The organism is Arcanobacterium ihumii (assembly GCF_900604515.1).
Classification (GTDB): Bacteria; Actinomycetota; Actinomycetes; order Actinomycetales; family Actinomycetaceae; genus Arcanobacterium_A; species Arcanobacterium_A ihumii.
The window spans coordinates 1-461,373 of record NZ_UWOS01000001.1 but is presented as its reverse complement, the minus strand read 5'-3'; the positions used below and the strand labels follow the sequence as shown (position 1 = coordinate 461,373).

General features: G+C 49.4%; 408 protein-coding genes, 9 tRNA genes, 1 other RNA gene, 2 pseudogenes and 3 riboswitches (1 of these 423 only partly in view). Of the genes and pseudogenes, 285 read left to right on the top strand and 135 right to left on the bottom strand.

Features of this window, described 5'->3' with window-relative positions; translation table 11 throughout:
* A protein-coding gene (locus tag EIH22_RS02085) for an LCP family protein (protein WP_235001733.1) crosses the window boundary here: on the bottom strand, positions 1–278 show its 5' portion. Its footprint begins 1,138 nt before the window's first position; 278 of the gene's 1,416 nt are visible here — the first part of the coding sequence; it begins with the start codon at positions 276–278; its stop codon lies off the left edge, out of view.
* A gap of 29 nt (positions 279–307) precedes the next feature.
* Positions 308–1,543, bottom strand: coding sequence for an LCP family protein (locus EIH22_RS02080; RefSeq protein ID WP_124054160.1), 1,236 nt, complete (start codon positions 1,541–1,543; stop codon positions 308–310).
* Positions 1,544–1,757: 214 nt separating this feature from the next.
* Here EIH22_RS02080 and EIH22_RS02075 point away from each other — a divergent pair, with 214 nt between their 5' ends.
* A complete protein-coding gene (locus EIH22_RS02075) occupies positions 1,758–2,615 on the top strand; it encodes a glycosyltransferase family 2 protein (protein ID WP_124054159.1) in 858 nt (285 codons plus the stop codon).
* Positions 2,616–2,758: 143 nt separating this feature from the next.
* On the opposite strand, the gene rfbB is transcribed toward EIH22_RS02075, so the two are convergent.
* Positions 2,759–3,751 (bottom strand): dTDP-glucose 4,6-dehydratase, encoded by a 993-nt coding sequence (gene rfbB / locus EIH22_RS02070; RefSeq protein ID WP_124054158.1) that lies wholly within the window; start codon positions 3,749–3,751, stop codon positions 2,759–2,761.
* A gap of 224 nt (positions 3,752–3,975) precedes the next feature.
* On the opposite strand from rfbB, the gene EIH22_RS02065 reads away from it, so the two are divergent.
* From EIH22_RS02065 to EIH22_RS09125, 6 genes and pseudogenes are all read left to right on the top strand, one after another.
* Positions 3,976–5,721 carry a glycoside hydrolase family 25 protein gene (locus EIH22_RS02065; RefSeq protein WP_200829141.1) on the top strand — a complete coding sequence of 582 codons (1,746 nt, stop codon included), beginning with the start codon at positions 3,976–3,978 and terminating at the stop codon, positions 5,719–5,721.
* Positions 5,722–5,771: 50 nt separating this feature from the next.
* A complete protein-coding gene (locus tag EIH22_RS02060; protein WP_124054157.1) occupies positions 5,772–6,842 on the top strand; it encodes an NAD-dependent epimerase/dehydratase family protein in 1,071 nt (356 codons plus the stop codon).
* Positions 6,843–6,926: 84 nt separating this feature from the next.
* Entirely contained in the window at positions 6,927–7,766 is an 840-nt protein-coding gene (locus EIH22_RS02055; protein ID WP_124054156.1) for an NAD-dependent epimerase/dehydratase family protein, read from the top strand.
* A 63-nt stretch (positions 7,767–7,829) separates the two neighbouring features.
* Positions 7,830–9,713: a rhamnan synthesis F family protein gene (locus tag EIH22_RS02050; protein WP_235001732.1), complete on the top strand. Its 1,884-nt coding sequence runs from the start codon at positions 7,830–7,832 to the stop codon at positions 9,711–9,713.
* Positions 9,674–11,791, top strand: coding sequence for an acyltransferase family protein (locus tag EIH22_RS08985; protein WP_327537477.1), 2,118 nt, complete (start codon positions 9,674–9,676; stop codon positions 11,789–11,791). Before EIH22_RS02050 ends, EIH22_RS08985 begins: the two co-directional genes overlap by 40 nt.
* Positions 11,791–12,526 (top strand): annotated as a pseudogene (locus EIH22_RS09125) (ABC transporter ATP-binding protein); the annotation flags it as partial. The gene EIH22_RS08985 and the pseudogene EIH22_RS09125, both read left to right, overlap by 1 nt.
* Before the next feature lie 441 nt (positions 12,527–12,967).
* Here the strand turns inward: EIH22_RS09125 and EIH22_RS02035 are convergent.
* The 5 genes from EIH22_RS02035 to EIH22_RS02015 all read right to left on the bottom strand — a co-directional run bounded on the left by EIH22_RS02035 (position 12,968) and on the right by EIH22_RS02015 (position 17,893).
* Positions 12,968–13,891 carry a glycosyltransferase family 2 protein gene (locus EIH22_RS02035; RefSeq protein WP_124054153.1) on the bottom strand — a complete coding sequence of 308 codons (924 nt, stop codon included), beginning with the start codon at positions 13,889–13,891 and terminating at the stop codon, positions 12,968–12,970.
* A gap of 3 nt (positions 13,892–13,894) precedes the next feature.
* Positions 13,895–14,305, bottom strand: a complete 411-nt coding sequence (locus EIH22_RS02030; RefSeq protein WP_160149003.1) for a GtrA family protein — start codon at positions 14,303–14,305, stop codon at positions 13,895–13,897.
* Positions 14,306–14,317: 12 nt separating this feature from the next.
* Positions 14,318–15,586, bottom strand: coding sequence for a hypothetical protein (locus EIH22_RS02025; RefSeq protein WP_124054151.1), 1,269 nt, complete (start codon positions 15,584–15,586; stop codon positions 14,318–14,320).
* A 253-nt stretch (positions 15,587–15,839) separates the two neighbouring features.
* Positions 15,840–16,847, bottom strand: a complete 1,008-nt coding sequence (locus tag EIH22_RS02020; RefSeq protein WP_124054150.1) for an NAD-dependent epimerase/dehydratase family protein — start codon at positions 16,845–16,847, stop codon at positions 15,840–15,842.
* The gene (locus EIH22_RS02015; RefSeq protein ID WP_200829140.1) at positions 16,847–17,893 is read right to left on the bottom strand and encodes a glycosyltransferase; all 1,047 of its coding nucleotides are present in this window, start codon (positions 17,891–17,893) and stop codon (positions 16,847–16,849) included. The genes EIH22_RS02020 and EIH22_RS02015 overlap by 1 nt, the downstream gene beginning before the upstream one ends.
* A 227-nt stretch (positions 17,894–18,120) precedes the next feature.
* Here EIH22_RS02015 and EIH22_RS02010 point away from each other — a divergent pair, with 227 nt between their 5' ends.
* Entirely contained in the window at positions 18,121–19,353 is a 1,233-nt protein-coding gene (locus EIH22_RS02010; RefSeq protein WP_124054149.1) for a DUF2029 domain-containing protein, read from the top strand.
* An 86-nt stretch (positions 19,354–19,439) separates the two neighbouring features.
* Positions 19,440–20,372: a bile acid:sodium symporter family protein gene (locus EIH22_RS02005; protein ID WP_124054148.1), complete on the top strand. Its 933-nt coding sequence runs from the start codon at positions 19,440–19,442 to the stop codon at positions 20,370–20,372.
* A 78-nt stretch (positions 20,373–20,450) separates the two neighbouring features.
* Here EIH22_RS02005 and rfbA read toward each other — a convergent pair whose 3' ends face one another.
* Positions 20,451–21,320: a glucose-1-phosphate thymidylyltransferase RfbA gene (rfbA, locus tag EIH22_RS02000; RefSeq protein ID WP_124054147.1), complete on the bottom strand. Its 870-nt coding sequence runs from the start codon at positions 21,318–21,320 to the stop codon at positions 20,451–20,453.
* Between the two features lie 46 nt (positions 21,321–21,366).
* Positions 21,367–22,143 carry a TIGR03089 family protein gene (locus EIH22_RS01995; protein WP_124054146.1) on the bottom strand — a complete coding sequence of 259 codons (777 nt, stop codon included), beginning with the start codon at positions 22,141–22,143 and terminating at the stop codon, positions 21,367–21,369.
* A 370-nt stretch (positions 22,144–22,513) separates the two neighbouring features.
* Here EIH22_RS01995 and EIH22_RS01990 point away from each other — a divergent pair, with 370 nt between their 5' ends.
* Genes EIH22_RS01990 through EIH22_RS01980 form a run of 3 tightly spaced genes read left to right on the top strand, consistent with a single transcriptional unit; the run spans position 22,514 to position 27,491 of the window.
* Positions 22,514–22,798, top strand: a complete 285-nt coding sequence (locus EIH22_RS01990; protein ID WP_124054683.1) for a WhiB family transcriptional regulator — start codon at positions 22,514–22,516, stop codon at positions 22,796–22,798.
* Between the two features lie 5 nt (positions 22,799–22,803).
* Positions 22,804–25,983, top strand: coding sequence for a glycosyltransferase (locus EIH22_RS01985; RefSeq protein ID WP_160149001.1), 3,180 nt, complete (start codon positions 22,804–22,806; stop codon positions 25,981–25,983).
* Positions 25,980–27,491 (top strand): DUF5719 family protein, encoded by a 1,512-nt coding sequence (locus EIH22_RS01980; protein ID WP_124054144.1) that lies wholly within the window; start codon positions 25,980–25,982, stop codon positions 27,489–27,491. Before EIH22_RS01985 ends, EIH22_RS01980 begins: the two co-directional genes overlap by 4 nt.
* 82 nt (positions 27,492–27,573) lie before the next feature.
* Here the strand turns inward: EIH22_RS01980 and EIH22_RS01975 are convergent, their stop codons facing one another.
* On the bottom strand, positions 27,574–28,113 hold the full coding sequence (locus EIH22_RS01975) for a metallopeptidase family protein (protein WP_235001730.1): 540 nt from the start codon (positions 28,111–28,113) through the stop codon (positions 27,574–27,576).
* A gap of 26 nt (positions 28,114–28,139) precedes the next feature.
* Here EIH22_RS01975 and EIH22_RS01970 point away from each other — a divergent pair, with 26 nt between their 5' ends.
* Entirely contained in the window at positions 28,140–28,613 is a 474-nt protein-coding gene (locus EIH22_RS01970) for a DUF3499 domain-containing protein (RefSeq protein WP_124054143.1), read from the top strand.
* 17 nt (positions 28,614–28,630) lie between these two features.
* Here the strand turns inward: EIH22_RS01970 and EIH22_RS01965 are convergent, their stop codons facing one another.
* Positions 28,631–29,491, bottom strand: a complete 861-nt coding sequence (locus tag EIH22_RS01965; RefSeq protein ID WP_124054142.1) for an RDD family protein — start codon at positions 29,489–29,491, stop codon at positions 28,631–28,633.
* 112 nt (positions 29,492–29,603) lie between these two features.
* Here EIH22_RS01965 and EIH22_RS01960 point away from each other — a divergent pair, with 112 nt between their 5' ends.
* A complete protein-coding gene (locus tag EIH22_RS01960; RefSeq protein ID WP_124054141.1) occupies positions 29,604–30,599 on the top strand; it encodes a stage II sporulation protein M in 996 nt (331 codons plus the stop codon).
* 51 nt (positions 30,600–30,650) lie between these two features.
* Here EIH22_RS01960 and EIH22_RS01955 read toward each other — a convergent pair whose 3' ends face one another.
* The 5 genes from EIH22_RS01955 to EIH22_RS01935 are packed head-to-tail and all read right to left on the bottom strand — an operon-like array spanning position 30,651 to position 36,057.
* Positions 30,651–31,928 (bottom strand): DUF58 domain-containing protein, encoded by a 1,278-nt coding sequence (locus EIH22_RS01955; RefSeq protein ID WP_124054140.1) that lies wholly within the window; start codon positions 31,926–31,928, stop codon positions 30,651–30,653.
* Positions 31,928–32,926, bottom strand: a complete 999-nt coding sequence (locus EIH22_RS01950; RefSeq protein WP_124054139.1) for an AAA family ATPase — start codon at positions 32,924–32,926, stop codon at positions 31,928–31,930. The genes EIH22_RS01955 and EIH22_RS01950 overlap by 1 nt, the downstream gene beginning before the upstream one ends.
* A complete protein-coding gene (locus tag EIH22_RS01945; RefSeq protein WP_124054138.1) occupies positions 32,907–34,067 on the bottom strand; it encodes a DUF4350 domain-containing protein in 1,161 nt (386 codons plus the stop codon). The genes EIH22_RS01950 and EIH22_RS01945 overlap by 20 nt, the downstream gene beginning before the upstream one ends.
* Entirely contained in the window at positions 34,064–34,729 is a 666-nt protein-coding gene (locus tag EIH22_RS01940; protein ID WP_124054137.1) for a DUF4129 domain-containing protein, read from the bottom strand. Before EIH22_RS01940 ends, EIH22_RS01945 begins: the two co-directional genes overlap by 4 nt.
* Positions 34,726–36,057, bottom strand: a complete 1,332-nt coding sequence (locus EIH22_RS01935; RefSeq protein ID WP_124054136.1) for a glycerophosphoryl diester phosphodiesterase membrane domain-containing protein — start codon at positions 36,055–36,057, stop codon at positions 34,726–34,728. Before EIH22_RS01935 ends, EIH22_RS01940 begins: the two co-directional genes overlap by 4 nt.
* A gap of 164 nt (positions 36,058–36,221) precedes the next feature.
* Here EIH22_RS01935 and mtrA point away from each other — a divergent pair, with 164 nt between their 5' ends.
* From mtrA to EIH22_RS01920, 3 genes are read left to right on the top strand one after another with little or no spacing between them, the layout of a single operon-like run.
* Positions 36,222–36,902 carry an MtrAB system response regulator MtrA gene (mtrA, locus tag EIH22_RS01930; RefSeq protein ID WP_124054135.1) on the top strand — a complete coding sequence of 227 codons (681 nt, stop codon included), beginning with the start codon at positions 36,222–36,224 and terminating at the stop codon, positions 36,900–36,902.
* Positions 36,899–38,650 carry an MtrAB system histidine kinase MtrB gene (gene mtrB, locus EIH22_RS01925; RefSeq protein WP_124054134.1) on the top strand — a complete coding sequence of 584 codons (1,752 nt, stop codon included), beginning with the start codon at positions 36,899–36,901 and terminating at the stop codon, positions 38,648–38,650. Before mtrA ends, mtrB begins: the two co-directional genes overlap by 4 nt.
* Positions 38,640–40,328, top strand: coding sequence for an LpqB family beta-propeller domain-containing protein (locus tag EIH22_RS01920; protein ID WP_124054133.1), 1,689 nt, complete (start codon positions 38,640–38,642; stop codon positions 40,326–40,328). Before mtrB ends, EIH22_RS01920 begins: the two co-directional genes overlap by 11 nt.
* A gap of 376 nt (positions 40,329–40,704) precedes the next feature.
* Here the strand turns inward: EIH22_RS01920 and EIH22_RS08900 are convergent, their stop codons facing one another.
* Positions 40,705–40,935: a hypothetical protein gene (locus tag EIH22_RS08900; protein ID WP_160149000.1), complete on the bottom strand. Its 231-nt coding sequence runs from the start codon at positions 40,933–40,935 to the stop codon at positions 40,705–40,707.
* Between the two features lies 1 nt (position 40,936).
* On the opposite strand from EIH22_RS08900, the gene EIH22_RS08895 reads away from it, so the two are divergent.
* The 3 genes from EIH22_RS08895 (at position 40,937) to EIH22_RS01905 (ending at position 43,800) form a co-directional block, all read left to right on the top strand.
* Positions 40,937–41,332 carry a phosphoribosyltransferase family protein gene (locus tag EIH22_RS08895; protein ID WP_160148999.1) on the top strand — a complete coding sequence of 132 codons (396 nt, stop codon included), beginning with the start codon at positions 40,937–40,939 and terminating at the stop codon, positions 41,330–41,332.
* A 234-nt stretch (positions 41,333–41,566) separates the two neighbouring features.
* The gene (gene hpf, locus EIH22_RS01910) at positions 41,567–42,232 is read left to right on the top strand and encodes a ribosome hibernation-promoting factor, HPF/YfiA family (protein ID WP_124054131.1); all 666 of its coding nucleotides are present in this window, start codon (positions 41,567–41,569) and stop codon (positions 42,230–42,232) included.
* Positions 42,233–42,417: 185 nt separating this feature from the next.
* Positions 42,418–43,800: an FAD-dependent oxidoreductase gene (locus EIH22_RS01905; protein WP_124054130.1), complete on the top strand. Its 1,383-nt coding sequence runs from the start codon at positions 42,418–42,420 to the stop codon at positions 43,798–43,800.
* Positions 43,801–43,933: 133 nt separating this feature from the next.
* Here EIH22_RS01905 and EIH22_RS01900 read toward each other — a convergent pair whose 3' ends face one another.
* Complete coding sequence (locus EIH22_RS01900; RefSeq protein WP_124054129.1) at positions 43,934–44,428, bottom strand: YajQ family cyclic di-GMP-binding protein; 495 nt, start codon at positions 44,426–44,428, stop codon at positions 43,934–43,936.
* Positions 44,429–44,612: 184 nt separating this feature from the next.
* Between EIH22_RS01900 and EIH22_RS01895 the strand changes: the two genes are divergently transcribed.
* From EIH22_RS01895 to EIH22_RS01875, 5 genes are all read left to right on the top strand, one after another.
* Positions 44,613–44,693: transfer RNA gene (locus tag EIH22_RS01895), tRNA-Tyr, on the top strand.
* Between the two features lie 111 nt (positions 44,694–44,804).
* A tRNA-Thr gene (locus EIH22_RS01890) sits at positions 44,805–44,877 on the top strand.
* A gap of 35 nt (positions 44,878–44,912) precedes the next feature.
* Positions 44,913–44,986, top strand: a tRNA-Met gene (locus EIH22_RS01885).
* A gap of 56 nt (positions 44,987–45,042) precedes the next feature.
* Positions 45,043–45,213: a 50S ribosomal protein L33 gene (gene rpmG / locus EIH22_RS09120; protein ID WP_160148998.1), complete on the top strand. Its 171-nt coding sequence runs from the start codon at positions 45,043–45,045 to the stop codon at positions 45,211–45,213.
* Positions 45,214–45,316: 103 nt separating this feature from the next.
* Positions 45,317–46,492, top strand: a complete 1,176-nt coding sequence (locus EIH22_RS01875; RefSeq protein ID WP_124054127.1) for a UDP-N-acetylmuramate dehydrogenase — start codon at positions 45,317–45,319, stop codon at positions 46,490–46,492.
* On the opposite strand, the gene EIH22_RS01870 is transcribed toward EIH22_RS01875, so the two are convergent.
* Entirely contained in the window at positions 46,485–47,522 is a 1,038-nt protein-coding gene (locus EIH22_RS01870; protein ID WP_124054126.1) for an adenosine deaminase, read from the bottom strand. The genes EIH22_RS01875 and EIH22_RS01870 overlap by 8 nt on opposite strands.
* Positions 47,523–47,638: 116 nt before the next feature.
* Here EIH22_RS01870 and EIH22_RS01865 point away from each other — a divergent pair, with 116 nt between their 5' ends.
* Positions 47,639–48,886: a phosphotransferase gene (locus tag EIH22_RS01865; protein WP_124054125.1), complete on the top strand. Its 1,248-nt coding sequence runs from the start codon at positions 47,639–47,641 to the stop codon at positions 48,884–48,886.
* A gap of 19 nt (positions 48,887–48,905) precedes the next feature.
* Here the strand turns inward: EIH22_RS01865 and EIH22_RS01860 are convergent, their stop codons facing one another.
* Positions 48,906–50,114: a pyridoxal phosphate-dependent aminotransferase gene (locus EIH22_RS01860; RefSeq protein WP_124054124.1), complete on the bottom strand. Its 1,209-nt coding sequence runs from the start codon at positions 50,112–50,114 to the stop codon at positions 48,906–48,908.
* 306 nt (positions 50,115–50,420) lie between these two features.
* On the opposite strand from EIH22_RS01860, the gene EIH22_RS01855 reads away from it, so the two are divergent.
* From EIH22_RS01855 to rplQ, 51 genes are all read left to right on the top strand, one after another.
* Positions 50,421–50,493, top strand: a tRNA-Trp gene (locus EIH22_RS01855).
* A 52-nt stretch (positions 50,494–50,545) separates the two neighbouring features.
* Positions 50,546–50,788 carry a preprotein translocase subunit SecE gene (gene secE / locus EIH22_RS01850; protein ID WP_124054123.1) on the top strand — a complete coding sequence of 81 codons (243 nt, stop codon included), beginning with the start codon at positions 50,546–50,548 and terminating at the stop codon, positions 50,786–50,788.
* A 47-nt stretch (positions 50,789–50,835) separates the two neighbouring features.
* Positions 50,836–51,654, top strand: coding sequence for a transcription termination/antitermination protein NusG (nusG, locus tag EIH22_RS01845; RefSeq protein WP_124054122.1), 819 nt, complete (start codon positions 50,836–50,838; stop codon positions 51,652–51,654).
* Between the two features lie 91 nt (positions 51,655–51,745).
* Entirely contained in the window at positions 51,746–52,180 is a 435-nt protein-coding gene (gene rplK, locus EIH22_RS01840; RefSeq protein ID WP_124054121.1) for a 50S ribosomal protein L11, read from the top strand.
* A gap of 97 nt (positions 52,181–52,277) precedes the next feature.
* Positions 52,278–52,982 (top strand): 50S ribosomal protein L1, encoded by a 705-nt coding sequence (gene rplA, locus EIH22_RS01835; protein ID WP_124054120.1) that lies wholly within the window; start codon positions 52,278–52,280, stop codon positions 52,980–52,982.
* Positions 52,983–53,254: 272 nt separating this feature from the next.
* Positions 53,255–53,875, top strand: coding sequence for a uridine kinase (gene udk, locus EIH22_RS01830; protein WP_124054119.1), 621 nt, complete (start codon positions 53,255–53,257; stop codon positions 53,873–53,875).
* Positions 53,876–54,119: 244 nt separating this feature from the next.
* Positions 54,120–54,845 carry a hypothetical protein gene (locus EIH22_RS01825; RefSeq protein WP_124054118.1) on the top strand — a complete coding sequence of 242 codons (726 nt, stop codon included), beginning with the start codon at positions 54,120–54,122 and terminating at the stop codon, positions 54,843–54,845.
* Between the two features lie 276 nt (positions 54,846–55,121).
* The gene (rplJ, locus tag EIH22_RS01820) at positions 55,122–55,643 is read left to right on the top strand and encodes a 50S ribosomal protein L10 (protein ID WP_124054117.1); all 522 of its coding nucleotides are present in this window, start codon (positions 55,122–55,124) and stop codon (positions 55,641–55,643) included.
* A 58-nt stretch (positions 55,644–55,701) separates the two neighbouring features.
* On the top strand, positions 55,702–56,088 hold the full coding sequence (rplL, locus tag EIH22_RS01815) for a 50S ribosomal protein L7/L12 (protein ID WP_124054116.1): 387 nt from the start codon (positions 55,702–55,704) through the stop codon (positions 56,086–56,088).
* A gap of 341 nt (positions 56,089–56,429) precedes the next feature.
* Positions 56,430–58,502, top strand: coding sequence for a glucose PTS transporter subunit IIA (locus EIH22_RS01810; RefSeq protein ID WP_124054115.1), 2,073 nt, complete (start codon positions 56,430–56,432; stop codon positions 58,500–58,502).
* A gap of 2 nt (positions 58,503–58,504) precedes the next feature.
* Complete coding sequence (locus EIH22_RS01805; protein WP_124054114.1) at positions 58,505–59,359, top strand: PRD domain-containing protein; 855 nt, start codon at positions 58,505–58,507, stop codon at positions 59,357–59,359.
* A 2-nt stretch (positions 59,360–59,361) separates the two neighbouring features.
* Positions 59,362–59,628 carry an HPr family phosphocarrier protein gene (locus EIH22_RS01800; protein ID WP_124054113.1) on the top strand — a complete coding sequence of 89 codons (267 nt, stop codon included), beginning with the start codon at positions 59,362–59,364 and terminating at the stop codon, positions 59,626–59,628.
* Between the two features lie 11 nt (positions 59,629–59,639).
* Entirely contained in the window at positions 59,640–61,325 is a 1,686-nt protein-coding gene (ptsP, locus tag EIH22_RS01795) for a phosphoenolpyruvate--protein phosphotransferase (protein WP_124054112.1), read from the top strand.
* Positions 61,326–61,724: 399 nt separating this feature from the next.
* Positions 61,725–65,186 (top strand): DNA-directed RNA polymerase subunit beta, encoded by a 3,462-nt coding sequence (gene rpoB, locus EIH22_RS01790; RefSeq protein WP_124054111.1) that lies wholly within the window; start codon positions 61,725–61,727, stop codon positions 65,184–65,186.
* Positions 65,187–65,288: 102 nt separating this feature from the next.
* Entirely contained in the window at positions 65,289–69,185 is a 3,897-nt protein-coding gene (locus tag EIH22_RS01785; protein WP_124054110.1) for a DNA-directed RNA polymerase subunit beta', read from the top strand.
* Positions 69,186–69,410: 225 nt separating this feature from the next.
* Positions 69,411–69,878 (top strand): DUF1307 domain-containing protein, encoded by a 468-nt coding sequence (locus EIH22_RS01780; protein WP_124054109.1) that lies wholly within the window; start codon positions 69,411–69,413, stop codon positions 69,876–69,878.
* Positions 69,879–70,230: 352 nt separating this feature from the next.
* On the top strand, positions 70,231–70,605 hold the full coding sequence (gene rpsL, locus EIH22_RS01775; protein ID WP_124054108.1) for a 30S ribosomal protein S12: 375 nt from the start codon (positions 70,231–70,233) through the stop codon (positions 70,603–70,605).
* Complete coding sequence (gene rpsG / locus EIH22_RS01770; RefSeq protein WP_124054107.1) at positions 70,605–71,075, top strand: 30S ribosomal protein S7; 471 nt, start codon at positions 70,605–70,607, stop codon at positions 71,073–71,075. The genes rpsL and rpsG overlap by 1 nt, the downstream gene beginning before the upstream one ends.
* A gap of 48 nt (positions 71,076–71,123) precedes the next feature.
* Positions 71,124–73,244, top strand: coding sequence for an elongation factor G (fusA, locus tag EIH22_RS01765; protein WP_124054106.1), 2,121 nt, complete (start codon positions 71,124–71,126; stop codon positions 73,242–73,244).
* Positions 73,245–73,366: 122 nt separating this feature from the next.
* Positions 73,367–74,557, top strand: coding sequence for an elongation factor Tu (gene tuf / locus EIH22_RS01760; RefSeq protein WP_124054105.1), 1,191 nt, complete (start codon positions 73,367–73,369; stop codon positions 74,555–74,557).
* A gap of 420 nt (positions 74,558–74,977) precedes the next feature.
* Positions 74,978–75,286 carry a 30S ribosomal protein S10 gene (gene rpsJ / locus EIH22_RS01755; protein ID WP_034232511.1) on the top strand — a complete coding sequence of 103 codons (309 nt, stop codon included), beginning with the start codon at positions 74,978–74,980 and terminating at the stop codon, positions 75,284–75,286.
* Positions 75,287–75,297: 11 nt separating this feature from the next.
* Complete coding sequence (gene rplC / locus EIH22_RS01750) at positions 75,298–75,966, top strand: 50S ribosomal protein L3 (RefSeq protein ID WP_124054104.1); 669 nt, start codon at positions 75,298–75,300, stop codon at positions 75,964–75,966.
* 5 nt (positions 75,967–75,971) lie between these two features.
* Positions 75,972–76,619, top strand: coding sequence for a 50S ribosomal protein L4 (rplD, locus tag EIH22_RS01745; RefSeq protein WP_200829139.1), 648 nt, complete (start codon positions 75,972–75,974; stop codon positions 76,617–76,619).
* A complete protein-coding gene (gene rplW / locus EIH22_RS01740) occupies positions 76,616–76,933 on the top strand; it encodes a 50S ribosomal protein L23 (RefSeq protein WP_124054102.1) in 318 nt (105 codons plus the stop codon). Before rplD ends, rplW begins: the two co-directional genes overlap by 4 nt.
* A 30-nt stretch (positions 76,934–76,963) precedes the next feature.
* On the top strand, positions 76,964–77,800 hold the full coding sequence (rplB, locus tag EIH22_RS01735; protein ID WP_124054101.1) for a 50S ribosomal protein L2: 837 nt from the start codon (positions 76,964–76,966) through the stop codon (positions 77,798–77,800).
* A 17-nt stretch (positions 77,801–77,817) separates the two neighbouring features.
* Positions 77,818–78,099 carry a 30S ribosomal protein S19 gene (gene rpsS / locus EIH22_RS01730; protein WP_124054100.1) on the top strand — a complete coding sequence of 94 codons (282 nt, stop codon included), beginning with the start codon at positions 77,818–77,820 and terminating at the stop codon, positions 78,097–78,099.
* A gap of 33 nt (positions 78,100–78,132) precedes the next feature.
* Positions 78,133–78,498, top strand: coding sequence for a 50S ribosomal protein L22 (gene rplV / locus EIH22_RS01725; protein WP_124054099.1), 366 nt, complete (start codon positions 78,133–78,135; stop codon positions 78,496–78,498).
* A gap of 2 nt (positions 78,499–78,500) precedes the next feature.
* Entirely contained in the window at positions 78,501–79,331 is an 831-nt protein-coding gene (gene rpsC, locus EIH22_RS01720) for a 30S ribosomal protein S3 (protein WP_124054098.1), read from the top strand.
* Between the two features lie 5 nt (positions 79,332–79,336).
* Positions 79,337–79,753 carry a 50S ribosomal protein L16 gene (gene rplP, locus EIH22_RS01715; RefSeq protein WP_124054097.1) on the top strand — a complete coding sequence of 139 codons (417 nt, stop codon included), beginning with the start codon at positions 79,337–79,339 and terminating at the stop codon, positions 79,751–79,753.
* A complete protein-coding gene (gene rpmC / locus EIH22_RS01710; protein ID WP_124054096.1) occupies positions 79,750–79,983 on the top strand; it encodes a 50S ribosomal protein L29 in 234 nt (77 codons plus the stop codon). Before rplP ends, rpmC begins: the two co-directional genes overlap by 4 nt.
* A 20-nt stretch (positions 79,984–80,003) precedes the next feature.
* On the top strand, positions 80,004–80,270 hold the full coding sequence (gene rpsQ, locus EIH22_RS01705) for a 30S ribosomal protein S17 (protein ID WP_124054681.1): 267 nt from the start codon (positions 80,004–80,006) through the stop codon (positions 80,268–80,270).
* Positions 80,271–80,362: 92 nt separating this feature from the next.
* Entirely contained in the window at positions 80,363–80,731 is a 369-nt protein-coding gene (gene rplN, locus EIH22_RS01700) for a 50S ribosomal protein L14 (protein ID WP_124054095.1), read from the top strand.
* Positions 80,731–81,075 (top strand): 50S ribosomal protein L24, encoded by a 345-nt coding sequence (gene rplX / locus EIH22_RS01695; RefSeq protein ID WP_124054094.1) that lies wholly within the window; start codon positions 80,731–80,733, stop codon positions 81,073–81,075. The genes rplN and rplX overlap by 1 nt, the downstream gene beginning before the upstream one ends.
* Positions 81,072–81,638 carry a 50S ribosomal protein L5 gene (rplE, locus tag EIH22_RS01690; RefSeq protein ID WP_124054093.1) on the top strand — a complete coding sequence of 189 codons (567 nt, stop codon included), beginning with the start codon at positions 81,072–81,074 and terminating at the stop codon, positions 81,636–81,638. Before rplX ends, rplE begins: the two co-directional genes overlap by 4 nt.
* A 2-nt stretch (positions 81,639–81,640) precedes the next feature.
* Positions 81,641–81,826: a type Z 30S ribosomal protein S14 gene (locus EIH22_RS01685; RefSeq protein ID WP_124054092.1), complete on the top strand. Its 186-nt coding sequence runs from the start codon at positions 81,641–81,643 to the stop codon at positions 81,824–81,826.
* A 54-nt stretch (positions 81,827–81,880) separates the two neighbouring features.
* A complete protein-coding gene (gene rpsH / locus EIH22_RS01680) occupies positions 81,881–82,279 on the top strand; it encodes a 30S ribosomal protein S8 (RefSeq protein ID WP_124054091.1) in 399 nt (132 codons plus the stop codon).
* A gap of 17 nt (positions 82,280–82,296) precedes the next feature.
* A complete protein-coding gene (gene rplF, locus EIH22_RS01675; RefSeq protein ID WP_124054090.1) occupies positions 82,297–82,833 on the top strand; it encodes a 50S ribosomal protein L6 in 537 nt (178 codons plus the stop codon).
* Entirely contained in the window at positions 82,833–83,204 is a 372-nt protein-coding gene (rplR, locus tag EIH22_RS01670) for a 50S ribosomal protein L18 (protein WP_124054089.1), read from the top strand. The genes rplF and rplR overlap by 1 nt, the downstream gene beginning before the upstream one ends.
* 24 nt (positions 83,205–83,228) lie before the next feature.
* Positions 83,229–83,936: a 30S ribosomal protein S5 gene (rpsE, locus tag EIH22_RS01665; protein ID WP_124054088.1), complete on the top strand. Its 708-nt coding sequence runs from the start codon at positions 83,229–83,231 to the stop codon at positions 83,934–83,936.
* On the top strand, positions 83,936–84,112 hold the full coding sequence (gene rpmD, locus EIH22_RS01660) for a 50S ribosomal protein L30 (RefSeq protein ID WP_124054087.1): 177 nt from the start codon (positions 83,936–83,938) through the stop codon (positions 84,110–84,112). The genes rpsE and rpmD overlap by 1 nt, the downstream gene beginning before the upstream one ends.
* A complete protein-coding gene (gene rplO, locus EIH22_RS01655; RefSeq protein WP_124054086.1) occupies positions 84,112–84,588 on the top strand; it encodes a 50S ribosomal protein L15 in 477 nt (158 codons plus the stop codon). The genes rpmD and rplO overlap by 1 nt, the downstream gene beginning before the upstream one ends.
* Positions 84,589–85,214: 626 nt before the next feature.
* On the top strand, positions 85,215–87,551 hold the full coding sequence (locus EIH22_RS01650) for a hypothetical protein (RefSeq protein ID WP_235001728.1): 2,337 nt from the start codon (positions 85,215–85,217) through the stop codon (positions 87,549–87,551).
* A 475-nt stretch (positions 87,552–88,026) separates the two neighbouring features.
* The gene (gene secY / locus EIH22_RS01645) at positions 88,027–89,313 is read left to right on the top strand and encodes a preprotein translocase subunit SecY (RefSeq protein WP_124054084.1); all 1,287 of its coding nucleotides are present in this window, start codon (positions 88,027–88,029) and stop codon (positions 89,311–89,313) included.
* The gene (locus tag EIH22_RS01640; RefSeq protein WP_124054083.1) at positions 89,310–89,906 is read left to right on the top strand and encodes an adenylate kinase; all 597 of its coding nucleotides are present in this window, start codon (positions 89,310–89,312) and stop codon (positions 89,904–89,906) included. The genes secY and EIH22_RS01640 overlap by 4 nt, the downstream gene beginning before the upstream one ends.
* Before the next feature lie 75 nt (positions 89,907–89,981).
* The gene (gene map, locus EIH22_RS01635; RefSeq protein ID WP_124054082.1) at positions 89,982–90,821 is read left to right on the top strand and encodes a type I methionyl aminopeptidase; all 840 of its coding nucleotides are present in this window, start codon (positions 89,982–89,984) and stop codon (positions 90,819–90,821) included.
* A gap of 178 nt (positions 90,822–90,999) precedes the next feature.
* Positions 91,000–91,221, top strand: a complete 222-nt coding sequence (gene infA / locus EIH22_RS01630) for a translation initiation factor IF-1 (protein ID WP_124054081.1) — start codon at positions 91,000–91,002, stop codon at positions 91,219–91,221.
* Positions 91,222–91,272: 51 nt separating this feature from the next.
* Positions 91,273–91,389, top strand: a complete 117-nt coding sequence (gene rpmJ / locus EIH22_RS01625) for a 50S ribosomal protein L36 (RefSeq protein WP_124054080.1) — start codon at positions 91,273–91,275, stop codon at positions 91,387–91,389.
* A gap of 144 nt (positions 91,390–91,533) precedes the next feature.
* Entirely contained in the window at positions 91,534–91,902 is a 369-nt protein-coding gene (gene rpsM / locus EIH22_RS01620) for a 30S ribosomal protein S13 (RefSeq protein WP_124054079.1), read from the top strand.
* A gap of 50 nt (positions 91,903–91,952) precedes the next feature.
* Positions 91,953–92,348 carry a 30S ribosomal protein S11 gene (gene rpsK, locus EIH22_RS01615; protein WP_124054078.1) on the top strand — a complete coding sequence of 132 codons (396 nt, stop codon included), beginning with the start codon at positions 91,953–91,955 and terminating at the stop codon, positions 92,346–92,348.
* 116 nt (positions 92,349–92,464) lie between these two features.
* Entirely contained in the window at positions 92,465–93,469 is a 1,005-nt protein-coding gene (locus EIH22_RS01610) for a DNA-directed RNA polymerase subunit alpha (protein ID WP_124054077.1), read from the top strand.
* Between the two features lie 31 nt (positions 93,470–93,500).
* The gene (rplQ, locus tag EIH22_RS01605; RefSeq protein WP_124054076.1) at positions 93,501–94,025 is read left to right on the top strand and encodes a 50S ribosomal protein L17; all 525 of its coding nucleotides are present in this window, start codon (positions 93,501–93,503) and stop codon (positions 94,023–94,025) included.
* 278 nt (positions 94,026–94,303) lie between these two features.
* Here rplQ and EIH22_RS01600 read toward each other — a convergent pair whose 3' ends face one another.
* A complete protein-coding gene (locus EIH22_RS01600) occupies positions 94,304–95,134 on the bottom strand; it encodes a purine-nucleoside phosphorylase (protein ID WP_124054075.1) in 831 nt (276 codons plus the stop codon).
* Entirely contained in the window at positions 95,134–96,558 is a 1,425-nt protein-coding gene (locus EIH22_RS01595) for a purine-cytosine permease family protein (protein ID WP_124054074.1), read from the bottom strand. The genes EIH22_RS01600 and EIH22_RS01595 overlap by 1 nt, the downstream gene beginning before the upstream one ends.
* A gap of 418 nt (positions 96,559–96,976) precedes the next feature.
* Here EIH22_RS01595 and EIH22_RS01590 point away from each other — a divergent pair, with 418 nt between their 5' ends.
* A complete protein-coding gene (locus EIH22_RS01590; RefSeq protein ID WP_235001727.1) occupies positions 96,977–97,153 on the top strand; it encodes a hypothetical protein in 177 nt (58 codons plus the stop codon).
* A gap of 4 nt (positions 97,154–97,157) precedes the next feature.
* Here the strand turns inward: EIH22_RS01590 and EIH22_RS01585 are convergent, their stop codons facing one another.
* The 9 genes from EIH22_RS01585 to EIH22_RS01545 form a co-directional block, all read right to left on the bottom strand.
* Positions 97,158–98,153, bottom strand: coding sequence for a DUF5692 family protein (locus EIH22_RS01585; protein WP_124054072.1), 996 nt, complete (start codon positions 98,151–98,153; stop codon positions 97,158–97,160).
* A gap of 64 nt (positions 98,154–98,217) precedes the next feature.
* On the bottom strand, positions 98,218–98,796 hold the full coding sequence (locus EIH22_RS01580) for a TetR/AcrR family transcriptional regulator (protein ID WP_124054071.1): 579 nt from the start codon (positions 98,794–98,796) through the stop codon (positions 98,218–98,220).
* Between the two features lie 175 nt (positions 98,797–98,971).
* On the bottom strand, positions 98,972–100,228 hold the full coding sequence (gene purD / locus EIH22_RS01575; RefSeq protein WP_124054070.1) for a phosphoribosylamine--glycine ligase: 1,257 nt from the start codon (positions 100,226–100,228) through the stop codon (positions 98,972–98,974).
* The gene (gene purN / locus EIH22_RS01570; RefSeq protein WP_124054069.1) at positions 100,228–100,887 is read right to left on the bottom strand and encodes a phosphoribosylglycinamide formyltransferase; all 660 of its coding nucleotides are present in this window, start codon (positions 100,885–100,887) and stop codon (positions 100,228–100,230) included. The genes purD and purN overlap by 1 nt, the downstream gene beginning before the upstream one ends.
* The gene (purM, locus tag EIH22_RS01565; RefSeq protein ID WP_124054068.1) at positions 100,884–101,942 is read right to left on the bottom strand and encodes a phosphoribosylformylglycinamidine cyclo-ligase; all 1,059 of its coding nucleotides are present in this window, start codon (positions 101,940–101,942) and stop codon (positions 100,884–100,886) included. The genes purN and purM overlap by 4 nt, the downstream gene beginning before the upstream one ends.
* 85 nt (positions 101,943–102,027) lie before the next feature.
* Positions 102,028–105,840 carry a phosphoribosylformylglycinamidine synthase gene (locus EIH22_RS01560; RefSeq protein WP_124054067.1) on the bottom strand — a complete coding sequence of 1,271 codons (3,813 nt, stop codon included), beginning with the start codon at positions 105,838–105,840 and terminating at the stop codon, positions 102,028–102,030.
* Between the two features lie 83 nt (positions 105,841–105,923).
* Positions 105,924–106,412, bottom strand: a complete 489-nt coding sequence (purE, locus tag EIH22_RS01555; protein ID WP_124054066.1) for a 5-(carboxyamino)imidazole ribonucleotide mutase — start codon at positions 106,410–106,412, stop codon at positions 105,924–105,926.
* Positions 106,413–106,528: 116 nt separating this feature from the next.
* Complete coding sequence (locus EIH22_RS01550) at positions 106,529–107,410, bottom strand: phosphoribosylaminoimidazolesuccinocarboxamide synthase (RefSeq protein ID WP_124054680.1); 882 nt, start codon at positions 107,408–107,410, stop codon at positions 106,529–106,531.
* A gap of 92 nt (positions 107,411–107,502) precedes the next feature.
* Positions 107,503–108,429 (bottom strand): ROK family protein, encoded by a 927-nt coding sequence (locus EIH22_RS01545; RefSeq protein ID WP_235001726.1) that lies wholly within the window; start codon positions 108,427–108,429, stop codon positions 107,503–107,505.
* Here EIH22_RS01545 and EIH22_RS01540 point away from each other — a divergent pair.
* From EIH22_RS01540 to glmM, 5 genes are all read left to right on the top strand, one after another.
* Positions 108,428–109,351 (top strand): tRNA pseudouridine synthase A, encoded by a 924-nt coding sequence (locus tag EIH22_RS01540; protein WP_124054065.1) that lies wholly within the window; start codon positions 108,428–108,430, stop codon positions 109,349–109,351. The two genes, EIH22_RS01545 and EIH22_RS01540, sit on opposite strands and share 2 nt — an antisense overlap.
* Positions 109,352–109,629: 278 nt before the next feature.
* The gene (gene rplM / locus EIH22_RS01535; protein WP_124054064.1) at positions 109,630–110,073 is read left to right on the top strand and encodes a 50S ribosomal protein L13; all 444 of its coding nucleotides are present in this window, start codon (positions 109,630–109,632) and stop codon (positions 110,071–110,073) included.
* Positions 110,074–110,107: 34 nt separating this feature from the next.
* Positions 110,108–110,596: a 30S ribosomal protein S9 gene (rpsI, locus tag EIH22_RS01530; RefSeq protein WP_124054063.1), complete on the top strand. Its 489-nt coding sequence runs from the start codon at positions 110,108–110,110 to the stop codon at positions 110,594–110,596.
* A 296-nt stretch (positions 110,597–110,892) separates the two neighbouring features.
* Entirely contained in the window at positions 110,893–111,915 is a 1,023-nt protein-coding gene (locus tag EIH22_RS01525; protein ID WP_235001725.1) for an L-lactate dehydrogenase, read from the top strand.
* Positions 111,916–111,924: 9 nt separating this feature from the next.
* Positions 111,925–113,259 carry a phosphoglucosamine mutase gene (glmM, locus tag EIH22_RS01520; protein ID WP_124054062.1) on the top strand — a complete coding sequence of 445 codons (1,335 nt, stop codon included), beginning with the start codon at positions 111,925–111,927 and terminating at the stop codon, positions 113,257–113,259.
* A 54-nt stretch (positions 113,260–113,313) separates the two neighbouring features.
* Here the strand turns inward: glmM and coaA are convergent, their stop codons facing one another.
* The gene (gene coaA / locus EIH22_RS01515) at positions 113,314–114,267 is read right to left on the bottom strand and encodes a type I pantothenate kinase (protein WP_124054061.1); all 954 of its coding nucleotides are present in this window, start codon (positions 114,265–114,267) and stop codon (positions 113,314–113,316) included.
* Positions 114,268–114,396: 129 nt separating this feature from the next.
* On the opposite strand from coaA, the gene glmS reads away from it, so the two are divergent.
* The 16 genes from glmS to rbsD all read left to right on the top strand — a co-directional run bounded on the left by glmS (position 114,397) and on the right by rbsD (position 131,736).
* Positions 114,397–116,256, top strand: coding sequence for a glutamine--fructose-6-phosphate transaminase (isomerizing) (glmS, locus tag EIH22_RS01510; RefSeq protein ID WP_124054060.1), 1,860 nt, complete (start codon positions 114,397–114,399; stop codon positions 116,254–116,256).
* A 77-nt stretch (positions 116,257–116,333) separates the two neighbouring features.
* Entirely contained in the window at positions 116,334–117,875 is a 1,542-nt protein-coding gene (locus EIH22_RS01505) for an NAD(P)H-hydrate epimerase (RefSeq protein ID WP_124054059.1), read from the top strand.
* A gap of 1 nt (position 117,876) precedes the next feature.
* On the top strand, positions 117,877–119,028 hold the full coding sequence (gene alr / locus EIH22_RS01500) for an alanine racemase (protein WP_124054058.1): 1,152 nt from the start codon (positions 117,877–117,879) through the stop codon (positions 119,026–119,028).
* A gap of 27 nt (positions 119,029–119,055) precedes the next feature.
* Entirely contained in the window at positions 119,056–119,619 is a 564-nt protein-coding gene (gene tsaE / locus EIH22_RS01495) for a tRNA (adenosine(37)-N6)-threonylcarbamoyltransferase complex ATPase subunit type 1 TsaE (RefSeq protein WP_124054057.1), read from the top strand.
* Between the two features lie 4 nt (positions 119,620–119,623).
* The gene (locus EIH22_RS01490; RefSeq protein ID WP_124054056.1) at positions 119,624–120,625 is read left to right on the top strand and encodes a hypothetical protein; all 1,002 of its coding nucleotides are present in this window, start codon (positions 119,624–119,626) and stop codon (positions 120,623–120,625) included.
* On the top strand, positions 120,622–121,338 hold the full coding sequence (tsaB, locus tag EIH22_RS01485) for a tRNA (adenosine(37)-N6)-threonylcarbamoyltransferase complex dimerization subunit type 1 TsaB (RefSeq protein ID WP_124054055.1): 717 nt from the start codon (positions 120,622–120,624) through the stop codon (positions 121,336–121,338). The genes EIH22_RS01490 and tsaB overlap by 4 nt, the downstream gene beginning before the upstream one ends.
* Complete coding sequence (locus tag EIH22_RS01480) at positions 121,316–121,783, top strand: GNAT family N-acetyltransferase (protein ID WP_160148997.1); 468 nt, start codon at positions 121,316–121,318, stop codon at positions 121,781–121,783. Before tsaB ends, EIH22_RS01480 begins: the two co-directional genes overlap by 23 nt.
* A 251-nt stretch (positions 121,784–122,034) precedes the next feature.
* Entirely contained in the window at positions 122,035–122,700 is a 666-nt protein-coding gene (locus tag EIH22_RS01475; RefSeq protein WP_235001724.1) for a succinate dehydrogenase cytochrome b subunit, read from the top strand.
* A gap of 16 nt (positions 122,701–122,716) precedes the next feature.
* The gene (locus EIH22_RS01470; protein WP_124054052.1) at positions 122,717–124,687 is read left to right on the top strand and encodes a fumarate reductase/succinate dehydrogenase flavoprotein subunit; all 1,971 of its coding nucleotides are present in this window, start codon (positions 122,717–122,719) and stop codon (positions 124,685–124,687) included.
* The gene (locus EIH22_RS01465; RefSeq protein WP_124054051.1) at positions 124,684–125,427 is read left to right on the top strand and encodes a succinate dehydrogenase/fumarate reductase iron-sulfur subunit; all 744 of its coding nucleotides are present in this window, start codon (positions 124,684–124,686) and stop codon (positions 125,425–125,427) included. Before EIH22_RS01470 ends, EIH22_RS01465 begins: the two co-directional genes overlap by 4 nt.
* A gap of 343 nt (positions 125,428–125,770) precedes the next feature.
* Positions 125,771–126,823: a LacI family DNA-binding transcriptional regulator gene (locus EIH22_RS01460; RefSeq protein ID WP_124054050.1), complete on the top strand. Its 1,053-nt coding sequence runs from the start codon at positions 125,771–125,773 to the stop codon at positions 126,821–126,823.
* Positions 126,820–128,430 carry a sugar ABC transporter ATP-binding protein gene (locus EIH22_RS01455; RefSeq protein WP_124054049.1) on the top strand — a complete coding sequence of 537 codons (1,611 nt, stop codon included), beginning with the start codon at positions 126,820–126,822 and terminating at the stop codon, positions 128,428–128,430. The genes EIH22_RS01460 and EIH22_RS01455 overlap by 4 nt, the downstream gene beginning before the upstream one ends.
* Entirely contained in the window at positions 128,430–129,419 is a 990-nt protein-coding gene (locus EIH22_RS01450; protein WP_124054048.1) for an ABC transporter permease, read from the top strand. Before EIH22_RS01455 ends, EIH22_RS01450 begins: the two co-directional genes overlap by 1 nt.
* Before the next feature lie 54 nt (positions 129,420–129,473).
* Positions 129,474–130,421 carry a D-ribose ABC transporter substrate-binding protein gene (locus tag EIH22_RS01445; RefSeq protein ID WP_124054047.1) on the top strand — a complete coding sequence of 316 codons (948 nt, stop codon included), beginning with the start codon at positions 129,474–129,476 and terminating at the stop codon, positions 130,419–130,421.
* Positions 130,418–131,338, top strand: a complete 921-nt coding sequence (locus EIH22_RS01440; protein WP_124054046.1) for a ribokinase — start codon at positions 130,418–130,420, stop codon at positions 131,336–131,338. Before EIH22_RS01445 ends, EIH22_RS01440 begins: the two co-directional genes overlap by 4 nt.
* Positions 131,335–131,736: a D-ribose pyranase gene (gene rbsD / locus EIH22_RS01435; RefSeq protein WP_124054045.1), complete on the top strand. Its 402-nt coding sequence runs from the start codon at positions 131,335–131,337 to the stop codon at positions 131,734–131,736. Before EIH22_RS01440 ends, rbsD begins: the two co-directional genes overlap by 4 nt.
* 87 nt (positions 131,737–131,823) lie before the next feature.
* Here rbsD and EIH22_RS01430 read toward each other — a convergent pair whose 3' ends face one another.
* Positions 131,824–133,014, bottom strand: coding sequence for a class I SAM-dependent methyltransferase (locus EIH22_RS01430; RefSeq protein WP_124054044.1), 1,191 nt, complete (start codon positions 133,012–133,014; stop codon positions 131,824–131,826).
* A gap of 288 nt (positions 133,015–133,302) precedes the next feature.
* Between EIH22_RS01430 and groES the strand changes: the two genes are divergently transcribed.
* Positions 133,303–133,599: a co-chaperone GroES gene (groES, locus tag EIH22_RS01425; protein ID WP_124054043.1), complete on the top strand. Its 297-nt coding sequence runs from the start codon at positions 133,303–133,305 to the stop codon at positions 133,597–133,599.
* Between the two features lie 157 nt (positions 133,600–133,756).
* On the opposite strand, the gene EIH22_RS01420 is transcribed toward groES, so the two are convergent.
* Both EIH22_RS01420 and EIH22_RS01415 read right to left on the bottom strand, forming a co-directional pair.
* Positions 133,757–134,761, bottom strand: coding sequence for an SGNH/GDSL hydrolase family protein (locus EIH22_RS01420; protein ID WP_124054042.1), 1,005 nt, complete (start codon positions 134,759–134,761; stop codon positions 133,757–133,759).
* Positions 134,762–135,059: 298 nt separating this feature from the next.
* Positions 135,060–135,356, bottom strand: a complete 297-nt coding sequence (locus EIH22_RS01415) for a WhiB family transcriptional regulator (RefSeq protein WP_124054041.1) — start codon at positions 135,354–135,356, stop codon at positions 135,060–135,062.
* Between the two features lie 418 nt (positions 135,357–135,774).
* On the opposite strand from EIH22_RS01415, the gene guaB reads away from it, so the two are divergent.
* The 6 genes from guaB to rbsK all read left to right on the top strand — a co-directional run bounded on the left by guaB (position 135,775) and on the right by rbsK (position 142,529).
* Positions 135,775–137,283 carry an IMP dehydrogenase gene (gene guaB, locus EIH22_RS01410; RefSeq protein WP_124054040.1) on the top strand — a complete coding sequence of 503 codons (1,509 nt, stop codon included), beginning with the start codon at positions 135,775–135,777 and terminating at the stop codon, positions 137,281–137,283.
* A gap of 90 nt (positions 137,284–137,373) precedes the next feature.
* On the top strand, positions 137,374–138,357 hold the full coding sequence (locus EIH22_RS01405; RefSeq protein ID WP_124054039.1) for a sugar-binding transcriptional regulator: 984 nt from the start codon (positions 137,374–137,376) through the stop codon (positions 138,355–138,357).
* A 211-nt stretch (positions 138,358–138,568) separates the two neighbouring features.
* Positions 138,569–139,210, top strand: coding sequence for a deoxyribose-phosphate aldolase (gene deoC / locus EIH22_RS01400; protein WP_124054038.1), 642 nt, complete (start codon positions 138,569–138,571; stop codon positions 139,208–139,210).
* 1 nt (position 139,211) lies between these two features.
* A complete protein-coding gene (fucP, locus tag EIH22_RS01395) occupies positions 139,212–140,573 on the top strand; it encodes an L-fucose:H+ symporter permease (protein ID WP_124054037.1) in 1,362 nt (453 codons plus the stop codon).
* 14 nt (positions 140,574–140,587) lie between these two features.
* Complete coding sequence (locus EIH22_RS01390) at positions 140,588–141,607, top strand: aldose 1-epimerase family protein (protein ID WP_124054036.1); 1,020 nt, start codon at positions 140,588–140,590, stop codon at positions 141,605–141,607.
* Between the two features lies 1 nt (position 141,608).
* Positions 141,609–142,529, top strand: coding sequence for a ribokinase (gene rbsK, locus EIH22_RS01385; protein ID WP_124054035.1), 921 nt, complete (start codon positions 141,609–141,611; stop codon positions 142,527–142,529).
* A 283-nt stretch (positions 142,530–142,812) separates the two neighbouring features.
* On the opposite strand, the gene EIH22_RS01380 is transcribed toward rbsK, so the two are convergent.
* From EIH22_RS01380 to EIH22_RS01345, 8 genes are all read right to left on the bottom strand, one after another.
* Positions 142,813–143,646: a formate/nitrite transporter family protein gene (locus EIH22_RS01380; protein WP_124054034.1), complete on the bottom strand. Its 834-nt coding sequence runs from the start codon at positions 143,644–143,646 to the stop codon at positions 142,813–142,815.
* Positions 143,647–143,820: 174 nt separating this feature from the next.
* A complete protein-coding gene (locus EIH22_RS01375) occupies positions 143,821–145,203 on the bottom strand; it encodes an MFS transporter (protein WP_124054033.1) in 1,383 nt (460 codons plus the stop codon).
* 214 nt (positions 145,204–145,417) lie between these two features.
* Positions 145,418–146,119 (bottom strand): response regulator transcription factor, encoded by a 702-nt coding sequence (locus EIH22_RS01370; protein ID WP_124054032.1) that lies wholly within the window; start codon positions 146,117–146,119, stop codon positions 145,418–145,420.
* A gap of 41 nt (positions 146,120–146,160) precedes the next feature.
* The gene (locus EIH22_RS01365; protein ID WP_124054031.1) at positions 146,161–146,973 is read right to left on the bottom strand and encodes a sensor histidine kinase; all 813 of its coding nucleotides are present in this window, start codon (positions 146,971–146,973) and stop codon (positions 146,161–146,163) included.
* On the bottom strand, positions 146,963–148,069 hold the full coding sequence (locus EIH22_RS01360; RefSeq protein ID WP_124054030.1) for an ABC transporter ATP-binding protein: 1,107 nt from the start codon (positions 148,067–148,069) through the stop codon (positions 146,963–146,965). Before EIH22_RS01360 ends, EIH22_RS01365 begins: the two co-directional genes overlap by 11 nt.
* On the bottom strand, positions 148,056–149,687 hold the full coding sequence (locus tag EIH22_RS01355) for an ABC transporter permease family protein (RefSeq protein ID WP_124054029.1): 1,632 nt from the start codon (positions 149,685–149,687) through the stop codon (positions 148,056–148,058). Before EIH22_RS01355 ends, EIH22_RS01360 begins: the two co-directional genes overlap by 14 nt.
* Complete coding sequence (locus EIH22_RS01350; RefSeq protein ID WP_268808215.1) at positions 149,674–150,639, bottom strand: extracellular solute-binding protein; 966 nt, start codon at positions 150,637–150,639, stop codon at positions 149,674–149,676. Before EIH22_RS01350 ends, EIH22_RS01355 begins: the two co-directional genes overlap by 14 nt.
* A 78-nt stretch (positions 150,640–150,717) precedes the next feature.
* Positions 150,718–151,413: an exonuclease domain-containing protein gene (locus EIH22_RS01345; RefSeq protein ID WP_124054027.1), complete on the bottom strand. Its 696-nt coding sequence runs from the start codon at positions 151,411–151,413 to the stop codon at positions 150,718–150,720.
* 173 nt (positions 151,414–151,586) lie between these two features.
* Here EIH22_RS01345 and EIH22_RS01340 point away from each other — a divergent pair, with 173 nt between their 5' ends.
* The gene (locus tag EIH22_RS01340) at positions 151,587–152,702 is read left to right on the top strand and encodes a GuaB3 family IMP dehydrogenase-related protein (RefSeq protein ID WP_124054026.1); all 1,116 of its coding nucleotides are present in this window, start codon (positions 151,587–151,589) and stop codon (positions 152,700–152,702) included.
* Positions 152,703–152,907: 205 nt separating this feature from the next.
* Here the strand turns inward: EIH22_RS01340 and EIH22_RS01335 are convergent, their stop codons facing one another.
* The 4 genes from EIH22_RS01335 to pta all read right to left on the bottom strand — a co-directional run bounded on the left by EIH22_RS01335 (position 152,908) and on the right by pta (position 158,183).
* Positions 152,908–154,584, bottom strand: a complete 1,677-nt coding sequence (locus tag EIH22_RS01335) for a fumarate hydratase (RefSeq protein WP_124054025.1) — start codon at positions 154,582–154,584, stop codon at positions 152,908–152,910.
* A gap of 155 nt (positions 154,585–154,739) precedes the next feature.
* Positions 154,740–155,186, bottom strand: coding sequence for a GNAT family N-acetyltransferase (locus EIH22_RS01330; RefSeq protein WP_124054024.1), 447 nt, complete (start codon positions 155,184–155,186; stop codon positions 154,740–154,742).
* Positions 155,187–155,354: 168 nt separating this feature from the next.
* The gene (locus EIH22_RS01325; RefSeq protein ID WP_268808209.1) at positions 155,355–156,527 is read right to left on the bottom strand and encodes an acetate/propionate family kinase; all 1,173 of its coding nucleotides are present in this window, start codon (positions 156,525–156,527) and stop codon (positions 155,355–155,357) included.
* 24 nt (positions 156,528–156,551) lie between these two features.
* Positions 156,552–158,183 carry a phosphate acetyltransferase gene (gene pta, locus EIH22_RS01320; protein ID WP_235001722.1) on the bottom strand — a complete coding sequence of 544 codons (1,632 nt, stop codon included), beginning with the start codon at positions 158,181–158,183 and terminating at the stop codon, positions 156,552–156,554.
* 237 nt (positions 158,184–158,420) lie between these two features.
* Here pta and EIH22_RS01315 point away from each other — a divergent pair, with 237 nt between their 5' ends.
* The 4 genes from EIH22_RS01315 to guaA all read left to right on the top strand — a co-directional run bounded on the left by EIH22_RS01315 (position 158,421) and on the right by guaA (position 164,466).
* On the top strand, positions 158,421–159,407 hold the full coding sequence (locus EIH22_RS01315; RefSeq protein ID WP_124054022.1) for a pseudouridine synthase: 987 nt from the start codon (positions 158,421–158,423) through the stop codon (positions 159,405–159,407).
* A gap of 106 nt (positions 159,408–159,513) precedes the next feature.
* A complete protein-coding gene (locus tag EIH22_RS01310; protein WP_124054021.1) occupies positions 159,514–159,912 on the top strand; it encodes a (deoxy)nucleoside triphosphate pyrophosphohydrolase in 399 nt (132 codons plus the stop codon).
* 15 nt (positions 159,913–159,927) lie between these two features.
* Positions 159,928–162,843 carry a DUF3427 domain-containing protein gene (locus EIH22_RS01305; RefSeq protein WP_200829137.1) on the top strand — a complete coding sequence of 972 codons (2,916 nt, stop codon included), beginning with the start codon at positions 159,928–159,930 and terminating at the stop codon, positions 162,841–162,843.
* A gap of 66 nt (positions 162,844–162,909) precedes the next feature.
* A complete protein-coding gene (guaA, locus tag EIH22_RS01300; RefSeq protein ID WP_124054676.1) occupies positions 162,910–164,466 on the top strand; it encodes a glutamine-hydrolyzing GMP synthase in 1,557 nt (518 codons plus the stop codon).
* Positions 164,467–164,564: 98 nt separating this feature from the next.
* On the opposite strand, the gene EIH22_RS01295 is transcribed toward guaA, so the two are convergent.
* From EIH22_RS01295 to pdxS, 4 genes are all read right to left on the bottom strand, one after another.
* Positions 164,565–165,251, bottom strand: a complete 687-nt coding sequence (locus tag EIH22_RS01295; protein WP_160148995.1) for a copper homeostasis protein CutC — start codon at positions 165,249–165,251, stop codon at positions 164,565–164,567.
* A 114-nt stretch (positions 165,252–165,365) separates the two neighbouring features.
* Positions 165,366–168,728 carry a hypothetical protein gene (locus tag EIH22_RS01290; RefSeq protein ID WP_124054018.1) on the bottom strand — a complete coding sequence of 1,121 codons (3,363 nt, stop codon included), beginning with the start codon at positions 168,726–168,728 and terminating at the stop codon, positions 165,366–165,368.
* Between the two features lie 205 nt (positions 168,729–168,933).
* The gene (gene pdxT / locus EIH22_RS01285; protein ID WP_124054017.1) at positions 168,934–169,581 is read right to left on the bottom strand and encodes a pyridoxal 5'-phosphate synthase glutaminase subunit PdxT; all 648 of its coding nucleotides are present in this window, start codon (positions 169,579–169,581) and stop codon (positions 168,934–168,936) included.
* 4 nt (positions 169,582–169,585) lie between these two features.
* Positions 169,586–170,464, bottom strand: coding sequence for a pyridoxal 5'-phosphate synthase lyase subunit PdxS (gene pdxS, locus EIH22_RS01280; protein ID WP_124054016.1), 879 nt, complete (start codon positions 170,462–170,464; stop codon positions 169,586–169,588).
* A 204-nt stretch (positions 170,465–170,668) separates the two neighbouring features.
* Between pdxS and pdxR the strand changes: the two genes are divergently transcribed.
* From pdxR to EIH22_RS01235, 9 genes are all read left to right on the top strand, one after another.
* On the top strand, positions 170,669–172,171 hold the full coding sequence (gene pdxR / locus EIH22_RS01275; RefSeq protein ID WP_124054015.1) for a MocR-like pyridoxine biosynthesis transcription factor PdxR: 1,503 nt from the start codon (positions 170,669–170,671) through the stop codon (positions 172,169–172,171).
* 86 nt (positions 172,172–172,257) lie between these two features.
* A complete protein-coding gene (gene purF / locus EIH22_RS01270) occupies positions 172,258–173,706 on the top strand; it encodes an amidophosphoribosyltransferase (RefSeq protein ID WP_124054014.1) in 1,449 nt (482 codons plus the stop codon).
* A 70-nt stretch (positions 173,707–173,776) separates the two neighbouring features.
* Positions 173,777–176,407 carry a UvrD-helicase domain-containing protein gene (locus EIH22_RS01265; RefSeq protein ID WP_200829136.1) on the top strand — a complete coding sequence of 877 codons (2,631 nt, stop codon included), beginning with the start codon at positions 173,777–173,779 and terminating at the stop codon, positions 176,405–176,407.
* 150 nt (positions 176,408–176,557) lie between these two features.
* Positions 176,558–177,730, top strand: a complete 1,173-nt coding sequence (gene sucC / locus EIH22_RS01260) for an ADP-forming succinate--CoA ligase subunit beta (protein ID WP_124054013.1) — start codon at positions 176,558–176,560, stop codon at positions 177,728–177,730.
* Positions 177,731–177,745: 15 nt separating this feature from the next.
* Positions 177,746–178,669: a succinate--CoA ligase subunit alpha gene (sucD, locus tag EIH22_RS01255; protein WP_124054012.1), complete on the top strand. Its 924-nt coding sequence runs from the start codon at positions 177,746–177,748 to the stop codon at positions 178,667–178,669.
* A gap of 237 nt (positions 178,670–178,906) precedes the next feature.
* Positions 178,907–180,481 (top strand): cell division protein PerM, encoded by a 1,575-nt coding sequence (locus EIH22_RS01250; protein WP_160148993.1) that lies wholly within the window; start codon positions 178,907–178,909, stop codon positions 180,479–180,481.
* 81 nt (positions 180,482–180,562) lie between these two features.
* Positions 180,563–182,182 (top strand): bifunctional phosphoribosylaminoimidazolecarboxamide formyltransferase/IMP cyclohydrolase, encoded by a 1,620-nt coding sequence (purH, locus tag EIH22_RS01245; RefSeq protein ID WP_200829135.1) that lies wholly within the window; start codon positions 180,563–180,565, stop codon positions 182,180–182,182.
* Between the two features lie 24 nt (positions 182,183–182,206).
* Entirely contained in the window at positions 182,207–182,491 is a 285-nt protein-coding gene (locus tag EIH22_RS01240) for a hypothetical protein (RefSeq protein ID WP_124054009.1), read from the top strand.
* Positions 182,488–183,783 carry a hemolysin family protein gene (locus tag EIH22_RS01235; RefSeq protein WP_124054008.1) on the top strand — a complete coding sequence of 432 codons (1,296 nt, stop codon included), beginning with the start codon at positions 182,488–182,490 and terminating at the stop codon, positions 183,781–183,783. The genes EIH22_RS01240 and EIH22_RS01235 overlap by 4 nt, the downstream gene beginning before the upstream one ends.
* A 24-nt stretch (positions 183,784–183,807) precedes the next feature.
* On the opposite strand, the gene EIH22_RS01230 is transcribed toward EIH22_RS01235, so the two are convergent.
* The gene (locus tag EIH22_RS01230; protein WP_200829134.1) at positions 183,808–186,123 is read right to left on the bottom strand and encodes a 6-phosphofructokinase; all 2,316 of its coding nucleotides are present in this window, start codon (positions 186,121–186,123) and stop codon (positions 183,808–183,810) included.
* Between the two features lie 293 nt (positions 186,124–186,416).
* On the opposite strand from EIH22_RS01230, the gene pgi reads away from it, so the two are divergent.
* Together pgi and EIH22_RS01220 are read left to right on the top strand one after the other, a co-directional pair.
* A complete protein-coding gene (pgi, locus tag EIH22_RS01225; RefSeq protein ID WP_124054007.1) occupies positions 186,417–188,072 on the top strand; it encodes a glucose-6-phosphate isomerase in 1,656 nt (551 codons plus the stop codon).
* A gap of 129 nt (positions 188,073–188,201) precedes the next feature.
* Positions 188,202–189,200 (top strand): malate dehydrogenase, encoded by a 999-nt coding sequence (locus EIH22_RS01220; RefSeq protein ID WP_235001721.1) that lies wholly within the window; start codon positions 188,202–188,204, stop codon positions 189,198–189,200.
* Positions 189,201–189,280: 80 nt separating this feature from the next.
* Here the strand turns inward: EIH22_RS01220 and EIH22_RS01215 are convergent, their stop codons facing one another.
* A complete protein-coding gene (locus EIH22_RS01215) occupies positions 189,281–189,544 on the bottom strand; it encodes a hypothetical protein (RefSeq protein WP_124054006.1) in 264 nt (87 codons plus the stop codon).
* The gene (locus tag EIH22_RS01210; protein WP_124054005.1) at positions 189,544–191,193 is read right to left on the bottom strand and encodes a PspC domain-containing protein; all 1,650 of its coding nucleotides are present in this window, start codon (positions 191,191–191,193) and stop codon (positions 189,544–189,546) included. Before EIH22_RS01210 ends, EIH22_RS01215 begins: the two co-directional genes overlap by 1 nt.
* A gap of 137 nt (positions 191,194–191,330) precedes the next feature.
* Here EIH22_RS01210 and EIH22_RS01205 point away from each other — a divergent pair, with 137 nt between their 5' ends.
* Together EIH22_RS01205 and EIH22_RS01200 are read left to right on the top strand one after the other, a co-directional pair.
* A complete protein-coding gene (locus EIH22_RS01205; protein ID WP_160148992.1) occupies positions 191,331–192,602 on the top strand; it encodes an ATP-binding protein in 1,272 nt (423 codons plus the stop codon).
* A 1-nt stretch (position 192,603) separates the two neighbouring features.
* Positions 192,604–193,263, top strand: a complete 660-nt coding sequence (locus EIH22_RS01200) for a response regulator (RefSeq protein WP_124054003.1) — start codon at positions 192,604–192,606, stop codon at positions 193,261–193,263.
* Between the two features lie 39 nt (positions 193,264–193,302).
* On the opposite strand, the gene purU is transcribed toward EIH22_RS01200, so the two are convergent.
* Positions 193,303–194,151, bottom strand: a complete 849-nt coding sequence (gene purU / locus EIH22_RS01195; protein ID WP_124054002.1) for a formyltetrahydrofolate deformylase — start codon at positions 194,149–194,151, stop codon at positions 193,303–193,305.
* Between the two features lie 166 nt (positions 194,152–194,317).
* Positions 194,318–194,404: riboswitch (ZMP/ZTP riboswitch) on the top strand.
* Between the two features lie 63 nt (positions 194,405–194,467).
* Between purU and glyA the strand changes: the two genes are divergently transcribed.
* The 12 genes from glyA to deoC (EIH22_RS01135) all read left to right on the top strand — a co-directional run bounded on the left by glyA (position 194,468) and on the right by deoC (EIH22_RS01135) (position 208,065).
* A complete protein-coding gene (gene glyA, locus EIH22_RS01190) occupies positions 194,468–195,766 on the top strand; it encodes a serine hydroxymethyltransferase (protein WP_124054001.1) in 1,299 nt (432 codons plus the stop codon).
* On the top strand, positions 195,763–196,647 hold the full coding sequence (locus EIH22_RS01185; protein ID WP_124054000.1) for a bifunctional methylenetetrahydrofolate dehydrogenase/methenyltetrahydrofolate cyclohydrolase: 885 nt from the start codon (positions 195,763–195,765) through the stop codon (positions 196,645–196,647). Before glyA ends, EIH22_RS01185 begins: the two co-directional genes overlap by 4 nt.
* A gap of 156 nt (positions 196,648–196,803) precedes the next feature.
* A complete protein-coding gene (locus EIH22_RS01180; protein WP_124053999.1) occupies positions 196,804–197,628 on the top strand; it encodes an exodeoxyribonuclease III in 825 nt (274 codons plus the stop codon).
* 25 nt (positions 197,629–197,653) lie between these two features.
* Positions 197,654–198,916 (top strand): YihY/virulence factor BrkB family protein, encoded by a 1,263-nt coding sequence (locus EIH22_RS01175; protein ID WP_124053998.1) that lies wholly within the window; start codon positions 197,654–197,656, stop codon positions 198,914–198,916.
* Positions 198,894–199,991, top strand: a complete 1,098-nt coding sequence (locus tag EIH22_RS01170) for a mannose-1-phosphate guanylyltransferase (protein WP_235001720.1) — start codon at positions 198,894–198,896, stop codon at positions 199,989–199,991. The genes EIH22_RS01175 and EIH22_RS01170 overlap by 23 nt, the downstream gene beginning before the upstream one ends.
* 214 nt (positions 199,992–200,205) lie before the next feature.
* Positions 200,206–201,291 (top strand): BMP family lipoprotein, encoded by a 1,086-nt coding sequence (locus EIH22_RS01165; protein ID WP_124053997.1) that lies wholly within the window; start codon positions 200,206–200,208, stop codon positions 201,289–201,291.
* 94 nt (positions 201,292–201,385) lie between these two features.
* Positions 201,386–202,942, top strand: a complete 1,557-nt coding sequence (locus EIH22_RS01160) for an ABC transporter ATP-binding protein (RefSeq protein ID WP_124054671.1) — start codon at positions 201,386–201,388, stop codon at positions 202,940–202,942.
* Positions 202,942–204,138, top strand: coding sequence for an ABC transporter permease (locus EIH22_RS01155; RefSeq protein ID WP_124053996.1), 1,197 nt, complete (start codon positions 202,942–202,944; stop codon positions 204,136–204,138). Before EIH22_RS01160 ends, EIH22_RS01155 begins: the two co-directional genes overlap by 1 nt.
* Positions 204,135–205,436 carry an ABC transporter permease gene (locus tag EIH22_RS01150; RefSeq protein WP_235001719.1) on the top strand — a complete coding sequence of 434 codons (1,302 nt, stop codon included), beginning with the start codon at positions 204,135–204,137 and terminating at the stop codon, positions 205,434–205,436. Before EIH22_RS01155 ends, EIH22_RS01150 begins: the two co-directional genes overlap by 4 nt.
* A 62-nt stretch (positions 205,437–205,498) precedes the next feature.
* Positions 205,499–205,948 carry a cytidine deaminase gene (locus EIH22_RS01145; protein ID WP_124053995.1) on the top strand — a complete coding sequence of 150 codons (450 nt, stop codon included), beginning with the start codon at positions 205,499–205,501 and terminating at the stop codon, positions 205,946–205,948.
* 1 nt (position 205,949) lies between these two features.
* Positions 205,950–207,245: a thymidine phosphorylase gene (locus tag EIH22_RS01140; RefSeq protein WP_235001718.1), complete on the top strand. Its 1,296-nt coding sequence runs from the start codon at positions 205,950–205,952 to the stop codon at positions 207,243–207,245.
* A gap of 163 nt (positions 207,246–207,408) precedes the next feature.
* A complete protein-coding gene (gene deoC, locus EIH22_RS01135) occupies positions 207,409–208,065 on the top strand; it encodes a deoxyribose-phosphate aldolase (RefSeq protein ID WP_124053993.1) in 657 nt (218 codons plus the stop codon).
* Between the two features lie 153 nt (positions 208,066–208,218).
* Here deoC (EIH22_RS01135) and EIH22_RS01130 read toward each other — a convergent pair whose 3' ends face one another.
* Entirely contained in the window at positions 208,219–209,907 is a 1,689-nt protein-coding gene (locus tag EIH22_RS01130) for a phospho-sugar mutase (protein ID WP_124053992.1), read from the bottom strand.
* A 70-nt stretch (positions 209,908–209,977) separates the two neighbouring features.
* A complete protein-coding gene (locus tag EIH22_RS01125; RefSeq protein WP_124053991.1) occupies positions 209,978–210,799 on the bottom strand; it encodes a purine-nucleoside phosphorylase in 822 nt (273 codons plus the stop codon).
* Between the two features lie 98 nt (positions 210,800–210,897).
* Between EIH22_RS01125 and EIH22_RS01120 the strand changes: the two genes are divergently transcribed.
* Both EIH22_RS01120 and EIH22_RS01115 read left to right on the top strand, forming a co-directional pair.
* A complete protein-coding gene (locus tag EIH22_RS01120) occupies positions 210,898–211,668 on the top strand; it encodes an LOG family protein (protein ID WP_124053990.1) in 771 nt (256 codons plus the stop codon).
* Between the two features lie 83 nt (positions 211,669–211,751).
* Positions 211,752–211,919, top strand: coding sequence for a DUF3117 domain-containing protein (locus tag EIH22_RS01115; RefSeq protein WP_124053989.1), 168 nt, complete (start codon positions 211,752–211,754; stop codon positions 211,917–211,919).
* Between the two features lie 65 nt (positions 211,920–211,984).
* Here EIH22_RS01115 and EIH22_RS01110 read toward each other — a convergent pair whose 3' ends face one another.
* Both EIH22_RS01110 and EIH22_RS01105 read right to left on the bottom strand, forming a co-directional pair.
* Entirely contained in the window at positions 211,985–212,614 is a 630-nt protein-coding gene (locus EIH22_RS01110) for an O-methyltransferase (protein WP_124053988.1), read from the bottom strand.
* 98 nt (positions 212,615–212,712) lie between these two features.
* Positions 212,713–213,840, bottom strand: coding sequence for an Mrp/NBP35 family ATP-binding protein (locus EIH22_RS01105; RefSeq protein WP_124053987.1), 1,128 nt, complete (start codon positions 213,838–213,840; stop codon positions 212,713–212,715).
* Between the two features lie 190 nt (positions 213,841–214,030).
* On the opposite strand from EIH22_RS01105, the gene EIH22_RS01100 reads away from it, so the two are divergent.
* The 3 genes from EIH22_RS01100 to EIH22_RS01090 are packed head-to-tail and all read left to right on the top strand — an operon-like array spanning position 214,031 to position 216,962.
* Complete coding sequence (locus EIH22_RS01100) at positions 214,031–214,891, top strand: PRD domain-containing protein (RefSeq protein ID WP_200829133.1); 861 nt, start codon at positions 214,031–214,033, stop codon at positions 214,889–214,891.
* On the top strand, positions 214,888–216,483 hold the full coding sequence (gene nagE / locus EIH22_RS01095; RefSeq protein ID WP_124053985.1) for an N-acetylglucosamine-specific PTS transporter subunit IIBC: 1,596 nt from the start codon (positions 214,888–214,890) through the stop codon (positions 216,481–216,483). The genes EIH22_RS01100 and nagE overlap by 4 nt, the downstream gene beginning before the upstream one ends.
* 8 nt (positions 216,484–216,491) lie before the next feature.
* Entirely contained in the window at positions 216,492–216,962 is a 471-nt protein-coding gene (locus EIH22_RS01090; RefSeq protein ID WP_235001717.1) for a PTS sugar transporter subunit IIA, read from the top strand.
* Positions 216,963–217,104: 142 nt separating this feature from the next.
* Here EIH22_RS01090 and EIH22_RS01085 read toward each other — a convergent pair whose 3' ends face one another.
* From EIH22_RS01085 to EIH22_RS01075, 3 genes are all read right to left on the bottom strand, one after another.
* Positions 217,105–217,665, bottom strand: coding sequence for a DUF1003 domain-containing protein (locus tag EIH22_RS01085; RefSeq protein ID WP_124054669.1), 561 nt, complete (start codon positions 217,663–217,665; stop codon positions 217,105–217,107).
* Positions 217,666–217,667: 2 nt separating this feature from the next.
* On the bottom strand, positions 217,668–219,089 hold the full coding sequence (locus tag EIH22_RS01080) for a magnesium transporter MgtE N-terminal domain-containing protein (protein ID WP_124053983.1): 1,422 nt from the start codon (positions 219,087–219,089) through the stop codon (positions 217,668–217,670).
* A 94-nt stretch (positions 219,090–219,183) separates the two neighbouring features.
* Positions 219,184–220,731, bottom strand: coding sequence for an aminopeptidase P family protein (locus EIH22_RS01075; protein ID WP_407640823.1), 1,548 nt, complete (start codon positions 220,729–220,731; stop codon positions 219,184–219,186).
* A gap of 159 nt (positions 220,732–220,890) precedes the next feature.
* Here EIH22_RS01075 and EIH22_RS01070 point away from each other — a divergent pair, with 159 nt between their 5' ends.
* Complete coding sequence (locus EIH22_RS01070; protein WP_124053982.1) at positions 220,891–221,733, top strand: PHP domain-containing protein; 843 nt, start codon at positions 220,891–220,893, stop codon at positions 221,731–221,733.
* Positions 221,730–222,344, top strand: coding sequence for a MarC family protein (locus EIH22_RS01065; RefSeq protein ID WP_124053981.1), 615 nt, complete (start codon positions 221,730–221,732; stop codon positions 222,342–222,344). The genes EIH22_RS01070 and EIH22_RS01065 overlap by 4 nt, the downstream gene beginning before the upstream one ends.
* Positions 222,345–222,500: 156 nt before the next feature.
* Here the strand turns inward: EIH22_RS01065 and EIH22_RS01060 are convergent, their stop codons facing one another.
* From EIH22_RS01060 to EIH22_RS01035, 6 genes are all read right to left on the bottom strand, one after another.
* A complete protein-coding gene (locus EIH22_RS01060; RefSeq protein WP_124053980.1) occupies positions 222,501–224,111 on the bottom strand; it encodes a DEAD/DEAH box helicase in 1,611 nt (536 codons plus the stop codon).
* Positions 224,112–224,789: 678 nt separating this feature from the next.
* Positions 224,790–225,563, bottom strand: coding sequence for a respiratory nitrate reductase subunit gamma (gene narI, locus EIH22_RS01055; RefSeq protein ID WP_124053979.1), 774 nt, complete (start codon positions 225,561–225,563; stop codon positions 224,790–224,792).
* Positions 225,560–226,237 (bottom strand): nitrate reductase molybdenum cofactor assembly chaperone, encoded by a 678-nt coding sequence (narJ, locus tag EIH22_RS01050; RefSeq protein WP_124053978.1) that lies wholly within the window; start codon positions 226,235–226,237, stop codon positions 225,560–225,562. The genes narI and narJ overlap by 4 nt, the downstream gene beginning before the upstream one ends.
* Positions 226,234–227,757 carry a nitrate reductase subunit beta gene (narH, locus tag EIH22_RS01045; protein WP_124053977.1) on the bottom strand — a complete coding sequence of 508 codons (1,524 nt, stop codon included), beginning with the start codon at positions 227,755–227,757 and terminating at the stop codon, positions 226,234–226,236. Before narH ends, narJ begins: the two co-directional genes overlap by 4 nt.
* The gene (locus EIH22_RS01040) at positions 227,757–231,470 is read right to left on the bottom strand and encodes a nitrate reductase subunit alpha (protein ID WP_235001716.1); all 3,714 of its coding nucleotides are present in this window, start codon (positions 231,468–231,470) and stop codon (positions 227,757–227,759) included. Before EIH22_RS01040 ends, narH begins: the two co-directional genes overlap by 1 nt.
* A gap of 27 nt (positions 231,471–231,497) precedes the next feature.
* On the bottom strand, positions 231,498–232,835 hold the full coding sequence (locus tag EIH22_RS01035) for a nitrate/nitrite transporter (protein WP_124053975.1): 1,338 nt from the start codon (positions 232,833–232,835) through the stop codon (positions 231,498–231,500).
* A 170-nt stretch (positions 232,836–233,005) separates the two neighbouring features.
* Here EIH22_RS01035 and EIH22_RS01030 point away from each other — a divergent pair, with 170 nt between their 5' ends.
* Entirely contained in the window at positions 233,006–233,503 is a 498-nt protein-coding gene (locus EIH22_RS01030) for a MogA/MoaB family molybdenum cofactor biosynthesis protein (RefSeq protein WP_124053974.1), read from the top strand.
* 72 nt (positions 233,504–233,575) lie between these two features.
* Here the strand turns inward: EIH22_RS01030 and mobA are convergent, their stop codons facing one another.
* A complete protein-coding gene (mobA, locus tag EIH22_RS01025) occupies positions 233,576–234,226 on the bottom strand; it encodes a molybdenum cofactor guanylyltransferase (protein ID WP_124053973.1) in 651 nt (216 codons plus the stop codon).
* 15 nt (positions 234,227–234,241) lie between these two features.
* A complete protein-coding gene (locus EIH22_RS01020; protein WP_124053972.1) occupies positions 234,242–234,466 on the bottom strand; it encodes a DUF3107 domain-containing protein in 225 nt (74 codons plus the stop codon).
* A gap of 153 nt (positions 234,467–234,619) precedes the next feature.
* On the opposite strand from EIH22_RS01020, the gene EIH22_RS01015 reads away from it, so the two are divergent.
* Both EIH22_RS01015 and EIH22_RS01010 read left to right on the top strand, forming a co-directional pair.
* Positions 234,620–237,769, top strand: a complete 3,150-nt coding sequence (locus EIH22_RS01015; RefSeq protein WP_124053971.1) for a UrvD/REP family ATP-dependent DNA helicase — start codon at positions 234,620–234,622, stop codon at positions 237,767–237,769.
* Positions 237,766–241,398 (top strand): UvrD-helicase domain-containing protein, encoded by a 3,633-nt coding sequence (locus EIH22_RS01010; RefSeq protein ID WP_160148991.1) that lies wholly within the window; start codon positions 237,766–237,768, stop codon positions 241,396–241,398. The genes EIH22_RS01015 and EIH22_RS01010 overlap by 4 nt, the downstream gene beginning before the upstream one ends.
* Here EIH22_RS01010 and EIH22_RS01005 read toward each other — a convergent pair.
* Positions 241,378–242,478 carry a phosphotransferase gene (locus EIH22_RS01005; protein WP_124053969.1) on the bottom strand — a complete coding sequence of 367 codons (1,101 nt, stop codon included), beginning with the start codon at positions 242,476–242,478 and terminating at the stop codon, positions 241,378–241,380. The genes EIH22_RS01010 and EIH22_RS01005 overlap by 21 nt on opposite strands.
* A 185-nt stretch (positions 242,479–242,663) precedes the next feature.
* Here EIH22_RS01005 and prfB point away from each other — a divergent pair, with 185 nt between their 5' ends.
* From prfB to ssrA, 6 genes are all read left to right on the top strand, one after another.
* Positions 242,664–243,791, top strand: a complete 1,128-nt coding sequence (prfB, locus tag EIH22_RS01000; protein ID WP_124053968.1) for a peptide chain release factor 2 — start codon at positions 242,664–242,666, stop codon at positions 243,789–243,791.
* Between the two features lie 203 nt (positions 243,792–243,994).
* Complete coding sequence (ftsE, locus tag EIH22_RS00995; protein ID WP_124053967.1) at positions 243,995–244,684, top strand: cell division ATP-binding protein FtsE; 690 nt, start codon at positions 243,995–243,997, stop codon at positions 244,682–244,684.
* On the top strand, positions 244,684–245,592 hold the full coding sequence (ftsX, locus tag EIH22_RS00990) for a permease-like cell division protein FtsX (RefSeq protein WP_124053966.1): 909 nt from the start codon (positions 244,684–244,686) through the stop codon (positions 245,590–245,592). The genes ftsE and ftsX overlap by 1 nt, the downstream gene beginning before the upstream one ends.
* A gap of 25 nt (positions 245,593–245,617) precedes the next feature.
* On the top strand, positions 245,618–246,940 hold the full coding sequence (locus EIH22_RS00985) for a M23 family metallopeptidase (RefSeq protein WP_124053965.1): 1,323 nt from the start codon (positions 245,618–245,620) through the stop codon (positions 246,938–246,940).
* 154 nt (positions 246,941–247,094) lie between these two features.
* On the top strand, positions 247,095–247,625 hold the full coding sequence (gene smpB, locus EIH22_RS00980; RefSeq protein ID WP_124053964.1) for an SsrA-binding protein SmpB: 531 nt from the start codon (positions 247,095–247,097) through the stop codon (positions 247,623–247,625).
* A gap of 193 nt (positions 247,626–247,818) precedes the next feature.
* Positions 247,819–248,190, top strand: a transfer-messenger RNA (tmRNA) gene (ssrA, locus tag EIH22_RS00975).
* Positions 248,191–248,518: 328 nt separating this feature from the next.
* Here the strand turns inward: ssrA and EIH22_RS00970 are convergent.
* From EIH22_RS00970 to EIH22_RS00940, 7 genes are read right to left on the bottom strand one after another with little or no spacing between them, the layout of a single operon-like run.
* Positions 248,519–249,730, bottom strand: coding sequence for a restriction endonuclease subunit S (locus tag EIH22_RS00970; protein ID WP_235001715.1), 1,212 nt, complete (start codon positions 249,728–249,730; stop codon positions 248,519–248,521).
* 22 nt (positions 249,731–249,752) lie between these two features.
* Positions 249,753–251,381 carry an HsdM family class I SAM-dependent methyltransferase gene (locus tag EIH22_RS00965; RefSeq protein ID WP_124053962.1) on the bottom strand — a complete coding sequence of 543 codons (1,629 nt, stop codon included), beginning with the start codon at positions 251,379–251,381 and terminating at the stop codon, positions 249,753–249,755.
* 14 nt (positions 251,382–251,395) lie between these two features.
* A complete protein-coding gene (locus tag EIH22_RS00960; RefSeq protein ID WP_124053961.1) occupies positions 251,396–254,569 on the bottom strand; it encodes a type I restriction endonuclease subunit R in 3,174 nt (1,057 codons plus the stop codon).
* Positions 254,562–254,783: a helix-turn-helix domain-containing protein gene (locus tag EIH22_RS00955; RefSeq protein ID WP_124053960.1), complete on the bottom strand. Its 222-nt coding sequence runs from the start codon at positions 254,781–254,783 to the stop codon at positions 254,562–254,564. The genes EIH22_RS00960 and EIH22_RS00955 overlap by 8 nt, the downstream gene beginning before the upstream one ends.
* Positions 254,780–256,489 carry a DUF2326 domain-containing protein gene (locus tag EIH22_RS00950; RefSeq protein ID WP_124053959.1) on the bottom strand — a complete coding sequence of 570 codons (1,710 nt, stop codon included), beginning with the start codon at positions 256,487–256,489 and terminating at the stop codon, positions 254,780–254,782. The genes EIH22_RS00955 and EIH22_RS00950 overlap by 4 nt, the downstream gene beginning before the upstream one ends.
* A complete protein-coding gene (locus tag EIH22_RS00945; RefSeq protein ID WP_124053958.1) occupies positions 256,479–256,709 on the bottom strand; it encodes an ABC-three component system middle component 7 in 231 nt (76 codons plus the stop codon). Before EIH22_RS00945 ends, EIH22_RS00950 begins: the two co-directional genes overlap by 11 nt.
* Positions 256,706–257,887 (bottom strand): ABC-three component system protein, encoded by a 1,182-nt coding sequence (locus EIH22_RS00940; RefSeq protein WP_124053957.1) that lies wholly within the window; start codon positions 257,885–257,887, stop codon positions 256,706–256,708. Before EIH22_RS00940 ends, EIH22_RS00945 begins: the two co-directional genes overlap by 4 nt.
* Positions 257,888–258,523: 636 nt before the next feature.
* On the opposite strand from EIH22_RS00940, the gene EIH22_RS00935 reads away from it, so the two are divergent.
* The 10 genes from EIH22_RS00935 (at position 258,524) to EIH22_RS00895 (ending at position 264,972) form a co-directional block, all read left to right on the top strand.
* Positions 258,524–259,120, top strand: a complete 597-nt coding sequence (locus EIH22_RS00935; RefSeq protein ID WP_124053956.1) for a sigma-70 family RNA polymerase sigma factor — start codon at positions 258,524–258,526, stop codon at positions 259,118–259,120.
* Positions 259,117–259,437 carry a hypothetical protein gene (locus EIH22_RS00930; protein WP_124053955.1) on the top strand — a complete coding sequence of 107 codons (321 nt, stop codon included), beginning with the start codon at positions 259,117–259,119 and terminating at the stop codon, positions 259,435–259,437. The genes EIH22_RS00935 and EIH22_RS00930 overlap by 4 nt, the downstream gene beginning before the upstream one ends.
* Complete coding sequence (locus tag EIH22_RS00925; protein WP_124053954.1) at positions 259,434–259,832, top strand: hypothetical protein; 399 nt, start codon at positions 259,434–259,436, stop codon at positions 259,830–259,832. Before EIH22_RS00930 ends, EIH22_RS00925 begins: the two co-directional genes overlap by 4 nt.
* Positions 259,786–260,970: a DUF2800 domain-containing protein gene (locus EIH22_RS00920; RefSeq protein ID WP_456061853.1), complete on the top strand. Its 1,185-nt coding sequence runs from the start codon at positions 259,786–259,788 to the stop codon at positions 260,968–260,970. Before EIH22_RS00925 ends, EIH22_RS00920 begins: the two co-directional genes overlap by 47 nt.
* An 8-nt stretch (positions 260,971–260,978) precedes the next feature.
* The gene (locus tag EIH22_RS00915; protein WP_124053952.1) at positions 260,979–261,530 is read left to right on the top strand and encodes a DUF2815 family protein; all 552 of its coding nucleotides are present in this window, start codon (positions 260,979–260,981) and stop codon (positions 261,528–261,530) included.
* 11 nt (positions 261,531–261,541) lie between these two features.
* Entirely contained in the window at positions 261,542–261,733 is a 192-nt protein-coding gene (locus tag EIH22_RS00910) for a hypothetical protein (RefSeq protein ID WP_124053951.1), read from the top strand.
* Positions 261,734–261,768: 35 nt separating this feature from the next.
* Positions 261,769–263,838: a DNA polymerase gene (locus EIH22_RS00905; RefSeq protein WP_456061852.1), complete on the top strand. Its 2,070-nt coding sequence runs from the start codon at positions 261,769–261,771 to the stop codon at positions 263,836–263,838.
* A gap of 101 nt (positions 263,839–263,939) precedes the next feature.
* Positions 263,940–264,380 carry a DUF7768 domain-containing protein gene (locus tag EIH22_RS00900; RefSeq protein WP_124053950.1) on the top strand — a complete coding sequence of 147 codons (441 nt, stop codon included), beginning with the start codon at positions 263,940–263,942 and terminating at the stop codon, positions 264,378–264,380.
* Positions 264,377–264,511 (top strand): hypothetical protein, encoded by a 135-nt coding sequence (locus tag EIH22_RS09035; protein ID WP_268808206.1) that lies wholly within the window; start codon positions 264,377–264,379, stop codon positions 264,509–264,511. Before EIH22_RS00900 ends, EIH22_RS09035 begins: the two co-directional genes overlap by 4 nt.
* Before the next feature lie 26 nt (positions 264,512–264,537).
* A complete protein-coding gene (locus EIH22_RS00895) occupies positions 264,538–264,972 on the top strand; it encodes a hypothetical protein (RefSeq protein WP_124053949.1) in 435 nt (144 codons plus the stop codon).
* A gap of 439 nt (positions 264,973–265,411) precedes the next feature.
* Here the strand turns inward: EIH22_RS00895 and EIH22_RS00890 are convergent, their stop codons facing one another.
* The 3 genes and pseudogenes from EIH22_RS00890 to EIH22_RS00880 all read right to left on the bottom strand — a co-directional run.
* Positions 265,412–265,915, bottom strand: coding sequence for an ABC transporter ATP-binding protein (locus EIH22_RS00890; protein ID WP_200829188.1), 504 nt, complete (start codon positions 265,913–265,915; stop codon positions 265,412–265,414).
* A complete protein-coding gene (locus tag EIH22_RS00885; protein WP_235001714.1) occupies positions 265,858–266,520 on the bottom strand; it encodes a FecCD family ABC transporter permease in 663 nt (220 codons plus the stop codon). The genes EIH22_RS00890 and EIH22_RS00885 overlap by 58 nt, the downstream gene beginning before the upstream one ends.
* A 121-nt stretch (positions 266,521–266,641) precedes the next feature.
* Positions 266,642–267,502 (bottom strand): annotated as a pseudogene (locus tag EIH22_RS00880) (FecCD family ABC transporter permease); the annotation flags it as partial.
* A 219-nt stretch (positions 267,503–267,721) separates the two neighbouring features.
* Here EIH22_RS00880 and EIH22_RS00875 point away from each other — a divergent pair.
* From EIH22_RS00875 to EIH22_RS00865, 3 genes are all read left to right on the top strand, one after another.
* Complete coding sequence (locus EIH22_RS00875) at positions 267,722–269,638, top strand: choice-of-anchor M domain-containing protein (protein ID WP_124053947.1); 1,917 nt, start codon at positions 267,722–267,724, stop codon at positions 269,636–269,638.
* A 181-nt stretch (positions 269,639–269,819) separates the two neighbouring features.
* The gene (locus EIH22_RS00870) at positions 269,820–270,602 is read left to right on the top strand and encodes a class I SAM-dependent methyltransferase (protein ID WP_160148990.1); all 783 of its coding nucleotides are present in this window, start codon (positions 269,820–269,822) and stop codon (positions 270,600–270,602) included.
* 276 nt (positions 270,603–270,878) lie between these two features.
* Positions 270,879–273,305, top strand: a complete 2,427-nt coding sequence (locus EIH22_RS00865; RefSeq protein WP_124053945.1) for an RCC1 domain-containing protein — start codon at positions 270,879–270,881, stop codon at positions 273,303–273,305.
* Positions 273,306–273,357: 52 nt separating this feature from the next.
* On the opposite strand, the gene EIH22_RS00860 is transcribed toward EIH22_RS00865, so the two are convergent.
* Positions 273,358–273,876, bottom strand: a complete 519-nt coding sequence (locus EIH22_RS00860) for a DUF2087 domain-containing protein (protein ID WP_124053944.1) — start codon at positions 273,874–273,876, stop codon at positions 273,358–273,360.
* Positions 273,877–274,005: 129 nt separating this feature from the next.
* Here EIH22_RS00860 and EIH22_RS00855 point away from each other — a divergent pair, with 129 nt between their 5' ends.
* From EIH22_RS00855 to EIH22_RS00845, 3 genes are all read left to right on the top strand, one after another.
* A complete protein-coding gene (locus EIH22_RS00855) occupies positions 274,006–274,983 on the top strand; it encodes a potassium channel beta subunit family protein (RefSeq protein ID WP_200829130.1) in 978 nt (325 codons plus the stop codon).
* 75 nt (positions 274,984–275,058) lie between these two features.
* Positions 275,059–275,685, top strand: a complete 627-nt coding sequence (locus EIH22_RS00850) for a LysE/ArgO family amino acid transporter (protein ID WP_200829129.1) — start codon at positions 275,059–275,061, stop codon at positions 275,683–275,685.
* Between the two features lie 187 nt (positions 275,686–275,872).
* Positions 275,873–277,201 (top strand): MFS transporter, encoded by a 1,329-nt coding sequence (locus tag EIH22_RS00845; RefSeq protein WP_124053943.1) that lies wholly within the window; start codon positions 275,873–275,875, stop codon positions 277,199–277,201.
* Between the two features lie 62 nt (positions 277,202–277,263).
* Here EIH22_RS00845 and EIH22_RS00840 read toward each other — a convergent pair whose 3' ends face one another.
* Positions 277,264–278,307: an MFS transporter gene (locus EIH22_RS00840; protein ID WP_124053942.1), complete on the bottom strand. Its 1,044-nt coding sequence runs from the start codon at positions 278,305–278,307 to the stop codon at positions 277,264–277,266.
* Positions 278,308–278,671: 364 nt separating this feature from the next.
* On the opposite strand from EIH22_RS00840, the gene EIH22_RS00835 reads away from it, so the two are divergent.
* Positions 278,672–279,253 (top strand): GntR family transcriptional regulator, encoded by a 582-nt coding sequence (locus EIH22_RS00835; RefSeq protein WP_124053941.1) that lies wholly within the window; start codon positions 278,672–278,674, stop codon positions 279,251–279,253.
* Between the two features lie 31 nt (positions 279,254–279,284).
* On the opposite strand, the gene EIH22_RS00830 is transcribed toward EIH22_RS00835, so the two are convergent.
* A complete protein-coding gene (locus EIH22_RS00830) occupies positions 279,285–279,788 on the bottom strand; it encodes a GNAT family N-acetyltransferase (protein ID WP_124053940.1) in 504 nt (167 codons plus the stop codon).
* 245 nt (positions 279,789–280,033) lie between these two features.
* Between EIH22_RS00830 and coaE the strand changes: the two genes are divergently transcribed.
* Positions 280,034–282,388, top strand: a complete 2,355-nt coding sequence (gene coaE, locus EIH22_RS00825; protein ID WP_124053939.1) for a dephospho-CoA kinase — start codon at positions 280,034–280,036, stop codon at positions 282,386–282,388.
* Between the two features lie 487 nt (positions 282,389–282,875).
* Here coaE and EIH22_RS00820 read toward each other — a convergent pair whose 3' ends face one another.
* The 4 genes from EIH22_RS00820 to EIH22_RS08890 all read right to left on the bottom strand — a co-directional run bounded on the left by EIH22_RS00820 (position 282,876) and on the right by EIH22_RS08890 (position 285,166).
* Complete coding sequence (locus tag EIH22_RS00820) at positions 282,876–283,670, bottom strand: DedA family protein (protein WP_124053938.1); 795 nt, start codon at positions 283,668–283,670, stop codon at positions 282,876–282,878.
* 203 nt (positions 283,671–283,873) lie between these two features.
* Positions 283,874–284,563: a DedA family protein gene (locus tag EIH22_RS00815; RefSeq protein WP_124053937.1), complete on the bottom strand. Its 690-nt coding sequence runs from the start codon at positions 284,561–284,563 to the stop codon at positions 283,874–283,876.
* 253 nt (positions 284,564–284,816) lie between these two features.
* Positions 284,817–285,032: a thiol-activated cytolysin C-terminal domain-containing protein gene (locus tag EIH22_RS09065; protein ID WP_124053936.1), complete on the bottom strand. Its 216-nt coding sequence runs from the start codon at positions 285,030–285,032 to the stop codon at positions 284,817–284,819.
* Entirely contained in the window at positions 285,029–285,166 is a 138-nt protein-coding gene (locus tag EIH22_RS08890) for a hypothetical protein (RefSeq protein WP_160148988.1), read from the bottom strand. Before EIH22_RS08890 ends, EIH22_RS09065 begins: the two co-directional genes overlap by 4 nt.
* Positions 285,167–285,462: 296 nt before the next feature.
* Between EIH22_RS08890 and EIH22_RS00805 the strand changes: the two genes are divergently transcribed.
* From EIH22_RS00805 to EIH22_RS00795, 3 genes are all read left to right on the top strand, one after another.
* Positions 285,463–286,224 carry an HAD-IIA family hydrolase gene (locus EIH22_RS00805; protein WP_124053935.1) on the top strand — a complete coding sequence of 254 codons (762 nt, stop codon included), beginning with the start codon at positions 285,463–285,465 and terminating at the stop codon, positions 286,222–286,224.
* Positions 286,225–286,410: 186 nt separating this feature from the next.
* Positions 286,411–287,898: a peptide MFS transporter gene (locus EIH22_RS00800; RefSeq protein ID WP_124053934.1), complete on the top strand. Its 1,488-nt coding sequence runs from the start codon at positions 286,411–286,413 to the stop codon at positions 287,896–287,898.
* Between the two features lie 191 nt (positions 287,899–288,089).
* Positions 288,090–289,184 carry a sialidase family protein gene (locus tag EIH22_RS00795; protein ID WP_124053933.1) on the top strand — a complete coding sequence of 365 codons (1,095 nt, stop codon included), beginning with the start codon at positions 288,090–288,092 and terminating at the stop codon, positions 289,182–289,184.
* Between the two features lie 14 nt (positions 289,185–289,198).
* Here the strand turns inward: EIH22_RS00795 and EIH22_RS00790 are convergent, their stop codons facing one another.
* A complete protein-coding gene (locus EIH22_RS00790; protein WP_124053932.1) occupies positions 289,199–289,873 on the bottom strand; it encodes a SatD family protein in 675 nt (224 codons plus the stop codon).
* A 149-nt stretch (positions 289,874–290,022) separates the two neighbouring features.
* On the opposite strand from EIH22_RS00790, the gene EIH22_RS00785 reads away from it, so the two are divergent.
* From EIH22_RS00785 to EIH22_RS00740, 10 genes are all read left to right on the top strand, one after another.
* Entirely contained in the window at positions 290,023–290,469 is a 447-nt protein-coding gene (locus tag EIH22_RS00785; protein WP_200829128.1) for a hypothetical protein, read from the top strand.
* Positions 290,470–290,758: 289 nt separating this feature from the next.
* Positions 290,759–291,037: a DUF2249 domain-containing protein gene (locus EIH22_RS00780; protein WP_124053931.1), complete on the top strand. Its 279-nt coding sequence runs from the start codon at positions 290,759–290,761 to the stop codon at positions 291,035–291,037.
* Positions 291,038–291,129: 92 nt separating this feature from the next.
* Positions 291,130–292,251 carry a hypothetical protein gene (locus tag EIH22_RS00775; protein WP_200829127.1) on the top strand — a complete coding sequence of 374 codons (1,122 nt, stop codon included), beginning with the start codon at positions 291,130–291,132 and terminating at the stop codon, positions 292,249–292,251.
* Positions 292,248–293,564 carry a hypothetical protein gene (locus tag EIH22_RS00770; RefSeq protein ID WP_124053930.1) on the top strand — a complete coding sequence of 439 codons (1,317 nt, stop codon included), beginning with the start codon at positions 292,248–292,250 and terminating at the stop codon, positions 293,562–293,564. The genes EIH22_RS00775 and EIH22_RS00770 overlap by 4 nt, the downstream gene beginning before the upstream one ends.
* A gap of 4 nt (positions 293,565–293,568) precedes the next feature.
* On the top strand, positions 293,569–295,053 hold the full coding sequence (locus tag EIH22_RS00765; protein WP_124053929.1) for a multicopper oxidase domain-containing protein: 1,485 nt from the start codon (positions 293,569–293,571) through the stop codon (positions 295,051–295,053).
* 186 nt (positions 295,054–295,239) lie between these two features.
* Positions 295,240–296,580: a branched-chain amino acid transport system II carrier protein gene (gene brnQ, locus EIH22_RS00760; RefSeq protein WP_124053928.1), complete on the top strand. Its 1,341-nt coding sequence runs from the start codon at positions 295,240–295,242 to the stop codon at positions 296,578–296,580.
* A gap of 157 nt (positions 296,581–296,737) precedes the next feature.
* Positions 296,738–297,664 carry a carbohydrate ABC transporter permease gene (locus EIH22_RS00755; protein ID WP_124053927.1) on the top strand — a complete coding sequence of 309 codons (927 nt, stop codon included), beginning with the start codon at positions 296,738–296,740 and terminating at the stop codon, positions 297,662–297,664.
* Positions 297,661–298,569, top strand: a complete 909-nt coding sequence (locus EIH22_RS00750) for a carbohydrate ABC transporter permease (RefSeq protein ID WP_124053926.1) — start codon at positions 297,661–297,663, stop codon at positions 298,567–298,569. Before EIH22_RS00755 ends, EIH22_RS00750 begins: the two co-directional genes overlap by 4 nt.
* An 84-nt stretch (positions 298,570–298,653) precedes the next feature.
* On the top strand, positions 298,654–299,955 hold the full coding sequence (locus tag EIH22_RS00745; protein WP_235001713.1) for an ABC transporter substrate-binding protein: 1,302 nt from the start codon (positions 298,654–298,656) through the stop codon (positions 299,953–299,955).
* Between the two features lie 127 nt (positions 299,956–300,082).
* On the top strand, positions 300,083–301,171 hold the full coding sequence (locus EIH22_RS00740; RefSeq protein ID WP_124053924.1) for an ABC transporter ATP-binding protein: 1,089 nt from the start codon (positions 300,083–300,085) through the stop codon (positions 301,169–301,171).
* Between the two features lie 124 nt (positions 301,172–301,295).
* On the opposite strand, the gene EIH22_RS00735 is transcribed toward EIH22_RS00740, so the two are convergent.
* The 4 genes from EIH22_RS00735 to argF form a co-directional block, all read right to left on the bottom strand.
* Positions 301,296–302,261: a helix-turn-helix transcriptional regulator gene (locus EIH22_RS00735; protein ID WP_124053923.1), complete on the bottom strand. Its 966-nt coding sequence runs from the start codon at positions 302,259–302,261 to the stop codon at positions 301,296–301,298.
* Positions 302,262–302,424: 163 nt separating this feature from the next.
* Positions 302,425–304,017 carry a YfcC family protein gene (locus tag EIH22_RS00730; protein ID WP_124053922.1) on the bottom strand — a complete coding sequence of 531 codons (1,593 nt, stop codon included), beginning with the start codon at positions 304,015–304,017 and terminating at the stop codon, positions 302,425–302,427.
* 8 nt (positions 304,018–304,025) lie between these two features.
* Positions 304,026–304,976: a carbamate kinase gene (arcC, locus tag EIH22_RS00725; RefSeq protein WP_124053921.1), complete on the bottom strand. Its 951-nt coding sequence runs from the start codon at positions 304,974–304,976 to the stop codon at positions 304,026–304,028.
* Between the two features lie 80 nt (positions 304,977–305,056).
* On the bottom strand, positions 305,057–306,052 hold the full coding sequence (gene argF, locus EIH22_RS00720) for an ornithine carbamoyltransferase (RefSeq protein WP_124053920.1): 996 nt from the start codon (positions 306,050–306,052) through the stop codon (positions 305,057–305,059).
* Between the two features lie 326 nt (positions 306,053–306,378).
* On the opposite strand from argF, the gene EIH22_RS00715 reads away from it, so the two are divergent.
* Positions 306,379–309,285 carry an exo-alpha-sialidase gene (locus tag EIH22_RS00715; RefSeq protein ID WP_124053919.1) on the top strand — a complete coding sequence of 969 codons (2,907 nt, stop codon included), beginning with the start codon at positions 306,379–306,381 and terminating at the stop codon, positions 309,283–309,285.
* 113 nt (positions 309,286–309,398) lie between these two features.
* On the opposite strand, the gene hemL is transcribed toward EIH22_RS00715, so the two are convergent.
* From hemL to hemE, 6 genes are all read right to left on the bottom strand, one after another.
* Complete coding sequence (hemL, locus tag EIH22_RS00710; protein WP_124053918.1) at positions 309,399–310,808, bottom strand: glutamate-1-semialdehyde 2,1-aminomutase; 1,410 nt, start codon at positions 310,806–310,808, stop codon at positions 309,399–309,401.
* A 60-nt stretch (positions 310,809–310,868) separates the two neighbouring features.
* The gene (hemB, locus tag EIH22_RS00705) at positions 310,869–311,846 is read right to left on the bottom strand and encodes a porphobilinogen synthase (protein WP_124053917.1); all 978 of its coding nucleotides are present in this window, start codon (positions 311,844–311,846) and stop codon (positions 310,869–310,871) included.
* 103 nt (positions 311,847–311,949) lie between these two features.
* Positions 311,950–312,714 carry a uroporphyrinogen-III synthase gene (locus tag EIH22_RS00700; RefSeq protein ID WP_160148987.1) on the bottom strand — a complete coding sequence of 255 codons (765 nt, stop codon included), beginning with the start codon at positions 312,712–312,714 and terminating at the stop codon, positions 311,950–311,952.
* Entirely contained in the window at positions 312,711–313,811 is a 1,101-nt protein-coding gene (hemC, locus tag EIH22_RS00695) for a hydroxymethylbilane synthase (protein WP_124053915.1), read from the bottom strand. The genes EIH22_RS00700 and hemC overlap by 4 nt, the downstream gene beginning before the upstream one ends.
* Positions 313,795–315,186: a protoporphyrinogen/coproporphyrinogen oxidase gene (locus tag EIH22_RS00690; protein WP_124053914.1), complete on the bottom strand. Its 1,392-nt coding sequence runs from the start codon at positions 315,184–315,186 to the stop codon at positions 313,795–313,797. Before EIH22_RS00690 ends, hemC begins: the two co-directional genes overlap by 17 nt.
* The gene (gene hemE, locus EIH22_RS00685; RefSeq protein ID WP_124053913.1) at positions 315,179–316,207 is read right to left on the bottom strand and encodes a uroporphyrinogen decarboxylase; all 1,029 of its coding nucleotides are present in this window, start codon (positions 316,205–316,207) and stop codon (positions 315,179–315,181) included. Before hemE ends, EIH22_RS00690 begins: the two co-directional genes overlap by 8 nt.
* A 95-nt stretch (positions 316,208–316,302) precedes the next feature.
* Here hemE and EIH22_RS00680 point away from each other — a divergent pair, with 95 nt between their 5' ends.
* The 7 genes from EIH22_RS00680 (at position 316,303) to EIH22_RS00650 (ending at position 323,992) form a co-directional block, all read left to right on the top strand.
* On the top strand, positions 316,303–317,616 hold the full coding sequence (locus EIH22_RS00680) for a glutamyl-tRNA reductase (protein ID WP_160148986.1): 1,314 nt from the start codon (positions 316,303–316,305) through the stop codon (positions 317,614–317,616).
* On the top strand, positions 317,606–318,682 hold the full coding sequence (locus tag EIH22_RS00675; protein ID WP_124053911.1) for a ferrochelatase: 1,077 nt from the start codon (positions 317,606–317,608) through the stop codon (positions 318,680–318,682). The genes EIH22_RS00680 and EIH22_RS00675 overlap by 11 nt, the downstream gene beginning before the upstream one ends.
* Complete coding sequence (hemQ, locus tag EIH22_RS00670; protein WP_235001712.1) at positions 318,679–319,443, top strand: hydrogen peroxide-dependent heme synthase; 765 nt, start codon at positions 318,679–318,681, stop codon at positions 319,441–319,443. Before EIH22_RS00675 ends, hemQ begins: the two co-directional genes overlap by 4 nt.
* 154 nt (positions 319,444–319,597) lie before the next feature.
* Positions 319,598–321,169 carry an aspartate:alanine exchanger family transporter gene (locus EIH22_RS00665; RefSeq protein WP_124053909.1) on the top strand — a complete coding sequence of 524 codons (1,572 nt, stop codon included), beginning with the start codon at positions 319,598–319,600 and terminating at the stop codon, positions 321,167–321,169.
* Between the two features lie 240 nt (positions 321,170–321,409).
* Positions 321,410–321,691, top strand: a complete 282-nt coding sequence (locus EIH22_RS00660) for an HU family DNA-binding protein (protein ID WP_124053908.1) — start codon at positions 321,410–321,412, stop codon at positions 321,689–321,691.
* Positions 321,692–321,869: 178 nt separating this feature from the next.
* Positions 321,870–322,214, top strand: a complete 345-nt coding sequence (locus EIH22_RS00655) for a DUF3039 domain-containing protein (protein ID WP_124053906.1) — start codon at positions 321,870–321,872, stop codon at positions 322,212–322,214.
* The gene (locus EIH22_RS00650) at positions 322,211–323,992 is read left to right on the top strand and encodes a DEAD/DEAH box helicase (RefSeq protein ID WP_124053904.1); all 1,782 of its coding nucleotides are present in this window, start codon (positions 322,211–322,213) and stop codon (positions 323,990–323,992) included. The genes EIH22_RS00655 and EIH22_RS00650 overlap by 4 nt, the downstream gene beginning before the upstream one ends.
* A 35-nt stretch (positions 323,993–324,027) precedes the next feature.
* Here the strand turns inward: EIH22_RS00650 and EIH22_RS00645 are convergent, their stop codons facing one another.
* Positions 324,028–325,386 carry a nicotinate phosphoribosyltransferase gene (locus tag EIH22_RS00645; RefSeq protein ID WP_124053902.1) on the bottom strand — a complete coding sequence of 453 codons (1,359 nt, stop codon included), beginning with the start codon at positions 325,384–325,386 and terminating at the stop codon, positions 324,028–324,030.
* Between the two features lie 180 nt (positions 325,387–325,566).
* On the opposite strand from EIH22_RS00645, the gene clpS reads away from it, so the two are divergent.
* From clpS to rdgB, 6 genes are read left to right on the top strand one after another with little or no spacing between them, the layout of a single operon-like run.
* Positions 325,567–325,851 carry an ATP-dependent Clp protease adapter ClpS gene (clpS, locus tag EIH22_RS00640; RefSeq protein ID WP_235001776.1) on the top strand — a complete coding sequence of 95 codons (285 nt, stop codon included), beginning with the start codon at positions 325,567–325,569 and terminating at the stop codon, positions 325,849–325,851.
* Positions 325,848–326,534 carry a DUF2017 family protein gene (locus EIH22_RS00635; protein WP_124053901.1) on the top strand — a complete coding sequence of 229 codons (687 nt, stop codon included), beginning with the start codon at positions 325,848–325,850 and terminating at the stop codon, positions 326,532–326,534. The genes clpS and EIH22_RS00635 overlap by 4 nt, the downstream gene beginning before the upstream one ends.
* A gap of 9 nt (positions 326,535–326,543) precedes the next feature.
* On the top strand, positions 326,544–327,389 hold the full coding sequence (gene murI / locus EIH22_RS00630; protein ID WP_124053900.1) for a glutamate racemase: 846 nt from the start codon (positions 326,544–326,546) through the stop codon (positions 327,387–327,389).
* The gene (locus EIH22_RS00625) at positions 327,386–328,192 is read left to right on the top strand and encodes an MBL fold metallo-hydrolase (RefSeq protein WP_124053898.1); all 807 of its coding nucleotides are present in this window, start codon (positions 327,386–327,388) and stop codon (positions 328,190–328,192) included. Before murI ends, EIH22_RS00625 begins: the two co-directional genes overlap by 4 nt.
* An 18-nt stretch (positions 328,193–328,210) precedes the next feature.
* The gene (gene rph / locus EIH22_RS00620) at positions 328,211–328,951 is read left to right on the top strand and encodes a ribonuclease PH (RefSeq protein WP_124053896.1); all 741 of its coding nucleotides are present in this window, start codon (positions 328,211–328,213) and stop codon (positions 328,949–328,951) included.
* 10 nt (positions 328,952–328,961) lie between these two features.
* Complete coding sequence (gene rdgB / locus EIH22_RS00615) at positions 328,962–329,597, top strand: RdgB/HAM1 family non-canonical purine NTP pyrophosphatase (protein ID WP_124053894.1); 636 nt, start codon at positions 328,962–328,964, stop codon at positions 329,595–329,597.
* Positions 329,598–329,607: 10 nt separating this feature from the next.
* Here rdgB and EIH22_RS00610 read toward each other — a convergent pair whose 3' ends face one another.
* The gene (locus tag EIH22_RS00610) at positions 329,608–330,138 is read right to left on the bottom strand and encodes a DUF4916 domain-containing protein (protein ID WP_124053892.1); all 531 of its coding nucleotides are present in this window, start codon (positions 330,136–330,138) and stop codon (positions 329,608–329,610) included.
* Between the two features lie 128 nt (positions 330,139–330,266).
* Between EIH22_RS00610 and EIH22_RS00605 the strand changes: the two genes are divergently transcribed.
* The 3 genes from EIH22_RS00605 to EIH22_RS00595 all read left to right on the top strand — a co-directional run bounded on the left by EIH22_RS00605 (position 330,267) and on the right by EIH22_RS00595 (position 331,312).
* The gene (locus EIH22_RS00605; protein WP_124053890.1) at positions 330,267–330,587 is read left to right on the top strand and encodes a hypothetical protein; all 321 of its coding nucleotides are present in this window, start codon (positions 330,267–330,269) and stop codon (positions 330,585–330,587) included.
* Positions 330,588–330,675: 88 nt separating this feature from the next.
* Complete coding sequence (bcp, locus tag EIH22_RS00600; protein WP_124053888.1) at positions 330,676–331,155, top strand: thioredoxin-dependent thiol peroxidase; 480 nt, start codon at positions 330,676–330,678, stop codon at positions 331,153–331,155.
* A 75-nt stretch (positions 331,156–331,230) separates the two neighbouring features.
* Positions 331,231–331,312, top strand: a tRNA-Leu gene (locus EIH22_RS00595).
* 148 nt (positions 331,313–331,460) lie between these two features.
* On the opposite strand, the gene EIH22_RS00590 is transcribed toward EIH22_RS00595, so the two are convergent.
* A complete protein-coding gene (locus EIH22_RS00590) occupies positions 331,461–332,363 on the bottom strand; it encodes a 3-methyladenine DNA glycosylase (RefSeq protein WP_124053886.1) in 903 nt (300 codons plus the stop codon).
* Positions 332,364–332,407: 44 nt separating this feature from the next.
* On the opposite strand from EIH22_RS00590, the gene EIH22_RS00585 reads away from it, so the two are divergent.
* From EIH22_RS00585 to EIH22_RS00565, 5 genes are all read left to right on the top strand, one after another.
* Entirely contained in the window at positions 332,408–333,154 is a 747-nt protein-coding gene (locus EIH22_RS00585) for a fumarylacetoacetate hydrolase family protein (protein ID WP_124053884.1), read from the top strand.
* A 65-nt stretch (positions 333,155–333,219) separates the two neighbouring features.
* On the top strand, positions 333,220–334,728 hold the full coding sequence (gene gltX / locus EIH22_RS00580) for a glutamate--tRNA ligase (protein WP_124053882.1): 1,509 nt from the start codon (positions 333,220–333,222) through the stop codon (positions 334,726–334,728).
* A gap of 88 nt (positions 334,729–334,816) precedes the next feature.
* Positions 334,817–334,888, top strand: a tRNA-Gln gene (locus EIH22_RS00575).
* 36 nt (positions 334,889–334,924) lie between these two features.
* Positions 334,925–334,997: transfer RNA gene (locus EIH22_RS00570), tRNA-Glu, on the top strand.
* A gap of 74 nt (positions 334,998–335,071) precedes the next feature.
* Positions 335,072–335,144: transfer RNA gene (locus EIH22_RS00565), tRNA-Glu, on the top strand.
* Between the two features lie 103 nt (positions 335,145–335,247).
* On the opposite strand, the gene EIH22_RS00560 is transcribed toward EIH22_RS00565, so the two are convergent.
* The 5 genes from EIH22_RS00560 to EIH22_RS00540 all read right to left on the bottom strand — a co-directional run bounded on the left by EIH22_RS00560 (position 335,248) and on the right by EIH22_RS00540 (position 340,533).
* Positions 335,248–335,829, bottom strand: a complete 582-nt coding sequence (locus EIH22_RS00560; protein WP_124053880.1) for a type II toxin-antitoxin system VapC family toxin — start codon at positions 335,827–335,829, stop codon at positions 335,248–335,250.
* A gap of 37 nt (positions 335,830–335,866) precedes the next feature.
* Complete coding sequence (locus EIH22_RS00555; protein ID WP_124053878.1) at positions 335,867–336,307, bottom strand: helix-turn-helix domain-containing protein; 441 nt, start codon at positions 336,305–336,307, stop codon at positions 335,867–335,869.
* A 204-nt stretch (positions 336,308–336,511) separates the two neighbouring features.
* Positions 336,512–338,545: a M3 family metallopeptidase gene (locus EIH22_RS00550; protein WP_124053876.1), complete on the bottom strand. Its 2,034-nt coding sequence runs from the start codon at positions 338,543–338,545 to the stop codon at positions 336,512–336,514.
* Positions 338,546–338,649: 104 nt separating this feature from the next.
* Positions 338,650–339,798 (bottom strand): glycosyltransferase family 4 protein, encoded by a 1,149-nt coding sequence (locus tag EIH22_RS00545; RefSeq protein WP_124053874.1) that lies wholly within the window; start codon positions 339,796–339,798, stop codon positions 338,650–338,652.
* A 3-nt stretch (positions 339,799–339,801) separates the two neighbouring features.
* Positions 339,802–340,533 (bottom strand): IclR family transcriptional regulator, encoded by a 732-nt coding sequence (locus EIH22_RS00540; RefSeq protein ID WP_327537473.1) that lies wholly within the window; start codon positions 340,531–340,533, stop codon positions 339,802–339,804.
* 103 nt (positions 340,534–340,636) lie between these two features.
* On the opposite strand from EIH22_RS00540, the gene leuC reads away from it, so the two are divergent.
* The 5 genes from leuC to thiL all read left to right on the top strand — a co-directional run bounded on the left by leuC (position 340,637) and on the right by thiL (position 346,560).
* The gene (leuC, locus tag EIH22_RS00535) at positions 340,637–342,049 is read left to right on the top strand and encodes a 3-isopropylmalate dehydratase large subunit (protein WP_124053872.1); all 1,413 of its coding nucleotides are present in this window, start codon (positions 340,637–340,639) and stop codon (positions 342,047–342,049) included.
* 13 nt (positions 342,050–342,062) lie between these two features.
* Complete coding sequence (gene leuD / locus EIH22_RS00530) at positions 342,063–342,719, top strand: 3-isopropylmalate dehydratase small subunit (protein ID WP_124053870.1); 657 nt, start codon at positions 342,063–342,065, stop codon at positions 342,717–342,719.
* A 238-nt stretch (positions 342,720–342,957) separates the two neighbouring features.
* Positions 342,958–344,277 (top strand): UDP-N-acetylglucosamine 1-carboxyvinyltransferase, encoded by a 1,320-nt coding sequence (gene murA / locus EIH22_RS00525; RefSeq protein WP_124053868.1) that lies wholly within the window; start codon positions 342,958–342,960, stop codon positions 344,275–344,277.
* Between the two features lie 67 nt (positions 344,278–344,344).
* Positions 344,345–345,478 (top strand): D-alanine--D-alanine ligase family protein, encoded by a 1,134-nt coding sequence (locus EIH22_RS00520; protein ID WP_124053866.1) that lies wholly within the window; start codon positions 344,345–344,347, stop codon positions 345,476–345,478.
* Between the two features lie 116 nt (positions 345,479–345,594).
* A complete protein-coding gene (gene thiL / locus EIH22_RS00515; protein ID WP_124053864.1) occupies positions 345,595–346,560 on the top strand; it encodes a thiamine-phosphate kinase in 966 nt (321 codons plus the stop codon).
* A gap of 166 nt (positions 346,561–346,726) precedes the next feature.
* Here thiL and EIH22_RS00510 read toward each other — a convergent pair whose 3' ends face one another.
* Complete coding sequence (locus tag EIH22_RS00510) at positions 346,727–348,154, bottom strand: amino acid permease (protein WP_235001711.1); 1,428 nt, start codon at positions 348,152–348,154, stop codon at positions 346,727–346,729.
* A 174-nt stretch (positions 348,155–348,328) separates the two neighbouring features.
* A complete protein-coding gene (gene rpmB, locus EIH22_RS00505) occupies positions 348,329–348,520 on the bottom strand; it encodes a 50S ribosomal protein L28 (RefSeq protein ID WP_084707328.1) in 192 nt (63 codons plus the stop codon).
* Positions 348,521–348,701: 181 nt separating this feature from the next.
* On the opposite strand from rpmB, the gene EIH22_RS00500 reads away from it, so the two are divergent.
* From EIH22_RS00500 to EIH22_RS00465, 8 genes are read left to right on the top strand one after another with little or no spacing between them, the layout of a single operon-like run.
* Positions 348,702–350,972, top strand: a complete 2,271-nt coding sequence (locus tag EIH22_RS00500; protein ID WP_235001710.1) for an ATP-dependent DNA helicase RecG — start codon at positions 348,702–348,704, stop codon at positions 350,970–350,972.
* A gap of 2 nt (positions 350,973–350,974) precedes the next feature.
* The gene (rsmD, locus tag EIH22_RS00495; protein WP_124054660.1) at positions 350,975–351,544 is read left to right on the top strand and encodes a 16S rRNA (guanine(966)-N(2))-methyltransferase RsmD; all 570 of its coding nucleotides are present in this window, start codon (positions 350,975–350,977) and stop codon (positions 351,542–351,544) included.
* Positions 351,541–352,020: a pantetheine-phosphate adenylyltransferase gene (gene coaD / locus EIH22_RS00490; RefSeq protein ID WP_124053862.1), complete on the top strand. Its 480-nt coding sequence runs from the start codon at positions 351,541–351,543 to the stop codon at positions 352,018–352,020. The genes rsmD and coaD overlap by 4 nt, the downstream gene beginning before the upstream one ends.
* Positions 352,017–352,595, top strand: coding sequence for a hypothetical protein (locus EIH22_RS00485; RefSeq protein WP_124053860.1), 579 nt, complete (start codon positions 352,017–352,019; stop codon positions 352,593–352,595). The genes coaD and EIH22_RS00485 overlap by 4 nt, the downstream gene beginning before the upstream one ends.
* Before the next feature lie 55 nt (positions 352,596–352,650).
* Entirely contained in the window at positions 352,651–353,220 is a 570-nt protein-coding gene (locus EIH22_RS00480) for a YceD family protein (RefSeq protein ID WP_124053859.1), read from the top strand.
* A complete protein-coding gene (gene rnc, locus EIH22_RS00475; RefSeq protein WP_124053858.1) occupies positions 353,213–353,917 on the top strand; it encodes a ribonuclease III in 705 nt (234 codons plus the stop codon). Before EIH22_RS00480 ends, rnc begins: the two co-directional genes overlap by 8 nt.
* On the top strand, positions 353,871–354,767 hold the full coding sequence (mutM, locus tag EIH22_RS00470) for a bifunctional DNA-formamidopyrimidine glycosylase/DNA-(apurinic or apyrimidinic site) lyase (RefSeq protein ID WP_235001709.1): 897 nt from the start codon (positions 353,871–353,873) through the stop codon (positions 354,765–354,767). Before rnc ends, mutM begins: the two co-directional genes overlap by 47 nt.
* Before the next feature lie 39 nt (positions 354,768–354,806).
* Positions 354,807–355,430 carry a response regulator gene (locus EIH22_RS00465; RefSeq protein ID WP_124054658.1) on the top strand — a complete coding sequence of 208 codons (624 nt, stop codon included), beginning with the start codon at positions 354,807–354,809 and terminating at the stop codon, positions 355,428–355,430.
* An 88-nt stretch (positions 355,431–355,518) separates the two neighbouring features.
* Here the strand turns inward: EIH22_RS00465 and EIH22_RS00460 are convergent, their stop codons facing one another.
* The 5 genes from EIH22_RS00460 to EIH22_RS00440 all read right to left on the bottom strand — a co-directional run bounded on the left by EIH22_RS00460 (position 355,519) and on the right by EIH22_RS00440 (position 363,451).
* Positions 355,519–357,159 carry a sensor histidine kinase gene (locus EIH22_RS00460; protein WP_124053856.1) on the bottom strand — a complete coding sequence of 547 codons (1,641 nt, stop codon included), beginning with the start codon at positions 357,157–357,159 and terminating at the stop codon, positions 355,519–355,521.
* A 4-nt stretch (positions 357,160–357,163) separates the two neighbouring features.
* On the bottom strand, positions 357,164–358,915 hold the full coding sequence (gene cydC / locus EIH22_RS00455) for a thiol reductant ABC exporter subunit CydC (protein WP_124053854.1): 1,752 nt from the start codon (positions 358,913–358,915) through the stop codon (positions 357,164–357,166).
* The gene (gene cydD / locus EIH22_RS00450) at positions 358,915–360,684 is read right to left on the bottom strand and encodes a thiol reductant ABC exporter subunit CydD (RefSeq protein WP_124053852.1); all 1,770 of its coding nucleotides are present in this window, start codon (positions 360,682–360,684) and stop codon (positions 358,915–358,917) included. The genes cydC and cydD overlap by 1 nt, the downstream gene beginning before the upstream one ends.
* 106 nt (positions 360,685–360,790) lie before the next feature.
* Positions 360,791–361,927 carry a cytochrome d ubiquinol oxidase subunit II gene (gene cydB / locus EIH22_RS00445; RefSeq protein ID WP_124053850.1) on the bottom strand — a complete coding sequence of 379 codons (1,137 nt, stop codon included), beginning with the start codon at positions 361,925–361,927 and terminating at the stop codon, positions 360,791–360,793.
* A gap of 15 nt (positions 361,928–361,942) precedes the next feature.
* Positions 361,943–363,451 carry a cytochrome ubiquinol oxidase subunit I gene (locus tag EIH22_RS00440; RefSeq protein ID WP_124053849.1) on the bottom strand — a complete coding sequence of 503 codons (1,509 nt, stop codon included), beginning with the start codon at positions 363,449–363,451 and terminating at the stop codon, positions 361,943–361,945.
* 636 nt (positions 363,452–364,087) lie between these two features.
* On the opposite strand from EIH22_RS00440, the gene EIH22_RS00435 reads away from it, so the two are divergent.
* From EIH22_RS00435 to EIH22_RS00410, 6 genes are all read left to right on the top strand, one after another.
* A complete protein-coding gene (locus EIH22_RS00435; RefSeq protein ID WP_124053848.1) occupies positions 364,088–366,841 on the top strand; it encodes an Rne/Rng family ribonuclease in 2,754 nt (917 codons plus the stop codon).
* A 206-nt stretch (positions 366,842–367,047) separates the two neighbouring features.
* The gene (rplU, locus tag EIH22_RS00430; protein ID WP_124054657.1) at positions 367,048–367,353 is read left to right on the top strand and encodes a 50S ribosomal protein L21; all 306 of its coding nucleotides are present in this window, start codon (positions 367,048–367,050) and stop codon (positions 367,351–367,353) included.
* 61 nt (positions 367,354–367,414) lie between these two features.
* Entirely contained in the window at positions 367,415–367,672 is a 258-nt protein-coding gene (gene rpmA, locus EIH22_RS00425; RefSeq protein ID WP_124053847.1) for a 50S ribosomal protein L27, read from the top strand.
* 91 nt (positions 367,673–367,763) lie between these two features.
* Positions 367,764–369,296 (top strand): GTPase ObgE, encoded by a 1,533-nt coding sequence (obgE, locus tag EIH22_RS00420; RefSeq protein WP_124053846.1) that lies wholly within the window; start codon positions 367,764–367,766, stop codon positions 369,294–369,296.
* 41 nt (positions 369,297–369,337) lie between these two features.
* A complete protein-coding gene (gene proB / locus EIH22_RS00415) occupies positions 369,338–370,447 on the top strand; it encodes a glutamate 5-kinase (RefSeq protein WP_124053845.1) in 1,110 nt (369 codons plus the stop codon).
* 53 nt (positions 370,448–370,500) lie between these two features.
* A complete protein-coding gene (locus EIH22_RS00410; RefSeq protein WP_124053844.1) occupies positions 370,501–371,493 on the top strand; it encodes an LLM class oxidoreductase in 993 nt (330 codons plus the stop codon).
* 125 nt (positions 371,494–371,618) lie between these two features.
* Here the strand turns inward: EIH22_RS00410 and EIH22_RS00405 are convergent, their stop codons facing one another.
* Positions 371,619–372,974, bottom strand: coding sequence for an MFS transporter (locus EIH22_RS00405; RefSeq protein WP_200829126.1), 1,356 nt, complete (start codon positions 372,972–372,974; stop codon positions 371,619–371,621).
* Between the two features lie 426 nt (positions 372,975–373,400).
* Positions 373,401–373,772, bottom strand: a complete 372-nt coding sequence (trxA, locus tag EIH22_RS00400) for a thioredoxin (protein WP_124053843.1) — start codon at positions 373,770–373,772, stop codon at positions 373,401–373,403.
* Between the two features lie 93 nt (positions 373,773–373,865).
* Between trxA and EIH22_RS00395 the strand changes: the two genes are divergently transcribed.
* The 6 genes from EIH22_RS00395 (at position 373,866) to EIH22_RS00370 (ending at position 378,461) form a co-directional block, all read left to right on the top strand.
* A complete protein-coding gene (locus EIH22_RS00395; protein WP_124053842.1) occupies positions 373,866–375,146 on the top strand; it encodes a glutamate-5-semialdehyde dehydrogenase in 1,281 nt (426 codons plus the stop codon).
* A complete protein-coding gene (gene nadD / locus EIH22_RS00390) occupies positions 375,133–375,861 on the top strand; it encodes a nicotinate-nucleotide adenylyltransferase (protein WP_124053841.1) in 729 nt (242 codons plus the stop codon). Before EIH22_RS00395 ends, nadD begins: the two co-directional genes overlap by 14 nt.
* Positions 375,858–377,027, top strand: coding sequence for a hypothetical protein (locus EIH22_RS00385; RefSeq protein ID WP_124053840.1), 1,170 nt, complete (start codon positions 375,858–375,860; stop codon positions 377,025–377,027). Before nadD ends, EIH22_RS00385 begins: the two co-directional genes overlap by 4 nt.
* A gap of 53 nt (positions 377,028–377,080) precedes the next feature.
* Positions 377,081–377,515, top strand: a complete 435-nt coding sequence (rsfS, locus tag EIH22_RS00380; RefSeq protein ID WP_124053839.1) for a ribosome silencing factor — start codon at positions 377,081–377,083, stop codon at positions 377,513–377,515.
* Between the two features lie 73 nt (positions 377,516–377,588).
* Positions 377,589–378,236, top strand: a complete 648-nt coding sequence (locus EIH22_RS00375; RefSeq protein ID WP_124053838.1) for a histidine phosphatase family protein — start codon at positions 377,589–377,591, stop codon at positions 378,234–378,236.
* A 152-nt stretch (positions 378,237–378,388) separates the two neighbouring features.
* Positions 378,389–378,461: transfer RNA gene (locus EIH22_RS00370), tRNA-Ala, on the top strand.
* 69 nt (positions 378,462–378,530) lie between these two features.
* Here the strand turns inward: EIH22_RS00370 and EIH22_RS00365 are convergent.
* The 3 genes from EIH22_RS00365 to thiM all read right to left on the bottom strand — a co-directional run bounded on the left by EIH22_RS00365 (position 378,531) and on the right by thiM (position 381,663).
* Positions 378,531–380,123: a bifunctional hydroxymethylpyrimidine kinase/phosphomethylpyrimidine kinase gene (locus EIH22_RS00365; protein ID WP_124053836.1), complete on the bottom strand. Its 1,593-nt coding sequence runs from the start codon at positions 380,121–380,123 to the stop codon at positions 378,531–378,533.
* Positions 380,120–380,839: a thiamine phosphate synthase gene (gene thiE, locus EIH22_RS00360; RefSeq protein WP_124053834.1), complete on the bottom strand. Its 720-nt coding sequence runs from the start codon at positions 380,837–380,839 to the stop codon at positions 380,120–380,122. The genes EIH22_RS00365 and thiE overlap by 4 nt, the downstream gene beginning before the upstream one ends.
* 2 nt (positions 380,840–380,841) lie before the next feature.
* The gene (gene thiM / locus EIH22_RS00355; RefSeq protein WP_235001708.1) at positions 380,842–381,663 is read right to left on the bottom strand and encodes a hydroxyethylthiazole kinase; all 822 of its coding nucleotides are present in this window, start codon (positions 381,661–381,663) and stop codon (positions 380,842–380,844) included.
* A riboswitch (TPP riboswitch) is annotated at positions 381,651–381,745 on the bottom strand. It overlaps the preceding gene by 13 nt.
* Positions 381,746–381,844: 99 nt before the next feature.
* On the opposite strand from thiM, the gene EIH22_RS00350 reads away from it, so the two are divergent.
* Positions 381,845–382,792 (top strand): hypothetical protein, encoded by a 948-nt coding sequence (locus EIH22_RS00350; protein ID WP_124053832.1) that lies wholly within the window; start codon positions 381,845–381,847, stop codon positions 382,790–382,792.
* On the opposite strand, the gene EIH22_RS00345 is transcribed toward EIH22_RS00350, so the two are convergent.
* A complete protein-coding gene (locus EIH22_RS00345) occupies positions 382,743–383,465 on the bottom strand; it encodes a CDP-alcohol phosphatidyltransferase family protein (RefSeq protein ID WP_124053830.1) in 723 nt (240 codons plus the stop codon). The two genes, EIH22_RS00350 and EIH22_RS00345, sit on opposite strands and share 50 nt — an antisense overlap.
* 337 nt (positions 383,466–383,802) lie before the next feature.
* On the opposite strand from EIH22_RS00345, the gene dhaK reads away from it, so the two are divergent.
* The 6 genes from dhaK (at position 383,803) to EIH22_RS00315 (ending at position 389,984) form a co-directional block, all read left to right on the top strand.
* Positions 383,803–384,798 carry a dihydroxyacetone kinase subunit DhaK gene (gene dhaK, locus EIH22_RS00340; protein ID WP_124053828.1) on the top strand — a complete coding sequence of 332 codons (996 nt, stop codon included), beginning with the start codon at positions 383,803–383,805 and terminating at the stop codon, positions 384,796–384,798.
* A gap of 2 nt (positions 384,799–384,800) precedes the next feature.
* Entirely contained in the window at positions 384,801–385,409 is a 609-nt protein-coding gene (gene dhaL / locus EIH22_RS00335; RefSeq protein ID WP_235001707.1) for a dihydroxyacetone kinase subunit DhaL, read from the top strand.
* Positions 385,406–386,125: a dihydroxyacetone kinase phosphoryl donor subunit DhaM gene (dhaM, locus tag EIH22_RS00330; protein WP_124053826.1), complete on the top strand. Its 720-nt coding sequence runs from the start codon at positions 385,406–385,408 to the stop codon at positions 386,123–386,125. Before dhaL ends, dhaM begins: the two co-directional genes overlap by 4 nt.
* Before the next feature lie 170 nt (positions 386,126–386,295).
* Positions 386,296–386,994 (top strand): ATP-binding cassette domain-containing protein, encoded by a 699-nt coding sequence (locus tag EIH22_RS00325; protein ID WP_160148985.1) that lies wholly within the window; start codon positions 386,296–386,298, stop codon positions 386,992–386,994.
* Complete coding sequence (locus EIH22_RS00320; RefSeq protein WP_124053819.1) at positions 386,994–389,351, top strand: YhgE/Pip domain-containing protein; 2,358 nt, start codon at positions 386,994–386,996, stop codon at positions 389,349–389,351. Before EIH22_RS00325 ends, EIH22_RS00320 begins: the two co-directional genes overlap by 1 nt.
* Before the next feature lie 24 nt (positions 389,352–389,375).
* The gene (locus EIH22_RS00315; RefSeq protein ID WP_124053818.1) at positions 389,376–389,984 is read left to right on the top strand and encodes a TetR/AcrR family transcriptional regulator; all 609 of its coding nucleotides are present in this window, start codon (positions 389,376–389,378) and stop codon (positions 389,982–389,984) included.
* Between the two features lie 145 nt (positions 389,985–390,129).
* Here the strand turns inward: EIH22_RS00315 and EIH22_RS00310 are convergent, their stop codons facing one another.
* The 3 genes from EIH22_RS00310 to EIH22_RS00300 all read right to left on the bottom strand — a co-directional run bounded on the left by EIH22_RS00310 (position 390,130) and on the right by EIH22_RS00300 (position 392,810).
* Positions 390,130–390,960: a MetQ/NlpA family ABC transporter substrate-binding protein gene (locus tag EIH22_RS00310; RefSeq protein ID WP_124053817.1), complete on the bottom strand. Its 831-nt coding sequence runs from the start codon at positions 390,958–390,960 to the stop codon at positions 390,130–390,132.
* 129 nt (positions 390,961–391,089) lie between these two features.
* On the bottom strand, positions 391,090–391,824 hold the full coding sequence (locus EIH22_RS00305; RefSeq protein ID WP_235001706.1) for a methionine ABC transporter permease: 735 nt from the start codon (positions 391,822–391,824) through the stop codon (positions 391,090–391,092).
* Positions 391,821–392,810 (bottom strand): methionine ABC transporter ATP-binding protein, encoded by a 990-nt coding sequence (locus EIH22_RS00300; protein ID WP_124053816.1) that lies wholly within the window; start codon positions 392,808–392,810, stop codon positions 391,821–391,823. The genes EIH22_RS00305 and EIH22_RS00300 overlap by 4 nt, the downstream gene beginning before the upstream one ends.
* 5 nt (positions 392,811–392,815) lie before the next feature.
* A riboswitch (SAM riboswitch) is annotated at positions 392,816–392,901 on the bottom strand.
* A 140-nt stretch (positions 392,902–393,041) separates the two neighbouring features.
* Between EIH22_RS00300 and EIH22_RS00295 the strand changes: the two genes are divergently transcribed.
* Positions 393,042–393,233: a hypothetical protein gene (locus EIH22_RS00295; RefSeq protein WP_124053814.1), complete on the top strand. Its 192-nt coding sequence runs from the start codon at positions 393,042–393,044 to the stop codon at positions 393,231–393,233.
* Positions 393,234–393,247: 14 nt separating this feature from the next.
* Here EIH22_RS00295 and EIH22_RS00290 read toward each other — a convergent pair whose 3' ends face one another.
* The 3 genes from EIH22_RS00290 to EIH22_RS00280 form a co-directional block, all read right to left on the bottom strand.
* A complete protein-coding gene (locus tag EIH22_RS00290) occupies positions 393,248–393,916 on the bottom strand; it encodes a metal-dependent transcriptional regulator (protein WP_124053812.1) in 669 nt (222 codons plus the stop codon).
* 90 nt (positions 393,917–394,006) lie between these two features.
* Positions 394,007–394,714, bottom strand: a complete 708-nt coding sequence (gene deoD / locus EIH22_RS00285) for a purine-nucleoside phosphorylase (protein WP_124053810.1) — start codon at positions 394,712–394,714, stop codon at positions 394,007–394,009.
* A 41-nt stretch (positions 394,715–394,755) separates the two neighbouring features.
* The gene (locus tag EIH22_RS00280; protein WP_124053808.1) at positions 394,756–396,123 is read right to left on the bottom strand and encodes an AI-2E family transporter; all 1,368 of its coding nucleotides are present in this window, start codon (positions 396,121–396,123) and stop codon (positions 394,756–394,758) included.
* 101 nt (positions 396,124–396,224) lie between these two features.
* On the opposite strand from EIH22_RS00280, the gene EIH22_RS00275 reads away from it, so the two are divergent.
* Positions 396,225–396,992, top strand: a complete 768-nt coding sequence (locus tag EIH22_RS00275; RefSeq protein ID WP_124053806.1) for an HAD-IIB family hydrolase — start codon at positions 396,225–396,227, stop codon at positions 396,990–396,992.
* Between the two features lie 113 nt (positions 396,993–397,105).
* Positions 397,106–397,771, top strand: coding sequence for a vitamin K epoxide reductase family protein (locus EIH22_RS00270; protein WP_124053804.1), 666 nt, complete (start codon positions 397,106–397,108; stop codon positions 397,769–397,771).
* Positions 397,772–397,800: 29 nt separating this feature from the next.
* Here the strand turns inward: EIH22_RS00270 and EIH22_RS00265 are convergent, their stop codons facing one another.
* Positions 397,801–398,238, bottom strand: a complete 438-nt coding sequence (locus tag EIH22_RS00265) for an HIT family protein (protein WP_124053802.1) — start codon at positions 398,236–398,238, stop codon at positions 397,801–397,803.
* A gap of 186 nt (positions 398,239–398,424) precedes the next feature.
* Here EIH22_RS00265 and leuS point away from each other — a divergent pair, with 186 nt between their 5' ends.
* Together leuS and EIH22_RS00255 are read left to right on the top strand one after the other, a co-directional pair.
* Complete coding sequence (gene leuS / locus EIH22_RS00260; RefSeq protein ID WP_124053800.1) at positions 398,425–401,316, top strand: leucine--tRNA ligase; 2,892 nt, start codon at positions 398,425–398,427, stop codon at positions 401,314–401,316.
* Positions 401,317–401,457: 141 nt separating this feature from the next.
* Positions 401,458–402,435 (top strand): aldose 1-epimerase, encoded by a 978-nt coding sequence (locus EIH22_RS00255; protein WP_124053798.1) that lies wholly within the window; start codon positions 401,458–401,460, stop codon positions 402,433–402,435.
* Positions 402,436–402,558: 123 nt separating this feature from the next.
* Here the strand turns inward: EIH22_RS00255 and EIH22_RS00250 are convergent, their stop codons facing one another.
* Positions 402,559–404,337, bottom strand: a complete 1,779-nt coding sequence (locus tag EIH22_RS00250; RefSeq protein WP_124053796.1) for a helicase HerA-like domain-containing protein — start codon at positions 404,335–404,337, stop codon at positions 402,559–402,561.
* Between the two features lie 147 nt (positions 404,338–404,484).
* Here EIH22_RS00250 and EIH22_RS00245 point away from each other — a divergent pair, with 147 nt between their 5' ends.
* From EIH22_RS00245 to galE, 6 genes are all read left to right on the top strand, one after another.
* Positions 404,485–405,456: a helix-hairpin-helix domain-containing protein gene (locus EIH22_RS00245; protein WP_124053794.1), complete on the top strand. Its 972-nt coding sequence runs from the start codon at positions 404,485–404,487 to the stop codon at positions 405,454–405,456.
* 10 nt (positions 405,457–405,466) lie between these two features.
* Positions 405,467–407,797 (top strand): ComEC/Rec2 family competence protein, encoded by a 2,331-nt coding sequence (locus EIH22_RS00240; protein WP_124053792.1) that lies wholly within the window; start codon positions 405,467–405,469, stop codon positions 407,795–407,797.
* A gap of 7 nt (positions 407,798–407,804) precedes the next feature.
* Positions 407,805–408,770: a DNA polymerase III subunit delta gene (holA, locus tag EIH22_RS00235; protein ID WP_124054652.1), complete on the top strand. Its 966-nt coding sequence runs from the start codon at positions 407,805–407,807 to the stop codon at positions 408,768–408,770.
* Between the two features lie 174 nt (positions 408,771–408,944).
* On the top strand, positions 408,945–410,477 hold the full coding sequence (locus tag EIH22_RS00230; RefSeq protein ID WP_124053790.1) for a Re/Si-specific NAD(P)(+) transhydrogenase subunit alpha: 1,533 nt from the start codon (positions 408,945–408,947) through the stop codon (positions 410,475–410,477).
* A 2-nt stretch (positions 410,478–410,479) separates the two neighbouring features.
* On the top strand, positions 410,480–411,910 hold the full coding sequence (pntB, locus tag EIH22_RS00225) for a Re/Si-specific NAD(P)(+) transhydrogenase subunit beta (RefSeq protein ID WP_124053789.1): 1,431 nt from the start codon (positions 410,480–410,482) through the stop codon (positions 411,908–411,910).
* 136 nt (positions 411,911–412,046) lie between these two features.
* Positions 412,047–413,012, top strand: coding sequence for a UDP-glucose 4-epimerase GalE (gene galE, locus EIH22_RS00220; RefSeq protein WP_124053787.1), 966 nt, complete (start codon positions 412,047–412,049; stop codon positions 413,010–413,012).
* Between the two features lie 113 nt (positions 413,013–413,125).
* Here the strand turns inward: galE and rpsT are convergent, their stop codons facing one another.
* The 3 genes from rpsT to EIH22_RS00205 all read right to left on the bottom strand — a co-directional run bounded on the left by rpsT (position 413,126) and on the right by EIH22_RS00205 (position 415,611).
* Complete coding sequence (rpsT, locus tag EIH22_RS00215) at positions 413,126–413,398, bottom strand: 30S ribosomal protein S20 (RefSeq protein ID WP_124053785.1); 273 nt, start codon at positions 413,396–413,398, stop codon at positions 413,126–413,128.
* 330 nt (positions 413,399–413,728) lie between these two features.
* Positions 413,729–414,286: a type II toxin-antitoxin system PemK/MazF family toxin gene (locus EIH22_RS00210; protein ID WP_124053783.1), complete on the bottom strand. Its 558-nt coding sequence runs from the start codon at positions 414,284–414,286 to the stop codon at positions 413,729–413,731.
* Entirely contained in the window at positions 414,283–415,611 is a 1,329-nt protein-coding gene (locus EIH22_RS00205) for a UTP--glucose-1-phosphate uridylyltransferase (RefSeq protein ID WP_160148984.1), read from the bottom strand. The genes EIH22_RS00210 and EIH22_RS00205 overlap by 4 nt, the downstream gene beginning before the upstream one ends.
* A gap of 161 nt (positions 415,612–415,772) precedes the next feature.
* Here EIH22_RS00205 and lepA point away from each other — a divergent pair, with 161 nt between their 5' ends.
* The 4 genes from lepA (at position 415,773) to EIH22_RS00185 (ending at position 420,586) form a co-directional block, all read left to right on the top strand.
* Positions 415,773–417,632 carry a translation elongation factor 4 gene (gene lepA / locus EIH22_RS00200; protein WP_124053780.1) on the top strand — a complete coding sequence of 620 codons (1,860 nt, stop codon included), beginning with the start codon at positions 415,773–415,775 and terminating at the stop codon, positions 417,630–417,632.
* Positions 417,633–418,547, top strand: a complete 915-nt coding sequence (gene trmB, locus EIH22_RS00195; RefSeq protein ID WP_235001705.1) for a tRNA (guanosine(46)-N7)-methyltransferase TrmB — start codon at positions 417,633–417,635, stop codon at positions 418,545–418,547.
* Positions 418,540–419,745, top strand: coding sequence for a radical SAM family heme chaperone HemW (hemW, locus tag EIH22_RS00190; RefSeq protein ID WP_124053779.1), 1,206 nt, complete (start codon positions 418,540–418,542; stop codon positions 419,743–419,745). Before trmB ends, hemW begins: the two co-directional genes overlap by 8 nt.
* Positions 419,746–419,893: 148 nt before the next feature.
* Positions 419,894–420,586 (top strand): hypothetical protein, encoded by a 693-nt coding sequence (locus tag EIH22_RS00185; protein WP_124053777.1) that lies wholly within the window; start codon positions 419,894–419,896, stop codon positions 420,584–420,586.
* Between the two features lie 28 nt (positions 420,587–420,614).
* Here EIH22_RS00185 and EIH22_RS00180 read toward each other — a convergent pair whose 3' ends face one another.
* Positions 420,615–421,589 (bottom strand): DUF3097 family protein, encoded by a 975-nt coding sequence (locus tag EIH22_RS00180; protein WP_235001704.1) that lies wholly within the window; start codon positions 421,587–421,589, stop codon positions 420,615–420,617.
* Positions 421,590–421,773: 184 nt separating this feature from the next.
* On the opposite strand from EIH22_RS00180, the gene hrcA reads away from it, so the two are divergent.
* From hrcA to hisD, 11 genes are all read left to right on the top strand, one after another.
* Positions 421,774–422,796 (top strand): heat-inducible transcriptional repressor HrcA, encoded by a 1,023-nt coding sequence (gene hrcA / locus EIH22_RS00175; RefSeq protein WP_124053776.1) that lies wholly within the window; start codon positions 421,774–421,776, stop codon positions 422,794–422,796.
* A gap of 82 nt (positions 422,797–422,878) precedes the next feature.
* On the top strand, positions 422,879–423,994 hold the full coding sequence (gene dnaJ, locus EIH22_RS00170; protein ID WP_124053774.1) for a molecular chaperone DnaJ: 1,116 nt from the start codon (positions 422,879–422,881) through the stop codon (positions 423,992–423,994).
* An 11-nt stretch (positions 423,995–424,005) separates the two neighbouring features.
* Positions 424,006–424,842 carry a 16S rRNA (uracil(1498)-N(3))-methyltransferase gene (locus EIH22_RS00165; protein ID WP_124053772.1) on the top strand — a complete coding sequence of 279 codons (837 nt, stop codon included), beginning with the start codon at positions 424,006–424,008 and terminating at the stop codon, positions 424,840–424,842.
* 52 nt (positions 424,843–424,894) lie between these two features.
* The gene (locus tag EIH22_RS00160) at positions 424,895–425,872 is read left to right on the top strand and encodes a PhoH family protein (RefSeq protein WP_200829125.1); all 978 of its coding nucleotides are present in this window, start codon (positions 424,895–424,897) and stop codon (positions 425,870–425,872) included.
* Positions 425,869–426,390, top strand: coding sequence for an rRNA maturation RNase YbeY (gene ybeY / locus EIH22_RS00155; RefSeq protein ID WP_124053770.1), 522 nt, complete (start codon positions 425,869–425,871; stop codon positions 426,388–426,390). Before EIH22_RS00160 ends, ybeY begins: the two co-directional genes overlap by 4 nt.
* A gap of 43 nt (positions 426,391–426,433) precedes the next feature.
* Positions 426,434–427,669, top strand: a complete 1,236-nt coding sequence (locus EIH22_RS00150; RefSeq protein ID WP_124053769.1) for a hemolysin family protein — start codon at positions 426,434–426,436, stop codon at positions 427,667–427,669.
* Complete coding sequence (gene era / locus EIH22_RS00145; protein ID WP_124053768.1) at positions 427,662–428,582, top strand: GTPase Era; 921 nt, start codon at positions 427,662–427,664, stop codon at positions 428,580–428,582. Before EIH22_RS00150 ends, era begins: the two co-directional genes overlap by 8 nt.
* A 272-nt stretch (positions 428,583–428,854) precedes the next feature.
* Positions 428,855–430,627, top strand: a complete 1,773-nt coding sequence (gene leuA / locus EIH22_RS00140; protein WP_124053767.1) for a 2-isopropylmalate synthase — start codon at positions 428,855–428,857, stop codon at positions 430,625–430,627.
* Between the two features lie 56 nt (positions 430,628–430,683).
* Positions 430,684–431,427, top strand: coding sequence for a DNA repair protein RecO (recO, locus tag EIH22_RS00135; protein ID WP_124053766.1), 744 nt, complete (start codon positions 430,684–430,686; stop codon positions 431,425–431,427).
* Complete coding sequence (locus EIH22_RS00130) at positions 431,424–432,209, top strand: isoprenyl transferase (RefSeq protein WP_124053764.1); 786 nt, start codon at positions 431,424–431,426, stop codon at positions 432,207–432,209. The genes recO and EIH22_RS00130 overlap by 4 nt, the downstream gene beginning before the upstream one ends.
* A 6-nt stretch (positions 432,210–432,215) precedes the next feature.
* Entirely contained in the window at positions 432,216–433,553 is a 1,338-nt protein-coding gene (gene hisD, locus EIH22_RS00125) for a histidinol dehydrogenase (protein WP_124053762.1), read from the top strand.
* Between the two features lie 84 nt (positions 433,554–433,637).
* Here the strand turns inward: hisD and EIH22_RS00120 are convergent, their stop codons facing one another.
* Positions 433,638–434,375, bottom strand: coding sequence for a VIT1/CCC1 transporter family protein (locus tag EIH22_RS00120; RefSeq protein ID WP_235001703.1), 738 nt, complete (start codon positions 434,373–434,375; stop codon positions 433,638–433,640).
* An 82-nt stretch (positions 434,376–434,457) separates the two neighbouring features.
* On the opposite strand from EIH22_RS00120, the gene EIH22_RS00115 reads away from it, so the two are divergent.
* From EIH22_RS00115 to EIH22_RS00065, 11 genes are all read left to right on the top strand, one after another.
* Complete coding sequence (locus EIH22_RS00115; RefSeq protein ID WP_124053758.1) at positions 434,458–435,654, top strand: histidinol-phosphate transaminase; 1,197 nt, start codon at positions 434,458–434,460, stop codon at positions 435,652–435,654.
* On the top strand, positions 435,651–436,253 hold the full coding sequence (gene hisB, locus EIH22_RS00110) for an imidazoleglycerol-phosphate dehydratase HisB (protein WP_124053756.1): 603 nt from the start codon (positions 435,651–435,653) through the stop codon (positions 436,251–436,253). The genes EIH22_RS00115 and hisB overlap by 4 nt, the downstream gene beginning before the upstream one ends.
* Positions 436,250–436,807 carry a hypothetical protein gene (locus EIH22_RS00105; protein WP_124053755.1) on the top strand — a complete coding sequence of 186 codons (558 nt, stop codon included), beginning with the start codon at positions 436,250–436,252 and terminating at the stop codon, positions 436,805–436,807. Before hisB ends, EIH22_RS00105 begins: the two co-directional genes overlap by 4 nt.
* Before the next feature lie 5 nt (positions 436,808–436,812).
* Positions 436,813–437,448 carry an imidazole glycerol phosphate synthase subunit HisH gene (hisH, locus tag EIH22_RS00100; protein ID WP_124053753.1) on the top strand — a complete coding sequence of 212 codons (636 nt, stop codon included), beginning with the start codon at positions 436,813–436,815 and terminating at the stop codon, positions 437,446–437,448.
* Positions 437,449–437,482: 34 nt separating this feature from the next.
* Positions 437,483–438,211, top strand: coding sequence for a bifunctional 1-(5-phosphoribosyl)-5-((5-phosphoribosylamino)methylideneamino)imidazole-4-carboxamide isomerase/phosphoribosylanthranilate isomerase PriA (gene priA / locus EIH22_RS00095; RefSeq protein ID WP_124053752.1), 729 nt, complete (start codon positions 437,483–437,485; stop codon positions 438,209–438,211).
* Positions 438,212–438,215: 4 nt separating this feature from the next.
* A complete protein-coding gene (locus tag EIH22_RS00090) occupies positions 438,216–438,935 on the top strand; it encodes an SseB family protein (protein ID WP_124053751.1) in 720 nt (239 codons plus the stop codon).
* A gap of 154 nt (positions 438,936–439,089) precedes the next feature.
* Positions 439,090–439,887, top strand: coding sequence for a translation initiation factor IF-3 (gene infC, locus EIH22_RS00085; RefSeq protein ID WP_235001702.1), 798 nt, complete (start codon positions 439,090–439,092; stop codon positions 439,885–439,887).
* Between the two features lie 79 nt (positions 439,888–439,966).
* Complete coding sequence (gene rpmI, locus EIH22_RS00080; protein WP_124053750.1) at positions 439,967–440,161, top strand: 50S ribosomal protein L35; 195 nt, start codon at positions 439,967–439,969, stop codon at positions 440,159–440,161.
* Between the two features lie 29 nt (positions 440,162–440,190).
* Positions 440,191–440,571, top strand: coding sequence for a 50S ribosomal protein L20 (gene rplT, locus EIH22_RS00075; RefSeq protein WP_124053748.1), 381 nt, complete (start codon positions 440,191–440,193; stop codon positions 440,569–440,571).
* A 138-nt stretch (positions 440,572–440,709) separates the two neighbouring features.
* Positions 440,710–441,282, top strand: coding sequence for a dTDP-4-dehydrorhamnose 3,5-epimerase family protein (locus EIH22_RS00070; protein WP_124053746.1), 573 nt, complete (start codon positions 440,710–440,712; stop codon positions 441,280–441,282).
* Entirely contained in the window at positions 441,272–442,120 is an 849-nt protein-coding gene (locus EIH22_RS00065) for a TrmH family RNA methyltransferase (protein ID WP_160148983.1), read from the top strand. The genes EIH22_RS00070 and EIH22_RS00065 overlap by 11 nt, the downstream gene beginning before the upstream one ends.
* A 16-nt stretch (positions 442,121–442,136) precedes the next feature.
* On the opposite strand, the gene EIH22_RS00060 is transcribed toward EIH22_RS00065, so the two are convergent.
* On the bottom strand, positions 442,137–442,988 hold the full coding sequence (locus EIH22_RS00060) for a PfkB family carbohydrate kinase (RefSeq protein WP_124053743.1): 852 nt from the start codon (positions 442,986–442,988) through the stop codon (positions 442,137–442,139).
* 221 nt (positions 442,989–443,209) lie between these two features.
* On the opposite strand from EIH22_RS00060, the gene pheS reads away from it, so the two are divergent.
* The 11 genes from pheS (at position 443,210) to tyrS (ending at position 460,881) form a co-directional block, all read left to right on the top strand.
* Positions 443,210–444,298, top strand: coding sequence for a phenylalanine--tRNA ligase subunit alpha (gene pheS, locus EIH22_RS00055; protein WP_124053742.1), 1,089 nt, complete (start codon positions 443,210–443,212; stop codon positions 444,296–444,298).
* A complete protein-coding gene (gene pheT, locus EIH22_RS00050; protein WP_124053741.1) occupies positions 444,298–446,901 on the top strand; it encodes a phenylalanine--tRNA ligase subunit beta in 2,604 nt (867 codons plus the stop codon). The genes pheS and pheT overlap by 1 nt, the downstream gene beginning before the upstream one ends.
* A 220-nt stretch (positions 446,902–447,121) precedes the next feature.
* Complete coding sequence (gltB, locus tag EIH22_RS00045; protein WP_124053740.1) at positions 447,122–451,642, top strand: glutamate synthase large subunit; 4,521 nt, start codon at positions 447,122–447,124, stop codon at positions 451,640–451,642.
* Complete coding sequence (locus EIH22_RS00040; protein ID WP_124053739.1) at positions 451,635–453,101, top strand: glutamate synthase subunit beta; 1,467 nt, start codon at positions 451,635–451,637, stop codon at positions 453,099–453,101. Before gltB ends, EIH22_RS00040 begins: the two co-directional genes overlap by 8 nt.
* A 58-nt stretch (positions 453,102–453,159) precedes the next feature.
* Positions 453,160–453,957 (top strand): SDR family NAD(P)-dependent oxidoreductase, encoded by a 798-nt coding sequence (locus tag EIH22_RS00035; protein ID WP_124053738.1) that lies wholly within the window; start codon positions 453,160–453,162, stop codon positions 453,955–453,957.
* A 222-nt stretch (positions 453,958–454,179) separates the two neighbouring features.
* Complete coding sequence (locus EIH22_RS00030; RefSeq protein ID WP_124053737.1) at positions 454,180–455,352, top strand: aminotransferase class III-fold pyridoxal phosphate-dependent enzyme; 1,173 nt, start codon at positions 454,180–454,182, stop codon at positions 455,350–455,352.
* On the top strand, positions 455,345–455,848 hold the full coding sequence (locus EIH22_RS00025; protein ID WP_124053736.1) for an arginine repressor: 504 nt from the start codon (positions 455,345–455,347) through the stop codon (positions 455,846–455,848). Before EIH22_RS00030 ends, EIH22_RS00025 begins: the two co-directional genes overlap by 8 nt.
* Positions 455,849–455,915: 67 nt before the next feature.
* Positions 455,916–457,154, top strand: a complete 1,239-nt coding sequence (locus tag EIH22_RS00020; RefSeq protein WP_124053735.1) for an argininosuccinate synthase — start codon at positions 455,916–455,918, stop codon at positions 457,152–457,154.
* Between the two features lie 63 nt (positions 457,155–457,217).
* Positions 457,218–457,970 (top strand): nitroreductase family protein, encoded by a 753-nt coding sequence (locus tag EIH22_RS00015; protein ID WP_124053734.1) that lies wholly within the window; start codon positions 457,218–457,220, stop codon positions 457,968–457,970.
* Positions 457,971–458,065: 95 nt separating this feature from the next.
* Positions 458,066–459,493 (top strand): argininosuccinate lyase, encoded by a 1,428-nt coding sequence (gene argH / locus EIH22_RS00010; protein ID WP_124053733.1) that lies wholly within the window; start codon positions 458,066–458,068, stop codon positions 459,491–459,493.
* 125 nt (positions 459,494–459,618) lie between these two features.
* Entirely contained in the window at positions 459,619–460,881 is a 1,263-nt protein-coding gene (gene tyrS / locus EIH22_RS00005) for a tyrosine--tRNA ligase (protein ID WP_124054647.1), read from the top strand.
* Positions 460,882–461,373 lie beyond the last annotated feature (492 nt).

The window sequence follows — 461,373 nt, the reverse complement described above, 5'->3', positions numbered from 1 at the left end:
GGTAATTCCTGTGAGTTCCAATTGTCCCTGTGATTAGAAATGTTGCTGTTACTAGCGTGGGAGGTTTGACCCAAGCCCGAACTCTGAAACGCTGATCTGCGAATTGGAGCAGGTGGCCCCTGACGTACAGGTGGTTTAGACGGTACTTCCGACTCAGAGCGAGTACACCCTGACGGCTGCATCCCCGTGCCAACCCGTCGCGCCCCATGGGCAGACGGTCGGCGTCCTTTGGCTTTTGGTTGAAAGGACGGCGGTTGTTTCGATGAATCGTCGGTCATACGGAGTAATCCTAATTACCTGTACTAGGTTATTTCTTCTCTGTTTGGGTTGATTGAGTGGGCTGCTGAGCGTGGCTTGGATCCGTTGCCGGTTGCTGGGTGGTTCCAGCTGCCGGTGCGGTGCTATCCGGTGTAATAACCAGTTCCTTCTGCTGATGAGTTGGAGCACTGGCATTTGGTGGTACCGGAACGTCTTTACGTAAAGAGTCCCAAAGTACTTGTGCCTGAGTCGTTGGTTTAACTCTATTACCAGCAAGTGTATACGGCATCGTAATGAATTTGACGTTTGTTCGGTCTATGTCCTTTAAAGAGTAGAGGAATCCACTGAGCCACTTGAGGTTCCCTAAACCATTAGAAGTCTGGATATTCTTCGTTACGTCAGTGAGAAGTTGATAGAACTTAGGAAGATCGGTGAAGAGGTTCATCCCAAGAATCTTGGTAACAATCTTTCCAACCAGTTCCTGTTGACGATCGATTCGGGAGACGTCGGAGCCATCGCCTAGTCCGTGACGTGCGCGAGCTAGGGCCAGAGCGTCAAGTCCCATGAGGTTGTGACATCCTGCAGGGAGATTAAGTCCAGAGTAGGAATCTTCAACCTTCGTTTGGAAACACATTTCTACTCCACCCAAGGTATTAACAACGTCTTGGAATGAAGCAAAATCAAGCACAACATAGCCGTCGATTAGAACGTCGGACATAGCTTCGACGGTTTTAATGGTGCAGGCAGCGGCGGAGTTTACATCGCCATTTGCTCCACCGATTTGGAATGCGGAATTGAACATTCCTTCCGATTGAGGTCGGGTAGTTTTACCAGTATCCAAGGTACAGGAAGGAATAGGGACGAGGGTATCGCGAGGGATTGAGACTACTTCCACTCGTTTACGGTCTGCTGAAACGTGAACAAGCATCGTGGTATCTGAACGCATTCCTTCTACCTTGCCAGATTTTCCACTTCCGTCGATATCTGACTTGCCACTTCGAACGTCTGAACCCAGGAGTAAAATATTAAGAGGTTTACCAGCTTTTTGATCTAGTGGCGTAGCTTCTTCTGGGCGCTCGGAGGCATCAAGTAACGAATTGACATCATGCTGTTGGACGTTTCCTTGAAGACGGTAAACCAGCATGCCAAATGCAGAGGTCCCCGAAAGCACAAGTGATAGAAAAACCAAGCCACATACCCGTAAAACATTACGAGCATTACCGCGGCGTTTCTGGTGAGCTGGCGCGCGGTGCATAGAGGTTTGCTCCTGAGATGTATTGTTCACGAATTAGATATTACTTCGTTATCTAGATCAAGTGCGTCAGCCTACGGTATGAAACGCGTTTCATTGGAGGCACATGGGGTGAGCGGTTTGGTTTTCCTTATATACTTGTTCCTAATGGCGGAACAAGGTTAATATCCTTGTTCGTGTGGGAACGCAGCTCAAGTTAGATATACCAGAGCCGAGTAAATCCACGAAGCGAATCAAAGGACATATTGTGAAATTACGAGTGGTGACGATCGTTTTTAATCCAGGAGATGAATTAAAGAGCTTCTGTGAGAGTTTGTTTCGCTCGTTTACAGATCCCAGACTGGGTGACCTTGATGGTGAGCTTGTGATCGTAAATAACGGTGATGCTTCTGCTGTTCTTGCTGAGGTAGCTAGTAACTTTCCTTGCAAAGTTATCGAACCGCACGAAAATTTGGGCTATGGTCGTGCAGCAAATTTAGGGGCAAAGGATTTCGGTGGCGAATGGATTATGGTTGCCAATCCAGACGTCGTTTTCACTGAGTCAAGTATTGCTAACCTGCTTGAAATTACAGAGGAGCACCCAAGAGCAGGTGTTTTCGGGCCCAAAATCCTTACACCGGAAGGCGACCTTTATCCCTCAGCACGTCATTTCCCTCGGTTAATTTCCGGAACTGGACATGCACTTCTTGGACCATTTTGGAAAAACAATCCGTTCTCACGGAAATATCAAGCGAATGAAGACACCACAACTCCACATAATGTGGACTGGTTATCGGGCGCATGCCTGTTGATTCGATCAAGCGCCTTCTATGATGTTTCTGGGTTTGATGATCGATTCTTCATGTTCTTTGAAGACACAATGCTTGGAGAAGCGATGCTCCAGAATGGATGGACATCGGTTTTTGTTCCGGATTCAATCGTGATTCACGATCAAGGAAAATCTTGGCGGGACCGTCCAGCACCTATGATCCGCGCCCATCACGATTCCGCGAGAGAATATCTGTCATGGGTCTATTCAAAACCTTACCAGCAGCCGTTAAGGATTTTGCTCTGCCTGGGGTTGAAGGTTCGTGAAGCAATTATGACCAGGGGAAAGAAACACTAAACAGGGTGAATAACCGAGGCCCGAAAACCGTAATCCTTTGTTAATAGCCTTGAAACGTGTGAACTATTGCCTGAGGGGTGGTTTGAGACTAAAAATCTCAAACCACCCCTCACAGAGTTTGCTAAGCGCTAGTAGAACTCAGATCATTGACCGTTTTCGCGGTATTTCGCTTCAACGGCTTCCTTCTGGCTACGCCACCAATCTTCATTCTCGCGGTACCAGGAAATGGTGTCATGGAGACCATCGCTGAAGTTGGTGTAGTGAGGCTGCCAGCCAAGTTCTTCAACAAGCTTGGTGTTATCGATAGCGTAACGTTGATCGTGGCCAGGACGATCGTTTACGTGCTCGAAATCGTTTGGATCGTATCCGAACTCTTCAAGGATGAGCTGGATAACTTCAAGGTTCGTCTTTTCGCCATTGGCACCAATGAGGTAGGTTTCGCCGATCCGGCCCTTGTTGATGATGTCCCACACTGCGGTGTTGTGGTCAAGAACGTGAATCCAGTCGCGGATTTGTTCACCGGTACCGTAAACGCGTGGCTTTACACCGTCGATAAGATTCGTGACCGTACGTGGAATGAACTTCTCGATGTGCTGGTATGGACCGTAGTTATTGGAACAGTTTGAAATGGTAGCTGGGATGCCGAAGGAGCGCGTCCACGCACGAACCAAGTGGTCGGACGACGCCTTGGACGATGAGTATGGGGATGATGGTACGTATGCGTCACCTGGTTGGAACTTACGATCCTCGCCGATTTCAAGATCGCCGTAGACTTCGTCGGTTGAAATATGGTGAAGGCGGGTGCCGTGGCGGCGCACAGCTTCGAGGATCTGGTAGGTTCCGATGATGTTCGTTGAGATGAAAGGCCATGGGTCACGAAGCGAGTTATCGTTGTGAGATTCGGCGGCAAAATGGACGACGACGTCCGCATCCTTTACGAGCGGATCGATCGTATCCGCGTCAGCAATGTCTCCTTGGACAAGTTCAACACGATCAAGTCCAGAAATTGATTCAGCGTTGCCAGCATAGGTGAGCTTGTCTAATACAACTACTTCGGCATCAGGCATTGTCTCTACCGTGGTATGAACAAAGTTTGCGCCGATGAAGCCCGCGCCTCCGGTGACAAGTACTTTCATTCTTTTCTCCTGTGATCGGTTTAGGGATTTAGTGTCCAACGAAACGCCGTACACCTCTTATCTTTCACAATAATGCCAATTATACTGGGCGACGATACATATACGGTAATGAAATTAAAGAACGCCGAGAAATATGGGCATATTTCCTGTATTTCAATTTGTAACGGAGGAAAGCTACTGGCCATACCTAGTACCGAAGGTGTTTGGTCGTAGTGCATCACAATATGTTTACTATCAAACGAAAAAACCTTGTGGCGTCTTTAATCGTCACTAGCATCGCGACCGGAGCCTGGGTAGCGCCCGCCGTGGGGGACGACGCTATCGTTGCGGCAGATCCCTCACCTCAGGCGCAGGGGAGTATTCCAGAAAATCCAAAAGAAAAACTTCCTAAGAATGTAGCCAACGATATCCCTAATGATGCAACCATGGTTGCTCCTGACCTTGCCGTCGTCGACGGTGGTCAAGTTAAGAACGTGGAAACCGGGCAGACCGTTACGGATCCCGCCATTGTTGGAACAAAAACAACGCCACCTGATCCGCTTGATAGAACAAATGGTAAAAGGTTTATTCCAGTCGACGTTGCTGATGTTCGTGCTGCCATGGGGCAAGGTGGGGCTACCCCTAAAAATACATCTGGTACGTCTGGAACATCCAGCGTAAGTAATGCGCTAGGAATCAACACTCCTACTTTCGAAAGCGTTCCTGCGGTTGTATCGAAAACCGGTGGAGTAATCCAACCCACTGCGCTGCAAGGAAATGGAACGGGTGTCTACTGGGGCTGGTACAACAATACTCCAGCTTTCTTTGATGGATATGGAACGCTCTTTGCTCAACAAGCTAAAGGTGTGATTGACGTTTCAAAACACCAAGGAATCATTGACTGGAACCAGGTTAAGGCTTCTGGTGTAGATGGTGCGATCATTCGTATTGGTTTTGGAGCCGGAAACCCACCAGATTCCCAAGCGTTACGAAATATTTCAGAAGCTAAGAGGCTTGGCATCCCGTTCGGCGTCTATCTCTATTCTTATGCCGACACTCCATCCATGGCATCGGAGGAGGGGTGGAGCACCGTTAGCCTACTGCGCCAACTTGGAGTTCAGCCAGGAGACTTGGCATATCCAGTTTATTACGACCTTGAAAACTGGCAATGGACTGGGCATACGCCACCAACCGACCCTGCTGTATATGAACAGATCGTTAATAACTGGTGGTGGCAGCTTCAAAACGCTGGGTACAACAATCTGTCCGTCTACTCCTACCGTTATTACTTGAATACTGCATTAAATGCCGTAAGTATCCATCAACGTACTCACTGGGTTGCGGTTTATGGAAAGTCTCCAGGTTTTGCTTACCCAGCTAACTTCCGTGGTTGGCAGTATTACAGCCAAGGTCAAATTCCCGGAATTGTTGGAAACGTTGATATCAATGCCTTCGGAAATAAGGAGTTTAACGAACCACTTCAGGCAACCTGGATTATGCGTCCAGAGCACATTGATGTGGGTGTTATTCTTCCTAATTATGCAAGCTCAGATGTCCAGTACCTGATACAAACCTACAATGTGAATACCAAGACATGGAAAACCTTGTCGCCATGGGGAACATCGAACTGGGCTTCATGGCTAGATAACAAAGGAGTCTATTGGCTACATGCTAAGGCACGTGATAAAAACACAGGAAAAATTCTGGGTGAGCGAACGATTCCTTTCAACTACACTCCAGGAACAACGGCAATTAATGGCACCTATGCGGGCTTCGTCAAAGACGGTGTGCTCTTGGGGATTAGCTCAAATAACCCTAATGCGCGTTTTTCGGTCAAAATTTTTGATTATGGACGTCAGCAGTGGGTGGCACAGTTTTCTGGGCAGTGGTCAATCTGGAAACCGACTCCTGGCGTGTACTGGACTCACTACGAGGTTTACACATCCGATGGTAGGTTGGCTGAGACGCGGACATACGCCTTTGGGGTGTAAACAAAAGTAGCAAGTTACTTTAAAAAGACCATACAAGTTATAGTAGAAGAATGAAATACGAAGTCGCACTTGTTACTGGAGGTGCTGGGTTTATTGGCGCAGCGTTATCTTCATATTTAGTTGCTAATTGTAAGCAAGTAGTTGCAATCGATAACCTGCATCCACAAGTGCATCCGACAGGAGAACCTGCATTCGGATTTGATCCTGCTGTCGACCTTATCGTCGGCGATATTACTGATCCTGCTGTATGGGATGAAGTGTTAAATGAGGTTCACCCAGATTTGGTTGTCCATTTAGCTGCAGAAACTGGTACCGGACAATCCTTAACCGAATCGACACGCCATACGATGGTAAATGTTGTCGGTACCTCGGTGATGCTGGACTCACTTCAAAGGCATCGTGCTGTACCCAAGAAATTCGTTCTTTGCTCCTCGCGTGCAGTATACGGTGAAGGAGCGTGGTGTTACACCAAGGGAGAGTATAAGGGGCAAAAGTTTTATCCGGGAATTCGTTCTCGGCAGATGTTTGAAGCGAGCAATTGGGACTTCGTAAATGCCGAGCCACTTCCTATGAATTCACAAATTGTGGAAAGACATCCTGAATCGGTTTACGGAGTTACAAAATGTGCTCAAGAAGACCTGTTACATCTTTGGTGTGATGCATTTGGCTCTACGGTAGCAATACTAAGGCTTCAAAATGTCTATGGACCAGGTCAAACACCGAGCAATCCATACACCGGAATTATGTCGCTCTTTACAAACAAAGCGCGATCAGGTGAAGCAATTCCGTTATATGAAGACGGTAAAGTTCTCCGTGATTTTGTTTATATTGACGACGTTGTAAACGCTTGTATTGCGGCGATTGAATCTTCTGACGCTCTGCCGTGTCCGGTAGATATAGGTTCGGGCACTTCAACCTCAATTTTAGAAGCTGCAAAAATTATTTCCAAGATATACGGATCGCCAGCACCGTATATTACTGGGGAATGGCGCCATGGCGACGTTCGTCATGCGTGGGCAGATCCGTTGTTGGCAAAGGAACTATTGGGTTTTGAATCTCAGGTTTCTGTCAAGGATGGTTTCGCCTGTCTAGCTCGATGGATCGATTCTGATGCGGATTAAAGTCCTCAACACAAAAACGGTCTTTGTTTGTGATGTTGAGGGTCGTGTAACTGAAATAGTTTATCGACCATGTAAAGTTAAGGCATGAGTAAAAGAATTCTTGTTACCGGTGCAGGCGGATATATCGGTCGCCATGTTGTTACAGATCTTCTGAACCGTGGGGTAGAGGTTTCGGTTGTTGATTTCAAAACCGACGGTATCGATGAGCGTGCCAATGTTATCGACGAAAACATTTTCTCAGGTGCAGAGGATATCTACGACCGTCTCGGACGTCCGGATGCTGTGATCCACATGGCTTGGCGTGACGGTTTCGTACATAACTCCCACGCACACATCGATGACCTTCCATCACATATGCACTTCATTGAAAACCTCTACAAGGGTGGCCTGAAGCAGCTCGTTGTAATGGGAACAATGCATGAGGTGGGCTACTGGGAAGGCGCAATCAAGGCGGACAGCCCAACTAATCCAGAATCGCTTTACGGAATTGGGAAAAACGCACTTCGCGATCTCACCGCTCTTTTTGCTAAGCAAAACGACGCTATTATGCAGTGGGTTCGCGCCTACTATATTGTGGGCGACGATGCTCGCGGTAACTCGATTTTCTCCAAGCTGTATAGGGCAGCTGAGGAAGGAAAGAAGACTTTCCCTTTCACCACTGGAAAGAATCTTTACGATTTCATTTCTGTTGACGAATTGGCACACCAGATCGCCGCTGTTTCTCTTCAAACCGAGGTAGATGGAATCATCAATGCAGCCACTGGCAAACCGATATCGCTCGCCGACCGTGTCGAACAATATATCGTTGACAATAAGCTTGATATTTCTTTGGAATACGGAGCGTTCCCAGATCGTCCATATGATTCTCCCGGTGTTTGGGGAGACGTTGAGAAAATCACCAAGATTTTGGAAATTGCCGGATAGTTTAGCTGTTAAGTAACGAAGACTGATTTTCTAAAATAGATTTATATGAATGAGGAGTGCCGAGTGGCTGCTATTACGACTGATGCGAAGAGACTTGGAATTTTCTTTTTCTACGATTCACAGGGAATTGTTGACGACTACGTTGATGTTTTGCTCACCGATATGAAGAAGAATCTCACTGAGCTCGCCATTGTTGTCAACGGCTACTTGGCACCAAAGAGTTACGCCAAGCTTCGGAAGTTTAGTGACCGGGTCATAGTACGTGACAATATCGGCTTCGACGTGTGGGCTTATAAAACCATGCTTCAAAAATATGGTTGGGCAAAGCTCTCTGAATTCGATGAAGTCATCCTCTTCAACGCTACAATCATGGGGCCCGTCTATTCCTTCGAAGAAATGTTTACATCAATGGATAGCCGGGATCTCGATTTTTGGGGAATCACGACGTATCACTACTACCCAGGTGATCCGTTCGGGACCATGCCAGAAGGCTACATTCCAACCCATTTGCAGTCTCATTTCCACGCCTATCGTAAGTCGCTGGTAACGAGTGAAGCTTTCCAGGACTACTGGGATAATATGCCAATGATCGACTCCTACACGGATTCAGTGGGCAAGCATGAAGCACCATTTACCCAGCGCTTTGAGCGCTTGGGATTCAAGTGGGAATCCTACGTTGATACCACGGACCTTGAAGGCTTTACTAATCAGCCGATTGTTTTCGCAGCGAAGAAATTGATTGAGGAAAAGCGATGCCCAATTTTCAAGCGCCGCTCTTTCTTTCATGATTACGACGACGTTCTGAACCAATCGGTTGGAAACGCCACGATGGATTTGTATGAGTATCTGCGTGACCACACCGATTTTGATACGAATCTGATTTGGAACAACTTGTTGCGGACGATCAACATGGCTGATCTTGTACGTAACGCCAAGCTAAATTACGTATTCTCAGATACGTCGACGACGTACGACGTTGCGTCGTCGTCAAACAAGGTAGCGCTCATTTTGCACGTGTACTACCTTGAACTTCTTGAACAAACATTGGCTTATGCTCGATCAATGCCAGAAGGATCGGACATTATCGTTACCGTCGCGGGTGAAGAAAAGGCTGAAGCCGTAAAGAAGGCATGCGAAGGAATATCGTACAAAGTTGACGTTCGACTTATCGAAAATGTTGGACGTGACGTTAGCGCTCTGCTTGTTGGTGTTAAAGATATTATCGATAACTACGACATTGTTTGCTTCGCCCATGACAAGAAGGTGACTCAGCTAACTCCATATTCGAAGGGTGATGGTTTCGCACTAAAGTGCTTCGAAAATATCTTAGCTTCGCGAGAATATGTAGCAAATGTAATTGAGAAGTTCGAGCAGGAACCACGATTGGGTTTGCTGGCACCAACTGCGCCCAACCACGCAGAATACTTCCTTCCGTATTCCAACGGCTGGGGTCCAAACTTCGCCATTACTCAAAAGCTTCTCAAAGAGTTACATGTTGATGTCCCGCTCGATAGTAGCAAAGAGCCAATCGCGCCGTTAGGAACAATGTTCTGGTTCCGCCCCGAGGCTCTCAAGCCTCTCTTTGACCTAAATTGGCAGTGGGAAGATTTCCCACCGGAGCCGAACGATATTGACGGAACTCTGCTCCACGCCATTGAACGAGCATATGGTTACGTTGCCCAGGGTGCTGGATATTTCTGTGCTTGGGGTTTCTCAACAACCTTTGCACGCATTGAATTGGTAAATCTTTCGCACCAACTTCAACAATTTACTTATGGAACGGCTGTTCGGTTTGGTGGTGGAACAGCATTCGAAATGTTGCGGGCATTGCGCACAGGTAGTCCAATGAAGGCTAAGATTCGCAAGGTGCTTAGTGTAGCTGTACCACAGCCTCTGCATGCACCAGCATGGCGCGTTTATCGGAAAGCTCGAGGAATTATTCGATGACTGCTCCCACAAGTACAACGCAGAATTCTCTTGTTAAGCGCCCTCGAAAGCGGCTTTTCTATCTAGATTTTATTCGAGCGCTTTCAGTGCTTCTAATTGTGCTTACACACTTTAATAATCCATATCTCGCAAATGATGGATATTTGTTAACGAATTTACCGTTCGGAATTTATGTGGGCGGGTTGGGCGTTTCTGTGTTCTTGATTATTTCAAGCGCAGGATTGACCATATCCTATAAACGCCCAATTGATCTGAAGCGATACTTTAAAAAACGTTTTCTAAATATCTATCCGATGTTTTGGATTGCATGGATTGTCGCGTTTGTTTCCTTGCGATACATCTATGGAAGCCAGACATTCGGTCAGGGGCCAATCGAGTCTTTTCCATTAACTATCCTTGGGTTTGATGGGTTAGCGGCACTTTTTGGATTTCATACCATGTTCATTGTTGGGGAGTGGTTCCTTGGCTTTATAGTTATCTACTATATGATCTTCCCTATTTTACTGTGGGCAATTGACCGCCGACCGGTGGCATCTGGGGTATGCATCGTGGCCATTAATGCTGTTTCGCTTTATGCTCTAACGCATTTCCAGCATACGTACGAACCATCGGCAATGATCCCTGTGAGGCTCGTTGAACTTTCGTTTGGTATCTATTTTGTAAAATATGTCAAACATGTTGCTTGGTACTGGTCGATCCCAACAGTATTTATCTTGTTGGTGGGCGCTGCGTTCCCTAACCTTCAAGAAAACGTTATGACCTCGATTATCGGTCCAGCTTTCTTCGTGCTTCTTGTGATCATCGGACAGAAAGTTGAATCGAAGCTCATTAAAATTCCAGTTAATTGGATTTCTAAGTATTCATACGCTATTTTCCTTACTCATCACATCATCATTTTGTGCGTCTTTATGACGGTAAACGTGATGGCATTATCTTTGCTTCAACGCTGGGGAATTTTTATTGCACTAAATCTTGTCATTTTTGTAGTGTCGTTTGCGCTGTTCCAGGTTAATGATTTGGTAGTGAGTGGTTGCTCAGCACTTATTAAAAAGATCTCAGGTCAAGGCAACTCGGTATCGAAGAATTCCGTAGAGGTTTCTGCCAGCGCAGCAGTGCCGGAAACGGAACTGAATAAGTCTAGTTCCACAGCTAATATTGGTGCTGATGAGCGTCCCGACTTCAGTGATAAAGAGGACAGGTTTACTTGGTTGCAAACCCAACCTCTCAAACCCGTGGTTCCCACGGTTGGCTTCTTTAAAGGGGCAATCGCTTCTTATCGAGAGATCTGGAATCATCGCGGATTGCTCTCCCTCTTTGCAAAACGTGAATTAAAATCGCGTTACAAGGATTCCACGCTTGGTTATCTTTGGACTCTTGTTCGTCCATTGATTAACCTTCTAATTTACTATTTTGCGATTGGAAAGGTCTTGGGTGCTCAACGAGCGATTCCGGACTTTGCAATTTATGTTTTCGCGGGCTTGACCGCTTGGGGCTTATTCGCCTCGATTGTTTCGGGGTCCACATCCTCAATTCTTGCCAACGCTGGGATAGTTAAAAAGGTTTATTTGCCACGTGAGCTTTTCCCGCTTACGTCTACTGCCTCCGCATTAGTTGATTTTGTATCTCAGCTTGGAATTTTGATTCTGGCTTCTGTTCTAATCCGCGATATCAATTTGCAGAACTTTGTAATCTACGTGCCAATCTCTCTCGTGGTAGTTGTGGTTTGGGGACTTGCAATGGGACTAATTTTGGCGGCGTTGAACGTTTACATGAGGGACATCCAATACTTGGTGGAAGTCGCAATTATGATCGGTTTCTGGCTAACTCCGAGTGTGTACTCGTTTGCCATGATCATGGATTGGGCACCTCCATTTGTGACGAATCTTTATCTGTTGAATCCGACGACGATCGCCGTCATGGGATTCCAACGGGGAACCTGGGTAGCGGGCGAGGGAGCTTTGTGGCCTTCTGAGCTATTCGATCGATTGGCGATTATGTTAATTGTTGGTCTTGTTGTTCTCTACGTTGCACAGAGAATATTTGCCCTTTTGCAGAAGAACTTTGCGCAGGAGATGTGATGTCTGAACGTCCAGATGTGATCGAAATTGATCAGGTTGCTAAGAAATTCGTAATTCATAAGGATAAATCGCTCAAGGAAAGAGTTGTCAATGCGAAGCGCTCTAAAACTTATAAGGAAGAGTACTGGGCACTTGATGACGTAAGTTTTACTATTAAGGCGGGTCAATCAATCGGCCTTGTGGGGCCGAACGGATCAGGAAAGTCTACGTTGCTGAAGATTATTGGAGGTATTCTTTCTCCAGATCGAGGAGATGTAAAAGTACGTGGGCGGATTGCGGCTTTGCTCGAGCTGGGCGCTGGCTTCCATCCTGATTTAACTGGACGCGATAATGTTTACCTTAATGGTGCAATTTTGGGACTTTCACGCGCGGAAATTGAACGTAACTTTCAAGCTATCGTCGATTTCTCTGGGATTGGTGACTTTATCGATACCCAAGTGAAGTTTTATTCATCCGGGATGTATGTACGCTTGGCTTTCGCAGTTGCGGTGCATTCCGATCCAGATATTCTTCTAGTTGACGAAGTCTTAGCTGTGGGTGATGAACCGTTCCAAAAGAAATGTATGGAAAAGATTCGTGAATTCCAAAAACAGGGACGTACGATCATCCTGGTTTCACATTCTGCAGCTCAGATCGTTGATGTCTGTGATTCAGCCGTCGTACTGCAGTCGGGTAAGCTCGTTTACGCCGGAAGTGCCAAGGATTCGATGAAATATCTTCATCAGATGTATCAGAAGGCAGCTGCGATTTCTCGGAATCAGAACATCGATGAGGAAAGCTTGAAAATCTCTGACCTTTCCTTCGCTAGGGCTCCTCAGACCTTCGATGACGCGCAAGAGATTCGTCCAGGGGATGACGTACTTGTGAACGTATCGCTTCATTCTAAAGTTGAAGTTTCGCCAAAGTACGACGTCGTTCTCTCAATTGAGTCGACGTCTGGTCAACACGTAGTTTCTGTTGATTCACGAAAAATGGAAACTGAACTTCCTGAATTCAGCAACGAAAAAACCATTGAGTTTATGCTTCCGAATCTTAATCTCGGTTTAGGCGATTACCGATTTGAAGCTATTTTGATTGACTCGAACGGTTATCAAATCGATTCGTTGAGAACGGAGGATCTGCTTAAGGTACGGGGTGATTCTATTACTAGTGGGATATTGACCATCGATCCGGTTGTTACCTTCTGATGGAGTACTTTCCGGTTTTCCCTGTGATCCCATCGATGATCGCCCGACCAATATATGAGGCTCGCTGGAATCTCTGTGGCGCAAGGAGAATATTAAATCCTACATATTTTGCTAGCCAAACGAGATAACCGACAATCCAACGTCGGGTTAATAATCCTGACTTGCATAGCAATATAGTGTTTCGAGTTAGGTAATAATTGCGGATAGGTGCGTGTACGTGGACTGGCTGAGCTCGGAAAGGAATACGTTCGGTTTGATCTCCAAGTGAATGATCGAGGACGGTATCCGTTGTGACAACGATTTTCTTTCCATGCGCACGCACTCGTAAACACCATTCTAGATCAACATGGTCGATGAAGTAATCATCGTTCATCAAGCCCACTTCGCGTAAGCAATCTGAGCTAATCAAGCATCCAGAAGCGAGTAGAAAAGCTGGATTGACATAGTGTTGGCGGAGCTCATTAGTACTGGCACGGCGTGGACCCCAAGTGCGTGAAATATAGACCAATTCGTCGTCGCCACCGTTGTTATCACGAATAAACGGTCCGACTGCTTCTGCGCCAGTTTCTTCCATCGCTTCCAAAAGTGCTGAAACCATGTCTTGGGGAGGAAGTGAATCTTGATCAGAAAGAAGAACGTGGGTAGCGTTAGCCTCCAAAGCAATTTCGATGCCAACGTTTTGAGCGTAAGCGATCCCCATATTCGAACCTAATGCGCAGAGTTTAGCTTCGCATGAATCGGTGGCCTTCACCAGAGCAGCTAATTCACGTTCAGTCGAACCATTGTCCACCACGATGCATTTTTGAACTTGTCTGGTGAGCACTTCAATTAAACGATGTGTTCGTTCATCTGGATGAAAAGTGACGATAACAGCCCAAATAGAGGCATCTCGTACTACGTTTGTATTAACCATGAGTCATTTCTCCGATGGTTCAATGAATATTTTTCGCGAAACAAAGTTGTAAACCATCACAAGGACCGTTGCTAATAACTTACCCACTGCCGGTGCGATACTGAGCCAATCAACGAAGATAAACAGGAATAATTGATTCAGCCCCATACCGATGAGGGTTAAAATTATATAAAGAGAAAACTCGGAGAACTTTGATCGATTCTCATCTGAGACGAATACATACTTCATACCCAACCAGTAATTAACGACGATTCCTGCGGAATAAGAAAGCGTACTGGCTAGAAGATAGTTGAGATCAAAGACGTACGTAAGTGCTAAGAACCCACCGTAATCTACTAGTGTCGAAATAACACCGACGATTCCAAACCGTAAAATTTGGCGGATGATATGGCGTTTGCTTTGGTTATCTTCCACAGTTTCCCTCAATTATTTCAAGAGTAGCTCGCGAGTGAAAAGAAGCAGGGAGGGGAGAATATAAGTGTATATCGCGAGGTTGTACAGGTAGACTGCACTGTCGGGAATCAGCTTAACCACAGTTTGATAAGCGGTGGCACTCTGCTCTGGGCTGTCAGTGGCTGAAAGCTCCTGAGGATGGTCTGAAACAGCGGGTATTTCTTTCGGAGCTAGAAATAGCTCGTGTCCCGTTTTCTTCCACAGTATGACGAAGACCGCGAAAAGGAGTGCTAGCGCGAAAGCGTAAAACACATTTGGATCAGCTATATTCCGACTTTCAGCTAGAGAATAAAATGACGGCTTACCTGAGTAACGCACCCCGAATACTTTCGCAAATAATCCACCGTTGACCATATCTTGGTCCATGTAATACTTAAACACAAGAACTGATGTGATTATCAGGAATACGAAGAAGCCAGATACGAGTACCATCAGTTCTTTTACCTTTGGGTGTCCAGCGATTAAAATAGCACCAAATGGTACGACTAAAATCCACCAGTAGGTGTTAGCAAAGAATAGAGCAAAGGGTGCTGCTAAGCTAATGAATGTAATATATAAGGATTGGTGTTTGAAGTCTGCTTCTGATTTTGCCGTGATCATGTATGCATAGATCGCGATGCCAGCGAGCGCGATAAGCGATAGAGAAACATATCCAAATGAATAAGCGATACCGTTGTCGGTGAGTTTATCGGTTAAGTGTGATCTTAGTGCTTTGGCGACTCCGTAGCCTTTCATTTTGTGGGCTACTAGTTCTGATACTGCGGTAAGAGATACACCTATTGCTAAATGCTTAATGATGTGAACGACGCGCTTTTCAGCAAATAGAATGAGTGGGATGAACGCGAATAAAGCAAACATCTTGCATGTGATTGCGATAGCCATAATCAAGGAGAACTTGGTCAGATCGTGATTGATATAGAAGCCAAGGGCGATGATGAAGAAAACTAAGGTAACGACGTCGTATTGCCAAAAAACAGCGTCAGCAAAAATAGTTAACGGCGAAGCCATGTAGAGGTATGCCGCCCACTTTGCAGTTCCGTCTCGATAACCGAGGTGTTTACTGAGTTTGTATACCAAATAGGCAGTAAAGCAAATAAGCAAAATCAGCACCAGCTGGGTGTAGCGAAGCGCAATAGTGATATCGAGTGAATTTGTGTAATCAAACCCACCAAATATCTGTAAAATTCCGGCTAATGGAAGCAACAAGAGCGATAGCAGCCCGTAGAAAAAGAAACTGTACATCGCGGGCATAATAGTTGTATCAATGCTTATTTGATAAAAGGAGCTAAAGTCGCCCGTGAAGATGCAATGAAGCAACAACATCGAGTGTTGGACAGTCGCAATCAGATCAGAAGGATCCCGCAAGAAGAAAAAGAACCCAACGAACATTGAAACTAATGGTAGTGACCACTGGAAAAGCGTTGGTTCTTTTACATGGGTTGGGGTCATCATCTCTCCTAGGAATATTGAGCTGCGTCTGGCTAACTATTGGACGTTATCGTTTAAGATTTGTTTGATTAAGTCTAAACCGAGTACCAATATCTTGGTTTGTCCTGAAAAAGCCCGAGGGAAAGGTAGTCAATTCGATTGCATCGACCTCTAAAAATACGGTTGATTGGAGTCGTAAGTCGCGGGCTTGAACGGATGTCTGGTTTGAAACCACTTGCAGATAAGGTAATTTTCGTTTGAAAATAGCCTTTGCAACACCGATCAGTTCGGCAATTGAGAGGGAATAGCCTGAGCCAATAATTTTAATACTCTTTTTTCCAGGGGCATTATGGTGTGCGGCCTCAATGAAACGAAAGATAAGCGTAGCTGCATCATCGGTATAAATGTAGTCACGCAAGGTATCAAGGGATACGAAAATTTTGTTGAATGTGCCTTTATGGTAAGAAAGGCACAGCTGTGACACGAGACCTTGTGGTTTCGAAATGTCTTGTCCTGGACCGTATAAATTTGCAATACGACCAATTGCTACGGTTGCGCCATCATTTGTTAGTGAAGACACTGCATTTTCACATGCGAGCTTTGCAAAGCCGTAGGGAGCGAGCGGAGCAGGAGGTGTTTGTTCAGTGAAGGGGGGATTGCTTGATCCTGCATACAGACCACCGGCTGAAGATGCATAAAAAAAAGTCAGATCTTTAAGCTGCGCTGAGAAATTGTGGTGGAGGAGCTCAATGAAGTCGTGAAAAAGTTCTGTTTCTTTATTAAGATCTGCTGCGGTCGTTCCGGTGGTTCCAGCACCCGCGCACCAGATTAAGGTCCAAGCCTTATTGAGGCTTTCAGGAATACCTGTATTCGGAGTATGACTGGCTGAATTGCGTTGGTCTGCGAAAGCGTTGGACAGAATAGTATTGAGTTTTTCGAGAACCTGACTTGAGTTATTCCAAGGGAGATTTCGAGCGATCACTAACTTTTTATTTTGATTGCGCGCAGACTTAACGAGAGCTCTTCCAAGAAGCCCTCCTGCGCCAACCACCAAGATGAAAGACTCGTTGTCCATTAGCGCCTATCTATATTGGATGGAGAATCAGCAGGTTCAGAGGAATTGGAGCTATGGGGATTCTGGTTTCGGATACCGAGGGGGCCATTGTCTGGATCAGAAGTGACTAAATACAATGGGCGTCCCATTGCCATGTTTACCGCTACGCCGACGTATTCCGCAATAACGCCAAGCGATAACATGATAAGACCAGATGTAGAGAGAATTACGATAATTGTTGAAGACCATCCAATTTGGACACTGGGGTTAACGAATTTGTTGATGAAGACCACGATTGCCAAGAGTATGCCAACAAACGCTGTAAATGCGCCAAGGATGCTTACAATTCGGAGGAAGCCAGTGCCACTGGACATGACCATGCGCCAAAAATGAGCAATTAGCTTGCGGTAAGAGTATCCAGATTGGCGCTCGCTACCTTCGTCACGCAAATGAACACCGGCGGTCGTTACTTTGGAAACCCATCCAAGCGCAACATCAAGGTAAACGCCACTGCCTGCATAGGCGGAAGCTGAGCGAGCAACTTCGCCCAAGATGAGACGGAAGCTATTATAACTTGTCGAGTTTTTCGATCCCATCATTACGTTAACGATTTTCTTCGCACTGCGAGAAGTGAGGTTGCGCATTAATCCATGCGGAGGGTCATTCAGAGGGCGGGCATATACGAGAGTGGCTTGCTCAGCAAGAGCACTGTCGAGCAGTGTGCCAATATCGCGAGGATCTTGCTGACCATCTTCGTCAATGGTAACTACCCAGTCGCTTCCCGAAGCTGAAATTCCTGCAAGTGTAGCCGGATGCTGTCCATAATTACGACTTAGCCACACTAATTTGAGCCAAGAGCGAGACTCAGCCAGCTTTCGCAGAACTTGGGGGGATTGATCGTGTCCATGGTCATATACGCAGATAACTTCACAAATTTGCCACGTATTCCCGTTGGCTGATGTATTAACCCCAGTTAGAGCTTCTAATTCAGATACTAGATGCGGAAGTGTCTGAGCACCCTGATATACAGGAATGACAACCGAAATACTATGTGCATGATGAGTCATTCAGAACTCCAATTCTTTTTGTGACGTGGAAGATTTTATCAGCTAGCTGACGTATTTGAGTTAATTAGCTATGAAATGTGAACAAATCTAATGCTGTCATCACGCGTGCTTTTTGAACTAATGAAATTATATTCTATATTAGAATTTGGTTATAGTTTCACCCATATAAAGGTAGCAACGTTGCTACCTTCGAAATATTTATTATTGACACTATAGGAAAAATTTAAATGACAAGAATTGAGCAAAAGGCACTACAGCTCCTTACAAATCACTTAGGGATTTTTGTGGTTTTAGCATTGTTTGCCGGAGCAATCCTAATGCGAATGTTGGGATTGAAAAACCCGTCAGGGGACACCACTGGATTTATCGTTCCATGGTTTGAAGAGATTCGGAACGGTGGTGGTTTTTCTTATCTAGGCCATCAGGTAGGAGACTATAATCTCCCATATCAAACAATTATCTCCGCTTTGACATATTTTAGTTCTTGGGCGCAACCATTGACACTAATTAAAGTCCCTGCATTAATTTTTGACTTTGTTCTAGCTTATGCAACCTATAGTCTTGTTAAAACTTGCGAGCCTGGCTTACCTAGAATTAGCTACTGGGGTTTAGTATTAGTGATTCTATGGATCCCAACTGTTTGGCTAAATTCTGCGTTTTGGGGTCAATCTGACTCTATTTACACTAGTTTTATTGTTTTTTCGCTAACTTTCTTGTTGCGAGACCGCCCGCGTTTGGGATTCTTTTTCCTAGGATTAGCTTTTGCGTTCAAATTACAGACAGTTTTTATTCTGCCCTTATTCGTCATAATTTATGTCACAACAAAACGTATTAGTATTCTTCATAGTTTTTGGGCGTTGGTTGGTTTCTATCTGCCCTGTATCCCAGCGATTATTGCTGGGCGTTCAATATTTACACCATTTAGGTTGTACTTTGAGCAAACTGATACATGGAAATCAATGTATCTCAATTTTCCGAGTTTTTGGGCACTCGTGACGAAATATGGCGATATCCCATATACCGCGCTTAAATCTGTTGCTATTTTAATAACTGTTGCCATTCTCTTGCTTGGACTTTATATGGTTTTCGTCAGGGAAATCGATATGACCCTTGGTGAGAACGTGCTGAATGTTGGAGCATGGGGAGCTTGGACGAGTGTTTTGTTTCTACCAGCTATGCACGATCGTTATGCCTATGTATTGCTAACATGGTTTTTAGTGGGATCTTTCGTTAATAAGAAAATAGTTCCTTATGCTGTAGTTGTTGCCAGCTTAGATGTATTCGTATACGGTTTGGCTTTGTTTGGTGGAGGGAAAATTCCGCTAATTGTATTGGGTGTTGTTAACCTTGGCGCCTATTTCCACTACTCGCAATTTTTATTCGCAAAAAAGCTTCGACGTCGAAGACCATCCAAGCATATTGCGGAAGATCGAATGATTAGAGTTCAAGAACGTATTTGAAGTTCAACGATTCCTTCCGAGGATGATTATTGTCCATATTTGAGTGTGCCTATGCACAACTATCGATATTGATTTAAAGGACCACTGTGAGCACTGCTGAAGAATCCGCAGCACGCCGAGCCGTTACTCTTTTCCCATTCTTGGTTCTTTTAGCGGGCACATTAGCGTACTTCGAACCGTATGTGTTCTCACCTTTCGTTCCCTATACCGCTCCTCTCTTGGGCTTCATAATGTTTGGGATGGGTCTTACGCTTACGGTGCCGGATATAAAATATTTGGCTTCGCATCCGAAAGCGATTGTGATCGGTATTGTGGCGCAGTTCCTCATTATGCCGCTGGTTGCGCTCGCTGTGGTTAAGGTGCTTCAACTTCCACCAGGTTTGGCAATTGGTGTTATCTTGGTGGGTTGTGCACCAGGTGGTACGGCCTCAAACGTGGTCGCCTATCTTGCGAAGGCCGACGTCGCTCTCTCGGTAGCAATGACGACGGCATCCACCCTCGTTGCGCCTATCCTTACACCGCTTTTGGTTCACCTGATTGCCGGTACAGTTTTGGACCTTGACGGCGTTGCACTCGCGGAGTCGATCGCAAAGATGGTGGTCATTCCAGTGGTATTTGGTTTAGGCGTCCGCATTGTATTCCCGCGGCTCGTTAACTTTGTACTACCCGTGTTGCCTTGGATCTCAACGGCGGGTATTTGTATTGTGATCGGTGCGGTGGTTTCACAATCCACAAGCGCTCTTTCCCAAAGTGGTTTAATCATTTTCCTTGCAGTGGCTCTACATAATGCTGGGGGATTGTTGGTTGGATACGTCATTGCTCCGATTCTTGGTCTCCACACGCGTCAAGCTCGTACCATCTGCATCGAAGTAGGTATGCAAAATTCTGGCTTGTCTGCCACTCTTGCCCAAACACATTTCCCAATGTTTCCAGAGGCTGCACTCCCGAGTGCAATCTTCTCGGTCTGGCACAACATTAGTGGGTCTTTCATAGCGGCATTCTTCCGCCGTCGCTCATAGGTCGAGCTGCAGGCACAAGCTGTGGGGGAGCTGGAAAATTATTTCCAGCTCCCCCACAGCTAATTACTGCTCAAGTTCTTATTTGCCTTGGCTTAGCACCCGCATAAGGTATTCGCCGTAGCCTGATTTACGAAGTGGCTCTGCGCGCTGAAGTAGTTCTTCATCGTTTAAGAAGCCCATGCGCCAAGCGACTTCCTCTGGGCAACCGATCTTTAGACCTTGACGAGCTTCGACCGTACGAACGAAAGAAGTAGCATCAGCCAAAGAATCGAATGTGCCGGTATCAAGCCAAGCGGTTCCACGAGGTAGAACCTCAACGGCGAGCTTGCCGGCCTCCAAGTAGACGCGGTTAACATCGGTAATTTCATATTCGCCACGTGGTGAAGGGTCGAGGTTCTTAGCAATTTCCACAACATCGTTATCGTAGAAGTAAAGTCCTGGAACCGCGTAGTTCGACTTCGGCTTGAGAGGCTTTTCTTCGATTGACAGTGCACGGAAATTTTCGTCAAATTCAACGACGCCGTATCGTTCAGGATCGGACACATGGTAGGCAAATACTGCACCGCCGTCGGGATCGACGTGACGACGCAACTTGGTACCCATACCGTGACCATAGAAGATGTTGTCTCCAAGAACGAGTGCAGCTGATTCGTTTCCAACGTGTTCTGCACCAAGAACGAATGCCTGCGCCAGTCCATTTGGAACTTCCTGAACTGCAAAGCTGAGGTTTACGCCGAGCTGGGAGCCGTCACCGAGCAAGCGTTGGAACTGCTCAGCATCGTGAGGCGTGGTGATGATAAGAATATCTTGAATTCCCGCCAGCATAAGGGTGGTCATTGGGTAATAAATCATTGGCTTGTCGTAAACCGGAACAAGTTGTTTTGACGTACCCAAAGTGATCGGATGTAGACGTGTGCCGGATCCACCGGCCAAAATAATTCCTCGCATACCCTTATTTCTACCTGACTACGCAAATATTTGCGAGTATATTCGCTCAAAAATTGAGAATTTCTGCCTTTTCATCACTCGCGATGTCTGCAGTAGTTTTTCTTGAACCGTCATTTACAACTGCTGTGATACCGGCATTGAACAATGTATAGGAAAAGGCGAAAGCGGTTTTTGCACAAGCGTGATCGAGGAGATATGCATATGAACCGTCTTCGCCGTTGCGCTGGTCAAGCGCGTTGTGAAGTGCGCGCGGAGCTGCATGAGCAAGCAATTCAAAATTAGACTTGCTCGAATCTTCGGCTACCAAAAGTGCGTCCGGGTATCCGAGGACTTCTGCTGCGCCGTCGTAAACGCCGGAAGGGAGTGCTTCTCCATCCCACTGCAATCCAAGGCTGGACATCGTCAGTGCAACGCAGAAATTGCCGCTGTAGTGGGGCATCACTTCACAAGGAGAAGATGTGATGACGACGGCGTCTGGATCTGCGTCTTGAAGCTCAGAGATGCGGAGGGTAGCGGCAGTGGGGTTGTGACCAGATGGATCGATAGAGGTGGGTGAAGGCTCTGAAATGAATCTGACTTCTGCTCCGCATATGAGCGCTGCGAGCGTCCATACGACTGTCTTCCAATGTGGTGGAAGATCGATTAAAACTTGACTACTAGGAACAACCTCACATTCTTCGGATAAGAAGTTAGCGATTTTAGCGACGTGGTTGGCAACCACTTTGGCTGAGAGCTCGATCCTTCCAAACGGCTCATACCATACGAGCGCTGGAGTGGTGCCAGAGGATACCAGTTTTGCATATATATCTTGAGGTGTTCGCATAGGAGTAATGCTCGCACAAATTATGTTTCGAAGCACTTGCGAATGGTTCAGATGTAGAGACATCGTACTTTTCAGTGTTGAATCTTTGCTGTGGAGGAGTACCGCTCAAACCAAGGAAAATAGTACTAGGTGAGCAGGGAAAATCGCTTCGATTTTTGTGCAATTATCATAAACGCTGGACGATAATCCAACTCAATAATGAAATAGTGCAGTTTGCCTTATCGTCTTGACTTTTGGTGTATAACACGCGTGTAATTTACATAGTAAAAGAAATCTCAGAAGGGGCGAATCTATGTTGCACGAAGCTTCCGACAGCCGTTTTACCGCGGCGCAATCGGCGGGCCTTGACGCACAAATTGCTCAGAGCCTCATGCAGGGGATTTTTAATCTCGGATACGGAACTACTGGTCAGGCAGATCTTTCTTGGATGGAAGATGCACTGTGTGCCCAAACCGATCCTGATATTTTTTATCCTGAAAAGGGAGGCTCCACTGCGCCGGCGACGTCGGTGTGTAATGGATGTTCAGTCCGCTCCGAGTGCTTAGAATATGCGGTAACGAACGATATTCGCCACGGTATCTGGGGTGGAACCTCAGATAATGACCGTAAGCGGATGTCTCGTGAACGCAAAGTCGCTCAAGGCGGAAGTCGATAGCTTTCGTGGCCGCAGAAAGTGCCAATAGCTCGCTCCTGCGCGAAAACGTTGTTGCAATCATTGTCTCTCGAGGAGATGATGACGATTATCTCTATCAAACTCTCAGTGCAGTAATCGAACAAACGTGGGAACCTCAGCATATTGTGTTGGTTCGGCCATCATCCATCATTCATTCTCGCTCGGACTTAGCGGAGCTTGTAAAGGAATCGGGCGTTACAACTGTTCTAGCAAAAGACGCGCACAATTTCGGTGATAATATCACTCAGGCATTGGCTGAAATCGATATGCACCACACCAAAGATTCATCTGCCCGCACGTGGCTTTGGCTCTTGCATGCCGACTCTGCCCCTAATGTGGATGCGCTGGATATTTTGCTCCGAAAAGGTGAAACATCTAATCGGATCGGCGCGCTTGGACCCAAACAAATATCTTGGGACTCAGAATTCGACGGCACCAGAACTTTGCTTGAAGTTGGTATTCGTGCAACTCGCAGTGCACGCCGAGTTCCTGAAATCGATCCGAATGAGCGTGACCAAGGTCAGCACGACTCTCGCGAAGACGTACTTGGTATCGGTACCGCTGGAATGCTACTTCGAGCTGATCTTTACTTTCAGCTCGGTGGTTTTAACCCCGATCTAGGACCATTTGGTGATGGTCTGGAGTTTTCGCGTCGCGTGCGTTCTGCCGGATATCGCGTGGTAGTTGTGCCAAGCGCGCAAATTCGACACGCTCGACTTTCGCTCGGGCACTTCCCACAAGAAGGTGACAATCTGGCGCCTAGTTTTGGGGATCGTCGTCGTGCGCAACTATACAATAGCTTGTTGACAATGGCACCAGGACTATTCGTCTTTGCTTGGCTGGGCTACATTCTAGGTGCAATCCCTCGTTCATTGATTCGCTTGGTGTGGCGCGACACGGGCCGAGCTAAAGGCGAGCTTAAAGCCGGGTGGTTAACCGCGCTGTCAATTGGAGCTGTGCTACGAGGACGGCAAGCAATCGATAAAGCAGGCGGTACGCCTAAAGGAATTAGTCAGCTTGAGGATTCTGCGTCAACGATCCGCGCCGTAAAGCGTGAAACCAAGAAATCGCGCGAAGAGGCACTTAAACTTTTTGCTCGGCCAGATCCGCTTACCTTGAAGGCCCAAGAAGACCTTCGCCTCCACACTCGAAAAGGCCTGGTAGCAGCTTTCGTTACGGCGTTATTATTTTCTTTACTTTTCAATATCCCGTATCTATCTCAGGGGATCCTGGCAGGCGGAGGAATCCTTCCCGATCAATCAACCGCCAGTGATATCTGGGATGCCGCGCGCCACTCATGGCTTGCTACCGGTGATGGCTATGCAGCACCCATTGATTCGCTTTGGTTGATGTATCTGCCGTTCTTATTCCTAGGCTCACCTTTCGGTATTACGCTAGGTCAGCTTCTTACGGTTACGCTTTACGCTACATATCCAATCGCCGCTATCGGAGCTTATTTAGCTGCTGGTCGTTTCACCAAGACTTGGCTCGTTCGCTACATAGCGGCTTTGCTATGGATCGTTGCTCCCTCCCTGCTAGAAGGCCATGTCACGGGGCAAATTAGCGTCGTCATTGTTCACACTCTGCTTCCATTTGTACTCTGGGCACTGGTCGGAGCGCGTTCACGTAAACCCGGATATATGGGACTAGCTGCTTTGTTAAGCGCTGCTCTGTGTGCGGCATCGCCGGTAATGATCCTTCCCGTGCTGATAGTCATGGTTGTGGGTTTGCTAACTGAAAAACGCTTACTGTGGCTATGGCTCCCAGTCCCCGCGCTCGTTGCCCTTCTTCCGCTTTTCCGCGTCGTCTCCAGTAATGCTTCTTACTGGCTTGCAGCACTCTTCAGCACACCAAACTTACCTTATGCTGAGTCAATCCAGACTCGGGATGTGCTAGGTGGATTCATCACCCGTGACTTTTCGGGAAGCTCATGGGATAAGCTACTTTTCGGTGCGCTCCTAGTTATTTTAGTAGTTGCGGTCCTAGCACTTCTTCGCAATCGCCACTGGGGAACGATCCGCGTGGCTTGGGCAACCATCGTGGTTGGAATCGGTTTAGCATTTATCGCAATCCGTATTCCGATCTCTCAAGCAAACACGCCGAATGGAATCGTTTCTGTCAATGCTTGGCCAGGAACTGCGATGTCTCTTGCTTGGTTGGGAATATTTGTTGCCATTGTTGCCGGTTCCCACAGCCTCAAGACCACTTTGAGACAGCGCTCATTTGGTCTGTCTCAAATATTTGGTTTTATCTCTATGCTGGGAATTCCACTTGCCATTATCGCCATTGCAGGGCAGTGGACTCATCTTCAAATGACAGCATCTGATCCTGTCCTTCGCTCCGCCTCAGAGCAAGTTGTTCCAGCCCTCGCTCAGAATAATCGCGTATCAGACGAGCGCTCGCGGGTTCTCGCCTTGAGCCCTGAACCCACTGGTCTCCACGCAGAAATCTGGCGCTCTGAAGGTCTCCAAATGCACGAGATACCTATCGCTCGTGGTATCTCGGGAATCGGTGGGAAGCCCGATCCAATTTTTCGTCACACCGCATCGTCCGAAGGACCAGATCTTGATGATGCCGCCACGATAGACCTCTCCCAGATTGTTGCGAATATGACGTCGGGTTCGAAGACTGTCTCTACTCAACTCGCAGAACATGCTGTGTCGGTTGTGTTGGTACCACCAGCATCCTCCTCCCACACCATTCAAAGCGAACGAACGAAGCTTATTTCCTACCTCAACGCAGTCCCCGGTCTTGAGCGCGTTACGGAAAACGAAACTGGTGAATTCTGGCGCGTAGCTAATACCGACGACGCAAAGGTTAGCTCTGCTGCGGTGAAACTGATTTCGAATGACGACGGTTCAGTTAAGAAAGTTCCGGCCCGCCCCTATGGTGCCCAAACCAATATTGCAGTGGAGAAACCGAGCACGCTTGTTATCGCTGAACGTGCGTCTTCAGGGTGGAAAGCTGAGGTTGACGGCGTCGCGCTCAAGACCAAGGATCACGATTGGGCACAGGCGTGGAGCGTTCCAGCCGGAACAACCGGCGAACTACGGATTTACCACGATGATCCGTGGTCAACAGTTATCCTTATTGCTCAAATCGTGATTGCATTGATTGGATTCGTAACTGCCTTACCATTGCGCCCGGACCGAGGGAGTGCCGAGTGAAACTTAAATCATTGCTCACCGGTGTGGTTGTGCTGGCAAGCGGCGCTGGCCTAGCTTTCTACGCCACTCAAGCATCGGACGTCGAATATTCGGTGGTTAAGCCACAACTGGTGGCACCCGAAGGTGGCACCCAAGCATTGGCATGCTCAGATGGCTTGCATCGCCTCGTCGAAGGTGGAACCCCAATCGAGAACGTTGACCAGCAGATTTCTGGATGGGCGGGAATACTCTACGTTCCAAGTACGCCGAACGAAACGGCGCCAAAGCTTGCGTGGACCCCCTTTAATCAGCGCGATATCGGCTTCGAAAACGGTGTTATCAAGCCTGCTCACGTACCTGGAAATGCGCTGGGTACCCCGACGTTGGACGGATCTGTGCTATTGGAACGCAACGGGGAGGGCATCGGTAACCTGATGGGCACCTCGATGCATCGTGCATATGCAGGTGACTTGCGTGGTCTGGCATCAAATCCTTGCCAATGGAGCGATAACTCAACTTGGCTAGTTGGTTCCAACGGTACAGTAGGAACCTCGAATAGGTTAACGGTTACTAACCCTGGTGTTCATCCGATCCAAGTAAACATTGACGCATTCACATCGGTTGGAAAGGCCGAATTGGGTGCGAATAAGTACATAAATATTGCTCCTAAGAGCTCAAAGAGCTTAGCACTTGACGGAATTGTTCCAAGCGACCCTCGAATTGCTCTGCATCTGAGTGCTGATTCGGGTACTTTCACTGCCTCACTTCAGACTTCGCAACTCGAAGGATATAAACCAAAGGGTGTTGATTTCATCAAACCCGGTGTATCTGGACGCAAGGTTCTTGTAAATGGCCTTCATTTGCCGGCCGGTAAAAACGGGCCAGATCCCGTTATTGAAGCGCAGGTGTCTAACCAATCTGAGCTCGTTGATCCGCATTATAAAGCCTCGTTACGAATTGCAAATGCGGAGAATTCGATCCGTACTGTGTCCATCAAAGTGATGAACCATGATGGCGAATTATCACCGCTACCCGGTGGAGAAAACATCACCATAGCACCATCGGCAGTCCTCGATCTTAATCTCGATGGACTCAAACCAGGTGACTACTCGGTCGTCGTCGACGCCGATGGTGAGGTTTCCGCAGGCGCTCTAGTTACGTCCAATACAGATAGCGGAGAGTCTGACGGCGAGTGGCTGGCTGCTAGACCTGCCTTCAATAACGGCGGTGCGGCAATCGGAAATATGCAGGGGCGATTAATTATTACTGCGTCTGCGGATACCACCGCCACCTGGACAGCTTTCAAAGAAGACGGCTCAAAGATCGAATCTCACGATGTTTCAGTACACGGTATTCAAGGCATTGATTTGCCAGGTGGAACGGCGTACGTAACGCTCGCTGCCGGTGATTCGGTCTATGCTTCTGTTGCTGCTCAGATTGATATTAGCGGGGTTGCTGGTATTGACTGGATTCCCCTGACGTCGAACACCTTCGATTCAAGCTCCGTACGTATTTCAACCCGGAATTAGTTTCCCGAACAAGGTGTTTTAGCAAGTTGACCGTTGCCACTTTGGTAGAGATCGCAACGATCTTGATGGTGAAGTGCGCACGTTAGTTTAAGAGATAATCGATATCGTCGGGATTCTCGCCTAGAGCGGTGGCGATATGGTTTGTTACTACCTGATGAATGAAGAGTCTTGGGTGAGGTTCACGCTTGGCAGCCTCGAGAATCGGCATTCGATAAAAGAGGATCCGAGCGTGGATTTTGGCAGGTCGCTCGAACGGTAAAATTCTCCCGAGTGGTACGCCATCTTCCCAAGGTGCTGGATCTGTTTGAGGAACATCAAGGACTGCAAAATCGTATTTTTCAAGGCGTTTACCCAAATGACGATGGTACGTTCCTAGATCCCAAGCGATGACGTCGTCGAAAATATCTGCGCGAGTACGCCACGCTGGTACCGATGCCGGTATCACTGGTCCGCGAAAACCGCGACCGTGACGGTCACGTTGTTTACCCCGACGGCGAGGGAGAGATTTTCTTTGCCCATCCACAAAACCCATCCTAGCCAAAGAAAGGGACACGGTTGGTATTGCTTCGGTAAATAAACGCGAAGATGTATGAGGGCACACAGTGTAATTGCTACGTTCCATGCTAGGAAGATGCTAAGTTACGAGTTATGAGCCATATCCGTCATTGTTCCCGCACTAACTGCAAACAACCTGCAGTTGCGACGATGACGTATAGCTATCGCGACGCAACCACCGTGGTAGGGCCACTTGCACCGGTACCGTTGCCTGGATCATTCGACCTATGTGCGGATCATGCGCTTTCGGTGACTGTCCCAGTCGGCTGGCAGCTGGTCCGCCTAGTTACTGAGTTTGAACCGGTGGCTCCATCGACCGATGATCTCACTGCTTTAGCAGAGGCGATTAGAGAAGCGTCAAAAAAAGATGTTCCACCTCCAAAGCCGGCTCGTCGAGAAGTCTACCGGCCCGCTATGGACGTGAACCGCGCACCTCGACCACGACCAAAATTCTCCGTGGTTGAAGGTGGAAAAATGGATGATCAGGAGTGGCCCAAACATGACGATCGGCAGTCTGCGACGCCTGATTTGAGTGCAGTTCCTGAACCAGACGGCGATTTATCCTAGTGAAACGCTTGGGTGAATTAGCTGTTTTTGACTGAAAACGGAATTTTCGTAATTGATTCGGCTAAACGTGCCTGGCGCTCACGAACCTTTGCACCACGCTCAAATTCCACCTGATGACGGATAAGAACGAAGGCAGAAATGAAATCCTCGGGATCAGTGCCCCACGGAGGTGGAGGAGCAACGTAGTTCTCGGTGGCTGCGGCAAGAACCATAGCTTGATCCTTCCTGGCTTGTGGTTCCATCTTCTTTGCCGCATGAAAATGGTTTGAAATGTTGAGTAAAAGCCCACTGGGTGCTTCGCGCGTTTGAACCACATCGGCCCAGGTAGCTAGGTTGGGAGCGAGTGTAAACTTGTAGTCGGTTTTACGTCCCTTGGGCCAGCGAACCACATATGTACCAGCATTGAGATCACCCAATCGCTGTGCTCGATTGTTAAATAGCATCACAAAGAACGCGATGGCGTAACACGTAAGCCATCCTTCAATGATGGCTACAGCTGATCTAATGAATGCTTGCCTAATTGTTAACGTTCCTCCATCGAGTCGTACAATTCGCGTGCTCGTCAATATACGACCGAGCGAAAGCCCACGTGATAGACCAGTAACCAGAGCGGGGATAATCCACAGCCATAACACCAAGGTAAGAACATTGAGAGTATTGACCGTTGCGCCAGAGAAATTACCGGAGTAAATGCTCAACTGATATTCGGTATAGATTAAGGGAATCAAATATACAGTTGCGTCGATCACCGCAGACGATAGCCGGGTGACTACGGTTGCTGAGGGCATCTCAAGTGCGACGGCCTCTCCAGTAATGATTTCTTCACCGAAGTAACCCTGGTTACGCAAAAGGTCAGAGCTGCTGTTATTCCTAGGCATATGTACAGTTTATCGGTATTTCTAAAGAAAATGACAAGGGTATGAGCAGATTTTTTGGTATATCGGGCAAAATAAATAAACGTTTCCTAGGTTTGTATGGCAAAGTTAAAGAGTGGACTCATTAGCATTTGCCAAAACGCACGAAGAATCATGGGACCGCTTAGATAAGCTGTCTAGACGCAGAGTTCTCAGTGGTGCGGAAAGTGATGAATTTGCCCAGCTTTATCAAAAAACGGCGGGTGATTTAGCAGTCCTTCGTTCGCAAGCACCTGACCCGGACTTGGTATTGAATCTTTCTGCGATTCTTGGACGCGCGAGGTCGCGGCTGACCGGTTCGACTTTTTCACCTCTCAATACGATCGTTAAGCTCTTCACCGTGACTTTGCCGCTTGCCTTTTATCGAATTAGGTGGTGGTCTGCTGCGGTTTCACTAGCCTGTATTGCATTATTTGCTGCAGTACTTGTTTCTTTCGTGCTTCATCCTGAAATGCTGACTAATGCGGGTTCGGAGGAACAACTCAAGGATTACGCGAATCGAGCTTTTCAGTCCTACTACGTTGAATATGACAATTCCGATTTCGCAGCTATGGTTTGGACTAATAATGCGTGGATTGCCCTGCAATGCGTAGCAGGCGGAATAACGGGTATTTATCCGCTCATTGTACTTTTTCAAAACTCCGTAGGCATTGGTCAAGCAGGAGGAATTCTTTACCACTATGGATCAATTAGTGAGTTTTTCCAACTCATTTTGCCGCATGGGCAATTAGAGCTGTGCGCAATCTTTATTGCTGGGGCCGCAGGACTGAAAATTTTCTGGGCATGGGTAAGCCCTGGTCGTCAACCTCGCAGGGATTCGCTGGCCACAGAAGGACGGCAAACTATGATGGTTGGTTTCGGATTAATTATCGTGCTCTTTATTTCAGGATTGGTTGAAGGCTTTGTAACACCTTCGGCATTACTTCCGTGGCCCTTAAAGATAGCCATTGGCACTGTAGTTTTGCTTATGTTCTGGGCATGGGTAATTGCCTATGGACGCCGTGCAGTCAAGCGGGGATTTAGTGCAGATCAATCGGCGCAAGAAATCGGTTGGACTGTAACCTACAACTGACTCGGAGCAGGGATAGTAGGCATTGCACGTGAAAGGCCACGCTCAAAACAATTAGAGCTGACCACGAGCTTTTAAGTCGATATAGCGATCTGCAATGCGCGGTGCAAGGGTGGATTCCGATCCCGTCACCACTACGGCTCCAAGTCTCTTGATTTCTTGAAGAATTGCCGCTGTTTCAAGCCGCGAACGAGCAATACTAGCTTCGGTGAAAATCGTATTTTGATCGCTGCGCTGGGCATCGTCGCTCGTCAGTGTTCCAACTAGTACTCGGTGCCTGCGTGAAAGCTGTGGCAATACGTCGACCAAGCCATCGGAGACGGTACCAAGACCAGCACAGGTAAGAATAACCACCAACGCTGACTGCTGAGTGAGGGAATCAATGGTTTGTTGCCCAACGAGCCAATCAGTTGCACTCAGCGTTGGTTCAACATCAGCGAGAGATTCAGCAAGGTGATTAATAATATTTGCTGATCCCTTAGATTTCACTCTGCCGTGTACTTCACTATCCAAGGCAAAGAGACTTACTTGATCGCCAGCCTTTGTGGCGAGAGCTGCGAGTAGCAATGAACTTTCGATGAATGAATCAAATGCTGGGAATTCCCCAATACGCATGGCACCAGCTCGACCACTATCAAGCACAATAACAATTTTGCGGTCGCGTTCTGGTCGCCATGTTCTCACCACGGTGTGGCCTAGACGTGCGGTAGATCGCCAGTCAATAGCGCGAACGTCGTCGCCCGCAACATATTCACGTAAGGAATCGAATTCGGTTCCCTGACCACGGACTAGAAGCAACGCGCGTCCTTCCAGTTCTCGCAGGCGAACGAGGCGAGATGGAAGATGCTTGCGGGAATGAAAAGGTGGAAGAACACGAAGATCCCAAGGGCTTGTGAATTCCTTTTGTCGCCCAGCTAGAGTCATTGGTCCGAAGGTACGAATCGTCACGTGCTCGGATTTGAGTGTGCCTCGCCGATATGGGGTGAACGTGGCGCTCGCGGTGGTTTGAGCCAGTGGACTCAGGTCAAAACTATGAACTTGGGGGTCTAGACCCGCTGAAGCTGGCCAAGCGTTCCTGAGCTCACCGCGTAAATGACTATGGGAGGCATTTGTAAGGATAAGCGTCTCGGTACTGGTTTCACTGTTTCGGACAGATTGGTCGGCTTGCCGTTCAACCATGAGAGATCGTGGAGTAGGTGCAAATGCTATGTCAAGAAGGCATAGCGCTACCAAGCTTCCATGAAATAGGAACAACACAAAAAGGCTGTTCGACAACAGTGCTACGACGATACCAGCAAGCGAAAGAATGACGGCGTTTTGACGAATAAACATCAGCGCGGAACCGGAACCGAGTTAAGGATTGATGAAATTACCTGGTGGGCGGTCAGACCGTCCAATTCGGCATCGGCATGGAGAGAAATGCGGTGAGCTAGTGCAGAAATTGCAAGAGCCTTGACGTCGTCAGGAGTGACGAACATTCGCCCGTTAAGCCAAGCCCAAGCTCGTGAAACATGAAGAAGTGCGGTTGCTCCTCGCGGTGAAACTCCAAGGTTAATTGCAGGCGATTCGCGAGTAGCTCGTACTAAATCAACGATGTAATCGATAATCGCTGGATGAGTTTCAACGTGGCGGATTTCGCTACGTGCAGCGATCACGTCTTCCTCACCAGCAACAGCTTTAATTCCAGCAGATTCGATGCGGGCAGGGTCAAAATTGTGGGCGTGGCGGTTGAGCATTTCCACCTCTACTTCACGAGGTGGAAGTGGAAGCTCAACCTTAAGCAGGAATCGATCCAACTGTGCTTCTGGTAGAGAGTAGGTGCCCTCGTATTCCACCGGGTTTTGCGTGGCGACGACGGTGAACGGCGTCGGAAGCGTACGCGGCTCACCATCAACGGTGACTTGGTGCTCGGCCATAGCCTCAAGCAATGCAGCCTGGGTTTTAGGCGGCGTACGGTTGATTTCGTCAGCGAGTAAGATATTCGTGAATACCGGTCCAGGCCTGAATACAAATTCTCCACTTGCGCTGGAGTAAATCAATGAGCCGGTTAGATCACCTGGCATAAGGTCAGGAGTGAACTGGATACGTTTGTGATCAAGCGCTAGACCTGCAGAAAGAGCTTTAACCAAGAGTGTTTTCGCAGTTCCAGGAACACCCTCAAGCAAAACATGACCTTCGGATAATAAGGCGATGAGGATCGCTGAAACAGCGTCGTCTTGCCCTACAACTGCTTTGCCAATCTCGGCTCGAAGATTAATGAATTTTTGAACAAGAGCTTGATTTGGAGTGGATACTGGCCTTGATGACTGCTCAGGAGTTGCGTTTGTCATGTGAAATTTCCTTAATTAGTTCATTGAGGTCTTCACCAAGTCGGTGCAAGTCTCGTTCGGAACGGATTTGTCTGTCATATAGGATGTTGGAAATACTGGTGGCTTCTTGGTTAGTGGCTGCGACGAACGCCAAAACGACGTCTTGACGCGTGGAATAACGATGTAAGCCGAGGCGCGATGCAAAACGCTGAATTGCGTCTGCTCGCAGAACTGATGCGGCATGCGGGTAGTCCTTGCCACGGGTATAGAGCCGAGCTCGACCGAGTTGAGTCTCGCCAGCGGGCACGATGACTGGCATCGACTCTGGAACAAGGCTGCCAAAACGTCGCATTCTGAACACTGCTAGCCACAATCCGCTCACAAGAACAGCGATACTTCCGGTGTAAAGCCACGGTGGCATAGTCACAGCAAGTTCTTTGTTTTCGATGATTTCTGTGCTGGTGAAATCTTGAAGCCAGAAGAGTTTTGGCTTTGCTCCCAGTATATGGAGTGCAAATGCAGCGTTTCCACGCTTATCGAGGTACTTGTTACTCAGAGTCTGGGGAGCACCGAAAAAAGAAATATTCGGGTTGCTCGATGCTGTTGCCCACACTGATTGAGTACCCAAGACGAAACAGGAGTTTTGCTCCGAGCTTGAAATAGTAGTGCTGGTGGGCCCGATTTCTTCAGCTACCTTGGCGGCTGGAAGATCACAATCTGCGATCACGCTACGCGATGGTCGTGCACTTACCGAGCCAGAAAATCCCCAGCGATCAGCGTCCATAAATTCTTCTGTGCCAAGAATAAGAATCCGGGCATCGGCATCTACCAAGGAGGCGATGTCGTCGTCACTCACCATGGATGGATTAGTGACCAAAATGGTGGACTCGTCATCTACATCCTTGAGTTCTTTCGAAGAAGTGACATGCTGGACTTTCACCCCTTGATCCTTGAGCAATGTTGCAAGCGCCGCAGAGCCTTTGTCGGAGGTGGAATTTGGCGATAGCGGATTATTATCTTGCAAGGGCGTAAAGAACAGATTCGCCACCAGGGCCGCCAACAGAGCTAGTACCAAAACTAGTACTAGTATGGCGCGCGATTTCTTCTCCTTGTGGGGAAGGAAAGTGACACTACGGGTGTTAAGGATACGCTGATCACTCATTTGTTGATCAGCTCCGATACTTCGTTGCGCGTTTTGTGCATAGGCATTGCCTTAACTATTTCCATAACGCGATAGGAAAGTGCCACAGCTTCATTTGTTGCAACGTAGTCAGCATAGTAAACCTTGTTGAACCACTGAGCATTTTCAAAAAGTAACTCGTGGTGGGAGATCGCGGAGCTAGCATCCCGCGCAGCTTCCGTGGCGGTCATGCCAGGTCTAATAGCTAGATACTTCTTTTCGTCCAAGTGCCTGATAACGCCCCGGAAGCGTTCGACGACGGCGAGGTTGACGTCGCGTCGTTGCAGTGCGGCGTCGGCATCGGCGAAAAGCTGAGCCGAGGTACGTGAATCGTTGAACAACGAATGTTTAGCGGCTTCGGCTATCGAAACGTTCTTGGCTTTAACGCGAGCCCGACGTATATAACGAACGATTAGGTATCCGAGGACTACTAACAGTGCGAAGATCAAAACCAAGAGGATGATATCCGCGACTTTGAGCTGCGAAGTTCCATCCGAAAATGTGCGTTTGAAAAGGTCACCCAACCATGAGATGAAACGCTGGACGAGAGATTCAGCATTGCGGTATTTCGCTTTTGCCAATTCCTCTTCGGCTAACTGCCGTGCCGTATCGGCGTCAGGTATGGATGGCACATCCAAAATCATCGGCCGGTTGCCTCCATAAGTAGCTGCTGGTGGAAGTTCTCGCGACGGAATCTCATGTTTATGTAAACCATATTAGTTAATGCGGTGGTAAATGGGACGATGAGGGCAGATCCGATCAGCATGGAAAGGCTGAAGGAAATCAAGGTGGCGATTTGGGCTCCGGAAGATCCCGTGGAAGCGGTAATACCTCCAACGATTGCGAAGATAATCATGAAGATGATTCCTACGGCTATCCCGAAGAAAATCGTCAGGACGATCAGACCAAGAATATGGAAGAACGATCCACGGGTCAGATTCCATGAACGCTTAATTGCCTCGATTGGACCTGCGCCTTCGATAACGACAGCTGTTGGAGCAAGCATGACGCGAATCGAGAATGCCAAGAATAGCAGCATGAGTAGGAAGAACAAAAGGAAAATTAACGCAATAGTGCCGCCGGAAACGTCGTCGGGTCCACTTGGTGCTGTAGCTGCAATAATGCTTACCACAATCAAACCGACAACAAAGAATGCCGCAAAGTAGACCAGTCCAAGAAGGATGGTGGTTGCGATGAGTTTAAAGAAATTGTTCCAGAATTTATAAGCAACCAGTTTGAAGGTTTCGGAAAGCGGAAGTTTCTTACCTCGGACCGAGGCGAGAGTTACGCGAGCTCCAGCGATGGTAATGATCGATGTCTGTAACAGTGAAAAGAACGCCAAGATGAGTGTAGTCATGAAAGCGTAGGAGCCAACAAGTTCGATGGATGCTTCTGCGGAAAAAGACGTTGGGTCTTGTAAGGAGGAAAGGAAAGTTGATTCGCCGAAGATTGCAATGAATCCGCTAGAAACCACGGAGAAGATCAGACCAACGATTACGGGGAAAGCAATGAAAGCCACTGGGTTAAATTTGATCAAACGTAGAACCGCATCGAGTGTTTCGCCAACGCCGAGGGGATGGAGTGGAATTACCGTACGCCAGCCGGAGGAGAATTGGGTAGCGCGAGGATCTGCAACTCCGTATTGCCCCTTTTGTTCGTAGCCGTATGCTGCCGGTTGACTGTAGTCTTCCGGTTGCCTGTAAGTATCCGCTTGCGGAGAACCATACTGATTGTTTGGAACATATTGGTTATTAGAAGAGCCCTGAGCGTTGGTGGCATATTGCCCCTGACCATACTGGTTGTACTGGTTCCTTTGGGGAATTTGATCGCTTTGACCAAAACCAGCGTTGGTCGGACCGCTGTTGCTAAAAGGGGATTGCGGTTGGGAGGATTGAGAATCGGACGAGGACTGCGGCGCCCATGGCTGCTTTGGTGGTTCTGAAGAGTGCTCGTCGTGAGTGTGGTCTTCCACTGTAATCTCCTTCAAGTTTTGGCTTGTCACGTTTATTTTAACCTACTGTGAGCTCAGGTGTTCCACTGTTTAGAGGAGAAAAATGGCGAAATTGTGGTCCAAGCGATAGAAAGATAAGCGATGAGTGCATGATTTTAATTCGCAAAACATGAGAATATAGAGGTATGAACGCGCGTATCCTTGTTGTTGACGATGACCCAGGCATCTCCGAAATGGTTGCTATCCTTCTTGAATCTGAAGGATATGACGTAACCGTGTGTGCCAACGGACTAAATGTCTTGCCACTTTTTAGGGCGGAACGGCCAGAGCTGGTCTTGCTCGATGTTATGCTCCCAGGATTAGACGGAGTGTCAGTATGTCGTCAGCTTCGCGAGGAATCCGATGTGCCGATCATTATGATGAGTGCCAAAACGGACTCTGTTGATGTGATTGCAGGGCTTGAGGCCGGTGCGGATGATTATGTTACGAAACCATTCGACAACTCGATTCTCCTTGCTCGGGTGAAAGCTCGCTTGCGCCGTCAAGAACCTGAATCTGAAGTGATTCACGTAGCGGATCTCTCTATTGACCTCACCGCGCACGAAGTGAAGCGCGGAGAAGAAGTATTACACCTGACACCGCTGGAATTCGAGCTTCTAACGGTTCTTGCGCGTAAGCCTTTCCAAGTTTTCTCGCGTGATGAGCTGTTGGAAATTGTTTGGGGATACCGCCACTCAGCAGATACTCGCTTGGTGAACGTTCATATTCAACGTCTTCGCGCAAAGGTTGAGAAAGATCCTGAAAACCCTGAAGTCGTTTTAACGGTTCGTGGGGTGGGATACCGGGCTGGAGCTGGCCGCGAGTGACCCAAGAAATTATCGAGGGTAGCGAAAAAACTCAAAACATCGATCGAAAACAGCGTGTTTTTGAGCGGCTTTCGCATACGATCGATCAGATTCAAGCGATGTGGGCTTCCTCGCTCAGAGCGCGACTGATCGTATTTATCCTCGTGGGTGGAATCGTTGGTGTTGGTGTTACTTCAGTAGTTATTACAACTCAGATTCGCTCAGCAGTTTTTAATCAAGCTGCAGAGTCAAGTATAAAGCAGTTCAAAAGCGAAGCAGCTATCGCCCAAGAGCGCTTCTCGGCGGCGGCTTCACCAACGACGGGTCAGGCTCAACAAGTCGCAAACCAGCTGGTTTCCTCAATGTATGATCCGTCGCGTGGACTGATCGGTGCGGTGCTTCTGCGTACGGTTGATCAAACTCCGACTCCAGCACAGATCATTGAGCCTGCAACGGCTTCCGCAACGAAGGTTCGTCTCCTCGTTTCGAGGGAGATTCGAAGCGAGGTTAGTACAAGTCACCGTATAGCTTGGCAATCGGTTAAGATCCCGCGCGATAATGCTTTGGACTTACCTGGAATCGTGATCGGAACCTCGATCCAAATCCCTAACTCCGGTAGCTACGAATTCTATGCGGTTTATTCCTTGGAGAGCCAGCAGGAACTGCTTTCTACCACGAACAAAGTGCTGGCGATCGCTGCGATCGCGATGCTTACTTTGATCTTGTTCTTTACGGTGCTTGTTTTGCGTATGCTTCTACGCCCGATTCAAGAAGTCTCCAAGAATGCTCAACAGTTGGCGGAAGGTGAATTTGATACTCGAATGAAAGTAAAGGGTACTGACGAATTTGCCGGTCTCGCCCTTTCCTTCAATCAGATGGCTTCATCGCTCGAAACCCAGTTCAAACGCCTCGAGCGAATGTCTGAGCTTCAAACAAACTTTGTTTCCGCCGTCTCTCACGAACTACGTTCACCGGTGACGACGATCCGTATGGCTGGTCAGCTCATTTACGATAAGCGCGAAGAACTATCGACTTCTTTGAAACGAAGCGCTGAGTTGCAGCACGCTCAGCTCATCAATCTCGATTCCATGCTCACCGATCTTTTGGAAATCTCACGGTACGATGCTGGTGCCATGACGTTGGCTACTGAACCAACGGATCTTCGCGACGTCGTCAATCACGTCATTGATATTGCTCAACCGCTCGCTCACGATAACGGTGTGGAAGTTATCTTCACGGCTGATGGAGATACGACGGCGGAAATCGAGGGACGTCGAGTGGAACGTATCGTCCGAAACCTCGTCGTTAATGCTCTCGAGCACGCAGAAGGTGCTCCTGTTTTCGTGCATGTCCAAGGAGGGGAGTCCGCGGTTGCTGTGTCGGTCGTTGACCATGGGGTTGGACTGACCGACGAACAAGCAGAACACGTATTTGATCGTTTCTGGCGTGCCGACTCTTCTCGTGTTCGTAAAACAGGTGGTACTGGTCTTGGCTTGACGATTGCGCGCGAGGACGCACTTTTGCACGGTGGCCTGCTCGAAGCTGTGGGGGCGCTCGGCGTCGGCTCGATGTTCTTGATGACGCTTCCTAAAGCGCCTGGTGAAACCTTTGTGAAACCAATTGAATTACATGCTCCGCAACCACTGCAGCTTCCTCCTGAAATAAACCTTGACCTCGGAGTTGATGATTCGCTTCCCGCGCCTGAAGTATTAGCTGTAGAAAATGAGCTGACTGAGTTTGAGGAGGACAACAGCGAAGATGAATCGTAAATTCCGCACGGTTTTGTGTTCGGCTTTATTCTTGCTTGCTGCGTGCTCAGGAAGTTTGCCTACAACAGGAGCTGTACATGTAGTAGAAGACGACGTACGTCCCGACGGAGGCATCGTGCTCAACCCGAAGGGTCCGTCTGCCGATTCTTCACCGGAAGAGCTGGTAGAAGGCTTTATGCGAGCGTCGTCAGTGGGTAATTCAGATGACTTTGTGGTGGCGCGTCAATATCTGACTCCTGAGGCAGCTGCGCGTTGGAACCCGACTGCTTCTGTGCGTGTTTTCCCAGATAGTGAATCCCGAAAGTTCTCGCGAACACCAACGGAAGCTGTCCGTGTTTCTGTTAAAGCACTAGGGTCGCTCGACGCCGAAGGCCGCTATGCTGCGTCACCAGTGGATTCGATTATTTCCAACGAGTTCACTTTAATGCTCAATAGCGAAGGTCAATGGCGAATTGCTGTTCTCGACGACGGTATCTCGATGCCTCAATCCCTTTTTGTTTCGTTGTACGTCAAGGCCCCTCTTTACTTTCTCAATTTAAGTAACACTTCATTGGTTGCCGATATTCGTTGGTATCCACGTCAAGAGGTGATTGCTCAGTTGGCCAAGGGACTTGTTAAGGGTCCATCTCCGTGGCTTAACCCAGCTGTCCATAGTGCGATCCCACTCGATCTTGCGGTAGAAAACGTGGCCGTTTCGGTGGAGGATTCGGTAGCAAAAATCGACCTTTCGTCGTCGGTGGCATCTCTTTCGGAAGGGCAGCGCGCACTTATCGAGACGCAATTCTTCCGAACCTTGACCTCAACCGGTCTGGTGCAGCAAGTTGAACTTACGTCGGGCGGAGCAAAGCTTGCGGCGGGTTCGCGTCTAGAACTTCCGGCTTACCCGTATGCAACGGCACCACTCGCGGCTTTGGTAGATGGAGTGCCTGCGCAGATTGTGGATGGTAAACCCAAACTGCTAAGTCAATCCGACGCCTTGAAATCAATGGGTCTTAGCGATTTAGCAGTTAGCTACTCCGATCAAGTTCAACAGGCTGTCGCGTTATCTAATAGTGGTACGCAGCTGCAGAGTCTCGATTTTGTGAACAATAGATTTACGCAGATTACATCTGGTAAGAAGCTAATCCCACCGAGCTATGATTCATATTCATGGGTGTGGACTGGAGAAAGTGATTCTGCGGGCGACTTCGGCGTCTACAACACCACGACTGGTGCCAATACCAAGATGCATTTACCTGAAGTGGCAAATTCGCATATTCGATCAGTTAGGGTTTCGCGTGAGGGATCGCGCATGATCGTCGTCTATGACCGTGAGGGTGCCACGTTAGCTTGTGCTGTATCTATTGTGCGTGATGGCTCAGGTACCCCAATTAGCTTGGGAGATTCCATCCCAATAGTTCAGAGGCTTAAAGATATCGTTGACGTTGCGTGGATTAGTGAATCTAAGTTTGCACTGATTGCAAAGGGAGTGGATCAGTCTACCCACGGACTCTACATTGCTGAAGTTGGTGGCCCATCAACTCACGTCACTGCGATCGATGGAGCGACGGAACTTACCGGTGGACGTGGCCGTGATTCGATCGTTCTTTTGGATCAAAAAGGCACCCTCTACGAGTACCTCAGCGGTGTATGGCGAGTATTCGCACAAGGTTATAAGTCACCAGCTCTTCCCGGGTGATTCTGCATTTTTCGTGCCTCAATTTTCCTTGGTGGGTTTCTATAACAGTTTTGGCAGACTGTGCTTGTCCACGATAAAAGAAAGCGGTTACCTTTACCACGGATTTTTTGGGACGGGAGAAGTTTTCTTTCGAACTCTGCATACTTTCAACAGTGGAAATGCTCGAATCATTGTTAGGAATGCATAGAAAAGTTCTCGGGGAGGTACTTGACTTACTCTACCCGCGCGCCTGCGTCTCATGTGGGCAATGGGATTCTGATCTGTGCGAACACTGTATAGAATCTTTTGTTCCTTTTTGGTGCCGAGCAGACCACCACACGCAGGTGCTACAACATATCGAAGGTTCAGGGCGTGGTGATTATTCTCTGTTTCCGATTTATTCTCCTTGTGAATACAGTGGTGTAGTTGCTGAGACGATTGTTACCTGGAAAAACACACAGTCAGCAGGGCTGTCGCGGGTAATGAGGTCCGTATGGCGAATCCAACTTAAGATGCTGTTCGAGGAAGTAAGGATATGTGAGGCGTTTCCAGCGCTTAATTCTGCTGTTCCCATAATTATCGTGCCAATCGCATCACGATGGAAGCGTTTACATGAAGGGAGATTCATTGTGGGGGAGTTAAGCGAAGTACTTGGAGAAGAAACCCAGATCGAGGTGAGAAATCTTCTTAGAAAGAAAAATATCCTTCAGCCAGAAGGCGTAACTTCCGTCGCCGAGTTATTTCGAAGTTTTGGAAAGTCATGGAACGGGAAACAAGGGCGGAGACTGCCGTTTGTGCGAGTAGTCCCGGGGAGCGAAGGATTAGAGAAACGAAAGGCGAAGAGAAATTCGATCTATTGCGTCGCTGATTTGCGTGGAGTCGACGTAATTTTGGTCGACGACGTCGTGACCACGGGTGCCACTTTCGATGCTGCTTTTCGCGCAGTGCGGAAGTCAGGTGGAAGGGTGATAGGGGGATTTGCGCTAGCAATGGCAAAAGATCCACGAATTTCGCTGGTGGCATAAGTCACATGTCAGCAAAAAATCAGGTATAGTTGAGGTACTCAAAGTTAATACACCGAAGTCGTGAACAGGCAGGATATATTCCAGCTTGAGGCTGGTGCAGATCCGATGTGGTTTGCACTCTGAGGTCTAGAGGGTTTAGGGGGTGATGCTCGATTCATCGCTCACCTATGTGGTGAGTTTTCCCTTATTCCGCGGGAGTTTCCCGCACCTAGATAGGCCAATCAGGAGGTCGTCGTGGAATTTGTAGTTAAAGGTCGAAACACTGAGGTTTCAGACAAGTTCCGTGCTCATGTTCAAGAAAAGCTGGCAAAGATTGAGCTATTCGCACCGCGTGCGCAGCGCGTTGATGTAGAAGTTACCCACGAATCTAACCCGGCTCAGGCCGAAATTTCTGAGAAGATCGAAATTACGGTTCGAGATAAAGGTCCAGTAGTTAGAGCTGAAGCTGCTGCTTCAGATCGCTATGGAGCACTTGATCTTGCTACACAGAAACTCGTTGAGCAGTTACGACGCGCACATGAGCGCCAAAAGAGCCACCACAAGGGAGGCAAGTGGGAGCATGAACCCGAGCATCTAGATATTGAAGCTTTGTTACATAGTCTCAAGCAAGAAGGACAAGTTGAGACTGAGGAAAAGACGATTCCAACCGAACCGGGTAAGGCGGTAGAAACACAACTAGGGGATTCGCCGGTAACTCTTCGTCAGAAGCTATACGAAGCTGAACCAATGACGGTGGACCAAGCGCTCTATGAGATGGAGTTGGTCGGGCATCCGTTCTATCTCTTTATTGATTCTGAAACACTCCAACCATGTGCGGCATATCGTCGTCACGGATGGACCTATGGAATTATTCGTCTCGATGCAAAGACCTCCGACTTTGGAGAGTCCGTAGCTTCTTAAAATGCAATAAGAATCTAGCGTCAACAAACCGTTGTAGCACTTATTTGACGTAAATCGTCAACCGCATATGACGAAGAGTGGGTGACCAATTTTGACGAATTGGTCACCCACTCTTAACTAATCTATGGCGAAATTCGCGGAGCTAGTACGATTTACACAGACCATAATTCTAGGAAGAGGTTTTTGTGAGTAATCGTCCGCTACAAGTAGCCGTTATCGGAGCTGGTCCAGCAGGAATCTATGCTTCCGATATTTTGTCGAAGTCCGACGTCGATGTTCAGATTGATCTATATGAAAGACTCCCGGCACCATATGGGTTAGTTCGCTATGGAGTTGCTCCTGATCACCCGCGTATTAAGCAGATTATTAAGGCGTTGTACAACGTTTTGCAGCGTGGTGATATTCGACTCGTCGGTAATGTAGAAATCGGTAAAGACGTAACATTCGATGAACTCCATGAGCACTACGACGCAATTATTATCGCTACCGGCGCTGATCGCGATCGACCTTTTAATATCCCTGGTTCAGATTTGCCTGAAGTTTATGGTGCTGCAGATTTTGTTTCTTGGTATGACGGACATCCTGATTACCCGCGTACGTGGCCATTGAACGCTAAAGAGGTTGCGGTTATTGGAGTTGGAAACGTTGCCTTAGATGTTGCGCGTATTTTGGCGAAGCATCCAGATGACTTGATGAGCACTGAAATTCCACAAAATGTTGAAGAAGGCTTGCGTCAGTCACCAGTTACAGATGTTCACGTATTTGGCCGCCGAGGCCCTGCGCAGGTGAAGTTCTCTCCTATGGAATTGCGTGAGCTGGGTGAAGTGCCGGATGTAGACATTATTGTTTATGAAGAAGACTACGATTATGACGAGGCTTCGGAGAGTGCTGTTGCAGAATCGAAGATGACGCGCCAGGTAGTAAATATCTTGACTGACTACCTCTTTGATCAAGAAGAGGAGAAGACTGCTTCGCGTCGTATCCACCTGCATATGTTGCAAGAACCTGCGGAAGTGCTTGGTGCAGAACACGTCGAAGGTATTCGCATGGCTCGTAACGCCCTTAAAGGGGATGGCACTACCGCTCGGACGGGTGAGTTTATTGATTACCCGGTTCAAGCTGTCTATCGTGCGGTAGGCTATTTTTCCTCCCCGATCCCAGGAGCACCGTTCGACGACATTCGTGGAGTTGTTCCAAATGTAGGAGGCCGCGTCATTGATGAAACTGGCGTAGTGAACGGCATGTACGCCACCGGTTGGATTAAACGTGGCCCGGTTGGCCTTATCGGCTCAACTAAGTCTGATGCTCAAGAAACCATAGGGAATTTGGTAGCGGATTATGAAGCTGGTCTTCTCCATGCTACGACTGAAGATCTTGGCTGGGAGGCAACTCAAGCAGTTCTTGAAAGTCGAAATGTCCGCTACACAACTTGGCAGGGGTGGGAACTCCTAGAAGCCTATGAAAAGTCGCTTGGTGAACCAGCTGGGCGTGAGCGTATCAAGGTTGTTGAGCGTGAGACGATGACTGCTGTTTCGCGTGGTGAAGAACACGATGGGAAGCTTTATTGATTAGGTAAATTCATTTCCGTCAAGCCTGTTGATTATCGGTAACGGAAGCTGATATGGGTGGGGTGTGATGATAACTAATATCATCACACCCCACCCGTATCAGTAGCTGTCAACTAGCTAGTGAATTGATGAATTAACGGTAGTTGACGAACTGAAGAGCAACATCGAGTTTTGAGCTCTTGAGCAAAGAAATGACGTCTTGCAGGGCATCTCGAGACTTTGAAGAAACTCGTACTTCGTCGCCCTGGATTTGTGATTTAACGCCCTTTGGTCCCTCATCGCGGATGATCTTGGTGATCTTCTTGGCGTTCTCTTGGTCGATCCCTTCTTTAAGCGACCCAACAAGACGGTACTCCTTACCAGAGGCCTTAGGTTCGGCGTCGCCAACATCGACCTGCTTCAGTGAAAGTCCACGGCGAATCAGTTTCGATTGTAGGACGTCCCACACGGCAAGAACTCGCTCAGGGGAGTTAGCGATCATAGTGATACTCTCGCCAGAGAGTTCAACTGAGGCCCCGACGTTCTTGAAATCATAACGTTGGCTAATCTCTTTTGCTGCCTGGTTGACTGCGTTATCAACTTCTTGGCGGTCGAGTTTGGAAACAATATCGAATGATGAATCTGCCATTGAATGGCTCCCTTCCTTTTCGGTATGTATACAGCTTATAGGGTATTGAATCGAATCGTATATACACTCATAGTCAGAAATGTGACCAGCACTTCATGCCCAATAATGCTAATTGGTTTGACAGGATACCCACCCTAACTGCTAATCTTCTTTGACGTGCGAGGTTTAAAAAACTAAACACGATGGCGGGTTTGCAGAGTGGCCAAATGCAGGTGACTGTAAATCATCTCCTTCGGGTTCGGGGGTTCGAATCCCTCACCCGCCACCGAGATCGTTTATCGATCAGATCGGATAGATTTGGTGATCTTGTTCACCGTGTTTATCTGGTTATTAAGTTGGTAGATTACCTGAGAGATTTGGTAAGCTATCCAGCGTTGCCCCGATAGCTCAGTCGGCAGAGCGTCTCCATGGTAAGGAGAAGGTCAAGGGTTCGATTCCCTTTCGGGGCTCGATTCATTGTTTAAGTTATTAAATAATGAAGTGAGGCGGGGTAGCTCAGTTGGTCAGAGCGCACGACTCATAATCGTGAGGTCGCGGGTTCAAACCCCGCCCCCGCTACTATAGGCAATAGAAGCACCCGCTTCTCCAATCAAACCGAACGTGAGGAAACAACCGTGGCTAGCAAGTCTCAAGACGTTCGCCCTAAGATCACCCTCGCCTGCGAGGTTTGCAAGGAGCGAAACTACATCACCAAGAAGAACCGTCGTAACACGCCGGATCGTCTCGAACTGAACAAGTACTGCCCTCGTTGCAATAAGAACCAGGCGCATCGCGAGACCCGTTGATCGGTTCTCAGCTCTTAAGGTGAGCATCGCTCAAAACAGAGCATTAAAACCTCCGCATCGTCGGAGGTTTTCTTTTTTGCTAGCCGATCATTAAGGTTGAAGTATGACTTGTTCGATTCCAGAGCCATCAGAGCCAACCAGCACCCAAGCACCAGTCCTGTCTACTCGGCTGTCTCCCAATGCCACTCGGCTTTCTCAAATGACCACTATCGGAGTCGGGGGCAAAGTTCAGCAATTTGAAAATGTTTCTTCGGAAGAGGATTTCATCTCTGCTATTGAAACCTTTGACGAAGAATCACAAAAACTTTTGGTGCTCGGTGGCGGATCGAACATCCTTGCTTCGGACGCTGATTTCCTAGGAACGGTTATTCATGATGCACGATCCAACATCGAAACCATTGCCGAAGATTCTTGCGGCGGTGCTCAGATGCGCGTTTCGGCAGGAACCTCATGGGATGAAGTCGTCGTATACGCCATTGAACATGGCTGGATGGGCCTAGAAGCGCTCTCGGGTATTCCAGGTACCGTAGGGGCCGCCCCAGTGCAGAATATCGGTGCCTACGGTCAAGAAGTAGCAGCGTCAATTGCTTCCGTTCGTACGTTCGACCGTAAAACGAAAACAGTGCGCACTTTCTTTGCCTCTGATCTTAATTTCGGATACCGTTCTTCGATTCTTAAGGCTTCGATGGTTGAAGGACCGTGGGGTCCATCTCCACGCTGGATTGTGCTTGACGTGCTTTTCCACCTACGTAGAGCAACTCTCTCTGAACCGGTTCGCTATGCTCAACTTGCTAATACGCTTGATATAAATCCAGGCGAACGAGTCCCCTCGAGGGATGTTCGGGGTGCGGTTCTTAAGCTTCGAGGTGGAAAAGGTATGGTCCTCGACCTGCAAGATAGAGACACCTACTCACTCGGTTCATTCTTTACAAATCCAATTCTCAGCGAAGAGCAGGCTGAAAGTTTGCCGGAAGATGCTCCGCGATACGGAGTCTCTCAGTCTACGTCAGTGGATCAAATAGGAGCTGCCGCACCTCAAATAGCAGGGCAAATCAAGACCTCTGCTGCTTGGCTCATTGACCGTGCAGGTTTCAAACCAGGCTTTGGCCTGCCGGGAAATGCGGCTGTATCCACCAAACATTCACTTGCGTTAACAAATAGGGGAGGAGCAACATCGGAGGAAATCGTTCGCCTAGCGCAAACGATTCGTGATGGCGTTCTTGACCAATTTGGTGTCACGCTTGTACCTGAACCAGTGCTTGTAGGCGTAACTATCTAATTTCCTCGTCGGGATCTGGTTGGGCGATCCATGCGTTAACCTCCGCGTGCCAGCGAAACTTGTCGGTTGGCGAAGCGAGCGAAGCATCGATGGACGAGTGCGCTAACTGTGCAATTTCTTGATCGGTAAGACCGAGTTTTCGAGCGTTCTCGTACTGGTCAGTGAGTCTCGAGAGGAACAAGAGAGGATCGTCGGCGCCAAGAGCGATCTTCGCACCTGCTTGAATGAGGGTGCGAAGGGGAATATCTCCCAGCGAGTTGTAAACGCCTAGTTGAACGTTCGAAGCAGGGCAAACTTCCAGTGCAATACCGTGGTCTACAATATACTCGAGTAATCGAGGGTCTTCCGCAGATCGCACACCATGCCCGAGGCGGTGCGGTTTGAGCGCCGTGACGATGTCCCGAATATGCGACGGACCAAGTAATTCACCGCCATGAGGAACTGCAGCTAGACCGGCCTTTCGTGCAATCTCAAAAGCGCCTGCCCACTCAGGAGTGTTACCGCGTCTTTCATCGTTAGAAAGGCCAAATCCAACAACCTTCCCTGCTCCTTCGCCGGCATGCTGCGCTGCAAGACGAGCCAAGATCCGTGCGTCTAAAGGATGCTTTAATCGCGAGGCGGCGACGACGATTGCCACCTGTACGCCTGTATCTCGCGAGGCGTGGGTGGCTTCGTCCAAAACTATTTCGAGAGCGGGGGTTATTCCGCCAACGAAAGGTGCATACGACGTCGGATCAATCTGAATTTCGAGGCGACGCGAACCTTCGCGAGCTTCGTCTTCAGCGGCTTCATGTACGATGCGGCGCATAGCTTCTTCAGAGCGAACAACTTTTCGGGCAGCGTCGTAAGCACGTTGGAAACGAAACCAGCCACGTTGATCAGCGGGTACTTGCAACGCGGTATTGTCAGTGAGATTTTCAGGAAGGCGGATTCCCTGTTCCTGGGCCATATCTTTCAAAGTAGACACCCGCATCGAGCCGGTGAAGTGAAGATGAAGGTGAGCTTTAGGAAGAGCTTGGAGATCTCGCATGTACCTAGTTTGCCAGCGGATCTTGAAACTTTCCAAGAGATGCGATTTCCTGCACCCAATGTCACAGAGGGTGTGGTGAGTTTGTATTTAGGGTGAAGGTTTCATATAAAAAGAGTATGCAAAATTCTGAAAGAGCACTGAGGGAGAGACGCGACCTTGCGCTCCTCACCGGTACTCGCGCGGGAGAAATGCTGCGCTTAGCAGTTGCAGACCGTGGAATTTTGCGTTCGTGGGCAGTCCATCAAGTACATCATCGTCCGGGTGCAGGTGTATCTGTTGGATACACGATTATCGTCGATGCCAATGAGGATCGACGACGCACCGATATGTACGTTGTAGCCTCGACGGCTCGCATTAAGGACGATCAGATTTTCGACGCGCAAGGGAAAATTCTGAGGTTCGGTGAAACGCGAGTTGCTATTTGGGAACACCCAAATGATCCCGAACTCTCGGCTCTTAAGTTAGCGTGTAGCCCGGCACTCCTATCTGATTTTTTAGAAGAGCAAGTTGATATAGAGCTTTTGGGTTATCGTCCAACTCGCCGTGCGGTGGTAAAAATTGAGCGTGAAAGGGGCAGTGCGCTCTATGGGAAAGTTGTTCGTGAAAGCGAACAATCTGATTTAGAACGGCGTTTAGAATTGGTAACGAAAGCCGGTATCCCAGCGCCGATGGTTTATAAATCAACACGTGGTTTTGTTGTAATGACGCCGGTTGCAGGGACTCCGCTATCAAAATTCTTTTCCGGCGTTGAAATTGCGCAAGCAAAACAACAACGCTCGGTGCTCCAGTCGCTTGAACAATGTTTAGATTCACTTCCTTATTTGGCGCTTGGAATGCCTAAACGTGCAGCATGGGTGGACCGCTGTGAACACTATGCTCACGCAGCAGCTTTAGCGCTTCCCGAATATGAAGACCGCTGCCACATGGTCGCAACCCATATTCGTGAGCTTCTTCATGACGCCGATCTTGGACCGGTCGTTCCTGTCCACGGTGATTTCTACGAAGCAAATATTTATGTGGACCCAGGCTCTGGGGAACTGACGGGTCTACTTGACCTTGACTCATTAAGTCCAGGTCACCGGGTACACGATTGGGCTTGCTTGCTTGCACATATGTCCGTTCTGCCGAGCCTCGCGCCACAACCGTACCGTGCGGTGGAACGTATTACGGATGATTGGTTTGAAGCCTTGAATTCGAGGGTTGATCCGGTGGCCTTGTGTGCGTCTGCGGCTGGGGTAGTTATTTCCTTGGTGGCTGGAGCTCGTAAACAGCGCAAACAATGGAATACGGAGGCGGAAAACCGCCTCCGTATCGCAGAGAGTTGGGTGGAACGAGGTCAGCGCCTACACAAAGAAGGCTACTGATCGCTCCAGCTAATTAAGCTCAGGCGTTGAACAGTTTCTGAAGGCGCTCGATACCCGTAACCAGATCGTCGTCGGAAAGAGCATAACCGAGCCGAATGTAACCAGGAGCGCCGAAAGCTTCACCTGGAACAACGGCGACTTCAGCCTCTTCGAGGATCAAAGTTGCAAGTTCAGAGGTTGAATTGGCGACGCGACCATTGATCTCCTTGCCGAGCACAGCCTGAACATTTGGGAAGACGTAGAATGCACCCGTTGGCTCAGGAACTTCGAAACCTTCGATTTCGCGAAGCATCTCAACAATTTTCTTACGACGGCGGTCGAAAGCTGCCTTCATATCTGCAACTACGCTCTGATCACCGGTAATAGCTGCCAACGCGGCGCGTTGGGATACGTTTGAGACGTTCGAGGTGATGTGCGACTGGAAATTCGACGCGGCCTTGATAACGTCTGCTGGACCGAACATCCAGCCCACACGCCAGCCAGTCATGGCATAGGTCTTTGCAACGCCGTTAACCACGATGGTCTGATCTGCGAGCTCTGGAACCACATCGAGCAAATAGGATGGCTTGCCTTCGTAAATGAGGTGCTCGTAGATCTCGTCAGTGATAACCCAAACGCCGTTCTCAAGGGCCCAGGTTCCGATGGCTTTGAGCTCTTCTGAGGTGTACACAGCACCCGTGGGATTCGACGGAGAGCAAAGCAACATCGCCTTTGTGGCCGGCGTTAGCGCGGCGTTGAGCTGAGCTACGGTGACCTTGTAGCCTTGGTCCGAACCGGCAAGGATCTCAATCGGGTTTCCTCCACACAAACGAATGACCTCAGGGTAGGTGGTCCAGTATGGAGCGGGGAGGATTACGTCATCACCTTCGTCAACGATAGAGCAGAAAGCCTGGTAGACGGCTTGCTTTCCGCCGTTGGTAACGATGATGTTGTTTGGATCCACAACGACGCCGGAATCACGCTTAGTCTTAGCGGCGATCGCATCCCGGAGCTCAGGCAGACCCTTTGCGGGGGTGTACTTGTGGTTCTTTGGATCCTTTGCAGCTTCAACCGCTGCTTCTACGATGAAATCAGGGGTAGGAAAATTGGGCTCACCGGCGCCGAAACCGATAACCGGTTTCCCTTCAGCTTTCAAGGCTTTGGCCTTTGCGTCGACGGCGAGGGTTGCTGACTCTTGAAGTGCCCCAAGGCGGGTGGAGACCCGGCGGGCTGTAATTTTTTCGCTCACACGTCTATCGTGTCACAAAACACGTTGGTGGCGCGTCTTTGTATTGCAATCTGGGCTAAAGAATTTCGCGTACCGAGTAATTTAGTGCGCCTATTTGCTAAAAACTGACTATTTTTGACGGTTTTGAGTGAAAAACGTAAGGAGTTCATTGCGATTGCTCACAGTTGACGTGGTGAGAATTACAGATCTTGGTGCTCAATCGGTTTGGACTAATTGAGAAAAGCCGACTAAAGTTGGTTGAGCTGTGCCAAGCAATAGAAATTATGCTTCAACATCAGGCATAATTATTACTGCTCGCTAAGCGATAGGGTAGTGGCGCAATTGGTAGCGCACCGGTCTCCAAAACCGGCGGTTGTGGGTTCGAGTCCCTCCTGCCCTGCAGAAAGCGGCCCAATCGGGCCGTTTTCCACATTAACCGAGAGGATCCACTCGTGAACAACGTTGCTAAAGCGCATGATCACCGTGCGACCAAAGGCGCTAAAGAGGGTTTCTTTGCCCGAATCGTCACTTTCTTTAAGCAGGTTCTTGCTGAATTTAAGAAGGTTCAGCGCCCAACTGGAAACGAATTGTGGACGATGTTCCTCACGGTTGTGGGATTCTTGATCGTTGTAATGATTTTTGTTGGCGTGCTCGATCTAGGGTTCAGCCAATTTGTATTCTGGGTGTTCGGCTGACGCTAACGCTCGGTAGTTATTGTCCATAGTAGGGAAGAGCAGGGATCATGCCTGAAGAAACATTCGAATCGCAAAACAGCCCGCTGTTTTCCGATGGTTCGACTCCAGATTCTGAAGTGGAGACTTCAGCTACGGAACTTACCTCTGAAGACGTTTCCTCCGAGGTTGCAGAAGCAAGTGAGGTAGAAACGCCGGCAGAAGAAAGTGCCCAGGCTCCAGCTGTTACTTCCGAGGACGAAAGTGAAGAAGGCGTCGTCACTGAAGAAATGGTGCGTGCGCGTTTACGTGGGCTCCCGGGTCGCTGGTACGTTTTGCACACCTACGCTGGATATGAAAAGCGCGTAAAGCAGGATCTTGAGATCCGTATTCACTCGATGGACATGGAAGATTACATTTTCCAGGTTGAAGTTCCTATGGAAGAAGTCATCGAAGTGAAGAAGGGTCAGAATAAGCGGGTTTCGCGCGTTCGTATTCCCGGCTATGCACTGGTTCGTATGGATCTTACGGATGACTCTTGGCGAGTCGTTCAGGAGACGAATGGTGTTACAGGATTTGTCGGAAACGGACGAAATCCAGTCGCTTTGACTAAAGATGAGATCGTGAAGATGCTCACCCCGGTTGTTGAACAAGAAGTTGCTCAAGAGGCCGTTGCTGCTGGAAAGCCAGTAGTTTCGGGTGCTCCTGTTCTTATTGCTGAATATGAAGTTGGCGAAACTGTAACGCTCACCACTGAGCCGTGGGTTGGAATGCCAGCTACAATTTCACAGGTTGATGCGGTAAATCAGCGACTTACCGTGCTCATGACACTTGTCGGCCAGGAAACCCCGGTCGACCTGTCGTTCGGTCAAGTACAGAAGATGGATTGATCCTCCCAGGATTGTTCGTTTTCGTCGCGATTGTTCGACGCCCGTCACTTTTGCCATGTGACGGTACACATTAGAAACAAAGGATCATTAAATGCCACCGAAGAAGAAGGTTGCAGGCCTGATCAAGCTACAGATTCAGGCAGGTGCTGCAAACCCAGCTCCACCAATCGGCCCAGCTTTGGGTCAGCACGGTGTGAACATCATGGAGTTCTGCAATGCCTACAACGCCGCTACCGAGTCCATGCGCGGCAACGTCATCCCAGTTGAGATCACTGTTTACGAAGATCGTTCATTCACCTTCGTAACAAAGACCCCACCTGCTGCTGACTTGCTTAAGAAGGCTGCTGGAATCAAGAAGGGTTCAGGCGTTCCACATACCAACAAGGTCGGTCACGTTACCGCTGACCAGCTTCGCGAAATTGCAAAGACGAAGCAGCCAGATCTTAACGCGAACGACATTGACAATGCTGCTCGTATCATCGCGGGCACCGCTCGTTCCATGGGTCTAACCACAGACGAGATCTGATTTTTTAGGCACCGTAAGGTGCAGGTGTCCTCGGGACATCGTGGTAGAACCCGGAGCTGGTTCGTATTACCACGACTGCTAAAAAGGAGAAAGCAGAATGGCAAAGCGCTCAAAGAATTACCGTAAGGCTGCCGAACTTATTCAAGCCGGCGAGCTTTACACCGCACAGGAAGCGTTGGAACTTGCTTCCAAGACTTCCGTAACGAAGTTTGCATCGACGGTTGAAGCTGTATTCCGCCTCGGTGTTGACCCACGTAAAGCTGATCAGATGGTTCGCGGAACCGTTTCCCTTCCACATGGTACGGGCAAGACGGCTCGCGTTATCGTGTTCGCAACCGGTGAGCGTGCTCAGGCAGCTCTCGAAGCTGGTGCGGATGAAGTTGGCGACGACGACCTCATTGAGAAGGTTGCCGGTGGCTGGACTGACTTCGATGCAGCTGTTGCAACCCCAGACATGATGGGTAAGGTTGGAAAGCTCGGTCGTGTACTCGGTCCACGTGGTCTTATGCCTAACCCTAAGACCGGTACTGTCACTATGGATACCGCTAAGGCTGTTACCGATATCAAGGGTGGACGTATTGAGTTCCGCGTTGACAAGCACGGAAACCTCCCATTCATCGTTGGGAATACCAGCTTCACCCAGGAGCAGTTGGTTGAGAACTTCGACGCCGCATACCAAGAGATCATGCGTCTCAAGCCTGCTTCGTCTAAGGGTCGTTACCTCCTCAAGGCAACGATTTCGACCACAATGGGACCTGGTATCCCACTCGATATTGCAAAGCTTGGCAAGACTGAGAAGTGATTTGCTGACTGTGTGAATTAACGCTTTAAAGGGACTCTGAAAACTTTGGTTTTCAGAGTCCCTTTCGTATTGCTGCTATCAGCTTGTGCCAAAAACACGTCTTTTGCCGGAAACATTTCGATTCAGGGGGGGCGATTTTCGCAACTTCCGGATATATCGCCGCTAGTTGCGAAAATCGCCCCTTGAAATCAACGTGAAAGATTTTCTTAGATTTCCTTAACATAACGATTTGCCGATAGAATCAAACGAGTGGCTTTATAGGAAGGTTTATCGTGGTAAAACCATTTGTTATCGGTATTGCTGGTGGGACTGGCAGTGGTAAAACCACTCTCACTCAAGCAATCGCCGAACGTTTCGATTCCAAGACGACGGTTGTTTATCACGATAACTACTATAAATCCCATACAGGGTTGACCTATGAGCAACGTTCAAAGCTCAACTTTGATTCGCTGGATGCCTTTGACAATGATTTTATGGCTGCTCAACTTCGTGATTTGATTGCTGGTAATGCGATTGATAGCCCAATTTACGATTTTGCAGACCACAATCGTTCTGCAAACACGATGCGTATTGAGCCAGCTCCGGTCATTTTGGTTGAAGGTATCCTTATTTTTGCCGAACCTCAGCTTTGTGACCTTTTTGATTTGAAACTATTCGTTGATACCGACGCCGATGTTCGCATTTTGCGCCGTATCAAGCGTGACGTTTTAGAGCGCGGACGTGACATTAACTCTGTTGAACTCCAGTACCTTGCGACGGTTAAACCGATGCACGAACTGTACGTCGAGCCATCTAAACGACATGCAGATCTCATTATCCCTGAGGGTGGGCACAACCTTGTTGCACTCGATATTTTGTTCCACCGGATCGAGCATTTAGTTTCTACACGCTAATTCGGCGTTTTTCTTTCGAGCTTGTCGGCAAATCTGCTGACCGGTGTTCCTCAGCTATTTTCTTTTCTAGTGCATTCAACTTTTGGATTGATTTTCCTGTGCCTTTGGAAACCTCAGCATTATCGAAACTTAATGCGTGATTCCTATATTCTCCATCATAATTGAGAAAACTAATCATGGACGGAGATCCAGATGAAGCGTTTACTTGCAGCGGTACTTGCCTAGTTATCAATAACAAGGTTCGGTGTGGTTTTACAAAACCGGCACTACTGCTATTGGTGCAGTGTATACCTCTCGTGCTTGGACAGTAGCTGACGACTTTGCACGACATGGGGGTATTACCCGTAGAGCTTATGATTGGGGAACATTCGCGGGGAGAATTAAAGCGGGTAGTTTCGTGGGGCAGGCTTATCCCAATGGCAAAGTCTTCCATATTGGATATGTTACGAAATTCGCGGGTATGGCCTCAGATGATGGGTTCACTTACCGTTCTTTCGCAATAGCTCAACATACAAAAAATTACCATACGTGGGTTCATAATAACGAGGGTGCTAAGCGCTGGAGGGAAAGACCTGATACTTATGGGGATTGGTACTACTTCTTGCTTCCCTACGTAGATCCGGGTCTATCATCACGTGAGGTTGTAACTTATCTCGTCAATAATGGTTATGTGACAGGTGAGGTAGTATCCGATGAACGAGAACAGAGCAGCTATAATGCAGTGTCTGTGACGGCGATTCCCGAAGTTTGCCTACAAATTATTGAGTATAACCGGCACGATTCGCGTGTGGAACAGTTCCGGCGAGATATGTTCATTGGTGCAGACCCCTTCTACGCGGTCAATGACAATCTATTTATAGCTGAGTATTCATACAACAACCCTCATCGGTGCGAGGAATATTGGGATGGCTTTGAGCCAACTGACAAACTGAAAAAGATCGTCGCCGAGTTTGAAAAATACGAAGGTTGAACGGCTATCCTGTCAAAATATGTGTTTCGATCAAATTCTCTGTTGTTTCGCTCACGAAGCTTGCCTATTCCTTGCATGACGACGCCGGCGCAGGTAGCGTATATTCTGCCCAAGACCGCAGGTCGCCCGTTGCCAACGGGGTGAAGTTCGCAATGCGAAGCCAGCGCAGGTACGATTTTTCAGGCAGTAGTTTGCCTCTAACCCTCGTGCGCTGCGCGAGGGTTTTTGTTTTGCTAAGCTTCCGACTTTTGCGGCTACTATTCGGAAGGAGGTCCCATGGCACGGACCGACAAGTCTGCAGCGATCGCAGAGCTTACGGAAGATTTCCGCAAGTCTTCGGCCGTTCTCGTGACTGAATACCGCGGTTTGACCGTAGCGCAAATGAAGACTCTTCGTCGCGCTCTCGGTACAGACGCTGAGTACAAGGTTGCTAAGAACACCCTCGCACGCATTGCAGCCCATGAAGCCGGCATCGAAGGACTCGATGACGACCTCAAGGGTCCGACCGCGCTGGCATTTGTTACCGGTGACATCGCTTCCGCAGCTAAGGCTATTAAGAATTTTGCAAAGGAAAACAAGGCACTCGTCGTTAAGGCTGGAGTTCTTGAAGGCAATCTTCTCAATGCTGAAGATGTTCAGAAGCTCGCCGATCTCGAATCCCGTGAGGTTCTGCTGGCCAAGACTGCTGGAGTTCTCAAGGCTTCGCTTTACAAGGCTGCATACGTATTCAAGGCGCCACTGTCCAAGACGGTGCGCACCGTAGACGCCCTGCGCGAGAAGCAGGAATCCGCTGCCTGAGGCAGTGGTGAATAACCAATTAATTTGCCTCGCGTAGGCACAGGAAAGAAGGTCAATCATGGCTAAGCTTACCGCTGAAGAGCTCATCGAAGCTTTCAAGGAGCTCACCCTCGTAGAGCTCAACGACTTCGTTAAGAAGTTCGAAGAAGAATTCGAAGTAGAAGCAACTGCTCCAGTTGCTGTTGCAGCTGCTGCTGCACCAGCTGCAGGCGACGCTGCTGCTGAAGAAGAGAAGGATTCCTTCGACGTTATCATCGAGTCCGCTGGCGACAAGAAGATCCAGGTCATCAAGGAGGTGCGCGCTCTTACCCCACTTGGTCTCAAGGAAGCTAAGGAGCTCGTTGACTCCGCACCTAAGGCTCTTCTCGAAGGCGTTAACAAGGAAACCGCTGAGAAGGCTAAGGAGCAGCTCGAGGGCGCTGGCGCAACCGTCACCCTTAAGTGATTCCTGCGGTTTAGACCGCATCTATGAACTTGCTGGTTAGACACCGGTGGTTGAGTGTGGGGATCCGATCGAAATCGGATCCCCACACTTGTATTTAGATCCTTAATAATGCGGATCTTTTACCAAGGGAAGCTCTCCTCAAAAAAGCTCAAATGATATGATTTGTAACACACAGTTAGACATTGGTCGATATTCGGTATATCGTTCAAACGAACACTGGTTTACAAACTAGAGGATTGTTACCCAGAAGGGGCAAGACCTAAGCTTGACGTTTCGTCACAGCTTGGGTCTTTTTTATTTTCTGGGTGGTGTTGAATTCCAATGAAAGCAAGGAAGCTATCATGTCTAATGAAACGCGAGTTGATTCTGCTCCACAGCGAATCATCGATGCCATTGGCAGTCCAGCCAATATTAAAAGCCTTACTCACTGTGCAACTCGATTGAGGTTTGAGCTGCGCGACTCGGGTCTGGTTAACCGCGAAGAACTCGAAAAGATTCCAGGAGTACTAGGAGTAGTTCCTCAGTCTGGCGATCGCTACCAGGTTGTTGCGGGTGGAGGAGTGTCTACTTTATACCGCGAAATCAAGGAATTGCCATCGATGGCAAAGTCTTTGCAAACAACCCAAAAAACCGACGCCGAAATCAAGGCAGAGGCTCGTGGCAAGGCTCGTGGACGCGTTGCTTGGGTAGATAGCTTCTTCGAATTCCTTTCCGATTCCTTCCGCCCAATCTTGGGAGTACTCCTCGGTGCATCACTGATCATTGCTTTCGCATCGATCCTTGACGCCTTCCACGTCGTTAACTTCCGTGCCGATGATAAATCCTCAACCTGGGTTTTTGTTGACGCGATGTGGCATTCGGTATTCTTCTTCCTCCCACTCATGGTTGCATATAACGGTTCAAAGAAGCTTCGGGTAGATCCTTGGGTAGGAACTGCGATCATGGGTGCTCTCATGACTCCGGAATTTGTTTCGCTCAGCAATCCAGAGCGTTTCCCGAACACCGTTTGCCGAAGTAATGATGCACTTGGAACCAAGTCCTGTGTTGCTGAAGTGTTTGGTATACACATGCAGCTAAAAGACTACTCAGGTCAAGTATTCGTTCCGCTTATGATGGTTGCGCTCCTCGCCGTCGTCTATCGCGGTTTGAAGAAGGTTTTCCCTGAGAATCTTCAGATGGTATTCGTACCATTCTTCTCTATGATCATCATGATTCCGATTACCGCCTTCCTCATCGGTCCACTCGGTGTCTGGATGGGTAATGGTCTTGGCAGTGGCCTCGCTTGGCTTAATGGTCACGCTCCAATCATTTTTGCGATCGTTATCCCAGTTATCTACCCATTCTTGGTTCCACTTGGTCTTCACTGGCCGCTCAACGCCCTTATGCTCATCAACATCCAGACTCTTGGTTACGACTTCATCCAGGGTCCAATGGGTGCTTGGAACTTCGCCTGCTTCGGTGCAACCGCTGGTGTGCTCGTTCTTTCGATTCGCCACAATGAAACGGTGATGCGCCAGGTTTCCTTCGGTGCGTTGGCTGCCGGTCTACTCGGTGGTATTTCCGAGCCTTCACTCTACGGTATTCACCTGCGCTTCAAGCGAATCTACCCTCGCATGCTCGTCGGCTGCTTGGCTGGCGGTATCGTCATCGGTTTAACCGGCGGTGTAACCACTGGCGCATTCGCGTTCACATCGCTTCTGACGATCCCGGTGTTTGCTCCAGTGTGGCGTTATACCATTGGTGTTGCAGTGGCTTTCTTCGTTTCGATGTTCCTAATCATCATCTCCGACTTCCGCACCCCAGAGGAGCGCGCCGCATTTAAGGCTGAGCAAGAAGAAGCAAAAGCGCAGGCACCACTTGCAGAATCGGAAGCTGTTTCGGGCGATGCCGTCTCAGCGCCTACGCTTGAAACCGAAGCGGATAGCACTGAAGGTGACGTCGCGCCCGTCGTCGTAAATGGAACGGTAACTGTGAATGCACCAGTTGCGGGAACGGTTATTCCACTCGATAGGACGGAAGATCCAGTATTCGCTTCGGGAGTTTTGGGTGCGGGAATCGGAATTACCCCAGTCGATGGACGTATCGTGGCGCCGGTCAACGGCGTTATCGCCTCTATTCAAAAATCCGGTCACGCTTTTGGTATCAAGAGCGACGACGGTGTTGAAGTGCTTGTTCACGTTGGAATCGACACCGTCAAGATGCAAGGCGAAGGCTTCGACGTCCATGTTAATAAGGGAGATCGCGTCAGTGCTGGCGATCAGTTAGCTCAAGTTGATCTGGAAAGAATCACTACGGCTGGCTTCTCCACCACTACAATTGTTACCGTGACGAATACAAAGTCAATGGCAAGCGTTGAAGCAACTCAGGAGAGCACGGTCAACGCTGGCGACCCAATCATCTCTGTAACTAGGTAGCGATGGACGTCCTTCGAGTTTTCAACAACAATGTGGTTTTGGCCCGTGACGACGACGGTTCAGAAGTCATCGTCACGGGTTGGGGACTTGGTTTCCACGCTAAGCCTGGACACCAGGTTGACCCTGTCAAAGTTGTTCGGAAATTCGTGCCCGTGGATGGGCGGGACCCAGACCATATGGGAAAGCTATTGGCTGATATCCCACCTCAGATCCTCGAATTGCTCGAGAAAGCGTTCAACTCATGCCATGATGGCTTGGGATCCAACCCCGCATTCGTTCTTGCGTTAGCAGACCATATTACCTTCGCCTTCGAACGGGTAAAGAACAATATTGACGTTCAATACCCGCTCGAAGCAGAGGTGAGAAGTCTTTATCCGCAAGAATATACGCAAGCGGTTGATTTGCTCACCCAGATCAACCGCTTGGCGGAGAACAAGCTTCCCCAAGACGAAGCAGTTGCAATCGCTTTACACCTCGTGAACTTAGGGTTCAGCCATGGTGACCTCTCCTATACGTATATGATGACCGGCGTCATCCAACAGATGGTTGAAGTAATCGAGGCTGCTTTTGACGTTCGCCTCGACTCGACGTCTGTGAACGTGGGACGATTTATCACCCACCTGCGCTATCTTTTTGTTCGTATTCATCAACACAAACAATTAAATAACGAGGGTATTTCAACCATCGGTCAAGCTATCCGCGATACTTATCCCGAATGTGTGGCCGTTGCGCATAGACTGGCGTCAATCATCGAATTGCGATTTGATACACGCGTCAGCGAAGATGAAATTTCCTACCTGACAATGCACATTGCTCGAGTGAGTGGTGATGCTCAACCGATCCGAAAGGAATCCTGAAAATGGCTACTCGTACGGCAAAGATTGCCTCAGCTGTTGGTCTACATGCTCGTCCGGCTGCGATCTTCACGCAGGCCGTTGAAGAATCTGGCCTTGACGTTGAAATTGCCCTTGGCGGAGAAGAAGCGGTAGACGCCGGTTCCGTTTTGGAAGTTATGACGCTCGGCGCTCAGTGTGGTGACGAAGTTACATTGTCCGCGGAAGGCGACGGCGCGGAAGAAACGCTAGAAAAACTGGTACAGCTTTTGGAAACTGACCTCGACGCCTGAGAGGAAAACGTATGACTGGCATTCACAAGGTATTGCACGGTCTAGGTGTATCTAGCGGAACGGCTGCTGCCATGGCGGTTGTAGTCCATGCAGCGCCTAGCTTCGATGCTAAGGAACCTGAGACCCAAGATTGGGAGTCTGCAAGTTCTCGCGTTCGCGAGGCGATGGCATCGGTGTCGCAACAGCTCACTGAACGTGCCGAACAAGCCTCGGAAGGTGTGCGTCCAATTCTAGAAGCCTCGGCGAAACTCGCCAAGGACCGTGGGCTGGCAAAAGCCGTGGATGCCAAACTTAAGAAAGGTGTTGGGGTGACCCGAGCCGTTCATGAGGCGACCCAAGGCTACGCGGATATGTTGTCCAGCCTTGGTGGCTACATGGCCGAGCGTGTTACGGATCTGTATGACATCCGCGACCGCACGATTTCCCAGTTACTGGGCTTGCCAGCACCAGGCGTTCCAGAGTTGACCGAACCTTCAGTGTTGGTTGCTCGTGACCTTGCTCCGGCAGAGACGGCAACACTTTCCCCTGAGCTCTGTGCGGCGATTATTACCGAAGAAGGTGGGACAACCAGCCATACTGCTATTTTGGCGGCTCAGCTTGGAATCCCTGCGATTGTTCAGGTTTCAGGAATCGTGGAAGCTGCTGAGGGTAACGTCGTGGCTGTGGATGGTGGCGTTGGCGAAGTGGTTGTTAACCCAAGCGAAGCTGAAATCGATGAGCTTAAGGAACGCGCTGTTCGCCGCGCTAAGGCGCTTGCCGGATCTTCTGGAGAAGGCGCCACCTACGATGGACACAAGGTCGCGTTGCTTGCCAATATCGGCACGGCTGACGATGCCGCCCGCGCAGCTGCAATGGATCTTGAGGGCTGTGGCTTGTTCCGCACTGAATTCCTCTTCCTTGATCGGACTGATGCTCCTAGCCTCGAAGAACAAATCGATACTTATACGAAGGTTTTCAAATCGTTTGGGGATCGCCGTATCGTGGTTCGCACGCTCGATGCTGGTGCGGATAAACCGTTGGCATTTGCCAACCTTGGTGAAGAAGAAAACCCTGCTCTTGGACGACGCGGTATTCGACTTTGCCAGCGTCGAGAAGACCTTTTGGACACTCAGCTCCAAGCACTTGCGGCTGCTTATCAAGCAACTCACGCCGATGTTCGGGTTATGGCGCCGATGATTGCTACTGCTTCAGAGGCTCGTTGGTTTGCTTCTAAGGTTAAAGAAGTTGGATTGCCGAAGGCTGGAGCGATGGTTGAAATTGCTTCAACCGCAATTTTGGCTGGCCGTGTGATGCGTGAAGTAGATTTTGTTTCTATTGGAACAAATGATCTTTCGCAGTACACCATGGCTGCCGACCGTATGCAAGGAGAATTCTCCGAGCTCCTTAGTCCGTGGCAACCTGCTCTTCTCACACTGATCAAGATGACGTGTGAAGGCGGTCGGGCAACCGGTAAACCGGTTGGTGTTTGCGGCGAGGCGGGGGGAGACCCTCTGCTCGCACTGGTTTTGGTAGGACTTGGAGTGTCTTCGCTTTCGATGGCACCGAACAAAGTCAACGCGGTTCGTACCGCGCTCCGACTTCATGATCTTGCCACATGTCAGCAAATGGCAGCATACGCCGTTGATGCAGATGATCCTGAAAATGCTCGGGCAGCCGTATTAGCTTTGACGAGCCCCGGTCTCAAGGATTTGCTGTAATTGCAGTAAGTAAGCGTTAGTTTGCGTGTGTCCATGTCTTTCCTGACGTGGGCACACGCCACTCCGGGAGTTTGCAGTTTTCGCTCAGGTGTGGGAAAGTCTTTCTAGACCGAGAAAGCACGTATTGCGCTCTGGTCAATAAAATCTAAGCAAATCGATGAAACTGATTGGCAGCGACCGCCCTCAGACCTTCGAGGATTTCTTGGAGCATAGGAGTCGTGACCCCTTCCACATTGGTAGGGGCTGGACTATTTCACCCAGATTCGGTAAATTTGAAACTTGCGCAGTGTATCAACACCCGTACCCTTTTTATCTGAAACCAAAATTTCGTTAATTTTGCGTGCGCGTGTCCGGTCCTTGCGCTGATAGCCTTACCGGAACCCAGGGAAGGAACATCCTTTGGCTGCTTCGCGCACCTCTATGCCCACCGTCGTGAACGGCAAACTTGCCGCTGATCGTATCTCGTTCGCTAAACTAACGGAGCCTATGTCGGTTCCGGACCTTCTAAGTCTGCAGACTTCCTCCTATGGATGGCTCACTGGCTCAGACGAATGGCGAGCTGAGCATCCAGGCGAAAAGTCGGGCCTTGAAGAAATTTTTGACGAGATTTCACCGATTGAAAACACTGCTCGTACCATGGGCCTTATTCTTTCGAACCCTCACCTTGAAGATGAAAAAGCTTCGATGGTTGAGTGTAAAGATAAGGACATGACCTACTCGGCAGCACTTTATGTAACTGCTGAATTCCAGAACTACGAAACGGGTGAAATCAAGTCACAGACCACCTTTATTGGTGACTTCCCGCTGATGACCCCGCAAGGTACCTTCATTATTAACGGTACTGAGCGTGTTGTTGTTTCTCAGCTGGTTCGTTCTCCAGGCGTTTATTTTGAGCGTTTGGCGGATAAAACTTCTGATAAGTACATCTACTCCACCAAGGTAATTCCTTCGCGTGGTGCATGGCTTGAGTTTGAAATCGATAAGCGTGATTCGGTTGGCGTTCGTATTGACCGTAAGCGTAAGCAGTCTGTAACTGTGTTCCTCAAGGCTTTGGGTATGAGCGAGTCGGAAATCCGTGAAGAGTTCAAGGACTTCCCAATTCTCATTGACACCCTAGAAAAGGACACCGTCAAGACCCAAGAAGAAGCCCTTCAGGATCTTTACCGCAAGCTCCGCCCAGGTGAACCACCGACGGCAGAAGCGGGACGTAACCTCCTTCGCAACTTCTACTTCAACGATAAGCGCTACGATCTTGCAAAGGTTGGCCGTTACAAGGTCAACAAGAAGCTCGGTCTTGACATCGAGTCTTCGAAGCGTCAGCTCTCGATCACCGACGTAACCGCAACTCTTCGTTACTTGCTTGCACTTCACGCAGGCGAAACAGAAGTTGTTTCGGCTGAAGGCGGTCGTAGCGTCGTTGTTGAAACCGATGACATCGACCACTTTGGCAACCGTCGCATTCGCGCTGTTGGTGAGCTTATCCAGAATCAGGTACGTACCGGACTTTCCCGCCTCGACCGTATGGTTCGTGAGCGTATGACGACGCAGGAAGCTGAAGCGATTACGCCGTCGTCCTTGATCAATATTCGTCCAATCGTCGCAGCGATCAAGGAGTTCTTCGGAACCTCTCAGCTCTCGCAGTTCATGGATCAGAATAACCCACTTGCTGGTTTGACTCACAAGCGCCGTCTCTCAGCACTTGGTCCTGGCGGTCTTTCGCGTGACCGTGCGTCGATGGAAGTTCGAGACGTTCACCCTTCGCACTACGGTCGTATGTGTCCAATCGAAACTCCTGAAGGACCAAACATTGGTCTTATTGGCTCACTCGCTTCCTTTGGTCGCGTAAACGCATTCGGTTTCATCGAGACGCCGTACCGTAAGGTGGTTGATGGCCGCGTTACTGACGAAATCGAGTACCTCGATGCCGCTGACGAAGATCGTTACGCAGTGGCACAGGCTTCTGCTGAACTTAACGAAGATGGTTCGTTCAAGGAACAAGAAGTCCTCGTTCGCCTTCCTGGTGGAGAGCCTGCGCTTGTTCACCCAGACGAAGTTGGATACATGGACGTTTCTGCGCGTCAGATGTGTTCCGTTGGTACTGCAATGATTCCGTTCCTTGAGCACGACGACGCTAACCGAGCACTTATGGGTGCTAACATGCAGCGTCAGGCTGTGCCACTTATTCGTCCGGTTGCTCCGCTTGTTGGAACCGGTATGGAAATCCGTGCAGCTGTTGATGCGGGAGATGTTACCGTTGCATTTGCTCCTGGCGTTGTTACCGAAGTTTCGGCAGATGCTGTTTACGTGGAGGAAGACGACGGCAACCACCGTATGTACAAGCTCGCTAAGTTCGAGCGTTCCAACCCAGGTAACTGCACCAACCAGCGCGTCGCCGTTTCTGAAGGTGATCGTTTGGAGAAGGGTTCGCTTATCGCAGACGGTCCAGCGACTGACGGTGGAGAACTAGCTCTTGGGCAGAACCTCTTGGTTGCTTTCATGGCATGGAACGGCTACAACTACGAGGACGCTATCATCCTTTCGCAGCGTTGCCAGGCTGAGGATCTCTTGACTTCGATTCACATTGAAGAACATGAGGTTGATGCTCGCGACACTAAGCTCGGACCAGAAGAAATTACCCGCGATATTCCAAATGTTTCTGAGGAAATGCTTTCGCACCTCGACGAGCGTGGAATCATCCGTATTGGTGCTGAAGTTTCGGCAGGTGACATCCTAGTTGGAAAGATCACCCCTAAGGGTGAAACCGAGCTTACTTCCGAAGAGCGCCTGCTTCGTGCAATCTTTGGTGAAAAGGCAAAGGAAGTTCGCGACACCTCACTTCGCGTTCCTCATGGTGAGTCCGGAATCGTCATTGGAGTGAAGGAATTCTCGTCTGAGAACCACGATGAACTTGCAGCCGATGTTCGCCAAACTGTTCGTGTTCATATTGCGCAGCGTCGCAAGATCACAATTGGTGACAAAATGGCGGGCCGCCACGGAAACAAGGGTGTTATCTCCCGTATTCTTCCACTCGAAGACATGCCGTTTATGGAAGACGGAACTCCGGTAGATATTGTTTTGAATCCACTTGGTGTTCCTTCTCGTATGAACCTTGGACAGGTATTCGAACTTCACCTTGGCTGGATTGCAGCACAAGGTTGGGATGCTTCCGAAGCACGCAAGAACGGTGAAGAGTGGGCATTGCGCCTTCCTGAATCCGCTGTGAAGACTGAAGGTCGCCAAACCGTGGCAACCCCTGTGTTCGACGGTGTGCTTTCCGACGAGCTCAAGGGTCTGTTGGGCAATACTTTGCCAAATCGTGACGGCGACCGCATGGTTAATGAGACTGGTAAGGCACGTCTGTTCGACGGTCGAACCGGTGAACCATTCCCAGAGCCTGTTTCGGTTGGTTACATGTACATGCTCAAGCTTCACCACTTGGTTGATGATAAGATCCACGCTCGTTCGACTGGACCATACTCAATGGTCACCCAGCAGCCACTCGGTGGAAAAGCTCAGTTCGGTGGACAGCGCTTTGGAGAAATGGAAGTTTGGGCACTGGAAGCATACGGTGCCGCACACACACTTCAAGAAATGTTGACGATTAAGTCTGACGATACCGTTGGTCGTGTCAAGGTTTATGAAGCAATCGTTAAGGGAGACAACGTTCCTGAGCCGGGTCTTCCGGAATCATTCAAGGTTCTTGTTCAAGAAATGCGCTCGCTTTGCTTGAACGTAGAAGCCCTTGATTCTGTGGGTAATGCTATTAACCTTCAGGATTCCGACGACGACGCCTTCCGTGCACCGCAATCTGCTGGTGTTCAGACTGGCCTCGAAGACCTTCAGACAGGCGCTGACTTCTAGTTAGCTCTCGACGGTGGGGTAGGTGGCGAAACGCCTGCCGCCTAGCCCACCGATTGAAATAAAAGAATTTACCCGGCGTAAAATACTTCGGAAGTAGGAATCTTGCTCGACGTTAATCTCTTCGATCAGCTCCACATATCGCTGGCCACGTCCGACGATATCCGTTCATGGTCACACGGCACAGTTACCAAGCCTGAAACCATCAACTACCGTACTCTTAAGCCAGAAAAGGATGGCCTTTTCGGTGAACAGATTTTCGGTCCTACCCGTGACTGGGAATGTGCTTGTGGAAAGTACAAGCGCCCACGTTACAAGGGCATTGTTTGTGAGCGTTGTGGCGTAGAAGTCACGCGTTCAAAGGTACGTCGCGAGCGTATGGGTCATATTGAGCTCGCTGCACCTGTTACCCACATTTGGTACTTCAAAGGTGTTCCATCGCGCCTCGGTTACCTTCTTGATATTGCTCCAAAGGATCTTGAAAAGGTCATTTACTTTGCAGCTTACATGGTTACCAGTGTTGATGAAGACCGCCGCCACCAGGATCTTGCGACCCTGACTGGTGAATATGAACTTGAGCGCGCAAACCTGGAAAAGGAACGCGATGCTGAGGTTGAAAAGGCTCTTCGCGCGGAAGAAGATGCGTTGAAAGATGCGGAGAAGTCCGACGTCGATTCAGCAACTCGCGCCAAGATTAAGCGTTCCTCGGAGGCAGATACTCGCCGCATCCGTCGTCAGTACGAGCAGGATCTCGAACGCCTTGATGAAGTTTGGGACAAGTTCCTCAAGCTCAAGGTCGGAGATCTTGAAGGTGACGAAGACGCATATCGTGAGATGGAAACTCGTTGGGGTGATTACTTCGAGGCTTTCCGTGGTGCAGAAGCGATTCAGCGCCGTCTTCGTGACTTCGATCTTCAAGCAGAGCACGATGCATTGGTTGAACAGATCGAAACCGGAACTGCCCAGCGCAAGACCCGTTCTCTCAAGCGTATTAAGGTTGTTAACGCATTCTTGCACTCGGGCACCAAGCCAGAAGCAATGGTTCTCGACGCGCTTCCAGTGATTCCACCGGATCTACGCCCAATGGTTCAGCTCGACGGTGGACGCTTTGCGACTTCCGATTTGAACGATCTTTACCGACGCGTTATTAACCGTAATAACCGCCTCAAGCGCATGATTGATCTCAATGCGCCTGAGATCATGATTAACAACGAAAAGCGCATGCTCCAAGAAGCTGTGGATTCGCTCTTCGATAACGGTCGCCGTGGTCGCCCAGTCCAAGGTGCAGGAAACCGTCCATTGAAGTCGATTTCCGACATGCTCAAGGGTAAGCAGGGACGCTTCCGTCAGAACTTGCTGGGTAAGCGTGTTGACTACTCAGGTCGTTCGGTTATCGTCGTCGGCCCTACCTTGAAGCTTCATCAGTGTGGTCTTCCGAAGACGATGGCACTTGAGCTCTTCAAGCCGTTTGTCCAGAAGCGTCTTGTTGACCTTGAGCTCGCTAAGAACATCAAGGCTGCAAAACGCCTTATTGAGCGCCAACGTGACGAAGTCTTCGACGTTCTCGAAGAGGTCATCAAGGAGCACCCGGTCCTCCTTAACCGTGCACCTACTCTTCACCGCTTAGGTATTCAGGCGTTCGAGCCGCAGCTCATCGAAGGTAAGGCCATTCGCCTCCACCCACTCGTATGTTCGGCATTCAATGCTGACTTCGACGGCGATCAGATGGCTGTACATCTTCCACTTTCGGTGGAAGCACAGGCAGAAGCACGCATCTTGATGCTTTCGGCTAACAACATTTTGAAGCCATCGGACGGACGCCCAGTCACGGTTCCTTCACAGGACATGATTATTGGTCTTTACCACCTTACGATGATTCGTGAAGGCGGAAGGGGCGAGGGACGTTACTTCTCCTCGATGTCTGAAGCGCAGATGGCGTTTGACCTTGGCGAATTGGACCTTAACGCAATGGTTCACATCCGCTTCGGTGCAGAAGATCTTGTTCTTCCACGCGATTGGGAAGCTCCAAAGAACTACGAAGAGGGCGACGCTATTTTGCTCGAAACGACTTTGGGTCGTTCGATCTTTAATAACGCACTCCCAACTCAGTTCCCGTTTGTGAACAAGGTAGTGGATAAGAAGGTTCTTGGCGCAATCGTTAACGAACTCGCCGAGCGTTACCCGAAGGTCGACGTCGGTGCTTCTCTCGATGCGCTAAAGGAAACCGGATTCTACTGGGGTGGACGCTCCGGTGTTACCATCGCAGTTTCCGATGTTAAGACCCCAGCGAACAAGGCGGAAATCCTTGAGGCTGCGGAAAAGCAAGCTGCGAAGATTGAGCAGGACTTCCAGGAAGGAAACATTCGCGATGAGGATCGTCGTAAGGACCTCGTTGCATTGTGGACTGAAGTAACCGACAAGGTTGCCGACGAAATGCGTGATCAGTTCGATTACTGGAATAACATCAACCAGATGGTTTCCTCCGGTGCTCGTGGTAACTGGATGCAGATTCGCCAGGTTGCTGGTATGCGTGGTCTTGTTGCGGATCCAAATGGTGAAATTATTCCACGTCCAATTAAGTCCAACTACCGCGAAGGTCTCTCGGCTCTCGAATACTTCACTGCAACCCACGGTGCACGTAAGGGACTTGCTGACACGGCTCTTCGTACCGCCGACTCGGGTTACCTGACCCGTCGTCTCGTTGACGTTGCACAAGACGTCATCGTTCGCGAAGCAGATTGTGGTACCTCGCGTGGTTTGACGAAGCAAATCATCGTCACTGATGCAGATGGTAATGAGGTTCGCTCCGAAGATATTGATACCTCGGTATACGCACGCACCCTCGCAAAGGATGCGGTGGATGCTGACGGAAACGTCGTCGTCGAAGCTGGTACGGACATCGGCGACGTCGCTCTCGAGAAGCTGATTGACGCAGGCATCAAGGAAATTTCGGTTCGCTCCGTTCTTACTTGTAACTCCCGTGTTGGCACCTGTGCAGCTTGTTACGGTCGTTCGCTTGCAACCGGAAAGCTCGTTGATATCGGTGAAGCAGTTGGTATTGTTTCGGCTCAGTCGATTGGCGAACCGGGAACCCAGCTTACGATGCGTACCTTCCACACGGGTGGTGCGGCGTCGGCAGAAGACATCACTCAGGGTCTTCCACGTGTTCAGGAACTTTTCGAAGCACGTACTCCTAAGGGTGAAGCTCCTCTTGCTGAGGCAGCAGGACGCCTTGAGATCGAGGACATGGAGCGTTCACGCCGCCTCATCATCAAGCGCGACGATGGTGACGAAGACCTCGTATACCTTGTTGGAAAGCGTGCGAAGCTTCTCGTTCCAGAGAATGCACACGTAACTGTTGGTCAGCAGTTGGTCGAAGGTTCAGTTGATCCTAAGAAGGTCCTCCGTATTACCGGACGCCGTCAGGCTCAGCTTCACCTTGTATCCGAAGTTCAGAACGTTTACCGTTCACAGGGTGTAGAAATCCACGATAAGCACATCGAAGTTATCGTTCGTCAGATGCTTCGTCGCGTGACTGTCCTTGAAGCAGGCGATACCACATTGCTCCCAGGTGAGCTCGTGGATGTTGCAGTCTTCGAAGATGCGAACCGCGCAACGCTTGCTGAGGGTGGAAAACCCGCATCGGGTCGACCAGAACTCATGGGTATTACAAAGGCGTCGCTTGCTACGGATTCGTGGCTCTCGGCTGCTTCGTTCCAGGAGACCACTAAGGTCCTTACTGAAGCTGCGCTAAACTCGAAGTCTGATCCACTTGCTGGACTCAAGGAAAACGTCATCCTCGGTAAGCTGATCCCAGCTGGTACCGGGCTTGAGCAGTTGCGTGGTATGAAGGCCGAGCCAACTCCAGCGGCTCGCAGTGAATACGAGCAGCTCAACAACATAATTAGCCGTGATCTCGATTCATTCGATGATATCTACGGCTATGGCGGATTTGAAGACTACGATACTTCCATCGGCTATGGCTACGGCTTACAATTCTGATGCTTATGATTTAATATCAATCCAGCATTAGTTGCTTAAAGGGAGGTGGGTTTATCACTTAGCGTGATAAACCCACCTCCCTTTTTGATCTTGGTAGCGCGATGCTTCTTTGATGAATCATAGGGTATTTAACATCGCGGAGGTAAATTACTGCTATTGGTAGCAAATCTTGATAAACTCCATCTGTAAACAGCGAAAGCTGCTCAACCTCGGAATAGGAATAATATGAAGAAATTCGCACGTGCTCTCACCGCATTCTTCGCATCGATGCTGCTCGTTTTCGGTCTTGCTGCTTGCGGTTCGCCGGTGAAAGAATCCGCAAAGCTCAGCCAAGAAAAGAACGGTCTCAAGATTGTGATGACCCTCGACGCAGAAGACGATAAGGTTCAGACCTTCAAGCAGGAAACCGTTATCGACACCGCCAAATTTGATGATTCACAGAAGCAAATGATCAAGTCTGCAGTTGAGAAAGCTCAGGCTGAATACAAGAAGGTTAAGGGCGCTGAATACAAGACTTCTGAGGATAAGGGAGTCTTGACTGAGACGATTACTCTTCCTGTTGGAGATAAGGAAACCCTGAAGCAGGCAATTGATGCAAAGCTCGTTCCAGTTCAAGATAAGAAGGTAGATTACCTATCTTTGAAGAAGAGCGTTGAGGAGCTTAAGAAGAACGGCTGGAAAGAAGTTAAGTGATTTAACAATGCTCAGTAGGGGAGTGCAATCAGTACTCGTCTGCTCAGCTTCGCTAAGCTAATTCCAAGTAACGTGGCACTACACACCCGAATGTGTGTAGTGCCACGTTTGCAATTTGTGCTCTGTCTTTGACTGATTTGGCGCTATAACGTTAGTCTTAACGTTGGTGCCCGTTCTAGGGTCCTTCACGTTGCTAAACTAACGTCTCCGCCTTTATGGTTGCAATTAGGGTTGAGAATTCGTTGGATGAAGGGCTTATAGACGTTGGAAGAGGAACGGTGTCCTCTTCAACCGCAGGTTCATTCGGACAGGCGGGCAGTTCGACGAAAGAAATAGTTAAACAGGAGAAATAGTGCCAACTATTCAGCAGCTGGTCCGCAAGGGCCGTAGCAGCAAGGTTAGTGCCTCCAATACGCCTGCACTCAAGAAGAGTCCGCAGCGTCGTGGAGTTTGCACCCGCGTCTACACCACTACACCGAAGAAGCCTAACTCGGCGCTTCGTAAGGTTGCCCGTGTTCGTTTGTCCTCCGGTATCGAGGTCACGGCATACATTCCAGGTGAAGGTCACAACCTTCAGGAGCACTCGATCGTTCTCGTTCGCGGTGGTCGTGTGAAGGATCTTCCTGGTGTCCGCTACCACATCGTACGCGGCGCTCTCGACACGCAGGGTGTTAAGAGCCGTTCGCAGGGACGTTCCAAGTACGGTGCGAAGAAGGAGAAGAAGTAATGCCACGTAAGGGCCCAGCGCGCAAGCGTCCACTTATCGCAGATCCAGTTCATGGTTCGACCCTCGTAACACAGCTTATTAACCGCGTGCTTCTTGATGGTAAGAAGTCCACGGCAGAACGCATCGTTTACGGTGCACTTGAAGCAGTTGCAGAGAAGACCGGACAGGATCCAATCGCCGTTCTTAAGCGCGCGATGGACAATATCCGTCCACAACTCGAAGTACGTTCCCGCCGCGTCGGTGGCGCAACGTATCAGGTTCCGGTTGAGGTTAAGCCTGGCCGTGCCAACACTCTCGCTCTCCGCTGGCTCGTTGACTTCTCACGGCAGCGTCGAGAGAACACCATGCTCGAGCGTCTCCAAAATGAAATCATGGATGCCGCTAACGGACTAGGCGCAGCTGTAAAGCGTCGTGAAGACATGCACCGCATGGCTGAATCGAACCGCGCCTTTGCACACTATCGCTGGTAAAAACAAGGCTGCTGTTCAGCAACCTTCGATTAAAGAAGAGAGACCTATATGGCACTTGAAGTGCTTTCTGACCTTAAGAAGGTCCGTAATATTGGAATTATGGCGCACATCGACGCTGGTAAGACCACCGTCACTGAGCGCATTCTGTTCTACACCGGCATCAACTACAAGATCGGCGAAACCCACGATGGTGCTTCAACCACCGACTGGATGGAACAGGAAAAGGAACGCGGCATTACGATTACCTCTGCTGCTGTTACCTCTTTCTGGAAGGGTACGCAGATCAACATCATTGACACCCCTGGACACGTTGACTTTACCGTCGAAGTGGAGCGTTCGCTCCGCGTTCTCGACGGCGCTGTTGCAGTGTTCGACGGTAAGGAAGGTGTAGAACCACAGTCCGAAACCGTTTGGCGTCAGGCAGATAAGTACAACGTTCCACGTATCTGCTTCATCAACAAGATGGACAAGATGGGTGCGGACTTCTACTTCTCAGTACGTACTATCGAAGAGCGTCTACATGCAACTCCGCTTGTTATGCAGCTCCCAATTGGTGCAGAATCCACGCTTTCGGGTGTTATCGACCTTCTGACCATGAAGGCGATCCGCTTCCCTGGCGAAGACGACAAGGGTAACAAGACCCACGGCGCCGTCGTTGTTGAAGAAGAGATCCCAGCAGACATGCTCGAGCAGGCGGAAGAGTACCGTAGCAAGCTTGTTGAGACTGTTGCAGAAACCGACGATGAACTTCTTGAGAAGTTCTTTGGTGGAGAAGAAATTTCCATCGCTGAGCTCAAGAAGGCTATTCGTAAGATGACCATTGCTGGTGATATCTTCCCAGTTTACTGTGGTTCTGCATACAAGAACGTTGGTGTGCAGCCAATGCTCGACGCAGTTGTTGACTTCCTTCCTTCGCCACTCGATATTGAGGCAGTTAAGGGTGTTGATCCTTCGGACGAAGAAAAGCATCTTACCCGTGAAGCAGACGAAAACGAACCTTTCTCTGCTCTCGCATTCAAGATTGCAGTTCACCCATTCTTTGGTCGTCTTACCTATATCCGCGTTTACTCTGGCAAGATCGAATCCGGTTCAGCCACGCTGAACGCAACCAAGGGCAAGAAGGAGCGCATTGGAAAGATCTTCCAGATGCACTCGAACAAAGAAAACCCAGTCGAAGTTGCACACGCAGGTCACATTTACGCTGTTGTTGGTTTGAAAGACACCACCACAGGTGATACCTTGTGTGATCCAGCACATGCAATCTCGCTCGAATCGATGACCTTCCCGGATCCAGTTATTCACGTGGCAATTGAGCCAAAGTCTAAGGGAGACCAGGAGAAGCTCGGTATCGCTATCCAGAAGCTTGCTGAAGAAGATCCAACCTTCTCGGTTAAGCTAGATAACGAGACCGGTCAGACTGTTATCGGTGGTATGGGTGAACTTCACCTTGATATCCTCGTTGATCGTATGCGTCGCGAATTCAAGGTAGAAGCAAACGTTGGTGCTCCAATGGTTGCTTACCGTGAAACCATTCGCGCTAAGGCCGAGAAGATCGAGTACACCCACAAGAAGCAGACAGGCGGTTCTGGTCAGTTTGCAAAGGTACTCGTTACTTTCGAGCCACTCGAAGAAAACGAAGAGGGTACTACTTACGAGTTTGTTGACGCCGTAACTGGTGGCCGTGTTCCACGTGAGTACATTCCTTCCGTTGATGCCGGTATTCAGGCGGCTATGGAGAACGGTGTTCTTGCTGGATTCCCGATGGTTGGCGTTAAGGCAACCCTCGAAGACGGCGCTTACCACGACGTTGACTCCTCCGAAATGGCGTTCAAGATTGCTGGTCAGATGGTATTCCGTGAAGGTGCAAAGCGCGCCAAGCCGGCTATCCTCGAGCCAGTTATGGACGTGGAGGTCCGTACTCCTGAAGAGTACATGGGCGACGTCATCGGCGATCTGAACTCCCGCCGTGGACAGATTGCCTCGATGGAGGACGCTACCGGTGTAAAGATCGTGCGTGCTCATGTTCCGCTTTCCGAAATGTTCGGTTACGTTGGCGATTTGCGTTCAAAGACGCAGGGTCGCGCAGTGTACACCATGCAGTTCGCGAAGTACCAAGAGGTTCCGAAGGCTGTTGCCGACGAAATCATTCAGAAGACCCGTGGCGAGTGAGCCAACAGGTTAAATTTACAAGATTACATTTAAACCAGTAGGATTCATTTAGCCATGGATTTGTGCGCGAGCACTAAATTCAAGAAGCTGAAAGACACTACCCTAGTCCCAGGAGGGCACAAGTGGCCAAGGCCAAGTACGATAAGTCCAAGCCGCATATGAACATCGGCACCATCGGTCACGTCGACCATGGTAAGACAACCCTTACCGCAGCTATCACCAAGGTACTTGCTGACAAGTACCCAGAGTTGAACGAGTTCACCCCGTTCGACCAGGTTGATAATGCTCCAGAAGAGCGTCAGCGTGGTATTACGATTAACGTTTCCCACGTTGAGTACCAGACCGAAAAGCGTCACTACGCACACGTTGACGCTCCAGGCCACGCCGATTACATCAAGAACATGATTACCGGCGCAGCTCAGATGGACGGTGCAATCCTCGTGGTTGCAGCTACCGACGGTCCAATGGCTCAGACTCGCGAGCACGTTCTTCTTGCTCGTCAGGTTGGTGTTCCAAACCTCATTGTTGCACTTAACAAGTCCGACATGGTTGATGACGAAGAAATCCTCGAGCTCGTTGAGATGGAAGTTCGCGACCTTCTCTCCTCGCAGGAATTTGACGGCGACAACGCTCCAGTAGTTCAGGTTTCCGCACTCAAGGCTCTTGAGGGCGATGCCAAGTGGGTTGCTTCCGTTGAAGAGCTCATGGACCAGGTTGATGAGTACTTCCCAGATCCAGTTCGCGATCTTGAGAAGCCATTCCTCATGCCGATCGAAGACGTTTTCACCATCACTGGTCGTGGAACCGTTGTTACCGGTCGTGTTGAGCGCGGTATGCTCAACCTCAACGAGGAAATTGAAATCCTCGGTATCCGTGCACCACAGAAGACCACCGTTACCGGTATCGAAATGTTCCATAAGTCAATGGATCACGCAGACGCTGGCGAAAACTGTGGACTTCTTCTTCGCGGTACCAAGCGTGATGAAGTTGAGCGTGGACAGGTTATTGCTAAGCCAGGTTCGATCACCCCTCACACGGAGTTCGAAGCTCAGGTTTACGTTCTGAAGAAGGAAGAAGGAGGACGCCACAACCCATTCTTCTCGAACTACCGCCCACAGTTCTACTTCCGTACCACTGACGTCACCGGCGTCATCACCCTTCCAGAAGGCACCGAAATGGTTATGCCTGGCGATAACACTGAGATGGTTGTTGAACTCATCCAGCCAATCGCTATGGAAGAGGGCCTCGGCTTCGCAATCCGCGAAGGCGGACACACTGTTGGTTCAGGCCGTGTTATCAAGATCATCAAGTGATGAACTGATTTAGATAACTCTCTTCGGTGGGCTTCGTACTTAGGTACGGGGCCCACCGTTGTTTTGTTTAATGTGAATTCGGTATAGAGTCCGTCACAAAAGTGGAAGCGGGCAATGAATGTAGATACACTCGCATGAGTGTCCAAAATACAACCTTGTTTTCTATTGAACTCAGGGGTGGAGTTTCAAGTGTGGTGTGCCACCAAACTGCGAAGAAACTTGCTGGACTAAGTTTATATTTGGCATACTAATTAAGTTGCTCGGAATTAGCCGAGTTATGAACTTGGCCGAAGATGCAATCGCTCTTCGGTACATTAAGAGGTTCACCAAAACTGCATAGGGCTTGACGTTGTACTTTTCGCGCGACACGCCCGACTGCGGGTTTCGGTGTCACCGCGGTAGAGAGAGGGAGACGACGCCATGGCGGGACAAAAGATCCGCATCCGTCTGAAGTCTTATGACCATGAGGTCATCGACAGTGCAGCGAAAAAGCTCGTCGACGAAGTTACCCGTACTGGAGCGTCGGTTGTGGGACCGGTGCCGTTGCCGACTGAGAAAAACGTTTTCACAGTCATTCGCTCGCCCCACAAATACAAGGACAGTCGTGAACAGTTCGAAATGCGTACGCATAAGCGACTGATCGACATCGTTGATCCGACCCTGAAGACAATTGACACCCTGCGTCGTCTGGATCTGCCAGCTGACGTCAGCGTCGAGATCAAGCTCTGAGGTAACGCATTATGGTAAAGAACATCCAGGCAGCTGTAGCAAAGCCAGTTAAGGCTCTGCTCGGCACCAAACTCGGCATGACGCAGGTTTGGGATGAGGAAGCTAACCTTGTTCCTGTCACCGTTGTGCGAGTTGGAAAGAACGTAGTCACTCAGGTACGTACATCTGAAGTTGACGGTTATGAAGCAGTTCAGATCGCTTCTGGCGAGCTGAAAGCAAAGAACGTGACGAAACCACTTCAAGGTCACTTCGACAAGGCAGGCGTTGAGCCTCGTCGTCACGTCGCAGAAATTCGTACGTCTGACGCAGGGGAATACAACCTCGGTCAAGAACTCGGTGTGGACACTTTTGAAGCAGGCCAAACCATTGACGTTATTGGTAAGTCAAAGGGTAAGGGCTTTGCTGGAGTTATGAAGCGCCACGGTTTTGCCGGCGTTTCTGCTTCCCACGGTGCCCACCGTAATCACCGTAAACCAGGTTCGATCGGTGCTTGTGCAACACCTTCACGCGTATTCCGTGGAATGCGTATGGCAGGTCGCATGGGTAACGCCCGCGTCACCGTACAGAATCTGACCATTCACGCAATTGACGCTGAGAACAATCTCATTCTTGTTAAGGGAGCAATCCCAGGTAACAAGGGTGGCGTCGTCGTGATCCGCACTGCCGTGAAGGGAGCCTGATTTTAATGGCAGACTTCAAGGTTGACGTCCTCGATTACGCGGGGGAGAAAGCTGGAACGGCTACTCTTCCTGCAGCACTATTCGACGTAGACGCAAACATTCCACTTATCCACCAGGTTGTTGTTGCTCAGCTTGCTGCTGCTCGTCAGGGCACTCACAAGACCAAGACCCGCGGTGAAGTACGCGGTGGTGGTATTAAGCCTTTCAAGCAGAAGGGTACTGGTCGTGCTCGTCAGGGTTCGATCCGCGCTCCACACTTCACCGGCGGTGGCATCGTACACGGTCCACAGCCACGTGATTACTCACAGCGCACCCCTAAGAAGATGATCGCAGCTGCACTTCGTCAGTCACTTTCTGACCGTGCACGCAATGGTCGTGTTCATGTTGTAAAGGGCTTTGTTGACGCTGAGACACCTTCGACCAAGGCAGCTATTAAGCTTCTCGCTAAGGTTAATGAAGGACGTCGTGCGCTCGTAGTACTCGGACGTGACGAGGACGTAAATGTTCTTTCGCTTCGTAACGTTCCTGAAGTTCACAGCATTTATGGTGACCAGTTGAACTCGTATGATGTTCTCGTCGCTGATGATGTGATTTTCACTGAGGCCGCACTCGAAGCTTGGGTCGGCGCAAACTCTAAGGAGGAGACGAAGTGACTGAATCATACGCAGCTTTCAAGAACAAGGATCCGCGAGACATCATTCTTGCGCCAGTAGCTTCTGAAAAAGCCACTCGTCTTGAAGATGAAGGTAAGTACACATTCTTCGTGCATCCAAGCGCCAACAAGACGGAAATCAAGCTCGCTATCGAGAAAATTTTCAACGTCAAGGTTGACTCGGTAAACACGATCAATCGTGCAGGTAAGACCCGCCGGACTCGTGATGGTCTTGGACGCCGTAAGGCAACCAAGCGCGCTATCGTTACCCTCCGCGAGGGCACAATCGACATCTACGGCGAGATCGTCGGCTGAAGCCGGCGAGGATATTGAGGATTAGAACTCATGGGAATTCGTAAGTACAAGCCGACGACTCCGGGTCGTCGCGGTGCGAGCGTTGCCGACTTCGTCGAGATCACTCGGTCTACGCCTGAGAAGTCGCTTCTTCGCCCACTACACAAAACTGGTGGCCGTAACAACAATGGTCGCATTACCACCCGTCACAAGGGTGGCGGACACAAGCGCCAGTACCGCGTGATCGACTTCCGTCGTCACGACAAGGACGGTATCCAGGCACGTGTCGCACATATTGAATACGATCCAAACCGTACCGCTCGTATCGCACTGCTCCACTACGTGGACGGCGAGAAGCGCTACATCTTGGCTCCGGAAAATCTGAAGCAAGGCATGATGGTTGAGAACGGTCCTTCGGCCGACATCAAACCAGGCAACAACCTTCCACTGCGTAACATTCCAGTTGGTACCGTTGTTCACGCTGTTGAGCTTCGTCCGGGTGGCGGCGCGAAGATCGCTCGTTCTGCAGGTACGTCAGTACAGCTCGTTGCTAAAGAAGGTAAGTACGCTCAGTTGCGTATGCCATCTGGAGAAATCCGTAACGTTGATGTACGTTGCCGCGCAACCGTTGGTGAAGTTGGAAATGCTGAGCAGTCCAACATCAACTGGGGTAAGGCAGGACGTATGCGTTGGAAGGGCGTTCGCCCAACCGTCCGCGGTGTCGTTATGAACCCTGTAGACCACCCACACGGTGGTGGTGAAGGTAAGACTTCCGGTGGTCGTCACCCAGTCTCACCTTGGGGTCAGAAGGAAGGTCGCACCCGTCATCCTAACAAGCCCAGCGACAAGCTCATTGTGCGCCGTCGCAAGACTGGCAAGAAGCGCTGATCAGGAGGAGATGAGCAATGCCGCGTAGTTTGAAGAAAGGCCCATTCGTAGACGAACACCTCATGAAGAAGGTGGACGCTCAGAACGAAAAGGGTACTAAGAACGTCATCAAGACCTGGTCGCGCCGGTCAATTATCACGCCGGACTTCCTTGGTCATACCTTCGCAGTTCATGACGGACGCAAGCACGTTCCAGTGTTTGTTTCCGAATCCATGGTAGGTCACAAGTTGGGTGAATTCGCTCCAACTCGTACCTTCAAGGGTCATGAGAAGGACGATCGCAAGGGCCGTCGCCGCTGAGGCACGTAGCACGAGAAAGAGATAGGCAAAATTATGGAAGCTAAGGCGCAAGCACGATTTGTGCGCGTCACGCCCCAGAAGTCGCGCCGTGTGGTTAATGAAATCCGCGGAAAGCGTGCACTGGATGCCGTCGACGTGCTGCAGTACGCACCACAGGCTGTCGCTCGCGACGTAAAGAAGATTTTGGAATCCGCAATTGCAAACGCACGTTATAGTGCTGAGCAGGCTGGCGTTCGTTTCGACGAAGCTGACCTCAAGGTTTCCGCTGCTTACGTTGACGAGGGTCCAACCATGAAGCGTATTCAGCCACGAGCACAGGGCCGCGCGAATCGGATCTTAAAGCGCACGAGCCACATTACAGTTGTTGTCAGTGATGGTAAGAACGAGAAGGGAGCCTGATTGTGGGACAGAAAGTAAATCCAACTGGTTTCCGACTCGGTATCACAACTGACCACCGTTCTAAGTGGTTCGCGGATTCAACTAAGAAGGGTCAGCGTTATGCTGACTACTTAGGTGAAGACATCAAGATTCGCCGCCTCATGGAAAAGAACCTTGAGCGTGCGGGTATTTCCCGCGTAAATATCGAGCGCCGCACCGAGCGCGTTGTGGTTGATATCCACACTGCTCGTCCAGGCATCGTCATTGGACGTCGTGGAGCCGAAGCTGATCGTTTGCGTCAGGACCTCGAGAAGCTTACGGGTAAGTCCGTACAGCTCAACATTCTCGAAGTGAAGAACCCTGAAGCAGATGCACAGCTCGTTGCACAGGGAATTGCTGAGCAGCTCTCGTCCCGAGTTTCGTTCCGTCGCGCAATGCGCAAGGGCATGCAGTCCGCGCTTCGCTCCGGAGCGAAGGGTATCCGAATTCAGTGTTCGGGTCGTCTTGGTGGCGCTGAAATGTCGCGTTCCGAGTTCTACCGCGAAGGTCGCGTGCCATTGCACACTCTTCGCGCAAATATTGATTACGGTTTTTACGAGGCTCGTACTACCTTTGGTCGCATTGGCGTGAAGGTGTGGATTTACCGTGGCGACATGACCGAGAAGGAATACTTCCGTTCACTCGCTGAGGCCCCACGTGGTGGTCGCGGTGGACGCAACGAGCGTCGCGGTCGTCGCGGTGAGCGCGCAAACCGTGCACCTCGCAATAACCAGCAGGCCGAGAAAGCTGCAGTAGAAGCAACTGCTGAAGCTCCAGCAACCGAGCCAGCTACTACCCAGGAAACGGAGGCCTGAGTTTCATGCTCATTCCCCGCCGCACAAAGCATCGTAAGCAGCATCGCCCCGATCGCCACGGCATGTCCAAGGGTGGCAACAAGTTGGCTTTTGGTGAGTACGGTATTCAGGCTCTCGAGCCTGCATACGTTACGAACCGTCAAATCGAAGCCGCTCGTATTGCCATGACCCGTCACGTTAAGCGTGGAGGAAAGGTGTGGATTAACATCTTCCCAGACCGCCCATTAACAAAGAAGGCACTTGGTCTTCGTATGGGTTCCGGTAAGGGCCCAGTCGAGACTTGGATTGCAAACGTAAAGCCAGGACGCGTTATGTTCGAATTGGCTGGCGTTCCTGAGGAGCTCGCTCGTGAAGCTATGCTCCGTGCAATGCACAAGCTCCCGATGAAGACTCGTTTCGTAACCCGTGAGGATGGTGAATGATGGCTAAGGGCATCACCACTGAAGAGCTCAATAAGCTTACCGATGGTGAGCTTGCTGAAAAGCTCAAGGAGGCGAAGGAAGAACTGTTCAATCTTCGTTTCTCGGCTGTGACTCACCGTCTTGAGGATTCCGGCCGTCTTAAAGAAGTACGTCGCAACATTGCACGTATCTACACTATTGCCCGTGAGCGTGAGCTCGGAATTCGCACCGCCCCAACGGCTAAGAAGTGAGGTCTAACGTGAGCGAAGAAATGACCGAAACCACACAGCGAAATAACCGTAAGGTTCGCCGTGGATACGTGGTTAGTGACAAAATGGATAAGACCGTTGTGGTCGAGGTAGAAGACCGCCGTAAGCATCCGCTCTACGGTAAGGTTATGACTCGTACCAAGCGTGTCAAAGCCCATGACGAAAATAACGAGGTTCACGTAGGTGATCTTGTTAAAATCATGGAAACCCGACCGCTATCTGCAACCAAGCATTTCCGCGTGGTTGAGATTATCGAGAAGGCTAAGTGATTTTGTCGGCCGGCATCAGTGCCGGCCGATTAAAACCATCCGTTCGGCAAGGCTCGTTTAACGAGAACCGGCACGACGACAGGAGAAAATAAATGATCCAGCAGGAGTCGCGGCTCAAGATTGCTGATAACACCGGCGCAAAGGAAATTCTTTGCATCCGTGTTCTCGGTGGATCCGGCCGGCGCTACGCCGGAATTGGTGACACAATTGTTGCCACCGTCAAGGATGCAATTCCTGGCGGAAATGTAAAGAAGGGCGACGTCGTAAAGGCGGTTGTCGTCCGCACGAAGAAGGAAACTCGTCGCGCTGATGGTTCGTACATCAGCTTCGGTGAAAACGCTGCCGTTATTCTTAAGAACGACACGGAACCACGCGGCACGCGTATCTTCGGACCCGTAGCTCGCGAGCTACGTGACAAGAAGTTCATGCGTATCGTTTCATTGGCACCGGAGGTAATCTGATGGCGAAGATCAAGAAGGGTGACCTCGTTAAGGTTATCGCAGGTCGGAGCAAGGGACAGACCGGTCGTGTTCTCAAGGTTGATCTTGAGAACAATCGCGTCCTTGTTGAGCATGCTCAGATGGTAACGAAGCACACCAAGGTTGGTCGCACTGATCGTGGCGCGGCGACCGGTGGCAAGGAAACCGTTGAAGCTCCGATTCACATTTCCAATGTTGCGCTAATTGGCCCTGATAAGAAGCCAGTACGCGTCGGCTACCGTGAGGTTGAAGTCGAGCGCAACGGCCGCAAGAAGATCATGCGTGAGCGCATTGGTCGTCGTGCAGGAGAGGAGATCGAGCTGTGAGCACCGCAACCGATAAGGTCCAGCCACGCCTCAAGGCAAAGTACCGCGAAGAGATCATCGCGAAGCTTCAGGGCGAGTTCAGCTATGCAAACGTTAACCAGACCGCTGGTCTAGTTAAGATCGTCGTAAATATGGGTGTTGGCGAAGCCGCTCGTGACTCAAAGGTCATCGACGGCGCAATTGCCGACCTCACCGTTATCACCGGTCAGAAGCCACAGGTTACCAAGGCACGTAAGTCCATCGCGCAGTTCAAGTTGCGTGAAGGTATGCCAATTGGTGCGCACGTGACGCTTCGCGGCGATCGCATGTGGGAATTCCTCGATCGTTTGCTTTCCACCGCTTTGCCACGTATCCGCGATTTCCGTGGACTCTCGGCTCAGCAGTTCGATGGTAATGGAAACTACACCTTCGGCTTGACTGAACAGTCAGTATTCCATGAGATCGATCAGGACAAGATCGACCGTGTTCGTGGTATGGATATCACCGTAGTTACGAGCGCTAAGAACGACGACGAGGGACGTGCTTTGCTACGTCACCTTGGCTTCCCATTCAAGGAGGACTGACGATGGCAAAAACCGCTCTCAAAATCAAGGCTGATCGCAAGCCGAAGTTCGCTGTTCGCGCTTATACGCGTTGCCAGCGTTGTGGACGCCCACACTCGGTGTACCGCAAGTTCGGTCTCTGCCGTGTTTGCTTGCGTGAGATGGCCCTCCGTGGCGAACTCCCAGGCGTTAAGAAGTCCAGCTGGTAAGAATCTACGTCGTAGGTCTGAATAGGAAACCACGACGAGAAAGGGCTTTGCCCGATGTCAATGACAGACCCAATTGCAGACATGCTAACGCGTCTGCGGAATGCTAACTCAGCATTCCACGAGTCGGTATCTATGCCGTACTCAAAGATGAAGGCGAATATCGCCGATATCCTCCAGCGTGAGGGTTACATCGAAAACTACGAAGTTGAGGATGCAAAGGTTGGAAAAACCCTCGTTCTTAACTTGAAGTTCGGTCCAAACCGTGAGCGTTCGCTTGCTGGTCTTCGCCGTATTTCAAAGCCAGGTCTTCGTGTTTACGCGAAGTCGACGAATCTTCCTCAGGTACTTGGTGGCTTGGGTGTAGCAATTCTTTCTACATCTTCAGGTCTCCTCACCGATCGTGAGGCTAAGGATAAGGGTGTAGGTGGGGAAGTCCTCGCCTACGTCTGGTAAGCGAAAGGAGTCAAACAATGTCACGTATTGGTAAGCTCCCTATTGCTATCCCTAGCGGCGTAGAGGTTAAGGTCGAAAACGGTGTAGTCACCGTTAAGGGCCCAAAGGGTGAACTCACCCAGTCGGTTCCTTCTCCGATCGAAGTAGCTCTCGAGGACAACCAGGTTGTAGTTACCCGTCCTAACGACGAGCGTGTTTCACGTTCGCTTCACGGTCTAACTCGTACCCTCATTAACAACAACATCATCGGTGTAACCGACGGTTACAAAAAGGCGATGGAAATTGTTGGTACAGGTTACCGCGTAGTAGCTAAGGGCAAGGATCTTGAATTCTCGCTCGGTTATTCCCACACGATTTTTGTTGAGGCTCCGGAAGGTATCACTTTCGAAGTGGAGGGTCCAACAAAGTTCTCCGTGAACGGTATCTCCAAGCAGCAGGTCGGTGAGATGGCTGCGCGTATTCGTAAGCTTCGCAAGCCTGAGCCTTACAAGGGCAAGGGCGTCAAGTACGCTGACGAAATTATCCGCCGCAAGGCTGGAAAGGCTGGTAAGTGATGGCAGTATCAATCAAGGGCAAAGGCAAGTTCGTTGCTCGCACACGTCGTCATGCACGCCTTCGCAAGCGCATTTCTGGTACCGCAGAGCGTCCACGCCTCGTCGTAACCCGCTCGAACCGTCATATGGTTGCACAGGTTATCGACGATACCGTAGGCAAGACACTTGCTTCCGCATCTACCTTGGAAGTTTCTCTTCGTTCGAAGGAAGCGAACAAGGTTGATAAGTCACGTGAAGTCGGTGAACTCGTTGCAAAGCGTGCGATCGAGGCTGGCGTTTCCGCTGTGGTCTTCGACCGTGGTGGCAACAAGTATCATGGTCGCGTAGCTGCAGTAGCAGACGGCGCCCGCGATGCCGGACTGACCTTGTAATAGGCAAAACGAGAGGATATTCTGATGGCTGCAGAGCAGCGAGGACGAGCCAAGGGCTCGGAAAATGGCGGCGAGCGCGAAGAGCGCAATGACCGTCGTGATGGTCGCCGTGGCGACCGTCGCACCGATCGTCGCGCCGAGGAGAAGAACGCTTACATCGAGCGCGTCGTTACAATCAACCGTGTTGCTAAGACCGTTAAAGGTGGACGCCGCATGTCGTTTACCGCTCTTGTAGTGGTTGGCGATGGCAATGGCACCGTTGGTGTTGGCTACGGCAAGGCAAAGGAAGTTCCTGCAGCAATTGCTAAGGGTACTGAGGATGCAAAGAAGAATTTCTTCAAGGTTCCACGTATTGGCACCACGATTCCACACCTCGTTCAGGGTGAGGACGCTGCTGGCGTAGTTTTGCTCCGCCCAGCTTCCGCCGGTACCGGTGTTATTGCTGGTGGTCCTGTGCGTGCTCTGATGGAGTGCGCTGGTATCCACGACGTTTTGAGCAAGTCGCTCGGATCGTCAAACGCGATCAACATTGTTCGCGGCGCGGTAGCTGCACTTAAGCAGCTTGAGCAGCCAGAGGCTGTTGCCGCTCGCCGTGGTCTCCCACTTGACCGTGTAGCTCCAGCATCGATGCTCCGCGCTCGCGCTGAGCACGAAGCCAAGGAACGCGAGGATGCTGAAATCGCTGCCCAGCAGGCAGAGAATGAGGCAGCTGCAGCAGGAGTTGGTGCATAATGCTGAAGATTACGCAAAAGAAGGGCCTTGTTGGCGCCAAGCAGAACCAGAAGGACACCATGCGTTCCCTGGGTCTGCGTAAGATTCATCAGTCCGTGGTTCGTGAGGATACTCCGATTGTACGCGGAATGATTCGTACGGTAGCGCACCTCGTTACCGTGGAGGAGGTTGACTGATGTCAGAAAAGAAGACGACCGAATCCGTTGACATTCTCAAGATTCATGATCTTCGCCCAGCTGAGGGAGCCAAGAAAGCTCGTACTCGTGTTGGTCGTGGTGAAGGCTCCAAGGGTAAGACTGCAGGTCGTGGTACCAAGGGGACAAAGGCTCGTTACCAGGTGCCTGCAGGCTTCGAAGGCGGCCAGATGCCAATGCACATGCGCCTTCCGAAGTTGCGTGGATTCAAGAACCCGGCTCGCGTTGAGTACCAGGTAGTTAACTTGGACAAGCTTGTTGAGCTATTCCCAGAGGGTGGAAACGTTACCGTTGAAGAGCTAGTTGCTAAGGGTGCTGTACGCCCTAAGCTTCCAGTGAAGATTCTCGGTACCGGTGAGATCTCTGTGAAGGTTTCGGTAACTGCTGATGCGTGGTCTGCTTCTGCAAAGGAGAAGATCGAAGCTGCTGGTGGTTTAATCGAGAAGCGCGAAGCATAAGGTTTCGAAAAACGTAAGGGTGGCTCCCACGTAAGTGGGAGCCACCCTTACGTTTACATTAGTAAGTTTGAATTTTTAACTGAGGTTAGATACATCTAGGACTTTGGTAGTGAGTACAGTTCATTAAATATCGTACAAAACGCCTATTTGCTATCAAATGGTACAGAATTCTCTACTTATGTATATTGAATAGTGAATATTTCTAAAATTAATTAGAAAAATAAATTTATGTTGTATAGATTTATAGTGGATTCCTATAACGCTGTTATTTTGGTATCCAAGTACTTATTTCCTCAATGCAAGGATTGCTATGAATACACAGAAAATCGCGGGGGGCTTGCTTTAAGAGACTATTCGGTGCGTTTGTTGCATCGATAGTTACTGTTGGCAGCCTTGTTTCCCTTGCGCCAACTGCCAGTGCGGCAACAGATCATAAGATTACTGATATTGGCTCAGCTGAGATCACCAGCATCACTAGTCTTGATGGTACTAAGATTTATAATGAAACTTCACCTGCTGGTCTTCAACAAGATACAATAACTACCTTTAATTTGCAGATTGCTGAGCAATCGACTCTTCAGATAGGCGATACAGTAACAACCTGTTTTGAGCGTTCGCCTGGAAGCGTGCTTACTCTTAGCTTACGAGGAACTTCCCCGAACGTTCCAGAGGGTAATCCTCTGTATACTGCCTCAATTGCAAGTAACTGTCTTGTGCTAACTAAAAATGCTATCCCAGCGGCTGGAAAATTTAGTGCAACAATTCCTGTTTCTTCAAATCTAATTTGGGCAAATTTTAATGGTTCTACTGGAGTTGAATCTTTTTCTATTGGTTCTTCTGTGTATAAAGTTGCTGCGAATTACCCTGCTCAAGGAATTATTCCTAATGCGAACGATTTTTACTTGAGCGACAACGCAATATATAACTCTAACAATTTAGTTTTTGCGCCACTGTTATTTGCAGATTTGAATGAGGTAATTTCTGGACATACAGTTCCCACTGCATCTGCTAATCGCGTTATTATGATGAATATTGCGCCAACAAATGGGGCAACGATTACTGCGCTTGATATAAACGCAATTGGTTCTGCTATGTATCGACGGGATGGTGCTAATACAGGTTTTATAAACGAAGCTGATCGTTTCTCTTTTAGTAGCAAAAATCTCTCGATTCCACAGGATTTGGCATCTGTGACTGATGCTGAGAAAGTATTGAAGCCAGGCGAGTATGGTTTTGTGAAGAACTCTGATAGTAGTTGGACTGTTGCAGTCAATTATGGTCCGCTTGAAGGGAATACGGTGTTCAGCATACCTAGTAATGCGACTGTTCCTACGGATGCAAATCAGCCTACGATTGACTATTACACTGTTACTAAGCAGCGGAATTTAATCTCGACATCTCCTGAAATGTACGCTGCGATAAAGTTTGCTGATCCGTTGGTGAAAGAAACAGCAACTATTACAGTGAAGACTTCGTATGGTGTTGAACGCTCTACCCAACTTTCTGATGTTGTGCTGTCAAATAAAGCCGATTCACAAACTACTGTCAGTGTTCATCATGTTGATCAAACTGGTACACCTATTGAGCCTACTCAGGTAGTATATGGTTTTCCTGGTTCTGCTACGCAACCAGCTGATGCTGCAGTGAAGGCCGCGCCGAAAACTCTTGATGGGTATGTCCTTGTTGCAGATGCTGCTGCGGCGGGAGTGATGATTGGTAAAGACGCTTCTAGTGTTCGCACTTCCGCAGTCGATGTTCCTTTTCCTGCAACTGGTGTTACTGATATCTATTACGTCTACAACCGTTTGTATTCGGTTAAGTATGATACTGCTGGGGGAAGCCCGGCAACTATTGCCGATAAGGCTAATGTGACGTGGTCTGATACTTCTCTTCTTCCTGACCAAGCTCCTACACGCCAGTATTATGCGTTCAAAGGTTGGGAAGCCGTATCAGGTTCAAAGACTACTTCTAACGTGACTAACACGATGAAGTATTCTGATCTAGTAGCGTCCTCGTCTGCATTATCGGTAACACTTCGTGCAGTATGGGAAGCGCTCGACAGTGATGGCGACGGTGTCACTGATGAAGACGAAGCAAAGCATGGTACTGATCCGCTCAAGCCTGATACTGATGGTGATGGGGTCAATGATGGTGATGAGATCAAGAACGGCACTGATCCAAAGAACCCAGATACCGATGGTGATGGTTTAACTGATGGCGATGAGGTGAACAAGTATCACACTGACCCAACCAAGGCCGATACTGATGGTGATGGCGTTTCGGATGGTGATGAGATCAAGAACGGTACCGATCCGTTGAAGGTCGATACTGATGGCGATGGTGTTTCCGATGGTGATGAGATCAAGAACGGCACTGATCCAAAGAACCCAGACACTGATGGTGACGGTGTTTCCGATGGTGATGAGATCAAGAACGGTACCGATCCAAACAAGGCTGATACCGATGGCGATGGGGTAAGTGATGGTGATGAGATCAAGGATGGTACTGATCCGCTTGATTCACGGTCCTTCCCGTACAAGTTGACCTTGGATAAGGTTCGTGTTCATCGTGGTGAGCAGGTTACCGCTTCGTTGTCTGGTTTCAAGGCTGGGGAAGTAGTAGCTCTCGAGTTGCACTCGACCACGATTGGTCTGGTACAGAATGTGACTGTTGATGCAAAGGGAATGGCAACAGTGACCTTTACTGTTCCTGCGTCGGCTGAGCTTGGTTTGCATCATGTGATGGCTGTGCGTGCTGGTGGTGCGCTTGTCCAGCAGGAAGGTCAGTTGGAAGTGACTGCTGACTCGATCGCACTCGGCGATGCCAGTGCCAGCACTGACGCTGGCGGTGCTGGTGGTGGTCTTGCAAAGACTGGTTCGACCAGTCTTGGTCTTGGCCTGATCGCCATGATGGCTACTCTTACTGGTGTGGGCGCGCTAGTGACTCGCCGCAAGAATGCCTGACGCATTATCTCCTTGAACCTCTTTGGTAGCCACACTTTATGTGTGAACACTGAAATTGCGCTAACCGGCGTGGCAACCATGGGTAGGGGACAAGACTTGGGTGTTTTCTGACAAGCACATATTAAACACCCAAACCGCTGTGGGATTGGAGCCGAAACAACGGTTTCCAATCCCACAGTGCTATCCAGTTACCGTCGAGCACTCCAAACTGCCAAAATATCGCACCAAATCCATACCAAAAACGTGGCTCAATAAGTTCTATGTCATATCTTCATCGGTCAATGCCAGTCCTTTGGACCTTAAATGACCGATTTGTAGGCAAAATGTTTCCAAACGCGTTGTAAGTCTCTCAAATTTGCGTATCAAGAATTGCTCATTTACCGGTATAATGTTTCATTGGCGTATATGCTCGCGCACTAACATTCGGCTCACAAAACCGAATAGCCAGAAATTGGCCTGACCGAGAGGACCTCTCTTGCTGAAAGCACTAGGATCGGCGTTCCGTACTCCAGACTTGCGTCGCAAGCTGCTCTTAACGATGTTTATCATGGCGATTTACCGCCTTGGTACATACGTTCCGGCTCCGTTCATTTCATATGAGAATGTCCGAATTTGTTTGGATCAGGCAGGTTCGGCTGACTTGCTAACCATGATGAACATGTTCGCCGGTGGTGGCATGCTTCAACTTTCGGTCTTTGCTTTGGGAATCATGCCGTACATTACTGCGTCGATTATCATCCAGTTGATGCGCGTCGTCATCCCACGTTTTGAAGAGCTCCACAAGGAAGGTCAGTCGGGTACCGCGAAGCTCACAGAGTACACGCGTTACCTCACGATATTCTTGGCAGTCCTTCAGTCATCGGTGATCGTTTCTGTTGCCAATACAGGACTCTTTGCTGGATGTAACGTTCAGCCGATTCCAGATGCCACGATTGGAACAAAGCTTTTAACAATCCTCTCAATGACTGCTGGTACGGCTTTGGTCATGTGGCTCGCGGAAATAATCACGGAGCGCGGCGTCGGCAATGGAATGTCCCTCTTGATCTTCACCGGAATCGCTGCAAACTTCCCAGCGATGCTCGGAACCGTTTCCAAGTCCGCAGGTGGCTGGATGGACGTAGCGATCGTCGTCGTCATGTTCTTGGCAATCACTGTGGTCGTTGTTTTCGTTGAGCAGTCTCAGCGACGTATTCCAGTTCAGTATGCTAAGCGTGTTGTTGGACGACGCACCTACGGCGGCACGTCCACTTATATTCCTCTGAAGATCAATATGGCGAACGTGATCCCAGTGATCTTCGCGTCCTCTATCCTTTCGCTTCCTCAGATGATTGCCCAGTTTGGTAACCAGAATTCTGGTTGGGTTCAGTGGCTACATGCAAACTTCACGTGGACGTCGCCATGGTACATGGTCGTTTACGCGTTACTAATCATTTTCTTCGCTTTCTTCTACACGTCGATTACATTCAACCCAGAAGAAGTTGCAGATAACATGAAGCGCTACGGGGGATTCATCCCAGGTATTCGTGCTGGACAGCCAACCGCGGATTACTTACGCTACGTCATTAACCGCATCAATTGGGTTGGTGCACTCTACCTTGCGATTATTGCGCTTATTCCACATATCGTGTTCAACCAACTCGGAATCGCATCCGGTGGATTTGGTGGAACTTCGATTATCATCCTCGTTGGAGTTGGACTCCAAACAGTCAAAGATATTGACGCGCAGCTCCAACAACGTCACTATGAAGGTTTCTTACGATGAAGGCACGTTTTGTTATGGTTGGTCCTCCTGGAGCAGGAAAGGGCACCCAAGCAAAGGTACTCACAGAAAAATTAAATATTGCAAACATTTCCACTGGAGCTATTTTCCGGTCACACATTGCGGAACAAACTGAGCTTGGAAAACTCGCCGCATCTTATATCGACAACGGAAACTTGGTTCCAGACGAAGTTACCGACGCGCTCGTTCGCGATCGCCTCAATCAAGACGATGTAGAACAGGGGTTCTTGCTTGATGGTTATCCGCGTAATTTACATCAAGTTGAAGCTTTGGATGCAATTCTTGCAGAACGTGGAGAAAAGCTAAACGCTGTCATTGAGCTTTCGATCCCAGATGAAGATATCGTCGGACGGCTTCTCTACCGTGCAGAAGTCGAAGATCGTGCCGATGATACTGAGGAAGTTATTCGCCATCGCATTGATGTTTACCACTCGGCAACTGCTCCGCTGACTGACGTTTATCGTCAGCGTGGAATTCTTCTAACTGTCGATGGCACTGGTCAGATTGATGAAGTTCTTGATCGTTTGGTTCGCGAACTCAAATCCTTCTTGAACATCTCCGATGAAGAACAATGAGCGCATCTAGCTCTTTAAATATGTAGAACGATAGCCGTCCGTGAGGGCGGTTATCGTCTTTTAGAAAGCGAAACCATGTTTAATAGCAACAAAATCGAGCTTAAGACGAACGATCAGATCCGTCAGATGCGCAAATCGGCCCTCGTTGTCGCCGATATACACAAGGCCTTGGACGACGCCGCTGTACCAGGAATCACGACGGGCGAGTTGGATGATATCGCACGTGACGTCATTGCTTCTCACGATGCAAAATCCAACTTTTACGGCTACTACGACTATCCGCGCCAGACTTGTATCTCGGTAAATAGTACGGTTGTCCATGGGATTCCGGGTGCTGAAGTGCTTCAACCTGGAGATATTGTTTCGATGGACTGCGGTGCGGTATTAAACGGCTGGCATGGTGATGCCTGCTTTACAAAGGTCCTTCCAGGAGGGGAGAACGCCGTGCGTGAGCGTCGGGAACAACTTTCCAGCATCACCAAAGAAGCAATGTGGCGTGGAATTGCTGCAATGGCTAAGGGTAAATACGTTTCAGATATCGGAAACGCGATTGACGACTACATTGTTAGCCTTGATCCTGCAATTCGACCGGATATCGTCGAGGATTTCATTGGACACGGTATTGGCACCAAGATGCATATGGAACCAGATGTGCTCAATTTCCGAACTTCGCGTAAGGGCCCGAAGCTACGCCCAGGAATGGTGCTATGTATTGAACCGATTTTGGCACAAAAGAGTCAGGCATACCGCACGCTTGATGATGAGTGGACGGTTGTTACGCAAGACGGTGGCGATGCGTGCCACTGGGAGCATCAAGTCGCGTTGCATGCCGGTGGTGTATGGGTACTTTCGGCTCCCGACGGTGGTGCGGTTGGACTCGCAAAGTATGGCATTGATGTTGCACCTTTGGACTGAGGTGTGGATCCAGGACAGAAGATGGAATTCTGGCGTGACGTGCTCCACCGAAATCCGTCTTTCTAAAAGAATGTTGATGTCGTAGAATTGTTCGTTGGTGCTTTGTATTCAATATAGAGCATCGATCAGGCAGTATTTGCTGGCTGAATTGGAAAGAAAAATAAAGTAAGCGGGTAACATGGCGAAAAAAGAAGGCGTCATCGAAGTAGAAGGAACCGTCCTTGAGGCGTTGCCTAATGCGATGTTCAAGGTCGAGTTGGAGAATGGGCACCAAGTGCTTGCTCACATCTCGGGTAAGATGCGTCAACACTACATCAAGATCCTTCCAGAAGATCGCGTCGTTGTAGAGCTCACGCCCTACGATCTAAGTCGTGGTCGGATTGTTTATCGCTACAAGTAAGCCCGTCGAGTCAATCTGCCGACTCTTCGGAATCGGCAAAGGAAAGACACTATGAAGGTCAAACCAAGCGTGAAGCGGATCTGCGAAAACTGCAAGATTATCCGTCGTCACGGTCGCGTTATGGTCATTTGTGACTCAAATCCGCGGCACAAGCAGCGCCAGGGTTAATTCTGGCATCCCTCACTGAGGTGGGGGAGATGTACTAGCACTGTTAGCGCGTAAAACGCGCAACCCTCGGTCCGAAGGCCGAGGCCCTAAAATGGGGTTGCAGTGTTCCACACCTTCGGAATGGACAAATAGGAGCCAATAAGAATGGCACGTCTATCTGGCGTTGATTTGCCTCGCGAAAAGCGAGTTGAAATCGCGCTTACATATATTTTTGGCATCGGTCGTACGCGCGCGCATGAAACTCTTGCCGCTACTGGAGTAAATCCAGATACTCGCGTGAAAGATCTCTCTGAAGACGATTTGGTTAAGCTTAAGAACCACATCGATGAGAACTACAAGGTCGAAGGTGATCTCCGCCGTGAAGTTCAGGCTGATATTCGCCGCAAGATCGAGATTGGTTGCTACCAAGGTCTTCGCCACCGTCGTGGTCTGCCTGTTCATGGTCAGCGCACTAAGACGAACGCACGTACCCGTAAGGGTCCAAAGCGTACCGTTGCAGGTAAGAAGAAGTAGTAGTTCCGCCTTCGGGCGTGAATCGACGATTAATTCAGGAGAATTTTAGAATGCCACCTAAGACACAGGCGCGTCGTCCGCGTCGCAATGTGCGCAAGAACGTAACAACGGGTCAGGCTCATATCAAGTCGACCTTCAACAACACAATCGTTTCCATTACCGACCCAAAGGGTGAAGTTATTGCAACTTGCTCGTCAGGTATGGTCGGCTTCAAGGGCTCCCGTAAGTCCACGCCGTATGCTGCTCAGCTTGCCGCTGAGAATGCAGCACGCCGCGCTATGGACCAGGGAATGAAGAAGGTAGACGTTTTCGTTAAGGGCCCAGGCTCAGGACGCGAAACCGCTATCCGCTCTTTGACCGCTTCAGGTTTGGAAGTTACCTCGATTTCTGACGTAACCCCTCAGGCTCACAACGGTTGCCGTCCACCCAAGCGCCGCCGCGTTTGATGCTTTGGGGTTTCGACCCCTTCCTCGGGTATGTAGTTACCCATTCCGCTGGTTGTTCACCAGCTCGGAAACATAAATAGACGTCATATGGTGGGCGTCTGCGAAAGGAAAACACAGTGATCATCGAACAGCGTCCTATGCTGACCGAAGAAAAGGTCTCCGAGACTCGTTCTCGCTTCACACTCAACCCGCTTGAGCCTGGATTTGGCTACACGCTTGGTAACTCTCTTCGTCGTACTTTGCTTTCTTCGATTCCGGGATCGGCAGTTACGTCGATCCACATCGATGGAGTTCTTCACGAGTTCTCAACCATCGAAGGTTGTAAGGAAGACGTAGCTGAGATCATCCTTAACCTCAAGGATCTTGTTGTTACCTCAGAGCATGACGAACCAGTTCTTATGTACCTGCGTAAGCAGGGACCAGGGCAGGTTCTTGCTTCGGATATCACCCCTCCAGCAGGTGTTGAGATCCACAACCCTGATCTTGTGATTGCCACTTTGAACGACAAAGGCAAGATCGAGATCGATCTGACTGTTGAGCGTGGACGCGGTTATGTTTCCGCTGCACAGAACAACTCGCCAGAGTACGAAATTGGTCGTATTCCTGTTGACTCGATTTACTCACCGGTTGTGAAGGTTTCATACAAGGTTGAGGCAACTCGTGTTGGACAGCGTACCGATTTTGATAAGCTCATCGTTGATGTTGAAACCAAGGCTTCGATGCTTCCGCGCGATGCTTTTGCATCCGCTGGTAAGACCCTTGTTGAGCTCTTCGGCTTGTGCACCGAGCTTAATGAAGAGGTTGAAGGTCTTGAGTTGAAGGAAGCCCCAGTTCAGGAGACCCAGTCTTCCGATCTTCAGCGTCCTATCACGATTCTTAACCTGCCAGCTCGTTCACAGAACTGCTTGCAGCGCGAAGGAATCCATACCATCGGTGAACTTGTTCTTCGTTCAGAAGCTGATTTGTTGGATATTCGTAACTTCGGTGCTAAGTCGATCGAAGATGTCAAGGACGAACTTGCAAAGCTCGACTTGCGTTTGAAGGATTCCCCAGCCGGCTTCGTTTCCGGATATGGCGACGATAACTACTCGATGACTTTCAGTGACGATCTGCAGGGCTAAGGGTTCTGCACAATAATTTCTAGGAGAAACAATGCCTAAGCCCACAAAGGGTGCACGCCTGGGTGGTTCCCCGGCGCATGAGCGTCTAATCATTGCCAATATGTGCCGTCAGCTCATCCACAACGAATCCGTTGTTACAACCGAAGCAAAAGCAAAGCGTGTACGTCCGTACATGGAAAAGCTCATTACCAAGGCTAAGAAGGGCGACACCCACAACCGTCGTCTTGCTCTTAAGGTGCTTCGCGATCGCGAGACCGCTTACATCTTATTCGAAGAACTAGCTCCAAAGTTTGCTGAGCGAAACGGTGGATACACCCGTATCGTAAAGCTTCCTAACCGCAAGGGCGACAACGCTCCGATGGCCGAGCTCTCACTCGTCCTTGAGCCAGTTTCGCCAAAGCAAGCAGTTGTAAAGGAAGCCGAGAAGGTTGCTGAGCACGCTGCTGCTAAGGAAGAAGAAGCTAAGGTTGAGGAAACTGTAGTAGAAGAGACCGAAGCCGTTGAGGCGGAAGCTCCAGAAGCTGAAGCTACCGAAACTGCTGAAGAAGCTAAGTAAACTTGTTTAACTAGCTAATAGCTTAAAGATTGGTGGGCTGGGATTGAAAAATCCCAGCCCACCAGCATATTGTGCATACTTGCGCTAAAGCGCTCCTAACTTACTTATCGGATGCAATCAGTTGCAAAGTATCAGTGCCCGAATAATGTGGTTGGTTTCTCGGTTGCCATCGTCGTCTGCTACTTTAGTGATCATAGCCGTCAGGATGCCACACTCTTGGTGCATTATCCTTGGTTCAAGTTACTGCGTTTTCAGGTCCCTTTAGTTACGTTCGTATATCAGCAACTGAGCATGGTGTTGAGTGCCTTTAATACGGTCGAATGCGCCCCTTGAACTGCCTCTAAGACGTCCTCATGAGTAGTCGGAGTTGCGTCGAATGATAGGTCAGACACGACGGAAACCCCGGCTAGCCTCACTCCAAGTTGGTGCAATGCAATCGCCTCAAGTACGGTGCTCATACCAACCATATCGATCCCGTTTGACCGCATGATCTCTGATTCTCGTTGAGTTTGAAACTCGGGACCGCGAAGTATCGCGTAGGTTCCATTCTGCTGAGTTACAGCCTTCATCGCCGTCGTCAACTCTGGGTCCCACAGTTCCCAAATATCAGTAAAAGCAGGACCCGTGAAAGGGGAGTACCCACTCATGTTGACGTGGTCGGAGATCGCCATAACCTCACCTAGCTTCCAGTCGCGTAGGCAACCTCCGGCGTTAGTTAAGAATGCACGGTCGATGCCGGTGAGTGCAGCTACCTGTGCCAAGTAGCTGATTTCCGCTGGGGTGTAGCCTTCATAGAGATGGATACGTCCTGTACTTACGAGGATGTGGTGCACATGTGAGTTAATGTCAAGGTCGATAGAGAGCAATTCGCGCCCGTGACCTTCGGCAGCTGGCTCCCGTACCAGTGGGAGCCACGCCAACGGAATACGTTTACGTACCTCACCAAGATTCAAGATGCTGTCTGTGAGTCCGGAGCCTAGAACGACGAATGCATCGTGCTGTTCAACACCCGTCAGCTCTTCAATCAGCTCCGAGCCCGCCTGGAGGCTGCGTAGTATAAAGGGATCTTGGTAGCAATCTTGAAGTCGCGCGTATCGTTCTAGATTCATCAGCTTTCCTGGCTACGAACACGCTTTGCGGAGAATGCGTAGTATCCGGTGAAGCCCAGAATCAATGCAAGGATGACGCCGATGTTGCCGCCGCCCCAGGCACCTTCTTTTCCGCCAATGAGTGGAAGAAGATAACCTTGCCAGTCGTTGAAGGAAGCATCTGAGTAACCGTTGACAACGAATCCCCAGCCGATCACACAGCACACGGCAAGTACAATAAGGGCACTGATATTGAATGCGCCGTAGCGTCCTTGTGGATCGAAAAGTGCTCGTTCGTCGTAATTCTTCTTGCGCATAGCGATGTCTGCCATCATAATTCCTGCCCAAGCAGCAAGTGGAACTCCAAGAGTAACGAGGAAGGATTGGAACGGTCCGATAAACGTAGGGGAGAAGAAGGTTACGTAGATTGTTCCAGTTGTGAGGATGACGCCGTCAATCAAAGATGCGAGTGGACGAGGAACCTTGATTCCAAGGGTGAGGAGCGTCAAACCAGAGGAGTAAATACCATTAATTGCACCTGAGAGAAGGGAGAGAATTGCAGTCAGAAGGAATGGGATGAGGAACCAGGTTGGGAGCAATGTTGCTAGTGCACCGACTGGGTCAGAACCGATTGCTTCCGAAAGATCCGAATTAGAGCCGGCTAGCATGAGACCGAAGGTGATTAGTGCAACCGGTCCGAGTGAACCACCAAGGGTATTCCAGAAAACGATGTGGGAGCCTTTGGCTTCGCGCTTCTGATAACGTGCCCAATCAGCAGCGATATTTACCCATCCTAGTCCCATGCCTGTCATAGCCATGACGCCGGCGCCAATCATAGCTGGAACTGATCCACTTGGAGCGGACATTAAGGTTGACCAATTAATATGAGGAATCACAAGGAAAACATAAATGATTGTTGTAATGCCGGTGATCCAGGTCAACCAAGCCTGCATTCGCATGATGATGTGATAGCCAGCAACTGCGCCAAGAACAATGAGAGCAGCAACAATTGCTGCGGCAAGCACCTTGACGGTGGTGGAGTTGTCTCCTGCCCATCCGAGCCTAGCAAGCACGGTGTTTGTTGCTAAGACGGCGGTGATTGCTAGGGAGGTTTCCCAGCCGATTGACGTTAGCCATGAGATGATTCCTGGGATTTTTGCTCCGTGGACGCCGAACGCGGAGCGAGACATCACCATCGTTGGTACCGAACCGCGTTTACCACCAAGCGCGATTACACCACAGATCGCAAAGGAGAGAATTACGCTAACAATGGAGATGATTGCAGCCTGCCAAAAGGAAATGCCAAATCCTAAGATCCAGGCGCCGTAGCTCATTCCGAACACAGAAATGTTCGAAGCGAACCAAGGGAGGAACAAATTGTGTGGTTGGGCAGTTCGTTCGGCATCTTTGACGATTTCGATACCCGTCATTTCGACGTTTGCCATGTGACATCCTTTTCTTGTGTCATTTAAAAATGATAGGGAAGCTAACTAATCTGGAATATGGTATTCGGGAGCTGGTCTATCGAAAGAATAGTGTATGTCAGCCGCTTCATACACGGCAAAACGTATGGTCGATCGGGAAGTATTGTTACATTGAAATAGTGCAATAGTTACTGTTACGCATGATTGAGTCTGAACTTATCAATACTTAGAAAGAATTGAGAATGGGACTAGCTGAGCAGCATCATTTATCTGTGGATCGGCTACTATCAAGATATTTTCCCCAACCGCGACGGCGTTGAGTGCGCGATTGAACGATTCGTCGATTCCAGTTCAATGACCTGGTGCGTCATCTTGCATGAATACGAAAAGTATTCAACGCGCAAGCTATCCGAGTAGCAAATATGGAAGCGCAGTTACCTTGTCTATTTTAGAAGGTGAAGACGGCGCTTTCGCAGGTTACGAGGTATGCTCACGTATTGGTGCGATGCCGTTCGAGCCAGACGTGGAATGGACGTGCGCAAAACGAATAGGGGAGTTTCCGTCAAAGAAAAGGTGCGGACCGTCGTCTGTAACGTCGATCCGCACCTTCCCATAATTTACTAGGCTGCGATGTGTTTAGCGCTCTCGCGGCGTGCCATTGCCTGCTCGAAGTCGCGGGTACCAACGAATACTTCGTGGGTGTATGGGTTGACCTTGAGCTTGCGAGCACGGTAGATAACGTAGCCAACTGCGGCAACGTTAGCGATGAATGCAATGATCGAAACCGTGAGGTTGATATTTGGGTTGTTCACGGATTCAACCGAGAATACCGAGTAATCTTGGAATATTGGTACAACTTGAGCAAACATACACCACATAGCTAGCGTATTAGCGCGGTTCTGGATCCATCCACCCTTGTTCCAGATTGCGTTAGCAACCGTTGGTGCCAGCAACAAAGCAAATCCGCAGTAGAACGCATGGGTTGGAAGGCAGTTGTAGGTGTAGCAGAAGTTCCAAAGATCGTAGGAAATGATAAACACCCAGGTCATATCGGCCCAGATCATATCTTGCTTCTTCTTGCCTACATAGATACCGAACCAGCCAGTCATAACAAAGATGTTCAAGATTCCGGCAAGACCGTTAAAGACGTTGTGCCAGCCACCGTAGAGGGTAACTCCTTCGGACGAAACCCAAGTGGTGTTCCATGCGCGGATTGCTGATTCAAAATCAGAAACTACAGCGATAAGGATGTTGATAGCAACAATCACGAATGGGAAAACCTTGAACCATTCGGATTTACCGATTGAGCCCCACTTGTACTTGAGCATCATGAAACCGATGCAGCCTGCCGTTGCTGCATATAGCTTTGCGTAGTGGAACCAGCTGTTCATATGAACGTAAGTAGGGTTGTTGAGTGCCCATTCAGCGCCAGATGCGGCACCTACATAGATCGCAATGAAATATACTGAGAGTACTGCAGGAACTACCAAGAAGCAGAAGATACCGCCAACCTTGGAGCGTCGTGCAATTTCGTTCGCACCAATGAGCGCACAGAATACTAGGATCCAGCCAAGCCACTGGTAGCCTGCGGAGTCACCATAGACGTTGAATAACATTGGTATGCCTTTCTAAATGTGTGGATGAGTGGATGAGTGAATGCCGAAAGCCAATGAGAACGGCTTAGAGAAATTTTTCAAGATGAAGAGTTTGTGCTGCTATTTGTTTGATTGTTTCGTTTGAAATCGATGGATTTGATCGGATCAGAGCAACCAGTCCAGTGATCATCATGTAGAAGGTCTCTGGGACGAACTGGATCTCGATCTCATGCTTCAGGGCAAAGTCTTTTACCGTCGTCTGTGCGATGTAGTCAGCAACTTTTCGCGAGGTTCTGTCTGTGAATGCCATATACAAAGAAGCGTTTGGCCCAGAAACGAGTTTTTGATGGAATGGTCCATCGTTATCGATGGTTGATCGCATCAAATCGGTAGCGTCATCGAGTGCTCGTGAAATATTTCCTGGTTCGCGTGATTCGTTCCAGTTCTTTAATTTCGTTAAGAACTCGTCGATTACGTCGTCTAAGACGGCGGTGGCTACTTCTTCTTTGCTCCCAAAGTAGTGATAGAAAAGCGAGCGTGAAGTGTCTGTGCGGGTACCGATGGAAGAAATAGACATTCTCTCGAAGCCTTTTTCCATGATCTCCGCGCGGGCGGCGCTAATAATCGCTGACTTCGCAGCACTCCGCCGTACTTGTTTGGACATGATCCTTGAGTCTTTCTTCTATTGCCTCTTCAATCAATCACAATCTAAGAATTTTGTTGACATAGTGTCAATGAAATGCCACACGAGCGCTCAAGGAATTAACTGAGAAATTGACAAAACATTGGCAAATATAAGGAAAGTCCCCGCGGTGGGGGACTAAGTTCCTATCGTGAAGTTATCCAGCGAAGGTTCCAATGTCCTTTCGCCAGTACAAATCAGAACCCGAGAGTGCCTCTTCCAAAAGTGGGAGTAGCTCACGTCGGCACTCATCGATATCGTTACCTTTCATAGTAACGATTGCGACGCGCCCTCCGGCTGCAACCCAGGTTCCGGCGTCGAAATCAAAATGAGTTCCCATGTGAATAATGGAAGCATTTGGACTCTGCACAACGCGATCAATCAACACCTTAGGAAGTGCTGGTGATGAGGTTATTACTCCAGGGTATCCGGGAGAGCTCAATACAACTCCCAGGCATACGGAGTCATCAATACTTACCTCAGCAGCCTCACCCTTCAATAAGTGAAGTGCGACTGAGGCGATGTCGCTTTTAATCCTAGGTAAAATCACTTCGCATTCGGGATCTCCTAAGCGAGCATTGAACTCGATAACACGAACGCCCTTGGCAGTCTGAATCAGCCCTGCATAAAGAAAACCGGTGAATGGAGTGCCGCTGGTAACCATTTGAGCTAATGTAGGCTTGATTACCTGATCAATTGCCTCGTTGTAGATTTCGGGGGTAACTCGTGGAACAGGAGAAACCGCCCCCATCCCGCCTGTGTTAGGGCCAGTATTTCCCTCGCCAATGGGCTTGTGATCTTGCGCTACCGGCAACGCCACAAAATTCTCTCCGTTCACCATGACGATCAACGAGTACTCGAACCCATCCAAGAAGTCTTCAATGAGTAACGGGTTTTCGTGGTCAATCACAATGGAATCGACCACGATGCGTGCTGCCTGGAGATCAGGGCAGATAGTTACACCCTTGCCGGAGCGTAGTCCATTTTCTTTGAGAACTTGCGGATACGAAACTGTTTCAAGGTAGGCTTGCGCGTCCTCACGTTTTGTAAAAACTTGATAGGCAGCGGTGGGCACTCCGGCTTCAGTCATGATCTGCTTTGCGAACGCTTTTGAGCTTTCAATACTCGCCGCAGCCTTAGTAGGTCCAAAAATCACAAGACCGCGCTCGCGGAACACGTCCACAATCCCTGAAGCCAGAGGCGTTTCTGGACCAACGATAGTGAGCACAACTCCATGTGCGATAGCTTCATCTGCGAGCTTTTCCCAAGGAGACTCCCTGGAAATGGAGAGTACTTCATCGGCAATCTGGTCAATTGCTTCTGAGCCACCGGCAACGATAACGTTGTGATACTTTGCAATAGCGGTAACAAGTGCCATTTCGCGGCCACCGCCGCCAACTACCATTACTTTCATTATTGATCCTTGGTTGTTGTGGTAAGAGCTTGAATATGGTTGGTCATGATTTCTTCTGAAACTTCAGCGATGACTCGTGGATAAAGCACGTGCTCTGCCATGTGGATTCGTTTTTCGAAGGCTTCACATGGTTCGTTTTCTTTCCAGGGAACTCGGACTTGAGCGATGACGGCTCCGGTGTCAATTCCTGAATCGACCCAATGAACGGTGACCCCTGAGTCAACCTGGTCCGCATATGCACGCCTGATTGCGTTAACTCCCGGATAGTCTGGCAGTACAGAGGGATGAATATTGAGAATGCGTTGAGGGAACGCGTCAAGGAAGTTGGTACCCAGAATTTTCATAAAACCCGCGAGTGCCACAAGTTTCACATCGCAGTTGCGCAATGTTTTGATAAGTTGATGTTCCCACTGGTCATGGTTAGCAAAACTACCTGGAGAAATGACAAGGCTGGGAACGCCATATTCATCTGCCACCCTTAATGCTTCACAGTCTCGATCGCAGATAAGTACCGTCGGCTTTGCAAGTCCCAAATCTCCCACTTGTGCTGCTTGACAGATGGCTCGGAAGTTTGAACCTTTTCCCGACGCGAAAATCGCTAGGGCGAATTTCCTAGCAATATCATCACCAATACAGTTCACATTCGAACCCGGGTTCATACTAGTGAGACCCCACCTGACTCGGTCACTTTACCCATCACATAAGACTCGGTATTTGATGCTCTAAGTACCGATTGAGCTGCTTTAACGTCAGCTGGATCGAGCGCGATGACGAATCCGATCCCCATGTTAAAGACGTTGTAGAGCTCGGTTTCGGACAGTTCGCCGTAACGGGTGACGACGTCAAAAATTGGCAAAGACGGCCACGAACCAAGCTGGATTTCGTACCCGAGTTCACCATTCATTCGTGGAATGTTCTCGAAGAAACCGCCACCGGTAATATTCGCCATTCCGTGTGGTCGTACCTTTTTGAGTAGTTGCATGATGGGGCGAACATAGAGCTTAGTTGGCGTAAGGAGTTCTTCGCCAAGTGATCGGTCAAGACCTTTGATCTGGGAATCTACCGTGAAGTCATTATTTACAAAGAAGATCTTGCGTAATAGTGAATAACCGTTTGAATGTGGACCTGAAGAAGCCAACCCAAGCAAAACATCACCAGGCTTAACCTTTTCACCCGTAATGATTTCCGACTTTTCCACTGCTGCTACGCAAAAACCTGCGATATCGTAGGTGTCTGACTCGTAAAGATCGTTCATTTCAGCTGTTTCCCCACCGACTAACGCACAGTCAGTTTCTTGGCAGGCAACGGAAACACCGTGCACTATCTGAGAAACAATCTGCGGATCTGCTTTCGGAATGGCAAGGTAGTCGAGGAAAAACAGTGGCTGAGCACCCTGGACGACGACGTCGTTAACACACATAGCTACGGCATCAATTCCGATGGTGTGATGGATACCAGTTTGAAAAGCGAGGAACAATTTGGTGCCTACACCGTCTGTTCCAGAGACCAACACGGGTTCGCGGTAACCACGAGAGCTGAGGTCGAACATGCCACCGAAACCTCCGATACCTCCCATTACACCAGGTTGTTTGGTGGCGGCAACGTCAGAACGAATACGGCGTACTACTTCGTAACCGCGCTCAAGATCGACGCCGGCGGCCGCGTATGCTGAAGCCGCTGCAACTTGTGGGGTGTGTTCGCTGTTGTCTACCACTGTTTCTCCTGGTGTTGTTAGTGAAAACGACGGGATATTGGCTTGTTTAGGTGACTGTAACCATGTAGAAAGGTTCGGATTTAAATTACTGTTTGGAACGGCGTTTACGCCGGGCGCAGTAACGCACCGCGTTCCCGAAAATGTCTTGAACAGCGATATCTGGGATGTTCTTCATCAATCCTGGACGGTAGCGTTCTGGATGACCCATCTTGCCTAGGATTCGCCCGTCAGGAGAAATGATGCCCTCGATGGCAAAAGCTGAACCATTCGGGTTCGCAGGTGCGCTCGCCGTCGGTGTGCCTGATGCGTCTACATACTGGAATGCAACCTGCTTGCGTTCAAAGAGCTCGCGTGCGGTTTCTTCGTCTACCGTAAAGCGGCCTTCCCCGTGTGAAACCGGTACGCGATGCAAGTCTCCGCACTTAAAATCAGCTAACCAAGGAGATTTCACAGTACCAACGCGAGTGGTTGCGATGCGAGACACATGGCGAAGCTGAGCATTATGGGTGAGCGTGGGTGAGCCGTCGTGAAGCTGTGCCGGATCTCCGTAGGGGAGGAATCCGGACTTCACCAACGCCTGGAAACCATTACAGATTCCCAATACTAGGCAATCGCGAGCTACGAATTCTTTAACAGCTTCACAAACCTCGGGGCTCGTTAGGAAGTTGGCGATGAACTTTGCCGAACCGTCCGGTTCATCTCCAAGGGAGAATCCTCCCGAAAGCGCCAAGATATCTGCCGTTTTGAGCTTCTCGATGAAGGCACGGGTGTCTTCCAACAGTAGTTCAGGAGTGATGTTCCTGATGACGTGGAACTCGGTGGTTGCTCCGGCTGCCTCGAAGGCCTCAGCGGTATCGTATTCTGAGTTCGTGCCAGGGAATACCGGGAGTAGTACGTGTACTTGGTGGTCACCACGTTGGGTTGTGGTTTTTCTATCAAAACCCGCATCTTCGTTGCTTTCATTGCAACCATATTCACTCAGCTCGCGAGCGAAGGAAGGCAATTCAGCTCGATCGTTTTTGTTGATCGGGAACACCTGACGATAGGCGCTTTCGAGCGAGTCAAGCGCAGAATCGTAATCCACGACGTCCGAACCGATAGCCAATGCTTCGCGCGTAGTATTCGTCGATCCAAACAACACTGGTTGTACGCCGTCGAATTCAGGAACACCGCCCCGAGGCACGGCGAAGAAGATACCACCGATTGCGCGTTTGGGACCGAGCTCCGATGCGGCGTTGGCGTCGACGTCGATCCCTACCCGGTTTCCGAGAGCAGATTTCACCAGAGCAGTCACAAATCCATCGTTTGTGATTGACCGCGCGCAAGAAACAATTCCTTGAGTATTCCAAGCCCTCATCGCGGCGAAGTTTGCGCGCAACTGAGCGTAATTTGGGGCGCCATTTTCTTGAGGCTGATGCGCTAAGAAATAGAGATCAAGTTCTTCGCGTGGAAGCGTGGCGGTTACGACGTCGTCGCAATCATTGACACTGACCGCAAATGTTACAAGAGTTGGGGGAACATGGAGTTCATCTGAATATGAACCAGACATTGAGTCTTTTCCGCCGATTGCGCCGACGCCGAATTCGTCTTGTGCTTCCAAAAGACCGAGCAAGGCTTGAAGCGGAATACCCCATATTTCTGCGCTGGTAGGACGTTGGAAGTACTCTTGGACGGTCAACCAGGCATTTGTAACATCTGCACCAGCCGCTGCGAGCCTTGCCAGCGCTTCTACTACTGAATAAGCACCCATAAGGTATGGTGAATCATCGGCAAGTTCTGGCGAATAACCGGCGGCCATCAGCGATGCGGTTGAAGTTCCTCCAGGCACAGGAAGTGTTTGAACTGAAACGTCTTCTTCGGACTTCTGTGTTGTACCACCGTATGGCATAAGAACGGTTGAACGTCCAATGCTCGAATCGAATTGTTCCACCATGCCTTCCTGTGATCCTCTACCGAGCTTTGCCAAGGTAGTTAGAACAGCTTCGCGGTTGATTTCTTCTTTCCCTTGTACTGCCACCTTAGGTGCTGTTCCAGTATTTGCACTGGACGTAACATCGGCAAGTAAAACTTTTTGAGTTCGGTGGGCACCATTTGTATTGAGGAATTCGCGCGAGAGGTCAAGTACAACTGAATCTTGATAAAACATCCGTAAGCGTCCGGTGTCGGTGACCTTCGCGAGCGTTACTGCCTCGAGGTTTTCTTGCTCAGTAGCGCGAATGAAGGTATCGGCGTCGGCCGGATCAACCACGACCGCCATCCGTTCTTGAGATTCGGAAATTGCGATTTCAAGCGGGTTAAGTCCGGCGTATTTGAGCGGAACACGGTCGAGGTGAATATCTAGACTGTCGGCCAGTTCGCCTACCGCAACTGCGACGCCTCCGGCTCCGAAATCGTTGCATCGGCGAATCATCTGAGCTATATCCGCGCGGCGGAATAAACGTTGGATTTTGCGTTCGTTTACAGGGTTTCCCTTCTGAACCTCCGCACCAAAACTTTCAAGGGATTCTTCGTCATGAGCTTTCGATGAACCCGTAGCGCCACCGATTCCGTCTCGTCCGGTACGCCCGCCCAAAATTACGACGACGTCGCCTGGGCGTGGTTCGGCGCGACGTACGTTTTCAATGGGCGCAGCTGCCACAACGGCACCTAACTCCATACGCTTGGCCACATAACCAGGGTGAACATATTCGCGAACGTAGGTGGTTGCTAGGCCGATTTGGTTACCATAGGAGGAATAGCCCGCAGTGGCACGCGTGGAAATATCACACTGAGGAAGTTTTCCTTTGATGGTTTCGGCTCGTGGAGTTGTTACATCTCCTGCGCCGGAAAGTCGAAGGGCTTGATAAGCCCAAGAACGACCAGATAGCGGATCACGGATAGCGCCGCCTAAGCAGGTGCTAGCTCCGCCGAATGGTTCAATTTCTGTTGGATGATTGTGGGTTTCGTTTTTGAACATTAAGAGCCAAGGTTTCTTGCCTTCTCGTGTATCGGCTTCAACGAAAACTGAGCACGCATTGATTTCTTCGGAAACCTCTTGAGATTCAAGTTCTCCGCGGCGTCGTAGATCGCGGGCAGCGATCGTACCTAAGTCCATAAGGGTGCGCGGTTTTGTTTCGCGACCACACTGAGCACGCATCTCGTCCCAGCGATTAAGGAGGTGTTCGAAAGTATCGTGGAATCGTAGTGAGAAGTTTTCGATATCTACTAACTCGGTTTCGAAAGTGGTGTGACGGCAATGGTCAGACCAGTAGGTATCGAGTGCTGCTAGTTCAACCTCAGTGGGGGCTCTGCCTTCAGACCGAAAGTAGTCTTGAATAAGCTGGAGATCGTCAATGGACATCGCCATCGAACGCTGAGCACGAAGACTATCGAGTTGTTCTGAGGTGAGTTCAAGAAAATCAGGGAACTGTTCTAGCGGCTTAGCGCTGGTCACCGCCGGTAATGATAGCTGTGAGAAATCCTTTTTTCCTGCTTCAACAGGGTTGATAAGGAACTGTGCAATGGCTTTTAGTTCAACGTTGGTGAGGTCATCATTGAAAACGTAAAGACGTGCGGAAAAAATCTGTGCTTTTGAATTCGGCGAAAGCAGACCGAGTGCTTGAGTGGCAGCATCGGCACGTTGATCGTACTGACCAGGTAGGAATTGGACGCCAAGGTGGGGTTGAGTCAACAGATCCTGAAGTGAATTGCTCGGTACGATGTCGTCTACGCGCGCATCACGCACTACCGATGCTTGGAGAAGAGCGAGCTCATCTTCGGTGGCATTGAAGACGTCATATACGTTATAAACGGCAAGGCTACGCACGTTGACTCCGGCTAACGTATTTAGCGTTTGAGTAAATGCGCACTCCTCGTCGCGAAAATTCGGCTTTCTGCGGACCAATAAGCGCTTATCCATGGGCAAGATTTTCTTTCAGTGACGGTGCGCTATCGCGCAAACAACCAGCCAAGTTTTACGTTAAGTATTTTTCTAAATGGCTTTCAGTCCGAAACAACAGACTGATCAATAACCTTCTTGGTTTGGTTCTGACGGAACTCAATGTATGCCTTGTTGGTTTCCGGGTCGTTCAGAGCGATCACAGAAACTGCAAGAAGTGCTGCGTTATATGCGCCGGTTCCGCCGGTGGCCGTGGTTGCCACCGGAATGCCACGTGGCATTTGAACAGTGGAGAGTAGGGAATCGAGTCCACCGGCTAACGTGGTGCGCATTGGAACACCAAATACGGGCAGGTGGGTATGTGAAGCACATACCCCCGCTAGATGAGCTGCTCCTCCTGCACCAGCGATAACGGCTGCGAAGCCACGATCTGCTAAACCGGAAATAAATTCCTCAACAGCTGCTGGAGTGCGGTGTGCTGAAAGTGCGCGGGTTTCGTATTCGATACCAAACTGCCTTAGCACAGTGCGTGCTTCGTCCATAGCTTCCAGATCAGAACGTGATCCCATAATAATTGCCACTTTGGCAGTCATATTTTCTCCTAGCTTCGCAAGTGAATAGGTAGTAAGCGTTGTTTTGGTAGATTGCGGAACTGTTTTTGTTACTAAGTGTTTGACCGCCTACAAGGTGAGTGCAGGCGGTCAAAAAATTAAGAGTTCCACGCAGTGCCGGTTAGGCGTTCGAACGCATCGCGGTAACGTGTAGCAGTGTTGCTAACGACGTCCTGAGGAAGTGCTGGAGCCGGTGGGGTTTTATCCCAATCTAGAGTCTCGAGCCATTCACGAAGGAACTGCTTATCGAAGCTCGCCTGTGCGTGACCTGGCTCCCAGCTCTCAGCGGCCCAGAATCGAGATGAATCTGGAGTAAAGGCTTCATCTCCAAGTGTCAGAACGCCGTCTAGATAACCGAACTCAAACTTGGTGTCAGCCAAGAGGATTCCGCGCTCGCGGGCATAGTCCGAGGCTTCGGTGAAGAGCTGTAGCGATGCAGACTCAAGCGCCTCGGCGGTTTCAGTGCCCACGACGTTGCGAAGTTCAGCAACGGAGATATTAATATCGTGGCCATTTTCTTCTTTAGTGGACGGCGTGAAGATTGGTTCGGGCAGAGCGTCGCCCTGCTTAAGGCCAGCGGGCATTTGTATGCCATTGATGGTGCCGTCTTTTTGGTACGACTTCAATGCAGAACCTTCAAGGTAGCCACGCACGATACATTCGGCGTTGACCATATCTAGCTTACGAACGAGCATGGAGCGACGAGCCAATTCTTCCGCATAATCGGAAAATGGCTCTGGATACTCTGTTGGATCAACCGAGATCATGTGATTGGGGATGATATGTTCCAACTTCTTAAACCAAAACGCGGAAATGCTATTAAGGATGCAGCCTTTATCTGGAATAGCTTCGTCAAAAACGACGTCGAATGCGGAAACACGATCCGTAACGACGATCAGTAAGTTATCTCCGAGATCATAGAGGTCTCGAACCTTACCTTGAGAAAGAAGGGGAACTTCGGACACTGGGCTGTGTTTCATTAAGGTCACATAAGTAACCCTAGTGAGTCAATACCCGCATTTCTTGATTGTATTAAATCGCGGACTTATTTTGAACGTATGGTGAGACGAAATTACGAATCTGCTTGGGTTAAGAGCTCCCACGCGGCATTTCCGCCCGAGAGACCAGCGAAATTATCGATAAACTTTACCGTATTAGGCTTGATTCCTTCGATCGCGTCGCGCGATTGATTGAGGGCATCTCGAACTTCGGGCGTAATTCGAGCAGCGTTTCCACCTCCGATGAATAGATGATCCCACCGGAAAACGGGCCACAAAGCACGTACCGCATCGAAAACCAAACGTGACCATTCGGCGTCATCCAGAAACAGTCGACGATGCTCACCTAGAACTTGATCGAATGTTTGTCCATCTTTAAAAGGGGCGTGAGACATTTCAATATGTGGAATGAGGCGACCGTCCACAAAAAATGCGCATCCTAGGCCAGTACCAAGCGTCAATACGAGTTCCGAACCTACGCCTTGAATTACTGAGCAAGCAGCGACTTCGGCATCATTAAATGCCAAGGTGGGAACGCCGAACGAACCTACAAAAAGTTCTTCGGCATCAAGACCATTCCACTGGGAAGCCAAGGCGGGAAGGGCTTGGGTGTGCGGGCCGTTATCGCGAATGTAATGCGGCGTAAAAACGACGTTTCCATTACGGATCACGCCTGGCAGACCGACGGTAATTCGTTGAAAATCCGGATTGTTAAGTGCAGAAATGTGGTTGCGTACGGTTTCAATCAGATCCGATGGAGTGAACGGATAGACGACGCCGGAGCGGACTGTTGTGGTAGCCGCGTCACCGTTGCTATTAACCACAGCGGATTTGATTCCGCCGCCACCGCAATCAACGCACAGCGTATGAACATCAGCACCTGTGTTACTGATATTTGTGCCGGTAGCAGAGTCTGAAGATAGAGAGGCCTCAGAGCGAATGGTGCTCGTGGAAGTCGGCATCTTTGATCCATCTGCGTTACTGTGCGAAGCTTTTTCCATGAGGGAGACAATATCGCAAAATGTGCGCCTTAGGCTTGATCTTAGCTATGACGGTGCTCAATTCCACGGTTGGGCAAAGCAACAAGGACTGCGAACTGTGCAGGGCGAACTCGAAGCTGCGCTTGCGAAAATCCTCCGTATTCCGGTGGAGCTGACGGTGGCTGGAAGGACTGACGCAGGTGTTCATGCCGCTGGTCAAGTAGCGCACTGTGACGTACTGGCGTCAGTATGGATGCAACTTCCCGGTAGGTCCACGCTCAAGCCAGGCGAGGCGATGCGCCGTCGCCTTAATGCCGTGTTGTCCCACGGCACTGGTGGTGTACGTGGATATTCGGACGTCGTCGTCTCTTCGGTTTGTGAAGTGAGTCCAGAGTTCGACGCGCGTTTTTCGGCGCTCTGGCGTTCCTATACTTACCGCATTGCCGACGGTGTTGAGCGTTGGAACCCACGGCGCACCGACGTCTTGTGGCTCGACTATCCATTGGATGTTGAAGCGATGAATCGTGCGGCACAACCCCTGCTCGGTGAACATGATTTTCTTTCGTACTGCAAACCTAGGAAGGGTGCATCTACCATTCGCACGCTTCTAGAATTAGGATTCCAACGTAGTGACGACGGTATCTTATGCGGTTTTGCTCGTGCTGATGCGTTTTGTCATTCCCAAGTGCGAACACTGATGGGAACGCTCATTGAAGTTGGAAGGGGTGCTCAAGGTGAAGACTTTCCAGCTCGTCGCCTTGAAGAAGCAAGCAGGAATAGTGGTGTAATTGTTGCTGCACCCCACCCCTTGACCCTAGAAAAAGTTGGCTATCCTGAGCCTGAGGATTACGGCAAGCAGGCGCAAGCAGCTCGAAGATATCGAGGAATCGATGGTGGTAACGATGGTGGCGAGTCCGATACTTGTTTGGAATGCGACTGTTAATTTCGGTTGCGCTGAAATTCTGCGTTGATTTCGTAAACATTTTCTGAATGAATCGGCTCACAGCTCGAGGTTGCCCTTTGACTGCTTCGACTACTGCCATTAAAGTTTACTAATGTTGTGCAGTTTGTACGTTGACGCTATCCCACTCGTTGCGTTCATAGCACAGCGATGAATAATATCTTGACCATTGGACTAGTTTGGAATGTGCTCGATTAAAAGCCATAACATCGCACATTCTTAAGACAAGGTCCACTACAAAAGAAACGAAGGCTACGCAAGTGCGCACGTATTCACCGAAGCCCGGCGACGTAGAGAAGAAGTGGTACATCATCGATGCTACCGACGTCGTTCTTGGCCGTTTGGCAGCTCAAGTTGCCACCCTGCTCCGTGGGAAGCATAAGCCGAATTTCGCTCCGCATGCGGATACTGGCGATTTCGTCATCATCATCAACGCTGAAAAGGTCGCATTGACCGGTTCGAAGCGCGAGCAGAAGTTTGCTTACCGCCACTCTGGTTTCCCAGGTGGTTTGAAGGCAACGTCTTACACCGAACTTCTTGCAGTTAACCCAGAGCGGGCTGTGCAGAAGGCGGTTGCTGGCATGCTTCCAAAGAACACTTTGGGACGTCAGCAGCTTTCCAAGCTCAAGATCTATCGTGGTGCGGAGCATCCACACGCTGCACAGCAGCCGGAAGTCTACGAGCTCAAGCAGGTCGCACAGTAATCCGGAATGAACCGGACAGATTTTAAGGAGAACCGTGGCTGAGACCACCGTCGAAACTGAAGAGCTCGAGGAGACTCTGAGCTCGTACACCAGCGAGAGCGAAGCTCCGCAGACCGGTCAGGGTGCATCCTTGACCGCACCGGGCCAGGGCCTTGGTCGCCGTAAGGAAGCCATTGCTCGTGTCCGCCTCATTCCCGGAACCGGCGAATGGAAGATCAACGGACGTACCCTCGAAGATTACTTCCCGAATAAGTTGCACCAGCAGCTGGTACGTTCCCCATTTGTGCTCCTTGACATTGAAGGACGCTTTGACGTTGTTGCTCGCATCAACGGTGGCGGACCTTCCGGTCAGGCTGGCGCATTGCGTATGGGTATTTCCCGTGCGCTTAACGAGATCGATCGTGAGGCTAACCGCCCAGCTTTAAAGAAGGCTGGCTTCCTCACTCGCGATGCTCGTGCTGTAGAACGTAAGAAGGCCGGCCTCAAGAAGGCACGTAAGGCTTCACAGTTCTCGAAGCGCTGATTTTTATTCAGCAAGGCTGATAATTCGGCTACAAACTTTGGTGGCTCGTCCTGTGGACGAGCCACTTTTGTATGTCTATAAAACATTTCAGGTTGCCTTAGCATGGCTTGTGTAGATTCGTGGGGAGATTTTCGCAACATCTGGATATATGTACAGATGAAGCGAAAATCTCCCCAAATCATGAAGCCTCTGGGTGATTCCGCCTACAAAAGGATGTAGAAAATGCAAAGAATAGGTGGAATCAACGTGCTGGAAAGGTAGAATTTTCATAGAACAAGCACAACGATCGGAGAATTGTGGCAACAAAGAAGGCGAAAAACGCTCATATCACAACTAAGCATTCAAAGATTATTCTTATTGGCGACGGTGCGGTTGGTTCTAGCTATGCCTATGCCCTTACACTGCTCGGAGTCGGCCGCGAACTGGGCATTATTGATATGAATATGGAGAAGGCAAAAGGTGATGCAATGGATCTTGCAGATGCCCTTTCCTTTACTTCTCCGAAGAAGATTTATGCAGCTACCTACGAGGATTGCGCCGACGCCGGTTTGGTAGTGATCGCGGCGGGTGCTGCCCAGAAACCAGGAGAAACTCGCCTTGATCTGGTAGACAAGAACCTTCGAATCTTCCATGACATGATCGGCCAAGTCATGGCTTCGGGCTTTGACGGAATCTTCTTAGTTGCAACCAATCCTGTTGATGTTCTTACTTACGCCACCTGGCGATTCTCCGGCCTTCCATCAAGTCGCGTACTTGGCTCGGGTACTGCTCTTGACTCAGCCCGCTTGCGCCAAGAGCTCGCCGAACTACTCGACGTTGATGCACGTAATGTTCATGCCTACATTATGGGTGAACACGGCGATTCGGAATTTCCCGTATGGTCCCACGCAAATGTGGGCGGAATGGCTTTAAGTGAATGGATTATGCGAAATCCAGAAACCTCATCGCGGGCGCTTAAGGAAGCTTTCCAAAATGTCCAGCAAGCTGCCTACCGCATCATTGAGGCAAAAGGTGCAACCTACTACGGTATCGGAGCAGCACTTGCTCGTATCACTCGAGCAATTCTTTCGGACGAAAATTCAATTCTTGCTGTTTCTGGCTACATGAATGGCGAATATGGTTTTGACGATCTCTATATCGGCACGCCAGCAATCGTTGGGGCGGACGGAATCACACAGGTTGTGGGGATTCCACTTGAAATGACCGAGCACGAAGCGATGCGTGCATCGGCGAAGCTTTTGAAGGACACCATCGAAACCTCGTTTGCGAAGCTTGAAGAGGATCTGGGTGTTAAAATTCCAGAAGGAAAAGTTGAGTAAAGGAAAAATATGTCTCGGTTATTCGGCACCGATGGTGTACGTGGATTAGCTAACAAAGAAATCACTGCAAGATTCGCTCTCCAGTTGGGCGAAGCGGCAGCACGAGTCCTTGTCAACAAGAAAGGTCTCAAACATCGCCCACGTGCAATTATTGGCCGAGATACCCGCCAGTCCTCTGGAATGCTCTCCCACGCTATCGCAGCGGGTCTTGCTAGTGCTGGTGTTGACGTCGAACACGTTCGTGAAATCCCGACGCCGGGTGTCGCTTACCTTACCGCAGAAGAAGATTACGACCTAGGTGTCATGATCTCCGCATCGCACAATCCGATGCAAGATAATGGTATCAAGTTCATCAACTCCAACGGTTTCAAACTCGATGATGCAATCGAAGACGAAATCGAAGCTGTCCTTGGTCAAGAGTGGGATCGCCCAATCGCAGCGGGTGTAGGTACTATCAGTGAAAGTGCGGAGGTTTCGGACCGTTTTTACATGGATCACCTCATTAAGATTGGTGGAGACCTCCATGGGCTTCGCATCGCGCTAGATTGTGCAAATGGCGCAGCTTCAGACGTTGCTCCGCGTGTTTTCCAGAAACTGGGTGCGGACGTCGTCGTAATCAACGCTGCTCCGGACGGGAAGAACATCAATGATAACTGCGGCTCAACGCATCCTGAACAGCTCCAAGCACTGACTGTTGCCACGAAGGCTGATTTTGGCTTCGCTTTTGATGGAGACGCCGATCGCTGCCTCGCTGTCAATCACAAGGGGGAGCTTGTGGACGGCGATCAAATCATGGGCATGCTCGCGGTCGCAATGAAAGAAGATGGTAGACTCAAGCGCAATACCCTGGTACTTACGGTTATGTCTAACCTTGGTCTACATTTGGCGATGAAGGAAAAGGGCGTTAAGACGGTTTCCACGAAGGTTGGAGATCGCTATGTTCTTGAAGAAATGCTTGCCAAGGGCTACAACCTAGGCGGCGAACAGTCGGGGCACATTATCAATCTCGATAACGCCACTACCGGCGATGGAACTCTTACCGCGGTCCTCGTAGCAAGTGAAATCGCGAAGAGCGGTAAGCCCCTCGAGGAACTTGTTTCGTTTATTAGGCGACTTCCGCAAACTCTTATCAATGTTCCAAATGTGGATAAAACCGGCGTGGACAAGGTTGCGGCCGAAGTTGCAGAAGTCGAAGCTCAACTCGGTGAAACTGGACGAGTCTTGCTTCGTGCTTCGGGTACTGAACCACTGATTCGAGTCATGGTTGAGGCAGCCACCCAAGAGGACGCCGATCGTGCAGCGCAACATCTTGCTGAAGTAGTTAAAGAAAAGCTCAGCCTCTAGGCTAAGTTGCTCAATTTGTTGTCTGGCGCTGGTCATTAAACCAGCGCCAGATTTCTAGAGCTTGCGCAGGGAAATTTCATCAATGACATGGTCTGCCCCCTTGTGTAAGACGACCGTAGCTCGCGTTCTGGTAGGAGCGATATTTTCCCTGAGATTCGGTAGGTTAATTGCGTGCCAAATTTCGCGAGCCATCGATTCTGCTGCCTCGTCGGACAAATGTGAATAATTTTTGAAGAACGAGCGTTCATCAGTAAATGCAGTTGCCCGTAGTTTGCGGAATCGTTCGATGTACCATTGCTCAAGGCTTTCTTCACTGGCATCTAAATAGATCGAGAAGTCGAAGTAATCGGACACCGCTCTAAATTCTCCATCAGTGGTGGATAAACGCGGTGGCTGGAGCACATTAAGTCCTTCGACGATGAGAATATCTGGCTGATCAACCGTGATAAAACGATCTGGAACTACATCGTAAGTAACATGGTCATACATGGGAACGCGAAGATTTCTTTCCCCAGCTTTAATCGCCGAAAGGAAATTAATCAATCCGTGGCGATCATAGGATTCTGGGAAGCCTTTTCTCTCCATAAGCTGTTGCTTTTCAAGTTCATGGTTGGGGAGGAGGTAGCCGTCCGTTGTAATGAGATCAACGTTAGGCGTCTGTGGCCAGCGTTTCATAAGTTCTTGAAGGAGACGTGCTGCAGTTGATTTACCAACCGCAACCGAACCCGCGATGCCAATAATCCATGGGGTTTTAGTATCGGCTCTATTTAAAAAAGCATTTTCGTCTGCCAAGAGTTGCATCGTTTTTCGTCCGTACATTTGCATCAACGCAGAAAGAGGACGATAAATTGCGTCAACTTCCGCCAAATCGACCGGATCGCCAAGACTGGCGAGATGATGGATATCCGCATCAGTTAACGGTAGCTCAGTAGTCTTGGCCAGTTTTCTCCATTCCTCACTCGGGATCCGAACGTAGGGGGAATGGGAATCCGAAAAGAAAGAACTCATGATTATTAGTTTTGCAGTAATCCGAATAGAAGCGCTATTGATCGCGTGTTTTATGAGCTATGTCTTGTTAGATAAGTCGAACGTGAATGCACTTCTCCCTCATCTTAACTTTAGGTTAGGCTTAAATACATGTGTGGAATTGTAGGATATATTGGTTCCTTGGGTGGGCCCTTGCGACCATTACAAGTAGTTATTGAAGGTCTAACTCGACTTGAATACCGCGGATATGACTCGGCTGGAATTGCCATTAACGCAGAATCTGGTATTGAGGTTCGAAAGAAAGCCGGTCGTGTAGAAAACTTAAACGCCCTGCTTGAAGCTGAGCCCATCCCAGAAGGCAAATCGGCAATTGGACATACCCGATGGGCGACTCATGGTTCACCCTCAGACTTGAATTCTCATCCACATCTGTCTCCGGATAGTGAAGTAGCTATTGTTCATAACGGCATTGTTGAGAATCATCAAGAGCTACGTGAAGAACTCCTCGCCCAGGGCGCTAGCTTTTCATCTGAAACCGATTCGGAAATCGTTGTGCACCTCCTTGGCAAGGAGTTCGCTCGAATCGGTGACCTTGAACAAGCCATGCGTAATGTTGTTAAACGCCTCGAAGGATCTTTTGCACTAGTTGCGATTGCACACCGAGACCCAGACCGTATGGTCGCTGCTCGCCGTAATTCACCACTCGTGGTAGGAATTGGTGAGGGTGAAAACTTCTTGGGGTCCGACGTCGCCGCTTTCGTGGGCTACACAAAGTTGGCTATGGCGATTGACCAGGATCAAATGGTCGTAGTCACCGCTAATTCAGTTACAGTTAGTGATTTTGATGGTAACGCGGTTGAACCAAAGACCTACGAAGTTGATTGGGACGTCAACGCCGCAATGACCGACGGCTTTGATACCTACATGGAAAAGGAAATTCACGAACAGCCTCGTGCAGTAGTAGACACCTTGCTCGGACGTCGCTCTAAGAACGGTGAACTCCACCTCGATGAACTGCGAATTGATGAGGCTGAGCTTCGTGCAATTGATAAGATCATCGTTATTGCCTGTGGATCTGCAGCCTATGCTGGACATGTTGCTCGTTACGCTATTGAGCACTGGTGCCGTATTCCGGTTGAAGTTGAGCTCGCCCATGAATTCCGTTACCGCGATCCAGTTGTTAATTCAAAGACATTGGTTGTTGCGATCTCTCAATCAGGTGAGACAATGGATACCCTGATGGCCGTACGTCACGCTCGTGAGCAGGGTGCTCGTGTTTTGGCTATTGTTAATGTCTTTGGTTCTACTATCGCCCGTGAAGCCGATGCCGTCCTTTACACGCACGCTGGCCCTGAAGTTGCGGTTGCCTCGACGAAGGCTTTCTCTGCCCAGATCGCTGCGGCCTACCTTTTAGGTTTGTACCTAGCGCAGCTTCGCGGAAATAAGTATCCCGATGAAGTGGCAACATATCTTGATGAACTTGCGCAGATGCCTGAGCGGATGGCTTCTGTTTTGGAACAGGAAGACGCGGTCAAGGAGCTTGCTCGCAAGATGAGTGACGTCGAATCTGTGCTTTTCTTGGGACGCCATGTTGGTTTCCCGATTGCCTTAGAAGGTGCGTTGAAGCTCAAAGAACTTGCATATATTCACGCTGAAGGATTTGCTGCCGGAGAACTCAAACATGGTCCCATTGCGTTGGTTGAGGAAGGTCTTCCAATCTTCGTTATCGTTCCAACTCCGCGTCGTCCTCTCCTTCATTCAAAGGTGATTTCTAACCTTGAAGAAGTTAAGACACGAGGTGCGCGCGTCGTCGTCGTAGCTGAAGAAGGCGACACCGCAGTGAACGACTTGGCAGAGCTCATTATTAGAGTTCCACATTCGACCCCAACGCTCATGATGCCACTGGTGACGATTATCCCGCTTCAGATTTTTGCCTGCGAGTTAGCGCGGCAGAAGGGGTATGACGTTGATAAGCCTCGAAACCTAGCCAAAGCTGTGACGGTCGAGTAAGCCTAGCAATCTAGCGATCAAATGACTGAAGCTGGTTTGCTGATCTCAGATTTTAGAAGCGAGCGGATGGACGGACTATGGACTATGCCTTTTCCACATCGGTAATTCGGTTGGCTGAAAACGCGCTGTTGGAGCAGGGAACACCACTCATGGAACAAGCGTCCTTTGCGCTCGCTTCTCACATTTTATGCTTACTCAAGGAACGTGGGTTTCGTCTTTCTGGCTCTACGGTATTGGTATTGGCGGGAACTGGGAACAATGGTGGAGATGCCCTCTTTGCCGGGTCCTACCTGGCTCGTAGAGGTCTAAAGGTGAGCGCCGTTGTTGGGGATAAATGCCACGAGGAGGGATTGCACGCTGCGCTACGAGCTGGAGTCTCCGTGACTCATAACCCGAATGAGCAGGAACTTAGGAGCCTAGCCCGAGACTGTGGGACCTGGATAGATGGGATTCTAGGAATCGGTGTAACGGGAAAAATCCGCGAGCCATTTTCGAATTGGCTCAGCATCCTTAACCAAGAGTCCGCGCAGAGTGCCGCTAAACCGCTGATTGTAGCTGTGGATATACCATCGGGAATTAATGCCGATTCATCTGAAGTCTGCAATGACGTTTTGAAAGCTGATCTTACGGTAACAATGGGATGTTTGAAACCGGCGCTTTTGGAATACCCAGCGGCAGATTTCGCAGGATCAGTAGAAACAGTGGACCTTGGTTTCGATCCGATCCTGTTTCAGAATGCTTCCGCTAGTAGCGACGTAGTTCTTCGGGTGAATGATATCGATGTTCGGGATAATTGGTTGGTTCCAACGTCCGAAGATCACAAATACTCGCGCGGAGTACTCGGTATTTTTACCGGTTCGCAGCAATATCCGGGTGCCGGAATCTTAAGTGTTGGGGGAGCGAGTCGGTTAGGCCTTGGGATGGTGCGCTACTTAGGTGGAAATACAAAAGTAGTCGATACCTACCCAGAAGTCGTAATAGGTAACGGTAAGATACAAGCCGCATTGGCAGGTTCAGGATTGGTTGAACTTGAGCCGGTAGAATCTTGGCTCAATGAGCTAGATCCAGCTCTCCCTGTGGTTTTAGATGCAGGTGCGATTAGTTTGGCACTGGATCCCAATTGGCAAAAACCAACTATTTTGACCCCGCATGCAGGTGAGCTTCAAAAACTTTTGGACGATTCTGGCTTTGGCATTGATCGTACTTCCATCGAAGCAAATCCACGTAAGTTCGCCTGTATCGCTGCTGAACACACTTGTTGCATTGTGGTATTAAAAGGGGCTTCAACCGTGATTGCCGCGCCGTCGGGTGAATGCTATGTCCAAGCGGATGCGCCTGCGTGGACAGGCACGGCTGGCTCCGGTGATGTTCTTGCAGGAATTATCGGCGCGGTAGTGGCAATGTTTCAAGCACGTGCAGAACAAAGTGGTGAGAACGTTTTATCGAAAGACCTTGCTCTGGCTGCGGCAATAGGCGTCCATATTCACGGCAGAGCAGCATCTTTTGCATCGAGACGTGAATTACACGACCAACGCGGATTGGGTATTCCTATCGCAGCAAGCGATATTATCGATTCGGTACCGAATATTATGGATGAGATTCTCAATCCTTGGAGATGATATGAGCTTAAAACATGCGTACAACGGAGAGCCGCATTTTCCTTCGCGCGCTCTCATCTCTCGTAGCGCCTTCGAACATAATTTAGCAAAAGCTAAAGACTTGGCGGGAGACGCGCAGGTTATGGCCGTCATCAAAGCAGATGCTTATGGTCATGGTGCAGAAAAGATCGGCGAATGGGCATTGGACGCGGGCGTTGAATGGCTCGCAGTAGCTCAACTTGGCGAAGCAATTGCATTGCGCAAAGCTTTACACGAACGTGGCCGAATGCTCGCATTAATCGCAGAACCAGGTGCTCCGTTTTGGGAAGCACTCGAACTGGGAATTGATTTATCGGTTGGTGCTAGCTGGGAACTAGATGAGATTGCTCTTGCCGCAAACGAATCAAAAATCTGTGCTCGTGTTCATATCGAAGTTGATACAGGGATGGCGCGCGGTGGTTTCTCGCTTGCGGAACTGCCTTCAGTTCTTCCAACAATCGCAGAATACGCCGAAAATGGTCTGATTGAGACGGTTGGTTTGTGGTCCCACCTTGCCATGGCCGATGTCTTAGATTCGGACGAAACTGAACGTCAAACAGCTGAGTTCGTACATGCAAGTACAATGTTCGCCGATGCAGGAATAGATATTCAATTCCATCATCTTGCCGCATCGGGTGGATTACTCTGGCATCCAGACACCAGGTTTTCTATGGTTCGCCCAGGCATTATGCTCTATGGTTTGAGTCCGGCACCAGAAGTTGCAACGGCAGAGGAAATGGGACTCGAACCGGTAATGCGCTTAGAAGCAGATCTTGTTTCAGTGCGTGATGTACCTGCAGGAACCGGCGTAAGCTATGGACATACCGCAACTACCCCGATTCCAATGCGCCTGGGCACAGTTCCATTGGGATATGCGGATGGGATTCCGCGTCATGCTTCGAATAGCGTCGAGGTTGTGATCGGCAATCAACGCCACGAATTAATTGGTCGAGTGTGTATGGATCAGTTTGTTGTAGCGGCTCCTGGCGCAGTGGCCGGTGATACGGTGACTCTCTTTGGCGCTTCGGCAGACGGTTACCTTACTGCAGATGACTGGGCACAGCATTGCGACACGATCGGTTATGAAATTGTGTCACGTTTAGGAACTCGAGTTCCTCGTTATTTCGTAGACTAAGTAGAGTTCATCTAGAGGAGTATTGAGATGGAAATTTCGATGTGTGTCCCGCTTGCGACGGACATCCAAGCAGTTGGAGCTGCCTTGGGGCGCGCCGCCATGCCCGGTGATATGGTCATGCTTAACGGTCCGCTAGGTGCGGGGAAGACGACGATGACGCAAGGAATCGCACGTGGTTTGGGCGTCAAGGGTACGGTTTCCTCTCCTACCTTCGTAATCGCACAAATCCACCACGGTTCTTCGATGGATCTTGTACATGTTGATGCATACCGTTTGGAATCCATCGAAGAGCTTGATGCCCTTGATCTCGATACCTCACTTGACATCTCGCTCACAGTCGTTGAATGGGGAGCGGGAAAAGTTGAAGTTCTTTCTGGAGATCGAATCGAAATTGCGATTGAGCGCCCACAAGGTGCCAACGCAGGCGAAGACCCTGAAGATCTGTTCGTTGATGCTCCTCGAATGCTTACCTTGACGTCCTATGGTTGCCGTGGCGATGCCTTCTTGACTGCCTTACTTGCTGACCCCGACGTGCTTGCACTCGTAGAGGCTACGGAATCAACGCGAGCTTCTCTCGAACAGCCGGAGTAATAGGATGCGCCGGACACGTCGACTAACTGGAATCGGCCTCGCTGTGTTTATCTCAGCAGGGTTTTTTAGCGATGTGCAAACAGCTCCTGCGTACGCTGAGGTATCAAGTCTTTCCACTAGCGTTGGCACATCCGCGCAATCAATGGGAAGTAATGGGTTAGTTCCCCTAGAGGCGGCAAATGAATCTGATGTTGCTGGCTGGTTCAACCAAAACTCAAAAGCACTTTTACTTGCATATGCCCCCGATGCTTTCCCGAAGGCGACGACGGCTGACGTTTCTCAATGGAGCGTCGGGAAACCGGTTCGTTGCTCCCGATTCGAAATCAATCAAAAGTCTCCTCGTTTGGCGGTATCGGATATTTGGGTCGCTCCAATCTTTAATCAGGTCAATGAAGCAGTTGGAGCAATTTCAGCGAATTTCGCGGGGGAAAGGCCTGCCGAGGAAAATGTCGTCGGCGATTCAGATTTGGGCGTGGCTATTGCGAACCTAGAATCCTCGCGCGCCATCGTTTATGATCGTTCGCTAAAGTCGTGGTTCTCGGTAAAAGAATCGACTGTAACGGCTGTTGATGCAAATGCGAAGAAACACCTACTTGGGGCGATTCCTTTCGACCGGTTCATTATTCAGCGCCAACGGCTTGTAGCTGACGGAAACGGGACGAGTGCCCCTTCCACGACCTCGTCCTATGAAACCTCGCAGGAAAATGGACTAAGCCTTGTTCAGATTATTTTGATTTTGCTGTTCGTGGTAGCAATTGTTACGGTTTCGCTGATTTGGCTGAGGTGGGAGCAAGCGGAGAGTAGTGCTCGAAAATCAGAAAATGATTTGAAGATTCATCGACCTGAGTTGGGTAAGTGGAGCATTGTGGACCATAGTTCCAAGTCCAGGAAAACTAAGTTTAGAGACTCCGCTGGTAGGATCTCGCTTTACCGAAAATCGGATATTGATTCCGAAACTAAATCAAATGAAGAACAAAATACCGAAGAAAAAGAGACTGAAGAATGAAATACCTGACTATCGATGCTTCTCACCACGTCATTGTGGGTGTGTGTGAGGTTGATACTGGCACTGTCCGGGAAATCAGTGTTTTGAGGTCCGCTGATTCACGCCATCATGCTGAATTGCTTTCGCCGATGGTTCAACAAGTGTTGACAGAAGCAGATATATCGAAGCCAGATGCGGTAATTGTGGGAACAGGACCAGCGGCGTTTACAGGTTTGCGTGCGGGGCTGGTGACCGCTCGTACTTTGGCTCGTGCGTGGAATGTTCCGTTGTATGGTGTGTCTTCGGCAGAAGTGATGGCTTTGGCAGGATGCGACGCGGGCGCGAACTTGGTTGAAGCGGTGATCAATGCACGCCGCAAAGAAGTGTATAGCTTGCGTGCCCGGGCAATGGGTGCAGACGACATCGAAATTTTGACTCCGGTTCGAATTCTTAAACCTCAAGAGTTAGCAGTAGAGCTTGAGGCGGATCCAGCAGTCCTTGCTTGCGCCGACGAAACCCTTTACAGTGATATTCTTGGTGAACGCGTCACAGTGGATTGTGATCCAGCTATTATGACGCGACTCCTTCTATCCCGAATGGCACGGGTTGATGCTGGCGAAACATTTGATTTCGACACTGAACCTCAGTACCTGCGTCGCCCAGATGTGCACGGGGGAGCAAAAGCCCAGCCTGTGGCAACTGGAAATCCTTATGGTGCTACCGCTCAAAACTAAATTATGCACGGTTCCGGCGTCATGGAGTAGGCGTTGCGCTGATTTTGACGTACAGAACTTCGCACGTGATGCGTGGTCTTTGCCTATTTGGGAGCAAGAGTTATTGGCTAATGATCGCGAATACCTTGCGGTGGTGGCTGATCCCGAGCCTCATCAGAGCCTCGGCAGGGTAGTTGCTCTCGCTGGGATTTCTTTTGGACCCGATGCTGAACTGCTCACGATTGCAGTAGATGCAGATTTCCGTCGGCTTGGTATTGCACGTCATTTGATTGCTACTTTGCTTGAGCACACTAAAGAACGTGGGGCGGAGCGAGTTTTTCTAGAGGTTCGTAAGGCCGACGCCGGTGCGCAGGTGCTGTATGAGGGATTCGGTTTCGAGTCTATTGCGTTGCGAAAAAAATACTATTCCGATGATGATGCAGTAGTTATGCGGCTTGAATTCTGAAATTTTAGATGTTGATCAATATACGCAAGTAAAGTCTTACTAAAATCGCGCCAATTTAATAGCGAACTGTAATTGGCTAGAGTAAGCGGTTTGCTTCACATAATTGAAAAATAACAAAATTGACGAAAGCTGGAATTGGCGGAAAATAAGCCTTTCTAGGTACTTTCGCCCGATAATTCGGAGGGCCTTTCTGGTATTTTCGAATTGTGGCTAACTCAACTGTTATTAAAAAAAGCGGCCGTAAGACGACCGTGGCACTTAAGGTGCTCATGGCCGGCACTGGCCTGATTTTCGTCCTATTCCTGCTGTTCCATATGTACGGCAACTTGAAGATGTTGCTGGGACCAGAAGCTTTCAATCATTATGCACATTGGCTTCATAATGATCTGCTCTACCCAATCCTTCCTCCTGAGGGTGGAGTTTGGTTGATGCGTATTGTGCTTCTCCTAGCAATCGCCGGTCATGCTTACTCAGCTATTGCCCTGTGGGCACGTGCAAACAAGGCACGTGGAAACGCCTACAAGGTAAGTACCGGAAAGAAGGTGCGCGCAGGTCAAACCTACACTGCTCGCACGATGCGTTGGGGTGGCGTTATCATCGCTATCTTCATCGTCTTCCACTTGCTTCAGTTCACCACCTTGAATATTTCCGTTGGTGCGGATAACTATGCGGCAATGCAGCCGTATGACCGGGTTGTTGCTGGCTTCTCTGTGCCTTGGCTGTGGGCTTTCTACTTAATTGCAATGATCGCAGTAGCTCTCCACGTCCGTCACGGAGTCTGGTCTGCCCTAGCAACGCTTGGTCTGTCTACCCGTACCCGTGAGCGTGCATTCAAGCTTACCGGTGACATCGTGGCATTTGCGCTGCTCGTTGGATTCATGACTCCTCCAACCATGATCCTGTTCGGACTCCTTTAAGAATAGGAAATTAGAAATGACTGAAACATTAATTCAAGGTCTTTATCGTGAGGGAGAGGCAATCGCTGATGCCAAAGCTCCACAAGGACCACTCGAAAAGCGCTGGGAACAGCGTAAATTCGAAGCTCGCTTGGTGAATCCAGCCAACCGTCGTAAGCTCTCCGTCATCGTCGTCGGAACCGGACTTGCCGGTGGTGCAGGTGCTGCTTCTCTTGGTGAAATGGGATACAACGTCAAGGCGTTCTTCTACCAAGATTCGGCTCGCCGTGCTCACTCCATCGCGGCACAGGGTGGTATCAATGCAGCTAAGAACTACAAGAATGACAATGATTCGACCTACCGTTTGTTCTATGACACGATCAAGGGTGGTGACTTCCGTGCTCGTGAGTCCAATGTTTACCGCCTCGCTGAGGTTTCGGCAAACATCATTGATCAGTGCGTAGCACAAGGTGTTCCTTTTGCTCGTGAATACGGCGGTCTACTAGATAACCGATCCTTTGGTGGTGTTCAGGTATCACGTACGTTCTATGCGCGTGGTCAGACGGGCCAGCAGTTGCTTATCGGTGCCTACCAGGCACTGATGCGTCAGGCAAAGGCTGGAACAGTTGAACTCTTTAGCCGTCACGAAATGATTGACCTCATCGTTATTGATGGTAGGGCACGTGGAATCATTGCGCGTGACATGGTCACCGGTGAGATCGGAACCCACCTTGCTGACGCCGTCGTCATTGCTTCTGGTGGATACGGAAATGTATTCTTCCTCTCCACGAACGCAATGGGATGTAACGGTTCGGCAATCTGGCGTGCGCATCGTCGTGGCGCGTTCTTCGGTAACCCTTGCTACACACAGATCCACCCAACCTGTATCCCACAGCACGGTACGTCTCAGTCGAAGCTGACGCTGATGTCCGAATCCCTCCGCAACGACGGTCGTATTTGGGTTCCTAAGAAAGCAGAAGACACCAAGAAGGATCCACGCGATATTCCAGAAGAAGATCGTGACTACTATTTGGAGCGCATCTACCCGTCTTTCGGAAACCTCGTTCCACGAGATATCGCTTCACGTCAAGCAAAGAATATGTGTGACGAGGGCCGTGGAGTTGGACCTGAGATTGACGGCGTTGCGCGCGGTGTTTATCTTGACTTTGCTGAGCCAATTCAGCGTATGGGTAAGGCACAGGTTTCCGCTAAGTATGGCAACCTCTTCGATATGTACGAACGCATCACCGGAGAGAACCCATACGAGGTACCAATGCGTATCTACCCAGCTGTTCACTACACCATGGGCGGTCTTTGGGTTGACTACGATCTCCAGTCGACGATTCCTGGTTTGTTCGTGGCAGGAGAAGCAAACTTCTCCGATCACGGTGCTAACCGTCTCGGGGCATCTGCGCTTATGCAGGGATTGGCAGATGGTTACTTCGTTCTTCCGAACACCATTAACGATTACCTCGCTGATGGTCCGTTCCCAGCTGTTAGTACAGACAACGAAGAACTTAAGGCGATCCAGAAGGAAAACAACGATCGCATTGAGCACTTTATGGCTAATAACGGAAATCGGTCAGTTGATTCATTCCATAAGGAACTCGGACAAATCATGTGGGAGTACTGCGGAATGGAGCGTACTGAAGCTGGTTTGAAGAAGGCTATCGGAATGATCCGTGAACTTCGTGAGGAGTTCTGGAAGAACGTTCGCGTTACCGGTCGTGCTAACGAACTCAACCAAGCCCTCGAAAAGGCTGGACGAGTTGCAGACTTCTTCGAGTTGGGTGAGCTGATGTGTATCGACGCTCTCCATCGCGAAGAATCCTGTGGTGGTCACTTCCGTGGTGAATCTCAGACCGAAGAAGGTGAAGCACTTCGCCACGACGATAAGTTCGCTTATGTGGCAGCTTGGGAGTTTGCTGGTGACGGTGAAGCCCCGGTTCTCCACAAAGAAGACCTTAACTACGAATTCGTCCATATGAAGCAGCGGAGCTACAAGTGAAAATTAACCTCGAATATTGGCGTCAGACTGGTCCAGAAGACAAGGGCCACTTCGAGACGCACACCATCCAAAATGTTGAAGCAGAGGCTTCCTTCCTTGAAATGCTTGATCAGCTAAATGAAGAGCTTTTCGACGAAGGTAAAGAGCCAGTTGCGTTCGATTCTGACTGTCGCGAAGGTATTTGTGGTCAGTGTGGAATCGTTATCAACGGCGATCCTCACGGTCCAGAAGTGACTACCACATGCCAGTTGCACATGCGTCATTTCAAAGACGGCGATACCATCACGATTGAGCCATGGCGTTCAACCGCATTCCCCGTTCTCCGTGACCTTGTTGTTGACCGCTCTGCTTTGGATCGCATTGTTCAAGCAGGTGGCTACATCTCGGTTAACACTGGCGCGGCTCCAGATGCTCACGCAGTTCCAATTCGCAAAGAAAATGCAGATAAGGCATTCGAAGCTGCTGCTTGCATCGGCTGTGGGGCTTGTGTAGCGGCATGTCCAAACGGTTCGGCAATGCTGTTTACATCGGCAAAGGTCGTCCACTTGGGACTGCTCCCACAGGGGCAACCTGAGCGTAAGGAGCGTGTTGTTAACATGCTTCACCAGCACGACGCTGAAGGCTTCGGCGGATGCACCAACACTGGTGCTTGTGCATCTGCTTGCCCGAAGCAAGTTCCACTCGAGTTCATCTCGATGCTTAACCGTGACCTTATGAAGTCTGGCTCACGAGTAAAGTAAAAATCGGTTAATTCCGAATAGCGAACTCTCAAGCGGGAGGGGTTGCGCGAGGAATCGTGCAACCCCTCCCGCTTAATTTACAACTGCAGGCTTGGTCATACTTTGTAAAATTCTATACTTAACCCTTGACGTGATCTGAGTCATGTGGTTATATTGCACATAAGGAAATCGATTTCCTAACTCTGATAGTTAGAAATCGAATCTGGCCTTACCAAAGAATCAGGTATTTCATCGAAGCTGATGGATCGCAATGATTCACAAACAAATCCAAGGTTTGAACAACTTTGGTTATCAAAAACTAACCGGGCTTTAAGCTCAATTAGTAAAAGCAAACGATAGGTCAATGATGACGAACGTAGCTATTCGCGATATTGCCAAGTATGCAGGTGTATCACCCGCAACGGTTTCGCGTGTTCTCAACGGATCAAAACCGGTTGCTGATAATCTTCGCCAGCGTGTAGAAGATGCTGTTACAAAGCTTGACTATCGTCCATCGCGAGTGGCAAGAAACCTCCGTCGCTCACGCACTGAATCAATTGGATTCGTCCTCGATTCGATTCAAAATCCATTCTTCCCAACCCTAATCGAACAAGTCACAGAGGTAGCAGAGCGTCACAACCTTGCTGTGAATATAACGATTTCCCACGATCCGCTCAAAGCTGCACGTGAGCTCTTCCAAGCGCCACTGGTTGACGGCGTCTTACTAGTTGGGGGAGCCTCCGAAGCTGATATGCCTGAACACGCCGAGAAATTCGAGAGAATGCCGATCGTTGCAATCGATCGTGCGATTGATGGTCTTAACTTTCCACGATTCTCTGCAACTAATGAGAAAGGAGCATTCGAGGTGGTATCTCACCTCCTTGAATGCGTATCTGTGATAGGACCTAAACTGGCACCGCGCAGCTTTCTTCATATCCGTGGACCTAAAAACCTATCGATCACAGATCATCGCAGAGTCGGAACTGAAAAAGCTTTGTCGGATTCCAATGTTTCTGAAGACGTCTTCGTAACTGAACATGGAGACTTCACTTCGCAATCTGGTTTCGATGTCGTCTCTACCTACCTAAAGAATTCTGACCTTTCGCTACGGCTGCCGCATCCTCGCCTTATCTTTGCAGATAACGACCTGATGGCAATCGGTGCAATTAAAGCAGCGGAAATGGCTGGATTAACAATTGGGCGTGACGTTATGATTGCAGGTTTCGACGGACTTGAGCTTTGCACGTGGGTCCACCCTTCTCTAACGAGTTACCGCCAACCGATTCGTGAGATTACGAATGCTGCGGTCGAATACCTCATTACTATGATCGATAATTCGGCGCCCCAAAGCCCGAACCGTGATTTTGAATTCCCAGGCGAGCTGATCGTCCGAAGTTCCACAGGAGGAATACAATGACAGACGCTGTATTAGTGTTAGACCACGTTACAAAGCGTTTTGGGCCCGTTACCGTTATCGACGACGTGACGGTGCCAGTTCGCCCCGGGAAAGTCCAGGTGTTACTTGGAGAGAACGGCGCAGGAAAATCAACGCTGATTAAGATGATGTCAGGTATTTACCAGCCCGACGGCGGTCGCATCATTATCGATGGTAAAGAAGTTACGTTGCCAAATACGAAAGCTGCTGAAGCTTATGGTATTGCCACGATTCACCAAGAACTGAACCTAGCTCCAAACCTTTCTGTTGCTGAGAACATCATGCTGGGACGAACCCCGAGCAAGATGGGTCTTTTCGACAAGCGGGAGACGTACAAGCAGGCTCAGGTAGCGCTTGACATCATCGGTCTCGATGTGGATCTCTCTACGCCGGTTTACCAGCTTGGTGTTGCAAAACAACAGTTGGTTGAGATTGCTAAGGCGCTAAGCCAAGACGCGCGAATCTTGATTCTTGATGAGCCAACTGCAACGTTAACTACCCCGGAAATCAAGCAACTCTTTGCAGTTATGAATGATCTGCGTGCCAAAGGGGTGGCAATGGTATTCATCTCCCATCATCTCGATGAAATTGCAGAAATCGGCGATATGGTTACGGTCTTACGTGACGGAGAATTTGTTGAAGAAGTACCTGCAAATACGCCAGAGAAGGAACTGGTTCAACTTATGGTTGGCCGCTCGATCGACCAGCAATTCCCAAGGGTTCGCCAGGAGCCTGGGAACGTGCTTCTTAAAGTTGATGGCTTGACCCGAGCAGGAGTATTTGAAGATATCAGCTTCGAGGTGCGTGCCGGCGAAGTGGTTGGTGTTGCTGGTCTAGTTGGTGCAGGAAGAACTGAAGTGATTCGTTCAATCGCCGGTGCCGATCCATATGACTCCGGTACTGTGACGGCATGTGGCAAAAAGATCCCGTCGTTTAACGTTGCTGCTGGTATCGCAGCCGGTATCGGGCATGTCCCTGAAGACCGAAAGATGCAGGGTCTGGTCCTTGATGCTTCGGTGAACGAAAACCTGGGTTACGCAACGTTGACCTCGACGTCGTCGATGGGACTTGCTGATCGCCGTGGGCAGCGACGCCGTGCAACGAGTGTTGCAGAAAAGCTCCGGGTACGAATGGCTTCAGTCGAACAGCGGATTCGTAACCTTTCGGGTGGAAATCAACAGAAGGTGGTATTCGGCAGGTGGATGCTTGCAAACTCGGAGATTCTGCTGCTTGATGAACCAACTCGTGGCGTTGACGTGGGAGCGAAGGTTGAGATCTACCAACTCATTAATGAGGTTACGGCCCGTGGAGGTGCCGTCGTCATGGTGTCCTCTGAGCTTCCGGAGGTATTAGGTATGAGCGACCGGATCTTGGTCATGAGCCGTGGCAGGATCTCGGGAGAGATCGATGCTAAGGATGCCACTCAAGACGCAGTAATGACCATGGCTGTACGTAATGTTACGGCCGCCGTCCACGTCGATCCTGAGCCTTCCTCTGAAACTCCAACCGAATCCAAATCTTTTAATGAACCGCCAGCCGTCGCAGATACGGACACATGTGAACATCAGAGTGAAAAAGGAGAACTCTAATGACTACAGCTACTGAGAAAACAACGGCGGCGAAGAAGTCGCTGAGTGCTCCCCGTCATTCCAAAATTGGTCATTTTCTGGCCGAAAATGGTGCACTGGTTGGACTAGTTTTTCTGTGCATTGCACTTTTCATTGCTACACCGGACTTCCTAACTACCCGAAACCTCCTCAATGTAGGAATTCAGTCAGCAACGACGGCGATCCTCGCTTTCGGCATGACCTTCGTTATCGTTACCGCTGGTATCGATCTTGCCGTTGGTTCAATCGCCGCTCTGGGAGCTATGGTTAGTGCATACATGTTCACGAACCTCGGCTTGCCTGGTTTTGTTACCCTCCTTGTTGGCTTATTGATCGGACTTCTTGCCGGAGGTATCTCTGGAATCGGTGTTGCATACGGTAAACTTCCAGCCTTCATCGCAACTCTGGCAATGATGTCGATTGCGCGTGGTCTTACTCTTGTTCTTTCGGATGGCCGCCCAATTGCGACTGCTGATGAAGTGAACTTCCTTGGATCCTATATTGGTCCGATCCCTGTTCCAGTTCTAATGCTCGTTATTGCTGGTCTGGTCTGTTGGTTCATCCTCAGTAGGACGGTCCTTGGGCGTTCGATGTATGCGGTTGGCGGAAACCTTGAGGCAGCTCGTCTCTCTGGTCTGCCCGTCAAACGCACACTAGTTTCGGTTTACGCACTTTCCGGTCTCTTTGCTGGATTCGCGGGTTTGTTGATCGCTGGTCGACTTTCCTCAGCACAACCTGGTGCTGCAACCGGATACGAAATGGATGCGATTGCCGCCGTCGTTATCGGTGGAGCTTCGCTAGCGGGTGGTTCCGGTAAAGCATCGGGAACGCTCGTTGGTGCACTACTTCTGGCCGTTATACGTAATGGACTGAACATCCTTAATGTCAACTCTTTCTGGCAACAGGTAGTTATCGGATGCGTCATTGCAATCGCAGTGGGTATCGACGTACTGCGCCGAAAGACTAACTAATCCCTTCCAATAAAAACAAACTGAACGACGTCGTTCTTAAGAAAGGAAACTCCAATGAAGAAGTTCCGTAGGGTAGCAGCGGTGCTCGCTGCTGGAGCAGTGGCTGTAACCAGCCTCGGTGCATGTAACCGTGATTCCTCCTCCGAAGGTGGAAAGTCCGGTGGAGACAAGCCAACCGTAGTTCTCTTGGTGTCGACGCTGTCGAACCCATTCTTCGTTCAACTCCGTGATGGCGCTCAGAAGGAAGCCGAAGCTGCTGGTGTTGAGCTCAAGGTTCAAGACGCACGCGACGATGCCTCAACCCAGACCAACCAGATCGATAACGCAATTGCAACGGGCGCTGACCTCGTTATCATCAACCCAGTTGATTCCGACGCCGCAGCCCCTGGTGTAAAGAAGCTTAACGAAGCGAAGATTCCCGTCATCGCAGTTGACCGCGGTGTTACCGACGCAAAGCTAACTTCATTTGTATCTTCGGACAATGTTGCAGGAGGAAAACAAGCTGCTGAGTCCCTTGCTAAGGCAATTGGTGAGACGGGCGACGTTCTAGTACTTCAAGGCGTTCCTGGATCTTCGGCTTCCCGTGATCGTGGTAAGGGCTTCGAAGAAGGAATCGCAGCATTCAAGGGTATCAAGGTAGCAGCAAAACAGACCGCAGAGTTTGACCGTGCCAAAGGGCTAGACGTTACCAATAACCTTCTCCAAGCAAATCCAAACATTAAGGGTATCTTCGCCGAAAATGATGAAATGGCACTCGGCGCAATCGAAGCTCTTGGGCAGAATCCAAAGGGTATCAAGGTTGTTGGATTTGACGGTACTAAGGATGGCCTAGCCGCAATTGAAGGTGATCGTATGGTAGCAACGATTGCTCAGCAGCCTGAGCAACTTGGTAAACTTGCAATTCAACAAGCTAAAAAGGCAATTGACGGTGGCAAGGTTGAAGCAGAAGTTCCTGTATCCGTTGTTACTGTTACTAAAGAAAACGTAGGCGATTACAAGTGACAAACAAGATTGTAGTAGTGGGTTCTATCAATGCGGATCTCATGGTTCGCGTTGATAGGCATCCGCTACCAGGTGAAACATTGCATGGTAGCGGCGGCAATATTGCGCCTGGAGGTAAAGGAGCCAACCAAGCGGTGGCTGCGGCAGCTCTAGGTGCAGATGTGACGATGGTTGGTGCAGTTGGTACAGATTCAAATGCACAGCCGGCCCTGGAGCTCCTTAAGAAAGCGAACGTAAGTCTAGCGGGCGTGAGTGAAGTTGAGGATGTAACTGGGCTCGCCGTCGTTGTTGTTGATGACGCTGGTGAAAACAACATTATCGTTATCGGTGGCGCCAATACCACAATGACATCTGAGCTGGTAGATAGCTATTCGGAACTTATTTCTGAAGCTTCGATCGTTGTGATGCAAGGAGAAATTCCTCGCTCCGGGTTTGAAGCAGCTGCTCGGCTGGCTCGGCATCGCCTGATCATCAATCTTGCACCAGTTGTTGACGTTGATCGTGATTTGCTGTTGAAAGCTGACCCTCTCATCGTCAATGAACATGAAGGCGCACTCGTCCTTGAGCAGTTGGGAGCGTCAGTTCCAGAGTCTTCCTCTCCTATCGACATGGTTGACGCTCTCCTTGCACAAGGGTTCGCTTCCGTGGTGATGACTGTAGGTTCGCAAGGCGCACTTGTTTCTTGCGACGACGGCGTAATTAGTGTCCCCTCACCGCACGTTACTGCAGTCGACACTACGGGAGCGGGGGACGCCTTTGTCGGTGGTCTTTCATACCGCTTAGCAGCTGGTGATTCTTTGATCGAAGCTGCTCGTTTCGCAACCCGAGTTGGCGCGTATGCGTGCACCGGTCACGGTGCACAGACATCCTATCCGACCGCTGCGGATGAATTGCCCTCTGTAGAGGAAAAACAATGAAAAAAGATGGAATCCTCAACCCGGAGTTGTGCCGAGCTATCGCGCGACTTGGTCACACAGATACTTTCGTGGTGGCTGATTGCGGTTTACCGATTCCAGACCATGTTGAAGTGATTGACTTGGCTTTGGTCTTTGGCATTCCTAGGTTTAACGAAGTATTGGATGCCGTACGTAAGGAAATCGTGATTGAGGGAATTACATTGGCCGACGAAGCCCGGAATAGTGTAACTGAGCATTGGATTGACGAACGGTTCAAGTCTGATGATCTAGCTCAGGGGATTAAATACGTCTCGCACGAGGAATTAAAGCAGCTGGTTTCAGATGCGGCGTTTGTGATTAGAACGGGAGAAACAACTCCTTATGCGAATGTTTTGCTTCGGAGCGGTGTCCCTTTCTAAGAAGGAACGGAACTTTTCACGCGATCTCAGGTGGGGTGGGTATTTCACTGAAGTGAAGTACCCACCCCACCTGGTTTCTATGAGATTCTATTGGCGGTGAGCAAGGACTGCGCGGTGTTTGCCGAGCAACGGCGTTGCAATAATGGTGGCACTGCCTGGATGCTTAGGATTGAGCTTTAATTTCTTCCGTAATTCTTCAGGAACAACATCCGTTCCTCTTTTCTTGATTTCGACCCGTCCAATACCTCGGGAATTAAGCTCTTTTCGCAAAGCTTTTGGATTGAGGTCTATCACGGTCTCAACCTTAAAGCAGGAAATTTCAGGGGCATCGATAGGGCAGTCACCGGTCATGTAGGCGATTCGATTAGATACTGGTGCCAAACCGTACTTCTTTGCCAACGCCGAAATTGATCCAGACCTAATCACAGCAGGATCCGGTTCGAATATAAAGGTGCCAAGCTCTCTGGGTTCCAATTCGATTGAGGGGATTCGGGGATCTTCGTAGCCTGAATCAAATTGGTGTTCAATGCCATTCTTGATGATCAATGCGCTACGTCCGGGGCGTGGTGAGGCATTTCCGAGCCAAATAACAGCCTCGACTAAATCGCCATTTACGCTGATCCACTGGACATGACAATGGCGAGGTAATAAAGAATAATCGATTCCGGGTGCGACCTTAATCCCGGCAGCGTTGAACTGCGTGGCCAATTCCAGTGTGTGGCTGAAACTCGGATACCACTGCTCAGGGTCCTTAATTCGTTTCCCATTACGACGCCGAGCTGGATCTATCCATATTGCGTCTGCACCGGTAGCCGCTAGGTCGACGTTATTAGCGTCGTCATGAATAACGGTTGCGGAGCTATAAAGCGAGAGGTTAAAGCTAGCGGCGGCAGCGGCGTCGTCGTCTATTTCGATCGATGTGACAGCCAGTCCATGAGAAGCAAATGAAAACGAATCAGCGCCGATCCCACATCCAAAATCGAGGATGTGGCTGCAGTGTGCGTCAATAAAATGTTTGGCGTGTATCGTAGCTACTTCTTTACGAGTAGCTTGTTCGATGCCATCGGCTGTGAAAATGAGGTGGGAAGCATCGTCACCGAATTTTGCGGTCGCTTTTTGGCGCAGACGTGCTTGTGTAAGCGCTTCGGATATTAGCTGAGGATCATAACCTTCAGCACGTAATTTCATGGAAAGAGAGAAAACATCTTGCTCACGATAGGAAGGTAGGGAGTTAAGCAGTTGAGCGCCGGTATCGGTCAACAAATTTTTAATGCTCACACTCTAAGTATGACATATCGTGGCGTTTGGATAATTGGGTGTGTGGATACGTTGTGGGAATTCGTAGAATGCCAAATGGAGAGGTTATCGTTTCGCGCAGAGCGAGTAACATCTGGGTGATCTAGCACTCGAATTGACCGAGTGCTAGATCAGGAATAACCTTAGAAGCGTTAGTAGTTGAAGCTACATTGAGTGGTGAAAAACTACACCTGGGTTGGGCTCGACCCCCGCGACGGCGGGTCCACTAGGTTCGTCAACAAGTTACGAGTTTAGAAAAGGGGGAACCGCATGTCGGTCTCCATTAAGCCCCTCGAGGATCGAATTGTTATCCAGCAGGTTGAGGCAGAAGAAACAACCGCATCTGGTTTGGTGCTTCCTGGCAGCGCTCAGGAAAAGCCACAGGAAGGCAAGGTTGTTGAAGTAGGTCCAGGTCGTATCGACGACAACGGAAACCGCGTTCCACTCGATGTTTCGGTGGGTGACGTCGTCATCTACTCGCGTTACGGTGGTACGGAAGTTAAGTACGGAGCGGATGAGTATATCATTCTTTCCGCACGTGACATCCTCGCTATCGTTGAGCGCTAGTAGGATTACACGCCCGGCCTAGGCGAGCGCCGTGTTCCGGCGGACGTAAAAGGGCTTGGTGTAATACATTAGATTCAATGTTGCCTCTATTACCGTTTTGGTAATAGAGGCAACATTCAATTTGTTGGGATAGAGCGGGGACTTCTTAGAGAAAACTCTAGAAATCCGCTTTGATCCGTTCGCTTAGAACAGCGGCTTCAGCATTCCATCCCGTTTGAGTTGGGTGCATGTAACTGGACATCGAAAAGTTGCTGAGTGGAGGCACGATCCATGAGTGTGCCTGGGACGCAAAGATGTATGGGTCAAGGCCGTGACCAGCAAAAGCAGGTTTTACATCTACAAAGTTGTAACGGTTGGACTTCGTAAGTGTATTCATCTTCGTAACCGCAGTTGACTGGGCGGTATCGTAGTCCGTCTGTAGCGCGCGAAGCTGGTTGCCGACGTTGTACCAACCCGCTGGACCTTCTGGGAGAACGTAGGAATCAGTATTGAGGAGATCTGGGTAGTTGAGGAGGTAAACTCGCGCATTACCTTCGGAACGACGTTCAATTTCCGTGAAAATACGTTTAAGGAGATCTGGAGCAACAGTGGAAGCAACTTTTTTGCCTTCTTCCATCCGAGTATTGCAACTTCCCGCATTTCGCAGCACGAAGCAGTGTAAAACAATACCCACGAAGTTTGCGTCGTTACCGCCGATGGTTAGGAAAACGGCGTCGGTTTGAGGAGTTACTGCATTGAGCTGAGCATCGTTATAGAGGTGGCATTCGAGTGTAGCGGTGAATAAATCTCCAGCTGGTGCAGGAGCAACCATGCGGTACTCCCAAAATGCATTGTCAATCGGTACAGCGCCACAACGGTTTTCTGCTTTGACTCGGTTCATCCATTCTGCAGCTTGATCGGGATAGGTGCTTGTTGGTAGATAATAGCCACGAGTAACGAAGGACATTTTGCCAAGGTACTGAGGCTGGTCTAGGAGATTAGCTCCGACGGCATTCCCACACGCTACGTTGCGGTAGTTTGCGCCGATTGATGCAGCGGCTTGGTTTCCGTAGTTTTCGAAAGATCGGTGACAGATCGTTTCATAGTAACTATTTGCGCCATTACCAGATGAATAGGAATCGCCAAGTTGAACGACGTTGATTTTATCTTCATCTGTTTTCATTTGAAGATCGTCTGCACTGGCAGATGTAGTAAAACCCAAGCTTAGAACTATAGCGGTAGCCATTGATAAAATTCGGGATTGCTTTTTCACGTCGGTGCCTTTCTCCGATAGGTATGACGGTTTGTCATAATGTGGATTAATGAGCAGTCTCGAAGAAAACTGTACGGGAAAAAGATAAACAAAACTAAAAGCCTAGTCGTGTTTTCTGAAAAGAAAACTCAACTAGACTATTAACAAGATTTTGACGTGTATATGAGACCGAAACTTTTATGCTTTGGTTTGGAGGGAATCACGTAAATTACGCGGTCTTGCTACGACGACGTTGCTGCAAGATTCGACCACGTTCCTCTTCAGACAGTCCGCCCCATACGCCATACGGTTCGTGATGAGAAAGAGCGTATTCGCGGCATTGCTCAATTACTGGGCAATTTTGACAGATTCTCTTTGCGCGTTCGATACGTCGACGTCGAGGGCCGCCACGCTCTCCTTCGGGGTGGAAGAAAAACTCCGGATCAAGGTTGTTGCAGCTCCCTAGGACTTGCCAATCCCAAAAGTCCACAAGTGCTCCTTGCACATCTTTGATGTGAGCAACCAAGGGTCACGTCCTTCCTGCGCTAGTGCGCAATTTCGACAAAGTGCACTTCGGTTAATGGTAGCCAATGAACCGGAACGTGCACGATGGCGTTGCTTGTTCAAATTTGAACTAGATGCTTTTAGATTAGTTCTAAAGTCCTGTTTTTGGCAAGAATCCTCTTTAGAATTAGTGCTATCAGCAAATATTGGTGGTAAAAACAATAAATTAGCTGGCAATTGATCGTAATGCGCCCAAATTTTCCCTTTTGCGATGAATGTGATTTAGGGATGGTAAGTCTCAAATGCTCACATATTGGTGTGTTTTTCTTAACTTAGAGGTCCAAGTTGTGAAATGTTTTTTCGATGTAAATCGTCCAGGTTGTGGAACGCCGGTTCGATGAAATGTGAAAATCTTGTGGGGTTCGGAATAGACTGGAAGCGTGACTGAGAAAGACCCATTTGCCCTTGTAGGCTTAACGTATGATGATGTCCTTCTACTTCCAGGTGCAACTGATGTTGTTCCTTCCGAAGTAGATACAACCACTAAGCTCACAAAGAAAATCGAGCTCAAGATTCCGTTGCTGTCGGCTGCGATGGATACTGTAACCGAATCGCGGATGGCGATCGCTATGGCGCGCCAGGGCGGAATCGGTATTTTGCACCGAAACCTCTCGATCGAAGATCAAGCTAATCAGGTGCGGATCGTCAAGCGTTCCGAGTCGGGGATGGTAACTGATCCGGTAACTATCCACCCCGAAGCAACAATTACACAACTTGATGAACTCTGCGGACGCTACCGAGTTTCGGGCCTCCCAGTTGTGGATGAAGACGACGTATTGCTTGGTATCATTACAAACCGCGACTTGCGTTTCATCCCGACTTCGAAGTGGTCTGAGTTGAGCGTTAAAGAAGTGATGACGCCGATGCCTCTAGTTACCGGCAAAGTTGGCATCACAAGCGAAGAAGCAGCAAAGCTTCTGGCGAAGAACAAGATCGAGAAGCTCCCACTCGTGGATGATGCTGGAAAACTTGCGGGTCTTATCACTGTTAAAGACTTTGTGAAGACCGAACAATACCCGAATGCTACGAAGGACGAAGAAGGTCGTCTCCGGGTTGGTGCTGCCATTGGTTATTGGGGAGACGCTTGGGAACGCGCAGAGGCACTGGCTGCTGCTGGCGTGGATGTGCTCGTTGTCGATACTGCTAATGGTGAAGCAAAGCTCGCGTTGGAGATGATTTCTCGAATCAAGGGCGATCCAAAGTTTGAAAAGATCCAAGTAATCGGTGGAAACGTAGCTACCCAAGAAGGCGCTCAGGCGCTTATCGATGCCGGTGTAGATGCCGTGAAAGTCGGTGTTGGACCTGGTTCAATCTGTACTACGCGCGTCGTGGCAGGTATTGGTGTTCCTCAGGTAACTGCGATTCACTTGGCTTCCTTGGCATGTGGACCAGCTGGAGTGCCAATTATCGCCGATGGTGGCTTACAATACTCGGGCGATATCGGCAAAGCGTTGGTTGCTGGTGCATCAACGGTAATGCTTGGTTCGCTTTTGGCGGGATGTGAAGAATCGCCGGGTGAATTGGTGTTTGTTAACGGAAAGCAATTCAAGAATTACCGCGGAATGGGCTCACTCGGCGCGATGAGTTCGCGTGGACGTGTTTCTTATTCCAAGGATCGCTACTTCCAAGCAGATGTTTCAACGGACGATAAGATCATCCCAGAAGGTATCGAAGGTCAAGTGCCTTACCGTGGACCGCTGAGCGCCGTGGCATACCAGCTGGTCGGAGGCTTGCATCAAACGATGTTCTACACAGGAGCTCGGACGATTCCAGAGCTTGGCGAAAAGGGGCGATTCGTGCGAATTACCTCTGCGGGCTTGCGCGAATCACATCCTCACGATGTGCAAATGACCGTTGAGGCACCGAATTACTCGCACTCAAATCGCTAATTCTTGACGAGCATCCTAAACTAGCCTCAAGAAGTCATTCGTGGGTGGGCAAGTATGGCTTGCCCACCCACGTTAATTTAGGTTAGCGATATGCCAGAAAAATCAATTTCTCTACAACCGCGCGATATTCAATCGATCGACGCGGCGAAGTTGTATTATTCTGGGATGACGCAGGCTGAAGTTGCAGATAAATTGCACGTTGCGAGGCCAACTGTGTCTAAACTTTTGGCACACGCAGAAAAGCGTGGCTTCATTCGGGTGCAAGTGTTAGACCCGCGTGAGCGCGATGAAATGCTCGTTGACACCCTTGTTCAGCGCTATCACTTGCTTGATTTGATTTTGGTTAGCCCAGCGCGTCCAGACGATGATTCTCTTCGCCAGGCCTTGGGACAAGCGGGTGCAACCCTCCTCAAGTCACTGGTACGCGACGGCGATATGATTGGCGTCGTTCCATCACGAACGGTAGCGGCGCTGGCGGATCATCTTGAACGCATGCCTCGCAGAGATGTCACTGTGGTTCAGGTTTCGAATGGGCTTTCTGAACCGCGAGTTGCTGACGGGCAGCCTACGACTCTTCAACGCCTAGCGCAGGCATTTGATGCTCGTTGTGTAGCACTCACAGCGCCAACATTCTTAGGTTCAGTTGCTGTACAAAACCGTTTGATGAAGGTACCGGAATTTCGCCACGTCCTTGATCTTGCAGTTCAAGCAAGGATCGTCCTTTACACGGTGGGGGACATTAAAACTAATCGCCATCTCATTGAACGCAGTCCGCTTACACAGCATGATCGAGAAGATCTCTTTGCGCGTTCGGTAGGGGATATTTGTTCTCGGTTCGTAGACGAGTGTGGCCGGGTTTGCCTTCCTGATTTCAATAACCGAACGCTTGGTATCTCTTTGCCGGATTTACGGCATAAAGAGCAAAAGATCCTGGTTGCTGGGGGAGCATCGAAGATTAAAGTGATCCGTGCAGCGTTAGAAAATGGGTATGTGAATCGACTGGTCACAGATGTAGATACGGCAAGAGCAATCGTTCAGAGTGAGTCTATGCAGTCCTATTTGCGTTCTGTCTGACCTAGTATCAATGTTGCTATTTAAGTGTGGAACATTTGTGCCGCTTGGGAACTTATGGGCGAGTTTGTTGTCTAGAACACGTTAAAAATATCAAGTTTTCCTTGATTTAAAGCCGTTTTCGTTAAATTTCGCTTAGAAATCGGACCTCTTTATAAATGCTTGATCCCTTGTTAAGTTGTGGATAACTGCCCAGAACAAAGGAGTTTCCACGGTGAATAAATCAAAGATGATCGATCATACCCTGCTAAAACCTGATGCTTCTCATGCACAAGTAGCACAATTGTGCTCTGAAGCAATCGAGTGGGGGATGGGAGCGGTATGCATCAATCCTACGTGGATCGAAACCTGCGTCGAATTGCTCGCTGGATCTGACGTAAACATTTGTACCGTCGTCGGCTTTCCACTCGGTGCGATGACATCAGGTGCGAAAGCATACGAAGCAAAGCAAGCGGTCGAAGCCGGTGCGGTTGAAGTTGATATGGTGATCAATATCGGTGCGGTTAAAGACGGAAACTGGGACCTCGTTGAATCGGACATTGCTGCCGTCGTAGACGTTTCTGGAAGCGCCCTTGTCAAAGTGATCCTAGAAACCTGTCTCCTTACCGACGATGAAATCGTGCGTGCTTGCGAAGCATCCGTTGCGTCGGGCGCAAGGTTTGTGAAAACATCGACCGGTTTCTCGACCGGCGGTGCGACAGCTCATGCTGTTTCACTCATGCGGAAAACAGTTGGTCCCGACTTCGGAGTCAAGGCATCAGGCGGAATCCGCACCGCCGCTGATTTTAATGAAATGGTAAATGCTGGAGCCAATCGCATTGGAGCATCGGCCGGCAAATCACTCATCGGAGAGTAAAATGACAACAATTGATAACTCCACCCACGAAAAGGGTGTGAAGAACGAAACTTTTGGTCTCGTTAAAGATCCGTCCCTTCAACTCTCGGACGGTTACCTCAACAAGACGCCGATTCTCCAGTACATTCTGCTCTCAATCTGCTTCCCGATGTGGGGTGCAGCCGCGAGCTTGAATGACATCCTCATCACCCAGTTCAAGGCGATCTTCGAACTTTCAGACTTCGCATCTGCATTCGTTCAATCCGCTTTCTATGGTGGCTACTTCCTTCTTGCTATCCCAGCATCGCGAGTTATCCGTAAGTGGAGCTACAAATCGGGCATCTTGGTTGGTCTGAGCTTCTACATTATTGGTTGTACGCTGTTTTTCCCGGCTTCACATATGGCAACCTACACCGTGTTCCTCGCAGCGCTCTTCGCCATTGCAACCGGTCTTTCCTTCCTTGAGACCTCGGCAAATACTTACTCCTCGATGATTGGTCCTCGCCGTCTTGCAACTCTTCGTTTGAACATATCACAGACCTTCTACCCGCTTGGCTCAATCTTCGGTATCTTACTTGGTAAGTACCTTATCTTCACCGAAGGCGACGCGCTCCACAAGCAACTCGGCGAGCTTTCTGGTGCAGAGCGCACTCAGCTTGCGAACGACATGCTTCAGCGCACCTTGCAGCCTTACCGCTTCATTATCATCGTTTTGGCTATTCTGTTCATCATTATCGCAATTACCCAGTTCCCACACTGCAAGCCAATGCGTGATCATCACGAAACCAAGGCGACAATCGGTGAGACCCTTTCTTACCTGGTCAAGAATGCTAAGTTCCGTGAGGGGATCCTCGCTCAGTTCCTATACGTCGGAATGCAGACGGCGGTTTGGTCATTCACGATTCGTTTGGCTCTCAACCTTGACGACAGCTTGAATGAACGCGCAGCATCCAACTATATGGTTGCAGCATTCGTTGCCTTCTTCCTTGGCAAGGTTTTCGCGAACATCTTGATGACGAGGTTCAATGCTGACCTCGTGCTCATTGGCTACTCGGTTGCTGGTGTTCTTGCACTTGCTTACGTTATCTTCGTACCAAATATGACCGCTGTTTATGCCGCGATCTTGACCTCCGGTCTCTTTGGCCCTTGTTGGGCAACCATCTACGCTCGTACCCTTGACTCAATTGAAGACAAGCGTCACACCGAAACCGGTGGCGCCGTGATCGTTATGTCGATCATTGGTGGTGCAGTAATCCCAGTTATCCAAGGTTTCGTTTCTGACTCAACCGGTTCCATGCAGACCGCGTTCTCAGTATCGCTCGTTTGCTTCTTGGCCGTGCTTGTATACTTCCTGCGTCGCTACCGTGCAGGCAAGGTCGCTTGAGAGGAAATAGATAGATGTTAAGAATTCCATTACATCGCAATACATTTACCGAAGCAGAGAAAACCTTCGCCCAGAATAATGATTTCAAGGTAGTAGGTTTCACCTATCCTAAGGGAATCGAATCAATTCGGATCGAGAACTCCCGTGGATACGTAGAAGTTCTACCCTTCATGGGGCAAATCATCTGGGACGCCAACTTTGATGGCAAATCCCTCCGCATGAAGAACATGTTCGATGCTCCTCAGCCGTGCCGCGAAATTGTTGACACATACGGTTGCTTCGCATTCCATTCGGGTTTGCTTTCCGCAGGGTGCCCAAGCCCAGCTGACTCCCACCCGCTACACGGAGAATTCCCGACGGCGACGATGGATTCCGCTTGGCTTGAAGTTGAAGGAAAAAAGGTTCGTATAGTTTCGTCTTACGAGTACGTTCAAGGCTTTGGTGCACACTACCGTGCGCAACCATCGGTTTTGATGACGGCAGATTCTGCTCTGTTCGATATTGATCTTGGCGTAACTAACCTTTCTGCTTACGCACCAATGCCGTTGCAGTACATGTGCCACATGAACTACGCGTTCGTCGAGAATGGTATTACCCGTCAGTCACTTCCAGACGACGCATTCCAACTCCGTCGCTCGGTACCTGCGCATGTCAACCCGACCCCACGGTGGACTGAGATTAACGAACAGATTTTGTCTGGAAAGATCGATGCGAACTCCTTGGCAGAAGCCAAAGAGTTCGACCCTGAGATCGTCTACTTTGCAGACAACCTGCCACAATATGGAGAAACTGCCGAATTCGAGCTTTCTGCTCCAGATGGAACGACGTTTGTGACTAAATTCAAGACGGAATCGTTCCCAGTGGCAACGCGTTGGATACTTTTCAATGCGGATCAGCAAGTGGCAGCCTTTGTTCTTCCAGGGACATCCCGTCCAGAGGGATTCTTGGCAGCGAAGGAGGCTGGAACATTGATTCAACTTGGGGCTGGCGAAACAAAGTCATTCTCAGTGACCACCGGAATAAAGGAGAACTAGGGTGGATATTGCAGTAATCGGTTCGAACATGGTGGATTTGATTTCATATATTCACCGTATGCCTAAAGAGGGCGAAACGATTGAAGCACCCGATTTTAAGCTCGGCTGTGGTGGAAAAGGCGCCAACCAAGCAGTAGCAGCTGCCCGCCTTGGGTCGGATGTCCTTATGCTTACCCGCGTCGGAAATGATGTTTTCGCAGATAATACGATTCAGAATTTCGAAGCAAACGGAATTGACACTAAGTACGTCATTCGTACCGAGGCTACTTCTGGTGTTGCACCGATCTTCGTTGATCCTGAATCACATAACTCGATCATCATCGTGAAGGGTGCAAATGCGCAGCTTTCTCCACAGGATATCGAAGATGCCAAAGAAGATATTTCCAAGTGCAAACTCATTGTTCTGCAGTTAGAAGTACCGCTTGAAACCGTATATGCTGCAATCCGTTTCGGAAAAGAACACAACATTCCAGTTCTGCTAAACCCAGCACCTGCTCAGCCAGACCTCGTTCTAGCTGAAGTTAAGGACTGTGAGTACTTCGTTCCAAACGAGTCTGAGCTTTCTCTTCTTACCGGAATGCCAGTTGATACGGTTGATGATGTTCGCAACGCCGCGGGAGCATTACTCGAAGCGGGCGTTAAGAACGTAATCGTTACCCTTGGCTGGAGGGGCGTTCTATGGGTTAGTAACGAGAAGGAAATTCTTCTTGCTGGTACTCAAGTCAACGCTAAAGACACGACCGGTGCAGGAGATGCGTTTATCGGTTGCTTCAGCCACCACCTAGTCCAAACCGGTGACGTTGAAGCTTCGCTGCGTATGGCAAACCTTTACGCAGCGGATTCAGTAACCAAGCTCGGAACACAGACCTCATATGCAACTCGCGATGAGTTTCTCAAGGCGTTTCCAGAAGTTGAGGCCTGATAGCTGATTCCTTACGGACGCGGATGGATCGGGTTGATTGCCCAAAAATGGTGCGCCCCTGGTAGATCGAAAAAATAAACGGAACTACCAGGGGTGCACTTTTGTTTTATTGTCTTACGAATGCGCCGTGCTTTAAGAGGGCTCAACGTATAAGTAACGTAACGACGCTTTGGGCGACGGTTCGTATTAAGGACGTTGCCCTCTTAGAAAAATTGCCGGAGCGTAAATAGTGGTTGTAACAGCTACTACACACTATTCAAAACCGCTATGAAAAAATATGTTTCTACTTCACGTGGGATATAACGCCGTCGTCCGAAATATGATGAGCGTTATGCGCAGCTGTCTCAATCGAACCCGAAAGAGCAAGCATCGAACCTCCCACGATAACGCCTCCACCAACGAGATTTCCAAGCCCCACGAAAAGGAAATTGCGTGCGGCTTCGAGGAGAGTCGCTTGATCAATGCCGTGGAAAAGACCGAGGGAGAAGGTAGTCATATTGGCCACAACGTGTTCAAATCCCGATGAAATAAACGCAGCTACGCAAAGGAAGATGATGATCATCTTACCGGCGTCGTTCTTGGTGCGAGATTGACTCCAGATAGCGAAGCAAACAAGCACGTTACACATGATTCCACGGGTAAAAAGAGCAAGTGAAGATTTCTCTGCTTTCGCCACAATCAACATTTCAAGCATTCCTTGAGCGGCGGTATCGCCGTGAAATACGTGCGTGCCACTCATGATAAGTGACAGAAAAATCGCACCGATTAGATTTCCGAGAAAAACTAGAAGCAAGACGATCGCAGCGCGTTTCCAGGATATAAGGCGTCCAGTCGCAGCTTGGGGGAGTGCCATCATCGCTGAAGTAGCGAGGTTCGATCCGGAGGTCACAACCAAGATGAGGCCGACACCGAACGAAAGGCCCGCGATAAGCATGGCAGCGGGCGCATGGGTTACGTAGAACGGACCCGCAGTGGTGAACATAGCGATGTCTGCAACTCCAATAAGAGCACCCGCGAGCATTGTTGAGATAATGAAAGTTCCCGGGCTTTCCACCTCGTGTGCTTTGTGGCGACCCGACTTCATCTGAATGGAAAGAGTGTTGTTAAGTGATATCACCCAGCCATTCTCCCTAACATTTAGCCGAATAACGTGGGACCTTACTCGAAAAATGTGGTCATTTAGTTCACATAATGAATGGGGCGGCATTCCCATCCCAATGCCGCCCCATTCTGTGTGGCTAGCCCACACGGCAAAGAATCACATTTTAGAGCGTAGTGTGATTCTCTCGTTTTACTTGTGTCGAGCTGTGTGCTCATCCATGAGCTTGCGCTCGTACTTGCCGACGATCATCATCAAGATGAAGGCGAGGGCAACAACTACAATTAGGCAGATGTAGGTGACGTTCCATCCAAAGTTGTGAATGAGAATACCGACGCCGGTAGATGCAAGGGAGGCCCCAAGGAGGTAACCGAAGAGTCCAGTGAATCCTGCGGAGGTTCCTGCAACGTGCTTAGGCGAAAGATCGATTGCCTGGAGTCCGATGAGCATTACTGGACCATAGATCAAACCACCGATCATTGCGATCAAGAGGTAGAAGATCCAAGCTGGTGCAGTTGCTGGGAGCTGCCAGTAGATCACGAGCGCGATTCCAACACCGGCAATGAAGAGCATTCCTGCTCCAGAACGCCAGCCCTTGAATACCTTGTCCGAAATCCAGCCGCAGAGCAGGGTGCCTACGATACCGGCGATTTCGTAGATGGAGAATCCGAGGATTCCGCCTTCGGTATTTGTTACGCCAAGTTCAGTGGTGAGGTAGATCGGAATCCAGTTCAAGACACCGTAACGTAGCGTGTACACGAATACGTTGGCGACTGCAAGGAGAACAATGACTGGATTGGTAAGTACGTGGGTCCATACCACCTTGAACCAAGAGCCTTCGAGCTCGGAGGTATCGCTGACAACTTTTGCTGGGTCATCGTTGTATTCTTCGATTGGAGGGAGTCCAAGCGATTCAGGATTATCATGAATGAGTAGGAATGCAATTGCTGCTACGACGAGTGCGATGATTGCCGGGAACCAGAACGCCGGGGTCCAGTCAGCTTCAGTGCGCTGCCAGTGTGCAAGTGCGTACGCTGCTGCGATACCGACGCCGGCGCCACCCACGTTGTGAGCACAGTTCCAGATCGACGTCTTCCAGCCACGCTCCGAAGTTGAGAACCACTGGACAAGGACGCGGCCTGACGGAGGCCATCCCATTCCTTGGAACCAGCCGTTGATGAACATGACGGTTGCAAATACTCCGACGCTTGCGGAAATCGCCGGAATAAATGCGATTGCGAGGTTCGTGATTGCTGAGAGTGCAAGACCCAGTGGCAAAAAGTAGCGGGCATTTGCTCGATCAGACAGCATCGCCATGAAGAACTTGGAAAGTCCGTAGGAGAAAAGAACTGCGTTTGCGACGATACCGATTCCAACCGTGTTGAGGATATCGTGTTCCTTCAACATAGCTGAAACAAGAGAGACGTTATTCCGGATCAGGTAGAAACCCGCGTATCCAATGAAGATACCCATGAAGGCATTAAAACGAGCCTTCTTGTACACAGATGCGATCTGTGACTCGGGGAGTCGCGGTGCTGGTCCGGGAGCGGATAAGAATCCGAGGCTTTTTGCCATGATTGCTCCTTCACATATTTTTGAAACTTCAATGTTTCAATTACATATCTAAGGATGCATGGAAGAGAGTAACCAAGGATTCGTTCACGGTCACAGTTGGTAACAGCCTTGTTACCGAGGCGTGTCGCAGTGCGAAGCTTGTCGTTTAGGTATTAATCGCCTGTTGTGCCGATTGGATGTATCCTTGCTGAGCTATGTCTATTTAACGCCGGCGTTATGACGACGTATCGAGGATCTTAAGGAAGTATCCACGGGAACGAATCGACGAAATTTCAATTTCCTCGATACCTTGCTGTGTAAGATCCCTACGTAAACGGTAGATTGACGTCTTAATCATTTCGCGACCACCAGTCGTCTCCGCTGTATTCCAAACGTGCGAGAGAATATCGCGATGGCTGACGATATCGCCGTATTTCTGTGCAAGTATTCCAAGTAACCTGACTTGGATCTCGGTCAGATCTAATTTTGATCCATTCCAGTAGGCAGTGGAATCAGCGCTGTGAATGCTAAGGGGACCGATTTCGGTAGTGGGGAATACATCGTGATCACCGAACCGTCGCGCGGCTGCAAGCGCGCGCAATGCAAGTTCGCGGGGTGAAAATGGCTTAGTTACATAGTCATCCGCGCCGGCTTCGAGGCCGCGGATGCGATCTTCTTCATCGCCGAGTGCCGTCAACAAAATAATGGGGAACTTTAGATGGTGATGCCGAATCTTCTTCGTAAGTTCGACCCCTGAACCGTTTGGCAGCATAACGTCAAGAACAGCGAGATCGATCCAATTTTTCTGAATTAAACTCCATGCGTCACCGGCATTCTTAGCGTCTAAGCATTCAAACCCTTGGGTTTCCAACGCGAAGCGGATGATAGAAACCATCTGAGCTTCGTCGTCGACGACGAGTGCAACAGGTTTTTTCATACGCTTTCCTTGGTCTGCTATGAAGGTGTTCTTAACTGCTTTTAGGAATCTTTTGGTGGCACATGCGGAAGGATTATGTGAATCACGGTTCCAATCCCTACTGCTGAGTCTACTAGGATTTTTCCATGGTGAACGTCAACGATCTTCTTTGAGACCATCATTCCTATCCCGCTTCCGGGGCGGCGAGTACTTCCTGAATAGAAAGGGGTGAAGAGGTTTTCTAGTTCTTGGTCGGTCATCCCACCACCGTTATCTGTAATCGAGATATGGGCACCGGTTCCTTCGCCGTTCTCGATTCGTACCGTGATTCCGTCTTCACTCTCGGCATGACGTGCAGCGTTATTAATCAGGTTCCACACCAATTGCCGAATGAGTTGTTTATCCGCATAGATAGGAAGTAAACCTCCTGCGGCATCGATATTAATCGGGATTGGGAAAATTTTGCGTATCTCACGGGCAGTATCTGCGATGATAGCTCGAATGTTGATTTCTTGGAGTTGTAATGGACGAATCTCCATATTGAGGTCAATAAGGAAGTTTTCGGCGATATCGATCGCTTGGCGGGAGTTTTCAAAAATGGTGTCCACAAAAGAACGTTGTAGTTCGTTTAATGGTCCGGGAGTTTCCTCAGCTAGGAGCTCAGCTGAACCTTGCACAAGGGAAAGCGGAGTTCGAATTTCATGTGAAATCATCGCAGGGCGGCGTTCTAGGTAGTCATTACGAATTTCAATTTTGGTGAGTTTTCGGTGGAGCTCACGATTCGATTGCCACTGCGCAATAATAACTACTGCTAGCACTGATAGCACTAGAACAACGGAAAGCAAGGAAACAAAGCTGAATATGTTAGCTTCCATAGGGAACCACCCACCCATAGTCGATTTCGAGATGTACTCCTTGACCAATATCTTTTGCTAAACCATGGGAAACTTCGCGAACAACGATCGTGCCGAGCTCGGTTTCGACTTCGTATGCGTAAAAACTGCGTGAATAGAAACGATCAATGATGTGGCCCCTGATAACTGATGTTCCAGTTTCTCCCTCATTGCTGGGAAGTATCCGGATGCGTTCAGAAGGAATACACAGAACTGATTTTTCACCGTCAAAATTTCCAGGGAAGGCACAAAATTTCTTCCCTAGGGAAACACGATACGGTGTAGAAGTCCGATCGACTTTGATGTCAACGATATTGGGGATCCCCATAAAATGTGCAACGAAGCGAGACTTTGGCTGCTCATAAACCTCCTGTGGACGGGCGCACTGAACGATTTCGCCATCGCGAATGATTGCCAAGGCATCACCCATAGCGCAAGCTTCGTCAACGTCATGAGTTACGTAGACGGCAGAAATATTGAGACGACGGATGTGCAAAAGAATATCTTTTCGGATTACTTTACGGACAGAGTCATCTACATGAGCGAGAGGTTCGTCGAGAAGGAGAAGGTGAGGGCGCCTGATGAGGGTGCGTGCTAGCGCGACTCGTTGGCGCTGACCTCCCGAGAGTCGTGAAGGTTTTTCTTCAGCGATACCCGAAATGTTCATTTCCGCCAAAGCAATGTCAATCATGTCGTGGTACTTGTGGTCAGCCATCACCGGATCGTCTAGACCGTAGGCGACGTTTTGCCACACGTTCATATTTTCGAAAAGCGTTGGATCTTGTGATACGTAGCCGGTTGGCCTCCGATCGATCGAATGATGGGTGACGTCTTTGCCCCCGATGCGGATTGACCCCTTGGATACATTGAGAAGTCCCGCTAATGCTTGCATCAGTGTAGTTTTTCCCGATCCTGAAGGTCCAACCAGGGAAAGAACCTTTCCCGGCTCGATCGATAGTGAAACGTTTCGTACTACCGGTTCGGGTTTTGAGCCACGATGAATACTTATGTTCTTGACGACGAGTCCGTGATGGGATTCGGTGGGAGAGGGAAAAGGTTGCGTCTTAAATCGGCTCATGGCTCCTCCGGCGGTTTAGGAATAATAGTAGGCCACCAAGACCGATTACGAAGAATGTGATCGAAAGGAGTGACGAGGCGGCAGTGAGCGCGTAGACCACGGAGTCATTTCCTTCTTCAGCAGCGGAAACGATTGTGGGACCGATCTGAGGGAAGGTTGCCGAATCAACGAAGATTGATGGGGTGTTGCGGGCTAACAACAAGCCTAGTAGCAGCGCGAAAGTTGGGATCCAAACAGAGAAAACGTTCGGCAAAATAATCGTGAAGAATATTCGGATTCTACCTGCGCCAAGATCGCGAGCAGTAAGGACGGCAGGTCGATAGGTTTCAAATACTGAATAACTCACGAGGTGTGCTACTGGGAACGCGATGCTCAGATAAGAGAGTGCGATCGCAAAGTATCCGTTTCCATAGCCCGCGTTTCCAACTAGTGGTGGAACGAGGTATAGCCCACCAATCGCTATCCAATCTTGGTGCAGGAATGCGATTAAGATTCCTCCTGCTGTTAGGGAAATGAGGAGCTGGAAAACCATCAATGAATTGCAAATAGCAGCTAGTTTGGGCCGATGAAGTGTAATGCTGGCTGAATAAAGACTCAATGCCCAAGAAATCAGCACAACTGGAATCACAGAAATGGCCGTAGACCATAGAGCGTGGCTGAAACCAAAAGGTAGCTTTGTTATGTCCGCTGCTGTTGATCCTAAGAGTCGCCCTGGGAGGAAGCCGTCAAAAACGATACGGATAAGAATTAGGATCGTGAGTCCAAAGTATATACCGCTAATCACTTTACCTAGCCGTACTACGAGTCGGGTGAGAGGGAATTTCCAGAAAATATTTCTTTCGTCGTCTGAAATCGCTACTGAGGAAGCAGTTGAACTTTGCAGAGTCGCGCTTAGTATCAATGCTGCGATGATAGACAACAACACCAGTGCAGCGGTATGCGGAAGGGCGAGTGTTTGGACTTCGCCGGAACTTAGTACGTGGAAGATATGGTTTGAAAGGAACGGAGTGGTTCCTCCGAACACAAGGTGAAGGGATGGATCTGCAAGGAGGATTCCGGTGCCGAGTACAAAGGAAAGGATGATTGCTTGAGCTAATGTGGATTTATGTGCTTTCCACATCCAACGTGGTGATCCAAGAGACAGTTGCAGGCTTTGGATAACTAAATGTGAACCTAGCCGGTCAAGAACGAAGAGTTCAAGCAGTACCGAAAAAGGAAAGACCGAAATGAATTGAGTGGCGATAATGATTGTTTCACCATAAGGAGAGAACTGGAAGTGCCCGGTGGAAAGAACAGTCGCAACGGCTAATGGTGAAATTGTTAGCGGAATACAAAGGAATCCTAGATAAAGCAGAAGTTTGCGAGTAGAGAGCGCCATCATCGTAAGCGCAATAGGCAGTGCAACGAGGCTGGCAACGATACTGCTTAAAGATGTAATTGCGATGGAATAAGCAAAGTTAAAAACGAAGGCGTGGGCAAAGTAGTTTGGTATCGCGATGTAAAGGGTAACAATGATTCCTATTATGCTACCAAGCAACCAGAATATTAGCTGTTGCGGTCGGTTGACCTGTGCAATAACCAAATGTGGCAACGGGAGAGGACGTTTAATATTGACCATTTCTCACCACGTTTATCCAGTTTGAAATTAACATGCTTCGTAAGTGTGCGTTGGTGGTGATTCGGTCTGTGAAAATAGGTGCTCCAACCGTGCTCAACGCTTGATTAAGATTGTTATCTAAACTTGGTGAAATCGGATTTTGCATAGCTGATTCCGCACTGATTTCTTGGCCTTCATCAGAAGCTGCATACTGCACAAACTTTTCAGCGACATCGGGGTTAGGCGCATTCTTAAGTTTCGCAATGCCACCAATCTCGAATCCTGTTCCATCTTTTGGATAAATCGTAGTGACGTCAGCGCCACGAGCGCGTTCGCGTTCGCAGTAGGGAGCAAATGTAATGCCTACATCTACCTTCTTTCTAGCAACGAGCTTCGCCGGCGCAATTCCTGAGTCCGTGTAGGTAGAAACTCGGGAATCGAGTTGCTTCAAGAAATGATTCATATCTTCTTTATTGTGTTTCCGAAGGTACTGAACCCACAGCATCGTTCCCGCCGTACCTGATGTTGCGGGATTCGGAGAAGCAAGCGAGATTCCATTGGTTTGAACGAGTTCTTCCCAGCTGTGAGGCTGGTTCCTAATTGAATCAGATACACAAAAAGCGAGAACACCCCCGTAAATCCCAATCCAGGTTTGATCTCTACCTTGAACGAAAGTAGTTTCTAGAATTCCGGCGTCGTCTGCCAAAACATAGGCTTCGGTCGGCCCACCTACCCAAACATCAAAGTCATTGCGATATTTCATGCCTTTAAGGCGGGCAAGTGCTTCTGAAGTTGGAAGGCGCACGACAGAAACTCGTTTATGTGAATTTTTCTCAAAGGAGCGCGCCAGCGCCTCACACGATTCCAAGTTATTTGAACATATGACGTTAAGCTGGGAGGAAGTTGGTCGGATAAAAAATACCAAGAGAGCAAAGAAAATCAAAACTACTAATGTAATTGCAAAGCGTGGCATCATCGACCGCGACCATCGTGATTTGATTTCCAATTTTGACCAGACCTCGTTACCGATTTATCGACCGGATTTAATGACCTACCTGGCAACCGGCCATCCAACCGGCTGAGTGTATGACTGCCCACGCTCGGCGGCTCTCTTAGCGAAGTAATTCGCGGTCTCTGTATAGGTTTCGAGCTGGCGGGCCATGAGTTCTTCCAGACTTGAAGAAGCCGCGTCTGGGAATTTGCGAAGGATTGCTCCCAAAACCCGAAGTGTCACAAGCACGTCCGCTTCCGCATTATGGAAGGAATCATCATCCCAAACGCCGTAGTGCTGAGCAACCAGTTCTAGCGTGCGTTTTCCACGGCGCCACCGATCAAGGGTCTTATCAAGGATAAAAGGATCCACCACCGGGGAAATTGGATGCCCGAGCCGTTCTTCTAACGTAGGGAGGTTATGCCGGCTCAACTCGCTTTCGATAAGCGTCAAATCATACGAAGCATTAAATGCGACGATTGCGTGCTTCTGCTGCATATGGAAGTGTAGGAGCTCGGCTAACTCACTGAGGACCTCCCGGATTGGACGACCCTCCCGGCGTGCTTTCTCGGTTGAAATACCGTGGACGTTTTGGGCAGAAAGAGGGATCTCAACTTCTGGATCAGCCAGCCAGTAATGCTTTGTGATCTGGTCGGCATCAACGACGACGACAGAAGCGGTAACGAGCCGAGCCTCCGTTGGATCGACACCCGTTGTTTCCGTATCAAAACCGATGATTGGGTTATGAGACCACATGATTCCTCTTTCTTTTTGGTGCTTAAAAGTATACGGCTTTATTCCTGTCAATTTTCATAGCCGTGACCATCGAAAGCTGGAAAGGCAAAGTTCAAGCATAAAAAATCTTATGCACACTATAAAAGTCTGTTCAGTTCCTGCACAACGTAGTCGGAAAACGATAGGCTTAGAAAATGAGTAATGAAGTAGAAATTGGTCGCGGAAAACGCGCTAGCGTCGGGTATTCTTTTGATGACATTGCTGTAGTCCCATCACGGCGAACGCGAGATGCGGCTGATGTGTCAATTTCATGGCAGCTCGATGCCTACTTGCTTGATGCTCCGATTATCGGCGCGCCAATGGATTCGGTAACCTCACCTCAGACGGCTATTGCCATGGGCAAGATGGGAATGCTTGGAGTCTTAGATCTTGAAGGTATTTGGACTCGATATGAGGATCCCGAACCGTTCCTAGAAGAAATTTCTGAGCTGCCTGACGATGCTGTTTTTGCTCGTATGCAGGAGATTTATCGCGAACCTGTGAAAGCTGAATTAATCTCTGCCCGATTAGAAGAGATTCGAGTAGCTGGAGTGCCAGTTGCAGGAGCGTTGTCTCCACAAAGAACTCAGGAATATTGGAAGACGGTTGCTGATGCTGGCGTTGACCTTTTCGTCATTCGTGGAACGACGGTTTCTGCAGAACATGTTTCTTCTAATCGTGAGCCACTTAACCTCAAACGTTTCATCTACGAACTTGACGTACCTGTCGTCGTCGGGGGAGCAGCGTCGTACACGGCGGCTTTGCACCTGATGCGTACCGGGGCGGCTGGAGTCCTCGCCGGATTTGGTGGAGGGGCAACGACGGCGAATCGGCGCACGGTAGGTGTAGCCGTTCCAATGGCGACTACGGTTGCAAATGTTGCTGCCGCGCGTCGCGAATACATGGACGAAACAGGTGGACGATACGTCCACGTTATTGCTGACGGTCAGATCTCGACCTCGGGAGACCTTATCAAGGCGATTGCGTGCGGTGCCGACGGCGTAATGCTCGGTACGGTGTTAGCGCGTGCTAACGAGGCTCCCGGACGTGGCTATCACTGGGGAGCTGAAGCCCATCATAAGAATCTTTTACGTGGTGAGAGGGTCAAGGTTGATCAAGTTGGCAGCTTGGAAACCATTATTAATGGGCCATCACAAGATGCCACCGGAACCACCAATCTGACCGGAGCGCTTCGTCACGCTATGGCAATGACTGGTTATTCGGATGTCAAGGAATTCCAACGGGTACCTGTTTCAGTTGGGCAGTACTAGTCCAACGCGAACCAATCAGTTGCGAATGACCATATCACGTGCAAATGGCCAGACCAAATCCGAATATGCCGAACAAATCCGTGCAGTAGCACTAAATTATTCGAATAAGAGTTAGCGCCTGGTGTAGAACTTGATAGTTCTACACCAGGCGCTAACTTTGCCCGTGCTTAAAAGATTCAGGAAAACTCAAAAACCTGAATCTTGGTTAGAGCCCGGGGCGCTTTCCTAGGGTTACGCTAACTTCTTGCGAACCAGCAAAGAAATCATTGCCCTTGTTGTCTACGACGATGAAGGCAGGGAAGTCCTCTACCTCGATACGCCAAACTGCTTCCATTCCCAATTCTGGGTACTCGAGCTGTTCAACCTTCTTGATGCAATCTTCAGCCAATTGAGCAGCTGGTCCGCCAATAGATCCAAGGTAGAATCCACCGTTCTTTTGGCAAGCATCCGTTACTTGCTGAGAGCGGTTACCCTTAGCAAGCATCACCATAGATCCACCCAGAGACTGGAATTGGTCAACATAGGAATCCATCCGTCCAGCGGTTGTTGGGCCGAATGATCCTGATGGTTTGCCTTCTGGAGTCTTTGCAGGTCCAGCGTAGTAAACAGGGTGATCTTTGAGATACTGCGGCATCTCACCACCATTTTCGATGCGTTCGCGAATCTTGGCGTGGGCGATATCGCGGGCAACGATCATCGGCCCTGTAAGGCTGAGGCGGGTCTTAACTGGATACTTGGAAAGCTCTTCCAAGATCTCGGGCATCGGACGGTTGAGGTCGATCGCAACGACGTCGCTCTCTTCTGAGTGTCCAATCTCTGCGTCCGTGGTGGCAGGAAGGAACTGACCAGGGTTGTGTTCAAGTTCTTCGATGAAGATGCCCGCTGGAGTGATCTTTGCCTTTGCTTGACGGTCTGCCGAACACGAAACTGCAATTGCTACTGGTAGCGAAGCACCATGGCGTGGCAAACGTATGACGCGAACATCGTGGCAGAAGTACTTGCCGCCGAACTGAGCGCCGATGCCGATCTTGCGGGTAACGTCGAGTACCTTTTCTTCCATCTCAAGATCTCGGAAACCGTAGCCCTCTTCACCACCATGAGTGGGGAGCTCATCGAGGTATTTTGCCGAAGCGTATTTCGCCGTCTTCAATGCGTATTCGGCAGAAGTTCCACCAATGACGATTGCCAAGTGATATGGAGGGCACGCTGCTGTCCCCAAGGAGCGGATCTTTCCTTCAAGGAATGGCATCATTGCGTCTGGGTTAAGAATTGCCTTGGTCTCCTGATAGAGATAGGACTTATTAGCAGAACCGCCACCCTTTGACATAAAGAGGAAATGGTATTCCGCTTCATGACCAGGGTGAGTATCTGCGTAAAGCTCGATCTGTGCCGGGAGATTTGTGCCTGTATTCTTCTCTTCGAACATCGTCAGCGGAGCGTTTTGCGAGTAACGCAGGTTATACTTTTCATAGGTGTTCTGGACACCTTGAGAAAGTGCCTTCTCATCCACTCCAGGAGTTAGAACATGTTGACCACGCTCGCCCTTGATAATGGCGGTTCCGGTATCTTGACACATTGGCAACTCGCCATGAGAAGCGATATTAGCATTGCGAAGCAGTGTTTTGGCAACAAAGCGATCGTTTGGTGAAGCGTCGGGATCTTCGGTAATTTTTACAAGCTGCTTCAGGTGAGCGGTGCGCAAGAAATGATTGATCTCGTAGAAAGCGGTTTCCGCAAGGAGCTCCAGCGCTGATTCCTCGACCTTGAGGAACGTCATCCCATCCGGACCTTCCACGGTGCTAACACCTTCGGTAGAGATCAGGCGGTACTGCGTCTTATCTGGACCTACCGGAAGCATATCTTTGTACTTAATTTCAGCCATTTGTTTATTTCTCCTCTGAAAACTAGCCGATACGCCAAGCCTAATAGCACTTCAAAAAGGTTGTCGGGGTATATCGACCCTTTAATTCGCAATAGTTTCCTTGCGTAATTTGAAGTTCTACATAAAGAGGAAGTTAAACACCCGAATAGAAGATGTCACTTTTTGAATCGGTATACGTTTGTTTCGCGAAGCTCAAACCCAGCACGCTGATAGAGTCGGTTTGCTGCTTCTCTGGTTGGGCGAGATGTTAAGTCGATAGACTTCACGCCCTTCTTCTTGGCAAGGTCAATTGCTGCCTCTACGAGTTTTTGACCAGCGCCTTGACCTCGAGCTGCTTCATCAACTACTACGTCTTCGATCCAAGCACGCCAGCCGGTTGGAATCTCAAATGTAACAAGAGTAAGCATTCCAAGAATAGGGCGGGTAACATCGTCGTTCGCATCATCAGAGCGGTAGGCAAGGAGGTAGATGTTGTCTTGGCTTAAGAACTGCTCGAGCTGATCGATATTCATCGGCGTAGATGAGCGTGAAAGCTGAGGAATGAGGGTTAAGAATGCTTCTTCAAGTTCTGGTGTTGCAGTATCAATGATTTCGATTGACATGTCGAGGGCCTCCCATTGTGGTTTATTCAGTAGCAATTCTAGAGCAATTTAAGATAGATAAAAGGACGCTGGTATGGTTCGATAACGGACAAACACACCAGCGTCCTCGTTACATGCACGAAGCCTGTTGCTCTAATTTTCCTGAGACATCACGCGATTATTAAGAAATCAGATAAGCTCCATCGCCTGTTGTGCAATTGCAAGCTCTTCGTTCGTCGGGATAACCATCACGCGGATGGCTGAATCCTCGGTTGAAATCGTGCGTGGTTCCTTGGAACGAACCCCGTTGACTTCGGCGTCGATCTTCACACCGAATGCGGTTAGACGTTCGCACACGGCTGCGCGTAGGCGATCGTCGTTCTCACCAGCACCAGCGGTGAACGTGATGACATCGAGTCCACCCATAACAGCGGTGTATGCGCCGATGTAGTGCAAGAGGCGGTGAACGTAGACGTCAAGTGCTTCGTGCGCATTGGCATCGCCTGCATCTGCACGCTCCCAAACCTTACGCATATCGTTGTCCCCACAAAGTCCCTTGAGGCCAGACTTCTTATTGAAAAGGGTGTCTACTTCGTCGGTGGACATTCCCGCTACGCGCTGGAGATGGAAAACGACCGCTGGATCGATATCTCCGGTGCGAGTTCCCATAACGAGCCCTTCAAGTGGGGTTAGACCCATCGAGGTATCAACCGCGTGACCGTTGACGACGGCGGAAACCGAAGCGCCGTTACCAAGGTGAAGAACGATCTGCTTGAGATCGTCTCGATCGAGTAAATTGGAGACCTTCTCAGAGATGTACTTGTGGGAAGTTCCGTGAGCACCGTAACGGCGGATTTCGTACTTGTTGGCGATCTCCCGATCGAGTGCGTAAACAGCTGCTTCTGCTGGGAGCTGCTGGAAGAAAGCGGTGTCGAATACTGCAACGTGCGGAACATCAAGGAGTTCGCGAGCAACTTCAATACCCTTCAAATGTGCTGGGTTGTGAAGTGGTGCTAGTGGGCAGAGCTCTTCGATTTTCGCCTGAACGGCGTCGTCAATAAGCGCGGCCTTGCTGAAGTACTTTCCACCCTGAACGACGCGGTGCCCAACAGCCTTAATCTGAGCGTCTTGGAGCTTCGGACCGACGGTGTCAAACAGGTCAAGTACCTTGCGAAGACCATAGCCATGATCTGGAATTTGCTCATCGAGGTTGGTTTCGGTGCCGTTGTACTTGTGCTCAATATGGCCAATTTCTTCGCCAATGCGCTCCACAAGTCCCGAAGCGAGCGAAGCGCCAGTTTCTGGGTCAACGAGCTGGTACTTGATCGAGGATGAACCCGAGTTAATAACGAGAACTGTCATGAACAACAATCTTTCTTTGTTTTCTCAGCCCTGCGCCTGAATCGCAGTAATGGCAACGGTATTGACGATATCTTCAACGAGAGCTCCACGCGAGAGATCGTTAACAGGCTTGTTTAGACCCTGAAGAACTGGGCCGACGGCGACGGCACCAGCGGAACGCTGAACCGCCTTGTATCCGATATTTCCAGCGTTGAGGTTTGGGAAAATGAAAACATTTGCCTTTCCTGCAACCGGTGAATCAGGGAGCTTGGTGGCTGCAACCTTGGTGTCCACAGCGGCGTCGTATTGAATTGGGCCTTCGACGGCGAGTTCAGGGTTGCGCTCACGTACGATCTTTGTGGCTTCGACGACGGCGTCCACGTCCGGACCCTTACCAGAGGTTCCGGTGGAGTAGGAAAGCATGGCAACCCGGGCGTCTACGCCGAACTGAGCCGCGGTTTCTGCCGAGGAGATCGCAATCGATGCAAGCTGTTCAACAGTTGGGTTGGTAGTCACTGCACAATCGCCGTAAACGTACACGCGGTCTTCCATAAGCATAAGGAAACACGAGGAAACGAGGTCTGCTCCTGGCTTCGTCTTGATGATCTGGAAGGAAGGAACAATGGTGTTAGCAGTGGTGTTAATTGCCCCGGAAACCATTCCATCGGCATCGCCCATGTGGACCATCATCGTACCGAAATAGGAGAGATCCTGAACGGTGGTGTATGCCTGATCGTAGGTAACGCCCTTCTTTTCGCGTAGACGCGCAAATTCGGTTGCATATTTATCTAGTAATTCTGGATCCTGGTTGGAAACGATTTGCGCCTTGGATAGGTCGAGCTTGAGCTCAGCTGCACGGGCGTGGATCTTTTCTGCATCGCCAAGCAAGGTGATGTCTGCAACCTCACGAGCCAAGAGTTCATCGGCGGCGGTGAGAATACGATCGTCGGTAGATTCTGGAAGGACGATGCGCTTACGGTTAGAGCGAGCTCGAGCGATGAGAGAAGCGGTGAAGCTCAGTGGGGTAATAACCGAGGATCCATGCTCCATCGCAGCCTTGAGCGAAGCAACTGCCGTGGCATCAAATTCGCGTGGACCACCGTCTGGAATCGAGATGATGGTGTGATGATCCATATCCGAAGGCAAAGCGATAGGGAAATCCTTAGGAGCGTCGGTGACGATCATTCCGGAAACGGGTGCATGCTCTTCGGAAATTTCGTTGGAGACGAGGTGTGCGATGGTTTCGATCTGCTCGGAGGAACGAAGTGCGCCGGAGATAATTGGAAGAACAGAGGTGCCGAGGTTTGCTGCGGCGCGACCGGTACGGGAAAGAACACCTGGGTAGAGCGGATCTCCATCAAGTAGACCGATGATCAAAACGGCGTCGAAATTGTGGGCGTAGTCGGTGTAGCGTTTAACCACGGTGTTCATGGCATTGTTTTCATCTGCTACGTAGGCTTGACGGGTTGTGCCCCATGCGATGTCCAGATCTTCTGAACGTCCGGCAGCTTCCAGCAATTCACGGAAAGCGATATCGTCCTCGATAGGACCGTTGGTAAATGCGCGGAAAATTCCAAGGTTTTCGTAATTTTCACGTAGCTTCTCCAAGCATGCCTGAACTACTCCGCGGGTTCCGGCATTTCCTTCTGCCGCGGTCAAATAGACGCTCTTTGTCACGAGATTTTCCTCCCCGAAGCGGAAAATAGCCGCTTCAATAAATGTGAAACCGGTGCTCCTATATAGCGTCTAACCACGAATCATTGTGGTGAGGCGCCATGCATCGCCTTCCTATTTCATTTTCAATCTTCGCACCAATGTCCTAGAAAATCTGTGTTCGTTACGAAAATCTGTGGTTTATCACGTATTGCGTGTGATGTGCGTGATACGCTTCGTTCGGATTTTGAAGGGTGAAGTATGCGAAAAAAGCGGAATTTACGGCGGTCGCGCAGGATTCGAGAGGTCCGTCCGCCGCTACGTAGAGGCATTAATGCATCGAGAATCGTTCTTCCTGAAGGGGAATGGAAAACTCTAGGAGAGTGGGCTCAATACAGATTCGGGGACGACGTCTGGGAGGCCTTTAGTCACGGCGATTTTCTTGCCGACGGCGGTGTAGTACTTGGACCTGATGAGCCTTTCGTGGCGCGCTCGCGAGTATGGATTTTCCGTCCTGTGCTCGATGAACCGGAAGAAACGATAGTGCTTGATGTTGTTGGCGAAAATGAACGCTACATCGTGGTTGATAAACCTCATGGCATGGCGACGATCCCGCGTGGATCGCACGTTGCAAATACGGTGACTGTAGCGGCGCGACGGCAGTTTAATAACGACGAATTGGTGTGTGCTCATCGACTCGATTTAGAGACCGCTGGATTGGTGCTTCTAACGAAGAAGATCGAATATCGCAGCATGTATCAAGATATGTTTACCCGGCGCGAAATTTCGAAGAAGTATCAGGCAATTGCGCCTGTGAGTCCCGACTTTAGTGACGGGCTGTGGCATCATTTCCAGTTCCGTTTAGAACGTCCTTCCACGCAGATCCACGTAGATGTGGTGGACGACGACGCCGATATTTCCGTTGCGAATGGGGTAACGGATATTCGTTTGTTGGAAGAGTATGAAAAGCATGACATGGGTTTTAGTGGTGATAACGCAAGCTTGGATATCACCTACGGTCGATACGAATTAAAACCCACCACCGGCTTTACGCACCAACTTAGAACTACGATGAACCATCTTGGCATTCCGATTTATGGAGATCCTTTATACCCTATTCGTCTCAGTCTCGAAGATGAAGCAAGCCGCGGGCATTACTTGAAGCTATTGGCTACCGAGCTGAGTTTTGTTGATCCGGTGGATGGTGTGTTGCAGGTGTTTAATTCGAGGCAGGGGTTGGAGCTCTGAAAATGCAGCATTGAAAGTGGATGTATAAGCATTCCACCTCTGCTGGCCCCGCAGCCTTTTCCGCCTTATCCTGGTTGAAGTAAATGATTATGGATGTGGAGTGGCAGTGTCAAAGAAGTTGATTCATGTAACCGGAGCTGTGTTTATTCGTGACGGAAAAGTTTTCGCTGCTCAACGTGGCGAAGGTCGTGCCCTAGCGGGATTTTGGGAATTCCCCGGAGGGAAGATTGAAGCAAACGAGACTGGGCAAGAGGCATTAGCGCGCGAGCTTAGAGAAGAATTACTTACGGAAGCAGAGGTTGGAGAGTTCTTAGCACGCTCGGAGTATGAATATGATTTTGGAATTGTTCGCTTAGACGCGTACCTGTGCACCTTTACCGGCCCAGAGCCTAAACTTACCGAGCATCAAGCTATTCGATGGGTGACTAAAACTGATCTCCTTGATTTGGAATGGGCACCAGCGGATATTCCAATCGTTCAAGCAATAGTGAACCGAAACTTCTAACGGAGTGCTGTGAGTATGTGGGGAAATAGTGCGCTTGAACAATCAGTTGCGTTTGGCTTTATCAATAAAAATCTTCCGGTAACGGAGCAACTACTTAACCCTTCACTCATTTCGAACAATGAGTCGCAGTCGATGCTGGTTGCGATACAGCAAGAACTTAGGCGATGTGACAGCTTCATTTTCTCGGTTGCTTTTATAACGTCGTCGGCGCTCGCGATGTTGAAACAAGTTCTGGCAGATTTTGATGGTAGGGGCGAAATTATTACTTCGCGCTACCTCGATTTCAACGAACCTGCAGTTTTCGAAGAACTATTACTGCTGCCAAACGTAAACGTTTGGGTGCATGACAAACCCGGCGTAGGTTTCCACGCAAAGGGATATATTTTCCATCGTTCAGATTCAGTTACTGCAATTATCGGTTCGTCGAACCTAACCGATAAAGCACTGAAAAAGAACCGTGAGTGGAACTTGAAATTCTCGGCCGCACCAGACGGCAAAATTGCTGAAGAATTAGCCACTGCTACGTTTGAGCAACTGAGGGAATCAATTCCGCTCACCACGCAGTGGATTCGTGAATATGAAGAAACACGAAACCTCAATCCCGTCTCCGTCCTTAACGATGCGGATAATTCCATTTTGGTTGATGGGAAAATTCAACCAAATTTGATGCAAACGCGTGCTCTTGAACAAATTGCACTTTTACGTGAAGCAGGCGAGCGTAGAGCAGTTGTTATTTCGGCAACTGGAACAGGAAAAACGATATTAGCGGCATTGGCGCTAAAAGAAGCACAGCCGAAACGCGGGCTTTTTATTGCTCATCGCGAGCAAATTTTAATTAAAGCGAAATCCGAATTTGCACGGGTTTTAGAGTGTGCTGAATCTGAGTTCGGTTTGTTTGCTGGAGCTAGGCGAGAGATCGACAAACGCATCGTTTTCGCAACGGTTCAGTCTCTTTCTCGGCCAGATACTCTTGCCTCAATTGATCCTGCTGCCTTTGACTTCGTCATGATTGACGAGGTACATCGTTCGGGCGCGGCTAGTTATCGGAATGTTATTGATTATCTTGAGCCAAATTTCTTGTTAGGTCTCACAGCAACTCCTGAACGAACAGATGATTTCAACGTCTTTGAATTATTCGATTTTAATGTTCCCTATGAGATTAGGCTTCAAGCTGCACTTGAAGAAAAGATGCTGGTTCCATTCCACTACTTCGGTGTTACCGACTACGTGGACAGTTCGAACCAAACGATCGATGACACTTCCCAGCTCAGTAACCTCATTCTTCCAGAGCGAGTAAAATACATTGTTTCGATGCTTGAAAAATATGGATTTACCCGTGATGTCAAAGGGCTGATGTTCTGTTCGACAGTCGCAGAGGCCAAAGAAATGTCGGACATGCTTAATGAAGAGTTTGTCCACGGTAAGAAGCTGAAAACTCAGTACTTGGCTGGAAGTGATTCGATTCAGTCCAGAGAATTAGCAATTAAGAAACTGGCCGATGGAGAACTGGACTACATCCTGTCGGTTGATATTTTCAACGAGGGCATCGATATCCCGTCGGTGAATCAAGTCGTGATGCTTCGCAACACGCAATCTTCGATCATTTTTACTCAGCAGCTTGGGCGTGGCTTACGTAAATTTGAAGGCAAAGATCATCTTCGAGTTATCGACTTTATCGGAAACTACAAGAACAATTACCTTATTCCGATCGCTCTTTTTGGCGAGAACTCGCGAAACAAAGATCGTATTCGTGAGCACCTCATTGAAAATAAAACGGATAACTCCATCGCGGGAATTTCCTCGATTAACTTCGATCAAATTTCGCAGGCGCGCATTCTCAAATCTATTGAAGTGACAAAGATTGATTCACTTCGAGAGCTGAAGTCCGAAATCCAAAAACTAGTGGATCGCCTGAATAGAATTCCTCGCTTGATGGATTTCGTTTCACAAGATACAACTGATCCGGTGCTCATGGCTAAGCGATGTGATAACTACTTAGCTCTCCTACACAAAACAAAGTTCATTGATTCTGTGCCACCGGCTCAAGCTATGCAATTTCTGAACTTCCTTTCGGCAGAGATATTGCCTGGTAAACGACCTCATGAACTGTTATTGCTGGAACTGTTACTTAGGGATAATTCTGTTTCAAGGGAGACGCTTTCTGAATACTATGCAGCTAAAAATGTGGGATGCGACGAAAAAACTCTTGACTCTGTTGAGAGAGTGCTCTCGCTGAGATTCTACAAAGCTCAGCAACAACAAAGATATGGTAAGGTCCCCGTCGTTGTCCTAACAGAAGAAAACGTTTATAGACTGAGTGAGGATTTTGAACGCGAACTTCGCACCGACGTCGCCTTCCGCGAAAGCGTAAAGGATATCGTCCAAACTGGCCTTTTCTTAGCTCGGCACCACGAATCATGGTCAAACAATATGAAAGTGGGGAACAAGTACGCACGCCGCGAAGTTTGCCGCCTTCTCAATTTCAAGTCGAACGAGGAAAGCACAGTTTACGGATATAAAGTGGACGAATTTTCGAAGACTTGTCCAATTTTCGTCACCTATCATAAGGGTGATGAGATCGCGGATTCCGTGAAGTACGAGGATCAGTTCTTGGATCTATCGACGTTGCACTGGTTCACACGGTCGAATCGTACGTTTCAAAGTGGCGAAGTGCAAAAAATTCTGAGCGGCGACTATGAATTACATTTGTTTGTGAAGAAGGATGATGCCGAAGGCAATGATTTTTATTACCTCGGCCAAGTTCGACCGAGTAACGAGATTCAAACGGTAATGCCCAATAAGGATGGTGACCCTCTTTCGGTGGTGACGATGAACCTTTCGTTGGATTCCCCGGTCGAACAAAATTTGTTTGATTATCTCAACACATCCGTTCGTCTCGTATCGCGGACCTCGAACGAAGCTCACATCTAAATAATGAACGGATTATTTCATTCCCTGACCGTTCTTCGATAGTCTGTAATCGTGACTTTAGATGAAATTCGCCCAGTTGTAGTGGTTGACAATGGCGCTCAGTATGCGCAACTAATCGCACGTCGTGTACGCGACGTAGGTTATTACTCCGAATTAGTTCCACATTCGTGGTCTGCAGAGAAAATTCTGGCAAAGAACCCTGCGGCGATCATCCTGTCGGGTGGTCCGTCGTCGGTATACGCAGAAGGCTCACCAACGCTCGATCCATCCTTGCTTGAGGCTGGAATTCCTGTCCTTGGAATTTGCTACGGTTTTCAGCAGATGGCTCAGGCCTTAGGTGGAACCGTTGCTCAGACCGGTCAGCGTGAATATGGGGCTACCGAAGCTAAAGTCGTGTGCTCCAATGTTCTTCTTTCTTCCGACGATGGCGTAGAAAACGTCTGGATGAGTCACGGTGACGCTGTGACGGAACCTCCTGCAGGTTTCGACGTGATCGCGACGACGCCGGGTGCTCCAGTTGCAGCCTTTGAAAATGTAGAAGCAAAACAATTTGGTGTGCAGTGGCATCCTGAAGTTGTTCATTCGACTAATGGAAATAAGCTTATTCTTAACTTCCTCCGTGACGGTGCTGGTTTAGAGCCCAACTGGGATTCCTCAGGCATCATTGAGGATCAAATTGAAAAGATCCGCGCCCAAGTTGGCAATTCATTGGTTATCTGTGCTCTTTCGGGCGGTGTGGATTCTTCGGTTGCAGCGGCCCTTGTCCATCGTGCTATTGGTGACCAGCTCACCTGTGTATTCGTTGACCATGGTTTGCTTCGCGCGGGTGAAGCAGAGCAGGTTATCAACGATTATGCTGAAGCTCGTGGCATGAAGATTATGGCAGTGGATGAATCTGAGCGGTTCTTAAGTGCTCTTGCCGGCGTCACTGAGCCAGAAGAGAAACGCAAGATTATTGGCCGTGAGTTCATCCGATCCTTCGAAGATGCTCAGCGTGCGTTGATTGCTGAAGCTGGTGAAGAAGGCCGTGAGGTTAAGTTCCTAGTGCAAGGAACTCTGTATCCAGACGTAGTTGAGTCTGGTGGGGGAGAAGGAACCGCCAACATTAAGTCTCACCACAACGTAGGTGGACTTCCAGAAGATCTAGACTTCGCGCTGATCGAACCTCTGCGTGATCTGTTCAAGGACGAGGTTCGTGCTATCGGTTCTGAACTTGGACTTTCGGATAAGTTGGTGTGGCGCCAGCCGTTCCCAGGTCCTGGCCTTGGAATCCGCATTATTGGTGAAGTAACCCGTGAGCGCTTAGACATTTTGCGTGCAGCTGACTTGATCGTGCGTGAAGAGCTTACAAACGCTGGTCTTGATCGCGAGATTTGGCAGTGCCCAGTTGTTCTTCTTGCTGATGTTCGCTCTGTTGGTGTGCAGGGTGATGGCCGTACCTACGGGCATCCAATTGTGCTTCGCCCAGTATCTTCCGAAGACGCAATGAGTGCGGATTGGAGCCGTTTGCCTTACGATCTCCTGGCAAAGATTTCCAACCGTATTACCAATGAAGTTGCTGAAGTTAATCGCGTGGTTCTTGACTGCACGTCAAAGCCACCAGGGACGATTGAGTGGGAGTAACCAGCTTCCGACTTGTATTAAGGAGGGCGGGTCAATTTGACCCGCCCTCCTTAATATGTTTGGGCTCATTGCGTCTACTGATTATAGAAGTGGAGTCATTACTGATTCGCCAACTCTGCCCAGCGACTAACGATCACAGGATCAACCGGCGAATTAAAAGTTCCGTCCGCCCTTACCTTGGAACCAACGTGGAAATCACGAAACCCTGATTCGCGAAGCTGAGGAATGAGGTCTAGGCTCAGTCCTCCGCCAATCAAAGTGCGTTCCGCAGCCCATGCATTTTCTTTTGGTAAAGCAAGCAGATTATTGAAACCTGCAAGAACACCGTGCGAAGACCCTGCTGTGAGTACAGCGTCTGGCTCTAGTTCGGATTCCTCGAGCTGTTGCCATGCGTCAAAGTAGTTATCTGCGCTATCGATGGCACGATGGAATGTAAACCTAGGCATTTCTAATTGAGATTTTTCAAAAATCTCTTTCAAAGTTTTCATGTCCAGTTTCCTATTGCGGAGGAAACCTAACACTAAGCCGTCTGTGCCTAACTGGGTATATTCACGAACAAGATCCGCCAATCTTTCAACTTCGGACGGGTCTTGAATTTCAAAGCCATCAGAAACTCGAACCATAATACGAACTGGAATATCAACTGCCGCGATTACACTGCTTGCAGCTTGGATATCGGGGGAGAGTCCACCGCAGTCCATTGTTCCCACTAATTCGATACGATTAGCGCCGCCTTCTTGGGCCGCTGTAGCATCCACAGAGTTTAAGCAAATGACTTCAAGCACGGAAATTATCCTTCCAGGTTTGATCCACCACTTCCGTTTACTTCTGATTTTAGCCTTAATGCAAGAGTGGGGAACAGACCCAAAAGTCTGTTCCCCACTTAGGATTGGCGCGTATTACTCCGAGCGTCGATGGAGTTTACTTTGCCTACCCGCGATCAGCACGCCAGCACTGATCAACGCTACAAACAGACCGGTTAGAAGGAAAAGATGCGATCCGGTTGTAGCAAGGTCCTTAACGTGAACCTGTGAAGACGACCCGCCTTGAGTGTTGGAGTCTCCACCATGAGCAGCGGAATTGCCCGCGGTACCGTTTGTTGGTCCCGACGGCGAAGAGCCCGAATCCGAAGGTTCAGTTTTGGCATCGAGCAAGGCGTTCACGTCATAAGCAACGATATGTGCAGCGTGTGAATACCCTTCTTCATCTGCACCTGCATCGTCAATGACTCCGTCAGCGCCGATAGCTAGTGTTGAGTTACCCAGGTAATCTCCAATAAAAGCGACTGAGCGACCAAACCGTGAGCGTTCGGCGTCGGTATCGATTTTCTTTACTTTGGTGCCAAGATCATTGATTGAAGTGATTCCGGTGGGGATGTCTGCTGCCTTTAGCAGGTAAGCGGCACCGTTCTTGTTCTCACCCCACGCGCCAACAGCAATAAGACCGTCCTTTGGAAGAGCATCGATTGCCCATCCGAAGCCAGAGCCTGCTTCTTCGCCAAGCAAAACGGAAATATCCACGCCGTTTGACGAGGTTGCGTTAGGCTGCGTAGAGCGTGCCCGGGTAGCAAAACCGCCGGTATTGACGAGTGTTGGGACCACATTCGTATTGTCATTAGTGGTGCTTGGGGATTTCGATCCATGTACCAAGGCAATACCGCCACGTGCGGTTTTAGCAATCTGACCGCCGTCGAAACCGATTACGAAGTCACCGATTCCGTCGTGGTTAACATCGCCAACAGGAGCAATAGAATTACCTGCTCCAAGGCGATAGGAAGCGTCGTCCGAAATTGAAAGGGTGTAGCCGGGCACTCCGTCTTGGAGGTTCAGATTTGCCTTCCCCTGAGTACCATAGACGACCCAGGCTTTGCCAGGAATCGTACCCTTCTTCGAAAAGTCATTGAAATCAGCTAGCACATAATCTTGAACCGAGTCGCCATTAACATCGCCAATCGGGGTGAAGGCGCTGAGAGTGTGTCCATCGGGAGTACGTGCTTGCCAAAGAACGTTTGGATCATTGTAATCCTCAGTTAAATCAATCGATTTGCCGTCGCTCTTACCAGCAACAATCAACGCAGTTCCGTAAGATCCCTTATCTCCGCGAGACAGTGGCGTATTTGCGACGACGAATCCAACGTCATCGCGTCCATCACCGTTGATATCGCCTACGCGCGTTACCTGGTAACCGGCGGCACCCATCTCATGTGGCATGGAGACGTAGTAGCCGTGGGCAGGATTCAAGTTATTGAGATCAACTTGGCGCAAAGTATCGCCACCAAAGAGAACCCAAACTCGACCCATCGTGTGTGAATTGACAGCAATATCCGAAATGCCATCTTTATTGACATCGCCGATACACGCGATCGATAGACCAACCGAAGCGTCAACGGCGGGATCTTGGGTATGTTTAGGTCCGAGAATCGTGATCACCGATTCGTCAGGCAGTGCGCTACCGCTGATTCCATTCGGGAAAATCTGGATCTGCCCGGTAACATTTAATAACCAACCGTGAGTTGGCGTTGACTTTTCGTAGTGAACGTCAAACTTCCATTCAGAACGAACCGGGGAACTCGTAATTAAATCTGGCTTACCGTCACCAGTTACATCGCAGCTGCCGCGGGCGATCGAGCTACCAAGGCCGTTACTGAATTCCCCAACCCAACGCTTCGCAGTAGCGGTATTTATCGGTTTGATTGATGCAGGCTGTGGAGGGATAGCTGGCGCAGGGTAGAGCGGATCAACCTCGGGAGTTTTTTCGTGCTGGCGTCGCATATCCACAGTCCAGACGTCAATCTTGCCATTGGAATCTCCGGTCAAGATGCCACTGAGCTGCTGATCGGCGTCGGCAGTTGGGATCGTTGCAACGAAGGTGCCGCCGCCGCCTTTTCCTTCATCGCTAGCGAGCCACACTCGTTGACTATTTGGGATCGAATCCAAACCTAGAGCTGTGTTCCAGTTTTTCGTCAAAGCCGATGTTGAAACCACAACCGCACCTGGATGCTCTTCGTTATCGGGACGCCCAATTACCAGTGCACCGGCATTGTCTACGTCGTACTGCTGGACGTAGCCAAGCGAGATGCCGATCCTGCCATGAGCTGTCTGGCGAATGAGAGTGCCGTTTGATTTCTGATCAGCTAACACCGGTGAATCCGAGGTTGAGTCAAGCTGTACCTGGATCTTCTGCGGGCGATCTTGTGTACCGTAAATGACTGCTACGGCTCCAGATTTATTGTTTGCTAGCGGTGCTCCGACGGCGAAATCGTCGATGTCATCTCCATTTACGTCAGAGATTCCGACTATCGACGTCCCAAATCCAGATGCCCCTTGAGTGGTGTTACTGGTGGAGCCAGTGATCGCCACTGCACGATCTGATAGAGGTCCACTCTCCAAATCTGTGTTCAGGGCATAGACAATATCTTTTCCGGGGAGGCCGATGCCGATGGCGGCAGAATTCTTGAAGGCCTCACCTAGGGGAGCTAAAGTGGTCGCTTCGTCGCTTGGAATAGTCCAGTTCTTGGTTGCTTCACTGGCTTTAATAGTGCCGGTTTTGCTTGCCTCATTAAACAGATAGAGGTGCCCGTTTGCGGCCACGACGAACTCTGGCTCTTCGATGGAAGGTGAGGTAGCGGAAATAGCGCGCACTGCGCCGTCGAACTCGTAGGTACCCACAACCGTCGCGGATCGTGGCTCATCACCGGACGTAGTGCTTGCGCCAGTGGAGTTGCTACCCGAATCTAAGGAAATGACATAAGCGTGTTTTCCTCGGGCAACAATTAGGCCAGCTTTACTGCCACGCTTAATCTTCACACAGCTAGATTGCCAACTACCCTCGTCTCCTTGAGGGAGGGTAAAACGAAGAGCTTTAGGTTGCTTAGTCAACGTGGTGGTAACGTCGTCGGTGTCTGATCCGTAAGGGATGAAGGGAACTACGGTTAATTCGTTTGTTTTTGAGTTGACGTAGATTGTGTCGACGGCGGTATCACCCGTCACGTCGCACATCACAGGTGGCGTACTTCCTCCGTCGGTGTAAGTTGCACGGGCCGTCTTCCGGATGGAATCGCCATACCGTGTGCCGTCAATTCCACTCCAGATTCGGTCATTTGAATCGGTGGTTGAGGCAGGTTTTGAGAGGTCGGTAATTGGTGCTGGATGCGAGGCCGGCTCTGCAAATGCAGTATCGGGTATTGTAGCGATTATTCCGATCGCCAATGCGGTTGTGGAGATAATCGAGCATGCGTGTGATGCTCGTTTAGATAAAGTCATATCACTTCCTTACTGGTCATAGCCATATACTTTACAGTAAGGTTAGGCTAACCTAATAAACTGAAGTGGTATGTGAAGAAAGTCCCAGGTGTGACGATGTGACTAGAGTCGGTAGGTGGGTACGAAAATGGGTTGATTTTGTGTGTCAGTGAATGATGGTGCCACCAAGATATGAAACCCCATAATGTGGGCATAGAGCTTCGTTTTAGAGGGCTGCTATGAACTCCGAATATAACTGTAGATCGTTATCTAATTCTGGGTGAAAAGTAACTCCGAACTGGTTTCTGTATCGAACTCCTACCGGTGTTCCATCTTCGAGTGTTGTGATTATATCCACGCCAGAACCGTATGCCGCGATAAATGGAGCGCGAATGAACGTCATTGGAATTGTTACGTTGACTTGCTCGCCGGATTCCCTGGAGAGGAACAACTTGCCTTCGGTGTGAAAACTGCCGAGCTGGCGTCCGTATGCGTTTCGCAAAACGGTAACTGGCATAGTGGAAAATCCAATCACCGGAGTTTGTGAAGTTGTGAGAGTCGCAGTATGCATTGCTGAGGATTGCGATTCATCGCCGCCGTTCGCTATTTTCTGCGCAAGTAGAATCAGACCGGCACAAGTCCCCAGCACTGGCATGTTGCCCTTAATCTTTTCATGCAGGCTCTCGAACATCCCAAGCTCATGGAGAAGTTTGCTCTGTACCGTACTTTCACCGCCCGGAAGAACGAGTCCATCGAATTCTGTTTGAACGTCGTCGCCCTTTCGAAGTTCTACCGGGGTCACTCCGAGCTCGGAAAGTCGCCTGCAATGTTCAATGAAAGCGCCTTGAACAGCTAAAACGCCCACTTTTTTCATGGCTTTACTTCCCGCGTTCGGCCATGAGTAGGTCGATTTCAGATTCGTTGATTCCAACCATCGCTTCACCGAGGTTTTCGGAGACTTCGGCAATTAGCTTGGGGTCCTTGAAATTAGTCACGGATTTGACGATGGCCTGGGCTCGCTTAGAGGGATCCCCGGACTTGAAAATGCCTGACCCAACAAAGACTCCTTCAGCTCCAAGCTGCATCATTAGGGCAGCATCGGCAGGGGTGGCGACGCCACCCGCAGCAAAGTTAACTACTGGAAGCTTGCCGTTTTCATGTACATACCGAAGTAATTCAACCGGTACTTGGAGTTGCTTCGCTTCTTCGAAGAGTTCATCGGGACGAAGGTTTTGTACTTTCCGGATCTGAGACTGAATCAAACGCATATGTGTAACGGCCTGGATGACGTCTCCAGTTCCTGGCTCACCTTTAGTGCGGATCATTGATGCGCCTTCGGCAATCCGTCGCAAGGCTTCGCCCAGATCCTTTGCTCCACATACAAATGGAGCGGAAAACTCGTGTTTGTTGATGTGGAACACTGCGTCCGCAGGGGAAAGAACCTCGGATTCGTCGATGTAATCGATTTCGAGCGCTTCGAGAATTTGAGCCTCAACGAAGTGGCCGATTCTCACCTTTGCCATTACTGGAATGCTCACCGCTTTTTGGATTTCTTTAATTAGTCTTGGGTCGCTCATACGCGAAACCCCTCCAGCTGCACGAATGTCTGCTGGAATGCGTTCGAGGGCCATTACCGCACATGCACCGGCCTCTTCTGCTATCCGTGCCTGTTCAGCGTTTGTAACGTCCATAATGACGCCACCTTTGAGCATCTGAGCAAGTTGTTTATTGAGTTCAAAACGAGAATTGTCAGTCATGATTCGAGCCTTTGTTGAGTGTTGTTGACGGCAAGTAGGCGTATGGGTGCCAGATTTGCCAAGTTTTGCTTTATCTTAGAAAAAAATTGATCTTGTTAAAAGACTCAGTTCGTGGGAAATTTATAAGGTCAGATATATATTCAAAATGGCTATAGATTTTTCGAATTTGCACAACGTGCCAACCGTACCGCGTTAAATAAGAGAATGGACTACAGTGTGGCAGCAAGTCAGATGCTTACCTATGTATTGGATGAGCGTGGTGAAGAGACCTTAACTTCCTTTCTGTATGGTCAGATTCGGCATGATATTCAGTCGGGTCACCTACAAGCCGGGCAAAAGTTACCTTCGAAACGTAAACTCGCCAAACATCTTGGAATCTCTGTTATTACCGTTGAAGCTGCGTATGTTCAGCTTGTTTCTGAAGGATACTTGGTTGCTCGACCGCGAAGTGGGTTCTTCGTCGTCGACCTTGGTATCGGGGGCAACGGAATAGCTGATCGTCTACCCATAGCAACTCCCGCGTGCGCAACAAATATTCGACCGAACACCTTAGACCTGGGAAAATCCAGTGCTTCCACCGGTAGAGCGCAGATAAAAACGTCAATTGACCTTGCTACTAATACAATGCCGATCGGCGTCTTCCCTTATAAAACCTGGGCGAAAACGTTACGTGACGTGCTTGCTTCAAATAGTGAACGAACCATTATTGACCAAGTTGATCCGTTTGGGTCGGAAATATTGCGTGCTCAGATTGCCCAATATCTACGATCTTGGCGTGGAATGGATGTGGATCCGAATAATATCGTGGTGGCGGCGGGCTCACAAACCCTCTATTATCTGCTTATTCAGTTGCTTGGGCGGCATCGGATCTTTGCGGTGGAAGATCCGGGTTATCCGCGTCTCACTGATATTTATCGAACCAATGACGTTCATCTTGCGCATGTTCCGCTCGATAGTAACGGAATTCGAGTGGATCTTCTTAGCCTTATGGGCGCTGATGTTGCTCATGTTATGCCTTCCCACCAGTTTCCAACGGGTGTCGTTACTTCGATCAGCAGGCGTTATGAATTGCTTGCGTGGGCTTCGCAAGCTCAAGATCACGTTTTGGTTGAGGATGATTATGATGCTGAATTTAGACTAGCGGGCAAGCCTATCCCGACGCTTTTTGGCATGGACACCACGCAGAGTGTTGTCTATATCAACACCTTTTCGCAGAGTCTTGGTGGGATTTTTCGAATTGGCTACATGGTGTTGCCGCCACTTTTAGCACAGGAATTTCGCGAGCGTTTGAGCTTTTACAGCGGAACGGTATCGGCAATCGAGCAGTTGACCTTGGCACGTTTTATTGAAACAGGCGCTTATGGGCGCCATATCAATCGCTTGCGTTGCGCCTATCGAAATATTCGAGACGAATTGTTGGTCGGACTTAAGGAGAGCTCTATTGCCTCGGTCGTGAAGGTGAGTGGGGAAGATGCTGGTTTGCATTTTGAGTTGGAGCTGGATTTAGATGTGCCTACCGGAGACCTTGTTGCGGCGGTGGCGCGGCGAGGAGTGCAGTTGGTGCCGATGGCTAATTTCTATCAAAAACTAGATGATTCCAAAGAAAGATGTCGATTCGTGCTTAATTATGGAAGTTTGAAATCTGAATCGATCCCAACTGTAATCGCCGCTCTGGAAGAAAGTGTCCACGAAGTGGCAGAAATTTGACCGGAAAATGAGACGTTGAGAATCCGACTGGAACTTCAACTAGCCTTTTCGTTGTTCACCTGGCTCAAACTCTTAAGAGGTATTGAATGAACGGCGATGGTCGACTCACCCATGTTTTAGACCCGAGCGACAAGGGACAGGACGAATGCGGAGTATTTGGGATCTTCGCGCCCGGACACGATATCTCCCACTTAACCTATTTCGGTCTCTACGCGCTTCAACACCGTGGGCAAGAGGCGGCTGGAATCGCAACCAGCAATGGTGAAAACATCTTGATTTATAAAGATATTGGCTTGGTTTCTCAGGTATTTCATGAAGATGCGCTTGCTCCTTTGACGGGCCACCTAGGAATCGGACATGTACGCTATGCAACGACGGGTCAGGGCTCGTGGATAAACGCCCAGCCGACTTTGGGCGCAACCGAATTTGGCACCATCGCACTAGCACACAATGGAAACCTCGTTAATACCACTGAGCTCATTAATCGAGTTCATGAAGTCTCTGGTGAGGACTTGCGTGGTGAAATCGGACATGGCTCATCAACGGATACTGCCGTCGTTACCGCATTGCTCGGTGCAACGAAGGGTGTGACCTCGCTTAAAAATGTAGTCCTAGCTACTTTGCCCCTGCTTAAAGGAGCATTTTCGCTAGTCTTTATGGACGAACAGAAGCTGTACGCCGCACGCGATCCGCAAGGATTTCGTCCGCTGGTTCTTGGAAAGCTTGACGGTGGCTGGGTGGTTGCCTCGGAAACTGCAGCTCTGGACATCGTAGGCGCAAAATTTGAGCGTGAAATTGACCCTGGCGAACTCGTAGTTATCGATGCCGACGGCGTTCACTCCACTCGCTTTGCGAAGTCGCGTCTGCGTGGATGCGCTTTCGAATATGTTTACCTTTCCCGTCCAGATACCGTCATTTCAGGACGGAATATTAACTCAGTTCGTAACGAGATGGGGAGGACGTTAGCACGTGAACACCGCGTGGATGCAGATATTGTGATTGCCACCCCTGAATCTGGAACTCCAGCAGCTATTGGATATGCTCAAGAATCCGGTATTCCGTATGCTCAGGGGCTGGTGAAGAACTCCTATGTGGGCCGAACCTTTATTCAGCCAACACAGGAAATGCGTCAGCGTGGAATTAGATTAAAACTCAATCCTTTGCGCGAGGTAATTGAAGGGCAACGAATCGTGGTTGTGGATGATTCGATTGTGCGCGGAAATACCCAGCGTGCCTTGGTAAAAATGCTGAGAGAAGCGGGTGCTACGCAAGTACATGTAAGGATCTCTTCTCCTCCGGTACAGTGGCCATGTTTCTTTGGGATTGATTTTCCGACCCGTGAAGAATTGATTGCTAATACCTTGGAGCTCGATGAAATTTGTGGGCAGATCGGGGCGGATTCGCTTGGGTATCTTTCGCACGAAGGGATGGTTTCTGCGATTGGAGTTCCTGCGGAAAAACTGTGTTTTGCCTGCTTCAATGGGGACTATCCGATCCCAGTTGATCTGCACAGTGCTCGTATTTCCAATTGTTGATTGTGAATTCTCACCGGGACGCGCCTTGCAGGTAAAAATGACAGGAGCGGTAGCGTAATCTATAGGTGTTATGAACGATTCACACAACTCTCAAGATGCATTTTCTGCCGCGATGGAACGTCTGCGCGCAAGAGTAGCTGCTGCCCAGTCTTCGGACGATCCTCACTCCTCGAAAAGCATGGGTGAAAGCATAGATCGGGATATGGCATCGTCGGTATTTCCACAGGTAGGATCGGAAGTAGGCCAGTCCTCTGCCCAACAAGAAAATATTGCGCGAATGCTGGCGGGGCTTAATTCGCGTCAACGTGAGGCTGTGGTTCATACCGGTGGGCATCTGCTGGTTATCGCGGGTGCAGGATCGGGCAAGACTCGTGTTTTGACTACCAGGATTTCCTACTTGATAGCCACGGGGAAGGCATCAGCTGGGGAAATCTTAGCTATTACGTTCACCAATAAGGCCGCTAAGGAGATGCGCGAGCGGCTTGAATCTATGTTGGGGCCAAGTGCTAACCGGATGTGGATTTCAACTTTTCATTCTGCCTGCGTGAGGATCTTACGTGCGGAGCATCAGGCGATTGGGATGCGTTCTACTTTCACTATTTATGACGCCGCCGATTCCTTGCGGCTGATGAAGATGGTGTGCACCGAAGAAAAGATCGATATTAAGCAGTTTGCGCCGAAAACCTTGATTCGTAAGGTGTCGGACCTGAAAAATGAAATGATTGCCCCTGAGCAGTTCGCAACGCAAGCGAGTGATCGAGATGATCTAGTTTTGGCTCAGGCATATATGGCGTACCAGCAGCGTCTTCGTGCTGCTAACGCGATGGATTTCGATGATTTGATTATGCAGACGGTTGTTTTATTGCGTGATAATCCGCTGATTGCTGAGCACTACCGTAGGCGTTTCCGTCAGATCTTGATTGATGAATATCAAGACACCAACACAGCGCAATACCAGCTGGTAAGGGAATTGGTTGGCGATGAAGAACAATCTGTTCATGGCGAATTAACTGTGGTTGGAGACGCTGATCAGTCGATTTATGCTTTCCGTGGGGCCACGATTCGCAATATTGAGAGCTTCGAAGAAGATTTTCCGAATGCAACGACGATTTTGCTTGAGCAGAATTACCGCTCCACTCAGAATATTCTTAGTGCCGCTAACGCGGTGATCTCACATAACAAGGGCAGGCGCGCCAAGAACCTGTGGACGGAAACTGGCGATGGTAACAAGTTAGTTGGCTATGTGGCGGACGCAGAATCGGACGAAGCCGGTTTCGTGGTTGAAGAAATTGATCGTTTGCATGACGAAGGCTTTAAGTACTCGGATATGGCGGTGTTTTACCGTGCCAATGCACAGTCACGCTCAATTGAAGACTTTTTGGTTCGCTCGGGTATTCCTTATCGTGTAGTTGGCGGAACGAAATTCTATGATCGCAAAGAAATTAAGGATGCTGTAGCTTATCTCCAAGCTATCGTGAATCCAGACGATACTGTTTCCTTGCGAAGGATCATCAATGAACCAAAGCGAGGTATTGGTGTAAAAGCTCAGGATATGGTTGCCTTCCATGCTAATCGGTGGAGGATTTCTTTCGGTGGAGCGCTTGCGGAAGTTGCGCATCCAATCGACTCTCACGGTGAGGTGAGCGGACTTACCCCGCGAGCATGTAACTCCATGCGGGCGTTTGTGCAAATGCTTGAAGAGCTTCGAGTCAAGGCGGAGGCGGGAGAAGCTCCAGCAGATATCCTTGATGCTGTAATGGATGGTTCGGGTTACCTAGAGGTTTTGCAAAGTTCGGCTGATCCTCAAGATGAAGTTCGACTGGAAAACCTAGCTGAACTTCACTCAGTTGCTTCGGATTTCCGCGTTCTCAACCCCGAGGGAACCTTGGCCGATTTCCTTGATCAAATTTCGTTGGTTGCAGATTCCGATCAAATTCCTGATGAATCTGGTGAATCCGATGGGGAAGTTGTATTGATGACGATCCATACCGCAAAAGGGTTGGAGTTCCCAGTTGTGTTTGTTACCGGTTTTGAAGATGGTACATTCCCACATGTACGTTCCCTCGGTTCATCTTTCGAGCTCGCGGAAGAACGGCGTCTAGCATATGTTGCGCTAACTAGAGCCCGCCAACGTCTCTATATTTCGCGTGCTGCTACTAGATCACAGTGGGGAGCGCCCCAAGAACTTCCACCATCACGATTCTTAGAAGAGATTCCGCCAGCCGTAATTGAATGGAAGCGAGAAGCTTCTGCAATGGATTCGCTTCGAGGTTCGCGCTATGGGGTGCCATGGGGAAACGGTTCTGGTTCGTCGTCGAACTCAAGCTGGGGAAGCCCCTCCCATCCCAAAGCATCGAATTATTCGATGTTTGACGATGACGATTTCGCACCTCCGCTGGGTGGCGGAAAGTTTGTTCCAGGAAAACTCGGTGAAGACGACGGGAAAAACGCGCAAAGTGCTCGCGGGTCAGGATCTCTCGATGCAGGTGTAGAAAAAGACGCTGCCCCCTCAACCGAGGTATCTGGCGTCGTGGATACCGGCGGACTTGGTGTTGGGGACAAAGTCCGTCATAAGTCATTCGGTCGCGGTGTGATTTTGGAATTTGAAGGTCAAGGGAAATCCACCGTCGCGAAGGTGAAATTTAAGAACGGAGCAACAAAACGCCTGATGTTGAGGTTTGCTCCGCTTGAAAAAGAATAGGGAATAGACTCGAATTTCGAAAGGCGTTGTTGCAAAATTTGGGAAAACTCTCACTCTCTAGGCGAAAAGTCCTAAGCTTTAAGTGTTGAACGGTTAAACTCAGAGGTGAGTCTCATCGTTGAGACACGTTGTCAATCGGAAGGATTATCCGTGGATCTGTACGAGTACCAAGCTCGCGAACTTTTCGCGAAATATGATGTTCCGGTTTTGGATGGAATCGTTGCCTCCACGCCGGATGAGGCTGCGCAAGCGGCAGAAGAGCTTCTTCGTAACGGCGAACTTGTGGTCGTTAAAGCTCAGGTAAAGACCGGTGGACGAGGAAAAGCTGGAGGCGTAAAGCTTGCGTGCTCAGTAGACGAAGCTCGCGAAAAAGCCAATGAAATTCTCGGCATGGATATCAAGGGTCATACTGTTGGCAAGGTTCTTATTGCCGCTGGCGCTGATATTACCGAAGAGTATTACTTCTCGGTGCTCTTAGATCGGTCCGAACGCCGCTACCTTGCGATGTGCTCAAAGGAAGGCGGAATGGAGATTGAGAAACTAGCCGTAGAACGCCCTGAAGCACTTGCCAAGGTGCCAGTTGATCCACAGATCGGGATTGACCAAGCTAAGGCGGAAGAAATTGTTGCCGAAGCGGGTTTCGGCGGTGAACTTGGAGCAAAGATAGTCCCTGTTATTCAGAAGCTATGGGATGTCTACACGGGTGAAGACGCAACATTAGTCGAAGTTAATCCGCTCGTTCAAACTGGATCCGGCGAGATTATTGCGCTTGATGGCAAGGTCACCGTGGACGACAACGCTCGTTTCCGCCAAGAAGGACACTGCGCGCTGGTGGACAAAGCGACCGAGAATCCTTTGGAAGCGAAGGCAAAGGCGCTGGGTCTGAATTACGTTAAGCTCGACGGAGGCCAGGTCGGAATCATCGGAAATGGCGCTGGTTTGGTGATGTCCACGCTCGATGTCGTTGCTTACGCCGGTGAACAATACGGAGTAGGACCAGCAAACTTCCTCGATATCGGAGGCGGCGCAAATGCCACCGTGATGTCTAACGGTCTAGATGTTATTTTAAACGACGACGACGTTCGCTCGGTTTTCGTCAATGTTTTCGGTGGTATCACCGCTTGTGACGAAGTTGCAAACGGCATCGTTAAAGCCTTGGAAATTTTGGGTGATGAAGCAAAGAAACCAATTGTTGTTCGCCTTGATGGAAACAATGTTGAACGTGGTCGAGAAATCTTGGCACAGGCAAACCACCCACTTGTGACTGTGGTTGAGACGATGGACGGCGCCGCTGCTAAGGCTGCCGAACTAGCTGCAAAGTAGGGGTTGTAGAAAACAATGGCAATTTTCTTATTTGAAAACGACAAAGTAATCGTCCAAGGTATGACGGGATCCGAAGGATCCAAGCACACACGCCGTATGCTTGGCGCAGGAACAAAGATTGTGGCAGGAACCAATCCGCATAAGGCAGGCACCGCGGTTGAGTTTGACGTAGAGCCAATCGGATACGGCAAAGAAAATCGTAGTGCTGGGGTAGTGTCTATTCCGGTTTACGGAACAGTTGCTGAGGCTAAAGAGGCAACGGGAGCAGAAGTATCGGTAATCTTCGTTCCGCCGGCATTTGCAAAAGCTGCAGTATATGAAGCTGTTGATGCAGGTATGCGACTCGTAGTAGTAATCACCGAAGGTATCCCTGTTAAGGACGCGGCAGAATTCTTCACCTATGCAAATAACCACGGGGTGCAGCTCATCGGACCAAATTGTCCGGGAATTATTTCACCTGCTCAGTCTAATGTTGGAATCACGCCTCCTGATATCACGGGCCCGGGAAAGATCGGATTGGTTTCCAAGTCTGGTACTTTGACCTACCAGATGATGTACGAACTGTCAGATATTGGCTTCACTACATGCATCGGAATCGGTGGAGATCCAGTTATTGGAACTACTCATATTGATGCACTTAAGGCATTCGAAGCAGATCCAGATACCGAGCTCATCGTAATGATCGGTGAAATTGGTGGTGACGCTGAGGAACGTGCGGCATCCTTCATTAAGGATAATGTTACGAAGCCAGTGGTTGGCTACGTAGCTGGATTTACCGCACCTGAAGGAAAGACGATGGGTCATGCGGGCGCAATCGTCTCAGGTTCGTCAGGCACTGCAGCAGCGAAGAAGGATGCTTTGGAAGCGGTTGGTGTTAGGGTTGGAAAGACTCCAACTGAAACAGCGAACTTAGCGCGTGAGATTCTTAAGAATCGCTAAAGTTTAACGATCAATGCGCATAGAGGCTTCGTCAGGGGAACATTTTCTAAGAAGTAATTGTTTCTTTCACACATGAAAAGCTACTTTGGTCTGAAATTAGCTTAGGGTGGGGTACTTCAACAGCAAAGTTGAAGTACCCCACCCTGCTTCTCTTTAAACGTAGTATTTCTTAACCTGAGAGCAACACACCATTGTTCCTTCTTAGGAAACGCGCAACCGTGCGAAATTATTAGAGTGATGCAAGAAAAGACCATTGATCTCAATTCCATATTTCCGATTTTTCGTGCGGTAAACCAGTCACTAGTTTTCACGTGGCTGGGCGCAGTTCTCTGCACGATATTTTTCTATGCAATAACGGCTTCTTCGCCGCTCCTTGGGGAAATTGCTTGGAGTGACGCAGCGCGGTTTGGCACTCAATGGTGGTTAATTTCGTTCGGTGCGCATATCGCCGTCGGGGATGGAATGCTGTCTTTAATGCCAACGCTCTTTACTGGGATCATCTTGTTCTCAGCCTACATTGCTTTGCGCAAATGCCGCGTATTGGACTGGATTGACGTTGGTTTAACCATTCTTTTTACGGCTATCACAGTTAGTATTATCGGATTAGTATCCGTTGCATCAGGGCCGTGGTGGATTGCGATTATCGGTGCATCCCTGCTCTTTGCATTGGTTTCGATCATTGCCGGTAGAGAAAATCTCCTTGTTCCGCTACCGTGGTGGACTTATGTAGAACAGGCATGGCCACGAATTCGTACCCTGCTCATCGGCACCGGAGTCATTACGACGCTTACCTTCGTTACTGCTTTCATAGTGGGTTTCGGGAAAATCGCTGAAATTAACGCTTCCTATTTCCAAACTGCTATTGGGATCTCCGGTCTAGTACTTATACAGCTCATTTACCTGCCAACTTATCTTTTCTGGACCACTGCTTGGCTGCTTGGAGCAGGTTTTTCTGCAGGTGTGGGTACTTCATTTTCAATCATGGGGAATACGGTTGCTCCGCTGCCGGCTATTCCAGTGTTCGGTGCGCTGCCAAGCTATGGTGCTGGAACTGGCTGGCTCATCATTCTTCCGATTCTTTTCTATGCAGTGCTCGGTGTACTGAACACTAGGCATTTGTCCCTTGCTAAACTCACGAAAAAGGGTGTCACTGCCGATCGTCACTCAGATAGTTCTGAACCTCAACCTCATGAGGATCAACTCGACGTTCTTCGCAATTCGGTTATCGCGAGCTTGGTTTTTGTAGTGATCTGTGCTCTGACCGCACTCTTTGGGTCTGGAAGTATCGGTCCAGGCAGAATGGCTCAATTCGGATCTGAACCCGCATTGGTTCTAGGTTATGCGCTCCTTGTGGCTGTGCTTCCGTTCTTGGCATCAGCGCTTCTTGCCCATCCAGAAACAATCATCACTATTCGTTCATTTTCCAGCTCCTCGCAGCAGTCGGTGAAGCGGCTGGGAGAGCGCGGTATATCAAAGAAGATTTTCGCTAAGAATAGTAAGGAAAAAGAAGCACCTAAGGACGTCGTTAATCCTGCCGACGACGTCGCTTCAGTTTCGCAAGATGAACAGCGAGAAGGGTCCGTTGGTGCATCTGAAACTGTTGCGCCATCCGCTTCTGGCGATGGTGGCCTATCGGATCGTGGTTTTCAGCCGAGACATGAGTTGGTGGGAGACATGGGCAATAAAAATGAAACACCGTTGTTGGATGACACGGCAACAGCATCACAAGAAACATCCGCAGAAACGTCTCATAATTTGAAAGAAAAAAGTACGGATGCTGGTATGGAACCTGAGACGTCCAGCGAGAGCTAACGTAAACTTCATAGACTGGGAGAGTAGGCAATGCCGAGGCAACCGGCCATTTGTGCTCGACCAAATTTGAGGAGAAATTTTATGAAGATCCCGTTTAAACGCGCAATTCTTTCGGTCTACTACAAGGACGGAATTATTGATTTAGCAAAAGCGTTGGTTGATTCGGGATGTGAGATTATTTCTACCGGTTCCACGGCTGCAGTGATTGCAGACGCCGGACTCCCAGTCACCGCAGTGCCAGATATTACTAAATTCCCGGAGTGCTTCGATGGTCGAGTAAAGACGCTTCATCCGATGATTCACGGTGGAATTCTTGCAAACCGTGAGCTTGAATCGCATCGTTCTCAGATGCTTGAGCTGGGAATCAGCCCAATTGACTTGGTTGTTGTTAATCTCTACCCGTTTCAAGAAACAGTGGCTGCGGGATCTACGATTGCCGAGTGTATCGAGCAAATCGACATCGGTGGTCCAACTATGATTCGCGCAGCAGCCAAGAATCATAGATCGGTTGCCGTCGTCGTCGATCCGACCATGTATGCAAACGTCGTTCATGCAGTTCAAAATGGCGGTTTTGACGATGCTGATCGTCGTCGTCTTGCATCTGCAGCCTTTGCTCACACAGCTCAGTACGATGCAGCTGTTGCCCAGTGGACATCCAAGCAGCTCCTTGGAAACGAATCGCCGGAATACGTCGGCGGTGCTTGGATCAAGAAAGCCGATCTGCGTTACGGCGAAAACCCTCATCAGAAGGCTGTTCTATATACTCGTACCGGATCAACAACTGGACTTGCTCACGCGGTTCAACTCGGTGGCAAAGAGATGTCCTATAACAATTACCAAGACGTTGATGCAGCTATTAGGGCAGCATATGACCATAGTGAACCGGCGGTTGCTGTAGTTAAGCATGCCAATCCGTGTGGTGTAGCGATCGCAGATTCGATCGCGCAAGCTCATCAGCGCGCCCACGCCTGTGATCCACAGTCTGCATACGGGGGAGTGATTGCTGCAAATCGCGAAGTAACCTTGGAGATGGCACAGCAAGTTAAGCCAATTTTTACCGAAGTCATTGCTGCTCCTAGCTTTGAAGACGCTGCTCTGCAGATGCTTCAGACGAAGAAAAACCTTCGTATTTTGAAGGTACAACCCGAAGCACCCACCTTTGACCATAAGGAAATTTCTGGTGGTTTATTGGTCCAAGAGCGTGATTGTATCAATGCTCCTGGAGATGCGGCTAAGAACTGGCAGCTTGTTGCAGGTGCTCCGGCAGATGAAGCTACTCTCCGCGATCTTGAATTCGCATGGCGTGCAATCCGTTCCGTACGGTCTAACGCCATTTTGCTCGCCAATGACGGCGCTACGGTAGGAATAGGTATGGGGCAGGTTAACCGGGTTGATTCCTGCCGACTTTCGGTTGAGCGTGCAAATACTTTAGGGATAGCTGTTGAGAGCGACGTCGATACCGCAGGTGGTGCCCAGAGTGCTATAGGGTCGCCGACGGTGCTCCCCGAGCGTGCTCGCGGTGCGGTTGCAGCCTCAGATGCGTTCTTTCCATTCGTGGATGGATTTCAAGTGCTAGCGGACGCGGGGGTGCGGGCCGTCGTGCAACCAGGTGGATCGATTCGTGATGAGGAAGTTATCAAAGCAGCGCAAGAGGCCGGTGTGACGATGTACCTTACCGGCGCTAGGCACTTCGCGCACTGAGGGCGAAACATATAAAGTAGAAGTGTGAAAGGCTTACCCCCGGTTGGTTATTATGTTGTGATGCTCGGTGTGCTTGCACTTGTGTTAGTCGTCGGTATCATCGTTGGTGTTCAAACAGCTGCATTTGTGCTGGCTGGAGCACTCTTTGTGTTTGCAGGAGTGCGGGTGAGTAAATTCAACCATCTAGTTCCTTGCATTCGCTCGACTTTCATCGATGTCTTAACGCTGTGCGTGCTAGCTGCAGCTGTGGCCTACTTTGGGATGTGGGGAGATACTCCCAACATCTTAAATAATACGGGGGTAATGTGAATCCGCTTCTAACGAATATTCTTTTCGTCCTAGTCTTTACACTGGTGGGGGCGTTTTTCGCAGCCTCGGAAATGGCCTTGGTTTCACTTCGCGACACCCAGATTGAATCGATTGCACTGCGCTCGCGGGCGGGTAAAAAGATCCAAGATCTAACTGCCGATTCGAATCGCTTCCTTTCGGCGGTTCAAGTCGGTGTTACATTAGCTGGTTTCTTCTCTGCATCATTTGGAGCCGCCGAGATCGCACCACAGATTGTGCCGTGGCTCGAAAACTATATGAGCACGGGAGCCGCTTCAACGACGGCGTTTGTGGTCACCACGATCTTTATTTCATATCTGTCGATTGTGTTCGGAGAGCTGGTGCCAAAGCGCCTCGCCATGCAAAGCGCAGAGGCATTTTCTTTGGTAGTTGCCTATCCACTGAGTATCATCACCGCGCTTTTGCGTCCAGTAATTTGGTTCTTGGGACTCTCAACGAATGTGGTGCTACGCCTCTTTGGTCGAGATCCGAACGAGAAACGCGAGGAAATGGATGCAGACGAGCTGCGCACCTATGTTGCGGGCTACGAAGCGATCCCGGAAACTGAGCGCTCAATGGTGGTGGACTTGCTTTCGGTTGGAACCCGGTCCGTTGAAGAAGTGATGACGCCACGAACCGAAGTCGATTTCCTCGATGCCGGTGCTTCGATTTCGGAAGTCCAGGAAATAGTTAACGAACTCGAACATTCGCGCTACCCAGTTCGCGATAATTCTAATGACGATGAAGTAATCGGTTTTATTCACATCCGAGACCTTATTGCACCGGATGCAAAGATCCGCACTGTACGAGACATCGTGCGCCCAGTTATTTTCTTCCCAGAGGGAAAACCTGTACTTGCTGCACTTACGGAGATGCGCAATCAAAATGCACACCTTGCAATTATCGTTGATGAATATGGCGGCACGGATGGTCTTGTTACGATCGAAGACGTGGTCGAAGAATTCGTGGGTGAGATCCAAGACGAATACGATACTGCAGCCCCAGCAATGGTAGAGATTACTGCGGGTGGTGAAGTATCGGGCTTGCTCGGACGTGCAGAGGTTAATAAGTACATTAACCTTGAGCTACCGGAAGGGCCCTTTGATACCCTTGGCGGATTTATCGTCAACGAACTAGGCAGAATGCCTGAAGTCGGCGATCAGGTGGATCTAGACGGTGTACGCTTTACTGTTCGTGAAATGGATCAGCGCAGGATCGACCGCGTCTATGCAGAGATCGTCAAAGAAGATACAGCGCCGAAGACCGAGGACTGAGGTATCGCCTTCGTAGCACCGATTTTATTTATCGATCACCAAAGACAAATGCTCGAGTTCTTTGTCAAAAGTCGGATCAGCCATCACATAGAGGATATCCTTGAGATTCTGCCACCAGGGATCGTAGGGTAGGCGCGACTCCATATCAATCAAATCGGTCATATGTGAAACCGGGAATGCTTGGATCAAACCGTCGTGCTGGCCCACATGCATTGCACCATCTTTCCCATGGGTTAGCTGTTCATTAAGCGAATCCATCGCCGTTTTCATCATGCGTACAGCCAAGGTACGATCAAACGGTGTCGGGTTTCCACCCTGTTGCATATGCCCGAGAATCGAAGAGCGTACGTCGAAAAGGCCGCCACCTTCTTCTTCGAAAATGCGTGAAATGAAATCCGTTGTATAGTACTCGGATGCATCTTCATTCCTCACTACCAGATACAGATTGCGACCGCCCTTAAAGGCATTGATCATACGTTTGGTATCTTGTGCAAGTTGAGGTAACGTAATTCCGGTTTCGGATAGGTAAACTTGCTCCGCGCCGGTGGTAATTGCACTCATCAATGCTAGGTAACCACAACGTCGTCCCATCGTTTCGGCAACGAAGCAACGCTGAGATGCCGACGCCGATTGCTTGATTCGATCTAAAACCTGAGCGTTGTTATTCAACGCGGTGTCTGCCCCAATAGCGAGCTCTGAACCAGGAAGGTTATTGTCAATACTGGCAGGGACGCAGATAATCGGGATGCGGAAAGCAGGGTAGCGATCACGTTCGCTAACCATGTCGTAAACGGCCTTATATCCCTTGAATCCGCCGATTACAACGAGTGCATCGATACCTGCGTTTTCGATACCCCGAGACAATTGGTAGAACTGGTCCACGGTTGCGACCGTGCGGCGCGTACCAAGCTCTGCACCGCCGTCTTCAACCCATCCTTCTACATCGCCCCAATTAAGCTCTCGAACCTTGCTCTCAAGTAAGCCTGGGAAGCCACCCTCAACTCCAAGCATTGTAAAGCCGCGATCGAGTCCAAGTTTCACAGCTGCTCTAGCGGCTGCGTTCATTCCAGGTGCGAGACCTCCGGCGTGGATAATAGCTACTCGAGGCGATGTTGGCCAAGGACGATGTGGCGATGGATCAGGGGAAGAGATCGTTTCGAAAATTTCGATCATCTCACGGTAGCCCTTGCCACGAGCCTCGATTGCGGCATCCCAATTTCCCTGTGAGAGGTAGTTCTTAACTGCACGAGTGTTTTTGATTGCTTCCATCATCGGTAGACGAACTAAACGATTACGCCGAGTGCCAATAATAACTGGCTCGTTTTTCGCTCCAGCGGTGATAACTTCATGAGCTGCGGTGTAACCCAAGAGCGTAGGCATCCAGCGGTCGTAGGCCGATGGTGTTCCACCGCGTTGAACGTGACCGAGGGCCGTAACGCGAGCATCTTCACCTAGTTTTTGCTCCAAAACGTCTTTAACCATTGTGGCTGTGATCGGATTACCTGAGCGATCGGTGGCACCTTCGGCGACGATGACCATCGAATCACGACGGCCGTGGGCACGACCGGTGCGGAGCTTTTCGCACATGGCATCTTCCCAGCCATCTTCAGGCGGAAGTTCGGGAATAAATACGTAGTCACAGCCACCGGCGATAGCGCTCATAAGTGCTAGATAGCCGCAGCGCCTGCCCATAACCTCAATAACAAAGGTGCGTTGGTGAGAGGCCGCGGTAGAAGAAAGTGCGTCGAGGGCTTCAATAATGCGGTGCAGAGCTGAGTCAGCTCCGATTGTCATATCGGTTCCCACCAAGTCATTGTCGATTGATCCAACAACACCGGCGATATGAAGTTTTTGGTGGCGATCAGCGACTTCAGAGGAAATGGCTCCTTCGTCGGTGAGTTCCTTCAAGAGTTCGGGCCAAAGTTCGCGAAGCTCATCGGCACCAGATAGAGTGCCATCTCCTCCGATGATTACTAGGCGATCAATGCCGTGTTGAACAAGGTTAAAGACGGCTTGCTTGATTCCAGAGCGCTCGCGGAATTCTGCACATCTCGCTGTGCCGATGTGCGTTCCACCTGCAGCCAAAATTCCTGATACGTCGCTCCACGTCATTTCTTGAATGAGTGAGCCCCCAAAAACAGCACCTTTCCAGCCTTCTCGAATTGCAAAAGGAGTGGCACCTTCGTGCAAGGCAGTGCGTACGACGGCGCGAACCACGGCATTCATTCCTTGAGCGTCACCACCCGATGTGAGGACACCCAGCCGAATTTTCTTGGAAGGTACAGGTGCCTCAACTTTGTGGTCGTCGTCAGGGGTTGTCACATGATCAGACATGCTCATCTGGATGCTCCTTAGCATTGCCATTTTATAAACGATGGAAGAAACGTTGGCGGCGTCCTCGCCCCGTCATCATGATACGTGATTCAGATCAAATTATCTGAAATGATCGCGAGCGATCACCACCGTATAGCTACTGATTCGTTGGAAGTGAACAAAGGAAGAGAGAGGATGGGACGTTGGAATGGTACTTGTTGAGAAGTGATGGGTAACATGCTTGTGAGTGCAACTCGTCGTTCAATAGCCATCGTTTTAGAACGAATGATTGCCGCCTTTGGAGCAATGAGGAGAAGAATATGGTCAAACCCGTCGACGCCACCCAAACATCAGCATGGAACGAACTAAAAAAACTTAACGACAATCTCCAAGTAGATTTCCGTAGCTGGTTTGACGATGATCCTCAACGAGTGGAGAAGCATTCCTATGCCGCAGGTGACCTTTTCGTTGACCTTTCAAAGTCCTTTATGACTGATGAAATCAAGGCTGCATTGTTGAACCTTGCTCGTGAGGTGAACGTTGTTGAGCGTCGAGATGCCATGTTTAGTGGCGAGAAAATCAACGTCACCGAAGGTCGAGCAGTTCTTCACACCGCCTTGCGTCAGCCTGAAGGAAATTCGGTTTTGGTAGATGGGGAAGACGTTGTTTCAGGGGTCCACGAAGTTCTAGCAAAAATTTTCGAATTTGCTGAGCGAGTTCGGTCTGGTGAATGGTGTGGCATAACTGGAAGACCAATTCAGACCATAGTCAACATCGGAATTGGTGGATCTGACCTAGGCCCGGTTATGGCTTATGAAGCTCTCAAACCATACGTTGCAGAGAACCTTGAATGCCGTTTTATTTCCAATATCGATCCAACGGATTTGGGGGAGAAGCTACGCGGAATTGATCCTGAAACGGTTCTTTTCATTGTGGCTTCCAAGACCTTTACAACCCTTGAAACTCTCACCAACGCACGTCAGGCGCGAGCTTGGTTGCTCGAGGAATTCGAGGCACGCGGTATCGACGCTGATGGTGCTGTTGCAAAGCACTTTGTAGCAGTGTCCACCAACCTCAAAAAAGTTGCTGAATTCGGTATCGATCCCGCTAACTCTTTTGGCTTCTGGGACTGGGTAGGTGGACGCTACTCCGTTGGGTCCGCGGTAGGCACCTCGCTCGCCGTCGCAATTGGGCCACAGGGATTCGCCGATTTCCTTGGTGGTTTCAACACGATGGACGAGCATTTCCGCCATGCAGAACCAAGCCAGAATGTTCCTCTTCTAATGGGGCTGCTCAACGTTTTCTATTGCAATTTCCGAGGCGCTGCCACCCACGTAGTGCTACCATACTCGCAGTATCTTCACCGTTTCCCTGCTTACCTTCAGCAACTCACGATGGAGTCAAATGGAAAACGCGTGCGCTGGGATGGCACACCAGTGACTTCTTCGACGGGTGAGGTCTTCTGGGGCGAACCTGGCACGAATGGTCAGCACGCCTTCTACCAGTTGATTCATCAAGGAACGCAACTCATTCCGGCTGACTTTATTGCTTTCTCGAATCCGACCTACGCGCTGAAAGATGGTGAGGCTGATCAACACGAACTGTTCCTCGGAAATTTCTTTGGGCAGACGAAGGCATTAGCCTTTGGAAAAACTGAAGACGAGGTTCGAGCTGAAGGCGCCCGTGAGGAGATTGTTTCCGCACGAGTGTTCCCTGGAAATAAGCCGACGACCTCGATCATGGCTCCGGCGCTTACCCCGAGTGTTTTGGGGCAGCTAATCGCGCTCTATGAGCACATCACTTTCGTCCAAGGAATCGTATGGGGAATTGATTCCTTTGACCAATGGGGTGTTGAGCTCGGCAAACAGATGGCAAACCAACTGACCAAGGCAGTAGCCGGCGATGAAGAGGAACTTGCTAAGCAAGACCTTTCAACTCGAGCACTCATCGAATTCTACCGAGATACTCGTTTTTAACCTTCTCGATGCCTTTTTAATCGCTGAGCTGAAAGCACTTTAGTCACAGGTTAATCAGGTACATAAAGAGTAGGGTAAGAGTGTTTCGTGGGTCACCACACAATCCGAACAACATAGGAGTTGACATTTATGGCAGAACTGAAGAAGCCAGTTACCGTTACGGTTACCGGCGCTGCTGGAAATATTGGATACGCATTGCTCTTCCGCATTGCTTCAGGAGCGTTGCTCGGTGCAGATGTACCTGTACGACTCAACCTTCTTGAGATTCCACAGGCGGTTTCAGCTGCTGAGGGAACCGCAATGGAGCTAAACGACTCCGCGTTCCCATTGCTCGAATCAGTTAATGTTTATGACGACGCTGCAAAGGCATTTTCTGGTACGAACGTTGCGCTTTTGGTTGGTGCTCGTCCACGTACTAAGGGAATGGAGCGAGCTGATTTGCTCGCAGCTAACGGTGGAATCTTTGGTCCACAAGGTAAGGCAATTAACGATAATGCTGCAGACGACGTTCGCGTTCTCGTTGTTGGAAACCCTGCAAACACCAACGCAGTGATCGCAGCTCACTCGGCACCAGATGTACCAAAGTCACGTTTCACGGCGATGATGCGCCTCGATCATAATCGTGCGATTTCACAGCTTGCTGAGAAGACCGGTGCACGCGTTGCAGATATTAAGCGTATGACTGTATGGGGTAACCACTCAGCCGATCAGCACCCAGATCTTTCTTGGGCAACTGTTGATGGTAAGCCAGCTCTTGACCTTGTTGATGATGCATGGCTTAACGATTACTTTGTTCCGACCGTTGCAAAGCGCGGAGCTGCAATCATCGAAGCTCGGGGTGCTTCGTCTGCTGCTTCTGCTGCTTCTGCTGCTATTGACCATGTTTACGACTGGGTTAATGGCACCGAAGATGGCAACTGGACTACTCCGGGTATCTGGTCTGATGGGTCACACTACGGTGTTCCAGAAGGACTCATCTTCGGCTTCCCAGCGGTCTCAGAAGGCGGCGAATGGAAGGTTGTTGAGGGGCTAGAAATTTCCGAAGCAACCCAAATCGGAATTGACCGCAACATCAAGGCTGCTCAAGAAGAGCTTGACGCTGTTCGTGCGCTTGGTTTGATCAAATAGGTAGTAGCGTTCGCAAACGCAGCTGTGGGGTGGGACATCTGGTGATGTCCCACCCCACAGCTCTAGCTTGGAAGGAAGATCTAGCTAGATTTATCAGTGGGATATGGTCCCGCTACGTCCTCAGTGGAAGCCAAGGCATCTACAGGTTCTGGTTGCTCTGAAGTTACGGTGACTTCGGAAGGTTTTCTTTGTAGGAGAACACCTCCGGTGATTACTACTGCTAGGGCAAACAACGTAATAATTGCAGTAATCCGAGCATCAATGTTCAACCCAACTCCGCGGGCAATCGTAACGGCACCAATAATGGTTGTAAGAGTTCCTAAAAATGTAGTTGTGGTTCTCATTATTTACCTTCTCCGGTAGTTGATTGAGACGTGGGTCCTGGCTGTACCGACCCACTAGGTTGCGGACCGTTAGGATCCACGGGATTGGTAGGAGCTGGAATCTGTGGATTAGGCTGGCCAGGAAGCATGAGCGTTGGATCGTCTACTCGAGTGGACTTCGGCTGGTCAGATGAGCCGAGGGAATAGATTTGAATATCGCCCACGCCATAATTAATGGAAACTCTGCGGGCTTTGCTTGGATCCTTGACTGCCTCGGGGCTGGTAATGATGAGAGTTCCTTCAAGTAGGTAACTTTCTTTATCGCCTTTCTGTTGGCTCATTTGGTTTAACACCCCTGGCGAATCATTACCGTTGTTGCGCATTAATTCTCGTGGACCGCGGTTATCATCTTTGTTATTGTGAAAGCTGAAGAACTTCGTGGTGTGCATCCGCGAGTTTACAACGGAACCATCGGTATTTGTGGCCGTCCATCCACTCGAATTATGAATTCCGACATTTCCATAACCATTAATTTCAAGAATTACTGGTTCGTTATCGTAAACATGTACTTGTAGATCAGCAACAGCCGCATTTACTTCGATTTCCCGTTCCTTGGTATTTTTATCAATGCGGAGAGTGCCAGCGTTGACGAATGCTGAGCTTGACCCATTTTCCCCTATATTCCGATAAGCAACGTAATCGTAGTCTGGATCATTGAGTAGCGTGCTTGGAACAACGAAACCAAATGTCAAGGCGGCTATCGCGAAAGGCGCAAGAAGCCAAGTGAGTGCAGTTAACCAAGTAGCTCGAAGCCCTCGAATCCCTGCAATAAGAATTCCTACACCGATAACGGCGAAGGCTGCACCGATCGATGCAACAATGCTTCCCATCGTTGCTCGGCCAATCAAAAGTGTGATAGCTGCTGCAACCAGAGAAATAACAACAGTTGTAGCAACAAAGTTCGTGGAAACAGCAGGTGCTTTCGGTTTAGTTACGTTATGGGGTGGCGGATATGCGGTGGTTGGGGGAACCGGGGGAACCGATGCTCCGTATATTGGGTTTGGTGCCCCATGGGCTGAGGCTGAGGTTGAGGAGTAACTTGGTTCGTAAAAAGATGGTTGTTGTGAGTTCTGTGCATCATAAGCCATACCAGCCCCCATATTGCTACCACTATCTGTCTCTGGTTGTGCGCCGTGAGCGTTAGTAAATGCGCCCGGAGTATAGATCGAATCTACGTTCTGAGGATTTTGGTTCTTGCGTTTAGACAGGGTTACCACGATCATCCAGACAAGGAAAGCAAGGAAAGCCAACGGCAAAATTACAAAGAACATAGATGCCATGATTGCTTTGACGAATCCCGTCAATGATGAGAGGCCGAGCAAACCGATGAGTGTAAATACAGTTGCAACGAATGTGCTTGTTTGCGGTGCTCCGCGCAGTGTTTGTTCAACAGAGATTTCGTTTTCCGGATAGCTCGGGATGAAAAGCCAAAGCAAACCATAGACGAGGAAGGAAAGTCCTCCGAAGAAAATACCAATAACGAAAAGAATTCTAAAAAGGATGGGGCTGATTCCCCAACGGTGGCCGATGCCGGCACAAACGCCGCCAATAACGCCATCGTGCGTTCGACGAAGCGAATAATCGCGAATTGAATTAAAGAATTTGTCCATGTTTCAATCATGACTGCTGAGGTGGAGAAACAGCTATCAGGAACACCCCTGAAAGAACCCTGATCTTTTGACCCCAAAACCCTGATTTTGCTATGCAACCTTTCCAAAGGAAGGAATTTCGTGGGAACATCGAGATTGTGAGCAGTCAATATTACCCAGGTTCTACACCGCCTCCTCCTCAAGACTACTCGGAGCTTTTGCATCCGCGGGCGCGTCGTCGTCCTCAATTGGCTCGGAGAAGGCCAGCCGTAGTCGCTGGCGTATGCCGGGGGCTTTCTGTTCATCTCGGCGGACCGGTCGGAGCATGGCGGGCATTCTTTGTTCTTACAGGGCTGTTTTTCGTAGGAATTATTTTGTACGTTGCTCTTGCAGTACAGATGCCACGTTACGACGATGCTATGGACGTTCCTGGTAAAAGTCGCCGCATATTTCGAAAGCTCGAAAACACAAGCACAGATCGAACCGGGCTCAGTGGCTCAACGGCTACTCAGATCGTGTTTGCAAGTCTGTTCCTATTGGGTGCAAGTGTTATCGGTTTGAGCGGGTTTAATATATTCAATGATTGGTACGCCTTTGCTTTGTGCGTGCTAGTGATGGTTGGGGGAGGTGCGATTGCCTGGGCCTCTCCGATTTCTGATGGAACAATCTCATTTCCTACCGTGATTGTTGGAGTAACGGTTTCGACCGTTGGTGCAATTTTCTTGGTGAATTTAAGTGGAGGATTCTCTGCGGTGATTTCAGGCTTAACCACTGGAATCGTCGTGCTGCTGACGATCAGTTTTGTAGTGACACCAGTAATGGCACAGCTGCGAACCACACTTATTCACACGAATGAGGAAAAGATCCGTGAATCTGAACGAGCAGATATCGCAGCTCACCTTCATGATTCGGTGTTACAAACGCTTTCGCTTATTCGGTCGAGGGCAAATGAGCCAGAAGTTGTAAGTATGTTGGCACGTTCCCAGGAGCAGGATCTAAGGCGTTACCTCTACCAAGACCGTCCCGAAAACGGGACTTCAATCGCGAGTGAACTGCGTGATCTTAGTCAGGACTTAGAGCGGCGCTATCAGCATGAAATCGATACAGTAATTACCGGTGATGCCTCTCCAACGGCTTCTTTGCGAGCATTGATTGCGGCTGCGGGAGAAGCGATGACGAATGCATGCAAACACGGTGGCGCAATGCCGGTATCTGTGTACGCGGAGTTTTCCTCTGAGGAATCCGCGGTTTGGGTACGCGACCGAGGAACCGGATTTGAGCTATTTTCAATTCCCGATAACAGAGCTGGAATTCGTGACTCGATCATGGGAAGAATGGAAAAGATTGGTGGGGAAGCACATATTCGCACGCCATTACCGAATGGTGGAACTGAAGTAATGCTTAAGGTCCAAGGCGAACAGGGGAGATAAAATGGAAATTATTATTGTTGATGATCATGATTTGGTCCGCACTGGTGTATCAATGCAACTTACCAATGCAGATGATGCCATTCGTATTGTTGGAGAAGCAGCGGACGTGGATTCGGCCGTCGATGTAATACGAAAAGTTGAGTGCGACGTCGTCTTACTGGACGTTCATCTTCCCGGTGGCAACGGAGGAGGAGGCGCAGAGGTTGTGCAACGTATCGTTGCCCTAGGTTTAGAACGCACCCCACGTTTCTTGGCACTTTCTGTTTCGGATGCGGCAGACGACGTCGTCTCGGTTATTCGCGCGGGAGCCCGCGGTTATGTTACGAAGTCGATCAACACGGCGGATCTTATCGAGGCATTGCAACGAGTGGCAGCAGGCGATGCTGCATTTTCACCGCGGCTAGCTGGATTTGTGCTTGATGCTTTTGGATCTCCGCAGGCATCTTCGGTGGTTCGAGATCCTGAGCTCGATTTGCTCACCACTCGGGAAAAAGAAGTTATGCGGCTCATTGCGCGTGGCTATACTTATCGTGAAGCCGCCACTGAACTATACATTTCGATCAAAACAGTCGAATCACACGTTTCAGCAGTACTGAGAAAACTCCAGCTCTCTAACAGGCGAGAGCTATCGCGTTGGGCTGCGGCTCGAGGAATCGAATAGCGTTTGCTCGGTTATCGGTCTCTCTTGGAGATGAAGCGTTCAGCTAAAGATAACCGTGCGATTACCATTCATAAGAACTCTGTGCTCGGCATGCCAGCGAACAGCGCGGGAGAGAACCTGGCGCTCCACTTCTGCTCCTTTAGTGACGAGGTCAAGAAGAGTGTCGTTATGAGCAACGCGCACAACATCTTGTTCAATGATCGGTCCTTCGTCAAGATCCATCGTCACGTAGTGAGCAGTGGCACCAATGAGCTTCACGCCGCGGCGATGGGCTTGAGCGTAAGGACGGGCACCCTTAAATGATGGCAGAAAAGAATGATGGATGTTGATGATGTTTCCAGCCAGAGTATGGCAAAGTTCCGGGGAAAGAATCTGCATATAGCGTGCTAGAACGACTAATTCAACATTGCGCTCGCGAACGAGTTCTAACAGTGCTGCTTCGGCGCTCTCTTTAGTATCAGACGTAATCGGGATATGAATAAAATCCTGCTGGTAAAACTCTGCGATTGGGCGAAGGTCTTCATGATTTCCAACAACACCGGCGATGTTGATCGGAAGTCGGCCGTCATGGTGCTTGGCTAGCAAATCGGACAGGCAATGGCTTTCTTTCGTCACCATAATGAGTGTGCGAAGTGGTTTTTCGACTTCGGCGATTGAAAAGTCCATTGAGTAGTTCTGAGCTAACTGCGTCATTGCGGCTTCGATTGTGGACTTACCACCTGGAACGAAAGCTTCGATCCTAATGAAAAACCGTGCCTCGGCGTCGTCATTAAACTGCTGAGATTCGAGGATGTTACCTCCAACCGATGCAAGCAATCCTGTTACCGCGTAGACGATCCCAGGTTGATCAGGGCATGACATCGTGAGAACTAGTTTTTCTGAATTCATTCTTCCAGCATAGAGTACCTTGAAATAGAACGTAAAAATGCCCAAACTGTGAATGATGCTGGCACATGATAGAGGACACAACGAGTCTCAGATACAAGACTGGAAAAGTGGAGTTTCTTCCGAATTCTGGATCGTGACTTGGCTGTTGACACAGTTGAGATATGATAGTTCTATCCGCAACTGGCGCCTAAGGTGGTCACCACCGGGGAGCGGACAAACAGAGGATCGCTAGTCGCTCGCCTGGGCAAGTGATCGAACGATGTGCTCGATTTTAGTGCATATCGCCAAGCTAAAGCACTGCAGGAGGACTGCCAGAATGGCATCGAACGATTTGCTTAATCAATCACTCGCAGAACTTGATCCCGATGTCGCTCGCGTACTTGATTTAGAGCTAGAGCGTCAACGCAATACGTTGGAAATGATCGCGTCGGAAAACTTTGTGCCACGCGCGGTTCTTCAGGCTCAAGGATCCGTCTTAACCAATAAATACGCAGAGGGCTACCCAGGGCGCCGCTATTATGGCGGTTGTGAACACGTGGACGTCGTCGAAAACCTTGCACGTGACCGTGCCAAAAAGGTTTTCGGTGCAGGATACGTCAATGTTCAGCCACATTCAGGTGCACAGGCAAATGCGGCGATCTATCACGCCCTTCTTAACACGGGCGACACCTTCATGGGCCTTGAGCTTGCACACGGTGGACACCTCACCCATGGCATGAAGCTTAACTTTTCAGGTAAGAACTTCAACGTGGTTGCTTATGGTGTTTCTGAAAAAGACCACCTAATCGATATGGAAGACGTGCGTGCCAAGGCACTTGAGCACAAGCCAAAGTTGATTATCGCTGGATGGTCTGCCTATCCGCGACACCTCGATTTCGCCGCATTCCGTAGTATTGCGGATGAAGTCGGTGCCTACCTTTGGGTCGATATGGCGCACTTCGCTGGGCTAGTTGCCGCTGGTCTTCATCCAAACCCAGTTGAGTACGCCGACGTCGTCACCACCACGATCCACAAGACGATTGGTGGCCCACGCTCAGGAATGATCCTAGCCAAGGAATTTGAGCCACTTGGAAAGAAGCTTAACTCGGCAGTGTTCCCTGGTCAGCAGGGAGGACCTCTCATGCACGTGGTTGCTGCTAAGGCAATTGCCATGAAGGTTGCAGCTACTGATGAATTCAAGGATCGCCAAGTGCGCACCCTTGAAGGAGCAAAGATCTTGGCAGATCGCCTCGTGCAACCTGATGTTATGGAAAAGAAGATTGCAGTTGTTTCCGGTGGTACCGATGTTCACTTGGTACTTGTTGATCTTCGCGATGCAGATATGGATGGTCAGCAGGCAGAGGATCTGCTTGATGCAGTTGGAATTACCGTTAATCGAAACTCTGTTCCATTTGATCCACGTCCACCAGCAGTAACTTCTGGTCTTCGCATCGGTACACCAGCTCTGGCTACCCGAGGTTTTGGTTCTGAGGAGTTCACCGAGGTGGCCGACATAATTGCAACGGCTCTTCGCGACGGTGCATCAGCTGATATCCCAGCTCTTCGTGCACGCGTTGCTTCACTTGCGGAGAAGTTCCCACTCTATCCAGGTCTAGACCAGACTCACTTCGCATGAACGCAGTGAAACTTGATGGAAAAGCGGTTGCCGCTCAAATCAAGGGCGAGCTGAAAGAACGAGTAGAGGCTTTGGCAGGTAAAGGATGCCGACCAACTTTGGGTACAATTTTGGTTGGCGCTGATCCTGGCTCAAAGATCTACGTGGCTGGAAAACATCGTGACTGTGCGGATGTTGGAATTGGATCGATGCGCATCGATCTTCCAGAAACTGCTAAGCGTAGCGATATCCTAGCTGCAATCGATGAACTCAATAACGCTAAAGACTGCACAGGGTACATCGTTCAGTTGCCATTACCAGCGGGTCTCGATACTAATGAGATCCTGACGATGATTGACCCTGCAAAAGATGCGGATGGGCTTCACCCATTCAACTTGGGAAACCTAGTATTGAACAGCAGTGGACCTTTTACGACTCCTATTCCCTGCACGCCACGCGGAATCGTGGAACTTGGTCGGCGTGGCGGCATCGGTTGGGATGGCGCTAATGTGTGTGCAGTTGGGCTAGGTAGCACGGTTGGAAAGCCACTATCGCTTCTGCTTTCTCATTCTTCGATCAATTCAACGGTGGATGGTTGCCATATCGGAACAAAGAATCTGGCTGAACATACTCGGCGTGCAGATATAGTTGTGGTGGCTACGGGGGTTGCGCATTTGCTCAAACCTGAGATGGTTAAGCCCGGTGCGGCCGTTTTCGACGTCGGTGTGACTCGAAAGATAGATTGCAAAACTGGGAAATCACATATCTTGGGTGATGTTCACCCAAGAGTTGCAGAGGTGGCTGGCTGGCTATCACCGAATCCCGGCGGAGTTGGTCCAATGACTCGTGCGATGCTGCTTGTGAATGTTGTGGAAGCTGCAGAATTACAATCAGAGCGCTAGGCCGAAGCCTTGCCCCAAGAAAATGTGGGGAGTAATCCCAATACAACTTCTTTGGGGTGGGTGGGTTTTGACCGCTGAGGGCGAAACCCACCCACCCCTTTATGAGGCATTCGGTAGAATCTCCCTAGGTTCCTAGATTTTGATAATGGAGAAAGTATGCTCATTGCTACCTGCAACGTTAATGGCTTGCGAGCCGCAGTCCGCAAAGGAATGCCGCAATGGTTAGCCGAGGTGAAACCCGATGCTTTACTTCTCCAAGAAGTTCGCGCACCGATTGCTTTGGTTCCAGAATTAGTTGGTCCTGATTACGAGGTGTATCAGCAAGCTTCTGAACTTGCTGGCCGAGCCGGAGTTGCAATTGCTGTGAAGAAGGGAATCGAGGTATCTCGAGTCCAGTTAGGTTTAGTGGCAGGAATCGATACCGGTGAACCAGAAATTCCAGTGGATACTGGACGATGGGTGGAAATTGACGTACCTTCCTTGAATACTACGTTTATTAGCGCGTATCTTCACTCTGGTGTTGCGGACAAACCGGAAAAAATGGACGCAAAATACGCGCATCTTGATCGTGTAAGCCTCCGCTTGGCGGAATTAAAAGAGTCGCGCTGCCTTGAACATGTGCTCGTGGCAGGCGACTTCAATATTGTCCATACTGAACGTGACATTAAAAATTGGAAGCCGAACCACAATAAAACTGCAGGTGTACTTGACCAAGAGATCGCGTACCTGGATCGCTGGTTTTCAGATTTTGGTTTCGTTGATGTCCAACGTGCTCTTGTTGGTGATGAACAAGGTCCATACACATGGTGGTCGCAACGCGGAAGGGCGTTTGATAATGACGCAGGGTGGAGAATTGATTATCAGATGACCAATCCAGAATTGGCGCAGCGAGCACAGTGGCAACGAGTTGACCGTGCGCTTGGGCACGACCAACGCTGGTCCGATCACGCTCCGTTGATCGTGGAATACAACGAAAGCTAAAACAAAGGATTTTAAGGGGTTGTGTATGGCTACAGAAATTACTACAGCGGAGTTACAGCAAAAACAGACTCAAACCGATCAGTTCAACGAAGTGAATCGTGAGCTTCAAGGAGCTCTCGATGGTACGGCTACGTGGGAAAATGAGCAGGCTAAACACCCAATCGACGATTCCTTTGGGGCAAAGATCGGCAAATGGATGGCATACCTTAATGGGTTGCGAATCATGCGAGCAGTCCAGCGCTATGGTGCCGTTCGCGGTGCACTGCTAGCCGGTGGAATAGCCTATTCTGCTTTATTTGCCATCGCCGGTGCGCTGACCATTGCGCTTACTGCTTTATCGGTGGTGTTAGGTGGAAATCAGCAACTTTTCGATAAGATGATCTCTGCGGTTAACGCGGCGCTACCAGGGATTTTAAAGACTCCTTCATCTCCGGATGGTCTAATTGAACCAGATGCACTTATCGTCGATAACCCCTTCAATATCGTTACGTTTATTTCGATCATAGTGTTGCTGTGGTCGGCGCTGTCTTTAATGGCGGGTTTGCGAACCTCGATCCAGGCGATGTTCGGGCTGGCACGAATCCCAACTAACTTCTTTATGGCTAAGTTCCTCGATTTATCAGGATTCCTAATCATCGGATTGGGAGTAATTGTCTCAGTCGGACTAAGTACCGTCGCCGCTTTCTTCTCCGAACAAATCTTCGGGTTCCTTTCGCTCCCAGAAAGCTGGGGCCAAAGCTTCATCAACGGAGGTACTTTCCTGATCGGTCTTGCGGTGGATACCCTCGTTTTCATGTTCATTTTCCGCTACATGGCTGGAGCGCGTGCTCCTCGAAAAGACCTGGTTATGGGCTCATTCTTCGCCGGTTTCGCTTCTTCTTTGCTGAGAGTTCTAGGTACGACGGCGGTCTCATCGGTTGCAAATAACCCGCTTCTTGCACCGTTTGCTGCAATCGCTACAATCCTTTTGTGGGTCAATCTCATTGCGCGAATTACCCTCCAAGCAGGGGCATTTATCGCAAATCCACCAGAACAGTTGGCAATTACTAAGGCTTACTACCCACATATTGACGAAACGCCGAATTATGTTTCGAAGTCAGATCTTCATACCCTTGAGTGGGAGCATGATCCAATCACAGGGGTGGTACTACCTGATTTGCGTGCTGGGCTCCTTGACAAGCTGAATACTAAGGCCGCCGCTAAAGCCAAACAATTGGCGAAGGAACTGGAAAAACGCGAAAAATCGAAGATGAAGGACGAAGATTTTGAAGGACGCAACGCAAATTAACTTGACTAAGGATTTCTATGCCGTTATCCCAGCGGGAGGATCAGGCACACGCTTGTGGCCGCTGTCGCGAGCAAGCGCTCCGAAATTCCTAGTTGACTTGACTTCCTGTGGATCGAGCCTTCTTCAAAATACTGTTAGACGCCTTCAATCACTGACTGATACTCGAATTATGATCGTTACCGGTGAGAGCCATATTGATGCTGTTCAAGGTCAACTTCCACGATTTGATCCGACTCAGTTTATTGTTGAACCGAGTGGTCGAGATTCCATGGCCGCCATTGGCTTAGCTGCTGCAGTACTTCAAAAACGGCACGGGAACGTTGTAGTTGGATCTTTCGCTGCCGATCACGTGATTAGAGATGAGGATGCATTTCGTCATGCCGTTGTGGCCGCGATAGGTGCTGCACATGCTGGGAAAATCGTAACAATTGGGATTGAGCCAACCTACCCGGCAACCGGTTTTGGCTATATTCACCGAGGCGAGCAAACTAGATCTGAAGTTTACGACGTCGTCGAATTTACTGAAAAGCCAGAACTTGACCGTGCCACGCGCTTCGTTGATAGTGGTGAATACCTGTGGAATGCGGGGATGTTCGTCTTCAAAACAGACGTACTTCTCCAGTCGCTTCAAGATTTTGAGCCAGAACTTTTTCGAAGAATCATGATACTTGCCGAGGCTTGGGATACTCCGAAGCAGGGGCAAGCGATGGATGAACATTGGGCAAACCTCAAGAAAATCGCTATAGATCATGCGATTGCCGAACCGCTTTCGATGCGTGGGGGAGTTGCTGTTGTCCCCGTTGACATGGGCTGGTCGGATGTAGGGGACTATCGTTCACTTGGTGAGCTTCATGCTAACGCAAAAGCCCAGGTTGCTCCTGGTGGAGTGCCTCATCCTGTAGTGACGGAGCGGTCACCTCGCTCATTGATTTACACCCATTCCAAACCGATTGTTGTTTTGGGGATCGACGACGCCGTGGTTGTTGAAACTGATGACGTCATTTTCGTCACCACTAAAGAGAGCTCGCAGGGAGTAAAAGACGTTGTGGAGACATTACCAGAGGAACTTCGATAAATGATGTGACATATACCTCCCTTGGGTTGTAAGATTTATAGACGAACTTCTGTTTCAGATGTAACGAATTCATTACGATTTAACATCAAAGGGGATTTTAGAGCGTTATTTCGTATTCGGAGTGGAAATTTATCTGAAATAGACTAAGTTGGATCGTGACCTGTTTTCGAAGTCGAAAATATCGGGCACACGAATTTACACTCAGGAGATTCACGTGAAGAAAGTAACTTCATTTGCCGCAGTTGTGGCAGCTTCCGCTCTCGCTTTGGGAGCATGCTCTGGCGGAGATAGTAAGAGTGCTGGTGGCAGTACCTCTGACTACAAGGCCTGCTTGGTTTCTGATCAAGGCGGTTGGGACGACAAATCATTCAACGAATCCGCATATAACGGTCTTAAGGCAGCTGAGAAGGACCTTGGCGTTAAGATCGGTTCAGGCGAATCTAAGGACGTCGCTGATTTCGGACCAAACGTTGACGCACAAGTTTCCGATGGTTGTAACGTGATTATCGGCGTTGGCTTCATGCTTGCACCTGCAACCCTTGCGGCTGCTCAGAACAACCCAGACATTAACTTCGCATTGGTCGATTCGGCATTCACCGATAAAGACTTCAAGGTCGTTAACGTCAAGAACGGTCGCCCATTGGTATTCAATACTGCTGAGGCGGCATACCTCGCTGGATATGTAGCAGCAGGAATGACGAAGACCGGTACCGTTGCTACCTTCGGTGGCAAGCAGATCCCTTCAGTTTCCATCTTCATGGATGGTTTCGCTGACGGTGTTATGGCATACAACCAGGCCAAGGGCAAGAATGTTAAGCTCCTTGGTTGGGACAAGGTCACCCAGCACGGTTCGTTCACCGAATCATTCGAAGATCAGAACCTTGGTAAGACCCAGACTCAGCAGTTCATCGATCAGGGCGCAGACATCATCATGCCTGTTGCTGGACCTGTTGGACTAGGTGCTGCAGCTGCAGCAAAGGCTGACGGAAAGACCCTCATTATCGGTGTCGACTCCGATTGGTACGAGTCCACCCCAGACTACAAGTCAATCGTTCTTACCTCGGTAATGAAGGAAATCGACAAGGCTGTTGTTGATACGATCAAGGCTGGCAAGGACGGCAAGTTCTCTGCTGATCCTTACATCGGTACGCTCGAGAACGGTGGTGTGGCACTAGCACCATTCCATGATTTCGATTCCAAGGTTCCTGCGGAACTCAAGGACGAAGTCAAGGCTCTGACCGAGAAGATCAAGTCTGGCGATCTCAAGGTTGAGAGCGCAAGCGCTCCGAAGACCAAGTGATCACTATATTTTAATTGAGGTCCGGTTTCGTTCGAGGCCGGACCTCAACTATTGAGAATGCTGATGCATTCCAAAAATGCGAAAGGGGTCTGGCGTGAAGCTGGAGCTTAAGGGGATCACAAAACGATTCGGCCCCCTCGTGGCAAATGACCACATTGACCTGGTCGTGGAAGAAGGGCGTATTCACGCTCTGCTGGGAGAAAACGGCGCAGGCAAATCAACTCTCATGAATGTTCTCTACGGGTTATACGATCCAGATGAGGGCGAAATTTTAATCGATGGCAAGCCGGTTCATTTTAATGGACCAGGAGATGCCGTCGCTGCTGGAATCGGCATGGTGCACCAGCACTTTATGTTGGTGCCCGTGTTTACGGTTGCTGAGTCCATCGCACTCGGCTACGAACCAACCAAAAAAGCTGGATTGATCGATATCAAGAAGGCGCGTCAAACAGTTGAAGAAGTTTCGAAGAAGTTCGGATTTGATCTTGATCCCGATGCTTTAATTGAAGATCTTCCAGTAGGAGCGCAACAGCGTGTTGAAATCGTTAAAGCGCTGTCACGAGAAGCAAAGGTGCTTATTCTCGATGAGCCTACCGCTGTTTTGACGCCGCAAGAAACTGATGAACTTATGGCGATCATGAAGCAGCTCGCTGCTGCGGGAACGTCCATCGTCTTTATCACCCACAAATTGCGTGAAGTACGTGCAGTTTCAGATGACATCACAGTTATTAGGCGGGGTGCCGTCGTCGGCGAAGCTGATCCACAGGCAACAGAAGCTGAGCTTGCAACCATGATGGTTGGCCGCCCAGTCATGATGCGTGTTGATAAGAAGCCTGCTGAGCCAGGTGAAATTGGGCTTGAACTGCGAGACCTTTCTGTTCTTGGTGAATCAGGATCGCCGTTGCTTTCCCACGTTGATCTGCAAGTTCACCGAGGTGAAGTTCTTGCAATTGCAGGAGTCCAAGGCAACGGACAAACCGAGCTAGCCGAAGCAATTCTCGGTCTTGAACCGATTGCTGAAGGGTCTGTACTGCTTGATGGTAAGGAAATTACCGGTCACAAAGTCCGTTCAAATATCGATGCGGGTATTGGATTTGTTCCAGAAGATCGTTCTAAAGACGGCATTATTGCGTCCTTCTCGATTGCGGATAACCTCATTCTTGACCAATATCGAAATGCGCCATTTGCTTCCGGTCCAATGATGAAGAGTGGCGCAATCACGAAGAATGCAGACGAAAAAGTAGCTGAATACGACGTACGTTTGACGTCGATTTCTGATGCTATTTCAACGTTGTCAGGTGGAAACCAGCAGAAGGTCGTTGTTGCTCGCGAACTATCCCGCGATCTGCGACTTCTGGTAGTCAACCAGCCAACTCGTGGTGTCGACGTCGGATCTATTGAGTTCATCCACAAGCGCATTATCGAAGAACGTGATGCTGGCACTCCGATTCTTCTTGTTTCGTCCGAACTTGACGAGGTTGTTGCGCTTGCTGACCGTATTGCAGTTATGTACCGCGGTCGAATTGTAGGTATTGTGCCGGCCGATACATCGCGAGATGTACTTGGTTTGATGATGGCTGGTGTTCCGGAAGATGAAGCCTTTGCGCAGTCATCGCAGCCTCAGCACAAGGTAATGGGGGATATTCAGTAATGTCTGACGTGAAAACTAAAAAAGTTGAGTCACCTCACGGTCACTCGTTAATTGAAGCGTGGATCCACACCTCCTTGCGCTCGGGCTGGTTGGTTGCAGTCTTAGCCGTTATTTTGGCATTCGTTGTTGGCGCAATACTGATTGCAATCAGCGGAGCTAATGTTTTCAACGCTTACTACGCTATGTTCCGGGGCGCGATCTTCGATCCTGGAGCTTCAACATTCCAACGCCAGATCATGCCACTAACAAAGTCGCTCTTTAACGCGATTCCATTGATCCTGGCAGGACTTGGTCTTGGTATCGGATTCCGTGCAGGACTGTTCAATATTGGTGGTACCGGTCAGATTGTTTTTGGAGCTATCGCAGCTATTTGGGTCGGAGTTAACCTTCAACTTCCAGCTGGGGTACACATGATTGTTGCAATTCTTGCAGCTATCGTCGCTGGCGGTCTTTATGCTGGTATTGCAGGACTTTTGAAGGCGAGGACGGGTGCGAACGAAGTTATCGTGACGATCATGCTGAATACGATTGCGGCATTGATTCTTAGCTACTTGCTCTCGCTTCCGTCATGGAAGGCACCGGGGTCAAACAACCCACAAACGCCACATGCTGCTGAAACAGCATTGTACTTGCCTTTGCTTCCGCCACCGTTCAAGCTACACATCGGTTTGATTATTGCTCTTCTTGCCACCTTCGTTTACTGGTGGATCTTGAAGCGTTCGACCTTTGGTTTTGAACTCCGCGCAGTTGGTGCTAACCCAAACGCGGCCTTAACAGCTGGAATGTCCACAGCAAAGGTCACCACCCTTACCCTGATTATCTCGGGTGCGTTCTGTGGCCTCGCTGGTGCGAACGAAGCACTAGGCACAATGGGCTACGTTACTGAAGGTGTGGCAGGTTCCATCGGCTTCGATGCGATTACCGTTGCTTTGTTGGGACGTAACACCCCACTTGGAATCTTCTTTGCAGGATTGCTCTTCGGTGGCTTCAAAGCCGGCGGATACGTGATGCAGACTCAAGGTGTTCCAATCGATATGATCCTGATTCTTCAGTCGATGATCGTTTTGTTCATTGCGGCTCCAGCACTAATCCGTTGGATGTTCCGTTTGCCTAAACCGGATGGAAAGTCGATTCGCGAATACATGGCAACACTTTCAGAAAAATCAGAAGCATCACGTAAGGGGGCACAGGCATGAGCACTGTTGCAGTAGAAACATCATCCCCAAGCGCTCCAATGGTGTTGGGAAAGCGTAACTGGAAAATTCCAATTACCTTCGGATTTGCCTCACTTCTTCTGCTGTTTTTTGCAGTGAAAGCACAGGGCGATACCCGAATTCGTTTGAATGATAAGAGCCAGGCATTTGACATCAGCGATTTTTCCTTTAGCGCGCCAGCCGTGCTCTGGGCATTCTTCGTCGTTGTACTCATTGGTACTGTTTGGTCGATCCTATCCGTATACACGCGTGGGAAGTTTGGAAAAACCGGACGTATTCTAGACATCGTTGCTATGGTCCTTATTGCCGCGATGACGATCCTAGGATTCATGATCTTTGCAGGTGCAGGTTCGGAGTCAGCAGTAACAGTTACCTCAACTTTGGTATCGACAATTGCGATTTCAACTCCGCTGATCTTCGGTGCTCTTTCGGGCGTCGTGTGTGAACGCGTAGGCGTTGTTAACATCGCTATTGAAGGTCAGTTGCTTTTCGGCGCATTTGCTGGAGTTGTAGCGGCTTCGTTTTTCAAGAACGCCTACGCAGGTCTAATTATGGCTCCGCTTGCTGGTGCCTTTGTTGGTGCACTTCTAGCGTTGTTCTCTGTTAAATACGGTGTGGATCAGATCATCGTTGGTGTGGTCCTCAACGTATTGGTTCTAGGTTTAACCACGTTCTTCGCCGGCACATTGCTTTCGAAAAATGCGGCAATTTTCAATACCAACCAGTATTCACTTTCACCAATTCGAATTCCGCTCCTTGCGGACATTCCGGTGATCGGTCCAGCTCTCTTCAACCAAACGGTGCTGGTTTATCTGATGTACATCGCGGTTGTTGCGTTGACTATTTTCCTATTCCGCTCCCGCTGGGGACTGCGTCTGCGTGCATGTGGTGAACATCCGCGCGCTGCAGATACGGTAGGAATTAATGTTAATCGCACGCGCTTCCGCAACACGGTGTTTGGCTCCTCGCTTGCAGGACTTGGTGGTGCATTCTTTACCATCGGTGCTGGACTTGCCTTTACAGACAACATGTCCGCCGGAAACGGATATATTGCCTTGGCTGCGATGATCCTCGGAAAGTGGCATCCGCTGGGCGCGGTTGCGGCATCGATTATGTTCGGTTTTGCGAAGGCCTTCGCCCTCTTGGTACCGAACTTGACGAATGCAATTCCTTCTCAGGTAGTTAACATGATTCCGTACGTCGTCACTATCATCGCTGTGGCTGGCTTCGTCGGCAAATCACGAGCTCCTGCCGCAGAAAACATCCCATACGCGAAGTGATTGAGAAGTCGTGGTGGACATGCGCCACCACGACTTCTTTATTTGTGCAGAAAGAAATTAAAATGCAAATAATTGATTGGGATAACCTCAAGGCAGTAGCCTGCGAAGTTATGGAACATGCCTACATGCCATACTCTGGCTATCCTGTAGGCGCAGCTGCAATCGTAGACGATGGACGTATTGTAAGTGGTTGTAATGTTGAAAACGCGGCCACTGGCGTCGGATTATGTGCCGAATGCGGAATGGTTTCAGAACTTATCAAAGGCGGAGGCGGGCGCCTCCTAGCATTCGTAGCGGTTAACGGAAACCGTGAAGTCATCGTCCCATGTGGACGATGCCGTCAGCTCTTGTTTGAACACGGAGGGAAAACACTGAAAGTCATGATGCCAGTAGGCGTAATGACCATGGATCAGGTTTTACCTTTCGGTTTCGGACCAGCTGATCTGAGCGAAGTTGAAGGCGCAGTATCGGTGGAAACGCCATATGCGCTACAAGACCACGAAGGGGAATAGAGTGGCAGAAAAATTTGATGTAGTTGACGTTATTCGCCATAAGCGCGATAAATCGAAGCTAACGTCTGAAGAAATCGCTTGGACCATCGATGCGTATACACGTGGCGTGGTTGGTGATGAGCAAATGGCAGCACTTGCCATGGCGATCTTCCTTAATGGAATGGATCGTCAAGAGATCGTTGAGTGGACCAACGCGATGATCGAATCGGGAGAGCGCATGGACTTCTCTGGTCTAGGGCGTATCACCGCAGATAAGCATTCAACCGGGGGCGTGGGCGATAAGATTACTCTTCCGCTTGCTCCACTCGTTGCAGCATTTGGTGTGGCGGTACCGCAGCTCTCTGGACGCGGACTTGGACACACCGGTGGTACCTTGGACAAGCTGGAAGCAATTCCGGGTTGGCGAGCTAGCCTTTCCAACGAAGAAATCATGAATCAGCTCGGATTGGATGGCTGTGGAGCTGTTATCTGTGCAGCTGGTTCCGGTCTAGCTCCGGCAGACAAGAAACTCTACGCACTTCGTGACGTTACTTCGACGGTCGATTGTGTTCCATTAATTTCATCCTCGATCATGTCGAAGAAGATTGCGGAAGGAACCGGATCATTGGTGCTTGACGTCAAGGTTGGCTCGGGCGCGTTTATGAAGGATCTACAGCAAGCCCGTGAGCTAGCTCAGACCATGGTTGATTTGGGTTCTGATGCCGGTGTGCAGACGGTTGCGTTGCTTACGGATATGAGCACCCCGCTCGGGCTCAAGGTAGGAAATGCACTTGAAGTGGCCGAGTCGGTTGAAGTTCTTGCTGGTGGTGGTCCAGCTGATGTCATCGAGCTGACGCTTGCGTTGGCGCGTGAGATGCTCACCGCTGCTGGACAGCCCGATGCGGACGTTGAAGTAGCACTCAAGGATGGGCGCGCGATGGATATTTGGCGCCAGATGATTACAGCCCAAGGTGGAGATGTTGACGCGCCACTTCCGACGGCGAAGCATACACACGATATTTACGCTGAAGAAAGTGGTGTACTCGAAACTCTCGACGCGCTTTCGGTAGGTGTTGCTTCCTGGCGTCTTGGCGCGGGTCGCGCATTCCAGGGCGAACCAGTCCAGGCTGGCGCGGGTATTGAGCTCTTTGCGAAGCCAGGAGATGAAGTTAAGAAGGGTCAGAAGCTCATGACCCTCTTTACCGATGAAGAAGCGCGTTTTGAACGTGCAATGGAGTCCCTTGAGGGCGGAGTAGTGATCGGTTCGTCTGTTCCAACTCACACCTCGGTCGTGCTCGATCGTATCACTCGTTCCTAATCGAGAACTTTTGTTATGAGCTCAGTGAATTAGCTGAGTAGCACTCAATATATAGATAGAATTGGGGTGCGAGGCAAAGGTTATTGCCTCGCACTGCCAAGAGAAGTAATTGCCGATTAGCAGCATTTGCTTGGAGGCAAAGCTAGAATACAAGGAGAATACTGTGGCAACACGTGAAGAAGTCGCCCAGATGATTGATCACACCCTACTCAAGCCAGAAGCAACGTATGACGACGTTCGTGCCCTGGTTGAAGACGCGAAGCAGATCGGTACCTACTCGGTTTGCATTTCGCCATCCATGCTTCCACTTCCAGAAGATATCGATCTTGGCGATGTCCACCTTGCAGTCGTTGCAGGTTTCCCATCGGGTGCGGTTGCGCCTTCAGTTAAGGCTGCCGAAGCGGCTCTTGCTGTAGCTGCTGGAGCAGACGAAGTGGATATGGTTGTAAATATTGGTCTAGTTAAGGAACATGACTGGGACGGCGTTGCACTCGATATCGCTTCGGTTCGTGATGCGATTCCTTTTGCAGTTCTTAAGGTCATCATTGAGTCGGCAGCACTCACTGACGAAGAAATCGTCAAGGTATGCGAGATCGCTCATGAACTTGACGCTGATTTCGTTAAGACCTCTACCGGTTTCCACCCAGCAGGTGGAGCATCGGTTCATGCAGTTGAGCTTATGAAGAAGACTGTTGGTGACGATCTTGAGGTTAAGGCTTCGGGCGGAATCCGCGATGGAAAGTTTGCTGCTGAGCTCATTGCGGCTGGCGCTACCCGACTTGGACTTTCATCGTCCCAAGCTGTGCTCGATACTCTCTGAGTGCCACTGCCAATCGTAAACTCAGCCTGCTTCACTCTGTTAGCTCATTTTGCGCCGAGCTAACGCTAGGATGCAAGGATTGAGATACTGAATATAACGGTGGGGTGTGGATGATCATTTAAATCATCCACACCCCACCGTCGTTATTGTTTATTAGTCAAGCTTGAGAACTTCTGCCATATCTAGCTTGAATTGAGCAAGTCGAGCCGCGGCACGTTCTTTAGCTGCCGGTAGCTCTGAAGCATCACCGACGGGCTCAATCACTTCAAGGTAGCACTTGACTTTGGGTTCGGTCCCCGAGGGGCGAATAATTACACGGTCGTTCGCCTCGGTATGAATCATTACCGCATCGGTTGGCGGTAGCGCCTCGGTGCCTTGAGAAAGATCAACGATCGATGCAACTTGCGAACCAACCAAGGTGGTTGGTGGGAATTGGCGAACCTTAGCCATCGTTGCCGGAATGATTGATAGATCTTCAACGCGGATCGTTACAGGGCCGGACAGGTATAGACCTTCGCGCACTGCGATCCGATCGAGCTCACCTTGCAGGCCAGAGCCTTCGTTGTGGAGGCGTCCCGTAAGCGATGCTAGGAGAGCTCCTGCGGAGATACCATCCTTGTCCTTAACAGCATCTGGCTTGACACAAAAACCGATAGCTTCTTCGTAACCGAAGATGATTTCCGGTGCGCGTGCAATCCACTTAAAGCCAGTCAAGGTTGCCTTGTATCCGAGTCCGTGCGAATGTGCGATTTTCTCTAGGAGTCGTGAAGAAACAATCGAAGAAGCAAGGTTTCCGGTATGGCCGGCGCTTTTAGCGGCAATTGCTACACACTCACCAAGTAGTGAACCGATTTCGTCTCCGGAAAGCTGACGCCACTCGCCGTCGCCAAGCGGAATCGCTGCCGAGCAACGATCTGCATCGGGATCGGAAGCGATCACAATATCGGCATTTTCTTTCTTAGCAAGAGCGATCGCAAGATCGAGCGCACCTGGTTCTTCAGGGTTAGGGAAAGCAACAGTTGGGAAGGCAGGATCGGGTTCGATCTGCTCTGGCACACCGACGACGTTGTTGAATCCAGCCTTTTTGAAAACCTTCATCATGGTTTCGGTACCAACGCCGTGCATAGCGGTGTAAACGATCTTAATGTCGCGGGAGCCTTCACCTGCAACTGATGCTGCTTCCTCAACGTATGCGTCGATAACAGATTCTTCAACTGTACCCCAGCCAGATTCTGCCATTGGAACTTCGTCGGCAAAAGGTGCGGCTGCGATCTCCGCAGCGATCTCGGCATCAACCGGAGGAACAATCTGTACGCCGTTTCCATCGGTATCGATCGATCGGCCGCCCAAGTAAACCTTATAACCGTTATCCTGCGGAGGGTTGTGCGAAGCGGTAACCATGACTCCGGCGTCGGCACCAAGGAAGCGCACAGCGAATGCGAGGACCGGGGTTGGCAGATTTCGTGGCATCAAAATAGCCTTTGCACCTGCAGCAGTAACGATTGCGGCCGTGTCTCGTGCGAAGTCTGCAGAATGGTAGCGAGCATCGTATCCAATGACGACGACGGCGTCGTCACCTACGCGCTTGCGCAACCAAGCGGTTAATCCGGCCGCTGCGCGACGAACCACTGCACGGTTCATCCTGAACGGGCCACCACCCATAGCTCCGCGCAGACCAGCAGTACCGAACTGAAGAGTTCCTTGGAAGCGATCAGCGAGGTCGGCAGCCGCGCTTTCATCTCCTGCTTCCGCAGCGTCGAGGATTGCGTTGAGCTCAGCTCGAGTTTCTTCCTCAGGATCGTGTGCGATCCAGTCTTGTACAGATGTACGTGAATAGTTCATTTTTCCCCTTTGAACTTGTTAACTATGCAGAGCTACGTATTTCGTGGCCCTGTACAAACGTCGACTTCCCTCAGGAAAGTTCGGTTTCGGAAATTTTTGCAACAATATCTGCAAGTAGACGCGAGATACGCGGACCAGCTTCACGGCCAGCTTCTAGGACTTCTGCGTGATTGAGGTTTCCAGGTGCAAAACCGGCGGCGTGGTTAGTTACGAGTGAAATACCCATAACTTCCATTCCGGCTTCGCGCGCTGCGATTGCTTCTAGCGCAGTTGACATGCCAACCAAATCTCCGCCGAGAGTGCGAGCCATCTTCACCTCTGCGGGGGTTTCATAATGCGGCCCTGGGAACTGTGTATACACACCTTCAGGAAGCTCAGGATCAATGGAATGCGCAATTCCGCGCAGCTTCGAGGAGTAAAGGTCGGTTAGATCAACGAAGTTGGCTCCTTCGATTGGCGACGTTGCCGTGAGATTCAAATGATCTGAAAGCAAAACGGTTGTTCCTGGTCCCCATTCTGGAACAGTCGAACCACATCCGTTAGTCAAGATACAGATACGTGCACCAGTAGCCGCCGCGGTGCGGACTCCATGCGCGACTGCACGAACACCTTTTCCTTCGTAGTAATGCGTACGTGCGCCCAAAATGAGTGCGTAGTGCCCTGACTTTAGTTTGATAGAGGTGATCTTTCCTCCGTGACCGACGACGGACGGTGCGGAGAATCCGGGAATATCTGCCGCATCGATCTCAGCAACAACTTCACCGATTAGGTCCGCTGCGCCACCCCAACCAGACCCGAGTGTCAGTGCTAGGTGGTGGTGGTCAATTCCCGATTTATCTGCGATCACGTGGGCAGCTTCAGCTGCCAGTTCTTGTGGAATTTCAATAGCCATATATTAAGCGTACTCAACTTGGTGCTGCTTGGCATAGTTCCTGTTCACTTACCGTAATATTTCTGAAAATAACGCAGTTTTCAAGCTATGGTTGAAACGTGAAACAAAACAACAAGCAATACCACAAAGGCCCGATAGTTTTACGTGGGGATCAGATCCCAGAGCAGACGACGGATGCTCGCTTACTCGCTCCAAAACAAGATACCGATTTCGTGCATTCCGATCCTTGGCGAATTATGCGAATTCAGTCTGAGTTCGTTGAAGGTTTTGGCGTTTTGGCAGATATCGGTCCGGCGGTTTCCATCTTTGGTTCTGCTCGCACTCAACCAGATTCAAATCAGTACAAGGTAACTGAAGAAATCGCGGCATCCTTGGTGAAGCTTGACTACGCGGTTATCACTGGCGGCGGTCCTGGCATCATGGAAGCAGCTAATAAAGGCGCATTCGAAGCTGGAGGAGTTTCGGTTGGACTTGGAATTGAGCTGCCATTTGAGCAGGGAATGAATGAATTCGTTAATCGTGGCATTAACTTTCGCTACTTCTTTGTACGAAAGCTGATGTTCGTCAAATATGCCTTAGGGTTCATCGTATTGCCCGGCGGGTTTGGTACTATGGATGAGCTCTTCGAGGCGCTCACTCTGGTTCAGACCCGTAAGATTTCCGGCTTCCCAATTATTTTGGTTGGCAAAGAATACTGGGGTGGCCTGATCTCGTGGATTCGCACATCTATGGTCAATGAGGGGATGGTTAATGAACTCGATCCCGATCTGTTGGTGGTAGTCGATACCGCGGAAGAAGCAGTGGAAGCTCTCCAACTCGGTATCCATAAGCTTGCTTCTGAGGTTCGTAATTCTCAATCAAACGATTAATTAATTCTCTCAGTGCCTAAAGGCCTAAATTCCCGTAGAATAGACTCAGGGTGGGTTTTCCACCGAAGGAGAGGAGAAAAATTATGGCTGCGATGAAGCCGCGGACCGGAGATGGTCCTCTCGAGGCCGAGCGGGATAATCACGGCGTAACGCTGAAGATTCCACTCGAAGGCGGTGGACGCTTGGTGCTTTCGCTCAACGAGACCGACGTTTCGGAATTAGTAAACGTCCTCGAAGGAATTAAAAAGTAGTTTTATAAATGCTGGTGGGGTGGGAATCCAAAACTATGGTTTCCCGCCCCACCAGCATAGTCAGCCTATTGTTTAACTGCGAAGATCAGACCGTCTCCCAGTGGCAAAAGCGAAGCTGATAGCTCGTCAAGGTCCATCACTGTTTGCCCTAAGTTACGCAATGCGACAGTTACTTCATCGCGCCTTGCTGGATCTGCTACGCGGTCGTGATAGAGCGCGTGGGTAATAACGAGTATCCCGCCTGACCTGAGCATCCGTACTGCTTCGTGCACGTCGCCCTCTGCTTCAAGTGGGTCACCATCGATAACGACTAAGTCGTAGGACTCTTTAGCTAGGCGTGGCAACAAATCGGCGCTCCGACCATTAATTACACGGTAGCGCGAGGTGCGTACACCTGCCTTATTGAAGAAATCTCGAGCATAGTTCTGAGCTTCTGACTCGATATCAATCGTGGTCAAACTCGCCGTTGATGATGCAAGAAGCATATAAAGGCCACTGAGTCCGGTGCCGGTGCCGATCTCTGCAATCGTGCGAATATGCGGCATACTTGCCACGGTTGCGAGGAACTGCCCGGTTGCTGGGGAGACGGGGGAGATCCCCAATTCAGCAGCCTCCGAACGAGCCTGAGCCATAAGTTCAGGCTCGGTAACGATTTCTTCGGCATAAGCCCAAGAAGCGGCCTTATCGTGCGTCATATTTTGATTTCTCCAAAAGTGCTATCAATCGCTGAGTGCGCTAAGAAGCTGTAGTTCGTGAAATCTTACAGCTAAAACTAATATTACCGTTTCCTTGGTTAGGCGGGGGAAACTCCAAGGGAGCGTCCAGAAAGTCCACGTGATCGCTTAGCCAGCGACTCGGCAGCCTGACGGATCGCAATCTGTGCGGTTGATTCGCCTTCTTGGATTGCTAGTGGAACACCGGCGTCGCCACCTTCGCGAAGTGGTTGCTCAAGAGGAACTGTAGCAATAACTGGAACCTCGTATCCAAGAACATCGGTAAGTTGCTGGGCAACAGCTTTGCCACCACCTGCACCGAAAATCTCCATCCGGCTTCCATCTGGCATGGCTAGGTAGGACATGTTTTCGATGACGCCGATGACGCGCTGTTCCGTCTGACTTGCCATTACACCGGCACGCTCTGCAACTTCAGCCGCGGCAGCTTGCGGTGTAGTGATAACTACGATTTCTGCACCAGGGATCAACTGTGCAACCGAGATTGCGATGTCACCGGTTCCCGGTGGAAGATCAATCAAGAGTGCATCAAGATCACCCCAGAAAACATCTCCAAAAAACTGCTCAAGCGCACGGTGAAGCATTGGACCACGCCATACAACAGGTGAGTTGTCTTGGAGGAACATGCCAATTGAAATGACCTTAACACCGTGGGAAACGGGTGGAATGATCATCTTGTCGATCACCTGTGGAGGGGTTGTGATACCCATCATTTGTGGAATGGAGAATCCATAGATATCAGCATCGACGATTCCGACCTTGAGACCGGCTGCTGCCATCGAGGTAGCGAGGTTAACGGTCATAGAGGATTTTCCTACACCGCCCTTACCGGAGGAAATCGCATAGACGCGGGTTAGGTTTCCTGGCTGTGCAAAAGGAATGACTCGTTCAGGCTCGCCACCGCGAAGGGTTTCGCGTAGCTTTGCCTTTTGGTCGTCGTCCATGACGCCCATGACCACGTTAACCCCCATAACGCCGTTAATCTCGTTAACAACCTTCTTAACATCTTCGGTGATGGTATCGCGCAACGGGCAACCCGCCGTCGTCAGATCGATGCTTATTGTAACTTTGCCGGTGTCATGTACCTCAACCGATCGAACCATCCCTAACTCCGTGATAGGACGGCGGATTTCGGGGTCAATAACCTTTGCCAGCTCTTCATTAATAATTTCTACGCTTGGTAATGTCATACTTCCATCTTAACGGTGACGATCATGAAAGAATATTTCAAAATCGAACGCGTGAGAATGGTTGCGTTTGTAGTACCGACGGCATAAGATAAATTTCGACTTTACCCCGTCGGGTGTTACTGATGATGCAGGCATTACCGGAAGGGCATGTAAGGCCTTCCTTTCGTGCCCGCTCAATGAGGAGCTCTCCGTGGATGACCAAGACCATCGCATAGTTCGAGTATTTAACAATAACGCTGTACTCGTTCGTAGCAATGACTCCGAACACATCATCGTGGGACGAGGCATTGGTTTTGGTCGTCGTTCTGGCGATCTCATTGAAAAAGGTGAAGCCCATCGCCACTATGTGGAGGTCAGTGCGGAACGCATCCAGTTCCTCAATCAAGCCGAAAGCTTATCCAGTCAAACGTTGGAAGCAATCTCCGGTGGGGTAGATCTTGCAGCAGATATCTTAGGAGAACTTCATCCCTCTGTTTACCTGCTGCTATCGGATCACCTCATCTTTGCAATGCAACGTTTGCAAGCCGGTCAGATCATTCGGAATAACTTGATTAACGAGATCAGAGCGGTATTCCCCGAGGAATTTGCTGCTGCAGAAGCCGTGCTCACCTTCATTAACTCGCATGCTGACATCAAGTTTCCTGACGATGAAGCCGCATTTATTGCCCTTCATCTCAATGCCGCTAGAACAGGTGTAACGGTCAAACAACCGTTGGAAAAGGCGAATAGGCTTGCATCAATAATTCACGACGCCGGCCACGCTCTAGGCGTCAATCGTGACAATCTTGATAACGACGTAAGCACTCAAATTCTCGCAACGATGCGGCGAATCGAAAGCGGAATGTTCCGGAAAAACGATGCTCTACGTGCAATATCAAGAGACCTGCCCTTGGAATTCGACGTTGCGCAGCGAGTTGTTGCTCGGCTATTAGATGCTGACGACGTCCCTTCCCTCGCCCTAGGCGAGGTTGCGTTTCTAGCAGTGATATTTCACGGTTGGCGGCAAAGTAACGGCGTCTCAAACTTTTCTGATCGAAAGGAACGTCAATGAAAGACGCAATCGTAGGATCTCTACAGAGATTCGGGCGCGCTATCATGGGTGCTGTTGCCGTTATGCCGGTGGCAGCAATCCTCATGGGTATTGGTTATTGGATTGATCCAGAAGGCTGGGGTGCAAACAGCGCTGTTGCCTACATTTTCATTAAATCAGGTGCTGCGGTACTTGATAACTTAGGGTGGATCTTTGCTGTAGCATTAGCTTTTGGGCTCGCTCGCGACAAGAACGGTGCGGCCGCACTATCTGGTTTCTTGGGATATGCAACTATTAAGGTATTGATAAGCCCAGAAGCAGTAGCCTCGTATAAAGGCATTAAGGACTATAAAGCTCTTAAAGGTGACGCGGCGCTTGATTGGGCATCCCAGGGATGGAATGCTATCAACGATAAGAACGTACTAATCGGCATTTTGGTGGGCATCTTAGCTGCGTGGACGTATAATCGTTTCCACCAAACGAAGCTTCCGGACTTCCTTGCCTTCTTCGCTGGACGCCGCCTGGTTCCAATTATGACGACGGCGTTCTCCATTATTTTGGCTGGAATCCTCTACTTTGTTTGGCCATTCGTTTATAATGTTCTTTTCGAATTCGGCCAATCAATTCAGGGGCTTGGTGCACTTGGCGCTGGGATTTATGGTCTTGTAAACCGACTTCTCATCCCAACTGGTCTACACCATGCGCTAAACTCGATCTTCTGGTTTGACGTTGTTGGAATTAACGATATTGGTAACTTCCTTGGTGGTGGCAAGACCATTGAGGCGGCAGCTGCAGCTACTGATGCAGCTACCTGCCCAGGTGTGGGTGTGTGGGCTAACGGTACCTGTACCGTCGTCGGCGAAATCGGGCGTTACCAAGCTGGCTTCTTCCCAGTAATGATGTTTGGTTTGCCCGGTGCAGCCTTGGCAATCTACCTCCGTGCCGATAAGTCGAAGCGCAAGGTTGTTGGATCGCTAATGCTTGCTGGTGCTTTGGCAGCATTCTTTACAGGAGTTACCGAACCACTCGAATTCTCCTTCTTGTTTGTAGCTCCTATTCTCTATGTTGTTCACGCAGTTCTCACTGGAATTTCCTTGGCAGTAGTCGCATTCTTCCATTGGACTGCTGGTTTCGGCTTCTCCGCGGGCTTTGTAGATATGTTCCTCTCGGCGCAAAACCCACTGGCTAACAAGTGGTGGATGCTCCTTGTTATGGGGGTAGTATACTTCTTCCTGTATCTAGGAATTTTCTACTTCATGATTGGGAAGTTCAATTTGAAGACTCCTGGTCGCGGAGATGATTCCGATGCTGATGCAACGCTCGAAGGAGACCATAGCTACAGTGCCGTCGCGTCTCAAGTAATCCTTGGACTTGGAGGGCGTGACAACATCGACCTTGTTGACTACTGTGCAACTCGTTTGCGTGTATCAGTTAAAGACGGTCTTTTGGTCAAAGAAAAGGAGATCAAGGCTGCCGGTGTGGCTGGAGTAATTCGTCCATCACAGAAATCTGTACAAGTTGTAATCGGACCGCAGGTTCAGTTCGTTTATGACGAAGTTGCCCACCAGCTCGAAGGACAAAAAGTAAATCTACAAGGAGAACAGGAACTCTAATGTTTGGTTTGACCAAAAAGCTTGAACTTTACGCACCATTTGCAGGAAGTGTTGTTGATGTTTCAGAAGTTCCAGATCCGGTCTTTTCCCAAAAGATGCTAGGGGAGGGATGCGCAGTTCAACCAGAGGAATTATCGGAACTTGTGGTCTGTGCACCTATCTCTGGCGAATTGGTAAAAGTCTTCAAAACTGGACATGCATTTGCAATGCGATCCAGCGATGGCGTTGAAGTTCTTGTTCATGTTGGTCTAGAAACCGTAGAGCTCAAAGGCGAGGGTTTTACGATTCTTGCCGAATCTGGTCAAACCGTTAACGTTGGCGATCCCATTGTTAAAGTTGATATCGCAACCGTAAAAGCGGCGGGATACAACATGATTACTCCGGTAGTGCTAACTAAACGTGGGCAGACTAAAGATGTGCAGGTAAAAGCTAGAACTGTGCAATCGCAAGATACCGTTTGTACGTTCAAACTTGCCTAGCAGGTTGCTCACCCAGCCTGCGACGGCGCATCTTTTAAGTTTCGCGTCAATACGCCGAAACTAAATGTGGGGAGGAAACCGCGAATGCGGTTCCCTCCCCACTGGCATAAGTAAGCATCACATCAAACGTTGATGTCTATGATTACTTATCTTCTAGATTTTCAAGTTTTTCGATTCGAGATTCAAGCTCTGCAATACGAGCATCTCGCTCAGCGATTCGAGTATCAATTTCCATTATTTCACGGTCTTCAAGTGCATCACGAAGCTCGGAGCGAATAAAGTCACGTGTGGCGACTTCACCTAGAGCAAGACGCAACGATGCGATTTCCCGAGTTAAATACTCGGTATCGGCTAGGTTCTGAGCTGCAACTTGCCGATCTCGCTGGGCAGTTACGCGGTCACGATCATCTTGGCGATTCTGTGCCAACAAGATGAGCGGAGCGGAATACGATGCCTGCAAAGATAGCATCAGGGTCAATGCGGTGAATCCAATTTCTGCCGAATCAAATTGCAAGGATTTCGGAGCGAAGGTATTCCAACCAATCCATGCAACGACGAAGATAGAAAGGTAGATCAGAAACTTTGGGGTTCCTGTAAAACGGGCAATTCTCTCTGAAATAACGCCGGTGGCTTCGCTGTCCCATCGTGATCGCTTGATGCGACGTGCGCTCTTGTCGAGCGGCTGATCAAAGCTGTTTGGCATGCTCATCCCACCTTTCCATCATTTTCAGTAGCGTCTTCTTCTGACTCGATGAAATCAGAACCGACTGCGCGAGAAATAAATTCCGAATCGCGAGGAGTGTCGGCTCCACGGCTTTCTGCTTCAGCAGCACGTTCTTCGAGCTCTTCGGTGTCTGAATCATAGTTTTCGTTAACGGTTTGATCGAGCAGAGCTTCGTCGTATTCACGCCAGTGCTCAGGCAAAAGGTGATCGAGAACGTCGTCGACGGAAACCGCACCAATAAGTTGCCCTTCGTCGAGAACCGGAATTGCGGTCAAGTTGTATGTTGCGAGCAGACGCGTAACGGTACCGATTCCATCCGTTGGATCGAGGGGTTCGACGTCGTTATCAACGATACTTCCGATCATCGTGGATGGAGGCTCGCGTAGAGCTCGTTGAAGATGGACTACGCCGATAAATCGACCGGTTGGGGTTTCAAGCGGAGGACGGCACACAAAGACCATTGTTGCCAGTGCAGGCGGGATATCAGCCCGACGAGCGTGTGCGAGCGCCGTTGCAACGGTAGCGTCGGGTGGCAAAACAATCGGCTCAGTCGTCATCAAACCACCAGCGGTGCGTTCGCCATAGGACATGAGACGTCGAACGTCTTCTGCCTCGTCCGGTTCCATCCGACTCAAGAGCATTTCCGCTTGGATAGTAGGTAGATCGGCTACCAAGTCGGCGGCGTCGTCAGGTTGCATGACTTCGAGGACATCCGCGGCACGCTCAACGTCTAGACCAGACATAATAACTACGCGGTCTTCATCACCCAATTCTTCGAGCACGTCCGCGAGGCGATCATCGGCAAGCTGATTGGCAACCGCCAGCACGCGGTCGTTTGGTAACTCGCGAAGAACATCCGCAACATCAGGAGCTTTGAGATCATCCAGCTGAGCAATAAGCGCGTTAGCTGCTTGATTGGCAATCTTTGAAGCCAACCCAGTGACTTCGTTGATCGGAACAATCAAGGTATTTCCTGCGTCCTTGGAACCGCGCTTCATGCGAACGTAAAGCTGGGTGAGCCGCCATTCGCGTGAGCGCGTCATCTCCATAGCTACGTCTTCGACTACGGCAATTCCGGAACCGTCTTTGAAAACAACTTCACGATCAAGAATTTCGCCTACCACCATTGTCTCTACCGGACGCTGAGAGAACCGACGAATATTTACTAAACCAGTGGTGATAACCTGGCCGTTTTCGATCGCAGTAACGCGAGTTAGTGGAACGAAAACTCGACGCTTAGCCGCAACTTCTACCACGAGTCCTACAGCGAGTGGTTCGTGTTTTAATCGAAAAACCACAACCACATCTTTTACTTTTCCGACGCGATCACCGATGGGATCGAAAACGTCAGTGCCGGCGAGCCTTCCTACGAAAATTCGAGAGTTCGTAGCGTTTTTGCTCATGGTTCACCTCCATGTGGTTGATAGTGAGTTAGTTTCTTGTGCTTATAAGCAGTCGAAATTCCTTCGTTGTACGGTTTCAGGGGACGAGGGATGTTTAGCTTTGTTGAGCTTCAGCAATCCATTTTTCTACACCGGCAACTGTACGCGGAATATTTTCAGAAATACGCACCGCGCCGTCTTTTGTGACCACTACATCGTCTTCAATGCGCACACCGATTCCACGGAAGCGCTTCGGTACCTTGAGATCATCGGATCGGAAATAGAGGCCGGGCTCAATGGTGAAAACCATTCCAGGTTCAAGTACGGCATCTTGATAGAGCTCGCGCTTTGCCTGTGCACAGTCATGAACATCAAGTCCAAGATGATGCGATGTACCGTGTGGCATCCAGCGGCGATGGTATTGGCCATCAGTAGTTAGAGATTCTTCTGCACTTACTGGAAGCATTCCCCAGTTTTCAAGATGTTTAGCGATCACTTCCATTGCCGCAAAGTGTACATCGCGGAAGCGGACGCCTGGCTTTGAAGCCGTTTCAAGTGCATATTCGCAGGCCTCAAGCACAGCTTCGTAAACTTCACGTTGAGCATCAGTGAACTTGCCGTTCACAGGAAGCGTTCGGGTGATATCAGCGGTGTAAAGAGAATCGACTTCGGCACCGGCGTCAACCAAAATTAAATCACCGTCGTTTACAGGACCGTCATTTGCGATCCAGTGCAGGGTGTTGGCATGGTTTCCCGATGCCGCAATGGTGTCGTATCCAAGACCGTTTCCTTCTTCGCGCGCCTTAGCACCAAATGCGCCTTCGACTACGCGTTCACCACGCCAATGACCAATGGCACGAGGGAGATTCTTGAGGATCTCGGTAAAGCCTTGTGCGGTGACCTCTACTGCCTTTTTCATCTCCCTTACTTCCCACTCATCCTTAATAAGGCGAAGCTCAGAGGCTGCTTCTGCAAGGGCAAAATCGGCGTGGAGCGCATTTTCGGTAATTCCGTTTTGCTGGCGTAGTTCTTTCACCAGCTCTTCGATAGCAGCATCTGCCTGAGGGATCACGCGAATCTGAACGCTTCCAAGGTCCTTTGCTAGGTCATCACGAAGTGAGTCGCTGTGCTTGACGTTAATTCCGGTAAGGGTATTCATTTCCTCCGCGGAGAGACGTGCACCAACCCAGAATTCTCCGTGGCGTGAATCTGCATAAAACTCTTCGGATGAACGTGAGGCACGCGGATGAAAATAAAGCGTTGCTTCGTGTGTGGCACTTTCGGCGTCATGGGAAAGATCCGAAGGATCGTCGATTGGGTTGAGGACTAAGACGGCGCCTGGCTCATCTTCACCACCAAGTCCTGTGAGGTGGGCGAAAGCCGAGTGTGCACGGAAGCGGTAGTCGGTGTCATTTGAACGGACTTTAAGATCGCCAGCAGGGAAAACGAGTCGTTCACCAGGGAACATTCGACCAAGTGCGGCGCGACGTGCGGGGGTGAAATCTGCGACTTCAAGACGCTGTGGTCCCTGTGGACGTGGTCCCCAATCTTCACCAATGAAGGTGCGAAACGCACTGCCGTTCGGACGTTGAGTGCGATTGTGTGCACGCGCTTCGAGTTCTTTGTTTAATTCTTGGTTTTCGTTCACGTTTTCGCTCATCATGATTCTATTATTCCACCGAACCAAGGGAGAATGCACACTTGTTCCCAACGGGTGAAAATGTATAGGAGAGCCAAGCCAGGAATGCTCAACGATTGATTCGTGCACGATTTATATCCGGTGCTGTTCTCAAAAAGCGATGCGGAAAGTTAAGCTAGATTTATGCGAATTGATTTGCATACTCACTCAAGTTATTCGGATGGCACCAGCACACCCACGGAATTAATGTGTGCTGCTGCCGAAGCGCACCTAGACGTGATGGGAATTTCTGATCATGACACCGTTGCAGGCTGGGAAGAAGCAGCAAATGCAGTGTCATGCACCGGGGTGTCGCTGGTACGAGGCATGGAATGCACAACCCGTTATGACGGTATAGACATTCACGTGCTCGGTATACTTTTTGACCCAGCAGATCAGGCAATACGTTCTCATATCGCACAGATGGCTAATTCTAGGGAGATTCGAGCAAGGCAGATAGTTGATCGACTCGAACAAGATTTCCCAGTCACCTGGAATGACGTTGTAGAGCTAGCTGGAGATTCGCGGTCGGTAGGCCGCCCACATATCGCAGATGCGCTAGTTGGTAGGGGAGTCGTGGAGAATAGAAGCGAAGCATTTGAACGAATTTTACACACGTCGTCTCCATATTATGTTCCTCAGATCGCTCCGAGCACACCTGAAGCAATTGAGATGATTAATAATGCTGGTGGTCGGGCCATTCTTGCACACCCGAAAGCGGTTAAGCGCGGAAAAACTGTAAGCGATCGGACCATCGAATTATTTGCGCAGGCGGGCTTGTTTGGAGTTGAAATTGACCACCGAGATAATCCTGTTGACGCCCGTCCGGCACTTGTGAAGCTAGCAAAAAGATTAGGTCTAGCACGTTTTGGGGCTAGCGACTATCACGGAGCCGGAAAACCTAATACTCTTGGTGAGGGAGTCACCGACGAAGCTGTGTATTTCAGCGCAATCAATGGAACATTTTTGGAGGTATTACATCCGTGAGTTTTGACGCCGCACTGTATGGATCGGCATTTGCCACGCTGTTCCTCATCATCGATCCACCGGGAAATCTTCCGGTTTTCATGTCGTTGACTTCGAGACTTTCTGAAAAGGATCGCCGGCGTGCTGCTTTTGTCTCGAACGCGATTGCCCTTGTAATTTTGATGACTTTTGGATTCTTTGGTTTCCAGGTTTTCGGAGCCTTGGGGATTTCGACTGAAGCTCTTCAAATTTCCGGTGGTCTCTTGCTCCTCTTGGTAGCTTTGCAGCTGCTCACAGGTGAGGAAGAAGATCCTGGCCGTGAATCTGGCACCATTAATGCGGCAGTGGTGCCACTTGGTACACCTTTGCTAGCGGGTCCAGGAAGCATCGTGGCGTTCATGCTTTTGGTTGACGACGCCGGTGCTTCGATTGCCTCGATTGCGACCGTTTGTTTGGGCCTCATTAGCGTTTTGTTTATTTCATTTGTGACGATGCGTTTTGCTACTCCAATCATGCGCGTTATGGGTAAATCAGGCGTTATGCTCCTTACACGACTTTCCGGCATGCTCTTGGCCGCTATTGCAACCCAGCTAATCATTACCGGTGTTGTGAGCGTGGTTCATTCAATCTGAGTCCTGAACACAGGAACTGAACCAGAACTAAACTTAAGGTTCGGGCACTATTCGCTGACATTATCGAATAGTGCCCGAGCCTTTGAACTGCTTAGAGTGGAGGGGTTCTTAGGGATTCGAGAACAACCGTGAATCCCTAAGAACCCCAGCCAGAACTTATTCTGCTGAATCCTTCTTTACGCGGCGGCGCTGGCGTGGACGGCGTTCTTTACGAGCCGTTGCTCCCCCTGCGTTGCGTCCCTTGCTATTTCGACCGCTCGAGCTGCGGCCCTCGTTGTTCCGATTACGCGAGTTCGAACCGCCACGCGAGCTCTCATTGCGCGAGCCGGAATTATGCCCGCGTCCACGCCCGTTATTGTGGCGGTCGCCCGAGCGTGAATGACGCTTTCCAGTTTCGCCTAGGTCCTCGATTTCTTCCGCATCAAGTCCGGCGCGATTTTGTTGATCCTTTGGAAGTCTTCCTGTAGTACCTTCTGGGATATCCAAGTCTGAATAGAGATGATCGGAGGTGTGGTAGGTTTCCACTGGCTCTGGGAAATTCAAGTTCAGTGAGTGATTAATAACTGACCATCGTGGGGTGTCTTCCCAGTCTACGAAGGTAACAGCAGTTCCTGAATGTCCAGCTCGTCCCGTGCGGCCGATTCTGTGCAGATAAGTTTTTTCGTCTTCAGGGCACTGGTAGTTGATTACGTGTGTCACGTTATCGACGTCGATACCGCGTGCGGCGACGTCGGTGGCAACGAGCACGTCGATCTTTCCGTTGCGGAAGGCACGCATAGCCTGCTCACGGGCACCTTGACCAAGGTCGCCATGAATAGCGCCGGCAGCGAATCCGCGGTCCGTGAGTTCGTCAGCTAACTGCGCCGCCGTGCGTTTTGTGCGAGTGAAGATAATCGTGAGACCACGTCCGGATGCTTGCAAAATACGGGCTACCACTTCCGACTTATTCATGGCGTGACAGCGGTAAATAACCTGCGTGACATTCTGAACCGTGCTCGATTCGTCGTCTGGATCCTGAGCCCGAATATGGGTTGGTTTCGTCATATAACGCCGTGCCATGGCAACTACAGGTCCAGGCATCGTAGCGGAGAACAGCATGGTGTGGCGATTGGCAGGGGTAGCACCCAGAAGGGTTTCAACATCCTCTAAGAAGCCCAGATCAAGCATCTCATCAGCTTCGTCCAACACAACGTTGCGAGCTGCTGAAAGATCAAGTGTGCGGTTTTTCTTCAAATCGATCAAGCGACCCGGAGTTCCCACCACAACTTCTGCACCCTTCTTGAGCGCTTCTACTTGAGGTTCGTAGGCACGTCCGCCATACACTTCAACGATACGTAAGGAGCGCTTAGAACTAGCATTTCGTAAATCATTTGCAACCTGCTTCGCAAGTTCACGAGTAGGAACAATGATGAGTCCCTGAGGTGCACCAGGATGCTCGAGTTCATCCCAACCGAGTTCACCGGGTCCAACAGTATTCTCAAGAACAGGGATCCCGAAGCCAAGGGTTTTACCGGTGCCCGTCTTTGCTTGGCCGATAATATCCGCACGCTTGAGGGCAACCGGAAGAGTCAAGGCCTGAATAGGGAAGGGGTGAGTGATTCCGCGTTCGGAGAGTGCTTCAACAATAGCGGGTGAAACACCGAAGTCGGCAAATGAACGGCGATTGAGATCGAGCTCTTCAGCAGAGCCTTCGATATCTGCCTTCACCTGTGACGTTTTAGGAATAGATGCATTTGAGGCATCAACGATACCTGAAGTATTAGTCATTTAATTGTGCTTTCGCCTGGTGGCGGATACGAATATCGACGCCGAAATATGGCAGCCGATCGTGTATTTCATTCAGCTTCACCAAGACGACCGGGCAACCGCTAACACATCCACTCTACAGTGAGGTTCGAAATAACGATGTGATCTCGCCGATCCTATAACCGTTTTCACTTTTAATTGCTAACAGGAGCGGAACAAAAGGTACTGAAAGTTGCGTTTGGCGCATTGTTTTATGAGAGAACCATGGCGGAGTTTTATATGCAAACAACAAAAGGGCAACAAAAAAGCGGACCTCGTTGTCCGCATCTTCATTGAGGAATAACCTCAAATTAATCAGTTGTTCATGAATTCCGACATTAGTTCCATTTCACGTGCCTTAGCTTCGTAAATGTAGCCACTAACATTGGTTTCGTTGCGCTTGAAGAAATTCTTTAACAGTGCCATGTCCAACTCACCTCCTCTATTCAATTGTTTGTACTTATAAAGTTACTCCGAGTCCTCCCTTATAGCCAGAAGTTTTAGCTAAAAACCGCCAAAATGGTGCTAGCTCACAGATGGTGTTCGCCGTATAAAAGCAGTATGACGGTGGGGTGGGTATTTCTGATTGGAAATACCCACCCCACCAAGATCAACGTTTACCATTCAGCAAATAATTGCCAGATTCTGCGTCAATTACTTTTAAGCTCCCATCGAACGCGAACCGTGCGAATCTTGACGAGTAGCAACAGGATCCCATCCATCAGGAGTCTTCGTGCTGCGAATTGCATCTTCGCGCGAACGATAGATCACATATGGTCGGGTTGGATAGCCTAAAGGCATGCTTACAACGTGGACCAAACGCGTGAATGGCCAGATTGCGAACAATAAGAATCCAGCAATGATGTGAAGCTTGAATGCAGTTGGAACTCCATCAAGAAGTGATGGATCAGGCTGGAAGAAGAGTACCGAACGGAGCCAAGGGCTAATTGACTCGCGGTAATCATAGCCTCCGGTAGCACCAAAGATCTGGTTCTGCACGGTAGCAATCACTCCAAGGATGATTGGGATCAGCAATAAAATATACATAATCACGTCGTTACGGGTGGTTGCCAAACGCACTGACTTTACTACAATGCGACGGTAGAGAAGCCCTGCCAGTCCAACTAGCGTCATAATTCCAGCAACTGATCCGAGCACTGTTGCATTAAGATGGTAGAAGTGCTCGGAAACGCCGACGGCGCTTGTTGCGCTCTTCGGAATCAGAAGTCCAACGATGTGACCTACACCGACGAACAAAATACCGAAGTGAAAAAGCGGAGAGGACCAACGTAACCAGCGAGATTCGTGAATCTGGGAGGAACGGGAAGTCCAACCGAACTTATCGTTTCGGTATCGCCAGATAAGCCCGCCGATGAGGAGGGCGAGTGCAAGATAAGGGAATCCAACCCACAAGAATAAAGAAATTCCTATCATCGTCGTGTCTCCTGACTATTTGTGGTTGGGAACGGTAGCTCCTGTACTCCAACCATTTCTGCTGGTGGGCCTTGCATAACCAGTCGCTTAAAAGCATCTTCCGCGCGTTTATCGAGCGGTGGAAGGGTAAGGATCAAAGCGTCGACGACGTGCTGCCACGGGCTCGATAGAGACGTGAGCGCAGCACGAAGGACTTCTAACCCCTCCCGATGGATATTGACAAGATGGGTGGCTAACTCATCACCGGTACGCGCGGATAGCTCAAGCACTGCTGGTAAATAATCCGGCAGTTCGCCTGCGGTTACTTTCCAGCCCACCGCTTCAAACGCTTGTTGAAACGTCAGAATTGCGGTACCACGTAGGCGAGTGTCACCCGTCGAGTAATAGGACAGGTAAAGATTGCACTTTCGTTTCTGATCGAAGGTTTCCACGTAAGCTGTTTCAATTTCATCTTGTGGGGTGTTTCGTGCCCACTCGATGAAACGCTCAAAGCTCTGAGCGACCTCTGGATCAACACTATCGAGCTCGGTGGTGATGATATCGAGGTGGTTCATGAAGTCCTCGCTGGGGTAGTCCAAGAGAACCGACGCAATCATATGCGCGGTACGTACTGGACCGGCGTCGTGTGAATTATCTGCCTCGGTTTGTTTAACCGTGAAAGCTTCGCTACTCATCGGCGTACCTCAAGTGGAATAAAGGTTTTGGTGCCGGAAGTGTTTCCGGCCTGTCCACCCATTCCTGGTCCTCCCAAAGAATCCAAGGAACAACCGAGTTCAGCAATTCCGCGTGGAGTCTCTGCGGAAGCTGTTGGGATTACGTAGCGATCATCGTACTTGGCGATTGCCAATAGACGGTACATTTCCTCGATCTCTGGACCGGTCATACCAACTGCTTGTGCAGCGGTTTCATCCGGTTCCTTACCGAGGTGAATATTGCTCATGTACGAACGCATAGCGCCGAGCCTACGCAAGGACTTCTCAACTGGAACTGTGTTTCCAGCGGTGAACAAGCCTGCTAGGTATTCAAGTGGAATGCGCATCGACGCAATTGAGGTAAGTAGAACCTTCGCATCTTCCCCATCTTCACCCGCTTCAGTGATTGCGTCAACAACCGGGGAAAGCGGTGGAATGTACCAAACCATTGGCATGGTGCGGTACTCCGGGTGAAGAGGAAGAGCTAACTCGAACTTCTGTATGAGCTTCCAGATTGGGGACTCCTCAGCTGCGCGGATCCATGAGTGCGGAACGCCATTTGCTTCGGCTGCTGCGCGTACCTCAGGATCTGTTGGATCGAGGAGAAGATCACGCTGTGCCTGGTAAAGATCACGTTCGTTCTCTACGGCTGCGGCTTCACCGACGCGATCGGCGTCGTAAAGAACTACGCCGAGGTAACGCAAGCGTCCCACGCAAGTTTCCGAACAAACAGTTGGCTGACCAGCTTCTAGGCGTGGATAGCACAGGGTGCATTTTTCTGCCTTACCGGTGTGATGGTTAAAATAAACCTTCTTATAGGGGCAAGCCGAAATACACTGGCGCCAGCCACGGCATTGATCTTGATCTACCAAAACGATGCCGTCTTCAGCCCGCTTGTACATTGCGCCCGAAGGGCAGGCTGATACGCAGGTCGGATTCAAGCAGTGCTCACAAATACGCGGAAGGTAGAACATGAAGGAATCTTCGATACTGCGCTTAACCTGTGTGGTCATCGCTTCCAAGATCGGATCCTTGTCCATGGTTTCCATCGAACCGCCGAGGTCATCATCCCAGTTCGGACCCCATTGAGGAGCATCGATCTTCTTGCCGGAGAGCTGGCTTACCGGACGTGCAGTTGGAAGATTCTTCGAATCCGCAGGTGCTGAGAGCAACTTCTCGTACTCGTAGGTCCATGGCTCGTAGTAATCTTCAAATGTTGGCATTTGTGGATTAGCAAAGATTGTGCTGAGTTTACGGAGTCGTCCACCGCCACGAGGCTTGAGTTTTCCAGACTTGGTTCGCTCCCAACCTCCGCGGTACTTATCTTGGTTTTCCCATTCCTTTGGGTAACCTACACCCGGCTTGGTCTCAACGTTGTTAAACCAAACGTATTCGGTTCCTTCGCGGTTCGTCCAGGCTTGTTTACACGTCACCGAACAGGTATGGCAACCAATGCATTTGTCGAGGTTCATCACCATCGCGATTTGAGCCATAACTTTCATCAGAACTGTACCTCCTGAGTACGACGACGAATGAGGGTCACTTCATCGCGCTGGTTACCAGTGGGGCCGATGTAGTTGAATCCGTAGGTCAACTGAGCGTGGCCACCAGCCATGTGGGTTGGTTTAAGCAAAATACGGGTCAGGGAGTTATGAATTCCTCCGCGTTTGCCGGACTTTTCAGAAATCGGTGTTCCCGAAACTCGTTCCTGGGCGTGATGCATATAAACAGTTCCTTCAGGCATACGATGCGAGACTACTGCGCGAGCAGCAACGGTTCCGTTGCGGTTGTAGGCTTCAACCCAGTCATTGTCTCGGATTCCGATCTTCTCGGCATCTTGAGGAGACATCCAGATGGTTTGACCCCCTCGTCCCAGCGTCAACATATGGAGATTGTCGTAGTACTGGGAATGGATTGCCCACTTGTTGTGAGGCGTAAGGTATCGAACCGCGACTTGGGCGACCCCGTCGTCCTTCGAAATCTCGCCAACCACGGAATCACCGTGGATACGGGAAAGATCAATTGGTGGACGGAATACTGGCAAGGACTCACCGATATTGATCATCCAGTCGTGGTCCAGGTAGTAGTGCTGACGTCCCGTGAACGTATGGAACGGTTTGAGGCGCTCAATGTTGATAACGAAAGCGCTGTACCGGCGTCCACCGTGCTCAGAACCAGACCACTCGGGGGAAGTGATGACGGAGCGAGGTTGGATAGTGGTATCTGCAAAGGTGATGAGCTTTTCTTCGTCGCCCGCTGCCAAATCAGCTAGCTGTTGACCCGTCTGCTTTTCGTACTGCTTGAATCCTTGAACAGCCATTCGACCATTCGTGGTCCCTGAGAAATGCAAAACCATATCTGATGCCTTGACTGGAGTATCAAGGAGCGGACGTCCGGCTCCAGCACCTGCAGACGCAACTCCATTGCGGTGAGCGAGCTTCTGAACTTCAACGTCTGGCTTAAGCATGATGCCCTTGATCGGCAAGCCAACCTTCTCCGCGAGTGGTCCAACGGTAATGAACTTCTCGTAGATCTGAGTGTAGTCACGTTCAACCGGGATTAGCTTCGGCATAGTCTTGCCCGGAATGAGTTCTCGAGTCTCGAGTGGTTCTACGATTCCGTGTGGAAGTGCAAGCTCATCAGGAGTATCGTGCGAAATCGGTGCCATAATGACATCGGTTTCAGTGCCAAGGTGACCGTGAGAGAACTGAGATACGAGCGCCGCGAGTTCCTTGAAGATCTGGAAATCGGAGCGTGCTTCCCACGGCGGATCAATCGCTTTGTTGAAGGAATGCATGAATGGGTGCATGTCTGTTGACGAAAGATCTTCCTTTTCATACCAGGTTGCGGCAGGAAGAATGACGTCGGAGTGCAGCGTCGTCGAAGTGTTACGGAAATCGATCGCGAACATGAGATCGAGCTTTCCGGTAGCAGCTTCTTCGCGCCACTTAATTAGCTGAGGACGCTGCGATTCTTCGAGTTCGGTTGCGCGCACAGCGTGATCAGCACCGAGCATGTGCTTCTGGAAGAATTCCGTGCCCTTTGCCGACGAACCGAGTAGGTTTGTACGCCAGTTTGCCAAGATCCGGGTGAAGTTCTGCGGATTATCCGGATCGGTACATGCGAAGTGTAGGCGATCTGCTTTAAGTTCGTTAACAATGTATTCGCTCGGAGTAGTTCCAGCTTCTTTAGCTTCCTTGCCGATCTGCAAAGGAGACTTATCAAATTGCGGGAAGGACGGCATCCAACCACGCTGAGAAGCCTCAATGAGGGTATCGGCGTTAGTGAGTCCCTTCCAATCAGCAAGAGGAGAACCAACTTGTTCTGCTCGGGAGCCGTCATAACGCCACTGGTCGGTTAGTAGGTACCAGAATCCGGTGGTAATCATTTGGCGAGCTGGTCGTTGCCAATCGAGCGCCATCGCGTACTGCTGCCAGCCCGCGATTGGTCGAACCTTTTCCTGGCCAACGTAGTGTGCCCAGCCACCGCCGTTCACGCCTTGGGTTCCACACATGGTGGTGAGCGCCAAGAACGTGCGGTAGATCGTATCTGAATGGTAGAAGTGGTTAGTACCTGCTCCCATCACGATCATCGAACGGCCCTGCGAATCGATTGCGTTTTGTGCAAACTCGCGGCCAACGCGGATCGCTGCGTTCATTGGAACACCGGTGTGTTCTTCTTGCCACGCAGGTGTACCTGGAACTGAAGCATCAGCGTAATCTTTCGCCCATTCACCTGGAAGACCGGTGCGCTTGACGCCATATTCAGCCAAGAGAAGGTCAAATACGGTGGTTACGAGGTGGTCCCCGACCTTGATTGCTGGCACTCCTCGCTTGATTAGGCCACCGCCAAGTGAGGCGGTATTCGAAAGCGAGGTGGGAAGATCGAAGCGGGGGAGGGTGATCTCAATTCCCTGCCAGTTTTGCTGGTTGGCAATCGAGATTTCCGGGTTTACTCCTTCGAGGGCAAGATTCCAACGGCCAGGGTTTTCCGAATCGAAGCGATCCGCAAGAGTGCCGCCTGGATCTTTAACTGTTCCGTCAACGTCCAGTACTAAGCCGCGATGTTCTGGGTTTGGCTTAGAGCTGATATCTTCTGCATAGCCTGCCGGAAGATCTTCAGCAGTGAGGAACTTACTTGGAACATATGAATCGCCAAGCTGCTCGAGTTTCACCAGGAATGGTGAATCTGTGTAGCGATTCATATAGTTCAAGAAGAATGGTTCTTGACGCTTTACATGAAACTCAGAGAGGATCACGTGACCCATTGCCTGGGCAAGAGCGGCGTCGGTACCTGGGTTTACACGTAACCATTCGTCACCGAACTTGGTGTTGTCTGCAAAGTCAGGGGAGACTGCCACAACTTTTTGCCCATGGTAGCGAGCTTCAGTCATGAAGTGAGCATCTGGAGTACGTGTGATCGGAATATTCGATCCCCACATAATCAGGTACTGGGAATTGAACCAGTCGCCCGATTCAGGAACGTCGGTTTGGTCACCAAATACCTGTGGCGACGCCGGTGGGAGATCCGCGTACCAGTCGTAGAAGGAGAGCATTGTTCCGCCGAGGAGCTCATAGAAACGTGAGCCCGCAGCATAGGAAATCATGGACATAGCTGGAATAACGGAGAAACCAGCTAGACGGTCTGGACCGTACGCCTTGATTGTGTAGACGTGTGCTGCAGCTATAAGTTCGTTTGCTTCGTCCCAGCCAACACGAACCATGCCACCCTTGCCTCGCTGAGATTTATACTTCTTAGCGCGTGCTGGGTCTTCGACGATCGCTTCCCAAGCGTCTACAGGATCTTTTCCACTGGCACGCTCTTCACGCCACATTTGGAGCAGCGCTCCGCGCATGTACGGGTATCGAATACGGGTAGGAGAGTATTCGTACCACGAGTAGGCAGCGCCGCGTGGGCATCCACGTGGCTCGTATTCGGGCATATCTGGTCCGGTTGATGGGTAGTCAGTTGCCTGGGACTCCCAGGTGATGATTCCGTCCTTGACGTACACCTTCCACGAACAGGATCCGGTGCAATTCACGCCGTGGGTAGAGCGTACGACTTTGTCATAACTCCAGCGTTGACGGTAGAAGGAATCGGCATCTCTGCCACCTTCAAGGAAAAGCTGGCGTGCGTCGTCGGACATTTGACCGCGACGGAGCTTTGAGCCTAAAGCGAAAACGCCGGAGGCGGATTCTACATAGTTTTTGTTCATATCTGGGCCTTTCATTGAGCCACGGATTTAGCCACGGAATGGTGCGTCAGGGCGGACATTGCGAACCCATGCGATTGCCGAACAAAGTACACAAAAGATCGCGCAGGCGAAGAAGAAGGTGGAGGCGTTGATCATGGAGAGAGCAACACCGACGAGGAACGGTCCGAGGGATGCCACCGCTGCGGTAAATCCGATCGCTCCACCTGCTTGACGCTTTGGCATAATCATTGGCATTTGCTTGAAGGTACCTGCGTTGCCTATTCCCGCGAAGAAGAACATGGCGAGCATTGCCCACAAGAAACCATTGAAGTCAGCCATTGACTGGGGATTGATAAGGAAATACCCGGAAACAGCGAGTGTAATTGCCATGCCGACGCCGGAAACGAAGGTCCAAAAACCACCGGTGAACTTATCGCACAGTGGACCCCAAGCTACGCGGACGATTGAACCGATTAGTGGGCCGAGAAAGGCGTAGGTTGCGCCGGCAACTGCCAACTTGATTGTGCTTTCAGAACCGTAGTTGTTGTTGATGAGAAGTCCGAATTGTGCGGCTAGACCGGAGAATACGCCGAAAGTCATAACGTAGAGAGCGGTCATATACCAGGTGTTTGGGTTGGAGAAGATATCGAGCTGTTCCTTGATGTTCGCCTTTACTGGAACGTCTTTGAGGAAAACAAATGCCAAGATAGCTGCGAGGATCGTCCATGGAACGAAGAAGATTGCGGGGTTGTGTACCCAGAGCTGACCACCGGAAATGGCATGCTGAGGTGCTACCCAAGTGATTCCAAAGAGCCCGAAGCCCATGAGCACTGGACCCACCAGCTGGATTACAGACATTCCGAGGTTTCCTATACCTGCTTGGAGGTTAAGTGCAGTTCCGGCTAGACGCTTCGGGAAAAAATAACCGGTTGACGGCATGTAACCGGAGAAAGAACCTCCACCGATTCCACACATAAGGGAGAGGATCATTAGCCACCAAAAGGGGGTGGAGGTGTCTTGTACTGCGAAGAACCAACCAAACATGGGGAGGAGATAGAGGAGTGAAGATATTCCGATGAGCTTGCGTGTTCCAACGATTGGTGGAAGGAAGGTATAGATGAGACGGAAAATACCTGCGGATAGCCCTGGCATCGATGCCAACCAATACAGTTGCTCTTTAGATAGGTCAAAGCCGATTTCTTTGAGCTTTGGTGCGAGTGCGGAAACTAAGAACCACACCGAGAAAGCGATGATCATAGAGAATGTGGAAATAACTAGGGTCGTCCAAGCAATTTTGGAATTCCAATTTTCAGGATTTTCAGGATTCCAATTCCTGAGTGTTTTGCCCGAGGAATCTAGTTTTTCCTGCGTTTCGGAGTTAGTCATTAATGCTCCCAAATTGAATTTTCTGTACAAGGCGACCATCGCCTTTTGTTATCGTAACCTGTAGTATCGTGAATGATAGTAGTAAAACTATTTATGCGACGAAAAATTTTCGTATTTCCGATTTGTGTGGAAAATTGCAGGGTATGTTAGGGACGCATTAAGGTTAAAAAATGGAGAAAATTTCAGTTTCTGCTTCGATAATTACTGTCGATTCGCGGGTCATCAATGGTGTAAAAACTGATAAAGGTGCCAAGGCTGCGCGCGCTTTTCTTGAAGAAAACGGGATCAATGTGGTGCGCGAAGTCGTGCTCGATGATGTAGCTGCACCGCTCCGGGGAGAGTTCGTTCGAGCTTTAGATCTTGGTGTTCGATTAATTATTACGGTTGGTTCAACGGGTGTTTCTGCTCGCAATATTGTGCCTGAGACAACCCAAGCGTTCTGCGATGTTGAGATGCCTGGAATCGCTGAGCAAATACGCGCTGAAGGTGTGAAAAACACCCCGCTAGCGGTGCTTTCGCGTGCAACTGTGGGAATTACCTCACGTACGTCTCGCGGAGCTGTGATTGTTAACGCACCGTCGACGACGGGTGGAGTGAAGGACGCTTTAAAGGTGGTAATCCCACTCCTACCGTATATCTATGAGCAGTTGGATCAGACCCAAGCATGAGCTAATAGGCTTATTACTCGCGGTCAGTTGGATTTACTCGAGCTTTGGCGTTCTCCTTATGAGGTCAGCGGATCATCGCTCCAGTTCGCCGGCTAGGCGTTTTTCAAGGATCTCTGCTGCCTCTGGGGTGTCGACGTCGAAGCAGACGTCGTCATCGTCGGGAATTAAGGTGGCGTTGAGCGTGCGGAAAACCGATCGAATTGATCGGTCACGTCCAAAATGCAAGTCGCGAAGTGCACTAAAACGATAAAGACCGTGGACATACTGTGGCCAACTCTCGTTGCCAAGTTCGAGCGGAATTGCTCCATCGATTTGCCGACTGACGGATAATTGAGCGGTGAGTTTGGGCAGGATTCGTGGTGAGAGTGGAGCGTCGCAGGTGGCGAGGAGGACGGCGTCGTCGTTCGAAAGAAACGCAAGCGCGTTAAGACCTGCTTGAATACCTGCGAGTGGTCCACCAAAAGGAGGGTCTTCGAGTGTAAGCATTACATGGGAAGGTACTTCAAGGTTTTCTGGACCGACGACGACGGTCGCGCCCGTAAAACCCGTCTGGTTGAGCTCGTGGAGAAGAATATCTAGCAGGCGCTTGCCGTTAACACGGTAGTCAGGTTTGGAAACACCGCCAAGCCGGCATGCAGTGCCACCTGCCAAAATAATGATTGCCCGGACGCTTTGGAGTGAATCCGAAGCGCCAGAGCAATCAGTTAGAACCTTATCGTTCAAGTTAAACTACGGTGTTTAGACGAATCCGAAACCGACGCGGCGCTGCTCTTCCTTGGCGATGCGAACGTAGCCGAATGAGCCCGCAGGAATAAATAGGATTGATCCGTCAGAACCGTGCAATGTAACTGGGGAATTGCTTTCGAGGCAATCGTTGATTTGCTTCATCAATTCTTCGGCGGTCAACTCAACATCAAGGTTGATCGGTGAAACGGTATCTCGAATACCAACGCTGATTTCCATATTTACTCCTCAAAGAATTAGATCTTGTTCCAGTTTAGCGTGAAGATAAGCATGGTATGTAGTTACGTTTAGCGATTTCGTTAGTGGTGGACACGGAAATTGGCAGGAGTGATCAGATACCCTTGTTATAACAAGTTTTCAAAGGATGCCGGAATGATCGTTACTTTAGACTCAACGCAGCTAGACGTTATTGATAGATGCGTTTCTCCTTGTGCGCTCTCAGTAATTGGTGCACCTGGGTCGGGTAAAACTGAGGTTTTGAAGCAGGCAGTTGCCAAGGTTATTGAGGCTAACCCAATGGCTCGAGTTGCAGTGTTGAGCCCGGATAGAAGAGCCGCATCTCAACTTCGTAATGAACTTTCGGTGGCTTTGGGCGGGCTGTCCGAATTTATTTCGGTGCAATCGATTAATGCATTTTCTTTTCGAATTATCTCTGAGTATGCGCAGCGGAGCGGACGCCAAGAGCCAGAGTTAATTTCGGGTCCCGATCAAGATGTTGTTCTCAAAGAAATTTTTGATTTGATTGAAGAAGGCGTTATTCCGCTTAAGGATTATGAATTAGTTGCAGATGGTGTTTCACAGCTACCCGCCTATCGTGCGGAGTTTCGTGACCTTATTACCCGGGCTGCGGAACTAGGTTTATCTGCTGATGATCTCCATGATCTTGGTCAGAAATTTGAGCGACCTGCGTGGGTAATGGGCTCGAAGATTATGACTGCTTATGAAGGAGCGCTCGCGGTTCAAGCAAGTAGTTATTCTCAAAATCCTGATCGAGTGGATCATGCGCGACTGATGAGTAACGCCACTGGGGTTTTGCAGGCGTGGGAAAGTAGCATAGAAGGTTCTGGCTCACTTGGGAGTCTGCTTTCCAAACCACATTGGGACTGGGTTTTTGTTGATGATGTTCAGGATGCAACGTTGAGCCTCCTTAAACTTCTCCGGCAGTTACAAGACGACGGCGCTTCGATTGTTACGTTCGGAGACCCTGACGTTGCCGTACAGGGCTTTCGCGGAGGAATTTCGCACCTACCGTCAATGCTTACGCGCTCTAAGAATGATTTAGGAATTGATGCTGAGCAGCTAATTTTGGGTCAGGTTTATCGTGGGAATGAGCAAATTAGAACTATTTGCCAGCGAATAGCCTCTGGGATCCATGTTGCAGGTGTGAGCAGGCACCGAAGTGCTCGTTTTTGGGATGAAGATGATTCTGAAAATAATGATTCAGTCAAAGTAATGACATCTGTCCACTTCAGCGCGATGATTGAACAAATTGGTGCTGAATTCCGGCGACTCCATTTAGAGGAAAGCATTCCCTATGGTGAAATGGCAATTATTACACGCTCCAATGCTATTCACAGTGCAATGCGGCGCGCACTCATTCGGATGGGAATTCCAGTTGAATCAATTAATTCGGCGTTACCTCTGCGCGAGCAACCTGCAGTTAGAGCATTGCTTGATCTTTTGCATCTGGCGATAGATGATCCGGCTACGATCGAAATCAATGATGTTGAGAGAGTAATTACCGGACGACTTTTTGAAATCGACCCGATTCAACTACGGCGTACCAAGCGTGAACTGAGAGGGTGGGAACTCCTCGCGGGAGGTACTCGACTCGAAAATGAATTGCTGTTGGAGATTGTGAACAATCCTCGTGCTGATGTTCTTAGAAAAATTCCTCAAATCGCGCGAATCGCTGGTCTCATTGGCAAAATTCGTTTGACCCACGGACGTGGAGCTAGTGCCGATGAAGTACTTTGGACGGCGTGGAATTCGCTTGGAGTAGCTGAAAAATGGCGCGCTACGGCTCTCGGAACAGGCATCTTAGCTGATACCGCTAATAATGATTTAGATTCGATTATCCAGCTTTTCAGAGTTGCTCAACGTTTGACTGACCGGAAGATGCAATCTGTGGGAATTGATCGTTTCTTGGAGAATATGGAACTCCAAGACCTACCTGAAGATTCGATTGCTCAAACCGGTGCCACAAACGAGGAGGTATCCCTCTGCACTCCTGCTTCAACTATTGGGCGTAGCTGGGACTACGTAGTAATCGCACAAGTTAACCAAGGTGTTTGGCCAAATGCTAAGCTTCGTAATCCGTTAACACGAGTTCCTGAATTAGTTTCCGTTGTGGTTGGTTCAGTTTTATCTGGCGGAACCGTGACGGCTGAACAATCGGTAAGTGAAGTAGTGGATGATGAGCTGAGGATGCTCCTTCAAAGCGTGTCGCGGGCTCGTACGTCGGTGACGATTACAGCTGAAGAAAACTCTGAAACCATGCCTTCAACGTTTATTCAGTGGCTGGATCGGGTTGAAGAGCTCGAACGATACGAAGTTTCTGATACCGAAGCTCTGAGCGCGAATATTGATAGTGTGGTTGGCGTGCTTCGTAGGATTTCAGTTTTAAACCTTGCGAAAGCATCGGAGAAGGCGAAGAACCTTTTAGATGAGCTCTCGAAAGCAGGAATCAAAGAAGCAGATTCGACGAACTGGGTTGACCAGTTTGAATGGACGACTACCGAAGCAATTGAAGATGGTAAAGTTAGGATTTCTCCTTCCAAAGTCGAATCAATTCTCGAATGCCCACTGCGCGAATTCTTTAGAATGATCGGTGCGGATTCAACTGAAGACACTGTTAAAGCGGATGTCGGAACCCTCATTCATAAAATTGCGGAAGACTATCCGCGTGGTCCGCGTGAAGTCATGTTGGAGGTTCTCAGCCGTGAATGGAGTGGGCTTGGGCTAGATAATTCGCTTTTGTGGAATCAAATCCTTTTCGATAATGCACAAAAGATGGTTGAAAAACTCGCCGATTATTTTGCTCAGGCACCCCAGGGAGTACAAACCGAGCTACGTGCTGAATATTCATCTGAGGATTTCGTAGTAGCTGGTCGAATTGATCGAATCGAGTTTGAACTGAACTCTCCCGAGCGGGTCGTCGTTGTGGATTTGAAAACTGGTAAATCGGCACCGGCAAAAGATAGCCTTGCCACGCATCCACAGCTTTTGACTTATCAATGGCTAGTCAATAACGGCGCGGTAAAAAGCGAAGGGAACTATCCTCAGCCTCACGAATCTGCGGGTGCGAAGCTCGTCCATCTGGGAATGCAGGGAAAGACTTTTAAGGAATCAAAGCAGGACGTGGCCACTGACGTTGATCTAACGTTGGCAGAACAAAACTTCATTAACGTTGCGCAGCTGTCACGAGGTCCCAACATTCTGGCACAACCGAATGCCAAATGTCAGTACTGTTCTTTCCAAACAATTTGCCCTGCACAAAAGGGATCGAGGTTATTTTCGTGAGGAATATTCTTTCTTTTCAAGATTTTGTTCGAGTATTTGATTTCCCACCCACCCAGGAACAGGAACAGGTTATTCGTTCAACAGAACCAGCGATCCTAGTACTTGCAGGTGCAGGTGCAGGTAAAACTGCAACCATGAGCCAGCGCATCGCGTGGCATATTGCCTCGGGAAACGTTCAACCCGATGAGGTTCTTGGGCTCACCTTTACGCGTAAAGCAGCAGGAGAGCTGGCTGAGCGCACAATAAAATACGTTCGAAAAGCTCAGAGCCAATTACAAGATGTTTCTGGACATAAGAAAGACGACGTAGCCGCCGATCTGGTACACGGAGAGTTCCGTCAACCAACTATTGCCACCTACAATGCTTTCGCCTCAGAAATTGCGATGTCCTATGCCATGTTGATTGGAGAAGATCCGCGGGCTCGGCTAATTACCGAAGGAGAACGTTGGCAGATTGTTACGGATATAGTCCAGAATTGGACTGGTACCGACGACGAAACTAAAGAACAGCTTTCTTCCGTGTCCGGCGTAGTTGACTCTGTACTTGCTCTTGCTGCCAGTATCATCGACAACAAATTGACGACCGATTGCGTTCGCCGTTACTTGTTGGACGAAGAAGATGCGATTTCTACCTTAGAAAATGGCGGAGCTTTTCGACGAGCACCGTTTAAAGGCACAGAAGCGCCGAAAGGGTTCTCTGAGTTAAAAAAGGCAATTCCAAGTCTCAAAGCACGCATCTCCATGATGGATGTAGTAGATGCGTATTTTGATTACAAGAAGGAAAATTCTCTTATTGAATATGCCGACCAGGTTGCATGGGCAACGCGAATATTGACACAAGTTCCACAAATAGCGCAGGATCTGCGCTCCCAATTTAAGCTTATCCTTCTCGATGAGTATCAAGATACTTCGATTAATCAAGCCGAATTCATCGCAGCTGCTTTTAAAGGAGCAGAATCGGTATGTGCAGTTGGCGATCCTAATCAGGCAATTTATGGCTGGCGCGGAGCCAGTGCGAACGCTCTGGCTGATTTCTGCGAAAAATTTTCTGTGGAGTCATCCAATGTTTTGAGCCTATCGATTGCATTTCGTAATGCTAAAAACATCCTTCACGTAGCCAATGCAACAACTCGAGGCTTTGAAAGAAAGTGGGATGCACGTACTCAAAAAGCTTTAGACGATGCATCTGGTTTAGATCGGTTTTGGCTAGATTCTCCAGCCCTTCCGCTCCCAAAGCGGAAGCTCTCGCTCAGTGAATTAACACCTGCTCCAAAAGCTGTAGGTGGATCTGTTATTCATGTGCATCGCCATTTGCGAATGGATTCCTATCAAGCAATGGCACACCAGATTTCGAAGGTTTTTAATGAAGCCAAGCAGCGAGACCCTAATAAAATCCCATCGGCGGCGGTGCTAATACGAAAACATCGGTATGTGGACGATATCGTTACTGTTCTTGAAAAAGAAGGCTTGAACTATGAAATCGTTGGTGGCGAGCAAATTGTTGTTATGCCAGAAATTCGTTTACTCAGGGCTATTTTAAATATTGTTTCTTCACCTAACCGTAATGATTCATTGATGGTGCTCTTTAATTATTTTGGAGTTGGAGCGCGTGATCTAAAGGCGTTTTCCAGGTATGTTGGTGATCTTAAGAAGAAAGACCAGGGGAAAGAAAGGCGACTTCAACTTAACTTAATTGAAGTATTGGCAGGGCTTTCCTCTGTCTCGGACCTACAGGCTTATGAGGTCTCCGAATTAGGTTCGAATCGAATCATGGAGATTGCGCGGTTACTTGAGACTGTAAGGTCCGAACGGCATCTGCACCTACCGGATTTCATAATTAAAGTTATCGACGAGCTAAACCTCTATACGGTTATTGAAGCCAGAGCTCAAGGAACTAACCGCGTTCGAAAAGCACTCGCTTTGTTCGTTGATTTGGCAGCTGGATTTATTACGAATAATCCAAAAGCAGGAATCAAGGATTTTTGTGATTGGATAACGGCAGTTGAAGAAAAAGAACGAGGTGGCGATGCTGAAAACGACGCCGATGTTTCTCTTTTCGAATTACAAGAGAGCATTGAGCCTGAATCTAACGTTGTTCAGATCTTGACGGTTCACTCAGCTAAGGGACTGGAGTGGGACGTTGTGGCTGTACCTGAGTTGGTGATGGGTGAATTTTCGGACGTTGTTGAGGGAAAAGCCAAATTATGGCAAACCCGAAAAACGATGTTGCCGTTCCCACTAAGATCAGACAGCGAGTATCTTCCTCAGTTTTCCGCGCAATCTGCGTGCACGGACTCTCGTGTCCAACAAGAAATGGCGCTGGCAGAGGACCCTGCCTATTGTCAAAAAGGTCTTGTAAGTTGTATGTTCTTCGATTACAAAAATCGAGTCGTACCTCAATACGAATCGGGCGAAGCACGACGACTGGCATACGTTGCCTTTACTAGGCCACGATCCTTCTTGATCTTGGGTAGCTATGACTTTAAAGATCAAGAAGACGTGAAAGTAGAATATGCTGCGCTTGATGGCAAAGTTGAAGCAGAAGATGAGGGGGAGTGCACCCTTTCTCAAAAATGGAAGAAGATCAGCAATTACGTTGATGAGGTTTATACGTTCGAAGAATCCCAGGGAACCAGGGTATTTGCTGATGAAATTTTGGATGATGAATCTGGAGGCGTAGAGTTCCACGAAACTGAGCGACCTTTTAGATCAGCACAGGAATTCTTAGTGTGGGCTGAACCTTTAATCGAGGATGATGCCACCAATGGCGTTGCTAAAACCGGTAACGATGAAGCGGTTTACCGGTGGCCGATTGATGTCGATCGTTCGCTTGATGGCAAATCTAAACATTCCTCAAATTCAAAGCAGACTGTCGACGCCGATAGTGTGTTGAACCTGCTTGATCGCAGTGAAGAAATGGTCAATCTGTTAATAGGTGAAAAGCGCCAAGCAGAAAATCAACGCTCATTAGAAAGTGATTATTTCACCGCATCAGGAATAGTGTCCTTAGTCAATGACCCCTCCCAGTATTTCTTGAACCAGCTCAGGCCTATTCCTCGAGAACCAATTCGAGCGGCAAAAACCGGAACAGATGTACACGCCCGTATTGCCAACTATTTCAATGCGCCTCGCACACTCGATATCGATTCAGTTTCGGATCCGTGGGAGATGCCGATTGATCAAGAAGTGGTGGTAGATGAAGCTCAGGTCAATAGCTTTATGAAGCGGTTCGAAGAATCAAGGTTTGTAGATCTACCTCAGCTTGCGATTGAGCAACCAGTTGAAATATCGCTTCTCGGTAAGCCTGTTCGCTGCGTGATCGACGCGGTATTTGATACGTCGAAAGTCTCGGCAGAAAAACCGATTTTGATCGTCGACTGGAAGACGGGTAGACACCCGTCTGATAAAGACATCGAATCGCGTCAATTTCAGTTGGAACTATATCGATTGGCGTGGTCTCACGGCTACGGCGTGCCGATCGAGTCGATTGAGGCATGTTTCTACTATCTAGGAGAGACAGATCCAAGTCGAAGAGAACTTCGATCTAGCGGTCTGCCCGCGGAGGATATCGAAAGCGTAATTGCTCAGAAACTTGAAGAAGGCAAACAACTATTCGCTACGGACCTGTGATGAAGATTTTGAATCTGGCTCACTAGGGGAGTCAGATCCAGAAACCTCAGGGAAGTCAGCATCTTCGTCGATATCTGGCGCAGACGTTGTAAACGAGGCCTCTTCTGCAGAGTCAACGTAATTGCCAGGCACGAATTCATCTACCTGCCAGGTTGGACCGAACGAGAGCTCGGGATCGGCTTCGATATCACTCGCAAGGTCACCCAGCATCTGCGTAGCTTCTTCAACCACGGAGTTATCCTTCATTCGGATTCCGAACAAAAGCCAGCGAAGCACAGCCAGTTCGCTCATAAGGATTGATCGATTAAAGAAGTTTTCGTCTACGACGTGGCTGAGAGCATTTTGATACGACTCAAAGACGGCGTCGAAAAGATCTTCTGGAAGTGAGGAAACTAGAGAAGCGAAATCAAGTGCTGGGTCTCCAACTTGGGTTTCGCCGAAGCCCAAGACACAGGAAATTGTTCCTTCTGACCATAAAAAATTTTCCTCGGCAACATCCCCATGGATGACAGCAGGGGTAAAATTCCAAAGCGCCTCATTATCTAGAGCCTGTTCCCAACGCCTACGCAGTACAGTAGGAATTGACGTGACCTGTTCGGCGTCGTGAAGCTCGGTAAGAAGGCGAGTACGCCACGCATAAGGATCGTAATGAGGCATTCCTGCACGATCGATAACGTCCGTGTTCAACGAATGAATCGATGCGAGAGTACGTCCGAGTTCGTGTGCGGAGGCCCGAGAAATATCGTCAAAAGACTGAATCTTCCCTAGTGGGGCAGGGTAAACAAGAGCTCGTCCGTGGCTAAGTGGTGCGAAACCTGCTGGACGAAGCACATCGAACGGAAGATTTCCATTCCGAAGTTCATGGAGCAATGAGCGCGAAACTGCAGCTTCTGCCTCGAGGGTTGTTCCTGCATGGGAATGCAACGGGTATTTAACTACCCAGCGCTTCCCTGCATCATCGAGCACGCCAGTGTAGTAAAAATCGGAGGTGCGCATAATCGGTTCGCGTGTGCCCACTGGGCGCAGGTCTTTGACGGCGACGACAGCAAGGGCGGCTAGATGAAGAGGTGTAACTTTCACACTCCAACGCTATCGAGAAATAGGGTCAAAGCGTGATTCACACACCGATTCCGATCAAATTGAGAGCGCGGCTGGCTGAAATGCGAAGCGCCGAGTGACGATGACTGAACCTTCGGGAAGAGGTAAGCCCTCTCACGGCGTCACCATTCATAGCAATCGGGCATGATGAAGTAGAATGTGGAATCGTGGCCACTGATTATAACGTTGAAATTGAAAAGCTCCGCCGAACCTTTAACCAGATCGAGGCGGTTACTGACGTACCTAAATTGACCGAAACGATCGCTCAGTTGACGGAAGAATCGTCGGCACCAGGCTTGTGGGATGATCCCGATGCCGCTCAAGTGGTTACCTCTAAGCTTTCCCACGCCAAGTCAGAGCTGGACAAAGTCGAGAAGATGCGCGGGCGAATCGAAGACCTTGAAACTCTTGTCGAGATGGCCGAAGAAGAAGCTGTTACGGATGCCGACGCCGGTGCCGAGCTGTTCGCTGAAGCTGACGAAGAGTTGGAGAAGGTTTCCACTGCGCTTGCGGACTTGGAAGTGAAAACGTTACTCTCGGGCGAATACGACGAGCGCAACGCCGTCGTGACGATCCGCTCAGGAGCGGGTGGTGTAGATGCTGCCGATTGGGCGCAGATGCTGCAACGCATGTATTTGCGCTGGGCGGAGCGTCACGGCTATGCCACAAAGGTTATGGATACCTCGTATGCTGAAGAAGCAGGAATTAAGTCGACGACTTTTGAAGTTTCTGCACCGTATGCTTACGGAACGCTTTCCGTAGAAGCCGGTACGCATCGCTTGGTGCGCATTTCTCCTTTTGACAACCAAGGTCGACGCCAAACCTCGTTTGCGGCGGTGGAAGTTATTCCTTTGATTGAGACCACCGATCATATTGAGATTCCAGAATCGGAGTTGAAGGTGGACGTTTTCCGTTCTTCTGGCCCAGGTGGGCAATCGGTTAACACCACTGATTCGGCGGTGCGAATGACTCACATTCCAACCGGAATCGTAGTTTCTATGCAGGATGAAAAGTCGCAGATTCAAAACCGCGCATCGGCACTTCGAGTTTTACAGTCTCGCCTTTTGCAGCTGCGTCACGAAGAAGAGCAGGCGAAGAAGAAGGAACTTGCTGGTGATGTAAAGGCGTCGTGGGGCGATCAGATGCGTTCGTACGTTCTGCACCCGTACCAAATGGTCAAAGATTTGCGCACGAACTACGAAGTTGGCAACACTGATTCGGTGTTCGACGGCGATCTAGATGGTTTCATCGACGCTGGTATCCGCTGGCGCCACGGTCAACTCGACGAGGAATGAACTCGCGTCGGCGAGGAATTCGATTCCAAGAGAGTCCCATGTTGCTTTGGGGAGTTAAACTTTCTTGGCTAGCATTATTTTATTTCGGTTCTAGCATAACCTTGCCCACTAATGTGGGGCGTATCGGCGCGTCATTTTTCGCTCTAAATCAAATATCAATAGGGTGTCTAGTGACCGATAACCGTCGCTAGGACGTGAATTTAATGATCAATTTTGAAAATGTAACAAAACTTTACGCTAAGGGTGCCGCCCCTGCGCTTGACCAGGTGTCTCTCACTATTGAGCGAGGCGATTTCGTATTCTTAGTTGGTGCGTCGGGTTCTGGAAAGTCAACAATGCTTTCATTGATTTCCGCTGAGACTGCGCCGACGTCGGGCAAAGTTTTCGTCCTAGGCAAGGATCTTGCCGGCGTCTCTGCACGTCGTGTGCCTTTCCTGCGTCGCCAAATCGGGTACGTTTTCCAAGATTTTCGCCTCCTTTCTGAAAAGAACGTTTTCGATAACGTTGCCTTGGCTATGCAGGTGCTCGGTAAACCGCGCCATGCTATAAAAAAAGAAGTGCCGAAGGTACTCGAACTCGTTGGGCTCGACGGAAAAGAAAACCGCCGTATGTATGAGCTCTCCGGAGGTGAGAAACAGCGCGTTGCTATTGCACGCGCTATGGTGAACCGTCCTGAACTTTTGCTTGCTGACGAGCCAACTGGAAACCTTGATCACGAAACCGCCTTGGGAATTATGCGCCTTCTTGATCGAATCAACCGGCAGGGAACAACCGTTGTAATGGCTACCCACGATCGTGCGATTGTGGATCAGCTGCGTAAACGCGTCGTCGAACTTTCTGATGGTCGTGTCGTGCGAGACCAGGAACGCGGAGCTTACGGAGGGGCTCGGTAATGAAGTTACGTTTTATTCTTTCCCAAACTGTTAAGGGACTACGTGGCAACCTAGCGATGGCATTTTCGGTAACACTCGTTACGTTTGTTTCGTTAGTCTTCATCGGCGCCGCTATTCTTTTGCAGATTCAAATCGGTAACCTCAAGAACGACTGGTACGACAAGGTCGAAGTTTCGGCATTTATGTGTCCACAGCATTCGCAGCGTGCTCAGTGTGCTGCTGGTGAGGCATCTCAAGATCAGATTGACGAAATCTCTACCTATTTAAAGTCGAAGGAAATGAAGCCTTACGTGGCAGAAGTTTATTTCGAATCTAAGGAAGATGCTCTTAAAGCGTTTAAGAAGCAAATGTCTGATTCTGCTTGGGCTGAGGCGATGACCGCCGATCAGATGCAGTCCTCTTACCGGGTTAAGCTAGTTAATCCAGAAGAATATAAGGTTGTAGCCGACGCACTCGAAGGACGTGCGGGCGTTGAATCCGTCATTGATCAGCGTAAACAGCTCGAACCGCTATTTAATACGCTCAATAACTTCACACTGGTCTCTGGCGGTCTAGCTGTGGTTATGGTGATTACAGCGATGTTGCTGATTCCATCCACGATTCGCCTTTCGGCGATGTTTAGACGTAATGAAACTGAAATCATGCGCTACGTTGGTGCATCAAACAAGATGATTCAACTGCCGTTTATCCTCGAAGGAATCATCGCCTCACTGATCGGAGCAGTGCTGGCAATTCTGAGCCTCTGGTTGGTTGTTGAATTCCTTATCAAGGATTGGTTTGGCTCCACTTGGATCCAAATCGTTACGGTTAAGGATGTATTTATTCTCAGCCCGATCTTAGTAATTGCAGCCATCGTTATCGCTTCACTTGCCTCATTCTTCGCGCTAAGAAGGTACACACGAGTCTAAGAAGCCCGAGGAAGCAAGTCTAAAGATGCGTATACGAAGAAATTTTTCAGCGGTTATTGCTACTCTCTCTGTAGCTTGTGTGGGGGCATATATTGCGGTGCCTGCACAAGCTGCAGATCGTGATGATCTTGTTAACCAGCAAAAAGAAAAGCAAAACAGGATTGATTCGTTAACGTCTCAGCTCGAAGGCGTTGACGTCGATATCCAGAAAACTTTCTTGGAATTCGAAAAAACTCGTTCGCAGCTTCCTGGAGCAGAACAAGCGGTACTAGAGGCGCAAAATAAGCTTTCGGCATCGCAACGTGAAGCGGAAACCAACGCGGCAATGCTTGAGGCGGCTCAGTCTGAGCTCAAGACGATCTCGAAGGACATTGATAAAGCCAAGGGTGCTGCTGAAGAATCCCGTCAGTCGCTAGGGGAGTTGGCTCGTGCCTCTTACCGGGGCGAAACTGGACCCAGCACCATCGATCTTGTGCTTGGTTCAAGTTCAGCTAGTGACTTCATCGATTCTTTTCGTGTAACCTCTGCGATTTCGCGCACCCAAACCTTCGCGTTGACTGAGCATGAGCAGGCGACGGCGAGCGCAAAGAATCGCCAGGCACGTCAAGAGGCCGTTGAAAATACCATTGGCGACCTTAAAGCTAAAGCCGATGCTCTGGTTGAGCAAAATAAAGTAAACAAAGAGGCAGCTGACCAAAAACGCAATGAGCTTAACGCGCTCTTGGCAAATATTGATAATCAACATCGCGCTCTTGAGGCATATAAAGATGTAACTAATGCGTCGATTTTACAAACTGAGGCGGAGAGACAATCGATCTCCTCTGAAATTGCGAAGATTGATGAAGAAAATCGCAAAAAAGCCGCGGCAGCTGCGGCGGCTGGTCAAGGTACTGGTAATGCAGACACTTCAGATGGATCATTCTGGCTACATCCGCCGATTCCTGCTCCTTTGTTTGTAACCTCTCCGATGGGGTACCGTATCCATCCAATCACCGGGAAAAGGGTGCTCCATGAGGGAGTAGACCTTCGCTCTCAATGTGGTGAGGCACAGAGAGCTGCTGCAGACGGCGTCGTCATTAAAACAGTTCCCGCATATGTTGGAGGAACCGGTGGCAACCAAGTATGGATTAATCATGGTTTCGTCAATGGGGCATCTTGGGTGACGATCCATCTACATTTAACCACGATAGGTGTGCAAGCTGGTCAATCCGTTAGCCAGGGTCAAGTTATTGGAACAACTGGACAAACGGGGCGTGTGGCTGGTTGTCACGTTCATTTCGAAGTATGGCGTAACGATGTAGTACTTGATCCAATGACGCTCCCGGGATTTACACAGCGCAATTACTAACAGCTTCTAGAATTGAAGGTTAATTTAGACAATCGCGTAAATTTAGATTTTCGGCTTTGCGGTGTAAACTAGGTGGACGTTATCTGTTATTCGCTGTGGGTTTAAGGAGATCGGTCTTTAACTCGCATGATGCCGAGCAGGGAGGTTAATTCGCGTGGCAAAGAAATCACAGGCGACGACGAAGCTTACACCTGCGCAGAAGGCAAAAGCTGAGGCAGACGCAAAACATGTTATTGCGCGCAATAAGAAAGCTCGCCACGACTATCATATTGACAAGGTGATCGAGGCGGGACTGGTGCTTTCTGGTACCGAAGTAAAGGCGTTGCGTATGGGTCGTGCCTCGCTCACAGAAGCGTGGATTGAGTTCGATCGACGTGGGGAAGCATGGTTGATCGGTGCAAATGTTCCGATTTATGCGATGGGATCGTGGACAAACCACAAACCTACTCAGAAACGAAAGTTGCTGTTGCATCGTGATGAGATCCGTTCCCTTGCACTGAAGGTGCGAGATAAGGGAACTACCGTTGTGCCACTTGAGCTGTACTTTATTGGTGGGCGTGCCAAGGTTGAGATTGCGCTGGCTCGCGGCAAGCAAGAATGGGATAAGCGCGAAACACTTAAACGCAGGCAGGATCAACGTGAAGCTGAACGTGCAATGTCCGATGCTCGGCGTGCAAGGCGGTAATTGCTGGATTATGATGCTTCGTGAGAACGCCGGCGTTGTGATGGGTTTGGGGTTGCGATAGGTAACAAATACGCTGGTGATCATGGCGCTAGATTTTTTCTTTGAAGGAATGTATCCTAGACAAATAGTTTCGCACCTTTTGATTCGGTTTGAATAGACTGGATTGAGTTGGTGCGGTTTGAAAACTAAATATGGGGATGATCGGTTTCGACGGTAGTGACTGCCGAAGGGAAGCGGGTAGAGGATGTAGAGTCATCTCTTTAACGATTCTCTGCAAAAAATTAGTTGCCAACAAGCAGCATTCTGACTTCGCCCTCGCCGCCTGAGCGAGCGCCTAAGTCCGTCACACTAACGTTGCTTTCGCGTTAGATTCGTGGCGTCGTTTTTGAAAGCCACTGTTTTGCCAGCTCGTTAGTGGTTGGTAAAACACATTTAGCTAACTAGGTTCGTCAGCGACTTGTTTGCGTGAGTGCTGGAGCCAAAAACAACGTTTAGCAAACTGCACCCGGAGAAGACTTGGGTTTTGCACTATCGGACCAGGGTTCAATTCCCTGCATCTCCACCATTGCTACTCAACTTTGGATACAAGGTTGTGAGAGCAGACAGAACCCCTCGGGTTCCGCGTTTTACCAGGTAAAGCGCGGGGTTCGGGGGGGGGTTCTGTGTGGTAGGAGGCGGGTGCGATCACGGCGCTAACTTGCATCTTCCGAGGCAAAGTCGAGGAGGGGTCGTCGTAAACGGGACGGTACGCTCGATGCTGTCAAATTGTACATCTAGGCGTTAAATCGTTGGCACTAATCGTCAAAATATACAGAAGCATTACCGCTGAAAGTTTGCGCTTCTAAACGCCTTCTTGTTCAAACCCACAACGCCTTGGACTGTAAAACGCATACTCAGCTTGTTGTTTCTGGGAGTTCCGAAAGCTTTGCCTGACCACTCATGAAACCCTGAAGTAGCCAATCTCGCAAATTCTTGAGCTGCAAAATCTCCTTGACGCTTGAGATAACTGTGTCCTTAAGGTTTAGCATGCCAAATTTGGCAACGGTTCTTTCGTCATATGGCACCCACCGGCTTAGGAGAGCGTCAGATGAGACCGTAGGCATGCGCGTTCCGGTTGAAACTCGCATCGCGAAGTCAAACATTGAATCACTGGCAAACGTGCACATTGCGAAATTGTAATCCTCCGGTCGGCGTACCGAGAATGAGCGAACGGTTCCAGCGACTGCACCATTGCACGGCGCTATCCCTGCCTTTTTCAAATATGGCCTGATTCCCCCGAAAAGAATGTCGCCTTCATGCATTCCAAATAGATTGCTGGAAAATTCATCGCTGGAGTTGAGGGTGCTAAGCCCAATCGACCTAGAAGGCATGACACTCAGATCGATTGTTGGCTGACTTGACTTATTAATCAATGTTCTAGAATTTTTTCGAAGAATGTCTTGAAGTTGTATGGCGGTCCATCCGTAAGGGATTTCTCGATTCAAGGTCTCGTTCCACACCATTTTCCCCCCGGAAGTGCGGTACGGCCTACCTCGATCGTCTGGGAAGTCAAACTGCACAAACCAATAGTTGTAAATGGTCGACATCATGGCCTGAGTAGTTTCGATGATCTTGCTGTTTAGCTGTATCGCGCTGTTAATGCTCCAAAGCAGCTCGCCGACAGACTCACAATTCTCAACAATCGGAACTTTGATATCGCGGAGTGCAGGTATTGTGAGGTTGCTAGCTATCGATCCTGTAGCGTTTGCTCGACGAAATTGAGTCTTTGCATATTCCGACATAAGCGCAAACACAAGGTACTTTGCGCTACATCTCTCTGGATTGGTCTTTAATAGCACCAGTCTCTGCCCGAGACAGCACTCCAAGCCGGGCGGAACAATCCCTACAGTCCCGATTGGCGCCTCCCTGGAGATTATGATGTCGTAGGGTTCCGGTAGGGCTCGGCGTACCCTTTCGAGATAGGTCGATTCGTCGACGAAGTACCCATCTGAGAAGTCCAAATTGCCATCTTTAAGATTGAAGTTCCGAACTACACGTTTTCCGTCGGGAGTCCAATTTGGTGTCGAATGTGGGCAGTCGATAACATCTGCGACAAGTTCGTCCAACCGCTCAATGTGAATGCCACTCCTATTCATATTTCACCATTTCCAATCGGTCGAGAAGATCTTTACGGATATCAGCGCTCTCTTGAAACAATTGGCCGAGGGTCGATTCAAACTCCGCCATTCTAGAAGAGAACTCTTCTTGCGTAAGGTCGAGGTGCTGTACCTTGACGTCAAAGAATTGACCCGGGGCTAGGGTGTACTTCTTTTCAACCACGGCCTCGTATGTGACGGTGACTGAAAAATCGTCGATTGCTTCGCGTCGCCTAAACGCGTCGACTATCCGTTCAATCTCCTCGGGGCGTAAACGCCTCTTCTTGTTGTTGTTTTCCTTGTATTCTTCACCAAGACTTGAGGCGTCGACTAACACGATGTCATCGTTTGTGCGTGAATTATCAAAGAATAAAACGGAAACATTTGTACCGGTGTTAGCGAATACGTTAGCTGGCATACTTACTGCGCCGCTCACAATGCGCTCGTCTACCAAGTGTTTGAGCACGGTCCTCTCAACGCCCGTCTTGGCGGATAGGAAACCAGTGGGAACGACGATTGCTCCTCTTCCGGTCGATTTCAACGAATTGATGACATGTTGAATGAAGAGGGTGTAGATCGCCATCGACTCCTTCTTCTTGTTCGGAACCTTTGGTATCCCTCCCCAAAAGCGAGCTGGCATCGCAGCTAGTCCTTCACGGGTATCCGAGAAATCCATCTTAAAAGGAGGGTTTGAGACTACAAAGTCGAATTGTCTGATACCCGTCCCGTCGTCGGTCTTGTGGTACGGGCTAAGTAGAGTGTCCCCCTGCACGATGTGATCCAATGAGGACACAAGACCGTTCAGAATCAGATTGAGCTTCAGCATCTTGTTGCTTCGCTGTGAGATGTCTTGTGCGAAGATTGTGCATCTGTCCTCGCCAATCTGGTGACTCAATGCCATGAGCAGGGTACCGGTGCCAGCGGAGGGATCGTAGACCTCGATGTTGTGGAGGTCCGAGTCGTCGCCGACTAGGAGGCGAGCCATAATGGTGGCGATAGCATGCGGCGTATAATACTCGGCATACTTCCCGCCACCGGCGGTGTTGTAGTCCTTGATTAGGTATTCAAAAATTGCAGCAAAAAAATCGTAGTGCTCGTCGAAAGCCTCTTCGAAAGTAAAATTAACAAGCTTGTCGACAAGTGCACGTGCGAAGGGTGCACGCTGTGCTTCATCCGTAATGAAGTCAGTGAGTTTTTCAAATAGTGGGATTTTGGTCTTCTCAATTGTTTGTGTTGAGAAGATCGAAACATTTTTATCGGCAATATCCAACATTGTGGAATCGAAAATAAGGTCAAAGTCGCCTTTTGTCTGCTGGTTCCACAAATGCGAAATTAGATGATGCGGTTGGAGTCGAGGAACGTCGGGAGATAGTTCATCGAGTAGGTCGAGACGTTCGATTTCGCTCAGTGCCGAATAGGCAATCTCCCAGCTCTCTGCCTGAGCTATTGCTGAACGCAAATTCTTGATCTCATAACCGAACTTGTCATTCAAGAACTTGTAAAGGAATACCTGGGTGATGATCTTGTATTCGTTGCCGTCATTGCCGAGCCCGTAGGACTGGCACGTCGACTTGAGTGCGTCGATCAGGTCGATTGTGCGTTGTTTGATTTCAATGTTCATTGGTGTCCTTCGGCTTATGCGGCTAGGTAGGTTGCGTTGTACTGGTCGAGATATTGGCGTGCGATGCGCTGCTGCATGAACTGACGATCGCTCCTATCGGAGGTAAAGCCAAGTTCATTAAGCCCAGTGGCGAGCTGTTGCATGACTGTCTGCTCGAAGTAGGCGTCCTTCTTTAGGATGTCGCTGCGGTCATAGACACGATCATCGATGTTGGTCTTGATCGCTTCGAGGAAAGACAGGATCTTCTCGTCGTATGCGGCCACGATCGGAGCCTTCCCAACAGTTTTACGTCGTTCGTTCTCTTCACGGATTCGTTTGTGGATTCGAACGAATTTAGCGTCTCCTCGGTACTTTGCTCGGAGAGTGTTGTTCTGACGTTGAAGCTCGACTAGTTTCTTATATACTTCATCGAGGGCACGCGATTCCTCATCAAAGTCTGTGAAGCTGTCAATCACAAACCCGCGCTCCTTAAAGCGCTGCATGAATGCGTCTTTGAGCGTGATGTATTTCGGGTCTTCCTGATCGATGTTCTCAGTGAAAGCTTGAATTGTGCGTTGCCACTTGCTTTGGAGTTCTTGCTCAGCACCAGTGGCGAGGCGCATTTCTTCACTGTCTTTGAGACGGAAGTTGAACTCGATTTCCTGCATGGCTTCATTGATGGCACGGGAGGTTTCATCAGAGTTGTGGAAGGCTTCCTTCTGATTGAAAATCATGATGGCGCGCTCGACCTCAGAGAGCAGCTCAGGGAGTCGGTCAATCTTGAGTGCATCCATCTCGGCCTTGAGCTCGTCATCACCAAAAGTGCGGGCGACATTGAATGATTCTCGGATTGATAGCAGTGACTTGCGCAGTTCGATCAGCTCGGTTTTATCCTCAATGACAGAGATCTGACTGGAGAATACCTCGGCGTTATCGAGGTCGTAGTTGAACAGGTGTTGACGTGCGGTTTCGACTCGTTCGATCAGCTCTTCGGGGTCTTCAAGGATGGTGGCGAATGCGTCCTGACCTGAATCATCACCTGTTTCGTCGGGGTCGTTGAAGCGGTTGAGCTCGTGGAGATAGGCGCGATTGGTGTCCTCGAAGTTCGCCTTGATGTCAGCGAAATCGACGACAAAACCGTAGCGCAGGTCCTTGTAGGGTCGGTTGACTCGCGTGAGTGCCTGCAGCAGGTTGTGGTCCTTGAGGCGACGACCGAGATACAGGCGCTTGAGGCGGGGTGCATCGAAGCCGGTCAAGAGCATGTTGAACACTATCAGGACGTCGACGGTCATGTTCTTCTTGAAGTTTGTGACCGTTTGAGTGCGGGTTTCTTTGTCTTGGAAATCATGGAGGATGAGTCCTGCTTTGAGCGAGATCGGGTGTGATGAGCTGACGTTGTACTGTGCCTGGACTTCGTCGAAGTAGGCATAAAGCTTGCGAGCCTGCTCCGCGGTCTCACAAATGATCATCGCGCCTAGAGTGTCATCGCCTTGGATAATGCGGAAGTTGGTGAAGTCGCTGAGGATGTAGTGGAGGAGTTCCTTGACGTACTTGTCATGTTCTACGATCTCGTTCTTTGGAACGTCTTTCTTTTGAACGAGGTTTTCGATGGAGTCGTAGATCTCAGAGAGCCGCTCACGATAGGTAGTTTCGATGTCTTCTCGAATGATTTTTAGGGTGTAGCCATCTTGAATCGACTTGTCGTAGTAGTAGGTATGCAAGTAGTCGCCGAAGATCTTCCACGAAGCGCGTTCCTCACGCAATAAAGGTGTACCCGTGAGCGCGATCTTGATGGAGCTCGGGTCTGCTTCAAAGAGATTTGCTAGGAAGCTGCCGACTGGGTTGTAGCCACGATGCGCTTCGTCGATGATGAAGATGCGTTGCAGGTTGGTCGCGTAGCCAGACAAATCCACTCGAGCTTTGTCTTCGGCAAAACGCTGGATGTTAACGACGGTGATCTCCCGTTTGCCAGTATTCCCCTCAAGTGACTGGTTGGTGCGGAACTGCTCCATGAGCTCTTCGCGGGAGTTGGCAGTTTTGACAGAAAGCCCGCGTGCTTCAAATTCTTGGCTTGCCTGTTCTAGTAGATCGAGTCGATCGACGATGAAGTAGAACTTGGCAACCTTGTTCTGGTTAGCGAAGTAATCAGTGAGAACACCGTTGAGGTTGTACGACAGTGCAGTCTTGCCGCTTCCTTGTGTGTGCCAGATAACGCCAGAGGTGATTCCGTCTTTGAGTTTCTCGCGAATGGCTAGGGAGGCAAACATCTGCTGGTAGCGCATGATGTGCTTTTGATCAGTGGATTCGATCCTTCCGTCGACTTCTTTGTCCATGCGAACGTAGGCGATACCGTACCTGATTAGGAACAGCAGCCGTTCTGGCGAGCACATCGAAGTGAGTACCCTGTTTGTGGGCGTGTTAATGCCCAGGTTTGTCTGATATTCGACGGTGGTGTGGATAACCTGTGCGTTGAAGTCGGAAAGGACCTGCTTTTCGACGGCGGGATCGACCGGAAGGTAGGGGTAGTGTTGATTGTACGGCGGAATGGATGTATTGCGGGGGTTTTCCTCGCGGAAGGTTGAGAACTTCGTTTTCGCTCGTGCGGAGGTGCAGTAGAACACTCCCTGGATTGGGGTGATGCCTCCTTGTGCGTCGTACTCCATGTTGTTGGAGAAGATCATCAGCTGTGTAATGTTGATGAACCGTCGGAACTTTCTGTTGGGGAAGCGTCCACGGTTCATTCGCTCACTCTCCGCCACCATGCCACCCTGGTTGTGGGGACGCTTTACCTCAATGAAAGCAAGGGGTAGACCGTTTACGAAAAGAGTGATGTCGGGACGAAAGCTGTCGTCTCCGTTCTTGCACGTGAATTCCGCGGTGAATCGGAAGTCGTTGTTTGCGGGATTGTCAAAGTCGATTAGCCGAACAGGGGAGACGCTGGTAAGTCGTTCGTAAAAGCTTCGGCCGAGGTCGTCATTGTCTAGCTCCTGTCGTATGGTGCGCAAGGTTTCTTCCGCTGACCCAGTGTGTTCCGGATTAAGAAGGGCAAACTGTTTCTTGAACACTTCGATGAGAATGTTGGTGTCGGCATCGAAGTGTATACCTGCGTCGCGTTCGTGGAATCTGCCAGCGTAGACGTATCCAAGTCGCGCCAAGTGGACAAGGGCAGGCATTTGAACGCGTGTTGCTTCGTTGAAATCTCTAGCCATTGGCTTTTCCCTTCTTTTCGTCAATACGGCAAATATCAGTGAGCTGGACACCTAGTTCAAGGTAGAGTCTGGCGAGGACCTCGATTGTTACGTTCCCATCTTTGGCAAGTTTCGCCATCGTAGCTGAGGAGAGATTGGTCTTCTTGCGTAGTTGCTCGCGGGTCATTTCCTTATCGATGAGAAGCTTCCACAGTGGCTTGAAGGTGTAGCTCATTTGTTTGCGCCTTCCTTTTCAACATTCCAAGTAAAGCCATAGAGTGCGTGCGGTCCTTCGCCGAGCTTGATCACACGAGTATTCTCGACAGATCCAAGGGCGGTTTCGCCGTATGCTTTAGCCGCATCAAACGAGTAGAACACCTGTTTGGGCTCGTCTGCCTGGCTCTCGAGATGTCTGGTCTCCTCGTACAGCGATAGCAGATTGCGTACGGGATCGAATGCGATTTGCTTAGTGAGTGCGGAGTCGTGAATGAGGAACGGCAGTGGCGTCAATTGAAGTATCGCCAGATCTAGAAGTATGAGGTTCTTGGACTTGTTGCCCGCACCGGTGTCCCCGTTGTGATCGAAGTCGTAGGTGACCGCGTTTCGGCCGAGTTTGAACGACAAGATCGGCGGGAGCCGTTTGGTGTCTGGGTACAGGGCACGATTGAACTCACGCATCTCGTCATTAATGGCTGCGGCAAGTGAGTTGAGCTTTCTGGGGATTGCCTGCTCAAGCTCTGCCTTGAGTTCTTTCCGCCGCGCTTCGATGGCTTGAGTCTTGTCGAACATCTCGATTTGTTGCTCGTACTGGCGAATCGTGGCTACCAGCTCCCCACTTTCTTGGTAGATCTCATCATCCAGCTCGACGCTCTCTCCAAGGGCGTGGATGCTGCTTATCACGCGCGACGCCTGAGCTTGCAGTGCGGCAATGCTGGTCTCATAGAGTTGCTGTTGTTCGAGCAACTGCTCGCGCAAGATGCCAACGAGTTTGTGATGGTACATCTCGACGGTCTCGAGGAGTTCCTTGTTGGCATTGGGGAAGTACTCGTAGAAGTGCTCAAGATCGTCTGTTGTAATACGCGATTCGCCGTTTAGGGTTGCGTTGACGGCGGCCAGGCGTCCCCGAAATGCGTTAATACTCGTTTCGATTGGCCGCAATTGTGCACGGAGTTGCTGTTGTTCGGCTTCGGCCTTGTCGCGTTCTTCGAACAGCTCTAAATCGACTTTTACCTTGTGTCGTGCGAGTTCGTTTCGTGCGGCCTGGAGGAGATCCTCGGCCTCTTGGCGCTCCGCCTTCTTGGTGATGCTGATGTACCGGCTAAGTTTCGACTTGGCCATTGAGTTCAGGAGCTTCTTTTCATCCTGAGCTTTTGTTAGTGCCCGTTGGGTCTTTTCGATCTCTTGGTACACGTTGAGCAGCCGAAGTAGTGCCGCTGCGCCCTTAGCCGCCGGTTCCTGGGGCACCGATGCTAGCGGGTAGTCAAGCAGGGAAAGTTCCGACACATCGACTCGGCAGAAACGTCCTACAAGGTCTCGAAAGGATGTGCCTAGCTCGTTCAAGCCATATGCGGTGAGGAGCTGATTCAAATATTCATCGATACCCAGTGCTTCACCAGCGGGAGTAGTCCAATTCTTGTCGATATAAGGCTGGATCAGGTCGGGGCGCGAGGTGTCTCGTGAGTAGTGGAAGTCGACTCCGCTGAGACGGATCGTGAAATAGATCGGGTGGTGACCGACGGCTTGTGGGAGTCGAACAGCATCGGATGAGAGAAAGCGCTTTCCACCGTATGCGAAGTCAATGATTTCAAGAACTGTTGATTTCCCGATGGAATTCTCAGCTTCAGCTCCACCTTCGACCAGGTTCAAGCCAGGACGAAACTCGATCGGTTCCCTTGAGTTACCATCGATCTTGAACGCGGGTGACCAAAGTCTAACGAGCATATTCTACCGTCCCTTTATCCTCATCGAGTATGAGCTCTCTTAGTGCGAGTAGAAGAGAGAGTGCTTCGATGAAGTCGGTGGCAGATGGAATGTCGCGCCAAACTTCTTCACGCAACTCCGCTACAGGCATCAGGCCCATCTCAAGCGTTGCCATGATAGGTGGGAGTAGGGCCAGGGTGGATTCTTTGAAAGTGTAGAGCTTGTTTGGGAGGCGAATCATGCGGCCAAGACCTTACCTGTTAGATCCTCGGGGTTGAAGAGCTCGCAGATTTGAATCATGTAGGCAACGAGCACCTCTGAGGCATACTGGTCGCCTCCGGTCTGGTCCGCGATCCACATGGCCAGTCTTGAGAAAATCTCAGCTTCAGTCAGGTCGGCGTCGATCATTGACCACCAAGCTGCCTTTATTTGTGCTCTCATCCGGTTGAAGCTGAACTGACCGGTGCTTTCTAGTGCTTGAGATTCTAGTCGGATGACGCGCTCGTAGATGGCCATGGCATCGCTGCAGCGCGAGAGTAGACCGTCATCGGTGAGTTTTTGCTCGAGTGGAACAACGATGTAATTCGGGTCGAATGTTCGCTGAGCCCGCGGCAGAGCCTTGATGCGTTGAAGTAAGTCGACAAGTTTCTTGTCTAAGTCCAAAGGTGCCAGGTCGTCACCCAGCTGCTGTTGTGTCAGTAGGCGAGAGTTACTGTACTGAAGGGCGGCCACGTCATCCTTGGTATGGGCGAGGCGGTACTTCTCGCCGCAGGGAAGACAAAGCACGGCAAAGTCATCCCGAGATGGCTCGGGAGTGTCGCTATCAAGGAAGACGATCTGCGGAGAGGCTTTGGACTTCCCATTCGACACAGTAACCATAGAAGCGCCACACACTTGACACCCTCTGGACCGGACCAGCAACTCTTGCCGATAGGCCGCCAGAGCGGCGTGAATACGGATCTCTCGTCGCAGCGCAGAATCGTCAGTGGTGATCTTGGCCTTCTCGTGCAAGATATTGACTAGTTCATTTGCGGCATCGAATGCTAGTTGATCAATCTTGGTTCCCAATCCGAATTGCTCCAAGTTGTGAACGATCAGCATCTTTGCTGCATCGTCGAGGTCTTGAATCACGTCGATGAAATTGTCGATGCGCAGCCGCGAATGAATGGCTTGAGCCAACTTCTTCGTAAACGCGTTGTCGCGAGACGTCATTGAATCCAATGTTGAATCCGATACGACCGTGATCGGATCGTTCCTCGTGCCCCACTCGTTTTCGGTCACGGTAGTGAACATCGAAATAAGTTCCCGTAGGTAAGGGGCGCGCGAAAGCTTGCCCGGAACCAATGGGCGCATCGCCTCAGCGAACTCGAAAAACTTCATCGCAACCTCCCTCCATGCAAGAGTCTCACAAAGTCTCACGGGTTCTCTCACATTCCATCTCGGCTCGAGTAGGGCCGATTCGTACCTTGTAAACAAGTCCTCGACGACTACATCGGTACGCGAACGTGAAGAATCCCTTTACCAAGTCTACCGCAGGGTAAGACCCCGGACGAGACCGGACGTGCCGATGGAAGTCAGTGATCGAGAACCTGCTGACAAGGCGGCGCCGCCGCCAAGTTAGCCCCAATCGACTTAGGCAGGAGGTGAACAAACGATGACAAGGAAGAACCGAAAGCAGACCTCACCAGTCGTGGCGAGGAAGGCTTCTGCTGCTCTCCGAGACGGCCGCTCGAGCTCTCGAACGAAGTCGATCGCTGGCTCCGCGCTAGCGCAGGCCAGGTCGAAGCCACGCAAGTAGTGGCTTCATAAGGGTGTTGTGTCGCGGTGCACAGCAAGACGGCACTCTTCTTCACCTTCCACGGCATCAGCTGGCCGTGGTCGTAAACAGACATCCGTAATTGCGAGACCCGGTTGGGCGCCAACGGGTCAGACCCTCACTTCGGTGACGGTCTGGCCCGTTTCCTTTTGCCTCAACCACTTCGTCTCGCAGCCACAAGTCGTCTGACCCCTTCCAGGTCTCGCTCCAACCCCGCTTAGCAGCGGGAAGGAGCGAACATGAAAAACCGAAATACCGAAAATCCGAACAACCGCAACAACGACAACGAGACCTGCGAGCTCACGCTTCGGTTCGAACGCAACAACTCGACCGAGCGATACCCCTGCCAGTACTACACCGTGGAGGTGAGCGCCGACGAGGTAGCCGTCATGGTGGAGAGGGACTTCGAGCAGCGCCTGGCGACTGCCGAGGACCCCGGTCTGGTGGAGCGGCGTGACCCGGGCACCATCCTTGACGGAGAGGTCGGGCGAGTCGAGTACAACCAGGCGAAACGCCACCACCGTAACACTGCCTACCAGGCCTCAACGCCAAGGGATGAAACCGAGCCGATTTCGGTGATCGAGTCCGAGTTGAGCGCCGATGGTTACCTCGCTGGCCGGACCGCTTTGGCAGACCCCGCGGATGACTGGACCGGAGCGCTGGCGATCTGGGACGCAATCAACTCACTCCAAGAGCGTGAGCGTGACGTCCTGGTCGCCGTGAAGCTCGACGGCTTCACTCAGGCGGAGGTAGCTGCCCAGCTCGGTGTCTCACAACCCATGGTCGCCAAGATCCTCAAGCGCGCCATCACGAAGTTGGAGGCGATGCTCCGATGAACGGTTATAAAGCACCACTCCTCAAAGCCCTCTCAGTAGCGGGACGTGCCAATCCGGGCGTGACGGTCCTGCGTGAAGAGGAAGGAGTGTCGATGAGGCACATCATTAAGGTCCGGGTGAGGCCCGAGACGGACTCGGTGCTCCGGGTCCGAGAGATGCGGCTTCGTGACCGGCTGGCGCGTCGGATCTTCGGTGCGAGCGACCGGTACGCAGTGCTGATCCCCGGCGCGAGCGTCGACGAGGTCACGATCGTCGAAAACCAGTCTGATGATCTCATGGCGATCGCTGACGCCATCCAGGGCGGTGAGCGCGAGTGAACGTCACGGAAGCGAACAAGATCATTGCCGCTTGCAACCAGATCGCGGAACTTGCCACCCTCCTAGCGGGCGAGGTCGAGCAAGCAGCCTGGGAAGGCATCGAAGGCCACGCCGGTATGAGTGGTGCACGGCCGATCGCTGCGGCGCAACTTGCCCAGCCCGGACTGGAAGCCGCCTACCAGGACCACCTCGACCAGCAGGAAGCACAGGCACCGGCGGTGGAGGTGAGTGTGGAGCAGGTTCGTGAGGCTCTCGCGATCTTGTCGAAACAGGGCAAGACCGCGACGGCACGTGAGCTGATCGAAAAGGCTGGTGCTATGAGGCTCTCGGCGGTGGACCCGTCGAAGTATGCGTGGCTGCTGGCCGAGGCTCAGGCGGTGGCACATGCCGAGTGATCACGCGCTCTTGAGCGCATCGAGTGCACATAGGTGGCTGAACTGCACACCGTCCGTCCTTGCGAGCCGAGGTACGCCTGGTGTGTCGTCGGCTGCGGCCGAGCAGGGCACCGCGGCACACGAACTCGCCGAGTGGAAGCTCCGCCGAGCACTCCACCTCCACCCGACCACCAGACCGGTCTCCAACTGGCAGGACGAGGAAATGGAGACGCACACCGACGACTATGTCGCGTATGTCCAGCAGGTTCTCGCTGAGACCCGCCGGGGGACGTCGGATTCGTTGGTGTGTATTGAGCAGCGGCTCGACTACTCGCACGTCGTTCCGGGTGGGTTTGGGACGGGGGATTGTGTGATCGTCGCCGACGGCACCCTCCACGTCATCGACCTCAAATACGGGGCAGGCGTCCTCGTCGACGCCGTGGAGAATCCGCAGCTCAAGCTGTATGCGATTGGTGCGATCGCCGCCTTCGACATGCTCTACGACATCACCACTGTCGTCGTGCATATCTTCCAGCCTCGCCGCGAGAACGTCACCACCTGGGAAACCAGCGTCGCCGACCTCGAGGAATGGGCCGAACAGGTGGTGCGACCGAAAGCAGAACTCGCCGCCACGGGTGAGGGGAGCTTTTGTCCTGGGGCGTGGTGTCAGTTTTGTGCGATCGCACCCACCTGCCGGGCCCGCGCGGCGGCAAACCTTGCTCTTGCCAAGGGCGAGTTTGCTCCACCCGCCGAGCTCACTGACACCGAGATCGCCGCGGTGTTGGCGCGGCTGCCACAGCTCACGAAGTGGGCCTCGGATGTGGAGGCGTACGCGACTTCCCTTGCCGTGAACCAGGGCAAGCAGTGGCCTGGGTTCAAGCTCGTGACCGGACGCTCGATGCGCAAGTACACGAGCGAGGCGAAGGTGATCGCCGCCCTTGAGGGTGCGGGGGTCACCGACATCTTCGAGAAGAAGCTGCGCACCATCACCGCGATGGAAAAGCAGCTCGGCAAGACCACGTTCGCCGAGATCCTCGGAGACCTCGTGGTCAAACCGGCGGGTAAACCCGTGCTCGTGCCGGACTCCGATAAACGCGCCGCCCTCGACCTACGGGACGCGGCAACTGAATTCACCGTTAGTAACGAAACCAAGAAATGAGGACAACCATGTCAATCAATAATCCGACTCGAGTCATCACTGGCGAGGTGCGCCTGTCGTATGCGCACATTTTCGAACCCAAGTCCATCAACGGCTCCAAGCCCAAGTACTCGGTCTCTTTGATCATCCCGAAGTCCGATACGGCGACGATCGCGAAGATCGAAGCAGCGATCGACGCCGCGATCGAGCAAGGTGTCGGGAAGTTCGGCGGCAAGCGCCCCAACAAGGCCGCCCTCAAACTCCCACTGCGGGACGGGGATCTCGAGAAGGACGATGACGCCTATGCGGACGCGTTCTTCGTCAACGCGAACTCCACCACTCCACCCCAGGTCGTCGACGCGTCCCTTAACCCGATCCTGGACGCCAGCGAGGTTTACTCCGGATGCTACGCCCGCGTGAGCATCTCGTTCTATGCGTTCAATACGAACGGGAACCGTGGAATCGCCTGCGGCCTGGGCAACATCCAAAAGCTCCGCGACGGCGAACCGCTTGGAGGTGGACGCGTCTCCGCCGAATCCGACTTCTCCGCCTTCACCGCGGATGACGACTTCCTCAACTAAGGAGCAGGGGCATGAATAACGAATTCTTCCAAGCCATCACCTGGGCCTACCTGCTCTACATCGTCCTTCCGCTCTACGTCGCCTGGGGCGTCTTCTGGATTACAGAGAAGCGGGAGGAGCGGCGTCGTCGGAAGGAACTCGATGAACTCCTCGCAAAGGAGAAGGAGCGGTTGGAGCGTCTGAAGGACGAACTCGGCCACTAACCCGCGACTCGTGTGAGGGAGTCAGCCACCCCTGGTTGGCTCCTTCACTTTCCCCTATCCCCGTCAAGGAGCAGACCGGCATGCGTCATCTCGCGATCGACCTCGAAACATACTCCCCGGTGAACCTCGCCAAAGCAGGCGTCTACCCGTACGCGGCTCACCGAGAGTTTGAGGTGTTGCTGTTCGGCTACTCCATCGACCACCAACCACCCACCGTTATCGACCTCGCCCGCGGAGAACCACTACCAGCCGAGATCCTGGCCGCGCTCGTCGATCCCGGCGTGGTGAAAGTGGCACACAATGCGGCCTTTGAACGCATCTGCCTCACCACCTATCTTCACCGTCATCACCCTGACCTTCTTGAGGAAGGCGTGTTCTTGGATCCGGGGCAGTGGCGCTGCACGATGGTGTGGTCCGCATACCTCGGCCTACCGCTCGCCCTTGACGACGTCGCCAAGATCCTGAGCCTGCCGGTCGTGAAAGACCCACGCGGCCGCACCCTCATCCGCCACTTCTGCACCCCCAACGCAGATGGTGAGCAGAACCTGCCCGAGTCGGACCCTGCCGGGTGGGAAGCATTCGTGGCATACAACGCGCGAGATATGGAGGTGGAAACCGCCATCCACACCCGCCTCGCCAAGCACCCGGTCCCGTCAGGGGAGTGGGAGAACTACGCCCTGGATCAGCGCATCAACGACCGCGGCATCCTCCTCGACCACACCCTCGTCCACAGCGCCATCACCATCGACACGAAACATCGCGAGAAACTCCTCGCCCGCGCCACCACCCTAACGGGGCTTGAGAACCCGAACTCGCCCGCCCAACTCAAAACCTGGCTCAACGAACACGGCTGCAACATGGACTCACTCGCCAAAACCGACGTCGCTGCAGCGCTTGAGACCGCTACTGGGGCGGTTCGTGATGTGCTTGAGCTGCGGGGAGAGCTATCGAAGTCGAGCGTGAAGAAGTACCAGGCGATGCACCATGCTGCCGGGGCTGATGGGCGGGCGCGCGGCCTCATCCAGTTCTACGGGGCAGGACGCACCGGCCGCTTCGCCGGGCGCTTAATCCAAGTCCAAAACCTTCCCCGCAACTATCTGCCCGACCTCGACACCGCCCGCACTCTTGTCCACACCGGAGACGCAGATGCCCTCGAGTTGCTCTACCCGTCGGTTGCTGACACGCTCTCCCAGCTCGTGCGCACCGCGTTCATCCCGAGCCGGGGGCGTCGGTTTGTCGTGGCTGACTTCTCCGCGATCGAAGCCCGCGTCATCGCCTGGCTCGCACACGAACACCACACCCTCGAAGCCTTTAGAGCTGGGAAGGACCTTTATTGCGAGACCGCGTCGCGCATGTTCGGCGTCCCGGTCGATAAACACGGTCCCAACGCCGAGCTACGCCAGAAAGGGAAGATCGCGGTGCTCGCCTGCGGCTACGGCGGCTCCGTCGGAGCGCTCACGGCGATGGGAGCCCTCGCCATGGGGCTCAAAGAGGCAGAGCTGAAGCCGATCGTGGATGCGTGGCGGGCCGCAAACCCCAGGATCGTCATGCTCTGGGCGGACATCGAACAGGCCGCCATCACCGCCATCACCACCCGCCGCACCGTGAGACTACGCAACCTGCGCTTCACCTTTGAGGCGGGGATGCTGTTCATCGAACTGCCCTCGGGTAGACGCCTCGCGTACGTGAAACCCGGCCTGGGGGAGAACCGGTTCGGCGGCACCTCCATCACCTACTGGGCCTGGGTACGAACCGCAAATGGACACAGCTCGAAACCTATGGCGGCAAGCTCACGGAGAACATCGTCCAAGCCATCGCCCGCGACATCCTCACCCACGCAATCCGCACCCTCGAGACCGCCGGTCACGAGATCGTCATGCACGTCCACGACGAAGTCATCATCGACCACCCACACAACAGCACCGCCACCGTCCACGACATCTGCGACCTCATGGCCACCACCCCCGACTGGGCCGAGGGGCTGCCGCTGGACGCGGACGGGTTCGAATGCGACTACTACCGCAAAGACTGACCCACCACCCGCAGATGCGCTCCTGAGGAATTTCCGGCGGACCCGGGCCTTGCCCTATGGAGTGGGGTTATAAATCGTGTCTGCCCAGAGCCCTCTTGGTAGAGGGCTCCTGCTTGCGTGCCTGATGCGCGCGAGTATGTGCCACCGACTGAGCCCTCGAGAGAGGAGCCACTCGTGGTATCGACAGCGTGGGCGGACGTGGGGATCGCAGTCCGCAACAAGGAAGGGTATGCGGACCTGACCGCATACCAAGCACTCAAGAGAGCCCAGCGGGCCGAGTTCGGATACCGGCCCTTGGTCTACATCTGCTCACCATATTCCGGCGACACCGAAGCCAACACGGCCCTCGCAAGGGAGATCTGCGCGCATGCGGTGGGGGAGAAGAAGATCCCGCTCGCCCCGCACCTGTTGTTCCCGCAGTTCATGAATGACACGGATCCGGATGAGCGGGAGCTCGCGATGTTCTTCAACCGCATCCTGCTCTCCCACTGCGAGGGCATGTGGGTCTACACCCCACGCGTCTCTACCGGAATGCGCATCGAAATCCAGTGGGCACACGCCCTCGACCTCCCAATCCGCTACATCGACGAACACTTTGAGGAGGTGGCCCTATGAAACCCATGACCCTCTACGCAGCCATGGTGACGGGCGTCCAGTCCAACACCACCTATCCACACCACCACACGATCACTGCCGCGGCGGATCTTGCGGCTGTGGCTGGGTTTGATCATGTTGCCGCCACCTAAATCTAGATTGGGTAGAGATCGCCTATGTGCGCAACGAGTTCGCCAAAGATTTCCCTTCAACCGATGGTGCAACTATTCCCACCTACTCCACAGAGGCAACTCGTGATTTTTACACCCGTACATGGGAGTCGGGCACGCGCCATTCTACCGTCGTCGTTCGTCACGTGAAGGACGCGAAACTTGCAGCATATACGGCAGTTCAGTTCAAAGAAGGTTCTACTGCGGCTGCGCAACAATCGCCGTGGGTGGCTAAGGATTTTCGTGGCCACCACCTATCGACTCTGGCAAAAACAGCGAATGCGCTCACGTTGGCGAAAAAAGGATTCCGCTATATCGATACGGAGAATGCGACAAACAACGTGGAGATGCTTGCAACGAACCGTCGACTCGGCTTCTACCTGCGCGGATGTGAAGGTGATTTCGTTAGTGTTTATCGCAATGGGACATGGACGAGTGCATGAAAGTTGACGCTTCTGGACCAACAAGGGCAGGGTGGTAAGGTTAGCACTTGCGTAAGTAACAAGCTCCTGCGATATGAAATCAGATGCCTCATTTAGGCCTCAATCTCTCGCTTGTTCACACGAGCGAAGGTTCAGTTCCTCCATTTTCATGAAATTTTTGAACGCGTCTTCTAGGTTTTCTGCCTCGAAATACTTTTCAGGACCGTCGTAGCAAGTTGCCTGCGGAGACCTTAAGAGCTCTCTGTCGGCAGAATTTAGCGAAGTTAGTAAGCACGATGGTAAACCGTTTCTAGCAGAGAGAAACAATTCCTAATGCTCTATCTCTAGTACTTTATTGCAGGCAAAATCAACGCGGAAATCAGGAGCAAATTTCTCGGCTACCAAATCACAATTACAATGCAAGTTATCGATCTAGGAGCGTTATAGGAAGACCGAAGAGCTAGTGACAAACGCTGTATGCGAGCGGTAGCTTCCTACCTGTCTGGGGGTCAGCGACCATCATCGTTGAAATACCAAAGGCACGTTCAATCAGATCAGAGTTGAGGGTTTCCTCAGTCGGACCACTTTTGAGGATTTCCCCGTTCTTCATCACAACAACGTGGTCGGAGTATTTCGCCGCATGTACCATATCGTGTACAACCATGACTATGGTTCGTCCTTCGCGATTTAAGTCAGTAACTAGGTCAAGAATGGACAATTGGTTGGCAGGATCGAGGAAGGTGGTTGGCTCATCGAGTAGCATAATTGAACTCTGTTGGGCGAGAATCATGGCAATCCACATGCGTTGGCGCTGACCACCGGAGAGCTGGGTTGCTGGTCGATCAAGATAATCAAGTACTTGGGTTGCCGCTGCGGCGTCTTCGATCACTCGGTGGTCATCCTTCGTCAAGGACGCAAAGGCTCCCGTATATGGGTAACGTCCGAAGGTGATGAGTTCACGCACCACCATTCCCTCTGGGACGGTTGGTTGCTGGGGAAGGAAGGAGAGGCGGCGGCCGAGCCACACAGTGCCGCAAGTATAACCGCACAGATCCTTAACACTGAAACTGGTACTCCTATACTTCTCATTGTTGAGTCTGATAAGACTAGGGCATTTAAGTGAAGTGAGAACACCAAAGTCACAATAAAACCGATAAGGACGATGGGTGCAACTGTGACGGCGTCGTTCATTGTTCGAGCGTACAGAGAGCCCTTAAGCCACGTCATAGCGGCTCCTGCTTCGGGGGGGGCCGCTCGTACGAGCAGGAGCTGGGTGAGTGAGGCAAGACCAACCGATACGGCAACACCGGTAAGAGCAAGACGTGTGGGATCAGTGAAAGCGCGACCAGCTGCGAGGAAACCACCACCTGCGGTAATGCCGAGAGTGTCGGGTGCCGCAAGCGGGTTACGTAATGCAGCTTGAAGCAATGCTCCCGAAACTGCCATACCTACGCCTGCTAGCATGTTTACCACAATACGTGGCATGCGGTAGCGCCAGTAGATATTGTCTCCGGCGAGGATTCCAGTGATAACGTCGGAAAGCGAGTGTTGAACGGCACCGATTGTCATGCCGAGCACACTCGCGAGGAAGAGCAGCACTGTTGCAAGCATCATTGATAGTGTAAATCGTGCCCTCATCAGGGTTTTCCTCTGGTCGTGCTCCAATAAGATGGATGCCCCACAACAAAAGTGGTGTACCTGCAATACCTGTAAGGATACCGACGGGTGTCTCAGCTGGAGCCCACAGCATTTGTCCTACCGAATCGGCAAGCAATAAAATCGTTGCCCCCACGAGCGCCGCAAACGGCAATGCGCGTCTATGGCGTGACCCACATACATGTTGAGTAACTACAGCAGCAAGTAATCTAAGAAAGCCGATTGGACCAGCTACCGCAACCGACGTCGCGGTCAGCACTACAGAAATCACTATTGCCCACTGCCGAACCCTAGTGGGATCAGCTTCGATTGATCGGCTGATTCCGTCGCCTGTCGCAAGAACATCGAAAGCTCGCCCAGCATATGCGGTACTAGGTAGGGCGACAAGCACTGTTAGCGCGACTGGGACCAAGTCTGGCCAACGTACGCCCGCTAGGCGTACGTTGAGCCAAGCCAACACTGTGGTTAGCTGAGCTTCATCTAGAACAAGGAAAATGGCTGTGAGCGCACTAAAGACAGCTGAGACCGCAAGTCCGAGCAAAACCATACGCTGAATTGCATTCGCTCCGTGCCAATCTGGAGAACTCCGTCGTAGGCTGAGCGACATTGTAAGCCCTGCAGCCATTGTGCCACCGGTAAGTGCGCCTGGAAGAATGTAAGCTCCGTGAGTGACACCTGTGATAAACGTAGTGGTTACTGCACCAAACGCAGCGCCAGAACTGACGCCCGTAATTTGAGGATCTGCGAGCGGGTTTGATGTAACCGTGCGCAAAAGCACTCCGGCTATACCCAGCGCCGCACCAATGATGATCGCTGCTGCAAGACGATCGCGTGCAACGCCCCGGACTTCGTCGTATACCCACGGAGCATCTGTGGGAGATACAACCTTCCGCATGCGTGCGACTATGATAACTAAACTGGTTGCTAAGCATACACATGTGTATAGCCAGATCCGTGTATTTTGAGTCATTACAACGGTGGGGCTTAAGGATTGAGGATACGATCGAGTATAGCCATGGCTGCCGAGACTGTTATTGCTGACTATTGATAATGATTCCCAATTCTAATATAGTTGATCGGTGAAAGTATTCCACTAAAAGCGAAGAGAAAGTATATGAAACGGTTTTTACCTCCTGTAACGAAGGCGGCCTCCGTTGCGTTGGCTACTGCGTTACTTGCACTCATGCCCCAAAGCGCACATGCAGTCAGTGACCGGACTGAATACACGGGCGGACACATTGACGCATTTTATGTCTATAACCTTGATGAGGAGACGTCTTATAAGAACGGTAAATATGACACAAATGTTCATCTTGCCGTGAAGGAAGATGTAACTGGTCATGGTATGGTACAAGATCCTAATAAGGTTAAGTTCACTAGCCTTCCCGAATCTTTTAAATGCTTTGACGCTAATACGAAGGAGCAATTTGCAAAGATAATTCCGGACGTTACCGGCGCATATCTGAGTGATAATCTTGATGTTGGTGACACTAAGAAGGTTCTCAACCCTGGTTATACTAAATACCTCAAGTTCCCTGATCCAGAGGACTCAGGAAGTCCTTATTCTGATAGTGGAACTCGAATTAAGTTTTCCAATGTACAAGGTCCCGATGGTGGAAAACTTATTCCTTATTATGTGAGATACACTGGAGAAGTTGTTCCTGAACTTGCTAATAAGCAATTTCCTATCGTTGATGGGGCTATTTGGGAAATGACTCTTGGGCATCACCACTCCAAGTGGATGGCCACTAAACCTGGTGTTTACCGTTTTGATGTGACTGCTGAAGTTGAAAGTCCGAATGAAAAACTCGGGCAGGCTTCTAATCAGAAGTTTATTTCTGAAACTAAGACTTATGAGTGGGAATTTAAGAAGTCTGATCTTGACGGTACCTGCGGAGAGAAAGCTACAAATCCCAGCACTCCAAGTGGCGAACAGCCTCATGCTGCCAGTCCGCATTCTGAAGATGCGGTGAACAATGGCGCTGAGTCGTCAATGTCGGAAAATGTTACCACCACACCTGGGAATTCAGACACAACTAACAAACCAGCGAGTGATGGTCGTGCCACGGCAACGCTCGAAACTGATTCCGAAGGTCGAGCGATTCTCGACCGTGGGCATGCGGACATCTTCAATGTTCAGGCAAAGGAGGGTAAGCTTGCCCTAAACATAAAAGAGGATGTTAGTGCGCTAGGTACGATCCGGACCCCAGAGAATGTTGTTCTGAAGGTTACTGATGCTATGCGGGAAGATCTCTCTGTCCTTGCAAATAAGGGTGTCCTTCCATCTGGATACTTCTTGCCAGATCCTCAGAAGAATGGACAAGAATGGCCCGGTGGCAGTCTTTGGCCAGGTTGGGAAACTTTCGACGTTCGTCCTGAATTTTCCAACATTGATATTCAGTTCGAAGAAGTATCGGGCCCTGGTCGAGTTCAGATGTTCACTTTCAAAAACTTCGGTGAGCTAACCCCGGTCCTTTCCGATAAAAAGCTTGATCTTAAGTCGGGATCTTCCATTTCTGTTCCCGATCCTACGCATGTACATACAAACTGGCTCTTCGAAAAGCCTGGTGAATATACGATGAAGGTAAAGGCCTCAGGTAAGAACAAGGCGGGTGAACTCGTCGTATCTAATACGGCTACATACACGTGGCATGTTGGTACATTCCCCAAGGAGGCGGCTCCGTCCATTCCTGCCCCTGTTGCTCCTGTTCCTTCTGATGCTCCTATTTCGGATGTTGCAAAGCCAAATGCGGGTGTACCGGTTCATAGTGCTATTTCTGCTGCAGGAGTATCTAACGCTACGGTATCGAGGGCGGCTGATGCAACGGTGGCTACACCGCTGACCACGGGCGTGAAGAACGCTTCGGTTTCTAATATGCCAGATGCGGTGGCAAAGACCCCAGAGGCTAATGTGGCTTCCCTTGCGACCACGGGTGCATCTGAGCCTGTTGCGGTTATACTAGCAACTCTTGTTTCGGCAGCTGGTGTGGCAATCATGCTCGGTCGCCGTCGCATGAATCGTAACTGCTAATGCACTAAGGGCAAATAGCTTTTGTTGGAGGGGGCAGACTTGCACTGTTAAGGTCTGCCCCCTCTTTCTCATCAGGTTACAAACTTTTGTGGGCTTTCGCATGAAGATTTCTCATGAAATCTTAGGCTTAGGGTTTTAGAAAAGATGGGCGAATACCGTGTTATGACGAATGGAGACGTTGATGGATCGTGAAACTATTAATCGGGTATGGGCAAGTGCTGAATATGAACCCACTGCCCAGCGGCTTCGCCCTATTGCTAAGAGGATTTCTCATCGGGTTCAAGATAAGCTTGCTGTCCCGAGCACGGTTGTAGACATCGGTGCTGGGCATGGTGATGTTGCACTTGCGCTAAGCGGCCTTGGTTATCACGTGCTTGCTATAGAACCAGTTGAACGGATGCGCTGCTCAGGACTACGGCGCACTGGTAATGAAGTTGAATGGATAAACGCTACTGGTGAGGAAACTGGGTTACCAGATAATTCGGTTGATGCTATTGCGTCGAACTTTGGGGCTTTTTTGTGTGACCCGAAGGTCGGACCGCTTGAGTGGGCACGAATATTGCGACCAGGAGGAATTCTATTCATGACGGCGTGGGACGACGACGGTTTCCTTGCCGAAATGACCCGTCGGATGATGACTGTTATGTTTCCAGATGGTGGGGGCGCACTTCATATGAACTGGGGTAGTGATAACTATGCTCGTTCCGTCCTCGCTCCATACTTCGAATCTATTACCATAAGTCATGAACGTTTGTCATGGAATTTTGAATCTGTGGAGGCGGGTATGCGCCTTTATCGCCAAGGCAGTCCAACGCACACATTTTCAATGAAGAGTATTGGTGAAAGATCCTCTGCTCTCGAGGCGGTGCTCGAACAGCATCTTCGTGATGAAGCTGATGTTGAAGGGAAAATCCGCAGTTTTGTTGGATATTCAATGATCAGTGCTAGGGTGGGCTTTGAATAATGCCGCTATGCGTATTCAGGCTCCTGTATGAATATGTGAAAATCTAGGGTCAATGGTTTTGCCCCCTTGGTTTGGCGTGGTTTTAAGGTGCTTAAATAGTGAGATATTAGGCAATTATCTTGACCAAGTTGGACTTCAGTTTGTGTATATGCATTATAAATCAATATTAAGTGGAGGTTATTTACTCCTTCTCAATAATGAGAATCATTGTTAATTAAATCGAAAACGCTGTATCTTAAATTCGATAATTGTTCTCATTACACGAAAGAGGAAACAGTGAAATCTGTTCGTCCTACGGCGTGCCATCTTTTGGCTGCTGTTGTTGCTTTTGGCTTTGCCAGTATGGGTATGGCACAGGCAGTAGCCACTGATACACCAACCAATCCGGATTCCTCCGGCTCAACCGCGAATGAACTTACGGCCTCGTTAGACAAAACAAGTTCTGATGTTTCTGGCGGTCAGGAAGCTATTCTTACCGTTTCTAAGACTAAGTCGATTACTTTTACCGACGTCGCTGCTGGTGATCAACACTCGCTCGCCGTAGCTTCGGACGGACGTGTCTATGCTTGGGGTTATAATAGCAAGAAACAAGTTGGTCAAGATTCGGGCAATGCCTATTTTGTTCCAACTGCAACTATTCCACAGCTTATTGATGCTGAGCATAAACAGGGCATCAATGCAACGTTCACGCATGTTGCTGCTGGATCAAATCACTCGCTTGGACTAGGTATTTCAAAGAGCCTATTTGCTTGGGGAACCATGAGTGCGGGTACCATTCAAATCGGAACCGAAACGAAGCGAGCCATTAGCCTTGGTGATATTTCCACTGAGGTATCGGCATCTGCTGTTCAAGTCGAGCTTGATGACGACGAAGGCTGGCCAAATCCGGTGGATATGTCCGCTGGGAAGGACTTTAGCTTAGTCCGAAATGAGGTAGGAAACCTTGTTGCTTGGGGTAAAAACCAGTGGGGGCAACTCGGGATTGGATGTGAAGAAGGGCGTCCATGCCCGATGGATCACAATCACTTCGAAGCAGTAGAAGCACCTGACGGAGTTAGCTTTGTTAGCTCTGATGCGGGAGCGGAACATGCTGCGGCGGTCACCAAGGAAGGAAAGATTTATGCTTGGGGGCGCAATACAGGGGGATTGCTCGGTGTCGAAACTAAAGATGAAAAAGTATTAAAACCAGCAGCGGTAACAGCTCCGGCGGATGTAAAATTCATCTCCGTTTCTGCTGGTTCGAACTATACTCTGGCACTCGCCAGTGATGGATCTGTCTATGGATGGGGCAAGAATACAAATGGTCAGCTGGGCATCGGTACCAGCATGGATACGACCAAATTAACCAAGCTATCCACGAATGTTAAATTCAAGCAGATTGCGGCAGGTTTCAATACGTCCGCTGGAGTTTCTGATTCTGGTGATTTATATACTTGGGGTGGGCAGTCTTCTACTCCCGAAAAGCTTACTGATCCAAAACTCTCTGGTCTCACTTTCTCTAAAGTTTCTGTAGGTAACTATCATGGCCTAGCGCTGGCAACTAACGGTAAAGCCTTTACTTGGGGAGATGCCAGTGCATCTACTTTTGGAGTGTTTGGAGATGGAAAGCCATCAAATACTTCTTCATATGTCCATGAAGTCACGATGCCTACTGCTGGTGAAATCGTTGTCAATGATGTTTACTTTGGCAAGCGTCATGCCGATGTGACTAGTTTGGGTGAAGGCAAATGGAAACTTACGATCCCGAGTAACGAAGTAGGCGTTGTAGATGTAACTGTAGAGTACACCGTGAATGGCGTCCGCCAATCACAGCCCATTGTGATCTCAAAGGGTTTTACATACACTAATGGGACTTCGCCAACAAAACCGATTGAGGAACCAGTAAAGCCCTCTGATCCGATCGAAACACCAACTGTTCCTACTCATCCGATTGAAAATCCCTCAAGGGATCCAATAGCTCAGCCAGTTGGTAAAACTATTTCAATCAGTTCTTCGTCGACAACTGTTGATCCTGGTAAAGAATATACAATCAAGGTTAATGGTCTTGCCAAAGGTACGGGCAAAGCACGAATTTATGTTGGTGGAAAATACGCCCATACTTCGTTTACTGGTCCGTTTAACACAGAAGGCACATATAAGTATCTTGTTCCACAAGAGGCAAAACCAGGAAGTAAGGTTGAAGTAAAAGCTGTGAACTTCGATGATGCGACTGATTTCGCTTCGGTGGTTCTTATAGTTTCTGGCGTACCTACTGAGCAAGGAACAATCACGTTTAGTCCTTCCGGTGGTACATGGTCAGATGGATCGACATCGCCACGAACGATCGTTGCGAATGTTGGCGATACAATTCAAATCCCAGAGGCGCCAGTCAAGCCCGGAATGGTATTTGACTACTGGCAGGGTAGCCATTACACGCCTGGTGAAAGCTATGTGGTTCAAGGAGATCATAGCTTTACAGCTATCTGGAAGAATCCAATGGATTCGAGCAAGATCGACTTCGTTAGCCCAACTTCCTCGGCTTCTGACCAAACTCAAGGATCCCAATCGGGTGCTGATAAAGAGGGGACAAATGCCTCGGTAGCTGGAGAACATCTTGCTCATACAGGTTCCGAAGATTTCAGTTTGATGCGGTTGGGAATCTTGTTTCTGGTATCTGGTGCGGTTGTAGTCCTGTGGTGTTGGCGTAGTTCTACGCGGGCATAGCTCTTAAGGGATTGCCGGCATAGCACAATCAAAATAAATACGCATTGCTTTATTAGTTAGGCAAGTTGAGCTGGTAAGAATTACCATCAGCTTTTCGTATAAGTAGTTCTGCGTCGACGAGGTATCGACGCAGAACTACGAAATCGTCGGTGACGACTTTCAAACGCTCGTTGACCTGGGACTCATGGAGGTTCTCACTCGGAGAGAATAGTCGCGTAGCAAAGTACTGTAGAACAAGGTGGCGTTCCTTTGGTCGAGAAGGGAATTCTCTCAGCTTTAAGTCTTTGGAAACAAATTTGGAAATATCTGCGGATGCGTCGTCAGTCTGTTTGTTTTGGGAAGAATTAAGAAGACCAAGCAGTGCTTCGCGGTCTAAACTCAGCTTCGTTCCGTCAGGATCATGTTGTAAATATGGACGTAAGATTTCGAGCGCCTTGGTAGCCTTTTTGCCCGATAGACCAGGAACACAATCCGAATGTGCTTCACCTAAAATAACGCGCGCCAGCGCGATCGAAGAATCGTTGCCGATTGCAGCGGCAATAAAACTCTGCCAAGTAGGTTGTTTGGTCATGCGTGCTCTCCAACAGATGTATTTATGCGTGTTCTTTTAATTCTTATCAAGTAGGCCGGAAAAGGTAAGTATCTATTAGTCCTATACTAATAGGACGCAGAATTACCGTCCTTGCGGTATTTTGGATCTATGAATAAACAATTACCTTCAATGCCATATAATCGTCTCGGTTCTTCAGGTCTTCAAGTCTCGCAGTTTTCTTTTGGATCGTGGGTCACTTTTGGTGGCTCTGTAGACACGGGTATCGCCAAGGAACAGTTGCAAGCAGCTGCTGACGCCGGGGTCAACTTTTTCGACAATGCTGAGGTATACGCCGGTGGTAAGTCCGAGGAGATTATGGGTGAAGCCATTCGAGAGCTCGGTTGGAAGCGCCACGAGTACGTTATTTCCACCAAGCTATTTTGGGGAATCAACGGCGATATGCCGAATATGAAGAACACCCTCAATCGCAAATACCTGATGCAGGGTATTGACGGTTCGCTCGAACGCCTTGGCCTCGATTTCGTTGATCTCCTTTATTGCCATCGTCCAGATAAAAACACTCCGATTGAAGAAACAGTGTGGGCGATGAGTGACATTGTTGCTTCAGGCAAGGCTCTTTACTGGGGAACCTCGGAGTGGTCCGCAGATGAGATTCGTGCCGCTTGGCTGATTGCCGATAAGTACGGTTTACGCAAGCCGGTTATGGAACAACCACAATACAATCTTCTTCACCGTGACCGTGTAGAAAATGAATACGCTCGCCTTTATAACGACGTCGGGTTGGGGCTTACCACGTGGAGCCCGCTCGCTGGTGGTATTCTCACCGGAAAATACCTCGACGGCGTTCCCGAAGGTTCGCGTGCAACTCTCAAGGGACACGACTACCTGACCGAGGCTGCATCCTCTAGTGCAGATCAGGTTCGAGAGCTTGCAAAAATCGCGGGTGATCTTGGTGTAACAACTGCTCAGTTGGCTCTCGCTTGGATCGCCGCAAACCCGCACGTTTCCACGGTAATCTTGGGGGTGTCGTCGGTATCTCAGCTACACGAGAACCTAGGTGCACTTTATGCACTAGAGCAACTAACCCCAGAGCTTAAAACGAATATCGACAATTTGTTCGCCTAAAACGTTTAGGTGCCAAAATACAAGGTTATTCTAATAAGTTGGTGGACGGTATCCGTCCAGTTGTGAGTAAAGGTGGTGAACAATAATATTTCCTCTATGTTCACCACCTTTATTGCTGGCCTTTTTGCCATGTGGTCATTAATTCTTGCCGTAGGACCGCAAAATGCTTTTATACTCCGGCAGGGAATAAAACGTGAGCATATCGGCGTCATCCTTGCTATTTGTATATTTGCGGATTGCCTGCTCGTGGCACTTGGTGTTGCTGGCGTAGGTGCGCTCATTGAAAAAGTGCCTGTTGTTCTTGAGATTTTACGATGGATGGGCGCAACGTATCTTTTATGGTTTGCATTTCAGTCGTTCAGGTCGGCAATGCGTCCAGGTGCGCTGCAAGCTGAGGAGGGCACGAGTGTGCAAACTTTGAAATCGGCAGTGATGACAACTTTGATCATTACGTTTCTTAATCCAGGTGTATATCTTGATACCGTTGGTCTCATTGGTGCATTGGCGAATCAGCATGGAGGCTGGCGTTGGTTCTTTGCTTTTGGTGCCATGCTTGGTTCGATTAGCTGGTTTCTGATCTTGGGTATCGGCGCGCGATCGCTTGCTCCGCTGGTAAAGAAGCCGAGCGCGTGGCAAATTATTGACATCGTTATTGGCATAGTTATTTTGATATTAGCGGGCTCGCTTGCATTTAGAAGCTAAATGTTATGTATATGTATGATCTAGTTCCTGAGGATTATTAGGTGGTCATGGCGAAATGCGAGGATCGGGAATTCGGTATATTTGTCTGCTTAGATTCGAACTAGGCCCAAAGGTCTTGTGACAAGATTTATGATTGTAATACAATAAATTTTGTTCTTAGACTTTCGAAGAGGAAAGGTTGCCTCCGATGGGCGAAATCCACGACGATATCCACCACGAACGCGCATTTAAAGCTGAGCATCCAGAAACATTTGCAAAGTACCTACGCCGGCACTGGATAGTGTTCTTAGTTGCTTTCTTTGGTTACGCCTGCGCATATCTAGTACGTAATAATTTCAAACTAACCTCAGAACAGATTCGACTTGAGAATGACTGGTCACTTACGCAAGTGGGGTGGATCCTCACTTGCTTTACGATCTCCTATGGCTTTGGAAAATTCTTCATGGGAATGATCGTTGATCGAGTTTCGATCCGCAAGGCGTTCGCGGGAGCATTAGGCGCATCTTCAATAGTCTGCATTCTCATGGGTTTCTTCCACTCCAACCTTTGGTTCCTCGTATTTCTTATGTTCCTGCTCGGATCAATCCAAGGCTTCCTCTCACCGGGTTCACAATCAATGATTGCAAACTGGTTCCCTAATAAATCCCGTGGTGCAGCTATCGCTGCTTGGAACTCCTCGCAAAACCTGGGTGGAGCACTCCTTCCAATGACTGTTGGATTCGTTATGACCTCAGGTATTGCTTCTCCAATTCAGTACTCATTCGTGCTACCAGGCATCTTTGTTCTTTTGCTTTCTTTCGTGTTCTGGAAGTTTGGTGGGGATCGCCCAGAAGAAGAAGGCTTGCCCGGCCTGCGTGAAATCTTCGGTAAAAGTGGTGTTCCGATGGCTGAAGTTAAGCCTGAAGGTACCGCTTGGCAAATCATGTGGAAGTACGTTTTCTCTTCACGCATCATCTTGACGATTGGTTTGATCAACGCAATTCTTTACTTCCTACGATTCGGAATCACAAACTGGATGCCTGCTTTCCTTGGAACTGAAATGGGTTTCACCGAAGCTCAGTACGTATATGCTTTCTCAGTACTTGAATGGGTAGCTATTCCAGGTTCCTTCTTCTTTGCATGGGTAGCAATTAAGCTTCCTAACCGGCAGTCTCTGGTGGGTGGTATTGGACTACTAGTTCTTGGTTTGCTCGTCTTCACCTACCGTACCAACACCGATTATACGACGCTCCTGATTCTCTCCGGCTTAATGGGAGCGCTTATCTACGGGCCGCAGCTCATCGTCAATATCTTGACTTTGAACTTCGTGCCACTTGAAGCATCAGGAACCGCTGTCGGATTCGTTGGTTTGTTTGGTTATATCGTTGGCGAACTGTGTGCAAATCTAGTTATGCCGATTTTGGCAGAAACCTTCTCCTGGAATGTTTCTTTCATCTTCCTTGCATCAACTGCAGCGGTAGCCGCTCTGCTCTACCTCTCACTTGCAAAGCAAGAACAGCGAGTACTTCAGGCATAATTGCTCAACGCCTTCCAGGCACTCAAAGTTGGGGTGGGTTAAGCTTAACCCACCCCAACTTATTACTGTTCGTCGTTCTGAAGGACAACCGCTCGTTTTTCAAAAGGACGCAAATATGCATAAACAACACCTGCAACTGCGGTCATCAGAACCAACAGAGTGTGGGAAGTTTGCCAGTCGGCAATAAGTGCAATGCGAGGCAGTACTAGATTTGCGGCAACTTCGCCTATTAAGTAGCCAGAAAGTCCAACAATACCTACTGCTGCACCAGCCATACGCTGCGGAATAAGGTTAAGAGTCAACACGTTAACCACAACCTGAGGCGCATAAACAAACGCTCCGATAACAAGGGCGGACCACTGCAAGGAATTCTCCGTCATCGCACCCTGATAAAAAAGCAGAGCGAGCGCCAAAAAGAACATCGAGAGCGCACCGATCGTCGTCATCGAAGCAGGAAAATGATACGCGAGGTAAGCAAAGAAAAGGACGGCAGGGATCGCTCCGATCTCCAACCAGGCGATTGTTTGGTTGGCGTGGCTGAGGATGAACGGTTTTTCATTAGCAAGGAAATGTGGCATCCAGTTAATCACTCCAAATCGAACGAAGTAGAGTAAACCATTAAGGACAATAAGCAGCCACAGTACTGGAGTAGAAGTCAACGCACTCCACAACAAACGCCAATAAGAGTCTTCGCGCGATACGTCAGAATGAGGAACGCCGGCGCGTCCATAGATTTCTTGGAGGGTAGGGTAGCCTTCTTGCCAGGGGCGATCAGCGGAAGAAGTGTAGACGTACCAAGCGCACACGAATGCTAAAAGTGCGGGAATCCAAAAAACCAGTTGCCAATATTCGGTATGCGATAACAATGCACTGGCGCCAAATGCAAGAAACGATGCTCCAACGTTTTGGGACGTGTTCCAGATAGCCACATACATTCCGCGCTCGCGGTTCGGATACCAGCAACCAATCATGGCAAGCGAGGAAGGTGAGCTAGCGCCTTGAACAATCCCGAGTAGACCCATCAGCCCACCGAGTATTAGCGCGTTTGGAGCTAGTGGCAGTAACAAACAAATTCCACCTGAAGATGCTAACGATATAGCTAACATATTTTCATTGAAGATTTATCTACAGCAATACCTAAAAATAGTTTGCCAACACCATATGTAATGGCGAAAACGGTCAGAATTGAGCCAATAGTTACTGCGTTGATGGAGAGCTCAGCAGCAATAGATGTTTGAGATAATTTGAAATTATTTCGTACAAGATAGCAAACTGCATAGCCAATGTATGCAACAAGAAAAACGCGAAACCTAGTATGTAAATAATCACCATACGTATGCCGTTTGCGCGGCGAGAAAAGGTCGTCCAACTTTCTCCCTAACAGTCGCAGAACTAAATAGATTTTCAGCTATCCCTGTATAGAACTTTAGCGTAGTTGTATTACAATTGGAGAAGAAATGAGGAGGAACCATGAACGGTGTACCACGTATTGCCGACGAACTTGCGAGTCACCTACGTGACCGTATCATTTCAGGTACCATTCGTCCTGGTACACAGTTAGCGGAAGCATCATTGGCAACGGAATATGATGTTTCGCGTCCGACGGCGCGCACTGCAGTTGACTTGCTTGTTGCCGACGGTTTGTTAATCCGCAAGCCTCATTTACCTCCGCAGGTACCCCAGATATCCTCACAGGATTTGCGGGAAATTATCGCTCTTCTCGAAACCTGCGAAAGCTTAGCTCTGGAAATTGCTTTCCACAACGAAGTCGATCCGCGGCCTTTAAGGCGTTCCATTACTGAAAGTGCCAATCAAGTCCTCCACACCTTAGTAAAAAGCTGTGGCTCGGAGCGTCTGACTCAGATCCATCGCCGTTGTACTTTCGAGCTTATGCTTACTGATGCCCAGAGCTGGAAAGCGGATAATCCTGCCGTGCGTTCCCTGGTAGATGCCGTAGCAACGTTTGAATTCGATTTAGCCAATGAATCCTTGGGAGCATTACAAAAGTCTCGGCACAGCGTACTAGACCGCGTCGAAGCTGTTTCGCTATAGCTTGTTTTTCTATGTCTGGCACTATATTTAGCTAGCTATTTTCAGTAGTATCCCGAATCATAATCGAGTGACCATGGTTCGTTTTACCCGTGTGTTTAAACCCTAAACGTTCATAAAGCCTCCGAGCACGGTTATTTTTTGGATCTACAGAAAGGGAAACACCCGGAGCTCCGATCTCATTCGCAAGCTTGATTGCTGCGGTTAAGAGTTTTGTTCCAATTCCGCGCCCCTTGTACCTACCTTCTACGGCAAGTGCTACTTCGGGAATTCCCTTTTGTGCGTGACCAAAACCGTGGCGTTCGTCGTCTCCCCAACGCATCCAAATCCCACCAGCTGGGGTGTTTCCGATCCATGCGATAATTCCGCCATGTTCAGGGACCCAATCTTGCACGTAGTAGTCTGCCCATTCATCGAAATCATCGTCGAGAGCACCGTGTTCATCACCGAAGGTTTCTGTCAGGAAATTCAATCGATAGAGGTATGTACGGTCTGCTTCGGTTGCACGACGTAGATACAATTCTTCGTTAAGTGGCATTATTCGACTCCGCTATACAAAAACTTGTGTTCATATTCCCTAATAACCGTGAACTTTAGTCTAAGAACAATTATTTCTCCAATAGCAACAAAAGTTGTTCTCTCAAATTTTCCTTCGTTAAGGTGAATACGTTTGAGAAAGTGAACGCGTTTGTAAACCTAAAGGCGTCTTATCTGGGACGCATGAGTGTTCTGCCGATCTTGGGCTGTCGTCGGAGTGCTTTTGGTTCAACCAAGCCCATTATTATGAATAAATTGGCAGACCGCTTTGGCCTCCGAACCTCACCTGCAATTTTCTTTAGTGCCGCGGGGATAATCATCATCTTTACGCTTGCGATGAGTATTTTCCCTGGCGTTGTCCAAACCTTTTTCGGAAGAGCCGCAACTTTCCTTCGCTTCGATTTGAGCTGGTTCTTCACTCTTTCAGTGACGCTACTGGTCATTTTTTCTGTTGTACTGGCGCTTTCTCGCTATGGGAATGTCAAACTTGGCGACGACGACGCCGTGCCAGAATACTCTGGTATCGCTTGGTTTGGAATGCTTTTCGCCGCCGGTGTCGGAGCAGTTCTCATGTTCTGGGGGATTGCAGAACCTATCAATCACTATGCGAACCCGCCTCTCGGTGGTACAGAACCTTTTACTGATCAAGCTGCTAGCCAAGCGCTTTCTATCGCAAATTTCCATTTTGCGATTCATATGTGGGCGATACTTATCGTCCCTGGTCTTGCTTTTGGGTACTTTACATATAAGCGTCGTCTTCCTCCCAGGGTTTCATCGGCTTTCCAGCCTCTTTTGGGCGATGGAATCCATGGTCCAATTGGAAAAGCAATCGACGTCTTGGCCATTGCCGCAACCGTTTTCGGCCTTTCCGTATCTGTTGGTTTGGGTGCACTGCAGATCAACTCCGGTGCTAACTATGTATTTGGTATTGAGGTTTCTAGCTGGGCTCAAACTCTGATCGTATTGGTAATTACCGCAGTTGGACTTGGCTCAGTGCTCGCGGGAATGGATAAAGGAGTCAAGCGACTTTCCTACATCAACATTGTTTTAGCCTGTGTGGTATTGGTGTTTGTACTCGTTTTTGGTTCAACGTCAAACACGATGCGTGCCATAGTTGAATCTGCTGGAGCATATATCCGCGATCTACCAGTTCTTTCCTTCTTTAATGACGTAACCCATGACGGTGAATGGTCTGGTACCTGGACGGTGTTCTATTGGGCTTGGACGGCAACATGGGCGCCATTCGTGGGCATGTTCGTGGCAAAAATTTCAAAAGGTCGAACTATTCGCGAGTTTGTATTTAGTGCCCTTGGTGTTCCTTCCATTTTCGTCATTATTTGGATCGGTATTTATGGTTGGAACGCATTTACGCAAGATCGAGCAACGGCTTCTGCGGTGAATACAGCTGGTGACCTAACTGAGAAAATCGTGACTGAAGGAAACGTTCAGGCGGCACTATTCCAGTTTTTGCAAGGTTTTCCGCTTTACTCTCTAACTGCGGTGCTTGCTCTGGTTGTAATTGTGCTTTTCTTCATCACATCTATAGATTCTGGAGCGCTAGTAATTGACGCGATGGCAAACGGCTATGAAGATGCCGCACCTAGGCGTCAGCGCGTGTTCTGGACGCTTTCTGTTGCTGCTGTTTGTGGATCAATTATCCTCACATCAGGGGAGAATGGTCTAAGCGCACTTCAAGAAGTAATCATTGTAATTGGTTTCCCAGTGATGATTATGACCTTTGTACAAATGCTGATGGTCATCCAAGCTTTGCGCGAGGATGCTGGTGCCGCAAAGCCAATGCGTACACGCCAGTGGAAGCAGGTCCTTCCGGCGGAAGAATATGAGCGTAGGGTGGAGGATCCTGAGCTGAGTGTGGAAGAGTTCGTCGTCAGCCCTGAATTTGATCCTGATACGAAACCTGAGTTCGAAACACACACGCCTAACACTAGAGCGGTGAAAGAAGCCGAAGAAGGTATGCCGAAACTAAGCATCGCTGTTACCGGTGGAGCTGCCTCAGGTACCTCAATCGTTGCTGATGAATTTGCACGGTTGGGTGCAACACTTATCAATGCAGACCAAGTAAATAGTTATGTCCTTGAAACGGATGATGATGTACGCCGCGAAATCGAAGATGTTTTTGGCTCTGACGTTATTTCTTCTGATGGAACGTTGAATCGCAGTGAACTTGGGCATCTTGTGTTTAGCTCATTTGTGGCACGTGAGCGTTTGGAAGCGATCTTGCATCCGCGTGTTACCGGGCGAATTGAAGAACTTGCTCGCGCAGCAGGGGAAGATGCCGTAGTCGTAGTTGACGTTCCTCTGCTTGTTGAATCTGATTCGACATCGAGATTTACACATGTTATCGCCGTTTCTGCTCCTGTTGAACAGCGAGTCGAAAGACTTATGGAGGAGAAAGGGATTAACCGTGAGGAAGCGTGGTCACGCTTGGAAGCTCGAGTCACGGACGAAGTGCGTGAGGAAGTGGCTACATTTGTATTAATGAACGACGCCGATTTGGAATCCTTGCGTGCAAGTGTGCGGAAGTTTTGGGCAGAGAATATTTTGCCTGAACTTGACGAGTCTAAGAGAGTGGAAGGCTAAGACGAACGAGTAATTTTAGGAAAACTGGGTGATAGTAACTTGAATATACTGCGTTGCAGCGACCGATTGAAAAGACTGCGTTTAAGATCGTGCGTCGTGGATGAAGCGCAAAACTCTATATGAGCCTACGCGGTACCGCCATTCTTCTGACTAGTTGGCAGTAAGTCCTTCTGGTCACATTAAGTTGGTAAGGGCGAATTCCGATGGTCACGAACAGATCATTCGTGTACTAAGACCAGGAAAATTTGTGGGTGGGCACGCATTTTAACGCGAGTACGTGCAAAATATTCAGCGGTGACCCTAGAAGGAACTCGAATGTGCGTCTTTGACCGCTCTGATATTGACACATTGTTCGGGCGTTATTCATCGGTTGGCTTGCGCATGCTCGAGGAAATGCCACTTCGTTTACAGGAAACCGAAGCACGTCTCAATGCTACTATTGCCACCGTCGTCGGTGCCCGGGTTGCGAGTTATTTATTAAATTTACCTATTGCTCGCGATAGGTATGTCCAGTTTGTGGAGTTGCCGCGACTTGTACTAGCTGAGCAGTGTCGTTAGTCGTGATCGAACACTCAAGGCGGTTGGCAGAATCTGCGTAGCTGGTGTTTCCGCTATCTTGCCTCGTTTCAGCTACTTCTGTGGACTGTTCTAATATGGATTCTTGTGGCTTAACCTTTTGCTTTTTGAAGATTGCAACGATTACAGGGATTCCCGTAACCGTAACGAAAATAATCATGATTAGATCAATTGAGTGGGCAACGCCTGGAATTTGACCTAGCAGTGCACCAACCATCGTCATTGAAACAACCCAGCTAATTGCACCTGTTACGTTCCAGAAGAAGAAGTGGCGATACTTCATTCGGGAGATGCCTGCGCCGAGTGGTACATAGGTTCGCACAAATGCCAAGAATCGTCCAAGTACCAGCGCCCAAGAACCGTATTTTGCGAAGAAATCTTCTGCTTGTTGAAGCCTCTCGATTTTAAGTACTCGGGCATCGGGGGAGAAGAGACGCCGTCCGAAGCGCCTACCTAACCAGAATCCCACTTGGTCACCAGCAATGGCGGCAATACAAGAAACTAGGATGACCTGCCAAAGAGGTAAACCAATTGCTTGGTGAAGAACGGCAAGCGTGATGAGCAGCGAGTCACCTGGAAGAAAAGGGAATAATACTCCCGATTCGATGAAGATGATGATAGCTACACCCAATAGAGCGTAGGTGCCAAAATTTTGAATGAGAGTTGTGGGATCGGAAAGCTGACTTATCCAATCAATGATGCCCATAAAAACTCCCAACTAGAGATTGTGTTCGCAATATCAATCGCAGATCGAAACTATGTCTGGTACCCGATCAATTATTGAACTAGTTATTCAAACTCATTCAAAATACATATCCGCTGGTAATTCTAGTTCTTTAAAAGTCATTTACAAGGGCTCTTTGTAGTCCTGTAGTAGCATTCTTGGACACGAAAACTGCAACTAGAGGATCAGGCGTTGACCGTCGTCTTCAATTCTTCGGCAGGAATTGGATCATCACCGGCAACTTCAGCGCTCGCGGTCTTTGCTTTGCGCCGGTTATTCACGGAGCTGATGATGATGGGAAGTACGGAGATTCCCACGATAATAATCATGATGAGATCGATTGAGTGAGTGATGCCTGGTATTTGACCGAGGGCAACACCTACTGTGAGCATAAGGATTACCCAGCTAATCGCGCCTAGAACGTTCCAGAAAATGAAATGCCGGTAGTGCATGTTTGAAATGCCAGCGCCGAGCGGCACGTAAGTTCGTACGATTGGAACAAAACGCCCAAGCACAAGAGCAATAGAACCATGGCGTGCGAAGAAAGCTTCTGCTTGTTCGGGTCGATCAGTTCGAAGGATCTTAGCGTTGGGGGAGAAGAGACGCCGTCCGAAGCGCCTACCTAACCAGAATCCCACTTGGTCGCCCGCAATAGCAGCTACACAGGCTACTGCCAAGATCTGCCAGATAGAAAATCCCATCGCGGAATGAAGGACTGCGGCAGTCACCAGAAGGGAATCGCCGGGAAGGAACGGAAAGAGTACACCTGATTCGATGAAAATAATGATCGCTACTCCGAGCAAGGCATAGGTTCCAAAACTTTGGATCAATGCGGCTGGATCGGAGAGCTGGCTAAGCCATTGGGTGATATCCATGTGAGTACCTTTCAATACGTTCTAATCGTTTATTTTCCTCTTCTTTTCTGAACAAAACCTTGGAAAAGGACCCTGAGTATCGTGTGTTTGCCCACGTTTCCTAAGGTTTTGTATTGCCAATCGCTGTGTAGATTCTTGATTCCCTTATTGGATTTGGTACGAAGCGAAGGACTGGTGTTTGTGAAGATGGAGTGTCAGTCATTTTCACAAACATCAGTCCCTCAATTAGTTGGTTCGGAACAGGTGGGACCCTTCAGCTCACGTTGTTCTCCACCCAAGGGTTAAGAGTTGTACCCTTGACCACAACTTCCCAGTTAGAAACCAAAGGAAGGTCTTTTTCATTGACGATCGTCCACCACGGATCCCAAGCCAAGCGGGTTGCTTTGAATACGGCGTTAAATGTGACCTGTACATCGTTGGATGTGTTTTCAGTCTCTAGTTTCACGAAGATCTGGCGACTGCCGCTCACGCTCGAGACGTGCTCAAGTGAGTAATTTGCATTGAGTCCATGCCGATCGTAATTCCAGCTACTGTTGCAAGAATTTTTCTTTTCATGATCTCGCCTGCCTTATGGGTGACGTCTATATGTTTGTATACTCGCATTACTTTACTGTTATGAAATTATCTTGCACCCTAACATAACGTAACACAAGTATGATTCAATTTTTAAGCATTATTTGCCTGTGATATGAGCGATTTAGCAACAGAATAATAATGCTAAAAAATTTGAACTACCATTTTAATTTAATGCAGTGTGATGTGTTTTAGGAGGTGCTATTAACGGATTTTCAATTGGGAAAACGTGAATCGAGAAAATGTGCGCACATCGTGCCATATCCTGTGCAAGTTCGTAGCGAAAACCCGTCACCACTACGGTTTCTTTGTGATAAGAATTGAGTATGAAATCATGGTTAATTGATATGGACGGTGTACTCGTCCACGAAGGAAAAGCACTTCCGGGCGCGGCAGATTTTCTCGGGCGCCTTCAAGAAAAGGACATCCCATACCTTATCCTTACGAACAACTCAATCTTCACCGAGCGTGACCTTGCTGCGCGACTCAGCGCTTCTGGCCTTGACGTTCCAGAGGATAGAATCTGGACTTCTGCTCTGGCAACGGCCCGATTCCTTGGTCAGCAGACCGAAAACCGCCGTGCTTATGTTGTGGGTGAAGCTGGTTTAACCACTGCCTTGTATGAAGAAGGCTTTATAATGACGACGACGGACCCCGAGTTTGTAGTACTTGGTGAGACCCGCACGTACTCATTTGACGCAATCACTCAGGCGATCCGACTCATTCAGGCGGGTGCACGATTTATTGCCACTAATCCAGATAACTCTGGTCCATCTGAAAATGGCGATATCCCTGCTACCGGAGCAGTTGCTGCATTGATCGAAAAGGCAACTGGGCGTTCACCATTCTTCGTTGGTAAGCCAAATCCTGTGATGCTCCGCAACGGTCTAAACAAGATCGGAGCTCACTCAGAGGAAACCTCCATTGTTGGTGATCGTATGGATACTGACGTTCTCGCTGGCGTGGAAACCGGTTTAACGACTCACTTGGTTCTCACGGGATCGACTCGACGCGAAGATATCCAAAAGTATCCATTCCGTCCACACTTCGTTCATAACTCAATTGCTGATGTGGTTGAGCTTGTGTAAGAAATTCTGAATTTTTCAGTTGTGACTTAAGTGGGGAGAGAAACGCCTATGCGGTTTCTCTCCCCACTTGCTTACTATTTGACTATAAAAATTATCGGTGGAACCGATTAGTGTAGTCTTGCTCAAGTAAGTATTTGTTCAAGACTCGTCAAAAGAACATTATTGACCTGTGATTGAAAGGGAATTATGACGATCGCTAGCTCAGACGGGAAGAGTGACAGTGTAGCTAAAGAAAGGACTTTCTTCGGGCAACCTTGGGGACTCGCAAACCTTTTTGGCGTCGAAATGTGGGAGCGCTTCAGTTTCTACGGGATGCAAGGAATTCTTCTTTACTACATGTACTACGAAACAACGCAGGGAGGACTTGGCCTAGACCAAACGGCGTCGACCTCGATCATGGGAGCTTATGGCGGACTCGTCTATATGGCAGCACTCGTGGCATCACTCGTAGCTGACCGTCTGCTGGGGTCTGAGCGAACTCTCTTCTATTCGGCAATCCTTGTGATGATGGGTCATATTTCGCTTGCATTGGTACCGACCGTCGCTGGTCTTGCCCTCGGGCTAGTGTGCATCGCAATCGGATCGGGCGGCGTAAAAACGAACGCTCAGGTTGTGTTAGGTCAGCTTTACCATCGCCAAGATCCACGCAGAGATGCAGGCTTTTCAATATTTTACATGGGTGTAAACATTGGTGGACTTTTCGGTCCGTTGCTCACTGGTTGGATCTGGGGAATGGAAGGATTTCACTGGGGATTCGGTCTTGCTGCAATTGGAATGGCTGCTGGTCTGATCCAGTACATTTTGATGCGTAAGACGACGATCGGTGCAGCAGGTCACGACGTTCCGAATCCACTTCCGAAGTCGAAGTACTTCCAGTGGATCGCAATCGCAGTTCTAACGATCGGAGCATCGGTACTACTAGTAGCAACAGGAATTATTCCACTTGACGCGCTCTCGAGCGTTGTTTCGCTCCTTGCTCTGGTTGCTGCAGTAGTTATGTGGCTTCAGATGTACCGCTCCCACCTCACGACTCCTACGGAAAAGTCAAGGCTGATTGGCTTTATTCCACTTTTTATCTCTGGAGTAGTGTTCTTTGGAATTTTCCAGCAGCAGTTCACTGTATTGGCTATCTATTCAGATGTTCGTTTGAATCGTGATCTCTTCGGTTTTGAGCTTTCCCCAACCTGGGTCCAGTCCTTCAACCCACTCTTCATCATCATCTTCGCGGGAATATTTGCATCTCTTTGGACGAAGCTGGGTGAACGCCAGTGGTCGACTCCAGTTAAGTTTGCAGTTGCAAATATCATCATTGGAATTTCGCTCTTCTTCTTCATTCCATTCTCAGGAGGCGAAGCTAACTCCACTCCGCTATTGGCGATTGTCTGGATCTTGTTCCTCTTCACTATCGGTGAGTTGCTCTTGAGCCCAGTAGGAAATGCACTCGCAACTAAGGTAGCACCAAAGGCTTATCCTTCAATGATGATGGCTGTGTGGCTCATGGCAGTATCCATGGGTACATCGCTTTCGGGTACTCTTGCTGACTATTATGATCCAAACTCGGTTTCGGCGGAAAACACTTTCTTTATCGTACTAGGCGTGGTTTCTATCGCTCTCGGATTCATCCTCTTGTTGATCCGCAATTGGATCGAAAAGAAGTTCGTAGATATCCGCTGATTTCTTCGAAAAACTCATCTTGGGGCGCTTCTTCATGCAGAGGAAGCGCCCCTTTATTGTATTGATGCATTGTATGCGCGATTTTGCACAGATGAGGAAAAGTACTCGTTGGCATAATTGGACAACTGTTAATTGCACGCAGTTTCATGCACAATGAAAATACCAAAGATGATCGAAGTGGATGATTTTAAGTGCGTTTTCAAACAGTTGCTGAACGAGGTCAAAAGATACGGGGTAGTGCGTTTTCGGATCCTATTTTCCGAATCCCAGCGATTACCGTAACTGCGACGGGTCGAATCCTTGTTGCCTACGATGTCCGTTCAGACTGGCGTGACCTTCCCGCGGACTTTGATATTGTTTTCAGATATTCCGATGATAAAGGTGAGACTTGGAGCGAGCCTGCACTGTTGCGCTCACACACGCCTGGTCACGGATTTGGTGATGCGTCCCTGCTGACTAATCCAGAAACCGGAACAATCCTTTGCTGGTACGTAGGTTCTACAGGTGAATCTTATTTTTCCGCACGGGCAGGCAGACCTGGGCTCGAACTATGGTTAGCGACGTCGGATGATGATGGGTTGACCTGGACGCATCGTGACTATAGCTCGCTTCGCCCTAACCAGGTGGCGGGGATGTTTACATCCTCGGGAAACGGAGCTATTACTGGGGAAGGTGCTCTTCTTCAAACATTCGTGGCGCGAATAGATGATCGTAACTATGCGATCTGTGCAAGCTCGGTGGATAACGGCGAAACCTGGACGATGGGGGAGCCAGTAGGGCCAGATTGCGATGAAAATAAGGTAGTTGCACTTGATGATGGCACAATCCTCATGCATGCTCGTGCGACGCCTGCTAGGCGTCAGGGTTTTTCTGCGGATTTAGGCAAAACTTTCACGCCACTGGTTCCAGTAGCACTCCTCCAAGACCCTGCCTGTAACGGTGGATTGGCACGAATTGGCCGCTTACTCTTCGCTTCTATGTGTGATGATGCCGTTCACCGTACACGACTGAGTGTCCATGTTTCGTCGGATGAAGCACGGTCGTGGAGTGCGCCAATTCTTATCGACGACGGTGCTGCCGCCTACTCGGCTTTGGTTGTGATCGACGATGATACTCTGGGTTTAGTTTGGGAAGCGGACGATTATCAGAGCATTGTTTTTACTTCGTTATCGGTCAGTGAACTGATGGCTTGTGTCAAGGATGAACAGTCAAGATCATTGAAACATATTCGCCATGGCTCTCCAGGTTGGGCGAAACCTCCTGTAGTTAACGAGCACAACAACTAGGTAGAGCAAGGATCTTAAAGTTCCCACAAGGCGCGCATAGCATCTGCGAGTGGTCGGAGGTTGTTGGTGTTTACTCGCTGTGAGTTGGCAGGTGCCGAGATGCTTAGCTTTTCTGCTGTTACGTAGTTTGGCTCGCCTATGAGTAATCCAAGTAATGAACCACACGTACTCGGTTTAAGACTGGAGATTTGGCTGTCAATGAGTTGGGCTGATGCACTGACTAGGGTGGCAGTGATAGTTTCGAATCCATTTTCCTCAAAGCCAATGATACCGGTGCGCACGCCCGCTCTCCCAGGAGTCCCTTGCATTTCATGCACAGTTTCGATTGCGCTTCTGGCGTTCCACCATGCGCTTCCGTCTTGAATTGAAGGTGCTTGAGCTATTTCTTTGATCTCACCGATTCCGATCCCGAATCGTATATCGGTGTTGAGTATCCGCATCTGGACCCGTAGAAAGTGCAGAGCTTGAAATGCGTTGCCTAGTGAGGCGAATATTCCCTGGATTTCATCGCCAACAGTTGGGTGAAAGACTTCAATGCTTGGTGTTGTTACTTTCTCTAGTCCGTCCATTAACGCTGCTTGGGTTTGTTCTCTCTTACCTTTTCTGGACTGGACTAAATCTCCAATGACGGCATACTTAGTGGGAGCTTCTGCTGGAGAGCTTCGCTTTATTTGCTTCGGATTGTGCATGATTTTCTCCTTGCATCCACGATTTCAAATTAAGCCATAGCTTTAATATTGGATATATTAAGGCTATAGCTTAATAATTTACTAATTAAGATAATAGCTTAATTAGTATGTGCTGTGAAGAGGGAGGCTGACCTTCTATAGTTAAACGTATGCAGAATCAGATATTGATGCAGGTTGGCCATCTTGTGATTATTGCGCTTGGAGCTCTTGGTGCAATGGCGGGTAATCCATTCGTGCGCAAGGTTTTCCTTCGGCTGGAAATGGCCAATAGGGGGCGAGGAGCTGGAGCTTCGTCTGATGATGGTAAGTATGGATTGCTCCTCGGTTCGCGGGAAACTTTCCGTGGTGGACGGGCTATTGGGGTACTTGAACGTTTGGCCGTATATCTATGCTTAGTGTTTGGTTTTCCTGAAGGAGTTGCTATGGTTCTGGCGATCAAAGGCCTGGGGCGCTATCCAGAATTAAGAAACGGAAACGATTCACGCATTGGTGAGCTGTTTATCATAGGGACTTTCTTATCGATTCTTTGGTCGGTGCTCTGGGTGGGTGTTGTTATTGGTGTGGGGCACCTGCTCGAATGTTTCTTTGTCAATTAGTGTTTGCGTTTTGGTGCTCGTGCCCACTTTTCTTCCGAGTTGGATAATAATTATTTACAGAGGAGAGACGCGCCTTTCTTTAAGCGACACCTAAAAAGTAATAATGTAAATAATAAAACTCCTGCACGCTCGATTTGGGATAAAAGTCCGTATTGAGCACACGTTATCATCGTTTTGTGATTTCTAATTTGCTTTCTAAATTTTGCGACGCTGCAAGGTAGTATGGTGCTATCGAAATATTTTCGAGATTTTTTAGTTTTCTAATTAATTCGTCACTGAAGGAGAAACAATGAGTGAACTTCCAATTTCCGAAAAGAAGTCAGGCGGATGCCAATGTGGGTGCTCGCATGACGAAGCTGTTCTCGATGCACGCGAGCTCCCACCAATCATTCGCCATGGTGCAATTTTGGGTTCAATTTCGCAACTCCAACCAGGGGCTTCGTTCAATTTGATTGCTCCACACAACCCACTTCCACTGCTTGACCAAGTCAAGGAAGCTTACGGTGACTCAGTTGAGGTTTCCTACGTATCCGAAGAACCTTGGACGATTAAGTTCCTAAAGAAGTAAGTCACGTGCAAAAAGCAAAACAAGCTAGCGAGCAAACGAACAGTAAAGCAAGAGAATTAGGGGAGCGACGCCGCAAACCTAGTTTTCGAATAATGTTTATTTTGCTCGCCGGCTGTAGTTTGCTTGCAGGGCTAAATGCGGCTTTGCTGAAACTCGGCCAATGGGCACCAGTAGAGCCAAGCCAAGACCCAGCAGGTGGAAGTCACGGGCTCGTGATGACCCTTGGCTTCTTGGGCACGCTCATTTCCCTTGAGCGCGCCCAAGCTCTTGCTTCTAAAGACCAACGCTGTAGCTGGGCATACCTTGCTCCCGGTTTGTTTGGGCTTGGAGGAATAGTGGCTGCTCTAGGGGGATCGCCGTCGCTAATCGGAACGATAGGTCAGATCTTACTCGTTGAAGCAGCAGTAATCTTTGTCTTGATTTACGCATCTCTGTGGAAACGCGCATCGCTCACCTTAATCGCCGTTCAAATCCTGGCAGCGGTCACATGTTTTGCTGCTGCGTTATTATCTTTATTCTCCGAAGTCCATGAAGTTATACCCCTATTAGCCTGCTATCTGATCGTGACTATTGCCTCCGAACGTGCTGAACTCGCCCAACTATCGATGGGTCCACGTGCAGTTCCCGTTTTGCTATGGATGTCAAGCCTGTTGACTCTCACCTCGGTTATCGCGCTACTTTTCCCAAGCCTAGGGAATCGTTTATTTGGTGTAATGCAGTTCCTCATAGCTCTTTGGCTGTTAAAAGACGATGTTCCAAGGTACTTAATCAAATCTTCTGGTCTCCATAAATTTACCGCCACATCATTGCTGATGGGTTATATGTGGTTGATTGTTGGCGGTGTAACGTGGGTAATCACTGCGGGAACCATTGGGAGTGTTTATTACGACGTCGTCATCCACACGGTTTTCATCGGGTTTGGTTTTTCGATGATTATGGCACACGCACCCATCATTTTTCCCACGGTAATGGGAGTGCCTGTTCCATTTAAAAAACTTATGTACATTCCACTGATATTGCTACATAGCGGCTTAGCTATCCGAGTGGCAGGCGAATTGCTGCTTGGACAAACCGGTGTCTGGAAAATCGGTGGAACGCTCAACGTCATTGCAGTTCTCGCGTTCATGGTAAGCGTCGTCTATTCAATCCTTAGTGCAAAATTGGCAAAAGCCAAAAGGATAAGCACAGCAACCAAAACGAGTACGGAGACATGAAAAAGAATAGTAATAAGGGCAGAGTCCGCCACTTGCGGGATTTTGTAGCGGTGGTATGGATAATAATGGCGGCAGCGGTAGTCGTTGGCCGATCGTATTTTACCGCCTATGAATGGCTAGCCATCCATATTCTTTTCCTAGGGGCACTTACTCACTCTGCAATGGTTTGGTCGGAGTACTTCTCTCACACCCTCCTCAAAAGTAGAGCATCGGATAGAGATAATTTCACTCAAGATTGCCGAATTATCATGCTTGCTATCGGCGCTAGCCTTGTTTTTATCGGCTTCCCAGCAGGTTTGTGGATCTTGGTAGCTATCGGCGCGACCTTTGTGGGTGTGGCGATTATCTGGCACGTCGTCTACATCCTAATGAAAGTTCGCGTAGCGCTGCCGGGCCGTTTTCGCATAGTTTTGAGGTACTACGAAATTGCTGGTCTTATGCTTCCATGCGGCGCAACCGTCGGCATCATACTTGCTATCGGAGTCGGCGATGAATGGCGTGGCAAGCTTATGATCGCCCACATGACCTTTAATTTCCTCGGTTGGATTGGGCTAACCGTTATTGGCACTCTTGTGACTTTTTGGCCGACTTTGCTACGGGCTCGGATGCATGAAAAATCCGAGCTATGGGTGAAGCAAGCACTCTTACCGCTTTCGTTAGGAGTAATTATCATCGTCACGGGAGCTTTATTTGGCTCACGCGTCTTTGCGTTGCTCGGGCTTATCATCTATGCTCTGGGAATTTTCTGGTGGGGGCGGGCGCTACTTTCCCCAATTCGGAACAAAGGCGTACGCGAATACGCACCTGCTGCCGTAGGAATTGCCTCTCTGTGGGCAATGGTCGGATTGATGATGGTCGCATGGTCGCTTGCCTCTTCAAGTAGTTGGAGTACAGTTACCGAGCACCTGCCAAGAGTTGGGATTGTTCTGGCGGCAGGTTTCGCCATTCAGATTCTTACTGGTGCCCTAAGCTTCCTTATTCCGAGTTTGATTGGTAACGGTTCGGCGACTGTTCGAGCAGTTCAATCAAAGCTGAACACGGCAGCAACTTTCCGAACAATTACGCCGAATGCGGCTCTGCTGATGTGGCTGCTTCCGATTCCTTCAGGGGTGCAGAGCTCTTTAATTGGGCTAATAGCTTTGATTTATCTGGCATTCGTACCGATTATGGTTTCTGCGGTTAAAGCAGGAATAAAAATCCGCAAAGAATCAGGTGAAAATCAACAGTTCTTCGAAGATCCTGATCCGAAGCATCGTCAGTCTCTACTCGGTGGTGGAAAAGCTGATTTAGGGAAAATTCAAGGTGGGAAATAATCTAATGAAACAAGACGAAACTAAAAAAGGTGCTATTACCTCTGTTTGGTCGAGCATCGGAGTGGTTGCTTCTATCGCGGCAATACTATTGGCAATTGTTGTCGGTATGATCGCTAATTCGATGGGACATCTGGCTCCGTTTTCCCAAAATGCCTCGAGTGGAACAAACACCGCTGAGGTTAAGCCGACGGGTGAGGTGACCAAGGTTTCCGTGGAAGCTAGACCAGATATGACTTTCTCCCCGAATCGGATCGAAGTGCCAGTGGGAAATGAACTCATCGTGACGGTTACGAATAAAGATTCAGTTTCCGGACATGACCTTGTGATCGGGAAAAAGGCAACAAAACGTCTACAGCCTGGAGAATCCGAAGATCTTAATGCGGGAGTTATTACTGCTTCTACCACGGGACAATGTTCGGTAGCTGGCCACGCGCAAATGGGGATGAAGATTGATATCGTCGCGATCGGTTCCGATCAAAAATCTCAACATACCGAGACTGCAGGAGGAATGGACCACAGCTCCGGATCCCACGCGGGTCACTCCATGCCAATGGCGATTAGCGATGTAAAAGATGCAAAGTTAACGCATAGTATTGACCCAGTTCTTCAGCCACTAGAACCTAATAGTGGTCCAACCACAAGAAACATTACCTTGAAGGCGCAGGAAGTCACACTTGAAGTTTCTCCGGGCTTGTATCAAAAACGTTGGACTTTTAATGGCGAATCTATGGCACCTACGTTGCATGGGCGAGTGGGAGATACCTTTGTGATCACTCTGATAAACGAAGGGACCACTGGTCATTCGATTGACTTCCACGCGGGTGCGTTGGCACCTGATAAGCCAATGCGAACAATTAAACCCGGCGAATCGCTTGAATACGTTTTCCACGCAAATAGAGCGGGTATTTGGATGTATCATTGCTCAACGATGCCTATGTCCAGCCATATTGCGGCTGGCATGCATGGGGCGGTAGTTATCGAGCCAGAAGATCTCGACACTGTAGATGCGTCGTTCGTTTTCGTTCAATCTGAGATTTATTTTGCGAATGCAGCGCACAAACCTGACGAAGCAAAAGAACTCGACGCCGCCAAGATCCTTTCACGCGATCCGGATCGAGTGGTGTTTAACGGAATTGCCGATCAATACGTGCAAAACCCGCTGACACTGAAGAAGGGTCAGCGAGCCCGATTTTGGGTGCTCGACGCCGGTCCAAACGAGGACTTTTCTTTCCATATCGTTGGAGGTCAGTTCGACACTACGTGGACCGAGGGGACCTATTTAATTCGTAAGGGGGTCGGTGCTTTCGACAAAGCAACGTTGGGAGCAACTGCACCAAATACTGGTGGTGCCCAAGTACTGCCGCTACTTGCCGCACAAGGTGGCTTTGCGGAACTCAGTTTTGCTGAGCCGGGACATTACACAGCGGTTAACCACGTCATGAGTCTTGCTGAGCGTGGAGCTCGAGCCGTCATTCATGTCAAAGACTGAGCTCAAACGGTCTTTAGGGGGGGGTGAATTCTGGAACTCGGATCGGCATGTTGATTTCCATCAGTGTGGTGTCATCCCAAATAGCGCCTAACTTTTTCGAATATTCAAACTTGTGCTATAAATAGGACGGTTTGAGGTGATTTCTAAGAGTCACTTCGATATTTTGTGTACTACAAAGGGTCACTAATGAAAACGAAACTTAACGCCGGAGAGCTTGCACTAGTTTCTAGCACGCTCTTCGGACTATTCTTCGGAGCTGGAAACCTAATCTTCCCAGTTCACCTTGGTCAACTTGCCGGAGCAAACGTTTTCTGGGCCCTAGTGGGATTCATAATAAGTGCCGTAGGACTACCGATTCTCGGCGTCGTCGTAATTGGTGCGACTCACTCCAGCGGTCTTCAAGAGCTATCGTCGCGAATCGGACCGCGCTACGCGAAGGTCTTCACAGCGTTGCTTTACCTAACGATCGGGCCGTTCTTCGCCATCCCTAGAACCGCAACTACCTCTTTCACCATTGGGGTGGAGCCACTTCTTGACGGCAAAGAAAACGCAACCTTGACGCTCTTAATCTTTACCGCCGTGTTCTTTGCAGCTGCTCTTTTCTTCTCGCTTCGGCCCTCTGGTATTGTTACGTGGATCGGAAAGATCCTCAACCCAATCTTCTTGGCGTGCCTAGCGGTACTCGTGGTTGCTGCGCTCTGGAGCCCAGCTACCTCAGTGGGATCCGTCGATCCAGACGCTTCTTACCAATCTGGGGTATTCTTCAAGGGACTGCTGGACGGCTACAACACAATGGATGGCATCGCCTCGCTTGCCTTTGGCATCGTCATCATTAACGTTATTATGACGGTGGGAATCACCGAAGAAAGAGCAATCGCGCGTTCAACGATGAAGGCGGGAGTCTTTGCCGGTCTTCTCATGGCGTTTATCTATGTCCTGGTTACGATCATGGGCGTGCAGAGCCGTGGTCTTTTTGAAACGTCTGAAAACGGAGGCATCGCGCTTGCTCAAATTTCCCAGCATTACTTGGGATCCGTTGGAACTTTAGTCTTGGCTCTGACCATTACCTTTGCTTGTTTTAAGACGGCGATCGGTCTCATTACCGCCTGTGGTCAAGCATTCGAGCCCTTGCTCAAGGGGCGTGTCAGCTACAACAAGCTCGTCATTGCATTTTCGCTTTTCTCCTTCCTGATGGCGAACGTAGGGCTCACAGCACTTATCGATTATGCTGTTCCGATCCTAATGTTGCTTTATCCGTTAGCTATTTCTCTGATATTCCTTGCTTTCGTTGATAGCTACGTAAAGTTGCCTCGATCCGTTTACCTCTGTGCCACAGTTGGTGCAGGAATCGCCGCGATTTTCGACTTCCTCAAGATGTTGCCATTCGGTATCGAGGTAAGCTGGGCAGCGTCATTCTTACCATTGTTTGATCTTGGTTTAGGTTGGGTTGTGCCATCATTGATTGGTGCGATGATTGGAATTATCATCTTTGCGACCAGCCGTAACGGTAAAAATATGCGCTCATAACTCTGGGTATTTTTACTAACGTCGGACGTATCTCTCCTTGTACCGTAAGTGTTCCTGGAGCATATCTTCGTCAATGAGATTCTATATTATTCAATCATTTTCTTTTGTTGGCTGAACGGTCACTTTGCGTTAATCTTTAATGTTTAGTGTCTGATGCATGGTATTCCCAACGATTTCAGTTAATCGATCCGCGAAGAATAAGCGATCTGATCGACCCGATAAACATGAATTAGCTTTGGCAACAGTCCTTCTTGTTCCTAACCTAGTCTTTCTGGGAATATTTACCTATCGTCCACTTGTAGATAATATTCGACTTTCTTTCACTGACTGGAATGTTTCGGCACCTGTAGCTAACTGGGTTGGTTTGCAGAATTATCAAGAATGGTTAACACACCCTGAAACATGGACGGTTGTTTACAATACGGTTCTCTTCACCGTCGCAACAGTAATTGGTTCGTTGGTTCTTGGATTGGTTCTCGCATTGCTTCTCGACCAGAAGCTTGCGGGACGTAACTTCGTCCGCTCTGTGGTATTTGCTCCATTTGTAATTTCAGGCGCTGCAATTGGCGTCGCATTTCAATTCGTGTTTGCGCCTGATTTTGGATTAATTACGGATGTTATGAAGCGCTTCGGTCAAACGGCACCTGATTTCTACCAGAACCCGCAGTGGGCACTTCTTATGGTGACGTTGACCTACATCTGGAAAAATCTTGGTTACACGTTTGTTATATACCTTGCTGCATTACAAGGAAGGCGTAAAGATTTAGACGAAGCTGCAGAGATTGATGGGACCTCACCGTGGCGTCGTCTTATTAGAGTTCTGCTCCCTCAACTGCGTCCAACCACATTTTTCCTTTCAATCACGGTGTTGCTTAACTCGATGCAAGTCTTTGACATTATCAATGTGATGACGCGTGGAGGGCCGCAGGGAACGGGAACTACCACGATGGTGTTCCAGGTCTACCAAGAAACATTTGTTAATAACCGTGCGGGATATGGAGCCACCGTTGCCACGTTATTGTTCCTAGTTCTTCTTGCTATCACTGTGATTCAAGTCCGCGTTATGCAACGAGGAGAAAAATGATTTCCTTAACTCCGCAGAAAGTGCATGATCGAGTAAAAGCGCGTCAGTCGAAAGATTCATTCGAAGAAATCAATTTCGTGGGTCGTAGTTCAAGCTTCACTGTGCTTGGCTACGTAACCATGGGTTTAGCGCTTTTAATAATTCTGGTCCCACTGTGGTGGATTGTTAGTACTTCAGCTAAAACCCAAGGAGATATTTATACTTCTCCTGCCACATATTGGCCAAACCCTTGGACGTTCGAGAACTACCGCATCGTCCAAAATGACCTTGCGTTTGGTTCATACTTGCGGAACTCGATAATAATCACGGTGGTTCTTTCGAGTATCAAGATTGTCCTTGGAGTGGCATCGGCTTACGCACTAGCGCTTTTGCGTTTCCCTGGTCGCAACTTAGTTTTCATGGTGGTTATTGCATCGTTAATGGTTCCGAACCAGATTACTGTTATTTCGAATTACTCTCTCATTGCGAATTTAGGATTGCGAAACACCTTCGCAGGTATCATCCTGCCGTTGGCTGGAACAGCGTTTGGAACGTTTCTTATGCGCAATCATTTTCTTTCACTCCCTAAAGAAGTAATTGAATCTGCTCGCATAGACGGTGCCGGGCCATTGAAATTACTATTCCGTATTGTTTTGCCAATGTCTTGGTCCACTCTTTCTGCTTTTGCTTTGATTACGATCGTCAACGACTGGAATGAATATCTATGGCCATTCCTGATGTCCGACGACGAAAGCACTGCTCCTCTCCAGATTGGTCTGACGTTTTTACAAAATAACGAAGGTCTAACCAACTGGGGTCCGGTTATGGCAGGCACCGTTCTTGCTGTATTGCCGGTTCTCATAGTGTTCGTAATCATGCAAAAGAGCATGATTAAGGGGCTTACATCCGGTGCGGTTAAGGGATAAGCGCATGTGCTTCATTGCGAGCCGAATAAAACTGTCACAATTTTTCAATTTGAAAAACCATCTCTGTATTTTGAAAGGTACATGATGAAACTTCATAAAAAAGGACTCGCGGGTTTAGCCGTAGTGACACTTCTCCTCACGGGATGTGCAGGTACTGGTTCTAGCTCCGACGATTCGAGCAAGTCGAATGATTCGAATGGTCCAGTAACTATTGATTTCTGGTCGAATCATCCGGGATCGTCGAAGACAATTGAAGAAAAGATTATTGCCGATTTCGAGGCTAAGTATCCTAATATCAAGGTGAAGCTTACGGATGCAGGTAAAAACTACGAAGAAGTTGCGCAGAAATTTAATGCGTCACTATCCGGTGGTCAGGTGCCAGACGTAGTCGTTGCCTCGGATGTTACCTGGTTCAATTTCGCACTTAACAAGCAATTCGAGCCACTAGATGATTTATTAAAGAATGCAGATGCTAAGGCTGATGATTACGTTCCGAATCTCTACGACGAATATAAACTCGAGGATTCACACTTCGCTGTTCCATACGCCCGATCGACGCCACTGTTTTACTACAATAAAGACCTCTGGGCTACTGCTGGTTTGCCAGATCGCGGACCGAAAACTTGGGATGAGTGGAACACTGATTTTGCACCAAAGCTGAAGGCTGCAAATCAGGCGGTGACTCCGCTTATTATTCCAGATGGCGCAAACTATATGGATTGGTATTTTCAAGGTATGATCTGGTCATTTGGTGGAGCATTCTCCAAGGACTGGACGATGACGATGTCCTCTCCAGAATCAATCAAAGCCGGAGAATTCCTCCAAAGCCAATTTAAGCAGGGATACTTCAAGGCAACAAAGGATGCAACGGCTCCGTTTGTTGCTGGACAGTCAGCTGCAATCGTCGAATCAACTGGCTCACTCAAGGGTGTTTCCAAGGACGGAAAGATCAAAGTTGGCACTGCTTTCTTGCCGGCTCCGGAAGGAAAGGTTGGCGTCTCTACGGGAGGATCAGGTATTGCGATTCCTGCTAAGTCTAAGAACAAGGAAGCTGCCGCAAAATTCATTGCGTTCTTAACGAGCCCAGAGAATACAATTACATTCTCCCAAAATACCGGTTATATGCCGGTTCGTACTTCGGCAAAGGACCTCCCAGAAGAAAAAGCATATTTCGAGAAGAATCCGAACTTTAAGACTGCAGTTGATCAGCTCTCACATACCCAGAAGCAAGACGCCGGTCGCGCATTTGTTCCAGGAGGTGGAATGAGGATCGGAGCAGCTTTGGACAAGATTTCGCAAGGTGCCGATGTTGCGGCAACGTTCAAAGCTCTAGACGAAGAACAACAGAAGATCATTGATTCCCAAATCAAGCCGAAGCTCAAGTAGCTCATATTAATTCTTGGGTGGAGCGACCTATGGGCATCGAACGACAAGGGGTCGCTTCACCTGAGGGTTTATGGCTGTGATGCCAAAAATCAAATTATAAAATTAAAACGATCACAAGGACGATTACGTGGCTAGTGTTACATTTGACCAAGCAACTCGCATCTTTCATGGAGCGTCTCAACCTGCTGTTGACTCACTTGATTTAACGGTGGGAGACGGCGAATTCTTGGTCCTTGTTGGACCTTCCGGTTGTGGAAAATCAACTTCGCTAAGAATGGTGGCTGGTCTTGAGCCAACAACAACTGGTCGTATTTTTATTGGTGAACGTGACATGACCGGCGTACGTCCACGGCAAAGAGACATCGCGATGGTGTTTCAGTCTTATGCACTTTATCCGAACATGACTGTACGGCAGAACATGGCGTTTGCTCTCGAAAACCAAAAATTTGGTAAAAGTGAAATCGAGGAGAGAGTTCGTCTTGCGTCATCGATGCTTGAACTCGATGATTTGCTTGATCGTAAACCTTCGGCTTTGTCCGGTGGGCAACGTCAGCGAGTTGCAATGGGAAGAGCAATCGTACGAAAACCAACTGTCTTTTGCATGGATGAGCCTCTATCTAATCTCGATGCAAAACTGCGTGTTTCGATGCGAGGAGAGATTGCAAATTTACAACGTCGTTTAGCCACAACCACCATTTACGTTACTCACGATCAAGTTGAAGCTATGACGATGGGTAATCGAGTCGCTGTTATGCTCAATGGAAAGTTGCAGCAAGTTGATACCCCACAAAATTTATACTCCCAACCAGCGAATGTATTCGTTGCTGGTTTTATCGGCTCTCCAAGTATCACATTGTTTTCATGCCCAGTTACCCAAGAGGGAGCGCACCTTGGTTCGCATGTGATTCCATTGCCACGCACAATTTCTGCGGTCGCCAAGAGCAATATTATCCTTGGTGTTCGCCCGGAATCATGGGAAATTGTTGGCGCAGATTTAGACGGTATTATTCTCGCTACCGATTTTGTGGAAATGCTTGGTTCGCAAACGTATCTATATGGTCAAGCTATTGATCCTCAGGTTGAATTCCGTTCGGAACGTATCGGTGTACTGCTTGAACGCAATATGTATCCCCAGGCAGGTGATTCGATAAAGATTCGTCCGCGTCAAAATGAACTATATTTCTTTGATCCGGATACCGAAAAAGCACTTTGGTGATCAAATAACAGATGGGCGGCGATTACTGATCTCATAGATCTCTATCGTCGCCCTTTTCATTCCTAACAGAACTTTTCATTCTTTGAATATGAGCCGATCACTGTTGCAACAATGTGCGTGCTCGTTAAATGGTGTGCCAGAAATTGGAGATAACCTCGTTGCGATTCTGTAACCCAGTTTTCTTCAAAATGTTGTGTACATGAACCTTCACCGTCGTTTGGTTAATAAACAGACTGTTCGCAATATGCTGGTTACCTTCACCTTGGATCAGTAATACCAATACTTCTTCTTCGCGTGGTGAAAGGTAGTAGCGCTTGGCATAAACTGACGCTTCTTCTTTGATGAAACGGGTTTGATCGTGGCACACATTCACTGGTGGAGTGTCAAAGTGAAGGCGAAGAATTCCAATTCCTCTCCATGCAAAGTATGTGAAGCTGAAGATCGCCAGGGCATTTTCGATTAGGTTTCGCTCGGGGAGAAGATAATGACCACTGGGGAGTCGAAGTAAACCATTGGAAAGAATAATTACATAGACGTTGTATAGCAGCGATCCGATGGTTAGGAACGAAAAACCTATGAGGAAAAGAAAGTGTTTCCTCAATAATATTTTTCGGACCTTGTCTGCTTTAGCGATGAAGTAACAAGTGATAAAGACGATAAGGGTAAGTATCCAAATGGTTCGCATAGTAAAGAACCAAAACTCGCGAAGCTGAGCATCTCTGGTAAGGAAATAGGTTCCACAGCTTCCAACGACGAAACCGCCTATCGGGATACCAATCCAAGGTTTTGGAAGATCTAAATATTCCATGAAAAGTAACCAGATGCCGCCAACTAAGAGTGACCCATAGATAACGGATTCAATCGGTCCAGTGATGGTATAGATACTTCCGTTACGTTCGAAGAGGTAATCATACCCATAGGCGCATGTGCGAAATACCAGAGCGACGTCGAAAAAATACGTTAAGCAAATAAACGATCCTATGAGATATGTACGTTTATGGGAAACAATGAAGGTTGAGAGAACGATGGCGCCGGCGATAATCGTCAAAAGAAGCACACCGAGAGTGTAATAGTAAAGCCAAACGTCCATAATTCTCCTTTGAATTATTCTGTAGTTTCCATCATAAATACTGTGGCTTACGGATTACAATACTCCGCCGGGTGTTTTTGCAGTTAAAAGGGGCTGTGGAAGAGAGGTAGCCGTAGGCAAAACAGGTCCTTTTGTCCTTGGCTACCCCTCGATCCTCATGCTGTTACTGACCATAGATAAGGGTCTGAGCTACTAGGAGTCCGCCTCCAAAGACCAATACGAACACGACCATTGGCCACACAAAACGCAACCAGTGTGAATACTTCATATTGAGCATTTGCAGCGTAGCCATAACTAAGCCGGTTGGTGCAAGGAATAGCATTGCGTACTGCCCCCACTGGTAAGCACAGACGATTATCCAGCGAGGAATGCCAACTGAATCTGCTAAAGGCGCCATAATCGGCATCGAGAGTACGGCAAGTCCGGAAGATGACGGCACAACGAATCCTAGGAAGAAGAAAATCACGAGCATCATCAGTATGAAGATAGGTCCGTTCATTCCTTTAACCAAGCTCGTTGCCGAATTCAGCATCGTATCCGAGATCAGTCCCTCATTGAGTACTAGGTTGATTCCACGCGCTAGACCGATGATCAAAGAAACGGCTACCAGCGATGAAGCGCCCTCCGCAAAAGCATCCACGAGCTGCTTTTCAGTGAGCCTGTCTTTCCCGGTTGCGGCTAGAACCATGACGATAACGGAAATCGTGAGGAAAGAGGAAGCCATGGTGGGGAAGTACCATCCCTTAGCCATTACTCCCCACACCATGAGTGGGAACGCAATGAAGAAGAGCAAAAGGATAACTTTCTTCTTTAGATCGAAAGCTGCAACTTCGCCGTCGTGATTCATTCCCCAGCGAGCAACGAATTCCTCGTGGTCTTCATAGGTGTAGGACGCCGTTGGATCCTTCTTAATCTTCTTTGCATACCAGTACATGTATCCGATTACGACGGCGGCACCGACTATACAGCCGCCTACGCGCCACCAGATACCTTCTGTAAAGGAGGTACCTGCCGCGTTAGATGCGATAACAACTGAAAATGGGTTGATCGTAGAGAACGTAGTTCCCATCGAACCAGCGAGGAAGATTGCGCCAACTGAAATAATGGCATCATAACCCAGCGCCACGAAAATTGGACACATGATCGGATAGAAGGCAACGGCTTCTTCTTCCAAGCCGCACAAACTTCCGCCCACAACCATGAAGATACTCATGGCAAAGACCAATACGAATTCATGCCCCTTGGTTTTCTTCGTCAGACCCATCAATCCTGATTCAAAAGCTCCAGAAGCACGGACTACACCAATCAATCCACCCAGAACAAAAATGAAAACCATAATATCTACAGCTTCCATCGTTCCGCGTACCATGGCATTGGGAACTTGCTCGACGCCGGCAGGGTTTGATTCTAGATTCTCGTAGGTGCCTGGGATTGAAATTGGCTTAGAAATTGCGCCGTTGGTGAATTGGTCAAGATCAATCTTGACACCAAGTCGGTCGAGCTCTTTTTGTGTAGCCTCGACCTTGTCTTTGGTTCCATCGGGTTCAGTTACTGTAAACTGCGAGGTCTGAGCGTTGTATTCGAGTTTTGAGTATTGGCCTGCAGGTACAAACCACGTTGCAGCTACAGCCACGATCGTCAAAACAAACAGGATAGTAAATGCGCTTGGGACGCGAAAACCACGTCTCTTCTTCTTCGCCGTAGGAGGTCTATTTGCCTCAGCTTCCTCCGTTACGACGACGTTGGATTGGCTCATTGATCTGCTCACTTTCCGTTTGCACCAGCAATGATAGCGGTTCCAGCTTTGCCTCTTACACCGTCTTTAGCGCGGATCAATGATGTGATTACCGCCTTCTTTCCGGGGTGTCCAGATACAAACTCCAAGCATGCATCGACCTTTGGCAACATAGATCCGCGGGCGAATTCACCTGCATTGATTAGCGCACGAGCCTCAGCTTCGTCCATCTGTGAAAGTGCGCGTTGTTTGGGCGTGTTATAGCCGACGTAGACTTCGTCAACCGCTGTCAAAATTAAGAGGAGATCTGCATTTAACTCGGTAGCCATGAGGGCTGCGGTGCGATCCTTGTCGATTACAGCATCGACGCCATGAAGCTCACTTCCCGTCTTAATAACGGGAACGCCACCGCCTCCTGAAGCGATAACTGTGAATCCTTGATCAACGAGGGTGCTTACTACGGGAGATTCGACGATTGCAATAGGAGCGGGTGAAGCGACTACGCGACGGAAACCACGTCCGGCGTCTTCAACGTAAATATCGCCGCTTTCTGCACGGAGCTTCTTCGCTTCTTCTTCGGTAAAGAATGCCCCAACAGGTTTGGTTGGATCTTTGAATGCGGCGTCATTTGCGTCTACAAGCGTTTGCGTCACGATTGAAACGGCTTGTCCTTCGCGGCCGCGCTCCTTGAGCTCAAAGTCGATTGCCTGTTGAAGATGATAGCCGATGTATCCTTGGGACATAGCACCGCACTCAGCGAACGGAATTGACGGAGTACCTCCACCGTGAGTTGCCGAGGTATCCGTTGCAACCTTAATCATTCCTACTTGTGGACCATTCCCATGAGTGACAACTACTTTGTTGCCTTCTTCTACTAGGTCGACGATCGATTTCGCAGTGTTTTTAATCAATGAGAGTTGCTCTTGTGGACTCTTTCCAAGTGCGTTGCCGCCGAGCGCAACGACGATTGTTTGGTTCATGATTTCTACTTTCGAATATGTATGCAGTACAAGTAATAAGTCGGGGCCTGCGCGAATAAGCCTGCGCAGGCCCCGACTCTCTATGCCAAGGTTGCGTAGATAACGGCTTTAATCGTGTGCATGCGGTTTTCCGCCTCTTGGAAAACGCGCGATTGATCGGATTCGAAGACTGCGTCTTCTACTTCCATCTCGGTGACGCCAAACTTCTTTGCGATATCGGCACCGACTGCGGTCTGGGTATCGTGGAACGAAGGTAGGCAGTGCATGAAGATCGCTTCTTTATTTGCCTTGGCCATTAGCTCCTTGGTAACGCGGTATGGTTCGAGTTCCTTGATGCGCTTTTCCCAAATATCGTCTGGTTCGCCCATTGAAACCCAAATATCGGTGTAGATTACGTCAGCGTCTTTGGCGGCTTCATTGGGGTTTTCGGTGAAATTGATTGAACCGCCTGATTGCGCAGCTAGTTCTTTGCAAGTTTCAATCAACTCGGCCTTAGGCTTTAGATCCTTGGGGCAACATCCTACGAAGTGTAGACCAAGCTTCGCACTCACGACCATCAAAGAATTAGCAACGTTATTGCGTGCATCGCCCATAAAAACGAACTTTTGGTGGTTAAGTCCAGTTGGGAAGTTTTCTTCGATAGTTAGCACATCGGCAAGCATCTGGGTGGGATGGAAATCGTCAGTGAGACCATTCCAAACAGGCACTCCAGACTTTTCCGCGATCTCCTCCACGATCTGTTGCGAAAAACCACGGTATTCGATGCCGTCGTACATACGCCCCAATACCCGAGCGGTGTCTTCGATTGATTCTTTCTTTCCCATCTGGGATGAGCCAGGATCGAGGTAGGTAACGCCGCATCCTAGGTCCATTCCTGCAACTTCGAAAGAGCAACGAGTGCGAGTGGATGTCTTTTCAAAGAGTAAAACGATGTTCTTTCCTTCAAGGTAACGATGTGGAGTTCCGCTGAGCTTCATCTTCTTGAATTCTTTAGATAGATCGAGTAAATAACGGATCTCTTCAGGGGTGAAATCAAGGAGCTTGAGGAAGCTACGTCCGCGAAGGTTCAATGCCATGACTATGCCTTTCTGCCGTGGTCTACAGCCTTGTAGACCAGCTTTTGTGATCAACGTAGAAGTTGAGTAACAAGGTGTTTGTAACTTGTTGATTAATTACAAAATCGAGTAAAAGACTTAGGCAAGGGTAAATGGGGGAGGAATGGGGGATGAATACAGGTTTAGTTGCTTCCGATAATGATCTAAACCTTGTCTAAACCTCAATAAACCCGATGCTTGCTGAACTGGTTGAAAATTACTCTCATCAATTTTCTGAAAATGATCTGATGTCTGACAATTTTTTAGTATCTTGGTAAATAAGAATTTTGCTGAATCAAGGGGGACACATGCGAATTCTGTTTAGCTTCAAGGATGAAGCTTGTTTCACTAAGGCGGAAAAGTGGAGTGTTTTGCGTCCAAAAGCCAACGCTCTTGTAGCGTTAGCGGCTGCTCTGGGACTGGTGTTAGCACCGGCAACCGTAGCAAACGCCGAAGAAATTAGTCCGAGTTCCGACGCCGTCGCAACAGTTTCGCCTGCGGTACCACAGCCTGTGGGTACGTCTGAAACGCAGCCACTCGTGGCACCTAAGGCTACGGGGCAAAACTTTTTGCAGGTTGAACTTAAACGTACTGATACTTTGGGGGATAAAGTCTACGTTGGTGATCTGCTCACGTTTACGGTGAAGTATGTGAATGTTTCGAATGTTACGTTTACTGCTTACCCGGCGGAATCAAATCTCAACAATGTGCTCGTTGGCGATACGAAGAATTGCCGATGGGGAAGTTTGAATCCAAACGATTCGAAAACATGCCCATTTGCTCAACATCGAGTCACTGAGGAAGATCTAAAAACGGGATTCTTTGCGCCTCATACCGTTTGGAAAGCTACCAAAGATAGAGAGGGCACTCAGGTTCTCCAAGATAGGATCGTCGCGGACTCGCCAATAGTTTCAGTAGTTGTGGGCGATCGCCCAAAGCTGGTTGATCCAGCAACGATTTTTACGAACCGAGCTGACGGTGAACCAGTGGTACTAGCAACTGCTTATTCCGCCGGCTTTAACTGCCACCGCATTCCCGCTCTTACCACTGCGCCAAATGGATGGATTTTGGCGGCGTGGGATGGGCGTCCAGGAAACTGTGGTGATGCACCTCAGTCCAACTCAATTCTGCAAAGAATTTCCAAAGATGGAGGAAAGTCTTGGAGCGCAATTAATACCATTGCAGCTGGAAAATCGGGTGGATCTAATTTCTATGGGTACTCGGATCCCTCCTATGTAGTTGATCGTGAAACCAATACGATTCATATGTTCTTTGTAAAGAGCTTTGATACCGGCTTTGCGTATTCACAAACAGGAGTGGAGGAAACAAACCGCAAGGTGCTCCACGCTGCCACCATGATGTCGAAGGATAACGGCGAAACTTGGACGCAGCCGCGCGTCATCACCAAAGAAATTACGAACGATCTAGCTATTTCAAGCCGGTTTGCTGCTTCTGGTGAAGGTATCCAGCTGAAGTATGGCGCGCATAAAGGCCGTCTAATTCAGCAGTACACGGTGCGTAAGGAAGGTCGAAACCAAGCGGTTTCGGTGTTCTCTGATGATCATGGCGTTACATGGCACAGTGGAATTCCATTTGGAACAGATATGGATGAAAACAAGGTGGTTGAGCTCTCCGATGGCTCGGTTATGCTTAACTCCCGTTCATCTGACGGATCTACCCATGCTCGTAAGATCGGTATTTCACGAGACGGCGGAAAAACCTATACGGACTTCCACGCTGATCAGACGCTGATTGATCCAAACAACAACGGTGCCATCACGCGTGCATATCCGAACGCTCCGGAGGGGTCAGACCAGGCAAAGATCTTGTTGTTCACTAACGCGGCGTCGAAGACGACGCGTGAGAAAGGTACGCTTCGAATCAGTTATGACGATGGCAAAACGTGGAGCGCATCCAAGATGTTTGAGCCAAATCGTATGGATTATTCGACCATCACGCCACTCCCTACACCAGGTACATACGGTATTCTTTATGAACCGCATGATGGAACAGCACCTGTGACCGATTACCAAATCAAGTACATGCAGGTTTCTTTGGAGTGGTTAGGGGCGCTTGCTGTTAAGGCTGAGTCACCGATGAACGTGGTTCATCGTGGGAATGCTGAAATCACTTTGAAGCTTACAAACCTTGGAAGCGCAGTTGATGGTCTGAAGATCATTCCAGAACTACCACAAGGATGGGCTGCTTCAAGCATTGCCCCTATTTCGCTCGGGGCTGGAGTAACAACTACAGTCAAACTGCCTATTACTGTGAGCGGGAAAGCGAACCCGGGCAAGACCTCGATCCCTGTCACTGTGAAAGCAGGAACTCGGTCGATGCAGCTCAAAGCCGAAGTAGAGGTTCGCCTCTATCGCGATGAAAAAGGGGTTGCCCCGATTCGTCCAACTTTGAAGACGCCATTACCTGAGGAACTGGTGAACGAAAACGGGGCATTTATGAATGTTTTCGACGGCAACCAAGCAACAATGTGGCACACTCCATGGGCGGATAAGATCAAGCTTCCACTGGATATTGATTTGACGATTCCAAAAAAGATATCCGAAGTGCGAACCCTTAGCTTCTTTAACCGAAGCGATGCTCCAAATGGACGTATCGGAAAATACGAAGTGTACATGGGCACTAACGAAAGTGATTTAGTTAAGGTTGGTAGCGGTGAAGCTCCTAATGCTGGCGGCGAAGTAGCAGTTGTTCTTGATAAAAAACCAGAGGTCTCTCCAGTAGGAAACCTTGATGCTCCTTTACGCCCTACCTTAGAGAGAACGGCTTTTGTGCGTAACATTGGTGTACTGAGCCTGGCAGGATCCACCACATTGGAAAATACGCCTTCAAATAAGCTAGTAGAGACGGTGGACTCAGATTCAACCTTCGTCCGCATAAGAATATTGTCTACATACGGTAACCAGGTTGATACATTTGCGTCGTTGACTGAGCTTATGCTCTACGTCGATGTTTATGGAACAGATGCCCGAGAAGCAGTGTCGAATGTGACTCCAGGTGCAGGAAGCAAAATTGTGCCTCCAACGCCTGTGCTTAGCGATGAAGTGAATGCACAAACCACGCGAATGAACCTCAAGGTTTCAGAGTTAGCAAATACTGGATCAAACCTCGGTCTTGCTCCGGCATTGGTAATTTTGTTCCTTAGTGCAGGCATGGGGATTATTGTCGTCCATAAATGGAAGGGGGTACGGCAATAGGAACTGGGCCAGCTAACGCAAGTTAGTAAATAGAGGAGGGTGGGACGAAAACCTTTTTCGTCCCACCCTCCTCACATTACCTACGACGAAGTATGCCTATTATGCTGTGGTTACTATTTGGCGGGCAGAGAGGCAACTACGTCTTGAATTGCCTGAGGGATTGCTTCGATGATCCGATTGACGGCCGAGTCATCATGTGCAGCTGACACGAACCACGATTCGAAGCATGACGGCGGCAAAGACACCCCTGCATCGAGCATTGCATGGAAGAACGTAGTGTAAGCTGCCGTGTTTTGAGACTGTGATTGATCGTAGTTAGCAACGCCTGTCTTTGCCGGATTCTCACCAAAGAAGAGGCTGAACAGGTTGGAGGCTCGGTTAATCACAAATGGCAAACTTGCCTTTGTCAGTTCCTCGCTGAGTGTATTTACTAAAATATTGGAAACAGTGTTGATTCGTTCGTATACCGACTCGGTTGCCAGTTCAAGAGTTTTTAAGCCTGCTGCAGTCGCCAAAGGATTCCCGGAAAGCGTGCCCGCTTGGTAGACCGAGCCGAGCGGAGCTAAGTGCGCCATGATCTCTGCAGATGCTCCAAGGGCAGCAAGCGGCATACCACCACCTACAACTTTTCCAAAGGTGATAATGTCCGGTGTGTAAGCGAGACCTGCAAGCTCTGCCCCACGCCAGGCATGGCGTGCAGCTTGGTCAAATAGTGCAGTATCAGGCATCTTGGCAATGTGATTATTTTCAGCATAACCGGTTTCAAATCCCCAGAAACCAGCAGATGAGCAACGGAATCCCGTGAGCACTTCATCCATAATCATCAAGGCACCAGCGCGCTTTGTTTCTTCACGAATCACCTGGTTGAAGTCATTGATCGGCGGAACAATTCCCATATTTGCCGGTGAGGCTTCTGTGATGACGGCAGCGATTTCCTCACCACGCAAGACAAATGCTTCGCGCAGGGCATCGGCGTCGTTATAGGGAAGAACGATAGTATCAGCTGCAGTACTTACTGGAACTCCAGCTGAGCCGGGAAGTCCCTGGGTGGCAACACCTGAACCTGCGGCTGCGAGCAGTGCATCGGAATGACCATGATAGCAACCAGCGAACTTGATGATGACGTCGCGTTTGGTGATGCCACGAGCAAGGCGAATTGCCGTCATCGTTGCTTCTGTGCCAGTTGAAACTAAGCGAACCTGTTCAGCAACTGGAACACGGGTACTGATTGCATTAGCAAGATCGGTTTCTCGATCAGTCGGGGCACCGAAGCTAAGACCATGGGTTGCCGATTCTCGAACAGCTTCGATTACCTCAGCCGGTGCATGTCCAAGCAGGGAAGGTCCCCAAGTACACACTAAGTCTACGTACTCTTTGCCTTCGTTATCTTTAATATATGGACCGTAAGCATCGGTGATAAAACGAGGGACACCGCCTACTGATCCGAACGCACGTACCGGGGAATTAACGCCCCCAGGAATTGCAACTTGTGCCCGTAAAAATGATTCGTGAGAATTCACAATACCGTCCTTTGAATGAATGAAGATCGAATGAATGCTGTTGCGGTCGTGAAACGATGACTACTAGTTCTTTTGCGAGCGCTGAGCGTATTCGAGTGCCCAATAGGTAAGGATTACGTCAGCGCCGGCTCGTGATATTGAAACAAGAGATTCATCGATTGCGCGTTCACGATCGATCCAGCCGTTTTGAGCCGCTGCTTCGAGCATCGCATACTCGCCACTCACTTGGTAGGCGGCAACAGGAACATCTACCGACGCTGCTACATCGCCAACTACATCCAAGTAGTGGCTCGCGGGCTTCACCATAACGATATCCGCGCCCTCGGCAATATCGAGCAGAGCTTCGCGCAAACCTTCTTTTCGGTTTGCTGGGTCTTGCTGGTAGGACTTCCTATCTCCGTGCAGTGTCGAACCTACTGCCTCGCGGAATGGACCGAAAAATGCCGAAGCATACTTCGCCGAATACGCCATGATTGCGGTTTCTGTAAATCCTTCGTTGTCCAATGCTTTCCTAATATAAGCTACTTGACCGTCCATCATCCCTGATGGACTAACCATATGAGCACCAGCATGTGCTTGGGAGAGCGCCATTCGCGCATAGAGCTCCAAGGTCGCGTCGTTATCCACGTAGCCGGAAGGCGTTAAAACGCCGCAGTGCCCGTGACTGGTAAATTCATCCAAACAAGTGTCTGCGCATACAACCAGTGCATCACCAACTTCTTCACGAACCGCGGTGATTGCACGATTGAGGATCCCATTTGGATCCCAGGCAATTGAACCTTGCTTGTCTTTTTGCTCATCTAACGGAACACCAAACAGATCCATGCCTCCAACTCCGGCTTCTACCAGGTGTGTTGCAACGTTTCGAATTGAATCGAGAGTGTGCTGGTATTGCCCAGGCATTGCGCTGATCTCGGTTGGCTCAGTGATTCCCTCGCGAACAAAAACTGGATACATAAGCTGGTGTGGATGAACCCGAGTTTCTGCAACTAATCCGCGCATCGCTGCCGTTGTGCGAAGACGACGTGGCCGAAATTTCATGGAATTCTTCTTTCGTTTTTCTATTTTCTTAGAGACGGGTTGGTATTTTCTTGAGTAGTTGAGCAGGGTTCGTGGAGTACCTTCTAACTGTGATAATTGAAAGTCAGGGAGATAAGGAAGCGTTTGTATAGCGTCTCAACTCACGTGCAATTCCCGTCGCATCTGGCGACGACGCCGTAGCCACCACGTTGAGGCCATAGGCTTGGGCATCTGCACGCGTCTGATTACCAAATGCGATCACTGGAGCTTTGCCTTGGAAACAATGGTAGGCATGGGCGGCAGAACCTGAGGTAAGAACGACGACGTCCGCCTCATAATAAATAGGGTCTAAGTGTTTAACTGGTGACGGACAATAAACCGCACTGCGGATCACTTGCAATCCGAGTTCCTTTAAGCCATCAGCCAAAGTTTCTTTAGCCGCCGCAGAGCCAGGAAGCCAGGCGATTGGTTGGTTTAAAAGTAGGGCTGAAGTGTACGTGGAAAGTGAATCCGTGGTATCAATCGATTGATTTAATACATTGATAAGAGCTCGGGCAGTTGGTTGAGCGGGAACATCTATCAAAATCCCCAACCTACTTAAATACTCTTTGCTACGGTTACCAACAACAGCAAACTTTGTTCCGTTTTCCGCCAAGGTGCGCAAGAACTGTTTGTGGTCCTCATTCATAAAATCTAAGGTGCGTGCTGAGGTGATGAAAACCCAGGAAATCGGTTCTGCGGGTGGTACAAATTCAATCGAGTGGAACTCTGTTAATGTAGCGCTCAGTATTTGGAAGTGGATTTCTCCATCCGCTTGGGCATCTTGCTCAAGGAGTTTTTGAACTTCCTGAGCAAGAGTCGGTGATCCTTGGGAAATGACGATTTTCATGCGTGCACCGAAACGTCTGCACCGTCGTCGCTTGGACCGTTTATTCCCGGACGCCATAGCGCCTGAGAATGGTGAGTCGGTTGTGTACCGCGTTCCTTGGTGGCGTGAAGATTCGTGATGGATCCGGCGCCTTGGTCGATAAGTTTCTGAGCTGCTTGAAGACCGCACAGGCGTGCTGCTTCATCAAGCTTTATAATGTCTATGGAAAGGTTATTGAGCGCCGGAGTTTCGAGATAGAAAAGCTCTTGTGGCGGGAGTGGAATCTGAACGGAAACACTTTGCTGTCCGTCGGTGGAAAAGACGGCGGCGTCCAAGGTAGAGTTGCTTGCCTTCGCACCTACAGGAGCTGCGCAACCAGCTTGAAGTCCCTCAAGCACGGCTCGCTCAGCACCCGCAGCGAGCCGGGATGGAATATCGTTAAGCTTCCGAAGTGCCTGAGCCAGAGGAGAGGAAGAACTCCAAGGGACATCGGTTACGCGGCATTCGATTGCAAGTTTCCCTTGGGCAGGAGCTGGCAAAATATCGAGGTTTTCGGTGATCGCATCGATTCTCCCCAATCGAGCGAGGCCCGCTCGAGCAAGAACAACACCGTCAAGGTCGCCTTCTATATCTGCAGCCTTTCCCCGTACTCGAGCTAAACGAGTCCCAACATTTCCGCGTATGTCTACAAGGTGAAGATCTGGGCGAAGCCTACGAATCTGGGCTGCTCGACGAGGAGAACCAGTGCCAATCGTTGCGCCAGAGGGAAGATCCAAAAGCGGAGTGTTATCTACTGAGCAAAGAACGTCATGGGAATCAATTCCGGTAGGTACAGCGCCAATTGCTAAACCAGGAACTGAGGCAGTCGGTAGATCTTTAAAGCTGTGAACTGCGATGTCGCATTCGTTATCCAGCAAGGCTACGCGAAGCGCCGCCGCAAATACTCCAATTCCTCCAAGACGAACCAAAGATTGTGCGGATTGGTCGCCTTCGGTCTTAATGATTCGGTATTCAACTTCGAATCCCAGCTCACGCAATGAATCTCCAACGATCATGGTTTGTGTGCGTGCCAATTCGCTTCCGCGAGTGCCGATACAAATTTTATTCAAGGTTCTCACCAATCTCATATGCATGGGGAATAACCGCGCCTAAACCAGTGCCGGCGATCCAAGCTCCCGTAACGTCAAGTCCAGGAATTAGCGCTATTTCGCGCTTTAAGGATTCTAAATGATTTCGATGCTCAGGCGAATGAGGTGACAACGACGGTCCCCAATGAATAATCCGGCAATCAAGAAGATCGGTACGGCTGAGTTCGATGCTGAGAAGCCTCGAAGCATCTGAAAGTACATCGGATGGCGAAGGAATCTGAACGGGTTCATCTGGGCGTCCATATGAAACTCGAACAACGTGAGTGCTGGGTCCATGTATCTTACTAAGTGTTTCATAAGCCCATGGCCATTTTATCGAATAATGAGTGAGGGCTTTTGCACGCATCGCGGATCCTGGCTTCACCAAAAGTCCTGAACCACGAGGAGCTTCGTCAAGCAAAGAATTATTTAGTATCAGAGATGCAGTGGTAATTGCCGCGCCTTGGGGCGCTTCCCACTCGAAGTTAATCTCTGGGAATTTGTTTAGCAATGGGAGTGCGCTTGACCCGCTCAAAGCCATAATCACACGATCGGCGTTCAAAATTTCTTCAGTCCCAGGAACCGGTTTCGGATTGGATCTATTACCGTCACTTTCTGCAACCAAAATCTCGAATTCGGAGCCTTCACGCGCTATATCGGTAACGATTAAACCGGTGTCAATTTGGGTGCCGAAGCGTTTGAGGCGCTCAATAAGAGCCCGGACTAACTGGCTCATTCCCCCAACTGGTTGGGCTAACACTGGGGCGGAATTTCCACGGATCGAATGAACTGCAGAAATAAGTGAACCTTCACGCTGAATGGCGTCTCGCAGGCCCGGACAAACAGTGTCGAGATCAAGATCGTCAGGGGAGGCCGTGTGAACACCACCAGCAACTGGCTCCACCATTTTTTCTAGTACTGCTTGACCAAGCCGAACACGTACCAGTTCTGCAAGTGTAGTAGAATCCGAACCGACTCTTGGCCCCAGAGCGCGATCACGGTGGGCAATCTCCAATTCGTCGTCGGTGAGAACCTGAAAGGCGTGATCATCCCAACTTGACGGTATTCCCCACAAACCATGAGCGATTGGCGTAGCGATACCGTCGTTCCACACCCAGGACTGCCCGGCTGGAGTGCGGTAGGGAAGTCCGAGCTCATCGCAGAGCTCGCAAATCACGCTGGAGCGAAGAGCGAAAGACTCTGCACCTAGATCGAGCTGAATTCCTCCCACGTGCCCGCTGGCAACTAGTCCGCCGAGGTGGTGGCGAGCTTCGATAATTCTTGCCAAGATCCCACGTTTAGCGAGGGCATAAGCGGTGGTTAAGCCTGCAATACCACCGCCTAGGATAACAACGTTTTCAGGCATTCGCGTTACTTTCGTGGATGTACTGCACGAGTTTCGTTAATACTTCAGGGTTTGTGTCTTTAGGAACGCCGTGACCGAGATTAACTATGTGAGCGTCTGCCTGCTTGCCAGCGTCCAAGATCTCATCAACGTGACGGTATAAAACATCTTGTGGGCAAGCGAGCATGGCAGGGTCGATGTTTCCTTGGACGACGGCGGCACGCGCAGGATCGCTACCACGGAGCTGTTTAATTGCATTTGAAAGATCGGTTCGATAGTCAATTCCAAGGCAGTTAGTATCGACTGCAAATTCTTCGAGCATTGTTCCGGTTCCAAGCCCGAAGTGGATGGTTGGAACTCCCAAATCCGCGTTTAAAATTGAACGTGATGCGGGTGCACAATATGTAACGTAATCGCGCTTAGAAAGTGAGCCTGCCCAAGAATCAAAAAGCTGGAAAGCCTGTGCTCCGCCGTCAATCTGTGCGCGTATGAATTCTATAGATATACGAGCACACCAATCTGCAAGTGTAAACCACGATTCTGGATCAGAATGCATAAGTGTGCGTGCTGCTAGGTGATCGCGTGATGGCTTTCCTTCAACAAGGTAAGCTGCCATCGTGAATGGAGCGCCAGCAAAGGCTAGAATAGGAACATCAAGTTCTTCTTTTGCTATGCGGACTCCCTCGGTGATCAACGTTGCTTCGCCGGGATCGCGTGCAGTAAGTTCTTGGATGTCCGATGCAGATCGGTAGGCTTTGTCCATTACTGGACCAACACCGGGTTGGATCTCAACATCAACTCCAGCTAGCTTCATTGGGACAGTGATGTCGCTAAAAAATACCGCCGCATCAACGCCGTGGCGTCGGACCGGTTGTGCCGTGATTTCGGCGGCAAGTTCGGGGATGAGGCATGACTCCAACACGGTCATTTCGCCACGGACTTTTCGGTATTCTGGCAACGATCTTCCGGCTTGGCGCATGAACCAAACAGGGGTGGTTGTAGGTCTTATTCCTTGAAGTGCTGAAAGAAAATTTGAAGTCACATATCCATTGTTGCAGACATTCTACCGGAGAGGTAATTTACAAGGGTGTCATCTAAAATTGAGATGTTTGTTCAGATCTGTTTGAATGGTTTGTTGTGGGAATAGTTAGCGCATCGGTACATCACTACATACATGGTTTAGCACAGGTTGCCGATGTATCGCGTCATCTAGATAATATTTCATCTCGTCTGCTGGCTTATCGGTGTGTAGACGCCGTCGTTGTTCTCACCACTTGCAACCGAGTCGATCTTTATCTCGATTCAGTTGATAGCGCCACTGAAATGGATATTGAACGGGCAATTAATCAAGAACTTTCAATGACGCCGAGTTTCCTTCATGGAAAGAAAGCCATCAACCATATTTTTGAAGTAGCTGCCGGTTTGGATTCGATGGTTGTTGGGGAACGTGAAATTAGTGGACAACTTAAAAGAGCCCACCTGCAAGCGCTCAAATCCCATTCAACTAACTCAGATTTATCGCGCGTCATTGACGCTGCCCTCCGTTCTTCCAGAAAAGTTGCACACACGACCGGGCTGGCAGGAACGGGGCGTTCGATTGTGGCGCTTGCTCTTGACCACGTTTCTGATATTTGGGGAGATCATCCGCAAACCGCGTCTGCATTAATTATTGGAACAGGGGCGTACGCAGGTGCAACGGTTGCACAGCTGCGTGGCCGGCAGATCGAAGACATCCACGTCTACTCACAGTCTGGTAGAGCACAGGCATTTGCGCAAGCCCATGAATTAAAGGCGATTGAACCGCATGACCTCACCGAGGCGCTAGCGTTTGCGGATTTGGTTATTTCATGTCGTGGTCTAGGCAATCCGATCATTACAGAAGCGATGGTCAAAGAAGTCGTGGAGCGTCGTCGTAATGAACTGGTGATACTGGATCTTGCGTTACAAACCGATGTGCAAAGCGGAGTTGGAAATTTGCCGGGTGTGCGTCTGATCAATCTCGAACATATTCAAGAACTTGCGCCTGAGGCTGCAGGTTCGCATATTTGCCGTGCGCGCGAAATCATTCAACGCGGTGTGAACGACGTTGTTGCACAGATCGAATCGCGAAGAATTGATCCGGTTGTAGTCGCGTTTCGTGATCATATTAATGAGTTGTGTAGCGGTGAAGTTGAGCGTCTTCCTGAAAAAGAGATTTTCACCAAGGAAGAGGTTGCTCGAGCACTTGGTCACTTCGCATCGCGGATTGCCCATACGCCAACTATCTTGGCGCGGCAAGCAGCGGAAACAGGAAATGATTGGGAGTACGTTCGAGCCTTGCACTCAGCGCTTGGAATTGATTTGAGCGATGCTGCACGTGAAGCCAATATCCAGCCTTCCGCCGTCGGCTCTGGGGGTAGATGCCCGCTTTCCGCTTTGCTTAAGAAAGAAGATCTTAGCCATGAACTTTGATGCCATTATGCTTTGTAGTTACGGCGGACCGCGCGGAATGGACGACGTCCTTCCCTTTATGCGAAATGCGACGCGCGGGCGAGGCATCCCTGATGAGCGACTGATCCAAGTCAGCAAGCATTATCAGCTCTTCGACGGAGTGAGTCCGATTAACGAGCGTAACGACGAACTGCGAGCTGAACTCGAAAGTCGTCTTGGCATTCCCGTTGTGATCGGTAACCGTAACTGGACTCCGTATTTCTCAGATACCCTAGCTGACCTTGATAAGCGTGGCTTACATCGAGTGTTATGTATCTTTACATCGGCTTTTGCGTCGTATTCGGGTTGCCGCCAATATCGTGAAGATATCGCACAAGCACTCGATGAAATCCAAGCCCAGGATCGATTTGAATTGAGCAAAATTGCTCCATATTACACAACCCAAGGTTTTCTTGATGCGAACGTTTCCTCTGCGTACGAAGCGTTGAAGGATGACGTCGAAGCTCACCTCATTTTGGTTACGCACTCGATTCCTGTGGAGATGGATGAGAACTCTGGACCGGCGTCGGGAGGGAAAACCTATCAGAAGCAACATGAGCAGATCGGTAAGGAACTCTGTTCCGAACTGAGTTTATCTCTGGGTAGGACTGTGGACTTAGACCTTGCGTTTTGTTCACGCTCAGGCTCTCCACACCAAAAATGGCTTGAGCCAGATATTAACGATCGTTTAGAAGAAGTCGCCCAGTTGGGTATATCGTCGGTCGTAGTACTTCCGATCGGATTTATTACTGACCATATGGAGGTTGTCTTTGATCTCGATACGGAGGCAAAGGCAACTGCTGCAAAGCTTGGCTTACGTTATCGGCGAGCTGCAACTGCGGGGATTGATCCGGCATTTGTTGATTCGCTGGTGGAGTGTGTTTTGGAAGCAACAGACGATTATCAGCTTCGCAGGGCGAAACGATTCCTTGCCACCGAGTGGCCATCGTCTTGCTCGCAAACGTGTTGCTTGCCACGCCGTGATTATCAAACTTTATCGACTGAATTTAACAAAACTGAATATGATCTTTCAGAAGTCAACCAATGAATGGAGTAGCTATGTCTGACTTGGCTCACCCGAATGCGAATAAACCAGCGTATGTTCGCGATCCACGCGATGCGGCGGGGATCAATCCGGACGAAGTTAACGCTCGGAGCAACTTTTCTTTGCAGGCGGTTTTTCGTACAGTTAGCCCGCTTCCAGCTGCTGAATTAGAAGATTTTGTTGCAGATCTTCAAACTGCGGTTGACGAAACTGGAGCTGAGGTTCGAGGTTGGTACGACGTGGGTGGCTTCCGTGCAGATGCAGATCTTATGTTCTGGGGTCTGGCTGACTCTACGGAGAAACTTCAAGATGCCTACCATGCTATTGTTCAGTCCAATGTAGGCAGATGCCTGGAGCCGGTGTGGTCAGCTATGACGGCACATATTGCTGCTGAATTTAACCAGCGCCATCTTCCGGCTTGTTTTGGTGGGGTAGTGCCACGTCCGTACGTTGCAATTTATCCGTTCAATAGATCTTGGGATTGGTACTACCTGCCTGCAGCTCGCAGGTCTGCGATGCTTCGTGAACACGGCATGAATGGGCGCGATCACCTCGATGTTCAAGTTTCGACCCTCGCAGCTTTCGCACTTGGAGATTACGAGTGGACTATTGCACTTGAGGCTGATTCAATTGATCGAATCATGAGTGTTCTTCGCAAGCAACGAGAGGCAGAAGCTCGCCTCTACGTTCGTGACGATGCTCCGTTCTTCACCGGTCCAAGGGTGAGCCTGGATCAGTGGGCAAGGAGACAAGTTCTAAACTAATCTTTGTTTGTTTAATGCGCATTTCCACCCGATTACTCAGCTAGGGGAGTTTTGGCGGCAACGCCCCTTTCGATAGATGTGAGCAAATCCAATTCGCCACTCACACCGCATAGGCCATACCCTTAATATAGTTGAATATTTGGGAAGGATCGGCGTGGGCGATATCTTACTTTCATCACCGCTTTTAACCGTTTTTCTGGTTGTCTCATTGGGCGCGGCACTTGGAATCATTCCGTTTGGGCCGATTAAGCTTGGTGCAGCAGGAGCGCTCTTCGTGGGGCTCTTTGTTGGCTACGTCGTCCCCGAACTTGGCGATAAGTTGGTTTTGGTTCAATCCTTAGGCTTGGGTTTATTCGTCTATACCGTCGGGCTTTCGGCAGGTCAGACTTTCTTCTCCGACTTACGTAAACAAGCAAAACTAATGCTTGGCTTGATCATTGCCTTAGTATTCGGTGCAGGGGCGACGATCCTTGGCGGACGAATGCTTGGGGTTGCTCCAGACCTCGCCGTCGGAGTTTTTGCGGGGTCTTTGACTACTACACCTGCTCTCGCTGCTGCTACCCAAGCCACCGACTCGGGCGTACCAGGTGTTGGGTATTCCCTGGGCTATCCAGTAGGTGTGGTTATTGCAATCATTGCGATTTCTATGGTTGTTTCACGTCGCTGGGAAGGCAAAAATGACGTTGAATCTTTCGCGGGAAAGTCACTTTTTGCAGGAACTGCGCTGGTGAGTGAGGCAATGTCCGTTCGCTCAGTTCCGGGCTGGAAAGAGCAAAAGATTCGGATTTCATATTTAGAGCGAGGCGAAAATACTCGTATTTTTGTGCCGGGCGAAGAACTACTTGAGGATGATCGAATCGTCATTGTAGGCATGAAGGACGACGTCGTTGTGGCGGCAAAAGCGGTAGGTGAGTTTGTTGATGATCACCTAGCAGATCACCGCGCCACGATTGATTTCCGTTCCTTTGTAGTTTCTTCTAAGGACATCGCGAGCAAAACAGTTGCGGCTTTGAATATCACTGGACGATTCGGAGGAGTGATTACTCGAATTCATCGCGGTGATCTCGAATTGCTCGCTCAAGATAACTCCGTGATTGAATTAGGCGATCGCCTTATGGTGGCTTTCCCCCGCGAGGAATACGACAACGTTGAAAAATTCTTTGGAAATTCTGAACGTCAAATATCACAAGTTGATGCTATTTCCATGGGGCTAGGTATGGTTTTGGGCTTGTTGTTGGGAATGGTTGAGATTTCTTTGCCCGGCGGATCGAACTTTAGCCTCGGGGCTGCCGCAGGACCACTGGTAGTAGGCACCATTCTTGGTGCACTGCAGAAAACAGGACCTTTCCTGTGGCAAATGCCGTTGGCGGCTAACCAGACGATTCGCCAGCTTGGTTTGTTGCTTTTCCTTGCTGCTGTGGGAATTGCCTCGGGTCCAGCATTTGCTAGAACGGCCTTCACTGCTACCGGATTACGAGCACTGGTTCTCGCACTCATTATTGCTTCTGTTGTGCTCTTCGTGACTGTTTTAGTTGGTAAGTTCCTTGGCGTTTCAGCGCAGAGAACTGCAGGTGCAATGGCTGGAGTTTTAGGTCAACCCGCTTTGCTTGCTTTTGCAAGTAGTAAAGAGAACGACGAACGCATCGAATCCGGTTATGCGGCAATTTTCGCTCTTGGCATTACGGTAAAGATTATTTTGGTGACGGTAGTTGTGGCGCTTGCTTAATTGAATATGAAAACCGCATAAATCTAAGGAAAATCCCGTCTGATTTATCCGCTTTGCCTCATGTAGTGTTTGGGAATTCTAAGGTAAAAATGGGGATGTCAGGCAAGTTTCTTTCGCAAAAACGTGGCAAATTTGGCAACACACAGCATAAATTGGTGTTTAGCCTAGGTTTTCAGCTAGATTTCTAGGTAGTGGCTCAAATCGAGTCCATACAATTATCGTTTATTCGAGAGGAAAGCAATGTCCCTCAATCGTACCGAGCTTATTGCAAAGATTGCTGCTAAGGCAGACATCACCAAGGCAGATGCTGACAAGGCTATCTCTGCTCTTCAAACAGTTTTGGTTGATTCCCTTGCTCAGGGTGAAGCTGTGAAGATCACCGGTCTTATGTCTGTTGAGCGCACCGAGCGTGCAGCTCGCAAGGGTCGTAACCCACGTACCGGCGAAGAAATCGAGATCCCAGCTGGTTACGGCGTTAAGATCTCCGCTGGTTCCACCCTCAAGAAGGCTGTAACCAAGTGATTTGATCATCTAGAGTCTTGTGAATGGACTTTAGATGTAATAACTTGATGTTGGTCCTGGTCGGTACTGCTGATCAGGACCAACACTTTTATTTGCGGTGTCAACGGCTAAGCAATGTGGGATTAACCGCGTTGCTGGCACGTGAATTTCGCAGGAGGCACGCACTACACTTGAAGACATGAGTACTGAAGATCCGTATTCCGCACCGCAAGGCCCAGCAGCACCTGCCGCGCCAGATACAGCACAATCCGCGGGCACGCAGCTTCTTGAGCGAACCGAGGAAAAACAAAGTCCAGGTGACGATGAACGTTACGCTCACTATGTACGTAAAGACAGGATCACACAGTCTGCGGTTGAAGGAGGTCCCGTCGTTGCGCTGTGTGGCAAAGTCTGGACTCCGGTACGTAACCCCGATCGTTTTCCAATCTGCCCCACATGCAAGGAAATCTATAAGAACCTCAATAATGGAGGGGGATCAAACTCCTGGCCATTTGGTCCAAACGTTCCGGGTGGTAATCAGTGAATGAGGCGTCAAGGCGCCATCATAATCCTCCACAATCAGTCTCTGTTTCCGCCGCGGAAAACCTTTCGCCGGCGTTTCCTCAGCGAGCAGCATGGGGAACAGCAGGGCACTTACGTGCGTGGCAGGCTGAAGCGCTCAATCTTTATCTTGACTCAACTCCTCGTGATTTCTTGGCAGTTGCAACTCCTGGCGCAGGTAAAACTACTTTCGCTCTTCGTATTGCAACCGAGCTCAAATCCCGTGGTTTTGTTTCTGAAATAACCGTTGTTTGTCCAACCGAACACTTGAAATATCAGTGGGCAGAAGCCGCTGCTCGAGTTGGCCTCCAACTTGATCCGGATTTTTCCAACGCTCAAGCAGGTCTAGGTTCTTCCTTCAACGGTGTCTGCCTTACCTATGCTCAGGTTGCACGTGCACCGATGTTCCATCGTCACCGCAGTTCAGCTAAGGCAGCCTTAGTAATTCTTGACGAAGTCCATCACGGTGGAGACAATCTCTCCTGGGGTGATGCAATTCGGATTGCCTTTGACCCGGCGAAACACCGTTTGTCTTTGACCGGTACACCATTTCGCTCGGATACGGCATCGATCCCATTTGTCCAATATGAACCCGACGGTGACGGTGTTTTCCGTTCACGCTCCGATTACTCATATGGATACGCAGATGCTCTTCGCGACGGCGTTGTGCGTCCGGTGATGTTCATGTCTTATTCAGGACAGATGCGTTGGAAGACGAAGCATGGTGACGTAGTCTCGGCAACTCTAGGTGAGCCATTGACTAAAGATATGACGGCTCAGGCCTGGCGAACCGCTCTTGATCCATCTGGTGAATGGATTCAGCAAGTCTTGGCAGCTGCCGACGAACGTCTGACGATTGTTCGTCAATCTGTTCCCGACGCCGGTGGTCTAGTTATCGCTACCGATCACAAAACCGCGCGTGCATACGCACAAATTTTGGCATCTATTTCGGGTCAGCAGCCGGCTGTGATTCTGTCTGATGATCCTACCGCGTCCGATCGTATTGCTGAGTTTTCCAACGGAACATCAAGGTGGATGGTTGCGGTTCGAATGGTTTCGGAAGGGGTTGACGTCCCACGTTTGTGCGTGGGCGTCTACGCAACCTCAACGGCAACTCCGCTGTTTTTTGCCCAGGCGATCGGACGTTTCGTTCGTGCTCGTAAACGCGGGGAGACGGCTTCGGTCTTTTTACCGTCGGTTGAGAACCTGCTCGGACTAGCGGGTGAACTTGAAGCACAACGTGACCATGCTTTGCAGCGTCCAGAGAGCGAAGAGGGGTGGGACGATGCTGCACTTGAGCAAGCGCAGCGTGAAGAACGTGCGTCAGATGATCTCGAGGGAGTGGGCTTCCAGGCGCTGTCTGCAGATGCTACATTTGATCGCGTCGTCTACGACGGCTCTGACTTTGGAATGTGGGCAGAAGTGGGCTCCGATGAGGAAGCGGACTTTTTAGGGATTCCGGGGTTGCTGGAACCTGAGGAAGTTACCGAGCTACTGCGCTCTCGGCAAGCTTCGCAGGCAAAACAAGGCAAGGCAGATCCAGCGAGCAAACCTATGCTTGATTCAAGAAAGCGTCGCCAAAAGCGACAAGAGCTTTCGAAACTGGTTTCGGCGTATTCCTCAAAGACGGGTCGTCCCCACGCGCTCATTCATACCGATCTACGCAAGGCATGTGGTGGTCCAGAAGTTGCTCGTGCCTCGTTGGAGCAGGTCGAAGCTAGGATCATCAAGCTCCAGAACTGGTTTGTTGGGCGCAAATAAAATACTTGCGCCCAACCGAAGGTAGCCGTCTAAACTTAGTCGTCGCCCTCGAAAATATCTACCATCGTCGTCGGGATTCCGGCTTCGCCTTCGGAAAGACGCCAAGCTGCGTACGGAAGAGCCGCACGAGAATTACGGTGGCGTTCTGCGGCCGCTGCTAGAGCTTCTTTCTGAAGGTGGGTCTTATCAATGATGCCGTCTTTAACCAGCTGCACCTGAAGCGGACGTGCACCGTGTTCTTCAAGGTAAGCCAAGCCGGCTTCCCATGACTCAGCAGACACAATAACTTCAGATGTTGCGCGACCAGTTTCGTCATGCGTACGTCCAGCGACCTTTAACCCGCCAACAGACTGCTTAGAACTCGACTTCTTTGCGACTTCGTGAACTATGCCTGAAGAGTCTTCACGAGCAACCAGCTTATAAACCATTTCCGCGGTAGGGTGACCAGAACCAGTCACTACCTTGGTACCTACACCATACGAATCAACAGGCGCAGCGTTCAGAGCAGCAATTGCATATTCGTCAAGATCAGAAGTAACAGTGATTTTTGTTGAGGTTGCGCCTAGCTCATCGAGTTGAGCGCGTACTTGGAATGCCTGTGCAACCAGATCTCCAGAATCGAGTCGCACCGCTCCAAGTTCGTCACCCGCGTCTCTTGCTGCCTGCACAGCACGTTCCACACCACGCGTCACGTCATAGGTGTCAACTAGCAATGTAGTGTTTGGACCCATCGTTGCAATTTGAGCTGCAAAGGCATCTTCTTCAGAATCATGCACAAGAGTGAAAGAATGCGCAGAGGTGCCGATGGCATGGATACCGTAGGAACGTCCCGCTTCGAGGTTCGAAGTCCCAACAAATCCACCAATAACACAAGCTCGGGCTGCTGCAACAGCAGCCATTTCGTGGGTGCGGCGCGAGCCCATTTCCAAGCAAGGTCGATCATGAGCTGCGATGGTGATCCTTGAAGCAGCGGTAGCCACAGCCGAGTCAAAGTTTAGGATGGAAAGCAAAACTGTTTCCAGCACAACGCATTCGGCAAAGGTGCCGGTGACCGTCATTACTGGTGAATAAGGGAAGTAACATTCACCCTCCGGATAGCCATAGATATCGCCAGAGAAATGATAATTAGCCAGCCACTCAAGGGTTTCTTCGGAGATGATTCCCGCCTCACGTAAATAGTCAATTTCAGCTTCAGAGAAGCGGAAGTTCTCTAATGCTCTGAGCGCACGTGCGGTACCAGCCACAACACCGTAACGTCGATTTCCAGGAAGACGGCGACCAAACAGTTCAAAAACAGACTTTCTGTTCGCTGTACCAGATTTCAAAGCAGAATCGATCATCGTCAATTCATACATATCAGTGAGCAATGAAGTGCTCAGGTGAGAATCAGTCATGCCCTAACGTTATCGCTGTGCACAGGTAATTCGCTACATAAAGTAGGTAAACGCCACAGAAAGCACGAATTTGGTGGCAGATTGCTTGCGGTGTTTTAGACTTTAGGGGTGTTCAGTTCATTCACGAGTGCAAATAATATTGGGTTGGTTCATGATTCTCATCATGACCATGAGCCAAGTTTGGGTGAAGAGACGGCTGTATCGGTGGATGAAAAGATCAATCCGGCTTCGAGCTGGGTAACTGTTGTCCATAATGATCCTGTTAATCTTATGAGCTATGTGCAGTGGGTTTTTGAATCCTACTTTGGAATGAATACCGAAGTAGCACGTAAGAAAATGCTCCAAGTCCATCATCGCGGTCGAAGCGTGGTAGCTTCGGGAGGGCGCGAACAGATGGAAAAGGATGCGCAAGCAATGCATGGTTTTGGACTCTGGGCAACGATCGAACCGGAGGCTTCCTCATGATGGCTTTTCAAATGATTCGTGGAGGCTACTTGGCCCGTGCGAGCGAAGATGAACGTTCAATGCTTGCTGGTTTGGCTCGCGACCTTGTTTTTATTTTGGGCTCCGACGTCGAACATGAAATCGAAAAACGTGACCGTATTCGCGATGACGATGATGCTTTCGCCGCATTCGAAGACGAGCTCAATGCGATTGCCGAAATGGTTGAGGCGGAACTGGAACCTGAAGTCACTTCCGAGTCAGAGTTATTTTTCGATGATGCCCTCTCACGCCTGTTACCAGACATGAGTGAGGATCCTGACTTAGCACGTGATTTGCGTGCGCTTACCGAAGAATCTGTGAGCCGGGTGAAGATCGACAATCTCACGACGTTCTTCACGGGTATCTCCAAGGAATCAGAAAATGGGGATATCGTCGTCGTCAAGAACGAAGAAGCGGTGGCGTGGATGGCAGCCTTGAACGATATTCGAATAGTTCTTGCTTCGCGGCTTGGGATCTTTGATGAAGAATCTGGAAACTCAGTTTATGAACGAGCAACACTCTTCACGACTCAGCGTGAAACTGCACCTGAGGATCTTCCGGAGATTGAGACTCCAGAAGACATGATGACGGTTCTGTACACGATGATTTCTTGGTGGCAAGACTCACTTGTCATTGCAGTAAGAAATAAGGCTTTGCGCGGATAGAGTAACACTATGCACGATGCACCGATCGGTATCTTTGATTCAGGAGTTGGCGGGCTTACAGTAGCTCGAGCAATCATTGATCAGTTACCTCATGAATCCATTTCATATATTGGCGATACGAAGTTTTCGCCCTATGGTCCGCGCCCACTTGCTGAAGTACGTGAACTCGCACTTGACGTCATGGATCAACTGGTTGAATCGGGCGTGAAAGTCCTCGTTATCGCTTGTAACACTGCATCGTCTGCTGTTTTGCGAGATGCTCGTGAACGCTACACCAAAGCGCGCGGTATTCCAGTTATTGAGGTCATTCAACCGGCGGTACGACGCGCGGTTCGCTCCACTCGAAATGGACGCATCGGGGTCATCGGCACCCAAGCCACAATTTCTTCTCGAGCTTACGAAGATTCCTTCGCTGCAGCACCGGATTTAGATCTGACTATGGTTGCTTGCCCGCGTTTTGTTGAGTTTGTTGAAAAAGGGATGACGAATGGTCCCGAGTTGCTCGATGTTGCCCGCGAATACTTGCAACCAATTAAGGATGCAGACGTAGACACTTTGGTATTAGGGTGCACTCACTATCCGTTGCTTACCGGAGTTATCTCGTACGTTATGGGAGACAGCGTGACCTTGGTTTCATCTGCTGAAGAAACTGCCAAGGATGTTTATCACGAATTGGTTGTGAATGATTTGATGCGCTCCCACGACGCAGGTGAACCCATTTATAGTTTCTATTCCACCGGTGACGCAGCGTATTTTGAAAATCTTGCTAAGCGCTTTTTAGGTCCTGAAGTTCGTGCGGCACACGGAATCAATGCCCATCAACAAAATAGTTCCACTCCTGGAGAAACACGATGAAAGTAACGATTATCGGGTGCTCTGGTTCGATGTCTGGGAAACGCTCTGCGGCATCGGCTTATCTAGTTCAAGCAAAGGAACGTGCCGGGGGTAATCGCTCTCACGAAGCACGCACGTGGTCTGTTTTATTGGATTTTGGTCCGGGGGCAATGGGCCAGCTCCTTAATTATCTTGATCCTGCTTTGCTTGATTCGATTGTAGCTTCGCATCTTCACGCCGATCATTTTGCGGATATCGTTGGCATGCAGGTTTACCGCCGTTGGTATCCAGAAGGAGCACTCCCAAAGATTCCGGTATATACTCCGGGAGACGGTGTTGCGCGCACGCGAGGGATCTCTGATGACCCAATCGATGAAACTTACGAAACCGAGTTTGATTTTGTACAGGTTAAGCCTGGAGATGTTGTTCAATTGGGACCGATGAAAATCGAGTTTTTCCGGGCTAATCATACAATCCCCGCCCATTGCATTCGCCTTACGGCTCCTTCGGACGAGGATCCTGATCGAGACGTCGTATTTACTTATTCGGGCGATACGGATACTTGTGAAGGCGTAATTGATGCGGCAACTGGCGCGGATCTTTTCCTTTGTGAGGCGGCTTTTGAAGAAGGTCGAGACTCTGTGCGTGGCGTTCATATGACTGGTCTACGCTCTGGCGAAGTTGCAAACCAAGCGGGCGCTCAGAAACTGCTTTTGACGCACCTTCAACCGTGGACTGATCCGATCAAAACGCAGACAGATGCCCAAAAGAAGTTCGACGGCGAAGTTCACGTGGTACAAGCAGGGGAAGAATACGTCTTCTAATCGCGGTATTCTGGTTCCATGACTAGTTTTACACGTGCAGATGGCCGAGCTTTTGACGAGCTTCGCCCGATCAAAATTACCCGTAACTATCTTGCCCAGGGCGAAGGATCAGTACTCGTTGAGTTTGGAAATACCAAAGTTCTATGCGTGGCGTCATTTACCGAAGGAGTTCCTCGGTGGCGCAAAGATTCAGGAATGGGCTGGGTTACCGGTGAATATGCAATGCTCCCACGAGCAACTGACACTCGAAACCAGCGTGAGTCGGTAAAAGGTAAGGTAAGTGGTCGTACACAAGAGATTTCGAGGCTATTGGGGCGTTCCTTGCGCGCTGTTGTTGATATGAGCGCCCTCGGCGAAAACACGATCGTTTTGGACTGCGATGTTCTTCAGGCCGACGGCGGTACCCGCACCGCTTCTATTACTGGCGCTTACGTTGCGCTCGCCGACGCGATTACCTGGGGAACCAAGAATGGGCTAATCAAGTCCAAAGCAGGTAAGCCTGTACTTCGCGATTCTGTGAGCGCGATTTCTGTTGGAATTATCGATGGTCATCCTTGCTTGGATCTTCCGTATGAAGAAGACTCTCGCGCGGAAACCGATATGAATGTGGTGATGACTGGTTCAGGTAAGTTCATCGAGGTTCAAGGTACCGCAGAGGGTGAACCCTTTGATCGCGATGAACTGAATGTGCTGTTGGATCTTGCTGCGCAGGGCAATGCTACTTTGGCCGACCTGCAAACGATCGCGTTAGAAAGCTAAGGACGGTTTGATGACTGTGCCTAAGCTGATTCTTGCAACAAGAAATGAACACAAGGTCGGTGAGCTCAGGGCCATTTTGAGTAAATTTATATCGGATCTCGATCCGGAGGTTATCCAGTCTGCTCGTAAATTCGATATTCCTGAACCAGTTGAAGATGAAGTGACGTTTGCTGGAAATGCGTTGATCAAGGCACGCCAACTAGCTGTAAAAACAGGTATTCCTGCCCTTGCTGATGACTCGGGGATTTGTGTTGACGTTTTAGGCGGTGCGCCGGGTATTTTCTCGGCTCGCTGGAGCGGCAAGCATGGCGACGATACCGCGAACCTCGATCTACTTTTGAATCAACTTGCGGATGTTCCTCCTGAACATCGAGGTGCAAACTTCACCTGTGCTGCGGCTTTGGTACTTCCAGATGGCCGTGAGTTTAGTCGAATTGGTCAGGTACTTGGCACACTTCGTTTTGAACGCGCCGGAGTTGGTGGTTTCGGATACGATCCTATTTTCCAAGCCAAAGGTATGGACGTAACGCTAGCTGAACTAGATCCGGAACAAAAGAATGCAATTTCGCATCGTTCACGAGCATTTGAGCAGATGGCACCGCTAGTTACGGCTGTGCTGAATAACGAAGAATTACCGGCTTCATGATTTAGCTCGGCTAGAAGCAAGTTAGATGGGCGAGAGCCCTGCGCAAGATACGCGCTTGGCTCTCGCTCATTTCTGCCTGTAATTCAGGGGTTGCAACTTCGCCTGGTGTGAACCAGGAGAATTCAAGAGCGTCGTTTTGCGGGCTACAGTCGCCATTCATTGGAATAACGTAAGCGAGCGATACAGCGTGTTGGCGAGGATCGAAAAGACCTTCTCCTGGGGTAGGGAAGTATTCGCCGATGGTGAATGGAACGATTGAGGTGGGGAGCTGTGGTAATGCCATGTGCCCGAGATCCTTATCGATATGGCGAATAAGAGCATCGTGGATCGACTCGTGGAATAAAATTCGACCGCTGACGAGCGAACGTGACAAAACGTCGTCGTTCATACAAAGGATGAGCCCAAATGCTTCCACGCGACCGTCGTCGTTCAAACGTACTGGTACGATATCGACGTAAAGCATAGGAACTTTGTTTCTGACGAATTCGAGCTCCTCAGGGGAGAGCCACGGTCCCATGTCACCGGATGCAATTTCATTCATACTTTGATTGTGCCAGTTCACATCAATAAGTGGGGTTAATCGTTCGAGTTTTTGGCAGCTAGTGAACGCGCTCACCATATTTCTTAGATCTATAGGAAAACAGTTTAACGCTGTGGCAAAGTGGATATGTGACTAAATATCTACGGATACTCATGGGGTTTTGCCAAGGCTTTTCAGTAATTATGTTCGTACTTGGCATGGCGACGCTGTTTAAAGTTGGGATAGAACCGGCCTCGATTGGAATCGCGGTCATTGGGCTAATTACGGTCGTCCTCACTTTTTATGGAGCGCGAACGCAGCGATATCTGCTCGGTGTTGCCGGAACGTTAGCAACCGGTCTGATTATGCCAACCACCTTGGGAATTACACCGATGATCGTTGGCTTTATCCTGTTCATCCTAGTGGTTAGCTTGCAACTCTTTATTTCAATATTTGATGAGGGCAAGTAGTCAGACAGAGCGAGAGGGCCATCGGCAGCCGGGTAGGCGCCACGAACTTTGAGAACGCTAAAGAGATTCAAATACAAAGGAGCAATACATGCCACAGCTTGAAGTAGGAACCAAAGCACCAGATTTTACGCTTCCCACACTTGATGGAGGAACTGTAAGTCTGAGCGAGGAATTGAAGAAGTCCGACGCCGGTATAATCGTTTACTTTTATCCGCGCGCTATGACGCCAGGATGTACAAAAGAAGCATGTGACTTTAGAGATTCGGAGAATTCTTTGAAGGCGGTGGGCTACTCCGTCATCGGGATTTCGCCAGATAAGGTGGAGTCTTTGCAGAAATTTACGGATAAGGAATCGTTGAATTTTCCTTTGGCATCCGATGCAGATAAGAGCGTTATGACTGAATGGGGAGCTTTTGGGGAAAAGAAGAATTACGGGAAATTGATTAAAGGTGTAATTCGTTCAACTGTGGTCATTGCCAAGGACGGCACCGTAAAACTGGCTCAGTACAACGTGAAAGCCACCGGGCACGTTGCTCGCCTTCGTAAGGAGCTTGGAATAGATAGATAGCTAACATTGCGATTTTTTTGAATTTTTGGAAAATATCGCTATGCTTAACCGTGTTCGATTTTATTGAACACGTCCGCGCGAGTGGCGAAATTGGCAGACGCGCTAGATTTAGGTTCTAGTGTCTTAGGACGTGAGGGTTCAAGTCCCTCCTCGCGCACAAACCGTTGCCCTCGCAACACAAAAGATGTGTTGCGAGGGCAACGTTGTTTTCTAGTCCTGAATCTCCCTCACTAGGACGGGAATTTAAGAAAGATTTTCTGACCGATTCAGCGTGTTTTAACACAATCCAAGGAAAGCTATAGTTGTCATAGTTCAGAAACGCTAGAAAGAATGTCTAGTACCTTTGCCCGAATTGGACGTGCTGTTTCCGCCAACTCTTGTTGAGCTCGAATATATTCAGCCTTTCCTTCGGTAGTTTCAATCAGGATGGGTTTCAGTCCGATCGCCTCGCAATTATAGGGTGATGCTGCCATATCAATTGTTCTGGCCCGGCGTGCTAAATCGTAGCTTTCCAACAGTAATTCACCCGGAATTAGTGGTCCAAGCTGGATACAAGCCCGTAATAAATCCATATTCACATGAATGCAACCAGGTTGTTCATAATCAAGAACAGTTTCGTAGGTTGGCCGAACCATGTTGAGATCTATCGCTTGGGGACTAAAGAACTGATATGCATCAAAGTGTGTGCAACGAATATGTGCCTGTTCTACTATTGCGTTGGTTCGGTCTTGTCCTAGCCGTAAGGGAAGCGAATGGCGCAGCTCGTCAACTTTGTACGCCATTGCCCATTCGTGCCAGCCCAAACAGCCAAAAACCGGTGTAGTATTTTGAAGCTTCGTCAACAATTTCCGCAGAAAATTAATTCCATGATGCCGATACTCGACGAAGGCTGGAACGTTTAAATAACAGGTGAGCGCATCGTCGTCGGTACGAAACCATCTCGAGTGTGCGAGTTTGTTCCAATATATGCATGCCTCTACAAGGCAAGACGATGGACGCTCCAAGCCAACTGCGCCGTCGTCGTCAATTCCTGGGTACCAGGTACGAAAACGTCCCGCACGCAGTGGGTAGTACTCCCAAAGAAAGTCTTCCAGAGGATGTTTCTCCCCGCGCTCACGCCGCTGAATATGGGGAGCTGTGCGCGCGTCTGCTTCACGAACATGGTGGTTCCAGCGATTTGTCCAATCCTCTACAGGTAAAATTTTCACTTTGTTATTGTGGCACATCATCGGTTCTGGTTTAGGCTAGAGTTATGAAAATTGCGCGTTTGTCATTAGAACAAGGTCCACGTTTTGCGATCCTCGATGTTGAAAATCAGAAGTATCACGTCATTGCTGGCGATCCTATGTATTCGGGTATTGAGCAAACTGGGCAGGTCTTTAAGGAAGACGAGGTCCATCTCGTCGCACCGATGCTGCCACGATCCAAAGTAATTGGTAGTACTCAGAATTTTGACGAGAATATGAGTAATCCTCGAGGTGGCGGCTGGTACCTAAAACCTAATACGGCCGTTGTGGGGCCAGATGTACCCGTTGTTATTCCTACTTGGGCGAATGGTGTTACGAGTGCGCCGAATCTTGGTGTTGTGATCTCGCGTCCTTGCCGTGATGTTCCAGCAGATCGAGTGGCAGACGTAATCTTTGGTTACACGGTGGTTAATGCGGTGAGTGCTCCGGAGTACGCTCATTCTTCTCCTGCTCATGCTTACGGTTTTGACACTTCCTGCCCACTTGGACCCGTTATCGATACCGCGCTTTCCACTGACGAGCTTCACGTATTTGTTGAAATTAACGACGATGTCGCTAGTGCTACGGTAACGGTAAATGTGGACAACATTGCTTCTTACGTATCTGCCGTTTCTGAAATTTTCAGCCTGTTGCCTGGCGATATTATTTTGCTTGGAGATTTAATCGTACCGACTGCGATTACACCTGGCGACGACGTCGTGGTAGCTATCGAAGAAATCGGAGATTTGCGTAATCCAGTGGTTGCGTCCTGACGATCAGATTCAATTTTCCTTAGAGATTTTTTAGCTCAAACATAAATAGGAGTAGGCTAGAGACGATGAGTACTGTAGCTATGACGGGCGAAAATGTCCGTGTTCGATTTTGTCCTTCGCCAACCGGAACTCCACATGTTGGAATGGTACGTACCTGCCTATTTAACTGGGCATACGCGCGCCACACCGGTGGTACATTCGTTTTCCGTATCGAAGATACTGATGCGGCTCGTGATTCCCAAGAATCGTATGACCAAATTATTGATTCACTTCAATGGTTAGGTTTGGACTGGGATGAAGGTGCTGAAGTTGGCGGCCCGCACGGACCTTACCGACAGTCACAGCGCATGGATATCTACCACGACGTAGCGGCGAAACTACTTGAAGCGGGATATGCATACGAATCTTTTTCAACCCCAGAAGAAGTTGAGCAGCGCCATCTAGCTAAGGGTGAAGATCCTAAGCTTGGTTATGACGGCTTTGATCGCGACCTCACGGAAGAGCAAAAAGCGGCGTTTCGTGCTGAGGGACGTGAGCCAGTACTTCGTATCCGGATGCCTGATGAGGACATCACTTTCAACGATCTAGTTCGCGGTGAAATTACCTTTAAAGCAGGTTCGGTGCCGGACTATGTAATCGTTCGTGCAAACGGCGATCCGCTCTATACTCTGACGAACCCGGTTGACGACGCAATGATGGGAATTAACCACGTTTTGCGTGGCGAAGATTTGCTCTCTTCCACTCCTCGTCAGGTTGTGTTATACCGTGCTCTCCTTGAGCTCGGAATTGCCAAGGAGATGCCACTATTTGGACACCTTCCATACGTTATGGGTGAAGGTAACAAGAAGCTCTCAAAGCGTGATCCAGAATCAAATCTGTTGCTTCACCGTGACCGTGGAATGATTCCAGAAGGTTTAATTAACTACCTGGCATTGCTCGGCTGGTCGATCTCGCCAGACAACGATATCTTCTCACGTGAAGATCTCGCTCAGGCTTTCGACGTTGCAGATGTGAATCCTAATCCAGCTCGTTTCGACGATAAGAAGTGCATCGCAATTAACGCTGAGCATATTCGCATGCTTGAGGTTAATGACTTGCGTGATCGTCTTGTTCCGTTCTTGAGCCGCGATGGTTTGATTTCAGGGGAGAAGTACGAAGATCTCGACACTGAAACGCAGCGTTTGCTCGACGGTGCTACTCCTCTTGTTCAGACTCGAATCCAGTTGCTTGGTGAAGCTACTAAGCTTATGGCATTCCTGTTTACAGATGCAGATACGCTCGAGTACGACGAAAAGGCTGTTTCTAAGCTCAAGGACACTACTGTAGCTGTGCTAGATAAGGCTGCCGAAGTATTCGAGGGTATTGAGGATTTCTCGGCTGTGACGGTTAAAGAAGAATTCGATGCCGCAGTGGTGCAGGGGATGGAAGTAAAGCCTCGCTTTGCCTACGCTCCACTGTTTGTAGCTATGACAGGAAGCAATGTTTCTTTGCCTGTAGTTGATTCAATCGCGTTACTTGGTAAAGAGGAATCAATCAAGCGTATTCGCCGTTTTAGGGCTCAACTTTCTGCGTGAGTACGCTCACGTAGACTGTGGTTTGCTTTAAGCGCGTAACCTGCGTAAGATGATATTCCGTTGCAGATCGCAAGACTGCAAACCACCATGGGATATGGTGTAATTGGCAGCACGAAGGTTTCTGGTTCCTTTAGTCTAGGTTCGAGTCCTGGTATCCCAGCGAAGAAGATTAATTCTTCAGCGATTTATCGCGTTGGCCCCGTTCGTCTAGCGGCCTAGGACGTCGCCCTCTCACGGCGGTAACACCGGTTCAAATCCGGTACGGGGTACAAGATCCACACTACTGACTCGGTTAGAAGTGTGGATCTATAAATATCTTGGAGCAATTCAAGATCATAAATAGGCCCCGTTCGTCTAGCGGCCTAGGACGTCGCCCTCTCACGGCGGTAACACCGGTTCAAATCCGGTACGGGGTACAAACGCAAGGCTGTGGGCTCGAACTAACAATGACCAAAGGTTAAAGTTCGAGCCCACAGCTTATTTCCGAGTCGGCGAAGTTTGCGAGACTCTAGAATTCTGTTAATACTTTATGATAAACAAAGAATTATGAACGATATTGGCAAATTTTGGGCACCCAGCTTTTACTAAGTGCTCCTCAAGTTTTGGGTCTGTAAGTTTTTGGTCCTTTGCCCAATATAAGAATTGTTCATTGATTGCTTCCTCGCAGGCGTGTGGAGCTGATTGTGCCACCAAACAAAGAAAATCATCTGCAGCAATTATGCTATAGGGCTGGTCATCGGGAGTGGTAGTGATATCCGTGGATTTGTTATTCGTCAAAATATACTGAGATGTTGCTTTAATCGCTGCTGCGTGAACGTGGTAATCGTTTATGTCTGATCCGGTAAAGCTAGATAAGTTGCCATCAAATTCTTCGGTGAGGACTTCGTCCATGAGCTCTTGGATGCGTTGTACGCGTTTATTAATGATGGAATCACTTGCTTGAGGGTATTTCCTCCTAATCGTGTAGCAAACTTCCGTTATGACATCTTTTGAAGTCTGTAAAGTAAACATCCCTGGCGTCTTATTACGCAAGTGAAAAAGCCAGTCCATTAAAGTTCGGCTGGCTAGAATATTCGCATCCACGAAAACTAAGTGAGGCACATTACAGAGCATATCTGAAAAGTGCCTCACTAAAGGGTTAATCTTCGAAAAAACTTCCTTCGTTTGAGTAGAAAATTCGAAGTTCTTCAAGCTTCTTTTCTTGCTTTTTTAGAATCATCTGACGGTATTTCAGCACGTCTTTTCGATTAAAACGCTTATGTGTTCCCACTCGAAGAAATGGGATTTCACCATTTTCTACCCGCTTCATAAGAGTTGGTCGAGAAATACCGAGCAACTCAGCTGCTGCATTGCTAGAAAGAACTTCTGGGAGAGTCGATACCGCAACATGCCCATTTTCGTTAATTGCGTTAAGTATTTGCTCTAATAGCATGCCGATGCTGGGTGGAATATTTTCAAGAAGTTTGCCATTGCTCGAGGTGATGGAAATTTTTGATTCCTCATCTTTTGGCAGACCGTGGATGTCCTCCAGTGTGGAGTCGTTGATATTGATCTTGCTGTCAACAAATGTAGTAGACATTGATCTGTTCCTTGTTTAGTTGAGTCTAAGTTTGCAACGCTTAGAACTTACACATACAAGTGTAAAGAGTTTCTTAAAAAGCGTCAATAAGTGAAGGGTGGTTGGTGGGTAGCCAACGGCTATCCACCAACCACCCTTCTTAATGACCGCTATTAGAAATACCTACAAATCTTGGAGCTCTGTGTGCTCACGTTTACGAGGTATTTATGCTAACCCGCGGCGTTCCAGAATTGCTTCAGCACGTGGATCGCGGCCTAGAAGTGCACGGAACGAATCCATTGGTGGTCGCGAATTTCCGCGTGAGAGCAACTCAGTGCGCAAACGTGTACCGGCGTCGCGATTCAAACCGCCGTCGCCATCAATAGCAGCAGTGGTTTTAAACCAATTCTCAATGTCTGCAGCTAGAACTTCTGCCCAAATGTAGGAATAGTACCCTGCGTCGTAACCTCCACCGAAGGTATGGTTAAAGTACGTTGAGCGGTAGCGCGGTGGAATAAACTCGGAATAAACGCCATACTCGCCTAGAGCTTCCTTTTCAAAGCTTGCTACATCTGAGGGAATCTCAGAAGGACTGAGCCGGTGCCAAGCCTGATCGAGTAATGCAGAAGCTAGCAGTTCGGTGGTATCGAATGCTTGACCAAACGTCTTCGATGTTGCCAGTGCTTCCACCAAATTCTGGGGGAGCGGCTCTCCTGTTTGGTAATGAATAGCATATTGCGCTAGTACTTCAGGGTTAAACGCCCACATCTCATTCAATTGCGACGGTGTTTCCACAAAATCTCGTGGAACGTGCGTTCCCGACGTTGAACGATACTTGGTTTTCGTCAGCATTCCATGTAAAGCATGTCCGAATTCGTGGAATACGGTGATCACGTTATCCCAAGTGAGCAAGCAAGGATCGCCGTTCTTTGGTTCGTTAAAGTTGCAGTTATTCATAATAACGGGCTTGGTACCATCAAATGCTGATCCAGCTACAACTTCATGCATCCATGCCCCACCGTGTTTGCCCTTGCGGCGGTAGAAGTCTGCCTGGAATAAAGCGATACCTTCACCGTCTTCATCAATAACCTCCCAGGTACGGACGGTAGGGAGATATCCAGGAAGTTCTGGGCGCTCAACGAAGCTGATTCCGTAAAGCTTATTAGCGGCGAAGAAAATACCGCGTTCAACGACGTTTTCCAAAAGGAAATACGGAGCCATCGCTGCGTCGTCTAAACCAAGACCAGCGCGAAGCTTTTCCTGATAGAAGGTCCAATCTGCGGCGGTGAAAGGTTCGGATTGCCCAGCTTCTCGTGCCATGTTGGCAAGTTTCCTTGCCTCGACCTCAGCTGCTGCTACCGCAGGCTGAGCTACAGATAGTAGGAGCTGCAAAATTGCTTCGGATTCCTTTGCCATTCCGCTTTGTGCAACTGCTTGGGAATGGTGAGGATAACCCAGGATCTCTGCGCGTTCGGCGCGAAGCTTGGCAATCGTTAATACGAGTTCCCGAGTGTCAGATCCGCTATGAGAACCGAAGCCACGATCCATCGAGGTTTCGAGGAGCTGAGCTCGAACATCGTGGTGGTTGAGCTCGGTTTGGAGTGGTTGGTTTGTGTAGTTTTCCAACGGTAGACGGATCTTACTGTCGTCACCGGTAAAGGATTTAATCTTGTCTTCGCTGAGTCCGGCAAGGAGCTCTGGATCTTCGATTACCAACTCGTTGTCACTCATGGCTTGAACTACACGCTGACCGAATGAAATTTCGGCTTCGGAAAGTTGCGCATCTAGCTTGCGTAAGCGGTCTTTTGCCTCGGCAGGCAATGCGATACCTCCTCGTTCGAACTCAGCAATCATCTCAGAAACGTAGTGTGCTGTTTCAGGATCAGCTTCACTTAGATCAAGAGAAGTAAGACGACGGTAGATGCGATCGTCTAGTTGGAAGGTGTTAAAATGCTCGGTGATCTTTGGTCCAAGTTCCGCTTCAACCTTCTCTAATTCCTCGCCACCAATTGAGCTAATTAGCGTGAACCCAACGTTCATAACAGATTCGATCTGCTCACCTGCTTTTTCAATAGCTTCTACGGTGTTTTCAATGGTCGCAGGATTAAAGTTGGTAGCGATTTCTTCCCACGCATCTCGTTGTGCGTTCATTGCAAATTCGACGGCCGGAATAATATGCTCTGGCTTAATTTTCTCCCACTGGGGAAGTAAGTAAGGTAACTGTGATTTAGTAAGTAATGGGTTATTTTCAATGGTCATACGCCAATGATACCGAATGTATGAGAATCATTCTTTACTGTCTATGTAGGAGAGACGGCGCTTCGATTATTTAGCTAGGGCTTGGTTCGCCCCTGCTGGGTTACTTACGAAAGAAGTGAAATTAGTGGTTTTGCCACATCAGACCAACGCCAGTAGCGATCGACCCAAGCCAAACCTTCTGACCCCATGTTCTTGGCGCGATCGTCGTCGTCCAATAAATAGTTTACTGCCCTCGCAACGGAGGATACTTCATTACCATTGACTACGATTCCCGTTACCCCGTCGATAACTGCCTCTGGGGCTCCTCCCGAATCGCCAGCTACAACTGGAAGTCCAGCAGCATAGGCCTCGAGATAAACAATACCGAGACCTTCGATATCGAGCCCTCCACCTCGAGTTCTGCAAGGCATAGCGAAAATATCACCAACGCTGTAATGAGCAGCCAATTCGCTGTAAGGAACCTCGCCAGTGAAATGAATAAAGTCAGAAGCCGTGGATGCCTTAGCTCTAGCCTTGAGCTTTTCACCGTAAGGTCCCTTCCCAACGATGAGTAATTCGACCCCTGGATGTTCGGCTTGGATCTTTGGCCATGCGTCAATCAAAATATCTTGACCTTTGCGTTCAACCAGGCGCGAAATACAAACAACGACTCTAGCGTCGTCGGCAATTTCGTAGCGCTTGCGTAAAACGGAGCGTGCGGTGGAATCGAAAGCGAAGCCCTCGGGGTCAATTGCGCCGTGCAACTGCATGATTTCGGTATCGCCGATAAATGGTCGCAGACGTTTCAAGGTTGCATTCGTTAGATAAGTGATGACGTCAGCGTCATGGAAAACTTTTTGGAGCAAGGCGCGAGCCCCAGGAATCATAGACCAACCAATTTCGTGACCATGAGTGGTCGAAATGACCCGGGTTGCACCGGCAGCTCTTGCGGCATTAGCCATCAATCCAAGTGGTGCTGCAGCGCCAAACCACACATTCTGCACATCGTGTTGCTGAATGAGCTCTTGCATCTTGCTACGAACGTTCGGGGTCGGCAACAAAACTGTTCCCGGAAAGCGTACTACGGTATATGGGACTTGAGAGTCGTAACGTGCTGCAGCTTGAGCACCGGATTCTTCCTCGGTATCGGGTGGTGTCGAGGCATAAACGATCAGCTCACGCGGATCTAATTCATTGACGAAACCCTCTAAGAAAGTTTGAATTCCTCCAGCTCGAGGTGGAAAATCATTCGTAACCAAGAGGGTCTTCTTCATGTTTTAGATACCTTCAGTTCGCTTTAATACTTCGGTGAGGCGGTTTGCTGCAGTTACGACGGCGGCCGCATGCTGCCTTCCAGGTTGCCGTCCCATTCGTTCAATCGGACCCGAAATTGAAACAGCAGCTATAACTCTACCCGAGGGTCCGCGAACAGGCGCAGAAATCGAGGCCACGCCAGCTTCACGCTCTCCAACGGACTGGGACCAGCCACGGCGTCGTACCGCTGAAAGGACGGTAGCAGTAAATTGAGCACCATGGAGTCCACGGTGGAGGCGGTCTGGTTCTTCCCATGCAAGCAAGACTTGAGCTGCCGATCCCGCGAGCATCGAAAGTGTTGCACCCACGGGGATGGAATCGCGTAGTCCCATAGCTCGTTCAGCAGCGGCCACACAAATACGTTGATCACCTTGGCGGCGATATAGCTGAGCGGACTCACCGGTGTGGTCTCGCAAAGCAATGAGGACTGGATTCGCGGCAGCTAGAAGTCGATCTTCACCGGCGGCCGAGGCGAGTTCCGTTAAACGTGGACCAAGAACAAAACGACCCTGCATATCTCGTGCGACCAAACGATGATGTTCAAGTGCGACTGCGAGTCGATGTGCGGTAGGGCGAGCCAAATGTGTGGACGTGACGAGTTGAGCCAGAGTCAAAGGACCGGCTTCGAGCGCGCCAAGAACCATGGCGGCTTTATCAAGAACACCTACACCACTGCCAGAATCAATTGCGTCCATGCAATGATATTGCCATCTCATACGCTGAGATGCAAGCGCAACACAATGAAATTTTTACCAGTCTATGTGTTATCGCGAAGAATTAAAAGGAAAAGAGGACACCATGGCTGGAACTCTCGCTGAAAAGGTGTGGAACCACCACCTTGTTCAACAAGGTGAACAAGGTGCTCCAGATCTCCTATACATCGATCTTCACCTTTGCCATGAAGTCACTAGTCCCCAGGCTTTCGAAGGTCTTCGATTAGCGGGACGCCAAGTACGTCGTCCAGACTTGACGATTGCAACCGAAGATCACAACACGCCTACATTGAACATCGATCTTCCTATCGCGGATCCGACCTCTCGTACCCAGATCGATACTTTGCGTAAAAACGCAAAAGAGTTCGGTATTCGCATTCACTCACTCGGTGACGCAGATCAAGGGATCGTCCATGTTGTTGGGCCTCAGCTTGGACTTACACAACCCGGGATGACGATTGTTTGCGGAGATTCCCACACGTCTACACACGGAGCCTTTGGTGCACTCGCCTTTGGAATCGGAACTTCCGAAGTTGAACATGTGCTTGCGACTCAAACTTTGCCACTTGCCCCGTTTAAAACGATGGCTATTAATATTCGTGGCGCTTTGAAGCCTGGTACCACCGCAAAGGACATTATCCTTGCCGTGATCGCGAAGATCGGAACTAATGGCGGACAGGGATACATTTTGGAATATCGTGGTGAAGCGATTTCACAGCTCTCGATGGAAGCTAGAATGACGATTTGCAATATGTCGATCGAAGCGGGAGCTCGAGCAGGAATGATAGCTCCAGATGAAATTACTATTGAATACTTGCGTGGCAAACCACACGCTCCCGAAGGCGAGGATTGGGATAACGCCGTACGCTACTGGAGTACATTATGTTCCGATGACGATGCCGTCTTCGATACTGAAATTGAAATCGATGCAGCGGAACTTGAGCCTTACGTAACTTGGGGGACTAACCCCGGTCAAGGTGTGCCGATTTCAGCAACCGTTCCCGATCCGGTTGACATTCATGACGAAACTAAACGAATTGCAGCTGAGCGCGCACTTGAGTACATGGGACTTGAGGCTGGTATGCCAATTAGAGATATCGCGGTAGACACCGTGTTTATTGGTTCATGTACAAACGGACGAATTGAAGACTTGCGCAGTGTTGCCAAAGTAATTGAAGGGCAGAAGAAAGCTAGGGATGTTCGTGTTCTGGTGGTTCCTGGTTCTGCCCGTGTAAGAATTCAAGCAGAGGCTGAAGGGCTCGATCGGATATTCAAGGAATTCGGCGCCGAGTGGCGAAACGCCGGTTGCTCGATGTGTTTGGGAATGAACCCAGACCAGCTGGCTCCGGGTGAGCGTGCAGCGTCGACCTCAAACCGAAATTTTGAAGGACGCCAAGGCAAGGGAGGACGTACGCATCTTGTATCGCCTCTGGTGGCTGCAGCAACTGCCATTCGCGGAACACTTTCTACGCCGTCGGACTTGAATGAATCTCGCTGAAAGGACCGAAATTATGGAAAAGTTTACTTCGCACATAGGAATAGGTGTTCCACTTCGCCGGTCCAACGTTGATACAGACCAAATCATTCCCGCGGTTTACTTAAAGCGTGTTACGCGCACCGGTTTTGATGATGCGCTCTTCGCAGCATGGCGCAATGACCCTGATTTCGTTTTGAACCGTGAGGAATTCAAACGAGGTACGGTTTTGGTTGCGGGAAACGACTTTGGAACCGGTTCGTCACGTGAACATGCGGTATGGGCTTTGAAAGACTACGGTTTCCGAGTGGTGCTTGCGCCGCGCTTTGCCGATATTTTCCGTGGGAATGCGGGAAAACAGGGTTTGGTTGCCGGTGTTGTTCCACAAGCGAATATTGAGCAGCTGTGGAAGATCTTAGAAAACGAACCCGGCACAGAAATCTCGGTCGACCTTGACACGTGTTCGGTTCAAGCAGCAGGTTTCGTATGTGAATTCCAGATTGACGATTACACCCGGTGGCGTCTTATGGAAGGACTTGACGACATTAGCCTTACATTGCGCGATGACGATGCTATCGCTGAGTATGAGTCAAAACGACCTGCGTTTAAGCCGCGCACTCTTCCTGCCCGTCACCTTCCTCCTGCTGAAGTTGAACCAGCTCGACCGGTCTCTCCCGAGGGATTTCTAGAATAAGGGCTGACAGCACACTAATTCTTTGAGCGGTGCAATTGAACGTTTTGGTCCCATATTTTCAGGCAGTGGCTCTCTGCGTTACGGTAAAATAGCGTAAACTCAGCACGTAGTTATACTCTGTAGGTCTTGGCTAATGACGTGGCAAAGTTAGCACTTTGGCTGTGCGTTATTTAGGCGATTAGCCTGTATCGTGGTAGCAGTGTTCACTTGAGTGGTTCAGGTGAAGAAGGAGTAATTAATGTCTGGTGACGTTTTGAAGGTAGTGGGTGGTCATCCACTACAAGGCGAGATTACGGTGCGTGGTGCAAAGAACTTCGTTTCCAAAGCCATGGTTGCCGCTCTTCTTACAGAAGAAACGTCTGTTTTAAGGAACGTTCCACTCATTCGCGACGTTGATGTTGTGAGCCAGCTTCTTCGTGCCCACGGCGCCGAAGTTAATTATGACCAAGAGGCGGGAATTCTAGAGATCACTCCAGGAAAGATTCATCTTCCCGATCCGGGTGAAGTTGAGGCTTTAGCTGGCTCTTCACGAATCCCTATTCTGTTCTGCGGCCCGTTGCTCCACGCTCTTGGTGAAGCTTTTATTCCCGATTTAGGCGGTTGTCATATCGGTGATCGACCAGTCGATTTCCATCTTGCAGTGCTTGAAGATTTTGGCGCCCGACGGACGATTGAAGACCTTGGTTTGCACTTAACTGCACCGAATGGACTCAAAGCTAAGAAAGTTCACCTTCCATACCCGTCTGTAGGAGCAACGGAACAGACGCTCCTTGCCGCAGTTCGTGCTCGTGGTGTTACGGAACTAACCGGAGCCGCCGTTGAACCTGAAATTATGGATTTGATCGCCGTTCTCCAAAAGATGGGTGCTCTCATCACTGTTGACACCGACCGCACTATTCACATCGAAGGTGTGCGCGAACTTCATGGTTATCGCCATACTGCTTTGGCAGACCGGATCGAAGCTGGTTCGTGGGCATGTGCGGCGCTTGCGACTAAAGGTGACATCACCGTTCGTGGTGCTCAACAAGAGTCGATGATGAACTTCTTGAATGTTTTCCGCAAGGTAGGCGGAAAGTTCGATATTTACGACGACGGTATTCGTTTTTGGCATCCGGGTACGGATCTAAAGTCTTTACCTATTGAAACAGATGTACACCCTGGCTTTATGACTGACTGGCAACAGCCTATGGTTGTAGCACTTACTCAGGCAGTTGGAGTTTCTATCGTGCACGAGACAGTTTACGAAAATCGCTTCGGCTTCGTCGATGCACTAAACCAGATGGGTGCACACATCCAGGTTTATAGCGAATGCCTCGGTTCGAAGCAATGCCGATTTGGCCGCGAAAACTACTTCCACTCGGCTGTTATCCAAGGCCCGACGCCCTTGACCGGTGCAGATATTGAAGTGCCAGATCTCCGGGGCGGTTTCTCCCACCTCATCGCAGCGCTGGCTGCTGATGGTGAATCAACGGTGCGTGGAATCGATATTATCAACCGTGGATACGAGCACTTCATGCATAAGCTTCACGCTCTTGGCGCCAACGTAGAGAAAATCTGACGTAGTTTTTGCCTTTCGTGCTATGTTTATCGCCCGCTAGGTTTCTATCGGAAGTAAAATCTTTCTCATGACATTGGAATCAGACTCGAAGAAAACTCGGATTGCTCTTATTTATGGCGGAGCGTCTGGTGAACACCCTATTTCCTGTGCGACGGCTGGTGCCGTAATGGCGTCGCTTGATGAAGACCGTTACGACGTCGTCTCCATCGCAATCCGCAAGGACGGTACATGGGTGCCGGGGGAGCGCGATTCCTCGAAACTTCAGCTAAACGCGGCGTCGACTGAGGTTCCTTCAAGCGATGAACGAATTATTTTTGGTCCCGGTAACGGCTCGCAAGAAATCTTAGTGGTTGCCGCTGATGATGAAAGTCGGATCATCCGGTCTTTAGGTCCTGTTGACGTCGTATTTCCATTGCTTCATGGAGCATTTGGTGAAGACGGAACCATTCAAGGGCTCCTTGAGATGGCAAATATTCCTTATGTTGGATGTGGTGTTTTTGCCTCGGCAGCCGGCATGGATAAAGGCTTTATGAAGGTAGTTCTTCAGTCTGCGGGAATCCCAATTGGACCTTATGTAGTGGCAAACCGTCGGCGTTGGAATACAGAGCACGATACAGTGGTCAGCGAAGCGGCAGCGCTAGAATTCCCAGTCTACGTGAAGCCTGCGCGTGCTGGTTCGTCCCTTGGTATTTCGCGAGTTAACTCCATCGAGGAACTCGATGCCGCCGTAAACCTTGCTCATGACGTTGATCCAAAGGTTGTCATTGAACAGGGCATCAACGGGCGCGAAATCGAATGTGCAGTGCTTGGCGGGCGCGGTGATTCTCCTTCCAAAGCAGCATACTTAGGAGAAGTAGTGCTTTCTGAGCGAGACTCTTCTTTCTACGATTTTGAGCATAAGTACATCGATACCGATGGTTTGAGGATGCAAATTCCAGCCGAGATTGACGCTGAAACAACTGAACGAATGCGTGAGATGGCGGTAAAGACATTTGATGCATTCGAATGTGAGGGATTAACTCGAGTTGATTTCTTTCTCACCGACGATGGTGAGGTTTTAGTTAATGAAATCAACACAATGCCCGGATTTACTCCGTTCTCGATGTATCCAGTGATGTGGGAGAAGGCAGGACTTAGCTACTCTGCACTGGTGGATGAGCTGATCCAGCTTGCCCTTGAACGAGGAACTGGTTTGCATTAAACCTTTGGGCTTGGTAACAGGGCTTTAGGTTTCATTCCCATCTAGCTCGGTCTGGGTTGCGGCTTTTACAGGCTATCGGCTTCGTGGCATTCCTGTAAAAATGGCATGATTGTTCTATGCGAGTTAAAGATCTTTCTGAAGATGAAATCATTGCACGCCTTGTTTCAGTGCTTCCCAAAGCAAAAAACGTCGTCGTACCTAGTGGTGATGATTGCGCGGTGCTCGATTTTGGAAATAACGTTGCTGTTTCAATCGATATGTTGAATGAGAATGTTCACTTCCGTACCGATTGGTCTACAGGATACGACGTCGGTTACCGGGCTGCTACTCAAAATCTTGCTGACTCAGCTGCGATGGGAGCGATCCCGCGCACCTTGGTGGTGGGTTTTGCTCTTCCTGCTGAGACCGAAGTTAACTGGATGCTTGATTTTGCTCGTGGAATGGCTGATGCTTGTGAACCCTTGGGTGTAGGGGTTGACGGGGGAGATCTAGTTCGCGGTGAATACATCACTATATCGGTGACCGTACTTGGCGAGATTAAGAATCCCGTTCTTCGGTCGGGAGCTCAGCCGGGGGATCTATTTATTCACGCAGGCGTTATTGGTCATGGAATTGCCGGAATGTCACTTCTTGACGCAGGTTTTACCCGTGAGAACATCGAATCCGATCTTGCCGGATTAATTGATGATTTCCTTCGCCCGAAACCTCCGCTCGTACAAGCATTAGCGGCTTCAGATTCACAAGTGTTGACATCGATGATGGATGTTTCAGATGGGCTCGTTAAAGATGCTCGCAGGATTGCTAAACGGTCAAGAGTGTGGATTGATATTCACACGGATGCGTTGAAGAGCGACCTTGGCGAACTTGGTAAGGCAGCAGGAAGAGTGGGGGCTGATCGCCGGCAGTGGATTTGCGAAGGGGGAGAGGACCATGGGTTTATTGCTACTATGCGGCCCGATGCAATTCTTCCAGCGGGATTCAAAATTATTGGTACGGTAAAAGCACCCGATATGAACGGACGCGTAACCCTTGATGGTGCAGAGTATGCTGCATCCGGTGGTTGGGATCACTTCCATAATTAATCTAGGTCAGTGGCAAAGAGAATTATTACCCGATCTATTTAGCCTGCAATTCTTAATAAAATGGTGGGGTTTGGTTGTGCGTAGTTGAGCGCAACCAAACCCCACCAGCATGGTATGTTTCGCAAAACTTGCGAATTAACTAAAATGCTAGATGCTCAGGGGCGAATTAGTCTTCTTTTGCGATCCTCGTAGTTAGAGGAGCTGGCTCTGGCAGTTTACGAACAGCATTGAGGATAAAGAAGGAAGCGAACAAAATAATTAGGTAGGGGATGCCGGCAGTCCATACCACAGGCAATAGCGTGCGTAAAGCAATGAAGATCGCCACCGAAATGATGATGACCGCGATATTTACTACTGGAGCGCCCCAAAGTCGGGCTGGTGGGCGTGCAAAGTTTTGCGTATTCCAGTGCTGACGGAACTTGATGTGGGTAAGCATGACCATCACCCAAGTAACAAGAATTCCAACGGTTGCGGCGCCGTAGAGGCTCATGAAGGCGCTATTTGGGCTGAAGATAGCAAGTGCAGAAGCGATGAAGAAGCACAGCGTAGCGATTCCAACAGCGCCTCGTGGAGCGCCTTGTTGAGTGGTCCGTGCTGCAAAACGAGGAGCCATCCCGTCCAGTGCAAGCGAGTGAATCATGCGAGAGCCGGTGTATAGGCAGCCGTTCGCGGCCGAAAGTGCAGCCACGATCAAGATTGCATTCATAATATGACCTGCACCTGCTAACCCTGCAGAATCGAGAACCTTTACAAATGGAGAAGAATCGGCCTGACCGGATTCTGCAACAGTAGTGGTCCAAGGTTGTAGCGTCACAATCACTGCAATTACAAGGATGTAGAAGATCAAGAGGCGCCAGATCATGGTAGATGCAGCACGTGGAATATCTCGTTCAGGATGCTCACTTTCGGCTGCAGATACCGAAACGTTTTCAATCCCGCCGAAACTGAATACAGCCATGCACGAGGCCAAGAGAATACCGATTACACCTTTCGGTGCGAAGCCTCCGTCTGAGGTCAAGTTGGCGAAGCCAAGTGGTTCATCTGAACTTGGCCATCCGGTAAAAATTACAGCAAGACCAAGGATAATGAAGATGACGATAGCCGTAACTTTAATCATGGAGAACCAATATTCTGAGGTTCCGTAGAGCCTAACCGTGGCTAGATTAAGTGCAACGATAAACACTGAACAAAGAACAGTTCCTAGACCAAGGTTTAGGTTAGGGAACCAGTATTGGAAATACGTTGCGGCTGCGGTGACTTCGGCACCGACTGCAGTGAGCATTGTGATTGCGAAATTCCAGCGGCTAATGTATCCGCCTAGCTTACCGAGATGAGTTGCGGCAATAGCACCGTGCCCACCGGGAACAGGGTGCGCACTCACCATTTCAGCTAATGCCCACACGACGGATAGTGCAACGGAACCGGCCAGTGCATAGGAAATGATCGTTGCTGGACCAGCGAACGAAATTGTTGAGCCGGCACCAAGGAATAGTCCAGTTCCCAGAGCACCGGAGAGCGCGATCATAGAAATTTGGGCACTCGTAAGTTTGCGTTCGAGCTGGGTGTGCTCTTGTTCGTGCGTGTGAGTTTGCATGGGTTTCCTTTGACATGCAGTGAATTCTTAAAATGTGTGGGTTTAGTATATTACGAGCGTCAAATGGCGAGATAATAGTTTTACGTTTTGGACAACACGTGTGAACAGGGGGCGTACAACAATGGTATACAAAAAGCCCCACGTAACCGTGGGGCTTTTAGCGTTTAATCGCAATCAGATATTGCGGGTAACCTTACCAGCCTTGAGGCAGGAGGTGCAGACATTCAGACGCTTAGGAGCACCCTTAACGAGTGCGCGAACGCGTTGAATGTTCGGGTTCCAGCGACGGCTGGTACGCACGTGGGAGTGCGAGACGCTCTTGCCGAAGCCCGGGCCCTTGCCGCAGACATCACATACAGAGGCCACGGTTTTCTCCTTCGTTCGTTTTATCGGACGCGATCGTCGTCCGGTACCAAAATGGCAACTGAAAAATACTATCGCATAACCTAGATATTAACCAAGTGGGTGAAGCAGTGGTATTGGGCACGTTCCTTCCGTTAATAATCATGAATCGCTATTCCTACTCTCGAAACTGTATCCTTGAGATGTGAATGAAAAGGGTGACGATTTTAGTGTTTCCTCGGCGTTAAGGTCCGAAGAATGCGGCATTCTTTTCTCTCCCTTGGATCGGCTTCTAGGTAAACGCTCAGCCAATGCCCTCGCTCGGCTGAACTTGTATACGGTTAACGATTTAATCCTTCATACTCCATTTCGATTGGCTCGACGTGGTGAGCTGATGGCAATTGATGCCGTGAATGATGGTGATTCAGTCACCGTGGTTGCTCGAGTTTTGTCTAACTCGATCAGACCCATGAACAACCGACGCGGATACATTCTTACAGTCAATATTGCTGAGGGTGTTCATGAACTCGAACTTACTTTCTTCGCGAAATACGATCGTCCATTAAAATTCCATGCATCGAAACTTGGCGTCGGAACTCTCGCCATTTTCTCTGGAACAGTATCGTCATACCGCGGTGCGCTCCAGCTCACGCATCCTGAATATGATCTTTTGGACGACGACGATGCCGTAGATGCGGAAAAAATTGCACGTCCGATCCCTATCTATCATGCGGCATCGAAGGTGCCTTCGTGGCAAATCGCGAAGGCGATCGACGTCGTTCTGCCATATTTAAACCAGGGCAATTTACCGGATCCTCTTCCACTTGAATGGCGAAAAGAATTGGGGATTCCAAGTAAATTTGAAGCGATTAGAGCGCTACATCAGCCGCAAACTGAGGCGCAGTGGATGCAAGCCCAGGAGCGGATGAAGTACGAAGAAGCAACGATTTTACAGACTATTTTGGCGCGCCGATCCGAGCGCTCCAAACAAAACCCTGCTCCGATGTGTAAATCCAGAGATGGGCTTGCACTCACTGCTTTTGATCAGAGCTTGCCGTTTGAGCTTACGCGAGGGCAAAAAGCGGTGGGTGAGGTAATTGCACATGACCTCGAACTTGCGATTCCTATGCGCCGCCTCTTACAAGGTGACGTTGGTACTGGTAAAACCATTGTTGCTGTACGTGCTATGCTCCAGGCTATTGATGCAGGCAATCAAGCAGTACTTCTTGCTCCCACGGAAGTTCTTGCCCAGCAACACCGAAAATCTCTGGAATTCTTGCTCGGCGATCTTGCCAAGGGCGGGATGCTCGGTGCTCCTGAGAGTGCCATACGGCTTGAGCTTCTGACGGGTTCAATGCCTGCGAAAGAAAAACGAAATGCATTGTTGCGGATGGCTGCGGGTGAAGCCCAGTTAATCATCGGCACTCACGCATTGATCCAGGAAAACGTTCAGATTCCGTTTTTGGGACTTTTAGTAGTGGATGAACAACATCGGTTCGGAGTAGATCAACGTGACAAACTCGCTGAAGGTGCACATATGCTTGTGATGACGGCAACTCCGATTCCTCGCACAGTTGCAATGACGTCCTTCGGAGACCTCAATGTGTCGATCCTTGATGAGCTACCGAAAGGGCGATCTCCGATCCAAACCAATGTGGTTCCTTCGTGGAAGAGCGCGTGGGTCGATAGGATCTGGGAGCGTGCGCGCGAGGAAATCGACGCCGGGGGTCAGGTATACGTCGTGTGTTCACGAATTTCTCCCACTGCTTCTGAGGATAATGACGACACAGCTAGATTTGGCGTCGGCACAGAAACAGAAACAGCGAAGGAATTAGCTCCCTTTGAAGCAGAGGATGATCGAGAACTGTATTCGGTGGAAAATCTGGCCACCCTATTACGTATGAAACCCGAGTTTGAAGGTAAAACTATCGCCATTTTGCACGGGCAAATGCGACCGGAAGAAAAAAGTGCCGTTATGCACGATTTTAGTCGTGGTCGCATTGACGTTCTTGTTTCAACAACGGTCATTGAGGTCGGCGTGGATGTACCGAATGCTTCGCTAATGGTCATTATGGATGCTGATCGGTTTGGACTTTCGCAGCTTCATCAGCTACGTGGACGCATTGGCCGGGGAAGTCGCCCGGGCCTGTGCCTTGCACTTCACTCAGCTCCGGAAGGAACGATTGCTCAGGAGCGTCTTAACGCTTTTGCTCAAACCACCGACGGATTCAAACTTGCTCAAAAGGATCTTGACCTTCGTGCCGAAGGTAATGTGCTTGGTGCACAGCAGTCAGGCCGGGGAAGTGGGCTTCGTTTCCTCAGCGTATTAAAGGACGAAAAGATAATTACGCGGGCAAAAGATTTTGCATTCGGCGTTGTGGAGAGAGATCCTAGCTTGGGATCTTATCCGGCTCTGGTAGCTATTATCGAAGAACTTGAAAATAGTTCAGAATCCGCCTATCTAGAGAAGGGGTGATGATGACTCGGATCGTTGCTGGCACTGCCGGAGGGCGCAACCTTAAAGTTCCGAAGTCGGGCACCCGCCCGACCTCGGAAAGAGTAAGAGAAGCGCTATTTTCGCGCCTTGATCACTACGGTTATATACGAAACTGCGCGGTTCTTGATCTTTTTGCAGGATCGGGAGCGCTCGGTCTCGAAGCTGCTTCACGAGGTGCCTCCTCCGTTGTCTGTGTGGAAGCCGCAGGCTCTGCAGCGAAAATAATTACGGACAACGCTCGGGTAACCGGATTAAAAATCACAGTCCTTAATCAAAAAGTGGAAACTTACCTGGTATCACAGGCGGTTCCAACCTTTGACCTTATCTTTATTGACCCGCCGTATGCCTACACTGAAGATGAATTAGCGCAGGTACTTGGGCTTGCAGTACTGCACGTGGCGGAGGACGGGATGATCGTCGTCGAACGTGATAAGAAATCTCCAGAGCCACAATGGCCTTCTGGTTTTGAACTAGACGACGAACGAAAGTGGGGAGATACCCGAGTGTGGAGCGCGATTCGTTCAGAATTAGGGCATAAACTAGACTCATGACTATAGCTGTTTGCCCAGGATCTTTTGATCCCATTACCTCAGGACACGTTGACGTAGTCAAACGTGCTCGCGGTATGTTCGACGAAGTGATTGTTGCTGTTGCACGCAATGCGCATAAGAATTATTTCTTTTCCGACGAGGATCGGCTAAGTCTCGCTCAGGGTGCGTTGGCTGATATCGACGGAGTGCACGTTGAGTTCGTCGATGGGCTGATTGCTGATTTTGCTGTTCGAAAGAATGCGGCGGCGATTGTTAAAGGACTGCGTGGCGCTGCGGATTATGATGCTGAACAAGCTATGTCACTTCTCAACCGTCATCTTTCGGGGATAGAAACAATTTTTATTATGGGCGATCCAGCGCTCGGGCACGTGGCATCCTCGTTCGTTAAGGATATTGCCTCTCACGGAGGACCAATCGAGGATCTTGTTCCTCGCAATGTGGCTATTGCACTCAAAAAGAAAGTGGAAACAAAATGACCTCACATGACATCGATGAAACAGGTGCATCCCTACTCGAGATTTTGGAAGAAATCACTGAAATCGTAGAGAACGCTAAGTCAATGCCACTTTCGGCTTCTGTGTTGATTAATAGAAGCGAAGTGCTTGATTTGCTTCAAACGGCACGGGATATTGTCCCGGCACAGATTGTTGCCGCGGATTCTGTATTGCAAGATGCTGCGGCGGTATCTAACGAGGCAAGGGATCGAGCCGAGGATATTACGTCTCAGGCTAATCAAGAAGCAGACCAAATTTTGGCTGAAGCTCGTGAACAAGCGTCTCGATTGGTTTCCCAGGACTCCATCACGATTGCGGCAAAGTCGCAATCTGCACGTATACTCGACGAAGCAAAGTCAAGGGCTGATCGCGTGAAGCGAGGAGCCGACGACTATTCCGATGCCGCTTTAGAAAACTTGGCTCAGGAACTTGTAACAATTCAGAACGAAATCGATTCCATCCAGCACCAAATTGCGGCTGGCCGCGGTGTTATTGCCGATCGACGTGATGACGATATTGCTCAAGATGTGATGTCATCTGAAGAAGCTGAACTGTAACGTCACTAGATATTTTCCCCTTGGAATACCAAGGAACTATCAGAGAGGAAACATTATGGATCTTCGGTCGCCATTTGTAGTTTCTATTGTGGACCTACCGCGCCAAGAGGGGTCGGTTCGGCACCAGTCGTATGTTTTTGAGACTCCTGAAGATTTTGGAGTTGAGCTTCTTCGGGTTGTCCCTGGAAGTGCGCTCAAAGCAAATCTGATGTTCCAATCCGTTTCCGAAGGAGTCTTGATCCAGGGGACGGTGGATGTGACGCTTGAAGGGCGCTGTGCCCGATGCCTCACTGAGCTGCACGACGACGCTCACGAAACCGTTGCCGAATTGATCTTCTATCCGGAGAGTGCCAAAGCTCTGCAAGACGAGGGTGACGAAGAAGCGGATGATTTGCCTCTGATTGAAGACGACCACATCGACCTAGAACCAATTCTTCGTGATTCGATTGTGCTCTCGATGCCATTTACTCCCCTTTGTGAAGAGGACTGTGAAGGCTTATGCCAAGAATGTGGCGAACGCTGGAATGAACTTCCCGATGACCACACACATGAATTCCTAGATCCTCGCTTTGACGGTCTTGCCGCACTTGCTGCCGAGCTCGAAAACAAAGGTAACCATGCATAAAACTGATCGGAAACCACTTCTGAAGAAATGGGGAGTTGCTCTAGAAGATGCAATCCTAGAGCGTGCCTTAACGCATCGCTCATGGGCATTTGAACACCAATGTGGACATAACGAGCGTCTAGAGTTCTTAGGTGATTCGGTATTGGGCTTCTTTGCAGCAGATCGAATTTTCCACGACTTCGATGAATCTTCGGAAGGAGATATGTCTAAGATTAAGTCTGCGGCAGTTTCCGAAAGAGCCCTAGCTCAGGTTGCCAGAGAGCTTGGAATCGGAGACTATATTTTGCTTGGCATAGGTGAAGAACGAAGCGGTGGAAGACGAAAGGAATCGATTCTTTCCGACACCGTAGAAGCGCTGATCGCAGCCACCTACCTAGAGCACGGAATCGATGTGACTAGGAAGATTGTGGAGCACCATATCAACCCAAAGATTGAGGATGCAACGAAGATGGGTCCGGCTTTGGACTGGCGAACAGCCGTCGAAGAAAAAGCACGTACGCTTGGGTTTAAGGAAGAACTGAGCTACCGTGTTGAAGGTGAAGGTCCAGATCATGCCCGTGAATACACCGCATTCGCCTATTTTGGCGAAGCACTGTGGGGGATTGGCAAGGCAACGTCACAAAAAGCTGCTAAGTTAGTTGCCTGCGAAGATGCCTACGGGCGAATCGATTCTGGAGTTCCACTCGATCATGCCTGAACTTCCCGAGGTAGAGACGATTCGTCGAGGGCTTGAACCCTATGTTCTTGGACGGCGGATTGAGAAAGTCGAAACCTTTGGCGAAAGAGTTATTCGCCATTCTCCAGATGGATTGGGGGCTTTAGTCGGAAATTCTGTTGAATCTGTAGCCAGACGTGGGAAATTCCTTTGGTTCGACTTGGGAACGAATGCCTTAGTGGCTCATCTAGGAATGTCTGGGCAATTTAGAATTGGCGGAGAACAGCGAAAACACCGTCGTGCCTCCATTTATTTCGACGACGGTATACGGCTCGACTTCATTGACCAACGAACCTTTGGTTTCTTGCGAACCGACGAATTTATTCCGACTCCGGATTCATATCCGGGAGGAAGTGGATCAATGGCGGCTAAGATTCCGTCGTCGGCTTCTCATATCGGCCGAGATCTACTAGATCCGAACGTGGATTTTGAAAGCCTCGTGCGCCGGGCAAAACTTCGCGGAGTTTCTATAAAAACGTTACTCTTAGATCAAAATTTTGCCTCGGGTGTTGGTAATATTTACGCCGATGAGAGCCTGTTTTTAGCGAAGGTTCATGGATCCACACCGGTATCAAAGATGCCCATTAAACGCATCGCGTCGGTGTTCGATTCGGCAGCTGACGTTATGAGGCGAGCAATCGAAGTTGGTGGAACTTCTTTTGATTCCCTTTACGTTAACGTTAATGGCAGCTCAGGTTATTTTTCCCGATCTCTCAACGTTTACGGTCGCAATGGGCATGCTTGCGCAAGGTGTGGCAGAATTATTATTAGAGAAAAACTAGCGGGAAGATCTTCGTATTCTTGCCCGAATTGTCAATCACGACGTAGTTAGGAACATGTCTTGAGTGAAGAAAACGCCGTAGTCAATGTGATGATTATTGACGATCATGAGGTGGTGCGCCGAGGGATTGCCGAAGTGGTTGACCGCGCAGACGGCTTAAAAGTTATTGCTGAGGCGGGAACAGTTGCTGAGGCGGTGCGACGCGCAGAATTGATGAACCCTGAGGTAGCTCTTGTTGATCTGCGTCTACCAGATGGTACCGGTATTGATATTATCGAGCAGCTTTCAGAGCGCTCTCCAAACACTCGTTGCATTGTTCTTACGTCTTTTGATGACGACGACGCGCTGGCCGAATCCCTTGAGGCAGGTGCTAAGGCTTATTTGTTGAAGTCGGTTCGTGGCGCTGAGATTACTGAAGTGATTCGTGCCGTTGCCAATGGTCGAATCTTGCTCGATGAGCGTACGGTGACGCGTCGCCGTGCAGATCATGACGACCCCACAGCTGAACTTACGCCTTCTGAGCGTAAAGTTCTTGATCTCATTGGAGATGGACTTTCTAACCGCGAAATCGGTGAGAAGCTTGGCGTTGCAGAGAAAACGGTGAAGAACCACATCACCTCGTTGCTCGCAAAGATGGGTATGCAACGGCGTACCCAGGTGGCTGCCTGGGTTGCTGGACAACGTGCTGCCGGGTGGAGAAACCAAGCAAACTGAGGCTATTTTTCTCAAGTTAGAGACAGTTGAGGTGCGGGGCAAGCGAGATAATTTTTACTCGCTTGCCCCGCACCTCATTTATTGATGTTTAGCGTAATGAAGCACACCAGCACATCTTGAGTTTGCCGGTCTCTGGATCTGGTCCGATGGTGAAGTCACCGTGGTGGCGACGTGCTCGAGCTGCAAGGTTTGACAACCCTGATCGGCGGGAGAGAGATGGTGCCAAGCCGACGCCATCATCCATTACCCAAACTTCAATTGCTTCTGCATTGACGTTTATTTCCACCGAAACAGAAGACGCATGTGCGTGGCGTGCAACATTACTTAAACCTTCTCGAACGACTGCAACGACGTCGTCGGAAACATCTGAACCGATCGCGTTATCAATCTTGGTGATATCGAAATCATCAGAAATTGATTCGCCATGCCACTTAATCAACAACGATGGTGCAAAACCGAGAGATTGCAGAGCAACAGAGGTCTCATGTTGGAGCCTGTCTACAAAAGCAGCTGGCGAAGATTCATCTCTTAGCGACTGAACGATCTTTCGAATCTGAGAGACAGATTCGTCGATTGCCCAAATCGCGTTGTCCAATGCGGTCGTGATATCGGGGGAAGAGATCTTGTTAGAAAGATCTTCTTTTACGGCTGTAATGTGCATTCCCGATGCGAACAGCTGCTGGATAGCCAGATCGTGAAGATCGCGCGAGATTCGCGCTCGTTCATCGAGCTCAGCTGCAAGTTCCTTTGAGTGGCGTGCATCGGCAAGCTCAAGTGCAATTGCGGCCTGTTTCGCCACGTTTTCGGCCATGGAAAGGTCATGGAGATCGAATTCTCCTTTGCCTGGCTTGCGGAGCAAAATAATCACGCCTAAGCCATTACCCTTTGAGACAAGCGGAGCATAAAGAGCAGCACCGAAGCGTCGAAGCTGTTCAACCCGTACAACCGACAGACGTTGCATTGAGTCAATAACGACTCCGGCTTGCTCGCGAATCACGGTTTGAGCACGTCCCGCACGTGGAAAGTTCACACCCAAGAAGTCGCTTGCACCTTCACCCGCGACGATTTCACATACCCAGCTGTCTTGGATCGAAGGAAGAATCATTAGTGCGTTATCTGCTTTAGCAGCGATCCTCATTTGGTCGGCAATTACTTGGAGAGCTTCTTCTTCATCGGATCCTTCCAAAAGCGAAGAAACAATGTTCTGGGATGATGTTAGCCACCGCGCTCGGTTCTGGGATTCTGCATATAAGCGCGAGTTTGTTACTGCGATAGCAGCAGCTTGGGCAAACAACTCCATATTCTGACCGTCGTCGTCAGTGAAATCGCCGTCTTTATCAGCTAAGTAAAGACGTCCCCAGATCTGCTCGTTGACGGGCACAATAACACCCAAAAAATTATGCATAGAAGGGTGGGCATCAGGATACCCAGACAGGTTCATGTATTGAGATAGATCATCAATCTTGAGATATCCACGCGCAGGAATATCGGCAAATAAGCCGTGTCCTTCTGGAGGTTGACCGATTCTCCCAACGAGCTCCTGAGGGAATCCAGACTGAATGAATTCGACGGTTTCGCCGTGTGAGTCAAGGACGCCGAGCGCTGCGAACCGCGCACCGGTGATTTCACGAGCTGAATCAACAAAATATTGCAAGGCCGATGGACGGTCGAGCTTGCCTGTAAGCTCAAGAGCTTTGAAAAGTACTTCAGAGAGCTCAGATTGCATCATCGGCTTATTCCTCTTCCTGTTCAGCGGACCAGCGATACCGGTCCACGGATTCAAGTAATTCACGATGGGTTCCGCGGGCGAGTATGCGGGCGGGTCTTTCGCCCAAGAGTATCACTTCATCGGCATATGAAAGTGTGCTCAAACGGTGCGTAACGAGTATGACGCCGCGATTGGCATCTTTCGTGCTTAGGAGATCTCTAATCAGTTTATCCGCTGTTTCAGAATCTAAATGTTCGCCAGGTTCATCAAGTAAAAGGAAACGAGCCCCAGACGCCAATGCCCGAGCAAGGAGAAGACGGCGCCGTTCGCCGCCCGAAATTGTAGTTGCGTTAACTCCTACCACCGTATGAATTCCTGCTGGTAGGTCCTGTAACCACTGACCTAAGCCAGCCCGCTCAAGGAGAATTTGTGCCTCGTCGTCGGTGATATCGGCACGAGCAACGCGTAGGTTTTCAAGAACCGATGTTTCGAAGATATGGGCATCTTCAGCGGTTAACACCAAGTATCGTGAAAGAACTTCACGCTCAACGGCGCCTACATCGTTGTTTCCAAGTTGGACCTGTCCAACATGAGGTTTGATCATTCCGGCGAAGGTATACAACAAGGTAGACTTGCCGATGCCTGAAGGACCAACAATTGCGATTGATTTTCCAGGTTTTAGGCTGAGGCTCAACGGGGCCGTGATATCCGGACCGTTTTCCCATCCTGCAACAAGGTCTTTCGCACGGAGCTCAAAACTGCCCGAGTCATCGAATGCTTCGTACCCGTCGGCAGGAGCTTGGTTCAGCATTTCCATAATTCGCAAAGCAGCGCGGCTTGAGCGAACCAACTGAATGCCGGCTTCGGATAGTTTTTGGGTTGCTTCGAATGCGGCAAGTGGTGTGAGTGTGCAAACCACAAGGTTAATCGTTGAAAGATCACCGGATTGGACCTGCATTGTTCCAATTAACAGCGCACAAATAATCGATATTCCCATTGCAATAACACTAACGACGTTAGCCAGTGCTTGCGGTTTTGCTGAGGCATCGCGGTTCACTTGAATTTGCTTTTCGATTTCATTTTGAGCCGTCTTGAAACTTGGCAACTTTCCTGAAATCTGAAGTTCTGCTGATGACTCGAGCATCGTTAGTGCTGCAGCATTGAGCTGAGCTCGGTTCTGGATACGGTCGATTTCGGCTTGGCGGGCGCCCCTCATCGAGAAGTATGGACCGATCAATCCGTCTGCCAGGAGCATGAACGCAAGAATTAAACCGATTAGTGGTGAGAGCGAAGCAACGATCGCAATTGAGATGATTCCGGTTAGAATTGCAACGGTTGCCGGAAGAAGAGACTTAACGACGACGTTTCCAAGCTCATCTACATCGGTACCGGTTCGCGCAAGCAAGTCGCCACGTTTGATCGAGGTGACGACGTCAGTCGGGGAGTCGGCGAGGCGGGAATATACCGCGGTTCTGATCTTCGCCATCCCTCGAAGCGCAATCCAGTGTGAAGAAACACGCTCGAGATAGCGGAAAACTGCTTTACCGACGCCAAATGCACGCACACCGGTTGCGGCAACAGATAAATCGAGGACGGGTGGGAGCTGTGCTGCTCGAGCAATTAACCATGCTGAGACTGCTCCGAGTCCAATTCCGGAACCGACCGCGCCAGATCCAAACAAGGTGGAAAGAGCAAAGCGCTTTTTGTCGATATCGAGGATTCGTAGGGCTTGACGGAGAGCTAGGCGTTCTTCGGGGGTAATTACTTTGTTATACATCAGCGATTTCCCTCATTTTCCCAGTTCTCCGGCAATGCGTAGTCGATCTTCTTCAACATATTGGAATAAACGGAACTATCACGTTGTGCTTGCAGATTTTGTGCGACCTCTGTATCAATGTTTCTGCTACTTGAAGTTACTTCAACGATGTGATCGGCAATTTTAGTAAGGGCCGCTCGATGTGCGATCACGATTACTGTTTTTCCTTGCTTTTTCAGCGTACAAACCACGTCAGTTACGTATTCCTCGCTGGTCGCATCGAGATGAGCAGAAGGTTCATCAAGAACGACGAGTGAACTTTCATCGAGAAGTGCTCGAGTAAGCGCTAGACGTTGACGTTGCCCGACCGACATTCCTACTCCGCCTTGACCAACTAGGGTGTTCCAACCATTCGGAAGTAATGCGACGACGTCGGAAAATCCCGTTTGCTTCGCAGCTTTTGTAACTTCTTCACCAGGGGTTTCGCCCTCAACTCCGAGATTTTCAAGGATTGATCCCGGTAGAATCACTGGGTGCTGAGGAACCCAAGTTATCTGGCTCCAATAGGTTTCTAGATTAAGGTCATTTAACGGCAAATTCCCTACGTTAACCGCGCCTTCATTAGGCTCAATCAGTCCGAGGAGAACGTGAACTGCAGTTGATTTTCCTGAACCAGATATACCTCGAAGAACTGTAATTTTGCCTGGTTCAAAGGTGGCATTGAGCTGGTGTGGAGCAACAGTTGCTCGACCGGGAGCAAAGACACTGAGGTTTTCTGTGACTATAGGTGTTAATGAAAGATCGGGCGAAGGTAAGGTTCCGTCTTGGGAAGGCAAAGGCTTTTCGAGAATGGAAAAAGCTTGTTCAGCTGCCGCAACACCATCTGCAGAGGCATGGAATTGAGTACCTACTTCACGCAGTGGCTTGAAAACTTCGGGAGTCAACATAATGACGGCTAAACCAGAGAATAGCAAGATGCTACCGCCGACCATACGGAAACCAATTTCAACGGCAACGATTGCAGTGGATAAGGTAGCTAAAAATTCGAGAGCGGCACCAGATAAAAATGCAACGTAAAGAGTTTGCATTGTTTTTTCCGCAAAGGAATTTCCAAGTGCCTCGACCCGTTTGCGTGGCCCCTTTTCTCGACCTAGAGCTTTAAGGGTGCTTAAACCTGCAAGAAGATCTAAGAGTTGAGTGCCCAGCTGTTGCATGGACTTGAGCCTCTGACTGGAGTAGCGAGAGGTGAGCTTACCAATCAAGATCATAAAAAGCGGAATTAGTGGAATACACAAAATAATTGCGAGTGCAGATAACCAGTCAAGATAGAGGATAATTACAAGAAGAGCAGGAATAGTGGTCACGCACAAGAAAAGTTGTGGGAGGAACGAAACGAAGTACGCTTCTAGGTCATCTAAACCACGAGTGGTAAGGGTAACTACTCTAGACGTGTTGCCGTCTGAGAGCCAACGGACGCCAAGCTTGCTTGAATGATCTAGTACTGCACCACGTAATTGTGAAATAACTTTGATTGCCGCGCGATGCCCAAATGAGTGCTGAACATATTCCAAACCGGAACGAATAAGAAACACTATCCCGATTCCACCAATGAAAAGAGCGGTGTCTTTAAGTGTGGCTGTGCCATAAAAAATGGGGGAGAGTGCTTGAGCAATCAAGATGATCTGGGCGGCAATGAGAAGAGTTTGTAAGAAACCGAGAGTAACTAGGAAAACAATGTAGGAGCGAGTTTCTCGTGCGTATTTAATAAGCCGTGGATCAAAGGGCCTCACAACGTCTTCTTTCTTTCGGTCGAGCGCATATAACTATGGTAAATCAATATTGTGGGGAGCAGTCCGTCAGGACTGCTCCCCACAATGTCAGTTGGGTCGCACCCGATTAGGCTGACACGGTCTCGAACTCGCGAACTTTCTTGAGATCAAGTCCGGCATTTTCGTCTGGAATGTTTTCTACAGCCATGCGCTGTGAGAACTTCAGATAGGACCAGATCGTGTAACCGAGAACGATTGGCACAAAGACGATTGCAGCAACGAGCATAACCGTGTGGGTTGGAGCGGTTGCTGATGCCTGTACCAAGGTAAGGTTGTAGGCTTCATTGATGTTCGACTTGAGTGCGTTTGCACCGAAGGTTGAGAAGATGAAGACAACCGCCGAGGCGAGTGCTCCGAAGTGGAGGAAAAATGCAACCTTTTCGTTGCCCTTGAGGGTAAGGAAAGCAGATGCAATCAAAAGCACTGCGGTGATTGCCATTGGGATCAAGGAAACCATTGGGGAAACCGAGTATGCGAAGTTGCCCCAGATTGCCCATACCGCGGTAATACCGGTCGAGATAAGCGAGGACTTCTTTGCATAGGCGAGTGCGCGAACACTGTATTCGCCACGGGTCTTCAGAGCAAGCCAAAGAGCTCCATGGGTGAGGTACAGAGCGACGAGCATGATGCCACCAAGGATGGTGAATGGAGTCAACAGTGAGAAGAACCCATCGGTGAGGAAGTGTTGAGCACCTCCGCGAAGGGCTTCGTCAACTGAGTTAACATCCGCTGGGATGAATTCACCATTCTTGTAGGTACCGACCTGGATCGCCATTCCTTGGAGGAGGTTTGCGAATGCAACGCCCCAGAGGAACGTTACGAGCCACGCGGAACAAGTGTGGAGGTTATCCCATACATTGCGCCATTTAGCGGAGTTAACCTTGCCGCGCCATTCGATTGCCGAAATACGGATAATCAGAAGAACGAGGACTAGGACCAGCGCCATATACATACCCGAGAACATAGTTGCGTACCACTCAGGGAATGCGGCGAATGTTGCTCCGCCGGCGGTCAGAAGGAAAACTTCGTTTCCATCCCAGTGCGGACCAATGGTATTCAATGTAAGACGACGCTCTTTATCGTTCTTAGGAAGTACCTTGAGTAGCATTCCCGTACCGAAGTCGAAGCCTTCGAGAGTTACGTAACCGATCCAGAGGACGATGATGAGGATAAACCAGATAAGCTGTAAGAATGAAAGTTCCATTGTCTTTTCCTATCCTCAGTAGACGAAGCTTAGCTTGGCGTTTGGATCAGAGGAATCAATAATTTCGGTGTTAATAACCTTGTTTGTATTGATACCTTCGACTGCGTAACGCTTTACCAAAATGAACCAAACAACACCAAGTGCTGCGTAGAGCAAGGTGAAGATGACCATCGAAAGCAAAACTTCGACAGGGAGCACAGACTGCGAAACGCCGTAGTCGGTGAGCTGGCGAATCATCTCTGATGGCGGGGTATTTGGTTGTGCCGTGAAGTTTGGATACACAACCCAAGGCTGGCGTCCCATTTCGGTAAGAATCCAACCGAATGTAGAAGCCAAGAATGGGAACGGCATGGTCCAAACAAAGAGCTTTGCCAGGCCAGCAGATGTTGGGAGCTTATCTTTCCGAGTTGCCCAGAGACCAATGATCGAGAATGCTGCTGATGCAAAGCCCAAGCCCATCATGATTCGGAAAGAGTAGAAAGCGATGAATGGGTTCGGCATATAATTCTGATCTGCCGAATAGGTTCCGTCACTGGAGAAGAACTTTTGATACTTCTCATTGATTTCGGTAGCACCGGTGAGCTTGGATTCAGGTCCAGAGAAGTGGTTTGTAACCATGAAAGATTCGAGACCAGGGATTGGAACCTCAACGACTGATCCCTCTTTGAGTTCCGTGCTGGTCATGATAAGCCCAAGCTTTGCGGATTCGGTGCTTTCAACAATTCCCATTGCTGCGATCATCTTCGTAGGTTGCTCACGGTAGATGTGTTGCCCCATGAAGTGACCGGTTGAGATCACAAGAATACTTGCAATAAGCATGGTAACGAAGCCGAAACGAGCGGCTGGCTTCCAGTAGCCGATTGCTTCATCTGTATTGCCTGCCTTAGCAGTGCGAACGAGCCACCACATGGAAATGCCGGCAATGACGGAACCCGCTACGAGAAGCGAGGCCGTGATCGTGTGAGCAAATGCGTAGAGCGACGTCGGGGAGAAGATAACATCAATGAAACCTTTAGCTCCGTCAAGTTCTGCGCGACCGGTGTCTGGATTGTAAACAGCACCGACTGGATTTTGCATGAATGAGTTTGCTGCCAAAATAAACATTGCCGAGAGGTTTGTTCCAATAGCAAATAACCAAGCAGCGAGGGTATGCGCCTTAGGACTGATACGTCCACGACCGAAAATCCACACGCCAAGGAATGTTGATTCGAGGAAGAAGGCGAGGAGTGCTTCGAAAGCGAGTGGTGCTCCGAAGATGTCTCCAACGTATCGTGAGTATTCGGACCAGTTCATTCCAAATTGGAATTCTTGGACGATACCGGTTGCAACACCGAGTGCAAAGTTAATGAGCAGAATCTTTCCAAAGAACTCTGAGAGCTTGAGCCACTTTGTGTCTCCGCTTCTGAGCCACTTGGTCTGCATAATAGCGACTAGTGGGGATAGTCCGATAGTGAGCGGCACCAAAATAAAGTGATATACCGTTGTGATACCGAACTGCCACCGTGCGAGGTCGAGGGCTTCCACCTTGTTAACCTTTCGTTCGACCTAAACTGACAGACGATTGTAACTGTTCGTACTGGTGAGAGTGTTGAAGGAATTTCGTATCGAAATCTCGACAGCACTTGCAGATGCGTGCAGTTGCGAAAAGTTTCCTACGCGATGCCATGCCAGGTGGATTTCCAACGAATGTGGAATTTCACTGATAGCCGACAGGGTGTAGCTAACCTTTCTTTAATCATGACCTAAAGTAAGGGCTTATTTCTAGTTTTTACATCCATTTCCTTAGGTCTTACGCCTTATTATTCCATTAAACCCACAGTTTTGGGCGGATTTTGCCGAACAATGTGTCGCAAAGTTTTTTCGTAAGAATTAAATGCCGTATTTCAAATATTCGTTAGAAATAGAGGATTTGGGTGTTTTCCTTTGAAGCTATGAGAAACACTCATTCATTCCATGTTGGTGAACGGAACAGTGTAAGATAGCTGATGGAAACGAATGATGCATCAGTTCGTCAAAGTTCCTAGCTTCCTGTGCGCCGCGGATGCGTTGCTGCCGGACTGGGAGAATTAAAAGATTTCCGCAACTTGCGGGTTGCGGCCTACATAATTGCAATGCACGTGATGGAGATGCACATCTGGCACTGCTAATAGGAGAGCGTTCATGGCTGAGGAAAACGAAGCTCGAGAACTTGAAAACGCTGGTGCGGCAGAGAAGAAGACCACTCGTACTCGCACGGCTAAGCGCAAGACGGAAAGCGCGGTCACCCAGAAGAAATCAACGGTTGCCAAGGCTGGATCTAAACGCGCCACTCAAAAACCTGTACACGAAAACATTGCGGAATCAGTGGCGGAATCTCTAGCAGAACTCGCCAACGCCAAAGAACGCGGAGTCTCCGATTCTGGTCAAGAAGGATCAGCTCCCGTAGCTGCGAAGAAAACACGCAAACGAACGACAGTGAAAAATGCTGAGAAATCCGAGGAAAAGAAGCCGCTAGTTGTTACCTTTTCTTCGGGTGAGGAAGCTGTTTTGCCTGCAAAGGTGGACTCGGTCGCTCCTATGACGACACTTCTTTTCCAAGAGCCTGATGTTAGCCGAGCTGTTCAAGCTCGACGAACTCGTCGCAAAGCTTCCGCTGAAGTTGAAGGTCTCTCTACGGAAAACGACGATCAGCCTTCACAGGAAGTATCAGCTGACAGTGACGCTACTACGGGTGAAAACGTACGTAAGTCACGCCGTGGTACGCGTGGCGGTCGCTCTGCAGATGATTCAGCCACTAAGAATTCAGAAAAAGAGGTTTCGTCTGAATCTGCTAGCGAAACTTCAAAGCACACTCGTCAACGTAAACGTTCTAACTCATCGTCTGAAACGGGAAACGTTGTTTCGAAGAATGAGGATGAGCCGAAGTCCTCTGAAGTTAAGCCAGATTCTCAAGTCGGACAGGGCGTAGCGGAAACGACTACGACGGTACGTCGCCGGCGTCGTCGTTCTTCCTCAGATGTGAGTGATGAGGTAACAGCACCAACGGGTTCAACGCGACTTGAAGCGAAGCGCCAGCGACGCCGCGAGGGACGTGAAGCGGGTCGTCGCCGTCAATCTATCTCTGAGTCCGAGTTCCTTGCTCGGCGCGAGTCTGTAAACAGGGAAATGTTGGTTCGTGAACAAAATGGTCTGAATCAGATCGCAGTTATTGAAGATGGTGTTTTGGTGGAGCACTACGTAGCACGCCATACCCAGAGCTCAATGGTAGGAAATGTTTATCTTGGACGAGTTCAGAACGTGCTACCTTCGATGGAAGCGGCGTTCGTTGACATCGGAAAAGGACGTAATGCTGTTCTCTATGCTGGTGAAGTGAATTGGGAAGCCGCGGGAATGGAAGGCAAGCCTCGCAAGATCGAAGATGCGCTTAAATCCGGCGATACAGTTCTTGTACAGGTTACGAAGGATCCAATCGGGCACAAGGGTGCCCGTCTTACCGCGCAGATTACCCTGGCCGGACGGCATTTGGTGCTTGTTCCGTCTGGTGCAATGACAGGTATTTCGCGAAAGCTTCCTGAAAAAGAACGCATTCGCTTGAAGAAGATCTTGAAAGAAGTTGTTCCGGCTGAGCACGGAGTTATTGTGCGAACCGCGGCGGAGGGTGCAACTGATGATCAGCTACGTGGCGATGTTGAACGCCTTACTAAGACCTGGGAAGACATTCAAGCCAAGTCTAAGAGCACCAAGAACGCTCCATCGCTCCTGAAGGGTGAACCTGAGCTTGCGGTTCGAGTGATCAGAGACGTCTTTAACGAAGATTTCACCACGTTAAAGGTCGAAGGTGAAAACGCTTGGAACACGATTCATGAATATGTTCATGAGCTGTCTCCTGAGCTCGAAGACCGACTCGTTCACTGGGAAGAAAAGCAAGATATTTTCTCTGTATTTAGGGTTGACGAGCAACTGGCGAAGGCATTTGATCGAAAGGTATTCCTCCCGTCTGGTGGATCGCTCGTTATTGATCGTACCGAGGCGATGACTGTTATTGACGTTAACACGGGTAAATTCACAGGTTCGGGTGGAACTTTGGAAGAAACCGTGACGCGAAATAACCTTGAGGCGGCCGAAGAAATTGTGCGCCAGCTGCGGTTGCGTGATATCGGTGGAATCATCGTGATTGACTTCATTGATATGGTTTTGGAAGTCAACCGAGATCTAGTTTTGCGACGTCTACTCGAATGTTTGGGACGTGACCGTACGCGTCATCAGGTTGCTGAAGTTACCTCGCTCGGACTTGTTCAAATGACGCGTAAGCGCGTGGGGCAGGGGTTGGTAGAAGCTTTCTCGACGACCTGCCAAGCATGTGAGGGACGCGGATACATTAGCCATGATCATCCTGTTGAAAAGGGTGAGGCTAACGAGATGGAATCCGAGCAACGTAAGAGTGCACAGAAGAAAGAAAAACCACAAAATACCCCTGATCCGAAGCAGGCTGAGGTTAAGGCCGCACTGGCGAATATTGCAGCGGCAGCATCACATAAACATGATGATGTGAATGAGGCGGAAGAGTCTGACGACGCTTCGAGTGCCGAAACTGCTCAAGGATCTAGTGCGAAGCAAGGACCTTCAGAGGATATTTCAGAAGCTGAGGCTTCGTCGAATGGGAACCGCTCACGCAAGAAGCGACGCCGTGATGCTAGTTCGAAAGAAGGCCGCCAACGTGGGGTGAGCCGTCAACGTATTAACTCACGTGAGCAGTCGAGCGTTGATAACGATGTGAAGGTTGAGGAGCCGAAGAAAGCTGACCCTTCAGAAGTGACTCCAGTTGTGAAATCTTCTGGAAGAACTCGTCGTCGGGTAACGTCCTCGGGCACAATTACGCCAAGTTCGTCACCTTCTTCGGCAATTATGAGCTTCCCGGTTTCCAAAAAAGACTAATTTTGATTAAACTGGGCTAGTTACACCGCTTGCTAAGCGTGCTTTGAACCGAACAATTTGATAAATGTGGCGATTGTCGCCCTTTCTGAGCTTGTTCTCCAAGGTGAAGCTAAGTAAGCTGGTGTGTCGGCGCGTTATTTCGTGCCAGCAAAATTTAAGTGCATTCCAACAGTGAATGCAACCGTATCGACAGAGATGAGCAGAACGTGGTTTACGCGATTGTGAAGGCAGGCGGTCGCCAGGAGAAGGTGTCCGTCGGATCCATCGTCGTTGTGGACAAGATGGAAGGCGAAGCTGGCGACAAGGTCGAGCTAGAGCCGATCATGCTCGTCGACGGTGACAAGGTCACCACTGCCGCCGATGGTATTTCCGCTAAGGTTACCGCTGAGATTGTTCGCGATGAAAAAGGTCCAAAGATCACCATCATCAAATACAAGAATAAGACTGGTTACCGTAAGCGCCAGGGTCATCGCCAGAAGCTGACCCGTCTTAAGGTCACCGGCATTAAGTGATCTGAGATCCTTCGGGATCATCCGTTCAACGAGCTTAAAGTAAGAGAGCAGGTCAGGAAACATGGCACATAAGAAGGGCGCCAGCTCCTCGAATAACGGTCGCGACTCTAATGCCCAGCGACTCGGTGTGAAGCGTTTCGGCGGTCAATTCGTCAACGCTGGTGAGATCATCGTGCGCCAGCGCGGTACCCACTTCCACCCGGGTGCCAATGTTGGCCGCGGCAAGGATGACACCCTTTTCGCACTCGCAGAAGGTACCGTGGAATTCGGTATCCGTCGCGATCGCAAGGTTGTTAATATCGTTTTGGCTGATGCCTGAGCGATTACGTTGACCGATAGAGGTCAATGATAAACTCTAGGGGTGGAGGGCAGTGCTCTCCACCCCTTGTTTTTATTTAAGGAATAGAAGTATGGCTAGCTTTGTAGACCGCGTTACTCTTCATCTGGAAGCAGGGAAGGGTGGAAATGGTTGCGCCTCAGTTCATCGTGAGAAGTTTAAACCTCTTGGTGGACCTGATGGCGCTAATGGCGGTCATGGCGGAGACATCATCTTGCGCGTTGATGGCCAAGAAACTACTCTTTTGCATTTGCATCATAGCCCTCATTTAAAGGCTCCGAATGGCGCTCCCGGTGCTGGCGATATGCGCCATGGAAAGCGCGGCGAAAACCTCTACGTCAGTGTTCCTGATGGGACGGTCGTTAAAGATTCTGATGGCAATATTATTGCTGATTTGGTTGGTCTTGGAGCCGAATTCATCGTAGCTGAAGGAGGTCAAGGAGGACTCGGCAATGCTGCACTTGCTTCACCTAAGCGCAAAGCCCCAGGTTTTGCTTTGCTTGGTGAAGAGGGCGATATTAAAGATGTTGTTCTGGAACTGAAATCTGTAGCAGATGTCGCGTTGGTTGGCTTCCCATCCGCAGGAAAGTCATCGCTGATCGCTGCAATGAGCTCAGCTCGCCCTAAGATTGCTGATTATCCATTTACAACCTTGGTTCCTAACCTAGGCGTGGTTGACGCAGGTGAACTACGATTCACAATCGCTGATGTTCCCGGACTCATTCCTGGTGCTTCTGAAGGAAAAGGTCTTGGGCTTGAATTCCTTCGTCATATCGAACGCTGTGCCACTATTGTGCATGTGCTGGACTGTGCGACTCTAGAACCCGGTCGAGATCCAGTCTCGGACCTGGACACTATCGAAGCTGAATTGGCTGCTTACTCGAAGCAAATTCCCCCAATCGAGGGACGGATTCCGCTCATGGAGCGTCCGCGCGTCGTCGTCTTAAACAAGGTTGACGTGCCTGAAGCACGTGAGCTTGCGGAGTTTGTAAAAGCTGAATTAAAGGAGCGAAAGCTTCCCGTTTTTGAAATTTCAGCGGTGTCACGTGAGGGGCTACGTGAACTTGGATTCGCGCTCGCCACGATCATCAACAAAGTACGCGAACGTGAAAACGAAGTTGATCAGAGCGAACAGCGCCAAGTTATTCGCCCGGTATCCAAGCGCGAAGCTGCTGGCTTCACCATCACCAAACGTCACAAAGACGGTGAAGATTTCTATCAGATTCTTGGCACGAAGCCTGAACGCTGGGTTCGCCAAACTGATTTTTCGAATGATGAAGCGGTTGGCTACCTTGCTGATCGTCTCAACACTCTAGGTATCGAAAAGCAACTTACTGCAGCGGGTGCGCGAGCAGGCGACATGGTCGTTATCGGGACGGTCGAGGATGGAATGATCTTTGATTGGGAGCCGATGATGTCTGCCGGTGCAGAGTTGTTAGGCCCACGTGGAACGGATCTTCGACTTGATGAGAACCAGCGTGCGTCACGTAAGGAAAGAAAAGCTGCCTATCACGAAATGATGGATGCAAAGGAAGCTGCACGTCAGGAGCTTTGGATGGAGCGTCAAGCGGGACATTGGGTGGATCCAAACTCCGACGACGAATAGTAATATCAAGGCAGTATTAACTGGGTACGTAAGTTTGGATTATGAAACCTTTACTGTCTAACCGAAAATTGCTGGGATCTGCTTCGCGCATTGTCATTAAAGTGGGTTCGTCTTCGCTCACCAGCTCAGACGGTTCGCTCAACGAGGCTCGGCTGGCCGAACTTGTTGACGTCGTCGCGCTGGCACGCCAGCGTGGTCAAGAAGTTCTTTTAGTTTCTTCGGGAGCTGTAGCTGCCGGAATTCGGCCGCTTGGCTTTAAATCTAGGCCCAAGAGTATTCGCGACCAACAGGCCGCGGCGATGGTCGGACAATCTCGACTCATGCATGCCTATGCTTCTAAATTTGCTTCGTATGGTATCACCATTGGTCAGGTTCTTTTAACGCCTGACGACGTCGTAAATCGTCGCCACTACTCGAATGCTCAAGGCTCCCTGAAGCGCCTCTTGCACCACGGCGTCGTACCTATCGTGAATGAAAATGATGCGGTGGTTTCCGATGATCTTCGATTTGGTGATAACGACCGTCTTGCGGCTCTTGTTGCACATCTCGTGGATGCAACGGCACTGATCCTTTGCACCGATGTTGATGGATTGTTCACCGGTCCGCCTTCGCAACCTGGTTCGGTACTTATCAGTGACGTCAGTAATATGCGTCAGCTTGATAGCTTGACGATCACTGGCAAGGGCTCTGATGTTGGCACTGGCGGAATGCGAACAAAAGTTGCTGCGGCAGATATAGCCACTGCTGGTGGAATTGGAGCACTCTTAACCTCGACGGATTCTCTTCGTTCGGCGCTTAACGGTGAGAACGTTGGAACGTGGTTTTTACCAAGACGTAAACGATCGTCGGCTAGATCACTGTGGATGAAGTATTCGGCTCGCGTCAATGGTGTGTTAGTGGTCGACGACGGCGCTGCCCATGCCTTACGAACTGGGGGAGCATCCCTACTAGCGGTGGGAATTCGTCAGGTTAGAGGATCGTTTGCTGCTGGAGACATGGTGGAAATACGCGATTTGTCCGGAGAAAAAATAGCTGTGGGAATGGTTGCATTTTCAAATGGTGAAGTTGAGAAGTTTATCAATGGTTCTGAGCAGGGGAAAGGGATTCGGGCGCCAAGGGCTGTTGTCCATGTGGACGATTTGGTTTGCTAGAATTGTTCAAAACTCGGCATAATTCCGAGCATAAATGGGGAGAAAGGATCGAGATGACTTTAGAACTTCCTATTTCGATGGAAGTGGATAACGGGTCCACCGTGAAAGCTGATGGTGGTGGGGCAAACAAAAATCTAACCACAACTGCATGGACCGGAATTGATCTCTCTGTGCTCGGTGCGATGTCCAGCGAGATTCTTGATGAGTACGGTCACGATGTATCTGTTGATCATCTCAACTTTCCTCGGCTAGCAGCGTCAGTTAAAGCTGCGCTTGAAGGAGGACTCGACTTTATTACTCTTGATCGATCTTTCCATACGCGTTCTGATCAACAGCCAAAAGACGGCGCTCTTGATGGCGTAAAAGCAGCATCGAAGCTTATGAACCTTGCACCGGGCGGTATTTCTGTTGAAGTTCCACCATTGATGAAATTTGTTGAAGTAGGTGCAGAAGCTCTTGTATCTGATAGGGGCGGTTGGTCAACGATTGAACTACAGGTTAACGCTACATCGGACTTTACGGAATTGGCGAAGATGGCGCAGGTTTCCCACGCCAAGGGTGTCAAGGTCAGCGCAACTACCGCCGATCCTGCCTTTGCCGCAAGTCATGTTGCTGAAATCGTTGCTTTTGCAGACATGGTTCGAATTAAGACGACGGAGCCTATCGCCGCGCGTAAACTACGCACTTTGCTTCGTGGTGAGGCTGCCAAGAAGAATCGAGAGATTCTGGTGTTTGTTGATCTCGGTATCGTTATATCAGCTTCCCGCCAAGCTGCAGAGGAACGTGCTGTTTTGATTTCCGATATCAACCACCGTCCAATATTTCAAGGAATTGCATCGGTAACTGGCACTGTATATGATGTAGCAGATGCTTTGGAAAGCTGGGTTGGTTCTGGATCTGCAGACGGAATTGTTTTTATTCCTGCATCCCTTCCTACAGACTTAGCTTCGGTACTTCGCGGTGTACTTCCTTTGATGCGAGAGAGAATGAAGACAGAAGAGGAACTTCCTAGGTTAACGAATTTTCACACTTTTGATGGAAAATAGAGTTAGCAATAAAAACTAGGTGGTGGTGTTAACCAGGCTTTGGTTAACACCACCACCTTTATTTCCATCCGCATTGGTAAATCAATGTAAAGGCAAGGGAAGAAATCTTCCTCGGGTGGAAGGGGTTAGTTTTCTTTACCTTCCAGTGAAGTCGGGGCATCTGTTGAACGGTACTTCAGACCCCATACCAAGAGTGATCCGATTAAGACAGCTACGATGATAAACCAAAGACCGGCAAGCTTATCGCCGGTTTGCTCTTCGAGGTAACCCATAACGGTCGGTCCAAGGAATCCTCCGATCAAACCACACATGTTCATGAATGCCACAGCTGCTGCAGTGGTTGCACCAGAGAAGCGTTGCTGCGGGACGGTGAAGAGGATGGACTGAATGACGAAAAGCTGTGAAGCTGCGATGAAGAATCCGATAACGGCTACCCAGATATTGGTGTGAGTGAGAGCTGCGATAGTAAGACCAGCTGCAACAGTGACGAATCCAGCGGATGCGATCATCTTGGATTTCTTTAATCCAACTGCATACTTTGGAAGGAACCAAGAACCAAGAGCTGCTGCGATCCATGGAATTGCGGTGATCAGACCAACGGTAATTGTGCTCATATGCGAGTCGTAGGACTTAATCATGGTCGGGAGGAAGTAAGACAGCGAGTAAACAGCAATCTGATGGGTGAAGTAGGCAAGAACAACTAACCACAAGATCGGATCCTTGACTACTGGGCCAAGCGAGCGTAGATCGTTGTGCTGTGACGACTCACCGACATCTTCGGACTTGATAACGTGATCTAGAAGTGATTTGTCACTTGCAGAGAGCCACTTGGCTTCGCGAGGTGTGTTTGGAAGGATCTTCCAGACCAAGAATGCGAGGAGTACTGCTGGAGCACCTTCGATAATGAACATCCACTGCCAACCTTGCAGACCGCCGAAGCCGTCAAGCTGGAGGAGAACACCTGCTAGCGGAGCTCCAACGATATTTGCAATGGAAACGCCGAGAAGGAAGATACCGATAGCGCGAGGGCGGTACTTCTGCGGAAACCAGTACGAGATGTAGAGAATGATTCCTGGATAGAGCCCTGCTTCGGCTACGCCGAGAAGAATACGAATTACGTAGAAGGAGATATCGTTCCAGACTAGAGCCATGGACATCGAGATAATGCCCCAGGTGATCATGATTCGGGTAATCCAGAAACGAGCTCCAACTTTATGCATTATAAGGTTGGATGGAACTTCTAGAACTGCGTAGCACAGGAAGAACAGACCTGCACCTAGGCCATAGGCTCCGGCGGAAAGTCCGATGTCCGCGCCGAGGGCTTCTTTTGCCATGCCGATATTTGTTCGGTCAATGAAGCTAATAATGTAGACGGTAACGAGCAACGGCATTAATTTACCGAAGTTTGTTTTCGTCAAAACTTCGATTCGTTGACTGTTAGTACTGTTGAGTTTCATTGCTGGAGAATGTGTTTCAGGCATAGTCTAATCCCTTGATTCTGAGCTCGCGAGGGGACGTAGCAATGTGATTGCCGGTCGTTTTTGAGCGTGATCATTATTTTGTTGATTGTGGGTTCTTTTGTTGTTGTAAAAAGAACGACTCATCATTGAGTACGGGCGCCACGTTCTCGTTGTGATCAGACTCTCAACTGACAACCAATTAAGCAATGTTAAGTTGATTGATTTTTTGGCAATTTTTACCGGAGGTTCACAGAGTACATTTTATTTAGCTTTCTGAGCTGGGCTAATTATCATTTCATAGTGTTAAGTGGGGCACTTAACTCCATTAAGGAATGTGCTAAAAAACTAATGAATACTCTCAAAATGTCATTTATGGGGGGGGCGGATCAACCTTCGTTGATCCACCCCCCCCATAAATGAACGCAGAGAATTCTTAAGAAGAAATGCTTATTGGGCGCTGCCAGCTTCTGACTCGGCAATTTGCTTGCGCACTTCATCCATATCGAGCTTTTGTGCTTGGTTAATCAAGTCATCGAGAGCGTTCTTGTCCAGTGCTCCAGCACCTTCATAGATTCGAATTCCATCACGGAAGACCATGAGAGTCGGGATAGACATTACGTTGAAAGCCTGAGCAAGATCTGCCTGAGCTTCGGTATCTACTTTTCCGAACTTGATATCTGGGTGGCGTTCGGAGGCATCTTCAAATACCGGTCCGAACTGTCTGCATGGACCACACCAGGCGGCCCAGAAGTCTAAAAGGACAGTTCCTTCTTCAACGGTTTCACCAAAATTTTGACTTGTAACTTCGAACGTTGCCATTAGTGACCTTTCGTTTTGCAGTAGATAACCTACGTTACCTTTATCATTAGATACAACGCCCAGAGATTCCATGTATTCCCTTAAAATTGAGCTATGGAAGAAATCACGCTCGAAATCGAGGAAGCTACGTTAGGAGTGGCTCGGCGCACCAAGACGGCGTCGGTATTACTTCGTTCTATGCCAACTTCCCGAAAAAACGCATTGCTTAATACTATTGCGGCTCAACTTGTTCATGACTCTGAAACTATATGTGAAGCTAATGCTCTTGACATGGAAGAAGGCCGCAAAAACGGAATGACAGAGGGGCTCTTGGATCGCCTATTCCTTGACGATGCGCGCATTGAAAAAATAAGCGATGCGGTAAGAGAAGTTGTTGAACTCCCAGATCCTGTAGGTGAAATCCTGAGCGAGACTACTTTGGACAACGGCTTGGTCCTTACTCAGAAACGGGTTCCAATCGGTGTCATTGCAATGATTTACGAGGCACGGCCCAACGTCACTGTGGACGCGGCGGTCCTTGCCCTCAAATCTGGAAACGCCGTCGTACTTAGAGGCGGAAGCGCAGCGAAAAACACCAATATTGCCCTAATTGCTTCGATGAAACGTGCGCTTGATGCACAAGGTATCAACAGCGACGTCGTCAATACAGTTGATAATTTTGGACGCGCAGGTGCGGCGGTGCTGATGAAGGCGCGCGGCCTGGTCGATTTAGTTATTCCTAGGGGCGGTGCAGGGCTTATTAAAACCGTAGTCGAAACGGCAACAGTGCCCGTTATTGAAACAGGTGTGGGAAATTGCCATGTTTACGTCGATAAATACGCTGATTTGGTGAAAGCGCTTGCAATTGTTGAGAACTCAAAGCTTCATCGAGTCGGAGTATGTAACGCGGCGGAAAAACTCCTGGTCCATGCTGACATTGCACATAAATTCCTGCCAAAAATCTACGATGTTTTTGCCAAGAATTATGTAACGGTCCACGCCGATGTGGAAGCTCAACGCTTTGCGCCTAAGTCCTTGAAGATGCTCCCAGCACATGGAAAAGATTGGGAAACCGAATATTTAGCAAAAGAGATAGCAGTACGAGTGGTTGCAAATATAGATGAAGCAATCGCACATATCGCAATGTATTCCACCGGTCATACCGAGGCAATAGTATCGGAAGACGACTCTGCTATTGCCAAGTTTGTTGAGAACGTGGATAGTGCTGCGGTGATGATTAATGCATCAACTCGATTCACCGATGGTGGAGAGTTTGGATTTGGTGCAGAAATTGGGATCTCGACTCAGAAGCTACATGTACGTGGACCGATGGGGCTCAGTGCACTGACCAGCTTTGCTTGGATTGTTAAGGGAGACGGTCATGTCCGAAAATAACACCTCTAGTGGGCACGGTATGGAGAATACTGAGGCTCATCGACGTAAAATTGGGATCATGGGTGGAACATTCGATCCGATTCACCATGGGCATCTAGTGGCTGCTTCTGAAGTTCAGCACCATTTTGGTTTAGACGAGGTTGTATTCGTTCCCACAGGTTCGCAACCTTTCAAAAAGGATCGCAAAGTCACCTTTGCCGAGCATCGTTATTTAATGACAGTCATTGCAACGGCCAATAATCCGCGATTTTCAGTTTCACGAGTCGATATTGACCGCGGTGGAACAACCTACACGATAGACACGCTCCGTGATATCCAAGAAGCCTATCCAGATTCGGACTTGTTCTTTATTACAGGTGCGGATGTGCTTCCTCAGATTTTACAATGGAAAGATCAAGATGAGCTGTGGGAACTCGCTCATTTCGTAGGTGTTAATCGGCCTGGTCACGAACTAGATACATCAGGTTTGCCTAAGAATGGCATCACTTTGCTTGAAGTTCCTGCGATGGCGATCTCTTCAACAGACATTCGAAATCGTGCCGGAAATCAGCGACCCGTATGGTATTTGGTGCCAGATGGGGTAGTTCAGCATATAAACAAGTATCATTTATATAAAGAAGACCAAGCTACGACCACTGCGTTGGTTCCCGAGCAAGAAGTCGTAGCTGAATCTGGAACGGTTCATCAAGACGGTATTGGGAAGGAACAAGTATGAGTGAGACTCCTCGCTTGAGTCGAAAAGAGCTGCGTGAGCTGGGAAAACTTGCTACACGCGAAAGTGACTCTCCTTCGCTAACCGAAACTGCCGAGTTGCGGCTACGTCGTCCTTCCCGTAAGGAATTACGCGAAGCGGAACGTAGTAATGCAACTGCTGAGCACGCTATCATGCAAGGTTTTTCCTCGCGTCAAAATGCCGAGTCCACTGCCGAAAATACTGAGGACGGCGCGGAAAAGTCGCCGAAATCACACGTATCTAAGCACTCGCATGGTTCTCCGGCCCACAATGAAGCAGAGTCCATTGCGCGTCACGAAGATATTCCTAGGGCAGAAGCTGAGTCTATTGCGATTCCACAAAAGAAGCTCGACTCCGTTTTAGCAGCTGAGGCTGGGAGCACCAAGTCTCGTGCGACTGAGAAACGCGAGCTTGAACCTACCGTTGTTGACGATGCTACTTCGAAAAAAGAAACAGAAGTAGTCTCTACGGAACCGGACCGTTCTACCTCGGACCAGCCGATTCGAACCTCGGTCTTCAACCGGTTTGATAACGACGACGAACCAAAGCGGCCACGAAGTCTACGTGAGCGCCTTCTAGAGCGCACCCGTCGCGATAATGATTTGGCGCAGTCGGATGAAGTTCCGGCTACAGGAAATGCTGATGTTGCGCAGCCAAAAGAAACACCCGAAATAAATTCTGAGTCGAAGCCGGATGACTTTGTGATTCCTGCTTTTGTTAGCCCGATTGAGGCAACACCTATTTCTGAAACGCCGGCAGAAGAACGATCTGTAGCAAAGGTAGAGACTGTTGAAAAAGTAGATGCGAAAGCAGATCTTCCTACTCAGTTACCGGTGAAAGATGAATCTGAAGCGAAAGCGAATGAGGACCCTGCGAATGGTGCTGCTAAGCAAGAAAAGGAATCCGTAGCAGGCTCTGATTCTATTGTAGCGCCGTCGGAATCTCAAAAAGCAGTTGAAACTGCAGCTTCCGAAGAAGAATCTTTGGTTTATGAAGAAAGTGGGAAACGAAACTGGATTGGTTTGCTCCTCCTCATCGCCATTGGAGCTTTGGTTGGTTACCTGCTCGGATCGTGGGTATCAACCTTCTTAGCCGATTCTACATCGGTCACTCCAGTTGCAAACCTCGCAACTGTATTCCAGATCTAAGAAATTTATTTTTCAGATCAATTTAAAAGATACATGCTCAACGAAAGGTTATTGTGAGCGCATCTCAGACTTCTATCGATATGGCAATTACCGCAGCACGCGCTGCTGGCGAGCTAAAAGCAACCTCGATCACCGCGATCGACGTTTCAGAGCGTTTGGTTTTGACCGACGCATTCTTGGTGGTATCAGGATCGTCTGAACGTCAGGTTCGTTCCATCGTTGACGCCGTGGAAGAAGCCGTCGAAAAGGCTGGGCATAAGCGCTTGCGTCGCGAAGGTCTCGACGGCGAAGCACATTGGGTTCTGTTAGATTTTGGTGACCTTATGGTGCATGTTCAGCAAGATGAGGATCGTGAATATTACGTGCTAGAGAAGCTTTGGGGAGACTGCCCAGAAATTACTCTTCCGGACGACGTCATCGCTGATCCTGAGTACAAAGAATCATCAATGGCTGAGTACTTCGACTTCTCTGATTTGGGTACCGACTGATTTTCTGAGTTGAGGCGCTTAGCCTCATCGACTCATTTCAGGTATAGCTAATCCACAAGGTTAAGGATGGAAGTTGGCTGTTCAACAGATAGTTTTTTGGCGTCACGGGCAAACAGATCTCAATCTGCAAGGGCGAATTCAAGGTTCTTCTGATATTCCCCTCAACGAAAAGGGACGTTCTCAAGCCAAAGCTATTGCACCGGAACTGGCGAAGTTAAACCCAAATAAGATCTTTGTTTCTGACCTCGGCAGAGCTCAAGAAACCGCTCAGTTCCTAGTCGATCTGATCGGCATCGAACCATTCGTGACACCGCAACTTCGTGAGCGTTGCTACGGAGTGTGGGAAGGTCAAACTTCTGATGAGATCAAAGCGCAGTGGCCAGATGAGTGGCTTCAATGGCGTACCGGCAACGAGCCTGAGGGAGTGGGAGTAGAAACTCGCGAGCACTGTGGCATTCGGGTGCGCGACTTTGTTGAAAACGCTGTTAATAATGCCGACGACGGCGAGACGCTTGTTTTTGTAGCCCACGGTGGTTCAATCGTTAACGGTATAATGTCTCTCTTGGGAATGAACCCATCGGAGTGGGCTGGGATCCAGGGTTTGGATAATTGCCGTTGGGCGGTGCTAAAGCCACGCAAGGGATCGAATCCGCAGTGGAGATTGACCACCTACAATGTGGTCAATGTTGCTAGCGATGAATTGGAAAACGTGTGGCGATAGCTCGGTACTTCGGCTGATAATGCTTGGATAAAGACGTGCTTCTCGCGGTCTTGTAGTGGACTTTTGGTAACCAAGTGAGCTGATTCACCCCAATCTTGTCAGTACGAAATTGGCAAATTAGGCGAGCGCTGAGTAATATTAAACGAGTCTAAGGGGCATTGGCGCAGTTGGTAGCGCGCTTCCATGGCATGGAAGAGGTCAGGGGTTCGAATCCCCTATGCTCCACGTTAAAGGGTTCGCAACGATAATTCGTTGCGAACCCTGAAGTTTACCCCAGCAAGATGGCAGCCTGTGCTAAAACCTGGAACTTTGGTCGAAGAATTCCTTTTCCCAGATACACGATGTTAGAAAAGCCGTGGTTGCCCTCTCGCGAGTCTTCGATCCAGAATTTTCCATTGCCAATTCCAAATACTTAATCACCTGGCTAGTAGCCTCTATAAAACCTGGATCATGGTAGGTATCTAGCCAGCGTTTATATGGGTGGTCAGGGAAGTTGTATTCGGACAGCCTTTCACCGAGTTCGGCATAGATCCAGAAACAGGGCAATACCGCAGCGATTCCTACGCAGTAGTCTTCAGTTGCACACACACTGAGTAAATGGTTGATATAGCCGGTGGAAACAGTAGAAGGATCAAGCTGGGTCGCCTCGGAAAACTCATCGTCGCTATGGCTGGCTAACCATTCGCGATGTAGCTCTTGTTCAACCAAAATTGCGTTGGAACTTGAAGTTGACCAGAAAACCGACTCTTGAGGATCTGTGGCGACCACTGCCAGCAGGCTCAAAGCCCGAGCGTAACCATCAAGATACAGTGCATCTTGCCTTTGATAAACGGTAAATTCCCATGGATCAAGGTTTCCGGATCGTAGATCAGCCAGAAAAGGTAGCTCCCAAGTTTCCTCTAGTGCCGGAGTTGCCAATTGCCATAGTAACTTCGTCCATTTACCTTGTGGTGGAACGTGATCACAGAGGTCTATCGTGTCGGGACAAGAGGCGTTTACGAATTCTACTTCATATTTTGATAGATCGTTATTTAAGCTAGCGCGATTAATCCATGTTTTCACCTGGGCGGAACACTCTAACCTGCGCATTTGATGTGAATGATCAATTGGTCCTGAACCATGGCCAACGTGAAGGCTCGGCGCATATCTAATCGATTCTTCCAGCCATTTTGTGACCCAGGAAAGTGCCTTCCCATAAGAATCACCTCCTGCTAACCTCGTTGCCAATGCGCTTGACATCGAACATCCAGTCCCATGGGTGCACGCGGTATTGAACCGTATACTGCGTGCTTGTGAAATTATTCCCTCACTCGAGACGATGTAATTCTCAATCTTGGTCTCATGAAGGTGTCCAGCTTTAACAATTACTTTCGCGCCCGTCGTCGTAGCAAGAGTCTGTGCGGCTGTTACAGCACCTTCAGAAGAAACGATCGTCCCTTTTTCGTGCCCACAAAGGATCTCTAATTCAGGGATATTTGGGGTGAGAACTGTGGCTAAGGGGAGTAGTTCACGTAACGCATTAATTGCATCGTTTTCGAGAAGGACGCCACCTGAGGTTGCAACCATGACCGGATCTAGCACGACGATGGGTGGTTTTACCTCCATTAACCACGTACGAACAGTTGAAATGTAATCACATCGACCGAGCATCCCAATTTTGACTGCATCGATATCCACATCGCTTGAAATTGCTTCCAATTGGTCTGCTAAAACACCAGCCGGTGGATAGAAAATCGACGTCACCCCACGTGTATTTTGCGAAACTAAAGCAGTAAGGGCTGAAAGTGCAAAACCACCTGCTGCTTGGATCGACTTAATATCAGCTTGTGCTCCGGCCCCTCCGGTGGGATCGGTTCCGGCGATCGAAACTACTCTGGGAATAGTCATGATAAACCTCGTATATTCTTCCAAGTATTTGCCATAAAGGCGGTTTTGAGCTCGGGATTCCGTGCGCGAATGATGTCTGAAATGATCGCGGCATTATGGATTGACGTTTGAGCAATGCTGGATATGTCCGACTCAGTTATTCCACCGATTGCTGTAACCGGTATCGGTAACCGGCTGGCGATACTAGCAATTCCTGAAATTCCAAGCGGCGGTGGAGCATCGGGTTTTGTTGTTGTATTTCGTACGACGCCGATGCCCACGTAGTCGATTACACCTTTCAGTTCCGTACAAGCTTGAATTTCACTAGGGGATGATGCCGAAAGACCGATGATTGCTTTAGAACCGACGAGCTTTCGGGTTACGTATGGATCAAGGTCGGTTTGACCGATGTGAACGCCATCGACCTTTATTCCTTTTGCTCGTGCGGCTAAGAAAACGTCAATGCGATCATTAATAATCAATGTGATTTCATCGTGAACGATTTCAGATACAGCGCCAGCTAAGGCTAAAAAGAACTGTGAATCGCAGTTTTTCCACCGAAGTTGAATAATGGATACTCCACCATTTACCACTTTCTTGCAGAAAGATGCCGTTTCTTCAATTAATGCAAATGGTCCTGCAAGTGAAGACTTCTGAGCGTTAACTGTCAACGGGTGGTACTGGTGGGTTAGCTCCGGATCGGTAACGAAATAAATACCTTCTGGAGTACCGATCATATCTATTGAACCTTTGCTCCAGAACGAATAGCTTTTTGGTCGAGCAAATAAAGCTCATCAATAAATGTGGGAGAGAAAGTTCCAGGTCCACGTACTTGATTTGATGCTCGTTGCGCAGCTAGACCAAAACAAATATGCGCGGCGGCGGTAGCAAGGAGGGCGTCGTCGGAAAGCGAAGTAAATGCAGCGATAAGGGCGCCGAGTGAACATCCAGATCCCGTCACAAAACTCTGGATCGAATCACCATTGTTACAGGTAATTAAACGATCTCCGTCGGTAATATAATCAACGGCGCCAGAAACGGCTACCACTGTATTGTGTTTGCTTGCGAGCTCTTCAGCAAATGCCTGAGCAGCAAGGACGGATTCGCGAGCGTCAATACCTGCTCCAATTGGTTCGCCACCACCTAAGGCGATGATCTCGGAAGCATTTGCTCGGATTACGCTTGGTTGGTAAGCAAGTAACTCTTTGGCTAATCGCGTTCTAACTGGCAAAACTCCAATACCAACAGGGTCCAGAACCCATGGTTTATTATTTCTTTGAGCGTTCTGTGTAGCCTGGGGAATTGCTAACTGTTGGGTATTTTCAAGAGTGCCAAGATTGATTAATAATGCATCTGCGTATTCGATGAATATGCTCGCTTCCCAAGGGGTATCAATCATTGCGGGCGATGCGCCAGCAGCTAGTAGAACATTGGCTGTGAGATTTTGAACCACTGTGTTGGTAATACACTGAATGAGGGGCCGAGAATGCTTAAGTTCAGTCCATAAATTCACGGTTGTGCTAATAATAAAATCAGATGTTAAATAGGCAGACGTAGCCACGACGATTCCTCCGCTCGCATTATCGAGATCAGGTTTGCGGGTATATTCTCAGCTCCGTAGCGGAGCACCCCGTGTCTTTCTCTCAACGATAACGCAATTGAATCAATTTGTTAAGGAATCCCACTGTTTTGACGAGACGCGCCTCATTGTTGTGCAGATTAAAATATGGCAATCTAGTTAAATGTTTACGCTTTATTCGATCGCTGATGTCCCCCTATTATCGCAGGTGAGCTTTAATCCTGAGGTAATCATCGCTGAATCAGGAGCCGATAGAATCGGTTCATTGAATTCTTCTCAGGTAATGGAAATGGACATTCTTAATGAAGTTGACGATCTGGATAATTCGGCCGGCATGGCGATTGGTCAAGAGCTAAAATATGCTATATCTCGTCGCATTTTGCTTTGGGTGGCCGTCGTTGACTCAAATAATGTGGACCGCTTGAAAGTAACCATGGGGGAGGACGTGGTGCGTATTGCCGGAAAGAAATTCGCCACCCCAGGTTATCTTCAACATCGCTTCCCGCATTCGCAGACTCTAGTGCCAGTGGTCGTTAGCCCTACTAAGTTTCTTAGATCCTTGTTGGAAAAACAGAACCGCAATGACTGGGTGTGCGACCATCTTGAGGGAATTGACTCAAGGAAAATTGCATCAGAGAACTTCATCTTGCTCAAGAAGCACGAAGTGTCGATTGTAGAACGCACACTTTTCTTTAGAATGTTCCACTCTCCGAAGTTCATTGCCTACTTGGTGGTCTTTGTTTATTCAAGCTTACGGGCGCTCCCCGTCGTCTTCGTACCTCATTTTCATGGCAACGTCTGGGTGTTATGGTCAATGGACGTCTTCACAGCAGTTCCATATACGTGGGCACTAATCGAAATGTTTGCCGGCCGCACGTGGCTACGGCGTCTGATCGGGCTTATCGTTGCGCTAGGTACTTTTATTGCACCATATATTTACTTCTGGGCAAATGGTAAACACTACCCACCGATAGTAAATGCAATCGTCATCGGATTCATCGTGACGGCGATTCTCATCGAAATCTATCGGTGGGGTAGAGATCGTACGGTTAGTTCAGTTGTCAGCGTGGATCTTGCCCAAGAATTGTTCGCAGGATACCGGTCAGCATAAACCAAGCACCGCTGGCCCAGAACAGCACAAGCAACCAAACTGGCTTTTGTGGATATATTGCAACCATTGTTGCAACGGACATAATCCAAATAGTAATGGCAGTGATGTTAAATGCCATGAGTTTCTTGACGCGGAATGGATGCGTGTAATGGGTTGGAACCAAGGTAAGAATTGCAAGAATAATGGTTACAGAAGCATTAAATAGCCAACCTGTTTCCAAGACATAGAAGATAACTGCCACAATATTCCATGCAGCGGGGAAGCCGACGAAGTAAAAATCGGTTGATTTCCACTGTTTGTTGGCATAGCAGAACATAGATGAAACTACGATCAGAATCATCAATGCCATTGCTAGCGGTTTCGGGCCAAGTGGTAGATACAAGTACATAAACACTGCGGGGATGAATGTCCATGTCAAGTAATCAATCGCGATGTCGACGATTCCACCGTCAAACCAATCGACGAATTCCTTTACACGAGCTTTGCGTGCAAGTGTCCCGTCAAGGGCATCGATAACCATGGCGATTCCGAGCCAGAACCACATCCACTCAATCTCTCGATCGATAAGCGAAAGAGTTGCAAGGCAAGCAAATACCAGCCCGGAGAGCGTGAAAGAATGGACTCCCCATGCGATGAGGCGTTGGAAAGAGGTAGAAGGAGCCTGGTCGGGCATGTGTACTCCCTGATTATCTATGATGGAGAGTTGATTGGATAGTGAACGAAAATGTGCGCTCTGGATACCCAATTTATTGCTTGCTAAGCTTAGCAAGATGCGCGCCTAAAGTAATAAAAGCAAAGCGTATAGTGTGGATTATTGTGGTCACACGGATGTTTAAGAGATAGTTATATTTTAGTCTAGAAAATGTTATAAACTTCAGGCATTCTGGAGATACAAGAACGGTAACTCTCCGGTACTGACGGTGCTGGGATTATTGAACCTTGATCTTTAGAAAGCTACTGTACATACCGAATATGATACAAAACATTTCTTCTAAACAAAGGAGTTCGCCATGAAGAAATTGATCAATTCTCCCGAAACTGTGGTTGCAGATGCCCTACGTGGCATCGAAGCTTCGGACTCGAATGTACGAGTCGATCACGAAAACCGCGTTGTGCTTCGCTCTGTCAAGAAAGACGCGGGAAAGGTTGCGATCATTTCTGGTGGAGGTTCTGGACATGAGCCTCTTCACGGCGGGTATGTTGGCAAAGGTATGCTTGATGCGGCATGCGCTGGCGAAGTTTTCACCTCACCAACTCCAGATCAGATGCTAGCTGCAACGACTGAGGTAGACGGCGGTGCAGGAGTGCTCCACATCGTAAAGAACTACACGGGCGATATCATCAATTTCGAAATGGCCGCTGAACTTGCTGCAGACACAGGTATCGAAGTGCGTACGGTAGTTGTTGCAGACGACGTCGCAGTGCAGGATTCTTTGTATACCGCAGGCCGTCGTGGCGTGGGCGGTACGGTTCTACTTGAAAAAATCGTAGGTGGTGCGGCTGAAGCTGGTCTGGGTCTAGACGAAGTAACTGAGCTTGCGCAGCGGGTAGCAGACAATGTTCGCTCAATGGGAATGGCGTTGACATCGTGTACCGTTCCTGCTGCTGGAAAACCAACCTTTGATTTACCAGAAAACGAGATGGAGATCGGCATTGGGATTCACGGTGAGCCAGGACGCCATCGTGAGTCATTCACCGATGCAAAAGATATTGCACGCCAGTTAGTTGAACCAATTTTGGCAGATCTGGATTTTACTAACTCCGATACGATTGTGCTTGTTAATGGAATGGGCGGAACTCCGCTACTCGAGCTCTACATCGTTTTCGCAGAAGTGAAGGCGTTACTTGATGAGGCTGGTGTGAAGATTTCCCGTAATCTTGTGGGTAACTACATCACTTCACTGGAGATGGCTGGATGTTCAGTTACCATTCTCAAGGCAGATAACGAAATGGTGAAGTACTTCGACGCACCAGTAGTTACCGCAGGAATGCGGTGGGGAGAGTAATCGTGATTACAACTGAATTTGTTACAGCATGGATTGGTCGTTTTGGAGATCTGATTCAAGAAAACGCAGCCATGCTTACCGAGCTTGATTCTCCGATCGGCGATGCCGACCATGGTGGAAATATGGCTCGAGGAATGAATGCGGCGGTTCCTGTTTTAGCCGATGCCTCTAATCTTGAGGCTCAACTCAAAGGACTGGGAATGACCATGCTCTCCAAAGTTGGCGGAACATCAGGACCTCTCTATGGAACGTTCTTCCTTAAAGCAGCGAAGGAATTAGGTGCACAAACCGAGGTAGCTGACGAAGTCTTCATCCACGCTCTGCGAGCAGGACTTGATGGCCTCGTTGCTCGAGGAAAAGCAGAACTCGGTGAGAAAACGATGGTTGATGCCATCACGCCAGCGATCGAAACGCTCGAAGCAGCCGGTGACGTGGCATCTGGCGCACAAGCTGCTTTTGACGCAGCCGCAGCTGGGCGCGACGCAACTACTCCCATGTTGGCGAAGAAAGGGCGTGCATCTTACCTGGGTGAACGTTCTATCGGACACCAAGATCCGGGAGCGACGTCGGCAACCATGCTGTTTGAAGCTCTTGCAGGAGCCGTTTCATGAGCGTTGGAATCGTTGTAGTTTCTCATTCGAGGAAGCTTGCACAAGCGGCTGTGGACCTTGCCAATATCATGGTGCATGCAAATCCGCCGAAAATCTCAATTGCCGCCGGTTTAGATGACGGTAGTTTCGGCACAGATGCCACTCAAATCATGACGTCTATCGATGAGGTCGATTCTGGAGACGGTGTTGTTATCTTCGTCGATATGGGATCTGCAGTGATGAGCGCTCAAACTGCGATCGATTTGCTCGAAAGCGATGCGCACATTTGTTCTGCACCTTTCGTTGAGGGAATTACGGCAGGAGTTGTAGCTGCAGCTACTGGCAACAGCATGGACCAGGTCATTCATCTAGCTGAAAATAGCTTGAACGCTAAACGCCAAGCTTTAGGAGAGGACGAAGCTGGAGTTTCTGTTGAGGGTGTTTCTTCGCTAGAAGAAGGATCGTCGTCGGCTTGCGAAGCGGATGTCGAAATCGTCAACGATGTTGGTCTCCATGCGCGCCCGGCGGGCCGACTTGCTCAACTCGTTTCCGAATTTGATGCGCGAGTGGAAATCTCTTCCGAGGAGAGAGGACCAGTGGAGGCAGATTCGATGATGGATCTTATGTCTCTCGGTGCAGGGCTGGGAGATGTTCTCCATATCAGGGCCACTGGCGCGCAGGATACAGAAGCTCTCGATGCAATAGTGGCATTTGTCCGTGAAGGAATGGGCGAATAACCTTAAAAGCGAATAATTGAATCTCAATAAAAGTGTTGATGGGTGCAATAGTGTGCATCCATCAACACTTTTGTTTGTGTTTCTTACCTAACAAAAACTTGCGTTCACCTCGCGAATAATATAAAACTGACTAGTCAGTATAAAAACATATGTGGACGTGGAGAATAACAATGGATGCACAACATGATCCGGTGATTGAAGCGAAATCGGTGGCATTAAATGGACCGCGTGGCGCAGTCATCGAACCGCTGGACTTCACCATCTACCCGGGCACTTTAACACTGTTGCTCGGACATGGTGGCTCTGGCCGTACCTCCTTACTCCTCGCTCTGACTGGACGTTTGAAGCTGTCTTCGAATTCCTCCTTAACCGTACTTGGCTATCACCTTCCTAAGGGGCTACGCCATGTTCGTGAGCAATCGGAGATCGTGGGAATTCAAGACTTAGACGAACTCGATGAACAAGTTACTATCGGTGCGACCTTGCGCGAGCGGTTATCGTTGCAATCACGCGCGTGGACCCACATTCCTAGGATTCACGACGATGATGTTGCGCGTTATCTTGCTCCTGTATTTGGAGACCGCGAGATTCCTCATGCTAAGGATCTTGTTTATGAACTTAATGAGTTAGACAACCTTCTAGTCAGGATTGCACTTTCACTTATTTCTGAGCCTAAAATTCTTGCACTTGATGACCTCGATTCTTTGCACGAAAACTATGATCGTAAAGTTTTGGTTGAGGTATTAAACAGGCTTACGGATCAAGGGGTTACTGTGATCGCCTCGGCAACCAGCGAAGATGTTCTTAATCTTCCTTTAGGCTCGTCGCACAATGTTATTATTTTGAACAACTCACGTGAGGAACGTTAATGTTTGCTTGGAACACACATGGAACCGAACTCAAGCGTTTCCTTCGGCTACCGCTTACGCGAGCGGCTATTGTTGCTATTTTGCTAATTCCTTTGCTCTATGGCGCAATGTACGTATGGGCGTTTTGGGATCCAACGGAACGTCTTCGTGATCTTCCCATCGCCGTCGTTAATGAAGATACGTCAGCAACCACAACAGATGGTGAGACGGCTCATTTTGGTGATGACGTCGTCAAAAAACTTGTGGACGAACAGCCACTTGACATTACGGTTACGAATGCCCAAGAGGCAACCCGCGGAATCGAAAGTGGAAAATACTATTTCATGTTGAAGATTCCCAAGGATTTTTCGGCGAATATTATTTCTCTGGGTACTCAAATGCCACAAGAAGCAAATATTGACGTTACCTATAACGATGCGAACTCTTTCCTTGGATCGATTCTCGGGCAAAATGCCATGAAAGAGCTTCGAACCCGTGTTTCTTCAACGGTAAACCAGGAGATTTCTGAAAAGATGCTGACAGGCCTGTCGGATGCTCACGATGGTCTGGCAAAAGCTCACGACGGTGCCAGCCAGCTCGGTGGGGGAATCGATCAGCTGAAATCGGGAAATACAGAGCTTGCAAACGGAGCCAATAAACTGAACGACGGTGCAGGAAGATTGTCGTCAGGGATAGGTCTGTTGGCACAAGGAGCACTCAAGCTTCAGGATGGAATTGACCAAGCTCATAACGGAAGTATCGCTTTGACCTCTGGATCAGGGCAACTTGCGACCGGTGCAACTCAGTTGTCGGCTGGTGCACAAAAACTCTCTGGTGGGGCCACCCAGGCTCAAGCCGGAGCGAATACTTTGCATAATGGAACTACCCAGTTGCTTGGAAACGTAAAGACTCTAGCTGGAGGTGTTGCGCAGCTCTATAGTGGAGTACATGGAGATCCAAACGACCCAGCCAACCCCGGACTCCAGCCAAGTCTTGACAAAGCTACAACTGGCGCTCAACAGCTTGCAAGTGGAGCAAAACAGCTATCCGATGGGGTTGCAGCCGTACAAGGCGCACCTCTCGATACCTTGATTACCATGCTCGAAAGCGGAGATCCGTTGAAACAGCAGATTGCTGCCACGAAACTCCGTGAGTCTATTGCACAAACTGCAGCGGGCGCTAAACAAGTATCCGATGGATTGAATGGTACTGCACAAACCCCAGGACTTGCCCCTTCATTAGCAGCTATCGACGCTGGTGTGAAGAATAAACTCGTTCCTGGAATTGACCAGCTCTATGCGGGAACCAATTCTACGACGAACGAGAACCTCGTAAGCGCAGTTACAAAGATCGATGCGGGAGCAGGTTCTCTGAGCTCTGGTTTGACGCCACTGGCAAGCGGTGCTCAAACTTTGGCCTCGAAGCTCAATGAACTCTCGACGGGTGCTAATCAACTCAGCCAAGGTTCAACGAAGCTGAGCTCTGGGCTCGAACAGCTCAGCGTGGGCGCTCATAAGGCTGGAGATGCGACTGGTCAGCTTGCCGATGGCTCAAACCAACTAGCTGACGGTGCTGGGAAGCTTGTAGATGGTGCTAATAAACTCGCTGATGGTTCCCAGCAGGCATCTGATGGGGCACATGAACTGGCGCAGAAGCTTGGCGAAGGAGCGGATAAGCTACCATCCTCCTCTCAAGAAATGGTGAAGGTCCAATCTAAGGCGATTTCACATCCTATAACGCTTGCTAATGAAAACGAGAACCCGGCTGAGTCGTGGGGAGAGGGTTTTGCTCCGTTCTTCATGTCCCTTGCTCTCTGGGTTGGTTCGCTGATCACGTGGTTGCTCCTTCGCCCACTACCTACGCGGCTAATGCTCACTTCAGCACGTAGCTGGAGAATCGTAGCATCGATTTTGCAGCCTGCTTTGGCGCTTCTTACCGGTCAGGTTTTGATCATGTTAGGAGTCATGCACTGGGCAGTTGGCGTTGACTACACACATACATGGGGAACCATCGGTTTCACGCTACTCGTTGGTGCAGCCTTCATGACTATCCAGCACGCAATCCAAGCCGTGTTCGGTGCGGCGCCAGGTAAATTGATCGCAATCGTGTTCTTGATGGTTCAGCTGGCATCGGCTGGCGGAACCTATCCAGCGGACGTAACTCCGAAATTCTTCCAAGTTCTCCATCCGTGGATGCCGATGACTTATGCAGTTGAAGGATTACGTGAAACAATTACTGGTGGAGTGGAAGCGCGTCTAGGATTCGCGGTTGTGGTTCTATTGGTCATTACAATCGCTTCGGTTGCAATTAGCATTGCAGCAACGGCACGCAAGCGGGTGTGGAATGTGAATTCGCTTCACCCGGCATTGTCACTTTAATTAGTTTTTGAGGAAGGTAGAGCAATGGCAATGAAGCACATTGACGGTAGAACGGCACGGCGTGGAGATACGCGTGAAGCGGTTTTTGAAGCTGCTCTAGGTCTGTTCGCAGAGAAAAGTGTGTCTGCGACTTCCGTCGACGACATTGCTGCTACTGCCAAAGTAGCGAAGGGGAGCATCTACTATAACTTTGGCTCCAAGTCAGGTTTAGTAGATGCCCTCCTGAGCTACTACCTTGAGGATATGCGTGACCACCTAGCCGCAGCGATCGGCGATTTGTATGGTTGGAAGGCCATTTCTGCAATGATCACTGAGATGCTAGGTGCTATCCGAGATCGTGAGAAGACGGCGAAACTACTAGCTTCCGAATTCTTCCGTACTGATCGATCTTGGTATGATACAACGCGCAAGTGGCACCGTAATATTTCACTTCTAATTGAAGAAGCTCTTATTGAAGGGCAAAAGCGGAACGAAGTAGATCCTACACTTGATCCATCGATTGCAGCCAATAGCGTACTTGGCGCGACGCTCATGGCCGGATTAGCTTGGCGAATTCATTCTAAGGAACGCCCATTGGAAGAAATAGCGGCATCCATCAGGGCAGTAGTAATAGTTGGGCGCGATCAAGATTAATCGCGGTTTAGATTGATTAAAGACTAGACTTACCCGGAAAACAAAGTGGTGTGGGTGAGCTTGGGATTTCTAAGCTCACCCACACCACTGTTTTTGCAGGATTCCCATTACTTCGATGAAGCTACAAAAGGCTCGAGTTCAAAGATCAGAAAGCAGGAATGATTTCACCATTCGGGTACTTATCCTTGATAAAACTTGCAACCTCTGGGGAATGCAAAAGTTTGTCAAGTTTTTGGATAGCTTCAACCTTCTTTGAATCCCTGTTCCATGCGAGGAGGTTAGCGTATGGGTTGTTCTCACCAGATTCGACTGCTAGAGCGTCTTTGGACGGTACTAGACCCGCTTCAAGCGCAAAGTTTCCATTGATAACGGCGGCATCCGCGTCAGGAAGCTGAACCGGAATTGCTGGAGCTTCGGATTCAACAACCTTGAGGTTCTTAGGGCTACTCTCGATATCGAGAAGAGTAGGATTCTTCGTGTTCTTGAGCTTAATCAGTCCTTGTTGCTCAAGAAGCAAAAGTGCGCGTGCTTGGTTCGAAGGGTCATTGTTAACGAGGATACGTCCGCCTGTAGGGATATCTTCAAGTTTCTTGTACTTTTTTGAGAATAAGGCGTAAGGCTCAATGTGGACGCCTTTTCCATGCTCAAACTTAAATCCCTTCTCCTTTACTTCAGACTCAAGGTATGGAAGATGCTGGAAGAAGTTTGCATCAAGTTCTTGAGCATCAAGAGCTACGTTTGGTTGCACATAATCGGTGTATTCCTTGATTTCTAGATCGATACCAGCATCCTTAGCGAGCTTTTCGTCAACAAAACGAAGGATATCTGCGTGTGGAACGGGCGAGGCTCCCACAGTAAGTGTGACGACGCCGTCGGCGTTCTTTCCGTCTGAATCGTTCGATCCGGACGAGGAGCAAGCGGCCAGTGAAAGCGTAGCTACTGCAGATACTGCAATGATCTTTTTGAAATTTCGCATGGTCTTCCTTTGATGGATATGGTTCACCAATAAAAGTGATTAATAATTTAACTTAAAACGAGGTAAAGGGCTTTGATCTGATACAGAGGTACTCGGTAAGCTCTTTACTGAGTCCCGGTTAGCGGTTCCTTAGCGGTGGTCCACTAACCGGCTTAGCATGTCACCGATCATTTGGATGATCTGGACGAGGATAAGAATTACGACGACGACGATAACAATTACGTCGAACTGGTAGCGCTGGTAGCCATAGTTAATTGCGAGGGCTCCAAGTCCACCGCCACCGACGGCAGACGCCATTGCAGAGTACCCAATAATCGTGATCGTCAGGATCGTGATTGACTGAATAATTGACGGAAGCGACTCGCGCACAAGCACGCCCCACATAATAGATATGCGAGATGCACCCATCATTTGGGCAGCCTCAACTTTTCCTATCTCAACTGCAAGGACGTTTGATTCAACCATACGTGCGAAATATGGAATAGCCGATACTACTAACGCGATTGTGAATGCTTGCCATCCGATGGCGGTAAGCCAAGGTAAGCGCAGGGCACGAATAGCAAACAGGACGACGATTGCCAAGATAATGAATGGAATCGCGCGACCGAGGTTGATGATTGTTCCTAAAACCTTGTTTGCCACTGTGCTTTGGATCAGGCCACCTTTACGAGTTTCGGCAAGAATGACGCCGAGTGGTAGTCCTAGTACAACGGTGAAGAAGGTTGCCACGAAGATCATTAAGAGACTTTCGAATGTGGCAGGTACAAGCATCTGTTGAATTGCTGGATTATTGAACCAGCTATTTCCAGCTTCTGTGAAAATGCTATGGGGAGAAGTTAACGCAATTTGAAAAACGTCGTTCACGCTACACGCACCTTCGAATAGATGTTGTGGTCAGCGAAAGCTTGCAGAGCTACTGGGACCTTAGTGTGTGGCATGGTTAAAGCGAGTCGTGAAACCTGGGTGGATCCAACTGTTTCGAAGAGACCTGCAGCGATATCCGCACCGAGCTGAGAGGCTAGGCCGATTACCTTCGATCCTGCTGGCTCGCCTGGATGTGCAGTAAAGAAAACATCGATGATGCTCTGCCCGCCAATTGATGACGCATCTACCGTTGGAAGCGGAACCAGTTTCAAACTCAATGCAGAATCAGGTTGTGATACTGCATCGGAGAGACTAGCGGATTCGAGGACTTTTCCTGAATCAAGAAGTGTAACCGAGTCGCAAATCTTCCGTACCACGGACATTTCATGCGTAATAACGACGACGGTAACACCGGTTCGATCGCGAACACTCTTTAAGAGGTCAAGGATTTGATCGGTGGTCTCCATATCGAGAGCTGACGTAGGCTCGTCCGCTAAAAGAACAGCGGGAGCATCTGCGATTGCTCGTGCAATCCCGACTCGCTGACGTTGGCCACCGGAGAGCTGTGAAGGGTATGAGCTTTCGCGTCCGGACAAACCGACGAGTTCGAAGAGTTCCTTCACTCGTTGTTTGCGTTCAGCAGTGGGAACACCTGCTAGCTTCAACGGATAAGCAACATTTGCTCCGGCAGTGAGGGAATCTAGGAGGTTTGCACCTTGGAATACCATACCAATGTTTCGGCGTGCCTTGCGCAATGCACTTTCAGGAAGGGTTGTGAGGTCTTGGCCGTCAACTTCGATGATTCCTGATGTTGGACGTTCCAGCGCCGTGAGGCAGCGAATTAACGTGGACTTACCTGCGCCTGATTCCCCGACGATCCCGTGGATAGAACGAGCAGGAATTGAAAGTGATAAATGATCTAAAGCGACGACGGAATCTTGCCCCTTACGCGGGTAGACTTTGGTTACGTCTTGAAGATCGATCATGATTACTCCCATCGATCTCGGCATTAGCACCCGTCTCAACGGGTTGCTGCAGCTTCGTCGAGCCGAGTCTCTCTGCTGCTCTGGATGAACACTTTAACTTTCCCATGCTTAGGAACTGTTTTGCAAGTCGATATTTACATATGTCAATTGATGGGAACTGATGACCCTAGTATTCCAGTTATACGTGGAGCGTTGTTTTAAAAGTGGCTCTTTACCTGGAGGAAAGCATTTTTGGCAGGAATGATAGGCGAAAATAGTTTTATGGAAAAGAAAATTAATCATGCGAAAAATGAACGCGAAAGCGAGGTTGAGAAGCGGGCTGTGAAAACGATCATAGCACCGTTTCCGACCCTTGAATTTGGAAGAAGTCAATTCCCCAATGGCGTGGTACTCGTTATTCCCCGAAGCTGGCGAACTAAGTGAATGTAATCTATCAGTTATTGGGGTTGTGCTTGTTTAACCCAGAGCTGGTCGGCAACGGTGAAAGGAAGTTGTAAGGCCGATCCTTGCACTTCGACGCTCATCAAACCCAAAGTTGGGGCAACGGAGACTACTTCTAACGTGGAACCGAGTACTAGCCCAAGGTCAGAAACATAGGAGAGCAACTCTGCGTCGTCATCCGCAACTCTTGCGATTTCGACGAGTGAACCGGGTGTCTGCTGGGAAAGAGGCATTGTAGCAACGCGTTGTGTGGTCCCATCTGGACGTGGGATAGGATCGCCGTGCGGATCGAAGGACGGAAACTCTAGTTTCTCGTCGATTCGGTTAATAAAATAATCGGAAACTGCGTGTTCAAGGGACTCAGCTTCGGAGTGGACATCTTCCCATGAATATCCGAGTTCTTCGACCAAGAAAGTCTCGATTAAACGATGTTTACGAACCATCTCGATACCGATTTTTTCACCTTGTTTGGTCAAAGCCACATCGCCATAACGGTCATGGAGCACTAGCTCCATCGCAACGAGTCGTTTAATCCCCTCAGAAACAGTTGAAGGGCTTAATCCGAGTCTGTGAGCAATATCTTTTGGTGCAACTTGCCCAGAATTGCGCTGGGAAATCATCCAGATTGTCTTGAGATAGTCCTCATGACTTGCGGAGAGGTTCATCGACTCGGTGTCCTTAATCCTTGTGTTCGAGGCAGATCTCTGATCTTTGAAATCTGCCTCGAACAAAGGTACATGTTCAATTGTTTATCTTTAGCAATGTGCGGCGGCAATTGCGAGCTTCAATGCTCGTTGGAAGTTGTTTTCGCGCTCTTCAGCAGTCATATCTGCTGAATTATCGAAGAGATGGTCTGAAACTGTTAGCACTGCAAGAGCTTGCTTGCCGTACTGAGCAGCGATTCCGTAGAGCGCTCCAGCTTCCATTTCGACACCCATGGTGCCTACATCGGCCAGTCTCTTGTTGTCTTCCATATCGACACCGTAAAAACGGTCCCGCGAAACCACAGGTGCCACAACGACGTGGTCATCACCTACAGCTGCATCAGCAGCGGCGCGGACCAGTTGGTAGTCGGCAACTGCTGAATAGTGAATATTTGGTGCAATGAACGTATTGAGAACACCTTCATAATGTGCACCGTTTGCGATGACGACGTCTCCAACCTTAACGCGTGGTGAAAGACCACCACAGGTGCCAACGCGAATAATGCGCTCGACGTCGTAGTGCATAAATAATTCATTAACATAGATTGCCAACGATGGTTGACCCATTCCAGAAGCCATGATCGACAATGGCTTGCCGTTCACGGTTCCTGTGAAGCCAAGAATTCCGCGAACATCGGTGACGAGTTTCGCGTCTTTCATCAGCTGATTTGCCATTCGCTCAGCGCGACGTGGGTCGCCTGGCATGAGTACTGCGGGAGCAAAATCTCCCTTTTCTGCACCAATATGAGGTGTAGCCATTTTATTCCCCTTATAAATCAGAAATGATTCGTCTTTCTAGATTACTTCGAAGCTACGTCTTTGGGTAATTTTCCACGCTTTTTAGCTCGACGTTCTTTTGGCGTGAGTTGTTGGGCGATGTCATTATCGAAGTGTTCCCAAAATTTCTTGGTGTAATGCTCAAACTCCAGAGGCGGACCTCCTGGTCGGTCATATTGACGATCAAGGTATGGGAAGGTGTCGTGACCTTTGAGGTAAAGGATGACTGTGTTGAGCGCTGCTGCAATAGGCACGGAGAATAGTGCGCCTACAATACCTGCCATTGCAGAGCCAGCAGCAACCACAAATACTACGGCTAACGCGTGCATATTAAGGGCATTACCCTGCAAAATCGGTTGAAGAATATTCCCTTCAATTTGTTGAACCAGCAGAACCCCACCAAACATGATGACTGCCATCCAGATAGAACCGGTGTTTACAAGCACTACGACGACTGCTACCGCGCCGGAAATAAATGCGCCAACGATCGGTACGAATGCGCCGAGGAAGACGAGTGCACCGATGGGGAAAGCAAGGGAGAGAGGGGTGCTAAGCAATATGGCTGTGGTTGCGATTCCGAGTGCGTCTACGAAGGCGACGATTGCTTGAGTACGAGTGTAATTCCCGAAAGTAACCCAGGCACGAATCCCCGCTTCGTTCGCATTGGTGCGATAGGGAACAGGGAGGAGACGTACAAACCACTGCCAGATTTCACGACCGTCTTTAAGGAAGAAGAAGAGCGTGAACAGGACAAGCACCGCACCGGTGAGGAACTCAGTGATGGAAGACCCAAGCGTCATCACTCCGCCAATGATCTGATTGGAGTTTTCTTTCAATGCGTTTTGGGCAGAAGACCATGCATCGGAAATTTGCTGTTCAGAATTCGGGAACGTGGTGTTCAACCACTCCACAATTGACCCGATGCCGGATTGGAGATTGCTTCCTAAATCAGAAAAGCCTTGGTAAATTCCGGTACCTGATCCGGTTAATAGTCCAACGATAATGAGGAAGAGTACGAATACGGTCAAAGCTGCAGCTGCTGCGGGCGGAAAATGGAGGCGTTTCTTCAACCAAGTTGACACCGGTTCAGCGATGACGGCTAGAAGCAAAGACACAAGAAGTGAAATGATAAGAGTGGAGAACGTTAGAAGAATCCAACCGGTTGCTGCAACTGCGGCACCTACAACGAGGATTCTCCACGACCATGCCGCTGCAGTGCGCACTTCCGCAGTTACACGGCGATCACCTGCAGGGACTGTCGTGAGCGAGCCGGGGACTTCAGGAATGTCGTCTGGAGCGGTGATTACTTCGAGTTCCGCTTGCGCGCCTTCGCTAGAGGAATTTAGGAAAGAGAATAGGTGGCGTCGTTTCGATTTGGTTCTTTTTTCCATGTCGTCCTCAAATGGTGGAAAATAATATCAGTAACATCCTAAACTTCGAATGGTTACCTATGCACCTTCGAGGTCATGATTATACAAGAAAGTTTTGGAAGATGAAGAAATATCAGCTCGTAGCCTTTGATTTGGACGATACTTTGGCTCCTTCAAAGTCTCCACTACCACAGCGAATGGCAACTGAACTGAGATCCCTCCTCGATGTAACTGAGGTTTGTGTAATTTCGGGTGGCAATTTTGAACAGTTCGACAAACAATTGCTTAGCAACCTAGAGGCATCAACGGCACAATGCCGACGGCTTCATTTAATGCCCACCTGTGGAACTCGATATTTGCGGTTTATCGATGATCAATGGCAACACGTTTACGTCCGTGATTTGAGTTCCGAGGAACGTCAGCGAGCTCTTAACGCCCTAGAATCACAGGCCAAGGCGCTCGGGTTATGGGAACAAAAAACCTGGGGAGAGATCCTCGAAGATCGAGGATCTCAAATCACTTTTTCCGCACTTGGGCAAGAAGCCCCATTGGAGGCGAAAAAAGCATGGGACCCGACCGGTGAGAAAAAAGAAAAGCTTCGATCCGCCGTCGCTCCCTTGCTACCGGAACTTGAGGTGCGAGGTGGGGGATCGACTTCGGTTGATATTACCTTGCGAGGCGTTGATAAAGCCTATGGAATCAATGAGCTGTCTAAACAAACAGGAATTCCAATTGAAGAGATGCTTTTCGTCGGTGATCGTTTAGACGAAGGTGGAAACGATTATCCCGTGTTGAAACTCGGTATAGATGCCCACGCTGTTGAAGGCTGGGAGGACACAGCGGACTTCATTGCAGAGTTTATTCGCGAACAAAACACGATTTCATCGTGAATTTTTTGGTTGTGATCGATAGACTTAAGCGGTTATTACGAGATGGATCACGGTAGCGATAGGGTGCTTCCATACCAGTAATATTTTTTAGATTTTAGCGATTGGCTTCTCCGATGAACCAAGAATTAACAGATGAACAAATCGATCTCCGCTTAGCGAAACTGCGTGGAGATTCGGATCTAAATCAGCGAAGTGGCGGCGCACACGCTTCGACCGCTTGGATTTTGTTGGTTTTCTCAGCTATTGCATCCGTTGCCTCTCTTGGCTTGATTATGTCTGAGAAGTCGAAATTGGAAGACCCAAAAAGTGCATTGGTATGCGATGTGAATCCGCTTATCGGATGTGGAAAATGGGTAGGTACCTGGCAAAACGAAGTTTTCTTTGGAATCTCTAACTCGGTAATTGGACTCGCCTTTTTCGCTGCTCTCACGGCTCTTTCAATCGCCCTACTCACAGGCTCAAAACTGCATCGAAATATCTGGATTGTACTGTCAATCTCAATGGTTGCAGGTATGATTTGGGTGCTGTGGTTTATGTATCAATCGCTAGTTATTGCCCGCTCTTTATGCCCATTTTGCATGGTGATCTGGCTCTGTATGATTCCGCTGTCCATCACAATTTGGGGGAGAAGTGCACAGGCAGGGCATCTATCCAATCAGCTGGTACCACTCGGAAAAGCAATCGTTCGCAATCGATTTGTGATCGCCTCAATTGTTTATGCCGTATTATTCACGTTACTTGCTGTATGGTTCTGGCAAGACTGGCAACTTCTTTTCTGACGTGAAGAATGAGCTAAGCTAGCATAGCTTTAGTTAAGCGAGCCTAATTCCTCTGGAACGAATTTGCCGAACCCTAATTCTACCAGCGCTGCTCGTAGCTTCGTCATTGCCTTATCAAGTTCTTCAGACGAAGCGGGTTTTGCCTTTCCAAGTTCACCATGTTCATGCGCGTTTGCAGGAACAACGTGAATATGAGTGTGTGGTACATCAAACCCAAGAATCGAAACAATGGTACGTTCGGTATGGAATGCGCGCTCCTGAGCTCTGCCGATGATCTGCGCGACGTTTGCCATACGAGCGAAAATTTCTGGATCGACGTCGGTAAACTTATCAACCTCTTGGCGTGGTACAACTAAAACGTGGCCGGGTACAACTGGCTCAATTGTTGCGAATGCAACGCAAACGTCGTCGGCAAAAACAAATTTTCCGGGAAGATCGCCATCAATAATCTTTGTAAATACGCTCATGCCCACCAGTATATTGCTTTGCGGACGCGAACGGCGGACTTCACGAGGTGGGTCAAAGGGTGATTAGCCAAGGTTGCCTGTAAAGCTCGTACGCAGGTGAAGTATGCGTCAACCCGTGAACGCATGTGAATTCTAGGCGAATGCTGGTCTATCATTAAGGCATATCCGATCAACTCAAGGAGAAATATGAGCAACGAGGTAGCGCCGGCAGCGATTCCGTATCGATACACTGCTGAACTTGCTAATGAAATCGAAGCTAAATGGCAGAACTATTGGGATGAGAACGGCACATTTAACGCGTCAAATCCAGTAGGTGAGCTAGCAGATTCATCACAAGATCTATCGGCCGATCCGTATTTTCTCCTCGATATGTTCCCATACCCATCCGGCAAGGGCCTCCACGTAGGGCATCCACTGGGTTATATTGCCACTGATACGGTCGCACGCTATCAGCGTATGCAGGGTAAAAACGTTTTGTACACGATGGGATATGACGCTTTTGGTCTGCCTGCTGAACAGTACGCTGTTCAAACTGGAGCGCACCCTCGTGACACTACGGAAGAAAACATCGCGAATATGCGCAAGCAACTTCGTCGGCTTGGTCTGTCCCATGAAAAACGCCGTTCGATTAGCACTACCGATGCGAATTACGTGAAGTGGACGCAGTGGATCTTCCTTCAGATCTTTAATTCCTGGTACGACGCCGATGCCCCTGGTCGCATTGAAGGCACCGTCGGTCGCGCGCGCCCGATTTCTGAGCTTATTGCTGCTTATGAAGACGGTTCTATTGAAACTCCGCAGGGTAAAACTTGGGCAGAGATGTCATTGGTAGAGCGTAACGAAGCTATTAACAGCCGCCGGCTCGCTTACATCGATTATGCCCCAGTGAACTGGGCGCCTGGCCTAGGTACTGTATTGGCGAACGAAGAAGTGACCGCCGAGGGGCGTTCTGAGCGTGGAAACTTCCCAGTTTTTAAGCGTGAACTGCGTCAGTGGATGATGCGTATTACTGAGTATGCCGATCGTCTAGCTGGTGATCTCGATCTTGTTGATTGGCCAGAAAAAGTTCGCTCAATGCAGCGTAACTGGATCGGAAAATCCCATGGTGCTGATGTGGATTTCATTGCTCATCACGAGTGTGGCGATGAAACTCTTACTGTTTTCACCACGCGCCCAGATACGCTTTTTGGCGCAACCTTTATGGTAATTTCACCTGAACATCCGATGCTTGCTGAGGAAAATATTCCGGCTACCTGGCCAGCGGGTACCAAGGAAGCTTGGACTGGTGAAGCAGCTAACCCTCGCGAAGCGGTTGCTGAATACCAACGACAAGCTTCGATGAAGTCCGATCTGGACCGTGCCGATATTGAAAAGGAAAAGACCGGCGTATTCACCGGAATCTTTGCTTCTAACCCGGTAAATGGGGTGCTTGTTCCCGTCTTTACTGGTGACTACGTCATGATGGGCTACGGAACCGGAGCAATTATGGCGGTTCCAGCCCATGATGAACGTGACTTTGCCTTCGCTACGAAGTTTGACTTGCCAATTATCCGTACCATTGAGGCGCCTGAAGATTTTGGCGACGATCAGGCATGGACTGGCGACGGCCTTATTATCAACTCAGAAAACGATGAAATTTCGCTTAATGGCTTGGATAAAGATGCTGGGAAAGCGAGCATCGTAGAGTGGCTCGCTAAGAATAACGTTGGTCAAGCAACGGTTTCATTCCGTTTGCGTGATTGGCTCTTTAGCCGTCAACGCTACTGGGGCGAACCTTTTCCAGTGGTTTACGACGACGAGGGCCAGGTTCATGCTTTGCCCGAGTCGATGCTTCCAGTCGCTCTGCCTGACACCCCAGACTATTCGCCACGCTCGTTTGATCCAGACGATGCCGATTCTGAACCAGAACCGCCATTGGGCCGCTTACAGGATTGGGTAAATGTTGAGCTTGATCTTGGCGACGGAGTGAAAACGTACAAGCGCGATACAAACACCATGCCAAACTGGGCAGGTTCATGTTGGTACGAAATGCGCTACGTCGATCCAACCAACGACGATGCCTTCATCGCCCCAGAGAATGAAAAATACTGGATGGGTCCGCGCGAAGGAAAAATTGCAGGAGGTGCTGATCTCTATGTGGGAGGAGTGGAGCATGCGGTTCTTCACTTGCTCTATGCGCGGTTCTGGCACAAGGTGCTCTTTGATCTTGGCTATGTTTCTTCGTGCGAGCCTTTCTACACCCTCTTCAACCAAGGATATGTTCAAGCATACGCCTATACTGATTCGCGTGGTCAGTATGTGCCCGCTGATGAGGTTGAAGAAGTTGCCGCAAGTGATGGTTCAGGTGAAGTTTCCTATGTTTGGAACGGTGAACCCGTTAATCGTGAGTACGGCAAGATGGGTAAGTCGCTGAAGAATATCGTCACTCCAGACGAAATGTGTGCAGTCTACGGTGCAGATACTTTCCGACTCTATGAGATGTCGATGGGGCCACTTGATGTTTCACGTCCATGGGAGACTCGTGCCGTGGTAGGTTCACAGCGATTCTTGCAACGTTTATGGCGAAACATCGTTGATGAGGCCACAGGAGAAGTAATCGTCGTTGATAAGCCAGTCGAGGGCGAGACGGCGAAGCAACTTGCACGAACGATCGCAGATGTGCGAGTTGAATACGCCAATATGCGCGTGAATACTGCAATCGCGAAGCTAATCATGCTCAACAACTTCCTTACCGGAGTTGAGGTCCCACGAGAAGCTGCGGAAGCCATTGTTAAAATGGTGGCTCCGGTTGCTCCACACATTGCCGAAGAACTGTGGCAAAAGCTCGGACACACCGAATCGATTACACGTGAACCGTTCCCAGTGGTCACCGACGAATCATTGTTAAAGGACGACTCCGTTACCTGCGTAGTCCAGGTTCAAGGCAAGGTTCGTGATCGTCTTGAAGTCCCGGCAGATATCGACGAAGAATCGCTCGTGAAATTGGCTCTGGAGTCTGAACGAGTACAGGCATTTTTACAGGGTGAACCGCGCAAGATCATTGTTCGTGCACCGAAGTTGGTCAATATTGTTCCGTAATTAATGTAACCGCGGAATGAAGACGAGGAGAGGTTGGTTGAGTCCATAAAGTGGACTCAACCAACCTCTCTAGGCTCGGCGGTCAAGTATAGAGTAAGCTAGAGTAAGTTCACTTCGATATAAAAGGGGAGGTAACCGGAGATGGCGGGTTCACATATCGCTCAAATCGAAAAAATTGATTTCGATGGTATGCCTGCATGGCAGATTGAGGCGAGTTCGGGAGCTCGTGCGGTTGTAGCTGAGCGAGGAGCAACGCTGATTTCGTGGCAGCCAGAGCCGGGAGTTGACGTTATTGACGGTTACCAAACTGCCGAAGAACTGATTAATGCGGCGTCTTCAAGGTCAAGAATTCAAGTTCCATGGGTTGGCAGAATTCAACTTGGTCGATACAACTTCGATGGTGAGACCTATCAACTTCCATTTGATGATAAAAATGATGCATTGAATGGGCTTGTTGCTGACCTCGACTTCTCAATGGTTAATGCGAGCAATACTTTGACGCTGGGATGCGACTTCGAAGGGGCGGAAGGTTATCCGTTCACTTTTAATATTGAAGTGACATTCTCTCTTGAATCGGGTGCTGAAAATGAAGAACATCTTTCTGTGACTATCAATGCCCGCAACACTTCAGAAGCCGATATTCCATTGGCTGTGGGCTGGCATCCGTACGTAAAGCTTCCAAATAATAAGTCAATCTCTAATTCTTCGCTAGAAATTCCGGCTCGTACCAAGATCTTGGTGGATGGTGACCTCATCCCGCGCGCTGGTGAAGCTGCCTATGCAGGCGTTAAAGCCCCAGTTGAAGTTGATTATATCGGTGCAACAAAGATCGATGCATCTTTCCGTGGTTTGATTCCAGACGACGATGGTGTAGTTGTTACCAAGATTCGCGATCTATCCGGCCAGAGTATGATTTCCCTGACCCAAGAGCCTGCGGATGCTCCAGTAGTGCACGTCTTTACCGCAGATGGACTGCCACGTGATTCGCGCGCATCTATCGCACTAGAACCTCTTTCGCATGTGCCGGATGCGTTTAATCGTGCGGATTCTAAGGCTAGTGTTCGTTTGAAGCCAGGTATGAACCGTCAGTTGACTGCAACGCTGACTTATTCTGCTTAATTTTTCGTCGATAGTTTCAGGAGATATCGCAAATTTAGATTCTACTTACGCTGTTGGGGTGGACCATCTAGGTTGTCCACCCCAACAGCGTAACTAGGTTTAGTTCTATTTAGCCGTGCATTATTAGCGGCGACGCGTGCCAAAGAGTGAGCGTGTGATTTCACGGGTGATCGTTCGACCAGCGGTTCGCATGATTGAATCAACCAGCGAATCACGGCGGCGTTCTGCCCGCTTTTGCTCTGCAGCCGCTTCACGTTCCAATCGCCTTTGTTCGGCTTCGGCTACTTTCTTTTCTGCTTCAACCTGTTCTTCTAGTTCTTTCAGCGAAGTGCGCTGAGCTGCCTCTTGTGCAATTCGTGCTTCTAGTAGCTCGGTTGCGGATTCTGGATTTACTGCATTCTTATAGCGTTCAAAGAGCGGGGAAGCATGTACATGTGAATTAACAGTCGCAGGATCAGCCATTCCCATATTCGCGCTCGGTGCCCAAAGACGAACTGGAGCAACTGGCGTCGGCCTTCCTTTAGGATCAAGAAGCGTGATGATTGCTTCACCTGTTCCCAAAGACGGAAGAAGTTTCTCGAGGTCAAGTGGGGAAGTCGGATAGGTTTTGACGGTTTCTCGCAGTGCTTTCGCATCATTTGGGGTGTGGGCTCGAAGTGCGTGCTGAATTTTAGCCCCGAGCTGTGCTAAAACGTCGTCAGGAATATCCTTTGGAGACTGAGTTACGAAGAATATGCCCACCCCTTTTGAGCGAATAAGGCGCACAGTTTGAACTACTTGCTTTAAGAATTCGGGAGTTGCATCGGTGAACAGCAAGTGCGCTTCGTCGAAGAAGAAAACGAGCTTTGGTTTGTCTGCATCTCCAACCTCGGGGAGAACTTGGAAGAGTTCGGCAAGCAGCCACATGATGAATGTAGAGAAGAGCGAAGATTGCCCTTGAATGTCTGGGAGTTCTAGAGAGGAGATTACTGCACGACCATCAGTGTCAATGCGAAGAAAATCGTTGACGTTGAATGCGGGTTCGCCGAAGAACGAATCTCCACCTTGGCTCTGTAGCTCAGATATTTCACGCAAAATAACGCCGGCTGTAGTAGCCGAAATCCCACCGATTTCCGCCAGTTGTGACTTACCGTCCGTAGAGGTTAAGTAAGTGACGACGGATTTGAGGTCTCCTAGATCGATTAAAGCTAAACGGTTTGTATCTGCCCAATGGAATATCAACAATAGTGCCGATTCTTGGGTTTCATTCAGACCAAGGACTTTCGCCAAAAGGATTGGTCCAAAATCGCTAACAGTAGTGCGAATCGGAGTACCGGTGCCCTGCCCGCCAAGGGTAAAGAAATCAACTGGATGGCTTGAGGGTTTCCAGTCTTGACCTTGTTGCGAAACGCGAGCAAGAAGTTTTTCGGTTGGAGTTCCAGCTTCGATTAAACCGGTGAGATCGCCCTTGATATCGGTGATAAAAACAGGAATACCGACGTCGGACATTCCTTCGGCTAGGAGCTGGAGGGTACGAGTTTTTCCGGTTCCTGTTGCGCCGGCAACCAATCCGTGGCGGTTGAGCATAGCCAGAGGAAGCGAAATACGAATGTTTGGATCTACTTCACCATCACGCAGGTAGCTTCCTATGGTTAGGACGGGAGTAGAAAAGGTATATCCATCAGAGACGATACCTGAATATTCGTCAGGGAAAGATGCCTGCTCGAGTGGCTGAGGAGCATCACTCTTTGCCGGGGCAGATTCATTTGGTGCCTCTGTTGTAGGTGATACCGGTGTGGAACCAGCCATAGCTGCTTCAAGTTCTGCTTTTGCTGCAGCGGCACGTGCTTCTGCTGCTACGGCTTCGGCCGCGAGCGCCGCTGCCTTAAGGCGGGCGAGTTCAGCTTCGTTTTGATTCGTCATGGTCTTATATTACTTCGGTATTGAAAGTATCTGCGAGGGGTGGAAAGAAATAAATGATTCTTGTCCACAAACGAAAATACGTGGGCAGTGTCCACAACCAACACACATAGTTCTTTTTTCGTTTCTCGTATCTTGCAGACTTATTCCATGTTTGAACCACCACCGCGACTGAACAATATTAGTACCCCCAGCAAGACGCGCCAAATAAACACAGGTGAGGGAGAAACAACGGTCGGGGATAGTCTGCATCATCGTAGTCCCCGTTCACGTTTAAGGGAGGTGAGGGGCTCCCATGATGCATGGCCAGCTCATGAAAGAATTCAAGGTTTTAAAGAATCAGCGTTTTTAGCATCTGTTGGAGATGACGTATCTGCAAATACTCGAATGCTTCCTAAGAACAGATTTGCCCTTAAGGGCTCTGCGTTCCGGGTCTTTGTACTTGTCGTCGTGTTAGCAATGGGAATTACAATCGCACGTGCGACAGCCGCGAGTGACCGTTCTATTACGCCGATTCCTGAGGGAACTCTCAAGAATGAATCGTCTTTACCTCCGAACGAAAAGGGAAGCTCTACCAAGGATAATTCACCAAAAGATGAGAGCGGAAAAAATGTTCTCGTTAGTAAAAATGAAGGCGGGGATGTCTCAAAAATATCTGGTGCAACTATGTTGGTTTATGTTACTGGTGCAGTACAAACACCAGGGGTAGTTCGAATTAACCCAAATTCCCGAGTCAATGACGCAGTGAGTGCGGCAGGAGGATTGACGCAGGATGCAGATGCGACTGCTGTGAATTTAGCAGCTCCAATTACTGATGGGGAACACATTCATATTCCTAAACGGGGAGAAAGATCAAACAGCGACGGGACTGGAATAGACGGTGCATCGAAGGAAGGGACGATCAATTATCCATCCTCACAGCCACAGCAAAAGAAAATATCTCTTAATTCGGCCACCGAAGCAGATCTTGATTCTTTAGCAGGAATTGGGCCAGTTACTGCGCAACAAATAATTCAGTGGCGCAACAAGCATGGGAAATTTACGAGCATAGAACAGTTGCAAGAAATTAATGGTGTCGGGCCCAAGACTCTCGATAAAATTAAGCCTTTTGTGACTGTGTGATTACGTAGTAATGCATGATTATCGACTAGTCTTTCCGGCATTAGCACTTTGGTTATTTACTGCAACTGGTCTAACCGTCGCTGGAATAGGAGTGATATCTAGGGTCTTACCGATCATGCTTGGATCATTGGCCGTGGTGTGGAGCGTTATAATCGGAATACGTGTAAGAGGTGATAAACCAGTAGCTTCATCGTGTATATCAGTGGTAGTTGCCGTATTTCTTGTGGCTATGGTAGGAATCTTCCTTAATTCCTTTCGAGAAAATGTTTATCAGCGGGATCCACTTACAGTTGCAGCTCATCAACACCGCCAAGTAAATGCTAAAGGTTGGGTAGGGCAGCGTTTTGTTAAACCAGGGAGCCACCTGGTTTTGTGGGAGATAGAAGATATTGAAGTTGATGGAAAACGCTCCGCTGAAACGGTTTGCCTCGTAGATTATGAAGAAGAATTAAAGGCGGTTCCACAAGGCAGTGAGATTTCATTCTTCGGTGTGGCAAAGACTTCCCGATTATCAGGGCAATGCACAACCACGGTTAAAGCTGAAAAAGTTGAAATAGTGCATCCACCTCATTTCACTGACAGAGCAATAAATACGGTACGGTTGCGGTTTATCGAGGTGCTCACGAATATTCAGCAACCTCCAGACGTTTCGGCATTATTACAAGGAATTATCGTTGGAGATGATTCGAAGATTTCTACTGAACTCCGTGAGCAGATGAAAATCCTGAGCCTTTCGCATTTAACAGCTGTATCCGGTACCCATATCTCGATTGTGCTAGCGCTGGTCTTTGCTGGCGTGGGAAGACGTAAACCTTGGATTACCGCGGTGATAACGCTATGTGTTGTATCTGTCATGGTAATCATCGTCGGCGGCAGTGCTTCGGTTATTCGTGCCTTTGTGATGTCTGTGTTTGTGTTGATCGGTATTGCCTTGCAACGAGCCCGTGATGCGATTCCAATCCTCGCAACAACAATTATGATCATTTGTCTTATGGATCCAAACTTGGCGCGAGAAATTGGTTTCGCACTATCCGTAGCAGCCACGTTTGCCATCGTTAGTTTTGGGCATGTACTTTCAAGCACACTAGCGGTGCGTTTCCCTCAGTGGTTTACCCAAATGATAGCTATCCCGTTGGTTGCCTCTCTCGGCACACTTCCAATCATCATAGCTATTCAGCCAGAATTATCCGTGTGGAGTGTATTAGCCAATCTGCTGATTTCTCCTGTCATCACTCCACTGACGATCTTTGGATTGGCATCACTGGTGATCACTAATATTCACGCACTATTAGCAATCCCGTTGGTATGGATTAGTTCCTGGGGATGTTACTGGATTATCGCCGTCGTCAACCTCCTTAAAGGTTTGCCGGGTTCTCACTGTAGTCCCACAATTGTGTTTCTCTTATACCTGGTTTTTGCAATATTGATTTTCTATAATCAGCGGCTAACCCAACTGAAGAGAACTCTGGTGCACCGCTACCTACCACACAAAAATTCACTCATTGTGCTACGAGGTCTCTCTATCCGATTAGACCGAGTGTTTCGAGGCGGCATATTGGTAGCCATATTTTTTGTTTGCGGGATTATTTCACTTCCTATTGAAACCCGAAGCTCGAATTGGGAAATCATCCAATGCGACGTGGGCCAAGGATCAGCTGCAGTGCTAAGACGCGAGAGCCAGATAGTTGTAGTAGACGTAGGACCAACCCCAGAGTCAATCCGACGCTGTTTGATGGATAACAGGATTAACGTTATTGACGTGTTAGTTCTAAGTCACTTCGATCTAGACCACGTGGGTGGACTGGATGGCTTGCTAGGCACTGTAAAAGTCAAAGAGGTATGGGTAAGTGCGAACAGGAATCCTCTCAAAAACTCAAATAGAGCACTTGGGCTGATTCACGCGAAAGATATTCCGATTACTGAGGTGAGAAATTCTGTTGAGCTTCGTGGCTGGATACGAGCATTTCATCCTTCTAAACTGGCTGGTAGTGCGGATGACTCCAACCGAGACTCAATCGTTGTAGAAGCAAAAACTGATTCACTTTCAGTGTTGATACTCAGTGATATTCCTAAAGAATCTCAAGATACATTGGCACAGACCATTCAAGGAGTTGATGTAGTAGTAGTTTCACACCACGGATCAAAAGACCAATCGGAATCTTTAGCCAAGAAAACTGCACCTAAAATAAGCTTGGTGTCTGTAGGAGAGAACGACTATGGGCACCCGACGGCGCGTGCCCGCGAGATCTGGGATGCCCCGCTCTATCTCACGACGCAAAAATGTGGGGAGATTCGAATTGGAAAAGACGGAGTCGAAGCTTCGTGCCAAGGCATGGAATAATGACACTATGACAGCGTGGGATGGAATCGAATTAGAGCCTCTGATCTTAATTCAATCAGCGGAACCGGTATATGCGGATCGAGCTATTGACAGCTTGAAGAAACGCCTACGCGCTCGCGATCCAAATACTGATATTGCTTCGCTGGACGCATCCACCTATCAACCGGGTCAGTTACAGCTTCTAACTACGCCAACGTTGTTCGGTGAACCGCGTGCCGTCATAATCCCACAGGCTGAGCAGGCATCTGACACGTTTTTAAGCGATGCGCTCAGCTACCTTGATGTCCCCGAGCCTGACGTCGTCGTCATTTTTCGGCATAATGGTGGAGTTCGCGGAAAGAAACTCCTTGATCGCCTTAACACATTGGGTGTTGCGGCCGTCAAGATAGAATCTGTTTCTTCGCCTTCAGCCAAGGCAAATGCGGTGATGGCAGATGTTGCTGCTCAGAAGCGGAAAATGTCTAAGCTGGCGGTTGGGGCATTAGTAGATGCACTCGGATCTGACTTACGCGAATTGCTTTCAGCAACTAACCAGCTCCTTGCCGATATCTCTGGAGATATCGACGAAGATGACGTCCACAAATATTTTTCTGGCCGTATCGAGGCAACCGGTTATAAGGTCGCGGATGCATTGGTGATCGGCGACGTCGGACGCGCCGTCGAGCTTGCACGCCACGCTATGAGTACGGGTACCTCACCTGTGAGTATTGTTTCTTCGCTAGCCATGAAATTCCGTTCGATGGCTTTAGTGCTTGGAATGAGGTCTTCCAAATTAGGGGTAAATGACTCTATGAAACAATGGCAACGCGACCGAGCAAAACGCGAATTGCGGTATTGGAGTGCAGAAGGACTTGCTCAGGCGATCCTTGAGATTGCTCGTGCAGACGCCGATGTGAAAGGTGCTTCCAGAGATCCCGGCTATGCGGTTGAGCGAGCGATCTTGGCTGTGGGACGTGCTCGACGCCTTCGATAAACAGCCGGATTATGCATTAATATCCAGATGATTCCGGAAATTAAAAATATGTTCGTGCCCGAAGCTCGCCGTAAAATATCTCGATAAAGAGACAAATCTCAGCTACCCTTAGAAGTGGTCCAAAGGAAGCGAAATAACAAGCGCTTCTCGACATTTCCATTTTAAGGAGACACTGTGCAGATAGGTGTACCGCGTGAGCCTCATGCCTCACAGTCGCTAGTGGCTGCCACTCCAGATACAGTTGGGAAACTGATAAAACTTGGCTACGAATTAGTGGTTGAGCAGGGAGCGGGAGACCGTGCAAGTTTCCCAGATCACTTGTATGAAGAAGCTGGTGCCGCAATTGTAAATACGGACGAGGTCTGGGATTCAGACATTGTTTTTGCTCTTGACACCCCGCCAACCGAGTACCTCGACAAAATGAGGCAGGGCGCGACCCTCATCGCTCGAATGGCGCCGGGCCGCAATTCTGATACTTTGCAGGCACTTGCTCAGCGTGGCATTACCGGTTTGGCTATGGATATGGTTCCGCGTATCTCGCGTGCACAGTCGATGGACGTTCTTTCCTCAATGGCAAATATCGCAGGTTATCGTGCCGTTGTTGAAGCTGCAGCTCAATTTGGGCGTCTTTTTACGGGCCAAGTAACTGCTGCAGGTAAGATGCCACCTGCAACCGTCTATGTTATCGGTGCAGGCGTAGCTGGTCTCGCCGCAATCGGTACAGCGAATTCAATGGGTGCAGTTGTAAATGCAACTGATGTTCGTGATGAAACGGCTGAACAGGTTGAATCCATGGGCGCGCAGTTCGTAGCAATCCCAGCGCCTGCTCAAGAGTCTTCTGATGGCTATGCAAAAGAAATGACAGCGGATCAAGCTGCGGCGGCCGCTAAACTTTATGCCGAACAGGCATCGATTTCGGATGTTGTAATTACTACGGCAAATATTCCCGGTCGCAAATCACCAATCTTGCTTGATGCTGAGGCAGTAGCCAATATGAAGCCAGGCTCTGTGGTCGTCGATATGGCTGCGGCAAACGGCGGTAACTGTGAACTTACCGTGCCTGGTGAAGTAATTACCACCGAAAACGGTGTGAAGATTATTGGCTATACCGACCTTGCAGGTCGTTTACCCGCTCAGGCTTCACAGCTTTACGGTCAGAACCTTGTGAACTTCTTTAAGCTCACCACTCCAGAAAAGGACGGAATCCTCCACCTAGATCTGGATGACGTAGTTGTTCGTCAAATGACTGTGACGCTGAATAATGATGTGCTTTTTCCGCCACCTCCAGTGCAAGTTTCTGCAGCTCCAGCGGCTAAGAAACCAGTGGCTAACGTAGCTCCAGCCGAACCTGAGCCTGAAAAGAGTTGGTTCGCAAAGAATTGGTGGATGCTGGTAGTCGGTGTGCTCTTTGCTAGTTTAATTATTTCAGCTCCTCCCGGAATGACCAGTCACTTCATTGTCTTTGCGCTTGCCGTCGTCGTTGGTTTCTACGTAATTACGTCAGTGACGCATTCCTTGCATACTCCGCTGATGTCGGTTACCAATGCGATTTCTGGAATCATCGTGGTAGGTGCGCTACTCCAAGTCCCGGCAGACTCGATCGCAGTGAAGGTTCTGACTTTCTTCGCAATCGTTGTTGCCTCCATTAACGTCTTTGGTGGTTTCACAGTAACCCACCGAATGCTCAAGATGTTCCAGAGGAGCTAAGCATGGAAATCTATTCAGCATTTCAACAAAGTGCACTGGATCTGCAGTCACTGGCATATATTTCGGCTGCACTCCTGTTCATCTTGGCTCTAGCGGGTCTATCGAAGCAGGAAACCGCACGCCGCGGAAACCTATTCGGAATCATCGGAATGGGCGTTGCGCTTCTTGCCACTGTGCTTGTGGTAATTGCTTTTGATGATCAATCCACTGCATCCTTCTTCCTTATTTTAGTGGCGATGGGGATCGGTGGAGCTATCGGCGTATACAAGGCAAAGAAGGTCGAAATGACCGGAATGCCCGAACTTATCGCTCTATTGCACTCCTTCGTCGGTTTGGCAGCGGTCTTGGTTGGCTATAACTCTTTCTTCATCATGCCAGGTTCAGACACTGTGGAAAATGCTTTTCATATGGGTGAAGTCGGCCTTGCAGTGTTCATTGGAGCTGTCACCCTCACGGGCTCGATCATTGCATTCCTAAAATTATCGGCTCGCATCAAGGGATCACCTCTCACGCTTCCAGGACGTAACTGGTTAAACCTCGGTGCGATCGTCCTCAGCATCGCTCTGATTATTTGGTTTGCTTACACGCGTTCGGTGGCCATGGGTCTTATCCCGTTGATTCTTCTCACGATCATTGCCTTGGCTCTAGGTGCCCATCTTGTTGCTGCCATCGGTGGTGGTGATATGCCGGTTGTTGTGTCTATGCTGAACTCCTACTCGGGATGGGCTGCGGCAATGGCAGGTTTCACCCTGGGTAATGATCTTCTTATCATTACCGGCGCGCTCGTTGGTTCGTCAGGTGCATACCTTAGCTACATCATGTGCAAGGCTATGAACCGTTCCTTCGTCTCGGTGATCCTTGGCGGCTTTGGTTCCGACGGCGCTGCTGCCGCCGACGATCGTGATTACGGCGAGCACCGTGAGACGACTGCGGCGGATGTTGCACAGCTTCTCAAGGATGCTCGCAAGGTCATGATTACTCCTGGATACGGAATGGCTGTTGCACAGGCGCAATATCCGGTTGCCGATTTAACTTCGAAGCTCCGCGCTATGGGCGTTGAGGTTACCTTCGGTATCCATCCAGTGGCTGGTCGTCTTCCAGGACATATGAACGTGCTTCTTGCTGAAGCCAAGGTTCCTTACGACATCGTCCTAGAGATGGATGAGGTTAACGACGATTTCGCCGATATCGACGTCGTACTGGTGATCGGTGCAAACGATACGGTTAACCCGGCGGCAGAAGAACCAGGTTCGCCAATCGCAGGCATGCCGGTTCTTAAGGTCTGGGAGGCAAAGAACGTCGTTGCATTTAAGCGTTCGATGGGCAATGCTGGCTACGCGGGTGTTCAAAACCCGTTGTTCTTCAATGAGAACACCCAGATGCTATTGGGAGATGCAAAGGCATCGGTAGAACAAATTATCTCGGCGTTGTAATTATTCAGCCGTTGATTACCTTGGGCGGGGTTTGCAAATAAAAGCGAAACCCCGCCCAAGTCCATTGTTATTACAATCAGAATTTGATTAGATAGAAGTGGTTTAACGCTGTGAGCACTTAGAAGGTGAGGAATTCATGACGTGGCTCGTTACGGGTGGTGCAGGATATATTGGGTCACACGTTGCTAGAGCCTTTCTGGATTCGGGCATAGATGTAGTTGTTTATGATGACCTCTCAACCGGTTCCTTAGATTTCGTTCCAGATGGTGCGATTTTTATTGAGGGCTCGATTCTTGATGAAGACGCTTTAAGCCACGTGTTTGAACGAAATATGATCTCGGGTGTAGTTTCTGTTGCAGGATACAAGTACGCAGGTGAATCGGTTAAACGACCATTCCATACTTACACTCAAAATGTTTCGGGCTTAGTAAGTCTTCTTTCGGCCATGCATCAAGCAGGAGTACACAACTACGTATTTTCTTCTTCTGCATCGGTATATGGAACCCCAGATGTGGACGTAGTGACTGAATCGTGTGAGCTGGCACCGGAATCTCCGTATGGACAAACAAAAGTCATAGGGGAGTGGCTCGCTCAAAATATGTGTGCGATTGACTCGGACTGGAAATTTACAAATCTGCGTTACTTTAATGTTGTTGGTTCTGGATACCCTGAAATCTATGACCGAAGCCCGCACAACCTTTTCCCTATAGTTTTCGATCGTTTACTTGATGGTCAAGTTCCACAAATTAACGGCAATGATTACCCTACGCCCGATGGGACTTGCATTCGGGATTATATCCACGTGGCAGATTTAGCAATTGCTCATGTTGCTGCAGCTCAGGTACTCGAGCAGGGAGTGAAATTATTGCCGGCATACAACCTTGGTTCTGGTCGGGGCTCTTCAGTTGCGGAAATAATGGCTGAAATCGCTGAGGTGACTGGAATCGCCTTTGATCCGATCATTGCGCCACGCCGTCCCGGGGACCCGGCTCGAATAGTTGCTGATGGCACTGCCGCTTCACGAGATATTGACTGGAAGATGCGTCATTCACTTGCTGATATGGTTCGCTCGGCTTGGGAATCTAGACGATTGCACAGCTAATATCGAGCTAACTTAATAAAAGAGTTTGGGGTGGCACGGAAATCCGTGCCACCCCAAAAGTTCGCGTTAGCAAGTTTAAGGAATCCTAGACTTTCTAACGGAAAGCTATCGAATCAGGCGTTGTTCTTAAGAGCTGCAACCTGCTTAGCAAGCTTCGACTTGCGGTTAGCGGCTTGGTTCTTGTGAATAACACCCTTAGATACAGCCTTGTCCAGCTTACGACCTGCGATGCGGAGCTCCGATGCTGCGGTCTCTGCGTCACCTGCTGCAATAGCTTCACGCGTCTTACGAACGAGGGTCTTTAGCTCAGACTTGTATGCCTTGTTGCGGATGCGACGCTTCTCGTTGGTCTTGATGCGCTTCTTCTGGGACTTAATATTTGCCACTGTTAACTCTTTCGATTTTTCGCTTATGCGAACGGATATGGTCGGTGAGGGGTTGCCATCTCCGGACTGCCAGGCGTGGGGACACCCGTGGTTATGGATCAGGCCGGACCTGCGACCCGACCAGGTGCAAAGTCCAAAAAGAAACTCTACCAGTTTTTACAAGGGTTTCCAATGATACAAAGGGATTCTTGTGGTGGAACGGCTCACGAAATTTTGCTGGTTTTTACCAAATTCGAAGGTGTAAAGCACCAACTAGGAAACTATAAAGCACCAACTAGTTTGAGTGGCAAGAATCTCCCGTGCGCCTAAAATATAATCGGAATTATGGATTCAGCTATGGATCTTAGATAATGCATGAGTGACTTGCTCATAGCGGTCTTCGTCCAAGGTACCACCAATTCTTCGGATTTTGCTCAATGGAACTTTCCAAAGAATATCGAGGCGAACTTCCGAGTTCCGACGCTGGTTATCCCAATTGCCTGTTCCAATGTCCAACCACCAGCGATGGTATTCGTCTCGGTATAGTGATTCGTGAGCATGATCCTTGGAAGTCATCTGGGCGCAAATTGCATTGTTGTTATCAACAGATACTACTAACACGGGGCGATCTTTTCCTTGACCGTTGTTTTCCTCGAATGGAATCCATGTCCAGACCACTTCACCTGGGTCGGGCAGCGAGTCTCCATCCGGGGTATAAGAAAAATTTGGAAGACCATCTTGAGAAAAATTCCAAGGAACGGTGTTTTTCTGAATCGAAGCGCGTGTTCCACCGTGGTTGGAGCTTGGATTATTGTGCCTTTGCTGTGTAGGTCTATTGCTAATCAGCTCATCAACTACGGAGGCGCCAAGTGTTCGGATCAGTCTTTTAAGCAAGGGACGGAAATTCATTGTGCTCCTCCAATAGTTACGGCACCTTGGAACATTTCTGTTCCATCAAATGTGTAGTCTCCAAATACTTCGAGGCTCTCAAGATTCTTTGTAGATGGCAAAATCTTCGTGCGTTTTTCAAAGTCACTGATCATTCCAAAATACCTTGAATCTAGAAGAATTGTAGGTGCCTCGTCTCGATCTAGCTTAAGGTGAAAATGTTCGTCAAAGGTATAGCTATCGGAACGAATAGCGAAAAGGTCATTCGTCGTCTTAACCGGAATAAATCGATCTCGTTCAACCAAGATTGGCGAAGCATCCCCAAAATGACTGACTATTGCCCCGCTGGCACACTCGATTTGGAATACTTCAGGAGTCTTAGGATCTGCTGGAACTACGTGTTTACGATTCCGAATAAGTGGTAGATCTAGAACTCCACCTGTTCTCTGCAACAAATCGCGTAATGCTTCGATGTTGAACCACAGGTTATTCGTATTGAAGAAGGGGTGACGCGTAGGATCACTGAAATAAGGGGAATCCTCTGGAGATGTCTGGGAGGAATCTCGAAGTATGATTGTTCCATTTCTTTTGTCCGTTGCTAAATGTCCGCCTTTGAGATCGTTTTGAGAGCGCTTGCAAACTTCAGGGGCAAGCGATCTACCCGAATCTTCAAACCAACTCGCAAGAAGCTCAGAAGGAAAAGCTCCAAGGTTATCAACATTAGATATTGAAAGTATTGTATAACCCGCCTCTAAAAGCTCGGTAAGGAGCGTCGTTTCGGCTAGGCAGGTATAGATATTTCCATGACCTGGTGGGCACCATTCAAGTTCCGGATCATTTGGCCAGGATACCGGCTCAAGTGTGTTGACAAGGAGACGAGGCTCTCTGTTCTGAATAAAATCAAACGTGAGGTCAGAGATTCGTAAGTCCTCAGGGAAAAACGAATGTGTATCTTGATTGGTTCGATACGAATTCATGAAAATTAATGGAATTTGAGACATGCTTCGGTTTCGAGCCGCGCGCACCTGGGCGAAGATGATATCGAGAAAAGTCATCTGATCTCGAACAGGAATGAGAGACTTGGCATGTGAGAGTCCCATTGACGTACCAAGTCCGCCGTTGAGCTTAAGAAACACCGTTTTACCGAGTGCTTCGCGTGCACGTTTGCTGTCGACTTCGATATCTTTGAGTGCGACGACGTTTCGAAGAGGCTCAATTGAATCTTCGGGAATGATTCCGGTATTTCCGTCTCGTAGCTGTTTGAAATACGACTCAAACACCGCCGTCGTAACCGGTCCTGCGCCGTCGTCCATGAGCTTTTGGAGGGAACGGTCCAGTGCATCCATCCCACTAATCCTTCGTTCGTCGGTTTTTAGAATTTTAGCATTGATGCCCATTAAGCCCAGTGATAAATATTTTCGTGCGGATGTTAAAATCACATGAGGAAAACTCGGGCTAGGATTCACCCACTGGTAGCCTTGGTAGTAAACACAAGTAGAGGAGTTTCGTGCCTGTTAGTACGTTAGAGCAGATTAAGCAGATTGAGCCGGCTTCAACCGATCCGGCGAAGATCCGGAATTTCTGCATTATTGCCCATATTGATCACGGTAAATCGACCTTGGCTGATCGTATGCTTCAATTGACCGGCGTGCTGTCGGAGCGTGATATGCGCGCGCAATATCTTGATCGTATGGATATTGAGCGTGAACGTGGAATCACGATTAAGTCCCAGGCAGTTCGTATGCCATGGACTGTCAATGGTGAAGCTTTTGCTCTCAATATGATTGACACGCCCGGACACGTGGACTTTTCATACGAGGTTTCACGGTCCTTGGCGGCATGTGAAGGCGCGATTTTACTTGTTGACGCTGCTCAAGGGATTGAAGCGCAAACCTTGGCTAACCTCTATATGGCGCTTGAAAACGACTTGGCGATCATCCCGGTTCTGAATAAGATTGATCTACCGGCTGCTAATCCGGATAAATACGCCCTTGAGCTGGCCTCCCTTATCGGCTGCGAACCAGATGACTGTATTCGTGTATCAGGGAAGACCGGCGAAGGCGTTGATCAACTTCTTGATCGCATCGTTGCTGAATTTCCGGCGCCGGTAGGAGATGCCGACGCCGAAACTCGCGCCATGATTTTCGATTCCGTATACGATACCTACCGTGGCGTCGTAACGTATGTGCGCGTCGTTGACGGTATGCTTCGTCCACGCCAACGCGTCCAAATGATGTCAACCAAGCAAAGCCATGAACTTTTGGAAATCGGTGTTATTTCACCTGAACCAATTCCTTCGCGTGGATTGGGTGTTGGTGAAGTAGGTTATTTGATCACCGGCGTGAAAGACGTTCGTCAATCGCGTGTTGGAGATACGGTTACAGACCTTGGAAAACCAGCACAATCTGCACTTTCCGGATATCAGGATCCTAAACCGATGGTATTCTCTGGTCTCTATCCAATTGATGGCTCGGATTACCCTGCATTGCGAGATGCTCTAGATAAGCTCAAGCTCAATGATGCGGCTTTGACTTATGAACCGGAGACGTCTGTTGCACTGGGATTCGGATATCGATGCGGATTTCTTGGACTGCTCCACCTCGAAATTATCACTGAACGCCTCGCCCGTGAATTCGATCTAGATTTGATTGCAACTGCGCCATCCGTGAATTACCGCGTTATTACCGACGCGGGAGAAGAAGTTAAAGTTTCGAATCCGTCTGAATTTCCAGAAGGAAAAGTTAAAGAGGTAATTGAACCGCTTGTAGATGCCACGATCCTTACTCCTAAGGATTACGTTGGAACAGTGATGGAATTGTGCCAACAAAGGCGTGGAAATATGAAGGGGATGGACTACCTTTCAGAAGACCGTGTTGAGCTTCGATATGAGCTTCCGTTAGCTGAAATCGTCACCGACTTCTTCGATCAACTTAAGTCGCGTACGAAGGGTTATGCTTCTTTGGATTACAAGGAAGAAGGCGAACAGGCTGCGGACCTGGTTAAGGTTAATATCTTACTCAATCATGAAACTGTCGATGCATTTTCAGCTATTGTGCATCGCGATAGTGCTTACGCCTACGGCGTGGATATGGCGTCGAAACTCAAGACGCTAATTCCTCGCCAGCAGTTTGAAATTCCGATCCAGGCAGCAGTTGGATCTCGAGTTATTGCGCGAGAAACCATCCGTGCGCTTCGTAAAGACGTGCTGGCAAAATGTTACGGAGGCGATGTTAGCCGTAAACGGAAGCTCCTTGAAAAGCAAAAAGAAGGTAAGAAGCGCATGAAATCGATCGGTAGAATCGATGTTCCCCAAGAAGCGTTTGTTGCTGCATTGAGTTCGGAAATGCCTGAAAGTAAGAAGAAATAAGTGGAGAACGAAGAACGCCCCACAAACTACGGTCGGATTATGTCGTTTTCCCTGCGTGGGAAGCGACTCGGGGATAAATTCGAACATGTAATGGAAGAACATGGAGCCGACTACCTAGTTCCTTTCGAACCTGGAGTGGGGCAAGCAACCATCGCTCCTGGTTCGCGTATAGATCTAAGCGAGCTCTTTGGACGCGAAGCTCCACTGATAGTAGAAGTTGGTCCTGGATCGGGTGAACAACTCGTGCATGCGGCAAAGCTTTACCCTGAAAAGAACTTTCTTGCGTGTGAAGCGTGGGGACCCGGAGTGGCGCGTTGTGTAAACGCTCTTGCTCGCGAAAACCTTTCGAATGTCAAAATCGCAGAGTTAGACGCTGCTCAGGCTCTCCCAATTATTTTTGGTACCGAGGCCGACGAATCTTTACGTCAATATGCTTCAGAAGTGTGGACCTTTTTTCCAGACCCCTGGAGAAAGAAGAAACATCGCAAGCGCCGCATTGTTTCTCCCACGTTTGCGCACGTAGTCGCCGGAATTTTGCAACCTGCAGGTATCTGGAGAATGGCCACCGATTGGGATAACTATGCGTGGCAGATGCGTGATGTGATTCAAGAATCACCGTGGTTCTCCAATGCTTATGCGGGTGAGAATCCCGATGCTGCTGACGAAGGTGTATATCGAGGTGGATTTGCTCCGCGTTTTTCCGATCGCGTTATGACACGTTTTGAAGAGCGTGGAATTGAAGCCGGTAGGAGCGTCCATGACGTGTTAGCCGTTCGAAACTCAGTTAAGCAAGATGAGGAAACCATTCCCGAAGATCCGTGGGTTAGTGCAATTGCTCGTGGCGAAACCGTTCTTGCTGATCGTGGAGGAGAACGCCCTCCGAGCTCAAGGCGAGGTTTGAAAGCCCTTGGCTGAGTTACCTGAGGGTACATCCGCGCCACCAGACGGGTCATTACCCCATCCCGACGTCGCCGACGGATTTTCTGCTTACGTCCACATACCTTTTTGCCGGGTGCGTTGCGGATACTGCGACTTTAATACCTACACCAATGTTGATTTTGGACCGGGTGCGTCAGTCGGAGATTTCCACGAATCTTTGCGACGTGAAATTGGACTATCAGCAAAGGTGCTTAGTTCCACTAGTAAGCCAGGACCCTTGAAGACGGTATTTTTCGGAGGCGGTACTCCGACGATGGTAAATGTTCAAGCTCTGGTGGCAGTTGTTGATGAATTGCGACATACTTTTGGCATTGCTACGGGCGCTGAAATCACAACAGAGGCAAATCCGGAAACTGTTTCTTTTGAGTATCTTCAACGACTTCGCGATGCTGGATTTTCTAGGATTTCTTTTGGCATGCAGTCAGCGGTGCCGAACGTATTGACAACACTTGATCGAGTGCATACTCAGGGGCAAGTTGAACGAGTGGTGACATGGGCACGTGAGCTTGGACTGAGATATTCACTTGACCTGATTTACGGTGCGCCGGGTGAAACGATGGAGCAGTGGAATGAATCTTTGGATACTGCACTTGCTTTGGAACCGGATCATATCTCGGCTTATGCCTTAACGATTGAACCAGGAACAAAGATGGGCGCACAGCTCAAACGTGGTGAAATCATCGAACCTGATCCTGATGAATTGGCCGAAAAATATATACTGGCGGATCAGCTTTTTAGTTCTCAAGGTTTGGAGTGGTACGAGATTTCGAATTGGTCGAAACCGGGCGAAGAATGCCGCCATAATCTCCACTATTGGAAGAATTCCAACTGGTGGGGGTACGGACCGGGCGCTCACTCACATATCAATGGAACTCGATTTTGGAATGTGAAGCATCCTTTGGTTTATGCACAAAAGCTGAGGGGAGATACACATGAGATGAGTCCTGCTGCCGGACGCGAAATCCTAACGGACGCAGAGAAACGAGAAGAAGCAATTATGATGGGTATTCGGCTTTCTACTGGTATTGATATTCCGGAACATATTTCAGCACATTTAGTTGCCGGTTTTATTAGCGATGGTCTGATTGATCCGAAACCAGCATTGAATGGACGCCTTATCTTGACGAGGAAAGGCCGTCTTCTCGCCGACACCGTGACTCGAGCATTGTGGTAGTGATAAAGGTAAAAGAAAGTCAGATCAACAAATTTTTATTCGCATTTTCTTAGGAATTCGTTATTTATGTATGATCGACGAGTAAATAAAATAAAAAATAAAGATCGCGAGCCACTGGGACCGTCGACTCCGAAAGAAGAAAACTACCATGGGTGACCTATATATTAAAACGCTGTTGATTGTTCTTTTCGCAGGTACAATTGGATGGGCATTATGGGTTGGGCTTTCGCCGCGCTCACAAGGTTCTTGGGATGAACGAACCAAATTAATCGCCCAGCTTAGAAAGCATAAGGTCACTCATAAGGACATGGTAAAAGACGCCAAGACTTTCTTCATTGGCACTCCACAAGTGTCGTTTTTATGGCCGTTCTTAGCTAATGCGGTTGCCCATGATGCTCTCACTCATCAAAGTTCCCCGAGCTGGAGGAGCGGTCGAGTGCTGGCTGGTGAAAAAGATTCATTCCAAGTACTTACGGTAGATTCACCGCTTTACTCCGATGGCAGCGAACATCATTTTCCAGAAGTGCTTGGTGCTAAATCTGGTTTTCCTTTGCCAGTTGGTTTTCTTGACAACGCTGTGAGCTCTGCGCACACTATCGTTCCAGGGTCAAATGACCTCACTATCTTTTGCGGGACTAAAGACGAATACGAAGCTTTTGAAGGAAGTGCACTTGCTCAGTGGCTTATGGCAACGGATAGCGTAGACTGCTTTTACACCAACGAAACAACGGTGTCCGTCGTCTTCAATGCAACTGAGTTCGATGAGGAGCTCAATGAGTGTTTAACACAACTTCGCGAGTCTATTTCACAGGCTATGCGCCTTACGCCGCGTCAATCGTAATGAGGCGTTGGTTAGATTCTAAAGAATCTTACAGTCCGGCGCTCACGAAATCGATTAGTTCTTCCATTCGCCCTAACAGCGCTGGTTCAAGATCGGTGTAGGAGTGAACTGAGTCCAGAATTCTTTTCCAACCTAGGCCAATGTCTTCGGCGTCTTGATGTGGCCACCCTAAGCGGGCGAGCGTACCTATTTTAATGTCCTCACCGCGCGGAACCTCTGGCCATTCTTTGATTCCAATAGTTCGAGGTTTGATCGCTTGCCAGACGTCAACATAGGGGTGACCGAGCACCAGCACACCTGGGAACTTCATTGCTTTAGCTGCGATTTTAAATTCTTTGGAGCCGCAGACCATGTGATCGAGTAAAACACCAGCGCGGTGGTCATTTGAGGGATTGAAAACTGTGAGTATCTCGATCAGATGATCGGCACCGTAGAGTTCTTCGATCATGATCCCTTCAAATGCGAGGTCTTCTCCCCAAATCTTGGAAATTAACTCGGCATCGTGCTTACCTTCTACCCAAATTCGGGACGGGCGAGCAACGCGCGCCTTGTGTTCAACATACAATGATCCTGATGCCGTCACGCGTTTGCCAGCTACAAGCCGTGGGGTGCGAGTAATCGGTTGTTGGGAAGCATTTCTGCTAGGAACCGTTGTGTTTTGAGGTTCTATGACGACGACGGGTTTACCCTCGATCCAAAAACCCGGACCGAGTGGGTAGGAACGCTGTTTGAAATTGGCATCCTCAAGTACCATTTGCCATTTACCAGCAACTTTAGAAACTCTAATAACTTCGCCGACGAAACCGGTTTCGACGTCTTCGAGGAGTAGACCGACGGCTGCTGGCACCTGCTTTGCTGGGGATTTTCGAAGCGGATCTGCAATAAGTACGTCGTGTCCATACCGGTCGTTGGCATTTCTAAACACTGGCTGCGGAGCTTCTGGTTCCCCTTGTTGATGAATGACACGTCCCGACGGGTGGCGATTGGCAAATCTTGAGTTCACCAGACTAGGTTAAGTCATGACAGCTTAAAAATGGGTGACCAATCGGACTCTGTCTAGATGCGTGTTAGGTCTAGAAAAGCGTAGAATTGGCACTCGGTGATATGGAGTGCCATATGTTCTACGACGCCGGTTATATTGGTGTGGGATAGAAAACCATGGCTTGGATCGAGAGAGGGGTGGGTCGATGGCTTCGCCAGAAGAACGACGACGAATCGTTTTAAATGCAATTGTCGAAGACTACGTAGCCACCCGCGAACCGGTTGGGTCGAAAGCGGTAGTAGAGCGGCATGGTTTAACTGTTTCGCCCGCTACTATTCGTAACGATATGGCGCAATTAGAAGAAGCAGGACTGATCGTCCAACCGTATACATCTGCGGGTCGAATCCCTACCGACGCCGGTTACCGGGTTTTCGTTGACTCCTTGGCGGACATTAAACCGCTATCGCTTGGGGAACGACGTGCGATTGAACGAATGCTTCAAGGAGCAGTCGACCTCGACGATGTATTGGATCGAGCTGTCCGTTTATTGGCGCAGATCACCCAACAGGTTGCGGTTGTACAATATCCGTCGTTGCGCCGTACTGCATTGCGTCATGTAGAGTTGATCGCTTTATCTAAACGAATGATTTTAATCGTGATGATTACCGATGCGGGACGCGTTGAACAAAGAACTTTCGAAACGGATTCTAGTGTTTCGGATGCTGATTTGGAGGCGATTCGGGGTGCAGTCAATGAGCATCTCACTGGTCTGCAACTGGATGGCCTAGGCAAAGTGTCGGACCGCTTACTGGATGATTCCCCAGATCGCCTGCGTGAAGTTACCCGTAAGATCACGCAGCTGGTACGCCAAACACTTCTAAACGAAGTCGAAGAACGCGTAGTTGTAGCTGGAACAGGTAACTTGAGCCGATACAACGTTGAGTTTCACCACTCAATTGCTCCAATTCTTGATGTTCTTGAAGAGCAGGTTGTGCTAATGAAACTGCTTGCTAGCCAAGGAGAAGGACTGCATGTACGAATTGGCCATGAAATTGATGCAAAAGAATTATCGGAGACGTCAGTTATTTCGTCTGGATACGGCAATAGTTCGGATCAAACAATCGCGAACCTGGGAATCATTGGACCGACTCGAATGGACTACCGCGGTGCGATTTCGAGCGTCCATGCGATTGCGAATTATTTGTCCGAGATTTTGCGTTTAAATTAACGGTGAGATTTCATCGACTTTTACTAAAATGGCTTAAACTCTCGGAAACGAAGAAATAAAGAAAAGATAGGTAAAATAATCAGTGGCTGACTACTACGAGACCTTAGGTGTGTCTAGGAATGCGTCTCAAGACGAAATTAAAAAGGCATATCGGAAACTTGCTCGAAAGTTACATCCGGACGTTGCAGGTCCGGACGGTGCCGAGCAGTTTAAGGAAGTAACCAACGCTTACGATGTTCTTTCTAATGAAGAAAAACGCCGTATGTACGATATAGGCGGTGAAGATGCCCTGCGTGGTGGCGGTGCTCCAACAGGTGGCTTTGGATTCGAAGACATCTTTTCTTCATTCTTCGGGGGTGGCTCAGCCCAACGTGGTCCAGTGTCGCGTGCACAGCGCGGTGGCGACTCCCTCGTACATTTAGAGCTTTCTTTGCAAGACGTCGTATTTGGCGTCGATAAACCAATAACAATCGACATCGCTGCTGAGTGCCCAGAGTGTAACGGTATGATGACTGCACCGGGAACCGAACCCGTTACCTGTGTGCAGTGTGGTGGATCGGGCACTGTACAGCGCGTAACGAATTCTTTGTTTGGTCAGATGATGACTACTACTACGTGCGGTGCGTGCCAAGGTTACGGAACACAAATAGTGACTCCATGTGGAGAGTGCTCGGGCGAAGGGCGTGTTCGGTCGAAGAAGTCGGTTACCGTTAAGGTTCCTGCCGGAGTCGAAGAAGGTATGCGGATTCGGCTCGCCGGTCAGGGTGATGCAGGTATATTCGGAGGAATGCCTGGAGACCTATTTGCCGAAGTCTACGTCGAAAAAGATCCTGTTTTCTCTAGGCATGGAGATAACCTGGAAGCAATGCTTGAAGTTCCGATGACTGCCGCGATTCTTGGTGCGGACGTAAACATTGATACTTTCGACGGCGCACAATCAATTCATGTTGGTCCTGGAACTCAGTCTGGAACCGTCGTTAACCTCGAAGGTATGGGCGTAGGTAGACTCCACCGCCGTGGTAGAGGAGACTTGCACGTAACAGTCCAGGTAAAGACGCCAACGAAGCTCGATGATGCACAGCGTACCTTGGTTGAAGAGCTAGCTAAACTACGCAACGAAGAAACCCCATCTGCGAAGATGGTTGCGGAATCCGGATCTGTTTTTTCGCGCCTCAAAGATAAAATCAAAGGATTATAAGGCGGAAAATTGTGACGCTACCCGTTTATGTAGACCGTGACTTGCGTGAACCAAAGCAAGGCGATGTTGTCACTCTTTGTGGTGATGAAGCCCGTCATGCCGTGACAGTACGTAGAACGACGGTTGGTGAACAAATTGACGTCGTTGACGGAAAAGGTTTACGCGTTACTATCGAGGTAACTGCTACGGCAAAAACCACTCTAAGTGGTGTAGTTACGGCGGTACGTCGTGAAGACAGATCGAAGCTCGAAATTACCTTGGTGCAGGCATTGGCAAAGGGCGGTAGAGATGAGCAAGCAGTAGAAACGTCCACTGAATTTGGAGTGGATACAGTAATTCCATGGGAATCTCAGCGGGCAATTGTGTCTTGGTCTCAGCCTGCCAAAGCGGAAAAGGGGCGAACTAAATGGCAACTAACCGCTGACACGGCTGCGAAACAGTCACGCAGATCTTTCGTTCCGAAAATTGAAGGCGTCATCAAAAGCCGCGAATTAAGTCGAAAGATTCAACAGTGGGTTGAGTCGGGGAGTGTTGTTTTCGTGTGTCATGAACAGGCAACACAAACGTTGACAACCGAGGCGAAACACCAGGGCTTATTTGGAATCGAATCAGGGCGCAACGACGTCGTCGATACTGATGCTTGTTCCGATCGCATGTCGACCTCGGATGGACGAAGTGATAAACAATCTGTCGTTTGTATCGTGGGACCGGAAGGTGGTATCACCGATGAAGAAATCTCTGATTTTCGCGCATCTGGAGCGATTCCGGTGTTGCTAGGTAAGCACGTGCTACGTTCGGCAACAGCCGGCGCCTGGGCGATAGCGGTTCTTAGGGCACTCGGCGAGTGAATGCAATATTTGTATGGACTTGAATAGTCGCGAATAAGGTAGAATTAAAGCGATGACGAATGATGCGAATGATGCAAGTGTGCAGAGGACGATAACGGTTCCTGACAGAATCCCGATGATTAATTTACTCGGGCATAACGATGGGGTATTGCGAGCTCTTGAAAAAGGTCTTGCTCCGGTGGTGCTTCATGTTCGTGGGCACGGGATTTCAGTTTCTGGAAGCGAAAGTGACGTTGGTGTAGCCGTTGAACTTTTATCGGAACTCATTGCAGTGGTTTCACTTGGGGAACACCTCAGTGTAGATGCAGTTGAGCGAGCAATTTCGATGACTAAAGCTGGTTTGGCACGGCCGACTGAGTTGCTAAATGCTGATATCCTCACCACTCGAGGAAAAACCATTCGGCCGAAAACGCTTGGGCAAAAAGCATATGTTGATGCTATCGATGAAAATACGGTTATTTTCGGAATTGGTCCTGCGGGAACCGGAAAAACTTATTTGGCAATGGCCAAAGCGGTGGTTGCGCTGCAACGAAAAGAGGTTTCGCGTATTATTCTCACTCGTCCTGCGGTTGAGGCAGGGGAGTCTCTCGGTTTTTTACCCGGTTCTCTCAACGATAAAATCGACCCTTACGTGCGCCCGCTTTACGACGCCTTACATGACATGGTTGATCCCGATGCGATTCCAAAGCTTATGGCAGCTGGGACGATCGAAGTTGCGCCCTTGGCATATATGCGTGGAAGAACGCTTAACGATGCATTCATTATTTTGGACGAGGCGCAGAACAGCACTCCCGAACAGATGAAGATGTTTTTAACTCGACTAGGCTTTGGGTCAAAGATGGTGGTTACGGGGGATATTACTCAGATTGATCTACCTGGAAAAGTGCAATCGGGCTTGCTATTAGTTCGGCGTATTTTGCGTGAAGTCGATGGAATTAAATTTGCTGAACTTGGTTCAGCTGACGTTGTGCGGCACAGACTGGTTGCCGATATTATTGATGCCTACGCACGATGGAATGATGAAAAATGATTGAAGTAAATGACGAGTCATCGTTTTCACCTGCTGCAAATCTCGCTGAAATTTCAGAGCTGGGAGCTTGGGTATTCGATGAGATGAGAGTTCACCCTCAAGCCGATCTCAATATCGTTTTACTCGACGAAGAAGCAATGGCTCAACTTCATATTGAATGGATGGATCTCGAAGGACCTACTGATGTGATGTCCTTCCCAATGGACGAACTTCGTCCGACTCCTCCCGGTCAGGAAGCCATTGAAGGTATCCTTGGTGATATTGCGATCTGCCCACAGGTAGCCGCTCGGCAAGCCCGAAAATCTGGGCACGCCACGATGGAAGAAATCTTGTTGCTTACCACCCACGGAATCTTACATTTGTTGGGATACGATCATGAGTTGGAAGAAGATCGAAAAGAAATGTTCGAGCTTCAACGACGTCTTTTGTTGACCTTCTTGGCACGAAAGCCTCAAAACCCAAATGATCCAATTCGTGATTTTGGGGATATTGACGATATCGCTCCAACGATTGACTAGGTGTGAAGATTAATTGAGTAGTTTGGCCTCTATTCCGTTGAGTGTGGAGATTGTATTATCCATGCTCTCTTTGATCGCGATGTCCTATACGGGCGTCGTCGCAACTGCGGTGAACCGGTTGACGCGTTCAGAAGCCGCAGAAGCGGCGGCGAATGGTGAAGGCGGACGGTTCGTCGCCCAAATTATTGACGAACGCATCGCTGCGATTACGGCTACACACGGCGCACGCGTCTTCTTTGCTGCCACTTTCGCAATTTCTACCGCTGTTTCCTTGAATCGGTCGACAGACAACTTTTGGTTCCTTCTGCTTGGTTCTCTGGGCATTATCATGGCCGGAGCTTTGATTGTTTCATTGATATTTCCAGGATCTTTGGGCCGTAAGCATCCACTGACTGTTATCAAAAGTGTTAACTACCTCTTGTGGACGTTGACCAAGATTACAGCTCGTTTCATTGGTCGACGTGAGTCAGTTGCTGACGAAGAGCGAGAGACGGAAAACGAGGATCAGCTTGCGCTCATGGTTGAGCGAGTTTCGGAATCAGAGGCCATTGAAGATGACGAACGCTCATTGTTACATTCGGTGTTCGAGTTGTCACGTACGCGCGTTCGGGAGGTGATGGTTCCTCGCACAGATATGATTTCGATTGGGCGTGAGGAATCAATTGACCGAGCACTTTCTCTTTTCGCAAGGTCTGGTTTTTCACGAGTACCTGTTATTGGTGACTCTGTTGATGACTTATGTGGTGTGCTCTATTTGAAGGATGCAATTCGGCGAGTTCATCATCGCTCAAATCCTCAAGAAATCACTGCTGCTGAGGTAATGCGCGAACCAGTATTTGTTCCTGAAACGAAGATGGTTGATGCGCTTTTGCATGAAATGCAAGCTAACTACGTTCACATCGCACTCGTGGTCGATGAATACGGTGGAATTGCGGGACTAGTAACCATCGAAGATCTGCTCGAAGAACTCGTAGGTGAGATGGTTGACGAACACGATCGTGCGCATCCAGAGGTCGAACCACTAGAAGATGGGTCGTTCAGAGTTCCAGCTAGACTTCCAATTAACGACCTCGGCGATCTGTTTGGTTTGACAATTGAAGACGACGATGTGGATACTGCCGGGGGACTGCTCGCCAAAGCTTTGGGTCGAGTTCCGATCATCGGATCCCGAACTCGGGTTCAAGGAGTGGAACTGGCGGCAGATAGATTTGAAGGGCGACGTAAGAGACTTGCGACGCTGATTGCTTCTTTATCACCAGAGGAAAATGTAAATGAATAATTCATGGCCAGAAGATTTCCGTGCGGGATTCACCGCCATTGTTGGGCGCCCGAATGCTGGGAAATCAACGTTGACCAATGCGCTTGTGGGACAAAAGATTGCAATCACTGCAAATCAACCGGAGACGACTCGCCGGGTAATTCGCGGAATCGTGAATCGCGATTCAGGGCAGCTGATTATTGTTGATACTCCTGGATTGCATCGCCCGCGTACATTGCTAGGTGAGCGTCTCAACGATATGGTTCATGAATCTCTTGCAGATGTTGACTGTGTGGCTCTGTGCCTTCCAGCTGATGAAAAGATCGGTCCAGGCGATCGGTTCCTGCTAAATCTTGTGAAGCAAACTAATGCACCTATCATTGCCGTGATCACTAAAAGTGATAAAGTTCCGCGTGAGGTCATGGCAAATAAGTTAATTGATGTCAATGAATTTTATCCCGACTTCGCCGAACTTATTCCTGTTTCTGCAGTTGAAGGTAAGCAGGTCGAGCTTTTGACGTCGTTACTGCTAGATCGAATGCCGCCGTCGCCTCCTCTCTATCCTCGCGATGCAGTGACGGACGAATCAGAAGAAGACCTTATTGCTGAGATGATTAGGGAGGCTTCCCTTTCTGACGTACGCCATGAATTGCCACACTCAATTGCCGTTGTAATTGAGGAGATGGAGGAACGTCCACGGTCTAATGGTAAAGAGGGAACGATCTTAGCGATCCATGCTTCGGTCTTCGTTGAACGTGATTCCCAAAAAGGAATTGTAATCGGTACAGGTGGTGCACGATTGAAAAAGGTGGGTCAAGAAGCTCGCCATAATATCGAACGATTGCTTGGGCGTCCGGTATTCCTCGATATTCGCGTCAAAGTAGCTAAAGACTGGCAACGCAACCCTAAGTTATTGGGTAGACTTGGATTCTGATTTTTGTTGATTCTTTGGTTAAGGGAATTTTTGCTTTGATCATTCACGAAGCCATTTAGAACTCACACAGCCTCTTAGAAACGGGGCTGAAAGCCAAAGAATCCCACGATACGAAATGTTCAAAATTCTTCAATTCGGTATCTTAAGATAAAGATATGAATTCAGTAGGCTTCTTCCTTCATCTAATTAGCCGCGGTGAGATTCGCTAGATTGACTCCTCTCCGCGGGTATTCGTCGTCGATCAATCCAATATTGATACCTCGGAGGATGAGATGAAAACTGAAGGACCTAGAAATAACCAAGTACCGTCTACGATGCCAATTTCAAAGTATCGTCACTTCTTAGACACGAATACGGTTGAGCTACCGGACCGGACTTGGCCAAACAATCGAATTGTCAAAGCCCCACGTTGGTTGTCCACGGACCTTCGAGATGGAAATCAGTCTCTCATCGAGCCAATGAATCCTGACCAAAAACGCCAGATTTTCGACCTACTAGTTCGTATCGGCGTTAAAGAAATTGAAGTGGGCTTCCCAGCGGCTTCAGAAACGGATTGGGATTTCGTTCGATTGCTTGTTCAGGACGATGCTGTGCCCGAAGATGTTGCAATTTCAGTTCTGACCCAATCACGACCAGAGATTATTCACCGTACGATTGACGCACTTGAAGGATTGCCGCGCGCAACTGTACATCTGTACAATGCTACATCACCAACGTTTCGTACCGTCGTCTTCAATAATGACCGTGAGCAGACGAAACATCTGGCGATTTCCGGTGCGCAGGAAGTTCTTGCCTACATGGAAAAGAAATTTGGCGATACAACTGTTGCCGGGTTTGAGTATTCTCCTGAAATTTTCGTCGACACTGAACTCGACTTCGCACTTGAAGTTTGTGAAGCTGTGATGGACGTATGGCAGCCGGATGAGAATCGTGAAATTATTTTGAACCTTCCGACCACAGTTGAGCGTTGCACTCCGAATGTTTATGCAGACCAAATCGAATGGATGAGCAGAAACCTCTCCAGAAGAGATTTCGTTGTACTTTCGGCTCACAACCACAATGACCGTGGTACGGGCGTTGCTACAACGGAGCTTGCGATGCTTGCAGGAATAGACCGAGTAGAGGGATGCCTGTTCGGTCATGGTGAGAGAACCGGTAATGTAGACCTTATAACCGTAGCTTTAAATCTTTTCTCTACTGGCGTGGATCCCCACCTTGATCTGTCAGATATTGATGAAATCCGCCGTGTAGTTGAGCACTGCACTAATATGGAAGTCCATCCACGTGCTCCATACGGTGGTGACTTGGTTTACACCTCGTTCTCAGGCTCTCACCAGGATGCAATTAAGAAGGGTTTTGCTGCGCGCGCTAAGGCACTTAAAGCTGCAGGTGGCGACGAAAATGCAGTTTTTTGGGACGTTCCATATCTTCCAATCGATCCGAAAGATGTAGGTCGAAGCTACGAAGCCATCGTCAGAGTTAATTCGCAATCTGGTAAGGGTGGCATCGCTTACTTGATGTCCTCGGTCTTTGGCATGGATTTGCCGCGTCGTTTGCAAATCGAGCTTTCGAGAATCGTGCAACGTTTTACAGATCGCCACGGTGGTGAAATTACTGCCGATCAACTTTGGCGTATCTTTGCCGACGAATTTCTTCCATATTCAGTGCTTGAAGGTCTACAACCGTGGGGACGCTTTGCATTGCGTGGTACGAACGTTTCGGCTGAAGACGACGGCTCGCATACGATTTTGACAGTCACTATTTCGGAACGGACTTCAGACGGCAGTGCGGTAGACCGAAAGATTATCACGGATGGAAATGGTCCGATTGATGCATTCGTGAAAGCGATCGAACAACTGGGCGTTAACGTCGAAATCTTGGATTACGTCGAGCATGCAATGTCTGCCGGTGGTGATGCAAAAGCTGCGTCATACGTCGAATGTAATATTGATGGTCAGATTTTGTGGGGAGTGGGAGTCGATCCTTCAACTATTCGTGCTTCCTTTAACGCAATCGTTTCAGCGGTGAATCGTGCCTTGCGGTAGTGTTACAAGGTATTTTAAATTCAGTCTTCGTACCCAAATAACGATATTCTAGGAAAATGAATAAAACCTATCGTGATCAAGCGATCGTTCTTCGCACCCACGACTTAGGTGAAGCGGATCGAATCATTACCATGTTCTCCCGAGAACACGGGAAAGTACGTGGTGTTGCAAAAGGCGTGCGCAAAACTAAATCAAAATTCGGTTCACGCCTTGAACCCTTTTCGCATATTGACGTGCAGCTTTACTATGGAAAGACACTCGACGTCGTCACCCAAGTAGAGACGCTCCACGACTATCACCGCTCCATTATTCTTCGCTACGAAGCTTATACTGCAGCGAGCGCACTTTTAGAAACCGCTGATCAACTAGTTGTGACTGAAGGTGAACCAGATCTTGCGCAATTCGTACTGTTACACGGAGCCTTGCATGCTATGGCAATCGGTGCACACCACCCTGATCTCATTCTATACTCCTATATTTTGCGAGCAATGAAGTACTCAGGCTGGGAATTTGCGGTTTTCGAATGTGCCAAGTGCGGGGTTGAAGGACCACATGAAGCACTTAATGTCTATCAGGGAGGAGCAGTATGCGTAGACTGCCGTCCGGCTGGCTGTACTATCCCCAGTGTGGAAACCTGGCAGCTTTTAGGTGCATTGATTTCCGGGGACTGGAAAATAGCGAGCTTGGCTGATGAGCCAACAAGGAAAAGTGCAGGCGCAATTATTGCTGCTTATTTGCAGTGGCATCTAGAGAAACAGATTCACTCACTTCGTTATGTGGAAAGTAGGCTGATTTCATGACCACGAATATTATTAAACCCCCTGTTCATAGCTCGGGCGCAATTGTACCTTCTTTCGATAAAACTGAAGTTCCACATCATATTGCCATCGTGATGGATGGTAACGGCAGATGGGCAAACGCTCGGAACTTACCTCGCACGGAAGGACACAAAGCAGGTGAATTATCTTTGATGGACGTCATTGCCGGAGCAATTGATGCTGGGATCAAAGTGGTATCTGTTTATGCTTTTTCTACTGAAAATTGGCGGCGTTCACCGCAAGAAGTCGCGTTCCTGATGGGGTATTCGAGAGATGTTATTCATCAGCGTCGTGATGAACTTAATGCTTGGGGCGTGAAAGTTGTTTGGTCTGGACGAGAGCCCCGGCTATGGAAATCAGTGATTAAAGAGCTTAAAGCGGCTGAGGAACTTACTAAGGATAACGACGTCATCACCTTGAACTTCTGCGTTAACTACGGTGGGCAAGCAGAGATCACTGATGCAGTGCGCGAAATTGCACAGCGGGCTTCTGACGGTAAGCTAAAGGCTCAGCGAATCACTCCTGACACAATCGCACGCCACTTGTATCAACCCCAACTTCCTCCAGTCGATTTATTTATTCGAACTGGGGGAGAGCAACGGATTTCTAACTTCATGCTCTGGCAGTCCAGCTATGCAGAGTTAATGTTTGTGGATGAGGCGTGGCCAGATTTTGATCGGCTTGTGCTTTGGGATTGTATTTCTAGGTACGCTAATCGTGATCGCAGATTTGGTACAGCGGTGGATACCGTGACGGAAGGGTAGGCGCAGATGCTTCATCAGGTGGATCTTCGCGGACGTGACTTAACACAGGCGGAACTTGCAAAGGCTTTACCTCGTGCAGAGCTGAATATCGAACGTGCTCTCCACGCAGTCGTACCGATTATTGATGCAGTTCGCGATGCCGGTGCAGTTGCGTTGCGTGATTTGGCTGAGCGTTTCGACGGCGTGCGGCCTGAGTATTTGCGTGTGCCCCAAGCTGTGCTTGACCGTGCCGAGGCCGAGCTCAGTGATGAGTTGCGTGAGGCTTTGCTGATGTCAATCGACCACAATCGCCGTGGGCATGAGGCACAGTTGCCGCAGCCGAAAGAGACGCAGATCGTGCCAGGTGGCGTGGTGCGTCAGCGGTGGATTCCGGTTGAGCGAGTGGGGTTGTACGTGCCTGGAGGCTTGGCTGTGTATCCGTCGTCCGTGATACATAATGCGGTGGCAGCGCAGGTAGCGGGGGTAGAGACGATTGCTTTGGCTTCGCCCCCTCAAAAAGAATTTGGTGGACTGCCACACCCCACAATTTTGGCGGCGTGTAAACTGTTGGGAATCACGGAAGTGTATGCGGTGGGCGGCGCGCAAGCGATTGCTATGTTCGCATACGGTGCGCGTGGTGAAGATATTCAGCGCGACGGCGAAGTGCTGTGCGAGCCTGTAGATGTGGTGACTGGCCCCGGCAATATTTATGTGGCAGCGGCGAAGCGAGCGGTACATGGCATCGTGGGGATTGACGCCGAAGCAGGCACTACGGAGATCGCTATTATTGCTGATGAAGCGGCATGCCCCGAGTATGTGGCTGCTGATTTAATTTCTCAGGCTGAGCACGATCCGTGCGCTGCTTCGGTGTTGATTACTGATTCGTTGAGCTTGGTAGAGCAGGTGGAAGTTGCACTTGAAGGGCAGGTTGCGCAGACCAAGCATTCTCGGCGTGTGCGTACGGCTTTGAGTGGGCCGCAGTCTGGCGTGGTTATCACAAGTGATTTGGTACAGTCGGTGCAGGTTGCTAATGCTTATGGCGCTGAGCATCTGGAGATTCACACCGCGCAGGCGGGCGATGTGGCGAAGAAGATTCACAATGCTGGTGCGATTTTCGTTGGCGCATTTTCGCCGGTTCCGCTGGGGGATTATATGGCTGGCTCAAATCATGTGCTACCTACGGGTGGCACTGCTCGCTTTGCTTCGGGGTTGAATGTGATGGCTTTTATTAAGCCAGTGCAGGAGATTGAATATACTCGCGAGGCGATGAGTGGAATGTATCCAGCTTTGGCTGCGGTTGCAGTGGACGAGGATCTGCCTGCGCATGCACGTTCGTTGGAAGTGCGGATTAAGGACCAGCTTTAGTTGAATACCACGGATCGATTTGGCGTAATAAAGCGACAAATCGGTCGAGTGCAGTTCGTCATAGAGTAGAGTTTGTTGAAACCTTTAGACCGGTCCCAAACCGCCCACTAAAGTACCAATTCCGTAGGTAATGATCATGGCGATATTGCCCCACACAATATTTCTTATCGTTGCCGGTATTACTGGGGCTTCGCCGAGTTTAGCCGATACCGCTCCGGTGATTGTTAATGCCAAACTTACCGCAACCACTGTGATAGTAACTGCCCACTGCTGGGGGCTAAGCAAAATCGCAAGTAGTGGGATAATGGCGCCAAGAGCAAAAGCAGCCATCGATGCTAACGCGGCATGCCACGGGTTTGTAAGTTCGTCTGGATCGATACCTAGTTCAAATCGAGCGTGTGCAGCTTCAGCATCTTGCTCCGTACGGCTCAATTCGCTTGCCATACGAGTTGCCAAAAACTTCGACACGCCATGCCCAGCGATAATTCCAGCCAGTTTACGTTCCGATCCCACTGGATCTTGTGCAATGGCCTTGCGTTGCCGCACAAGCGCTGCTCGTTCCGAATCACGCTGTGTAGAGACCGAAACGTATTCCCCTGCAGCCATTGATAGTGCTCCTGCAACAAGACCCGCCACGCCAGATACGAAAAGGGCATGGGAATTAACGGCTGCGCCAGCAACGCCAACTACCAGGCCGGCGGTAGAAACAATACCATCGTTGGCCCCAAGCACACCGGCACGCAACCAATTGAGACGTGAGTTCATGGCGCCGTCTTGTGCCTCAATGACGTCCAAAGTCTCAACATCCGTATTGTAATCCACGCAATTATTGCACGCGCTAACATTGTTCATAGTTAGAAAATATTGAGTTTTTTCAATTAATACCAGCAAGGGGAGGCTTACCTTGGAGCAGCCAGTAAATCCACCTCAGGAAGTCAATCTGCCCTTTCGTGTCGATCTACTTGGGAAATCACCGTATGGTGCTCCGCAACTTGACGTGCCCGTACGTCTTAATGTGAACGAAAACCCATATTCGCCCTCAGAAGATCTTTGCGAGACGATCAGCGTTTCGGTTGCCGCGGCGTTAAAAGACCTCAACCGCTATCCCGACCGCGACTTTTCCCAGCTTCGATCCGACCTTTCTGATTACCTTGCGCAAGAGTCGGGGGTACAGATTGCCCCCGATTTGATCTGGGCGGCTAATGGTTCCAACGAGATCATGTTGCATATTTTGCAAGCATTTGCTGGTCCACAGCGTGTGGTGGCAAGCTTTTTGCCCAGTTATTCGATGTATCCTGAATACGCGCGCGATTCATTTAGCACGTGGGTTGCTGGCACACGCAAACCAGACTTTTCACTCGATTTCGACGAAATACAGCGAGTGCTTGATGTTCATCACCCGAGCGTCGTCTTCCTTGCCTCGCCAAACAATCCGACTGGTACTGCAATGAGTGAGACCGAACTGCGCCAAATTCTTGCGCTCACTCGCGAGTCGGGTCCTTTTGTACAAGGTCCGGTGGCGCACGATACCGGCACCGGTGTAACCGATTACCACGGTGATTTTGTAACACGTACTGCAACGATAGTTGTGGTAGACGAAGCCTACGCGGAATTCAGACGCGATGGAGTCCCTAGCGCTCTGGAAATGTTGGAAGAGTTTCCTCATCTTATTGTGGCTCGGACTATGTCTAAGGCTTTCGGTGCGGCAGGGCTACGACTTGGATACATGGCAGCCGCCAAGACGATCATCGAACAGGTGATGTTAGTTCGATTGCCATATCATTTGTCCGCTATTACACAGGCTAGTGCTAGCGCGGCACTTAAACACCGCTCTGAGCTTATGACTCAAGTGGCCCAGATTCGTAATGATCGTGATGCTCTTGCGCGGGAGCTTCGGGTAATGGGATTTGAGGTCGCTCCATCAGATGCGAATTTTGTGCTGTTTGGGAAATTTCCTGATCGGCACCAGACGTGGCAAAAGTTATTGGACGATGGCGTTTTGATACGTGAAGTCGGACCGGAGGGATGGCTTCGTGTTAGCGTTGGAACGCCAAATGAAAATGATCGATTTATGGCTGCACTCAGAAAGGTAACGCGATGAATGAACGAATTGCTAAATATAGCCGTAAGACTTCAGAGTCGGTGATTGACGTTGCGATTAACCTCGACGGGTGTGGGCGGGCGGTTATTAATACCGGTGTACCGTTTTTCGATCATATGCTGAATGCCCTGGCAAAGCATTCACTTATCGATATGACTATCAAAGCCGAAGGCGATGTGCATATTGACGTTCACCACACAGTTGAAGACACTGCTATCTGCTTGGGTATTGCTCTTAAGGAAGCTCTGGGAGATAAAAAAGGAATCTCTCGTTTTGGTGACGCGGTTATTCCTCTGGACGAAGCGCTTGCTCGTGTCGTTGTAGACGTTGCTGGACGTCCCTACATCGTTCACAAAGGTGAACCGGAAGGTCAGCAATATCATCTCATCGGAGGTCACTTCACCGGCTCAATGACTAGGCATTTCTTCGAATCATTCGCGTATAATTCGGGAGTGTGCTTGCACGTCGAACTTCTCGATGGCCGCGATCCGCACCATATTGTGGAAGCACAATTTAAGGCTCTGGCTCGGGCACTGCGTGCCGCGGTTGCCTACGATTCTCGGGTCGAAGGAATCCCATCGACGAAAGGTGCTCTGTGAGTTCGCGAAAACGTTACGTTATTCTTACCCCCTTCGATAAGACGGAAGTTGTTGCTGCAATTCTTAGATTGCGTGGCATTGACGCTGAGGTTGTTATGACGAATTCTGGGGTTGTGGTCTATCACGATCTACCAGTTAAATCTTTCGACGATTGGGATATTTCTGAACTGCTTGGACCAAGCGATGACGCAACACTTTCAGCTTCGGATGATTCGATGCCCGATTCTGATAACCCACAAACAGTTGCCGCACATTTATCAAATGTTTCCCAATTCGGGGTAGTGCTCATGGTTGCTGAACTTGGGGACGACGTTGGAGGAGAGGCAGGCGTTTCTGGTCTCGTTACCGCGCACCGCGTTATGGCTGGAGAGCTGGGCGAAGAAATTGCGCCTGGACTCTTATTGAATTCAATCGACCCCGTCATTGAGCAGATAGTGCTTGGATCGGCGAATGTAGAGGGTGCGTTGGCAACCAATGATCTTAAGCAGTCATTTTTAGATCGGCTATTAAGAAAGAAGCGATCCAGCGACGGTGACACTAGGGAAGCGGAGTAGTTGAGATGGCAAAGGTGATTGTTCTCGACGCCGATACTGGAAACGTACGCTCAGTCGTTCACGCACTTCAGCGAGTAGGTGCAGATGTAGAGCTTAGTGCTGATCCACACTTGGTTATGAATGCTGATGGTTTAGTAGTGCCAGGTGTAGGCGCTTTTCAAGCCGTGATGACTAAAATCAAAACGATTCGTGCGGATCGATTAATTGAACGTAGATTAGCAGGTGGACTGCCCGTGTTTGGAATCTGCGTAGGTCTGCAAATTATGTTTGACCAAGGTACAGAGTTCGGGGTACACGAAGGACTTGGTCAATGGAGAGGTTCCGTTGACGCCCTCGATGCACCAATTGTTCCTCATATGGGATGGTCAAAAGTTAGGGCAGGAACTGATTCGATACTCCTTGATGGCTTGGATTCCGAACGCTTTTATTTCGTTCATTCCTTTGCTGTACAGAGCGATCCGAGTGCGGATATGGCTAGCGAAGATGGTATATTCGAGCCTCCGATTGTTTCTTTTGCGAATCATTATGGAGACTTCGTGGCAGCTATAGAAAATGGTCCGCTTTCTGCCACTCAGTTCCATCCCGAAAAGTCGTCAGATGCTGGTCTTCATCTTTTAGAAAACTGGATCGGCTCGCTCTAATCGTTCAATCTTTATTTTCTGGGAAGGCTATTTTATGAAAAAGCTCCAATTACTCCCTGCTGTTGATGTTGTGAATGGACAAGCTGTTCGCCTTTTGCGTGGTGAAGCAGGGACTGAACAATCCTTTGGTGATCCTGCTCAAGCAGTAGCGTCCTTCGTAGAAGCGGGTGCGTCGTGGATTCATCTAGTTGACTTGGACGCTGCTTTTGGGCGCGGAAGTAACTATGAATTACTTTCCCGTATCGTCAATGAAGTCAAAGGCGTCAATATTGAGCTTTCTGGTGGCATTCGTGACGATGTTTCTCTTGGCCGTGCGATTGATGCGGGTGCGGCTCGAGTGAACTTGGGAACTGCTGCTTTGGAAAACCCGGACTGGACTTCGCATGTAATAGCGCAGTATGGCGATAAAGTTGCGGTTGGCCTGGACGTGCGTGGTGAAACCTTGGCTGCCCGTGGATGGACTTCTGAAGGCGGAAACCTATGGGAGACTTTGAAGCGTTTGAACGATGACGGTTGCGCGCGTTATGTTCTTACCGATGTTGATAAGGACGGCACTTTGCACGGTCCAAACCTTGATTTATTACGCAGAGTTTGTGAGGCAACTGATCGGCCGGTGGTTGCTTCTGGCGGGGTGTCGAAGCTCGAGGATTTGAAGGCATTACGAGACCTTACGGAAGTCGGCGTTGAAGGAGCAATCGTTGGTAAAGCTATCTATGCTGGTAAAATGACTGTTGTTGATGCACTTAAGGTAGCAGAAGGATAGTTTTTTGCCTGATTTAGATCGATTACTTGCTCCGAACCCATTTGCAGGCGATAACGGCGAACGCACAGACGCAGTCGCGCAGGCTTTTTCGATGGAGATTGATAAGCGCGTCGAATTTCTTCTTGCTTCACTTGGTCGAGTATTTATGGCTGTACTTCCACATCAGCATCCCGGGAGGAATAGTGATGGTTCAGTTGCACCACACGATGATCACCCCGATCCACGCAGTGAAAGTGCCCAAGACTTTGTATTAGCTGAATTCCCTGGTGGACGGCGTGCAACACCATTATTTACTTCAGCTAAAGCTCTCGCAGCATTTAATCCACATGCCCGACCAGCTCCGATCACCGCTCCGGATTTAGCGCGACTTGCGGTAAAACGATCGAATGCGTTGATGGTGATTGACCCTGGTTCACAGGAGGAATTGTTTTTGGGGAGAAGCGCTGTGCTGGCACTTGCATCTCAAACCGAGTGGATTGCACCGTGGCACGATGCGAAAATTGCGGAGATTCTTAATTCGCTTCTTAAAGAAGCTGGCTTTGATACGTCTTGTGAGGTGAAGGCAGGGGATAAGAATATCGCAACCTTGGATATTGTGCTCAAACAAGAGTATTCTCGAGCACTCGATAAAGAAATTATCAGCTGTGTTCTTGGTGTAATCGAATCGATACCCTATGTTCGCGCTCGGCTCGATGTAGTAGAAATCATTCCACGCCTTGCGTGAAACAGAGCGTTTGTAGATTATTGTGTTGCTGCTGTTACCGCCGTCTGTTCTTTTATTAGTGGGCAAGGTCACGGGCAGGAATTGCCCCGATTCTAGCCAAAATCTTGGTGAATTCGTCCTGAACTGGTAGAGTCATATCCGACCGACCGGCAGATTGCCGGAACGCAAGCGGAGAAATCCCACCTGGGTTCCACTCGATTTGGAACCGGGTTTTGGAAATACGGTTATTGCCGTATGCCCTCTGGACTCCGTGCGCGTCGCACTCGAAGTTAGAGGAGCAATTATCAACGAGCCAAGAGTCAATGATCGAATTAACGTGCCTGAAGTGCGTCTTGTTGGTCCAGGTGGCGAACAAGTTGGCGTAGTACGTATTGAAAATGCATTACGTCTTGCTCAGGAAGCAAATCTCGATCTTGTAGAGGTTGCCCCAGATGCGAAGCCACCAGTTGCAAAACTGATGGATTATGGAAAATTCAAATATGAGGCAGCTCAAAAGGCACGCGACGCTCGCCGCAACCAGGCTAATACTCAGCTGAAAGAAATCCGTATTGGATTGAAGATCGATCAGCACGATTACGAAACCAAGCTCAAGCGAATTCTAAAATTCCTTGATGGTGGCGATAAAGTCAAGATTCAATTGCGCTTCCGTGGACGTGAACAGTCACGACCAGAGCAGGGCATTCGCTTGATGGAGAAGATCGCTGCAGACGCCGCTGAAAACGGTGTAGTAGAGTCAGCTCCTCGAGTCGACGGTCGTGCGATGGTGATGGTTCTCGCCCCGATTCGTCGTAAGTCAGAAGCGAAGTCCGATCAGCGCCGTCGTCGCGAAGCAGAACGTGAAAATCGTCGAGCTCAAGAAGCGCGCCGCACTCAGAAGAATAATGAGCGCATTGCTGAGAAAACTGAGCAGATTACCGAAGATTCTTCGGTCGAAGAGACTAACGCTGAGTAATTTCGGGTAAAGCAGACACGAACATAACTCCCGGTAGGGAGCACTATTGCTGCGTTGAGCAGCTAGAGGGAGCATGAAAATGCCAAAAATGAAGACACACTCCGGAGCTAAGAAGCGCTTTCGCGTGACCGGTAAGGGAAAGCTCATGCGCGAGCAGGCTGGTAAACGTCATCTTCTCGAGCACAAGTCATCACGCCGCACTCGCCGTCTATCCTCGGATCAGCCGGTAGCACGTGCAGATGTGAAGCAGGTCAAGAAGCTGCTGGGTCGCTGAAAGCTTTTAGAAACAAGGAGAAATAGAAGATGGCACGCGTAAAGAACGCCGTAAATTCCAAGAAGAAGCGTCGCACTACGCTCGAGCGCGCCTCGGGCTACCGCGGTCAGCGTTCCCGCCTTTACCGTAAGGCTAAGGAACAAGTTACCCACTCAATGGTATACAACTACCGTGATCGCAAGGTCCGCAAGAATGAGTTCCGCAAGCTGTGGATTGCTCGTATCAATGCTGCTTCTCGCGCAAACGGCATGACCTACAACCGTTTCATGCAGGGACTTAAGCTTGCTGGTATCGAGGTTGATCGTCGTATGCTTGCTGAGCTTGCTGTCAACGATCCTGCAGCTTTTGCCGCTATCGTTGAACTCGCTCGCAAGGCCCTTCCAGAGGACGTTAACGCTCCTGTTGCATGAGCAATGAGTTAATCTTAAGTGTGGCTCGGAAATCAATGATTTCCGAGCCACACTTTTGTTATGTGGGGTTGCTTGTTAGGAACAGGCTTCACTTTATGCGAGAATTAAGAACGAACAACCGAGACTCAAGGAGATAATGTGGTTGAGATTATTGATGCCAGCATTCAAACGAGCAATATAGATGGGCTAAAGATCATTACCCCTAAGCAGGTTACCGATGATCGCGGTACGATTCGTGAGCTTTTCCGTTTTTCATGGTTAAAGGAAAACGGCATCGTATCTTCGTTTGAACAGTGCAACAATACGCTGACTCATCGCGGAGCTGTTCGCGGACTTCATGCAGAAGCCATGACGAAGCTGGTAACGGTAGCTTCAGGCGAAGTATTCGGCGCTTATGTTGATATTCGCCCAGAGTCACCAACTTTCGGTGCAGTTCAAACTGTTCGGATTGTTCCAGGCGTTATGGTTCTTGTGCCAAACGGTGTTTGCAACGGATTCCAAGCAGCTGGTGAAACAGCAGATTCTGAATACATTTACTTCTTCGATCAGGAGTGGAAACCAGGAATGCCGGGATCGGCCCTTACGCCACTTGATCCTGAGCTGGGAATCGAATGGCCAATTGAGATTGACGTCAATGATCGTTCGCAAATTTCTGAAAAGGATCTCAACGCTCCGACCTTGGCACAATTCAAAGAAGCGCATGCCTCGTAATTTCATTTTCGACATGACGGGACAACTCAAAAAAGTATCTGGGTTGTTCCGTCGGTCCACTAGATACCAGTATGCACAGGCCATTGTTGAAGGACCACAAGCTCTTCGCGAACTTCTTCAATTTTGGCCAAATACAATTCGTGACGTTTATGTAACTGAAGGTGCACTTGCGGTTCACCCAGACGTGGATGATCTTCTAAAATCACGCGATCCTTATACCCATATTCTTCCTGAAGACCTTTTGCTTCGTCTGAGTCGAGACGCGCAAGGAATGCTTGCCGTAATTAATGTTCCAGACGAAGAAAATCTTGATGATGTTTTTGCGCAATCAAAGTTAATGGTTATGGCGGTTAGTGGGGCAGATCCCGGAAACGTCGGAACAATCATCAGATCGGCTGACGCGGCAGGGGCAGACGGCGTCATCCTAGGAAGCGGTTCGGTGGATGCCTTTAACCCAAAGGTAATTCGTTCCTCGGTTGGCTCTGTATTCCATCTTCCCATCTTTGAAGATGAAGGTATTGAGGAGGTGGTTGAACGAGCGCACCGCAACGATTTCGTAGTTTTACTTGCCGACGGTGGAGGTGACTTTAACCTCAATGACCTGACTGAACGCGTTTTCCGCGCAAAGATTACAGGTAGCGACGTCGAAAGTTTAGACCTGCGTTCAAAGACGCTGTGGTTGGTAGGAAATGAAGCACACGGTTTCACAGCGGAACAACGTGCCCTAGCGGACTGTGTTGTGTCAATTCCCATGTGGGGGAATACTGAATCGCTTAATGTTGCCATGGCAACTACGCTTTGCCTATATGCCTCAGCTCAGGCGCAAGCTTGTTCATAGGTGCTCATAAAATCGGCTATAACCCGACTTCATCCTCAAGCCAACCAAGAACGCCGTGGTATTTCGTGGACTTGCTAGCAAAAGCAATCGCTTCACGTAACGCAGTTAACGGATTCGAAGCTTGGGGGAGGAACGCCGTGAATGCACCATGCAATACGTCGCCAGCACCAAGAGTATCTTTGACGTCGACCGATGGGATATGGATCATCACTTCTTGCTGAGCCGTCACCGCTCGAACTGGCTTTTCACCCATCGATTGAGCAAGTAGCGCGAAGCCAAAATTCTGAAGATAATCGAAGGTTTCTTCAGAGGTGCACCCTGGGCAAATGAAGTCTTGAGAAATAATCGCATGGGAAACTTGATCTAAGAATTCATCGGTGTTGGGCTTCCATGACCCTCCGTCAAAGACTACGGGAACTCCTATTTTGTTGCACTCATGTGCAAACAGTGCTTGCAATTGGGGAAGGTGGCCATCGATCTCGAGGATAGCTACGTCGTCCAAAATGGAAACATCGGGATTTCGAAACTTGCGCTGAGGGTTGTTCCTTGAAACAACGGTGCGTTGCCCAAGTTCATCAACGAAAACAGTTGAGACGGGGAACTCGGCGTCGGCTGCTAAATCGATAACTTCGATACCTTCAGAGAAGAGCTTTTCAAGGGCTAATCGTGCTAGAGGAGTATCTCCTAATAGGGTAACAAGCCGAGCTGGAACTCCTAAAGCAGCTGCTACACGGGCTGCGTTAGCGGCGGGCCCGCCCACATCTAACAAAGTTTGTTCGGAAATAATCTTCTGGTTTGCTTGTGGGACTTTCGCTACTCGTTGCGTAACGTCGATGGTGGTCAATCCGCAAAACAAGGCTGTGCTCATGCAATTATCGTACGGTTGGGGTTACTCACATGTACAGATAAACTGGTAAATGGAAATGACCATCACTTAGATCTAAGGTTTTTACACGAGCAAGAACCCCAAAATAGGGTATTTATCAAAGAGTGAGTGTACTTCGCGCTATCGGCTCTTCCTCGGTAGAATGGTGCAGGTATGGATTAATTTATTACTCCGAAAATGTCACGTTAATGTGAAAGGTAATCATGGATCTCAGTCCATTAGACGAGGCGGGAATCGCACTGGCGGTAAGCTCGGCGATCGCAGCTTTTGAATCTGCGTCTACCCTCGAAGAACTTAAAGAGGCACGTTTGACGCATTCGGGAGACGGCGCGCCTATTACACAAGCAAATATGCAGATCAAGTCCTTGGAAAAGGATCAAAAGCCAGTAGCTGGCCGGTTGATGGGCTCAGCGCGTAAGGAAATCCAGCAGGCTCTTGATCTAGCGACTGCTCGTATCGAAGCTCTTAATGAAGAGCGCATGCTGGCGGAGGAAATGGTTGACGTAACCGTTCCAACCCGACGCGCTCCAAAGGGTGCGCGCCACCCCCTCAATGTTCTTCTTGAAGATGTTTCCGACTTCTTTATTGGTATGGGGTGGGACATCGTCGAAGGGCCTGAAATCGAACACGAGTGGTTTAACTTTGATGCACTTAACTTCGGCCCTGATCATCCTGCACGCCAGATGCAAGATACTTTCTACGTCGACGGCGTCGAAACAGTTGCGTCTGATGGCTCGGCCTCCGATCAGGTTGAGCAACCGGGGCTGGTGCTACGCACTCACACATCACCGGTTCAATCACACACCTTGCTTTCACGCGGCGCGCCTGTTTATATCGCCTGTCCAGGCAAGGTATATCGTACCGATGCATTAGATGCCACCCACACGCCTGTCTTCCATCAAATTGAAGGTTTGGCGGTGGACAAGGGGCTGACGATGGAACATCTCAAAGGAACGCTTGACCATTTCGCTAAAGCGATGTTCGGTCCCGAAGCGAAGACTCGACTTCGTCCATCGTTCTTCCCATTCACTGAACCATCAGCAGAAATGGACTTGTGGTTCCCATTGAAGAAGGGTGGACCAGGTTGGATTGAATGGGGTGGCTGCGGAATGGTCAACCCAGAGGTCTTGAAAAACGCTGGTATTGATCCTGAAGAATACACGGGCTTTGCCTTTGGCATGGGCATTGAACGCACACTTATGTTGCGCCACGGTATTGCAGACATGCGTGACATGGTTGAAGGCGATATTCGATTCTCATTGCAGTTCGGCACAACAGGAAGAGGAAACTGATGCCACGCATTCCATTAGACTGGCTTCGCCAGCATGTTGAAGTTCCTGCAGATCTTAGCGCCGAAAAGCTTGCAGCCGCTTTGGTCAAGGTGGGACTTGAAGAAGAAACAATCCATCTTGCAGATGTTTCTGGACCGATCGTCGTCGGTAAAGTATTGACGCTCGAAAAGAACGAACAATCCAACGGAAAGCTCATTAACTACTGTCGCGTCGACGTTGGCGACCATAACGATGCTCCTGGCGAGGGAAAAGAGCCGTCGGACTTACCGTCGCGTGGCATTATCTGTGGTGCCCATAACTTCGTTGCGGGGGACTACGTGGTAGTTTCTCTGCCGGGCGCTGTACTTCCCGGTGATTTCAAGATCGCTGCACGTAAAACCTATGGGCATATCTCAGACGGAATGATTTGTTCGATGCGTGAGCTCGGTTTAGGTGATGATCATGACGGAATTATCGTTTTGGCTCACAACGACAACGAAGCGCAGCAGGCGGGCATTCCCGAAGTGGGACAAGACGTATTGGGATATCTTGGTCTCGGTGGCGAGGTACTCGAAATCAACGTCACTCCAGACCGCGGATACTGCTTCTCTATGCGTGGTGTTGCTCGTGAATACTCGCATTCCACCGGTGCTAAATTCACTGATCCCGCAGTGGAATCGAAAGCGGCTAGTAATGTACCCGAAGCAAACAACAATGGATTCGTCGTCGAAGTAAATGATGATGCACCTATTCACGGTGTGCCTGGATGTTCGCGGTTTGTAACCCGGATTGTTCGCAACGTAAATCCTAAGGCAGAATCACCAAAGTGGATGAAGGATCGGCTACGTGATGCAGGAATGCGTCCGATTTCGCTCATTGTTGATGCCACCAACTATGTGATGCTTGATCTCGGTCAGCCATTGCATGCCTACGACCTTGACAAAGTTTCAGCACCTCTAGTGGTTCGACGCGCACGTTTGGGAGAAAAACTCACCACTCTTGACGAAGTAACGAGGGAACTTGGAGCAGAGGACCTTGTTATTGCTGATTCCTTATCTTCGCACGGAGACCGCGTTATTGGTTTAGCAGGAACGATGGGCGGAGCTGACACCGAAATTAGTGATTCTACGTCGTCGGTGTTGATTGAAGCTGCGCACTTTGATTCAGTTTCAGTTGCACGAATGGCTCGTAATCATCGCCTTCCATCTGAGGCATCGAAGCGTTTCGAACGCGGCGTTGATCCCCAGCTTCCGCCGGTAGCTGCTCAAGCGGTAGTCGATCTTTTGGTGGAATTCGGTGGAGGAATTGTTGATCCGGCCAACTTTGAACTCAATGAAGTTTTGCAACAGGCTCCGCTTGCTTTTAATACACGTGAAACAGCTCGGCTCACAGGTCTTGAACTAAGCAAAGAAAAGCAGATTGCGTTGCTCGAAGCTATCGGTTGCGAAGTTGAAGAAATCACATCGATTTCAAAGGACGACGGCGCAGAGCTTTCCGTGATTCCACCAACTTGGCGTCCGGACTTGGTAGGACCGGCACACTTCGTCGAAGAGATTGCACGATTGACCGGTTTCGATGAGATCGCGTCGACCGTTCCTTATTCACTGGCGGGACATGGCCTGACCGTGGCTCAACGTCAATCACGCGATGTTGCACGTGCGCTAGCCGAACAAGGCTGGGTTCAGGTCTTGAGTTATCCATTTATCAGTGCGGGAGTATTCGATAAGCAAGGTATTTCAGACGACGATATTCGCCGTACCGCTATTCGCTTGAAGAATCCTCTTCAGGAGTCGGCTCCTTATATGCGCACTTCGATTTTGGATTCGTTACTTGAAACTGCGCAACTTAATGTTGCTCGAGGTAACTCCACAGTTTCGATTTTCGAAACCGGTGTTGTGACTCGTCCTGCTGGAATCAGACCGGCGGCGAATCCTGGTGTTGGAAAGCGTCCACTGCAGGCTGATCTTGATGTTCTACATGGAGCAATCCCTCCTCAGCCACGTCATATTGGCGGTGTTGCCACACCGCAGGCGACGGAAACCGCTGCGGGTCTTCCTGCCCTTTCTTGGGATTGGCGCGATGCACTTGAGGCAGTAAAAATCCTTGGCATCACATTGGGGCTTGAGCTTGGGGTACGCAACTCAGCTTATGCGCCATTCCATCCTGGTCGTTGTGCAGAATTCTTCGTTGATAACAAAATCATCGGATACGCTGGTGAATTGGCACCAAAGGTATGTAAGGAATTCGATCTACCAAAACGCACGATTGCATTTGAAGTCGATATGGACCAGATCTTCGAAATTCGCGGAAGCTCTCCGATTCAAGTCGATGCAATTTCGACCTTCCCGATGGCGAAAGAAGATATCGCAATCGTTGTTGATGATTCGGTTTCTTCTGGAGACGTTGAAGCAGTGATCCGTAAAGCTGGGGGTGAAATTCTCGAAGATGTTCGCTTGTTCGATATCTATCGCGGTGAACAAATTGACGCTGAGAAGAAGTCACTCGCATTTGCACTTCGACTCCGAGGAATCGATCATACCTTGACGGCAGAAGAAACAGCCTCTGTGCGAAATCGGGTTGTGAAGCAACTCCGCAAGGCATTTGGCGCGGAACTGCGTAGTTAAGGCTGGACTAATCAAGCTGAGGTGGAGATGAATACGCTCTATTCATCTCCACCTCAGCTTGTTCTTTCACAACACACATTCTTTAAAATAGGAAATTTAAATAGTTACGAAATAGTATCTTTACGAAATTATGACCAAATCATGAGACGTTTTTACTTAATCGTAGAAAAACAAATTATTTTTTCTTTAAGACCATCCAATAAAGTAAGGGGAGGCCACAATGACCGTTTTTGCTCATCGTGATCACGTGGGTCTTTATCAATCGAATTTTGAACATGACGCATGTGGAGTTGCATTCGTTGCCCACCTTGACGGTAAACCTCGCCACGATATCGTTGAAAACGCTCTCGAAGCACTTCGCAATCTCGATCATCGTGGAGCTACCGGAGCTGACGAAGCAGCCGGTGACGGTGCAGGAATTCTCCTTCAAATTCCAGATGATTACTTCCGCTCGACCGTAGGCTTCACGCTTCCTGAACAGGGTGAATATGCTGCTGGTATGGCTTTTCTTCCTATCGATGAAGCTGAACGCGCACAGGTGAAAGAGCGGATTCTTGAGCTCATTGAAGAAACTGATTTGGAATTCCTTGGCTGGCAAGAAATTGACGTTAAAACTGAAACTCTTTCGTCTATCTCACTAGGGGCGATGCCTCATTTTGAATTTCTCTTTGTAGCGGGACGTAATTCTCAAAGTGGGATCGCTCTTGATCGCTTCACATTTGTTTTAAGAAAGCGGATTCAAAACGAGCTCGATGTGTATTTTGCTTCCCTTTCTTCGCGTACAGTGGTCTATAAAGGTATGCTGACGACCAGCCAGCTTGAAGAAGTCTTTCCGGAACTTCATCATCCCAAGATGGCTTCAGCTCTTGCATTAGTTCACTCACGTTTCTCTACGAACACTTTCCCTTCATGGGACCTAGCACATCCGTTCCGCCTTATCGCTCACAACGGTGAAATTAATACTGTCATGGGCAACCGCAACTGGATGCGCGCTCGTGAGGCGATGCTTACCTCGGATAAGTTCCCGGGTAACTTAGAAAAACTCTTCCCTGTTTGTACTCCTGGTGGTTCTGATTCAGCCTCATTTGACGAAGTACTCGAGCTCCTTCATCTTGGGGGACGCTCGCTACCTCACGCGGTAATGATGATGGTCCCTGAAGCTTGGGAAGGTAATCGCGACATGGACGAACGCCGTCGTGATTTCTACGAATACCATTCTCTAATCATGGAGCCGTGGGATGGACCGGCGTCTATTACATTTACCGATGGTTCGATTATTGGAGGAACCCTTGATCGTAACGGACTTCGTCCGGGGCGTTATTGGGTAACTTCTGATGGCTTAGTAGTTTTCGCGTCCGAAGCTGGAGTTTTGGATATTGATCAATCCACGATCGTGCAGAAGGGGCGTTTGCAACCTGGGCGTATGTTCCTTGTTGATCTTGACGCTCATAAGATTCTTTCTGATGACGACGTTAAGAATGCACTAGCGAGCGAACATCCGTATGGAAAATGGCTTGAGAAGAATAAAATCGAATTAGATAAGTTGCCTTCCCGAGCGCATATTGTTCATTCACACTCATCTGTAACTCGTCGTCAGCAGGTGTTTGGTTATACCGAAGAAGAATTGCGACTAATCATCACGCCGATGGCAAATTCCGGTGTAGAAGCAGTTGGGTCAATGGGAACCGACACTCCGATTGCGGTTCTTTCTGAACGCCCAAGGATGATTTTCGATTATTTCACGCAGATCTTTGCACAGGTCACCAATCCTCCTTTGGACGCAATTCGTGAAGAGCTTGTAACCTCACTAACCACCAAGATCGGTGCCGAACGTAATTTGTTAACACCGACGCCGGAATCTGCGCGTCAAATTGTTATGCGTAATCCAATTTTGGATTCGGAACAGTTAGCGAAGATTGTTCGTTTGCGGGAGGGACATGTTTCTGGGATATCTTCCTACGTCGTCAAAGGCGTTTACAGAGTTGCTAACGGCAGGCGTGCACTTGAATCGAAGATCGATGAGATTTGCCAAGAAGTTTCCGCTGCGATTCGTGGTGGAGCTCGAGTCATTGTGATCTCTGATCGCCATTCGAATGCGGAATTTGCGCCGATTCCTTCTCTTTTGCTAACTTCGGCAATTCATCACCACTTGGTGCGTGAAAAGACACGCACTCAGGTGGGATTGGTGGTCGAAGCTGGAGACATCCGTGAAGTACATCATGTTGCTCTTTTGCTTGCTTACGGTGCTGCTGCCGTTAACCCGTATTTGGTGTTTGAAACTGCTGAAGATCTAGCACGCCGTGAACTATACGTAAATGTGTCTCCTGAAAAGGCGATCTCAAATATCGCGAAGGCGCTTGCCAAAGGCGTTTTGAAGATTATGAGCAAGATGGGTGTATCAACCGTTGCATCATACACAGGCGCACAGCTCTTCGAAGCAATTGGTTTGGATAGTTCCGTTGTTGATAAGTACTTCTCCGGTACAGCTTCACGAATTGGGGGAGTGTCCCTAGATGAAATTGCGCGTGAAGTTCATATGCGCCATCTTGTGGCCTATCCAGCAGACGGAATTCCGTTGGCACACAGAGACCTTCGCACGGGAGGTGAATACCAGTGGCGCCGAGAAGAAGAGAATCATTTATTGGATCCTGAAGCCGTCTTCAGACTCCAGCAATCCACTCGTAACGGTGACTACCAGCAGTTTAAGCAGTATTCGGCACTTGTTAATAATAACTCCACCCGCGTGATGACTTTGCGTTCGATGCTTACATTCCGTGACACGCAAGCAATCGATATTGAAGAAGTCGAACCAATTGAATCTATTGTTAAGCGCTTCTCTACTGGTGCAATGAGCTATGGATCTATATCGAAAGAAGCACACCAAACTCTTGCTATCGCAATGAACAGGCTAGGAGGAAAATCGAATACTGGTGAAGGTGGCGAAGACTCTGAGCGACTACATGACCCAGCTCGTCGATCTGCGATTAAGCAAGTTGCGTCGGGACGATTTGGTGTTACTTCCGAGTATTTGACTTATGCTGACGATATCCAGATTAAGATGGCACAAGGTGCAAAACCCGGTGAAGGAGGTCAACTCCCAGGGCCGAAGGTTTATCCGTGGGTCGCAAAAACGCGCCATTCAACTACGGGGGTTGGACTTATTTCGCCTCCTCCTCATCACGACATTTATTCGATTGAGGATCTCAAGCAACTAATCCATGATTTGAAATCCGCTAATCCACGGGCACGTGTGCATGTGAAGCTTGTGTCTGAAGTTGGTGTGGGAACAATTGCAACCGGTGTTTCAAAGGCCAAGGCAGATGTTGTGCTTATTTCAGGTCATGATGGCGGCACCGGAGCTGCACCGTTAACATCCGTTAAGCACGCAGGTGCTCCGTGGGAGCTTGGCTTGGCTGAAACTCAGCAAACGCTATTGATCAATGGTATGCGTGACCGCATCGTTGTTCAGGCTGATGGGCAGATGAAAACCGGTCGTGACGTCATGATTGCTACCTTGCTGGGCGCTGAAGAATTTGGCTTTGCAACTGCGCCACTCGTCGTTAGCGGTTGTGTAATGATGAGGGTTTGCCACAAGGATACCTGCCCAGTGGGAATCGCTACTCAAAATCCTGAGCTTCGTAAGAAGTTCACTGGAGATCCCGACCATATCGTTAATTATTTCCACTTTATTGCCCAAGAAGTTCGTGAATTGCTCGCAAGCCTAGGCTTGCGCAGTATCGACGAGGCTGTGGGAAGAGTTGACCTCCTTCGTACTGACGTCGCGGTGGGACATTGGAAGACTCATGGAATTGACCTTTCTCGAATCCTTGAGCCCGTGGAAATTGCTCAAGGTGAGTCTAGGCACTGTGTGACTACCCAAGACCATGGGCTTTCGGAAGCTCTTGATCGTGAACTCATTGAGCTTGCACAACCTGCACTTCGGAATGGTCAAGTTGTGAAAGAAACTGTTGAGGTTCGCAACGTGCATCGTACGGTTGGAACCCAACTCGGAAACGCAGTCACACTTGTAACCGACGGTAAAGGATTGCCTGACGGCACGATCGAATTCACTTTGAAGGGTACTGGCGGCCAAAGCTTCGGTGCATTCTTGCCACGTGGAGTTACCCTGCGCCTCATTGGTGATTCTAACGATTATGTTGGTAAGGGCCTGTCTGGTGGACGTATTATCATCGCCCCTCCTGAAGGCGTGGTATTTGACCCACAGCGTGAAATTATTGCGGGTAACGTTATTGGCTACGGTGCCACTTCTGGTCAGCTCTTTTTGCGCGGAACTGTTGGAGAACGCTTCTGCGTACGTAACTCAGGTGCCACCGCCGTCGTCGAAGGTGTTGGTGACCACGGTTGTGAATACATGACCGGAGGAGAAGTGCTTATTCTCGGTGAAATCGGACGTAACTTTGCCGCGGGCATGAGTGGTGGTGTTGCTTGGATCTTAGATCTCGATGAGTCTCTTGTGAATGGCGAACTAGTAGACGTCGTTGATCCTGACCATATTGATATTCAGAGGATTCGCGAACTGCTTACTGCACACGCTGATGAAACTGGCTCAGATTTGGCGCAGGGCCTCTTAGCCCAAAATGATGAAAAACTGAGCTCTCGATTCAAGAAGATTTTGCCTCGCATTTATGCCAAGGTAATGGCAGTTGCTCAGGATGCTCAGCTACGAAATCTCTCTGAAGAAGAAACAACCGAATTGATGATGGAGGTGGCCCGTGGCTGATCCTCGTGGTTTTATTACGACGGCGCGTCAAGTTCCTGAGCGTCGACCAATTAGCGAACGCGTTAACGACTGGAAAGAAGTTTATCCAGGGACGGTTGGACGAGCTTGCCTTCCGATTATCAGTGAACAAGCTGGGCGTTGCATGGATTGTGGTATTCCGTTCTGTAATAATGGATGCCCGCTCGGTAATCTGATTCCAGAATGGAATGATCTGGTTTGGCGCGATAAATGGCAAGAAGCATTGGAACGATTACATGCCACCAACAACTTCCCAGAATTCACAGGGAGACTTTGCCCTGCGCCATGCGAAACTGCATGTGTGGTTGGGATTAGTCGTGACCCTGTGACGATCAAGAATGTTGAAGTATCGATTATCGATAAGGCATGGGACGATCTTCGCGTGATCCCACAGCAACCTGAATGGCACACGTCCAAAACCGTGGCTGTTATCGGGTCTGGACCTGCTGGACTAGCGGCTGCTCAGCAATTGACGCGGGCGGGTCACACGGTTGTTGTCTATGAACGTGCTGACCAAGTAGGCGGATTGCTACGCTACGGTATTCCAGAATTTAAACTTGAAAAATCAGTTCTGGACCGTCGTCTTAAACAAATGGTTTTGGAAGGTACTCAGTTTAAAACCGGCGTCGAAATCGGTGTAGATATTCTGATCTCAGAGCTACAAGAGATGTATGAAGCCATTGTTGTTGCAACTGGGTCTACCATACCGCGAGGAATAACGGTTCCAGGGGTGGATCTCAAAGGAATCCATCAAGCGATGGAATACTTGCCACAGGCTAATCGTGCTGCATTAGGTAAAGATGTACCTAATCAAATTACAGCGAAAAACAAGAATGTGGTGATTATTGGAGGTGGCGATACCGGAGCTGATTGCCTTGGAACTGCAATTCGCCAGGGGGCAAAATCCGTTACTCAGCTCGAGATTATGGCACGTCCTGGCGATGAGCGGCCTGCGCATCAGCCATGGCCAACCTATCCGATGACGTTTAAGGTTGCCTCCGCGCACGAAGAAGGTGGTGATCGCGTTTATGCCGTCAACACGGTTGCGTTTACCGACGACGGTACTGGAGCGGTGTCGGGCCTTGACGTCGTTGAGGTGGAGTTCGTAAACGGAAAATTCTTGGCGAAAGAAGGAACCGAGCGACATATCCCAGCTGAGTTGGTTCTTTTCGCGATGGGATTTGTTGGTCCAGAGCGTGCAGGAATCATTGATGAACTTGGTCTTGAACTTGATGATCGTGGGAACATCACTCGAAACGAGGACTATTCGACGAACGTTACGGGAGTTTTTGCGTGTGGTGACGCAGGCAGAGGGCAATCCTTGATTGTTTGGGCTATCGCAGAAGGTCGCTCATGTGCTCGAGGTGTCGACGCTTTCTTGAGCGGAACTTCAAAGCTCCCACGATCGGTGTCTCCGCAGTTGCGGCAACTGATGCTGTAAATTCGAGGAACTAATAAGATGGAGGAAGTTCGATCGTTTCTCTAGAAAGTGAACGTTTATGTCGGTTCTTCCTCCATCTTCTTCCATCCTTATAACGGGCGCATCTCGTGGAATCGGGGTAGCGATTGCAACTCAGCTGGCGCGACCAGATGTAACACTTCACCTTGTCTCTCGTCGAAAAGAAGATTTAGAAGATGTTGCCGCACAGGTGTGCGAAAAGGGTGCGGAGGTTTACACTTACAGCGTCGATCTAGCTTCGGTTGAATCGCTCAGTGGTTTTCTCAAGGAAATTAAAAATCATGGCTTTGCCATAGATATGGTGGTCAATAACGCTGGCATCCTCGGTCCCGAATGTTTTCCATGGGAGGCTGAGATAGACGAGTGGTGGGAAACTCAGCTAGTGAACGTTCGCGCACCGTTTATCATTGATAGGGAATTGATTCCGTTGATGCTTACACGCGGCGGAGGGAGAATCATAGATACTTCTTCGGGTGCTGCGGTTTTGGACGATCCGCTTTATTCTTCGTATTTTGTATCAAAAACTGCGCTGATGCGCCTAGGCGGTTGCCTCCACGAAGCGGGACGTGACTATGGTCTTAAAGTTTTTGAAGTTGCCCCTGGAGTAGTAAAAACAGATTTCACCAAACGTATGATCATGCATGAGGGGCGTACACGATGGAATTCGCCAACTGAAATCTCTCAGATTATTGAGGCAATCGCTTTAGGCAAACTTGATGGATTATCGGGTACTCAACTTAGGGTTGGAGTCGATACTCTCCCTGATCTCATGCAGCGTTCAGAGCGAGGTGTAGACCAAAATGAGTGCAAATTGCGACTCTCGCCATGGGCAAAATGAATGAAATTTCTTAAAAAGAACGTGTCTCATCACACTGGAACATTTGTGCAAGTTAATTCGTCTTTAGGTATACTTATGCCTAGAAAGGATAGTAGCTTTCGCCTTGTCTGAATGTGGATAGTGGAAGCCTTAACCTCTTCGAACTTGACAGGTATAGGAATATAGGTCATTGGTGGACTTGTGAATAAAAGGCCACTTTGACCAGGGAAGGAGTTGTGGGTCATGTGGAAAAGGAAATTTGAACATGCTCTGTGGCAACCTTCCTGCTCGCCTCAGTTATTGATTGAAGATGCAAATGGTGCCCATGTGCGAGATTGCGAAGATCGTAGCTTCCTTGATTTGACGTCTGGTTTTGGAGCGAATCTCTTAGGATATCGCCATAAAAGGATCTCAGAATACGTTAAAAATAATGCAGACATGCTATTCGAAACTCCGCAAACTGTCACGTCACATTCGCAGATTTCACTGGCCAGTGATCTTCAAGCCTGTTTAACTGAATCAGGATATGTTGGTGCAAGTGCTCGAGTACGTTTTACTCGATCAGGGCACGAGGCTAATCGTGCAGCGTTAGAGATCGCACTGCAATTTAAGCCGCAGGGAAATATCGTTACGGTTTCTCCTGTATATTCCGATAGAGAACTCTATGGAGTGGTAGCACCAGTAGTTACCTTTGAGGAAGCTAGTTTAAAATCTCATGAAAATGGGTCAAGTTTTGGCGATTCTACCAAGATTATCTCGATAAAACCTAGCGTTGAACTACTTGAGCAAGTCGTCGACGAAGATACTGCGGCAGTTATCCTCGATCCATTTAGCTGGTGTCATAATGGTATCCTCGATGAGGAAATTTTTAGGCGTTCAAGCGCATTATGTGAGCGTTTCAATGCGTTGCTAATCCTTGACGAAACCCAGCTTGGCTTGGGGCGTACAGGGGATTGGTTCGTTCATGTTTCCCATGTAAAAGCGGATGTGATTACAGTTGGGCGTGGACTCGGCGGAGGCACTCCGTTGGGAGCAACTCTTCTTCTTTCACGCCGTGCCATGCAAGATTCGGATCGCCTTTCCGCTATGGTTCCTGCTGGCAATCCGATGAACTTCGGCATCGCTAGTGTAGTTCTAGAGGAAATTCGGTTATTGCTTCCGAATATCGATGAACTGGGAAGTTATTTAAAAGAATCCTTTCAAGATTTGGGATATGACGTATTCGGCAACGGCCTGCTCTTGGGTATCTCAGTTGCTAACGCTGAAGTTTTTCAAAAGGTTTTATTCGATCGTGGTTTCGTCGTAAATGCAGCATCGAACACAGTAATTAAGTTATTACCACCGCTAAATATAGCGATAGCGGACGTACAAGAATTTCTTCATGAGATGGAAGGACTAGTGGAACAAATTGGTTAACATCAACATTCCCAGTACTCGCACTGCAAGGCATGCGAAGATTGTTTCGATCGTGGAAAGACATAGTATTGCATCTCAAGGAGAACTTCGCGATTTTTTAATCAAAGAGGGGATTAGCGTAACTCAAGCTACACTTTCGCGCGATCTCGAAGAGCTCCATGCATTCAAAGAGTACTCAGCTGATGGCAAACGTGTATATCGAATCCCGGACATCGTTGAATTAGCGGACTCTGATTTTGGTGCACGCGCGCAACTTGAGCGGTGGGCGCGAGAAATCGTCACAAGTTCGCAGGCAGTTCTTAACCAAGTTATTGTACGCACTCCGCCTGGAGCAGCTCAGTTACTGGCATCTGCAATCGACCGCGCTGTTTTTGACGGTGTGTTGGGATGTATTGCTGGAGATGACACCGTGCTTGTTGTTACGACCTCGGAACAGCATGCCCAGCATTTCGTTAGCGAAATTATGAATTTAGCTCGCAATTCCCGAAGTGAATAAGACCTTTCTACAACAACCGAGAAATTAGATTTAAATGTTCCCTTCAACGGGATCCAAAGGAGAGAGAATGTCTGAAAAAGATCGTGTAGTTCTAGCGTATTCCGGAGGCTTAGATACCTCGGTTGCAATTGGTTGGATTGCCGAACAAACCGGTGCTGAAGTTGTTACGGTCTCTGTTGACTGTGGCCAAGGTGGAGAAGATCTCGAGGCAATTCGCCAGCGCGCTCTCGATTGTGGAGCAGTTGAAGCATACATCGCAGATGCCAAGGATGAGTTTGCTGAAGACTACTGTATGCTTGATCTTCAAGCCAATGGTCTCTACATGGATTCATATCCACTGGTTTCGGCACTGTCACGACCACTGATCGTTAAGCACCTCGTAACTGCTGCCCGTCAGTTTGATGCGAACGTCGTTGCCCACGGTTGTACAGGTAAGGGTAATGATCAGGTTCGTTTTGAAAATGGAATTACTTCTTTAGCTCCGGACGTTTCGTGCCTTTCTCCAGTTCGTGATCTGGCGTTGACCCGCGAATTCGCAATAAATTACGCAAATAAGCACAACCTTCCAATTGAAACAACGCACCACAATCCGTTCTCAATTGATCAAAATGTATGGGGTCGTGCGGTGGAAACCGGCTTCCTCGAAGATCTGTGGAATGCGCCAACCAAGGATGTCTACAACTACACGGATGATCCAACCTACCCGCCACTTCCAGACGAAGTAGTGATCTCTTTCGAAAAAGGAATTCCGGTTGCGATCGATGGCACACCGGTTACTCCGCTCGAAGCGATTGTCGAGATGAACCGACGTGCAGGTGCACAGGGTATTGGACGTATCGATATTGTTGAAGACCGTATGGTCGGAATCAAGTCGCGTGAAATTTACGAAGCTCCCGGCGCAATGGCTTTGATCCAAGCCCACAAAGAACTTGAGCGTGTCACAATGGATCGTGAACAGGCTCGTTACAAGCAGCGTGTAGCACTTCGCTGGTCTGAGCTCGTGTACGAAGGCCAGTGGTTCTCTCCACTCAAGCGATCACTTGATGCATTTATCCGTGACACCCAAGAATACGTTTCGGGAGATATCCGGATGGTTCTTCACGGCGGACGAGCGGTGGTAACTGGCCGAAAGTCTGAAACTGCACTTTACGATTTCAACTTGGCAACTTACGACGAAGGTGATTCTTTTGATCAGAGCTACGCCAAGGGCTTCATTGAAATCACGGGTCTAACGTCTAAATTGGCGGCTGCTCGTGATGTTAAATTTGGCAAGGGCGAGGCCATGCCAAAGCTAAACCTTTCCTAATAGTGATGTCGAATTGGGCGAACGTAACAAGTATGTTCGCCCAATTCGTGAAAGAATCGAACCGTGAATGAAGTAGTTTTTAAACAGTTAGATCATCGAACGATTCGAGAGTTCACTGACGAACCGGTACCTTTTGAAACTCTTGATTATCTCAAGGAAGTTGCCATTCGTACTGCGACTTCTCGGGGGCTTCAACAAGCATCGGTTATTAGAGTCACAGATAAGTCGATGAGGTCTGAATTGGCACGAATTGGTGAACAAGAATATGTGGCTCGGGCGCCGGAATATTGGCTTTTTATCGTTGATGTTTACAGGAACATTCAAATTCTCAACGAACGCGGAATTGATACTGCAAATGCAGGTACGATGGACGTTTTTATTGAAGCCTTCACCGACGCATGCCTGATGGCTCAAAATGTTGTAAATGCAGCTGAATCAGTTGGTCTTGGCACAAATTTTCTTGGAAATGTTTTGAATAATCCTAAAGAAGTAATTGGTTTGCTTGATCTGCCTAAATTCACTTTCCCGGTGCTCGGCTTGACTTTTGGATTCCCTAATCAAAAGCCCCAATTGAAACCGCGTATGGCGAGTGAGTTTCGATTTATGGAGAACGGATATTCGCATCATCCGTCTTGGATCGAATCACTCTCAACCTATGATGATGAAATGCAGACTTACTACGACTTACGCGATGCTAATCGCCGAGTTGATTCATTTACCGATCAAGTTTCACGTTTTCTAACAATCGCACGTCCACGTCGCGCTGAGGTACTTAAAGATGTTGCTGCCCAAGGATTTGGTAGCAAAGATCTGTGAAAGGAAGGTATGAAATATCTTTCCGTTGCCTTTCGTCTTCTTCATTCAGACCTGCGCATCTTAAACGAACCGGTATAAAAGAGAAAGAAAAAATAATGACCGAGCATATCGCTCTTTGGGGTGGACGCTTTTCGGGTGCTCCTGCCGATGCTTTGACAGAACTCTCGCGATCAACACACTTCGACTGGAGGCTGGCACGGTATGATATCGCAGGATCCCGTGCCCATGCGCGCGCACTTCACGGAGCAAATTTACTTGACGACGCCGAGCTTGAAGGTATGTTAGAAGCCTTAGATCGTTTGGATCACGATGTCGCTACGGGAAAGTTTTTCCCTGCTCCAGACGACGAAGATGTGCACACTGCACTTGAACGAGGTTTGCTAGATCTTGCTGGAGCTCAACTGGGTGGCAAGCTTCGGGCGGGTCGTTCACGAAACGATCAGATTGCAACTCTTATTCGAATGTACTTACGCGATCAGAGTCGTAACATCGGTGGAAAGTTGCTTGACGTCGTCGACGCCCTAATCGATCAGGCGACGCGCTCTGGAGAAACGATCATGCCGGGTCGAACTCATATGCAACATGCGCAACCTATCTTGGTAGCCCACCAGCTCCTTGCTCATGTTTGGCCAATGTTGCGAGATGTGCAGCGTTTGGTTGATCTTGATCAAAGAATGCGTATTAGCCCATATGGTTCGGGTGCTTTGGCAGGTAACACGTTGGGACTCGATCCTCAGCAGGTTGCACAAGATCTCGGCTTCGACTCTTCTGTGTGGAATTCAATTGATGGCACAGCCTCCCGCGATCTGATTGCCGAGTTTGCATTTGTCATGGCGCAGATTGGCGTTGATCTTTCTCGAATCAGCGAAGAAATCATCATTTGGAACACGAAAGAATTTTCGTTTGTTCGCCTCGACGATGCCTATTCGACTGGATCGTCGATCATGCCGCAAAAGAAGAATCCAGATGTGGCTGAACTTGCTCGTGGAAAAGCTGGGCGTTTGATTGGAGACCTCACGGGTTTGATGGCGATGCTTAAAGCTCTGCCCTTGGCATATGATCGTGACCTGCAGGAGGACAAGGAACCTGTTTTCGATCAAATCGATACCTTGAATGTTCTTCTTCCTGCGGTTTCTGGCATGATCCAAACAATGGTTTTGAACTATGAGCGGATGGAAGAACTTGCTCCACAAGGCTTTTCCCTTGCGACTGATATTGCGGAATGGCTGGTTAAAGAAGGCGTTCCTTTCCGTCAAGCGCACGAGATCTCGGGTGCGTGCGTATCTGAATGCGAACGTCGCGGTATTGAACTTTGGGATCTTTCCGACGACGATTTGCTAACGATTGATAGTCGCCTACATTCAGATGTGCGAACGGTGCTTTCAGCACAAGGTTCGGTTGCTGCCCGCAACGGACAGGGTGGCACTGCACCTCAACGAGTTAGAGAACAACGGATCGCGGCGCAAACCGAGGTATCAAAGATGCGGGCCTTTACGTCGTCGTCGGTTCTTGAATCAAAATAGGGATTTAAGCAATCGTGTTCCTTGTTCCTTGTTCCTTGTGCGAAGGGACGGACGGAATTCGTGTTCTTACTAGGTGTGAGGCAAAATAGCCTTTGGAAAGAAAAACAATAATGAAAGGGTTCAAAGTGACGGATGTTCTTGAAGAGCTTCGTTGGCGTGGGCTAATTGCTCAGCATACGGATATTGATGCGCTGTCGGAGGCGCTTAACTCTGGACCTGTAACTTTCTATTGTGGTTTCGATCCAACGGGACCATCTTTGCATCACGGGCACCTTGTTGCAGTTAAAGTAATGCGCCACTTACAAATGGCCGGTCATAAGCCTCTGGTTTTGGTTGGTGGAGCGACTGGACTGGTTGGCGATCCTCGTGCAAAAGGCGAGCGTACCTTGAATGAGCGTGAAACCGTTGCACAATGGGTTGATTCTCTGCGTGGGCAACTCGAATCTTTGCTGGATTTTGAGGGAGAAAACGCGGCACGTACCGTGAATAACTTTGACTGGACCGAGGAAATGTCGGCAATCGACTTCTTGCGTGACCTAGGTAAGCATTTCCGTATGGGAACAATGCTTTCAAAGGATATTGTGTCTCGTCGTCTTAATTCAGAAGAGGGAATTTCCTACACGGAATTTTCGTACCAAATTCTACAAGCTAATGATTACTTGGAACTCTACCGTCGGTACGGTTGTACGCTCGAAGTTGGTGGCAACGACCAATGGGGCAACCTGGTAGGTGGAATGGACCTTATTCACAAGGTAGAAGGTGCTTCGGTTCATGTTTTGACGAATCCGCTTATTACTAAAAGTGATGGCACTAAGTTTGGAAAGACTGAGGGAGGGGCAGTGTGGCTTAACCCAGAAATGCTTAGCCCTTACAAGTTCTATCAGTTCTGGTTGAATACAGCCGACGATGATGTAATTACGATGCTGAAAGTCTTTACTTTCCGTAGTAGAGAAGAAATCGCAGAGCTTGAAAAAGCTCTTGTTGAACGTCCATTTGCTCGTGAAGCACAGAAGACTTTGGCTGAAGACGTCACGACCTGGGTTCATGGTGCCGAAGCTACCGAACGCGTAAAGCAAGCATCGCTGGTGCTTTTTGGGCAAGCAGACCCTGTGGTGCTCGATGAACGCACTTTGCAAGACGCGGTAGCAGAGCTTCCTTCGGTTAGTACTCGGATCGGCACTGTGATTACTGATCTATTAGTTGAGCTGGGTCTTGAAAAGGGAAAGAGCGCTGCGCGTCGGACCATTGCTTCTGGCGGTGTTTACATTAATAATGTAAAGATTGACAATGAAGAACGAATCGTAGAACTGGGTGATCTATTGGCCGGCAACGTTGTACTTCTTCGTAAGGGTAGGAAGAACCTTAGTGTTCTTCATATTGATAAATAAGGGCGGATAGACGGTAATAGAACACTTGTGGCGGTGGTCAGGTATCGGCCTATCGGACGCTACCTTAAACGGTCAAATTAGATTAATGTGATCTTCCATCGAGTAGCGGGGGTTTCGCCAAAATAAAGGCGAAACCCCCGCTGTGAGTAGGGACACCGGATTCTGGTTTGAGCTACTAAGGAAAAGTTTGTAAAGTTCTATATGTCGCCGAGCGGCGGGCATGGAACTGAATTTTTCGAAAGTCAAAATTCTCAAAGATTTTGCATCGTGTGTTCGTATCTGAAATGCCTCTGGTTCAAGTCTTCTGGTCTTGACAAACTCGGTGCCAAGCCTTAAATTGGGCTTACCTCTTCAGCTTTCGGCTTTTGTTTTGTGGGTTGTTTGTTGGGTGTGGGTGTGTTGTTTGGGATCTCAATAGTGTGTCAGCTTTTTATGATGTTTTTTGTTGGTTGATGTTCTGTCTGGCCTTTTGTGGTTGGGTGGGGTGTTGGT

Bases quoted from the DNA above. Each gene is read 5' to 3' on its own strand.
- EIH22_RS01805 (WP_124054114.1), top strand. From the start codon at position 58,505: ATGGACGTCCTTCGAGTTTTCAACAACAATGTGGTTTTGGCCCGTGAC.
- EIH22_RS01210 (WP_124054005.1), bottom strand. From the start codon at position 191,193: ATGGACAAATTCTTTAATTCAATTCGCGATTATTCGCTTCGTCGAACG.
- EIH22_RS01470 (WP_124054052.1), top strand. From the start codon at position 122,717: ATGACTGAAACATTAATTCAAGGTCTTTATCGTGAGGGAGAGGCAATC.
- EIH22_RS01685 (WP_124054092.1), top strand. From the start codon at position 81,641: ATGGCAAAAACCGCTCTCAAAATCAAGGCTGATCGCAAGCCGAAGTTC.
- EIH22_RS00700 (WP_160148987.1), bottom strand. From the start codon at position 312,714: ATGAAAATCGTCATTTCCCAAGGATCACCGACTCTTGCTCAGGAAGTT.
- EIH22_RS00860 (WP_124053944.1), bottom strand. From the start codon at position 273,876: ATGACCAAACAACCTACTTGGCAGAGTTTTATTGCCGCTGCAATCGGC.
- EIH22_RS01450 (WP_124054048.1), top strand. From the start codon at position 128,430: ATGACTACAGCTACTGAGAAAACAACGGCGGCGAAGAAGTCGCTGAGT.
- rfbA (WP_124054147.1), bottom strand. From the start codon at position 21,320: ATGCGAGGAATTATTTTGGCCGGTGGATCCGGCACACGTCTACATCCG.
- rph (WP_124053896.1), top strand. From the start codon at position 328,211: ATGACTAGTTTTACACGTGCAGATGGCCGAGCTTTTGACGAGCTTCGC.
- EIH22_RS00130 (WP_124053764.1), top strand. From the start codon at position 431,424: ATGACCACGAATATTATTAAACCCCCTGTTCATAGCTCGGGCGCAATT.
- EIH22_RS00800 (WP_124053934.1), top strand. From the start codon at position 286,411: ATGACGATCGCTAGCTCAGACGGGAAGAGTGACAGTGTAGCTAAAGAA.
- EIH22_RS01060 (WP_124053980.1), bottom strand. From the start codon at position 224,111: ATGACTAATACTTCAGGTATCGTTGATGCCTCAAATGCATCTATTCCT.
- rpsM (WP_124054079.1), top strand. From the start codon at position 91,534: ATGGCACGTCTATCTGGCGTTGATTTGCCTCGCGAAAAGCGAGTTGAA.
- EIH22_RS01290 (WP_124054018.1), bottom strand. From the start codon at position 168,728: ATGACTTTATCTAAACGAGCATCACACGCATGCTCGATTATCTCCACA.
- EIH22_RS00870 (WP_160148990.1), top strand. From the start codon at position 269,820: ATGGATCGTGAAACTATTAATCGGGTATGGGCAAGTGCTGAATATGAA.
- EIH22_RS01560 (WP_124054067.1), bottom strand. From the start codon at position 105,840: ATGGATAAGCGCTTATTGGTCCGCAGAAAGCCGAATTTTCGCGACGAG.
- glmM (WP_124054062.1), top strand. From the start codon at position 111,925: ATGTCTCGGTTATTCGGCACCGATGGTGTACGTGGATTAGCTAACAAA.
- EIH22_RS00715 (WP_124053919.1), top strand. From the start codon at position 306,379: ATGCGAATTCTGTTTAGCTTCAAGGATGAAGCTTGTTTCACTAAGGCG.
- EIH22_RS01105 (WP_124053987.1), bottom strand. From the start codon at position 213,840: ATGACATTACCAAGCGTAGAAATTATTAATGAAGAGCTGGCAAAGGTT.
- EIH22_RS00545 (WP_124053874.1), bottom strand. From the start codon at position 339,798: ATGAAGAAGACCCTCTTGGTTACGAATGATTTTCCACCTCGAGCTGGA.
- EIH22_RS08890 (WP_160148988.1), bottom strand. From the start codon at position 285,166: ATGCGAGTATACAAACATATAGACGTCACCCATAAGGCAGGCGAGATC.
- rplC (WP_124054104.1), top strand. From the start codon at position 75,298: ATGGTAAAGAACATCCAGGCAGCTGTAGCAAAGCCAGTTAAGGCTCTG.
- EIH22_RS00205 (WP_160148984.1), bottom strand. From the start codon at position 415,611: ATGGATGCACTGGACCGTTCCCTCCAAAAGCTCATGGACGACGGCGCA.
- EIH22_RS00065 (WP_160148983.1), top strand. From the start codon at position 441,272: ATGCCTCGTAATTTCATTTTCGACATGACGGGACAACTCAAAAAAGTA.
- rpsQ (WP_124054681.1), top strand. From the start codon at position 80,004: ATGACCGAAACCACACAGCGAAATAACCGTAAGGTTCGCCGTGGATAC.
- rplT (WP_124053748.1), top strand. From the start codon at position 440,191: ATGGCACGCGTAAAGAACGCCGTAAATTCCAAGAAGAAGCGTCGCACT.
- EIH22_RS02010 (WP_124054149.1), top strand. From the start codon at position 18,121: ATGACAAGAATTGAGCAAAAGGCACTACAGCTCCTTACAAATCACTTA.
- EIH22_RS00955 (WP_124053960.1), bottom strand. From the start codon at position 254,783: ATGAGCTACACCTTCAAGCCACTGTGGAAGCTTCTCATCGATAAGGAA.
- EIH22_RS01370 (WP_124054032.1), bottom strand. From the start codon at position 146,119: ATGAAAAAACCTGTTGCACTCGTCGTCGACGACGAAGCTCAGATGGTT.
- rplK (WP_124054121.1), top strand. From the start codon at position 51,746: ATGCCACCGAAGAAGAAGGTTGCAGGCCTGATCAAGCTACAGATTCAG.
- EIH22_RS00755 (WP_124053927.1), top strand. From the start codon at position 296,738: ATGGTATTCCCAACGATTTCAGTTAATCGATCCGCGAAGAATAAGCGA.
- rplF (WP_124054090.1), top strand. From the start codon at position 82,297: ATGTCACGTATTGGTAAGCTCCCTATTGCTATCCCTAGCGGCGTAGAG.
- EIH22_RS00555 (WP_124053878.1), bottom strand. From the start codon at position 336,307: ATGTCTACTACATTTGTTGACAGCAAGATCAATATCAACGACTCCACA.
- purF (WP_124054014.1), top strand. From the start codon at position 172,258: ATGAACGGCGATGGTCGACTCACCCATGTTTTAGACCCGAGCGACAAG.
- EIH22_RS00985 (WP_124053965.1), top strand. From the start codon at position 245,618: ATGCGTATACGAAGAAATTTTTCAGCGGTTATTGCTACTCTCTCTGTA.
- proB (WP_124053845.1), top strand. From the start codon at position 369,338: ATGAAACCTTTACTGTCTAACCGAAAATTGCTGGGATCTGCTTCGCGC.
- EIH22_RS00935 (WP_124053956.1), top strand. From the start codon at position 258,524: ATGAAAAACCGAAATACCGAAAATCCGAACAACCGCAACAACGACAAC.
- EIH22_RS01375 (WP_124054033.1), bottom strand. From the start codon at position 145,203: ATGGCAAAAAGCCTCGGATTCTTATCCGCTCCCGGACCAGCACCGCGA.
- pgi (WP_124054007.1), top strand. From the start codon at position 186,417: ATGGTCAAACCCGTCGACGCCACCCAAACATCAGCATGGAACGAACTA.
- EIH22_RS00060 (WP_124053743.1), bottom strand. From the start codon at position 442,988: ATGAGCACAGCCTTGTTTTGCGGATTGACCACCATCGACGTTACGCAA.
- EIH22_RS00405 (WP_200829126.1), bottom strand. From the start codon at position 372,974: ATGCCTGAAACACATTCTCCAGCAATGAAACTCAACAGTACTAACAGT.
- rplA (WP_124054120.1), top strand. From the start codon at position 52,278: ATGGCAAAGCGCTCAAAGAATTACCGTAAGGCTGCCGAACTTATTCAA.
- EIH22_RS01360 (WP_124054030.1), bottom strand. From the start codon at position 148,069: ATGAGCCGATTTAAGACGCAACCTTTTCCCTCTCCCACCGAATCCCAT.
- EIH22_RS00875 (WP_124053947.1), top strand. From the start codon at position 267,722: ATGAAACGGTTTTTACCTCCTGTAACGAAGGCGGCCTCCGTTGCGTTG.
- EIH22_RS01085 (WP_124054669.1), bottom strand. From the start codon at position 217,665: ATGCCAAACAGCTTTGATCAGCCGCTCGACAAGAGCGCACGTCGCATC.
- rpsG (WP_124054107.1), top strand. From the start codon at position 70,605: ATGCCACGTAAGGGCCCAGCGCGCAAGCGTCCACTTATCGCAGATCCA.
- EIH22_RS00280 (WP_124053808.1), bottom strand. From the start codon at position 396,123: ATGGAAAAAAGAACCAAATCGAAACGACGCCACCTATTCTCTTTCCTA.
- EIH22_RS01480 (WP_160148997.1), top strand. From the start codon at position 121,316: ATGGTGCTACCGCTCAAAACTAAATTATGCACGGTTCCGGCGTCATGG.
- fucP (WP_124054037.1), top strand. From the start codon at position 139,212: ATGACAACAATTGATAACTCCACCCACGAAAAGGGTGTGAAGAACGAA.
- EIH22_RS00915 (WP_124053952.1), top strand. From the start codon at position 260,979: ATGTCAATCAATAATCCGACTCGAGTCATCACTGGCGAGGTGCGCCTG.
- EIH22_RS01175 (WP_124053998.1), top strand. From the start codon at position 197,654: ATGGCTACAGAAATTACTACAGCGGAGTTACAGCAAAAACAGACTCAA.
- EIH22_RS01265 (WP_200829136.1), top strand. From the start codon at position 173,777: ATGAACGATTCACACAACTCTCAAGATGCATTTTCTGCCGCGATGGAA.
- EIH22_RS00270 (WP_124053804.1), top strand. From the start codon at position 397,106: ATGAACCAAGAATTAACAGATGAACAAATCGATCTCCGCTTAGCGAAA.
- EIH22_RS08985 (WP_327537477.1), top strand. From the start codon at position 9,674: ATGGCGCGTTTATCGGAAAGCTCGAGGAATTATTCGATGACTGCTCCC.
- EIH22_RS02020 (WP_124054150.1), bottom strand. From the start codon at position 16,847: ATGGACAACGAGTCTTTCATCTTGGTGGTTGGCGCAGGAGGGCTTCTT.
- nadD (WP_124053841.1), top strand. From the start codon at position 375,133: ATGTCCGAAAATAACACCTCTAGTGGGCACGGTATGGAGAATACTGAG.
- EIH22_RS02055 (WP_124054156.1), top strand. From the start codon at position 6,927: ATGAGTAAAAGAATTCTTGTTACCGGTGCAGGCGGATATATCGGTCGC.
- EIH22_RS00210 (WP_124053783.1), bottom strand. From the start codon at position 414,286: ATGAATTTCCGTCCCTTGCTTAAAAGACTGATCCGAACACTTGGCGCC.
- thiL (WP_124053864.1), top strand. From the start codon at position 345,595: ATGCGAGTTAAAGATCTTTCTGAAGATGAAATCATTGCACGCCTTGTT.
- cydC (WP_124053854.1), bottom strand. From the start codon at position 358,915: ATGTATAACAAAGTAATTACCCCCGAAGAACGCCTAGCTCTCCGTCAA.
- EIH22_RS00395 (WP_124053842.1), top strand. From the start codon at position 373,866: ATGGAAGAAATCACGCTCGAAATCGAGGAAGCTACGTTAGGAGTGGCT.
- EIH22_RS00315 (WP_124053818.1), top strand. From the start codon at position 389,376: ATGGCAATGAAGCACATTGACGGTAGAACGGCACGGCGTGGAGATACG.
- rplL (WP_124054116.1), top strand. From the start codon at position 55,702: ATGGCTAAGCTTACCGCTGAAGAGCTCATCGAAGCTTTCAAGGAGCTC.
- EIH22_RS00675 (WP_124053911.1), top strand. From the start codon at position 317,606: ATGAACTTTGATGCCATTATGCTTTGTAGTTACGGCGGACCGCGCGGA.
- pheT (WP_124053741.1), top strand. From the start codon at position 444,298: ATGCCACGCATTCCATTAGACTGGCTTCGCCAGCATGTTGAAGTTCCT.
- pntB (WP_124053789.1), top strand. From the start codon at position 410,480: ATGGAAATCTATTCAGCATTTCAACAAAGTGCACTGGATCTGCAGTCA.
- EIH22_RS01150 (WP_235001719.1), top strand. From the start codon at position 204,135: ATGAGCACTGTTGCAGTAGAAACATCATCCCCAAGCGCTCCAATGGTG.
- EIH22_RS01040 (WP_235001716.1), bottom strand. From the start codon at position 231,470: ATGAACAAAAACTATGTAGAATCCGCCTCCGGCGTTTTCGCTTTAGGC.
- EIH22_RS01420 (WP_124054042.1), bottom strand. From the start codon at position 134,761: ATGAAAACAGATGAAGATAAAATCAACGTCGTTCAACTTGGCGATTCC.
- rpsE (WP_124054088.1), top strand. From the start codon at position 83,229: ATGGCTGCAGAGCAGCGAGGACGAGCCAAGGGCTCGGAAAATGGCGGC.
- ptsP (WP_124054112.1), top strand. From the start codon at position 59,640: ATGACTGGCATTCACAAGGTATTGCACGGTCTAGGTGTATCTAGCGGA.
- EIH22_RS01945 (WP_124054138.1), bottom strand. From the start codon at position 34,067: ATGAGTGATCAGCGTATCCTTAACACCCGTAGTGTCACTTTCCTTCCC.
- EIH22_RS01390 (WP_124054036.1), top strand. From the start codon at position 140,588: ATGTTAAGAATTCCATTACATCGCAATACATTTACCGAAGCAGAGAAA.
- hisB (WP_124053756.1), top strand. From the start codon at position 435,651: ATGAATGAACGAATTGCTAAATATAGCCGTAAGACTTCAGAGTCGGTG.
- EIH22_RS00950 (WP_124053959.1), bottom strand. From the start codon at position 256,489: ATGCTCGTTAGACTTTGGTCACCCGCGTTCAAGATCGATGGTAACTCA.
- coaA (WP_124054061.1), bottom strand. From the start codon at position 114,267: ATGAGTTCTTTCTTTTCGGATTCCCATTCCCCCTACGTTCGGATCCCG.
- EIH22_RS00655 (WP_124053906.1), top strand. From the start codon at position 321,870: ATGAGTACTGAAGATCCGTATTCCGCACCGCAAGGCCCAGCAGCACCT.
- hemQ (WP_235001712.1), top strand. From the start codon at position 318,679: ATGAATGGAGTAGCTATGTCTGACTTGGCTCACCCGAATGCGAATAAA.
- EIH22_RS01335 (WP_124054025.1), bottom strand. From the start codon at position 154,584: ATGGCTGAAATTAAGTACAAAGATATGCTTCCGGTAGGTCCAGATAAG.
- rplB (WP_124054101.1), top strand. From the start codon at position 76,964: ATGGGAATTCGTAAGTACAAGCCGACGACTCCGGGTCGTCGCGGTGCG.
- EIH22_RS00030 (WP_124053737.1), top strand. From the start codon at position 454,180: ATGTGGAAAAGGAAATTTGAACATGCTCTGTGGCAACCTTCCTGCTCG.
- leuS (WP_124053800.1), top strand. From the start codon at position 398,425: ATGAGCAACGAGGTAGCGCCGGCAGCGATTCCGTATCGATACACTGCT.
- purE (WP_124054066.1), bottom strand. From the start codon at position 106,412: ATGACTGCCAAAGTGGCAATTATTATGGGATCACGTTCTGATCTGGAA.
- EIH22_RS00310 (WP_124053817.1), bottom strand. From the start codon at position 390,960: ATGCGAAATTTCAAAAAGATCATTGCAGTATCTGCAGTAGCTACGCTT.
- hrcA (WP_124053776.1), top strand. From the start codon at position 421,774: ATGGCTTCGCCAGAAGAACGACGACGAATCGTTTTAAATGCAATTGTC.
- EIH22_RS00250 (WP_124053796.1), bottom strand. From the start codon at position 404,337: ATGACGAATCAAAACGAAGCTGAACTCGCCCGCCTTAAGGCAGCGGCG.
- EIH22_RS01965 (WP_124054142.1), bottom strand. From the start codon at position 29,491: ATGCCTAGGAATAACAGCAGCTCTGACCTTTTGCGTAACCAGGGTTAC.
- EIH22_RS01540 (WP_124054065.1), top strand. From the start codon at position 108,428: ATGAGGGAGACAATATCGCAAAATGTGCGCCTTAGGCTTGATCTTAGC.
- EIH22_RS00185 (WP_124053777.1), top strand. From the start codon at position 419,894: ATGGGTGACCTATATATTAAAACGCTGTTGATTGTTCTTTTCGCAGGT.
- EIH22_RS00365 (WP_124053836.1), bottom strand. From the start codon at position 380,123: ATGACTATTCCCAGAGTAGTTTCGATCGCCGGAACCGATCCCACCGGA.
- EIH22_RS01315 (WP_124054022.1), top strand. From the start codon at position 158,421: ATGCGAAAAAAGCGGAATTTACGGCGGTCGCGCAGGATTCGAGAGGTC.
- EIH22_RS00910 (WP_124053951.1), top strand. From the start codon at position 261,542: ATGAATAACGAATTCTTCCAAGCCATCACCTGGGCCTACCTGCTCTAC.
- mtrA (WP_124054135.1), top strand. From the start codon at position 36,222: ATGAACGCGCGTATCCTTGTTGTTGACGATGACCCAGGCATCTCCGAA.
- EIH22_RS01405 (WP_124054039.1), top strand. From the start codon at position 137,374: ATGCCAGAAAAATCAATTTCTCTACAACCGCGCGATATTCAATCGATC.
- EIH22_RS01180 (WP_124053999.1), top strand. From the start codon at position 196,804: ATGCTCATTGCTACCTGCAACGTTAATGGCTTGCGAGCCGCAGTCCGC.
- EIH22_RS01130 (WP_124053992.1), bottom strand. From the start codon at position 209,907: ATGAACTATTCACGTACATCTGTACAAGACTGGATCGCACACGATCCT.
- EIH22_RS00460 (WP_124053856.1), bottom strand. From the start codon at position 357,159: ATGATGCAATCTGAGCTCTCTGAAGTACTTTTCAAAGCTCTTGAGCTT.
- purN (WP_124054069.1), bottom strand. From the start codon at position 100,887: ATGAACCCGGGTTCGAATGTGAACTGTATTGGTGATGATATTGCTAGG.
- EIH22_RS00730 (WP_124053922.1), bottom strand. From the start codon at position 304,017: ATGAGCCAATCCAACGTCGTCGTAACGGAGGAAGCTGAGGCAAATAGA.
- EIH22_RS00020 (WP_124053735.1), top strand. From the start codon at position 455,916: ATGTCTGAAAAAGATCGTGTAGTTCTAGCGTATTCCGGAGGCTTAGAT.
- EIH22_RS00520 (WP_124053866.1), top strand. From the start codon at position 344,345: ATGACATTGGAATCAGACTCGAAGAAAACTCGGATTGCTCTTATTTAT.
- EIH22_RS01350 (WP_268808215.1), bottom strand. From the start codon at position 150,639: ATGCCACGCTTTGCAATTACATTAGTAGTTTTGATTTTCTTTGCTCTC.
- EIH22_RS00255 (WP_124053798.1), top strand. From the start codon at position 401,458: ATGGCGGGTTCACATATCGCTCAAATCGAAAAAATTGATTTCGATGGT.
- EIH22_RS01115 (WP_124053989.1), top strand. From the start codon at position 211,752: ATGGCTGCGATGAAGCCGCGGACCGGAGATGGTCCTCTCGAGGCCGAG.
- EIH22_RS02065 (WP_200829141.1), top strand. From the start codon at position 3,976: ATGTTTACTATCAAACGAAAAAACCTTGTGGCGTCTTTAATCGTCACT.
- EIH22_RS01030 (WP_124053974.1), top strand. From the start codon at position 233,006: ATGGAGAAAATTTCAGTTTCTGCTTCGATAATTACTGTCGATTCGCGG.
- EIH22_RS01110 (WP_124053988.1), bottom strand. From the start codon at position 212,614: ATGACGCACGATAAGGCCGCTTCTTGGGCTTATGCCGAAGAAATCGTT.
- narJ (WP_124053978.1), bottom strand. From the start codon at position 226,237: ATGAGTAGCGAAGCTTTCACGGTTAAACAAACCGAGGCAGATAATTCA.
- EIH22_RS02035 (WP_124054153.1), bottom strand. From the start codon at position 13,891: ATGGTTAATACAAACGTAGTACGAGATGCCTCTATTTGGGCTGTTATC.
- EIH22_RS01940 (WP_124054137.1), bottom strand. From the start codon at position 34,729: ATGATTTTGGATGTGCCATCCATACCTGACGCCGATACGGCACGGCAG.
- EIH22_RS00385 (WP_124053840.1), top strand. From the start codon at position 375,858: ATGAGTGAGACTCCTCGCTTGAGTCGAAAAGAGCTGCGTGAGCTGGGA.
- EIH22_RS00945 (WP_124053958.1), bottom strand. From the start codon at position 256,709: ATGATTCGCCTCCCAAACAAGCTCTACACTTTCAAAGAATCCACCCTG.
- EIH22_RS01970 (WP_124054143.1), top strand. From the start codon at position 28,140: ATGAGCCATATCCGTCATTGTTCCCGCACTAACTGCAAACAACCTGCA.
- deoD (WP_124053810.1), bottom strand. From the start codon at position 394,714: ATGGCTACACCTCATATTGGTGCAGAAAAGGGAGATTTTGCTCCCGCA.
- rpsK (WP_124054078.1), top strand. From the start codon at position 91,953: ATGCCACCTAAGACACAGGCGCGTCGTCCGCGTCGCAATGTGCGCAAG.
- rplX (WP_124054094.1), top strand. From the start codon at position 80,731: ATGGCGAAGATCAAGAAGGGTGACCTCGTTAAGGTTATCGCAGGTCGG.
- gltX (WP_124053882.1), top strand. From the start codon at position 333,220: ATGAGTACTGTAGCTATGACGGGCGAAAATGTCCGTGTTCGATTTTGT.
- EIH22_RS01870 (WP_124054126.1), bottom strand. From the start codon at position 47,522: ATGCGAGATCTCCAAGCTCTTCCTAAAGCTCACCTTCATCTTCACTTC.
- argF (WP_124053920.1), bottom strand. From the start codon at position 306,052: ATGGCATTGAACCTTCGCGGACGTAGCTTCCTCAAGCTCCTTGATTTC.
- EIH22_RS01305 (WP_200829137.1), top strand. From the start codon at position 159,928: ATGTGGGGAAATAGTGCGCTTGAACAATCAGTTGCGTTTGGCTTTATC.
- EIH22_RS00775 (WP_200829127.1), top strand. From the start codon at position 291,130: ATGTTTATTTTGCTCGCCGGCTGTAGTTTGCTTGCAGGGCTAAATGCG.
- EIH22_RS00035 (WP_124053738.1), top strand. From the start codon at position 453,160: ATGTCGGTTCTTCCTCCATCTTCTTCCATCCTTATAACGGGCGCATCT.
- narH (WP_124053977.1), bottom strand. From the start codon at position 227,757: ATGAAAGTTATGGCTCAAATCGCGATGGTGATGAACCTCGACAAATGC.
- gltB (WP_124053740.1), top strand. From the start codon at position 447,122: ATGACCGTTTTTGCTCATCGTGATCACGTGGGTCTTTATCAATCGAAT.
- rpmC (WP_124054096.1), top strand. From the start codon at position 79,750: ATGATGGCTAAGGGCATCACCACTGAAGAGCTCAATAAGCTTACCGAT.
- EIH22_RS01075 (WP_407640823.1), bottom strand. From the start codon at position 220,731: ATGATGAGCGAAAACGTGAACGAAAACCAAGAATTAAACAAAGAACTC.
- EIH22_RS01800 (WP_124054113.1), top strand. From the start codon at position 59,362: ATGGCTACTCGTACGGCAAAGATTGCCTCAGCTGTTGGTCTACATGCT.
- EIH22_RS00325 (WP_160148985.1), top strand. From the start codon at position 386,296: ATGGATGCACAACATGATCCGGTGATTGAAGCGAAATCGGTGGCATTA.
- pdxT (WP_124054017.1), bottom strand. From the start codon at position 169,581: ATGAAAAAAGTGGGCGTTTTAGCTGTTCAAGGCGCTTTCATTGAACAT.
- EIH22_RS00160 (WP_200829125.1), top strand. From the start codon at position 424,895: ATGACGAATGATGCGAATGATGCAAGTGTGCAGAGGACGATAACGGTT.
- cydB (WP_124053850.1), bottom strand. From the start codon at position 361,927: ATGGAACTTTCATTCTTACAGCTTATCTGGTTTATCCTCATCATCGTC.
- dhaM (WP_124053826.1), top strand. From the start codon at position 385,406: ATGAGCGTTGGAATCGTTGTAGTTTCTCATTCGAGGAAGCTTGCACAA.
- EIH22_RS00750 (WP_124053926.1), top strand. From the start codon at position 297,661: ATGATTTCCTTAACTCCGCAGAAAGTGCATGATCGAGTAAAAGCGCGT.
- purH (WP_200829135.1), top strand. From the start codon at position 180,563: ATGAAGATCCCGTTTAAACGCGCAATTCTTTCGGTCTACTACAAGGAC.
- EIH22_RS01595 (WP_124054074.1), bottom strand. From the start codon at position 96,558: ATGGCAAACGTCGAAATGACGGGTATCGAAATCGTCAAAGATGCCGAA.
- rfbB (WP_124054158.1), bottom strand. From the start codon at position 3,751: ATGAAAGTACTTGTCACCGGAGGCGCGGGCTTCATCGGCGCAAACTTT.
- EIH22_RS00320 (WP_124053819.1), top strand. From the start codon at position 386,994: ATGTTTGCTTGGAACACACATGGAACCGAACTCAAGCGTTTCCTTCGG.
- glyA (WP_124054001.1), top strand. From the start codon at position 194,468: ATGGCATCGAACGATTTGCTTAATCAATCACTCGCAGAACTTGATCCC.
- EIH22_RS00745 (WP_235001713.1), top strand. From the start codon at position 298,654: ATGAAACTTCATAAAAAAGGACTCGCGGGTTTAGCCGTAGTGACACTT.
- leuA (WP_124053767.1), top strand. From the start codon at position 428,855: ATGAAAACTGAAGGACCTAGAAATAACCAAGTACCGTCTACGATGCCA.
- era (WP_124053768.1), top strand. From the start codon at position 427,662: ATGAATAATTCATGGCCAGAAGATTTCCGTGCGGGATTCACCGCCATT.
- EIH22_RS00300 (WP_124053816.1), bottom strand. From the start codon at position 392,810: ATGATCGATCTTCAAGACGTAACCAAAGTCTACCCGCGTAAGGGGCAA.
- EIH22_RS01550 (WP_124054680.1), bottom strand. From the start codon at position 107,410: ATGAAACACAGCCCAGTGTCCGAAGTTCCCCTTCTTTCTCAAGGTAAG.
- ftsE (WP_124053967.1), top strand. From the start codon at position 243,995: ATGATCAATTTTGAAAATGTAACAAAACTTTACGCTAAGGGTGCCGCC.
- EIH22_RS08900 (WP_160149000.1), bottom strand. From the start codon at position 40,935: ATGAATCTCCCTTCATGTAAACGCTTCCATCGTGATGCGATTGGCACG.
- EIH22_RS01355 (WP_124054029.1), bottom strand. From the start codon at position 149,687: ATGGTCAATATTAAACGTCCTCTCCCGTTGCCACATTTGGTTATTGCA.
- EIH22_RS01505 (WP_124054059.1), top strand. From the start codon at position 116,334: ATGGACTATGCCTTTTCCACATCGGTAATTCGGTTGGCTGAAAACGCG.
- EIH22_RS01325 (WP_268808209.1), bottom strand. From the start codon at position 156,527: ATGACAGTTCTCGTTATTAACTCGGGTTCATCCTCGATCAAGTACCAG.
- thiE (WP_124053834.1), bottom strand. From the start codon at position 380,839: ATGATCGGTACTCCAGAAGGTATTTATTTCGTTACCGATCCGGAGCTA.
- tsaE (WP_124054057.1), top strand. From the start codon at position 119,056: ATGGAAATTTCGATGTGTGTCCCGCTTGCGACGGACATCCAAGCAGTT.
- hisD (WP_124053762.1), top strand. From the start codon at position 432,216: ATGCTTCATCAGGTGGATCTTCGCGGACGTGACTTAACACAGGCGGAA.
- EIH22_RS00785 (WP_200829128.1), top strand. From the start codon at position 290,023: ATGCAGAATCAGATATTGATGCAGGTTGGCCATCTTGTGATTATTGCG.
- mutM (WP_235001709.1), top strand. From the start codon at position 353,871: ATGCCTACGGGCGAATCGATTCTGGAGTTCCACTCGATCATGCCTGAA.
- EIH22_RS01455 (WP_124054049.1), top strand. From the start codon at position 126,820: ATGACAGACGCTGTATTAGTGTTAGACCACGTTACAAAGCGTTTTGGG.
- EIH22_RS01460 (WP_124054050.1), top strand. From the start codon at position 125,771: ATGATGACGAACGTAGCTATTCGCGATATTGCCAAGTATGCAGGTGTA.
- arcC (WP_124053921.1), bottom strand. From the start codon at position 304,976: ATGAACCAAACAATCGTCGTTGCGCTCGGCGGCAACGCACTTGGAAAG.
- EIH22_RS00790 (WP_124053932.1), bottom strand. From the start codon at position 289,873: ATGCACAATCCGAAGCAAATAAAGCGAAGCTCTCCAGCAGAAGCTCCC.
- rpsH (WP_124054091.1), top strand. From the start codon at position 81,881: ATGTCAATGACAGACCCAATTGCAGACATGCTAACGCGTCTGCGGAAT.
- EIH22_RS01200 (WP_124054003.1), top strand. From the start codon at position 192,604: ATGGAAATTATTATTGTTGATGATCATGATTTGGTCCGCACTGGTGTA.
- EIH22_RS01600 (WP_124054075.1), bottom strand. From the start codon at position 95,134: ATGAATCTAGAACGATACGCGCGACTTCAAGATTGCTACCAAGATCCC.
- EIH22_RS00350 (WP_124053832.1), top strand. From the start codon at position 381,845: ATGTTTACGCTTTATTCGATCGCTGATGTCCCCCTATTATCGCAGGTG.
- EIH22_RS01155 (WP_124053996.1), top strand. From the start codon at position 202,942: ATGTCTGACGTGAAAACTAAAAAAGTTGAGTCACCTCACGGTCACTCG.
- EIH22_RS01185 (WP_124054000.1), top strand. From the start codon at position 195,763: ATGAACGCAGTGAAACTTGATGGAAAAGCGGTTGCCGCTCAAATCAAG.
- murI (WP_124053900.1), top strand. From the start codon at position 326,544: ATGCACGATGCACCGATCGGTATCTTTGATTCAGGAGTTGGCGGGCTT.
- EIH22_RS01340 (WP_124054026.1), top strand. From the start codon at position 151,587: ATGAGTAATGAAGTAGAAATTGGTCGCGGAAAACGCGCTAGCGTCGGG.
- groES (WP_124054043.1), top strand. From the start codon at position 133,303: ATGTCGGTCTCCATTAAGCCCCTCGAGGATCGAATTGTTATCCAGCAG.
- EIH22_RS01975 (WP_235001730.1), bottom strand. From the start codon at position 28,113: ATGGAACGTAGCAATTACACTGTGTGCCCTCATACATCTTCGCGTTTA.
- EIH22_RS00485 (WP_124053860.1), top strand. From the start codon at position 352,017: ATGACCTCACATGACATCGATGAAACAGGTGCATCCCTACTCGAGATT.
- EIH22_RS00735 (WP_124053923.1), bottom strand. From the start codon at position 302,261: ATGGACGTTTGGCTTTACTATTACACTCTCGGTGTGCTTCTTTTGACG.
- EIH22_RS01490 (WP_124054056.1), top strand. From the start codon at position 119,624: ATGCGCCGGACACGTCGACTAACTGGAATCGGCCTCGCTGTGTTTATC.
- trxA (WP_124053843.1), bottom strand. From the start codon at position 373,772: ATGGCAACGTTCGAAGTTACAAGTCAAAATTTTGGTGAAACCGTTGAA.
- EIH22_RS01875 (WP_124054127.1), top strand. From the start codon at position 45,317: ATGACTTGTTCGATTCCAGAGCCATCAGAGCCAACCAGCACCCAAGCA.
- EIH22_RS00410 (WP_124053844.1), top strand. From the start codon at position 370,501: ATGACTTTAGAACTTCCTATTTCGATGGAAGTGGATAACGGGTCCACC.
- EIH22_RS01220 (WP_235001721.1), top strand. From the start codon at position 188,202: ATGGCAGAACTGAAGAAGCCAGTTACCGTTACGGTTACCGGCGCTGCT.
- EIH22_RS00845 (WP_124053943.1), top strand. From the start codon at position 275,873: ATGGGCGAAATCCACGACGATATCCACCACGAACGCGCATTTAAAGCT.
- coaE (WP_124053939.1), top strand. From the start codon at position 280,034: ATGAATAAATTGGCAGACCGCTTTGGCCTCCGAACCTCACCTGCAATT.
- rplD (WP_200829139.1), top strand. From the start codon at position 75,972: ATGGCAGACTTCAAGGTTGACGTCCTCGATTACGCGGGGGAGAAAGCT.
- rplO (WP_124054086.1), top strand. From the start codon at position 84,112: ATGTCAGAAAAGAAGACGACCGAATCCGTTGACATTCTCAAGATTCAT.
- murA (WP_124053868.1), top strand. From the start codon at position 342,958: ATGTCTGGTGACGTTTTGAAGGTAGTGGGTGGTCATCCACTACAAGGC.
- EIH22_RS02025 (WP_124054151.1), bottom strand. From the start codon at position 15,586: ATGTACAGTTTCTTTTTCTACGGGCTGCTATCGCTCTTGTTGCTTCCA.
- EIH22_RS01580 (WP_124054071.1), bottom strand. From the start codon at position 98,796: ATGTCCAAACAAGTACGGCGGAGTGCTGCGAAGTCAGCGATTATTAGC.
- argH (WP_124053733.1), top strand. From the start codon at position 458,066: ATGACCGAGCATATCGCTCTTTGGGGTGGACGCTTTTCGGGTGCTCCT.
- EIH22_RS00780 (WP_124053931.1), top strand. From the start codon at position 290,759: ATGAGTGAACTTCCAATTTCCGAAAAGAAGTCAGGCGGATGCCAATGT.
- pdxS (WP_124054016.1), bottom strand. From the start codon at position 170,464: ATGACTGACAATTCTCGTTTTGAACTCAATAAACAACTTGCTCAGATG.
- glmS (WP_124054060.1), top strand. From the start codon at position 114,397: ATGTGTGGAATTGTAGGATATATTGGTTCCTTGGGTGGGCCCTTGCGA.
- fusA (WP_124054106.1), top strand. From the start codon at position 71,124: ATGGCACTTGAAGTGCTTTCTGACCTTAAGAAGGTCCGTAATATTGGA.
- map (WP_124054082.1), top strand. From the start codon at position 89,982: ATGTTTAATAGCAACAAAATCGAGCTTAAGACGAACGATCAGATCCGT.
- purU (WP_124054002.1), bottom strand. From the start codon at position 194,151: ATGAATTCAGAAAAACTAGTTCTCACGATGTCATGCCCTGATCAACCT.
- purD (WP_124054070.1), bottom strand. From the start codon at position 100,228: ATGAAAGTAATGGTAGTTGGCGGCGGTGGCCGCGAAATGGCACTTGTT.
- EIH22_RS00855 (WP_200829130.1), top strand. From the start codon at position 274,006: ATGAATAAACAATTACCTTCAATGCCATATAATCGTCTCGGTTCTTCA.
- EIH22_RS09035 (WP_268808206.1), top strand. From the start codon at position 264,377: ATGAAACCCATGACCCTCTACGCAGCCATGGTGACGGGCGTCCAGTCC.
- EIH22_RS01780 (WP_124054109.1), top strand. From the start codon at position 69,411: ATGAAGAAATTCGCACGTGCTCTCACCGCATTCTTCGCATCGATGCTG.
- EIH22_RS02060 (WP_124054157.1), top strand. From the start codon at position 5,772: ATGAAATACGAAGTCGCACTTGTTACTGGAGGTGCTGGGTTTATTGGC.
- rpmI (WP_124053750.1), top strand. From the start codon at position 439,967: ATGCCAAAAATGAAGACACACTCCGGAGCTAAGAAGCGCTTTCGCGTG.
- rpmJ (WP_124054080.1), top strand. From the start codon at position 91,273: ATGAAGGTCAAACCAAGCGTGAAGCGGATCTGCGAAAACTGCAAGATT.
- ybeY (WP_124053770.1), top strand. From the start codon at position 425,869: ATGATTGAAGTAAATGACGAGTCATCGTTTTCACCTGCTGCAAATCTC.
- rplR (WP_124054089.1), top strand. From the start codon at position 82,833: ATGGCAGTATCAATCAAGGGCAAAGGCAAGTTCGTTGCTCGCACACGT.
- EIH22_RS00240 (WP_124053792.1), top strand. From the start codon at position 405,467: ATGCATGATTATCGACTAGTCTTTCCGGCATTAGCACTTTGGTTATTT.
- rplV (WP_124054099.1), top strand. From the start codon at position 78,133: ATGGAAGCTAAGGCGCAAGCACGATTTGTGCGCGTCACGCCCCAGAAG.
- EIH22_RS00765 (WP_124053929.1), top strand. From the start codon at position 293,569: ATGAAACAAGACGAAACTAAAAAAGGTGCTATTACCTCTGTTTGGTCG.
- coaD (WP_124053862.1), top strand. From the start codon at position 351,541: ATGACTATAGCTGTTTGCCCAGGATCTTTTGATCCCATTACCTCAGGA.
- EIH22_RS01215 (WP_124054006.1), bottom strand. From the start codon at position 189,544: ATGAGAACCACAACTACATTTTTAGGAACTCTTACAACCATTATTGGT.
- recO (WP_124053766.1), top strand. From the start codon at position 430,684: ATGAATAAAACCTATCGTGATCAAGCGATCGTTCTTCGCACCCACGAC.
- EIH22_RS00660 (WP_124053908.1), top strand. From the start codon at position 321,410: ATGTCCCTCAATCGTACCGAGCTTATTGCAAAGATTGCTGCTAAGGCA.
- bcp (WP_124053888.1), top strand. From the start codon at position 330,676: ATGCCACAGCTTGAAGTAGGAACCAAAGCACCAGATTTTACGCTTCCC.
- dhaK (WP_124053828.1), top strand. From the start codon at position 383,803: ATGAAGAAATTGATCAATTCTCCCGAAACTGTGGTTGCAGATGCCCTA.
- EIH22_RS00585 (WP_124053884.1), top strand. From the start codon at position 332,408: ATGAAAATTGCGCGTTTGTCATTAGAACAAGGTCCACGTTTTGCGATC.
- pdxR (WP_124054015.1), top strand. From the start codon at position 170,669: ATGGACTACAGTGTGGCAGCAAGTCAGATGCTTACCTATGTATTGGAT.
- EIH22_RS00290 (WP_124053812.1), bottom strand. From the start codon at position 393,916: ATGAACCTCTCCGCAAGTCATGAGGACTATCTCAAGACAATCTGGATG.
- EIH22_RS01330 (WP_124054024.1), bottom strand. From the start codon at position 155,186: ATGTCAATCGAAATCATTGATACTGCAACACCAGAACTTGAAGAAGCA.
- EIH22_RS00820 (WP_124053938.1), bottom strand. From the start codon at position 283,670: ATGGGCATCATTGATTGGATAAGTCAGCTTTCCGATCCCACAACTCTC.
- rplJ (WP_124054117.1), top strand. From the start codon at position 55,122: ATGGCACGGACCGACAAGTCTGCAGCGATCGCAGAGCTTACGGAAGAT.
- EIH22_RS01585 (WP_124054072.1), bottom strand. From the start codon at position 98,153: ATGTTATTCAACGTCTATGGTGACTCCGCAGGCTACCAGTGGCTTGGC.
- EIH22_RS02015 (WP_200829140.1), bottom strand. From the start codon at position 17,893: ATGACTCATCATGCACATAGTATTTCGGTTGTCATTCCTGTATATCAG.
- EIH22_RS00840 (WP_124053942.1), bottom strand. From the start codon at position 278,307: ATGTTAGCTATATCGTTAGCATCTTCAGGTGGAATTTGTTTGTTACTG.
- pheS (WP_124053742.1), top strand. From the start codon at position 443,210: ATGGATCTCAGTCCATTAGACGAGGCGGGAATCGCACTGGCGGTAAGC.
- EIH22_RS01900 (WP_124054129.1), bottom strand. From the start codon at position 44,428: ATGGCAGATTCATCATTCGATATTGTTTCCAAACTCGACCGCCAAGAA.
- EIH22_RS00965 (WP_124053962.1), bottom strand. From the start codon at position 251,381: ATGAACATTGAAATCAAACAACGCACAATCGACCTGATCGACGCACTC.
- EIH22_RS00510 (WP_235001711.1), bottom strand. From the start codon at position 348,154: ATGCAAACTCACACGCACGAACAAGAGCACACCCAGCTCGAACGCAAA.
- narI (WP_124053979.1), bottom strand. From the start codon at position 225,563: ATGATAGGAATTTCTTTATTCTTGTGGGTTGGATTCCCTTATCTTGCA.
- brnQ (WP_124053928.1), top strand. From the start codon at position 295,240: ATGAAAACGAAACTTAACGCCGGAGAGCTTGCACTAGTTTCTAGCACG.
- ftsX (WP_124053966.1), top strand. From the start codon at position 244,684: ATGAAGTTACGTTTTATTCTTTCCCAAACTGTTAAGGGACTACGTGGC.
- rnc (WP_124053858.1), top strand. From the start codon at position 353,213: ATGCATAAAACTGATCGGAAACCACTTCTGAAGAAATGGGGAGTTGCT.
- EIH22_RS00465 (WP_124054658.1), top strand. From the start codon at position 354,807: ATGATTATTGACGATCATGAGGTGGTGCGCCGAGGGATTGCCGAAGTG.
- EIH22_RS00480 (WP_124053859.1), top strand. From the start codon at position 352,651: ATGGATCTTCGGTCGCCATTTGTAGTTTCTATTGTGGACCTACCGCGC.
- EIH22_RS00275 (WP_124053806.1), top strand. From the start codon at position 396,225: ATGAAGAAATATCAGCTCGTAGCCTTTGATTTGGACGATACTTTGGCT.
- EIH22_RS01080 (WP_124053983.1), bottom strand. From the start codon at position 219,089: ATGAGCAAAAACGCTACGAACTCTCGAATTTTCGTAGGAAGGCTCGCC.
- rdgB (WP_124053894.1), top strand. From the start codon at position 328,962: ATGACTGTGCCTAAGCTGATTCTTGCAACAAGAAATGAACACAAGGTC.
- EIH22_RS00610 (WP_124053892.1), bottom strand. From the start codon at position 330,138: ATGAATGAAATTGCATCCGGTGACATGGGACCGTGGCTCTCCCCTGAG.
- rplN (WP_124054095.1), top strand. From the start codon at position 80,363: ATGATCCAGCAGGAGTCGCGGCTCAAGATTGCTGATAACACCGGCGCA.
- rpsS (WP_124054100.1), top strand. From the start codon at position 77,818: ATGCCGCGTAGTTTGAAGAAAGGCCCATTCGTAGACGAACACCTCATG.
- EIH22_RS00920 (WP_456061853.1), top strand. From the start codon at position 259,786: ATGCGTGGCTGCTGGCCGAGGCTCAGGCGGTGGCACATGCCGAGTGAT.
- EIH22_RS00265 (WP_124053802.1), bottom strand. From the start codon at position 398,238: ATGAGCGTATTTACAAAGATTATTGATGGCGATCTTCCCGGAAAATTT.
- EIH22_RS01990 (WP_124054683.1), top strand. From the start codon at position 22,514: ATGCAGGGGATTTTTAATCTCGGATACGGAACTACTGGTCAGGCAGAT.
- nagE (WP_124053985.1), top strand. From the start codon at position 214,888: ATGAAAGACGCAATCGTAGGATCTCTACAGAGATTCGGGCGCGCTATC.
- EIH22_RS01070 (WP_124053982.1), top strand. From the start codon at position 220,891: ATGCGAATTGATTTGCATACTCACTCAAGTTATTCGGATGGCACCAGC.
- EIH22_RS00645 (WP_124053902.1), bottom strand. From the start codon at position 325,386: ATGACTGATTCTCACCTGAGCACTTCATTGCTCACTGATATGTATGAA.
- rplQ (WP_124054076.1), top strand. From the start codon at position 93,501: ATGCCTAAGCCCACAAAGGGTGCACGCCTGGGTGGTTCCCCGGCGCAT.
- EIH22_RS01955 (WP_124054140.1), bottom strand. From the start codon at position 31,928: ATGTTTATTCGTCAAAACGCCGTCATTCTTTCGCTTGCTGGTATCGTC.
- tsaB (WP_124054055.1), top strand. From the start codon at position 120,622: ATGAAATACCTGACTATCGATGCTTCTCACCACGTCATTGTGGGTGTG.
- EIH22_RS00805 (WP_124053935.1), top strand. From the start codon at position 285,463: ATGAAATCATGGTTAATTGATATGGACGGTGTACTCGTCCACGAAGGA.
- sucD (WP_124054012.1), top strand. From the start codon at position 177,746: ATGGCAATTTTCTTATTTGAAAACGACAAAGTAATCGTCCAAGGTATG.
- EIH22_RS00635 (WP_124053901.1), top strand. From the start codon at position 325,848: ATGATGGCTTTTCAAATGATTCGTGGAGGCTACTTGGCCCGTGCGAGC.
- EIH22_RS01995 (WP_124054146.1), bottom strand. From the start codon at position 22,143: ATGCGAACACCTCAAGATATATATGCAAAACTGGTATCCTCTGGCACC.
- EIH22_RS01145 (WP_124053995.1), top strand. From the start codon at position 205,499: ATGCAAATAATTGATTGGGATAACCTCAAGGCAGTAGCCTGCGAAGTT.
- EIH22_RS01545 (WP_235001726.1), bottom strand. From the start codon at position 108,429: ATGGAAAAAGCTTCGCACAGTAACGCAGATGGATCAAAGATGCCGACT.
- EIH22_RS00770 (WP_124053930.1), top strand. From the start codon at position 292,248: ATGAAAAAGAATAGTAATAAGGGCAGAGTCCGCCACTTGCGGGATTTT.
- rbsD (WP_124054045.1), top strand. From the start codon at position 131,335: ATGAAAAAAGATGGAATCCTCAACCCGGAGTTGTGCCGAGCTATCGCG.
- nusG (WP_124054122.1), top strand. From the start codon at position 50,836: ATGCCTGAAGAAACATTCGAATCGCAAAACAGCCCGCTGTTTTCCGAT.
- EIH22_RS01230 (WP_200829134.1), bottom strand. From the start codon at position 186,123: ATGAGCATGTCTGATCATGTGACAACCCCTGACGACGACCACAAAGTT.
- infA (WP_124054081.1), top strand. From the start codon at position 91,000: ATGGCGAAAAAAGAAGGCGTCATCGAAGTAGAAGGAACCGTCCTTGAG.
- EIH22_RS00885 (WP_235001714.1), bottom strand. From the start codon at position 266,520: ATGACAATCGGTGCCGTTCAACACTCGCTTTCCGACGTTATCACTGGA.
- rpmA (WP_124053847.1), top strand. From the start codon at position 367,415: ATGGCACATAAGAAGGGCGCCAGCTCCTCGAATAACGGTCGCGACTCT.
- EIH22_RS01950 (WP_124054139.1), bottom strand. From the start codon at position 32,926: ATGACAAACGCAACTCCTGAGCAGTCATCAAGGCCAGTATCCACTCCA.
- EIH22_RS00930 (WP_124053955.1), top strand. From the start codon at position 259,117: ATGAACGGTTATAAAGCACCACTCCTCAAAGCCCTCTCAGTAGCGGGA.
- EIH22_RS00690 (WP_124053914.1), bottom strand. From the start codon at position 315,186: ATGCCTGAAAACGTTGTTATCCTAGGCGGTGGTATTGCAGGCTTAACC.
- holA (WP_124054652.1), top strand. From the start codon at position 407,805: ATGACAGCGTGGGATGGAATCGAATTAGAGCCTCTGATCTTAATTCAA.
- EIH22_RS01250 (WP_160148993.1), top strand. From the start codon at position 178,907: ATGCAAGAAAAGACCATTGATCTCAATTCCATATTTCCGATTTTTCGT.
- EIH22_RS00625 (WP_124053898.1), top strand. From the start codon at position 327,386: ATGAAAGTAACGATTATCGGGTGCTCTGGTTCGATGTCTGGGAAACGC.
- EIH22_RS01020 (WP_124053972.1), bottom strand. From the start codon at position 234,466: ATGGAAATCAGCGTTGGTATTCGAGATACCGTTTCACCGATCAACCTT.
- EIH22_RS00960 (WP_124053961.1), bottom strand. From the start codon at position 254,569: ATGGCTAGAGATTTCAACGAAGCAACACGCGTTCAAATGCCTGCCCTT.
- EIH22_RS00245 (WP_124053794.1), top strand. From the start codon at position 404,485: ATGTTTGAACCACCACCGCGACTGAACAATATTAGTACCCCCAGCAAG.
- obgE (WP_124053846.1), top strand. From the start codon at position 367,764: ATGGCTAGCTTTGTAGACCGCGTTACTCTTCATCTGGAAGCAGGGAAG.
- priA (WP_124053752.1), top strand. From the start codon at position 437,483: ATGAAAAAGCTCCAATTACTCCCTGCTGTTGATGTTGTGAATGGACAA.
- EIH22_RS01810 (WP_124054115.1), top strand. From the start codon at position 56,430: ATGTCTAATGAAACGCGAGTTGATTCTGCTCCACAGCGAATCATCGAT.
- rplP (WP_124054097.1), top strand. From the start codon at position 79,337: ATGCTCATTCCCCGCCGCACAAAGCATCGTAAGCAGCATCGCCCCGAT.
- EIH22_RS01920 (WP_124054133.1), top strand. From the start codon at position 38,640: ATGAATCGTAAATTCCGCACGGTTTTGTGTTCGGCTTTATTCTTGCTT.
- EIH22_RS00435 (WP_124053848.1), top strand. From the start codon at position 364,088: ATGGCTGAGGAAAACGAAGCTCGAGAACTTGAAAACGCTGGTGCGGCA.
- hisH (WP_124053753.1), top strand. From the start codon at position 436,813: ATGGCAAAGGTGATTGTTCTCGACGCCGATACTGGAAACGTACGCTCA.
- EIH22_RS01865 (WP_124054125.1), top strand. From the start codon at position 47,639: ATGCAAAATTCTGAAAGAGCACTGAGGGAGAGACGCGACCTTGCGCTC.
- rpsJ (WP_034232511.1), top strand. From the start codon at position 74,978: ATGGCGGGACAAAAGATCCGCATCCGTCTGAAGTCTTATGACCATGAG.
- EIH22_RS01125 (WP_124053991.1), bottom strand. From the start codon at position 210,799: ATGGCTATTGAAATTCCACAAGAACTGGCAGCTGAAGCTGCCCACGTG.
- rpmD (WP_124054087.1), top strand. From the start codon at position 83,936: ATGCTGAAGATTACGCAAAAGAAGGGCCTTGTTGGCGCCAAGCAGAAC.
- leuD (WP_124053870.1), top strand. From the start codon at position 342,063: ATGGAAAAGTTTACTTCGCACATAGGAATAGGTGTTCCACTTCGCCGG.
- EIH22_RS01640 (WP_124054083.1), top strand. From the start codon at position 89,310: ATGAAGGCACGTTTTGTTATGGTTGGTCCTCCTGGAGCAGGAAAGGGC.
- alr (WP_124054058.1), top strand. From the start codon at position 117,877: ATGAGCTTAAAACATGCGTACAACGGAGAGCCGCATTTTCCTTCGCGC.
- leuC (WP_124053872.1), top strand. From the start codon at position 340,637: ATGGCTGGAACTCTCGCTGAAAAGGTGTGGAACCACCACCTTGTTCAA.
- EIH22_RS01365 (WP_124054031.1), bottom strand. From the start codon at position 146,973: ATGGAAGCTAACATATTCAGCTTTGTTTCCTTGCTTTCCGTTGTTCTA.
- EIH22_RS01345 (WP_124054027.1), bottom strand. From the start codon at position 151,413: ATGTGGTCTCATAACCCAATCATCGGTTTTGATACGGAAACAACGGGT.
- EIH22_RS00815 (WP_124053937.1), bottom strand. From the start codon at position 284,563: ATGGATATCACCCAATGGCTTAGCCAGCTCTCCGATCCAGCCGCATTG.
- hemB (WP_124053917.1), bottom strand. From the start codon at position 311,846: ATGAAATTTCGGCCACGTCGTCTTCGCACAACGGCAGCGATGCGCGGA.
- EIH22_RS00345 (WP_124053830.1), bottom strand. From the start codon at position 383,465: ATGCCCGACCAGGCTCCTTCTACCTCTTTCCAACGCCTCATCGCATGG.
- EIH22_RS00540 (WP_327537473.1), bottom strand. From the start codon at position 340,533: ATGGACGCAATTGATTCTGGCAGTGGTGTAGGTGTTCTTGATAAAGCC.
- EIH22_RS01445 (WP_124054047.1), top strand. From the start codon at position 129,474: ATGAAGAAGTTCCGTAGGGTAGCAGCGGTGCTCGCTGCTGGAGCAGTG.
- EIH22_RS01015 (WP_124053971.1), top strand. From the start codon at position 234,620: ATGATCGTTACTTTAGACTCAACGCAGCTAGACGTTATTGATAGATGC.
- EIH22_RS00830 (WP_124053940.1), bottom strand. From the start codon at position 279,788: ATGCCACTTAACGAAGAATTGTATCTACGTCGTGCAACCGAAGCAGAC.
- galE (WP_124053787.1), top strand. From the start codon at position 412,047: ATGACGTGGCTCGTTACGGGTGGTGCAGGATATATTGGGTCACACGTT.
- EIH22_RS00550 (WP_124053876.1), bottom strand. From the start codon at position 338,545: ATGACCATTGAAAATAACCCATTACTTACTAAATCACAGTTACCTTAC.
- EIH22_RS01035 (WP_124053975.1), bottom strand. From the start codon at position 232,835: ATGACTAACTCCGAAACGCAGGAAAAACTAGATTCCTCGGGCAAAACA.
- rsmD (WP_124054660.1), top strand. From the start codon at position 350,975: ATGACTCGGATCGTTGCTGGCACTGCCGGAGGGCGCAACCTTAAAGTT.
- EIH22_RS00835 (WP_124053941.1), top strand. From the start codon at position 278,672: ATGAACGGTGTACCACGTATTGCCGACGAACTTGCGAGTCACCTACGT.